This window comes from Caballeronia sp. KNU42, from assembly GCF_053760385.1.
Genome location: NZ_CM132388.1, coordinates 1,381,788 through 1,836,568 on the forward strand (window position 1 = coordinate 1,381,788; position 454,781 = coordinate 1,836,568).

The following is a 454,781-nucleotide window of genomic DNA, read 5'->3' on the forward strand; positions in this document are numbered from 1 at the left end:
TCGCTGCGGGGCCGGATCGGTTCCACCGCTGCAAAGCCGCCTGCACCGCCGAGCCGCGACCGTCTGCGCGGCGCATTCTGGACGAATCCGGAATCGTGGCGCGCGCCGGTCAAGATGGCCTGACATCCTGGCACAACGCGGCAAGCGGCACTTCGGCTGTATGGCCGATCGCTGCGAGCCACGTGGTACTTCGGCGCTGTACGGTTGAATTTACGCGAAGCACCCGCGCGCAGGTTTCCTGCGTTTTTACCCCGGCTCCCACCGATGTATTTCCTCGAGTGATGAGCCATCGGCCTGCGCTCGCAGACCGTTTTAGCAAGTCAAAAATCTGCCGGCAGGCGCTCGCCTTTCGTTGATCGAAAGGGAGCGTCTGGCGCGCATTGCCTCCACGCACATTGATGTTGCGACCGCCCGAACAGGTGCCTCGCGATGGCTTGTTGCGCCCTCGTGGCGCCTGGTCAGCGAATCCAGGAAACAACTCTTTACCAATCTTTACAGCATCCTTTCGTGTGCTGGCATAGCTTATGAAGCTGGCTAGCGAACCAATACCGGTTCGAAGGGGAGTTTTCATCATGAAACCAATGTCACTGCTCGCATGCGGCATTGTGCTTTCATCGCTGGGTGCAGCGATTACGGTGCACGCGGAATCGTCGGGGGGCAACTTCGCGCTGCGCGCGAATACACAAGCCAGCCTGCAGGACTGGAGAAAGGAATCGGCGCGCAGCGAAATGGCCGAAACCGCCCCGCGGGGAGATTTGCGAGGCGACATAGCGAGTAATGTACGTGCTCGGCCGGAGGTGGACCGCGGAGACCGCCCGCGTAAGCACTGAGGCGCGTCGAAGTGCGTAAATCACAGGGACACTTTGACAAGCGTCAAGCCGCCGGAATATCGCTCAGGCAAGCCATATTCAATCGATGGAGGATCTTCCGGGAACCCTTGCTCATCGCGCCAGTCCGACGTTATGCCATGAGCACAGCGTGGCAGCAGCAGATCCGGTACGCCCGTATCCTCGTGATACGGGCTTTTTTTTCGCCGGAGTTTTGCCACTGTCGTGAGTGTGCCGCTTTTGCAGCCCGACTCATTCGACGCAAAAATGACGCTTTCGCAGCCGCAACCGTTTGCCTGACGCACGGGCACTGCGGAGAAGCGTAAGACTACTAGCGCAAAGTAAGGAGAGGTTCTTTAAGCGCGCGCTTCGGCCAGCGGTTCCTGAATGACAGCCGGCGAATAGGGTGCGGCACGGTGCAGATCCCAGTCCATCGAACGCTCGTCGCGCGAGAGACGGGAGAACTCCAGTTTGCCCCGCTCGGTCACTACGGCGATGTCCACAGGAGCGTGAAAACCGGGTGCGGGTGCTACAGTGCGCTGCCGGACCAGCTCCAGCAGCCCCAGGTCGCGCAGATGGCTAAAAACGTTAGGGCGTCTTGCCCACGGAACTTGACGATACTGAGCTCGCCGGAGCGCTTCGAGTACGGCTTCGTTTGAATACGTGGTCATCTCGTTATGTCTTCCAGTGCAGCCGTGACGGAGCCACATGGCAGTAACTGACTGCCAGCGGCACCGACTAAACGCGGCACGCCCCGAAACCAGTCAGAATGCCGACTTCGCGGCCCCTGACCGGAACTCGCAGCCGCCGCTTGCGCTAGGTGCTGCTTATTCTGCTTACCGCTACTTATAATTCCGAGCGCCCGTTAAACGCGCACTACACAACGCGTTCCGCAGTTCCGGCGATGCATCCTAACGAATGCGATGACCACGAAGCGGATTATCTCGAAAACCTATACGTTACCTCAAACCAAATTGGTTCTTATAACTTTATTGCTGCTTTTCTTTGCACTATTCGCAGTTTGGCGACAACGCCGGCGCGCGGTCGCGCTCGTCTGCATCGCGCTGTTCTGGACGCTCGGCGCAGGTTGGCTTTCGGCCCCCCTGCTTCACCTTGCGCAGCGCGGGTTCGAAGAGAAGTCGACGCCGCAGGACGTGCATTTCGCATCGCGAACGACCTTTATCCTGCTGGGTGGCGGCACGCGTTACGACGACAAACGCCTGGTTCCAAAACGCGATGCGTTCATGCGTATTGTTGTCACAGCCGAGCTGTATCGTGAATGCCGGCGTGCGGGCGGCGCTTGCCGTGTCATCGTAAGCGGTGGTAATCCGCAGCATCACGAACAGGCTGAAGCCGACAACTACGCACCCTTCCTGCTCGCTCGCGGCGTGAGCGCCAGCGACCTCGTGCTCGAAAACGAAAGCCTCAACACGTACCAGAATGCTCGCAATGTCGCGAGCATCGTAAAGCCGGAGCGCGACGAAACCCTGGTCCTGATTACGTCCGCTTACCACATGCCACGGTCGTTGCTTGCCTTCAATGCTTTTGGCCTCGACACACAAGCGTTCACCAGCAATGTGAGGCAATCCAAGGCTACATTCTTTCCCCGCTCGCGCGGTTTCGTCGATGCTGAAACTGCACTGCATGAACTGATCGGTATCCTGCGCTTTCGTGTGTACCGAAGCGTAGGGCTGTATTGAATCGATTTACTGTTACCGGTCATGTGTCAAGGCCGTTACTCATCTCGAAATTCAGTACTAGAAACCAATGCGCTTCGCCGGTATTATCGCCGGCTCAGTCAATCGACTGGCCGGGCTGATGCTCTGTTAGAGTCGAACCGCAGTGTCGTTGCTGCAATGCAAAGGCACTGTAACTACATGTAACGATTCGCGAGCAGGATCAGTATTTGCTACGCAGCGTGTAATGTCTCGCCAATCGCGACAGGCCAACCCGGGTTCAACGAGTCTATGGAGGTAACAATGAAGAAAATGTCCCTGGCAGTCTTGTTTTCCCTGAGCGCAATGACCAGCGCAGCATTCGCACAATCCGATCAGGGCGTCACGATGAGTACGGATCCGGCCAAGATTTCGGATATCGAGCAGCGCGCGCAGGACCTGCAGTCGCGTCAGTCGAACATGCAGACCGAAATGCCGATGCACAAGGGCACCATGCATCACAAGAAGTCGGGCATGAAGCACTCGAAAGCTATGGCCGAATAAGCGATCAGGTTCAAACGTCGCAACGGCGCGCAAACGTTGGCGGTTGGCAAACCAACTAGCGAGCCGAACGGCTAGCCGATCGCCTCAAAGAAGCCGGATATGACGCACGTCGCGTTGTATCCGGCTTTTGTTTGTCAGAGACACTCCGGCAACGATGCGTTCATCGGCCCGGCGTATGCTACATTCCGCGTCGATAAATTGAATCGCACTCGTGTGCGGAGGATCGTATGAGCAACATCCAGCTGGACATCGAATGGACCGAAGCAGCATCACGCAAGATCGAAAAGCTGATGCCGCGTAACGCAAAGGACAAGGACGCATATCTCGCCCTGCCGCCCGTGGAGTGCCTGCCCATGGAGGGCGACGTGCTGTTTCTCGGCCCGGACGGCAAGCAACAGCCGTTTATCGTGGCCGAGCGTCAGTACCATCATGACGGCGACGCCGACTGGACCATCATCCTGATCCTCGACGTGCCGCACGAGACACATTAAGGGCTGGCGCTTAAGGGCTGATGTAATGCGATGGAACATTGCCGCGCAGGCGCAGTGACGATTGCGTGGCCCATCCAGCGGCTCAGAGCTTTGCCACCACGTTGATTTCACCATGCTCGATCAGGTCCGGCAGCGTTTTGCCGAGCGCCTGGATGTGCGGTGTCTGATTGTGCTGCGCCAGCGCCGCCTCGCTCAGCCAGCGTTCGAAGAAGACAAACCGGCGCGGCTCCTTGATGTCGCGATGCAGGTCGTACTGGAGCGCGCCTGGTTCCTTGAGCGTCGGCGTCACGATGCCCTGCAGGGCTTCCTTCAGCTTGTCTTCGTTGCCCGGTTTGGCGACGAATGTTGCGACCACGGCGATTTCCGTCATGACTTGACTCCCGATCAAAGGATCGAGCATAGCGTCGGCGCGTCACGCTCGCCGAAACCGCTTTTGGACGCACCCAGAAAAAAGCCCGCGTTCCCTTTGGGGAACGCGGGCAAAAGCCGTCGCCCTACGAGGATAGGCGACGGGGCCATCGAGATCCGCTTGGCCAGCGGACCGCAATTCGTGAAAGAAAATTGGTGACTTATAGCGACGTGAGGCAGGAAACCGCTTCACGCAGGCACCGGCAGATTACATGCCATGGGTACAATGTAATCCCTATGCAGTTGATTCCTATAAGCTTTCCCGCACATAAAAAAGCAAAAACAGCGCCTGAACCGAACAATGCAACTACTCGCTGCAACGTGACACCGACCTCTCGAAAGGTCCGATTTATTCCTGCTTCCTTCCTGCTTCCTTCGTCTGAGATCCTTCGCCCGAAGCGTAACGCGGCCACCGCATTCGCTCGCGAGCGTTACCGCGCATTTGAATGCAAAAGGCATTTTCAAATGCTTCGGCTAATCTCAGACGCAAAAAAAACCGCCTGAACTTCAGGCGGCTTAGTGGGACTGGTTAGTCGCGAGTTTGTTGCGAGTTTGTTGTGTAGTAGCCGTTACGCGCAGTCTTTCGGTGACGTCCAGCTGATTGATTCAGTTTCCTGAACCAGTCTGCCGAACGTCGCCGTGATGTGCTTCAACGCAACTGGTCGTCGAGCAAGCCCATGATCTGGCGTGCTTGCGGCGAGGAATCAACGTCTCCCTTGCTGTCGATGATTGACACACGCGTCTGCGTTTCCGTCAGCGCCCGCACGTTGATCTCGTAGTTCTTGGCCAGCTTCTCTTTCTTACCGTGGAACACCTGGCTCCAGAACCCTTGCTCCGCCGACGTCATGTCCTTTGGGTCGACATACCGGACGAAATAAATACCGCGGCCACGATCCCGGTCATCGACGGTGAAGTTCGTCCGGTCGAGCGCCAGACCCACGCGCAACCAGGCACGATCGTAGGGTTCCGGCAGATTGATCTCAACCGAGCTCGCTTCCGGTATCACGTCTTCCTTGATCGGCGTCTGCGCTGCAAGAGCGGCGTTCTGTGCCGCTCTCTGCGCTGAAGTAGTGGCTGACGGCGAGCTTGCTGCCGCGGCCGCAGCCATGGCAGCGTCGGTCGCGCCGGTCTGGCCGCTAGCCTGACGTGCGTCGGCCAGTGCAAGGTTCGCCATCAAGCGCTTCAGGTATTCACCTTCCAGCGCCGGGTCGTTCGGCTTGGCTTGCCACTGGCTTTGCTCGTTATTCGTTCCGGTCAGTGCTTCGCGCATGCCCTTCTGACTGATGAACACATACGTGCCGCCGTTCGGCGCTGCCTCGAGCCGGGTGCGGTACTTGTTGCGTTCTGCTGCAACGTATGAGTTGCCCGTTGCCATGGATAGCGTGTTGCGAATCAGCCCGTCCGAAATCTGCGGATGGGTTTCGTTCCAGTCGGTTTCCATGACGCCCTTGTCACGCGCGTCCACGACAAGCAGAAAGCCCTGTTCCTGCCAGAAACGACGAATCTGCGGCCAGACCTGGTCTGGCGCCCGGGTGTCGATAACCAGCCAGCGCTCCGTGCCGTCACGCTGAATATGCATACCCGACACCGGCGGGATGACCGTGGGTGCATTCGGCGCGACCTTCTGCACTTGCTGGAGGTCCGACAGGGTCGCCTGCCCGCCCTGAGGCGGCAATGAACGCTGATCTCCCGTTTCATCGAGCAGATTGGGCGGGACCGCGAGCGATGCCTGTTTTGACCGGGAATCGCTCTTGTAATTGATTGCATCGGGAGACGACGTACCGCATCCGGCAACAAGGCCTCCCACCATCAAGAGGGCCGCGACCTTCAAAGCCGGCTTGTTCACACGAAAATCTGTCATGTTTGGGAAATCCTTCCGCTACGCCACGGCGTTTTCCGTGGATCAACCAAGCATTTTACCGGTCCTGCGCGTCGCCGTGCAAAAACAGTGCCGCTAACGCCGTAAGGCCTGGATAGGACCCGGACGACACGGCACGAGCGAAGTCGCCCGCGCATGAATTCCATGCGCGGGCATTCGAACGGGAATCGTGTTCCCAGGGTGTTACCGGAACGTCTGCCGAGACGTTTCAGCACACTTTCGCCTATCCGTTTCCGCACTGCGCCCTACGCTCCTCCGTCGTCCGCTTGCGTCCGCAACATCCCAAAAATCGCCCGCTCAATCACCACGAAGACAATTTATGACATTTGCTCTTGCACTGTCCTAGTCACATTTTCGTGATCAACTTGTTGTTTAATAAGCACTTTTAACTAATTTTTGAGATGTTTTTAAAAACACTACAAGACGATTCCCATCTCTATTTTTCAACGCATCGTTATCCTAAAATTAATTTTCGATAACAAGAACGGCCACGAGAACGGAGTAACACCATGCATCACATCAAATCCCTCACCTCTCTTCGGGCAACCGCCGCCGCGCTGGTAATTGCGGCAAGCGGACCAACGCACGCACAACTTGGCGCCACTGTCGCGATCAATCCAACGGGCACATCGAACCCGGCGGATGCCAATGCTCCAGCATTACATCAGGCCGCGAACAGCGCGGCGCGCTGGGAGGAATCGACCGACGCCAATCAGATTCGCGTGCGCCAATACGTATCTTCCTCGGGACAGGTCTACGCCGTTAGTTGGGACGGCCCCGCCATGCCCGATGTCGCGCTATTACTAGGCACCTCGTTTGATCGGTTTAGACAAGAAGCGAGCTCGGCGCAACCCAACGCGAGCGGCCTGCACTCATCGCGGGTGAACTGCAGTGATTTGATGGTGGAAACAGCAGTGCGGCTGCGCGACTTCAGCGGCCGTGCCTGGCTCCCCAGCGCGTTGCCGGCCGGCGTCACGGCAGCAGACATTGAATAGGCGGCAACCATGCGAAATCTGACTTGCGTACTTATCACGGCGATCGTTGCCTTCAGCACCACGATGTCCGGCTGCGGTGGCGGCGGTGGCAGTAATGATTCAACCGGCGCCGCGACACCCGCGGCAAGTCCCCCGGCTGCCCCAAGTGCTCCGGCAGCATCTAGCGGAACACCCGCTGCCAGCGCTCCTGCTGCCGCGGCACCCGCCCAACCTGCTGCGCCTGCGAGCGCGCCAGCCAACACGGTCGCTCAGTCGACCACGCCCAACGTGCAGCCCATCACCGTTGCAAAAATCGCGACCGGTACTCGCAACATGTTGCAAACCAGCGTGACGATCTGCGTTCCTGGAACAAGCACGTGCCAGACGATCAACAATATCCAGGTGGACACGGGATCGCAGGGATTGCGCATCCTTGCTTCCGCACTCGCACCCACTTTGGTGCTGCCCTCCGTGACGGCCAGTACGGGTTCAACCGCGGCAAGCTGCACTGTATTCGGCTCGGGTTACACCTGGGGTTCGGTGCGGACTGCCGACGTGCATCTGGCCGGCGAGGTGGCAGCGGCGACATCGATCCAGGTCATCGCGGACCCGGCTATTCCGGCAGTGCCCGCGGACTGCAGCAACTCGGGCCTGCCGATGCTGACCGCTACGGCGCTGCGAAGCAACGGCATCCTCGGCGTGGGCCCCTTCAGCGCCGACTGCGGCAGCGGCTGCGCCTCGACCGCATTGCCACGCTGGTACTACAGCTGCACGTCGGGCGCGTGTGTAGCCGCTGTGCTGCCGGTTGCACAGCAGGTGACCAATCCAATAAGCCGATTCGCCAGCGACAACAATGGCCTTGTGATTGAGCTTCCTGCAGTCGCCGCCACCGGTGCAGCTAGCGTCACTGGCACGATGACCTTCGGAATTGGCTCACAGTCGAACAATCTGCTTGGCAGTGCTCAGGTCCTCCCGAGTAACTCGATGACAGGGTTTGTTTCGACGGCCTTTCAAGGACAAACCTACAGCACGAGTTTCATCGACAGCGGATCGAACGGCCTGCTCTTCCCGCTGAGCTCCGTGCCAACGTGCGGCTTCTGGTTCTGTCCCACCACCGTGCAAAGTCTGGCTGCGACTGTTGCCGGCATCAATGGCGCAAAGAGCAACGTAACGTTCACAATAGGCAATGCGACCTCGCTATTCCAAAGCGGCAACAATGCGCTCAGCAATCTGGCGGGATCAGCAAGCAACTACTTCGACTGGGGCCTGCCCTTCTTCTTCGGGAGACGCGTCTTCACCGCGATAGAAGCAAGTGCGACACCCGCAGGCAATGGGCCCTACTATGCGTTCTAGGCCCTGAGCATGTGCCGCAGTTGCTCGTGATCGCCGAGCCGCTGCGGCATTCGTGAGAGGCTTCATCACGCGTCTGCGCATGCCCGAGTTCTCCCGGTTCCCGGTGCTGGCTCGGCCATGCATTATTGCGTCATCCCAAAAGCGCGGCTTGCCCCTCCTGCAAAACATGTCGACGTCCTCCGGCAGGGCGTCCTGAATCCAACCGTCTCGATGACATGCGCGTACATGATTGCATCAGTGTGTTTTCACGTCCGCTGATCTTCCTTGTGTAAAAAGCGTAACTCCACACGCCGGTCGTTTGCCAGGCAAGTCACCAGCGCACGCCGGTCCCGCATTTGGCATTCCGTTCCCGGCGATGCCCGGCCAAAACCTCGTGCCTGCACTGGAGTCGTCACGCCGCCTGATACGAGATAACGCCGGACAGTCTCGGCACGTTGATGCGAGAGCCGCCGGTTGTAGGCATCGCTGCCTAAACGGTCAGTGAAGCCCGACACGGTAATCGACGACACGGCGCCGTCGACCTTCACGTCCGCGATCAACCCATCGAGCCGCTCACGGCCTTCCAATGTGATCGATTCAACACCGCTGCCGTTGAACGCGAACAATGCGTCGACCGGTAACGCAACAAGCTTGGGCAATGGGTCGGCCGAACTCAAGTCGTCCTGCGGAACCACGCAGCTGTCAAGACTCTGCCGTGCTTCACCGAGCGTTGACTCGACCATGTCGACCTTGATTTTTGCCTGGTCAAACTGGCGGGTCCATGCATCATGGCCCGCATGCATCAACTTGACTTCAGCGCATGCCGTCTGCTTTTGCGCCTGCGGGCAATAGACAAACCGCGGATCGGCAATCAATGCCCGCAGGCCCGTCTCCAGATCCGGGCGCAACACCGCGACCGTCCGCAGCGACGGGTTATCGGGCGACAACGGCTGTGTACCTTCAAGTCCGGTGGTCAGGTGCGCAGCCTCGCCGATAGACTCCTCTATAAAGCCCCAGCGATCTCCCGCATCGATCTCGCTTTTCGCAACGTCGATCCAGCATTGGTCCTTGAAGCCAAAATAGTTGTCCTTGCGTTGATCAAGTTGGTCCAGGCGTGCTTGCAATAGTCCTAGCACCTCACGCGGCTTTTCAATTTGCCCGTAGACACTCGGCCAGGGCTCCAAAGCCGCGCCCGCTTGCGCACTTTGCTGCGTGTCAAACCCCGTTTGCAGAACGGTTGGATCCTGGATGCCCAGGCTGTCCCGCAGTTCCGTGTTAGCGCAGCCCGCCAGTGCATAGACGCAGGCTGCGGCGAGGATAATGTTTTTCATGGTTCGACCCGGTGACATCCACGGCGCTTTTAGCCCCGTGGACTTGCTGTGCGGACCCGCCCGTGAAGGCGGCAATGTTTAATGCGCTACGCGGCTCAACTGCCGAACACGTAGCCCACGCCCGCACGCACGATGGTGCTGTTGCCACCCGACGACGACACTCCCCCGTTGAAGTTGATATTGCCCTTGTCATTCCAGCGCGAGACGCCAATACCCATTGCCGCCTGCCCGCGATAAGCCGCGACCCCCGCGTTCAAGGTCGTTCTTCCCGGCAGGTACGGCGTCACGACGTTCAGCGCCGACGCAGACGCAATCCCCTTGCGCGTGTTGCGGTCGAGGTCGCGAATTTGCTGGTCGGTATTGTTAAAGCGCTGATCGGTATAACTGTTGGCCTGACTGAGCGTGGAACTGGCTGACTGTTTCAATTGGCTCAGGTTGACAGCGTCCGTTGCCGACGTACCGGCCGCGACGTTGGTGATCTGCCTCTCACTGCCCGCCGCTCCCACCGATACCGACGACGCGCGATCTGCCAGCGAGCCCGCCCCCAGCGCCACTGAATTGGCCGCGCTGGCCGTGGCGTTCGCCCCCATCGCAACGGCGTGCGTCCCGCTCGCGCTCGCGGCTTCAGTCGATGTATCTCCGGCCGCACTGTAAAGCGCGCTGCTCGATGTCACGAAGTTGCTGACACGGGTAACGAGATCGTTAAGCTGACCCAGGTTCACGGCGTCGGTTGCGAGCGTGCCGGCCGCCACGTTATGGATTGCCGTGCCGCCTGCAACGCCTTGTCCGAGCGTGACGTTGCCGAAATCCGTCGCACCGTTTGCGTTCTTGTCATAAGCGAGTGCGGTGACTGCCTTACCGGTCTGGTCGACAAGACCCGCACTCTTCAGTTGCCCGACATTGACTGCATCTGTGTCGGCCGTGCCTGCCTGGACATTGGTGATCTGCCGTTCATTGCCAGCTGCGCCCACCGATACGCTATTCGAGCGATCCGCCACCGAGTTCGCGCCGAGGGCAACCGTGTTGCCGGCAACGGCTTGCGCGTTGCCGCCGATCGCGGTGGCGTTGAGGCCATTTGCGCTTGCTGCGGCAAGTGTTGTGTTCGATACAAAGTATTTGAGGGCGGCGCCGTTCTGCAGGCCGTCGACAAGTTGCGCCGTCTGGAACAGCTGGTCGCCGTTGACCGCGTCCGTGCTGCCCGCTTTTACGACCCCGGCCGCAACGTTGTGCAATGCGACCGGCTCAGCCGCGCCCGCCCCGCCAAGCGTGACGCTGCCTCGATTGACCGAGCCATCCGCTTTTGAGTCGTAGGTAATGGCCGCAAGCGCATTGCCCGTCGAATCGATCAACCCGGCGTCCTTCAGTTGAGCGACATTCACCGCGTCCTGATCCGCAACACCCGCTTTGAGGTTCGAAATGATCGTGCCGCCGGTGCCACCCAGGACGACGTTCGATTTGCTGTTGTCCGAGTACGAAAGCTTTAACGGTTCCGCTTGAGTCAACGTGGCGAGCGAAGTAGCCACGCTCTGCACGTCTGAATTGGTCGCGTTCAATTGGGCGCCATTGACCGCGTCACTGCTTTGCGCGCTCAACACGCCGGCCTTCAGGTTGGTGAGCGTCACCGCAGGTGCAGTTTTTCCAGTCGATGCCGCGCCCAGCGTAATCACGCTCTTGTCGACACCGTCGTACGCAACAAAGGCGTTGGTCATCGTTCCCAGGGAATTCGTAGTCGCGCCAAGTGCCTTTAGTTGACTCATGTTGACTGCGTCCGCTGCGCCAATCCCCGGCGCCACGTGCACGATCCGTCGCTCCGCTCCGCTGTTGCCCACCGACACCACGTTATCCACCGAGCCGTCGCTGTTCGCGCCGAGCACAACGTTGTTCTTTCCTTTCGCGGTTACGTTGCTGCCGAGTACGAACGAGTCCGCGCCAAATGCAGTGTTGCCGTTTCCGATCACGTAGCTTCCCGCTCCGCCCACGACGTTACCCTTGCCGATGCCTCCTGAGCCCACTGCGCTCACTCGCGTGAACGAGCCTATTGCGAGGGAATCCGCCCCATTCGCATCAACACTCGTACGCCAGCCCACGGCAAGACCATGGTCCGAATCAGCGCTCGAACGCACGCCGAGGGCAGTGGATTCACTGCCCGTTGCCGACACCCCTGCTCCCAGCGCGACCGAACCGGACTCAGCGCTCGCGTATGAGCCGGCCGCAACGGAAAAATCCCCGCTTGAATGGGCGTTCACGCCCGCGGCAACCGCATCCGTACCGGTTGCTGAGGTGGGAAGTGAGCTGTCAGAGAGCCCGGACACGATCAACTGACCCGGTGTCAGGCCTGACCCGGATGATGCAACCGCAGCCAGCCGGCCGGCACCTGCGTTACTCACCCCCGCGACGGAGGGCGCCACAGTGCTCAACGCCTCGTGGACTTGTGACGAATAGATCCGACCGCGTTCACTCGAAACCTTCGCAAGGTTGTCGACCAGCACAGCACTCGATATTTGCGGCACGGTCATCAGGGAGACAGGCGCAAGCGCGACCCATAGCGCAGCGCCCATTCGCGATTGCCGACTGGAGCACGTGGTCCCTAAAACACCGTTTGAGCCAGCCTCACGTCGGCCAGCGGACACTTCTTTTTGCTTCTTCAATACCACGCGCTGCGTCTTGTTCATTTCTATTGCTCACTCAGGTCCTGGCCTCGAAATCGTTGGTATCGGTCCGGAATCGATCCGGACCGACGACTTGAGCGTGCGCAGGAATGCACACGGCTGCCGAATTGCTTCGGGAGCCGGCAAGTGGTCAGCAATGTGATTCCTGTCAGGCAGAAAGCCGGTAGCACGCTCGTGTGCCACTGTGACAGGTCAAGATAAATTTCCCCTATCAGTAAACTCTTAAAACGACGGGAGATAGGCCATTCGTTAGAGATTTAGCGCTTATATCGGGCATTAATCGTGTTTATTTGACATCAATGCTCAGGACGAGATCCCTGGAGACGCACCTCGAATATATCCCGATTAAGCTAAATCAAGGAGGACTGAAACATGGAGTACGTGTTCAGACAAGCAACGCGTGAAGAACCAAAACTGACTCCCACAAATACAAAGACGGCGGCGTGGTGAACCACGCCGCCGTCCTGATCAGACAACATTCGACCAACCCTCACACGTCCAGTGAGGCCATGGCCGTCTCCACCTTTGCTCCTTTATTTCCTGTGACTGTCAGAACGATCGCTACACCGCGCGATCTTCCTCATCGAAAATCTTTTGTGCCAAATGGAACGCCGAATTTGCTGCCGGCACGCCGCAATAAATAGCGGTCTGCAGCAGCACTTCCTTGATTTCCTCACGCGTGACGCCATTGTTTTTCGCCGCTCGCAAATGCAGCGCGAGCTCTTCGCTGCGGTTGAGCGCGACCATCATCGATAAGGTCAAAAGGCTGCGGGTATGGCGCGGCAAACCGGGGCGCGTCCAGATATCACCCCAGGCGTAACGAGTGATCAGGTTCTGGAACTCGGTCGTGAGATCCGTGCGGTTCTCGAGCGAGCGCGTGACGTGCGCATCACCCAGGACCTCGCGCCGCACGCTCAAGCCGGCTTCGTAGCGTTCGTCTTCGGTCATGTCAGGCTCCCAGGAACTCGAGCAGTGTTTTCGTGTAGACGTCCGCTTGCTCGATATTCGACAAGTGCGCTGCATCGAGTTCGACGTAACGCGAGCCCGCAATGTATCCGGCCAGTTCGCGCCCTTGCGCAGCGGTCGTGGACTGGTCGTGCGTACCGGAAATGACGAGCACCGGCGCCTTGATGGTCTTCGCTTCATCACGCGCATCGGCATCACGGATGGCTTCGCAATTCGATGCATAACCTTCGCCCGATGTGTGCCGGAACACGTCGCGAATGCCGGACAGCATGAGCGGCTGCGCTGTCATGAACCCCGCCGTGAACCAGCGCGGCAAGACGGCATCGGCGAGAGCCGGCATACCGCCTTCCTCGCGCGCCTTCGCCGCCCGCGGCGTCCAGATCGCGTCAGAGCCGATCAGCGCCGCCGTATTCGACAGCACCACGCGCTCGAAGCGCTCCGGGTGGCGTGCCGCGAGCGCAATGCCGGTCAGCCCGCCCATCGACAGGCCGCAATAGTGCGCGCGCTGGATGCCGAGGGTGACGAGCAAACCGATCACGTCGCCCACGAGCTGGTCCAGCGTGTACGGACCCTTGGGCGCGTCCGATCGGCCATGGCCGCGCGTGTCGTAACGCAGCACGCGATACTTCGCCGCGAGCGTTTCGACTTGCGGCGTCCACATCGACACGTCTGCGCCGAGCGAATTCGACAGCACGAGCCAGGGCGCGTCGCTCCCGGCGGTGGCGTCGATACGATAGAAGAGTTGAATACCGTTGACGGCGGCAAATGGCATTACGGAAGACTCCTGGATGAAAGGGATCGATGCACACGCAACGCGGCATCGACAAAAGCGTGTGCCTGGCCCGCGTAGTTCGCCGGGTCGAGGAGCGCTTGCAGTTGGACGAGAGAGAGATGTTGCGTGACGCGCTCGTCGTTCGAGAGCACGTCGTAAAGGGTCGCGCCGGTCGCCACGGCTTGCTTCGATGCATGTTCCACGAGCGTGTGCGCGTCGAGCCTGCCAATCTGGTCGCCGAGCGCGAGCATCACGGCCTCGCCGAGAATCAGACCGTGCGTGAGATCCAGATTCGCTGCGAGCCGATCGGCGTTCACTTCAATGTTCGACACGATCGCCGTGATCTGAGCAAGTGCGCCGCCCGTCAGGCGGGCAAGATCGGGCAACGCTTCCCACTCGGCCTGCCAGCCGCCGAGCGCGCGTTCATGCTCCTGAACCATGCCACTGAATACGGTCGCGACCAGATTCGGCGCGCGCATGGCCGCGGTTAAAACAGCGGCGCAGCCCACGGGGTTGCGCTTGTGCGGCATCGTCGATGAACCGCCCTTGCCTGCCGCGGCCGGTTCGGCGAGTTCGCCGACTTCCGTTTGCATCTGCAGGGAGATATCGCGGGCGATTTTCCCGAGCGTACCGGTCAGCATGCCGAAACATGCCGCGGCTTCGGCAATACGGTCGCGCTGCGTATGCCACGGCAACGAGGGAAGTTGCACAGCGAGGTCATCGGCAAGCGACTGAGCGACGAACGGCGCCTTATCCCGCAAGCTCGCCAATGTGCCCGCCGCGCCGCCGAATTGCAGCGCGAGCACGCGTGAACGACATTGCGAAAGACGCTCGCGATGACGTGTCAGCGCATCGAGCCATTGGGCGAATTTAAGGCCGAGCGTGATCGGCAAGGCCTGCTGAAGCCAGGTCCGGCCGATCGCCGGCGTCGTACGATACTTCAGCGCCTGAAGGGCCAGCGCGTCGCAAGTCTCGTTCAAACCCGCTTCCAACAAGTCGAACGTCGAACGCAACTGCAAGACAGTGCCTGTATCGATGATGTCCTGGCTCGTCGCGCCCCAATGCACGAACTTGGCGGCATCGGCGTCCTTAAGTTTGACCGCCGCGGTCAGCAACTTCACCAGCGGAATGGCAAGATTGCCGCCCGACGCAGCGCCGGCCATCAACGCGTTTGCATCGATAAGATCCGCGTCGCAAGCAGCCACGATCGCATCGACCGCGCCCGCAGGAATCACGCCATGCAAAGCCGATGCACGGGCAAGCGCCGCCTCCACATCCAGCATCGACTGGACAGTCTGACGCGCGGACCACACGGCGTTCATCTCGCGTGTGCCGCAGATCAGGTCCGTCAGCCGTCCCGCCGCCGAAAATGTCGGCTCAGACATCACACACGCTCGATGGCGATCGCAATGCCCTGACCCACGCCGATACACATCGTGCAGAGCGCAAAGCGTCCGCCGGTCCGATGCAACTGATACGTCGCGGTCGTAACCAGGCGCGCGCCGCTCATCCCGAGCGGATGGCCGAGCGCGATTGCGCCGCCGTTCGGATTGACGCGAGGATCGTCGTCGGCAATACCAAGCATGCGCAGCACGGCCAGCCCTTGCGACGCAAACGCCTCGTTGAGCTCGATCACATCGAATTGATCGATGGTCATGCCCAGGCGCTTCATCAGCTTCTGCGACGCCGGCGCCGGGCCGATGCCCATCACGCGCGGCGGCACGCCGGCGGTTGCAATGCCCAGCACGCGCGCACGCGGCACGAGGCCGAAACGCTTGGCGCTGTCTTCATCAGCCATGAGCAAAGCCGCGGCGCCATCGTTCACGCCCGACGCATTGCCCGCCGTCACCGTGCCATCCGGCCGCACGACGCCCTTCAGTCTGGCGAGCGCTTCCATGCTCGTTTCACGCGGATGTTCATCCTGCGAGACCAGCACCGGATCGCCCTTTTTCTGCGCGATCGACACCGGCACGATCTCTTGCGCGAGCGTCCCATCCTTCTGCGCGCGCGATGCTTTCTGCTGACTGCGCACAGCGAACGCGTCCTGGTCTTCGCGGCTCACCTTATAGTCGGTCGCGACGTTTTCGGCCGTTTCCGGCATCGAATCCACGCCATGCAGCTTCTTCATCAGCGGATTGACGAAACGCCAGCCGATGGTCGTATCGAAGATCTCTGCCTGACGCGAGAACGCCGTGGTCGCCTTGCCTTGCACGAACGGTGCACGGCTCATGCTTTCCACGCCGCCCGCGACCATCAGCGCTGCTTCGCCCGACTTGATCGCCCGCGCGGCCACGCCGATTGCGTCCATGCCCGATCCGCACAAGCGGTTGATCGTGGAGCCCGGTACGCCGTCCGGCAAACCCGCCAACAGGGCAGACATGCGCGCGACGTTGCGGTTATCTTCGCCAGCCTGGTTCGCACAACCGAAAATCAGGTCGTCAACGGCGTTCCAATCCACGTCCTTGTTGCGTTCCATCAACGCGCGCAGCGGCACGGCGCCGAGGTCATCGGCACGAACTGAGGACAATGCGCCGCCGTAACGGCCGACCGGCGTGCGGATTGCGTCGCAAATAAAAGCTTCTTTCATGCATATCTCCCTGATTACGCTTCGAGCGTAGTAGACGCTTCAAGCGGCTCAAACGTCAGCGGCACTTGCGCCAGTTTCTGCAGTTCGTCGAACGACAGGCCTTCGATAATTTCCCGGACCACGAAGCCATTCGGCGTCACGTCGAACACACCGTGATCCGTGTACACGCGGTTCACGCAGTTCACGCCTGTCACCGGATAGGAACATTCGGGCACCAGCTTGCTTTCGCCCTGCTTGGTGAGCAGTTCCATCATCACGTAGACCTTCTTCGCGCCGATCGCCAGATCCATCGCGCCGCCGACAGCCGGAATCGCATCGGGTGCGCCGGTGTGCCAGTTCGCCAGATCGCCCTTGGCCGATACCTGGAACGCGCCGAGCACGCAGATGTCGAGGTGGCCGCCGCGCATCATCGCGAACGAATCGGCGTGGTGGAAATACGCGCCGCCGGTGAGCAGCGTCACGTGTTGTTTGCCGGCGTTGATCAGTTCGTCGTCTTCCGCGCCCTTCTCTGGCGCCGGGCCCATGCCGAGCAGACCGTTTTCGCTATGCAGGAAGATTTCGCGATCCGCCGCGAGATGGTTGGCGACGAGCGTCGGTACGCCGATACCCAGGTTCACGTACGCGCCTTCCTGGATGTCGAGGGCGACGCGTTTCGCCATTTCGTCGCGAGTCAGTTTTTTCATGTCGATGTCCTTGCTTGATGCATTCGTTGTTGCGGCTCGGGCTGAGAAGCAGGCCCTGAAAATCGCCGCTTGCGCAAAAGCGGCTCTAATCAAGCCGCTTGCGCCGCCGCCAGCTCTGCCGCGTGCACCGCTTGCGGCACTTCGATCACGCGCTGCACGAAGATGCCCGGCGTCACGATGTCTTCCGGATCCAGCGCGCCGAGCGGCACGACCTGCGAGACCTGCACGATCGCTGTTTTTGCGGCCATCGCCATGATCGGCCCGAAGTTGCGGGCCGTCTTGCGATACACGAGATTGCCCCACCGGTCGCCTTTAAATGCCTTGATCAGCGCGAAATCGGCCTGCAGCGGCGCTTCGAGCACGTAATGCCGGCCATCGATAAAACGCGTTTCCTTGCCTTCAGCCAGCTTTGTGCCATAGGCCGTGGGCGTGAAAAATCCGCCAATGCCCGCACCCGCCGCCCGAATGCGCTCAGCAAGATTGCCCTGCGGCACGAGTTCGAGTTCAAGTTCGCCAGCGCGATACAAGGCGTCGAACACTTGCGAATCACTCTGCCGCGGAAACGAGCAGATGATCTTGCGTACGCGTTTGGCTTTTAAAAGCGCCGCGAGACCGGTCTCGCCATTGCCCGCATTGTTGTTCACGATGGTCAGTTCGCGCGCGCCCTGCTCGATCAGCGCGTCGATCAGTTCCGACGGCATGCCCGCCGTACCGAACCCGCCGATCATCACGGTCGCGCCGTCCTTAACGTCTTTCACCGCTGAACTCAGCGAGTCGAAAATCTTGTTGATCATGCCGTCTCTTCCTTTGACGAGTGCCGAATGCATCGAAGCCGCATTGCAACTGAATCAAAGCGCGCCGGGTAACTTGAGTCCGACCGGCAACGCTTGCATTTTTAAGTTCGCTGTGCGAACATCGATTCGTTTAGCGAACAAACGTATGGTATTCCCGCATTCGTTGCGCTGTCAATGATCATCGGGTTTGTACCGATGCGCTCGCCATGTGCCCGCGTTCTTGCCTGACCAATAGGACGAAACCACGATGATTTCCACTCCTGCCGAAGCCGATCTACCTGACCCGGAGTCGCCCTCGCGGCCCGGCGATGCCTATGTGCAATCGTTCGCGCGCGGTTTATCGGTGATTCGCTCGTTTGATGCTACGCGCCCGGCGCAGACCTTGTCGGAAGTCGCCGCCGCGTCGGGGCTGACACGCGCCGGCGCGCGCCGCATTTTGTTGACGCTGCAAGCGCTTGGTTATGTCGACGCCGACGGCCGATATTTCACGCTGACCGCGAAAATCCTTGACCTTGGTTTTGCCTACCTGACGTCGATGCCATTCTGGAATCTGGCCGAACCGGTGATGGAAGAACTGGTGGGCCAGGTGCATGAGAGCTGCTCGGCCGCCGTGTTGAACGGCACGGAAATCGTGTACGTGCTGCGCGTGCCCACGCATAAGATCATTACGATCAACCTGTCTATCGGCAGCCGTTTGCCCGCGTTTTGCACATCGCTCGGGCGCGTGCTGCTCGCCGCGCTTGACGAAAACAAACTTGACGAAGTGCTCGACGCCAGTGCGCTGGAAGCCCGTACGCCTCGCACGATCATCGATAAAACCGCGCTGAAGGCCGCGCTCGCCGTGGTGCGCAAGCAAGGCTGGTCGATCGTCGACCAGGAACTGGAGGAAGGCCTGATTTCGATGTCCGCGCCCATCCGCGACCGCCAGGGTCGGGTGATCGCGGCGCTCAATATCAGCGGCAACGCGCAGCGCAAGAACGCGAAACAGATGGTGAAGGCGTTTCTCGACCCGCTGCTGGACGCGGCCCAGCGTGTTTCCGAGATGGTCGCGAGACGAGGCTAGGCGGAGGCTGATAAAACCATGCCGATGAAACCCGGGGACCTCGCGCTGCACGACCTCGACCTGAACCTGATCCCGTATCTGGTCGCGATCGAGGACACGCGCAATGTGAGCCGCGCAGCCGAACAGCTTGGCGTGAGCCAGCCGCGTGTCAGCACGGCGCTCGGCCGCTTGCGCGAGTATTTCAACGACCCTCTGTTCGTGCGGACATCGCGCGGCATGGAGCCCACTCCACGGGCCCTCGCACTCGTGCCCGTGGCGCGCGAGGCGCTGAACCGGATCGAGCGGGGATTACTCGATACCCAGCATTTCGACCCCGCCGTCACCACCGATACCTTCGCCATCGCGCTCTCGGATGTCGGTGAAATCGTGTTCTTGCCGCGCCTGTTGCAGACGCTCGCCAGCGTCGCGCCACGGGCAAATCTGCGCTCTGTATCGCTGAAACACGATCAGGTCGAGCGTGCCCTGGAAAGCGGTGAAATCGATTTGGCCATCGGCTATTTTCCCGATCTCGCCGGCAACAATTTCTTTCAGCAGCGGCTCTTTTCACATCGCTTCATCTGCCTGATGCGGCGCGACCACCCGTACTCACGTGGCCCGCTGACGCTCGCGCAATACGTGGAATGCGGCCACGCGGTCGTGCGAGCGGAAGGCCGGAGTCAGGAGATCCTGGAAAACTTCCTTGACAAGAAACGCATCCGCCGCCGCGCCGTGCTCGAGACGCCGCACTTCATGAGCTTGCCGTTCATACTTTCGCGCACCGACCTGATCGCGACGGTGCCGCATGCCATCGGCTATGCGTACGTGGCTGAACATGCGGGCATCACGCTGGCCGAACCGCCGCTGCCCTTGCCGAACTTCGACCTGAAGCAGCACTGGCATCGCAAGTTTCACAACGATCCGCGCACCCTGTGGCTGCGCGGCGTGGTCGCCGCGCTTTTCAACGATGAACTCGATGAATGGCCCAAGCAGCCCAAGCGACCCGAGCAAGCGCGGCGGGAAGACAAACGCCGCTAAACTGAGCACTTTGTTTCCCGTTAGGAAAGTGTCATGGATGCCGTTTTATGGATGCACTAACTAGTTTGCGAGTGTTCCGCGATGTTGTCGAAGCCGGCAGCTTTGTCAAAGCCGCCGAGCGGCTGGATATATCCACGGCGATGACCAGCAAGCACGTCGCCAATCTTGAACGGCAACTGGGTGTTCGCTTGCTTAACAGGACGACGCGTCATCTGAGCCTGACGGAAGCCGGTAGTGTTTATTACGAGCAGTGCCGGGAAGCGCTGGATATCCTGCAAGCTGCTGAGGCTGCAGTCGGATCGCAAACCGATCAGCCGCGAGGCGTGCTGAAGATCACCGCGCCGGGCTGGTTCGCGACCGCGAAGTTCGCCGATATCCTGGTTGCGTATCGGGCGCGTTATCCGGAGGTGCTGATCGATCTGCGACTGGAAAACCGCTTCGTCGATCTGGTGGAAGAAGGCTATGACATGGCGTTGCGGGCGACGTCTGAACCGTCCCCCACGATGATCGTGCGGCCGCTGTGCAAAGTACCGTTCGTGCTCGTGGGCTCGCCGGACTACTTGAAGCGGCGGGGTTATCCGCAGCATCCCAGCGAACTGAGCGAACGTCATGAGATTGTGCTGCCGACATACGTCAGTTTGGAAACCGTCGAATTCTCGGGTCCGGACGGCGTGTTCGCGGTGAAAAATAGCGCCGTGCTCAAGACCAACGACAGCTCCATGTCGCTGCAACTCGTGCGCGCGAGCATCGGCCTCGCCTACTTCCCCGAATGGATCGTGGCGCAGGAACTGGCGTCAGGCACATTGACTCGACTTTTCCCCGATTACACGACGTTCGCACCGCGCGTGTACGCCGTCTACACGAGCCGCAAATACATGACGACGAAGGTGCGCACGTTCATCGATTTCGTCTCGGAAGCGCTCGCCGCCGATGATTCCGTCGATGGTTCCATGCCACGTCCGGTTGCCCCCGCCCGCTCGCGCGGATCTTCGCCCGTGACTCGGAAACTAGGATAAATCGTATTCAAATCACGTTGCCGCTCGTGTGAAGATCGCGCCACTTCGCTCGTTGGGTTCTCTGGAACCGATGATCGATGGCTCTTTTCCTTCCACTACCAAGACCACCAAGCGGGCGTGTGATGAATTTCCCCTGGTTTCCGTTGCTCCTCAATTTCGTGCTGCTGGCGGCGTTTGTATTTGTCTGCAACACGCTGAACACCGGACGTCGCGCGCCGGTGCTGAACGGCGCGCTGATCTTCATCGGCTTCTGCTGCCTGGCAATGCTGCTGGATTTCACGCTGACTTTCGTTTTTGCTTCAGCGACCACCACCGATCGTGAGCGATACATCGATCTATCGTCGTTGTCCGCGTGCGGTGAGCGCGCAGTGTCTTACGCGATTCCTTGCGTCGTTGCCGCCGTGATGGCTTTGAGGTTTCGTGCGAAGCGCCGAAGCCCGGCCGGGCAATCGGTGACTATTCATACGTCCGAGTACACGCAGTCGGAGTTGCGGTATTGAGTTTATTGGCCATGTGGCCGGCCCGAACCGCGGATCTTGTTCCGGCATCCGGCACGCTGGCGGAATGAACGCCATTTGCTCGATGGAAGAGTGAAACTGACGGGCTTTTGCTTCAAAGATGAGTCTGCAGGTTCTAAAACCAAAGAGTGTCTGATATACTTTTCCTCTTTCGGGGCGTAGCGCAGCCTGGTAGCGTACCTGCATGGGGTGCAGGTGGTCGGAGGTTCAAATCCTCTCGCCCCGACCAGTAATTCAGTAGAAAAATCAAGGACTTAGCTCTAACGGGCTAGGTCCTTTTTTCTTGCGCCTACCCTGCCTGCCAAATACCGCTTGTTTTCACCCCTGCCGTCTGATCGCTGGTCGCGCGTTTCGCAATTGATTGCAACGGGCTAGCCGGTCTGCAAGCTTGCGCGGCAGGCGGCCGAAGAGAAATTGGGTACACGATGAAACAAGGGCGAGAAGGACACTCAAGCTACCGCTTTTCGGGACGCGCAGGTCTTTTTATAGGTCTGCTTGTCGACCGTCGTCCGGCCATATTTGATCGCACACTCGCAGGCTTCCTTCTCAGTGGCGAAGTCGCCAAGCGAACCGAGAGCGCGGTGACGGCCGTCAGGTCCTCGGAGAACCAACATGGAAGCGAACGATCCGGCAGAACCGACAGCCAGGGGCACCAGTATCCAGCCCTTGTATGGAACAGGAATGGCATGCATGTCAGTGTCCGCTTAATATTTATGGGTATTCCCACCCATAAATTCTAGGACACTCTTTACGGTTTTTCCGAGAACGCACACTGCTCATCGAACTGGTCAAGTGCGACCATCAGGGCGTCAGCACGCCGCAACTGGGATGGCGACCTTTCAATGCAGTCCAGCAGATCGGCGACCCGGCGGCGCCAGTAGGGCGAGGTTAGGAAAGGATTAGTCTCGATTTCGGACAGTGAATGCTGAATGATCGCCTCAATGTGGGCCAGTTCTTCATCAATCAGAGCGTGCATTGGCTGTCTTGTCAGTAAGTTCACCATAGTATTTGTAGGATGATTGGGATGCGCAGCATGGGCCGCAATTGTACCCAAGTACTGGATTGGCGCCCCAAAACGGGACCGCGCGTGTACCTTCCATCCCCGAAGCGCCCTCAAATCTTCTTACGCTTCTTCCCGCTCGTCCAACGCCTTGACGACCCTGCCGGCCAAGCCGTCGGCGCAGAGATCCATCGTTTTGGTATCGAACGATCAATTCACCGACAGCCAAGCCCTGCTCAGCTCGCAGTCAAGGCGTCGGCTCGCAACTCCCGGGAGATCTCACCGGTTGGCGCCACGGTGCCGATTAAATCGTGCAGAGCGGCTAACCGTACTTTGTCCTGGACCCGCAGTCCCGGACGTGCCAGAAGACACTCTATGTGCGTAGCCCAGTAGCTGCTGCGAATCAAGCGTGGACGCCTGACGAGCTCTTTCAGCGTCTTTTCCACCATGTCGATTTCTGCGCTTACCGACTTCATTGAGGTCTCCGGTCTAATAGGTAGCGCTCTGTATGACGACAAGAATTGCGAAAACTTTAGCCAAAATGCGGCGGGCGTCGCGACATCGCAGAAAAACCTCTCGAAAGTAGCCGCGCAAGTGTGAGGACATCATGATCTGGCTAGCCGATGCGGTGCTCGTCGTGCACGCGCTGACCGCCCTCTTTATCGTGGGCGGACTTCCTGCGATCTGGATTGGCTCGGGACTCGGTTGGGATTGGGTACGCAGCCGACCGTTCAGGCTGGCTCATCTGTTCGCGATCGGTTTGGTGTCTGCCCTGTCACTGTTGGGGTTGGCCTGCCCCCTGACCATACTGGAAGACTGGCTGCGCGATGGCTCGGTCGGGACGCAAGGTTTCATGCAGCGCTGGGTGAGCCGTTTGCTCTACTACGATGTGTCGGCGTGGGTGTTCACTCTCGCATACGTGGTGTTTGCCCTGATGGTGCTGCTGACCTGGCGCCTGGTTCCGCCCCGGGAACGTACGTAGAGAGCGCACGTAACTCATACACGTAACTCATGCACGTAACTCATGCACGTAACCCCCAGGCGCTTTGCCGCGCTACGAGAAGCACTACGACGCAGACCTGCAGTCAGCTCAAGCCCGCACCTGGATGTGATTAACGACGCCCTCGATAGCATCCAGACACCAGGCGTCCTGTTCCGCCTGCCGTCTTTCGGCTTCGGTCGCCACCCATCCTGCCAGCGTGATCCTGTGATTTTCCACATTGATGGTGATCTGCTCGGCGCGCACTCGCTGATCGGTTTCGAGCACCAGGTGCAAGGCCTCGGAAATCTCGTCGTCGCCGTCCGCTTCGGCGGGCACCAGCTCCAGCAAGTTCACCACGTCGCGGCAGCCGCCGACCCACCAGGCGGTCACGCTCGCCAGGCGCCTGTGAGACAAACTGATCACTTGCCCCGTCAAGGTCACCACACCATCCTCGACCGTCACTTCGATAACACCGCTGCCATCGTTGCCCGCCTGGTCCATGGTGCCGCGCACAACTTCGAGCTGGCCTTTAAGGCGTGTACAGATCACGCAATTGCGGAAATCCACCGCCTGCGACAGCCGATCGCAGATATGAGTGCGCAGCTCGCCATCCCCGACGGGCGGGTTGACGCTGACGCGCAGCTGATCGACCAGACGCGTCCCCTCGCTGTGCAGCTGGGTCAACTGAAGAAGGCGTTTCTTGGATGCGATATCCGGCACCTCGCCTGTCACGGTCAAGGCATCGCTGTCAAAACTCATATGAATGGGATGATTGTGGAGCTTGAGGTGTGATTCGCGTTCGAAGGCTGCCATCACCTGCTTCAGGACCGTATCGCTGCGTTGCATGACCTGCCTCGCGCAAAGGTTGGGTGGCGCAGCGCTCTTTATGCCGCACTGCGCAAGTCTTGCCGCTTCAGGCGGGCGCCGTTCAGGTTTGCCTGCCCTGCGTGCGACGGGCAAAGCGAGTGCGCTCGGCCTGGTCCATCAGATTCAGGAATTGATCCGTGCCCATGTGAATCAGCTCTTCATGATCGCCGGCTTCGAAATAGACGTCCGGTTGGCTCGCGAGGCTCTCGTCAAGATAGGTGTACATGCCGTAGGCGGTACACACCGGCGGAAGCGCCCCCACGTCGCAATCCTTGAACAGTTCCCGTAAATCGACCTCTTTGGCGAGCACCAGGTGGTGACGTCCGGTCTGTGCCCAGAGCTCGGACAGCCGCACGGCATAAGTCGATGGCAACACAGCCGCCACATAGCCGTGCTCGTCCTCAAGAAGCACTGTCTTGGCGAGGCGGTCGCCGGGAATGTGCGCTGCCGACGCGGTTTCGATGCTGGAATGGCTGTACCGGTGATGCACGATTTCGTACTTGGAGCCCTTGCTGCGCAGGCAGTCCTGGAGAGTGGCAGACATTGACATGACGCACCTCCTTTGGAAGGAAGGAAACAGGAAATCATTGCGAAGCATTCTTAAGGATAGTTCGCTTTCGCCGGCGTGTGAAAAATAGGCTGACGGCAGGGCTTTGACTGGGCAGGCATGACGACGAAAGAACAAATAGACAACCGGACGATTACCCCGTATGGCACACGGGTCGGTTTTCGCCAATAATGGCCCCACATCCACGACTGGACGAGGGCGGCCATGCGCTACAGCCCCGATGCTATCCGTACCATCGCCCTGGTCGGGCATGCCGGGTGCGGCAAGACCTCGCTTATCGAAGCGCTGCTGCATCAGGGTGGCGCGGTCCACGCGCCCGGCAGCGTGGAGCGCGGCACCACGGTCTGCGATTTCGACCCGCTCGAGCGCAAATATCATCACTCGCTGAACTCCGCCGTCGCCCACCTGCACTACCGCGATACACGCATCTATCTGCTCGATACACCCGGCTATCCGGACTTTTTCGGGCCGTCGATCAGCGCCCTGCCCGCGGTGGAGACTGCCGCCATCGTCATCAATGCGCAGACGGGCATCGAAATGACCACCCGGCGCATGATGGCGTGGGCGGAAGATCGCAAGCTCTGCAGAATGATCATCGTGAACGGCATCGATGGCGAAAAGGTCGATCTTCCAGGGCTTTTGACGCAAATTCAGGAGACCTTCGGCAAGGCATGCCTGCCGATCAACCTGCCGGCGCAGCGCAGCCGCCAAGTGGTGGATTGCTTTTTCAACCCGGCGGGCGACGCCGATTTCCTGTCGGTTGCGGCAGCGCACAATGCGCTGGTCGATCAAGTGGTCGAGATCGACGCCGCCTTGATGGAGCTCTACCTGGAGCAAGGCGAGGCCATCAGTCCGGAGCAACTGCACGAGCCCTTCGAGCGGGCGCTGCGCGAAGGTCATCTGGTGCCAATCTGCTTCACGTCGGCAGCCAACGGCGCGGGCATCGCGGAGTTGCTCGACGTGTTCGTCCGGCTCCTGCCCAACCCCATGGAAGGCAACCCGCCGCTCTTTTACCGCGATGCCGGCGGCCGCCGGGAAGTCGTGCGCGCGCAACCTGTTGCCGACAAGCATGTGCTGGCCCACGCCTTCAAGATCGTGATGGATCCGTACATCGGCAAGATGGCCGTGTTTCGCATCCATCAGGGCACGATCAGGCGCGATAGCCAGCTCTATATTGGTGACGCTCGACAGCCGTTCAGGGTCGCGCATCTGTTCATGCTGCAAGGCAAGGAACACATTGATGTCAGCCAGGCAGGTCCCGGCGATATCTGCGCCACGGCCAAGGTCGACGAAATCGGTTTCGACGCCGTGCTGCATGATTCTCCCGAAGACGGCAACATCCACCTGACCCCGCTCGACTTTCCCACCTCCATCTATGGCCTGGCGATCGAGCCGGCGCGCCGGGGCAACGAGCAGCGTCTCTGGGAAATACTGCAAAAGTTGACGGCGGAAGACCCGTGCCTGCGCATCGACCACCCGGTCGGCACTAACGAGACGGTGGTGCGCGGCTTGGGAGAGTTGCACCTGCGGCACATGCTGGAGCGACTGTCCGAGCAGTACAAGCTCGAGGTGGTGACGCGGCCGCCGAAGATCGCCTATCGGGAAACCATCGGCGCCCGGGCTGAGGGGCATTATCGCCACAAGAAGCAAACCGGCGGCGCGGGACAATTCGGTGAAGTGATGCTGCGCGTGGAGCCGCTGCCGCGAGGTGCAGGTTTCGAATTCGTCGACGCCGTTAAAGGCGGCGCCATCCCCGGACAGTTCATTCCGGCTGTGGAAAAGGGCGTCCTGCAGGTCGTCGCGAGCGGTCCCCTCGCCGGCTTCCCGATGCAGGACGTGCGAGTCACCGTCTTCGACGGCAAGAGTCATTCAGTCGATTCAAAGGAAGTCGCATTCGTCACCGCCGGGCGCAAGGCCTTCATCGATGCGGTGCTGAAAGCCCAGCCAATCGTGCTTGAGCCCATCGTGGATATCGAGGTGATGACGCCGGAAGCGACGATGGGCGACATCATCGGCGACCTGTCCACCAAGCGTGGGCAGGTCCATGGCACACGCACGGCCGCCGGCAACGCCGTGGTCGTCACGGGGAAAGTGCCGCTGTCCGAACTCAACGACTATCAGTCGCGTCTGAACGCTATCGCGGGCGGTCATGGCAATTACAACATCCAGCTCAGCCACTACGATCCCGCGCCCCCCGCTCAGCAGGAGCGTCTGGCGGCGCAGCACAAAAGGCATGGCGAGGACACGGAATCATGAATGGCATGCCGGACGCGTTCTCAGGATTGCCCCTTACCCGCAATGCATATCCGACGACAGATTGTTGACGTTGAACACCCATTTGGCGCCCTGAAGCAGGGTAGTTCGTGGGCGACCTCCCTGGCGGTGTTCCCCGGCCTACAATTATTCATCTGGCGTCATCTGCCACACGTCATTGCGCGGCTGCGCGTTTGGGCTATCAGGGGTGGTTCGATAACCCGCTGAACCACGCTCCCGGCCGATCAACGGTAGACAATGACAATGATGCGGTCGCCGCCGGCCATGGTTGACCGGCCGGCAAAGGAGTGTGATGTATGCGGTCGCAAGTGAGGTCAGGCGCGCGCTTGAGACGCACCGCGATCACGGTTGCGGCGGTCGTCGTTGGCCTGATCGTGGTCGGACAAATCACGGGCGTCCTGGTCGACTGGCTGTGGTTTTCATCGATCGGCTATGTCGGCGTTTTCTGGACGGTTCTTTCCGCGCAGGCGCTCCTCTTTGTCGCCGTGTTCGCCGTATCGGCAGGCTCTATGGCGGTGTCGGGTTTTCTCGCGCATCGTTACGCGAGCAAGCCCGGACTCTCGCAGGTGTCAGCTGCCTATTCGTTCGGTCCGTCGGCGGCCATCAGTGAACTGGCCGACCGGGTCGCGCCGCACATTCGTTGGCGCGCAGCCATCGCAGGCGTCGCCATCGTGCTGGGCTTGTTCATCACCGTTGGCGAAATCTCGAGCTGGGACATGGCGCTTCGCTTCATTCATCAGGTGCCCTTCGGCGAGCGCGATCCGATCTTTGGCAAGGACATCGGCTTCTATCTCTTCTCGCTGCCCGCCTACATTGCGCTCAAGAATTGGCTGCTGAAGGTGCTCTTCTGCAGCGCGGCCGTTGCAGGCGTGGTCTACGCAATGCGCGGCGACATCACACCCGGGCAGTTGCCGCGTGGACTCTCTGCAGCCGCCACCGTTCATGGTTCGGCGCTGCTCGGTTTGTTCTTTGTACTGAAGGCATGGTCCTACGGGCTCGACCGCTTCCTGCTGCTGTACGGCGACAACGGTGTCGTCGTCGGCGCCAGTTATACCGATGTCCACGTCGAACTACCGGTCCTGTGGTTGCTCGTTGGCGTGGCCGCTGCCGCATCCGTCGCCTCGTGGGCCAATATGCGCTGGCGGAGCTATCGAATTCTTGCCGCCTCGGTGCTGCTTGTGTTCGGCAGCTCGTTTGCGTTTGCCGTGATCTACCCGGCGCTGTTCCAGCGCTTCTATGTCAAGCCGAGCGAACTGCAACTGGAGACGCCGTACATCGAACACAATATCGCGATGACGCGAAAGGCCTACGGCCTCGAGCAGATCGCGGTGAGACCGTTTCCGGCCGAGCAGGGGCTAAATCTCGCCTCGCTCCAGGCCAACAGCCCGACCATCGACAACATCCGCCTGTGGGATGTGCAGCCGTTGATGGATACGTACGCCCAGTTGCAGGAGATCAGGACTTACTACAAGTTCCTCTCCGTGGACATCGACCGTTACCGGCTTGACGCCGGCTACCGGCAGGTGATGCTGTCGGCGCGCGAACTGCAGCCGGCGATGCTTCCGGCGAATGCCCAGACCTGGGTGAACCTGCATCTCCTGTTCACCCACGGCAACGGCGTCGTGATGTCGCCGGTCACCGAGAAATCCACGGAAGGCTTACCTTCCCTCTATCTGCAGGATATTCCGCCCGTCGCGAGCGGTGGTCCGGCCATCCGCGAACCGCGCCTTTATTTCGGCGGGGGCGCTCAGGACTATGTCATCGTGAAGGGCAGCGTGCCCGAGTTCGACTACCCCAAGGGAAAAGACAACGTCTACACAACTTACAGCGGGCGCGACGGTGTCGCGCTCGGCAGCGTGGCCCGACGCAGCCTCTTCGCCTGGCAGTTCGACGATCCCAACATCCTGCTGACCGGCTACATCACGGACCAGAGCCGGATCCTGTTCCACCGTAACATTCAGGACCGCGTGCGCACGATCGCGCCCTTCCTCAGCCTCGACCATGACCCCTATATGGTCGTGAGCGACGGGCGCCTTTTCTGGATGCAGGACGCCTATACCACCAGCAGCTGGTTCCCCTACGCCCAGCCGGGTATCGGCGACGGCAGCAATTACATCCGCAACGCGGTCAAGGTGGTGATCGATGCGTATAACGGCACGGTCGACTTCTATGTCAGCGATCCCGCCGATCCTATCCTGCGGACCTACCAGCGCATCTTCCCGGGCCTGTTCAAGGCTTTGGAGGCCATGCCAAAAGACTTGCAGCAGCATATCCGCTACCCCGAAGACCTGTTCCTGATCCAGGCGCAGCTCTACCGCGCCTACCATATGGACGCACCGGAGGTCTTCTACAACCGCGAGGATCTCTGGCAGTTTCCGCAGGAGCTGGCCGGCATCGACGGTGGCAATGCCCCCACGCCGATGACGCCTTACTACACGATCATGCGGCTCCCCGGGGCGCCACGCGCCGAGTTCGTCCTCATGCTGCCGATGGTGCCCAGCCAGCGCGAGAACATGATCGCCTGGTTGGCGGCGCGTTGCGATCCGCCCGAGTACGGCAAGCTCATCGTCTACACCTTCCCCAAGGAGAAGCTGGTGTATGGGCCGTTCCAGATCGAGGCGCGCATCCAGCAAAATACCGACATATCGCAACAGATCTCGCTGTGGAACCAGATGGGCTCGCGGGTCATCCGCGGCCATCTCGTGGTCGTGCCGATCGAGAACTCGATCCTCTACATCTCCCCGCTGTACTTGCGCGCGGCGTCCGGTCAGTTGCCCGAATTGAAGCGGGTGATCGCCGCCTATGGTGAGCGTGTGGTGATGGAGGAGACCCTGGGCGAAGCCCTGGCGGCGCTCTTCAAGGAGACCACTCCGGCGGCATTGCCCCGGGGCACGGCGGACGCGCGCGCCCGCGAAGCGCTGGCACACTATGACCGCGCCATCGAAAGATTGAAGGCAGGAGACTGGAGCGGGTTCGGCTCGGAACTCGATGCCCTCCGACCGCTGCTCGAAGCGCTCGGTGCCGGCCGTCCCGAGAATCAGAAGTGACCTGAGTCGAACTGGAAGCGCGTTGGCTCAACACAATATGCAGGGAGTACGGGCTCCGCTTTCCTGCAGACGTGACTTAGTGATTCAACGTGTCACAGCGCAAACAACTTCCCGAGATGAGGCTCGCTGTCTTCCACGCCTGCCAGCCGCAGCGCGTGCCAGGCCATCGCGAAGTTGCTGGAGATCACCGGCTTGGCCGTCCTCGCCTCAAGTTCCGGAATCAGCTCGGCGATGCGCAAGCTCGTGCATGACACAAAGACGGCGTCCACGTCAGGGTTCTGTGCAAGGCGCTCGACAGCGGCTCGCAGGGAGGCCGCGTCTATCCGCGCCACCTCGTTGTCATTCATATGTTCGAACGACGCCATGCGCGTCACGCCGACGCCACGTGCCTCGATGTAGTCGCGCATATAGTCGTTGATCGAGCGCACATAGGGCGTCAACAGCCCGGCGCGCTGAACGCCTAATGCACGTAGCGCGGCAAACGCGGCGGTAATCGGCGTGGTGCACGCGACGCCCGGACGCGCCTCGCGGATGCGCGCGAATACCTTTTCCTCGCCGATCACCATTGATGCCGACGTGCATCCAAACGCCACGACATCGATTCGCTCCGCGGGCCTGATCAGTGCGACCGCTGGCGCGATGCGCTCCTCCATTTCCGCCAGCCGTTCGGGCGTGATGTCGGGTGAGTTCAGCACGCGGCTTTCGTAGAACGCCACGCCGTCCTGCGTCAGCAGGTGGCGCCACTCGTGTTCGATCGTGTGATCGGTCGCGAGCACCACAAGGCCAATGGCGGCTCGCCGGCAGATGCCGTCGTCCAGCGCGAAGTCGAGCCTCACATACGTGTCGTCCTGCAATGAAGTCGCACTCATTTCAGTGTCATCCCTGTCATGTCGAGTTCGGGCTGGCGACCGGCCATGATGTCGACCAGCAGTTTCGCGGTGCCACACGACATCGTCCACCCCATGTGCCCGTGGCCGGTGTTCAGATACAGATTCCTGTGCCGCGTGCGGCCGATCAACGGCGTCCCTTCGGGTGTCATCGGACGCAGGCCCGCCCAGTACGAGGGGCTGTCATAGTCGGCGCCATCGGGGAACAAGTCACGTGCGGCATGCAGCATCTGCGTGAAGTCAGCGGGCGTGTGGCGCGTGTCATAACCGGCGAACTCGGCAGTCGCGGTAAAGCGCAGCCGCTGGCCAAAACGCGCCCATGCCAGGAGATTGTTCTCATCGACGCCGCCGAGCGTCGGCGGACGATGATTCGGCCCAATAGGAAACGTGGCCGAATAACCCTTCACCGGATACACGGGTAGCCGATAGCCCAATGAACGCGCCACGATGGGCGACCAGGAACCGAGCGCGAGGACGAACTCGTCGCCTTGCACGAGTCCCGCCGGAGTACGCACGCCGGTCACCTGGTCGCCGGACGCCTCGATCGCGCTGATCGGCGCATTGAATTCGAAACGTACGCCAAGGGATTCGCACACCGCTTTCAGGCCGCGGGTGAACAGGTGCGCGTCGCCGCTTTCGTCGGTCGGGCAATAAATCGCGCCGGCGATCTTGTCACGCGCGGGCCCAAGCGACGGCTCCTGCGCGACCACCTGCTGCGCATCGAGCGTTTCGAGCCGCAAGCCGTTGTCCGCGAGGATCGACATGTTCTGCGTGCCTCGCGCAAAAGCAGCTTCGTCGCGATAGAGATACAACAAGCCGCGGCTGATGCCGTCGTACTGCAAGCCTTCGGCCGCGGTGAGCTGCTGCAATTGACTCTGTGCGTAGCGGCACAGCCTTACCTTGCGCGTCGTGTTCTGACGCGAGCGCTCCGCCGTGCAGTTTTGCAGGAACTGGAAGCACCAGATCCACATGCGAGGGTCCGCGTTGAGCTTGAGTCGCAGCGCCTGCCCGTCGACGAAAAGTGACTTCAGCAGGATTTTCGGTGCACGCGGAGACGCCCACGTATACGAATGCCCCGGCGCGACCAGACCGGCGTTGGCAAAGCTGGTCTCGAGCGCGACGCCGGGCTGGCGGTCGATCACCGTCACCTCGCGGCCTTCCTTCGCAAGGTAGTAGGCCGCCGTGACGCCCGCGATTCCGCCCCCCAGCACAACGCATTTCATGCGCTACTCCGGTCTCGTGAAAATTAGCTTCTCTTTGAAAAATACGATGTTACCGACACTTTTGCATGGGGTGGTTTATACGCAGATACCCTATACGGTCCAAATGTGCGGCGGGACCTATCATGAAAGGAGTGCTTTCATGATAGCGCGGCGATGAGTCCCGAGAATCAGGCTGCCGGTCCGGCAGCTCCTGACGTGCATGCGAACGTAAGTTTTCAGTTGTTTTCTGACGCCACCACAACCCGTGTGGCGGATCGACCCGATCCCTTTCACAATAAGGAGTCACTAACATGATTGCTCAGAACAATGGCACGTCCGGCGCTGATCGCGTCTTGCGGAAAACGGCCATCGCGGCACTCGCCGCTGTGGCCATGCTCGCCGGCATGGCCCCCGGTTTGGCACAAAGCCAGGGCGCCACCATCAAGATCGGCGTGCCGGTGCCGCTGTCGGGCAGCAGTGCCAACGCCGGTACGGATATCGTCAATGGCGCCAAGCTTGCCGCCGCCAAAATCAATGCGGCTGGCGGCGTTCTCGGCAAGCAGATCGAAATAGTGCCGGAGGACGACGCCTGCGACGCGCAGACGGCCGTGCAGGCAGCGCAGAAACTGGTCGATGCCGGGGTCGCAGCGGTCGCCGGCGGTTATTGTTCCAGCGCGGCGCTACCGGAACTCACGACCTTTCATCGTGCAGGCATTCCTTACGTACTGGATGCATCGACCAATCCCAAGCTCACCGAAATGGGCTACGACAACGTGTTCCGCACAATTGGCCGCGACGACGAGCAGGGTCCGTTTGCAGCCAGTTTCATGAAGAACTCGCTGCATGCAAAGCGGGCAGCCGTCATCAATGACAACACGACCTATTCCAAAGGCCTGGCCGACAACACCGTGGAAGCCCTGAAAAAGGGCGGCGTCGAGGTCGTCTACGACGACGCGATCACGCCCGGCCAGATGGACTACTCGCCCACGCTGACCCGTGTCGCCGCATTGAAACCGGACGTGATCTACTACACCGGCTATTTCTCCGAAGCGGGTCTGCTGGTGAAGGAGGCGCGGCAAGTGGGCCTGAAGATGACCTTCATGGGCGGCGACGCCACCAATGACCCCACGCTGATGAAAACAGCCGGCCCGGCAGCCAACGACATGATCATCACCACGGCGCCGCTGGCGCAGTTCCTGAGCGCCGCGCATGGTTATGTGGACGACTATACGAAGGCTTACGGGCAAGGCCCGGGCCCGTATTCAGTCTATGAATACGATGCCATCGGCGTCACGGCGAAAGCGATCGCGGACGCGAAATCCGCGACGCCTGCTTCGATCACCGCTGCCTTGCACAAGATCTCAAACTACGCGGGCGCGACCGGGACGATCGGCTTCAACCCGAAGGGGGATCGCAGCGTGGCGGTGTACATCACCATCATCGTTCGCGACGGTGCCTTCGCGCCCTACCAGAAGCAGGATGCAAGCGGACACTGGATGGCGATGAAGTAGGCTCGGCGCAAAGTCGCGCTTAAAGTTATGAGCACCTTCTTCCAGTTCGTGATCGAGGGGCTGACGATCGGCTCGTTCTATGCGCTCGTCGCCCTCGGCTACACGATGGTCTACGGGATTATCCGGCTGATCAACTTCGCCCACGGCGACTTGTTCATGGTCGGGGCGTTCATCGGCTGGACCGGGTTGACGGCGCTTGCGGCAGCGCACGTGCCGCTCGCCTTGGCGCTGCTAATCACCCTTGTGGCTTCGATGGCGGTCACAGGGGCGCTTGGCCTCGCGATCGAGCGGGTTGCGTACCAGCCGCTGTTGCGCGCACCGCGGCTGTCGATTCTGATCACGGCGCTCGGCGTCTCCCTGGCGCTGGAAAACGGAGTCCTGCTGCTCTATGGCGCCGGTTTCAACACTTACCCTCACGTGCTCAGTCACACCGGTTTCGATGTCCAGGGCGTGCAGGTCACGTTTGCACAAATTGGCATTATCGTCGCCAGCTTTGCGTTGATGATCGCGCTGTATTTCTTCGTCCACCGCACGTTCGTCGGCACCGCGATGCGTGCGCTCGCGATCGATCAGGACGCGGCGCGGCTGATGGGCATCGATGTGGAGCGGCTCATCCAGCTGACCTTCTTCCTGGGATCGGCGCTGGCCGCCGTGGCAGGCGTCATGGAAGGAATCTACTACACGCAGATCAATTTCTTCATGGGCTTCGTGCTCGGGCTGCGCGCGTTCACCGCTGCGGTTCTCGGCGGCATCGGCAACATTCCGGGCGCCATGGCCGGCGGCATCCTGATCGGCTTGCTCGAAGCCTTCGGCGCCGGCTATGTCTCCTCACGATGGACCGATGTGTTCGTCTTCGGCGTGCTGATCGCCGTGCTCGTGATCAAGCCGACCGGATTGTTCGGCGAACGCGTTGTCGAGAGAATGTAGGCCATGAGCGCACTGCAGGCGTCATCGCGTTGGTCCCGCCCTGCCGGCGTCGCGCTGCTTGCGGCTGCAGTGGCGCTGCCGGTTGTCGCCAGCAACTATGTCGTCGATGTCGGCCTGACCATCGCCACTTATTGCATTTTGGGTCTCGGGCTGAACATCGTAGTCGGTTACGCAGGGCTGCTGGATCTTGGCTATGCGGCTTTCTTTGCCATCGGTGCGTACACGACGGCGCTCCTGGAAACGCTCCTGCACTTCTCGTTCTGGGAAACGCTGCCGTTCAGCCTGGCGTTTGCCGGTGCGTCGGGCATCGTCATCGGATACCCTACCCTGCGCCTGCGAAGCGACTATCTGGCGATCGTGACGCTGGGGTTCGGCGAGATCACGCGCATCGTTGCCACCAACCTGCGCATCACGGGCGGCCCGAACGGCATCTACGGCATCGATAGCCCAAGCCTCTTCGGTTACGAAATCAGCTCGCCGCGTGCGGTCTATGAACTCGGCATCACGTTCTTCGTGCTCGTGCTCGTCTTCGCGATCCGGCTCGGCCAGTCGCGGCTCGGCCGCGCGTGGACCAGCATCCGCGAGGATGAGGACGCGGCCGAGGCCGTCGGCGTGCCAACGCTGCGCGTCAAACTGCTCGCCTACGTCATGGGCGCGTTGATCGGCGGGTTCGGGGGCAGCCTGTTCGCGGCGCGCTTCGGGACCATCGACCCGACCGGCTTCACCTATCTGCAGTCCGTCACGATCCTGATCGTTGTCGTGCTCGGCGGCCGGGGCAGCATTCCTGGCGTGATCCTGGGCGCAGTCATCGTCGCCGGCCTGCCCGAGATGCTGCGTTTCCTCAACCTTTGGCGCATCTTCGCTTTTGCGATCGGGCTCGTGATCCTGATGCTGCTCCGGCCGCAAGGGCTGTGGCCGGCGCCGCTGCGCCGCGTGGCGCCCCCGCGCAAGGATGCCGCCGCCGCGACACCCTTGCCACGGGAGACCACTACCGGTGAAATCCTGCTCGATGTGAACAACATGCAGCGCCGCTTCGGCGGTGTGCAGGCAGTCGGCGGTGTCAGTTTCACCGTACGGAGCGGTGAAATTGTCAGCCTGATCGGTCCGAATGGCGCCGGCAAGACAACGGTGTTCAACTGCCTGACTGGCGTGATCCGCACGACCGGCGGCCGGGTTCTCTGGCAGGGCGCCTCACTGGTCGGCGGAGCGCCGCATCGCATCGTCCATGCCGGTATGGCGCGCACCTTCCAGGGCATTCGCCTGTTCGCCAACATGACGGCGCTCGAGAACGTGCTGATCGGCATGGATCATCGGCTTCGGACGTGGCTCTGGGCCGAGCTGGTCGCGTGGCCCTCCGCGCGTGCCGAGGCGGCGGACCATGCGTCCGAAGGCATGAGCTGGCTCGGCTTTGTCGGCCTGGGCGCTCGAGCCGGAGAACGCGCGGCCGACCTGCCCTATGGCGATCAACGCCGTCTGGAGATTGCCCGCGCCCTCGCCAGCAACCCGCGGCTGTTGCTGCTGGACGAGCCGGCGGCGGGGATGAACCCGACCGAGAAGCATGCGCTGATGGAGTTGATCCGGCGTATCCGGGATCTTGGCGTCACGGTGCTGCTGATCGAACATGACATGATGCTGGTGATGGGCGTGTCGGATCGGATTATCGTCATGGATCATGGTGTCATCATTGCCGAGGGCCTGCCGTCGGAGATCCAGGCCAACCCGCGTGTGATCGACGCGTATCTCGGCACCGACGGGAAAGACGAGGCCGCCGACGATGCCGCCGGGGAGGCATCGCTGTGGGACTCCTAGAAATCCGCGATCTGCACGTGAGCTATGGGAACGTGGAGGTTCTGCATGGCATCTCCCTCGACGTGGCCGAAGGTGAGATCGTTGCATTGCTCGGCAGCAACGGCGCTGGAAAGACCACCACGCTACGATCCGTTTCCGGCCTCGTGCGCCCGCGAGCGGGCGAGATCGTGATGGCCGGGCACCGGCTGAACGCGCTGCGGGCTCACCAGATCGTGGCGCTGGGTCTCGGTCATGTCCCGGAAGGCCGCCGCATGTTCGGCGCGCTGACGGTCGAGGAAAACCTGCAGCTCGGCGGCTATCTGATCCGGCGCGACAGCGCCGTGATGGCGCAGCGGATAGAGCGCGTCTATCAGACTTTTCCGCGGCTTGGTGAGCGGCGCAGCCAGTTGGCGGGGACGCTCAGCGGCGGCGAACAGCAGATGCTGGCGATTGCACGCGCCCTGATGCTGCGGCCACGCATAATCGTGCTGGACGAACCGTCCATGGGACTGGCGCCGAAACTGGTTCGCGTGATTTTCGGCATGATTGCCGACATCTGCAAGGAAGGCACATCGATCCTTCTCGTCGAACAGAACGCGCGTCAGGCACTGCGCATCGCTCATCGGGCCTACGTGCTGGAAAGCGGCCGCATTGCGCTTGCCGGCCCGGCCCGGGACCTGGCGCAGGACAGCCGGGTTCGCGCCGCGTATCTTGGCGGCAGCGCAGCAGTTACAGAGTGATCCGTGAATGGGTCGAAAGCTCGCGATTCAAGGAGGACGAGCCATGGGGAACAGATATGAACGCTCACGCCTGTCGCGTTCGTTCACGTACAAAGGCGTCCAGTACCATCCCGGGGTATTGCTGGTTCTCGCCGCGCAATTGCTCTGCCTGAGCGCGCTCGCGTTTTCACCGGACAGTCTCGATCACAACAAGTGGCTGTCAGCGGCAATCGCATTCAGCCTGCTGTTCGGGCTGATCCTGTCGCTCGGTTTTTTCGGAACGTGGAATCAGTTCAGGGACGATGTCAGCCTGTGGACGTTCCTCACCACGAACCTGGTCGAATCTGCCGTTGCGATAGCCACGGCAGGTGAAGTTCTGACGATTTTGTTGATGCCGCTAGGCTAAGAGACACATGCCGGGGCTTGCCAATCGTTTGCGCGTCCGCGCCACGCCGATTTCATTTTTCGATGGGACCGATGGCGGAAAAATCATGATCGCGCGAAGCGCAATTTACTGCGCCGCACGCATCCAATCCCGCCCCCGCTGCGTATAGATCCATGGATGAGCGCATCGCTATTTGAAGCGGCATTCTTAGCGGTTTCGGTCTGTGCACGGTAGTAAAGAATCACAATCCGGACACGCTGCTTTCAACAAAATATAAAAAACTACGCAGACAGCCACGGATTATTTTCATCGCCGGCTGATCTGCTGAAACCGGGGTTACACACATGAGCACCAGTCAACAAGGTCGGACACACAGAGCGAGCCGGGCGCGCAACACTACGGTCACATTCGACAGCAAATTGTGGCCCGCCCAGGCAATGATCGTATCGAGAAGCGCTTCGCATATTGCAAGTACGTTGTCCGCGTCACAGCGCAACATCGCACTTGCCGAAGCCGTTGCTGAAGTCACGAAGGATTACGGGGATCAAGCCGTCGACGCGTTTCTCGACGCGCTGAAAGGCTGGTTCAATCCGCGCGATTATCGGGCCGCGGCCGAACTGGTCGACTACTTTCAAGCGCACGGATGCTTGCCGGAAATCGCGCAACCCGCACCGCCTCGACGCAGGGCTTCGCGGGGACCATCGGCGAAGGCGGACAGCACGTGTTCGGTGGGCGCCGCATGACATCGCCGCATCTGGCACGCTAGCTGGCTCGATCGATCGATTAATCAATTGGCCGGCTACAAAAACGCCCGGTTATCGAATCCGATGACCGGGCGTATCGCACCATCTACTACTTACCGCTGCATCAAACCATCAACGCAAAGCGGAATACGCTGTCGGCGACAGAAAGTGATTTTCGATCCGCTCGACAATAGGCTGCTTCGCCTCGGTTTCGGCACGCTTCGCGATCCACTCGGCGTCGGCCTGAAACGCATTCCACTTGGTTTCGCGCTCAGCCAGGCTTTCCCATTTCAGCAAGTAGGTCAGCGCGTGGTTGCTCGGACCGGCCAGCGTGGTCCAAAACCCGATTGGTTCGATTCCGTATTTCTTGAAAAAGTCGAGCGTAATGTTCGTGAACCGGTCGTTCAGCGCGGGCAGACGACCCGGCGCGCAGTGATAAATACGCATTTCAACAATCATTTGTTCCTCATGGACACGCAGTAATGCAGCGAGCAAGCCCGCTGCGGTTGGACTTCACCAATTCACCACGAGGGATCGTACCGGCGTTTGACGCAGCCCGCTCGGGGTCAGGCAAACATCGGCTGCCGGCTTGAGGGTATCGAGCTTATTCGATGGTTCATCACCAACGAATTATCAGCAGCGCGCCATGGCGCCGCGAACTGACACGTCTGAGATGTCAGTGATGTGATTACGCGGCGCCCCGCTGCCTCTCGAACTGAAGTTGCCGAATTACATCGGCGCCATCTTGGCCATGCCTTCCCGGATCTCATCCTGGGTCAGATCGCGGGTATGCGTCGCGAGCGACCAGCGATGACCGAACGGATCCTCGATCTGACCATAGCGGTCGCCCCAGAACATCTCGGCTAGGGGCATGGTGACCTTCGCGCCGGCGGCAACGGCTTGCGCGAAGGCGGAATCCACGTCCTTCACATACAAATGCAGCGTGACGGGCGTGCCTTTCAGCGTCAACGGCCCGCTATGGCCACAGTTCGGGAATTCCTCAGCCAACATCAGCGTTGAGTCGCCGATGCCCAGCATGGCGTGCATGACCGTGCCGTCGGGGCCGGGCAAACGCATTTGCTCGACCGCGTTGAATGCCTTTTTATAGAACTCGATGGCGTCGGATGCGCCCTTGCAAACCAGGTGAGGCGTGATCGTATGCATCCCGTCGGGGATCGGTTTGACAGCTGAATTCGACATTGCTTTGCTCCTGGATGTAACGGGTTGACCAACCAACTGGAAGACGGCGCGCAACACGCGCCCTCTGTCGACATGACGTGCGATCGGCCCGCAAATCGACATGTCAGGCAAAATTTTTTGTTCCTTCGAACGAACCGGTTCGCGCGTCTATTGTCCCGCAACCAACCGGTCGTTTCTTTGACAGCGCATAGTGGAGAGACCGTTTAAAAACCTGTGCCGCGGGTTGATTTGACCTTGCGCTTCACGCTTTTGCCTGATCCGCGCGGCTTTGATTCGATGACGCAATGCCCGACACGGTTGCGCCGGCGAACCGCATCGCTTGCGTGTGAACTTCGCCCGTCATTGCCGCTACGCTCCCTTATCGTGGCCCCGAATCACGACACGCGCTGAACGAGAATTGGAGCAATCAAGAGATCCGTTTCGTTACTGGTTATGTCCCCGTTTCGCGTTCTTCCGGCCCTGTTTTGCTTGTGTACACTCATGTTCCGGCGACTTCCGGCGCGTAAATACTTTTCGCCAGATTCACCCTAAAGTTTTTTCACCCGCTGCCGAAAGCCCATCTATGGACCACGAAATCAACCCACCAGCCGACTCAAACGATCCGACCTTTATGAGGGCGCGAGCGTTGAGTCTGAGCGTCGGCGCAATCCGGAAGGCACAAGGGAAAAAATGCCCTGGCGATTTTCCGGTTGGCACGATTGAATGGCATGCGGTGGTTGAGGAATTTGCGGATGACGTCCTGAAGGCAATGCTTTCAGAACCGGATTTGCCGATCCTGGAACTCAAACGCGACAACGCTCGAAAATAACGGCACCGGGCGAAGCTTAAAACTCGTAAAACCGAGCGGCCGCTCTCAGTCCGATCAGAAATGAAAAAGGCGTCGCTAATTAATCGCGACGCCTTTTTGCATCTGTTTCTGCTTGATTCCAATGAGGGACTCCAGCGGTTTTTCATCCACCCAGTAAATCGATCACTTGCAAAATGTCCTTGCGCAATTGATCGACATCGACCACGGCATTCGCCTGGGGAACCGCACCACTTTCCTGCGACTCCTCGATATCAACGGAACCGTTCGGACGTCCATGTGAATCGAGCCGATTGCGTGCGCCATTGATCGTAAAACCCTGCTCATAGAGCAATTCACGAATGCGGCGGATCAGCAATACTTCGTGATGCTGATAATAGCGGCGATTGCCACGCCGCTTGACGGGCCTCAGTTGCGTGAATTCCTGTTCCCAATAGCGCAACACATGCGGCTTGACGCCGCATAACTCGCTGACCTCACCGATGGTGAAGTAGCGTTTGGCCGGAATCGGGGGCAGGACGACTTTTTCCATCGTCAATCAACCAATAGGGTGAATGTCGCGAATGGGGCTAATGTCGCTAATAAGCGGTCGGGCAGCGCATGATAAATGCCCGTCACTTCAGCGGCCGAAACTGTTTTCAGCACCGGCTTCCACCAGCGCTTTCAACTTCTGACTCGCATGAAACGTGACAACACGACGCGCCGCGATAGGAATAGCTTCGCCCGTTTTTGGATTACGTCCGGGACGCTGCGGTTTGTCGCGTAGCTGAAAGTTGCCAAAGCCGGATAGCTTGACACTGTCGCCGCTTTCAAGCGCGTCGCGAATGACCTCAAAAAACGCTTCCACCATATCTTTGGCTTCGCGCTTATTCAACCCGACATGGTCAAATAGCATTTCGGCCAATTCGGCTTTTGTCAGCGTAGGCGTTTCTGCCGTTGCCGCACCGTTCGAAGTGGGAACATCTCGGATCATGGCGCTGCGTTGCGCCGAAAGAAGGGCTTCGAAATCACTCGAGTTCATTTGGTTCATATCGAAAAAATGGCGTAACGATGAAGACGGAGGGTGCCAACTGCAGGCTATCCGCGCAATCGCGCGCCATGTACTCGAGCCAAGCGTTCCACCATTGTTTTGATGGCCGTTTCGACCGTTTCGTCCTGAAGCGTCCCGCCAGTATCTTGCAACGTTACACGGAAGGCAAGGCTTTTCTCGTGCGCGTCCAACCCACCGGAAGTGCTTGATTTTGGACGAAATTCGTCGAATAAAGCAACCCTCGCGACGTGCTTGCAGGCGGGCTCCGAACGGGCACTTTCCAGCTCGTCGATGAGCGCCTGCACTTCCACTTTCTGGTCCACGACAATTGCAATATCGCGGCGAACCGGCGGGAATTTCGGCACCTCGGACGGTACCGGCAACGCGCGTTGCATCAGCGCTTCAGCTTCGATTTCGAACAAAACCGGCGCGTGCGGCAAATCGTATTTCTGCATCCAGCGCGGATGCAGGTCACCGATCCAGCCCACCGCCCGGCCGTCGATTTCAATCCGCGCGCTGCGTCCCGGATGCAGCGCGGGATGTTCCGCCTTCACGAAACGCGGCACGACCGGCGCGAACAGCGCTTCCACGTCGCCTTTTACGTCGAAGAAATCGACGCTGCGCGACGGCTTTGCGCCCCACTGCTCTTCAAACGCCGGACCATAAGCCAGGCCGCCGATCATTTTCGGCTGGTCGAAACCTTCGATGGCCAGTTCGCCTGCCTTGATCGCCGGATCGTGCAGGAACACGCGACCCGCTTCGAACACGCGAATCCGGTCCGCGCGCCGGTTCAGGTTGTAGCGCAGCACGCTGATCAGGCTGCCGAACAACGTGGTGCGCATGACCGAAAGCTGGCTCGCGATCGGGTTCAGCAATTTCACGGGATTCGTGTTGCCGGCGAAATCCGCTTCCCATTCGGCATCGACGAAGCTGAAGTTCACCGTTTCCGCGTAATCCCGCGCGGCTACGGCGTGGCGCAGCACGTGAATCGAACGCTTCGTTTCGTTGGTCGGACGCATTTCGCTGATCGCGACCGGCGGACGCGCCGGAATCTTCTCGAAGCCGTAAATACGCGCGACTTCCTCGATCAGGTCCTCTTCAATTTCGATGTCGAACCGATACGGCGGCGGCGTGACAGCAAACGTATCGCCCTCTTGGGTGAACGTGAGGCCAAGCCGCGTGAAAATCTGCGCGATTTCCTCGGCGCCGATTTTCACGCCGATGATCCGGTTCGCCCGCGATACGCGCATGCTCACCGGCTCGCGTGTCGGCACGTTGAGCGTCTGGTCGTCGACGGGACCGGCATTGCCGCCGCAAATATCGAGGATCAGCCTGGAAATGCGCTCGATATGCTCGACCGTCGTCGAATAATCCACGCCGCGCTCGAAGCGATGCGCCGCGTCGGTGGAAAAGTTGTACTTGCGCGCGCGGCCACGAATGCTGTCCGGCCACCAGAACGCGGCTTCCAGGTAAATGTTGGTCGTATCGAGTGACACCGCAGTGCTGTCGCCGCCCATGATCCCGGCGAGACTTTCGACGTGGCGGTCATCGGCGATCACGCCGACGGTCTCATCGAGTTCCACCGTATTGCCGTTCAGCAGCTTGAGCGTCTCGCCCTTCTTGCCCCAGCGCACTTCAATGCCGCCGTGGATCTTGTCGAGATCGAACACGTGCGTCGGGCGGCCGAGTTCGAGCATCACGTAATTCGAGATATCGACGAGCGCGGAAATGCTGCGCTGACCCGAACGCTCGAGACGCTCGACCATCCAGTGCGGCGTTTTTGCGTGTGCGTTCACGCCGCGAATCACGCGGCCCGAGAAACGTCCGCACAGCTCCGGCGCCAACACCTTGACCGGCAAGATTTCATCGATAGAGACAGGGACCGGCGGCATCTCAAGCGCATGCAACTGCGCGCCCGTGATGGCGGCGGTTTCCCGCGCGACACCAAATACCGACAAACAATCGGCCTTGTTCGGCGTGAGCTTGATCTCGAAAACAGTGTCGTCGAGGTTGAGCGTCTCGCGAATGTCCTGGCCGATCGGGGTATCGGCGGGCAGGATCAGCAAACCGCTGTGGTCTTCCGACAGCTTCAGTTCGCGCGCCGAGCACAACATGCCCTGGCTTTCCACGCCGCGCAGCTTGGACAGCTTGATCGCGAACGGCGCGCCGCCCGCTTCAGCCGGCGGCAACTCTGCGCCGACCAGTGCGACCGGCACCTTGATTCCCGGCGACACGTTCGGCGCACCGCACACGATGTTCAACGTCTCGCCCGTGCCGGCATCGACCTGACACACGTTGAGCTTGTCGGCGTTCGGATGCTTCGCCACTTCCAGCACCTGCCCGACGACGATCTTCGTGGTCGGCGGCGCGACGGGCGTGAGGCCTTCCACTTCGAGACCCGCCATGGTCAGCGCGTGCGAGAGTTCATCGGTCGAGAGCTGGGGATCGACGAAAGTTCTAAGCCAGGATTCCGGGAATTGCATGTGTCTAGGTTCGAAATGAGGTTCGACATAAGTCGTGTCTGCGTCCGGACTTTTACGTTACCAGGTCCGGACAACGGCCCGCTGCAACCTGCTTTCAGGCAAATTGCTCGAGGAAACGCAGATCGTTTTCGAAGAACAGGCGCAGGTCCTGCACGCCATAACGCAGCATGGTCAAGCGTTCGAGCCCGCTGCCGAATGCAAAACCGATATACCGTTCCGGGTCGAGTCCCATGTTGCGGATCACGTTCGGATGAACCTGTCCCGAGCCCGAGATTTCGAGCCATTTACCGGCGTTCTTGCCGTGCTCGAACATCATGTCGATTTCGGCAGATGGCTCGGTGAACGGAAAATACGACGGGCGGAAGCGCACGAGAATGTCGTCGCGCTCGAAGAATTTTTTCAGGAAGTCGGAGTACACGCCCTTCAGGTCGGCGAAGCTGATGTTCTCTTCGATCCACAGACCTTCGACCTGATTGAACATGGGCGAATGCGTGGCGTCACTGTCCACCCGATACGTCCGGCCCGGCACGATCACCTTGATCGGCGGTTTGTTCATGCGCGCATAGCGCACCTGCATCGGGCTGGTATGCGTGCGCAGCAGCAGTTGCCGGCCATCAGCATCCTTGCCATCGATGTAAAACGTATCCTGCATTGAGCGCGCCGGATGGTTTTCCGGGCTATTCAGTGCAGTGAAGTTGTACCAGTCCGTTTCGATCTCGGGGCCGTCGGCCACATCGAAACCAATCGTACTGAAAATCTGTTCCACGCGTTCCCACGTGCGCATGACCGGATGCAGGCTGCCGGCGCCGAGACCGCGGCCGGGCAACGTGACATCGATTGATTCGGAAGCCAGCCGCTGATTCAGCAACACATCCGCCAGCGCCTGACGGCGCGCGTTCAGCGCTGCTTCCACCTGCTGCTTGACCGCGTTGATGCGTGCACCTTCGGTCTTGCGGGCTTCAGGATCGAGTTTGCCCAAGCCTTTCAGCAGATCCGTGAGCACCCCGGACTTGCCAAGAAAGCGGGCCTTTTCATTTTCGAGCGTGACCGCATCGGCGGCATTTTCGAAGGCATTTCGCGCGTCGGCGACAATCTGGTCCAGATCCATTGATCCCATCATTTCAGCGTCAAAGTTCATCTGATCGTTTCCGGGCCGATGGTTACGCGACACAAGCTTCTTCGCGTTTCAACCCGGCTTCACCAACAAAAACGGGGCTCGACAAGAGCCCCGTTTTTTAGTCGTTGCGCTGTCCGGTTAGAGACAACGCTACAACGAACCAAGCAGTACCAATCTCGCTAACAAGCTCGATCAGGCTGCAACGGCGGCTTTTACCTGCTTGACGATCGCAGCAAAAGCAGCCTTGTCGAACACAGCCATGTCGGCCAGCACCTTGCGGTCGAGTTCGATCGAAGCCTTCTTCAGGCCATTGATGAACACGCTGTACGTCATGTCGTGCTGACGCACCGCCGCGTTGATACGCGTGATCCACAAAGCACGGAACACACGCTTCTTGTTGCGGCGATCGCGATAGGCATATTGCCCGGCGCGCATGACCGCTTGCTTGGCGATGCGATAGACGTTATTGCGACGGCCGCGGTAACCCTTGGCCAGCTTGATGATCTTCTTGTGACGGGCCCGTGCGGTAACCCCACGTTTGACTCTAGGCATAGTGCGCTCCTGTGAGTGTCAGTTAAGGGTTAAGCGAACGGCAACATTGCGCGCACAGAATTCATGTCAGATGCATGAACTTCCGTGGAACCGCGCAGATGGCGTTTTACCTTGGTGGTCTTCTTGGTAAGAATGTGACGCTTGAAGGCTTGACCACGCTTGATGGTACCGCCCGGACGCACCACGAAGCGCTTTGCAGCACTCTTCTTGGTCTTCATCTTCGGCATGAAACTACTCCAGTTTATTTGATGGATATGGGTGTGCGGTCGATCCATTCGATCCTGACCCGCCCTTCGAAACCCACATGCCACTTATGAGCGGCAGGCTTTTGACAGCCACCGCTTTTTCATGAGCGCCGCCATTATCCGGCAACGCCCTGAAACCTGCTCAAACGATGCCGCGCAGACCCTTGAAGACTTTCCCGGCCGCGCGATCCATCGTTGTTCAATTACTTCTTTTTCTTCGGCGCCATGACCATGATCATCTGGCGCCCTTCCATCTTCGGCATTTGCTCGACCTGACCGTGCTCTTCGAGATCGGTCTTCAACCGCTCGAGCACGCGCATGCCAATTTCCTGGTGAGCCATTTCCCGACCGCGAAAACGCAACGTGATTTTCGTCTTGTCGCCATCTTCGAGGAAGCGCGTGAGGTTGCGCAGTTTCACGTTGTAGTCACCGTCGTCGGTGCCCGGCCGGAACTTGACTTCCTTGACCTGAACGATCTTCTGCTTGAGTTTCGCCTCGTGCTGCTTCTTGGCTTCCGAGTACTTGAACTTGCCGTAGTCCATCAACCGGGCGACAGGCGGGACAGCCTGAGGCGCGATTTCGACCAGATCCACGTCCTGTTGCTCCGACATGCGGAAAGCATCGGCGAGCTTCACGATTCCCAGCGGCTCGTTGTCCACTCCGACCAGGCGCAATTCAGGCGCCGTGATTTCCCCGTTGATGCGATGTGCAGACTTATCAGTAGCGATGTTACGTTTCCTCTAAAAATCTAAAAAACTAGCCGCGCTGCGGGTGGGCTTACTTGTACGCCTGCACGTCTTGCTGCAGACGCTCAAGGAATGCATCGACCGGCATCACGCCAGCATCGATACCGCCACGAGCACGCACGGCTACGGTTTGTGCATCACGCTCTTTGTCCCCGACGACCAGCAAATACGGGACCTTCTGCATTGTGTGCTCTCGTATTTTATAGCTAATCTTCTCGTTGCGCAAATCGCTCTCTACTCTAAGCCCTTGTTTTTGCAACGATTGGGCCAGCTGCAGTGCATATTCCGACTGACTTTCAGCGATATTCAGCACCACAGCCTGCACCGGCGCGAGCCAGGACGGCATTGCACCAGCGTGGTGCTCGATCAGAATGCCGAGAAAACGTTCCATGGAACCGACGATCGCGCGGTGCAACATCACCGGGCGCTTGCGGCTGTTGTCCTCCGATACGTATTCGGCGCCCAGGCGCTCCGGGAGCACCATGTCGAGCTGCAGCGTGCCGCATTGCCATGATCGGCCGAGCGCATCCTTGATGTGGTACTCGACCTTCGGACCGTAGAATGCGCCCTCACCCGGCAATTCTTCCCACGTGAGACCGCATGCTGTCAGCGCCTCGCGCAGGCCCTGTTCCGAGCGATCCCACGTTTCGTCCGTTCCGGCACGCGCATCGGGACGCAGCGACAGCTTGATGTCGATGTGGTCGAAGCCGAAATCCTTGTAGATGCTCATCGCGAGCGTATTGAACGCAATCGACTCTTCGATGAACTGGTCTTCCGTGCAGAAAATGTGAGCGTCGTCCTGGACGAAACCACGCACGCGCATCAGGCCATGCAACGCACCCGACGCTTCATTCCGGTGGCACGAGCCAAATTCCGCGTAACGCAGCGGCAGGTCGCGATACGAACGCAAGCCATGGTTGAACACCTGCACGTGGCCAGGACAGTTCATCGGCTTGATGGCGTAATCGCGCTTTTCCGACTCCGTCGTGAACATGTTTTCACGATAGTTCTGCCAGTGACCCGACGCTTCCCACAGCGAGCGGTCCATGATCATCGGCGTCTTGATTTCGAGATAACCGACTTCGCTCAGGCGGCGACGGATATATTGCTCGACCTGCTGCCAGATTGCCCAGCCCTTCGGGTGCCAGAACACCATGCCCGGGGCCTCTTCCTGCAGATGGAACAGGTCGAGTTGCTTGGCAAGCTTGCGGTGATCGCGCTTCTCCGCTTCCTCGAGCATGTGCAGATACGCTTCCTGGTCTTCCTTCTTCGTCCAGGCCGTGCCGTAGATACGCTGCAACTGTTCGTTCTTCGAGTCGCCGCGCCAGTAGGCCCCCGCGACCTTCATCAGCTTGAAGACCTTCAGCTTGCCGGTAGACGGCACGTGCGGGCCGCGGCAAAGATCCGTGAAACTGCCGTGCGAATACAGCTTGATATCGTCGGTGGACGGGATCGATTCGATGATCTCCGCCTTGTACTTCTCGCCGATGCTCTTGAAGTAGTCGACCGCTTCACCACGCGTCACCACACGGCGCGAGACAGGTTCGTCCTTCTTCGCGATTTCGGCCATGCGCTTTTCGATCTTCTCGAGATCTTCCGGCGTGAAGGGACGGCTGTACGCGAAGTCGTAGTAGAAGCCGTTCTCGATCACCGGACCGATCGTGACCTGTGCGTCCGGATACAGGTCCTTGACCGCGTAAGCAAGCAAATGCGCTGTGGAGTGGCGAATGATGTCGAGACCGTCAGCGTCTTTTTCAGTGACGATGGCGAGCGACGCGTCGTGATCGATCAGCGTGGACGTATCGACGAGCTCGCCGTCGAGCTTGCCGCCCAGCGCGGCTTTCGCGAGTCCCGCGCCAATCGATGCGGCAACTTCCGCAACCGTCACAGGGTGGTCGTACTGTCGGACTGACCCGTCGGGCAAACGTATCGAAACCATTTCGTTCTCCAAGGCGCCGGCAGCCGGCGCCCAAGTTCATTCAACAATGCCTTGCAAACGCCAAGTCAAACGCGCGAAGGCAAAAAAAATGCGGCCCCACATTCTGAGGGGCCGCATTCACTTTTCCTACAACTGCAAAGGCGAAAGTGGTCCTCGACTAGCGTCGCTCCGAAGCTGTTTCGGTCAACGTTCGCGGTGCCATCTTGTTCATTTGCCTTTCGCGCCAAGACGCTTGCTGCAGTTTTGAAAATCCGGCGAACCGGATTTCCACTTTCGTTGGTAGGCTCGATTGGACTCGAACCAACGACCCCCACCATGTCAAGGTGGTGCTCTAACCAGCTGAGCTACGAGCCTGAAGAAGCGAAATTATATGGAGCGTTTTGAATCTTGGCAAGTGCTTTCATGCGATGACACTGCAGATATTCGTGGATACGTTTAAGAAGCATCGACAATGCGCTTCAGATTCAACGCGTTATCAACGCCCCAAGCTTGCAGGCAGGCATGCATTTTTCTTGGGGGCACGACGCTTCAGGCCCGTCGCGACGCGCGCACCACGCCCTGCACTTCGCTCAGCAATGAGCACGCACGCTGAATTTGCGCGGCGCTCGACACCTCGACCGTAAATTGCATGTACGCCACGTTGCGCCGGCTCTGTGTCTTCACGCCGGTCACGTTCATTTTCTCGCGCGCGAAGACCTCGGAGATATCGCGCAGCAAGCCTTGTCGATCGTTCGATTCCACCGCGAGGTCGACCGGATACACCGACGATCCGCGTCCGCTCATCACGTCGGCGGACCACGCGGTCTCGAGCACACGTTCGGGTGAACGCTCTGCCATCCGCTGGAAAGTCGCGCAATCACTGCGGTGAATCGACATGCCCTTGCCACGCGTCACGAAGCCCGCGATGCGGTCCGGCGGAGCCGGGCGACAACACCGTGCCAATTGCGTCAGCAACGCGTCCACGCCGACCACCAGCACGCCAGTGGACGCACCTTGCGCCACGCTTTGCCCGCTGCTGCGCTTCTCGAATTGCGCCGGCGCTTCGGGCTCCGGTTCCGGCGGCGGGGTGTCGTGCAGCGCCTGCTCGATGTTGCGCAGGCTGAACTCTTCCTTGGCGACGACCGCGTACAGATCTTCAGGCGTCTTGAAGCCGAGCTTCGATGCCAGCTGATCCAGATTAACGGATGTCTTGCCCTCACGCTGCAGCGTCTTTTCAACGAGCGTTCGCCCGTTCGCGATGTTCTCTTCGGAATCGACCGCGTTGAACCACGCACGCACCTTTTGCCGAGCCCGAGGGCTGTGCAAATAGCCGAGCAACGGATTGAGCCAGTCGCGCGACGGACCGCCCTCCTTCACTGCGACGATCTCGACCGTCTGGCCGTTCTGCAGCGGCGTGTTGAGCGGCACCATGGCGCCGTCGACCCGCGCGCCACGGCAACGATGCCCAAGCTCGCTGTGCAGGTGATAAGCGAAGTCGACCGCGGTCGAACCTTGCGGCATCGCGATCACGCGTGCCTGCGGCGTGAGCACGTAGATGTGGTCGTCGTCGAGCGTGGCCTCGCGCAAATGCTGCCAGGGCTGCGCGCCCGGCTGATCGCCTTCGGAGACGTCTTCTTTCCACGCCAGCAGTTGACGCAACCACGCGATCTTTTCGTCGTATTTGTCGCTGGCCGTCACCTGCCCGCCGTACGCGCGCGCGCCGGCTTCCTTGTAACGCCAGTGGGCGGCTACGCCGTACTCAGCGAAGCCATGCATTTCCTGCGTCCGGATCTGCACTTCAAATGCTCGCCCGTCGTCGCCTACCACGACGGTATGCAGCGACCGGTACCCGTTCGCCTTCGGCCGTGAAATGTAGTCGTCGAATTCCCGTGGCACGGGCTGCCACAAGTTATGGACGATACCAAGCACGGTGTAGCAATCCTTGATGTCGTCGACGATCACACGAAACGCGCGCACGTCGTTCACCTCGGAAAAATCGAGTTCCTTGCCGCGCATCTTTTTCCAGATGCTGTAGATGTGCTTCGGCCGGCCGCTCACTTCCGCCCGGATATTCGCGGTTGCCAGTTCCTTCTGCAGGCTTGCGATAGCTTCCGTGACATACGCTTCGCGCTCGACGCGTTTTTCGTCGAGCAACTTGGCGATGCGCTTGTAGGTCGGCGGTTCCTCGAAGCGAAACGCGAGGTCTTCCAGTTCCCACTTCAATTGCCAGATGCCCAGCCGGTTCGCGAGCGGCGCGTAGATCTCGAGGGTTTCACGCGGCACGTCGGGTGATGGCTCGAGCTTGTTCGCGGCGTAGTAGCGCAATGACTGCAGCCGCGACGCGAGGCGGATCAAGACCACGCGGATATCCTGTGCAAACGCAAGCAGCATCTTGCGCAATGCTTCGACCTGGGCACGGCGCGCCGCTTGCGCTTCGCGACCCGTTTCCGGCAACGTTGCCTGCGCGGCGCGCGAACTGACAGAACCCAGCCGCCAGAGCTTGCGAACGTCCGCGACGAGACCTTGCACTTCCGTGCCGAAACGCTCGCTGATGACACGCTCGGGGTCGTCGATATGCGGCGCAATGGCAAACAGCGCCGCCGCCACGACGGCCGCAGGATCGACGTTCAACGTTTGCATGATCCGCGCCGTGCCGGCAGCGTGCTCGACCAGCAATTCCCCGCTGGTCAACCGCGCATCTCCCGCATGTTCGCGCACAAACGCGAGCGCGTCGTCGAAGGACGGCTCGGGTGTTGGCGCGGGGGAGACGGCGGTATCAGGCATACGGATTAATCTGATGCTCTCAATGTTCCGGGCTTAGCTACGCACGGCAGCCACGACCACCACTTCCACGAGGCATGCCGGGTTGGCGAGTTTCGCTTCCACGGTAGCGCGCGGCGGCGCATCGCCTTCAGGAACCCACATGTCCCACGCAGCGTTCATGGCGGCGAAATGGACCAGGTCGGCGAGATAGATCTGCACCGACAAAAGCTGCGTCTTGTCGCTGCCTGCTTCCTCCAGCAAACGGTCGATATGGCCGAGCACTTCACGGGTCTGGCCCGTGATGTCCTGGTCAGTGTCTTCGGCAATCTGGCCGGCGAGATAAATGGTGCCGTTGTGGATCGCGATCTCGGAAAGACGCGCGCCGACATGGTGACGGATGACTGCCATGAGTGTTCCTGAGAGTAATAGTCAGTGAATAGTCAAAAAAACCGGACGAAGCCCAATATTATGCCTTGGACGTTTCAGTATCGAGGAAGAAGCGGTACGCGATCTCTATCTGATCGGGTGCCAGGAAGGCGGGCGCGTGGCCCACACCTGCTACCTCCTTGCTCGTCACCGCCTGCCCGCTCGCGACCATTTTTTCGACCGTCTCGCGCGAGAGCAGATCCGAATGCTCGCCCCGGACCACCAGCACCGGATGCTGGATCGATGCCAGCGAACGCCACAGGAGCGCCTCGCCGAGCGACGCCGCATTTGTGTCCGCGGCAGCAAACGGGACCGCGATTTTCGGATCGTATCGATACCCCCAGCGGCCTTCGTGCTCCCGCATCAGCGGCGTGTTGATCGCGCGCCATTCTTCAGCCGTCAGTGGCCCGAACGATGCAGCGAGTTGCGCCGCGTTATCGATAGCTTCTTGCAGCGTGGCAAAGCTCCCGCCGCGGCCGAGGTAAGTGCCGATCCGCTCGACCGCCACCGGTTCAATATGCGGCCCGACGTCGTTGAGCAGCATTTTCCGGATTGGTGAATTCGGCATTCCGGCAAGCCCAAGGCCGATCAGTCCGCCCATGGACGTCCCGAACCAATCCACCGTTTCCACGTTCAGCCGTGCAATGAGCGCGACCATGTCGGACACATACTGCGGCACCCCGTAATACTTTGGATCGACCAGCCAGTCCGATAGACCTCGCCCAACCACATCCGGACACACCACCCGATACTCGCGCGCAAACACCTTCGCGACCTCGTCGAAATCCCGCCCTGAACGCGTCAGCCCGTGGACACACACGAGCACGCGCGGGTTCGCCGGATCGCCCCATTCGGTATAAGCCACGCGATGCAGGCCCGACGGGCTGACGCATTGCACATGGCGTTGCCGAGGAGTGGGAACAAACGACGGCGCAGCTTCGACAATAGACGCGGACATAAGATTTTCCTCGGTGCGTTGGCGCTGCGGCATGCGAACAACTCAACTGAAATCGATTGTAAACGCTTTGCGGGATGCGCTTCGGCGCGATGCGGCAACGTTATCCGAACAGTCTAAACAAAGGCACGATAAGCGGCCCCAAAACACGAACTGCACGGTCCCTTACCGGTCGCCTGGTCTCTGGCAAAGACCACCGCCAAAATAAAAAAACCGTCCCAACTTACGTCGGAACGGTTCATTTCGGCCGGTAAAACGACCGCGACAACAACCGATGCAGAAAACCCTTACTTGACGCCGCTTACATCCAGCGGTGCGCCGGTTTTCTGCTGAATCTCTTCCACAGTGACGCCCGACGCCAGTTCCACGAGTTTCAGCCCAGCGTCGGTGACGTCGATCACGCCAAGATCCGTAATGATGCGGTCGACCACGCCCACGCCCGTCAGCGGCAACGTGCACGCTTCAAGAATCTTGTGCTGGTCGCCCTTCGCTACATGCTCCATCAGCACGATCACGCGTTTCACGCCCGCGACCAGATCCATCGCGCCGCCCATGCCCTTGATCATCTTGCCGGGGATCATCCAGTTGGCGAGGTCGCCCGTCTTGCTGATCTGCATCGCGCCGAGAATCGCCAGGTTCACGTGACCGCCACGAATCATCGCGAACGAATCCGCCGACGAAAAAATCGATGATCCCGGCAGCGTGGTCACCGTCTGCTTGCCGGCGTTGATCAGGTCGGCGTCAACTTCTTCCTCAGTGGGCGACGGCCCGATGCCCAGCAAGCCATTTTCCGATTGCAGCCACACCTCCATGCCCGCCGGCACGAAGTTCGCGACCAGCGTGGGCAAGCCGATGCCCAAATTCACATAAAAACCGTCCTGCAATTCCTTGGCCGCGCGCGCAGCCATCTGGTTCCGGTCCCATGCCATGATCAGTCTCCTTTCGCGCGCACGACGCGTTGTTCAATGCGTTTTTCCGGATGTGCGTTCAGCACGATGCGCTGCACGAAAATGCCCGGCGTGTGAATGGCGTCGGGATCGAGCGCGCCCGTTTCCACGATTTCTTCCACTTCGACCACCGTGATCTTGCCGGCCATGGCGCACATCGGGTTGAAGTTGCGAGCGGTGCGGCGATAAATCAAATTGCCCGATTTATCGGCTTTCCACGCCTTCACGAGCGCCACGTCAGCAGTGAGCGAGTGTTCGAGCACGTAGTGGTTCTCGCCGAATTGACGCGTTTCCTTGCCGTCCGCGATCACCGTGCCGTAACCCGTGTTGGTGAAAAACGCCGGAATGCCCGAGCCGCCTGCGCGCAGCTTTTCGGCCAGCGTGCCTTGCGGCGTGAATTCAAGCTCGAGTTCGCCGGCCAGGTACTGGCGCTCGAACTCCTTGTTTTCGCCGACGTACGACGAGATCATTTTCTTGACCTGGCGGGTTTCGAGCAGCAGCCCGAGTCCGAAGCCGTCGACGCCCGCGTTGTTGCTGATGCACGTGATGCCCTGAACGCCCGTATCGCGCAATGCCGCGATCAGCGCTTCGGGAATGCCGCACAAGCCAAAACCGCCGACGGCAAACGTCTGCCCGTCCTTCACGATGCCATCGAGCGCCTCTTTCGCGCTGGGATAGACCTTGTTCATCTGTTTGTCCCTTCCTGATCTGGATGAAATCCGTTTGTTTGAGCCGTCCGCACGACCGGTTTGCCAAGCGCGAGACGACCTTCTGACGTGGCAAAAGAGTACGACGCCGGATCGATCCGGCACAATACGCAAAAATACATAAGTAATTGCCGTACTGCACGGCGATGAAACAGTTAAACGCGGGTTAAACCCGACACGTGCGAGCCAAATGCGTCAACTGGATTACCAAACAGCGTTCCATCTTGCGCCAGTCGGACTCGTGTTGTCACGGGACCGGATCATCGAAGACTGCAATGCGCAGCTCTGCGCGATTTTCGGCGTTGCGCCGGAAGCCTTGCTGGGCCAGTCGTTCCAGGTGCTGTATCCGTCGCAGGGGGAATTCGAGCGGATCGGCGAGCGCATCGCCGCGTTGATGCAGCGCCAGGGCAGTTACGCCGACGACCGCATCATGAAGCGCGCAAACGGTGAATTGTTCTGGTGCCACGTGACCGGCAGATCGCTCGACCTGAGTGCACCGCACGCCGCCGGCGTGTGGACCTTCGAGGACTTGAGCGCGACGCGGCGGGTTGCCATCGAATTGACGCCGCGCGAACGGGAAATCGCCGCGCAGCTCGTCACGGGCAAGACCAGCAAGCAGATCGGCCGCGCGCTGGATATCAGCCCCCGGACCGTCGACATCTATCGCTCGAAACTCATGCGCAAATACGACACGGGCAACGCAACCGAGCTGCTTCAACGGCTGCTGGGCGACTAGGCGGGCGTTCCGGCCGATTCAATGGCATGGCGCAGCAGGTCAGGAATCTGCACCGATTTCGCCGCCGCGTAGTCGATCCACACACATTTCGCCGTGCCCCGCGCGTAGAGCGTCGCGGGGTCGTCGGCACGATACAGCTCAAAGCGCGTGTCGAAACTGCTGCGGCCCGGCGGCCCGACGAACATGCTGCCAATGACATCGCCGGGATAGTGGAGCTGCCTCAGGAATTCCATCGATGCATTCACAATCACCGGCCCCTGCCCTTCGACGTTGGCGCCGGCAATGGCCAGTTCCCGGAACCATGAGATCCGCGTTTCTTCCATGAAGCGGAAGTAGACCGTGTTGTTCACGTGGCCGAATGCGTCCATGTCGCCCCATCGCAACGGCATGGGCAAATCGATTACGCGATGAAAACCAGCCGTAGAACCTGTCTGCTCAAGAACCTGGCTCATAGGCCGAACCCGTCGTCGGCGGCAATCACCGAGCCGTTGATGAACTGCGATTCGTCGGCGGCAAGCAGCAGCAACAAGCCATCGAGGTCTTCAGGCGTACCCACCCGGCGACGCGGCAGCATGGCCAGCAGTTTCTGGCCGGCCTCGCTTTTCCAGTGATGGTGATTGAGCTCGGTATCGATATAACCCGGGCAGATCGCGTTCACATTGATGCCGTGGCGGCCCCATTCCTGCGCCATCGCCTTCGTCATATGAATGACAGCGGCCTTGCTCATGGAATAAATGCCGATCTGCGGCAAGGTCTTGAGCCCCGCCATGGACGCGATGTTGATGATCCGGTAGCCCGGCTTGGCTGTGCCATTTCCGCGCATGATCATCCGTTTCGCCACCTCTTGCGCGACAAAAAACGCGCCGCGCGTGTTGGTATCGAACACGAAATCGAAGTCCGACGGCGTCACGTCCGTCAGCTTTTGCTGGGTCGACACGCCGGAGTTGTTCACCAGGATGTCGATCGTGCCCGCCTCTGTCTCCGCGTGCGCGACCGCCGACTTGATGCTCTGGTAATCAGTGACGTCGAGCGACACGACGTGCGCCGCGCCGCCTGACGCCTCGATTTCGGCGCGCAATTCCTTCAGGCGCTCGGTGCGCCGGCTCGCCAGCACGACCCGCGCGCCCGCCTGCGACAACACTTGCGCAAAGCGCTTGCCCAGTCCGCTGGAGGCGCCGGTGATCAGCGCGCATTTGCCTTCCAGGTTGATCGAACGGCCCATTGTTTTTCCTTGGTTGAAAGCGATTGAGGTACCCGGGAGCGAATCGTCCTGACGTCCCTCCCCCAAAATAGGTATCGAATCGACGCAGCCGATATGCTATCCTAAAAATAATACGGTCGTGCTAATTTCAGGATCGTCGGTTGCACCCTGCGAAGGGTTCCCTGACAATACGCGATCCCCAAAAAAATCATTCTAACGTTAGACAGGAGCATTGGATGACCCCGGCGAGCCTCATCGAGCAATACGGTCCCCGTGAATCCATGGAGTACGACGTCGTGATCGTGGGCGGCGGTCCTGCGGGGCTATCGGCAGCTATCCGGCTGAAGCAGCTCGCGCAGGAAAAAGGCGTCGAACTGGGCGTGTGCGTGCTGGAGAAAGGCTCCGAGATCGGCGCGCACATCCTCTCGGGCGCCGTCATGGATCCGCGGGGTTTAAGCGAATTGCTCCCCGACTGGAAGACCCAGGGCGCACCGCTCGATGTGGAAGTCACCGAGGACCGCTTCCTGTTTTTGACGAAGGACAGCGCAAAACAGGTGCCCAACTGGCTGCTGCCGGACAACTTCAAGAACCACGGTAACTATGTCGTGAGTCTGGCGAACGTTACGCGCTGGCTGGGGCAACAGGCTGAAGCGCTGGGCGTCGAGATCTTCCCGGGCTTTCCTGCAGCGGAAGTGCTCTACACCGAAGACGGCGCGGTGCGCGGCGTGGCGACGGGCAACATGGGCGTGGGCAAGGACGGCGAGCCGACCGGCAACTTCCAGCTCGGTATGGAATTGCACGCGAAATACACGCTGTTCTGCGAAGGCGCACGCGGCAACCTCGGTCGCCAGCTCATGGATAAATTCGAGCTCGCCCGCGATGCCGATCCGCAGGTCTACGGTCTGGGGATCAAAGAGCTGTGGCAGATCGATCCATCGAAGCACAAGCCGGGTCTGGTGATTCACACGGCGGGCTGGCCGCTGGAAACCGACACCTACGGCGGCTCGTTCCTCTATCACATGGACGATAACCAGGTGATGGTGGGCTTTGTGGTCGGGCTGGGGTATTCGAATCCGTACCTGTCGCCGTTCGAGGAGTTTCAGCGCTACAAGACGCATCCGGCGATCCGCACCTTCCTCGAAGGTGGCAAGCGCGTGTCGTATGGCGCACGGGCGATCACGGCCGGCGGGTTGATGTCGCTGCCGAAGCTGGTGTTCCCGGGCGGAGCGCTGGCCGGTGACGACGCCGGGTTCCTGAATGCATCGCGGATCAAGGGCAGTCACGCCGCGATCAAGTCCGGGAAGATGGCCGCCGAAGCCGCGTTCGACGCTGTGCAAGCCGGTCGTCAAGCCGATGAACTGAACGCCTACCCTGACGCGTTTAACAGCTCATGGCTCAAGACGGAGCTATATCGCGCACGCAATTTCAAGCAATGGATGAGCAAGGGTTTGTATCTCGGCACGTTCATGGTTGGGCTTGAGCAGAAACTCTTGGGCGGCAATGTGCCGTGGACGCTGCATCACCAGCACGCCGATAACGAGACGCTCAAACCCGCATCGCAGTGCAAGCCGATCGTGTATCCGAAGCCCGATGGCAAGCTGACGTTCGACCGGCTGGCGTCGGTGTTTATATCGAACACGAATCACGAGGAAAACCAGCCGGCGCATTTGACGCTGAAGGATGCATCGGTGCCGGTGGATGTGAATTTAAGAACGTACGCGGGACCGGAAGGACGGTATTGCCCGGCTCAGGTGTATGAGTTCGTGAAGAACGATGACGGCAGCGAACGCCTGCAGATCAATGCGCAGAACTGCGTGCACTGCAAGACGTGCGATATCAAGGACCCGACACAGAACATTGTGTGGGTACCACCGGAGGGTGGCGGCGGGCCGAATTACCCGAATATGTGATCGTTCGGGTTTGAGGGTTCGAGGCTTTAAGAAATTGCGCCGGTTCTTTATATTCAGAACCGGCGCAATTTTATTTGGCGATATGCGCAGCGATATGAGGCGTCGTGGTCACCACATCGCCGTTCTGCGCGCGGTTCCGCAACGCGTGATCGATCAGCACGAGCGCGAGCAGCGCTTCGGCGATCGGCGTCGCCCGGATGCCAACGCACGGATCATGGCGGCCGAAGGTTTCCACGGTCGCGGAATGACCGGCTTTATCGATGGATTCACGAGGCGTGCGGATGCTCGACGTCGGTTTGATCGCGATCGATACGGTGATGTCCTGCCCGCTCGAAATGCCGCCCAACACACCGCCGGCGTTGTTCGCGGCGAACCCCTCAGGCGTCATTTCATCGCCGTGAACCGAGCCGCGCTGCGCGACGCTCGCGAAACCCGCACCAATTTCGACGCCTTTCACCGCATTGATGCCCATCATCGCTTTGGCGATATCGGCGTCGAGGCGGTCATAAAGAGGCTCGCCCAGCCCGGCCGGCACGCCCGTTGCGATGACGCCGATGCGCGCGCCGATCGAATCGCCGTCCTTGCGCAGCGTGTCCATGTACTCCTCGAGGCGCGGGACGATTTCCGCATTCGGCGCGAAAAACGGATTTTCGCGCACGTGTTCCCAAGCGACGAACGGAATCGGGATCTCGCCGAGCGCGCTCATGAACCCGCGTGTTTCGATACCCATGCGCTCACGCAGCCATTTCTTCGCTACAGCGCCGGCAGCCACGGTCGGCGCCGTCAACCGCGCTGACGAACGACCGCCGCCGCGATAGTCACGAATGCCGTACTTCTGCCAGTAGGTGTAATCGGCGTGCCCGGGACGAAACGTCTCGACGATATTGCCGTAATCCTTGCTGCGCTGATCCGTGTTCCGGATCAGCAACGCGATAGGCGTACCGGTCGTCTTACCTTCGAACACACCGGAAAGAATCTCGACCTGATCGGCTTCCTGACGCTGCGTCACATGCCGCGACGTGCCCGGTTTGCGCCGATCCAGTTCGATCTGGATATCCGCTTCCGAGAGTTCCATTCCCGGCGGGCAGCCGTCGATCACGCAGCCGATCGCGGGACCGTGCGACTCGCCGAAGTTGGTGACGGTGAAAAGCGTGCCGAGTGTGTTGCCGGACATGAGCGTCGTCCTGAAAAAAGCGAAAGAGCCAATATTATGCCAGCCGACCGGTGATGCGCCCACGCCCGAAACCCGTTGCGCGCGGGCCTTTCGTTTGCAGAAGCATCGCTTGAGGGAGGCGCCTGGCTGCGCGAGGCGCCTCTTGCAGCCTATTTGCGGGCGCCTCGCAACGTCGCGACCAGCTGTTGCAGATGCTCCGGCGTGGCATCCGCCGGTTCAATTGGCTCACCGACCGCGAGCGTCAGGCGGCTCATCACTCCGCGATGAATCGGACGCGGCCAGCGGTTGTCGTCGTGACGGGAAAAGACGCTGCCCCACAAGCCGCGCAAAGCGATGGGCACGACCGGCGCGGAATGGCGCTTGAGAATTTCGCTGATACCATGGCGGAACGGGTTCATATCGCCGGTCCGGGTGAGCTTGCCTTCCGGGAAAATGCACACCAGATCGCCATCGGCTAGCGCGCGGGCGCAGGCGTCGTAGGCTTTCTCCAGCAGTTTTGCGTCCTCGTGAGCCGGAGCGATCGGAATGGCCTTGACGTGACGGAACAGCCAGCCGACCAGCGGCGAGCGGAAAATCCGGTGATCCATCACGAAACGGATCGGCCGCGGACTCTCTGACATGATCACGACGGCATCGACAAAACTCACGTGATTGCACACCAGCACAGCGGCCCCATGCTCGGGAATGCGCTCGGCGTTCACAAGCCTGATCCGGTAGAACGTATGCACGAGAATCCACGCGAGAAAACGCAGCAGGAACTCGGGCACGAGCGAATAGATATACGCGGCCACCACGATATTCAGCAACGCGGTGGTGAGAAACAGCCCGGGAATGCCGACACCCGCCGACGTGAGGCCGACCGCCAGTAACGCCGACACAATCATGAAAAACGAGTTGAGGATGTTGTTCGCGGCGATGATGCGGGCGCGGTGCGTCGGTTGGCTGCGCGACTGGATCAGCGCGTAGAGCGGCACACTGTACAAGCCGCCGAACAGGGCCAGCAGGAACAGGTCGGCCAGGATGCGCCAATGCATGCCCATTTGAAGAAACTCGCCGACGCCCATCAGATGACCGGCCGGCGCGATTTTGTGGCTAGCGAAAAACAGGTCGATGGCAAACACACTAATCCCGATCGACCCGAGCGGCACGAGTCCGATCTCGACACGGCGCTTCGAAAGCTTTTCACACATCAGCGAGCCGATGCCAATGCCGATCGAAAACGTGCCGAGCAGCACGGTCACCACATCCGGATTCGCCGACAGGACGTCCTTCGCGAAGTTGAAGAACGACGTGAGAAACGTCGCGCCGACGAACCAAAGCCACGAAATCCCGAGCAGGCTCAGGAACACGGTCCGATCCTTACGCGCAAGCGCGAGATTGCGCCACGTCTCGCTGAACGGGTTCCAGTTGATCTTCAATTCAGGCTGTAGTGCCGCTGTTTTTGGCACGAAACCCGACACAGCGCGCCCGATCAGCGCAACCGTCAGGCAGCACGCCGCGAGCAACATGGCGCCGTGCTCGGTCAGCCCGGCCGCCGCACCGCCGATGATCGTCCCGATCAAAATGGCCACGAACGTCCCCATTTCGACGAGCCCGTTGCCGCCAACAAGCTCCGATGGCTCGAGATGCTGTGGCAGATACGCGTATTTCACCGGCCCGAACACGGTCGAATGGACACCCATGAGAAACGTGCAAAAGTAAAGCAGCGGTGCGCTGTGCAACATGAAACCTGCGCCGCCGATCAGCATCACCACGATTTCGAAGGTCTTCACGAAACGCGTGAGCGTGGCTTTGTCGTACTTATCGGCGACCTGGCCTGACGTCGCGGAAAAAAGCACGAAAGGGATGATGAAGATAGCGGAGATCAGGAAAGCGGCGGTTTTCGGATCGACGCCCGAAAAGCGTGCAGCCTGAAAAGTGACCAGCGACGTAAAGCCGACCTTGAAGACGTTGTCGTTGAGCGCGCCGAGAAATTGCGTCCAGAAGAACGGCGCGAAACGACGTTCGCGCAACAGGCGAAACTGACCGTCGCCGTGTTGGGCGCCGGCCTTTTTCGTGCGGGTCGATGCGGATGTTTCGCTCATGGATTATTGGTGTTGGTGGCTGCGAGAGGCTTGTTCTGTTGAGGGGCAATAAGCGAGGCGAAAAAAATGCGCGCCGCTCGGGCGCGCATTTTGTGCGTGACAGGGTGATGCGCTTCGACCGGGTAAGAGCGGAATGGCACTAATCCCGCAACGCCTCGATCAACGCGCTTCTTCCTGCTGCTCCGGCCAGTCGCGAATATAGGCCTTGAGCATCTTGTTCTCGAAACCCTGCTCTTCCACCACGGCCTTGGCCACGTCGTAGAAAGAAATCACGCCCATCAGCACGTTCTTTTCCATGACCGGCAAGTAACGAACGTGATGCTCCAGCATCATGCGGCGCACCTCGTTCACGTCCGTTTCCGGCGTGCACGTGATGGGGTGGTCGTCCATGACCTTGCGGATAGTGGTGGTGCCCACGCTGCCGCCGTTCTCGCTCAGCGTGAGAATAATCTCGCGGAACGTCAGCATGCCGGCGAGATCGCCGTATTCGATCACTACCAGTGAGCCAATGTCGTGTGACGCCATTGTGTTGATGGCTTCTTGCAGCGGCGTATCGGGTGTCACCGTGAAGAGCGCGTTGCCCTTGACGTTCAAAATGTCGCTGACTCGCATGATTGTCTCCTCGCGAAAAGCCTGAATATCTGTCGATCCTAGCGGAAAGGCAGTCAAAAAGAAAGCGCGCAACAACCCCGTGTTTTGTCTGCAAAAGCACGCGGGGCGGGCTTTTGCACAAAGTCGGCGCATGCCGTGCCTAGCCGCCCCCTGGCGTGGCATGGGGTCTCATGGTCCAAGTGCCGGCGCTGGCGTCTACCCCAAGTTTGCCGCGCCACACCCGATGTTACGATAAATGACTCTTTTCCCATGGTAGCCCGCCCACGATGCCCGCCAACCGCTTCGACACGCTCGTGCTGCATGCCGGCGCTGCGCCCGACCCTGCCACCGGCGCACGCGCCACGCCGATTTACCAGACTACGTCCTTCTCGTTTCGAGACACCGATCACGCGGCTTCGCTCTTCAACATGGAGCGCTCGGGACACGTCTATTCGCGCATTTCGAACCCGACTGTCGCCGTATTCGAGGAGCGCGTCGCCGCGCTGGAAGGCGGCGTAGGGGCGATCGGCACGGCCAGCGGACAGGCCGCGCTGCATCTTGCGATCGCCACGCTGATGGGCGCAGGGTCGCACGTGGTTGCGTCGAGCGCGCTGTATGGCGGCTCGCACAATCTGCTGCATTACACGATGCGGCGCTTCGGCATAGACACCACCTTCGTCCCGCCGCACGATGCCGACGCGTGGCGTGCGGCCATCCGGCCCAACACGCGCCTGCTGTTCGGCGAAACGCTGGGAAACCCTGGTCTCGATGTGCTCGACATCGAGACGATTGCGGACATCGCACATTCGAACCACGTACCGCTACTGGTGGATTCGACCTTCACCACGCCCTATTTGCTGCGTCCCTTTAACCACGGCGCCGACTTCGTCTACCACTCGGCGACCAAGTTCCTGGGTGGTCACGGCACGACGATTGGCGGCGTGCTGGTAGACGGCGGCACGTTCGACTTCACCGCTACCAATCTATTCCCCGAATTCACCGAACCCTACGATGGTTTTCACGGCATGGTCTTCGCCGAAGAAAGCACCGTCGCGCCATTCCTGCTGCGCGCTCGCCGCGAAGGGTTGCGTGACTTCGGCGCCTGCCTGCATCCGCAAGCCGCATGGCAACTCTTGCAAGGCATAGAAACCTTGCCGTTGCGGATGGACCGGCACGTCGCCAACACCCGCAAGGTGGTCGAGTTCCTGCTCGCTCACCCTGCCGTGGAAGGCGTGGCTTATCCAGAACTCGAGAGTCATCGCGACTACGCGCTCGCCAAACGCCTTCTGCCGCGCGGCGCGGGCGCCGTGTTCAGCTTCGACCTGCGTGGCGACGTGGCGGCAGCGAAGCGATTCATTGAAGCGCTGACGCTGTTCTCGCATCTGGCGAACGTTGGCGATGCACGCTCGCTTGTCATCCACCCGGCTTCGACCACGCATTTCCGCATGGACGCCGCCGCCCTCGCCGCAGCGGGCATTGCACCGGGACGTATCCGGCTGTCGATTGGCCTGGAAGATCCCGACGATCTCATCGATGACCTCAAGCGCGGCCTCAAGGCATCGCAGAAGGCTTCGTCGGGATCTGCCGGAAGCGACGCCGGAAACCGTGACGGGAGCCGCACATGATGCTCGAAGTCGAGGGCGCATCGGCTTATGCCTACACCGGTGGACACGCGTTCGAGCCGGGCCGTCCGGTGGCCGTGTTCGTGCACGGCGCAAAACACGATCACAGCGTCTGGGCATTGCAGACACGCTACTTTGCCCATCACGGCCTGAACGTGCTCGCCGTGGACCTTCCCGGTCACAACCGCAGCGCAGGCCCGGCGCGGCGAAGCATCGCAGCGCTCTCGGACTGGCTGGTGGCGCTACTGGACGCCGCCCAAGTCAAAGAGGCGATGCTGATAGGCCACAGCATGGGTTCGCTGATAACGCTTGATTGCGCCGCACGTTATCCGGCCCGCGTCACCAGTCTTGCGCTGCTTGCCACCGCGTATCCGATGACCGTGTCGGATGCGCTCCTCGATGCCGCGCTCAATCGCGAACCCGACGCCATCGACATGGTCAACCAGTGGTCGCACTCGTCTATCGCCGCAAAACCGTCGTGCCCCGCCCCGGGCTTCTGGCTGCATGGGGCAAACCAGCGCCTGATGGAACGCGTCGCCGCGCGCGGTGAGCCCCATCTCTTTCACACCGACTTCAGCGCCTGCAACGCCTATGCGGACGGACTTGAACGGGCTGCTGCGCTACGTTGTCCGGTGCAGGTCATTGCCGGCCGCCTGGATGCCATGACGCCACCCCGCGCCAGCCGCGCGCTGATCGACGCGATGAAGCAAGCGAATGTCGCGGTCGAAACAGTCATGCTGGACGCCGGGCACGCACTGATGAGCGAGCAACCCGACGCGACCCTCGCCGCGTTATTCGGTTTTGCAACGCGACCGGTTTAGCTGACGGATCACGTTGCGGTTGTTGAACTTGGATGACGGACTTAGCTCATGAATCAAGCTCATGAATCAAGCTTACCCACCCTCTCCCCACTGCGCTACTAGCCGGATGGGAGGGGGTCTCCAATTGCTTTCAGATCAGAATTAAACGCAGTTGCGCAGTCGGCTCAATCGCCGGAGAATGAATCTTGCTGAGCCAATGCTGCAACCTGCTCGAAGGAGACTGTCATGGCCCAAACCGCACATTCCGATCACTTCGCGAGCTTCGCCGAGTTCTATCCGTACTACCTGGAAGAGCACCGCAACGTGGTGTCGCGTCGGCTGCACTTCATCGGTTCTCTGGGCGTAATTGGCTTCCTGGCAATGGCTATTGCCACTGGCGACTGGCTCTGGCTTCCTGCTGCCGTTATTTGCGGCTACGGCTTTGCCTGGGTGGGCCATTTCTTCTTTGAGAAAAACCGCCCGGCCACCTTTCGTCATCCGCTCTACAGCCTGATGGGCGACTGGGTCATGTTCAAGGACATCTGCATCGGCAGGATTTCGATTTAGCGCGCTTCGGGACGATATTCGCAACGCAAGGTGCTTCAGGCAGTTTGACGCGGCATGGACGTCACTCCTTGCGCCGCATGAGCACCTTCCTGACGAGAAGCCGCGCGCGCCGCTAGCAAGGTAGCCAGGGTGACGTCGAGTTTCTCGTTGCTCAGCGCATTCATCAATGCGGCTCGGTCAATGTGCGAGGAATCGAGGCGCAACTGATAATCCAACTCGTCTCGCTCGATCACAAACAAATCGAACAGTCTGGACACCGTGATCTGTTGCGGATTGGCGATCAGCACATAGCGCGGCACCCGAAGATTCTCCAGCCTCGCGATCCATTCCAGAGAGTCGAGCTTGCGAACCAGGCGCATGGAGGTATCCACGTCACAGCGCAGCATCCGCGCAAGCTCGAGGCCGGTGTAACCCGGCAGGCCGGCTTCACGCGCCTCAGCCAATCGAGCAAGCAACTCAAGGGCATCGAGCAGATCGCTCCCCGGAAAATCGTTTCGATGAAACTGGCCTATCCGGATCGCCGGCAACGCCGACGTGAGCATCGCGCCGATCAGCGTGATCATCCAGCACAGATAGACCCATAGCAGGAACACCGGCAACGCGGCGAACGCGCCATACACGGCGGTGTACGTCGGAATACGGCGCACGTAATAACCGAAACCGCGCTTCGCCAGTTCGAACGCGATAGCCGCCACCAGTCCCCCAACCAGTGCATCGCGCCACTCCACTTTGCAGTTCGGCAGGAACACATAGAGCATGGAGAACGCCAGCATGGTGAACGGCAGCGTCGCGCTGGCGAGCGCCCACTCGACCACCGGCGGCAGGAGATTATGGGAGCCGGCAAATGCGACGGATTGCGCGAACAGGTAGGACGACATCGACAGGCTCACGCCGAACAGAATAGGGCCCAGCGTGATGATGGCCCAGTACACGAGGACACGTTGAGCGAATGGCCGCGATTTGCGCACGCGCCAGATCACGTTGAACGCGGATTCGACCGTCATCATGGTCATCACCGAGGTGACGAACAAGATGATCATGCCGAGCGTCGTCAGCCCCTTTGCCTTCGACGCAAACTGGTTCAGGTACTTGAAAATCTGGCTGTTGATCTGCGACGGCATCAGGTGCGCGGCAAGAAAATCCTGCAGCGACATCTGGAACGAAGCGAAGATGGGAAACGCCGTGAAGAGCGCGAACGCAACCGTCGCAAGCGGGACGAGCGACAAGACGGTGGTGAATGTCAGGCTGCCGGCCACCTGCGGCACGCGATCCTCGCCCGTACGACGTGCAACGAAGGCGGCAAGCCGCTTCGTTGTGTCGAGATTGATGGGAAACTTCTGCAAGAATCTCTCTCCTTCAAACATTGCGACAGATCCGCGGCACGGCTCGAAAGGCGGATGAAACAACGCCAAAACGCCACGCCCACGCACCCGATCCTTATAATACCCGTTCACCGAAAAGGCTCATGAACGACATTCTCGTGCTCTATTACAGCCGCAACGGCGCCACCCGCGAACTCGCCCAGGCGATCGCTCAAGGCGTCGACAGCGTGCCCGGCATGCAAGCGCGCGTGCGCACCGTGCCTCCTGTTTCTGCCGTTTGCGAAGCCACGCAGCCGGATATTCCCACCGACGGCCCTCCCTACGCCGAAGTGCGCGACCTGGAAGAGTGCGCCGGGCTCGCGCTCGGGTCACCCACGCGGTTCGGCAACATGGCAGCCTCGCTGAAATACTTCCTCGATGGCACCTCGCCTCAATGGTTGTCCGGCGCGCTCGCCGGCAAACCCGCCAGCGTCTTTACCTCCACGGGCAGCTTGCATGGCGGGCAGGAAACTACCCTGCTTTCCATGATGCTGCCCTTGCTTCACCACGGCATGCTGATCGTGGGCATTCCGTACACCGAGCCTAAGCTGACCACGACGCAAACCGGTGGCACACCTTATGGCGCGTCCCATTTCGCCCGCGCTGAAACGGCCGACAGCGGCATCTCCGCCGACGAGAAAGCGTTGGCCATGGCGCTCGGCGCACGCCTGGCCACTGCAGCGCTGACACTTCAACGCGGCGCCTGACTGATGACCACTACGCCCGTTATGGACGCAGCCGGCACCCACCCCGGCTTTGCACGCGGCGCGCTGTTCAGCCTGATCGGGCTGATTGCGTTGTCGATCGCGTGGGAGCTTTGGCTTGCGCCATTGCGCCCGGGCGGCTCCGCTCTGGCGCTCAAGGCCATCCCGCTGCTGTTCGCGCTGCGCGGCACGTTCCGTCGCGACGTGTACACGCTGCAATGGGCGTCAATGCTCGTGCTGCTGTACCTTGCCGAAGGCATTGTGCGCGGCATGACCGACGGCGGATTGTCAGCACGCCTTGGCTGGCTCGAAGCACTGCTTGCCCTTGTGTTCTTCGTCTGCGCGCTTGGCTTTGTTGCACCGTTCAAACGCGCTGCACGCGCCGCGAAACGAGCGAAGGCCGCGGCACCAACCACAACACCCGACCGCAATCATTTGTAGCATGGAATAGTCCGCGTGAACGAGGCCTATGCCATTAGGCCAGGTTTCGCCCGGCCCGACGTTACGCGATACTGTGTCAACTGTCGTCCACGCCACTGCTACCAAAACCCATGACCGCATCCGACCGTTCACGTTACTTTGCTGAAGCCTGCGCCGAGGCAATCGGCGCCGCCCATGTGCTGACCGACGCCCACGACACCGCGCCGTTTCTCACGGACTGGCGCAAGCGCTATCACGGCCAGACGTGCGCCGTGGTGCTTCCAGGCACCACCGAACAAGTCGCTAAAGTTGTGCAGCTCGCGCGGGAATTCCGGTTCCCTGTCGTGCCGCAAGGTGGCAACACCGGCCATTCCGGCGGGGCAACGCCTGATGCCAGCGGCACGCAGGTGGTGATCAGCTTGCGCAGGCTGAAGCGGATTCGCGACGTCGATCCTCTCAACAACACCATCACGGTGGAAGCCGGCGTGATCCTCGCCGATATCCAGGCACGCGCCGAGCAGGAACAGCGGCTCTTTGCGCTGAGCCTCGCCGCCGAGGGCAGTTGCACGATCGGTGGCAATCTTTCGACAAACGCCGGAGGCACTGCTGTTCTGCGCTACGGCAACACGCGCGAGTTGTGCCTCGGGCTTGAAGTAGTGACGCCGCAAGGTGAAATCTGGGACGGTTTGCGGGGGCTGCGCAAAGACAACACCGGCTACGATCTGCGCGACCTGTACATCGGCGCGGAAGGGACGCTCGGCATCATCACTGCCGCGGTGATGAAACTGCATCCGGCGCCTGTCGCGCGCGTAACCGCGCTCGCGGCGCTGGTCTCACCGCAGGCCGCGCTCGATTTCCTTGCTACGGCGCAGCGTTATGCAGGCCCGTTGCTGACCGGCTTCGAACTGATGTCGGATTTTTCGCTTCATCTCGTGACCACGCATTTCCCGCAGATGCGTTATCCGTTCAGCAAGAAACATGGCCAGACCGTGTTGCTTGAACTGTCGGATAGCGAGAGCGAGGAGCACGGCCGCGCGCTGTTCGAACGGCTGATGGAACATGCCATTGAGCAGGGCCTGGTGGAGGACGCCGTCGTAGCGGAAAATTTGTCGCAGTCGAAGGCATTCTGGAACTTGCGCGAACATATTCCGCTCGCGCAGGCTGCAGAAGGACTCAATATCAAGCACGATATTGCGGTGCCTATTTCGCGCATCGGGCATTTCATAGAGGCAACCGACGCGCTCATCGCCCAGGCCATTCCTGGCGTGCGCATGGTGACCTTCGGCCACCTCGGCGACGGTAATTTGCACTACAACGTGCAGGCGCCGGAAGGGGTCGACCCCGAAAGCTTTCTCGCCGAATTCCAGGCGCCAGTCAATGCGCTAGTGTATGAAAGCGTGCACGCGCATCGCGGCAGCATCAGCGCGGAGCACGGGTTGGGGCAATTGAAGGTGGTCGAAGCAATGCACTACAAGTCACCGGTGGAAATACGGCTCATGCGCGCGCTCAAGACAGCGCTGGACCCCGAGAACCTGATGAATCCGGCCAAGGTCTTGCCTGACGTGCGTGCGCCAGGTGCGTCGTCGTAAGGTGTAAGTAACAGTATTGAGGAGATAAGCGCCGTGAAGATTCGCGTTCTGTCCGACCTGCATCTCGAGCACGATGAACCGCTTGCCATTCCCTACGCGGAGGCCGATCTCGTCGTGCTGGCCGGCGACATCCACAATCATGCGGAGGGCCTGCGCTGGGCGGCGGAAAACTTCGGTTCAGAGGTACCGGTTGTTTATGTGCCGGGCAATCACGAGTATTACGACGGCGAATTCGGCGCACTCGAAACCGCCATGCAGGATGCAGGGCGCAGCTTGCCCAATGTGCATTTCCTGAACAACACCGCCCTCACCGACCGATACGGCAAATGGCGCGTGCTCGGCACCACGTTGTGGACGGACTTCGCGCTGTTCGGAGCAACCCCTGAGGCGATGCGGGAATCCGTGGCGGCGGCCGAGCGTGTGATGCTCGACTTCCGGGGCGTGATCCAGGTTGCATGGCCGGAGCCCGAAGACGAGCCACGCTCGTTTAGCCCCAGCGACTCAGTGGCGCTGCACGAGCAGGCTCGGGCGTGGCTGGAAGGTGAATTGGCAAAGCCCTTCGACGGCAAGACTATCGTGGTTACCCATCACGCGCCGCTCAAGCAAAGTTTGGCGGAGAAGTTCGCAACGGACCGGGCATCGGCGGGTTTTGTGAGCGATCTGCCCTCGCTCGTGCGCGCACCGGTTGCGCTGTGGATTCATGGTCACACGCATACCGCATTCGATTACGTCGCCGACGGAGCGCGCGTGATCTGTAATCCGCGCGGGTATCGCGACCGGCGCACGGGTGCGCCTGAAAATCCGTTGTTCAAATGGGACAAGGTGGTCGAGATCTGAGCGACCAGGCGCGATGAATCGCGAAAAAATGCGTTTTCGGTGTGGATGCGCTACACCGGCGTGCAGTTGGTAAGCACTAACCGGTCATGACGCGATCGCGCGGCCGGTCAGCGTGATGGGCGAAAACACGGGCTTCCGGGTAAGAAATCCCAGGCGCCCAAATACGGTCTACCGGGCGCAGGGTTAAACGTCACTGCGCCCACTGCAAAAACAAAAAGACCGATAAATCGGTCTTTTTTTCTCAGCGATTCGACGAATCGCGCGATTGACGGTTCTTGCGTTCGTCGATACGGATCGGAATCAGGCGCGCCCGTTTCGCGTTCTCGCGGGCCGTACGCAGCAGTTCACGGGTGGCGGGCACGGCGATCAGAGCCAGCAGTGCATAGATGGCGATCATCAGCGGCGTATTCATAACTTCCTCGGGTGTTGTCGAATCGGTAAAAGTGAATCGGTGAAGCTAAAGGGCAGACTAGAAGTTATCAAGATGCGGCCGAAATAGTCGTAAGCAAGTGTTGCATCGCGGCAATGAAAAACCCGATGAAAGCACTTCAACCGCCTTATCCCCATTCTGCTGCTCATAAGCTTATGACGCCACAAATTCCTGCAGCGATTTTTCGTCGGCGGCGAGTGCGGCAGGCAATTCGGCGCGCAAAAATTCCACCCAGGTCCGGATTTTCGCATCCAGGTACTGACGCGACGGATAGAGCGCAAACACGTTGAGCATTTGCATGGTGTATTGCGGCAAAACACGCACCAATGTCCCTGCACGCAATGCAGGCAACGCTGACGAAGTGGGCAATATCCCGACGCCCATACCTTCGCTGATTGCCACGCCCATGGCTTCAGCCACGTTCACAGTGAAGGTCGCTGTTCCGAGACTGACTGTTTCCTGCCCGTTCGGACCGTCAAAGGTCCATTTGTTCGGAGGAAACGCAGGCGTAATAAGTTGCAAGCATGTATGCCGCACCAGATCGGACAGGACATGCGGTACGCCGTATTCCTGAATATAGCCAGGCGACGCGCACGCAATGCTGAACATACTTCCCAGTCGCTGGGAAACCAGTCCTGAATCAGGCAGCTCAGTGCCAAGCACAATAGACACGTCAAAACCCTCATCCAACAGATCGGGTACGCGCTGCGCAAGCGTCAGGTCGATCTGCACCGACGAATGCAGCTTTTGGTAACGCGAAATCATCGGCACGACGTAATGCTGGCCGACGCCCGCCATGGCGTGCATCTTGAGCTTGCCGGCCGGTCGCGCGTGCGCATCGCCGGCTTCCGCTTCCGCCTGATCCACATAAGCCAGGATTTGCTCGCAGCGCTGCAGATAACGCTCGCCGGCTTCGGTCAGCGCGATCCGGCGCGTGGTCCGGTTGAGCAAGCGAGTGCGTAAATGCGCTTCGAGATCGGAGACGGCGCGCGATGCATAGGCCGTGGTCGTGTTCAGTTGCTGAGCCGCGGCCGTAAAGCTGCCGGCGTCAACAACCCGCGAAAACACGCGCATGTTTTGAAGCGTATCCATGAGCCTTGAGTCTCTTGCAAGTGATGCCGCATTGTTACCGCATTGCTACGTTATGGATAAGGATGATTATCTTATAACGCGTAACAATGCTTTGCATTTTTGCCGGTTACTCGCCAATCAGGGCGAAAATATAATTCTGGTCTGCGTCTCAATCCATTTTGAGAAATAATTTTGCTAGTCCGCGTGACCAGAACGACCATCGTTCCGATGGTTCTTACATTTATTTTAACAATAGCAGGCTGCGCGAGCACGAAAAACGTCGGTCCCGAAGACTCGCTCAAGGACACGTCTTCGCTCGACGCCGGCGCAACGCTGCGCGCGGCTAACGCCGACGCGGCGTGGCCGGCATCGACATGGTGGCGCGCTTACAACGATCCGCAGCTCGATGCGTGGGTTGCGCGTGCGCAGGCCGGGAATCCGACGCTGGCGCTGGCCGCCGCCCGCGTACGGGAAGCCCGTTCGATGGCGGGCGTCGCGCAGGCCGCTCTCGCTCCTCAAGTCGACGGATCGATGGCGATCAACCGCCAGCAGTGGCCGGAAAACGGCTATTACGGCCCGGGCACTTTCAACAACGTCACCACGTGGGACAACACGGCCGCGCTGCAACTGTCGTACAACCTCGACCTCTGGGGCCGCGACGGCAACGCAGCGGAACGCGCGCTGGACGCCACCCACGCTCGCGCAGCGGACGCCCGGGCCGCGCAACTCGAACTCCAGGCAAACGTGGTGCGCGCGTACATCGGTTTATCGCAGGGATTTGCGTTGCGCGACATCGCACAATCCACGCTCGACCAGCAGCAGAAAATCGCGGCGCGGGCGCGTCGGCGGCTGCAGGGCGGGATTGGGACGCAGCTTGAAGTCGCGCAGGCGGAAGCGTCGTTGCCGGACTACGAGCGTCAATTGGAGACGTACGACGAAGCCATCGCGCTCGCCCGCAATCAGCTTGCAGCGCTTGCCGGCGCCGGGCCGGGTGCGGGCGATTCGATCACGCGTCCCGTGCTATCGCTGGCAACGCCGCTCGGCTTGCCGTCGGCTTTGCCCGCTGAGTTGATCGGGCGCCGTCCGGATGTCGTAGCAGCGCGCTGGACGGTTGCGGCGCAAGCGCGGGGCATCGATGTCGCGAAGGCGCAGTTCTATCCGAACATCAACCTGATGGCGTCGCTTACGCAAATGTCCGCGGGCGGCGCGCTGCTGACGTTCCTCACCGGCAACGGCGCCGGTTGGACAGCAGGACCCGCCGTGACGCTCCCGATTTTTGAAGGCGGCCGGCTGCGCTCGCAACTTGGGGCGGCATCGGCGCAATACGACCAGGCCGTCGATCACTACAACGCCACGTTGGTCGCGGCGTTGCGCGATGTCGCCGATCAGGTCGTGCGGATCCAGTCACTCGACCGGCAACTCGACGCGTCAGGCCGCTCGGTTGCGGCTGCGCAGAAGAGTTATCGGCTGGCCGACGAGGGGTATAAGCGCGGCTTGACCGATTACCTGAACGTGCTCGTCGCGCAGACGCAATTGCTGCGCGCACAGGACGGCGAAGCGCGCGTGCGCGCCGAACGGCTCGCGGTGTATGCGACGTTCTCGGCGGCGTTGGGCGGCGGCGTCGATAGTTCCAGCGACAGCCCCGCCGACACGCAGATGAAACCCGCGAAGCATATCGGCCCGTTCGCGGAGCACCGAAATGCGTCGGCCGGTGACCGGAGCGAGTGAGCATGTCGACGCCCTCCTCCGCGTTGAACCGTCCTCATCGGCTGCTTGCAGATTGGGCGGCTACCGACGGCCTCGCGTGGATTCACATCTTCAAGGCGGCGCTGGCGGCGTTCCTCGCGCTATGGATCGCGATGCGTCTCGACCTGCCGCAACCGCGCACCGCGATGACGACTGTCTTTGTCGTGATGCAACCGCAGAGCGGCATGGTGCTGGCGAAAAGCTTCTACCGCTTGTGCGGGACGCTCGTCGGTCTCGTGGTGATGCTCGTGCTGATCAGCCTGTTTTCGCAACAACCGGTGATGTTTCTATCGGCGACGGCGCTCTGGGTCGGCATCTGCACGGCGGGCGCGGCACGTAACCGCAATTTCCGCTCGTACGGCTTCGTGTTGTCGGGCTATACGGCCGCGCTCATTGGCGTACCGGCCGCGCAGCATGCAGACGCGGCCTTCCTGTCAGCGATGACGCGTGTTGCCGAAGTATCGTTAGGCATCGTGTGTTCGGGTGCGGTCAGCGCGCTGGTCTTTCCGCGTCACGCCGGCGAGCAAGTCCGCTCGACCGTGCGAAAACGCTTCACCGCGTTTGTCGACTACGTGTCGAAGGCCTTGGGCGGGGGTATCGAACGCTCGCAGATCGAGCACATCAACTCATCGTTCGTCGCGGACATCGTCGGGCTCGAGGCCGCGCGCAGCGTGGCCGTGTTCGAAGACCCAGAAACACGCATGCGCAGCGGCCGGGTCGCGCGGCTGAACGGTGAGTTCATGAGCGTATCCACGCGCTTTCACGCGCTGCATCAGTTGATGAACCGGCTGCGCCTGAACGGCGCAGCGGCGACGGTCGACGCGCTGGAACCGTATTTCCGCGAAGTCGCGCCCTTGCTGAGCGCAGCGGGCGCGCCGGTGGAGAAAGCCGCCGATGCCGCCCACGCAGCGGCGCAACTCGACACATTTAAAGCGGCGTTACCCAAGCGTATCGGGGCAGCGCGGCGCGCGCTGGATCCGGAGATCGACCTGCTCGAATTCGATACCGCGGCCGAACTGCTGTATCGATTCGTCGATGACCTGCATGCCTACACGCTGACCTATGCGTCGCTGGCCGTGCCCACACACGAACGCGAGCACCGCATCACGCGTTATGTGCCGAAGACCAGTCTGCTCGCGGCAGGCGTTTCCGGACTGCGAGCGTTCGCCGTGATCCTGGTCCTGAGCGGCTTCTGGATCATGTCGGCGTGGCCGAGCGGCGGCACGGCCGTGCTCGACGCGGCGGCGGTTATTGCACTGGCTTCGTCATCGCCAAGGCCAACGCAAATGGCTTTCCAGATGGCCGCAGGCACCGCGCTCGCCGCTGTCATGGGCATGATCGTGGTGTTTGCGCTGTATCCGCATATCGATGGTTTTCTGCTGCTCTCGGCCGCGCTGCTGCCGTTCCTGATGCTTGGCCTGTTCATCAGCACGCGGCCCGGCATGATGGGCGTTGGCGTCGGTTACTGCATCTTCTTCTGCTTTCTCGCCGGTCCCGACAACGTCATTCAATACGACCCGTCAGCGTTCATCAACGACGCCATCGCGCTGGTCGCTTCCATGCTCGTTTGTTCGATGGCCTTTGCGGTGTTGCTGCCCACCGACGCGCCGTGGCTGCGCCGTCTGCTGATGCGTGAACTGCGGCGGCAAGTGGTGACGGCGAGCAAGGCTCGCCTGACCGGTCTCGCGATGCGGTTTGAAAGCGGTACGCGCGACCTGTTTTCGCAGATCGATGCGCTCGCGGCGGGTCGCGAGGATCTGCAGCGCGAGGCGTTGCGCTGGCTGTTCGCGGTGCTTGAAGTGGGCCACGCGGTGATTGATCTGCGTACGGAGCTAAGCCGCTCGGACAGTAACTCAGGCTCAATCACGCCTGCGCTGCATCAGGTTGCGCACCTCTTCGATCGCCCTACCCCTCAGCGTTTCGATGCCGCGTTGTCGGCGACCACGCAGGCCATCGAAGATTTGCGAGCGCGGCTCAACATCGTGCACGAGCCTCGTGAGGAACGCCATCGGCTGCAACGCATGTCGAGTCATCTGCATTTCATTCGTACGGCGCTGCTCGATCTGCAATCGCCGTTAGGTCATCTCAGCCAGCGCGAAATCGCACCCGAAGGAGCGCCTCATGCCGCGTGATATCGCCATTCTCGATGCCTACGTGCCGACGATCCTGCTGCTGTTTATCGCGGGCGGCTTGCTGACGTGGTTCATCGACCGGCTGCTCGCGCTCACTGGCTTGTATCGCGTGGTGTGGCATCCGTCGCTCTTTCGCGCGTGTCTGCTCGTGTGTTCGTGCGGCCTGCTTGGGCTCGCGGTCTATCGCTAAACCACCGCTGAATATTGTTGAAGGACAAAAACCGCATCATGATCATCAGGAAAACTTTCGGCATCTTAATGACCGCGCTCATCTTCTGCGCGGCCATTTTGATCGGGCGCGTGCTGTGGGTGCATTACATGGACCAGCCGTGGACCCGCGACGGCCGCGTGCGCGCCGACGTCATCAACGTCGCGCCCGATGTCTCCGGTGCTGTCGTGACCATGCCGGTCGCCGATAACCAGTTCGTGCACAAAGGCGATCTGTTGATGGAAATCGATCCGTCGCATTACAAGATCGCCGTGGAACAAGCGCAGGCCACCGTTGCCGCTCGCCAGGCGGATTTGCGCATGCGTCGTGACGACGCCGCGCGCCGGGCCGATCTGGACAACGAGGTGGTATCGAAGGAATCACGCGATAACGCCAGCCAGGCCGCCTCCGGCGCCGCCGCGAACTTGCAGCAGGCGCAGGCAGCGCTCGATGCCGCCGAGCTCAATCTGGCGCGCACCAAGGTGTTTGCGCCGGTCGACGGCTACGTGACGAACCTGAACGTGCATCGCGGTGACTACGCGACGACGGGCGCAGCGAAGCTCGCTATTGTCGATAGCCATTCGTTCTGGGTCTACGGATATTTCGAGGAAACGAAGCTGCCGCGTGTGCGTATTGGCGACAAGGCCGAGATGCGGCTGATGAGCGGCGGCGTGTTGAAGGGCCACGTACAGAGCATTTCTCGCGGCATCTATGACCGCGACAATCCGCAAAGCCGCGAACTGCTCGCCGATGTGAACCCCACGTTCAACTGGGTCCGGCTCGCGCAGCGGGTACCGGTGCGCATTCATATCGACGAGGTTCCGGCGGATATCGTGCTCGCGGCTGGCACGACCTGCACGGTGGTCGTCGAGCCTACCGGCAAGCCGGGCAGCTTATAGCGAGTCGAACGTTTCCTGAGTCGTATCGATGACCATGAGGCCCGCTCTCAAGCCCGGCTTCACCGTCGGATTCGGAAACACGATGCGCTCCTCGTCGCGCAGCACTTCATACGTGTAATCGTCGTCCTCGGCAAGCACCGTGCCGCGCGCGAACGGCGTGAAGTTAGCGACATCGCCGGCTACGTGGAGCTTGAACTGCTCGCTCTGTTTATCGATTTGCCCAACGACGGTGAATACCTTCAACGTCGCTTCGTCAGACGGCGCGATGGGCGCAAGTCCGCCGATCAGCCTCCGCAATGCAGCGTCCGATGCGGCGAAGCGCGACAGATCGTTGTGCCCGAACGCCCGCACCTTGCCAAGCTCCAGCGTGCACGCGAGCGCGCCCGATTGCTCTGCAGTGAAATGCGTGAACGTGTTCGACTTCTCCTTGTGCAGCAATACGGCTGACAACCCCGCGTCCTGCAACCAGTCGAACATCACGCGTGACAGCGGCGCGCCCGTGTACGGCAGCAACGCAAACTGCTCGAACACGGATGGGCGGATGGCCGTGTGCATGTCGATGTGCCACTTCGCGTGCGTTGCATCGGCGCCCGCAAAAAACTCCCGCGTCACGTTCTCCAACTCCGCTGCACGCGGCGATTCATGGCTCGCGGCGAGTTCGAGATAACGGCCGTTGAACAACCGGTTGAGATCGTCATCGCGATAACGGCAAGACGCGCGCATCGCGTCGATATTGCCGAAGATAACCAACAAGCGGCTCTTCAACGCCGCCTTGCCGCTTGCGATGTCCGCGACGAGCATCGACAGCATTTCGATCGGCGCGGTTTCATCGCCATGAATCCCCGCCGATGCCACCACGCTTTGCAGCGCCTCGCCCTCGGGTTCGAAGCGAATGACGCCATCGCCGATCCATGTCCACTTCACCCCGCTCGGCAACCGGCCTTCAGTCAGCGCGGGCTTCTTTCCATCGAGCACAAAGTCGAGAAAGTTCGCGAACATGGCCGGCTCAACGCTGGAAGTCATAGATAGCACCAAGCTTGAGAATCCCGGTCAACGCGTCAAGTGCCGCGCGCGATTCATCGAGGAGTTTCAGATCGGCAAGATCGCCGGGTGCAATCCGGTCGCGATAGTGCGTGTCGATCCAGGCATCGAGTTGCGCGAACAATGTGTCGTTCATCCAGACGCCGGGGTTAACTACGCCCCGCTCGGTATCGTTGAGCACTACGCGCAGCCGCAAGCACGCAGGGCCGCCGCCGTTCTTCATGCTTTCACGAAGATCGAAGACGAGGACGTCGTCGATAGACGTGGACCGTGCATGCAACGAATCGAGGTACTTGGCGACACGTGCATTTTCCCGGCACTCTTGCGGCACCACCAGCACCTGGCGACCGTCGGGGCGGGTCAGCAACTGGCTGTTGAACAGATACGACGACACAGCATCAGCCACGCTGACTTCGTCTTCCGGCACTTCTATAGCGGTGAACGCGCCGCCATGCGCATCGAGTTTTGCGCGAAGCTGGTCGTATACGTTGCCCTGATCCAGGAACGCGCGCTGGTGGCAAAACAGCGTGTTGCGGTTGCCCACGGCGATCACGTCGTTGTGAAACACGCCTGCATCGATCACGTCGGGAAGCTGTTGCGCGAACACCGTGGCGTCGTCGGAAAGGCCATGCAGGCGTGCGACCGCACGGCTTGCTTCCAGCGTCTGGCGTGCGGGAAAGCGCTTCGGTTCAACCGAACCCTGACCGTATTCGCTGCGCCCATAGACGAAAAACTCCACGCCCTTCTCGCCATACTCATTGCAAAAACGCGTATGGTTGGCCGCGCCTTCATCGCCTAATGCAGGTGTGCCCGGCAACGCGTGATGAATCTTGAAATGCTTCTCATCGGAGAAAATGGCCGAGAGCGAACGGCGCGTTTCTTCATGCTCGATCGCACGATGCAACTTCGTGCTGAGATTGGCCGGCGTGAAATGCACGCGGCCATCGTTCGTATCCGCCGATGGACTCACCGTTGCCGCGTTCGCGGTCCACATCGCAGAAGCCGAACTCGCAGCGGCCAGCAATTCGGGTGCTTCCCGCGCAGCACGTTCGACTACCGTAGCGTCGTCGCCGGTGAACCCGAGGCTACGCAGCAACTTGAGCGACGGCCGTTCCAGCGGCGGCAGCACGCCCTGGTGGAATCCAAGGTCGGCCAACTGCTTCATCTTGCGCAGACCCTGCTTCGCCGCGGCCTTCGGATTGGCGGCCGATTTCTCGTTGCTGCGCGACGCGACATTGCCGAACGACAGCCCCGCGTAATTGTGCGTCGGGCCGACCAGCCCGTCGAAGTTCGCTTCGAATGCTTGCATCGTGGTTCCTCAGAACTGAAGGCCGGGCGAGACGCTCGCGGGCATGTGCAACTGGGTGCTTTCGACGGATGCCATAGGATACGAGCAGTAGTCCGCCGCGTAAAACGCGCTCGGCCGCTGGTTGCCGGAGCGGCCGATACCACCGAACGGTGCCGCCGACGACGCGCCGTTGGTCGGCCGGTTCCAGTTCACGATGCCGGCGCGAATGGTGTGCTGGAAATGGGTCCACGTTGCTTCGTTGTCGGCTAACAAGCCAGCGGATAAACCGAACGCTGTGTCGTTGGCGCGCTCGATTGCCTGATCGAAGGTTGCGTAGCGCGTGAGTTGCAGCATCGGGCCGAAGTGTTCTTCATCGGGGACGTTGCGTGCGTTCGTCACGTCGATGATCGCCGGCGTCACAAAGCCGAGCTGCGCAGAACGTTGCGTCATTTCAAGCAAGGGCTTGCCGCCCGCTTCGATCAATTGCGCCTGCGCCTGCACGAGCTTGGCCGCTGCACGTGCCGAGATCACCGCGCCCATGAACGGTTGCGGGTCGGCGTCGAAGGCGCCCGTTTTGATCTTCGATGTCACATCGATCAAGCGTGAGGTGAACCGCTCGCCGAATGCATTATCCGGAACGAACAACCGGCGTGCGCACGTGCAACGCTGCCCGGCGGAAAGGTAAGCCGACTGGATCGTGTGATGCACGGCGGCATCGATATCCTCGACTTGAGCCACCACCAGCGGATTGTTGCCGCCCATTTCCAGTGCGAGCACGATCTCCGGACGACCGCCGAATTGCCGATGCAGCAACGTGCCGGTATCCGAGCTGCCGGTGAAGAACAAGCCATCGATCTGCCGATGATTCGCCAGCGCAATGCCGGTGTCCTTCTCGCCTTGCACAAGATTCAACACGCCGGCAGGCAAGCCGGCCTGCGCCCACAAATCCACGGTCAACGCGGCCACTCCGGGCGCGAATTCCGATGGTTTGAATACGACCGTATTCCCCGCGATCAACGCCGGAACAATATGCCCGTTCGGCAAATGTCCGGGGAAGTTATACGGTCCGAATACGGCCACGACACCATGCGGACGATGGCGAAGTACCGCGATGCCATCGGCCATTTCCTGGCGCTTCTCGCCGGTACGCTCGTTATACGACTTGACGGAGATATCGACTTTAGCGGCCATGGTCGCGACTTCGGTCCGCGCTTCCCACAACGGCTTACCCGTCTCGAGACCGATAGTGTGAGCCAACGCTTCCTTGCTCTCAGTCACGAGCGTCGCGAAACGCCGCGTGATCGCGATGCGTTCTTCCAGCGTCAACGCGGACCACGAAGCGAACGCATGTCGTGCTGAAAGGACGGCGCGCTCGACGTCCTGAGCCGCTGCGCTCGCGCCTTCCCACACCACGTCGCCATTGCCCGGATTGCGCGAGGCGAACGGTGCGCCCGTGCCCTCGGTCCACGTACCATCGATAAACAATTGAGTCGAAATCTTCGTCATGTTGCTTGTCCTTAACCTAAGTTCTTCGCACGCGGCTTCGATGCCAGCACACGCACCGTGTCGCCAGCTTGCACGCGCAGCGCAGCCGCTTCTTCCGGTGTCAGCAGGAAGGTGCCGTCTTCGGGCACGCCAAACGTCGCGCCACAGCGGAAGTCATCAAGCGATGTATTCGATACCAGGCTGCGAGCCTCGCCGTGCTCCGCACGTTCACCCACGCGCACCGTCACCAGCACGCTCTCGCGCACCGTGCGCAAGTCGGCTACGTGACATTCGAGGACGGGACCGGCATCGAAGATATCGACGTGATTTTCATAGCGCAGCCCTTCCGTTTCGAGCATCTTGCGCGCGGGCATGGTGTCCCGATGCGTCAACCCGACCGCCGCTTGCGCGTCTTCGGGCAGCATCGCGAGATAGACCGGATAGCGCGGCATCAACTCGGCGAGGAACGACTTCTTGCCGTGCGAACTGAGATAGTCGGCGGCGTTGAAATCGATCTGGTAGAAATGCGATCCAACCGCCTGCCAGAATGGCGACGCGCCGCTTTCATCGAAGTGGCCGCGCAGTTCAGCGCACAGGCGCTCCGGAAAGCGCTCGCGGAATTGCGCGATAAACATGAAGCGCGAACGCGATAGCAAACCACCTACGCCGGCCGTGCGGTATCGCGGACTTAAAAAAAGCGAACAGACTTCCGCGTAACCGGTGAGATCGTGCGAGATGTTGAGCAGCGACATCTTGGTCCACACGCCCAGGTCGCGGCTGGCATGCACGACAGTAGACACACGATAGTTATAAAACGGCTGCTCCAGCCCGACTTCCGTTTCAATGCCGCACACGCCCGCAATATCGCCGGTCGCCGTGTCTTCCATCGCGAACAGGTATCCTGCCTCGAAGGCTTCAGCCTCATCAGCGAGAGTACGTCGTGCACGTTCAACGCGCGCCGTCAGCGCATCGCGATCCGGCTTGAAGGTGGTGAGTCCCGGTCCGGTCTCGTGCGCGAGCGCGACGAGCGCGTCGACATCTCCAGGCTGCACGCAGCGGACAACGATCATTGCAATTCTCCCGAAGCCTGATGAAGCGGCACACAACGCACCGTATCGGAATCTTTCACGCTTAAAACCTTGCACAATTCTGCCGACAGCGGCGCACCGGTCGCACGCGAGGACGGCAGGTTGACCAAGGCGCATCGAAACGCGTGCGCGCCGCCGGCTGCGATCAGGTACGGCGTGCCCGACGCGCCCGTGTCATCCTGAGCCGTTCGCACGGTGCGAACTTCGTTCGCCAGCACGGACGCACTGCGCTCCACCGCGACGGTCAGAACGGGACCTGCATCGAAGATATCGACAAACCGATCCGGCTCGAAACCTTCCTCAAGGTGAATGTCATACGCTAGCAACGCGCCGTCGTCCGGCTCGCCCAACACTCTTTGCGCTTCAGGCGGCAAAAGCGGCACGTAGAGCGGATAACTCGGCATCACCTCCGCAATAAACGTACGGCTGCGGCCGCCCGATTCCAGCTCGACCTGTTCGAAATCGCGGCCAAAGAACTTGCGCCCGACGGCTTCCCAGAACGGTGATACGCCCGCGTCATCGGTGACGCCTAGCATCAGCGAGAAGACATCGTCGGAGAAACGCTTGCGGTGCGCAGCCACGTACATCATGCGGGCGCGAGAGAGCAGATGCGCGGCGGCATCGTGCGTGGCTTCGCGCACCGATGGGTCGATATAGAAACCCGTCAGGCGGCTCTTGCCGGTGAGTTCATGCGACATGGTGAGCGCGTGGATCTTGCGGTTCACCTTGAGTTCGCGCGAGGCGTGGATCAGCGCGTCATTACGGAATGCGTAGAACGGTTCCGAATAGCCCGCCGATGCCACGATGCTCGAACTGCCGAGCAAAGCGCCGGTTGCCGTTTCCTCGAGCACGAACAGATAAAACTCCTCGCCCGGAAACTCGACTTCCGCGCGAAACGAATCTTCGGAAAGCGCAACGCGCGTTTCCAGGACACTGCGGTCGCGCGGCAACGAATGCAGCACCGGATGCGCGGCATTCGCCATCCGTTCGAGCGCGTCGAGATCGGCGAGTCTTGCGGGGCGGACGATTAACATCGGCGGTTCCGTTGGTTGAGAGAAGAGACCGAAGCCCTCAGGTTCACTGAGCCACGTCGGCGATGGCCTTTTCGATGCGCGCAAAGCCCTCGTCGAGATCGGCCATGGGCATGATCAGCGACGGTGCGAAGCGCAGCACGTTCGGCCCCGCGATCAGCATGATCACGCCGTGTTTTGCCGCGGCGGTGAGCACGTCCTTCGCGCGATCCTTATAGGCATCGGCGAGTTCGGCGCCGATCAGCAGGCCCTTGCCACGGATCTCCTTGAACACGGAGAAACGCTCGTCGATACGCTTCAGATGCGCCTTGATAGCGTCGCTGCGTTGCTGCACGCCTTCGAGCAAAGCCGGATCGCTGATCAGCTCTACCACCTTGTCCGCAATAGCCGCGCCGAGCGGGTTGCCGCCGTACGTCGTACCGTGCACGCCGACCTTGAAATGCGCGGCGATCTTGTCCGTGGTCAGCATGGCGCCGATCGGGAAACCGTTGCCGAGCGCCTTGGCGGTCGTCAGGATGTCCGGCGTCACGCCATAGCCCATGTACGCGTAAAACGTGCCGGTGCGGCCCACGCCCGTTTGTACCTCGTCAAAAATCAGCAGTGCGCCGTGCTGGTCGCAAGCCTCGCGCAGACCCTGAAGGAACGCGGGATCAGCAGGCAGCACACCGCCTTCGCCCTGCACCGGCTCGACGATCACCGCACAGGTTTGCGGGCCGATCGCGGCGCGAGCGGTGGCCAGATCGTTGTAGGGAAGATGCGTGATGCCTTGCGGCGTCGGGCCGAAGCCTTCGGCGTATTTCGGCTGGCCGCCCACGCTGACGGTGAACAGCGTCCGGCCGTGGAACGACTGCGTGAACGAGATGATTTCAACCTTGTCCGGACCGGTGTTGTCGATAGCGTAACGGCGTGCGAGTTTCAGCGCGGCTTCGTTCGCTTCCGCGCCGGAATTCGCGAAGAACGCGCGGTCGGCGAACGTGAGATTGGTGAGGCGAGTGGCAAGCCGCAGCACAGGCTCGTTCGTGTAGCCATTGCCGATATGCCAGAGCTTCTGGCCTTGATCGTGGAGCACTTTCAGCAGTTCGGGATGTGCGTGGCCCAGCGCCGTCACCGCGATACCACCGGCGAAATCGACATAGTCACGACCTTCCGTATCCCACACGCGGGAACCGAGTCCGCGATCCGGCACGAAATTCGCCGGGGAGAAAAGAGGCACCATCACTTCGTCGAACGTACCGCGCGTTACATTGAGATCCGTCATGAACCGCTCCTATGCTTGTCCGGGTATTCCAGCTTAAACGTTGTTATCAGATGGTAGGCGTGCGCGGGCCGCGCGTCTTGCGGGAACGCGACAAGGTTTCATGGTATTCGAGGGGATTGACGTGTGTAAGTCAGCCGAAAGACATAGGCGCGAGGCCTATCGGTGAAAATCGGTCACGGAGCGATCACGGTGATCGCCCCGCCAAGCTCCCGGCTCCAGCACGAGTGAGTCCAGCCTTACTTAAGGCTGCCGGACAAAAATTGCTTCAGCCGTTCGCTCCGGGGCGTGCTCAACACCTCAGCGGGCGCGCCCTCTTCTTCCGTGCGGCCCTGATGCAGAAACATCACATGATTCGATACATTGCGCGCAAAGCCCATCTCATGCGTGACAACGATCATCGTGCGGCCTTCTTCGGCCAGCTTCTGCATGACCTTGAGCACTTCGCCCACCAGCTCGGGATCGAGCGCGGACGTGGGTTCATCGAAGAGCATCACATCGGGATGCATGGCGAGCGCCCGGGCGATGGCGACCCGCTGCTGCTGCCCGCCTGACAAATGCGACGGATATTGTTTCTCGACTTTCGGCGCCAGCCCGACCTTCTCCAGGCATTCCCGCGCCCGTTCGCTCGCTTCCTTCTTCGATAACCCCAGCACGTGCATCGGCGCTTCCATGACGTTTTCAATCGACGTCATGTGCGCCCATAAGTTGAAATGCTGGAACACCATCGCGAGCTTCGTGCGCACGCGCTGCAACTGCTTGTGGTCCGCGACTTCAAGATTGCCCATGCGATCGGTTTTCGTGCGCACCGGCTCGCCGTCGACGATGATCTCGCCCGCGTTCGGCCGTTCGAGGAAGTTGATGCAGCGCAGGAAGGTACTTTTGCCCGAGCCGCTCGAACCGATGATGCTGATCACATCGCCGGCGTTGGCTGCGAGTGAGACGCCCTTGAGCACCTCGTTCTCGCCGAAGCGCTTGTGGATATCGCGGGCGACGAGTTTGACCGCGGCGTTTTGCGCGGCGGCCGATGCAGCATTTTGTGCGGATGATTCCAACGCATTCTCCCCGGAAGATGGGTCTGACGGGTCTGTCGGGTATGACACACCGCCCTATGTCGATCATGGCTGCGGATTCTACCGAAAGCCGCCGGCGGGCAGGCATAGGGACAAACGCCCTCGCCCGGCCGACGGCCAAACGATCAGTCCTTGGCATCCGGCGCGGAAGCCGGCGTCACCGCCCGCACTTGCTGCGCCACGCGGCCATTGGCCATCGCGATCTCGGGGCTGGTTTGCAGCATCGGCAGGTATTGGGCGTCGAAAGCGGCGTTGCGATCCTTCGCGCCAAACATGGACGTAACCGCATGCGCCATGTCGATACGGCCATCGGGCGTGGCGTCAGTGTCGTCGAGCACGTCGTCAAGCGCGGCAATGAGTGTGGAGAGCGGGCCCAGCCATTTGAAAGCGCTGCCGTTGATCACGATCTGCAGGAACTCGCCCGGCGACACCACGCCGAATTCGGCTTCGTGGCGGGTACGCAATTCGTCGAGGATGCTACGGTGCAGCGCCAGCAGCGGATGGCGCACGTCCTTGAGAAACGTGGTCGCGACCGGGTCGGTCATCCTGATGATGGTCATGGTCATTGCCCCGAAGTGGAAAATGAGCCAAGCCTACACCGTCGCCAGGCCGCGCCCTACATAGCGAATAAAATCCGGCGCTGTCAGCGGAGCGGAAAAGAGCCAGCCTTGCCCGAATTGGGCGCCGCGCGTGCGCAAATAAGACGCCTGCTCCTCGCGCTCGATGCCTTCGGCGACCACCTGCACATGCAGCGTCAGCGCCATGTCGATAATATGTGACGCCACGCTGCTGGACGCCGCGTCCTGGTCGACGGTATCGACGAAAGACTTGTCGATCTTCAGCGCGTCCACCTGAAAATTCTGCAGGTGCGAAAGGCTCGAATAACCCGTCCCGAAGTCGTCGATATACACCGGATGCCCGGCATCGCGGAACGCCTGGATCACTTCCTTGGCGGCTTCCGCATCGAGAAAACAGCGCTCGGTCGCCTCGATCCGGATTTGCTGCGGCGCAATCTTCGCGGCCGTAATCGCGGGAGTCAGCCGCTCCAGGAACCGGCGCGAAGTCAAGTCCGGCGCGCTCAGGTTGATCGACACGTAAAGCTCCCTGTAGCGCTGCAGGAACTCGCCGAGTTCGAGCAGGACCGTATCGAATACCTGGTCCGTGATGGCCTGGATCAGCCCGCGATGTTCGGCGAGCGGAATGAAGTGATCGGGCCGCACGATACGATCCTGATGCTTCCAGCGCACGAGCGCCTCAGCGCCAATGCAGCGCCGCGTGGTGAGATCGACGATCGGCTGATACGCGACGATGAACTGATGCCGGCGCACGGCGTCGCTGAGTTGGCCAACTGGCGAGAGACGGCGCACCATCGAGAGGCCGAGCCACGCGGAGAGCGTCAGGCCGCCCGCAACGCCTGCAAAGAGCCAAGTCCAGGGCAGCGCGCGCAGGCGCTCGGCGAAAGTCGCATCGGCTGCGCCTGCTGCGTTTGCTGAGTCGAAACCGCGATGCGCCGCGTCGGGGTTCGCAGGCATCGCTGTCGCGGCGAACGTGGGTGCCGGAAAATGGGCGAACAGCCGGGAAGGTGTGGGTATCGACGTGTTGGCGATCAGCCGGATTGCTCCAGTGTCGACCATGCGCACGACATAGCTCTCGAGCGCCGCAGCTTCACGCGCTGCGGCGACACGTTCGTCCACGCCGGGCGCAAACAGCACGCATAACACCCCCGGCAGCAACGCCGCGATCAGCACGATGCTAGCCAGGAGCGCGACCCGCCCGCTATGTCTGAACGTGATCATCGTGCGCTTTTCATGATGCGACGCCTTTGCGCCGGATGCGCGCTGCATAATGGTTTTTAATGAGGCACCTGATGACATTTGTGTCGTGGCCGATTGGGTAAAGGCTCGTGGCTCGCGCCGTTAGCGTCGGTAACGCGGTTTGTCATGGTCCGGTTGTTCATGCCGCAAGTCGTGTCCACTTGGCTGACAACCGTATCCCTGTTTCCTTGCATCGTCCCTGCAAACGGCCCAGTTTAGCGGCCCGGCACACCGGGCTTCAATGCTTTGCTGTCGACGAAATGCCCGCTTTGGTGGGCTGGCGCACGCCGGCTCGATGCTTTTCCGGCACCCGTGCACAGACGTCTGGTAATTGGCGGATGAGTCCGATAGTCGTGAGAAAATCGGAGCTCCGGATGATGAGCTTCCTCACTGGTCACTCAACACGACTTACACCGTCAACACTCAAACCACGGAGGCACTCGATGGCATTGCCTGACGCCGGCGCGCTCACGATCCGCGACGCGAACGCCGCCGATCTCGAAACGATCACCCGCATTTACGCGCACTACGTGCTGCATGCTCTCGCGACCTTCGAGGAAACGCCACCGGCTGTCGACGAGATGCGCGCGCGGCACGCAACCATCACCAATGCTGGCCTGCCTTATCTCGTGGCTGAAATGGATGGCGCGGTCGTGGGTTATACGTATGCGACTGCGTATCGGCCGAGATCGGCGTACCGGCACACGATTGAGGATTCGGTTTATATCGCCGATGGCTTCAGTGGGCGTGGCCTCGGTCTCGCGCTGCTGACTGCGTTGATCGAACGCTGCGATGCGGGGCCGTGGCGCGAACTCGTCGCGGTGATCGGAAACAGCGGCAACGCCGGGTCGATCGCGTTGCATGCACGGCTTGGATTCGAGCATGTCGGCGTGTTGCGCAAGGTGGGCTACAAACACGGTCAATGGGTCGATACCGTGCTCATGCAACGCTCCCTCGGCGAGGACAAGGCGTTGATTCCGCAGAAATAAGCCACGCGAGCCGGCTCACGCGATTCATCGCCGGATAGTTCGCAGCGGCAACGCATTCGCCATACCATTGCATTGCATCACGACCCTTTCGTCGCCTCTGTCCTCTCTTACAACGCCCTGAGCTTTAGTTGCCTACTTACACCCTCGCCGCCGCCGTCAGTGCAGAAATCGACATCCGCAAAAGCCGCTTTATCGCGCTCGCGATTCCTGTCGCCGATCGCGCAGCCGCGATGCTCGAACTCGATGCGCTGCGCGCCCTGCATCCCGGCGCCACGCATGTCTGCTGGGCGCTGCTGGCGGGCGGTGAATCAGGCATGTCCGACGATGGCGAACCTTCCGGCACAGCCGGACGGCCGATCCTGGAAGTGCTGCGCCATCACGAAGTGGATGGCGTGCTGGCCGCCGTCGTGCGCTATTACGGCGGCATCAAGCTCGGCGCGGGCGGCTTAGTCCGTGCGTACACGGACGCCATTGCAACCGCGATGCAACTAGCCGAACGCATGGAACGCGTGGCGTTCGGCGTGCTGCAAGTGGAAGTGGACTACGCCGATGAAGCGCGGGTGCGGCGCTGGATCGAACAAGAAGGCCATGCACTCGATGAACCCGGCTACGGCATGACCGTATGCCTGTCGATCCGGATGCCGCTTGCCGTGCGCGTTCAGGCAGCGGACGTTATACGAGACCTGACCCACGGACGCGCGGTCATTACCAAAGCGCCCTGAACAGCATTGAACATCATGAGCACCACCGGCCATCCACGCTCTTTTACGATCACACTGCTGCCCTCGCAGCGGAGCTTCACGTCGACCGGGCAGACCACAATCCTGGAAGCCGCCGCACTCGCGGGGCTGCGCCTGTCAAGTTCATGCCGTAACGGTACGTGCCGCTCGTGCCTGTGCCGTCTCGTTGATGGAGCTGTGCAGTATCGAATCGACTGGCCGGGTCTGAGTGCGGACGAAAAAGCCACGGGCTGGATTCTGCCGTGCGTGGCGCTGCCCACGTCCGATTTGATTATCGATGAGGTGGAATTTCTGGAAATGCCGGATCCCGCCAATATTGCCGAAACAAAACGCGGGCGCGGCCGGGGATTTTGAGCACGCGAATCGGGCTAAGCGCGGCTCCCCGCAAATGGCCGATAACCTATTGACGACCACCCGGGTATTTCGGGATTGTTGTCTTTTATCAAAGACATACGATTGCATTCCCAAGCCCCAAAATGCGTCCCATAGCGCGTCCCATTGTTCACCGGCCTGTAATGAAGGCTCCGAAAAGTGTACAATTGCGTTTTTCCCAATTTTCTGGCAGGGCCAGACCAACTGAGATCTCAATGACAAAAGTATTGTTGAAAGAGAACGAGCCTTTCGACGTCGCCATGCGCCGTTTTCGCCGGACCGTCGAACGTACGGGCCTGATTCAGGAACTGAAGTCGCGTATGGCTTTTGAAAAGCCGACCACCGAGCGCAAGCGCAAGAAAGCTGCTGCTGTTGCTCGCCTGCGCAAGCAGATCCGTCGCGCACAGTTGCCCAAGAAATTCTATTGATGTCGTTGCACGTCTGAACGGCGGCTTGCCGGTCGACCCGGTTCGATCGAAGCGCCCTTGCCCGGCGGTCAATGTGCGGTTCGATCCGCAGATCAATCATGACGCACTTCGCCCGTCGAGGCGAACCCGGGCGAAGCCAAGGCGGCAGCGCTCCATTGAGCACCCGCATTGAACACCATCAAAGCGCACTTGCTGAATCGATCATGACGGCTCGGCCGCATGAATAGATCGCGTGGAAATATAAACTGCGCGCCACGCTTGGCCGCGCCGCTTCCGTTGAACTGTTGATGAGTCTCGAGGGGTCGATAACTGTATCGGCCTTGGCCCACGCATCCAGAATTCGAAAGCCCGCACGATTTACACCGTGCTGGCTTTCTGCGCTTAACGATAATTCATCGAAGCACTTTCCAACCATGCAGGACCGTAAACGCATAAAGCCCGGATAGTCCGGGCTTTATGCGTTGAATCTCTGGTTGCGGGGGTAGGATTTGAACCTACGACCTTCGGGTTATGAGCCCGACGAGCTGCCAGACTGCTCCACCCCGCGAAAAAGATTATAGCGCTTAGGGTATGTCAGGTCAAACCGAATCGACGAATATTGATATCGAATGTGAATGCGTTGATTTTATTGCAGCGATGCCGGCTTCGCCGGAGGGTACGGATCGGTCCCGCGACGTAGCGCTTCCACACAACGCCGATGTTCCCGCGACAAGCGATTCAACAACGGCAGCAGAATGATTGCTACGGCTGCCCCGCCCGCCGCGAGGCAGCCAAGTCCGAAAAAAAGCTTCGTATAAAGCGGCAGTGATTGCAGCGAGCTCAGGTCGTTGGAAGGCATGCGCGCGAAGTTGGCGACCACGCTGCCCAGATACTGCGACACGCCCGTTGCGACGTAATACGCGCCCATCATGAAACCGCTCATGCGTGCGGGCACGTAGTGGGCGATCATCGCGAGTCCCAGCCCCGACACCAACAGTTCACCGAGCGAATAGAGTCCGTAGCCGCTCACCATGAACCACGACGACACGCGGCCATCGACGGCATAGCGGCCACTGAACGCGAACACGAAAAAGCCCAGCGCAACCACCATGAAACCCAGCGCGTACTTAGCGGCGATGGGGATATCGTGCCCGCTTTGCGCGAGCCGTGTATACGCGATCGCGAGGAACGGACTCAGCAGCATGATCCAGAGCGGATTCAACGCCTGGAACTGCGCTGCGCTCCATGAGAACAAGGTTACGTTGAAGAGCGTGAACGAGGCGTCCACGTTGCGCAGCGCGAACAAGGTCAGCGAGGTGGACATCTGCTGATAAAAGATAAAGAACAGGATGACCTGCAGCGTGAGGATCAACGCAGCGAGCAGACCGGCGCGTTCGCTTCGATCACATTTCAACAGCATCCAGCCGAAGATCACGAGAACGGCGACGCCAGCTGCGTACACGCAGATCGCCGCCACGTCTTCGTTCTGCAGCACGAATACTGTCGCGAGACCCAAGGCCACGCCGCCGACCGCGACCGCGGCAAGGCGGCCCCACTTCATGGGCTCGTCGTCAGGAGCGGAGCCAATGCGCCCGACCGAGCGCCGCATCACCATGAAGTTGATCAAGCCGAGCACCATCCCCGCAAAACACACGGCGAAGGCGACGTGCCAGCCCCAGTGATCCTTGATCCACGGCGTTGCGAGCATCGAAATCGTCGAGCCGATATTGACCGACATGTAGTAGATGGTGAACGCGCTGTCGAGGCGCGCGTCATCGCCTTCGTAAATGCGGCGCACGAGATTCGCTGCGTTCGCCTTGAAGAGACCATTGCCGACCACGATCACACCCAGCGCCGCGTACAGGTACCCCAATGATTCGAACGGAATGGAGAGCATCAGGTAACCCGATGCCAGAACGCACGCGCCGAAGATCATCGTGCGCCGCGCGCCCAGCACCTTGTCGCCAATCCAGCCGCCTATTGCCGGCGCCGAGAACACGAGCGCGGTAAACGCGCCCCATGTGAGGTTCGCGTGGGAATCGGCGAAACCGAGCTTGTCGATCATGAACAGCACGAGTAACGCCGCCATGCCGTAATAGCCGAAACGCTCCCACATCTCGATGAGAAAAACAGTCGTGAACGAGCGCGTCTGAGACGCGCTGGACGGATGTGGAGTCATGGGTGGGGAATCTCGATTGAGGTTGAACGGCGCCCTCTGCCTCTGAATCGTTCGCGACCCATGCGCCAGCCAGGCGATGTGGGATAAGACGCATTCGATTCGTTAATACAGGAGTCCGATACATGGGAAGTCGCGATTATCCCAACACTTTTCCAAAATGTGTGTCAAATGCTTGCACATACAGCGTTCAGTTTTTTGAGACTGAGGCGGCGGATGAAAATTGGATGAAGCGCTCTTGTGTTGCTATTGTTTGATCAGCGTCAATTGTTCTTTGAATTGAACAGGTTTCTTATACTTCTTATATATTTTCAATCATTTCGTATAACGATCTAATTGATCGATCCGGTACCGCCTCACGGTCTTTTTTAAAATTCGTGCTAACTTTGCGTCTTCAATTCATTCTCAGGTTGCATCGACATGAACACTACCAAGGCGATTCTCACCGGCCACACGCGCGGTCTCGGCGCGGCGCTGGCCGACCTTATGCTGTCACGCGGCATCGCCGTGCTGGGGATATCGCGCGGGGTATCGCACACTCGAAGCAACATGCCCGCTTCAGCGCTCTTGCACGAGGTCGAACTCGATCTCGCGGATCCCGTCGCGCTGGGTGAATGGCTTGGAACTGAAACGCTCGCGCGTTTTTTCGATGGCGCGCATACCGTCCTGCTGATCAACAATGCCGGCATGCTGCAGCCAGTGGGAGCAATTGAAGGGCAGCACGTGAACGCTATCGGGCGCTCGGTGAGCCTGAATGTCGCCGCGCCGTTGATGTTATCGGCAGCAGTGGCAGCCGCAAGCCCGGCGGCGGCTGATCGGCGGATTGTGCATATTTCGAGCGGTGCGGCACGCAACGCGTATGCCGGCTGGAGCATCTATTGCGCGACGAAGGCGGCGCTCGATCACCATGCCCGTGCGGTCGCGCTGGATAACAACCGCGCGTTGAGAATTTGCAGCGTTGCACCGGGTGTCGTCGATACCGGCATGCAAGCCGAGATTCGCGGCACGGGGCTGGAACAGTTTCCGCTGCGGGAAAAATTCGATGAACTCAAGCGCAGCGGCCAGCTTTCGACCCCGGCCGATGCCGCCCGAAAAGTGCTCGACTACGCGTTGAGCGGCACGTTCGGCGACGCCCCCGCGGTGGACGTACGCGAGCTGTCGTGAGTCTCCGCATGATGATCTGGATGAGCGTCGCCGCGAACTGCTTGCTGCGAAAGCGCATCGGCGGCTGCGTTGCGGGCGCGGGGAATCCACTGGAGGCGAACATCGGCGAGTTGCGCGATCAGAGCGCGCGCCTGCGCCGCGTAGGTGCTTAGCGCGGGCGCGCTGCTGGCTTCGTCGCCAAGCACGTCTTCAATGACGACCTGACTGTCACCATGAATCACCAGTTTGGACGGGGCCGGCTTTCGTGATACCGCGGCTTCGAGCACCGCGATGAGCGCAAGATATTCCGCCTCGCAACTGTCGCCATGACCGGCCCGCGCGCTGATTTTCACGACGTCGCCGTCCGGGCCCTCCAGCACGCCGCCAATGCCAATCTTGCCAGGATTCGGATGCGCCGAACCGTCGAACCAGGCATGCCAGGCGGCGGCATCGCGGACAGCGGGCCGCACTCTTCTGGCCGCGCGCGCGGCGGCACGTTCTTGCTCACGATGATGCCGCACCTGTTCGGTCGCGGCCCTTTCCCGACGCCGCGCGCTCACGAGCTCCGCGAGCGTCTGCGTGCCGGCGGATTTTTCCAGCGTCTGCATCAAGGCGGCGTAAGCGGAGAGCGACGAGAGTTTCGACAAGCGCCGGCTCATCGCACGCTCCTTCTTGTAGGCAATTTGCAATAGCTCTTCGAACTCGAACATGCTGGGCATTGAAGTCATCGAATGCCGAGCTTAACAAGTTTTTGCAGCGGGTCGGAAATCGCGGCGTGGAGAACCTTGCCGGTTGATGTGAAGCGCTCAGGGCGATGGCGCCGCAATCACTACGCTGGCATGTCGATGCTCCGAACCTTGCGCGTCGCCTCGCCCGGTCAGGTCGCTCGCGCCCGATGCCGAAACAATCCGCGCTTCCACCACGACCTGCTGGTGCGCCGAGAGCGTGTCGGTTGCGTTGATGGCAAGGGAGTCATCGAGAACGATCGTAGTGGGAAGTTGACCCGCCACCAGATGACGCTCGGCGAGCAACGTGCCTGGCGGGGCTGCAGCAACGACCGCACTTGCCGGGCCCGTCGAAGCCGGTGCGTCGCTCGTGCGCGCAGTCACGATCACCGCTGCATCGGACGCGACGTGCGCGCCGTCAGCCAGCCGAATATCCACGGTCACCGCGCTCGCGCCCAGCGCCTCATCAATATTCTTGCGCACCTGGACGGCCTCGGGCGAATCTGCCTTGAGCGTCGCGAGCAGCCTTCGCCAATACTCGATCGCGCGGGCATAATCCCGCGCGTCGAACGCCGCCGATGCCGCCAGCGCAAGCGCTTTCGGATCGGCAGGATCAATGGCGAGCGCCGCCGCGATCTCCTCCGATGCTCGCCCGGCGAGCCGGCCATTTTCCGCGCTGGCGATGGCATCGGCGAAATCAGCTCGCAGCGATGCGTCGCGCGGCTCGAGCGCTACTGCCTTCGCGTAGGCCGCGACCGCGTCCGTCGGCCGTTCGAGCACGGTGTACGAGCGGGCGAGCGTGGCCCAGGCGTCGGCATCGCGAGGATCCGGCGCATGATCGCGCAGACGAAATGCGAGCCGCGAGACCATCATCTCCACCGACATCGACGACATGTCGTGCGAGACGCCCAACGAGACACCCAGCGACTCGTCCAGCGGGTTGTCCAGCTTAAGCGCCGCCGGTTCGCCGAGCTCCAGATACAGGAGGCACGCAGCGCTCGGGAAAAGCGCAATCAGCAAGGCGCAGGTTGCGGCGCGGGTTGTGGCGCGTGTAGCTGTACGCGGCGCGGACCGGCGTGCAAGCGAATGCGAACCGGTGGTATCGGCAAGTACGCGCTGTTCTATATCGCCGCGCATGCTTGCAAATTGGTCTGGCGATAAAGCGCCCGCGCGTAGATCCGCGTCGGCATCAGCCAACTCCCGCCGATACAGCGACACGCTCAGCGCGCGAGCCTTCGGTGCAACGGCTACGCTTTCCCGCTGCATCAACGGCACGACTGCGCACAGGATGGCCGTTATCAGCATCACGGCTGCGATGATCCAGAAGGTGATCATGGTCGGTTGCCCAGCAGACGTCGGGCGCGTTGCTGCTGCAAGTCGGTGAGCCTTGGCGGCATCATCTTCCGGCGTTGCAGGACGATGCCGGCGAACACCCCGAGGCCAAGTGCGAGGAGTGCGAACGGACCGAGCCAGAGGACCCACGTCAGCGTTTTGAACGGCGGATCGTAGAGAACGAAATCTCCGTAACGCGTCACCATGTAGTCGCGAATCTGCGCATCGGTTGCGCCCTGCTGGACTTGCTCGTGAATAATCAAGCGCAGATCGGCGGCGAGATCGGCCGTGGAATCCGCGATGGTTTCGTTCTGGCAGACGAGACAGCGAAAGCTCGATTCGAGGCGGCGCATGCGACCGGCCAGTTCCGGGGCGGCGCTCGCAGTCGCGGTGATTCCTGTGCTCGTGACGGCATTGGCCTGAGTTGGAACGTTGCCTTGGACCTGCACGTCAGCGCTAACCTGAGCGCCGGAATCGGCTTCCGCAATCATCACGACGCCCGATCTGGCAGCTGCGCCTGCGACACCGATCACCAACACGCAGCACAACCCGACCACGATCCTATTCATCGCTGCCCTCGCGTTGAAGGCTTCGTACGAGCGGCAAGATTTGCGTGTCGAGTGCGGCTTGCGTCAGCGGTCCCGAGCGTTTGAAGCGGATCACGCCCCGCCGGTCGACGATAAACGTTTCAGGCACGCCATACACGCCATAGTCGATACCCGTCTGCCCTGAGCGATCAATCATCGTTGCAATATACGGGTCACCCGCCTGCTTGAGCCACTGCCGCGCGGCGTCCGGTTCATCCTTGTAATCGAGCCCGTAGATCGGAACGATGTTCTTGCGCGCGAGCGCCACCAGCGCCGGCTGTTCATCGCGGCACGACTCGCACCACGACGCCCAGACGTTCATCACCCACACCTGGCCGTGCAACGCTTCGGGAGACAGGCGCCGCTCGGCGGCATCGAGACGCGGCAGGTCGAACGTGGGCGCTTGCTTGCCGATGAACGTCGACGGCAAGCGTCCCGGATCGTTCGATAGCGACGCCGCCAACACCGCGCTCAAGCCCGCGAAAAGAATCAGCGGCAGCAGGAAGCGTTTCATGATCTCGTCTCCTTGGCGTTCGCTACGTTCGCCGCCGCGATAGCCGCCTGAGTTCGAATGCGCGCATGAACCGCACTCGATGCAACCTGCCGCCGCTCACGCACGGCAAGCCGATAGCGCCGGTCGCTTGCCGCCAACATCCCGCCGAACGCCATCAACAAACACCCCGCCCAGATCCAGTCGACGAAGGGCTTGATCTGCACACGCACGGTCCACGCGGTGTTGCTGTTCTCGGCTGCATCGCCGAGTGCGACGTAGAGATCGCGGAACACGCCGCGGTTGACGGCGGCTTCGGTCATCGTCGTTTTCTGCACGGTAAAGAAGCGCTTCTCGGGATGCATCACCACAATCACGCGTCCTTCGCGGCTTACCACGATGTTTGCCCGCAGCGCGCGATAGTTCGGACCGTCGAGCGGCCTCGTGCCATCGAAGCGAAAGGTGTAGCCGCCGGCCTCGAGCGATTGCCCGATATCGAGCCGCGCATCGCCTTCGGTTTCATAGCCTTTGACAAGCGTCACCCCGGCGATAAAAATCCCGATGCCAAAGTGCGCAACGAGCATGCCGTAGAACCCACGCGGCACATGAAAGAACCGCAGGATCCAGGGCCCTCGCTGTTCGGCAATACGCCCGGCCAACGCAGCGAGCATGGTCGTCGCACACCACACGGCCAGCAGCATGCCCAGCGCCACCATGGGTTTCCATCCGCCCGCGAGCCACGGCAACGCGATCGCCGACGCCACGCTGACCAGCACCGCCCAACTCAAACGCACGGCGATATCGGGCAGGCGCGCGGACTTCCACCTTGCAATCGGGCCGATACCCATGAGGAATACGGCGGGTGTCATCAACGGCACGAACACCGCATCGAAATACGGCGCACCGACGGAGATTTTTCCGAGCCCGAGCACATCGAGCACGAGCGGATACAACGTGCCGAGGAATACCGAAGCGGCCGCGACCATCAGCAAGACGTTGTTCGATAACAGCAACGCCTCACGCGATATCGCGGCGAATCCCGGACCCAGTCCGATCTTCGGTGCCCGCCATGCGAACAAGATCAACGCGCCGCCGGTCACTATCGACAGGAACATGAGGATGAAAATGCCGCGCGTAGGATCAGAAGCGAATGCGTGCACCGATGTAATAACGCCCGAGCGCACAAGGAACGTGCCGAGCAAGCTCAGTGAAAACGCGCAGATGGCGAGCAACACGGTCCACGCGCGAAAGCTGCCGCGTTTATCGGTGACGGCGAGCGAATGCATCAGCGCCGTACCAACGAGCCAGGGCATGAACGAGGCGTTCTCCACCGGGTCCCAGAACCACCATCCGCCCCAGCCGAGTTCGTAGTACGCCCAGCCGCTGCCGAGCATGATGCCAAGCGTCAGGAAGGTCCACGCGGCCGTGGTCCACGGGCGCGACCAGCGGGCCCATGCCGCATCGAGTTCTCCTGACAACAACGCCGAGACCGCAAACGAGAAGGCCACCGCGAAGCCGACATAGCCCATGTAAAGAATGGGAGGATGCGAAACCATGCCCGGGTCTTGCAGCAACGGGTTGAGATCGCGCCCATCCATTGCAGGCGGCAAAAGACGCGTGAACGGATTGGAAGTCCAGAGCATGAACGCGAGGAAACCCACATTGATCCAGCTCATCACGCCGAGCACGCGCGCGACCATGGGCCGGGGAAGCTGCTTGCTGAACACGGATACCGCCGCCATCCACCACGTGAGCAGCAAGGTCCAGAGCAACAGCGAACCTTCATGACCGCCCCACACCGCGGCGAAGCGGTAGACGAGCGGCAGCATCGAATTGGAATTCGACGCGACGTACGCCACCGAGAAATCATTGCCTACGAACGAAACCGCCAGGCAAGCGAACGCCATCGTGACGAATCCGCATTGGGCGCGTGCAAGCGCCCACGCGCTTCGCGTCCAGCCGGAGATCCCGCGAGCTGCGCCGACAAGCGGCAACACGCCGGCCGTGATCGCGAGCAGCAATGCCACGATCAACGCGAACTGGCCGAGTTCCGGGATCATCGGGTGACTCCTGCGGCAACCAATGCCTGATCCGATACCCGCATGGAGCGCGCGCGCTTGATGGCATCGGCGACATCCGGCGGCATGTATTTTTCGTCGTGTTTGGCCAGCACCTGATCCGCCAGGAACACACCGTCCGGCAACAGCCTGCCCTGCGCCACCACGCCCTTGCCTTCGCGAAACAGGTCGGGCAGCGCCCCGCGGTAGAGCACTGGAATCTCTCGAGCGGTATCGGTGATCATGAAACGCACGGTCAGGCCACTGGCGTCGCGCTCGACCGAACCGCGCTCCACCAACCCGCCTATGCGCAATCGCGTTGCGTGCTGCACGCCGCCCGAGACGAGTTGCGAGGGTGTGACGAAGAACATCACGTTGGCGTTAAACGCATTCAACACGAGCGCCGCCGCGCCGCCGAGCGCCACAAGCCCGGCGGCGACACCGCACGCGCGCCGCGTGCGCCCTTTCACGGTTTCTCCGTCAACGTGCTTGTACGCGTGCGCGATTGGACATCACGCCCGCGCCTGCGCTGCCGCCTGTTCGAACCGACCGTGATTGCGATCTCGATGGCGAGCACGAGGAAGGTAATGTCGAACGCGACCCATAGGTACCAAAGGTCGCCATCGCCGCCGGTCAAGCTGTTCAGGACGTTCATCACGCGCCCTCCCGTTCATCGATAATCCGCCGCACCCGTACCAGCGCCATGGCGATCGCGTAAGACCAGAACGCCAGCGTCATCACGACGAGGCCGGTGAGCATTGAGCTGTCCATCGATACCCCGCTGCCGAATGAAAGCGATGCACCCTGATGCAGCGTGTACCACCACTGCACTGAGAAATAGATGACGGGCACATTCACCACCCCGGCGAGCGCGAGCACGGCACAGGCACGATCGGCGCGGCGGATGTCGTCGATAGCGCCATGCAGCGAGATGAAGCCCAGATACAGGAACAGGAGAATCAGCTCGGACGTAAGCCGGGCGTCCCAGACCCACCACGCACCCCAGGTCGGGCGGCCCCACAGCGCGCCCGTCACGAGCGCGAGGGCGGTGAAGAGCGCGCCGGTCGGGGCGATGGCGCGGGCCATCATCGCGGAAAGGCGTGCGTTCAGGATCAGGCCAAGCGCTGCGTAAGCGGCCATCACGACATAGAGCAGCATCGACATCCATGCCGCCGGCACATGCACGAACATGATGCGATACACATCGCCCTGCGCGGCGTCCGTGGGCGCGACGAACAACGCGATCTGGATGCCCGGCATCACGAGCAACAGCGCGGCAATGGCGAAGCGGGGAATCATCTTCCCCGCGAGCCGATGAAATGGTCTCGGCGATGCGTAACGCAGCCAGCCGGTCAGCGCCATAGATGAATTCATGATTGATACGCCCTCATTCCGCAGAGATCCGTAATGCCGCGACGGTTGCCACCGGGCACAGCGCGAGTGCCGCGAGGAAGCTTGCGCCGAGGAGCGAAAAGTTGGCCGTTGACCATGCTCCGGCGCGCGATGGATCGGCCGCGTTGGCGCCGAAGATCAGCACCGGCGTTTCGAGCGGCAGCACCAATACCGCGAGCAGCATGCCGCCGCCGCGCACGCCGAGCGTGAGCGCCGCGCCCATCGAACCGATCAGGCTCAGGACAGGTGTTCCGAGCAACAACGCTGCTGTCAGGCGGCCGACGGTATCGAAGGGCAAACCGTATTGAAGCGCGAGAACTGGCGCAAGCAACACGAGCGCGAAGCCGCTAGTCAGCCAGTGCGCACCGATCTTCGCCATCACGATAGTCAGCAGCGAACGCGGCGAAAGCAGCATCTGGTCGAGTGCGCCATCGGCGAAGTCGGGGCCGAATAAACGCGCCAGCGAGAGCATCGCGGCGAACAGCGCGGTCACCCACAACACGCCCGGCGCGATGGCCTGCAACAACGCGGCGTCCGCCCCGACCGCAAGCGGAAACAGGCTCGCCGCTATCACGAAGAACAGCAGGCAGCCAAGGGCGGCGGTGCGCCGCCGCCACGTCAGGGCGAGTTCGCGCTGCACGATGCGCGCCGTCAGTCGGAACATCGGCCGCACGGTTCGAAGTAGAGATTGCGGGTGGCCGACGGCGCGGTGGTGATGAGCTTATGCGTGGTCATCAATACGATGCCGCCTCGCTCCAGATGTCCCGCGATGCAGCGTTCGAGCACGCCGGACGATTCTTCGTCCAACGCTGCGGCCGGTTCGTCGAGCAGCCATAGCGGCTTGTGTTCCAACAATAGCCGCGAGATGGCAAGCCGGCGCTTTTGTCCCGCAGATAAGCCGCGCACGATCGCGTGCCGGTAGCGGTCAAGCCCCACGCTCTCGAGCGCTTTCTCCTGGACCTCTATGCGCTCTTCGGCGACTTCGCCCAGCACCGAACTGAAGGTGAGGTTCTCGGCCGCGGTCAGGTCGTCGCTGATGCCGTTCAGATGCCCGAGATAGGCCAGCGACTGCCGCCACACGTCCGGACGCGCCTGGGCATCCTTGCCGCGCCATCGCACCGTTCCCGCGCTCGGTTGCAACAACCCCGCGAGCACGCGCAGCAGCGTGGTCTTGCCGCTGCCGTTCGGGCCGTGGATCTGCAGCACCTGGCCGGCGTCGACGTCGAATCCTACGTTGCTAAAAAGCCTTTCTCCGCCGCGATCAAAAGCCAGTTTGTCGACGGACAAAAGTGCATTGCCCGATCGTGCCGTAGAGAATTCCGATGGGATAAACGTGTTCTGATTCATCGATAGACCTCTCAATTTGAACGCGCTTCGCGCAATTGTTGATCTCGCATTGCCTGAGTCATGTCCGGCAATTCGTGTGCAATGCCCTTGTGGCAATCGATACACGTCTTCTCGCCCGTGGCCAGAAAACGCTGATGCGCGTTTTGCGCCCGCGGGCTTTGGCGCGTGAAATCCATCGACTCGAACGAGTGGCAATTGCGGCACTCCAGCGAGTCGTTCGCTTTCATGCGGCGCCATTCGTGTTCAGCGAGTTCGAGCCGCTTCTCCTGGAACTTCTCGCGCGTGTTGACCGTTCCAAACACCTTCGCCCACACTTCCTTCGATGCCTGCATCTTCCGTGCGATCTTGTCCGTCCAGTTGTGCGGCACATGGCAGTTGGAACAGATCGCACGCACGCCGCTACGGTTGCTGTAATGAATCGTGGTCTTCAGTTCGGCGAAGGTGTTGTCGTGCATCTCGTGGCAACTGGTGCAGAACGCTTCGGTGCTGGTCACCTCCAGCGCCGTATTGAACGCACCCCAGAACACCACGCCCGCGATAAACCCGCCGAGCGTCAGGAAGCCCAGGCTGTAGTAGGTGCTCGGGCGGTTGATCGTCTGCCAGTAGCGCTTTATCAGGCCGAACATCGCACGCTCCTATTTCTTCCCGGCCGCATCCGGCCCAGCAGGCCCGGGCGCGACGCGCACATCTTCCGCATCCTTGAACGTGTTGCCGACAAGCGGCTTCGTATCGGCTTGCGGGACATGACACTGCGTGCAGAAATAGCGCCGTGGCGAGAGGCTTCCGAGCGTTTCGTTGTCCCGGGTGAGGTAGTGCGATACGCCGATGGGCACGGCTCCACTCTCGGCCGCGCGGCTCCTCGCGTGGCACGCGAGGCAGCGGTTGGCGTTCTTGTCGAGCTGATAACCGTCGATCTTGTGCGGGATCGTCGGCGGCTGCTGTGCATAGGCGCGGCCACGGATGACATCCTTATTTTCGATAGGTGCAATCAACGGCGGTTTCGCCTCTTCATCGATCGGCGTCGTGCCGCGCATGGGGTCGTGAAACGGTTCGGCTGGAATCACCGGCTGGGTCCACGCCGCCTGGGAGAAAACGCAAAGACTTGCTGCCACCACCACGGTCCACGCTCGCATGGCCGCCTCCTCAGACTCGGACAATCTTGACGGCGCACTTCTTGTAGTCGGTCTGCAGCGAGATCGGATCGGTGGCGTCGAGCGTCGCTTTGTTGATCAGTTGGCTCGCGTCGAACCACGGTACGAACACGAGACCTCGCGGCGGTTTGTCACGACCGCGTGTCTCGATCCGCGTACGGATAAAACCGCGTCGCGACATCACCTTGACTTCGTCACCGCGCCGGAAGCCAAGTGCTTTTGCATCGTCGGGATGCATGAAGCAAACGGCGTTCGGGAATGCCCGATACAACTCCGGCACGCGGCGCGTCATCGATCCGGAATGCCAGTGTTCGAGCACGCGTCCGGTTGCGAGCCAGAACGGAAAGTCCTTGTCCGGCGTTTCGGCAGGCGGTTCGTAGGGCAACGCGTAAATCACCGCGCGGCCGTCCTTGTTACCGTAGAACTGGTAACCGGCGCCGGCTTTCACGTAGGGATCCGAGCCCTCCTTGTAACGCCAGCGCGTCTCCTTGCCGTCCACCACCGGCCAACGCAAGCCGCGCGCTTCGTGATACGCGTCAAATGGCGCGAGATCGTGACCATGCCCACGGCCGAAGCTCGCGTATTCCTCGAAGAGCCCCTTCTGCACATAAAAACCAAAGGCCTTCGCTTCATCGTTTTTATAATTCGGATTGCTTTCTATATTGGTGAATTTATCGACCTGGCCGTTGCGGTAGAGCACGTCGTAGAGCGTCTTGCCCTTCAGTTCCGGCTTCTTCGCAATCAACTCCGGCGGCCAGACTTCCTCGATCTTGAAGTGCTTCGAGAACTCGACTAGCTGCCATAAATCGGAGCGCGCACCATTCGGCGCTTCCACCAGTTGATGCCAGAATTGCGTCCGGCGCTCGGCATTGCCGTACGCGCCCTCCTTCTCGACCCACATTGCCGCGGGCAGGATCAGGTCGGCCGAGACGGCCGTCGCGGTGGGGTACACGTCCGAGACCACTATAAAATTCTCGGGGTTGCGATACCCCGGCAGCGTCTCTTCATTCAGGTTCGCGCCCGCCTGGACGTTGTTGTTGCACATGACCCAGTACGCATTCAGCTTGCCGTCCTTCAGCATGCGGTTTTGCAGCACCGCGTGGTATCCCGGCTTCTCCGGAATCGTGCCCGCAGGCAGGCGCCAGATTTGCTCCGCGTGCGCCCTGTGCTCGGGATTCGTCACCACCATGTCCGCCGGCAACCGATGCGAGAACGTCCCCACTTCGCGCGCTGTACCGCATGCCGACGGTTGCCCGGTCAGCGAGAACGGGCTGTTGCCCGGCGTGGCTATCTTGCCGGTCAGCAAGTGCAGGTTGTAGATCATGTTGTTCGCCCACGTGCCACGCGTGTGCTGGTTGAAACCCATGGTCCAGAACGACATCACCTTGATATTCGGATCGGCGTAAAGCTCCGCTAACTGATCGAGCTTGGCCTTGGGTACGCCCGACAACTTCGTCACGTAATCTGCGTCGTACTTCGAGACGAAGCGAGCGAACGCGTCGAAGTCCATGGGCTTCGACCCACTCGGATCGCCCGCGTTTTTAGCAGCTTTCTGCAACGGATGATCGGGACGCAGGCCATAGCCAATGTCCGCATTGCCTTCCTTGAACGTCACATGCTTCGCGACAAAGTCGCGGTTCACGCGATTCGTCTTGATGATCACGTTCGCGATGTAATTCATGATCGCGAGGTCCGACTGGGGCGTGAAGATCATCCGATAGTCGGCAAGATCGAAGCTGCGATGCTCGAACGTCGACAGCACCGCGACCGTTGTCTTCGGGACGCTCAGCTTGCGGTCCGTCACGCGGGTCCAGAGGATTGGATGCATCTCCGACATGTTCGATCCCCAGAGCACGAATGCGTCGGCTTGCTCGATGTCGTCGTAGCAGCCCATGGGTTCGTCCATGCCGAAGGTGCGCATGAAACCAGTCACCGCCGACGCCATGCAATGCCGCGCGTTCGGATCGAGATTGTTGCTGCGAAACCCTGCCTTCATGAGTTTCACGGCCGCGTAGCCTTCGAACACCGTCCACTGGCCCGAGCCGAACATGCCGACCGCTGTCGGCCCCTTCGCTTTCAGCACGCGCTTGAATTGCTCGGCCATCGTGGCGAATGCCTGGTCCCATGAGACCGGGGTGAACTCGCCGTCCTTCGCGTACTTGCCGTCCTTCATGCGCAGCAGCGGCGTGGTCAGGCGGTCCTCGCCGTACATGATCTTCGAGAGAAAATAACCTTTTACGCAATTCAGGCCGCGATTCACTTCGGCCAGAGGATCGCCTTGTGTCGCCACGACCCGGCCCGCCTTCACGCCCACGGTGACGCCACATCCGGTTCCGCAAAAGCGGCACGGCGCTTTCGACCAGGTGACGTCAGCTTCCGCTATCGCGACGACGGCCTTGCTCGCGCCGGCGGCCAGAGCGGGCAGCGCGACACCGGCCGCCGATGCAGCCGTCGCCGCCGCGGTCTGCTTAATAAAGCTTCGACGCGTCAGGCTCATCGCGAATCTCCTGGTCGAGCGCTTCAATATCCTCGTGATGCTGATAAACAAGCGAAGCTGAATAAACACCTGGAAGCGCATGGATGGCATTCAGCTGATCGACGATGTCAACCGAGCGGCGCGCCTCCAGGGTCACGATTATTTTTCCTTCCGGACTGGTTACGTGAATCTCGGACCCCGGCAGAAGTGAAATAGCCTGCTTGATATTTTCAAGATTCGATTGGCTTGCATGGACGACAATTCCCGCAATATGCGCCTCGGGAATTGAAGCGAGTTCAACGAATGCATTTTTCAGGCGTGCAGACATACATCGGCTCCTGTCGCTTTCAATTACGTAAAACGAATTAATCCGCGCGTTGGCCGTTAGTCAGTGCGGCGGACCGCCGATCAGCATTTGATAGAACCACACGCTGAAGCCATAAATGGCAACGAACATGATGGTCAATACAGGAACCATGATAATGGTCAGAAAGAGGAAGCTACGGAGCTCTTCCGTCTTTCGAAGGCGAGTTTCGGTTTCCGTCATGATTATGAAATACGAGAGGCCGCGAGATTAAAATCCGGTTTTTTTGAGATGCTGTGAGGGTGATTGTTGGCGCAGGCGGGGAAAGCGTCAAGGGATTTATTGTTTTGGGAGCTTGCGAGAAACGTGTGATTGTTGCAGTTAAAAATAATTATGAAAAACGGATGTCTTTATATCGCATCTTATTAATTCAACACAAACTCAATTTAATTAAAATTTCGATTCTTGAATTTTGATTATATCCCGTGATTTTTTGATAATTTGGTTCGGGACCGACGATCGTGGCTGGTCGAAGAACGTTTAGCCGGCGGAGAACCGCTGCCTGAGTGTAGGCTCAGCCCGAGATGTGATTGGTCAATGTACAGATGAGCGAAGGTAGCGCGTTGCCACCTTCGTCGCGAATACTTTTTACCCGGTTCGCAAGCCTCCTCACCCGCGCTTCGGAATATTCAGCCCTCTTGCCACCGCCGGCCTGGCGACGAACGCATCGAGCGCACGTGTGACATTCGGGAAGTTTTCGATACCGACTAGTCCACCCGCTTCGTAAAAGCCGACCAGGTTTCGTATCCACGGAAAGCTTGCTATGTCGGCGATCGTGAAGTTATCGCCCATGATCCATTCGCGCCCTTCCAGCCGCTGCTCGACTACGCCAAGCAGACGCTTCGACTCGGCCACGTAGCGGTCGCGCGGGCGCTTGTCTTCGTAGTCCTTGCCGGCGAATTTGTTGAAGAAGCCGAGCTGGCCGAACATCGGTCCAATGCCGCCCATCTGGAACATGAGCCACTGGATCGTTTCATAGCGCCCGGCCGCATCCTGGGGAATGAACTTGCCGGTCTTGTCGGCGAGATAGAGCAGGATCGCGCCGGATTCGAACAACGGCAGCGGCTTACCATCCGGCCCATTGGGATCGATGATTGCGGGGATCTTGTTATTCGGATTAAGCGATAAAAACGCCGGCGACATCTGGTCGTTGGTCTCGAAGCTGACCAGATGCGGCTCGTACGACAGTCCGGTCTCCTCCAGCATGATCGCGACCTTGACGCCGTTGGGTGTCGGCAATGAATAAAGCTGAATCCGGTCGGGATGCTGCGCGGGCCATTTTGCCGTGATGGGGAAGGCGGAAAGATCGGTCATGCTTATCCTTTTAAACGTTCAGACTTTAAGACTCTGGAGAGGCGGGCTCGGCGATGCGGGGCAACAGGGCGCCGGATCGGGCGTTGGGTTGTCCGGGTGTACAGGACGACAAATATAGACACTCCGGCGGCGCTTGTCTTTTTACACGGCACCGCGACGCGGCCATAAGCGGGCCATAAGCAACTCAGAAACGAGCCATAAGCGAGCCTGAAACCGGCCAGAATCGGATCGGATCGATAAAGAAGCGTTAACATAGCGGTATCAGGAATCTCGAATACACCGCATGGCGGCTTCCACGCGTGATTGCACCGAATACAAACAGAGCTGGAGATATCCCATGAGTCAAATGATCAAGCGAAACGGATTACAGGTTGCAGCCGAGCTCAGCCAGTACGTCGATGATGAAGCGCTGTCGGGCATCGGCATTGAGAGCGACGCGTTCTGGAAGGGCTTTGATGCCCTCGTCCACGACCTCGCCCCGAAGAACCGCGCGCTGCTCGCTGAACGTGACCGGTTGCAGACGGAACTGGACCAGTGGCATCGAAAAAATCCCGGGCCCGTTCGCGATCTGAAGGCGTACCGCGCGTTCCTGGAAGGCATCGGCTATATCGTGCCGGCGAGCGCGGCTGTGCAGGCCACGACTGAGAACGTCGATACGGAAATCGCCGAACAAGCCGGACCGCAACTGGTGGTGCCGCTCTCCAACGAGCGTTATGCGCTCAACGCCGCGAATGCGCGCTGGGGCAGCCTGTACGACGCGCTCTACGGTACCGATGCGATTCCCGACACCGACGGCGCCGAACGCACCGCGCAATTCAACCCGGCTCGCGGCGCGGCGGTGATTGCCCGTGCTCGCGCGTTCCTCGATGAAGCCGCGCCGCTCGCCGACGGTTCTCACGTCGATGCCACTGCTTATCGCGTAGAAGGCGGCAAGCTTGTCGTGGCGTTGAAAAACGGCTCGTCGGCGTTGAAATCGCCGGAGCAATTCATCGGTTTCCAGGGCGATGCAGCCTCACCGTCCGCGGTGTTGCTCAAGCATCACGGCCTGCACTTCGAGATTCAAATCGATGCGACCAACTCCATCGGCAAAACGGATGCAGCGCATGTGAAAGACGTGCTGATGGAGGCGGCGGTCTCGACGATCATCGATTGCGAGGATTCGGTTGCAGCCGTCGACGCCGTCGATAAAGTCCAGCTTTACCGCAACTGGACCGGCCTGATGAAAGGCGATCTGTCGGAACAGGTCACCAAGAACGGCAAGACCTTCACGCGCCGCCTGAACGCCGATCGTGAATACACCGCGCCCGATGGCTCGATGGTCAAGCTGCATGGCCGGTCGCTGCTGTTCATCCGTAACGTCGGGCATCTGATGACGAATCCGGCTATCGTCGATCGCGACGGGCACGAGATTCCCGAAGGCATTCTCGACGCCGTCATGACATCGCTCGGCGCGCTGCACGACCTGAAAAACAAGCTCAATTCGCGCACGGGATCGATTTACATCGTCAAGCCGAAGATGCACGGCCCGGCGGAAGTCGCGTTCGCCGATGAGCTGTTCGGGCGCGTGGAAGACCTGCTTGGCCTGCCGCGTCATACCATCAAGATGGGCATCATGGACGAGGAACGGCGCACGAGCGTCAACCTGCAGGCGTGCATCGCGGTGGCATCGGCGCGGGTGGCGTTCATCAACACGGGCTTTCTCGATCGCACCGGCGACGAGATGCACAGCGCGATGGAAGCCGGTCCGATGATGCGCAAGGGCGACATGAAATCGTCGGCGTGGATCACGGCTTATGAGCGCAATAACGTGCTCGCGGGGTTGAGCTCGGGATTGCGTGGACGCGCGCAAATTGGCAAGGGCATGTGGGCCATGCCCGACCTGATGCACGCCATGCTCGTGCAGAAGATCGCTCATCCGAAAGCGGGTGCGAATACGGCATGGGTGCCCTCGCCCACCGCCGCGACGCTGCACGCGCTGCATTACCATCAGGTCGATGTGCAAGCCGTGCAGCAGGAACTGGAAAAGACCAGTTACGCCAGCGCACGCGATGAACTGCTCAACGGGCTGCTGACGATTCCCGTCGTGGAAAAGGCGCAGTGGCCGGATGAGGAAATTCGCCAGGAAATCGAGAACAACGCGCAGGGGATTCTGGGCTACGTGGTGCGGTGGATCGACCAGGGCGTGGGATGTTCGAAGGTGCCGGATATCCACGATATCGGGCTGATGGAAGATCGCGCGACGCTGCGCATTTCGAGCCAGCATATTGCGAACTGGCTGCATCACGGGGTGGTGTCGGAGGCGCTGGTCAACGAGACGTTCGAGCGCATGGCGGCAGTTGTGGACAAGCAGAATGCCAGCGACCCGGATTATCAGCCGATGGCTGGTCGCTTTGAAACGTCGCTGGCTTTCAAGGCGGCGAAGGCGCTGGTTTTTGAGGGACGCGCGCAGCCTAGTGGGTATACGGAACCGTTGCTGCATAAGTTCCGGCTGGAGGTTAAGCAGCAGGGGTGAGAGATAGAAGGTTGACGCTCGGTGGATATACTATTTTCGACGTATATCCACCGAGGCAGCCGTGCAAGTATTTGAATGAGGAAACAGTATGGCGATCGTCCCTTCTGCGGCAATCGTGGAAGCCCTGGAATTGAACGAAGGGGACGATTTGGAAGTCGTCGTCGCGGACGGGCGAGAGTTTCAGATCAAGAAAAAGCCGATCGGTCGGGCGTTGCTAGACCGGCTTCGCCAATATCGCGGTCGTCTTCCCGCCGATTTCGCCTTCAATCGCGACGACGCGAACCGCGCAAGCTGAGGTATTCCTGGACAGCAACGTAGCGCTTTGTCTGCTTTCCGGCGACGCGACGAAAGCCGACCATGCCCAGGGTTTAATGGCGTAAGGCGGCGTCATCAGCGTTCAGGTGCTGAACGAGATCGCGAATGTGACCCGGCGCAAACTGGCCATGTCGTGGCCCGAGACAAACGATGTGCTGGACGCCGTTCGGGCCGTCTGCACGACTGTGCCGCTGACTGTGGAAACCCACGATACCGGTCGACGAATTTCAGAGCGGTACGGCTGTCTGTGTATGACTCGATGATTGCCGCAGCAGCGCTACTTGCCGGATGCAATGTCCTTTACTCCGAGGACATGCATGATGGGTTGGTCATCGACGAGCGGTTGCGGATTGTTAATCCGTTTGTTGGTACGGGTGTGTGACCTGTGATGGTCGCGATGTATGTTTGTCGTTCAACAAGCGCGTGAGCGCAGTTCACGATTTAGTCACCGGACCGAGCCCCGGCACTCACACCATTGAGATCGAGCCTGTCCAAAATTTTGTGTGTAAGGCATAACATGTCGCAAAGGAGCATGTATGCCACGCAAACGGAAGGCGGCCGCTGCGGCTGCGAGGGAATTGCCATCAATTCCCAAAGAACTGATCGATGAGTTCGTCAAGGGTCCAATGAGTGCCGAGGCGATCCAGTCGGCGTCGATGGCCTTCAAGAAGGCGTTAATCGAACGGGCGCTGGGCGCTGAACTGGGACATCACCTCGGATATCCAGTAGGCGCTGAACGGCCCGAGGACGCCGTTAATCACCGTAACGGCAAGAGCGCCAAGACGGTACTGACCGATGACGGGCCGCTGCGCCTGGATATCCCGCGAGATCGCGACGGCAGCTTTGCACCCATCCTCATTCCCAAGCACGAGCACCGCTTTACCGGCTTTGACGACAAGATCATCGCCATGTACGCCCGAGGCATGACGGTGCGCGAAATCCAAGGCTTTCTGATTGACCAGTACGGCACCGACGTATCGCCGGATTTCATCAGCTCGGTCACCGATGCCGTCATGGACGAGATCACCGTCTGGCAGTCCCGGCCGCTTGAGCCAATGTATCCGGTAGTGTTCTTTGATGCTTTACGCGTCAAAATCCGAGATGAAGGCGTGGTGCGCAACAAGGCCATCTACCTGGCTTTGGGCATGTTACCGGATGGCACACGCGACATACTGGGGCTGTGGATCGAGAACACGGAAGGTGCCAAGTTCTGGATGAAGGTGTTTGCTGACCTGCAGACGCGCGGCGTACAGGACATTCTGATTGCGGTTACCGATGGCTTGAAAGGCATGCCCGAGGCACTCGCTGCAGTGTTTCCGGCGACCACGTTGCAGACGTGCATCGTGCATTTAATTCGCAACAGCCTGGACTTTGCGAGCTGGAAGGACCGGCGAGCGCTAGCTGCCGCACTCAAGCCAATCTACTCGGCAGCAAGCGCTGAAGCGGCTCAGGCCGAACTTAATGCGTTCGAACAAGGCGCCTGGGGTCAGAAATTCCCAACCGTCGTAGCGGCATGGCGACGTGCCTGGGACCGGGTGATTCCGTTCTTTGCTTTTCCACCAGCAGTGCGCAAAGTGATTTACACGACTAATGCCATTGAGAGCATTAATGCCCGGTTACGCAAGATTGTGAAGACCCGCGGTCACTTCCCCAGCGACGAAGCCGCGACCAAGCTGATCTGGCTGGCCCTGCAAAACATCACCGCAAACTGGGGTCACGCCGCTCATGACTGGAAAGCCGCGATGAATCAATTTGCTATTCTCTATGAAGATCGATTCACCCGGCCGAGCTCATGACGTTTGATTCTGGCCCGCTGCGAAGTGGGTCTTTAGCGCCTTACACACAAAAATACTGACAGTTCCTTGAGATCACAAGGCGCTTACCGCACGCGGCCGCATATTTGCGCAACGTGGCGAAAGAAGGTGAATGCTTTTCGCTGGAAAAGGACGCTTCGAGCCGTGATACGGCCGATGCAGTCGTGCCCATGCGCTCGGCGATTTGCGCTTGCGTCAATCCGGCCTCCTTGCGGGCCACAAGTACAGCATCCAGCGCAGAGTACTCTTCCGAAAGTGCATCGTACGCCGCCTTCACGCCCGGTTTTGCCATGATCTTGTCGCGGAAAGCCCTGTCGTGTTGCACCGGGTCATATCGTTCCGCGAGTTCGCGTTCCAGTCTGGTCTTAGCCATAGTTCCGTACCTCCTTCATTCGCCTGCGGGCGATACGCAATTCGCTGTCTGGCGTTTCCTGAGTTTTCTTGGTGAACGAGTGCAGTACTACGATGCGCTGTTCCATCTGCGTGCAGTAGAACACGCGCCCGATACCTTCTGGGCCTTTGGTCGTAATTTGATGATCCACGGTTGCACGTTTTTAATTCATATCAGCGGCAGCTTGGCATCTAGCGTTCGGCAAACGCAAAACTAGCCGAAGGCCCTGAAAGCGCACCTCACTTGGTGCGCTTTTTCCTTTGTGCGTTGCGCCCGGGAGAGATATTTCTAGATTTCTTGTCAGTCGAGTTTCGGACTCGTCTGATAGGCGCATGCCTCCGTGTACGGCCTCATGTACGACCCTGTTAATCGTAAAAGAGGTCGTGGTCGTGATCGAGACAGAACGGGCGATTAACCGCCTGGACGGAGGCATTAATCAGGAAATCGGGGTACTTGGTACCCCTCCACACGAGGCGCCCGACGCAAGCGTCCAGCGCAACAGAAATTCAAACCACGCCTCAGAGAGATCGGGTGCGCTGCCAATTCTTGCCGCAGGCGATCTGTCGTTCAATGAAATCCGCAAACGCCTGTCCGCTTTTGCCCTGCAGTGGAAAACAGCGACGCGCGAAAACGCGGACGCCAAGCTCTTTTGGGCTCGCTTTTATGAATGCTACGGTATCCGGCCTGAGTCTTCGACGATTTACGAAAAAGCAGTTGACAAGCTCGATGGCGGACGGGGTTTTATCGACAGCTTCATTCCGGGCCTGCTGATCGTCGAGCACAAAAGCCGAAATAAGAATCTCGATTCAGCATTTACCCAAGCCTCCGACTATTTTATGGCGCTACCAGAACTGGAACGCCCCAGATACATAGTCACGTCCGACTTCGCGCGTTTCCGCTTATATGACCTCGCAACCGGAAATCTCAGCGAATGCACTCTGAAAGATCTGCCGAAACGGGCAGGCTGGTTCAGCTTTCTGCTTGACAGTGATGCCCCGCCGAAGATCGTCGAGGAGTCCCCGGTCAATCGACAAGCGGCATATGCGGTGTCTAAGCTACACGAGGCTCTGCTGCGCGCAAACTTTAGGGGGCGCGAACTCGAACTGTTTTTAACACGCCTGCTCTTTTGTTTTTTTGCCGACGATACCGGCATCTTCGGCGCAGACGGGCATCTGCGTTATCTGATAGAACATACCCGCGAAGACGGTCGAGATACCGGTACTCGACTCTTTGAGTTGTTCGATGTTTTGGACACGCCAGATGATCAACGCCAAGTCAATTTGGACGAAGCGCTTGCTGGATTCACGTACATCAACGGCCATCTGTTCTCAGAGCGTACTCGCATCCCCGCCTTTGACAGGGACATGCGAGAAACCCTGCTCCATTGTGCGGATCTCGATTGGAGCGGAATTAGTCCTGCTATTTTCGGTGCCATGTTTCAGGGCGTACTTGAAGCGCATACACCGACCGATAGCCGACAGTCCAGTCGGCGAGAATTGGGAGCGCACTATACGTCGGAGCGGAATATCCTGCGTGTCATCGACCCGCTTTTTATGAACGACCTGAGGGCCGAGTTAACGTCGGCTCGTCGTAGCAAGCCCCGGTTGCAAGCGCTATACGACAAGCTTCCTACACTGAACTATCTTGACCCAGCATCTGGCTGCGGCAATTTTCTAGTCATCGCATATCGGGAGCTCAGACGACTTGAAAACGAGGTCATAGCCGATCTGTTCGATTTCGATCGCGGACGCGGCTTACTGGAAGTTTCTACGCTATGCCGTGTCCGAGTTAACCAATTCTATGGCATCGAGATCGACGACGCGGCTGCGCACATTGCTCGAGTTGCATTGTGGATTACTGATCACCAGATGAATTTGGAAGCAGCTGAGCGATTCGGTAATACACGTCCGACAGTACCGCTCATCGACGCGCCTCACATTCACCGCGCAAACGCCTTGCGCACTGAATGGGCAGAAATTTTGCCTCCAAAAAACTGCAGCTTCGTCATGGGTAACCCGCCTTTTGTCGGCAAAACGTATCAAACCGCTGAACAAAAATCGGACCTCAGATCCGTGTGCTACAAACTTAAGAATGCGGGTCTACTCGACTATGTCGCAGCTTGGTACATGAAAGCGCTGGAATATATGAAAGAAAATCCCACGGTCAATGTGGCGTTTGTATCGACCAATTCTATTACTCAAGGTGAGCAGGTCGCCGCGTTGTGGCCGACGCTGCTAGAAGGCGGCATCAAGATCCGCTTCGCTCATCGCAGCTTTAAGTGGAGTAACGAGGGAAAAGGAAACGCTGCCGTGCATTGCGTAATCGTTGGGTTTGGATTGGGTGAGCAGGAAATTCGTACTATCTATGACCATTCCGACGCCGCCAATGTCGACGGACGGGCGATCCAGGCGAAACGGATCAACCCGTATCTGGTGGATGCACCTGATCTCGTCTTGAGCAACCGACGCACTCCGATCTGTGCTGTACCCGAGCTTATAAACGGTAGCAAACCCGCCGAAGGTGGAAATCTTTTACTCTCGAGCGAGGAAATGACGACGTTGATTGCGGCCCAACCAAGCGCAAAAGCATGGATACGCCGCATATTGGGTGCTGACGAATTCATCAACAATCTGCAGCGGTGGTGTCTCTGGCTGGTAAACGTCCCTCCGACAGAGCTTCGTGCCGTTTCCGACGTGTACAAGCGTGTCAAGGCCGTACAGGCAATGCGTCTTGCGAGTGTTGACCTGCAGACACAAAAGGACGCTGCTACGCCATCGCTTTTTCAGAAAATACGGCAACCCAACACACCGTATCTTTTGATTCCAAGCGTTTCATCCGAGCGTCGTGACTTTGTTCCCATCGGCTTCATCGCAGCGGACGTCATCGCGACGAACTTAGTGCTCACCATGCCGGACGCCACCAATTTCCACTTCGCCATACTCAACAGCACAATGCACAACGCTTGGATGCGTGCGGTTTGTGGACGGCTTGAAAGTCGCTACCGTTACTCCGCTACTATCGTCTACAACAACTACCCGTGGCCAGAACCGACAGAAGCTCAGCAAGCGATCCTTGAAACAACCGCTCAGAGAATTCTCGACGCTAGGCTGTTACACCCAGAAGCATCGCTGGCAGACCTATACGATCCTTTAACCATGCCGGCCAAACTACGCAAAGCGCACGAAGCCAATGACCGCGCCGTTGATGCTGCCTATAAGTACAAAGGCGATAAGACCGATGCAGCGCGGGTCGCGTTCTTATTTGAACGCTATGGACGACTTACGAGTCTGTTGCCGACGGAAAAACCAAAGCGTCACGCGGCCTCAAAAGCGACGAAGACCGACGTGGTCGAGTAGCACGTACATGAAGAATAGCTCTTGCCAAGAGAACAGCCAGGCGGGAGGGAGGGAGACATCCTTCCCAGCCAATCCTTGCCGCGTAAGCACCGTCTCTGGAGGAGCCACAGTAACGCGCAACGAACTCGCTGACTTACTGCAAATCTGCGCGGCCTCGCTTCAGCTTCTGGACATGTAGCGAGTCCTTCTTTTGGTCGACCTGCCAAAGATCAAACGCGGCCTGATGAGCCAGCCACGATTCCGCGCTTTTACCGAAAGCGATCTCAAGCCGCATCGCCATTTCCGGACTGATCGCGGCTCGCCCGTTGACGATCTCGGACAACGTTTTGCGCGCTACATCGAGGCCTTCAGCGGCGTACGTTATCGACAGGTTCAGCGGTTCAAGCCACAGCTCGGAGAGAATTTCGCCTGGATGCGGCGGGTTATGCATACGCATGGTGTTCCTCATTCAGTGGTAGTCGACGTAGTCGACGATATAGGCGTCGCCGTTCTCGAATTGGAAGATAACCCGCCAGTTTGCCTGAACAGTTACGGCCCAGAATCCGGCCAGATCCCCTTTTAAGGGATGAAGTCTCAGCGCAGGCGCGTCGATATCATCGATCTCGACGGCGTCGTTCAACAACGCCAAGACAAGACGAAGCCGTCTGCCGTGAATCGCCTGGATGCCCGCTTGACTGCCAGTCTTAAAAAAGCGCTCAAGCCCTTTGTGTTTGAACGATTTGATCATCAAGCTAGTGTAACCCATCGGGTTACACAGAGCAACTTGTCTTCCTCAGAAATGAGGTGTGGCCGCTGGACCGATCCGGGCGCCAAGCCCGGTATCTCCCGATCGACGTCCTCTTCTCGACAAGGGGGCTGGCACGGCCGCCGGAGTTTGCTATAATCCGCGACTTGCTGGAGAGATGGATGAGCGGTTTAAGTCGCACGCCTGGAAAGCGTGTTTAGGGTCAAACCTAACCGGGGTTCGAATCCCCGTCTCTCCGCCAGAATACGTTTCACATTGTTGAGTAGCACCCGAAACCCGCATCGAGCCTTGCGCCGACGCGGGTTTTTGTTTTTCCGGCGCGTCCAAAATCGCAAATACTTCTCCTCACGGATGCCGAATGTAATCCACCAACGCCCTCGTATACGCATCCGGTTTCCGGTCAACCAGACTCACCACCACGGCCACCACAAACCCCGCCGGCACCCCAAATACTCCTGAACTGATCGACTCGATCCCAAACCACCTCGCGCCCACCCACCCTGTCATTTGCGTGAAATACGGGTACGTCGACACGATGTAATACACGCACACGCTCAAGCCCGCCAGCATCCCGGCAACCGCCCCAAGCTTCGTCGTCCGTTTCCAGAACACGCCCAGCACCAACGCCGGAAACAAACTCGACGCCGCCAACGAAAACGCCGCCCCAACCAGGAACAAGATATTCCCCGTATTGAGCGAAGCCACATAAGAAGCAAACAACGCGACCCCCAACAACAATATCTTCGATATGGTGACCCTTCGCTGACTGCTCGCGGTTTTATCGACCATGCAGTAATAAACGTCGTGTGAAAGCGCATTCGCGATCGTCAGCAACAGACCATCGGCGGTAGAAAGCGCCGCGGCCAGCGCCCCCGCCGCGATCAACCCCGACATCACATACGGCAAGCCGGCAATCTCCGGCGCGGCGAGCACCACCATATCGGGCTGCATCTGAATACCGGACCAGCGCACGATGCCGTCGCCGTTCACATCGCCAATGTGAATCAGATACGGCTCCACCTTGCGCCATTGCATGACCCAGGCAGGAAGATCAGCGAACTTGTGCCCGACAATCCCCGTCAGCATCTCGTACTTGATCAGCACCGCTAACACGGGCACCGTCACGTAAAACAGCGCGACAAAAAACAGCGTCCAGCCGACCGAGCGCCGCGCGGACGCCACGGATGTCGTTGTGTTATAGCGCGTCAGGATATGCGGCAAACTCGCGGTTCCCAGCGACAAACACAGCAGCAACGACAGAAAATTCCTCTTGTGCAATTGCGCGCTTTCATCGTTGGAAGGAGGAAATGCTTCAGCCATTGGCACCGACGGTGCAGCGCGTTCGAGCATCTCATCGCGGTCGCGATTCCATTGAGCGTTCGCCTCGGCGGGTGTCTTCGGGAACGACGCCAGTTCGCGTTCCCGCTCGCTTATATCGCGCAACGGCCCGTTATGCCGGCGCAAGTCCGCTATCTCCTCAACAAGCCGCGACTGCCCGGTGTGAAACGACGCCGGCAACTCATCAATCTGCGTCTGGATCTGCTGCGCCTGACGCCGGTAATCGTCACGGACACGGGCTTCCTCGGGCGAGCGTTCAACCGCTAGCTCAAGCACTTCCACACGCTCCAGCAAGCGCCCATACGAAAGTTGCGGCAACCAGCCGAGCCCTTCGCGATGCGCGATCATCGAGACGGGAATCAGCATGGCGCTGATCAGGATGATGTACTGCGCGACCTGCGTCCACGTGACCGCGCGCATGCCGCCGAGAAACGAACAAACGAGAATGCCGGCAAGTCCGCAGAAGATCCCGATAGCGAAATCGATGCCGATAAACCGCGATGCAATCAGCCCGATGCCCTGGATCTGCGCGACGAGATAAACGAACGAGCACAGGATGGCCGCAAACGCCGCGATCCCGCGCACGAGGTTGCTTGAAAAGCGCGTGCCGAGGAAGTCGGGGATCGTGTAGCGCGCGAGCTTGCGAACGTAGGGCGCGAGCAGGAACGCGACGAGACAATAACCGCCGGTCCAGCCCATCATGTAGGCGAGGCCGTCATAACCGGTCGCATAGATGGACCCGGCCAGCCCGATAAACGACGCCGCCGATAACCAGTCCGCAGCTGTCGCCATGCCATTGAACGCCGACGGCACGCGCCGCCCGGCCACGTAATACTCGACCAGATCCGACGTCCGCGACAACAAGCCGATCACGGCATAGACGGCTATCGGCACGAACAGGAACACATAGCCAATCCAGGTGCCCGGACCGGTCACGCGCTCGATACGCGCCATCACATAGATGAACAGGAAGAAGCCGAGTGTGTAAAGCGCGTAGGCCCGGATGAGTCGATGGGTGAGCTTCATCGGCAATTCATGGCTCGGACGGCGCTTGAGCAAGGGCGCGTTGCAAGCGGGCATCGGCGAATTGCATCAGCACGATATACACCACGATCAACGCGACATACACCAGGATCGCGCCCTGGGCGCCAAAGTAGAACGGCAGCGGAAAGCCCGCGAAACGCAGGTGAGCGAGCCGCGTTGCCATGAGCGGAATGCCGAACGACACCACCAATCCGATCAGCATCAGCACCGAGATCACCACAAGATTCGTTCGCCAGTACAACCGATGCGCGTGCGCCATCGCCTCCGTGACGGGCGGTGGTTCGGCGGGACTCGAAGGAGGCGTCGGGATCGAGGACATGTGCTTATCTACCAAATGCATCAAGAAGCGGCAATCGGGATCGACATCGTGCGCCGGCCCACGATACAAAAACGGCTCCCGGAAAAAGGGAGCCGCTTGTGCCAGCCAGATGATACTCAAGCCAAATTAACGCGCTTCGCCGAGCTGATCCAGGATCGCGGGATTCTCTAAAGTCGAGATGTCCTGTGTGATCTCTTCGCCCTTTGCGAGCGAACGCAGCAACCGCCGCATGATCTTCCCTGAACGGGTCTTCGGGAGATTCTCGCCAAAACGAATGTCCTTCGGTTTCGCGATCGGACCGATTTCCTTCCCGACCCACGCGCGCAGTTCGTTGGCGATCTGCTTCGCTTCATCGCCCTCAGGACGCGAGCGCTTCAGCACGACGAATGCACACACCGCTTCGCCGGTCGTATCGTCGGGACGACCGACCACCGCAGCCTCCGCCACGAGCGGATTCGACACCAGCGCCGATTCGATCTCCATGGTCCCCAACCGATGCCCCGACACGTTCAACACGTCATCGATACGGCCCATGATCGTGAAGTAACCCGTCTCCTTGTCGCGCACGGCGCCGTCGCCGGCGAGGTACAGCGTGCCGCCGAGCTCTTCAGGGAAGTAGCTCTTCTTGTAGCGGTCCGGATCGCCCCACACATTGCGCAACGCCGACGGCCACGGCCGCTTGATGACCAGAATCCCGCCCTGCCCGTTCGGCACGTCCTGACCGGTTTCATCGACGACAGCCGCCATGATGCCGGGCAGCGGCAGCGTGCAGGACCCCGGCACGAGCGGCGTTGCGCCCGGCAGCGGCGTGATCATGTGACCGCCGGTTTCGGTCTGCCACCACGTATCGACGATAGGACAAATACCCCGGCCCACGTTCTCGTGATACCACATCCACGCTTCCGGATTGATCGGCTCGCCGACCGTGCCGAGAATGCGCAGCGTCGACAGGTCGAAGCTCTTCGGATGCACCTTTTCATCGGCTTCGGCCATCTTGATGAGCGAGCGGATCGCGGTCGGCGCGGTGTAGAAAATCGTGACCTTGTGCTTCGCGATCATGTCCCAGAAGCGCCCGGCGTTCGGATAGGTCGGCACGCCTTCGAACACGATCTGCGTCGCGCCAATAGCGGTCGGACCGTACGCAATGTAGCTATGCCCCGTGATCCAGCCGATATCGGCGGTGCACCAGAACACATCGTCAGGCTTGGCGTCGAAGGTCCACTTCATGGTCTGCGCGGCCCACAGCAAGAAGCCTCCCGTGCTGTGCTGCACGCCCTTCGGTTTGCCCGTGGAACCCGACGTGTACAGGATGAACAACGGATGTTCGGCGCTGACCCATTCCGGCTCGCACTGATCGGATTCATGCTCGACGAGTTCGTGCATCCAGAGGTCGCGGCCTTCATGCCATTGCGTCTTGCCGCCCGTGCGCTTGTACACGATCACGCTCGTGACCGCGTCGCAACCGCCGGCTGCGATGGCTTCATCGGCAATGCTTTTTAACGGCAGCGCCTTGCCCCCGCGCATCTGTTCATCCGACGTGATAAGCGCAACCGCGCCCACGTCCACCAGCCGTTCGTTGAGCGACTTCGACGAGAACCCGCCGAACACCACCGAGTGCGTCGCACCGATGCGCGCGCAGGCCTGCATGGCGACCACGCCTTCCACCGACATCGGCATGTAGATCACCACGCGATCGCCCTTCTTCACGCCGCGCTTCTTCAGCGCATTGGCGAAGCGGCAAACGCGCTGCAAAAGATCCTGATACGTCACGTTGACGACGGTGCCGTCATCGGCTTCGAAGATGATCGCGTTCTTCGCGCCGTGGCCGGCTTCCACATGACGGTCGATGCAGTTATACGATGCGTTGATTTCGCCGTCTTCGAACCACTTGTAGAACGGCGGATTCGATTCGTCGAGAACAGTTGTGAACGGCTTGTGCCAGCTAAGCGTCTCGCGCGCGAGCCGCGCCCAGAAGCCTTCGTAATCGCGTTCGGCTTCGGACGTTAAAGCCTTGTACGCGTCCATGCCGGAAATCGCTGCACCGGCCGTCGCTTTGGCCGAAGGCGGGAAAATACGGCGTTCCTGAAGTACGGATTCAATCGCAGACATCGACAACCCCTTCATTGATGGTGAATCTGATAACCGCGACACCGGAGCTCAGGCTCCAAAGCCGCTATGTCCTTTAGGCGTGGACGGCACACGCAATGCCAAGCGTTATGCCGTGTCTCCTGCCTCTTTGCGTGACCTGCTCGTGCAGCGCAGCATACGCGCGCCAGGTTTCATACGGCGAAGATAAGCTGCGCGCCTTACCTGCTACTTACGCAATGCACCCGAGGGCCACGGGGTATACACGTAGGGATCGGCACTTTTACAATGCGGCCTTTCAACGCATCAATGCAATGATGCGCTTTGCGCTCACGCGTCGCCTGGGTTGCGCGCGATCCATGACGCGCCACGCCATGTTAACTGAACTCGTCGTCCGGATTCCAGCTTGAATCGTTACGCGCTCTACCTCATCGCAGCCATGTTGCTGGTCGGCAGCAATGTCGGCGTCGGCAAGTCGGTGGTGGCTTTCATCCCAGTCCCGCTGTTCGCGTTGCTGCGCTTCGTCATAGCAATGGCGGTGCTCTGGCCGTTGCTGCGTCCGGCGAAGATCCGGCGGGTCAGGCGAAGCGAGTGGGCCAACTTGTTTCTGCAGGCGTTTTTCGGCACCTTCATGTTCACGCTGCTGATGCTTAACGGCGTGCAGCGCACGAGCGCCGTCGCGGCCGGCGTGATAACCAGCACGATTCCGGCGGTCGTCGCGTTGTTCTCGTGGTTCTTCCTCAAGGAACGCCCGAACGGCCGTGCGTTAATTTCCATCGCGCTCGCCGTTGTCGGAGTGGTCGTGATCAACGTCGCGCAGGGGACGGCAGGCGCGCACGGATCGGGCAGCGCATCGCACGATACTTCGCTGCTGGGCAACCTGATGGTGCTCGGCGCGGTCTGTTGCGAGTCGTTCTACGTGATCCTGTCGCGACGCCTGACGCAGACGCTTCCCGCTATCGATATCTGCGCCTACACGCATTTCTTCGGCTTCCTGCTGATGCTGCCGCTGGGGTTTTCAGCGCTCGTCAGCTTCGATTACAGCAGCGTCAGCCTGAGCGTCTGGAGCCTCGTGCTTTGGTATGGACTTTCAGCGAGCATCTTTTCGTTCTGGCTGTGGATGAAAGGCATCCGGCACGTCGACGGCAGTCTCGCCGGCGTATTTTCCGGGCTCTTGCCAATCGCGGCAGCGCTCTACGGCATTGTGTTTCTCGGTGAACGTCCGACTATCGCGCATGGAATCGCGCTGGCGTGCGTGGTCACCGGCATCGTCCTGGCCAGCATGAAGGCCAAAACGGCGCCGCCGATGATTTCCTGATCGCGGACGGGTTTCGCTCGCTCAGTGGAGCCGCCAGTGCGCGGGTTTTGAAGCACGCCGCGCGGACGGACTTGCTAAGGGTTGACCCGCAACCCCGCGCCGTCGTCGCGCTACAATGACGCGCTTTCTCAAAAAAATGCGCTCGAAATCCTGTTTCGGCCCATTTAGCACTCGCCACGACCAAAGCAATTACTCGAATCAACCAACCTTCCACGACCCGGCACCGCTCATGTCCGCATCCCCGAACATCCCCGGCACCCGTCCTCCCCGCTCTTCGATGAAGCCGCTCCCCGCCGTCATCTTCATGAGCCGATGGCTCCAGGTGCCGCTGTATCTCGGCCTGATCGTGGCGCAAGGCGTCTACGTCGTGCTGTTCCTGAAGGAAGTCTGGCACCTCGTCACGCATATGACGACGCTCGACGAGACCAACATCATGCTGGTCGTGCTCGGCCTGATCGATGTGGTCATGATCTCGAACCTGCTGATCATGGTGATCGTGGGCGGCTACGAGACGTTCGTCTCACGACTCGGCGTGGAAGGCCACCCCGACCAGCCGGAATGGCTCGATCACGTGAACGCCGGCGTGCTGAAGGTGAAGCTGTCCATGGCGCTCATCAGCATTTCGTCCATCCATCTGCTGAAAACCTTCATCAACCCGGACCAGTACTCCGAACACGCAGTGATGTGGCAGGTGATCATTCACCTGGCATTCCTCGCGTCGGCGCTGATCATGGCGTGGGTAGACCGCCTGACCACGCACACGCATCCGGAGCATTTTCACGAACCTTCCAGCGCGAGTACGCCCGCGAAGGCTCACGAGTAAGCGCAGGCCAGCAGCAGAAAACCACCCATGAGCGCTTCTTAAAGCGCCGCAAACAGTCCCGATAACGTACCGTCCCCACACGTTCAAGCCATGACAATCATCAAGCAGGAAGACCTGATTCAGAGCATTGCGGATTCGTTGCAGCACATCAGCTTTTACCATCCGCTCGACTACATCCAGGCGCTCGGCCGCGCATACGAACTCGAAGAGAGTCCGGCCGCGAAAGACGCCATCGCGCAGATCCTGACGAACAGCCGCATGTGCGCGGAAGGTCATCGGCCGATCTGCCAGGACACCGGCATCGTCACGGTGTTCGTGAAAGTGGGCATGGACGTGCGGTGGGACGGTGCCACCATGGGCGTCACCGACATGATCAACGAAGGCGTGCGCCGCGGTTACCTGAACCCGGACAACGTGCTGCGCGCGTCCATCGTGAGCCCGCCCGAAGGCGCGCGCAAGAACACGAAGGACAACACGCCGGCGGTGATCCACTACGAGATCGTCCCCGGCGATAAGGTCGATGTCCAGATCGCGGCCAAAGGCGGCGGTTCGGAGAACAAGACGAAGTTCGCGATGCTCAACCCGTCGGATTCCATCGTCGACTGGGTGCTGAAAACCGTGCCGCTGATGGGCGCGGGATGGTGCCCGCCGGGCATGCTTGGAATCGGCATCGGCGGGACGGCGGAGAAGGCGATGGTCATGGCGAAGGAATCGCTGATGGACGCCATCGATATCCAGGACGTCATTGCACGCGGCCCGCAGGACTGGATCGAAGAGTTGCGCGTGGAGTTGCACGAGAAGGTCAACGCGCTGGGTATCGGCGCGCAGGGCCTGGGCGGCCTTGCCACCGTGCTCGATGTGAAGATCATGGCGGCGCCGACGCATGCGGCATCGAAGCCGATCGCGATCATCCCGAACTGCGCAGCCACCCGTCACGCGCATTTCACGCTCGATGGCTCGGGCGTGGCGAAACTCGACGTGCCTTCGCTCGACGCCTGGCCGAAAGTCGAGTGGGTCGCGAATACAGAGACGAGCCAGCGCGTGGACCTGAACACGCTGACGAAGGAACAAGTCGCGGCATGGAAGCCGGGCCAGACGCTGCTGCTCTCCGGCAAGATGCTGACGGGACGGGATGCTGCGCACAAGCGTATTGCCGACATGCTCGCCAAAGGCGAAAAGCTTCCCGTCGATTTCACGAATCGGGTGATTTATTACGTCGGCCCGGTCGATCCGGTCCGCGATGAAGTCGTTGGCCCGGCAGGTCCCACCACGGCCACGCGCATGGACAAGTTCACGGACATGATGCTGTCGCAGACCGGCTTGATCTCGATGATCGGCAAGGCCGAGCGTGGCCCGGTTGCCATCGAGGCGATCAAGAAGCACAAGGCCGCGTACATGATGGCGGTGGGCGGCGCGGCGTACCTCGTGTCGAAGGCGATTCGCGGCGCGCAGGTCATTGCGTTCGAAGACCTGGGCATGGAAGCCATCTACGAATTCGACGTTCAGGATATGCCGGTCACCGTTGCGGTTGATTCGACCGGGACGTCCGTTCATCAGACCGGGCCGAAGGAATGGCAAGCAAAGATCGGCAAGATTCCGGTTGCAACGGTTTAAGCCGCGACCTCAGCAATACGAGGTAAAAAGAGCCGGGCCATGCGCCCGGCTCTTTCATTTTCGGGTTGTTGCGCGGAGAACTGTTTTCATTCTCATTCCAGTGTGTGGGAAACACAAATCTCTACAAAATAGCGGGGAAAACACGATTTTTCACCTTGGCTTTTTAAACTTGAGGGGTTATGTTTGAAAGCTGAAATGCCCACACAAGGAACTAACATGCAAGGCGATATCAAAGCCCTCGAATACCTCAACCAGCAGCTGAAGAACGAGCTGACTGCGATCAACCAGTACTTCCTGCATGCACGCATGTACAAGCACTGGGGCCTGGAGAAGCTCGGCAAACATGAATACGACGAATCGATCGGCGAGATGAAACATGCCGACTGGCTGATCCAGCGTATTTTCATGCTCGACGGCCTGCCGAATCTCCAGGACCTGCACAAGTTGCTGATTGGTGAAGAGACCGAAGAAATCCTGAAGTGCGACTTGAAGCTCGAACAGATTTCACAAAGCACATGCAAGGAAGCCATCGCGTATTGCGAATCGGTTCGCGATTTCATCTCGCGTGAAATCTTCGTGAAGATTCTCGACGATACGGAAGAACACATCGACTGGCTGGAAACGCAGATCGATCTGGTGGCGAAGGTCGGCATCCAGAACTATCAGCAAACCATGATGGGCGAGAACGAGTAAACTACGGGCCACCATGCCCTTCGACGCCCTTCGTTCAGCGGTTGACTCCGCTGTCAGTCCTGCTGTGAGCTCCGCTGCGAGTTCTTCTTCCGAGACGCTCGGTTCGAGCGCGCCCGTCGCTATTTTCGATTCGGGCCTAGGCGGTCTGTCTGTGTTGCGTGCAGTGCGCGCCGCCTTGCCGGACGAACGGCTGATCTACGTTGCGGATTCGCTGTACGCGCCGTACGGTGAACGCGATGACGACTTTATCGCCGACCGGACGCTCGCGATCGGCGAATGGTTGGTGTCGCAGGGCGCGAAGACGCTGGTCGTTGCATGCAACACAGCGACCTCGCAGTCGATTGCTCAAACTCGCGAGCGCTTGCCAATTCCCGTGATCGGCGTGGAACCGGGTATCAAGCCAGCGGCGCTCACGTCGCAAACGCGCGTGGTGGGCGTACTGGCGACAGCCGTCACGTTACGCAGTGCGCGCTTTCAAGCGCTGGCCGAGCGCCATACCAGTGATTGCCACTTCATCCTGCAGCCGGGACACGGCCTCGTGCAGGCGGTGGAACGCTGCGACACGAACTCGCCTGAACTCGTTGCGCTGCTGAGAAGCTATGTGCAACCCATGCTCGATGCCAATGCCGACACGCTGGTGCTCGGCTGCACGCACTACCCTTTCCTCGATGAAGCCATCCGTTCCATCTCGGGCGACCGACTCGCGCTGATCGATACGAGTATCGCGATTGCGCGGCAACTCGAACGGCAACTGGATTCGTTTGGACTGCGCGCAGCGTCCGTTCAGGGTCAGGCTCAAGGTCAAGACGAAGCCCGGGCAACAGAATTGCCGCGCTTTTACTCGACCAGCGACGGTCAGGCTCTGCGCCAGCTCGCAGCGTCGCTGCTCGGACTGGAAGTGACTGTCGAGCGCGTCGTGATCCCTTCGCGACGGACGCTGGCACTGGAATCCGATCCGGTCTAAGGCCGTGACTCCAGACGGCTTCCAACCGTCCCGAGCCGCGCCTGTCTCTCTCAAACCATAAAAAACCCGCTTTGGTGGCTGAAAAGCCCCTTCCCCGCACGCGGTTTCAGTTTTTTACATAAGTACAGCGCCTTGTGCGACAAGCCTCTGCGTCCCGTCCCTTTTTCCCGCCCAGCGTACATCGAAAAAAACCGTTCACCCCTATTGCCAACCCTCTCATAAGGAATGATAATAATTCGCATTAACGTTAGCTATCGCGGTTAATCATGATCGTCTGTGTGTGCAAGTCAGTGTCCGACAGAAAGATTCGCGCCTCCATTGCGGATGGCGTCGCTACGTTCGACGAACTGCAATTCGAATTGGGTGTAGCCATGTGCTGCGGCAAGTGCGAAGAGACCGTGCGCGACGTCATGTTGCAAAGCGGTTGCGCGTCGCATTGCACCATGCACCACGGCGATCAGCATCAGGCGGTACCGCTGACGTTCTACGAACGCAAGGCCGCGTAAGCACGCTCCAGGTCGACTGGAGTTGCCTGGTGCAAATCAGTGCTGTGTTGCTGCAATAACCAGGCAATCGCCAAGCATTAACCAAGCAATAAGCAGGCATTAACTTCGCAATGACGATGCAATGACTGCGCGACAACTCGGCGCGCGCTTTTCAAGCCGATCGTCACCCGTCGCCAGCCTTGCCAGGTGTAAAAACGCAGTCCCCGCTTCTCCGCCCGCAAGCCACGTCACATTGAGCCAGCCCGCCAACCCCCGTCCAAGGAGGGAATGATGGAATTGCTGATCGGTTTCGTGGCCACGCTATTTATTTCTCTGCTCATCTTTCGAAAATGAAGTCCTCCAGTCTCGCATGCTGCATGGGCTTTCGCTGTTCGTACGGCGTCGCCGCCGTACAACCACGCTGATATGCCATCTCCCCTGATTTCGGCCGGCAATTCGGCTGCGGCGCTTAACACACACACTTCCCGTTCGATCGAATCCTCAGGGCTCAATCCACGCGTGATTGCCGCGAGTGTCGCTGTGCTGGCGATTCACGCGGGGCTGCTGGCCGTCGTGCTCACTCTGCGCAACGAGCCGGCGCCGCGCCCGATCGAATCGAAGACCATCACCGCCGAACTGATCAGTCCCGCGCCGCCGCAGCCTGTTGCGGCGCCTGTGGCAATTCAGTCGACGCCGGTTCCCGCTCCACCGAAACCGGTTCCACCGAAGCCGGTACCAAAGCCCAAGCCGGTCGTTCAGCCGCGCGTGAAGGCAGCGCCCACACCGTTGCCGGAAACCACGGCGCCCTCGCCTGTTGCCGCAGCGGCGCCTGAGCCCGCTCCCGCTCCGCCCACGCCACCGGTTGCGGCAGCGCCGGCCGCCGCGGCGCCGGCTATCGGGCGTCCAACCATGGAACTCAATGCGCCAAAGGACGTCGCCCATCTCGAGTGCAACATCGCGATGCCGGAGTACCCGGCGGTCTCTCGGCGTCGCGGGGAATCGGGGACGGCGCTGGTGAAGTTCGTCGTCGGGCTGACGGGCAAGATCGAGAACATCGAACTGAAGAAAAGCAGCGGGTCGTCGCGACTGGATGACGCCGCGCTCGATGCCATGCGCTCGAGCGCATGCAAGCCCTACAAGGAAAACGGCGTGGCGATCCGTGCTGCGTATTCCCAGCCCTTCGTATTTGGATTGAACGACTAGCGCCACCGTCGGCACCGAACCAGCGAACGCTGAACAACAAAAAGATTCGACCTAATTTCTAGATATCTACAGGAACTGCAATGCAAAACTACGGCTTGGCGCATGTCTGGGCGCAAGGGGATTTCGTCACGCGGGGTATCGCGCTCGCGCTGGCGATCATGTCGATCCTGTCGTGGACAGTGATTCTGGTGAAGGGCCTGAACGTGGTGCGCCTGAAGCGCCTCACGAAGAACGCGGAGCTGGCTTTCTGGCATTCAGACGATTTCGCCGACGGCATCAACAAGCTGAGCAATCAATCCTCGAACGCGCAGGACAATCCGTTCCTCGCGCTGGCGCTCTCCGGGCAGGATGCAGCCGATCACCATCATCAGACGCAACCGCATCTGCACGACCGCATGGACGTGTCGGACTGGATCACCCGCTGCCTGAAGGACACCATGGATGAAGGCGTCGGGCGCATGCAGGCAGGGCTTGCCGTGCTCGCATCGATCGGCAGCACGGCGCCGTTCGTCGGTTTGTTCGGCACGGTGTGGGGCATTTATCACGCGCTGCTGACTATCGGCGCGACCGGTCAGACGTCCATCGATCAAGTCGCGGGACCGGTCGGCGAGTCGCTGATCATGACGGCGTTCGGTCTCTTCGTCGCCATTCCGGCCGTGCTCGGCTACAACGCGCTGACGCGTGGGAACAAGACCATTGTCACGAAGCTGAACCGCTTCGCGCACGGCCTGCACGCGTTCTTCGTGACGGGCACAAAGCTCGCGTCCAGCCAGCGTGGAGACGGCTTGCGCCTGGCTGTGCAAAACGCTGCGGGGGCCGCTGCCGGGTCTACGTCCGGCGCGAAGCAGCCTGCATCGCATGTGAGCTAAGGGGACGTCGCCATGGCCATGAGCCCTTTCTCCAGTGACGAGGACGACGGCATGATGAGCGAGATCAACATGACGCCGCTCGTCGACGTCATGTTGGTTCTCCTGATCATCTTTCTCGTCACGATTCCCGCTATCAATCACGCGGTGAAAATCGACTTGCCGAAGGCGAGCAGCCAGCCGCAGGACACGAAACCCGCGCATGTGGACGTTGCCGTCGAAGCGGACGGCACGGTGCTGTGGAACGACCAGAAGGTCGATGACGCCGCGCTGCAATCGCGCATAGCCGATGCGTCGAGGCAGACGCCGCAGCCGGAATTGCGCTTGCGCGCAGACCGCAAGGTGCCGTATGAGCGTGTCGCCGATGTGATGTCGGCCGCGCAAGGCGGCGGATTATCGAAGATCGGCTTTGTCACCGAGCCGAAGGCGGGTGGCAAGTAGCGCGGCACGAATTGCGCGCGTACGCCGTTTCGAAGCCCTTTCCGAAGCCCTTTCCGAAGCTCCAAAGTAAAAGGCCTTCATCGCAGTGATGAAGGCCTTTTTTTGTGTGCGCGCCGGCACATTCGGGCTAGCGATTACTTTGGCGTCGAGACATTCGAATCCGCAGTATCACCACATGCGACAGCCGTGCTCGACACGGACAGCGCTATCAGCCCTATCAGGCCTACTATAAAAGTGGCCGTGAGTTTTCGCATAAGCAGCTCTTTTGCGAAGAGATTTCAATATAGCGCCCGGGCACAACTCGTTCAAGCGGGCGGCGATTGAATCTGACCATCGCAAGCGCACGCTTCAATGTCAGAAACTTAAGGCGGCGCCGCGATTAGTCACACTGTTTCGCGAGCGGGCTCCGTCTGAAGAGGACATTCTCCCGGAAAGCGATTGCTGTCATTGATCGACTCGACAAGAAAATCGACGAAAGCGCGAATGGCCGGCACCATGCCCTGCCGGGATAAAAACACCGCATAGAGCTGCGGCGTAGGAAAAGTCCAGCCGGGCATGACCGGCGACATCTGGCCGGTGCGCAGCGCCGCGCCGTACATCATCTCCGGCAACGCCGCGATTCCCACACCGCGCAGCACCGCTTCGCGGATCATGCCGAGGTCCGCTGTCACAAGACGCGGTTCGTGCTCGAACTCGTGACGCGTGCCGTCGGGCGCGATCAGGCGGAACACGTGACGGCCGTCGGTTGCAGGGACATCGATGGTGTCGAACTGGGCCAGCTCCGACGGTGTCAGCGGCGGCGCGTTCGGCTTGAGCAGCGAGGGCGCCGCCACCAGCATTTGTTCCGTTCGCCACAGCGGGCGCGCAACGATTGTCGAATTGACGGGGGGTTCCGAGCGCACGCGCAACGCAACGTCGATCGCATCTTCGAACAAATCGATCACGCGATTCGTCACGCTCAAGATGACGCGAACTTCGGGGTATCGATGCAGGAAATCGGGCATCACCTCCGACAAGAACGTCTGCGCGATCGTCACCGGCACGCTGACCCGGACACTGCCGCGCGGCGAATCCCGCAGGCTATGCACGATATCGACCGCGGCCTGGGCCTCTGCGAGCATCGCCTTGCAATGCTGGTAGAAGAGTTGGCCAGCCTCGGTCAGTGCGAGTTTTCGCGTGGAGCGCTGCATCAAACGCACGCCGAGCGACGTCTCGAGTTCGGACACGCGGCGCGACAAACGCGACTTGGAAATACCCAGCACCCGTTCCGCCGCCGAGAAACCGCCGTGCTCGACAACGTACGAAAAATACATCAGATCATTGAGGTCATGCGAATCAGGCTTCATGTGGTCAGGTTTTTCGTTGGGGTTTTCGTTCGAGGTTTCGTTCGAGGTTCCGTTGTTCCACAGGCGGGACAATCCATTGCGGTTTGACGGCTTTTTCCGCGAAATACGGTCCATATAATAGCGCTATGTTTTAAATTTGGCGCTAATGCCCTACCCGTTGCATCGGCCACGCTGGCCCTACCCAAGCGAGGACAAAATGGAAAGCACACGCAGTATCGAACGCACGATTGCCGCGCTCCGCACGGTGGAGGGTGGCGGTTTTGTCGTACATCGCCCGTTCCCGACGCGGCTCCTGATGGATTTCGACCCGTTCCTGCTCCTCGATGAAATGGGCCCCGTCGACTACGCGCCCGGTGAGGCGAAAGGCGCGCCCGATCATCCGCATCGCGGCTTTGAAACCGTGACGTACGCGCTCGAAGGCCAGTTCGGCCACAAGGATTCGGCGGGCCATTCCGGCACCTTGCGTCAGGGCGACGTGCAATGGATGACGGCCGGCGCGGGTGTGGTTCACAGTGAAATGCCCGATCCCGAATTCACGCGCACCGGGGGTCGCGTGCACGGCTTGCAGTTGTGGGTGAACTTGCCCAAGCGCGACAAGATGATCCCGCCGCATTATCAGGAAATCGCGTCCGAACAGATTCCGGTCGCGACCAGCGATGACGGCCGCGTGCGCGTGAAGGTCATCGCGGGTGAAGCGCTGGGCGTCAAGGCAGCGATCGAGACGCGTACGCCAATTCTTTACCAGCATTTTTCGCTGCAACCGGGCGCGTCGATCGTGCATCGAGTGCCGCGGGACTTTCGTGTTTTCGGCTACGCGTTGTCGGGCAACGGTCTCTACGGCGAGGCGAAGCAAGCCGTGCGGGCGCAGCAGATGATCGTGTTCGCGGACGATGGCGATACAGTCACGTTCGCCGCCGGCGACGAGCCGCTCGAGTTGCTGTTGATTGGTGGCGTGCCGTTAAAGGAACCCGTGGTTCGATACGGCCCGTTCGTGATGAACACGGAGGAGGAGATCCGCCAGGCCGTGGTCGATTACCAGGAGGGACGCATGGGGTCGATCAACCACTAGGCAGGCTCGCCGCCGTCGCGGCGTTCATCATCACCAGACCGTGCTTGTTTCACCGGCGCGGCACGAATGACACTATTTGCGTCACAATAGTCATTCGTGCCGCGCCGTTTTATCGTCTGCTTTTAATACCCGCATTGTCTGTCCAACACTCACTCCGGAGTACCGCATGGCCGAAAAGTTTGTGACGCCGCCTGTCAGCGCCCATATCGGTGCGACTGATTTTCAGGTTTCGCTGAGCGATGGCCAGCATGACTGGATCGCCGACGAACCGTCATCACACGGTGGCGCAGATACCGGCCCTACTCCCCACAGCCTGTTGCTGTCGAGTCTGGGCGCGTGTACGTCGATCACGCTGAAGATGTACGCGAAGCACAAGGCGTGGCCGCTTGAAGCGGTGCACGTGACGCTTACGCTGGACATCTCGCCCGAGGGCACCGTGATCGATCGCCGGATCCTCCTGACCGGCGAGCTCGATGAGACCCAGCGGGAACGGCTCTTGCAGATTGCAAATGCGTGTCCCGTGCACAAGATTCTCAGCGGCACGATCATGATTCAGTCGGGCCTTACGCCTGCATAAGCGGCGGCATAAGCGGCTTGCCGGCCAATCGAACAAACCCAAGGAAACTGTCGTTTTGAATTTCGAACACCTCATCCAGATCAACGACCCGCTCAATCCATTCGTGGAATCGATGACCCGCGAACAGGTCTGGCAAGGACTCGTGTTGCGCGCGGAACAGCCGCAATTATTCGTGATCGGCCTGGATCGCTGTGTGATCCTGTCGCGCGTCGGCGACGTGCTCGAACGCGAACTGCACTACGGTCAGGCCATCGTGCGTGACCGCGTGACGCTGATCCCCGAAGCCAGTGTTCGCTACGACATCCTGCCGACCGCCGAATACGTGGGCGGCTCGCTGACCATGGCCATCGAGCAACCGGACGAGCTTCAGTTGTTTCTGCGTTTCACTTACGCCACGACGTTGCCTGTCGCCGACGATCCACAGGCGAGCGTCGACGCGCTTCAGACACAGGAAATCGTGAAGTCGGCGTATCGGGAAGCGGATATCGACACCGTCCGGCTGATCCGGCAATTCGCTCACGGCAATCTCGAAGGCCCGCTGCACTGAAGCACGGCCACGTTTCGATGGTTTCGGCAAGCGGACAGTCAATAACTATCGAAACGTGTGATCGATGAATACTTCGTTGTTGTAAATGGGAATGGTTATCATTAAGATTACTCCATCGACTCAACGAACGGACTCTTCGACATGACCGACATCCTGCGCTCCAACACGCTTCGGCTACGTCGCCCGGTCGAACGCTCCGCGGCAGCAAGCCTCTCGCGGCCCAGGACGGCTGCTGTAACGACCGCGCGTGCTGCGCCGTCGAGCAGCGTGTCGGACAGTGGCGAGCGGTCGTTACGCAGCGACACCTTGCTGCAAGGTCACACCTACATCAGCATCATGCATAACGGTGAAACGTATCAGTTGCGCGCGACGCGCCTGGGCAAGCTGATTCTCACCAAGTAACAGGCAAGAGCACAAAGCGACACGCAGGACAGGATTGCAGTACCGGGTATTGTGGGGACCACCTCTTCGAGAGGTGTTTGGCAGTAGCCAGCAATGACGGCTTGCACGCGAGAATTAGACCCCTTCGTGCAAACACCAGCCAGTCGTCGATAGCCAGCGAAGCCGCTTTTTTTGGTTCCCGTCATGTGCTTTGAAGAGCACCATCAGTTAAACAAAAAGCACGTTTTCGCGAGAAAACGTGCTTTTGTATTTAGGCCGATGAGCTTCAATCGGCCTTGATTAAAACTGCTTCCGAGCCTTAAACGCTCTCGATCCCCAATGCCGCAATACCCGCTCGCGCCACTGCAGCATCCTGGTCCGACTTCACGCCCGACACACCTACCGCGCCGACAATATCCGCACCCACCACGATCGGCACGCCGCCTTCCAGCATGGCCGTCATCGGTGCGCTCAGGAACGCCGTACGGCCTTGCTTGATCATGTCTTCATACACTTTCGTTTCGCGCCGGCCGAGCGCGGCGGTGCGGGCCTTACCCGCCGACATCTCGGCGGTGCTCGCGCCCGCGCCATCCAGCCTGTGCAGGTGAAGCAGATGACCGCCGTCATCGACGACAGCAATCGACACGCACCACTTGTTCGCCAATGCATGCGCTTCAGCTGCGGCTGCGATGGTTTTTACGTCGACGTCGGTCAATACGGGTTTCGTTCTCATTGGGTCACCTGTTGGGATAGTCGTTGCGTTGATAAATTCTCTCGATACCCGCAACGTTACCGCGAAAAGCCCCAGAACATCAGGTACCAGGCGCTATCGACAACGGCGAGCGCGGCGATGAACCATAGCATCGCGGCACTTTGCATGACAAAACGCCCGGATGCATACCGGCCGATCACGCGCCACGCCAACCACGCGCTCCACAGGTTTGCGACGCCGAGCAAGCCGAGACGGACGTCGGTCACCCACCAAAGCGGCAAGTGCTCGGCACGCAGCAATGACACGGTCGTCGCCGATAAACCCAGGAACACGCCGCATCCCGCCACGGGAATCAGCGCCTGCGTCAGGTGATGCAGGCGTGTGAAACTGAAGCGCCCGAGCATACGCGTGCCGGCGGCCAGCAAGGCGAGAAGCGCCGTGCCATACACAAGCCCCGTCACCACGATATAACCCACGACCATCCCGCCGTCGAGCCACGAGAAGACATCGTTTTGTTCGGGGTAATGCGTGAACAGGAACCAGGGCGCGTTTGTATCGAGCGGCCAGAGCATATTGCGATCGATCAGCCACGACGCAAAGATCTGCTTCAAGTCGACGAACCACGTGCTCACGGTCCAGTGGAACGCGCCAATCGCAATGCCCAGCAAGCCGTAGAGGATCAGCGCGGTGTCCCACGGATTCGCCTGTTTATCGCCGAGTTGCACGACTTCGGCCGAGGGCGAGCGCCACTCGAGCGAAATAGCGTCCCGATGCCCGCTGCAACGACCGCACATATGGCAGTCCGACGCACCTTTCATGGCGCGCAGCGGCACGAGCGGCGCGCAGTTGACAGGGATCACGCGATGCCCGTGCTCACCCTCTCTATACGAGCGGCGCCACGCGTCCTCGTTGACCTTGTAGTGGAACGGCGCGAGGCGCGCCAGAAGCGAAAATACCCCGTTCACGGGGCAGAGATACTTGCACCACACGCGTTTCTCGCGCCCATATAACACGCCGACAATCATGGCGCCGACGGTCGAACCTCCGAGCACCAGCAACACGGCTTTAGGATATTGATAAACGCTGACCATCTGGCCATAGATGGTGGTGATGCCGAACGCGACAAACGGCCAGCCGCCCCAGCGCAACCAGCGTGGAATTGCCCATCCGCGGCCGAACTTGCTCGCAAACTCGGTCAGTGCACCTTCGGGACACAGCACGCCGCACCACACGCGGCCGAGCATCACCATGGAGAGCAGGACGAACGGCCACCAGATACCCCAGAACACAAACTGCGCGGCCAGGGTCAGGTTCGTCCAGAGATGCGCGCTGCCATCCGGCAGCGGCAGGACGGCTGGAACCAGAATCAGAAATGCATACACGGCAACCACGATCCATTGAATGCCGCGGATCGTACTGCCGTGTTGTTGCATCCATTGCCCGGCTTGGCGGAGGCGGCCGGGCCGGTTCATCACGTCGCTCATGCTGCTCTTCTCACCGATTTCTGCGCCATCCGGTTTTTCGATAGGCGCAGCAGCAGGAAGACCACGGCCCAATACACCGCGTATGCAATCAGGTTCATGCCGGCGGGATGCGCGCGATAACCCGTCAGCGTGGCGACCAGCGAGCCGAAAGTGCTGGAGTCATCGAGCAGCCAGGACGTATTCCACACCTGGTTCATGACGACGGGCAGGATCTCCTTGTCGATGAGTTTATCGACACCCGTTTCAAACAGACCCGCCGCGAGGAACAACAGCATGATTTCCGTCGCGCGGAAAAAGAGCCGCCACGAGAAAATCTTGCCGCCAAGCTGCAGCAGATAAAACGTCAGGAACGCCAGCGCCAGACCGATCGCGACCGCCAGATACTGCATGGGATCGACGTGGCCCGACTGACCGAAGCCGAGGCCGTACAGGAAAATCACGGTCTCGCTGCCTTCCCGCGCAATGGCGAGCGCAACCAGCAAGGTCACGCCCCACCAGTTCGCGTTCTGCTTGCTCTTTTCCAGCGACGCTTCCATATCCCGTTTCATGGAGCGCCCGTGGTGCTTCATCCACAGCACCATTTGGACGATCAGCACGCATGCGGCCAGGACCATTCCGGTCTGAAAATAATCCTGTGCATCGCCTGAGAGCTCTTCCGTGAATCCGACCAGCGCCGCGCCCAGGGCGACTGCCGCCAGCAACCCCGCCGCCACACCGGCCCACAAATACGGAATGCCGCGACGCGCGTCGGCGTCGCCATTTTTCAGCCATGCATACAGGATGCCGACGACCAGCAGCGCCTCGACACTCTCCCGCCACACGATGAAAAGAACCTGACCCATCACTTACCTCCGCTCTTGCAGGCCGAAGTGGTTTGCGCGTGACGCTGGATGGACAGCGCGCGAACCGGCCCGGCGTGACCTTACTTCGCGACGATGACACCCTGCGCCGACTGATGAAAGTCGTCGAAGAACTTGTATTCGCCCTTATCCAGCGGCGCGATTACAACGAAGGAATCGGCGCCGGGCGCGAGCACTTTTTCCTTGCGCAACTGGATACTTTCGAACTCCGCCGCACCCTTGCCAACGTTGTGCACTTCGATCTTGATGCGCTGCCCCGCCGGCACTTCGATACGCGCGGGATTCAGCTTGCCGTCGTTCATTTCCAGCTTGAAGGTCGGCAGGTCCTCCGCTTGCGCTGCTGTGACACTGGCGAACCATCCGGCCGCCAAGGCCAGCGACAGCGAGGTGACGACCAACTTGTTTTTGCGTTGCATGCGTGCTTCCTGGCTGCGGCGTCCGGTCCGACGTTTCACTTCACTCGAGTTCACGTGGCCGTACGCCTGGCTCGAATACTCAGTAACCGCCCTTCTTGCCGATGCCGGCAAACGGGAAATCGTATTCGATCGTGTAGGGCTTGAACCACGCACCCACGCCGGTTTCCTTATCGACGTGGCGGCCGAACGCCATGTGGCCGGTTTGCATCGGCGGCGCGATGTTGAGTTTCATGTGGTATTTGCCCGGGCCGAACAGCTTTACGTTGTCGCCGTAATGCGGGCCGTCGCTCGCGACCATGGCCATCATGTCGCCCTTGATGCTTTGCGTGGTTCCGACCTTGGTCAGTTCGTACGTCACTTGCAGATAAGGCATCCAGTCGCCTTCCGCGAAGCCGTTCGGATTGTTCTTCACGGCGTGGATGTCGGCTTCAAGGTGGACGTCCGAATCCGATGCCTTGCGCATCATGCCTTCCGGTTCCATGGTGATCGGCTGCAGATACACCGCGCCAACTTCCATGCCGTTCTCGATGTGCTGCTTGCCGATCGGATATTCGGCAGCCGATGCCGACGCCATTGCCACCAATGCAACTGCGGCCACCGATCCGCGTACCAAAGTTGAAACCCGCATCCTTCACTCCTTCTTGTTATTGATCAGCTCGCCGCTATGCCTGCGCTCGACCTGATCCGGTCAGCTCACCGATCGATCCGGCATCGGTGATAGGAAATTGCAATATAGATGTAACGTACAACGTTAATACGAACCATTCTCAATGGGACAGGAGTTTAGCACCGATCGGAAAGCGCAACAATTTGAAGGAGATTAACAAGCCTTGCGCGTGTTAGGTTTTTGGGATAACTGAAGAATTTTCAAGACAACATATGGGGCAAAAAAAAACGCGGCGAACCCTCCCGGGTTGCCGCGTTTTTTACGCTAAAACGCTTACGTTCAGCTGATGCCCGTAATGTGGTCGCCTACATTGGCGCCAAACACGCGCTGTCTCAGAAGCGACAGTTGGTCGCGAGTCTGCGCAGCTTTTTCGAACTCGAGGTTCTTCGCGTGGTCCATCATCTGCTTTTCGAGACGCTTGATTTCCTTCGATAGCTGCTTCTCGGACATATCCTCGAACTTCGCACGCGTCTGCGCTTCCTTCAATTCGGCGCGCGCGTCGTCGGCGTTATAGACACCGTCGATGATGTCCTTGATCCGCTTGGTCACGCCGCGTGGCGTGATACCCATCGCGAGGTTATGCGCGATCTGCTTCGCGCGGCGCCGCTCGGTCTCGCCGATCGCACGCTTCATCGAATCCGTTATTTTGTCGCCGTAGAGAATCGCCTTGCCGTTCACGTTACGCGCAGCCCGACCCACCGTCTGGATCAGCGAACGTTCGGCGCGCAGGAAACCCTCTTTGTCGGCATCGAGGATCGCGACCAGCGACACTTCCGGGATATCCAGCCCTTCTCGCAGCAGGTTGATCCCGACCAGCACGTCGAACGTGCCGAGGCGCAAATCGCGAATGATTTCCACGCGCTCGACCGTGTCGATATCGCTATGCAGGTAGCGCACCTTCACGCCGTGATCCGCGAGAAACTCGGTGAGTTGTTCGGCCATGCGCTTGGTCAACACCGTGACCAGTACGCGTTCATGCACTTTGACGCGCTCATTGATCTCGCCGAGCACGTCGTCCACTTGCGAGCGCGCCGGACGTACTTCAATTTCGGGATCGACCAGACCGGTCGGACGCACAAGCTGTTCGGCCACCTGCCCCGCCGTGCGGTTTTCGTAATCGGCCGGCGTAGCCGACACGAAAATAGCCTGGCGCATCTTACGTTCGAATTCGTTGAACTTGAGCGGCCGGTTGTCCAGCGCCGATGGCATCCGGAAACCGTAATCGACGAGATTCTCCTTGCGCGCCCGGTCGCCGTTGTACATGCCGTTTAACTGACCGATCAGCACGTGCGACTCGTCGAGCAGCATGAGCGCGTCGGGCGGCAAATAATCGACGAGCGTTGGCGGCGGTTCGCCTGCCGCCGCGCCGGAAAAGTGCCGCGAATAGTTCTCGATTCCCTTGCAAAAACCCAGTTCCTGCAGCATTTCCAGATCGAAACGCGTGCGCTGTTCGAGCCGTTGCGCCTCCACCAGCTTGCCATCCTTGTGGAAAAACTCGAGCCGTTCGCGCAATTCCAGCTTGATTGTCTCGATAGCGCGCATCACCGTGTCGCGCGGCGTCACATAGTGCGACGACGGATAAACGGTGAAACGCGGAATCTTGTTGCGCACGCGGCCGGTGAGCGGATCGAAGAGTTGCATCGACTCGATTTCGTCGTCGAACAGCTCCACGCGCACGGCCATTTCAGCGTGCTCCGCCGGAAAGATGTCGATGGTGTCGCCCCGCACGCGAAACGTCCCGCGTGAAAAATCGGCTTCGTTGCGGCTGTACTGCATCGCGATCAGGCGCGCGATGATGTCGCGCTGGCCCATCTTGTCGCCCGTGCGCAGCGTCAGAATCATCTTGTGATATTCCGACGGATTGCCAATACCGTAAATGGCCGAAACCGTCGCCACGATCACCACATCACGGCGCTCGAGCAGGCTTTTTGTCGCCGAGAGCCGCATTTGCTCGATGTGCTCGTTGATCGACGAATCCTTCTCGATAAACAGGTCGCGCTGCGGAACGTACGCTTCCGGCTGGTAATAATCGTAGTAAGAAACGAAGTATTCGACTGCATTGCGAGGAAAAAACTCGCGAAACTCCGCATAAAGCTGTGCGGCAAGCGTCTTGTTCGGCGCGAACACAATGGCCGGCCGGCCCATGCGCGCAATCACGTTCGCCATGGTGAACGTCTTGCCGGAGCCGGTTACGCCGAGCAATGTCTGGAATGACAGACCGTCCTCGATCCCTTCCACGAGCGTTGCGATTGCCGTCGGCTGGTCGCCCGCCGGCGGGTACGGTTGGTAAAGCTGGAACGGAGAGCCTTCGAACCTGACGAACTTGGATTCGTCGAGGGTTTCGTCGGTTTCGAGTAGCGGGGTATCGGACATGAGGGAGAAGTGCCTTGGCCGAGAGCAAACACCCATTCTAGCGGTTCACGCTGGAGCGGGTTTGGTCGGCGAATCAGGATTGATGGAACAGGTTTCAGGCGATTCGTGCCGGACTTTCACACGATGCCTTCTGTTTTCAAGATGGGGCGCCCTTACCGAATCGCAAGTGATTGTTTTGGCGAGTGAAAGCTTCGCGATCATGTTCCGGCACGTGGCGGGAACTTGTCTGTGTTTGCATAAAAAATCGGCAAATTTCCGGAAAAAAATAGCGAAATCGCGGGTTTCTTCCATTTCGCGACGCCGAAAAGCACCGCCCGATTCGTTACAATGCCGAACTGGGGTTTTCATCGATGGGACGGAGTTTTGTTGGAGTTTTGTTGGCTCCGGTTGGCTCCTTGAGGTCCGGTTTGCCCCGCTTTTCCAGCCGCTGATCTGCCGATTGGCTGGCGAACAGTTGCTGATTGGCTGTGCCCCCCATCCCGACCACCCGTGCCGTCTTATCCACTACCGCCGATAAATCATGTCTCTTTTCTCAGCCGTCGAGCTTGCCCCCCGTGACCCGATTCTGGGCCTGAACGAAGCCTTCAACGCCGATCCGCGCACGACCAAGGTCAACCTCGGCGTAGGTGTGTATTTCAACGAAGAAGGCAAGATTCCGCTCCTGCGCGCCGTCCGCGAAGCCGAAAAAGCGCGTACGGAACTTGCCGCTCCGCGTGGATATCTGCCCATCGAAGGCATTGCCGCCTATGACGCAGCCGTGCAAAAGCTGCTGCTTGGCGACGATTCTCAGCTGATCGCCGATGGCCGCGTGATCACGGCCCAGGCGCTGGGCGGAACGGGTGCGCTCAAGATTGGCGCCGACTTCCTGAAGCGGCTGAATCCCACGGGCAAAGTCGCCATCAGCGACCCGAGCTGGGAAAACCATCGCGCGTTGTTCGAATACGCGGGTTTTGAAGTCGCGAACTACCCGTACTACGAGGCAGCCACGCACGGCGTGAAATTCGACGCCATGCTGGAAGCGTTCAACAGCTACCCGGCCGGAACGGTCGTGGTACTGCACGCGTGCTGCCACAACCCGACTGGCGTCGACCTGACCCCGGCGCAATGGCAACAGGTCGTGGAAACGGTCAAGGCACGCTCATTGGTGCCGTTCCTCGATATCGCCTACCAGGGTTTCGGCGAGAACATCGACGCTGACGCTGCGGCCGTACGCCTCTTCGCCAAGGCGGATATCAACGTATTCGTGTCGTCGTCGTTCTCCAAATCGTTCTCGCTGTATGGTGAGCGCGTGGGCGCGCTGTCGATCATCACGAGCTCGAAGGAAGAAGCCACGCGCGTGTTGTCGCAATTGAAGCGCGTGATTCGCACGAACTATTCCAATCCGCCGACGCACGGCGGTTCAGTCGTCGCCGCGGTCCTCGCTTCGCCCGAATTGCGCGCCACGTGGGAACAGGAACTCGGCGAAATGCGTGACCGGATTCGCGCAATGCGCAACGGTCTGGTGGAGCACATCAAGGCAGCGGGCGTGGAGCGCGACTTTGGCTTCGTGAACCAGCAGCGTGGCATGTTTTCTTACTCAGGTCTGACCTCGCCGCAAGTCGATCGCCTGCGCGAGGAGTTCGGGATCTACGCCGTCAGCACGGGCCGCATCTGCGTGGCCGCGTTGAATACGCGCAATCTTGAAGTGGTGGCTAACGCCATCGCGACTGTGCTGAAGTAAGTTTGGTTTTCGTGGTTTCTAAAAACGGTGCTCCGTGTGAGCGCCGTTTTTTTGTGGTCACGGGGATGCTGCGGACAGGGAACGGCCGCTCGCGGTAGTTTGCGGTAGTTACCGCCGATCAACGCCCGTCGCGATGAATGTCGTGAGTGATGAAACCCGCCTCGTTGTTCGGCATATCAAGCCAGTCGGGACGCGAGAGCGTGCCGCGGATATCGGACAAGCCGCTTTCCCAGTGCTCACGCATGGTTGAAAGTCCAAACTGAAAATCCTTGTAGTTCCCCTCGTACTCTTTATGCCGGTAGATGAGGTGGATGACGTTAAAACGCTTCGAGCACGCAAGTTCCTCCGCCGTCTTGCACCACGGGTCGCTGTTGCGGATGTCAACCGGCACCTTGTCCAGCACTTCCCTCAAGACGTTCCGAAAGCGTTGTGATCGCTGCAAGGTGTCGGTAACTAGTCGCGTCCGGCTGGAGTACTGGATGTCCTTCACGCGCCCCATCACGTCGACGATGCTGTCCGGCACCGGTCCACGCGCGCTCCACAGATCGACCTGGAACGCGAGCGTGTCGCGACGCGGCGTAGTCTGCACGATCTCGTACAGCGGTGTATTGGACATCAGGCCACCGTCCCAGAAATACTCGCCATCAATTTCGACGGCCGCGAAACCCGGCGGCAATGCCCCCGACGCCATGAAATGCTCCGGCCGCAACTTCATATGCGTGTTGTCGAAATAAGCGAAATTACCGGTCGCTACGTTCACCGCACCCACCGACACCCGTGTCTCACGCGAGTTGATCCGGTCGAAATCGCAGAAGCGTTCGAGCGTGCCCTTCAGCGGACGCGTGTCATAGAAGCTCGCCGTGCCCGGCTCACCCGCAGCCAGCGGTGACGGCGGCGGGAAACGCGGCACGAAGAATCCCTTCTGCCCTTCGACCAGCGCGCTCGCAGCCTGCATGGCCGTGAACGCCTTGCGGATCTCATCGGTAGAATTGAAGAAAGCGTGTTCGACAAAAGCGGGTAACGGCGGCATGAAGGCGGGCTGGCAGATCGTCTCCCAAAACTCAAGCAGACGCGGGACGCGATCCTCTGGCGCGTTCCCCGCAATGATCGCCGTGTTCAACGCGCCAATGGAGATCCCGGCAATCCAGTTCGGGTGAATGCCGGCCTCGTTCAGCCCCTGATATACGCCCCCTTGGTAAGCACCGAGCGCCCCACCACCTTGCAGCATCAACGCGATGGTTTCATAAGGCGGCAACTTGATGCGCCCGTCCGCTTCAGGTCCACCCGCGGCAAACACCTCGGGCGGCTCGCCACAGTCAAGGGACGTCACCTTGCGAGGCTCCTTCGTCGACCTCTCCCGTTTCATCCCTTTCGTCTCATTGTGTCCACGTGCACTGCCCGTTCGCTCTACCATCGAAACTCCTGTTTCAAGCCTTACTGCATGTACCAGCCGTGGCTCACCACGACCGATTGTCCCGTGAGCGCAGCCGTGGGAAACGCTGCCAGGAACAGAACCGTTTGGGCCACGTCTTCCACCGTTGTGAAGACCCCGTCGACCGTACCGCCGAGCATCACGTTCTTGACCACGTCCTCTTCGCTGATACCCAGTTCCTTCGCCTGTTCAGGGATTTGCTTGTCGACGAGCGGCGTGCGCACGAAACCCGGGCATACCACATGCGAGCGCACGTGATGCTTCGCTCCCTCTTTCGCAAGCACTCGAGCCAGTCCGAGCAACGCGTGCTTAGCGGTGACATAAGCGGACTTGAGCGCCGACGCCTCGTGCGAATGCACGGATCCCATATAGATCACGACGCCGCCACGATCGTCCTTGTACATGTGCTGGAGCGCGGCTTTCGTGGTCAGAAACGCCCCGTCGACGTGGATAGCCTGCATCTTCTTCCAGTCCGAATACGCGTAGTTTTCGATCGGATTGACGATCTGCACCCCGGCATTCGACACCAGGATGTCAACCGAGCCGAATTCCGCCGCCACTCGATCAATACCTGTGTTCACCGCCTGTTCGTCGGTAACGTCCATCACCACGCCTAACGCTCGGCCGCCCTGCGATCTGATTTGATCGGCCACAGCGTCCGCAGCCTCCTGATTCAGATCCGCTATGGCGACCGCCGCACCCGCCTCCGCAAAAGTCAGGGCGATTTGTTTCCCGATCCCGCTCGCCGCGCCCGTGACCACCGCCACCTTGCCCGCCAGACTCGCATTCAGTGATGTCATTTGCCGCCCCTCCTCTGTTCAGGTTCGGACAATGAAACCACGCAACGCCGCGCCGATCAACCTCGATAAATGTCATAGACCTTTCGGTCAGCTATTCGATGCCATCCCATCGGGTTATCGTTGGTCACACATTCAATGAACGTAAACGTCGGCAAGCGGAGCGCCGCTACGCGAATCCTGAAATCGGATTAAGCTCTGAAACCCGCTTGAAGCAGCTCAAACCGGAAACTGGAGATCACGCACATGAACTATCGTCGGCTAGGACGTTCCGGCCTGCAGGTCAGCGAATTGTCGATCGGCTCGTGGGTAACCTACGGCACGCAGGTCGACCATCGCGCGGCGCGCGAGTCGCTCGCTGCAGCCCGCGATCACGGTGTAAATTTCTTTGACAACGCCGAGGTCTATTCCAGAGGCAAGTCCGAAGAAATCATGGGCCGCGCGCTTAAAGAACTCGCGTGGCCGCGGGTGAGCTACGTTGTGTCGACCAAATTTTTCTTCGGTATCGGCGAAGGGCCGAACCAGCAGCAAACGCTGAGCCGCAAGTACCTGCATAACGCCATTGACGGGTCGCTTGCCCGTCTGCAACTCGATTACGTCGATCTCGTGTTTTGCCATCGACCCGATCCGCATACGCCGATCGAAGAAACCGTTTGGGCAATGAGCGACATCATCGCGCGGGGCAAAGCGCTGTACTGGGGCACGTCGGAATGGAGCGCGGACGAGATTCGCACGGCGTACGATATTGCCGAGCGGCATCATCTCCACAAACCGGTGATGGAGCAGCCCGAATACAACCTCCTGCATCGCAAGCGGGTCGAGAACGAATACAAGCGCCTCTATGAAGACATTGGACTGGGCCTGACAACCTGGAGTCCGCTGGCCTCCGGGCTGCTTACCGGCAAGTATCGTGATGGCGTTCCATCGGACAGCCGTGCGCAGCTTCAAGGTTACGAATGGTTGGCCAAGAAGCTGACGGACAAGGGCGCGAACAACGTTGTTGGGCGGCTTGCGGAAGTATCCGACCAGCTTGGCTGCTCGCTTGCACAGCTTTCGCTCGCCTGGATTTTGCTGAATCCGAATGTCAGCACTGTCATTACGGGCGCTTCGCGAGTCGAGCAGATTCACGAGAATATGAAGGCTATTGATGTCGTGCAAAAAATCACGCCCGAGATCAAGCAGCGCATCGAGGAAATCGTGGGCGACGCGTTCGTTTGAGTTTGACGGGCTCGTCTGACGCGTTGATCCTGGACAAGCAGGGTCGTCGGCTACAATAACGACCCTGCTGCGTGCGCCTTATTGTGCCGTACAGCGCCTTCGTCTCGGCGCTCAGCTTCGTCCGTCCGGCTCAGGCCGCGTTCATTCTCGTCTCGCTCACTCATTTGCCATGCTCAGTTACCGACACGCCTTTCACGCAGGCAACCACGCAGACGTGCTGAAACACGCGGTCGTCGTGCAGTTGCTGCAACACCTTGCCCAGAAGGACAAGGCGTTCTGGTATATCGACACCCACGCCGGCGCCGGCGTGTATTCGCTGACCGACGGATTTGCGACCAAGACGGGCGAGTTCGAGACAGGCATTGCCAAAATCTGGACCAAGCGTGATTTGCCGGGTTTGCTCAAGGATTACGTCAAAGAGGTCAAGGCGCTGAATGCGGACGGCACGTTGCAGTTTTATCCCGGCTCGCCCTACCTCGCTTGGCGGGTAATGCGCGAACAGGATCGCATGCGCTTGTTCGAGCTGCATTCCACCGAAATCGACGTGTTGCGCCACAATTTTCGCGATGCCGGCCGGCGTGCCGTGCTCTTCGAAGGCGACGGTTTCGAGGGCATCATCAAGCTGTTACCCCCACCACCGCGCCGCGCACTGGTTCTAATCGATCCGTCCTATGAAGACAAGCGCGACTACGCGCGTACGCTCAACTGCCTCGAGGAAAGCCTGAAGCGCTTTGCGACCGGCACGTACGCAATCTGGTATCCGCAAGTGACCCGGCTGGAGTCCCAACGTTTCGCCGATCAACTGAAGCGTGTGCAGCCCAAAAATTGGCTGCATGCGTCATTGACCGTGAGCAAACCTCCCGTCGACGGCTTTGGGCTTTTCGGGAGTGGCATGTTTATCGTGAACCCGCCGTATACGCTCGCAGCTGAGTTGAAAGAGACGCTGCCCTATCTCGTCGACACACTCGGTCAGGACAGCAAGGCGGCGTTCAAACTCGAACATCGCGGCGACTGAAAACGCCTGTACCGTTCGCCGTTAATCAAGCGACGTGGTAACCGAACCACTTACGGTACGGGGGTTCGACGACCGGGTTGGCACGGTCGCCACAGGGTTCGGTGTTGCGACCGTTTTCGGCGTAGCGACGGATATCGGTGTGATTATCGGGGGCTGCTGCGCGGGAGACTTCGGCGCTTGCGGCACGGCAGGCTGCGTTAGAGCCGAGGCCGGGGTTTGAGCACCGGTTGGCACGCCGGAAGACGCGCCCGAATGCGAAGACGCCGAATGCGGCCGATGCCGGTAATTGGACGGTGCCTGTGAACCCGTTGGGGAACCGTATCCCTGCGCGTCATGATGGCCGCCCTGCTGAAGATCGATATAAGGCGAAACGATGATCGTCTGCTGATCTTGCTGCGGCAATTCGGGCAACGTGGCCATTGGGTGCGCGGGCACCATGCCCGAACCATTTAGCGGACCCGTCTGCAGGACGGTGCCGCCTGCTCCGCTGTGAATCCCGGTCTGCGTATCCAAAATAAGCGGCTGACCGCCTGCCTGGGCGAATGCATCCAGGATCGGCAAACTTAGAGTCAGGCAAAGAGCCGCCATCGCCGCACATTTGATAGGTCGAAGTTCTTGACTCACAGCGCCCCCTTGGCGAATGAATGATCGCCGACACGCATATCGGTCCGACTCATTTCACATCATATAAAAGCGCTTTACCTTACCGCGATGGCAAGCTTTAAGCTAGCTCTCCCGAAAGTCGACATTCAAGGAGATTCGATGACGTTCCCGAAAACCTTCCTCGCTGGCGCAGCCGCGTTTGCAGTCTCAATCGTTGTCTCGATGCCCGCCGCGTTTGCACAAACGCCGGCATCCTCAGCATCGATGGCGGGCATGGATATGTCAGCCGCAAGCGCTAACCAGGGTGATTCTGCGTCGACGAAGGAGTTCCAGGCAGCCGATCATTCGATGATGTCCGGCATGTCCGGTGTCGAGTACACCGGACATGCCGATCACGATTTTGTCGCGCACATGATCCCGCACCACGAGGGCGCCGTTGCGATGGCAAAGGTCGAGTTGAAGTACGGCAAGGACGCCAAGTTGCGGGCCTTGGCCAAGGAGATCATCGCTTCGCAAGACAAGGAGATCGCGTTCATGAAGCAATGGATCGCAACGCATCCTCAGAAAAAATGAGTACCTTGCCCTGATTGGCGAGAGTAGCCCAAAAACGACAAAGCCCCGCATGCGGGGCTTGTTCGATTTTTCGGCCGGGTGTTCTCGGCGGAAATTACAGCGAGTAGCCTTCGGTTTCCAGCGAGCGGATACGCTTTTCGAGCTGGACGATATCCGACGATTGCGCCAGATATTCTTCACGACGATTACGTTCGGCGGTTTCAAACCAGATGCTGACTTTTTCGAGCAGGAATGCAAACATGATTTTTTCTCCAAGGATTTCAAATGAATCCCCGGCGGTTCGGGTCAGGGATATCCCTCGAAAGGGTTAACCCGAATTATAGAGGAACCACGCTGGAGGTGTTAGTGAAATGCTTGCATTGGGTGCATTCTTTTTTGGAATGGTGCATGCACCGCTTCAGAACAAGTGGTTGATTTCGCTAGTTTTCTCGCAAATTTTCAAATCAGAACATTGAATTAGCACATTTGTGGTGCACAAATCAAGCGAACAGGCATGCCAAGCTGCACCAATACGGTCATTCGGCCAGTCTTTCCAGAATGGGGCAATCTGGGCGTCCGTCACCGTGGCAATTAATCGCCAAATGAGCGAGCGTGTCCCGCATATCCGTGAGTTCCGCGATCCGCCTGTCCAGCTCCGCGACATGTTCGAGCGCGATTGCCTTGACTTCTGCACTGGCGCGCTGCCGGTCCTGCCACAAGGCCAGGAGTTTGCGAATATCGTCGACCAGAAAGCCCAGCCGGCGCGCTTGCCGAACAAAACGAAGCGCATGAACCTCCTGGGTCCCGTACATCCTGTACCCCGATGTGGTCCGGTCAACCGGTGGTAAAAGCCCAACGCTTTCGTAATACCGAATCATCTTGGCCGTCACGCCGGACGCGCGAGCCGCTTCGCCGATGTTCATCGCACATACTCCCAAATTTTTCCATGGACTCTACACCTTCCAACGATAGGAAGGTATAGCATGGTTCGCTCTTACAAAAACCCAGGCAAGGAATTGATATGGCTGAATTCAAGGTAGAAGGCATGAGTTGCCAGCATTGCGTCGCCGCAGTCACACGTTCGATCCATGAAATCGACTCCGGGGCGCAAGTTCAAGTGGATCTCGAGCACGGACGTGTTGTGGTGACATCGACCGAAGGCATCGATGCGCTCAAGGAAGCGATCGATGAGGCGGGCTACACAGTCGTATCGGCGAAGGCCGCATGAATCAGGGGACGCAATTCAAGGTTGCATTGATCGGCGCATCCGGGTTGCTTGGGCGCGCCGTCGCGAATGAACTGGGTGCGATAACCCGGTGGCAGGTGGTACGCACGGCATTCCGTCATGGTGACGCGAGCACCATCACGCTCGATATCCGCGATGAAGGCGCCGTGCGCCGGTTCATCGCTGACCAGGCGCCCGACGCCATCGTTGTGGCTGCGGCCGAACGGCGTCCAGACGTTTGTGAGAATAACCCAGTGCTCGCACGAGCGTTGAATGTCGACGCATTGAGATTTATTGCGAGCGTCGCGCAGGGAACCGGTTCGTGGATCCTCTCCATCTCGACCGACTATGTCTTCGATGGCACACGACCGCCCTATCAGCCGGACGATGTGCCAAATCCCCTTAACGCCTATGGTCGCAGCAAGCTTGACGGAGAGCAGGCACTGCTGAGATCGGGTGCGCGGTCCTGCGTGCTGCGTTTACCGCTCCTGTATGGTCCGGTGATCGACTGGGGTGAGTCGGCGGTAACAAGCTTGACGCCAGCAATCGTGGCATCTGTTGGCGGAGCCGCACCCGCGGTGATGGACGATTGGGCAACGCGCTACCCTACCTTTACGCCCGACGTGGCGGTCGTAATCCGGCAACTGCTGGAGCGGCATGAAATCGGTCAATCTGTTACCGGCGTGATGCACTGGTCCGGCGATGAGCCGATGACGAAGTTCGACATTGCGCAGCGAATCGCGCAAGTGCTGAATATTGATGCCCGCATCACGGCACAACGAACGCCGATTGATGCTACGCCGCGTCCACGAAACTGCCATCTCGCTTCGAATGCGTTGGAAGTTTTGAAGATTGGACAACGAACCCCTTTTGAGACCGCGATCCGCACGGTACTGCAAAACTGGCCACGTCCAACAAACGTGTGACAGGCCGTGAAATTCGACCATAGCCAACCAGGCGATGTCCGAATCGCTGCTTGGCGAATAATTGAACGCAACGACAGTTACTTCAACGATCACATGGGACACTCGATTCGAGCGCGAAGAACTTCACGAATCGGTTATTTGAAGCATGAGCCCGAAACGCAAAAACCCCACCTTTTCGGGGTGGGGTTTCTGGGAGCTGCTTAGAGTGCGAGCAGCGCATGAGGAGCCTGACGATTACCTACTTTCACACGGGTATCCGCACTATCATTGGCGTGGAGTCGTTTCACGGTCCTGTTCGGGATGGGAAGGGGTGGTACCAACTCGCTATGGTCATCAGGCATGAGGGGGTGTTGTAGCGCTTGAGGGCGTTACAACCAATCTGGGGAAGAAGTAGTCGAGCGCATGTGTTGAGCACGCCTCGTTATTACTGGTGTTGCTTTGGGTTGTGTTTGTTACTAGGCACAACATGATCTCAACCTAGGCGTGCGTGAGCCTTTCGCTCATCAAGACCCCGCGCTTCGCGCGGGATGGGGCATCCATAAGTGCTAAAGCACTAACGGCTGCCGACACACACTGGTTATAGGATCAAGCCTTACGGGCAATTAGTATCAGTTAGCTTAATGCATTACTGCACTTCCACACCTGACCTATCAACGTCCTGGTCTAGAACGACCCTTCAAGGAGCTCGAAGCTCCAGGGATATCTCATCTCAAGGCGAGTTTCCCGCTTAGATGCTTTCAGCGGTTATCTCTTCCGAACATAGCTACCCGGCGATGCCACTGGCGTGACAACCGGTACACCAGAGGTTCGTCCACTCCGGTCCTCTCGTACTAGGAGCAGCCCCCTTCAAATATCCAACGCCCACGGCAGATAGGGACCAAACTGTCTCACGACGTTTTAAACCCAGCTCACGTACCTCTTTAAATGGCGAACAGCCATACCCTTGGGACCGGCTACAGCCCCAGGATGAGATGAGCCGACATCGAGGTGCCAAACACCGCCGTCGATATGAACTCTTGGGCGGTATCAGCCTGTTATCCCCAGAGTACCTTTTATCCGTTGAGCGATGGCCCTTCCATACAGAACCACCGGATCACTATGACCTGCTTTCGCACCTGCTCGACTTGTCGGTCTCGCAGTTAAGCACGCTTATGCCATTGCACTATCAGCACGATTTCCGACCGTACCTAGCGTACCTTCGTACTCCTCCGTTACACTTTGGGAGGAGACCGCCCCAGTCAAACTGCCTACCATGCACTGTCCCCGATCCGGATCACGGACCAAGGTTAGAACCTCAAACAAACCAGGGTGGTATTTCAAGGACGGCTCCACCGAAACTAGCGTTCCGGTTTCATAGCCTCCCACCTATCCTACACAGATCGGTTCAAAGTCCAATGCAAAGCTACAGTAAAGGTTCATGGGGTCTTTCCGTCTAGCCGCGGGGAGATTGCATCATCACAAACACTTCAACTTCGCTGAGTCTCGGGAGGAGACAGTGTGGCCATCGTTACGCCATTCGTGCAGGTCGGAACTTACCCGACAAGGAATTTCGCTACCTTAGGACCGTTATAGTTACGGCCGCCGTTTACCGGGACTTCAATCAAGAGCTTGCACCCCATCATTTAATCTTCCGGCACCGGGCAGGCGTCACACCCTATACGTCCACTTTCGTGTTTGCAGAGTGCTGTGTTTTTATTAAACAGTCGCAGCCACCAGTTTATTGCAACCCCTTCACCCTTTGCGCGCAGGCGCATCAAGCTACAGGGGCGTACCTTATCCCGAAGTTACGGTACCAATTTGCCGAGTTCCTTCTCCCGAGTTCTCTCAAGCGCCTTAGAATACTCATCTCGCCCACCTGTGTCGGTTTGCGGTACGGTCTTGTTAAACTGAAGCTTAGAGGCTTTTCTTGGAACCACTTCCGATTGCTTCTTCGCCTAAGCGAATGGCCTCGTACCCTTGAATTCCGCGCCCGGATTTGCCTAAGCGCCTTCTCCAATACAAGGACCGGGACTTCCAACACCCGGACAACCTTCCGCGATCCGTCCCCCCATCGCATTTAACAATGGTGCAGGAATATTAACCTGCTTCCCATCAGCTACGCATTTCTGCCTCGCCTTAGGGGCCGACTCACCCTACGCCGATGAACGTTGCGTAGGAAACCTTGGGCTTACGGCGAGGGGGCTTTTCACCCCCTTTATCGCTACTCATGTCAGCATTCGCACTTCCGATACCTCCAGCACACTTTTCAATGCACCTTCACAGGCTTACGGAACGCTCTCCTACCATGCGAGATAAATCTCGCATCCGCAGCTTCGGTATATTGCTTAGCCCCGTTACATCTTCCGCGCAGGACGACTCGATCAGTGAGCTATTACGCTTTCTTTAAAGGGTGGCTGCTTCTAAGCCAACCTCCTGACTGTTTTAGCCTTCCCACTTCGTTTCCCACTTAGCAATATTTGGGGACCTTAGCTGGCGGTCTGGGTTGTTTCCCTCTTGACACCGGACGTTAGCACCCGATGTCTGTCTCCCGTGATTGCACTCTTCGGTATTCGGAGTTTGCTATGGCGTAGTAATCCGCAATGGACCCCACAACCATGACAGTGCTCTACCCCCGAAGGTGATACACGAGGCACTACCTAAATAGTTTTCGGAGAGAACCAGCTATTTCCAAGTTTGTTTAGCCTTTCACCCCTATCCACAGCTCATCCCCTAATTTTTCAACATTAGTGGGTTCGGTCCTCCAGTACGTGTTACCGCACCTTCAACCTGGCCATGGATAGATCACTTGGTTTCGGGTCTACGCCCAGCAACTGAACGCCCTATTCGGACTCGCTTTCGCTACGCCTGCCTTAATCAGTTAAGCTTGCTACTGAACGTAAGTCGCTGACCCATTATACAAAAGGTACGCCGTCACCCCTTGCGAGGCTCCGACTGTTTGTATGCATGCGGTTTCAGGATCTATTTCACTCCCCTCCCGGGGTTCTTTTCGCCTTTCCCTCACGGTACTGGTTCACTATCGGTCGATCACGAGTATTTAGCCTTGGAGGATGGTCCCCCCATCTTCAGACAGGATTTCACGTGTCCCGCCCTACTTGTCGTACACCTAGTTCCACACATCCGCTTTCGCCTACAGGGCTATCACCTGCTATGGCCACACTTTCCAGAGTGTTCGGCTAGCGGTCGTGCTAAAGAGTACAGGCTGATCCCATTTCGCTCGCCACTACTTTGGGAATCTCGGTTGATTTCTTTTCCTGCGGTTACTTAGATGTTTCAGTTCACCGCGTTCGCTTCACGTAACCTATGTATTCAGTTACGGATGACCCAGAAGGGCCGGGTTTCCCCATTCGGATATCGACGGATCAAAGCTCGTTTGCCAGCTCCCCGTCGCTTTTCGCAGGCTACCGCGTCCTTCATCGCCTGTGATCGCCAAGGCATCCACCACATGCACTTGTTCGCTTGACCCTATAACGAGTGTGTCTCTCCAAACACCACCCAGGTTGCCCCGGACCGTGTTTTTCTTCACCCCGCTATAGGTTGAGTATTCGTGTTGCGCCGTATTCCAAAGCGATCTTTCGATCACTTTTTCATACATTGATACAATCACAACCCTGATTCACCTACTCACACACCCATCTCTAAGTGTATTTTCGTGAATCTCTTTACTACTTCTTCCAGATTGTTAAAGAACGACAGCATCATTTAAAGCGCCATGCCTTAAATGATTTACTGACTGGCTCAATCGCCAATGCGTAATCACTCTCTTTACAAAGAATGCTATGCATTGATGATTGGTGGAGGATGACGGGATCGAACCGACGACCCCCTGCTTGCAAAGCAGGTGCTCTCCCAGCTGAGCTAATCCCCCAGTACCTTGATGCTTGAGGGTCTGCATTTATCATTCACGTTCTTTCAAACGCGCGAAGAGTAAATGGTGGGTCTGGTTGGATTCGAACCAACGACCCCCGCCTTATCAAGACGGTGCTCTAACCAACTGAGCTACAGACCCTTAGCCTGTCTTCTTACAGCCGATAAGCGTGAGCGCTTTAGCACTTCACTTTAATACGTTTGAGCTCGAGAAAGGAGGTGATCCAGCCGCACCTTCCGATACGGCTACCTTGTTACGACTTCACCCCAGTCATGAATCCTACCGTGGTGACCGTCCTCCTTGCGGTTAGACTAGCCACTTCTGGTAAAACCCACTCCCATGGTGTGACGGGCGGTGTGTACAAGACCCGGGAACGTATTCACCGCGGCATGCTGATCCGCGATTACTAGCGATTCCAGCTTCACGTAGTCGAGTTGCAGACTACGATCCGGACTACGATCGGTTTTCTGGGATTAGCTCCCCCTCACGGGTTGGCAGCCCTCTGTTCCGACCATTGTATGACGTGTGAAGCCCTACCCATAAGGGCCATGAGGACTTGACGTCATCCCCACCTTCCTCCGGTTTGTCACCGGCAGTCTCCTTAGAGTGCTCTTGCGTAGCAACTAAGGACAAGGGTTGCGCTCGTTGCGGGACTTAACCCAACATCTCACGACACGAGCTGACGACAGCCATGCAGCACCTGTGTATCGGTTCTCTTTCGAGCACCCCCACCTTTCAGCAGGGTTCCGACCATGTCAAGGGTAGGTAAGGTTTTTCGCGTTGCATCGAATTAATCCACATCATCCACCGCTTGTGCGGGTCCCCGTCAATTCCTTTGAGTTTTAATCTTGCGACCGTACTCCCCAGGCGGTCAACTTCACGCGTTAGCTACGTTACTAAGTCAATGAAGACCCAACAACTAGTTGACATCGTTTAGGGCGTGGACTACCAGGGTATCTAATCCTGTTTGCTCCCCACGCTTTCGTGCATGAGCGTCAGTATTGGCCCAGGGGGCTGCCTTCGCCATCGGTATTCCTCCACATCTCTACGCATTTCACTGCTACACGTGGAATTCTACCCCCCTCTGCCATACTCTAGCTCGCCAGTCACAAATGCAGTTCCCAGGTTAAGCCCGGGGATTTCACATCTGTCTTAACGAACCGCCTGCGCACGCTTTACGCCCAGTAATTCCGATTAACGCTCGCACCCTACGTATTACCGCGGCTGCTGGCACGTAGTTAGCCGGTGCTTATTCTTCCGGTACCGTCATCCCCCCACTGTATTAGAGCGAAGGTTTTCTTTCCGGACAAAAGTGCTTTACAACCCGAAGGCCTTCTTCACACACGCGGCATTGCTGGATCAGGGTTTCCCCCATTGTCCAAAATTCCCCACTGCTGCCTCCCGTAGGAGTCTGGGCCGTGTCTCAGTCCCAGTGTGGCTGGTCGTCCTCTCAGACCAGCTACAGATCGTCGCCTTGGTAGGCCTTTACCCCACCAACTAGCTAATCTGCCATCGGCCGCCCCTATAGCGCGAGGTCCCGAAGGATCCCCCGCTTTCTTCCGTAGATCGTATGCGGTATTAATCCGGCTTTCGCCGGGCTATCCCCCACTACAGGACACGTTCCGATGTATTACTCACCCGTTCGCCACTCGCCACCAGGGTTGCCCCCGTGCTGCCGTTCGACTTGCATGTGTAAGGCATGCCGCCAGCGTTCAATCTGAGCCAGGATCAAACTCTTCAGTTCAATGCCTGTTACTGTTTTCTATTCTTGCGAATAGGTCGCTCACTCAACGTACTGACAAGTTCCTCCCATCTTCCCTTTTACAGAAAGACGCTCAAAACCTACCTTAATACTAGTGTGAGACTTGATACTTTCGCTTCACGGCAGCACTTCCCGAGTTACCCCGGAAAACACCGCCACGCTTTAAAGCAAAACACCAAGCGCCCACACTTATCGGCTGTTAGTTTTTAAAGAACATTCGCTACCCACCGCACGATCCCTACCCTCAGAACCCTGCCGCTTTCGCGTCGCTGCATCTGCAGCACAGAAACGAGATTATGTCCTGCGTTTCGCTTTTCGTCAACAGGTTTTTTACTCAACCCCGACTTTCCGATTCGCTGCGAAGCCCGTCCTGCTTGGCTTTGCGGCATCCTCTAAAACGATACGCACCCACCACTTTCTCACTTCCCTTCGCCTCTTCGTGAAGCGAAGGAACGGAATTCTAGTGCCCGTTTCTCACTCGCGCAAGGGGTTCGCGAAAAGAATTTCAACGACTCGTTTTTCACGGTAACGAGGGGACGCAAAAGGGGCACTCAAAGCCGGCATCGCAGGGAGGCCGCGCACTAATGGTCCAACCGGACGCATAGCGACTACAATCTAAGGTTCTCTGCACCTGATAACTGCCTCCTATGCGCTCGCGAATCGCCAAACGACTTCCCCCGGATGCCGACAAGCTCGTCGGTCTTTCGCTCTCGCTCTTCGCATCGGGTAGCCGTATAGAAGACCGGTTCTGGGAAGCGCGTCTCGACACCCTTCTCGGGAAAATTGTGCGCAACGGCAATCAGACTGCGCTCGATGCCGCGCTCGATCATCTTCAACTCAAGTTTCCCGACGCATACGGCGCGCTTGCCGATATGGCGGAAACACAAAGCGAATCGTTCGCGATCGAGATCGACGGCGTGCCGCACGAAGCACTGCTCATCGCAGCACCCGTGCTCGCCTGGACGCGGTACTCGATTCCGTCCGGGCCGCTCAAGGCCGACGTGGTCGACGCCTTGCGCGCTCAACTGCAAGCGCATGTGCTGGCGGAAGGCGCGAAGGCGGCGGTTGCACCGTACCTCTATAGCATCGACCAGTTGCCGCGCCATCATGTGGAAACGGCGCGTGTCGCGCAGCAACTCATACAAACCGTGCTCGGCAACGCGCCGGCGCGCCTGCACCTAGGTGACCTGCCTGAAACCTCACCGATCCTCGCCGATCCGCGCTTTCTTCTTGCGATGGCCATCGTGCCCGCCGGTGACGCGCTGTTTCGGTGGCAAGAGGAAACGGCCGGCGCCCGGATTGAACGTGGCCAGTGTCTTGAACACTGGGCGACCCAGGGCGGCGCCAGTTTTGCAGCCATCCTGCCCGGTTGCGAATTCGAATGCCTGTTGCCGGATGCCTACTACTCGGCATGCCGTGACGCCGACGAACAGGTTCGGCCGCACTCGGTCCGCACCGCCGTTCGTTACCTGTTCGACACACTCGGCACGACGCCTGATGAACTACGCGCCGTGATTGCGGGGTTCGGTGAGCAACGCGTGGACGAATATCGGATCGGATTTACGCGCCGTGGCAGCAACGACGTGATTTATGGCGTCGTCTGGCCACTTTACGGACGGGAAAACGGCGAGATCAACGCAGCGGAAGAAGCGGCCGAACTGGAAGGCGCGGATGGCCCGGTAGAAGAGATCGTTGCGTTGTTGAAGCGCTCGGGTGTGACCGACGTTCGTCGGCATACCGGCCGGTTCGAGCCGGAATACTGCGACGATTGCGGCGTGCCGCTGTATGCGGATCCGCTCGGGGAGATCGTCCATGCGGAAATGCCGGAAGACGCTGAGCCAGCACAGCCGCATTTTCACTGACTAAGGGTTGAAGGCGTTTACGGCACGCGCGTCGAACGTTGTCACCCTCCCCTGGCGCGCACCGCGGCAAGCGATGAGGAGGTTACCGTCTCGACGTGCGAAACCGAGATGCAGCGCAAACCCTGCGGGCCCAACTTCAGCCTCCTGATCCGACACAAAAAACCGTTCCAGCGCCCATTGGAACGGTTTTTTTTTGCGCGCCGCACTCGTAACACCCGACTACCGATCGCACGTAACGTCGCCGGAATCCGCGCCACGCGAACAAACGGGTACGCTCCAGCCCCTCGCGAAATAAAACCCATTTCACAAAGCAGTCCCAAGCGCCGCGTTCGCTACCGCAATGAAGCGTTTTGGACAGTTGATCGCCCTATCGTCCATGCGATGCGATCCGGGCAACTGCCTCCTCCTCGTGGTTTCATCTCCTGAGCCCGATCCACCGCTCCGTCGGCACTACTGAGCCGACAAAATCAATGCGCGAAGCAGCGAAAAGCTCAAGGCACTTGCTGCGTTGTCAGATCAAAACAACGCGGCCAACGGATTTGAGCAAGAACAACCCGAAATACCCGCATGCATTGCCATGCCGCAGCACGAAAGCGCGCTTCAGATAAGTCTTGTCACACCTCCCATTCACACCTTCATTTGAGAATCATCCCGATTTCAGCCGCAGACAATTAAGACTCGTCCTAACAAAGCTGCCCCGAACAGAAATTAATTCGCAAAATCAACCGTCAGGCGAAATACAGCCCGGGATTTTGTGCGTAATGCCTATGCCATTCGGTCAGGGCGTAATTTCGGCCGCGATTGGTCATTATTGGTTCAGCAGCACATCGCCCGCCCGGAAGTGGGCATCGCGCCGAACCCATATAACAACGAGGCACGTATGAAATTCACCATAGTCAACTCCGAAGCTGAGCGTCGCGAAGGTTTGAAGGCGCTTTTAAGGCATATCGACCGGCGCGCGCGTTTCAACGAGGCGAAGGACTGGCGGCAAGCGGCAAGCGCGGTCCTGCGGCTCGATCCGGACATGATCGTGATCGACTGGCACACCGCCATGCGCATGGCAGATCTGCGCACGCTGCTGAACGCCTTCCCCAGGATCCCTGCGGCAATCATCGTGGACGAAGCGTCAACCGCGCAGGTCCGCTTGCTTCTCGGCGCCGGTGCGCTCGGCGTGGTCCCACGGGACCTCGACCCCACGCTGATTGTTCGCGCGCTTGAATTGGTTCTGTTGGGTGGCCATTACGTCCCTGCGTGCGCGCTCGATCCGGCGCTCGAGCCTCTTTTCTTGCCGCGCCGCGACACCGCACCGAAAGAGGTTCGAAAGGGCTCAAAACCGTTCAACACTTTGTCACTGCGCCAACAACAAATCATGCGGTGCGTACACATGGGCAGCACCAACAAGATCATTGCGAAAACACTTGGAATCAGCGAGGGCACGGTGAAAATTCACCTTGGCAGTATCTTCCAGCAACTCGGTGCACCGAATCGCGCCGCGGCCGTTGCTATCTATAACGGCTGGCAAAACGGTTATCTCGAGGTCCTGAAGCGTGAGGCTGACGCATCGCCACGGCCTGCGCTCGGCGATGCCGGTCCGGTGCCACTGCGCGCGGCCGCTTTGCTGACGTATGCGCCGCGTGCGGAAATAGACGAAGATTTGCTGCCAATGGCCGCCGAACCGCAACCCCGCTTCGGCGACTGAGCGGGGCCGTTTCACAGTCTGGACGCAACGCGTAAATTCACGCGTTGCGTGTTGGAAAATCCCCGCTGGCACAGTCAATGCACACGTTTTCGGGCGCAAACGAGTAATATAAGATTTATGGGTTTCTTCTACACACCTCTTCCGCTTTGGCTCGCAATTGGTGGCTGGATTGTCACTGCGGGCGTGCTCGCGCTTGCGATCTGGAAGAACCCGTTCCGCAGGTTGCAGGATGGGACGCTTCAGCACGTCTGGTTCGGTATCGTGGTAGCGGTGACGGTGCTGTGGGCGTGCAATACATGGTTCGAAGACGGTCCCGCCATTCATCTGCTCGGCGCCACGCTAATGGTCACGTTGTTCGACTGGCAACTCGCCATGATCGGCATGGCCGTGACAACCGGCCTGGCGGCCGTTGTGCTGGATGCATCGTGGCCCGGCGTGCCTGTGACCTTCCTGCTGTTCGGGGCATTGCCCGTCGCCGTATCGTCGCTGCTGCAGAAAGCCATCCAGGCGTGGATTCCGCGAAGTCTCTTCGTCTTCATCCTCGGTCACGGGTTCTTGACGTCGGCATGCGCCGTCGCAATAGCGTGCTCAGCAGGACTGCTGCTGGAAATCGTGCTTGCCAATGGAGCGCTTGTTATCCCGGCTGGATTTACGCTTGCCGCCTCCCTGCTCGTGGCAGGCGAGGCCTTGTTCACCGGTGTGTTCACCATCCTGATCACAGTCTACCGCCCTACCTGGATCACTACGTTCGACGTCCGGCGTTATCGGCTGGATCGCGGACCGCGCGTCTGAACGCTGCATCGGTTCCAAACCTTATCCCGCATCTATGTCCACGGCAGAACCTGTGTCGAGACCGGACATGGTTAGCTGTTGGTGAAAGAATTTAATATAAGATGGAACTCCCGCTCACTGCCGGGCATCTTACGTGCCTGTTGTCTCTCTAGTGCATAACCCGATGGATAGTATTCAAGTACCGCGTCGACTGCTCCGGCTGGTCGGCCGGCTGGTGGCAATTGCATCAATGACGACACTCGTGTCGGCCGCATGCAGCACCACCGCGTTTGCCGATACGCTCGACGAACGCAACGAGCTCGTTAATCACTTCGTCACCGACTTCAACGCCAATCCCTTGGTAGCCGACTGCGCCGCACACGGAAGTTTCGTGGCGAGTACGTCGACGGCGTTCGATCACGTGGAGTTTCCGGCAAGTTCCTTCGATTCCGCTCATGGCAGCATCGTCCCCTGGAACGACGCGTTCGACGAACACAAGCAACGTATCAAGGTGGATAACGTCGTGACCGTCGAGGGCCTTGGGGTCACCAAGGATGGCGACTCGACCCCTTCCACGCTGCAGTTCCGCTGCGGCTATGTAGGCAGCCAGATGCTGGCGTTCGGCTGGAATGATCCCGTACCGTCAGCCAGGCCGCGCGCTGAACCCCGCTCAAGCCATGGTGGGAAAGGCCGGCATGGTGCGGTCAAGGGCAAAGGCAAAGGTAAGACGAGCTCGACATCAGCAGGCAGCAAGACGACGAAAAAATCGGCGAGCAAAAAGAAGCACTGAGTCACCCGCCGTCTCAAGCTCGAACGCCAAGGCAAAAGAGCGTGATCGCCGTCAAGCGGCCACGCCCTTTTGATGCAGATCTTTCGGAACCCACGCGCACCGCGTGCGTTCACCGGCGCTCACTTCACTTCGAACCGCGTTCCGCTCGCCAGCATCAGAACGCCTGCAGGTGCCGCAGGATTGCCTGAAGCATCGACGCCCCCAGCGCAGCGCTGCGTTCGCCATTCCAGCCCACCCGCTCGTCCGGAAGATTCGCGTTGTCCTTGAACGGCATCTCAAGCGTCAGCGACAAACACCCGAACTCGTTGCCCACATATTTGGACGCCAGCTTCAACGCGTCCGTCTGGTACTTGCTCGCTTCATAGCCGTACACGTCCTGAAAATCCGGGCTCGCCTGCTTGAAGCATTCGATGAACGCCTTCTGTTCCTGCGCTTGTTTTTCGGTGAAACCAGGCAGCATCTCCGATCCGGCCACGAACACATACGGCAGTGCTTCGTCGCCATGGATATCGAAGAAAAGATCGCAGCCCAGCGCGTGAATGGCGTTACGAACGGCCAGCACTTCAGGGCTACGTTCAGCGTCAGGTTCCATCCATTCGCGATTCAGGTTGGCGCCTGCGGCGTTGGTGCGCAGGTTGCCGAGCACGCTGCCATCGGGATTCATGTTCGGCACGATATGGAACACAGCGTGATCAAAGATCAGTCGCGCGACAGGATCACCTGCCCAATCACCCCAGCCCGCGAGCCGTTTGATCAGCCCTTCGACGAACCACTCTGCCATGGTCTCGCCGGGATGCTGGCGCGCGATGATCCACACGTTCTTCTTCGGCTTTGCCAGCTCCTCGGTCTCTTCGGCCTCTTCAGTCAACCCAAGCGACACCAGCGACATGGGCCGGCCTTGCACGGTCCGGCCGATTTCAGTCAATGTTGCGTGTGGCATCTGCTGCACGGCGCCGAGGAAACCCGCTTGGCGCTCTTCGCTATACGGTTCGAAATAGGCGTAATAGATAGCGTCGAAATCGGGCGTGTGTTCAATGGTCAGAACGCGGCCGTCGTAACGTGTAGGTACACGAAACCAGTTGATCCGGTCGTAGCTGGCCACCGCACGATAGTCGCGCCAGCCATCGGCGAACGCGCAGTCAGCGGCGTTCTCGAAGTTCATCGTGAGCGCCTTGTCGCGCACGCCGGAGACACGGAAGTAAAACCATTGCGCGAAGTCAGCGTGGCTGTCCGGACGCACACGCAGGCGAATGGCCGCGGGATCGTCGGCGGACACGACGTCTATCGCGCCGGCATCGAATTGACTCGTGATTGAAATGCTCATGATGCTTCCTTAATAATGCGTGCTCGTGGCGCTCAAAGCCCCAGCCGCCGGCGATACACATAACTCGTTTCAGTCGATGCCTTTTTATCGAAGGCATAACCTTCACTCTCGAAAGCCTTCAGGCCTTCCGGCTCGTCAATTCGATTTTGCACCGCGAATCGCGCCATCAGGCCGCGTGCGCGTTTAGCGTGAAAACTGATGATCTTGTACTGGCCATTCTTCCAGTCCTGGAATACTGGAGAAACCACCGGCGTGTCCAGGCGCTTCGGTTGCACCGACTTGAAATACTCATTGGACGCGCAATTCACCAGCACGCGTGCGCCCTTCTGCTTTTTCATCTGCGCGTTCAAGGCGGCCGTGATGCGATCGCCCCAAAACGCATACAAATCCTTGCCGCGCGTGTTGGCGAATTTGGTGCCCATTTCCAGGCGATACGGTTGCAACAGATCCAGCGGCCGAAGCAGCCCGTACAACCCGGAGAGCACACGCACATGAGTTTGCGCGTAGTCCAGATCCGCTGCATGCAGCGACTTTGCGTCGAAACCGTCGTAGACGTCGCCGTTGAACGCCAGCATGGCTTGCTTCGAGTTATGCGTGCCAAAGCTCGGCGACCAGTCCGCGTACCGCTGGAAATTGAGTCGCGCGAGCGGGTCGGAGATATGCATGAGACTGCCGATTTCCTGTGGCGAGAGCTTGCGCAACGCGTCGATCAGTTCAGCGGAATCGGCGGCAAATTCAGGCAACGTGTGCTTGGTAACGTGAGGCGGGGTCTCGTAGTCGAGCGATTTGGCCGGCGAGAGAACGATTATCATAGGGGCTCGCCGGCATGCTGCCAACGATGAAGACGGAAACCCTCGATTGTATCGAATGAAAAAATCCCCCGTGCTGCGCGCCGTGCTTGATTCGAATGTCTGGATCGACATCCTGGTATTCGACGACCCGGCTACGCGTCCAATCCGCGCCGCGCTCGAAGCCGGAACGCTAGAAGCGCTGATCGATGCGCGCTGCCTCAAAGAACTGACGTATGTGCTGGACTATCCGCAGTTCGTGCGCTTTGCCGTGAACAAGACCGAAGCGCTTGACACGGTCGCGCGGCTCTCGCAGCTGGTGGCGCCCGAACCGCCGCCCGCCGACGCACCGCCGTTACCCAAATGCCGCGATCGCGACGATCAAAAGTTTCTTGAACTGGCGTACGCGAGCAAGGCTGACTGGCTGGTATCGAAGGATCGTGCGGTGCTTAAACTCGCGAAACGCACGGCGCGCGACTTCGGGTTTCGAATTGCCCAGCCCGCACCGTTCGTGGCCAGTTTTGAAGCCCATATTCAAGCCTATGAAGAAACGAACGCAATCGACGTTTAAAATAGGACACATTTCCCTTTAGCGCAGCCGATCGCCCACGCCATGAACGCCTCGCACGACCTTCAATATTCGTCCGCTGTTCCCGCTATCACTTCGCGCCTGCCGAACGTCGGCACGACCATCTTCACGGTCATGAGCGCGCTCGCGACGCAAAAAGGCGCGGTCAATCTAGGCCAGGGCTTTCCGGATTTTGCGTGCGATCCGCGCATTGTGGACGCCGTGTCGAACGCCATGCGCGACGGCCACAACCAATATCCACCGATGGCCGGCGCCGCTTCGCTGCGCCACGCGATCAGCGAGAAGATTGAAAAGCTGTATGGCGGTCGATACGACGCCGAGCGCGAGATTACGGTCACGGCCGGCGCGACCCAGGCCATTTTGACCGCCGTGCTGTGCTGCGTGCACCCGGGCGACGAAGTCGTCGTGATCGAACCGATGTACGACTGCTACGTGCCGGCCATTGAGTTGGCGGGTGGCAAACCGGTGTTTGTATCGCTGGAAGCACCCGATTACGCGCTGCCCTTCGACAAGATCGCCGCCGCGATCACACCGAAAACGCGGCTGCTGATCATCAACTCGCCGCACAACCCCACCGGCCGAGTCTGGCGCAGCGCCGACATGCAGAAGCTCGACGAGATCCTGCGCGGCACCGACGTGCTGGTCCTCTCCGACGAAGTCTACGAACACATGGTCTTCGACGGCGCCCCGCACGAAAGCGTGTGCCGCTATCCGGACCTGGCCGCGCGCAGTTTCGTGGTGTCGAGTTTCGGCAAGACCTTTCACGTGACGGGCTGGAAGATCGGTTATGTCGCAGCGCCCGCCGCGCTGACGGCGGAATTCCGCAAGGTCCATCAGTTCAACGTCTTCACCGTGAACACGCCGATGCAGGTCGGCATTGCCGAATACCTGAAAGACCCCGCGCCATATCTGGAATTGCCCGCTTTTTATCAGCAAAAACGCGACTTCTTCCGCGCAGGCCTCGCCAACTCGCGCTTCAAACTGCTGCCCTGCGACGGCACGTATTTCCAGTGCGTCGACTATTCGGCCATCAGCGACCTGCCGGAAGCCGAGTTTTCGCAATGGCTCACAAGCGAGATTGGCGTCGCGGCCATTCCCGTGTCGGCGTTTTATCACGAGAGCCACGAATCGGGCGTCGTGCGCTTTTGCTTCGCGAAAAAGGAAGAGACGCTGCGCACCGCGCTTGAACGTCTCGCCAGTCTTTAAAGACTAGATTGTCGGCAGCGCCTTTTTCTGCGCGTCCATGAAGGCGAGCCGGTCCGCCGTGACTTTTTGCGCGGCCGGCCGCTCGCCCACCAGTTTGTTGTGCGTCTTCCAGTCGATCCCCGCTTCCAGCAGGAAATCCGCTCCATAGATCGCTTTCGTCGTCAGCCCGATCAGCGGCAAATTCACGAATGCACTGACATCGGCGATACTGAAGGTCGTGCCGAGCGCGTACGGTTCGAACTTCGCAATCCGCTTGAATCCGGCAATGCCATGCCTGAGCCGTTTTTCCGCGCGCACCTTGGTGTAATCAGTCACAGTGCCGCCGAAAAACGCCTGCTTGTAGAGTTCGCGGGCGACCAGTTCCAGGTGCGTCTCGATGAACGCGATCATCTCGCGCTCCTTGGCGGCCGTGAACGGATCGGCGGAAAAAATGAGTTTCTCCGGATAAGCGCTTGCCAGGTATTCGACAATCACCTGCGACTCGCACAGCGCCCCGGCCTCGGTCTCCACATACGGAACCTTACCGAGCGGCGAGCGTGCGAGCGTTGCTTCGTCCTGGCCGAAATTCGCACGCACCTCCTCGAACGGAATGCCGTGTTCGAGCAGCGCGAACTTCACCTTGTTCACGTAGTTGGACAGCGGAAAACCATACAGCTTGAGCATCTTGAGTCTCCTGGACATCTTTCGTTTTAAGCAATGCAGGCAATCGGCGGCCTTCGGGGCCACGTCATCAACAGTACGACCGTGCTAATCTAGCAAATAAGGAGTGAGACACGCCATGAGTTTTCGCGACACAGAGATTCGGTGCTTAGGGATTGTCGGCAGTGGCGCGATGGGACGGGGTATCGCGCAGATCGCAGCGCTCGGCGGCCTGAACGTGCGTCTGTACGACACCAATCAGCAAGCCGTCACGGCTGCACGCGAGTATCTCGCCGATACCCTGAACAAACTCGCCGCAAAAGGCAAGCTGGTCGAAGCCGATGCGCACGCCGCGCTGGCGCGCATTCATGCGGCCGGTGCAATCGGCGATCTGGCTGACTGCGATGTGGTGGTCGAAGCGATTGTGGAGAAGCTGGACGTCAAGCGGGAGTTGTTCCGTGAGCTGGAAGGCGTGGTCGGCGAGAACTGCATCCTGGCGTCGAATACGTCGTCATTGTCCATCACGGCTATTGCCGCCGGCTGTACCAAACCGGAGCGTGTGGTCGGCCTGCACTTCTTCAACCCTGTGCCGCTGATGAAAGTGGTCGAAGTGATCGACGGCTTGCGCGGAGAACCCGCCGCCGGCGACGCGCTCATGGCGCTCGGCCGCCAGATGGGCCACACAGCGGTGCGCGCGAAGGACATGCCTGGGTTCATCGTGAATCACGCCGGGCGTGGCATGAACACCGAGGGCTTGCGGATTGCGAGCGAAGGCGTGGCGAGTTTCGCGGATATCGACCGGATCATGCGCGAACAAGCCGGCTTCAAGCTAGGGCCATTCGAGTTGCTCGACCTGACGGCGCTCGATGTCTCCCATCCCGTGATGGAGTCGATCTATCACCAGTTTTATGAGGAACCGCGCTTCACGCCGTCGCCTATTACGGGCACGCGTCTCGCCGGTGGATTGATCGGGCGCAAGGTTGGCGAAGGTTTCTATAAGTATGTAGACGGCAAGCAGCAGATTCCCGAGGAAGCGCCGGCGCCTACAACATTGCCGCGTCGTGTGTGGGTCAGCCGTTCATCTGCTCATGCGCGTGAAGAAGTGTTTCGCCTGATCGCGAAGATGGAAACGGCTGTCACTATCGATACCGGCGGCACGCCCGCGCCCGATTCGCTGATCATTGTCACGCCGCTCGGCCACGATGCCACCAGCGCTTGCGTCGCGGAGAAACTGGACGCGTCGCGCACGGTCGCTATCGACACCTTGTTTCCCCTCGCCGATGCCGCCCGCCGCACGATCATGACCACGCCCGCCACGACCGCCGAATTCCGCGACGCCGCGCACGCGCTCTTCGCATTCGATGGTGTGCCCGTCACCGTGATCCGCGATTCAAGCGGCTTCGTCGCGCAACGCGTAGTGGCGACCATCGTCAACATCGGTTGCGATATCGCGCAGCAACGCATTGCATCGCCCGCGGATATCGATCTCGCCGTTACGCTCGGCCTGGGTTATCCGCGTGGGCCGCTTGCGCTGGGCGATGCGCTCGGCGCAAGCACCATCCTCACTATCCTGCGCAACATGCAGGCTGTGCTGGGTGACCCGCGTTATCGTCCGTCGCCGTGGCTCGCGCGCCGTGCGCAGCTAGGCCTGTCGCTCACCTTCGACGAGGCCGCAGCATGAGCGCCGAACTGCTCTCCGTCAGGCCGGCCGAAAGCGACACCACGCTCGTTCTCAAGCTGTCCAATCCGGGCGCACGCAACGCGCTGCACCCGGACATGTACACGGCCGGCATCGAAGCGATGAACACGGCCGAGCGTGATACGTCGGTCCGCGCAATCGTGCTGACCGGCGCCGACAACTTCTTCTGCGCCGGCGGCAATCTGAACCGCTTGCTGGAAAACCGCGCGAAGGATCCCTCGGTTCAAGCCGCGAGTATCGACATGCTCGGCGAGTGGATCGTGGCCTTGCGGTCATCGACGAAACCGGTGATCGCGGCCGTCGAAGGGGCGGCCGCGGGCGCGGGTTTCTCACTTGCGCTTGCGTGCGATCTGCTGGTCGCAGCCGATGACGCCAAGTTCGTCATGTCGTACTCCCGCGTAGGTCTCACGCCTGACGGCGGCGGCTCGTGGTTCCTCACGCGCGCGTTGCCGCGTGCGCTCGCAACCGAAATCCTCCTTGAGGCGAAACCGATCGGCGCCACGCGTCTGCACGAGGTTGGTGTCGTGAACCGCGTGACGAAACCAGGCGCGGCGCTCGATGCGGCTATTGCCTGGGCCGATGAACTGGGCCGCATGGCACCGAAAGCGCTCGCTCGAATCAAGACGCTGATTGCCGCAGCCGAAACGCAGTCGTTGGCGCAACAACTGGACGACGAACGCGATGGTTTCGTCGATGCCCTGCATAACGGCAACGCGCTCGAAGGCATCAACGCGTTCCTCGAAAAGCGGCCACCGCTCTATAAATGACGACCTCGTACGACCTGCCCAAACGCCGCCGCATTTTCCTGATGCGCCACGGCGACGTGACTTACTTCGATGCCAGCGGCCGCGCCATCGACCCCGAAAGCGTGCCGTTGAACGAACGTGGCCGGGAAGAAGCGAGCGCGGCCGGACGCGAATTCAAGGCGCAGCAGATTCGCTTCGATAAAGTCATCGCAAGTGGTTTGCCGCGAACGCTCGAGACGGCACAACGCGTGCTGGCCGAAACGGGTCAGCAGATCGACATCGACATCTGGCCGGAGTGGCAGGAGATTCGCGGCGGCCGGCTGGGAGACCTTCCGCCCAAGGATTTCGAGCGCGCTTTTCTCAGCGTTTTCGATGGCATCGTGCCGGAAACTACTGCGTTTTTGGGTGGCGAGACTATCGGCGAGTTGCTTGATCGCGTATTGCCGGCGATGCAACGCCTGCGTGATGACACCTCGTGGGACACGGTGCTGCTCGTGCTTCATGGCGGCGTCAATCGCGCGTTGTTGTCCCACGCGATTACCGGAGGTGGACGTACGTTTTTTGGCCATCTTTCCCAGACCACGGGCTGCATCAACGCACTCGATGTCGGCGATAACCCCAATGACTGGGTGATCCGCGCGCTGAACCATTCGCCGCCCTCGCCGCTTCACGCCGCTGTGCGCAACACGACCATGGAACTGCTGTACGCGCAGTTCGTCCGCTTCAAGTCGTTGATGAAATCATAACGGGCACGCGGAACAACAGCGCCGTCAACGGCGCGACGCCGCGGGATACCTCAACAAACGCAAGACCGGAGGAGACAACGATGGCTGCAAACGATACCCCCGCACCGCAGGATTTTTCAGCGTTCGAGGGAACACGCCCGGTCAACGAGCGGCAACAATTTGATGTCCCGGCGCTGTCCACGTGGCTCGAATCGCATGTTGAAGGCTTCGCCGGACCCCTCACCGTCGAGCAGTTTGCCGGCGGCCAATCGAATCCAACCTTCAAACTCATCACGCCCGCACGCAGTTACGTGATGCGATCAAAACCGGGGCCGGCGGCAAAGTTATTGCCATCGGCGCACGCGATCGAGCGTGAATATCGCGTGATGGACGCACTCGCCGGCACCGACGTTCCCGTCGCGAAGATGTTCGCGCTATGCGAGGACGAAAGCGTGATCGGACGCGCGTTCTATGTGATGGAGTTCATCGAAGGCCGCGTGTTGTGGGATCAGGCGCTGCCGGGCATGACGCCGTCCGAACGCGGCGCAATCTACAACGAGATGAATCGCGTGATCGCGGCGCTCCATTCGGTGGATATCGCGCAAGTCGGGCTTGAGACCTACGGCAAGCCAGGCAACTATTTCGAGCGCCAGATTGGTCGCTGGAGCAAGCAATATGTTGCGTCGGAAACTGAGTCTATCGACGCGATGAACAAGCTGATCGAATGGTTGCCGAAACATATTCCACGTAGCCCGGAAGGCGCGCCGGCGGAACGTGTGTCGATCGTCCACGGTGACTTCCGGCTCGACAACCTGATCTTCCATCCGACCGAACCGCGCGTGCTCGCCGTGCTCGATTGGGAGCTGTCCACGCTTGGCGATCCGCTCGCCGATTTCGCTTACCACTGCATGGCGTGGCACGTCGACCCGACGCAATTTCGCGGCATCGGCGGCCTCGACTGGGCAGCGTTGGGCATTCCCGATGAGCACGAATACGTCGCGACATACCTCGCCCGAACAGGCCTTGCGATCCAGGGCGACTGGAATTTCTATCTCGCCTACAACATGTTCCGCATTGCCGCGATCCTGCAGGGAATCATGAAGCGAGTGAGCGAAGGCACGGCGGCAAGCGCGCAGGCTGTCGACGCGGGAAAGCGCGCTAAACCCATGGCCGAACTCGCGTGGTCGTATGCGCAAAAAGTAAACGAGGAGACGAAATGAATTTCGACTACACGCCGAAAGTGCAGGAACTGCGCCAAAAGCTAAACCATTTCTTCGATGAACACATCTACCCGAACGAGCGCGCGTTCAACAGTGAAGTTGCGGCCAATCGTGCAACCGGCAACGCGTGGGTTCCGACTAAGCTGATCGAAAAGCTAAAGGAACAATCCCGCGATGCCGGTCTCTGGAACCTGTTTCTCCCGGAATCCGAACGCGGCGCCGGACTGAGCAATCTGGAATACGCACCGCTCTGCGAGATCATGGGCCGCGTGCCATGGGCGCCGGAAGTCTTCAACTGCGGCGCGCCGGATACGGGCAACATGGAGACCATCGAACGGTATGGCAGCGAGCAGCAGAAGTTGCAATGGCTCGAACCGTTGCTGCAAGGTGAAATTCGATCAGCATTCCTGATGACTGAACCGGACGTGGCCTCATCCGATGCGACGAATATTCAATGCAGCATCGTGCGCGACGGCGACAGCTACGTGATCAATGGCCACAAATGGTGGTCGTCGGGCGCGGGCGATCCGCGCTGCAAGGTGTATATCGTGATGGGCAAGACCGATCCCGACGCGCCGAAACATCAGCAACAATCGATGATCCTCGTTCCTGCGGACGCGACCGGCATCACGGTTCATCGGCCGCTCCCGGTGTTCGGCTACGACGACGCGCCGCACGGCCACATGGACATCACGCTCGAGGACGTCCGCGTACCGGTATCGAATATATTGCTCGGCGAAGGACGCGGCTTTGAAATCGCGCAGGGACGTCTGGGACCAGGCCGCATTCATCACTGCATGCGCCTGATCGGGCTTGCTGAACGTGCGCTCGAACTGATGTCGAAACGCACGCTGCAACGCGTCGCTTTCGGCAAGCCGATCGCCGCGCACGGCGTGACGCTGGAGCGCATTGCCGAGGCGCGCATCATGATCGAGCAGGCACGTCTGCTCACCCTGAAAGCAGCTTACATGATGGACACGGTCGGCAATAAGGGCGCACGCGGCGAGATAGCGATGATCAAGGTGGTGGCGCCGAATATCGCGTGTCAGATCATCGATTGGGCGATTCAGGCGCACGGCGCGGCCGGTGTCTCCGATGATTTCCCACTGGCTTACGCCTACGCGCACGCACGGACGTTGCGGCTTGCCGATGGGCCTGATGAAGTACATCGAAATGCGATCGCGAAGCTGGAGCTTTCACGGTACGCGTGAGCCGGTGTTCAGCGTCTTTCTGCGAACTATGGTCTAATTTTCGGCAGCGTTTTTGAGTGGCGATCCCTGATTACGCGGGTCGCCGCTTTCCCGTGTGCAGGACCAGGAGTGAAAATGATCGACGTCTATAGCTGGGCCACGCCGAACGGCCACAAGATTCATATCATGCTGGAAGAACTCGGGCTCGAGTACAAAGTAATTCCTATCGATATTGGCGCCGGCGATCAATTCACCCCCGAGTTCCTGGCGATCAGCCCGAACAATAAGATTCCCGCGATCATCGATAGCGACGGCCCTAACGGTAGGCCGCTAGCGCTCTTTGAATCTGGCGCGATCCTGCTTTATCTCGCGGAGAAAACGGGGAAATTCCTCCCTCTGGATCCTGTCGGCCGATACACGACCATGCAGTGGCTGATGTTCCAGATGGGCGGTGTCGGACCCATGCTTGGCCAGGCACACCATTTCCGGATTTACGCGCCGGAGAAGATCGAATACGCAGTCAATCGCTATTCCAACGAAGCCAAGCGCTTGTATGGCGTGATGGACAAACAATTGGGCGTGACGCGGTATCTCGCTGGAAATGACTATTCAATCGCTGATATCGCGACGTTTCCGTGGACGCGTTCCTGGAAAAACCAGGGTATTGAGCTGGACGAATTTCCGAACGTGAAGCGTTGGTTTGACGAGATTTCGGCGCGACCTGCGGTCATTCGAGGCGTTGAAGTACTTGCTTCAGCCCGCAAGGAATTGACCGGCGATAAACAACGCGAAGTGCTGTTCGGCGCGCAGCAGTACGCGAGGCGTTAAGCGTTAGGCGCGGCGAGGTTCCTTGGTAGGGAAACCTCGCCGCGCCCCCACTCTCAGAAGTAATGCCGAGTGATGAACTCAGCGACGCATACCGGCTTCTCACCGCCTTCTTTCTGCACCGTCACGCGCCAGCTCACCTGCACCCCGCCCTCTTCCACATCGGTCACCGTTTCCACGACGAACCTCGCCCTGAGCTTCGTCCCGACCCGCACCGGCGACATGAACCGCACCTTGTTCATGCCGTAGTTCACGCCCATTTTCTGCTGCAGCGGCACGCACTGATCCAGCCACATCGGCACCAATGCCAAGGTTAAAAACCCATGCGCAATCGGTCCGCCAAACGGAGATTCGTTATTCGCTCTCTCTACGTCGACGTGGATCCACTGATGATCGTCGGTGGCATCGGCGAATCGGTTCACGCGTGACTGATCAATTTCCAGCCACTCGCTCACGTACTCGTCCCTGCCCTGTGCGGCTTTGACGTCGGCTGTGCTCGTCAACTTCATCGCGAATTTTGCGGGTGACGAAGCCCGAAGATCGCCGCTGAATCCACGGTCAATACCAGCTCGTCATGCTGGTTATACGCCTCCCAACGCGTCCCCACGATTCCACGATCCGGCTTGCTCTCCGATACCCGCTTGCTCAACACGCGCACGGTCAACCGCACTGTGTCGTTCACGCGAACCGGCTTGAGCCAGCGGATGTTATCGAGTCCGGGTGAACCCATCGATGTGGAATCAGCAAGCATGTCGCGCACCATAATGCCCATCATCGCCGAACACGTGTTCCAGCCGCTGGCGACGAGTCCGCGAAAAGGCGATGCCTCGCCACCCGCCTCGCTCAAATGAAAAGGTTGCGGATCATAACGCCCGGCAAATTCGATAATCTCTTCCCTCAGAAACGTATGAGCGCCTAATTGCGCCACCTCTCCAACTTCGAAATCCTCATAGCTGAACGTCATCTCCGTTCTCCTTTACTCACTGCATCAATTAATCAAACGTCGGTGTCGGCGAATCCGGGCAACGACGCGAACCGTGCGAGGTGATGATCGACATCACCCAAGGTAGTCTCGATGATCGACAAACGTTTGAACCAATGCGCTGCCGCAACCTCGTTGGTCACGCCCATGCCGCCGTGTAGTTGGACCGCCTGCTGACCGACGAAGCGCGCTGCTTGACCGACACGCGCCTTGGCCGCCGAAATTGCGCGTCGGCGTTCATCGGCGTCATCGCTCGTGTATCGGGCCGCGGCGAGATACGTGATCGAACGCGCCTGCTCCGCGTGAATCAGCATCTCGACCATACGATGCTGCAATGCCTGGAAACGCGCGATAGGCGTGCCGAACTGCTTACGTTCCTTCGTGTATTCGACTGTCGCGTGATTCAACGCATCAAGCACGCCGACTGCTTCGGCGCACAGCAAGAACGTAGCGTAATCGGCAATGCGCTCGAGCGTAGCGGCACCCGCGTTGGCTTTGCCGAGACGATCGGCAGGCGTGGCGTTGAAAGTGAGCGTCGCGGCGCGCTGGCCATCGATCGTCCGATACTCGGTGACTTCCACGTTAGCCGCATCGCGCGCAACCACGAACAACGCGATCTCACCATTCAGCCGCGCCGGCACGATCCAGTAGTCGGCCTGCGCACCGTGCAGGACCAACGACTTCTGGCCGCTCAGCACGAAACCCGCGCCTTTCTCTTGCGCGGTGGTATCGACCGAGAACAAGTCGTAGCGGGCATGCGGCTCGTGAAACGCGACCGCGAGCTTGATCTCGCCGCCGGCCGCGCGTTCGAGCAAAGCGTTCGCGTGATCATCGCCGACCAACCGCAGCGTTTCGATACCCACTGCCGTCGCCCAATACGGCTCCACGACAAGTGCACGTCCGAGTTCTTGCATCACGACCAGCATGTCGGCCGGACCGCCATCGAAACCGCCCTGCGCTTCAGGCGCCGGCAACGCCGTCAAGCCTAGTTCAGCGAACGCCATCCAATGTTTTGCATCGACACCCTCCTTCGACGCCACGATCTTCTGGCGCGCGTCGAACGTGTATTCGTTGTCGAGATACCGGCGCAATGCGTCCCTGAACTGTTGCTGCTCATCGGTGAAATTGAAGTCCATGTGCAGCTCCTCACAAGCCCAGAATCATCTGCGCGATGATGTTTTTTTGAATTTCGTTCGAGCCGCCGTAGATCGACGTCTTGCGGAAGTTGAAGTAGTACGCGGCAAGCGGAGCGGCATCGTCGTCGCCGGCAAGGCTGTGTGCACGCTCGCCTTCCAGAAACGCGGGATCGAACGCGGCAGCTTGCGGGCCGATGGCTTCGACCATGAGTTCGGTCAGCGCCTGCTGGACTTCGGTGCCCTTGATCTTGAGCATCGATGCCTCCGGCCCAGGCCCGCGGCCGTTCGCTTCGCTCGCGACCACGCGCTGAACGGTGACTTCGAGCGCCATCATCTCGATCTCAAGCGCAGCGATTTTCGAGGAGAACACGGGATCGGCGAGCAACGATACGCCGCCCTTCTTCTGATTCGCGGCAAGCCGCTTCAGGAACACCAGTTCGCGCTTCGATTGCCCCACGCGAGCAATGCCCGTGCGTTCATGCCCGAGCAAATACTTCGCATAAGTCCAGCCGCGATTTTCATCGCCGACCAGATTCTCGAGCGGCACCTTCACGTCTTCCAGGAACACTTCGTTGACTTCATGGTCTTCATCGAGCGTGATGATCGGACGCACGGTAATGCCCGGCGTCTTCATATCGATGAGAAGGAACGAGATGCCTTCCTGCTTCTTCGCGCCGGTGTCGGTGCGCACGAGGCAGAACATCATGTCAGCGTATTGGCCGAGCGTGGTCCAGGTTTTCTGGCCGTTGACCACGTAGTAATCGCCCTGGCGTTCGGCGCGCGTTCTCAGCGACGCCAGATCAGAACCCGAACCGGGCTCCGAGTAACCTTGGCACCACCAATCGGTGCCATCGAGAATACGCGGGAGATAGTGGGCTTTTTGCGCGTCGCTGCCGTATTTCATCAGGACAGGCGCGACCATCGATACCCCGAATGGCAACACGCCGGGCGCCCCGATGCGAGCGCATTCTTCGTCCCAGATATGGCGCTGCGTCGCGTCCCATCCGGGACCGCCATATTCCTTCGGCCAGGCGACAACCGACCAGCCACGCGTGCCGAGCAGCTTGTGCCAGCTCGCGTAGTCATCGCGGTTCAGACGTTTGTGTTCGAGCACCTTGGTCCGCAATGCCTGCGGCAGGTTGGCATCGAGCCAGGCGCGGATGTCGGCGCGAAATGCGTCGTCGGCGGGGGAATAATTCAGGTCCATGCGCTGTGTCTCCTGTCATGACCCGGGTCGGCCATGAGGAGACGCGCGCTAGGCTGAACCTGATTCAGCTTATTGCAGCGGCTCTTTCAGTGCGGCCGGCACGGGCAACGGCATCACGTCGATGCCTTCTTCCATCAATGCGTGCGCATCTTCCGGCGTTGCGACGCCGCGAATATTGCGCGCCGGCGCTTCGTCGTAATGCATGCGCCGCGCCTCTTCAGCAAAACGGTCGCCCACGTTCTCCGTCTTCGCGAGAATTTCCCGCATGAAGTGCAACGCACGCGCCTGAAGCGCCTGATCGGCGTCTTGCTGCGGCGGCGCGACCTGCGTAGCGCCCGATCCAACTGCCTCTTTTTCGCCCTGGTCGGAACTGCTGGACGAGCGGCCCGCCGACAAATTCAGGCGCGGCGCCGACGGCATGCGGCTCACCTCCGTTGTCGAGCACACCGGGCAAGCCACGAGCTTGCGCGACAACTGGGATTCGAACTCATCGGTCGAAGCAAACCAGCCTTCGAAACGATGGTCGTGCGAGCACTTCAAGTCGAGAACCTTCATGCTGATCGGGGCTTACCAGAAAGTTTAATCGCAAAAACGCGTTTTGTGAACGACCGTTCGCAAAAAATCACAATGCGACGGTCCGATGACGTGTAGATACACAGGTTTGATTTTAGCCCGGCGTTGGAACGCGTGCCGAACGGCGCGTAGTCCTGATTGAACAGACAAATAAAAAGCGGCCTTCACGGCCGCTTTTTATTGAGCACGTCGGACTTCTCAGTCGCTGACCGGATCACCCAACGCCCATTCGCCTGACATGAACTTCTCCAGCCAGAAGCTGCCGACGATCGTCTTGACGTCGCTGATATGGCCGGTCCTGATCCACTCGGAAATCTGCGACGGATCGGCGATAAGGGTTTCGAGGAACTCACCCTCGTCGAGCTTGCTCTCGCCAGCCGTCAAGCCGCGGGCCAGGTACAGGTCGATGAACTCGGTAGAGTATGAAATGACCGGATGAATCCGCGTCAGGAAAAACCATTCGCGTGCCGTATAACCGGTTTCTTCCTGCAACTCGCGTTTAGCGCATGCGAGTTCGCTTTCGTTTGGATCGAGCTTGCCGGCGGGAAATTCGAGCAGGACCTTGGCGATCGGATATCGATACTGCCGCTCGAGCAGCACGCGGCCGTCATCGAATAGCGGCAGGATCATCACCGCGCCCGGATGTTCGACGAACTCGCGCGTGGCGTGCTTGCCATCGGGCAGTTCGACCGTATCGATCTTGAGCGTGAGGAACTTGCCCCGATGCAACAATTTGCTCTCGACTGTCTTCTCGAACAAGCCATCGTCGGAATCAGGGAAATCGAGAGATTGGTCAGCCATCGTGCACCTTGAGAGAAACGCGCTAAAGAAAGTTCAGCGCGAGGATCAAGCCACGACGGCCATCGCCGTCAGCGGCGCTTGACGAGATACTGGAACGTGAAGCCGGGGAACGCGAGCACCACGAACAAGCTGAAGGTCACGGCGTAAAACTGCCAGCCCTGCTCGAAGCGGTTACCCGCACGCGCCTCAAGCATAAAGCCGAGCGCACCGACGACAAAATAAAGCACGATCAATTCCGCGATGCGGATCCAGCCGTTTTTCTTCGTCGCCTTGAGTGGCGCGACGGAGAAAAGACGCTGATTCACGAACGGGAGGTTGGCGCCGACCAGCGCCAACAACACGATAAACCAGCCCGCTGCCGACATTACAACTGGAACGGCAGGGTGTGCGTGATCGCCGCCAGGCAGGCGTTCATCAACGGTCCGGGAACAATGCCGAGCACCAGCACAGCCAGGCCGTTGAACGCGAGCAGCGCGCGCTTCAAGTTGTCCGCGACGATCGGCGATGCATCGGTCGGTGCATCGAAGTACATCAGCTTGACGATACGCAGGTAGTAGAACGCACCCACCAGCGACGACAGCACAGCAAGCACGGCAAGCCACGTCAGGCCGGCGTTCATGGTGGCCTCGAGCACGGCAAGCTTCGCGTAGAAGCCGACCATCGGCGGAATGCCGGCGAGCGAGAACATCATGATCATCATCACGAACGCGAACACCGGGCTACGCTGGTTCAGGCCCTTGAAGTCATCGAGCGTTTCAGCTTCGAAGTCCTTGCGTGCCAGCAGCATGACGATGCCGAACGTGCCGAGCGTGGTCAGCAAATAGACGATGCTGTAGAACATGGAAGAGCTATAGGCGTTCGCAGCGCCATCAGCCTTGCCGTCGACGACGCCAGCCAACATGCCGAGCAGCACGAAGCCCATGTTCGAGATAGCCGAGTACGCCAGCATCCGCTTGATGTTCTTCTGCACGATACCGGTCACGTTACCCACGATCAGCGACAACGCGGCCAGGATCACCAGCATCTCTTGCCAGTCCACCGCCAGCGGCAGCAGCGCCATCACCAGGAAACGCAGGCCCCACGCAAACGCCGCAGCTTTCGGACCACCGCCGGTGAGCAGCGTCATCGCGGTCGGTGCGCCTTGGTACACGTCAGGCACCCACATGTGGAACGGCACCGCGCCCATCTTGAACGCCACGCCCGCCACCACGAAGATCACGCCGAACAGCAGGACCGCGTCGTTGATGCGGCCGGTCGCGATCGCCTTCGCGACTTCATTCAGTTCGAGCGAGCCGGTCGCGCCGTACAGCATCGAGATGCCGTAGAGCAGGAAACCCGAAGCGAGAGCGCCAAGTACGTAGTACTTCATTGCGGATTCGTTGGCTTGCGGCGAGTCCTTGCGCAACGCGATCACTGCGTACAACGACAGCGACATCAGTTCCAGGCCCAGATACAGCGTCAGGAAGTTGTTGCCCGAAATCATCACGCACTGGCCGAGCAGCGAGAACAAGCCGAGCAGGAAGAAGTCGCCGCGGAACAGGTCGCGATCTTCAAGATACTTGCGCGAATAGATGATCGATACCGCGAAGCCGAGCGTCACGACCGCTTTCATCGCGCTCGCAAACGGGTCGACCACGTACATGCGCGTGAAGTAGTAATGCGGCGTGGGATCGAGCGCCTGGAAGGCGAACCACACACCGACCACAATGGCCGATACAACCGAAATCAGGTAGGTCGACTGACGGCTCTTCACGCCGAAGATGGTGTCGTTCAACCAGGCAACGACAATCATCAGCATCAACAGTCCATCGGGTAACAGGGCACTCATGGGGGCGTTTTGCATGATCTTTTATTTCCTCCGCACGCGTTACTGGGCCAGCGGCAGTTTGGACTGCGCGACGTGGGAGAGGAGATTTTCTACGGATGCGTGCATCACGTCGGTGAACGGCTTCGGATACAGGCCCATGTACAGCGTGAAAGCGGCCAGCACGGCGAGCATGAAGAATTCGCGCTTGTTGATGTCCTTCAGCTTCGCCACATGATCGTTCGCTACCGCGCCGAAGTGCACGCGCTTGTACATCCACAGCGTGTAAGCCGCGCCGAGGACCAGCGTGAAGGTGGCCAGGAAACCGATCCAGAAATTGAACTTCACGGCAGCCAGGATCACCATGAATTCACCGACGAAACCCGAGGTACCCGGCAAACCACAGTTGGCCATCGCGAACAGCATGGCGAACGCCGCGAACTTCGGCATCACGTTCACCACACCGCCGTAGTCGGCGATCCGGCGCGAATGCATGCGGTCATACAGCACGCCAATGCAAAGGAACATCGCGCCCGAGACAAAACCGTGCGAGATCATCTGGATGATCGCGCCTTCCATGCCAAGCGTGCTGAAGATAAAGAAGCCGAGCGTGACGAAGCCCATGTGCGCAATCGATGAATACGCCACCAGCTTCTTCATGTCTTCCTGCACCAGCGCCACGAAGCCGATGTAGATCACCGCGATCAAGGACAACGTGATCACCACCGGCGCCAGGAAATGGCTGGCGTCAGGCGCGATAGGCAGCGAGAAGCGGATGAAACCGTACGCACCCAGCTTCAGCATGATCGCGGCCAGCACGACCGAGCCGCCCGTCGGCGCTTCCACGTGGGCGTCAGGCAACCACGTGTGGACCGGCCACATCGGCACCTTCACGGCAAAGGCCAGGAAGAACGCGATGAACAGCAGGACCTGCGGCGTGAAACCGATCTTCAATGCGTGCCACGTAGCGATGTCGAACGTGTGCGTCTGCGTGTACAGGTACAGCAACGCGATCAGCATCAACAGCGAGCCCATCAGCGTGTACAGGAAGAACTTGAACGCGGCGTAGACCCGGTTCGCCCCACCCCACACGCCGATGATGATGTACATCGGGATCAGCGTCGCTTCGAAGAAGACGTAGAACAACATCCCGTCGGCGGTCGAGAACACGCCGATCATGAGACCCGACAAAATCAGGAACGCGGCCAGGTACTGCGCCACGCGCACCGTGATGACTTCCCAAGCGCTGATGATCGTGATCACCGTGATCAACGCGGTCAAGACGACGAACCACATGGAGAGGCCGTCGACGCCAAGGTGATACGAGATGTTGAAGCGATCGATCCAGACCGCCTTCTCTTCGAACTGCAACGCGGCCGACGAGTTGTCGAAGCCGGTGATCAACGGAATGGTGACGATCAGCCCAAGGATGGAACCGATCAATGCAAGCCAGCGCGACGGGCCCGGATTGCTGTCATTGCCTATTGCCAGTACAAGGATGCCGACAATGATCGGCAACCAGATCGCGAGACTAAGAATGGGTAAAGAGTGCATAAATAGGTGTCCCCGCCTTATTTGCCGCCGAGCGTTACAAACAGGGTCAAGAGCCCCAACATGCCAATGATCATGGCGAACGCGTAGTGATAGATGTAACCGGATTGGAGGAAGCGAATCACACCGGCAAACCAGCCGACGAACTTCGCGAGACCGTTGACGATACCGTCGATAACGGCGACGTCACCCTCTTTCCAGAGTCCGCGGCCAATGGCGACCGCGCCTTTTGCAAATACGACGTCATTGATCTTGTCGAGGTAGTACTTGTTGTCGAGCAAGTTATAGATCGGCAGGAAGCGTTGCTTGATCACGCCCGGCAGATCCGTACGCTTCCAGTACAGGAACCACGACACGACCACACCCGCGAGCGCCAGCCACACCGGCAAGCCCTCGACTGAACTCAGGCCCATTGCGAACCAGCCGTGGAATTCCTCGGCCATTTCGCGCAGCCCCGGATGGTTGGCGCCGATCTCGATTACCTTGTCGAACACCACGCCGTGCGCGAAGAAGTCGCCGTACAACATCGGGCCGATCGCGATCGCACCGATGATCACCGACGGAATCGCCAACAGGACCAGCGGCAGCGTGATGACCCACGACGTTTCGTGCGGAACGTGCTCATGGTGACCATGACCGTGATCGTCATGACCGTGTGAATCGTGGCCATGCGCGTCATGTGCATGCGCAGCGGCTTCGATAGCCATCGGGCTTTCCGGATGCTTCGGACCGCGGAAGCGCTCCTTGCCGTGGAAGACCATGAAGTACATACGGAACGAATACAGCGCCGTGACGAACACGCTCGCCACCACCGCGAAATACGCGAAACCCGAGCCGGCGATGTGCGACGCCTTCACTGCGTCGATGATCGAATCTTTCGAGTAGAAGCCCGCGAAGAACGGCGTACCGATCAGCGCGAGCGAACCAATCAGCGACGTGATCCACGTGATCGGCATGTACTTACGCAGGCCGCCCATGTTGCGCATGTCCTGGTCGTGGTGCATGCCGATGATCACCGAACCCGCGCCGAGGAACAGCAGTGCCTTGAAGAATGCGTGCGTAGCCAGGTGAAACACGGCGACCGGGTAAGCGGAGACGCCAAGCGCCACCGTCATGTAACCGAGCTGCGAGAGCGTGGAGTAAGCCACCACGCGCTTGATGTCGTTCTGCACCACACCCAGGAAGCCCATGAACAGCGCCGTGATCGCGCCGATCACCGTCACGAACGACAACGCCGAATCCGACAATTCAAACAGCGGCGACATGCGCGTGACCATGAAGATACCGGCCGTCACCATGGTTGCCGCGTGGATCAGCGCCGAGATAGGCGTCGGGCCTTCCATGGAGTCCGGCAGCCACACGTGCAGCGGGAACTGCGCCGACTTACCCATCGCGCCGATGAAGAGGCAAATACAGGCGACGGTCAGCAGACCCCAGTCGGTGCCCGGGAACGTCATGCCGGCCAGCGCGGTACGGTGAGCGAAGACATCGCCGTAATTCAGCGAACCCGCAAACGCCAGCAACAAGCCAATGCCGAGCAAGAACCCGAAGTCGCCCACGCGATTCACGATGAACGCCTTCATGTTCGCGTAGATGGCCGTCGGACGGGTGTAGTAAAAGCCGATGAGCAGGTACGACACGAGACCCACCGCTTCCCAGCCGAAGAACAACTGCAGGAAGTTGTTGCTCATCACGAGCATCAACATGGAGAACGTGAAGAGCGAGATATACGAGAAGAAACGCTCGTAGCCTATTTCCTCGTCGGCCATGTAGCCGATCGTGTAGATGTGCACCATCAGCGAGACGAAGGTGACGATCACCATCATCATCGCGGTGAGCGAGTCGACCAGGAAGCCGATCTCCATCTTCAGCGGCCCGACCGTCATCCATTCGTAGATGGTCGCGTTGAAGCTCGCGCCCTGCATCACGTCCACCAGGACGAAACACGAGAGTACGAACGAGATCATCACGCCGAGGATCGTGATGCGGTGCGAAGACTTGCGCCCGATCTTCCAGCCGAACAGCCCGGCGATCAGCGAACCGGCAAGGGGCGCCAGCGCAATCGTGAGCAGAAGGTTTTCATTGAGTGTCGTGGACATATCTGTCTTGCCTGAAATTAACCTTTGAGCTGATCGAGGTCTTCGACATTGATCGTGTCGAGACTGCGGAACAATGTGACCAGGATAGCGAGGCCGATTGCGGCTTCAGCCGCCGCCACCGTCAGCACGAAGAACACAAAGATCTGTCCGTGGATGTCGCCGAGATAATGCGAGAAGGCGACGAAGTTCGTGTTGACCGCCAACAGCATCAATTCGATTGCCATCAGGATGATGATCACGTTACGTCGATTCAGAAAGATGCCGACGATGCTGATCGCGAACAGGATCGCGCCAAGCACGAGGTAATGGGCAAGACTCAACATGGTTATTTTTCTCCTCAGCCTTTGTTGTCGACCGTACCGGCGCCGGCATTGCCGGTCACGGGCGGTTGGGTCGCGGCATCCGGCGCTTCGGTTTCGGACTTCATCTTCACGACCCGCACGCGATCCTGCGCACGCACCTTGACCTGGTCGCTGATGCGCTGGCGCTTGCTGTCTTTCTTCTCGCGAACGGTCAGCGAGACGGCCGCGATGATCGCCACCAGCAGGATCAGGCCGGCAATTTCAAACGCGAAGATGTAGTCGGTGTAGATGACCTTGCCGATCAGCTGCGAATTCGACATCACGTCGTTCGGGCCGACGCCGGAACCCACGCCGTTGACCAGCATCGCGTCGCGCACCGGCGTCACTGTCGCGCCGTAACCGTGCCAAAGAATCAGCGCGGTTTCTATGATGATGATCGCGCCCACGATGCTGGCTATGGGCACGAACTTCTTGAAGTCGCCATGCAGCACGTCGAGGTTGATGTCCAGCATCATCACCACGAACAGGAACAGCACCATCACCGCGCCGACGTAGACGAGAACCAGCAGAATGGCGAGGAATTCGGCTTCGAGCAGCATCCAGATCGCGGCCGCGTTGAAGAACGCGAGCACGAGGAACAAGGCGGACGCCACCGGATTGCGCGAAGTGATCACCTTCAGCGCCGAGACAACCAGCAGCAGCGCGAAGATGTAAAACAGTACGGTCGTGAATTCCATGATTACCGGTTCATCGTTAGGCTTTGTGTTTTGACACAAGCACGCCGGGTTGCGTTTTTTTCAAGAACACAACCACCAAGCTTGGCGCGCGGGCCGGAACAGCAGGTCAATTCAAATGCAGGAACAGCAAGGGGCGCGGCAACGTGCTACGCCCCGCTTCGCTTTACCGATAAGGCGCATCAGCCGCCTTCGCAGCAGCAATCTCCGTTTCATAACGGTCGCCCACTGCGAGCAGCATCTCTTTCGTGAAATACAGGTCGCCGCGCTTCTCGCCGTGATACTCGAGGATGTGCGTTTCCACGATCGAGTCAACCGGGCAGCTTTCTTCGCAGAAACCGCAGAAGATGCACTTGGTCAGGTCGATGTCGTAGCGCGTGGTACGGCGCGTGTTGTCAGCGCGCGTTTCCGATTCGATCGTGATGGCGAGCGCGGGGCATACGGCCTCGCAGAGCTTGCAAGCGATGCAGCGCTCTTCGCCATTTTCGTATCGGCGCAATGCGTGCAGGCCACGAAAACGCGGGGAAATAGGTGTCTTCTCTTCCGGAAACTGAACCGTGATCTTGCGCTGGAACAGGTAACCACCCGTCAGCGCCAGACCCTTCAGCAACTCGGTCAGGAAAAACGTTTTAAAGAAATTCTGTAATGCGTTCATGGTTTTTTCATCCGCCCATTATTTCCAGATGTTCAGCGGCGACATGATCCAGAACCCGACCACGACCACCCACACCACCGACACCGGCAGAAAGATTTTCCAGCCGAGACGCATGATCTGGTCGTAGCGATAACGCGGGAACGTCGCACGGGCCCAGATGAACACCGACAGCAGGAAGAAGATCTTCAGCACGAACCAGAAAATGCCCGGGATGAAGGACAGGAAACCAAGCGGAGCGTCCCAGCCGCCTAGGAACAGCGTGGTGGCGATCGCCGAGATCACGATCATGTTGATGTACTCGGCCAGGAAGAACAGCGCGAACGCCATGCCCGAATAATCGATCATGTGACCCGCGACAATTTCCGACTCGCCTTCCACCACGTCAAACGGGTGACGGTTCGTTTCAGCAATGCCCGACACGAAGTACACGACGAACATGGGCAGCAGCGGCAGCCAGTTCCACGAGAGGAAGTTAATACCCCAGCCTGCGAAGATGCCATGCTCTTGCGACACCACGATGGCCGACATATTCAGGCTGCCCGTGACCATCAGCACGACGACGAGCGCGAAGCCCATCGAGATTTCGTACGAGACCATCTGCGCTGCGGCGCGCATTGCGCCAAGGAACGCGTACTTCGAGTTCGACGCCCAGCCGGCGAGAATCACGCCGTACACGCCGATGGACGACACCGCCATCACGTAAAGCAGACCGGCGTTCACATCGCCGAGCACCGCTTTCGCCTGGAACGGAATGACCGCCCACACCGCGAACGCGGGCACGACAGTCATGATCGGCGCGATCAGGTAGATCCAGCGGTTGGCTTGCGTCGGCTGAATCACTTCCTTCAGCAACAGCTTCAGCACGTCGGCGATCGGCTGCAACAGCCCGAGCGGACCCACGCGATTCGGGCCGAGACGCACGTGCATCCAGCCGATGAGCTTGCGTTCCCACAGAATCAGGTACGCCACGCACAGCAGGATCACTACCGAGACCACGAGAATGCGGACTAACGCCCACACCGTCGGCCAGGCGACGCCGAGAATCTGCGTCCCGCCTGCGTTGATCGTATCGAACAAGCCCATTTACGCCTTCTCCACTACCAGTTCACCGAACAGAGCCCCGAGCGCTGCACCGGCCGACGTTCCCGCCGATACGCGCACCACGCTTTCCGCCAGGTTCGCGTCGCGAACCGCCGGCAGGACCACCGTGAGATCACCTTGGGCGACACGCACTGCATCGCCATTGTTCAGACCGAGTTTCTCGAACAGCGACGTCGGCAGCGCAACCACGTTTGCGTCGCGCGCAGCAGCCGTCAGATGCAGCGATTCAGCGCGGCGCGACAATGCGTCGGCGTGATAGATCGGCGTGTCGGCGAGACGTTCGTAGCTGCCTTCCTTCAGTGCAGCCGCTTTTGCAACAGCCTTGATGGCGACGTCCGTCTTGTTCGACAGACGCGATGTCAGATCGCCCGTGCCCAATGCGGCGTCGCGGACTTCTTCGGCGGTATCGAACTCGAAACCCTTCAAGCCGAGGATGCTGCCCAGCACGCGCAACACCTTCCAGCCGGGGCGCGTTTCGCCCAGCGGACGCACCACGCCGTTGAACGTCTGCGCGGTGCCTTCAGCGTTGACGAACGTGCCCGACGTTTCCGTGAACGGTGCGATTGGCAGCAGCACGTCGGCGTAGTCTGCGCCGTGCTTGAACGCCGACAACGCGACAACCATTTCTGCCTGCTTCAATGCGGCGAACGCAAGAGCAGGGTTGGCGGTATCGAATGCGGGTTCGACGTTGAACAGCACATAACCCTTGCGCGGCTGCTCGAATACTTCGCGTGCGTTCAGTCCGCCTTCACCCGGCAGTGCATCGACAAGATGTGCGCCAACCGTATTGGCCGCTTCCGTCAGATAACCCAGCGTGGCGCCCGTGTTATCCGCGATCCACTGGCACACGGCCTGGATCTGCGCAAACTGCGGATGCTGAACCGCGCTGTTGCCGAGCAACACGACGCGCTTCTCACCTGCCGACAACGACGCGGCAATGTCTTTCGCCGCCGGCGACGCTTCGTGTGAAGCGAACGCTTCCGGCACTGCGACGCCACGTGCTTCGGCAACCGCAGCAGCCAGACTGCCGAGGCGGTCGAGCCATTCCGACGGTGCCGCAACCACGCGATGCGCAGCCGGGATCAGCGAGTCGTCATTGGTCGCGTTCAGGAACGTGAGCATCGCCCCGCCCTTTGCGGCCTGACGCAAGCGTGCAGCGAACAACGGATGGTCGCGACGCAGGAACGAACCGACGACAAACGCCGTGTCGATATTCGTCAGGTCTGCGATCTTCATGCCGAGCCACGGCGCGCTGTCCGACACCGGCGCCGAGAAGTCGCTCTGACGCAGACGGAAGTCGACGTTCGGTGAACCCACGCCATCAGCCAATTGCTTCAGCAAATACAGTTCTTCGACGGTGCTATGCGGCGTAGCCAGGGCAGCGATCTGATTCGCGCCGTGATCGGCCGTAATGCCCTTGATACCCTTCGCCACGTATTCCAGCGCCGTCTGCCAGTCGGTCTCGATCCACTTGCCGCCCTGCTTCAACATCGGCTGCGTGAGACGTTCGTCGCTGTTCAGCGATTCATACGAGAAGCGATCCTTGTCCGAGATCCAGCATTCGTTGATGGCTTCGTTCTCCATCGGCAGAACGCGCATCACGCGGTTGTTCTTCACTTGCACGACCAGGTTCGCGCCGACGGAATCGTGCGGGCTGATCGACTTGCGGCGCGACAGTTCCCACGTACGGGCGCTGTAGCGGAACGGCTTGCTCGTCAACGCGCCGACCGGGCACAGGTCGATCATGTTGCCCGACAGTTCCGAGTCCACGGTCTTACCGACGAACGACGTGATTTCCGAATGCTCGCCACGACCCAGCATGCCGAGTTCCATGACGCCGGCCACTTCCTGACCAAAACGGACGCAACGCGTGCAGTGGATGCAACGCGTCATCTCTTCCATCGAGATCAGCGGTCCGACGTTCTTGTGGAACACCACGCGCTTTTCTTCGTTGTAGCGCGATTGCGACTTGCCATAACCCACGGCCAAGTCCTGCAACTGACATTCGCCGCCCTGATCGCAGATCGGGCAATCGAGCGGGTGATTGATCAGCAGGAATTCCATCACGGACTGCTGCGCCTTCACAGCCTTGTCCGATTTCGTGCGCACGATCATGCCCGCCGACACCGGCGTGGCGCAGGCGGGAACCGCCTTCGGCATTTTCTCGACTTCGACCAGGCACATCCGGCAGTTCGCCGCGATCGACAGCTTCTTGTGATAGCAAAAGTGAGGAATGTATGTATCGACCTTATGCGCAGCCTGGATCACCATGCTGCCTTCAGGCACTTCTACACTTTTGCCGTCGATTTCTAGTTCAACCATAATGGGGAATGGTCCTTGGCCTGATCACGCGGTAAGCGCTTCGGACGTATGCGCATGATGCGCGTGTCCGTCGACGAGACAATGTTTATGCTCGACGTGATATTCAAATTCGTCCCAGAAGTGCTTCAGCATGCCGCGCACCGGCATGGCCGCCGCGTCGCCGAGTGCACAAATGGTGCGGCCCATGATGTTTTCGGCGACCGAGTTCAGCAGATCCAGGTCTTCCTTGCGCCCGAGTCCGTGTTCGATCCGATGGACCACGCGATACAGCCAGCCCGTGCCTTCACGGCAAGGCGTGCATTGACCGCACGACTCTTCGTAATAGAAATACGAAAGACGCAGCAGCGAGCGCACCATGCAGCGCGTTTCGTTCATCACGATCACGGCGCCTGAACCCAGCATGGAGCCGGCTTTCGCGATAGCGTCGTAGTCCATGTCGGTCTTCAACATGATGTCGCCCGGAATCACCGGCGCCGACGATCCGCCCGGGATCACCGCTTTCACCGATTTGCCGCGCACACCACCGGCCAACTCGAGCAAGGTCTCGAACGACGTGCCCAGCGGCACTTCGAAGTTGCCCGGACGATTGACGTCGCCGGCGACCGAGAAAATCTTCGTGCCACCGTTGTTCGGCTTGCCGATCTCGAGATATTTCTGCGGGCCAATGGCCAGCAAAAATGGCACGGCCGCGAACGTTTCGGTGTTGTTGATCGTGGTCGGCTTGCCATACACACCGAAGCTCGCCGGGAACGGCGGCTTGAAGCGCGGCTGGCCTTTCTTGCCTTCCAGCGACTCGAGCAACGCGGTTTCTTCGCCGCAGATATACGCGCCGTAACCATGATGCGCATGCAGTTCGAACGAGAATCCCGAACCCAGGATGTTCGCACCGAGGTATCCGGCCGCACGCGCTTCTTCAAGCGCCTGTTCGAAGATCCGATAGACCTCGAAAATCTCGCCGTGAATATAGTTGTAGCCGACCGTGATGCCCATGGCATACGCGCCGATAGCCATGCCTTCGATAAGCGAATGCGGATTCCAGCGCAGGATGTCGCGGTCCTTGAACGTGCCCGGCTCGCCTTCGTCCGAATTGCAGACGAGGTACTTCTGCCCCGGGAACTGGCGCGGCATGAAGCTCCACTTGAGGCCAGTCGGGAAACCCGCACCGCCGCGGCCGCGCAAGCCTGACGCCTTGACGTCGGCAATGACCTGTTCTTGCGGAATTTTTTCTTCGAGAATGCGGCGCAGCTGGGCATAACCGCCGCGCGCCACATAGTCTTCGAGGTGCCAGTTGTCGCCGTTGAGACCGGCGAGAATCAGGGGCTGGATGTGGCGGTCGTGAAGAGACGTCATTTCGATAGTTCCTCGAGGAGCGTGTCGATCCGCTCGCGACTCATGAAACTGCACATACGGTGATTGTTCACGAGCAACACAGGCGCATCGCCGCACGCACCGAAACATTCGCCTTCTTTCAAGGTGAATTTGCCGTCGGCGGTGGTTTCGCCAAAGTCGATGCCGAGCTTTTGCTTCAGGTATTCAGCCGCGCTTTCCGAGCCGCCGTCGGGCCCGAGCTGGCACGGCAGGTTCGTACAGAGCGTGATCTTGTGCTTGCCGACCGGCGAGGTCTCGTACATGGTGTAGAACGTCGCCACTTCCTGCACGGCCACGGCGGGCATGCTGAGGTAATCGGCGACGAACTGCATCAGTTCCGGCGACAGCCAGCCGTGCTCTTCCTGAGCGACGGTCAACGCCGACATCACCGCGGACTGTTTCTGGTCCACGGGATATTTCGCGATCGCGCGATCGATTTCTTTCAGGCCTTCAGCTGAGATCATTTCAGACACGACTCTTTCAGTTCCTACCGAACGAAAACCCGCCGCGCCCTTCTTTTGCGGCAGACCTGGCGTCCTGCTGTTGTTGGTTCGCCGGCATGCCCAGCGCTTTCGCGTGGGCTTGCCGGCGTGATGCGGCGCAGTTGGCTCGCGACTGCATGTCAGCGATCAATCTCACCGAACACGATGTCTTGCGTGCCGATGATCGTCACCGCGTCCGCAATCATGTGACCGCGAGCCATTTCGTCGAGTGAAGCAAGATGCGCATAACCCGGAGCACGAATCTTCAGGCGATACGGCTTGTTCGCACCGTCCGAGATCAGATAAATGCCGAACTCGCCCTTCGGATGCTCGACCGCCGCATACGTCTCGCCTTCGGGAACGTGAAAACCTTCCGTGAAGAGCTTGAAGTGGTGAATCAGCTCTTCCATGTTGGTCTTCATGCCCACGCGCGAAGGCGGCGCAATTTTGTGATTGTCGACCATCACCGGGCCTGGATTCTTACGAAGCCAGTCAATACATTGTTTCGCGATGCGGGTGGACTGACGCATTTCTTCCACGCGCACGAGATAACGGTCGTAGCAGTCGCCGTTCACGCCGACCGGAATATCAAAGTCCAGTTGGTCATAGACTTCGTACGGCTGCTTCTTGCGCAAATCCCATTCAATGCCCGAGCCGCGCAGCATCGCGCCGGTCATGCCGAGCTGCAATGCGCGCTCAGGACTGACCACGCCGATGCCCACCAGCCGTTGCTTCCAGATACGGTTATCGGTCAGCAGCGTCTCGTATTCGTCTACGCACTTCGGAAAACGCGTAAAGAAGTCATCGATGAAATCAAGCAACGAACCCTGGCGCGTTTCGTTCATCCTCGACAACGCCTTCGCATTACGGATTTTCGACGCTTTGTATTGCGGCATTGCGTCAGGCAGATCGCGATACACGCCGCCCGGACGGTAATATGCCGCGTGCATCCGCGCGCCGGATACAGCTTCGTACACGTCCATCAGGTCTTCGCGTTCGCGGAACGCATACAAAAACACCGCCATGGCGCCGACGTCGAGCGCGTGCGAGCCGATCCACATCAGGTGGTTCAGCACGCGCGTGATTTCGTCGAACAGCACGCGGATATATTTCGCGCGAACCGGAATGTCGATACCGAGCAGCTTCTCGATCGCCATCACGTAGCCGTGCTCGTTGACCATCATCGACACATAGTCGAGACGGTCCATGTACGGCACGGACTGAATGAAAGTCTTCGATTCCGCGAGTTTTTCAGTCGCGCGGTGCAGCAGCCCGATATGCGGATCGGCGCGCTGAATCACTTCGCCGTCCAGTTCCAGCACGAGGCGCAGCACACCGTGCGCGGCCGGGTGTTGCGGACCGAAATTGAGCGTGTAGTTCTTGATCTCTGCCATGGCGTTCTCTTAGTGTTTCAGACCGCCATAGCGGTCCTCGCGGATCACGCGCGGCGTGATTTCTCGCGGCTCGATCGTCACTGGCTGGTACACGACGCGCTTCTCTTCCGGGTCGTAACGCATTTCGACATAACCCGACACCGGGAAGTCCTTGCGAAACGGATGGCCGATAAAACCGTAGTCGGTGAGAATGCGGCGCAAGTCCGGGTGGCCTTCGAAGACGATACCGAACAGGTCGAATGCTTCCCGCTCGTACCAGTTCGCCGACGACCAGACGTCGACAGCCGACGGCACGATGGGGACTTCGTCGTCCGGTGCGAACACGCGCACGCGCACGCGCCAGTTGTTCGCGATCGAAAGAAGATGGAGGACAGCGGCGAAACGCGGGCCTTCGTAGGCGCCGTCGCCGTACGTGGAGTAGTCCACGCCGCACAGGTCGACGAGTTGCTCGAAGCCGAGCGAACGGTCGTCGCGCAGCTTGAGAAGTACGTCGGCGTAGTTCGCTGCCTTGACAACGATGGTCAGTTGCCCGAGCGACTCGGTGATGCTTTGCAGGCGGTCGCCGAACGCCGCCTCGAGGTTCGCTTTCAGGGTCTCGAGTTTGCTTGCCATATTGGGGAGGCTCTGGCCTTGGTGACGCTTAATGGGACTTCAGGGACTTCAATGCCGGGACTTCAACGACGCTGACTGCCGTGCTCGCGTGCGCCGGGACTTGCCGACGCACTTGGCCAAACGACAATTACTGGCGAGCGATGGTGCTGGTGCGGCGAATCTTCGCCTGCAACTGAATCACGCCATACACCAGCGCTTCAGCCGTCGGCGGGCATCCGGGCACGTAGACATCGACCGGAACAATGCGGTCGCATCCGCGCACAACCGAATACGAATAGTGGTAGTAACCACCGCCGTTGGCGCACGAACCCATGGAGATGACCCAGCGCGGCTCGGCCATCTGGTCGTAGACCTTGCGCAATGCCGGCGCCATCTTGTTGCACAGCGTGCCGGCGACGATCATCACGTCCGACTGCCGCGGACTCGGACGAAACACGACGCCGAAACGGTCCAGATCGTAGCGGGCTGCGCCCGCATGCATCATCTCGACCGCACAACACGCCAAGCCGAACGTCATGGGCCATAGCGAACCCGTGCGCGTCCAGTTGATCAGCTTGTCAGCCGTGGTGGTGACAAACCCTTCCTTCAAGACCCCTTCAATACTCATTTGCCTTCACTCCAGATGAGCAGCCAGCCATAGCCGCCCAGCAATCCGGTGATCTTCAAACCGCCCGATACTCCCTTACTCCCAGTCCAGCCCACCCTTTCTCCAGATGTAGGCAAAACCAAGCAGAAACTCGAGCAGAAAAACCATCATTGACAAGAAACCGGGCCAGCCGATGTCGCGCAGGGCAACGCCCCACGGAAACAGGAACGCGGTTTCGAGGTCGAAAATAATGAACAGAATAGCGACGAGATAGTAGCGCACATCGAACTTCATACGCGCGTCTTCGAATGCTTCGAAGCCGCACTCGTAAGGTGCGTTCTTTGCGGTGTCAGGCTTATTGGGACCGAGGATCTTACCGATGCTAACCAGCGCGATACCCAAACCGGTGCCTACGACGAGGAACAGAAAGACGGGATAATAGGCTGAGAGATTCACGACTATCCTCAAATCGGTTTGATCTGGTGTGCCGGCTGGGACGACCGCCCAACCGATTTTCAACTAAAGCCGAGAAACTTGCACAGAAGAACTTGAGCAAATCTACTCGCCAGAAGTGACAATGCCAGCCGAAGCAATGCATGCGGCTGGCATTGGATAACTTTTGGTGCCGACGGCGAGACTCGAACTCGCACAGCTTTCGCCACTACCCCCTCAAGATAGCGTGTCTACCAATTTCACCACGTCGGCACTGTCTTGCAATCCGGTAAAACAACTTCTTATTGCCGGAAATCGCTTCAAGAACAAAATTATAACCGGGTTAACCAGTTTGTTCAACGCACAAAAAGCGATCCAGGCGAAAAATTATTTCGGAACGTCAGAGCCAGGACCCGACGATGCAACCGGCGCCGAAGCGGGTGCCGAACCAGCGGCTGCAACCGCCGGATGGGTTGCGGGCGCAGTCACTGCAGCCCCGCCCAGCAAGCCTGCGGAGGCGGCCGGCTTGTAGCTGCCCAGGTACGTCAGCGTCAGTGTCGAGATAAAAAACACGGCCGCGAGCACGGCTGTTGTACGCGACAGGAAGTTGGCCGATCCGGTCGCCCCGAACAGGCTTCCCGACGCCCCGCTACCGAAGGCCGCGCCCATATCGGCGCCCTTGCCGTGCTGCAACAATACCAGCCCAATAACACCAAACGCCGACAACAACTGGACGACGATAATCAAAGTCTTTAAATACAACATTCCGTTCACCCGACTCTTTAATGTTCACGTGACACTGTTGCGTCACGCCTTTAATGCTTACATTTTCGAAAGCTTAAACTCGGCGATTAAACCGAAACGTTTTGTGCCGCCTGACAAATCGCAAGAAAATCGTTCGACTTCAGCGATGCGCCGCCAATCAATCCACCGTCGATGTCCGGTTGAGCGAACAACTCTTCCGCGTTCTCCGGCTTGACACTGCCGCCGTACAACACCGTCACATCTGCCACTGCCGCGCCCTTACCCGCCAATTGCGCGCGCAGGAATGCGTGAACCTGTTGCGCCTGCGCCGTCGTCGCGCTTTTTCCCGTGCCGATCGCCCAGACCGGCTCGTACGCCACGACAATCTTCGCCGCCTGCGCTTCGCTCAGCACCAGCAACACCGCTTCCAGTTGCGTGCCGACCACTTGTTCGGTCAAACCGTTGTCACGCTGCTCCAGCGTTTCACCCACACACACGATAGGCGTCAACCCGGCTTCCAGCGCTCGCTGCGCCTTCACCGCGACCAGGTCCGAATGCTCGCCATGATAGGCGCGCCGCTCCGAATGACCAACGATCGCGAATGTTGCATCAAAATCCGCCGCCATGCCTGCCGCGACCTCGCCTGTATAGGCGCCCTGCGTGTGGGCCGACACGTCCTGGGCGCCCCAGGCGACCACCGATCCGCCCAGCAGCGCCTGCGCCTGCGCAAGATACGGCGCAGGCACGCAAACCGCTGTGCGCACGCCCTTCTGCAACGTCGCCGCGCCTGCGGCGACTGCCTGCATCAAGACGGCGTTTTCAGCCAGACGGCCGTGCATCTTCCAGTTACCGACCACCAGCTTTGCGCGTTTGGCTTGTTCTTTCGGCATTTGTCTCGTCGTAGCAGCGAGGCTGCCGATCATTGAAATAGAAAAATGGAACTTTCGGACGCAACGCTTCAGCACAACATGCGATTTTACTGTGCCCGGCGGAAATCGGTCAAACACGCGGTTAAACAACCCGATCAAATGACGAAACCTGATCCGCCGCTCATTTCAGCGCCGGGACCCGTAATCACGCGACCTGGCTCCAGTCCAGCATGATCTTGCCGATGTGCGTACTGCTCTCCATCAACGCATGAGCGGCGGCGGCCTGATCGGCGGGGAAAACCTGGTGAATGACGGGCTTGATCCGTCCCGCTTCGATTTCCGGCCACACCTGCGTATTCAATTGCACCGCGACCCTGCCCTTGAACGCGACCGAGCGTGGCCGCAACGTGGAGCCGGTGATTACCAGACGGCGGCGCAGCACTTCGTTGAGATTAATCTCGGCCTTCGAGCCACCCAGCGTTGCGATGACCACCACCCGGCCACCGTCGGCCAGCGCCTTCAGCTCGCGAGGAAGATAGTCACCGGCGACCATATCGAGAATCACATCCACGCCACGGTCGTTCGTCAGCGACTTGACCACATCGACGAAATCTTCCGTGTTGTAGTTGATCGCGCGTTCCGCGCCCAGTTCTTCGCACGCCTGACACTTCTCGTCGTTGCCTGCCGTCACGAACACGCGATGCCCCAGCGCCTTCGCAATCTGAATAGCCGTCACGCCGATACCGCTAGACCCGCCCTGAATCAGCAGCGTTTCTTCGGCGCCGTTCTCACCCTTGCCCAAGTGCGCACGTTCGAACACGTTGCTCCAGACCGTAAAGAACGTTTCCGGCAGCGACGCCGCCTCGATGTCCGTCAACCCCTTCGGCACCGGCAGGCATTGATCGAGCGGCGCGCACGCGTATTCGGCGTAACCGCCGCCCGCGAGCAGCGCGCACACGCGGTCGCCGGCTTTCAGACCAAACGGGTTGTGCTTCGGGTCAAAATCACCGCGCACGATTTCACCGGCTACCTCCAACCCCGGCAGATCCGATGCACCCGGCGGCGGCGCATAACCGCCCTTGCGCTGGAACACGTCCGGACGATTCACGCCCGACGCCGCGACCTTGATGAGCACTTCGCCGGCCTTCGGCTCGGGCATAGGACGTTCGCCCAGCTTCAATACCTCAGGCGCGCCGAACTCGGTGATTTCGATGGCTTTCATCTGCTTGTTCCCTTCAAGTCACAATCGCTTAACGCCGATTCACCGATGCATAACCCCATGGCATTGCGGGCTCACTTAGCCGAAACCCGCAATAACATCGAATCACGCTCAAACCAACACACACCTTCACATTCGAAAACGGCCGGCGCGCAAACTTCACGCGCCGGCCTTCCGAACTTACCGCCGAACTTACCGCATTACTGCTGCGTCGGCTGGATCGGTTCGATAGGCGCGCCGCCTTCGTTCAACAAAGCCTTCGCCGACAAACGCACGCGACCCTTTTCGTCTGTCTGAATGACCTTGACCTTCACGATCTGGCCTTCCTTCAGGTAGTCGTTGATGTCCTTGATGCGCTCGTTCACGATTTCCGAGATGTGCAGCAGACCATCCTTACCCGGAAGAATATTCACGATCGCGCCGAAGTCCAGCAATTTGAGTACCGGGCCTTCGTAGACCTGACCCACTTCCACTTCAGCCGTGATGTTCTCAATGCGCTTCTTCGCTTCCGCCATGCCTTCGCTGCTCGTGCTCGCGATGGTCACCACGCCGTCATCGGAAATATCGATGGTCGTGTTGGTTTCTTCGGTCAACGCACGGATCACCGAACCGCCCTTGCCGATCACGTCGCGGATCTTCTCCGGATTGATCTTCATGGTGATCATGCGCGGCGCGTAGTCCGACAGGTTCGTGTTCGTACCCGGAACAGCAGTCGTCATCTTGCCGAGGATATGCATGCGGCCTTCCTTCGCCTGCGCGAGGGCGACCTGCATGATTTCCTTCGTGATGCCCTGGATCTTGATGTCCATCTGCAGTGCGGTCACGCCTTGCGCCGTGCCCGCCACCTTGAAGTCCATGTCGCCGAGGTGATCTTCGTCGCCGAGGATGTCGGTCAACACTGCAAACTTGTTGCCTTCCAGGATCAGGCCCATCGCGATACCCGCGACGTGCGCCTTCATGGGCACACCGGCGTCCATGAGTGCGAGGCAGCCGCCGCAGACCGAAGCCATCGACGAGGAACCGTTCGATTCCGTGATTTCCGATACCACGCGAATGGAGTAGCCGAATTCGTCGGCGCTCGGCAGCACTGCCACCAATGCACGCTTGGCCAGACGGCCGTGACCGATTTCACGGCGCTTCGGCGAACCGACACGACCCGTTTCGCCGGTCGCGAACGGAGGCATGTTGTAGTGAAGCATGAAGCGTTCGCGATACTCGCCTTCGAGCGCGTCGATGTTCTGTTCGTCGCCCTTCGTGCCCAGCGTCGCGATCACGAGCGCTTGCGTTTCGCCGCGCGTGAACAAAGCCGAACCGTGGGTACGCGGCAGCACGCCGGTACGGATTTCGATCGGACGGACGGTGCGGGTGTCGCGGCCATCGATACGCGGTTCGCCGTTCAGGATCTGCGTACGGACGATCTTCGCTTCGATATCGAACATCAGGTTGCCGATGGTCGCCTTGTCAGCCGGCGTCTGGCCCGCTGCCACTGCGTCTTCCGTCAGCTTGGCGGTCGTCGCTGCGTAGACTTCCTTCAGCTTGGCGGTGCGGGCCGACTTGTCGCGGATCTGGTACACGGCGTTCAATTCGGCTTGTGCCAATTCCGTCACGCGTGCGATCAGCGGCTCGTTCTTCGGCGCCGGCGCCCAATCCCACTCCGGCTTGCCACCTTCGGCAACCAGTTCGTGAATCGCGTCGATAGCGACTTGCATTTGGTCGTGACCAAACACCACGGCGCCCAGCATGACTTCTTCAGTCAATTGCTGCGCTTCCGATTCCACCATCAACACCGCGCGTTCCGTGCCGGCGACGATCAAGTCAAGCGCCGATTCCTTCATTTGCGGACGGGTCGGGTTCAACACGTATTCGTTGTTGATATAGGCCACGCGTGCTGCACCCACCGGGCCGTTGAACGGCAAGCCGGAGATAGCCAGCGCTGCCGACGCGCCGATCAGCGCGGGAATGTCGGCAGGCACATCGGGGTTCAACGACAGCACATGGATGACCACTTGCACTTCGTTATAGAAGCCTTCCGGGAACAGCGGGCGCAGCGGTCGGTCGATCAGGCGCGAGATCAGCGTTTCGCCTTCCGACGGACGGCCTTCGCGACGGAAGAAACCGCCCGGGATCTTGCCGGCTGCGTAGGTCTTTTCCAGATAGTCGACGGTCAGCGGGAAGAAATCCTGGCCCGGCTTTGCCGTCTTCGCGCCGACAACCGTCGCGAGCACTACGGTATCTTCCACATCGACGATCACGGCGCCGCTTGCCTGGCGCGCGATTTCACCTGTTTCCAGGCGAACGTTGTGTTGTCCCCACTTGAATTCCTTGACGATCTTTTTAAACATACTCACTCCTTCTTCGTTATGCCTCGCGTGTTTCCTGACGTGTTGTCGCGGATTTTCGGAGCATCCGAAATCCGTGCACACAGCAAAAAACGGCGAAGCCAAGCGATGACCGGAACCGCGCAAAAAGAGGGGTGTATGTCATTCCAACGCAACACGACACGCGATGCGCATGACGCGCTGGAATGACACAAAGCTCTGCCGCGAGGCCCGGTCCTGTAGTCGAATCGGCTGCCGATCCGGGGTTGGCTTTAATCCAAGCCTTCGATATTTCCCGCTACTTATCCCGCTACTTTCACTTCTGCGCCCATGACTCACGCGCCGTTCAAAAACAAAATGCCTGTATCAGCAGACTGACACAGGCATTTCGTTGTGAACGCTGACCGCTTACTTACGCAGGCCCAGCTTCTCGATCAGCGAGCGATAACGGTCAGCGTCTTTGCCCTTGAGGTAATCGAGCAGCTTACGACGGCGGCTCACCATGCGCAGCAGGCCGCGGCGGCTGTGGTGATCCTTCGTGTGAGCCTTGAAGTGAACGGTCAGTTCGTTGATACGGGTGGTCAGCAGTGCGACTTGCACTTCTGGCGATCCGGTATCGTTAGCGGCGCGCGCATATTCTGCGACAACGTCGGACTTCTTTGCATGAGCAACTGCTACGGTAGACATTTGATTTTCCTTTGAAACGGACAGGCGGTCACGGAAGAAGGGCCGTGCCGTGGGTTTTCTACATCTTTCCTCAGTCGATACCTAACCGATAAATCGACTTCGGACTTCCTTGCCGGGAGGGTTTGAAGAACATTTTTAGCGGGCTTTCAACCCACAATTCCACTAACCCTGAGTACGGCAAGTCGCGGATTATAGCACAGCAACTTTGGCCGTCGAACGGTTCCGGACAGCCGCTGACTTGGCGCAATAGGCCTGGGCCCAAGTTGGCCGCATTTACGACGCCGGGCGCTTCATCTGGCACGTGGTTGGCATGGCGGTCTGCGCCGCCGGGATCTTGAGCAGCGTCCGAAAGCCGAAGCCCGAGCCTTCGTTGTCAAAACGCACGCCGGGCGAGCCCGCCTTGTCCATTTCCATCACGTAAAGGGGCTGGATCAGTTGATGATCAGCCGCGCGCATTTCTGTCGCCTGGAATCCCTTGTCCAGCTTCATGCCCTCCAGCGCCCGGGCGACCGCGGCCGGGTCGGCGCTGTGCGCTTTCTCCATGCCTTGCGCGAGCATCTCGATCATCAGCGGCATGCGAAGGAAGAGGTAATCATCGGCGGCCGCTGGGAAACGGGTGCGGAACGCTTCGTAATAAGCGTCCGACGCCGTGCCGCCCGCGTTCGGATGCCAATCGGCTACCGCCACGACGTGCTTTACACCGGCGTCGCCCAGCGCGGCGGGCGCGCCCAGGCTGTTGCCGTAGAACGTGTAGAAATGCGTGTCCAGCCCTTGTTCGCGCGCGGCTTTGACAAGCAGGGTCAGGTCGTTGCCCCAGTTGCCGGTGATCACCGCATCAGCGCCGCTTGCGCGGATCTTGGCAATGTACGGCGCGAAGTCCTTCACGCGGCCGGCGGGGATGAATTCATCGGCGACGATCGAAATGTCCGGACGGCGCTCCTGCAGCGCACGCTGGGCTTCACGGCTGACATCGTGGCCAAAGCTGTAGTCCTGGTTGAACAAATAGACTTTCTTTACCGATTGATCGTGCTGGATCACATCGGCGAGCGCGTTCATGCGCATGCCGGCGTGGGCATCGAAGCGGAAATGCCAGAAGCTGCAATCCGCGTTGGTGAGTGCGGGGTCGTCGGCGGAGTAATTGAGAAACACCACGCGATGTTCCGGATCGCGAGCATTTTGTTTGTTGATTGCGTCGATGAGCGCTGCAGCCACCGCCGAACTATTGCCCTGCATGACGAAACCAATATTCTGGTCGATGGCCGCGCGCAACTGCACCAGGCTGGCTTCGCTGCTGCCCTTGCCGTCGAGGACGACGAGTTGCAAGGGGTGTTTGCCGTCGGGCAAAGTCACGCCGCCGTTCGCGTTCACGCGCTCCACCCCAAAACGCAGATTGCGTTCGACGGCTGCGCCCGCGTTGGCGAACGGACCGGACATGCCTTCGATCATCGCGATGCGAATGGCGGGCAAACCGGAAGCAGCGTCCGCCGCGCAAGCGGGAGTAATAAGCGTGCTGCCAACGCATGAAGCCACCAGCAACGATCCACCCAACCGCTTTCCGGCGCCCGATGCGCGACCGAGCAACCTGAACCACCCTGCCGGCAGGCACCGATTATTCGCCCTGAGAGAAACCATGCGCAACAAGCGAAGGCCGAGACCCATACAGTCCATCCGTGGATAAATGACAGCGTAGCGAATCGCGGATCATAGGGCGTTCGGCACGCTGCGTGCAACCGCCGGGAAAATCCGAACGTAAATGGAATAGCCACCCGGGCCTGCGCGTTTCCTATACAAGCACCGGCCAAGCGCAAGCACTTGCCAGCAAAAACACACCGCGCTACCGCGATCAAAACCACCCACTCAGCCTGCATGTCAAAATAACCAATGCCGCGCAAATCAGTAGAAAAACCCACGGCCGATCGTGGATACCGCGTGGATACGAATACGAAGGAGGCTTCAATGTTGAGCAAGGCAATACGAAAACCCGCGGCGGCAATGGCACTCGCCCTTCTGCTCACGGCATGCGCACAGCCATGGCAGAACTACCAGGCGGGCGCGGATTCGTCCACGATCACGGCAAAGCTGGGACCGCCGAGGGAGGTCTACGACCTGCCGGACGGCGGCCGCCGCCTGATGTGGCCGACGCAACCGCTCGGCGAGACGACCACGGCGGCGGATATCGATGCATCGGGAAAGATCGTGAGCGTGCGCCAGGTCCTCGATGAAAACGAGTTCTATAAAGCGCAGATCGGCACCTGGACGCGCAAGGACGTGCTGCTCAACTTCGGCCGTCCGGTGGAGACGTCCTACTTCCCGTTGATGAAACGCGAGGTCTGGACGTACCGGTACATGGAAGCGAACGTCTGGTACATGATGTACAGCTTTTACTTCGATGACCAAGGCACGCTGCGCCTGACGCAAAAAACGCCCGACCCGCTGCACGATCCCGATCAACGGAATTTCTTCTGATTTCCTCGTGAACACCGAAGAAATCTTTTGTCGACGAAAAAAAATGCCGCCCTGAAAAGCGGCATTTTTTTATGCCTGGACGACTGGAACCTTTTCATAGAAAGTAATTCGTAAGGTTACATCGCGACGCAGCAATGACGCTGGAAGCCCAATTCCATCGATAACTTGACCGTTGCAGTGTCGTGCCTTTAACGCTTTTGGAGCTGATACCCATGAATCGACCCAAACGCATGCTGCTTGAAAACGTAGGCTGGGCGGCTGAGGTCGCAGCCAGCGACCCGGATTTCTTCGACACCCTGGCTCAGGGCCAAAGTCCGACCGTGCTGTGGCTTGGATGCTCCGACAGCCGCGTGCCGGCCGAAACCATCACGCACTCGAAGCCCGGTGATTTGTTCGTCCATCGCAACATCGCGAACCTCTTTTCACCGGACGATGACAACACCATGAGCGTCCTCGAATACGCGGTGAACGTGTTGAAAGTGGACGACGTCATTGTGTGCGGACACTACGGCTGCGGAGGCGTGCGAGCTTCGTTGCTGCCCTTGTCCGACGCCCTGCCCCACGTCAACCGCCGCATTGCCCCGCTGTGCGCGCTGGCGCGTACGCACAGCAGCGAACTCGACGCGATCGGCACGATGGATTCGCGCATCGACCGGCTGGCGGAACTGAGCGTGCTCGAACAAGTGAATGCGCTGCGTGCGACGTCCATCGTGCGCGATGCCGAGCGTCCACCGCGTGTTCACGGCTGGATCTTCGGCCTGCGCGACGGCCGCATCACGGTGCTTTCTTCTGGAGATGCCGCCGAGACCGACGCCGGCTTCACGAGCGCTCCCGCTGCCTCTTCGAACGCAACCGCAAAAGTAACAGCGGCGTGGGAACCCGAATCCATGCCCAGCGCGGCTCAGCGCTTGATCGAAATGGCTGGTCACTAGCCTCACCGCCGCTTAATCCGACGCATCAACCTTCTCCATGCAATGCCTTCCCGGCATCGCGTGGATCAACTCGCGCCCAGAAAAGCTCATGACCCTACGTGAAACATTTGCAACCTTCCCGCGCGACCTGTTCGCGGGCACCGTCGTCTTTCTTGTCGCGATGCCGCTATGCCTTGGCATCGCCAACGCATCCGGCGTCGAACCGTTTGCCGGCCTGCTGTCGGGCATTATCGGCGGCCTGGTCGTGGCGCTGCTAAGCGGTTCGCAGCTGAGCGTGAGCGGGCCGGCGGCGGGACTGGTGGTGATCGTCGTCGATGGCATCGCCAGGCTCGGCAGTTTTTCGACCTTCCTGATGGCCGTGATGCTCGCGGGCGTGATCCAGTTCGGTTTCGGCATGCTCAAAGCAGGACGCTTCGCAGCCTACGTGCCGTCATCGGTGATCAAAGGCATGCTTGCGGCGATTGGCTTGCTGCTGATCATCAAGCAGGCGCCGCTTGCGGCCGGTTTTGCCAACGGCAGCGCCCAGGCTGCCGCGCACTCCCCCGGCATACTCGATACGCCGTTCGGCGCGATGTCCCTCGCGGCGTGCGCCGTCGCCGTGCTCTCCATTGCGATATTGACCGCCTGGGAAACGAAAGCGATGCGCCGCTTCACGCTGGTACGCCTGCTGCCCGCACCGCTTGCGGTGGTCATGCTCGGCATTGCGATCACGCTGGTGCTCGACTTCGCTGCACCCGGCTTTGCGCCGCCGGCGGAGCATCGCGTATTGCTGCCGTCGCTGGCCTCGTTTGCCGCGTTGAACGCTGCGCTCGATTGGCCCAACTTCGAACAACTCGTCAATCCCGATGTCTGGCGGCTTGCGATGACGCTTGCCATCGTCGCCAGCCTGGAGACGTTGCTGAGCCTTGAAGCCGTCGAGCAGATCGATCCGAAGAAGCGCACAGCGCATCCGGATCGCGAACTCAAGGCGCAGGGTATCGGCAACATCATGGCGGGTGCGATCGGCGCGTTGCCGATCACGTCCGTCATCGTGCGCAGTTCCGCCAATGTCCACGCAGGCGCGCAGAGCCGCTGGGCGGCTGTCATTCATGGCGTGTTCCTGCTCGCGAGCGTGTTCGCGCTGACGGCCGTGATCAACCTGATTCCGCTTGCGTGCCTCGCCGCGATCCTGATCTTCACGGGACTGAAGCTGGCGAAACCTTCATTATTCGCGGCCGTTGCAAAGCAGGGATTCGAACGCTTTGCGCCGTTCGTCGTGACGATCGTGGGCGTGCTCGCGACCGATCTGCTGATCGGCATCCTGTTGGGAATTGCTTGCAGTATCGGACTTGCGATTCATGCGAACCTGCAGCGGCCGATCACCATCGCGCGGCACGACGATCACTTCCTGCTGTCGTTTCGCAAGGACGTGTCGTTTCTTGGGAAGGTATCGCTCACGCATCATCTGAGGCAGATACCGGACAACGCGACGGTGATCATCGACGCATGCCGTGCCGATTTCATCGATCAGGACGTGCGCGAAGTGATCGATAAATTCGTCGCCGACGCCCCCGAGCGCGGCATTCATGTGGAATGCCGGCAGCTTGAACGCACGGCACGCGAGAGTCCGGCATGGCGAGATCGAATGACGGTTATGAAACGATTTGCCGCGAAATGAGCACCGAACGGCCTCGCGCCCCGAACCGGACTTGGGCGCATTAGCGGTGATCAAGGAAGGTCGCCCGGTCCAACGTTCTTTCAATCACCAATCACTGAAACGGGGACCTGGTCGACGCCACCGCAGGTGCAGGGGTCTTTTCGCCAGGCCACTGTACTTGCCCTGGTTCCGGCACGAGGCCGAAGGGCTGAAGTGTTACACCATCGGCCACCGGCACTGTAGCTTTCAAACCGCGGGCCGCGCCAATGTCCCCCTGCGCAAGATGTCCAGCAGAACCAGCCAGCTGGCCGCGGTCCCCAGCCAAACCTCCGCCACCAGGAAATGCACCGTCCCGCAACGCCGGTTCGGCTTTGGCTGCGCCTTGGGCATCCAAATTTTTGGAGGAAAGCTGGGACTCCTTTGTATCCGGAGAACATCCGGCCACCGAACCGGCCAAAATCAGCGAGATAGCGTACAGGGCGAACGCGCCGCTGTTTCGGCGAAAATACATATTCGAATAGGTCATGAATAGTTGTAGCGGCTCAACGCCGCTACGCCAAAAATTATTTAACGGAGATATTCACTTTGATGTGCAACGCATGCGCATAGGCGGAATCCTCCCAACCCCGCGCCTCGACCTTGAAACTGCCGGTATAAGTGCCATGAGCAAGACCAGGGTTGTCTTCCGGGAGATACGTGACAATCAGCGGACCCGAACGGTTCGAATAGCATGAAACCGCGGCATTCATTTCCTGCAGATACCCAGGGCCGCACCCAATGTCTCGTTGCGCCCTCAAGTGGATGGATGCAGTGCGATTCGACTCGTCTTGCGCCGTGACCTTCACCATCGTCGGCCGGTAGCTGCCATCCCATTTCAGCGAGGTCGGTCCGATTGCATTTGCTTGCGAAGGGACTACATAGGCGACGGTGCCTTTCGTTGCGTTCAGCGCGAAGTTCGAAGTGGTGACGCCCTTTGTGCTCGTGACGGTGTACCGGTCACTAGAGAATCTGGCCTGAGGATAGACAGAACGAATCCAGCCGGCGTATTTCGATACCCGGGCACCGGTGGACTCGGTGCCGTTACCCCCATTTGTCGTCGCGATGATGACCCATTCGCCGTCTTGATGCTGCCACCATGCAGACCCACTGTCGCCAGTGGAGATGCGAGCCGCGAATTCACCACCCGCCTTCGGCTTGAATCCCGCCCCTATACCGAACTCGCTCTCGAAGAAATGATCAACCTTCGATGCGCCCGCGGCCCGGGTGGAGCCGGAACTCGGCCAATAGTTCTTATCGGCGGAGCCGACTCCCCACACACCGTAACCTGCAAACCATACTTGTTTGTTCAGTTCAGCGGCACCGTCGTAAATCACGGGCTGTGGCACGGGTGCACCCGCCCGGTCGAGGATATTTGCCTTCTTGGGGAGTGTGAATATGGCGATATCCGTGGAAGCGCCGCCCATGCCCGCGGGAATCGGTTGGCGGTAAGGGCCCAGCACGTAAGGACCTGTGCCTGACGCAACCACTCGGCCTGCCCAGTCGACAAAGTTCGCGGATACCTTCCCACCCGGGTTGTTTTCTTCGCAATGTGCGGCGGTCAGGAAAACAGACGATGCACCATCAGGCGTGTCGCCTATCCAGGTTGCCGTACAGCCTCCGACATCACCGACGGAAAAAAACCGCGGCTCGACGCTCGCTGCGCGCAACGGCTCCATTGCTTTCGTGATTGTCCCGCCGATATCGGCGAGATCACCGCCGTTTCGCGTGAATACGTCGTCGCTGATAACGAGCGCATGCGCCGACGATGCAAAGCATATACAGGCGAATGATGCGGCCAACCTCCGCTTGGCGCAGGGCATGGGAATTGGGAGCTGGTGAGAAACCGTTGCCTGCTGGATTTGAGTCATGGTAGAGAAAGTCTCCTTAATTTAATAGGAATCCTGACCAATTATCATCGGTATGACGACGTTCCCCGCACCGAAGGTTGTTTAACACAACAAGTACAAATCGGCCAATTCCCAGAAGTTAAATACAGCTTGCAATTTAGCTCCGGCTGGGCCGGCTATTGTTTCGCTGTGGAGCCACAATCCCGCGATCTCCGCCTAGGAGTAATCAGATAATTCCTAAAAATGACTTAAGAGTTGCGCCGCCATCATGACCGGAAGCCCGTAAACCCAGTCGGCCGGATCGACCCCACGAGGCTCGGCAAGGCCCGCCGGGCGGCGATTCATACCACTTTTCGCCGCATCAAGATCACATGTATCCACCATGACATGGTCGAGTCCGCTGAACATCTACATCTCAATAAAAAACGGCCCTCGCTTGTGGCGAGAGCCGTTTTTAACCGATGAAGCGCCAGATATGCGCTTCACTCAATCGAATCAAATTGAGCCAAGCTGCGGATTCAACTTCTCAACTTTTGAATGCAGCTTGTTCAACGCTGCGAGATACGCCTTCGCCGATGCCGCCACAATGTCCGGGTCCGTGCCCACGCCGTTGACGATCCGGCCGCTCTTCGACAGACGCACGGTCACTTCGCCCTGAGCCTGCGTGCCGGTGGTAATGGCGTTCACCGAATACAGGACCAGCTCGGCGCCGCTCGTTACCTTCGATTCGATCGCGTGGAGCGTGGCATCGACCGGGCCATTGCCGCGCGATTCACCCTGCACTTCGATACCATCGACGGCAAACACCACGCGTGCATGCGGCTGCTCGCCCGTTTCCGAGCGTTGAGCCAGCGACACAAAGCGGAACGTTTCCTTCGCCTGCATTTCCGCGGACTCTTCGGAGACAATCGCCATGATGTCTTCATCGAAGATCTCGGACTTGCGGTCCGCCAGTTCCTTGAAGCGCACGAACGCGGCGTTCACATCCGTTTCCGATTCCAGCGACACGCCGAGATCTTCCAGGCGCTGCTTGAACGCGTTACGACCCGACAACTTGCCAAGCACGATCTTGTTGGTCGACCAGCCCACGTCTTCAGCACGCATGATTTCGTAGGTATCGCGCGCTTTGAGCACGCCATCCTGGTGAATGCCGGAGGCATGCGCGAACGCGTTCGCGCCGACCACCGCCTTGTTCGGCTGCACGACAAAACCGGTGATCTGCGAGACGAGCTTCGAGGTCGGAACGATATGCGTTGTATCGATACCCAGTTCCAGCCCGTAGTAATCCTTGCGCGTTTTCATCGCCATCACGACTTCTTCCAGCGCCGTATTGCCTGCGCGCTCGCCCAAGCCGTTGATCGTGCATTCGATCTGACGCGCCCCGCCGATGTGCACACCGGCCAGCGAATTCGCGACCGCCATGCCGAGGTCATCGTGGCAATGTACGGACCAGACCGCCTTGTCCGAGTTCGGCACGCGTTCGCGGATGGTCCTGATCAGGTTGCCGTAGCCTTCCGGCACGGCATAGCCGACGGTATCGGGAATATTGATGATGGTGGCACCCTCATCGATCACCGCTTCCAGCACGCGGCACAGGAAATCGAGATCGGAACGGCTGCCGTCTTCCGGCGAGAATTCGACATCATCGGTGAACTTGCGTGCGAAGCGCGTGGCGAGACGTGCCTGTTCGTACACTTGATCCGCGCTCATGCGCAACTTCTTTTCCATATGCAGCGCCGAGGTCGCAATGAACGTATGGATGCGGAAGTGATCGGCGGGCTTCAGTGCGTCGGCGGCGCGCTGGATGTCTTTATCGTTGGCGCGGGCCAGCGAGCAGATGGTGCTGTCCTTGATCAGGCCGGCAATGGTGTGGATTGCATCGAAATCGCCGTTCGAGCTGGCGGCGAAGCCCGCTTCGATCACATCGACCTTCATCCGTTCGAGCGCTTTCGCGATCCGGATCTTCTCTTCCTTCGTCATCGACGCGCCGGGGGATTGCTCGCCATCGCGCAAGGTCGTGTCGAAAATGATCAGTTTGTCTGCCATGTCGGGCTCCAGTGGGGAGTTTTAGAGTTTTGAAAACGGTGGGGAAAAACAATACGGAATCCGGGTGTTCGCGCCACCGCTGGCGTCGAAAACCACGAACGAGCAGACGGAAGGCGGGAAGCTTAGCGCGGTAGGCGCGCTAGTAGCGGTAGCGCGCGTAGCGGCGCACCAGCTAGGGACAACGAGAGGGGATGGGCGAAAAAAATCATTTGCAGACTATAACGAGATTTTTGAGAGCGTGCAATTGGGCTTTCCGATCGCGCCGATTGACGTTCCCAAGGACGACGGCCGACACGCAGTGATCAACTGCGCGATTTCTCGACCAAAAGCGAGCTTGAAGGCATTTCAGCCAGATCGCGCGACTTTTGCTTAAACGTTCCGGGTTTCTGAGGCTACGACTAACGCATCCGCCGAAAAAGTCGCTCGCCACCCTCCCTTTCCGGTCGCTCCACGTGCGGGTGCCTGGGCCACTTAACTGCACGATAAGTTTGCGCCTCAGATTACCGCTTAGGAAATGAACATCCTTTCCCGTCAATCTCCTCCGCAATTAAGATCACCCGTCGGCGCCGCGCCAGTGGGGGTCAAATAGAGCATCGCGAAAAACAGATTCCAGAAACGACTGAACCCACTATTCTCTCGACTTTTGACAGCTGGTGCGCCGGTGCAAAAGCGAAATGCCATATTGCGAGGTTCACGCTTGACCGATCCAACCCACCTACTGCATCGTCACAGCGGTCAGCGGACTTCAATCTGCAGGAGATAAGTGGAATCATCGATCCGGCAAATTGGCGCGCATGCTCTTGAACGAAACCCCTGTGCTGACAATACTGGCCCTCCATATCAGAGAATCGCAATGTCACTATCCAGATGGGAGGCAATAAAGGCTAACGGGAAATGGCGCGCGTGGGGCTTACAGCTTGTTCGTGCTCTCACGAAACAAGATTTGAGGTCGCGCAGATTATTATTTCAAGCAATCGCACTTGCAATTGCGCTGAATTTCTCGATGCCTGCACGCGCTGAAATGAAATGCGAAGTCACCAATGTCAGCAAGGTGCTGGTAGCCGGTGTCATATCCATCCCGAAGGACGCGCCGATAGGCTTAACCGTAAGTACGCTTCCTGCTGACACATTTCAAAACAACTGCTACTTCGCAAATGTGAATCCGATAGCGACATCCGGAACGAGCCTTATCGATATCAGCACGGTAGCAGCGCTTGCCCCCGGCTTCACGGACGTCTACCAGACAAGTATCGCTGGGTTGGGCATCAGATATCAGTTCACCTCATCCGAGTGCACGCCCGCTAGCTCAACGATGAGCAATGGAGCGATGGTGGTGCAATGTCCTTTTAGTGGACCCCTCGGCGGACCATACATTTATAAGGACGTGCACGTTACCCCCAGCTTTGTCGTGGTTGGCTCCGTCAAAGCCGGCGCAGCCACTTTGTCAAGCGTGCCGATCATAAAACTAACGCTCGAGACGCTCGGGATCGTGGGCCTTTGGGGCAAGTCACCACTCTACACCGGGGTCGCTACAGGAACGTTGAGCACCGCCACGTGTTCAGTCCAAACTGACGCGCTGGCAGTTGCCCTCCCGAACATCACCAATCGCGCGCTATCAAGTGGCATCGGAGCGACTGCGGGTCGACAAACGTTCAACCTGAGTTTCGCTTGCGCGAGCGGTGCGCAGGTCTCGATTGTCATCACTGATGCCGTCACTCCGTCGAATCGCTCAAACGTTTTGACGCTAGCGCCTGATTCGACAGCGAAAGGGGTCGGCGTTCAAATTTTGAAGGATAAAGAGGTTCTGGTGTCGTTCGGCCCGGATGCGGCGGGACCGGGCGTGACGAATCAATGGCTAATTGGCGTTTCGCCCAATGGCACATTGCTGTTGCCGTTGTCGGCGCAATATATCCGGACGGGCGACGTAACGCCCGGTTCGCTGCGGGCTTTGGCGACATTCACCATGTCTTATAACTAGCTGAGCCGCCGGGGTGGATTGAAGCAACGGGAATACGCCGTACGCATTCCCGAGTGGGTTCTTTCAATGCGCTTTTTCAGACGACCTGGCCGGATTCGGCCGGCCGCGCACGGCCATGTAGCCCCACCACGCGTAACCGGAGAAACCGTACAAGACGAACAAGCCGAACAGCATCAGAGGCGGATCCGACGATACCAGCACAAACGCCACCACCACCAGCAGCACGCCGGCGAACGGGACGCGGAAACGCACATCGAGCGCCTTGCCGCTGTAGAACGGCGCGTTTGACACCATCGTGACACCGGCATAGATAGTCAGCGCAAACGCCACCCACGGCAGCCAGACCAGCTTCAGCGGCACGCGGTTATCGGTGGCGAGCCACACAAAACCCGCGATCAACGCCGCCGCCGCCGGGCTCGGCAGGCCCTGGAAATAGCGTTTATCGACTACGCCTACGTTCGTATTAAAGCGCGCGAGACGCAATGCCGCGCCCGAGCAGTAGACAAATGCCGCGAGCCAGCCCCAGCGGCCCAGGTCCTTCAGGATCCATTCGTACATCACCAGCGCGGGCGCCACGCCGAACGAGACCATGTCGGAGAGACTGTCGAACTGCTCGCCGAACGCGCTCTGCGTATGCGTCATGCGGGCGACCCGGCCGTCCATGCCATCCAGCACCATGGCCACGAAGATCGCGATAGCCGCGATCTCGAAGCGTACGTTCATGGCCTGAACCACCGCGAAAAAGCCGCAGAACAACGCGGCCGTGGTGAACGCGTTGGGCAGCAGGTAAATGCCGCGCTTCCTCAAGAACTGTTGCCGCTTCGCACGCCGCGTTTCCAGCACGCCGATATCCTGCGCCGACTTGTTGCGGCGAAACGCCCGCGGGGGTGTTGTGGTGCTTCGCGTCCGGCGCGGTTTGAGTGCCGCCATCGAGTCCTCCGTTGTGCAGCCTGGTTTTACCGCTTATTTACTCTGCGAACTCGGCAAGGATGGTAGACGACGCCGACACTTTCTCGCCAATCGCCACCCGCGGACGGCTGCCCACCGGCAAATACACATCGACTCGCGATCCGAAGCGGATAAAGCCATAACGCTGGCCACGATTAAGGGGCTCGCCCACATGGACATAGCACAAAATGCGCCGCGCAATCAGCCCGGCGATCTGCACGGAAGTCACCGTGTGCCCTGCTCCCGTCTGGATCACGATCGCATTGCGTTCGTTCTCGGTCGATGCCTTGTCGACAGCGGCATTGAGAAAGGAACCCGGAAAGTACTGCACCTTGCTGATCGCGCCATCGACCGGCGATCGTTGCGAATGGACATTGAACACGTTCATGAACACGCTGATCTTCAGCGCTTCGCGGCCCGCGTAAGGGTCGTGCGCGGTCTCCACAGCGACGATACGGCCGTCGGCGGGACACAACACGGCGTTTGCCTGAACCGGAATCGGCCGGGCGGGGTCACGGAAAAACTGGACGACGAAGATCGTCAAAAGCCAGAACGGCCAGGCAAACGCAAAGCCGCCGATGGCCTGGATCAACACGGCAATGACAGCCGCAATGGCAATAAACGGCCAGCCTTCACGCGCGATGATCGGATGTGGATAGTTCATGAACGAGTTCTATATTTTTAGTAAAACCGTAGGATAGCAAAAGCCGTCCGGCGCCAAGCGACACCGGACGGCTTGCGGTCTTCACTAGGACCGGCGCACAAGGCCGGTCGTTCAGCTTTTTTAGTTCTACGGCTGCTTAGTTCTTCGGCTGCTTAGTTCTTCGGCTGCTTAGTTTTTGGACTGGTCAACCAGCTTGTTTGCAGCGATCCACGGCATCATGGCGCGCAGCTTGGCGCCAACCGTTTCGATCTGGTGCTCAGCGGTCAGGCGGCGACGCGATTGCAGCGTCGGCGCGCCAGCGCGATTTTCGATGATGAAGCTCTTCGCGTACTCGCCCGTCTGGATGTCCGTCAGCACTTGCTTCATTGCCTTCTTCGTTTCCGACGTCACGATCTTCGGACCCGTCACATATTCGCCGTATTCGGCGTTGTTCGAGATCGAGTAGTTCATGTTGGCGATGCCGCCTTCATAGATCAGGTCGACGATCAGCTTCAGTTCGTGCAGGCATTCGAAGTACGCCATTTCCGGCGCGTAACCTGCTTCCACCAGCGTTTCGAAGCCGGCCTTGATCAGGTCGACCGTACCGCCGCACAGCACAGCTTGCTCGCCGAACAGGTCGGTTTCCGTTTCTTCGCGGAAGTTCGTTTCGATAATGCCGGCACGGCCGCCGCCGTTAGCTGCCGCATACGACAAAGCGACGTCGCGTGCTGCGCCCGACTTGTCTTGCGCCACGGCGATCAGGTGGGGAACGCCACCGCCTTGCGAGTACGTGCTGCGAACCGTATGGCCCGGCGCCTTCGGGGCGATCATGATCACGTCGAGGTCGGCACGCGGGATGACCTGACCGTAATGCACGTTGAAACCGTGCGCGAACGCCAGTGCAGCGCCTTCCTTGGCGTTGTCGTGCACTTCGTTCTTGTAGACTTCGGCGATCTGCTCGTCCGGCAGCAGCATCATGACCACGTCCGCGCCCTTCACGGCTTCGGCCACTTCCTTGACCTTCAGGCCGGCCTTCTCAGCCTTGCTCCACGATGCGCCGTTCTTGCGCAGACCGACCGTCACGTTCACGCCGCTTTCCTTCAGGTTCAGCGCGTGTGCATGGCCTTGCGAGCCATAACCGATGATCGTGACTTGCTTGCCCTTGATGAGGGAGAGGTCGGCGTCTTTGTCGTAGAAAACTTTCATGGTGGTTCCTTTGCTTTGAATATGATTTGTGAAATTGGGTGCTAAATAACGTGCGCTTTGTTCAGCCGCTCTCAGACCTTCAGGATTCGCTCGCCCCGGCCAATGCCGGAACTGCCAGTGCGCACGGTTTCGAGAATCGCCGTGGCGTCCAGCCCCTGAATAAAAGCGTCGAGTTTCTCGCTCGCGCCCGTCAGTTCCATCGTGTAGCTTTTTTCGGTGACGTCGATGATGCGGCCGCGGAAGATGTCCGCCATCCGTTTCATCTCTTCCCGTTCCTTACCGACCGCTCTCACCTTGATCAGCATCAGCTCGCGCTCAATGTGGGCGCCCTCTGTCAGGTCGACCACTTTCACCACCTCGATAAGGCGGTTCAAGTGCTTTGTGATCTGTTCGATCACGTCATCCGAGCCAATGGAAACGATGGTCAGCCGCGACAGCGAACTGTCTTCGGTCGGCGCCACCGTCAAGGTTTCAATGTTGTAGCCACGCGCGGAAAAGAGCCCGACGACACGCGATAACGCGCCCGGTTCGTTTTCCAGCAGCACGGAAATAATGTGTCTCATGATAGTTGCGTTCCTAATTTATCCAGTGAATGAGCGTGTTCCCGCGCGTATTCCATCAAACCCGCGCGCCGCGATCGTCTTTTGTGAAGACGGGCGCGCGCGAGCCGCGCTAGGGGAAAACAGCCGTTATAGATCTTCCGATCCGAGCAGCATTTCCGTGATGCCCTTGCCTGCCTGGACCATCGGAAATACGTTTTCGGTGGGATCTGTCTGGAAGTCGAGGAACACCGTGCGATCCTTCAGGCGCAGTGCTTCTTTCAACGCCGGCTCGACGTCACGCGTGTGTTCAATGCGCATGCCCACGTGACCATAAGCCTCAGCCAGCTTCACGAAGTCAGGCAGCGCGTCCATGTACGAACTGGAGTAGCGCTTCTTGTATTCGATCTGCTGCCACTGGCGAACCATGCCGAGATAGCGGTTGTTCAGCGAGATGATCTTGACCGGCGTGTTGTACTGCTTGCACGTCGACAATTCCTGGATGCACATCTGGATCGAGCCTTCGCCCGTAATGCACAGCACCTCGTCGTCCGGATGCGCCATCTTCACGCCCATGGCCGCCGGCAGGCCGAAGCCCATGGTGCCGAGACCACCCGAATTGATCCATCGACGAGGCTTGTTGAAGCGGTAGAACTGCGCCGCCCACATTTGATGCTGGCCAACGTCCGAGCAGACGAATGCTTCGCCGTCGGTCAGTTCCCACGCCTTTTCGACCACGTACTGCGGCTTGATGATTTCGCTTGCGCGGTCGAACTTGAGGCAGTCCTTCGAACGCCATGCCTCGATGTCCTTCCACCAGTCGGCCAAAGCCGCCGTGTCCGGACCATGATCGGCCGTCTGCAACTGTTCGATCAGCTCCTTCAGCACTTCCTTCACGTCGCCGACGATAGGGATATCGACTTTCACGCGCTTGGAAATGGACGACGGATCGATATCGATGTGAATGATCTTCTTCGCATGCGACGCGAAATGTTCCGGATCGCCGATCACGCGGTCATCGAAACGTGCGCCGATCGCGATCAGCACGTCGCAGTGCTGCATGGCCATGTTGGCTTCGTACGTGCCGTGCATGCCGAGCATGCCGAGGAATTTCTTGTTGTCCGCGCGATAACCGCCGAGACCCATCAGCGTATTCGTCACCGGATAACCGAGCAGGTCGGCGAACTGATTCAGTTCACGCGCCGCATTCGCCAGGATGATGCCGCCGCCCGTGTAAATGTACGGACGCTTCGCCGACAGCAAAAGCTGCACGGCCTTGCGGATCTGGCCTGAATGGCCTTTGGTTACCGGATTATAGGAACGCAGTGAGACGGATTTAAGCGGTTCGTACTTGCACGGCGTCTTCGACACGTCTTTCGGAATGTCGATCAGCACCGGGCCGGGACGTCCCGTTCTGGCGATAAAAAACGCTTTCTTGACGGTCGCAGCGAGATCGCGCACGTCTTTGACGAGGAAATTGTGTTTAACGCAGGGACGCGTGATGCCGACCGTGTCGCACTCCTGGAAAGCATCCTGGCCAATTGCCGCCGTCGGAACCTGGCCGCTGATGATCACGAGCGGAATGGAATCCATGTAGGCGGTAGCAATGCCCGTCACCGCATTGGTGACGCCGGGGCCGGAGGTGACAAGCGCCACGCCGACATTACCCGTGGAGCGCGCGTAGGCATCGGCGGCATGAACCGCGGCCTGTTCGTGGCGCACGAGAATGTGCTGGATCTCGTCCTGCTTGTACAGCTCGTCGTAGATATAGAGTACCGAGCCGCCGGGATAGCCCCAAATGAACTCGACTTTTTCGTCAGCGAGCGCGCGCATGAGCACGGTGCCGCCAATGGATTCAGCTTCGAGGGGGGGAGTCGTATCCGACGTGGAGAATTCCGCGCTGGGCATATTCATACATTCACCTTTCGAATTTTCGGCAAAAAATTGATTGGGTGCTCTCTGCCGGGCTTATGGCTCGGGTTCAAGCGGCGCGTCTAAATGGGAAGCGGGCTTCTTGGGCTCGCCTCAAAGAGACAGTTCACTTTATGATGCGAGTCGGAAACGATAGCCCGAGGCCATAAAGTTCGTCAAGGAAATATTGCGCGATACCATCAGATTTGGGCTGGAACTGGCCTTCAGAGGCTCGGATTTGTCCGAAATTATCGAGAAATTGGAGTGTTTCAGGCTGTAACGGCGGCGCATTTCCTCGCTGTTGACGCAAAAGTTTGCTAGCATCCGCAGGTTTTAAACCTCTCACCAACCCTTATCGACGCACGCTCGTTGCGCCGGGCCTCACGGATGGCATCAGACAAGGAACTCGCCGATTTTCTGGCGGGCGTCGAAAGACGCGCGTTTAAGCAGACGGTGTACACCGTACGCGACGACGATGCGGCGCTCGACATCGTTCAGGATGCGATGATCAAGCTCGCCGAAAAATACGGCGACCGGCCTCCGCCCGAATTGCCCCTTTTGTTTCAGCGTATCCTGCAGAATGCAACGCACGACTATTTCCGGCGCCAGAAGGTCCGCAATACGTGGGTAAGCCTGTTTTCGTCGTTCGGCAACGCTGATGACGACGAATTCGACCCCCTGGAGACCTTCGATTCGCAGGATGGGACGGTCGGTGCGGAAAGCGGCGAGAGCCGGCTCGAGCGTGAACAGGTGCTCAACCTGATCGACGCGGAGATCCAAAAACTACCAGCACGTCAACGGGAAGCGTTTCTCATGCGTTACTGGGAGGATATGGATGTCGCCGAAACCGCCGCTGCAATGGGCTGCTCTGAAGGCAGCGTAAAAACACATTGCTCGCGGGCCACGCACGCGCTGGCACACGCGCTGAAGGCGAAAGGAATCACGCTATGAGCAACGCTCTCGATCACAAGGAAACCGAGTTCGCGCTGAAGGTACGCCGCGCGCTCGACGAAAATATCAATTCGCTGCCCGCCGCCTCGCTCGACAAGCTGGCGGCGGCTCGCCGGACGGCGATCGCACGCAAGAAACCGGAAAAAGTCGCGGTCGCGGCGCCGGTGTTCGCGCCTGCGCTCGCCGGAGCGGGCGCGGCCGGTTCAGTCCATCTGGACGGTGCGGGGTCTGGTCATGCGGGTAAACGTGGCCGCTTCTCGCGCCTCGCGCTGGCCTGGCCGCTGCTCGCACTCGTGATCGGACTGGCTGGCATCGCTTATTGGGAGGACCAGCAGCGCACCGCGGAACTCGCCGATATCGACGCGGCCATGCTCAGCGACAATCTCCCGCTCGACGCCTATCTCGACCACGGTTTCAACGCGTACCTGACGCGCAATCATTAAAGAACGCAGGAGTTATCGGGTGAGTTACAAGCGCGGCCTCGCGATTGTCTTTGGATGCGCAATTGCGGGACTTGTCGCGTTTGCGGCCACTTATCCGCGTTTCTACTCGTCCGCTTCGGCAGTGCCCGTTGCTGCCGCTCCCGCCGGGGCGAGCGCGGGCGAAGTCCTGTCACCGCTTTCTTCGCTTTCCTCCCCCGCAAGTCCCATGGCCTGGGCCAAGCTCACCGACGCTCAACGGGTCGCGCTCGCGCCGTTTGCTACGGAATGGGATCAGTTCAGCGAGGAACGCAAGCGCAATTGGATCAAGATAGCGTCGCGATACAAGAAGATGTCGCCCGATGCACAAAAGCGCCTTCACGAGCGAATGACCGAATGGATCCGCATGACGCCGGATCAGCGCAAGGTCGCGCGCGAAAACTATCAGGTTTCGAAGTCAGTGCCGGTTGAGAAGCGTGAACGTGCTTGGGATGCGTATCAAAAGCTTCCGGAAGATCAGAAGAAAAAGCTCGCCGCCACCGAACGGCCTCGCCGGCCGACTGTGGTCAGCGCACCGCCTACGGGCAAGACGGAAGTCAAGGATATCGACCGGCTGATGACTGACCGGGAACATGCACGTGCTTCCGAGGCTGCTGCTGGAATGGGCGCGTCGGCTTCTCCTGCGGCACCCGCTGTTCCCAGCGCCGCCAGTTTTGTGCCGGCCACGCCGATTCCGGTTTCGCCGCAGCAGGCGCCGTCCGTTTTCAACGGGTCTTAGGCAAAAGTGAGCGCATCCTCTCTGGAATCTATTGAGTCTCCCGGATTCACCGCGCCCAGGCTGCGTCGCCGCCTGGCTACGATGCTCTATGAAGGCGTGATCCTGTTCGGGATCGTTTTTATCGCCGGATATTTGTTCAGCACACTTACCCAGCAACGCAACGGGCTCACCCACCACAATATTTTGATGGCTTGGATCGGGTTCGTGCTCGCGGTTTATTTCGTCTACTTCTGGACCCATGGCGGGCAGACCCTGCCCATGAAAACCTGGCGGCTGAAAGTGGTCGATGCGCACGGAGCGCCGGTTTCGATCGCACGCGCCATCGCGCGGTATATGCTCGCGTGGCTGTGGTTCTTGCCCCCGCTGGCATTGCATCCGCTGCTCAAGCTTTCCGTTCCGGCTACGCTCGTGGTGAGCACCGTGTGGATCGCGCTCTGGGCCGCAGCGGTCTGGCTCGATCCGGCGCGGCAGTTCTTGCACGACCGGCTGGCCGGAACGCGGATCGTGGGCGTTGGCGTGGTTCCGCCGCGGGCTTAGGCCGGCGTTGCGCGGCGTTCGTCAGGTCGATCATCGCTCATGGCGGCGCAGGCATACCTCAGGCATCCGAATCATCATGCCCGAACTTAGCTCAGCCACTCCGGGGCGTCCTTCAGTGCCATATGCAGGTTGTCATTGAAGTGATGGATCCGATAACCCAATCCCGCAAACATCGTCTGCAATGACCGTCGCGTGTATAGCGTGATGTGGCCGTTGCGAGGTGCGATGTACCAGTTGTCCATCCCCCTTGGCGGCACGTGATCGATTGTCAGCGTGGAAAACAACAACACCCCCTGCTCGTTCAACAACCCGAGCGCTTCCTGAGCCGTTGCCAACGGTTCAGGCGTGTGCTCCAGGACCTCGAACGCGCTGATGAAATCGAAGGAACCGGAGGGTGGCACTGCTTCTTCGTCCATCGGGTCCCAACTGTGCCCGTCCACCCCGCGCTCGCGCAACAACGACGTCAGCTTGCCATTGCCGCCGCCATAGTCGAGGCACCTCAAGTCGTGACCTTTCTTGATGAAATCGAGAATGAAAGCGGCATTGCCTGCGGGACGCGAATCAATGTAATCAGGATCGACCAGCACGTAGTCGTCGTTATAAATGTGCTGCAGGTAGTCGGTCTTGCTCCAGTGGTCGAATGCAGTCGTGAAGATGAGACCGCAGGCATCGCATCGGTGGTAATAGACCGGCACCCCCGTGAGCGCCAGATAGCGGCCACGCCGCTCTTCGCAACTCTTGTTGAAGTCGGTGACGCCGTAAAGAGGCGCCGGTTCGTTGCATACCTTGCACATCGAGATTCGAACGGCCGGCCCCACTGTTCCACTATCCAGTTGCATAGGATTCCATCGTAAATCCGAAAGTATAGGCTATGCCAACACGATGAGGACCGTCGGCTTCCCGTGTAATTGCAGCGATGGTTCGCATCCGGTCATCGGCGATTTATGCATGTTGTCGTACGTCAAAATTCATGGCGATTTTCTCGCGGTCGTGGTTCTGCAGCAACGATAGCCCGTCGGGGAATTTCCGGCTGAGCGAACATGATCGCGGTACAAAATCGCGCAGCAACACCGCGTGTTGTAATGCGGCGTAAGCGCCCTCAAAGCCAACCGGGCTGGATCGATACCTATCCTGCAAAACAGATCGAAGAGCCGCAATTCGCGCCGTTTTTCCTTCCTCACAGCACGCTCTCCACTTTCATCGCAACCCTTAGTAATAAGAAGTTTTCGTGACTGTCATGGCTCCGTCACGCGAGCATGGCGCAATGGCCGCACTGCAACCCGTTGCGCGTGCCCATGGCCACCAAATCGTCTGCGAGTCACCTCCTAGGCATTACCCTCCGCGATGCCGAAGCGATCGCGTTTCGCAACGACGTCGCGCCACCGTCCCATCCTCCTGACGCCACCAGCGCCAGCCTCACTCCCCAGAGCATTTCCGAGCCCCCTTCCCGACCCGACGACGACCCCGCTGACCATCGCTACCGCACCATCTGGCTGTCCGATATCCATCTCGGCTCCGGTGGCTGTCAGGCGAACTATCTCCTCGATTTTCTGCGCCACAACGATTCCGAGTACCTGTACCTGGTCGGCGACATCATCGATGGATGGCAATTGCGCAAAGGCTGGTTCTGGCCGCAAGCGCACAACGACGTGATCCAGAAAGTGTTGCGCAAAGCCCGCAAAGGCACGCAAGTGGTCTACATCCCGGGCAATCACGATGAAGCCGCGCGGCAGTTCTGCGACCTGGCTTTCGGCGACATCCACGTGCGTAGCGAAGCCTTCCATACCACGCTCGCGGGCAAGCGCCTGTGGATCGTGCATGGCGATCTCTTCGACGGCGTCATCCAGCACGCCAAGTGGCTCGCTTATCTCGGCGATACGCTCTACACGCTGATCCTGCTGCTCAACCGCTGGTTCAACCGGGTGCGCAGCCGCTTCGGCCTGAACTACTGGTCGCTCTCGCAATACCTCAAGCACCAGGTCAAGAACGCGGTGAACTTCATCTCGAAGTTCGAGCATGTAATGACCGATGAAGCGCGCCGCCGCGGCTGTGATGGCGTTGTGTGCGGCCACATCCATAAAGCGGAGATCCGCGATATCGACGGTGTCCTGTACTGCAACGACGGTGACTGGGTCGAAAGCCTGTCTGCGCTCGTCGAGACGTTTGAAGGTGAGCTGAAGATCATCTACTGGACCGTCATGCGCTCCCCTGAACTCCATTCGCAAAAGGCCGGGGCAACTGCCTGATCGACTGCTTGATCGACTGCCCGAGCATCATCCTGAGCGCTTTCATTTATCCGAGGCCATCGAATGAAAATCATGATCGTTACCGACGCATGGGAACCGCAAGTCAACGGCGTCGTGCGCACATTGAAAAGCACCAGCCGCGAACTGACTGCGCTGGGACATCGCGTGGAATTGCTGACGCCGCTCGAATTCAGGACCATCGCGTGCCCGACGTACCCCGAGATTCGCCTGTCGCTGCTGCCGCGCCGCCGCGTCGCGCAACGCATCGAGGAATTCGCGCCGGACGCGCTGCATATCGCGACGGAAGGTCCGCTCGGCATGGCCGCGCGCTCGTTCGCCATACGCAACAAACTGCCGTTCACGACCGCGTATCACACGCGCTTTCCTGAATACGTGCAGGCACGGTTTCACATTCCGCTCGCGGCGACCTACAAGTTCTTGCACTGGTTCCACAAGCCCTCGCAAGCGGTGATGGCGCCCACGCCGGTGGTAAAAAATGACCTCGAAAAATTCGGTTTCACGAACGTGGTCTTGTGGACACGCGGCGTGGATCTGGATATCTTTCAACCGATGGATTCGAAAGTCCTGAACACGACGCGGCCCATTTTTCTGTATGTGGGACGCGTGGCGGTCGAGAAGAACGTCGAGGCTTTCTTGAAACTCGATCTGCCCGGATCGAAGTGGGTCGCAGGCGAAGGACCGGCGCTTGCCGAACTGAAATCGCGCTATCCGAACGCAAACTATCTTGGCGTGTTGTCGCAGGCAGAACTGGCGAAGGTCTACGCCGCCGCCGATGTATTCGTGTTCCCGAGCCGCACCGATACCTTCGGCCTCGTGCTCCTCGAAGCCATGGCATGCGGCACGCCGGTCGCGGCGTACCCGGTGACGGGTCCGATCGATGTGCTCGGCACCGATGGCCCTGGCGCGCTTGACGAAGACCTGCGCGAAGCGTGCTTGCGGGCGCTGAAGATTCAACGCGCCGATGCCCGCGCGTGGGCGGAGAAGTTCTCGTGGCGCGCGGCATCGGAGCAATTCGCGGCGAATTTGAAGCCGCTCGCGACGCGCGGTGCGACGCAAAAGCAAGCAACGGCGTAATCTGGCACTCGCGAGAGCAACGGCGCGCTTGAACGCGGCGTTGCTCCCGGCGTAACACAGCGGGTGTCAAAGCGCGCTGTGCGGTTATGCGGTTCGGGACCCACCGGCCGCGCAAGAAAACAATGCGATGTGGCCGCCCGCAACTGCAACAAGGCGCCGGCGGACTCGTCTTTGCTGACTTCTGCACAGCGGACATGCGAGAAATCGCTGTGTCCCGCGAACTGGCTACGAGCCTGACTCGCAGCGTGCGTCAGACCAATCACAGCAAGTTTCAAAGAAGCGCAATGTGAAAGCCAAACCTTCAGTGCAAGCTAAATCCCTGCTCTTGATACACCGGGAACCCTTCAGCAACGAAGACGACGACATCGAGGCCACGCCGCATCCGAGCGAACCCTTGAGCGCCGATGATCCGCTCGCTCCGTTGCCGTTCAATCCCTACAAGGGCAACCGCGGACTGACTCGCGCCTGGCACGCGATGAAAAACTCGCTGAACGGCTTTCGCGTGGCGATTCGCGAAGAAAGCGCGTTTCGCCAGGAGCTGACGCTCGCCGCCATCCTGGTGCCGTGCGGCATCTTCGTGCCGGTCTCGCCAGTGGAGCGGGCGGCGCTGCTGGCGTCCGTACTGCTGGTGCTGATGGTGGAATTGCTCAATTCGAGCGTGGAAGCGGCGATAGACCGGATTTCGCTGGAGCGGCACGAACTGTCCAAACGGGCGAAGGATTTCGGCAGCGCGGCGGTCATGGTCGCCCTGCTCGTGTGCGTGCTGACATGGGGCCTGATAGTCGGCCCGCTGCTGTGGCGCTGGGCGTTGATGCTGTTTTAAACGCGCTTGAATTAACCCTGCGTTCACCCTGCACCCGCGCTTGAACTCACATAAGCGATCCGCGAAGCGCGCCGCGGCGGCCTGTCGGCACCCCGCGCAGACCCGGCCCCCTCTCAGCCGTTTATAATCGTCCCAATATCCAAGATACCCACCGTTTCCGGGTGCGTGACGCCTTCAATCGGGCTGCATTCAGGCTACATTCAGGCCGTCACGCAGGCCCCACCGGGCCGCGCTCACCCGAAGCCGGTCAACCAGGTCCGGACGACATGGAAGCCAAACCTCCCCGCCGCACCCGTGAACGGATTCTCGAACTATCGCTGAAGCTGTTCAACGATATCGGGGAACCGAACGTCACGACGACCACCATCGCCGAAGAGATGGAAATCAGTCCAGGTAACCTGTACTACCATTTCCGCAACAAAGACGACATCATCAACAGCATTTTCGCCCAGTTCGAACAGCTGATCGAAAAGCGGCTGCGCTTTCCGGAAGACCATCGTCCGACCATTGACGAGATGTGGTCCTACCTGCAGTACATGGCGGAATTCCTGTGGCAGTACCGGTTTTTGTATCGCGACCTGAACGATCTGCTCGCGCGCAACCGCACGCTGGAAACGCATTTCAAACAGATCATCACGCATAAGGTCAACTTCGCCCAGCAACTGTGCGACGCACTTGTAGCCGATCACGAAATGGTCGCGACGCCCGCGGAAATCAAGGTGATCGCGACTAACATGGGCGTGATCGCAACCTACTGGCTGTCGTATCAGTTCGTCATGAACCCGCGCAAATACAACGAGCAGGAAACGATCCGCTCGGAATTGCATCAGGCGAGCCTGCAAATCATCTCGATGATGGCGCCGTATCTGCGCGGGCGATCACGGCAGATTTTTGATGACCTCGTATCGGGCAAAATGCCGGAACGCGTCTTTGCCGATTACCGCGCGCCGAAGGAAGACGGCGCCCCTAAGGAACCTAATTGATGAAAGCAGTCTGCGTATATTGCGGCTCCGCCAATGGAGCCAGGCCGGTCTATGCCGAAGCGGCAAAAGCGTTCGGCCGCGCGTTGGTGGAAGCGGATCTCGCGCTGGTCTACGGCGGCGGGAGCGTGGGGTTGATGGGCATCATCGCCGATGAAGTCCTGGCGCTCGGTGGCCGCGCAATCGGCGTGATCCCCGAATTGCTGATGAACAAGGAAGTCGGCCATAAGAGCCTGACGGAACTGTATGTGGTCCCCGACATGCATCAGCGCAAGAAGAAAATGGCTGATCTCTCGGATGCGTTTGTATCCATGCCCGGTGGCGTTGGCACGTTCGAAGAACTGTTCGAGACCTACACGTGGGCTCAGCTCAAGTATCACGAGAAGCCGGTCGCGTTGCTGAACGTGGACGGGTATTACGATCCGCTGCTCGCGATGCTGCGCCATACCGTGGAAGAAGGCTTCATGCGCGCCCCGTACCTCGACATGCTGCAAGTCAACGCCGATCCCGTGAAGCTGATCGAATCGCTGAAGGCATATCAACCGCCGCTGGTCGACCGTTGGCCTGAGAAACGCGACGCGGTTTGATATCTCAATGGAGAATTCGACGATGTCGAAGGTAGTGTTGATCACGGGCGGCAGCCGCGGAATCGGCCGTGCCGCCGCGCTGTTATGCGCCGCGCGTGGCTGGTCGATCGGCGTGAATTACGCGACCAACCGCAGCGCCGCCGATGAAACCGTCTCCCGTGTGGAAGCCGCCGGTGGCCGCGCGATAGCGATTCAGGGCGATGTCTGCGAAGAAGCCGACGTGATTGCCCTATTCGATGCAACGGTGCGCGCGTTCGGTCCGATTGATGGTTTCGTGAACAACGCGGGCATCGTCGCGCCCGGTTCGGCGCTGGCCGACATGGACATCGCGCGCATGAAACGCGTCTTCGATACCAACGTGCTCGGCGCGTATCTCTGCGCGCGTGAAGCGGCGCGGCGCATGTCGACGAAACGTGGCGGACGGGGCGGGTCGATCGTCAATGTATCGTCGGCGGCAGCGCGGCTCGGGTCACCGAACGAGTACGTGGATTACGCGGGTTCGAAAGGCGCCGTCGATACCCTGACGATCGGCCTCGCGAAGGAACTCGGTCCGGAAGGCGTGCGCGTGAATGCCGTACGGCCTGGTTTGATCGATACTGAGATTCACGCGAGCGGCGGCACACCCGATCGCGCAGCGCGGTTGGGCGCGCTCGCGCCGCTGGGACGGCCCGGTACGGCGGAAGAAGTCGCGGAATCGATTGTGTGGCTGCTGTCGGATGCGTCGGCGTATGTCACCGGCGCGTTGCTCGATGTGGCGGGCGGGCGTTAAAACGCTGGAACGTTTGGAACGTTAGAAGCCGCCCTTCTTCTTGAGCCACGCGCGCTCTTCTGCCGTCGACTCGCGGCCGAGAATATCGTTGCGATGTGGAAAGCGGCCAAGACGCTCGATCACTTCAGCATGGCTATGCGCGTATTTCAGCCTGTCTTCGATGTCCTCGTCGCCGGTTTCATCGAAGAGCGCTTGGTGCAGACGCACAGATTCATGCTGGCTTGCCAGCGACTCATCGTGCTCGAACGGCAGGTACACGAACGCGCGATGATGAATCGTCGGCAACGTGCGTTCTTCGTGCGTATCGACTAACGTACGCGCCAGCTTTAACGCCTGCTTGTCACCGGCGAATGCTCGCGGTGTATTTCGAAAGCAATTGCGGGTGAACTGGTCGAGCAGCACGATCAACGCCAACGTGCCGAGCGGTGTTTCGGACCACGATGCAAGTCCGCCCTCCAGTGCCTCCTCGAGCAAGGTACCGAAGCGCTCGTGAAGCATGGCGTCGAACCTGGCGTCCTTCTTGAACCAAACCTTGCGCGCATGGCCGAATTCCGCTGAATCCGGCGCTCCGAACCACGCGTCGAGCACCGCTTGAGCGCGTGCGTCGAGCATCATGCAAACTCGATCACGAGACGCCGCGTGCGTGCGCTTTTCTTTTCCACCTTCGCTATGCGCAGCTCACCGATCTCGCTCGTATTACGCACGTGCGTGCCGCCGCATGGCTGCAAATCGATACCCTCGATACGCAGCAAACGCACCCGCCCCATGCCGGCCGGCGGCTTTACGCTCATCGTCCGGACCAGCTCAGGACGCTCTTCCATTTCCTGGTCGGTGATCCACTCGGTCGCAACCGGATGTGCGCCGCCAATCAGCTCACGCAAGCGCGTTTCCAGCTCCTCGCGTTCGATCGGTTCGACCGTCGCGAAATCCATGCGTGCATAACCGCTGGTGATGCTGCAGCCATCGACAGGATAGGGCAATGCCGCGCACACCAGATGCGTCGCCGTGTGCAGGCGCATGTGCCGGTAGCGCCGTTCCCAATCGATCTCGGCCGTCACCCGATCGCCCACTTTCAGCTTCGCGAGCAGCGCTTCCTGATCCGGCGCCGGCACATGGACGGCGTCATCGGGTGTCGCGCCTTCGAACTTTGCCTTGCGCGTATCCGCTATTTCAATGCGCGTGCCGTCCGCAAGCGTCAGCGATCCGGCATCTCCCGCCTGACCGCCGCCCAGCGGATAAAACACGGTTTGATCGAGATGGATACCGAGCTCGTCGATAGCGGTGATCGACGCCTCGCAACGCGTCAGATAGGCGTCTTCGCGAAACAACGCGCGTGTGCTCATGGGGAAGTCTCCTGGTCTGTCGCCGGCTGAAAATGAAGCCATATTATGCGGGTCTGCCGCCAAGGCTCCTTAGCACTTGCTCGTCTGGCCGGCAGGCGCGGGCTGATATGCCATTCGTCAAGCGGAGAGTCAGGCCATCCGCGACTGATTCGCCCTGACGGTGCGCTCCATCATGTCGAGCGTCTCCTCAGTGACTGGCAAGCCCTTGGCATATTGCCGGAACCCTGACGCAACCGAGGCAATGCGTTCGATGCTCTGCGATGCCATACGCGATACGACGCCGGTCTTGCTGGCGAGGTTCATCAAGTGCTCGCGCGCCGGCGCCCTTGCCTCGCCGCAAATGTCCATCTGATGCTCCCCGCCCGGCCCTCCGTTAAACGTCAGGTCATAGGCGGGTGAAAACTGCCAGCGGCCGTCTGCGCCCATCACGAATGAGAAGTTTTTTGCGTGGTCATCGCGGTTATTGAACACGACGTTGAACACACATCGGTCAAATGCCTGCTGAACTTCACGCGCGTCCCGCGTCATGAACTGCGTTAGCCGCAGCAACGCGATGTAGTCCATCTGCGGCACGCGGAAGTCGCAGTGGGCCGCACCCGCTGCCGTATGCATCGGCACACGCATCCCGTTGAAGCGGTCAAACCGCTCGACGCCAAATGCCGACAGCGAGGGACCGAGATCGAAGTAATTGGTGGCGGGCATCCGAAGTCCACAGGCCGCGGCAATTGCCGCATACATTGCCTCGACCGCGCAGACTTCCTTGTGATCGTGCTGCGCCGGGAATTTTACGAGCCACGGTGTCCCGAGTCCTTGCTCCGAGTTCGACATCCGGCCGGAATGCGGATCATAGTTGACCAATACCTTGGGGCGCGCGCCGTGCGGTGAACCGCCCATCAGCGCGAGTTCGCGCAAGAGGGCCTCACTGTCATCCGTTATCACCTGGCGGACTTCGTGAGCGAGAGTAAGCAGCTGAACATCCTCCGGGACCAGCACTTCGCCGTCGTTGGGTTCAAAGACGAGCGCGCCCATCGCTTTTTCGCCGATGAAAGCCAACCGGTCCAGCGGAGACACGAGCCGGGGATCCCGCCCATGCTTGCGAAACAACCGGTCCACGAGGAGCATGCCCCAGCCGTCCGGCAAGGAGTCGCTCACGAGGCCGGGCAGTCGCAGTTGATGCGCAGGGAAGTCTCCATACGTCGTCGCTGCGAGCGGCATCTTGAGTGGAGACAAATTCAAGCCGCGCTGCTGCGCGAGCGCGGAGTATTCAAACAGGAGGTCAGTGCCATTGTCGGCCAGTTGGCCGAGCTCGAAGCGCTCACCCCAGCCCGCGTAAATCACGCTCAGCTTCTTCATTCTGTCGCTCGAGAAGCGCGCTGGCGCTTGACGCTGGCCGCCTCCATCGCCTTGATGGATTTGGGCTTCAGCGCAAAAATACCGCCCAATTCCTCCACCAGCCCCAAAGCCATGACGACCCTCACGAAGTTGTCGAGCGTGGCACGCCCGCTACGCTCGATATTGCGAAGAGCCCGCTCAGAGATTCCGGCACGGCTGGCGAGTTCGTCCTGCTGAAGGTTCTGCAGGAGCCGCTGCGCGCGCAGACGTTGCCCCAGCTCCGCTACGACTTCCTGAGAGTTAGATAGATTAAAGTGCATTTTTATGCCGGTTAGCAGCTAAAGCACGGAACTACCGGCACAATTTTACCGCTTATGGATTTTCCGGTCAAATACTGTCTTCCCGGTTAACCGGCACGAAAAGTTCGGTAAACCTTCAATGTCGATCATAATCGGCTCAAAATTACCGATTAATTAAGGCGATGAGCAATGCGGGTGGTGGGGAAATGAGTTGCTTGCGGGCTCGCCTAAGCCCTCTACACGCAGGGGTTTGAAGCCATGTTTGTAACCAATGAACCAACACCCTATGGGCGGTTGCGCATCCAGTCGGCGGTATCGAAGAAGGACGTGAGGAGGTGTTCGCGCAAGGACGCGTCTAGGCCGATGTCTTCCATTGCCCACGCCATGCAGCGCAACCACTGATCCCGTTGCGGCGATGCAATCGCGAAGTTCAGATGGCGAGCGCGCAAACGCGGATGCCCGAAGCGGCTGATGTAATGGTCCGGGCCGCCCATCCAGCCGCACAAAAACCAGAAGAACTTATCGCGGGAATTCTCGAGCGTTGCGGGATGCAATGCGCGTAAATCTGCGAACTCCGGTTCGAGATCCATCAGGTCGTAGAACCGGTCGACAAGCGCACGCACGCGCTCCTCGCCGCCAACGAGCTCGAATGCCGTAGGTTGCGGCGCTTGTTCAATATTTGCTTCGGTCATACGCTTTCTTCAGGGTTATCGGGACGTGGCGTGGTGAGCGCTTTGGCCAGTTTCGGGATTACGCATCGCGCAATGATTGCAGCGCAGGCCGCGACAACACGCGGCGCAAACTCATCCAGCCGCCCACGCCCGAACATACGACACCCGCCACAATGCCCGCGGGCACGAGCCACGGGTTGAAATCGATGTGAAACTCGAACACGCGCGTCGCCAGCACCCAGCCTATAGCCTGCGCGCCAAGCGCGGCCATCAGCCCGCTCAATGCGCCCACCGCCACGAACTCTGCGGTCTGCACCGAGCGCACCTGCTTATGCGACGCCCCTAGCGCGCGCAGCAACGCGGACTCGTGCACGCGCTCGTCGCGCGTGCCCGCCAGCGCCGCGTACAACACGAGCACGCCCGCGGCGAGCGTGAAGACAAACAGGAACTGCACGGCGCCAATCACCTGCTCCAGCACACGCTGGATCTGCGCGAGAATCGGCGCGATATCGATTGCGGTCACGCTCGGATACTGGTTGATCAAGCCATCGATCAAACTTTGCTGCCCCGGCGGCAAATGGAAACTGGTGATGAACGTGGCGGGCAAATCACTGATGGACGGCGGCGGCATTAGCACAAAGAAGTTGACCTTGAACGAATTCCAGTCGACCTTGCGCAGGCTGGTGACCGGCCCTTCCACCTGCATGCCGGCTACGTCGAAACGCATCGTATCGCCGAGCTTCACGTGGATGATCTTCGCGAGCCCCTCTTCTATCGATATCTGCGGTTTGCCGTCCGTACCGTACCAGTCGCCGCCGACCACGCGGTTATCGCTGGGTAGTTCGTTCGTGTACGAAAGGTTGAACTCACGGTCAACCAGGCGCTTTGCATCGGCCTTTTCGTAGTTGTCGGGACTCACAGGTTTGCCGTTCACCGCGATCAGGCGGCCGCGCACCATCGGCGACAGCGCCGCGTCGGCCTGGCCATGATGCTTGAGGTAATCGGTGACGCCGGCGCGCTGGTCGGGCTGGATATCGATGAGAAACTGATTCGGCGCATCCGGCGGCGTCGATTGCCGCCAGCCGGCGATCAGGTCACTGCGCGTCATCGCGATAAGAAGCAGGCACATCAGGCCGATGCCAAGCGCCGTGATCTGCAGCGCGCTGGCGCCGCTGCGCCGCTCAAGCGACGCGAGCGCATACCGCCAGCCCACTCCGGCACCCACGCGTTCGCTGCGAACGAACCGCGCGGCCGCCCAGAGCGCCACGCGCGCAATGCCGCCAAACACCACCAGACCGCCCGCGAATCCGCCCGCCACGATCCCGCCCAGCTTCCATTCGCCCGCCGCAAGCACGAGCAGGCCGGCGAACAGCAGCACGCCTACGCCGTAAGCAATCCACGCTACCCGGCCGGCATCGCCGAGTTCGCGGCGAATCACGTGGACCGGGGGCACGCGCGTCAACGGCAGCAAAGGCGGCACAGCGAAACCAAGCAACAGCACCAGTCCGGTCGCAATACCCTGCAATGCCGGCCAGATGGTGGGAGGAGGCAATTCGACATCGACGAGGGTGCCAAGCCAGTCCAGCAGCACCAGATGCCCGCCAAAGCCAAGCACGACACCCACCGCGCCGCCGAGCAGCCCAACAGCCAGGAATTCACCGATAAACAAAGACCGCAACGTTCCCTGGCTCACACCGAGACAACGCATCGCGGCGCAGCCATCCAGATGCCGGCGCGCGAAACGGTGCGAGGCCATCGCGATGGCTACCGCCGCGAGCAACGCGGTGAGCAGTGAAACGAGCGTGAGGAAATGACTGGCGCGGTCGATGGTCTGACGCACCTGCGGCTGGCCATCCTGCAACGATTCGAGCGCGACGCCGCGCAGCTTGCCGTCGTCCACTTTTGCGCGGGCGAACGTGGCGAACTGCTTGACCTGCGCATCCGGTCCCGCCACCAGCAGCCGATAAGTCACGCGGCTGCCGAACGTGACGAGGCCGGTGGACGCGAGTTCATCGGCACGCATCATCAGGCGCGGCGAAAAGCTGACGAATGAAAATCCGCGATCGAGTTCGCGAGTAATGACCGCCGCCACCTTGAAAGTGCGCGTACCGACGTGAACCGTACCGCCGATGGGCACTTTCAGCGCATCGAGTAATGCGGGATCGACCCAGACGGTACCGGGCGCAGGAATGGATGTGGTGGGCGTGCCGGGTTGATCGACAGCAGTGGCAATCCGTACTGCGCCGCGCAGCGGATACCCGGGTGACACAGCCTTCAACGCCGCAAGGCGGGCAACCGGCGGGGAATATCCATTTGCCGAAACACCCGCGCTGATCATGCTCGGAAAGATCGCGGTGGTCGCGGTCTCGAGCTTGAGTTGCGCCGCTTCTGCGGCGAACGCGGGATCGACCGGATGATCGGCGCGGACAACGAAATCCGCAGCAATCATCTGCCGCGCATCCCGCTCCAGCCCCTGGCGCATCCTGTCGCCGAGAAATCCGACACTCGCGAGCGCGGCAACCGCCAGCACGAGCGCGAGGATAAGCATGGTCAACTCGCCCGCACGCCAGTCGCGCGCGGTCATTCGCAGCGACTGGCGCGCGATCTGCGCGACGCTCAGTCCTTGCTGCTTTGCATCTTGCATCGAATCTTGCTTCGAATTTTTCTTCAACCCGCCGCCCAGGCTACTCGTACTCAATCGTGCTTGCTCCTGAACCGGCCGACGCCCGGATTCACCCGTGCGCTGACGCTGGGCACCATGTGCTTGGCCATCCGCCCAAAACCACCGCGCACGCCTCTCACGAGCCGCGGCAATGCCCAGCCCGCACACAAGAGGAACGCGATGATCAGGACCAGGCACAGCAGCGGCACGAACAACGCGAGCGTAATGCCGAGCAACGCGCCGAAATCCTCGGTCGCCGATGCCACCCAGTTCGACACCGGTTCCGGCGATAAATTGATCAGCGCGCGCGTGCCGGCTTTTGCCAGATGCGCGGCGCCCGCGAGCGTACCGCCGGCAAGCGCGGCAATGGTCAGCAGCGCCGGATCGGCGTGGCCGAACGCGCCGACGGCCAGCACTGCGCCGGCCGGAATGCGAATGAAGGTGTGAATGGCGTCCCAGAGGGAATCGAAGGCGGGGATTTTATCGGCGAAAAACTCAACCACGGCGAGCGCTGCGGCCACGCCGATCACCCATGGAGAGCCCAGCACGGCGAGGGTGTCGGGCAGGTGCACCAGTCCCATGCGCTCGAACAGCCCCGCGACGAATACCGTCAGATACAGTCGCAGCCCGCTGGCCCACGAAAGTCCCGCTGCCAGCGAAAGTGCTTCAAGCATGACCGTCTCCTTGCGCGCTGCTCGCCCCGTGCCCGAGCGCCGGACAGACTCCGGCGCATCCGGCTACGAATGCCTGACCCGCCGTTCAAGCTGCCCGGCGACGGTCTGGGGATAAATGGATGCGGCCCGGCACTGACCCGGCCCACCTTATTCTGGCGCTGTTTCAAGCTTATGTTGCCAAATTCATGCGGCCAAACTCAGGCTGCCGAACCCGGTGAATTTTTCAAGACAACTGAAAGTCATTATAGCCACGCGCAGCGCGTTGACGCATCGCGCCATATAACGGCGTGTTCAGCATCCAACGTTCTGATTCAGCCCCTAATCACGAAGCCACGCACGAAACCACGACACACGCGGCCCCTCATCTCTTTAACGGTCATTTTTGCGATCCCTTTAATGGTCCACGACGGACCGCGACAAAAGGCCGCTGCAGTGCGCTAAATCGTCGGATTTAATGCCCCGACGACAGTTTCAATCCGATCAGCCCGACCACGATCAACGCGGCGCTCGCCACCCGCGCAACCGTCAGCGCTTCGCCCAGCATGACAATCCCGAACACAAACGCACCGACCGCACCGATACCGGTCCACACCGCGTAAGCCGTGCCCAGCGGCAACTGGCGCATTGCCAGCGCCAGCAGCACGAAGCTGCCGACAGCTGTGACCAGCGTGAACACCGACGGCCAGAGCCGCGTGAAACCTTCGGAGGTTTTGAGACCCGCAGCCCACGCCACTTCAAGCAGGCCGGCGATCAGCAGTAGAAACCACGACATGGAAACTCCCGTCTAAAGCGGGGTCGTCCCCGATGCAATCAGAAGCGCGCAGGGTCGTCCATGCGGCATATAAAAGAGGTGGAATTATAACGATAGGACGAATGAGCCGCTCGCTGGCACAGCCCAATTCCGCGGCATTCGAGCCGGTCTTAGCCCCCGCCACGCCCCATTTCGCGTCAAAACAGGAGAAACACGAAAAGCTGAAATAACCCGCAGGGGCCTCGCTGCGAACGCCTTTATGCGCTGCGTTAATCCGTTCGAGCAGTGAATGCATCCTTGAATGACAACACGAAATAAAAACGTCCTTTCACAAAAACCTGCTTTAATCTAAACCAGTACGCAGCGGTCGATGCGTGAAACTCCGCCGCGACGGCACACGACACAGCGCCGTATTTGCGCGTCTGGGCGTGGCTGGCGCGCCGCAGAATCAACCCATTTGAAACTTCTCGCCGGGAGTGTTCATGGAGTTCGATGCCGTTTTGCTATCCCGTTTCCAGTTTGCCTGGGTGATAGCGTTTCACATCCTGTTGCCGGCGTTCACGGTCGGGTTATCGTGTTTTATCGCGACGCTTGAATTGCTCTGGTGGCTGACCAAACAGGACGTGTACAGGCGGCTTTCTGCGTTCTGGCTGAAGATATTCGCGGTTTCATTCGGCATGGGCGTCGTGTCGGGGATCGTGATGCCGTTCCAGTTCGGCACCAACTGGAGCCGGTTCACCGATGCCACCTCCAGCGTGATCGGCCCGCTCATGGGTTACGAGGTGCTGACCGCGTTCTTTCTCGAAGCGGCGTTCCTCGGCGTCCTGCTGTTCGGGCGCAAGCTCGTGCCGCAATGGGCGCACGTGCTGGCAGCGGTTTTCGTTGCATCGGGGACGGTGATTTCATCGTTCTGGATCCTCGCGGTGAATAGCTGGATGCAGACACCGGCCGGCTACAAGATCCTTCCCGACGGACGCTTCGAAGTCACCAGTTTCTTCGACGCGATCTTTACGCCCTCCTTCCCGTACAGACTCGGTCATACGGTCAGCGCTTTCCTGGTAACGGCCGCGTTCGTGATTCTCGGCGTCGGTGCGCTTTATTTGCGCCAGCGTCGCGCGCTCGAGGAAAGCCGCGTAATGACCAAGATGGCGCTGATCTTTCTCGTAATCATGGTGCCGGTGCAGATGGTTATCGGCGATGCGCATGGGCTGAACACGCTCCAGCATCAACCCGCCAAGCTCGCTGCGATGGAAGGTTTATGGACCACCGGCCGGGGCGTGCCCGCCGCCGTCTTCGCGATCCCCGACCAGGCCAACGAGCGCAACGACTTCGAAATATCGATACCTGTGCTTGGCAGCATCTATCTCACACATAGTCTGGACGGCCGCGTGCAGGGCCTGAAGGACTTCCCGCGTGAGGACAGGCCGAACGTGGCGGTGGTGTTCTTCGCGTTCCGGATCATGGTCGGCATCGCGTTGCTGATGTTCGCGCTGGTGCTCTCGGGCATTGTCCTGTTCGCACGCGGCAAACTCGAAACCAGTACGCGCTGGCTGCGTTGCGCCACGTACGGCATGCCGCTGGGGTTTATCGCCGTGCTGGCGGGGTGGACGACGACCGAAGCCGGCCGCCAGCCGTGGACCGTGTATGGACTGATGCGCACCCGCGACTCGGTCACCCCGTCGCTCACAGCCGGCGATGTCGGGCTCTCGTGGCTGCTCTACGTGCTCGCGTATTTCGTGATCTTCGGCTCGGGATTCATCCTGCTGCGGCGGCTTGTACGGATCGGCCCCGCCGACGAACACGTCGACACCGATCACGCCCTCCTGCAACCGGAAACGCGCGCGGCGCGGCCGTTATCGGCGGCGGCGGCATCGGCGGATGCATCGAGCGGAATCAATGCCGCGAAAGCCGCCGGTCCGGACGACGTCGTTCCCCCTTCAAGGAGATCATGATGCTCGACCTCGTACCGATGTGGGCCGCCATCCTCGCGCTCGCGGTATTCATGTACGTGCTGCTCGACGGCTTCGATCTCGGCGTAGGCATGGTGTTCCTGATGCGCCGCGATCCGGTTGAACGCCAACTGATGATCAACTCGGTCGCACCCGTCTGGGACTTCAATGAAACCTGGCTGATCCTGGGCGGCGGCGGCATGCTCGCGGTCTTTCCGCTGGCGTTCGCGATCATCGTGCCGGCGGTTTATTTTCCAATCCTGTTGATGCTGCTTGGCCTGATCTTTCGCGGCGTGGCGTTTGAATTCCGCGAAGTGGTCGGCGCGCGCAAGTGGATCTGGGATAGCGCGTTTGGCTACGGCTCACTGGTCGCAACGTTCTCTCAGGGCGTCGTGCTTGGCATGTTCATGCAGGGATTTCCCATTCACGGGCGCGTATTTTCCGGCACAAGCTGGGACTGGGTTGCACCGTTTCCGCTGCTGACAGGTTTCGGGCTGATCTTCGGCTACGCGCTGCAGGGCACGACGTGGCTCGTGCTCAAGACAGAAGGTGAGTTGCAGGAATGGGCGCGTGGCATGGCCAGGAAAGTGCTGTTCGGCGTGGTCGCGTTTATCTTGCTGATCAGCATCTGGACGCCGTTGAAGGACGCGCGTATATCGGCGCGGTGGTTCAGTTTTCCGGATAGCTTCGTGTTCGCGCCGGTACCGGTACTGACGGTGCTGCTGATCTGGACATTGTGGTCGGCGCTTGAAAAACGTAAGGAAGTGGTCCCGTTCATGTGCTCGATCGGATTGTTCTTCCTGGCCTTCACCGGTCTTGTGATCAGCCTTTGGCCTTTCATCGCGCCACCGTCGGTGACGTTGTGGGATGCGTCCACGACGCCGCTTTCGCAGCAGTTCCTGCTGATCGGGACGATGTTCCTGCTACCCGTTATCGTGCTTTATGTGGTTTGGTCTTACTGGGTATTTCGCGGCAAGGTGCGCGGCGATATGGGATATCACATGTAGCGCGCTTTTCGGCAGCGAACAATTCCGGATACGGAGAAGCGCCGTATTCGCACTGTGCAAATGCTGGCTCGAATGTACAGCCCGTCACAAAGAATGTACAGCCCGTCACAAAGTCTGTGCAGCCGCCTTCTCTAAAATCCGGCACCACTTGTGCGCCTCGCGCCGGTCCTGCATGGGCAGGTTCCAGCGCGGCTGCGTCGAGTCCTTCACGTTCAGCGCGACTTGCCAGGCGCCCGATGTTCCTGACGTTCCCGACGCGCCCGGTTCCATCCGCGCTCCACGCAGATCCGCAAAAATATACATGCCGACCTGGCCGCCCACTCGCACTTCGCACAAACGCTTGGCCGCTGCGAGCCGCACGCCGCCCCAATCCCGCTTGAGTTCGTGCGTCCAGTCGCCATCGTGGACATTCGGTGCGACTTCCTTCCACCGCAGCCAGAAATACACAGCAATGCTCACCACCACCAGCGCCGCGATCACCGCGGCGCCAATCGCAACACTCACACCGAACGCCGCCGATAACGCGTGAAACGACCAGAACGCGCCGTAGATCACGGCAACGAGGACAACGAGCGCAACGATAATCGGCATCGATCAAAACCTTACAAGGCTGGTTACGTTATTGGGTCTTGTGCTTCTCGTTCCAGTCTTTGAGCGCCTGCAGCGTGTTCGCCACATGTTTGTCCGGCGACAGGCTCGTGTATTCATAGATCACCGTTCCGTCGGGCGCGATCACGTATGACACGCGATTGGCCATGGAACTGACCAGCGGCATGGTTGCATCGTATTGCTTGATGATCTTCGCATCGCCGTCAGCGGCGACCGGGAATTTACTCCGGCATTCGCTCACCGAGAACTTCTTCAATGTGTCGATGTTGTCGTGCGACACACCAATCACCGTGGCGCCCAGGGCCTTGTATTCATCGACTGCGTCAGCAAACTCGTGCGCCTCGATCGTGCAGCCCTTCGTGAAGGCGGCCGGATAGAAGTACAGGACCACGGGCCCCTTCTTCAGCTCGTCTGCGAGCGAGTACTCATAGACATTGCCGCCAAGCGACGCCTGCGCGGTGAACACAGGCGCGTGATCGCCGGGCTTGAGCGTTGCGTAAGCCACCAGCGCGTACACCGCAAGGGCTGCGCCCAGCGACGCCGTCAGCATTTTCCCAGCAAACTTTCGCTTCATGACACTCCTCGATTTTCGTGACCCGCGCGCACGACAGGACAAACAACTGAACAACCCCGCAGCCATCCATCAACACAGCAAGCGCAATACCTGCGATACCAGCAATACCTGCACTACCTACTCCACCCGATGCGCACCGAACCACGTCGCCGCCTCGAACTGCAGGTCGGCGAGCACAGCCGGCGTCAACACCGCGAAATCCACGCTCGGACCAATGCTTGCATCGAGCTCCGGCGCGTCGCCTCTTTCCGTCGCCTGCGAGAGTCGCAACAGCGCACCGAGCGGACCGTCGCCATCGACGATTGCAGCACCCATTTCTTTCGATAACTTCAGCAAGTCCATGATCTCGACCGGCGGTAAATCCACCACCACATGCACGAGCGAAAAGATGCCGGTCATGAAGGCGGCATCGGCGAATTCCTCACTCGATGGCCGCATGACACGCGCCGCCAGCTCCATGAAACGCGCGCGTGTCCCGACCAGTTGCACCAGCGGGTCCGAACGCCACGGCAAGTGGCGGCCGTCCGCGTAAAGCAGCAACTGGGTCCAGCGCGAAATCTGCCGGGTCCCGGTCGCGTTGATGGCCTCGCGCAACGACGCCACCGGCCGGCTCAATTTGAACGCGCTTGAATTGGCCAGCCGCAGCAACTGCACCACCACGGCCGGATTGAGCTTCAACTCGGCCTCGAGTTCGCCTATATCAGGCTCCCCCGACAGCACGCCCAGAAGACGCAGCAAGGCCGTGCGCGAGGGGTTCGAGCGGCGCGTGACCAGCACTTGCGGACGAGCGAAAAAGTAACCCTGGAAGAGGTCGAAGCCGAGCCTGCGGGCTTCATCGAAATCCTGATACGTCTCGATCTTTTCCGCGATCAGCGTCTTGCCATGTTGCTTGAGCGTTGCCGCGAGTTCGGGCAGATCGGCGCGATTGGTAGCGAGAAAGTCGACCTTGACGTAATCCACGTAAGGCAACGCTTCGTGCAGGGGGTCGGTGAGCGACACGACGTCGTCGAGCGCGAACTGGAAACCTGCCGCGCGCAACTGTTCGCAGCGCTTGAAAAGCTTGGCGTCGAAGGTGACGGTTTCCAGGATCTCGAGCACGAAACGCTCGGGCGGCATGATGTGGACGATGTCGTCGAACAGCAGGTCGCGGTTCATGTTCACGAAGCCGCGGTGATCCCCAAGCACCGCGGACAAACCGATCTCGCCCACCGTTCGCGCAACGACGTGTGCAGTCGCCTGCACGTCGTCGAAAATGCGCGCGCGATTGTCCGGACTGTCGCGAAAAAGCAGTTCGTAGGCATGCAGCGCGCCATTGCGATCGATGATCGGCTGGCGGCCGAGGTAGACGCTTTCCGGCTCGCGAAGGACCGGCGCAGCATTTTCAGCCGAGGTCTTCGCCGCGGGACTGTCCACGGAGTTGTGCGCGGCGCGCCGGGTCGGGTTCCGATCAACCGGCGGCATGAATGGACCTGCTGCGCTCATGCGAGATCGCAAGCTCAATGCAATGGGTGGCCGTCGCGAAGACCTCACACGACACAATGCGTGCGTTCAGCGCGTTCAGCACGTTCAATACGCCTGGCTTGGGAGCCGGCTCCGGCAATCGGCTTGGGGACACAATCATGGCGTGCAGCAATAAAACGGTGTTGACTGAATGGCGACCAGACAACGGTTAGCTCAAACGATCAGCTTGAGAGGTCGGCTTAAGGGCTAGCTCAAGGATTTAGCTTCACGATCCGGCGTATAAGCACAAACAACGAAATAATCGGTCGGACCGTGGCCAGCCGATAGCTCGACACCACGCTCGGCGGACCCACTGACCGGTTAAGAATTCGTAACGATCAAGCCGCACTCTACCGCAAATCGTGATGTCGACAAATTGCGTGAAACCCGCCGGGGCCGTGGCTCGCGGGCGCTCAGCTATTCCTCTAAAGAATTTCGGGACATAACCGTTAACTTGCAAAGAACGCGTCCGAGTCGCGGCTACCGGATATTCCGGCGGCTCACGCCCGCATTGCCGGAACATCCACAACAGATGCCCGATGCAGCGCGCTTGGCAGGACAGCGTGCGCCGCGCCTCTACCGGCCCGGCGCGCAATCAGACAGGCTATAACCGAAACATGCCAGTAAAACGGATCACCGCCCAGCGCTTGAATGCATGGATCGCCCTAGCCGGCCAAACCAGCGCCGCCGTTCGCGCGAATGTCAGAACGCTGATCGCGACCACGTTGCCAAGCCGCATGGTCAGGTTCGCTACCGTGGAAGGTTCATCAGCACCCGTGCTGGCCGCGGGTAGCCATGACCCTCTGCCGCGGCCGCTCACCCTCCCCGAATCGACGTCGCACACTGCACGGGGCGCGAAAACAGGACGGATCGTCCCAGCTTCGGCGTCGCCTGCGCCGCTTCATCTGTTGCATCCGGCGGCGGTGAACGAAGCTGAGCGTCCCCCTGGCATCGCCACGGAAGCCACGGAGGCCACCCTCGCCGCCGTCGATTTCGTGGCGCAAGTGGATGCATCGCTGCGGTTTTGCTTTGTATCGGCGAGGAGCATCGAGTTCCTGGGTTATCACCGCGACTACCTGAGCTCGCTCACGTTGCATGAGCTCGTGCCCTCGCATGAAATCGATGAACTCGATGCGCTCGTCGCGCGCGCACAACAAAGCGGCAAGCTGGAGAGCGCGACGCTGCATCTGCTGAAATCCCTGACCACGCCGATCCTCGTCGAACTGAGGATCCTCGCCACGCACGCGCCAGATCTGTCCGGCTTCGCGCTCGCCGCGTTTGAGGTTTCGCACTGGCGCGAGCGCGAAACCACGCTGCAGCACGCGCTGCATCACGATTCGCTGACGGGCCTCGAGAACCTCACAGCGCTGAAAAGCGCGATCGACACCGCCCAGGCCGAGGCCGTTCACACGCATACGCATGCGGCGCTGCTGCTGGTGGATATCGACGACTTCCAGCGCATCAACCGCGCACTCGGCTACGACGCCGGCGACGACATGCTGCGCGAGACCGCACGCCGCATCCAGCACGCGGCACGCGCCGGCGAGCGTGTGGCGCGCGTGGCCAGCGACGAATTCGCCGTCCTGTTCTCGGCCGGCACCACGGCCGATGCGGCCACAGCGGCCGAGGATGTCGCGCGGCGGGTGTTGAGCGCGATTGCGCAGCCCTACCGGTACCGCGGACAACATACGCATTTATCGGCGAGCATCGGCGCGGCCATCTTCCCCGACGAAGTCGAGCAGGAGAGCAGCAGCCTGCTGCGCATGGCCGACCACGCACTGGCGCAGGCGAAGACGTCGGGCGGCAATATCGTCGTATTCCACGTTCCCGACGACGACCCCCGCGACGCCGAGCGCCTGAACCTGGAAGCCGATCTTTACGAAGGCGTTCGCAACGGCGAGTTTTCGCTGCACTTCCAGCCGATCACCGAAAGCCGCAGCGGCGGCGTGGTCGGCGCGGAAGCGCTGATCCGCTGGCAGCATCCTGTGCACGGCCTCGTCCCTCCGACGGCTTTCATTCCGCTCGCGGAATCGATCGGCCTGATCAACTATCTTGGCAACTGGGTGCTCAAGGCCGCGTGCATGCAGCTGGTGCAGTGGGACAGCGAAGGTTTCGTGCTGGACTACGTTTCCGTGAACGTCTCGCCGCAGCAATTCCGCGACAAGCGTTTTACGCAGAACGTGAAAGAGGCGCTGCAACTGACAGGCCTCGATCCGCGCCGGCTCGTATTCGAAATCACGGAAAGCCTGCTGATGCATGATCCGGAAGAAGCTACCCGTCTGCTCGAAACGCTGGCGGCGCTTGGCATTGCGTTCGCCGTCGATGACTTCGGCACCGGCTATTCCAGCCTTTCCTATCTGCAGCGCTTCCCGCTTTCGAAGTTGAAGATCGACCGCAGCTTTATCGAAAACCTGCTGACCTCACGGAACAACCAGGCCATTGTGGCCGCGGTGGTGGGCCTGGCAAAATCGCTGGGGCTCGAACTCGTGGCGGAAGGAGTGGAGACAGAGGCGCAGCGCGAACTGTTGATCGAGATGGGCTGTGACCAGATCCAGGGATGGCTGATCAGCAAAGCCCTGCCCGCCGGTGACCTGATGCGTTGCTTTCAGGATAAAACGCTCTTTCTCCAGGCGCCTTGTTAAGATACCGTCACGTTTTTGCGTTGGCAGGAGCCGACGACTGGAGCTGTTGCAGCGTTTCATTTATGGTCTGGTGTAAAGCTTACGTGCGAGCCCGCCGTTATAAGGTTTATGCAGGATTTATGCGGACTTTTTTTCACGCATTACACTTCGACCCAGGTCGACGATTCAAGCCGCTCCGGGCACCGGGCCGGGAACGTGTAAGGCATTGACACCAATCGCATGGCAAGCAATTCCAAAGCCGAATTACTGGACAAGCTGTGGGGCCGTATGAGCGAGCGCGGAGACTTTCCGATGCTCTCCCAGGCTCTGCGCACCACTGTGTCCGCAATGAGCGACGACGACCTGGACTTCACAGCCCTGGTCCAGGTCGTTCTGTCCGACTTCGGCCTCACGCAGAAGGTATTGCGGCTCGCCAACTCCGCGATGTACATCTCGTTCGGCGGCAACATCACCACCGTGACGCGCGCGTTGATGGTGCTGGGCATGGACGCGGTCGGCCACCTGGTGGTCGGGCTGAAGCTGGTCGATCACTTTCATCAAAGCGCGCCACGGCGCATTGACGCCAAGCTCGAACTGAACCGCACGCTGCTGTCCGGCACCGTTGCGCGGCAAGTCACCGAGCACAGCGAGTTCCGGGCGTCGGAAGAAGCGGTGGTCTGCACGCTGATGCGTCAGATCGGCAAGCTGCTGGTGGCGTTTTACCTCGAGACAGAGTGGGATCAGTTGCGCCGCAAGGCCACGGCCGAGCGGATCAGCGACAGCCTCGCGTGCAGCACCTTGCTCGGCGTCACCTTCGAGGAAATCGGCATGGAAGCCGCGGACCGCTGGCGCCTGCCGGAGACCATCCGCACCGGCATGCTGACCCGCGACCCGCTCGCTCCAGTAGATGAAAAAACGCCGCGCCACGTGCGCTGGCTGCAGGCCGTCACCAACTATTCCACCGAAGTCGCCGATGCGCTCACCGCGCAGCATGTTGACGACGCGCATCGCGAGTCGTCGCTGGTGGATATCGCGAACCGCTACAGCCGCGCGTTGCTGACCGATGCCGCCACGCTCGCCGCGATGAGTCTCGCGCTCGCGAACGAGGACTCGAACGACGGCGTGATGCGGGAGATCGTGGAACTGCGCGCGGACGCCGATGCCATTGCGCGCGCGGGGTTATCGGCGGAAGCGCGGATTGCGGCGGGGCTCGAGGACTTGCGCTCGCTGCCGTCGAAGAACGCGCTGGGCGCCGTGCTGGCGCTAGCGTCGGAAGCGGTGCTGGCCGGGCTCACGTTTTCGCGCACGGTGGTATTCGTGCGTCAAGCCAACAACGAATTCCAGGCGCGGCTGGGGCTTGGGGCGGGCGTCGAGCAGTTGCTGCCATCGCTGACATTTTCCGCGGCGTTCGAGCCTGACGTGTTCCATCTGGCGATCTCGAACCCGGTCGGGATTTTTATCGAGAATGCTCGCGACCCGCGGATTGAAGCCCGCTTGCCGCGCTGGTTCAAACCGTCATTCGGCGACGCCCACGCATTCGTGCTGCTGCCCGTGAAGGCGAACGGGTCGACGGTAGCCATGCTTTACGGCGACTGGACACAGGCGCAGCACGTGCGCAAGATTACGCCGCCGGAAATGTCGGCGCTGAATGAACTCATGCGGGAACTAAGCCGTTTTTTTTCTAACGCGGGCTGGAAGGAAGTGGAGCTGCTTTAACGTTTGCTATGCTTTGATTGTCACGCTGCCGATTCTTTTTCACGAACCTGCAGCGCGACAGCGAGTTGAGTGTCCTCAAGCTACTCCTCACTCGCGCCAGAGTATTGCCACCGCCTGATCGCCGTACTCCACGATGTACCCTCCATGTTCGCGCTGCCACTCACGCGCGGCGCCGGCACCCGCAAACCACACTTTCTCGTAGTCGCCAAAAGCGCCAGCATCGAAGCGGTATCGATCGATGACGGCCGGCTCTCGCGTATCAAGCACCGGCTTGCACGTGTCCCAGCCGACATGACCCAGCTCGACAGCCAGCATGTTCAATACGTGCTTGAGCTGAACCTCAGTGCGCGTTTTGTGAAGCTCCGCAAGCGTCCCGGCGCGGGTGACGCCTGCCGCGAGCAGGCGGCGCACGACGGGCATCGCCGTGCTCGTATTGTCGGCGTGAGCGCGACGAAGCAGCCGGCGCGCGTGGCGTCGAAGAAATTCGGTGTTGGTGAGTTCGGAACTGGTTGTGCGAGGACAGGATGTTGACCACATGACGTTTCTCCTTGTTGTGCCGTTCTCGCTGCGGCTAAAGGTTCAACGTTGCGGTTTATCCAGATGAAGCGATAACGCGTGACAGGTGTTTTCACTTTCGCGAGACCGGGCGCCCTGCCGCGCCCGTCGCGAATTCTAGAACAAAGGCTTGCCGCTCGGCAAGCCTTTGTTCGTTCATCAGTGTGCACACCGCGTTACATCACGCCAGCTGAAATTTGCCCACCAATTGTTTCAACGCATGCGCCTGATCGTCCAGCGACTGCGCGGCAGCAGCCGCTTGTTCGACCAGCGCCGCGTTCTGCTGCGTGCCCGCGTCCATTTGCGTCACGGCGAGATTGATTTCCTCGATACCGCTGCTCTGCTCCGCCGACGCCGCCGAAATCTCGCCCATGATGTCAGTTACGCGCTTGACCGCCTTCACCACCTCTTCCATGGTCGTGCCGGCTTCGTGGGCGAAGGTCGAGCCATCGGAAACACGCGCCACCGACGTGTGGATCAAACCCTTGATTTCCTTCGCCGCCGCCGACGAACGTTGCGCGAGGTTGCGCACTTCCCCGGCGACGACCGCGAATCCACGCCCCTCTTCACCCGCCCGTGCTGCTTCGACGGCTGCATTGAGCGCAAGAATATTCGTCTGGAACGCGATGCCCTCGATCACCCCGATAATGTCGCCAATGCTCTTCGCGCTCGCGTTGATCTGCTCCATGGTCGCCACCACGCGTCCGACCACCACACCGCCCTTCTCCGCAATCTCGGATGCGTTGTAAGCGAGCGAGCTCGCCTGCTTCGCGTTCTCGGCGTTCTGGCGTACGGTGGACGTCAACTCCTCCATGCTCGACGCGGTCTTTTCAAGCGCGACCGCCTGCTGCTCCGTGCGCTGCGACAAGTCCACGTTGCCCTGCGAGATTTCGCTCGACGCCGACGCGATCGCTTCCGCGCTGGCCGCAATTTCGCCGACCGTCGTCGATAAATCCTTCTGCATGCCCGAGAGCGCATGGAGCATGCTGGTGTTATCGCGCTTGGCGATCGTAATGCGGTTCGACAAGTCGCCTGCCGCGATCCGGCTCGCGATTTCCATCGCGTAGACGGGTTCGCCGCCGAGTTGCTTTGCAATGCGCCGGACGACCCATTCGCCCACTACGAACGCCAGCACGATCAGCACGAGCGTCAGCACGGCCACCATCACGAACGATGCGTGATAAATGGCATTCGCCGATTCGATAGTCGCCTTCGCTGCCGCGCCACGCTGTTCTATGAGCCCATTCACGAGCTTTTCCAGCTTGGCCGTTGCCACCAGCAGCGAGACGTCCATGATTCCGACCTGCCAGTTCATCTGCGACAGGTCGAGCGGTTGTTCCTTCACCAGTTTGACGAAGGTGCGCAGGTCAGTGCTCCACGCGCCAACGGCTGTCGCCAGGCGTTTCTGGTCGCCAGTCGGGTCTGCGTAATTTTGCAGGTTGTGTTGCCCGCGGCCGATATCGGCGAGCGCATGTTCGACGTCCGCGCCGAGTTCGTCGCGCTCCTTCGCGGTGGTCGCGGTGAGCAGCATCTTTTGCGAGCGGCTCGCGCGCAGCACGGCGCTGCGCAGTTCTTCAACGTCCCGGCTGGCGACATACCCCTCGCGATAAATGGATTCCGTCGAACCGTTGAGGCGGCTGATCTGCGTCAGCGCGATCACGCCAATAGCCAGCGTGCCGACCAGCAACAACGCGAACGCGAGACGCAATGACGCCTTGACGGACAACGAACGGCCGCTTGTAACGGCGATCTTGGCCATCGCCCGGGCGGTGGCTTTGGCGCCGCCGTCGGGAATAAATCCAGCGCCGGGATTGCCCAGCCGCGAAAACGCTTTCATCTGTTTAATTCCCCAATTTTGATTGGCATCGCGCGGCCTGCTTCTTGGGCGGGTCACACGGCTACATCAATGGTCTACGGCGGGAAACGGCGCTTCTTTAGGCGTGTTTTCCCCACAGGCCGCAACTGATGTCCGTCTCACCAAAACCGGGCGCGCACGCGCCAGGTATGGGCAAACTGATGTCCGTTTCGCGACAAAATTTGGCCGGACAATGCGTAGAGGACACATTAAAATTATTACGAGACGGCGCATTGCGGCCTGGTCCGCGCGCTTCAGGCAGACAACGAAATACGACGAGAGACGAATCGAGCCACCATCATGCAGACAAGTATCGATAAAAGCGCCCTCGGCGGCGCACCCGCCCTGAGCCCTGCCATTCCACGCACCGCCTTCTCCGTGCTCGGTGCGATCAGTTTTGCGCATTTGCTCAACGACATGATCCAGTCGCTGATCCTCGCCATCTACCCGATGTTCAAAAGCGAGTTTTCGTTGTCGTTCGGGCAAATCGGCTTGATTACGCTGACCTACCAGATCACGGCGTCGCTGCTGCAGCCGCTGGTCGGCTTATATACCGACAAACATCCGAAACCGTATTCGCTGCCGGTCGGCATGGGTTTCACGCTGTGCGGCTTGTTGCTGATGTCGATGGCCGGAAGCTTTCCGGTATTGCTGGTCGCCGCGGCGCTGGTCGGATGCGGATCGTCGATATTCCATCCCGAATCTTCCCGGGTGGCGCGCATGGCGTCGGGCGGACGCCACGGGCTTGCGCAGTCAGTGTTCCAGGTCGGCGGCAATGCGGGCAGTTCGCTTGGGCCCTTGCTGGCCGCCTTGGTGGTGATGCCGCATGGGCAACGCAGCATCGCGTGGTTCTCGGCTGCCGCACTCCTCGCCATCTTCGTGCTGGCCAACATTGGCCGCTGGTATCAACGCCATCCGGCAGTGAAGAAAGCGCGTGCGTCGGCTGCGGTGTCTGCATTGCCGCGCAATAAAGTCATCATCGCGATGACGGTCCTGATGCTGCTCGTGTTCTCGAAGTACTTCTATCTGGCGAGCATCAGCAGCTACTTCACGTTCTACCTGATCAGCAAATTTCAATTGCCGGTGGAAACCGCGCAGGTGCATCTGTTCTGGTTCCTCGCGGCAGTAGCAGTGGGCACGATCGTGGGCGGTCCAGTCGGCGACAAGATCGGCCGCAAGGTTGTGATCTGGGTGTCCATCCTGGGCGTCGCGCCGTTCACCCTCATGTTGCCGTTCGCCAACCTGTTCTGGACCGGCGTGCTGTCGGTGGTGATCGGGCTGATCCTGGCATCGGCGTTCTCAGCCATCCTCGTTTATGCGACCGAGCTGATTCCCGGCAAGGTGGGCATGGTGGCAGGGTTGTTTTTTGGTCTTGCGTTCGGCATGGGCGGCATCGGCGCTGCAGTGCTAGGCCATCTGGCTGACGCGACGAGCATCGACTATGTCTATAAGGTTTGTTCGTTCCTGCCGCTGATCGGAGTCCTGACGATCCTGCTGCCGAATACCCGGGATGCGAAGGAAAAAACGGTAACGGCAAAAGCGTGATGATCACGGTCATGTGAGCAGAACACACAGTCGACCGGCGAACGCACAACTCTAAAACGAGTTTTCGTATCGACGTTCCAGGCGCCCCATCAGGTTGTCACTTGACAACCTGATGGGGCGCCTCTACTATTGGGGCTAACGATGACTCGATCACAGCATCAGAAGAAGGAAATTGAAGAAGCACTGCGGCACGCGGAAACGCATGGCTGGCGCGTCGAACAAGGAGGAAGCCATGCCTGGGGCCGGATCTATTGCCCCTACAACACGGTCGAGTGCCGTTGCGGCGAGTTCTGCATCACCAGTGTGTGGAGCACGCCGAAGAATGCGGTGAATCATGCGCGAGCCATCAAGCGCGTGGTCGACAACTGCACGGTTCAATCACGCAAGGTTTCCGCACAATCTACGGTCTCAATTAAGGCAACGCCATGGAATATTCGTTCACATTGAAGTACCGGTTATCGGACAGCGACTGCGACCACGAAGCATTGATCGGACGCCTAGGCGCCGCAGGATGCGACGACGCATTGATCGGCGTAGGTCAGCCGGGCCGGATCGCACTGGCATTTACGCGCGAGGCTGACAGCGCGCAAGCGGCACTCATGAGCGCATTAAAGGACGTCAAGTCGGCCATTCCGTCTGCCGCCCTGGTGGAAGCTTCACCGGATTTTGTCGGCTTGACCGACGTCGCCGAGGCCATCGGCGTATCGCGGCAGAACATGCGCAAGTTGATGCTGACTAACGCAGATACCTTTCCATCACCAGTGCACGAGGGCAGTACCGCCATCTGGCATCTGGCGGAAGTCATGGACTGGCTCAAGGCAAAGGGTACCTACCAGCTCGAGCAAGCGGTTCACGACGTTGCGGAGACCACCATGCGCGTCAATCTCACAAAAGAGGCGCAGCGGCTCACGTCCCGGGCGGAGCATGAGTTAGCTGCTTTGGTAACGTAAGAGAAGCATTTCTACCGCATCAAGGCTTCCTTCACCTGGACCAGCGCCCCGGCATCTTCGATCATCGGCAGATCGCCGGGGTCGCGCCCTTCGGCCAACGCGGCAATCGCCCTTCGTAGCACCTTGCCTGACCGGGTCTTGGGTAGCATCGCCAGGAAATGGACTCTGGCGGGACGGCCGATCGCACCCAAATGCGCATCCACGCTCCGGAAAAGTTCACCTTCAATCGCTTCACGCGCGCCCTGTGCGTCCAAGGCCTGGGCATCGCGTAAAACGACGAAGGCCAGTGCGACTTGTCCTTTCACTGCGTCAGCCACGCCCACCACCGCCACTTCAGCCACGGCCCGATGACTGCTTAACGCCTCTTCTATTTCGCGCGTGCCCAGCCGATGCCCCGCCACGTTGATCACGTCGTCCGTGCGTCCGAGGATGGAGACGTAACCGTCTTCGTCGGTCACGCCCCAGTCGAAGGTTGAATAAAGATGCTGCCCCGGCACGCTCTCCCAATACGTCTTGACGAAGCGCGAATCGTCGCCCCATACCGTCTGCATGCAACCCGGCGGCAACGGATAGTCGAGCGTGATCACGCCCTTCTCACCGGACGCGCAGATTTCACCCGTCGCCTCGTTTCGCACGGTCAAAGCAAAGCCCATGGACGGTACGCCTGGCGAGCCTAGCTTCTGCGGCAACGCTTCAATACCGCGTGGAATCGCGATCATCGGCCAGCCGGTTTCGGTCTGCCAGTAGTTATCGACTACCGGCTTTTTCAATGCGCCTTGAATCCATTGCGCCGTAGGTTCATCCAGCGGTTCGCCGGCCAGGAACAACGTTCTCAGGCTCGACAGATCCGCCTGCTCCATCAGCTTCGGGTCCTGCTTCTTGAGCACGCGCAGCGCGGTCGGCGCGGTGAACATGAGGTTGATCTTGTGCTGCGCGATGATGCGCCACCAGATGCCGCCATCGGGACGAATCGGCGTGCCTTCGTACATGACCGTTGTCAGGCCGGCAATCAGCGGTGCATAAATGATGTAGCTGTGCCCGACCACCCAGCCCACATCGGACGCGGTCCACATGGTCTCGCCGGGCTTGCCCTGGAAGATGTGTTCCATCGATGCCGCCAACGCCACCGCGTACCCGCCCACATCGCGTTGAACGCCCTTCGGCTTGCCGGTCGTCCCTGACGTATAGAGCACATACGACGGTTCATTCGATTCGAGCCAGACACAGGGAATGTGAGCATCGAAGAACTGTTCGCGCAACGGCTCGTAGGACACCAGGTACGGCGCCTGCAACCGTTCCGGCGCGAGCTGGCGGTCTATCAGCAATACCTGCGGCACCTTATGTGTGGCGCGCGCCAGCGCTTCATCCACGAGCGGTGTGTAATCGATCACCTTGCCCGCACGCGCACCGGCGTCGGCGGTCACGATCAGCACGGGCGTGGCGTCATCAATACGCGCCGCCAGGCTTGGCGCCGCGAACCCGCCGAACACGACCGAATGGATTGCGCCGAGCCGCGCGCAGGCCAGCATCGCGAACAGGGCTTCGGGGATCATCGGCAGATAGATCAGGACACGCTCGCCCTGACTCACGCCAAGCGAGCGCATGACGGCGGCCATGCGATTCACTTCGGCGTGCAGCTCGGCATAGGTGTAGCGGCGCTCGATGCCCGTTTCCGTCGATACATACACCAGCGCATTTTGTTGAGCACGCGCGGCGAGATGCCGGTCGACAGCGTTGTGGCAAAGATTCGTCTTGCCGCCGACAAACCAGCGCGCAAACGGTGGATTGCTGTGATCAAGCACCTGCTCGAACGGCGTTTCCCAATGGATGCGCCGCGCCTGTTCGCCCCAGAACGATTCCGGATCTTCAATCGAACGGCGGTGAGCTTCACGATAAGTCGGCATTCGAACCCCTGTCTGGTAGCGGAACGCTTCTCGCCTAAATCAGGTTCAGGCGACGAGCGAATTGCTCCCGAGCATAGTTCAGGCCGGGGGGCGCTGCTAGAGAGGGACGGCCCTGAGTCGACGGCTGCTGGTGCTACGGCATCTGCATGCGCGGCTTATCGGTTGATCGGGATTTCTCCAGATCGCTTGCCGAATGCTTGAGCAGCACCGGCGCGAGGTCGCCGGCCACCCGCATGCTGGAGACCACGACCATTCGCACGCCGCTGCCCTCGGTCGCCGCGCGCACGGCTTCCCGCGTCGACGCCCGGGCTTCTATCTTCGGCTCGATCACAATGAATCCGCGGCAATAAAGCGCGAGTGTTTCCCGGTGCGAACGCAGCCAGGCATTGCGAAGGCGGGTGTCGTCGGCGGTTTCATCGGCGTCGTGGTCGGAGACGATCACAAACGGCGTCTTCAGCGATAACAACCGCTGCATCTCGGCGCCCCAGCCGAACGCATAGCCCGGCTGCACGGCGCGCCGGCGCAAGCGCACGAGCGGAAAGCGGCTGGCGTCGTGCATGCGCTGATTGGGGACATCGGACCCGTCAATAACGATGGACTTGGCCAAGGGAGATTGGATAGCAATCACAGCGGTCTCGTACTCCAGAAATTCATGGCTATTGCAAGGTTTGCGACTATCGGACGACGTGAAAACCGGGGTGGCCGGGGCTGCGTGGCCATATCGCTAACGGGCTGCGCCGCTGCGGCGAGCCATGCGCGACGCGTGGTCTTGATCATCCGTGCGGCGTTCGCGGACATTGCGCGCTGTGCCCGGCTGGAATCGGGCGTCGTTTCGGTCATGTGGACCTCCTGTCGTCCGGAGCATTGTAATTGCGAATCATTCTCACTTACAAGAGAGAATTTTGGGGAGCGAGTCGGGGGAGATGCGAAGGTGATGACGAGATGCGCCGCTCTGCACTGAAGGCGGCCGGTTGGAGAAGATGGCAGGACCGGCTTGGCCTACCGCGGCGTAGGCGCTCCCGGACGCGGATGAAAACGCGGCGCTTTAACCGGGTATTCCGGCGCGGTGCAGAAGGTACGCCGCGCTCAGAAGCGAATGACTACACGCCGAGGAAAGCGCTGTTCAGGAAGGAAGTCGTACGTCGCCGGGGGAATCCCAAGCGGCCAAAAACCGTCGCAAGATCCCCGACGAATAGGTTCCGCCGAGCGCATGCAGAAACTCAAGAAAGGATTCCGGCGCATCGGCATCCGCAGTATCGGAGACCGTGCGCACGACCGCGCACCGGACACCGTGCTCGAAACACACTTGCGCGAGCGCCGCGCCTTCCATCTCGACAGCCAGCGCATCCGGCAACGCTGCACGCAGCGCATTCACCTCATCGTGGCTCGATACAAACCGGTCGCCGCTCACGATCAGCCCGCGATGCAACCGCGGCGGATGCACACCAAAACGCGCCTCCAATGCAGCATGTTCATCGGCGAGAAATGCCGTGCATGCTGCTGCCAGCGCGGCGTTCAGCTTATCGTCGCCGGGAAAGCACGCCATGCCCAGCAACGGCACTTCAAAGCGCGGAAACAACGGCGATGCGTCCAGGTCGTGCTGCATCAATGTCTCGCCGATCACGATATCGCCTACACGCACGTCGGCGCGAACGCCGCCGGCCACGCCCGTGAACACGATGGCGTCAACATCGAACAGATGGATCAACGCGCTCGCCGTCGCCGCGGCCGCCACCTTCCCCACGCGTGCAAGCGTGACCACGCACGGCACCCCATGCGCGATGCCGACGTGATACTCGCGCCGGCCGATGGTTTCGGTACGCACTTCACCGGCCGCGTGCATCGCTTCGATCAGGTCGCCCAGTTCCTGCGGCAACGCGGCCATGATGCCCAGACGCTTCACGCCCATCGTCATTCCACCGCCTGCAGCTTCGCCACCGCCAGCGCGAGCCACTTCTCGCCATGGCGCTTGAAGCGGACTTGCGCCCGAGCATCGGTGCCTGCCCCTTCGAGTCCGATCACCGTGCCTTCGCCGAACTTGTTGTGAAACACGGCCTGACCGACCTTGAAGCCGGTGTCGGCAGCGCGCTGATTGTTGGCGAACGCGGGCAAGGGTTTGCCGGCATCGGGATCAGCGTACGCGGCGCGTTCCTTGTCGGGCCGCGCAAACCAGTCGCGGCCCCAGCCGGCGTTGTCCGACCGGCCGCCCCAACGCGCGCTCGCCTCCACCTTCGGCGTGAGCCACTTGAGCGATTCTTCCGGAAGTTCATCGAAGAAACGGGAGCGAATGTTGTAGCGCGTCTGGCCATGCAACATCCGGCTCTGCGCGAACGACAGGTACAGCCGCTCCTTCGCCCGCGTGATGGCCACGTAGGCCAGCCGCCGCTCCTCTTCGAGCCCGTCGGTTTCCTGCGCGCTGTTCTCGTGCGGGAACAGGCCCTCTTCCAGCCCCGTGATGAACACCGCCATGAATTCAAGGCCCTTGGCGGCGTGCACCGTCATCAATTGCACCGCGTCCTGCCCGGCTTGCGCCTGGTTATCGCCGGCTTCGAGCGATGCGTGCGACAAGAAACCGGCCAGCGGCGTCATGGTGTCGGGATTTTGCGCAGGATCGGCGGGACTTGCCGGGTCGAGCACATCGATGGACGGATCGTCGGTCGCCAAGCCGATTTCCGGCGCGTTCGTCGCACCCGGGCGAAGCGGAATGGAACGCGCGGGGGTATCGAGCCCGTAGCCTTCCTCCTGCACGAACGCCGCGGCGGCGTTCACCACTTCCTGCAAGTTCTCCAGCCGGTCCTGGCCTTCGCGCTCGTTCTCGTAGTGCGTCGCGAGACCGCTTGCGCGAACCACATATTCGACGGTCTCCGGCAGGCTCATCTGTTGCGTTTCGGCGCGCATTTTGGCGATCAACTGCGCAAACGCGCCGATGCTCGAACCCGCCTTGCCCATCACATAGGGAACGGCCGCAGCCATCGAACAGTTGTAGAGGCGCGCAGCGTCGGCGAGTTGCTCGATCGACCTTGCACCAATGCCGCGCGTCGGAAAATTCACGACGCGAGCAAACGCGGTATCGTCGTTCGGGTTGTCGATCAGGCGCAGATACGCGAGCGCGTGCTTCACTTCCTGGCGCTCGAAGAACCGCAAGCCCCCGTACACGCGATAGGCGATGCCCGCGTTCACCAGCGTGTGTTCAATGGTCCGCGACTGCGCGTTGCTTCTATACAGGATGGCAATTTCGCCGCGCGCGGCGCCCGCATGGATCATCGCCTTGATCTCCTCGACGATCCACCCCGCCTCCTGCGTATCGGTCGCGGCCTCGTACACGCGCACAGGTTCGCCGTGACCGGCGTCGGTCCGAAGATTCTTGCCGAGGCGCCGCGAATTCTTGGCGATCAGGAAGTTGGCGGTATCGAGAATATGACCGTGCGAGCGATAGTTCTGCTCGAGCTTGATCATATTGCGCACGTTGTACTCGCGCTCGAAGTCGTGCATGTTGCCGACGTTCGCGCCGCGAAACGCGTAGATGGACTGATCGTCGTCGCCAACTGCGAAGATCGCGTTGTGTTCGCCGGCCAGCATTTTCAGCCACGCGTATTGCAGCTTGTTCGTGTCCTGGAACTCATCGACGAGGATGTTGCGAAAGCGCGCCTGATAGTGCGCCCGCAGCGGCGGATTGTGCGCGAGCAGTTCATAGCAGCGCAGCAGCAGTTCGGGAAAATCGACCACACCTTCACGCTGACATTGCTGCTCGTAGGCCGCGTACAACTCGACGAACTTCATGTTGAAGGAATCGGTTGCGTCGACGTCCTTCGGGCGCAGACCTTGTTCCTTGGCGTTGTTGATGAAGTACTGGAGATTCTTGGCCGGATATTTCTCGTCATCGATATTCAGGCCCTTCATCAGCCGTTTGATGGCTGACAACTGGTCCGACGTATCGAGGATCTGGAATGTCTGCGGCAGGCCGGCGTCGCGGAAATGCGCGCGCAGCATGCGGTTGCACAGGCCGTGAAAGGTGCCGATCCACATGCCGCGGGTGTCGATAGGCATCATCGCGGTCAGGCGCGCCATCATTTCCTTCGCGGCCTTGTTCGTGAAGGTGACCGCGAGAATGGTCGGAGGCGACGCGAATCCCTGCTGGATCAGCCAGGCGATACGCGTAATGAGTACGCGCGTCTTGCCGCTGCCCGCGCCCGCGAGGATAAGCGCCGGCTCGTTCGGCAGCGTGACGGCGGCTAGTTGTTCAGGGTTCAGATTGACGAGCAGATCGGGCATGGGGGAGTTTTCCGGTGGGACAGCTATTATAAATCGGTGGGGGAGTCGTCGTTGACCGTTGGATTTGAGACCGCCTCCCGTCAGCCTCTCAACCACCCCAAGCGCCACGAAGCGCCTTCCCACCGACCCCACCCTGTCTACACCTTATAATTCCCCGACCCCCGCTTCTTTTACGCATTTTTCGGCAGATTCCACCCCATGAGTGACAACACGAGTGACAACACGCTTGCGAAGAGTTTCGAGCCCCAGAACATCGAGTCCCATTGGGGCCCGGAATGGGAAAAACGTGGCTACGCCGCGCCGACCCTGATTGAAGGCCGAAAAGATTTCTCGATCCAGCTCCCGCCGCCGAACGTCACCGGCACGCTGCACATGGGTCACGCGTTCAACCAGACCATCATGGACAGCCTCACCCGCTACCACCGCATGCTCGGCGAAAACACGCTGTGGCTGCCGGGAACGGATCACGCGGGGATCGCGACGCAAATCGTCGTGGAGCGGCAACTCGATGCGCAAGGCGTGTCGCGCCATGATCTCGGCCGCGAGGAATTCCTGAAACGCGTCTGGGAATGGAAGGAGAAATCGGGCTCGACCATTACGGGTCAGGTGCGCCGCCTGGGCGCATCCATTGACTGGTCGCGCGAATATTTCACGATGGACGACAAGATGTCGCCCGTCGTGCTCGATGTGTTCGTGACGCTGTACAAGCAAGGCCTGATCTATCGCGGCAAGCGGCTCGTGAACTGGGACCCGGTGCTGGGCACCGCCGTCTCGGACCTGGAAGTGGTCAGCGAAGAAGAAGCCGGTAGTCTCTGGCACATCCAGTATCCGCTGCCGGACGGCTCCGGCCACGTGACGGTCGCCACCACGCGCCCGGAAACCATGCTCGGCGACACCGCCGTGATGGTTCATCCGGAAGACGAGCGCTACGCGCACCTGATCGGCAAGACCGTCATGCTGCCGTTATCGAACCGGGAAATCCCGGTGATCGCCGACGATTACGTGGATCGTGAGTTCGGCACCGGCGTGGTCAAGGTCACTCCCGCGCACGACTTCAACGACTATCAGGTCGGCCTGCGCCACAAGTTGCCGATGATCGAGATTCTCACGCTCGACGCAAAGATCAACGACAACGCGCCGGAAAAGTATCGCGGCATGGATCGTTTCGACGCGCGGAAACAGGTCGTGGCCGACCTGGAAGCGCTCGGCCTGCTGGAGTCCGTCAAGCCGCACGGGTTGATGGTGCCGCGCGGCGACCGCACGGGTGTGGTGATCGAGCCCATGCTCACCGATCAATGGTTCGTCGCCATGAGCAAACCGGCGCCGGAAGGAACCTTCCATCCAGGTAAATCGATCGCTGAAACGGCGCTCGATGTGGTTCGCAACGGCGAAATCAAGTTCGTCCCGGAAAACTGGTCGACGACCTATTACCAGTGGCTCGAAAATATCCAGGACTGGTGTATCTCCCGCCAACTCTGGTGGGGCCATCAAATTCCGGCCTGGTACGGCGATAACGGCGAAATCTTCGTGGCGAAGACCGAAGAAGAAGCCCGTGCGGAAGCCACGGAAAAAGGCTACACCGGCGCGCTCAAACGCGACGACGACGTGCTCGACACGTGGTTTTCGTCGGCGCTCGTGCCTTTTTCTTCACTCGGCTGGCCCAACGAGACGCCGGAACTCAAGCACTTCATGCCTTCCTCAGTGCTCGTGACGGGTTTCGACATCATCTTCTTCTGGGTCGCCCGGATGGTGATGATGACCACGCATTTCACCGGCAAGGTTCCTTTCGACACCGTCTACGTTCACGGTCTCGTGCGTGACGCGGAAGGCCAGAAGATGTCGAAGAGCAAGGGCAATACGCTCGACCCGATCGATATCGTCGATGGCATCGACCTGGAAACGCTCGTCTCCAAGCGAATCACCGGGCTGATGAACCCGAAGCAAGCCGAGAAGATCGAGAAAAAAACCCGCAAGGAGTTTCCGGACGGGATTCAGCCATTCGGCACGGACGCGCTGCGCTTCACCATGGCGTCCATGGCGACGCTCGGTCGCAACGTGAATTTTGATCTGGCAAGGTGCGAGGGATACCGTAACTTTTGCAATAAGCTGTGGAATGCTACCCGTTTTGTTCTGATGAATACCGAGGGCCACGACTGTGGGTTCGGCAAGCCGGAGGAATGCGAGGCAGGCGATTGCGGACCGGGCGGATACCTCCACTTCTCGCAGGCGGACTTCTGGATCGTGTCGCTTTTGCAGCGCGTGGAAGCCGAAGTGGAGAGGGGTTTCGCCGATTACCGTTTCGATAACGTAGCAAGCGCGATCTATAAATTCGTGTGGGACGAGTACTGCGACTGGTATCTGGAACTGGCCAAGGTGCAGATCCAGACCGGTGCGCCGGAGCAGCAGCGCGCCACGCGCCGCACCCTCCTGCGCGTGCTGGAGACGGTGCTGCGACTCGCGCATCCGGTGATTCCGTTCATCACGGAAGCCTTATGGCAGAAGGTCGCGCCGCTGACGGACCTGTACCCGCAAGCAGCACAGGACGGGCAGAGCGCGTCCATCATGATTCAGCGCTACCCGGTCGCACAACCGTCTAAGATAGATGAATCGTCTGAACAGTGGGCCGCTGAACTGAAGACCATTATCGATTCATGTCGTAATCTGCGTGGCGAGATGAATTTGTCGCCGGCGCTCAAGGTGCCGCTGCTGGCAACCGGTGACGAGGAACGGCTCAAGTCATTCGCGCCTTATGTCCAGGCGCTGGCGCGTTTGTCGGAAGTAAAGATCATTGCCGACGAATCCGCGCTCGACGCGGAGGCAAGTGGCGCGCCAGTTGCTATCGTAGGAACAAACAAGCTGGTGTTGAAGGTGGAAATCGACGTTGCGGCCGAACGCGAACGGCTCACGAAAGAAGTGGACCGGCTGACGCAGGAAATCGCGAAGGCCCGTGTGAAGCTGGAAAACGAGAGTTTTGTAGCGCGTGCGCCGGCTGCGGTGGTCGAGCAGGAGCGCAAGCGTCTGGCGGAGTTTGAGTCGACTGCTGACAAGCTGAAAGCGCAGTTGTCGCGGCTTCCGGCGTAGGCTGCTTCGGCGTTCCTGGCCGGCCCAGCGTGGCCGGCCGGGACCTGAAACCGACCGACTGCTTGTTCCGCCTTATAGCAAAGTGCGTATTTATGCTTGAAGAATTAATCTCGCCGCACTTTTTTATCAACGCATCAACCTGCATCATGGTATCTGCTTCCATGCCGACCGTTTCAGGCTTGACGTTTAAACACGATAAGAGGATCAGGGTCATCAAATGCTAAAAGTTACGAAAGCGGTTTTCCCGGTTGCGGGTCTCGGTACCCGATTCCTCCCCGCGACCAAGGCCAGCCCGAAGGAAATGCTGCCCGTCGTCGACAAACCGCTGATCCAGTACGCGGTGGAAGAGGCCATGGCGGCCGGCATCACGGAGATGATTTTCGTGACGGGCCGCAGCAAGCGCGCAATCGAGGATCACTTCGACAAATCGTATGAGATCGAAGCCGAACTGGAAGCCCGCGGCAAGCAAAAGCTGCTCGATCTCGTGCGCAGCATCAAACCCAGCCACGTGGATTGTTTCTACGTGCGCCAGGCCGAAGCGCTCGGCCTGGGCCACGCGGTGCTTTGCGCGGAAAAGCTGGTGGGCGACAACCCGTTCGCCGTGATTCTCGCGGACGACTTGTTGTACGGCACGCCGCCGGTGATGACGCAGATGATCGAAGTATTCGATCACTATCACAGCTCGGTGATCGGTGTAGAGGAAATCCCGGCTCAGGATTCCAAGTCATACGGCGTGATCGACGGGAAAGAATGGGAAGACAATATTTTCAAGCTGTCGGGCATCGTGGAAAAGCCGGAACCTGAAGTCGCGCCGTCGAATCTGGGCGTGGTCGGGCGGTATGTGCTGAAACCGCGCGTCTTCGATCACATCCGTGCATTGAAGCCGGGCGCTGGCGGTGAGTTGCAACTGACGGATGCGATCCAGTCGTTGCTTGCTGATGAACAAGTGCTCGCTTACAAGTATCACGGCACACGTTTCGATTGCGGCAGCAAGCTTGGCTATTTGAAAGCAACAGTGGAATTCGCGCTTCGCCATCCGGAAGTGGCAAAGGACTTTCAGGAATACCTGAACACGCGTTCGCCGCATCTGCTCGGCTAAGCGTTGTCGAGGCCTAAGCCGTAAAAAAAATGCCCATGATTAAATTCATGGGCATTTTTTATTGACCTTCAGACGTTCAGACGATCAGCGGCGTCGCATCAAAAACGTGAAAACCTTGTCGTGCGACGTCGATTCCACCAACTCATTGCCGGTCTGCTTCGAAAACGCAGCAAAGTCGCGTTGCGAACCCGGATCGGTTGCCAGCACTTTCAATATCTGACCGCTCTGCATATCGGACAGCGCCTTCTTTGCCCGCAGGATGGGCAGCGGGCACATGAGCCCGCGCGCATCGACTTCCTTGTGCACTTCCATCGAATTGAGCCTTGTTCGAACCCGCTAGTGATTCCGCTTAATGAGGGTTCGATTTTACCCCAGTGCTCAAAGATTCACCGCCTGGCCTTTAGCCAGAGACTCCCGCATCGCAATCCCGATACGCGTGGCCTCACGTGCGTCGTCAAGCGTCAGGCCTGTAGCAGCGCCTCCGGTCAACGACGCCACGAACACTTCCGCTTCCTTCAGGAACGCCTGCTCGAAGCGCTCGAAGAAGGTCGGCACGCATTCGTTGCGAACACCGCCGGCATCGTAGATTTCCACCCGGTTCGCCCGCGGATTGTGTCCCACGGATAACGCCCCACCCGTCCCGATCACTTCGGTCTGCGTGTCGTGACCGTGGGCGCTCGTGCGCGATGCCTGGAACATCGCTATCCGGCCGCCCTCGAATTCGCAGATGGCGACACCGTTGTCGATATCGCCGCATTCGGCCAGCCCTTCGTGAATCGCAATCGTGCCGCTTGCGAATACACGCGTGACGCGCGGGTTTCCCAGCATCCAGCGCGCGAGATCGATGTCGTGGACACTGCAATCGAGGAACAAACCGCCTGACGTAGGCGCGAAACGGACGAAAAAGCCATCGGGATCATTCTTGTCGACGGTCTGCGAACGGACCATGAACGGCCGGCCGATCCCGCCTTCCTGAATCTTGTTGAAAGCGTCGCGATAACTTGCATCGAAGCGGCGCACGAAACCGATCATCACCTGCAGATGCGGAAAGCGCGCGCTTTCCTCGATAACGCGATCACACTGCGCCAAATCCAGCGACAACGGTTTTTCACAGAACACGTGCTTGCCCGCGTGCAACGCCGCGATGATCTGGTCAGGGTGTAGCGAAGTCGGCGTGACGAGCCAGACGGCATCGATCGATGTGTCTTTCAGCAAGGATTCATAGTCGCTGTAGAGCGCGAGTTCCGGCAGGTTGGCGCCCGCCCATTCGCGTTCTGCCGCGACCGGACTGCACGCCGCAGCGAGCGTCGCGCCCGGCACGTGCCAAGCGAGGTTACGCGCGTGGCGCTGACCCAGCCGCCCCAATCCGACAATTCCAATCCGCACAGCCGCTTTCATGCCGCCCCCAGTTTGATGATCGTTCCTTCACGCCACGACCGCGTGGCCGCGTCGGCGAGTTCCAATGCCTTCAGGCCGTCCGCGACCGTCGTGCGAACCGGCTTGCCTTCCTGGACGGCATCGAAGAAATGGGCGATTTCCAGCGCGTACGCCGCGCGATAACGCTCCAGGAAAAACGCTTCCGGCACATCGTTCGATACAGCCGTCTTCGAATACGCCGTGACTTCGGTCGGGCGCACATTGCCCGCCTGCAGCATGCCAAGGCTGCCGAGCAGTTCGAAGCGCTGGTCGTATCCGTACGCCGCGCGCCGCGCCGTGTTGATCTGGCACAAACGGCCGCGCTTGGTGCGGATCGTGACAGCCGTCGAATCGATATCACCCGCCTCCGCAATCGCCGGGTCGCTCAGACAACTGCCGGTTGCGTGCAGCGTGTCGGCTTCGTCGTCGAGCATCCAGCGGAAGATATCGAAGTCATGGATCAGCATGTCCTTGAAAATGCCGCCCGAATGCTTGATGTATTCCACCGGCGGCGCGCCCGGATCGCGGCTCGTGATCACCAGCATTTCCGGATCGCCGATTTCACCCGCCTCCACGCGCGCCTTCAACGCCGCGAAGGTCGGGTCGAAGCGGCGCTGAAAGCCGATCATGCAGACCACGCCGGCTTTCGCGACGGCATCGGCGCAAGCGCGTGCGCGCTCGAGCGTCAAATCCACCGGCTTCTCACAGAACACATGCTTCTTTTGCGCCGCCGATTTCAGGATCAGGTCAGCGTGCGTGTCGGTGCTTGAACACACGACGCTCGCGCCAATCGATGCGTCGCCGAGTGCGCCTTCCACATCGGCTACTTGCGCGCCGTGAAGCGCGGCCAACGCGGCCGCAGCTTCCTTGTTGACGTCCACCACATACTTCAGGCGCACACCCGGCTGCTTCGCCAGGTTCGCCGCGTGGATCTTGCCGATCCGCCCTGCTCCGAACACCGCCACATCAATCGTCATAGCCGCCTGTCTCCCTTGATTCTTCTACGTTCAGTTCAAGCCGGTACGCAAGCGCGATAAAGAGCGCCTGGCACAGGCAGATCGTGCTCGTGAGCGAACGGAACGCGAACGCGCTGCCTTCCTTCACGAACAAATGCGCGCTCGCGTGACGCGCGAGCGGCGAAAGCTGGCCATCGGTAATCACTAAAGTCTTGGCGCCGTGATGCTGCGCGGCGCGCACGCAATACTGCGTCTCCTTGCCGTACGGCGCGAAGCTGATGGCGACGACCACGTCGCCCTTCTTCACGCTGCGGATCTGCTCGCGATACATGCCGCCGAAACCCGACACCAGATGCACGCGCTTGGCCGTGTGCTGCAGCGCGTAGACGATGTAGCTGGCCACCGCAAACGAGCGCCGCACGCCGATCACGTAGATGTTCTCGGCCTGTTCCAGCATCTTCACCGCGGCTTCGAACTGGACGTCGTCGAGACCCGCCTCGAGTTCCTCCAGCCCGGCCTGACTCGCCGCAATAAATTCGCGCGCCACCGATCCGCCCGACAACTTGCCCGGCTTTTCATCGATGAGTTTGCGAATGCGCTGCTGATAGCTCTGCGCGGAACCGTTCTGGCCCGTATAGGCCTGCTTGAAAATTGCCTGGAGGTCGGAGAAACCGGAAAAACCGAAGCGCTGCGCGAAGCGCACGACAGCCGACGGATGCACGCCGCACGCGCTGGCGATGTCGCCGGTGCGATCCATCATCACATTGCTGCGATGCTGCTCAATGTAGGTAGCCACGCTTTTCAGCTGGCGCGGCAACGCGTCGTACGCCTCGGTGATCCGCTGCATCAGTTCATCGACTGTCTGGATCTCGGCCGTCTCTTGAGGGTCTTGCGTGTCTTCCTGCATGCCGCGCTCGTGGTGTGTTCTGTACTCGATGCAACCGATTATAGATACCTGAACGAACAAATGGAATTAATTTTCCAAACTTCGAATAGTTAAACTTCCTATTGCAGAGTGACGAAACTTGTCCTAATCTTGGTCCTGAGCACGGGGCGTTACACGCTGCACGCCAAACGCCGGATGCTCGTTCAGAACAACAACCGTGATAGGTGGAGACAATGAAACTTTGCAATCGCCGAGGCGCCCTGCGCGCGCTCGCGGCTGCCGCTGCGTTGTGCGGCGCAGCAGCACTGAGCGGTCAGGCAGCGCACGCCGCCCCCGACGCCCATTTCGTCCTGATCAGCCACGCGCCGGATTCGGACTCGTGGTGGAACACAATCAAGAACGCGATCAAGCAAGCGGACGAGGACTTCAATGTCCAGACGGACTACCGCAACCCGCCGAACGGCGATATTGCCGATATGGCGCGTCTGATCGAGCAAGCTGCGGCTCGCAACGTTGACGGTGTGGTCGTCACCATTGCCGACTTCGACGTGCTCAAGGGCGCGATCTCCAAGGTCACGGCGAAGCACATTCCGCTCGTCACGATCAACTCCGGCACTGAAGAGCAAAGCGCGCAGCTCGGCGCGATCATGCACGTCGGACAGCCTGAATACACGGCCGGTAAGGCAGCGGGCGAGAAGGCGAAGGCGGCGGGTATCAAGTCGTTCCTGTGCGTGAACCACTACGCAACGAATCCGGCATCGTTCGAACGCTGCCGCGGTTTCGCCGAAGCCATTGGCGTCGACTTCAAAGCGTCCACGGTGGATGCAGGCCAGGATCCGACGACCGTTCAATCCAAGGTGAGCGCGTATTTGCGTAATCACCCGGACACGCAAGCGGTGCTCGCACTTGGGCCGCTGTCAGCTGATCCGACCATCAAGGCGCTGCAGCAGATGGGCCTTGCCGGCAAGATCTGGTTCGCGACCTTCGACTTCGACACCGACATCGCAAAGGCGATCCAGGACGGCACGATCAAGTTCGCCATCGACCAGCAGCCCTACTTGCAGGGTTATATCGCGGTCGCGGTGCTGGCTATCGTGAAGAAGGATCACACCACGGACCCGGTCAAGATCCGCCAGGCCCTCGAAGCAAATCCAAAGTTCAAGGCACGGCTTGACACCTATGGACTCGCGCCGTCCTACGGCCCGCGAAATATCGGCTCAGGTCCGGGGTTCATTACCAAGGACAACGTCGACAAGGTACTCAAGTACGCAGGCCAGTATCGGTAATCCCAATGGCGGCGCGGCCAGCCTCTCATCAGCCGCGCCGCCATCTTCGAAGCACCCGCAGGACTTGCAAGCACTCAGCACGTCATCCGCATCATTCACCTGTATCGCTCGCGCATCAGCATGTTCGCCCAGTGAACCCACGCCGTATCGCGAATGAAAGACGAAGGAGACATCATGGGCGTAGCCGGAAAACCTACTCTCTCGGGACATCACAAGCCGTCTGACGGCGCCGTGACATCGAGTTCATCCACAGCAGCAGCTCCCGCCGACGAGCGCATCCGACGCGAGTCCCGTTTCGGGCACATCCTGAATCGACCGGAGTTTGCCTCGATCTCCGGCGCCGTGCTGGTCTTTGCCGTATTCGGGTTTGCGGCTGGCGGCTCGGGCATGTTCAACCTCGACGGCATCATGAACTGGTCGCAGGTGTCCGCGTACCTGGGCATCCTGGCGGTGGGCGCGTGCCTGCTGATGATTGCCGGCGAGTTCGACCTGTCGATCGGCTCCATGATCGGTTTCTCCGGCATGATGGTCGCCATTCCCACGGTCTATTTTCACTGGCCGATCTCGCTTGCGATTCTTTTCGCCTTCGCCGGTTCAATGTTGCTCGGCGCGCTCAACGGTTATCTCGTCATGCGCACGCGGCTGCCGTCGTTCATCGTGACTCTGGCCTTCCTCTTTATCTTGCGTGGCTTGACGCTGGCGCTGTCGATCATGTTTGCCGACCGGACGATCGTTTCCGGGGTAGGCGACATCGCATCGAAAGACTGGCTCGCTAACACCCTTTTCCATGGCGTCGCCCTGCGCGATTTATTCGTGTGGCTGGGGCACGTAGGAATCCTGAAGATGCTGGACAACGGCCAACCGCTTGTTCCCGGCATTCCGAAGGTGCTTCTCTGGTGGGTCGTGCTTGCAGCCATTGGCGCCTTCGTCCTGGCGAAGACCCGTTTCGGCAACTGGATTTTCGCAGCCGGCGGCGACGCCGTCGCAGCCAAGAATGTGGGTGTTCCGGTGCGGCGCGTGAAGATCTCGTTGTTTGTCTTGACCGCGTTCTGTGCATGCCTGTTTGCAGTGCTGCAAGTGTGCGACATCGGTTCGGCAGCAGCCGACCGGGGGCTTGAAAAGGAATTCGAGGCGATCATCGCTGCGGTGATTGGCGGGACGTTGCTGACCGGCGGCTACGGCTCGGTGGTCGGTGCATGTTTCGGCGCGCTGATCTTCGGCGTGGTCCAGATCGGCATTGGCTACACCAGCGTGCCCTCTGACTGGTTCCGCGTGTTCCTCGGCATGATGCTGCTGATCGCCGTGCTGTTCAATCACTACGTGCGCCGCCGCGTTTCACAAGCCCAATAAGCAAGCTCAATAAACAGGCTCAATAAGGTCAAGGAGAACAAACCATGTCCGATCCCATCCAGAGCGCTGCGCCCGCGCCGGAAGACACCATCCTCGCACTGGAAAACGTCAGCAAGTTTTTCGGCAAAGTAATCGCACTGAACGGCGTCACGCTGCGCCTGAGACGCGGCGAAGTGCACTGCCTGCTCGGCGACAATGGCGCCGGCAAATCGACCCTGATCAAGACGCTTGCCGGCGTCCATACGCCCTCCTCCGGCGAGTATCTCGTCGATGGCAAACCGGTTCGCTTCGGCTCGCCGAAAGAAGCGCTCGATCTGGGCATTGCAACGGTCTACCAGGATCTCGCGCTCGTGCCGCTGCTATCCGTGGCGCGCAACTTCTTCATGGGGCGCGAACCGCAGAAAAGACGCTTCGGCTTGTTCAACGTGATGGACCTGGATCTCGCCGCGGAAACATCGCGGGCGCGGCTCGCCGAAATGGGCATCAACGTACGTGACGCGCATCAGCCTATTGGCACCATGTCCGGTGGCGAGAAACAATGTCTCGCCATCGCGCGGGCGATCCACTTCGGTGCGCGCGTCCTGATCCTCGATGAACCGACCGCAGCGCTCGGCGTGAAGCAGAGTTTCAACGTACTCAAGCTGATTCACACGGCGCGCGCGAAAGGCATCTCCGTGATCTTCATCACGCACAACGTCCATCACGCGTATCCCATCGGGGACTCGTTCACGCTGCTCAATCGCGGCAAGTCGATGGGTACGTTCACGAAAGACACGATCACCAAGAACGAAGTACTCGACATGATGGCGGGCGGCGCCGAAATGCAGCAAATGATGAACGAACTCGAAGGCGAACCGGCTTAAAGCACGCTCAACACGCACGCTGGGCCGCTGCGTTTTTCGTCATCTACAGAACAGGATCGAACATGGCATTGCAATCATCAACCGGATCGCGCTTCGCAACCGGGCGAACCCGCGACATCGTTTGCCTCGGGCGGCTCGCGGTCGATCTCTACGCGCAGCAGATCGGCGCGCGGCTTGAAGACGTATCGAGCTTCGCGAAATATCTCGGCGGATCGTCGGCGAATATTGCGTTCGGATGCGCGAGGCTTGGTCTCAAATCCGCGATGCTCTCGCGCGTCGGCAACGACCACATGGGCCGCTTCCTCACCGAGACACTGGATCGCGAGGGCTGCGACACGAGTCACGTGCGTATCGATCATGACCGGCTCACCGGCTTGGTGCTGCTCGGCCTGGAAGATCGCGACACGTTCCCGCTCGTGTTCTATCGCGATGACTGCGCGGACATGGCCGTCGATGAAAACGACTTCGACGAAGCGTTCATCGCTTCGTCGAAAGCGCTGCTGATCACGGGTACGCACTTCTCCACGGACCAGGTTAACCGCACGAGCCGCCGCGCGCTCGAGTACGCGCGCCGCAACCAGGTCCGCACGGTGCTCGATATCGATTACCGGCCGGTGCTTTGGGGTCTTACCGGCAAGGCCGATGGCGAGACGCGCTTCATTGCGAACGAGGGCGTGACTGCGCATCTGCAAAGCATCTTGCCGCTGATGGATCTCGTGATCGGCACGGAAGAAGAGTTCCGGATTGCCGGCGGCAAGGACACCATGATCGAAGCGCTCGCGGCCGTTCGCGCCGTGACGGACGCCATGCTGGTGGTCAAGCGCGGGCCGATGGGATGCTCGATCATCGATGGTGACGTACCGGCTTCCATCGACGATGCGCCGGTTTATCGCGGCGTTGAAGTGGAAGTGCTGAACGTGCTCGGCGCAGGCGACGCCTTCGCATCCGGTTTCCTCGCCGGATGGTTGAGAGACGAGCCGCTGGAAGTCTGTGCGCGGACGGCGAATGCATGCGGTGGGCTGGTTGTATCGCGTCACGGTTGCGCGCCCGCCATGCCGACGCCCGCCGAGCTCAAGTACTTCCTCGAAGCCGCTCAAGCCGACCCTGTCCGCATGCGCAGGCCTGATCGTGACGCGACGCTCGCGCGTTTGCATCGTGTCACGCCGGCTCGTAAAACGTGGGACGAAGTGCTGGGTTTTGCGTTCGATCACCGCAACCAGTTCTTCGATCTCGCGCAGCAAACCGGTGCGGATGAAGCTCGTATCGCCGACCTCAAAGCCTTGTTTGTGCACGCCGTGGCACAGACGGAAAAAGAACGCGGCCTGGAAGGCCGCATCGGCGTGTTGATCGATGACCGCTACGGTCAGGACGCGCTGAACGCCGCGACCGGACGCGGTTGGTGGATCGGCCGCCCGGTGGAATTGCCCGGCTCGATGCCGCTCGTCTTCGATCACGGCCGTTCGATCGGCACGACGCTGATCGAGTGGCCGCGCGAGCATGTCGCGAAGTGCCTGGTTCACTATCATCCCGATCATCCGCATGATCTTCGCCTCGAACAGGAAGCCCAGATTCGCACGCTCTACGACGCGGTTCAGGCCAGCGGGCATGAACTATTGCTCGAAGTCATCGTGCCGAAGAACGGTCCGCCGATCGAGGACGATACCGTGTTGCGGTCGTTGAAACGCCTCTATAACCTCGGCATCTATCCCGAGTGGTGGAAGCTCGAACCCATGAGCGCGACGCAGTGGCAAGCGGTCGATGCACTGATCGCCGAGCGTGATCCGGCGTGCCGGGGTGTCGTGCTGCTGGGCTTGTCGGCCGCTGTCGATCAACTGACCGAGGGCTTCAAGGCGGCTGCGATGTCGAAGACGTGTCGCGGATTCACCGTCGGCAGGACAATCTTTCACGAGCCGAGTCAAGCGTGGCTGGCGGGTTCCATCGACGACGCCGAACTGATCGCGCGGGTCCGGCGGACGTTCGAAACGCTGATCGATGCATGGCGTGAGGCACGGACAAAGAACGCTACGCAAGCACACACGCAGGAGCAGGCAGCATGAACAGCACGCTTCGTTTAACCACCGCGCAAGCGCTGGTCCGCTATCTCGCCGCGCAGCAAACCCCGGACGGCGAGCCGCTGTTCGGCGGCGTCTTCGCGATCTTCGGGCATGGCAATGTGGCCGGCATTGGCGAGGCGTTGTACGCGCATCGCGAGACGCTGCCGACTTATCGCGCGCATAACGAGCAGGCGATGGCGCACGCGGCGATTGCGTATGCAAAAGCACACTTTCGACGCCGCATGATGGCCGTGACCACGTCCATTGGTCCGGGTGCGACCAACCTGGTGACAGCCGCCGCGCTGGCGCACGTGAACCGCTTGCCGGTTTTGTTGCTGCCCGGCGATGTGTTCGTGTCACGCGCTCCCGATCCGGTCTTGCAGCAGGTAGAAGATTTCACCGATGGCGGTATTTCCGCGAACGATGCGTTGAAACCCGTCTCGCGATACTTCGACCGCATCGTGCATCCAGCGCAATTGCTGACGGCGTTGCCGCGTGCCATGAGGGTGCTGACCGACGCCGCGTTGTGCGGACCGGTGACGCTCGCGTTGCCGCAGGACGTACAGGCAATGGCCTACGATTACCCCGCATCGTTCTTCGAACCGCGCGTGGTGCCGTTCCACACGCCCTCGCCTGTCGATGAAGAGATCGCACAAGCCGCCGCTGCATTGCGCGCCGCCAAGAAGCCATTGCTCGTGTCAGGTGGTGGCGTTCTCTACGGCCTGGCAACCGACGCATTGCGTTCATTCGCCGAACGCCACGGCATCCCCGTCGCCGAAACGCAAGCCGGCAAAAGCGCGCTCGCATGGGACCATCCGCTGAATCTTGGCGGCATTGGCGTAACGGGATCGGACGCGGCCAATGAACTCGCGCACGACGCGGATTGCGTGCTTGCGGTCGGTACGCGGTTGCAGGATTTCACGACCGGATCGAACACGCTGTTTGCGCAGGCCAAGCTGGTCGGCATCAATGCAAATGCATTCGATGCCTTGAAACAAGGCGCTTTATCGGTAGAAGCCGATGCGCGTCTTGCGCTGAGCGCATTGAGCGACGTGCTCGGCGACTGGCGTGCATCGCCGCCGTGGACCGCACGCGCGCACGAGCTCGCGGATAGCTGGCGCGCCACTGTCGATCAGGTCATCAACGCACCCCAGGACGACAACACGTTGCCGCGCGAAGCCGATGTGATCGGCGCGGTGCAGCGCTCGAGCGCCCAATCGACCGCGCATGACGTGGTGGTATGCGCCGCAGGAACCCTGCCCGCCGACTTGCAAAAGCTCTGGCGCACGAGCACGCCGGGCGGCTATCACGTCGAATACGGCTACTCGTGCATGGGCTATGAAATCGCCGGCGGTCTCGGCGCGAAACTCGCGCGGCCGGCAAGTGAAGTGATCGTGATCGTCGGCGATGGCAGCTACCTGATGATGAACAGCGAGCTGGCTACGTCCGTGATGCTTGGCGCCAAACTGATCGTGGTGCTGCTCGACAATCGCGGGTACGGTTGCATCAACCGGTTGCAGCAAGCGTGCGGCGGCGCGCCGTTCAACAACCTGATCGACGATTGCCGCCAGGGCCCCGAAGGCGCGCCCGATATCGACTTCGCAATGCACGCGCGCTCGCTTGGCGCGAGCGCTGAACATGTTGCGAATATCGATGAACTGGAAGCCGCCATGCAGCGCGCACGGGCCTCCACGCGCTCGTATCTGATCAGCATCGACACCGATCCGGCACGGCCTACTGAAGAAGGCGGCTGGTGGTGGGAAGTCGCGGTGCCGGAAGTGTCGTCGCGTGAAGCGGTGCGCTCGGCGCGCGCAAACTATGAACATGAAATCACGGCGCGTTCGAAGCGCACGAAGGAATAAGCGATGAGTACGTTCGATGTACGGATCGGCATCAATCCGCTGTCATGGATGAACGACGACCTGCCCTCGCTCGGCGGCGAAACACCGTTGAGCGTGGCGTTGACCGAAGGCAAGCAGATCGGCTATCAAGGGTTTGAACTCGGCAACAAATTCCCGCGCGAGCCGGAGGCGTTGAAAACACTGCTCGCCGGATATGACCTCGCGCTCGTTTCTGGTTGGTATTCAGGGCGGCTTGCCGAACGCAGCGCGGAGGAAGAGATCGAAGCTGTCGGTCCGCATCTCGATCTGCTCGCGAAGAATGGCGCAACGGTGATGGTCTACGGCGAAGTCTCGAACTCTATTCAAGGGGCTCCCCAGCCGTTGTATCAACGACCGCGTTTCTTCTCCGATGACCGCTGGAACGAGTACGCAAAGCGCCTGAACACCTTCGCCGAATACACGCTCTCGCGCGGTGTTCGGGTCGCTTATCACCATCACATGGGCGCCTATGTAGAGACGCCCGCCGATGTCGATCGCCTGATGAGCCTCACGAATGACGCCGTGGGCCTGCTCTTCGATGCCGGTCACATCACGTTCGCCGGCGGCGATCCGCTGACGATGCTCAACAAGCATATCGAACGCGTTTGCCATGTGCATTGCAAGGATGTGCGCCCGGACATCATCAAGCTTGCCCGGAACCGGAACTGGAGCTTCCTGGAAGCAGTGATCAACGGCGCGTTCACCGTTCCCGGCGACGGCACGGTGGACTTTCCATCGATCATCGCCCGATTGAAGCAGCATGGATATCAGGGCTGGCTCGTGGTCGAAGCGGAGCAGGATCCGGTCATTGCCACGAGTTATGCGTATGCCGAGAAAGGCTACAAGACGCTGCGCTCGCTCGTCGATCAAAACCTTCAGGAGGCAGCATGAGCCTGCTCGTCAAAGCATCGCGCGAAGGCCAGACCATTGCGCGCGTCACGCCCGAAACGGCGATGTGGAAACACGTTGGGTTCGCTGCTTATCGGCTGGAAACCGGCGACGTCGTGCATGTGCATGAAGCGCAGCGTGAAGTGTGTATCGTTGTATTGTCGGGGACGGTGAGCATTGAAGCCGGTGACCATAAATGGGAGAAACTCGGCTCGCGCGACAGCGTGTTCGAAGATACCTCGCCGTACGCGGTTTATCTGCCGCCCAAGCTCGCCGCGACCATTCGCGCCGATCGTGCTGCCGAAGTCGGCGTGGCGAGTGCGCCCGCGACAGGCAAGTACCCGCCGCGACTGATCGAGCCGTCGCAGATGAAACGCTCGACCCGCGGCAAAGGCGGAAATACGCGCTACGTCTGCGATATTCTTCCGCAAACCGAGGCTGCGGAAGGCTTGCTTGTGGTCGAAGTGAAGACGCCGGGCGGCCATGCATCGAGCTACCCTCCGCACAAGCACGACAAGGACAATGTGCCGGTGGAGAGCTCGCTTGAAGAGACTTACTATCATCGGCTGAACCCGCCGCAGGGGTTCGCGTTTCAGCGCGTATACACCGACGAACGCGATCTCGATGAAACCATGGCCGTTGAAGATCACGACGTGGTCATGGTGCCGCGTGGTTATCATCCGGTCGTGGTGCCGTATGGGTACGATAATTACTACCTGAACGTGATGGCTGGTGACAAACGAACCTGGCACTTCAAGAACGATCCGAAGCACGAATGGATCATTGAGAGGGATAGCAAGGTTTCGTGACTTAACCGCCGACGGAAAGCCATTCGTTGAACACGCGCTCGTTCGCTGCAAGTGCGACGGGCGTGTCATCGAAGACGATTCTGCCGTGACCCATCACGGCGACGCGCGTGGCCAGGTCTCGCGCAATGCCCATGCGTTGTTCGATCAATAGAATCGCCACGCCTCGATCTCGCAAGGTCTTCATGCATGAAGCAACTTGCGCCACGACCTGTGGCGCGAGCCCTTCCGTCGGTTCATCGACGATCACTAACGACGGATCACCCATCAAGGTCCGGGCAAGCGCCAACATTTGCTGCTCGCCTCCTGATAACCTCCCCGCCTTCACGGCAGCACGTTCCTGCAGCACGGGAAAAAGTTGCTGCGCGTCGTTGATGGTGAAACGCGACCCGCCTCGTTTCATGCCGAGTTGCAGGTTTTCTCTCACGCTGAGCGTCGGGAAAACATCGCGTTGTTCGGGCACGTAGCCCACGCCCATCCGCGCGATTGCATAAGGGCGTTTTCCCAGCATCGATACCCCGCGAAAGATAGCCGCCCCTTGCGCTTGCACGAGTCCCATCAGCGCTTTGGCGAGCGTCGAACGTCCTGAACCGTTGCGCCCTGCCAAGGCTACGATCTCGCCTTCGCCAACACGCAAGCTCACACCATGCAGCACATGACTCGCGCCATACCATGCGTTTAGGTGATCGATTTCAAGCAGCATCGTCATGGCGTTTCGCCTAGATAGGCTGAGCGAACCACGGGATCCGCAGCAATGTCAGCAGGCGTCCCCGTCGCGATAATGCGCCCTTGCACAAGCACTGAAATGCGATCGGCGAGTGCGAACACCGCTTCCATATCGTGCTCCACTATCAACAAGGTCTTGCCTTGCGTTGTCTCGCGAATCAACGCCAGTGCACGTGCGGCCTCCGCGCGATTCATGCCGGCGGTGGGTTCATCGAGTAACAGCACGGACGCGCCCGTAGCGAGCGCGAGGCCTAGGTCCAGTGCGCGTAACTCGGCATAGCTGAGGCTGGTCGCGAGTGCATCGCTACGATCGGCAAGACCGATAGCCGTCATCACACGCTGCACCTTCTGGTCGATCACGCTCGAACTGAACCATCGATCCTTCCAGGTCGCCACGCGAGAGCCGAGCACCGCGCAACGGACGTTATCGCGAACGGTGAGACCGGTGAACACGCTCGTGGCCTGGAAGCTGCGCGCAAGGCCCTTGCGTCCCAGCCGATGAGCCGGCATTCCGGTCACGTCGATCCCGTTCAACGCAACGTGGCCGCTTGTGGGTTGCGTGCGTCCCGAGATCAGGTCGAACAGGGTGGACTTGCCCGCGCCGTTGGGACCGATCAACGCATGGCGCTCGCCTTCGCGAATACTTAGATCGACGCCGCGAAGGATCTGCGTTGCGCCGAAACGCTTCATGATCTGATTCAGTTCGAGCGCGTTGTTCATCGTGCGCTCCGTGCTTGCCGGCTGAACAGAAGGGCAAGAACAGCGCTGAAGAATGCTACACACCAGGGAGCAACATGCCGTCCATCAAGCAGGAAACCCGCGATGTGCGCAAGGCCATCGCCATGACTATCGAATTGCAATGCGTAGGCGAGTTCGGTGGCTACGATTATCGCCAGCAGCCATGCTCCCGACGCGCACAGAGCAAACGCAATAGCCCTGTAGCCCTCACGTAATCGTGCAGCAATAAGCCCCATCAATCCCTTGGGCGCCACCACCACAACCCAAACAAAAAACATCCCAAGATATGCTACCCACGCCGACGACACATTCGCCACCGCCAAGCTGAAAAACGTCAGCACCACGGCGCCCAGCACCGGCCCGAAGAATGTCGCGGTGCCACCGATCACCGCTGCGATCAGCACGCTTCCCGAGCGCGCGAGCCCGACTCCTTCCGCCGATGCCAACTCCACATTGATCAGCCCCAGCCCGCCCGCCACGCCCGCGAAAAATGCCGCCACGATCACCATCGTGAAGCGTACGCGGCGCGGATCGAAGCCGATCGCAGCAGCACGTACGGGGTTATCGCGGACCGCGTTCGCGACCCGCACGAACAGCGTGCGCGAGAAGACGAACATGGCGATGCATGCCAGCACACACCACCCGGCGATCAGCGCATAAGCCTCGCTCGACGCACCGAAGTTCAAACCGAAGATGACAGGACCGCTCGCCCGGTCGATGGAAACGCCACCCTCGCCGCCGAACCATCCCGGCACGAGCCACACGCCAGCGGCCGTAAGTTCGCCGATACCAAGCGTGATCATGGCGAATGTCGTACCGGCACGGCGCGTTGAAAAGAAACCGAATACGACCGCTACGAGCGCCGCCGATACGCCGGCGATCAATGGTAAAAACGGCAGCGGCACAGAGTATTGATTGAAGAATCGAGCAGCGGCGAATGCACCAAGACCCGCGTACACGGCGTGTCCAAAAGACAGCAACCCCGTTTCGCCAAGCAGCAGATTGAACGAGAGCGCGAACACGATCATGGTCGCCGTTTGCGCAAGGTAGGCGAGCAGCCAGCTTTGCGAAGTGAAGACCGGCGGCAACGCAAGACCGGCCACGAGCAACAGCCAAGGAAGCGCCTGACGCACAGTGATGCGTGAGTTAAACATCGTCATCGCCACGCTGCCCGAACAACCCGCGTGGACGCAGCGCAAGCATCGCGACAAGCAGCATATACGGCAGCACGGGCGCAATCTGCGCGACACTCAACGATGCCCACGCAGACGGCAACGAAGCGCCCGCGAACCGAGCAACGTTCGCGAGCGACAACGTAGTCCCGACGGCAAACGTCTGCACGCATCCGATCAGAAGCGATGCCACGAGCGCGCCGCCGATCGACCCGAGCCCACCGACGACCACGACAACAAACACGATAGGGCCGATGTTCTCCGCCATCGAAGGCTCGATCACGAACAGCGGCGCACCGATCACACCGGCGAGCGCAGCGAGCGCGGTGCCGCTCGCAAACACCAGCGTGAACACACGCGGCACGTTGTGCCCGAGAGTCTCGACAGTCGCCGCATGAGTAAGCGCAGCCCTCACCACGAGCCCTATCCGCGATACCCGCAGCACCGCATACAAGGCCAGCAGCATAGCCAGCGACACACCCATCATGAAAGCGCGATATCGAGGAAAGGCAGCGCCGAAGAGCGTGAACAACGGACCATCGAGAGAGGGAGGAATAGCAGCGTTGATGGGCGCAAGGCCCCAGACAAGCTTAACGGCTTCAGCGATCAGATAAGCCGCACCGAACGTCAGCAGAAGCTCGGCGAGCGCGCCGCGCGTTTCAATCCGGCGCAACAGGAAACGCTCGAACAAGCCGCCCATCGCGCCAACGAGCAAAGGTGACACAACCAGCGCAAACCAGAAGCCCCCGTGCGCGGCCAACGCATAACCCACATACGCGCCGAGCATATAAAAGCTCGCGTGCGCGAAGTTGAGCACGCCCATCATGCTGAAGATCAGCGTCAATCCCGCCGACAGCATGAACAGCAGCAACCCGACGCTCACTCCGTTCAGAAGGTTGATCGCGAACCACTGAACGAACGAAGTCACGTTATCCGAACTAATCGAACTAACCGTTCACGAGCGGCTTGAGCGCTGCAAGCAACGCGTCCGGCAAGGGTACCGGTCGACGTGTATCGCGATCGACATAGACGTGCACAAAATGCCCCTGCGCCGCGGCTTGCTCCGACTCGGCGCTGAAGATCCCCACTTCATAATGCACGCTCGTGGTGCCGAGCCGGGCCACGCGCAAGCCCGCATGGATACGCTCAGGAAACACAAGAGAGGCGAAGTAGCTGCAGTGCGTTTCGACCACGAGTCCGATCGTCTTGCCGGTTTGCAGATCCAGCGCGCCGTGCCGGATCAGATACTCGTTCACGACCGTATCGAAGTAGCTGTAATACACCACGTTGTTCACGTGGCCGTAGAGATCGTTATCGGACCATCGCGTATCGATCGACAGGAAATGCGGATAATCCGCGCGTTTCGTGGGGACTGGGCGGCTCATGAATCAGAACGACTCCTGCAGCATCCGCCGATAATCATCCGCACTCGCTTCGCGCGGATTGGTCTTGTGGCAATGATCGGCCAGCGCGCCCTTGATCACCTTATCGAACATGTCCTGCTCGACGCCCATTTGCGAAAGACGCGTTGGCAGCCCGAGACGCTCGGTCATGTCGTGGACGGCTTGAGCGATATCGGCATCGGCGGCGAGATTCATCACTCGGCGCATGCGTGCAAAACGCTTGTCGGCGACCACGCTCGGCGCGCTTTCGTTGAAGCGCAGCACGGCCGGCAGAACAACCGCATTCAGCGTTCCGTGATGCAGCCCGGTGCGCCCGTTCACGACCAAGCCACCCAGCGGATGCGACAGCGAATGCACGCAGCCCAAGCCCTTCTGAAAAGCCATCGCGCCCTGCATCGATGCGCTCATCATGTTCAGGCGTGCATCGCGATCCTGGCCGTCGTGCGTCGCCCGCTCAATGGATGCCCACGCGCGCTCCAGCCCATCCAGCGCGATGCCGTCCGCAGGCGGATTGAACGCCGGGGCAAGAAATGTTTCGATGCAATGCGCGATCGCATCCATGCCCGTTGCAGCGGTAAGCATGGGCGGCAAGCCAAGCGTCAGCGACGGATCGCAGACAGCCGACTTGGGTAGCAGATGCCACGAGTGAAAGCCGAGCTTGCGGCCGTCGTCGAGAATGATGATCGCCCCGCGCGCCACTTCGCTGCCGGTGCCCGACGTCGTCGGAACAGCAATCAGCGGCGCTGCCTCAGCGGTGATCTTGTTGCTGCCGCCTTCGATGGTCGCGTATTCCGTCAGCGTCCCCGCATGCGTCGCCATGATCGCGACGCCCTTCGCCAGATCGATGGACGAACCGCCGCCCACGGCGATCAGGCCATCGCAACCTTCGCTTTTGTAGAGCGCGGCGGCTTTCATCACCATTGCTTCGGTCGGGTTCGACGGGGTGTCATCGAAGATGGGAACTGCGCCCGCATCCAGGTCCAGCGCCTGGACGGTTTGCGATACCAGCCCTGCGGCCAGCACGCCTTTGTCCGTGATAATCAGCGGCCGTTTGATGCCGACGCGTGTGCATTCGCTATCGAGCATAGCGAGCGCGTCGTAACCGAGGTGGATGTGGGTGACGTAGAAGATGAAGGCCATGGCGTGTGTCCGCGGTTGACGCAGTTGGTTGACGCAGTTAAGCGAAGCGTCAGGTATGTTAGGAGTCCGGCGGGAGTCCGTCAATCCGCGCGGACGCCATGTTTGAGCGGGCCTTGCGAGCGGTTACTGCCCCGGCCGGTCCACATACTCCACGGCCAGGCCCCGCTGGCGCATCCATTCCGCCACGGCGTGGCCGGTTCCTGCGCGCCATGGCCTTAGCTTCGCCGGCTCGACCAGCCGATATTCAAGCAATTCCGGCGACAGGCTGATGGTCCCGTTCGCCTTCACGTGATACGCGATGATCAGTTCGTTCTTGCGGATGAATTCATACACGCCAACCAGTTCCACCGATTGCGCCACCAGCGACGTTTCTTCGAGCACTTCCCGCGCGATGCCCTCCTCGGGCGTCTCGCCGTTCTCGAGAAAACCCGTGATCAGCGCGAACATGCCTTCGACCCACGCGGCATTGCGTGCGAGCAGGATCTTGCCCTCGTACTCCACGATCGCCGCGACCACCGGCAGCGGATTATTCCAGTGCACGAAGCCGCATTCCGGGTCCGGACACGCGAGCCGCACGCGACCGCCTTCATGGCTTACATCGGCACGTTCGACCAGCTTGTTGGCATCGCGAGGACAGAAATGGTATTCGATCATGGTCTGGGGTCAGGGAGTGCAAAAGGTCAATGGGCCGAGCACAGCGCGCGGACTTCACCAGCAAACTGCTCCACCGTTTCCGGCAGCGTGTCCCAAGCACACATCAGCCGGCAGCCGCCCGAGCCGATGAACTGATAAAACTTCCAGCCCTTGTTACGCAGCGCTTGTGCAACAGCCGGCGGCAGCTCGGCGAACACCGCGTTGCCCTGCGGTTTGAACATCACCTTCACGCCTTCTATGCCTTCCAGCCGCTCGGCCATTAATTGCGCCATGGCATTTGCGTGACGCGCATTGCGCAGCCACACATCGTTATTGAGCAACCCAAGCCAGGGCGCCGATATAAACCGCATCTTCGACGCCAGTTGCCCAGCCTGTTTCAACCGATATGCAAAGTCGACGGCCAGCGCCTTATCGAAGAAAATCACCGCCTCGCCGACCGGCAGGCCGTTCTTCGTGCCGCCGAAACACAGCACATCGACGCCCGCGCGCCACGTGATTTCCGACGGATGCACATTCAGCGAAGCAACCGCGTTCGCAAACCGTGCGCCGTCCATGTGCACCTTCAGATGGCGGCGTTTCGCGATCGCCGCGATCGCGCGAATCTCTTCCACGCTGTAGACGGTGCCCACTTCGGTGGACTGCGTCAGCGTGACGACCTTGGGCTTCGGATAATGAATGTCGGCGCGACGCGTGACGATGGCTTCAATAGCATCCGGCGTAAGCTTTCCGTCGATACCCGGGGCCGTCAGCAACTTCGAGCCGCCCGAGAAAAATTCGGGGCCACCACATTCATCGGTTTCGATGTGCGCGAGCTCGTGGCAAATCACCGAGTGATACGACTGGCAAAGCGATGCAAGCGCCAGCGAATTGGCTGCCGTGCCATTAAAGACGAAGAAGACTTCGCAGTCGGTCTGGAACAGGTCGCGGATGCGATCGCAGACGCCCTGGGTCCACGAATCGTCGCCGTAGGCCGGCTCGTGGCCGCTATTGTTGGCTTCGATCAGCGCGGTGAGCGCTTCGGGGCAGATGCCGGCGTAGTTGTCGGAGGCAAAATGTTGCATGCGGTCAGGGTGGCCAAGGCGATGGTAAGTGTGGCCGTCATTTTAACGTTTCGTGCGTGATCACGCGGAGACGTCAATAACTGCCGTGGCCGTGCCTGCTTGTCCCCTGTTCCCTGACCGCTTTGCGTTTTTACTTGCTGGCGGGTTGATCAGATCCGGCCGCTTGCTGCGCCTTCTTGTCCTTCTTGTTTGCTTCGTGATGACCGATTGCGCAACCGCCGGCTGCGCCCACCGCTCCATGCTTGCCTGCAACGTGTCCCGCCACGCCGCCTACCGCCGCGCCTTCCAGACATCCTTTGGCATAGACGGCACCCGTGGCGAAAAACATCGAGGAAGCGGCGACGAGTGTGACGAGTTTTCGATTCATGAGACAGATCCTTTTTCTAGTCGACGCGCAAGGCTTCATGCCTGCGCTGACTACTGAATGGCAAGTCCCGTACCTGTCGTTTTGCTTGCGGTTTTCACGGGTGAAAGTGGCAGCCGTGTTTCAAAGTCTCACTAAAAGCCCGCTTCTCGCAGACGCAAAAAAACCCGTTCGAAGTTGACCTCAGAACGGGCTTCTTCAAGCAACGAATGCGCGTAAAAGCTGAACCGCTTAGAGCTTTCCCTTCACCCAGTCATTCACGCCAGCGAGCGCAGCAGCAAGATTCTCCGGCTCGGTACCACCAGCCTGCGCCATATCCGGCCGTCCACCGCCCTTGCCGCCGACTTGCTGCGCGACAAAGTTCACCAGATCACCGGCTTTCACTTTCTTCGATGCTTCCGGCGTCACACCCGCAATCAGGCTGACCTTGCCGCCATCGACGGCTGCCAGAACGACCGCCGCATTCTTCAGCTTGTCCTTCAATTTATCGACGGTTTCGCGCAGTGTCTTGCTGTCCGCGCCCGGCAACTGCGCCGCCAGCACATGGATGCCACCGATCTCAACTGCCTGCGACACGAGTTCATCGCCCTGGCTGGACGCGAGCTTCGACTTCAGCGCGCCGAGCTCCTTTTCCAGCGCCTTCACGTGTTCCTGAACCTGCGTGATGCGCTGCGTAAGTTCGGACGGCTGCGCTTTCAGCACGGCGGACGCCGCGTTGATCCGCGCATCGAGTTCCTGCACGAAGCGCACGGCGTTGTCGCCGGTGATCGCTTCCACGCGGCGAATCCCTGCCGCCACGCCGCCTTCCATCACGATCTTGAACAAGCCGATGTCGCCCGTGCGATGCACGTGCGTGCCGCCGCAAAGTTCGCGCGAGAAACCAAGGTCGAGCACGCGCACTTCGTCGCCGTATTTCTCGCCGAACAGCGCCATTGCGCCGCCCTTGACGGCTTCGTCGTAAGGCATGACACGCACGATACCTGGCGCGTTGGCCAGTACTTCGGCGTTAACGATTTCTTCCACGCGACGAATCTGCTCGTCGGTCATGGGCGCGTTGTGCGCGAAGTCAAAGCGCGTCTTGTCCGGATCGACGAGTGAACCTTTTTGCTGCACGTGGCTGCCGAGCACTTCCCGCAGCGCCTTGTGCATCAAGTGCGTAGCCGAGTGATTCCGGGCGGTGCGAACACGGCGAACCGTATCGATTTCCGCCTTCACCACGTCGCCCACTTTCAGCGCGCCCTGCTCAACCGTGCCGTGATGACCAACGACGTCGGACTGGACCTTGAGGGTATCGGCGACGGCGAAGCGCACCGCGGCGTTCGCGAGCACGCCCTGATCGCCCGCCTGACCGCCGGATTCGGCGTAGAACGGCGTGTGATCGAGCACGACGACCGCTTGCTGGCCGACCTGCGCTTCTTTCACCGATGCACCGTCGACGTAAAGCGCGATCACTTTGGCGTCGTCGAAGACTTCGTCTTCGTAGCCGTGGAACGTGGTTTTGTCGCCGGCGTAGTCCAGGCCTTGCGCCGACTTGAACTTGCCGGCCGAGCGCGCTTGTTCACGTTGACGCGCCATGGCTTCGTCAAAGGCGGCTTCGTCAACGGTGATGCCGCGCTCGCGGCAAACGTCCGCGGTCAGGTCCAGTGGGAAGCCAAATGTGTCATGGAGCTTGAACGCGAGTTCGCCGTCCAGTTGCTTCGAGCCCTTGGCGTCGAGCGTGGCGAGTTCGGTTTCGAGCATCGACATGCCATGTTCGATCGTCTCGAAGAAACGCTCTTCTTCCTGGCGCAGAACGTCGGTCACGCGAGTTTGCGCGTCCTTGAGTTCCGGGTAGGCCGAGCCCATTTCCTCGACCAGATCTGCCACGAGTTTATGGAAAAACGCGCCCTTGCGGCCGAGTTTGTAGCCGTGGCGGATGGCGCGGCGCACGATCCGGCGCAGCACATAGCCGCGGCCTTCGTTGCCCGGAATCACTCCATCGACGATCAGGAACGAGCACGCGCGGATATGGTCCGCGATCACCTTCAGCGAATTGTTGGTGAGGTCGGCCGTATTCGTTTCGCGAGCGGCGGCCTTGATCAGCGTCTGGAACAGGTCGATCTCGTAGTTGCTGTGCACGTGCTGGAGCACGGCGGCGAGGCGTTCGAGGCCCATGCCGGTGTCCACGCTCTGCTTGGGCAACTTCGTCATGTTGCCCGAGACGTCGCGATTGAACTGCATGAACACGAGATTCCAGATCTCGATGAAGCGGTCGCCGTCCTCTTCCGGGGATCCCGGCGGACCGCCCCAAATTTCCGGGCCGTGATCGTAGAACACTTCCGAGCACGGTCCGCACGGGCCGGTGTCGCCCATGGTCCAGAAGTTATCCGATGCGTAGCGCGCACCCTTGTTGTCCCCGATGCGGATGATCCGCTCTTTCGGCACGCCGATTTCGTTTTCCCAGATGGCGAACGCTTCGTCGTCTTCCTGGTAGACGGTGACCGTGAGTTTGTCGGCGGGTAGGCCGTAGACCTTGGTCAGCAATTCCCAGCAATAGTGGATCGCGTCGCGCTTGAAATAGTCGCCGAACGAGAAGTTGCCCAGCATTTCGAAGAACGTGTGATGGCGGGCCGTGTAGCCGACGTTTTCGAGGTCGTTGTGCTTGCCGCCTGCGCGCACGCTGCGCTGGGAGGTCGTGGCGCGCGAATACGGCCGGCTTTCGGTGCCAAGGAAAACGTCCTTGAACTGCACCATGCCTGAGTTCACGAAGAGCAGCGTGGGATCGTTGCCCGGCACGAGGCTGGACGAGCGCACGATCGTGTGGCCCTTCGATTCAAAGAACTTTAGGAATTTCTCGCGGATGTCGGCGGCTTTCATGGCGTGCGGGTCTGCTGTTTTGTACGGCGGCGGCGCTTCTGACGCTTCTGACTTATCGTCGCTGCGCGCGAGGGCCGGGTGTCAAAATGGGATTGTCGATTATACGGGGTTTGGAAGGGGTTTTCGCTCGCACCGACACAGCCCGCGCACCCCGCCACCCCGATGCCGTCCACCGGCACAAACACAAAGATGCAATCCGATCGAGAAAGCCCCGTTCTTACCTCACCCCTGCCCCAATCAAGCCACCCGCCGCCGCGCCCGCCACCGTCCCGAGCGGACCGCCGGTCAGCACATAGCCCAAAGCCCCGCCGGCCGCGGCGCCAATGCCCGCATGCGCCTGCGTACGGTTCATCGCGCAGGCCGAAAGCGACGCGATAAACACACCGATTGCCGCGACCCGTGCAACCTGGAAAGAAACCCGCGTGATCTTGCTCATGATGAGATTGTCCTTTTTATCGTCGATACCACTCACGCCCCAAACCTTTCAATTTCATTATTTCGGAACGCGAGGCTATCTTAAAATCCTCCTAACAATCTCGACAAATCGATTTACGTCCCGTTACGCTGGATACAAACCGTATCCAAAACGCATGCCTTGGTAACAACCGCTCGACCATCGCCTGCGGCCCCCGGATGTCGCAGCCGCGCCGCGCATCGCGGCGAAATCCGGGCGCGCGCTGTCCTCCCCCTCTCGCTAAGGTAGAATCGAAAGACCAGATAAGTCTTACCGAACGCAAGCTGCAAGTCTTCAACGCTAGCGCCCTCGTCCGCTCTCTCTTTCTCGCATGAACACCGATCGCAACGACGCCCCGGCGGTAACCAATTTCATCCGCAATATCATTGACGAAGACAATCGCAACGACAAATGGTCGCAGCGGGTCGAAACTCGTTTTCCGCCCGAGCCGAACGGCTACCTGCACATCGGTCACGCGAAGAGCATTTGCGTCAATTTCGGCATCGCGCGTGATTACGGCGGCGTCTGCCACCTTCGTTTCGACGACACGAATCCGGAAAAGGAAAGCGTCGAATACGTGGATTCCATCATCGACGCCGTCAAGTGGCTCGGCTACGACTGGAACAAGGACGGCACTGAACATTTGTACTTCGCCAGCGACTACTACGACCAGCTCTACGAATTCGCCGAGCTGCTGATCGAACGCGGCCAGGCTTATGTCGATAGCCAGTCGGCCGAAGAGATGCGCCTCACACGCGGCTCGGCCCAGGAGCCCGGCACGAATTCACCGTTCCGCGACCGCACGCCGCAAGAGAACCTGGACCTGTTCCGCCGCATGAAAGCAGGCGAGTTCAAGGAAGGCGAGCACGTGCTGCGCGCGAAGATCGACATGGCGTCGCCGAATTTCAACATGCGCGATCCTGTCATCTACCGGATTCGTTTTGCGCATCATTACCGGACCGGCGACACATGGTGCGTCTACCCCATGTACGACTACACGCACTGTGTGTCGGACGCGCTGGAAAACATCACGCATTCGCTGTGTACGCTCGAGTTCGAAGATCACCGTCCGCTGTACGACTGGTTCCTGAACCAGCTCGCCGATGACGGCAAGTTCACCCGCCCGCTGCCGCAACAAATCGAGTTCTCCCGGCTGAACCTGACCTACGCCATCACCAGCAAGCGCAAACTGCTGCAACTGGTCACGGAAAATCACGTCGACGGCTGGGACGACCCACGCATGCCGACTATCGTGGGGGTACGGCGCCGGGGTTTCACGCCGGAAAGCATCCGGCTCATGTGCGACCGCGTGGCGGTGACGAAGGTGGATTCGTGGATCGACATGAGCGTGCTGGAAGGCGCATTGCGCGATGATCTCGACGAAAAAGCGCCGCGCGCAATCGCGGTGCTGGACCCGCTGAAACTGATCATCGACAACTATCCGGAAGGCACGAGCGAAACGTGCAGCGCGCCCGTTCATCCGCATCATCCTGAGCGCGGCACCCGCGAATTTCCGTTTTCGCGGGAATTGTGGATCGAGCGCGAAGACTTCCAGGAAGTACCGAAGAAAGGCTATTTCCGTTTGTTCCCCGGCAACAAGGTGCGGCTGAAGTACGGCTTCGTCGTGGAATGCACGGGCGCGGACAAGGACGAGCACGGCAACATCACGGCCGTACATTGCACCTATCTCCCCGACAGCAAGTCCGGCACCGAAGGCGCAAACGGCTATAAGGTCAAGGGCACCATTCACTGGGTCAGCGCAGAAGGTGCGTATGAAGCCGAAGTACGGATCTACGACCGCCTGTTCAAGGAACCGCAGCCGGGCGCCGGCGGCGCGGAATTTCTCGATGCGCTGAACCCGGACTCGAAGCGCATCGTGCGCGCTTACCTCGAACCCGGCGCACGCGAGGCAAACGCCGAAGATCGTTATCAGTTCGAACGTCACGGCTATTTCGTCGCCGACCGGATCGATTCGAAACCCGGCATGCCGGTGTTCAATCGCATCGTCAGCCTGCGCGATAGCTGGTCCAAGCCGGCTTAAAATTATCGGCGCGTCCCGACGGACGCTCGCACATTGTTGTGGGGGATGCTTTGCAACGCACCTTGCCAAGGCCGTTCGTCCGCGCGTTGCACGTGTCGTGCGCGCTTGCGCCGCTGTTCGCGGCGCAAGCGGCTTTCGCAAGCACAGTGGACCTATCCTCGCCTACGTTACGGAAGATCGCCGAGAACAACACGATCATCCTGGGCGTGCGTGAGTCATCGGTCCCCTTCTCCTATTTGGACGCGAAAGGCCAGCCCATCGGCTATTCACAGGCCATTGCGCTCAAGATCGTCGATGAAGTCCGCCTCCGCTTGCAAACGCCCCGGCTCGCCGTGAGCACGGTGGTCGTGACATCCTCGACCCGATTGTCGTATATGGTGAATCACCAGATCGACCTGGAGTGCGGGTCGACCTCTCATATTCGTGACCGTGAGCAATGGGTCTCGTTCTCGAACAGCTTCTTTGTTTACGGCGTCCGGATGGTGGTGAAGCGCAAGTCCGGCATCCGCAACTACGCGGACCTCGTCGGCAAAACGGTATCGACCACAGCGGGAACCTCCGATGAACAGTTGCTGCGGGAACTATCGCTGAACCGGAAACTGAATCTGCGAATCATCAGTGCGAAAGACCATGCAGAAGCTTTCGATGCAGTGAAAACCGGCCGTGCCGTGGCCTTCGTGATGGATGATCCGTTGCTATACGGAAAGATAGCTCAGGAAGGTCCGGCTCGAAACGAGTATATGGTCACCGGCGAGTCGCTCGCGCGGGAGCCCTACGCATGCATCATGCGCAAGGGCGATCCGGTCTTCAAGAAACTGGCCGATGACGTGATTGCCGGCATGCAGCGCTCAGGCGAAGCCGAACGACTCTACAACCGGTGGTTCATGCAGGCCATTCCCCCCGACAACATCAACTTGCGATTCCCCTTGTCGCCGGAAATGAAAGCGCTGTTCGCCAATCCGAACGACCAGGGCTCCGATAACTAGTCAATGGTGACCCACGGCGTCTGGCCCAAGCCTTCCGGCTCAGGCGAGCGTCTGGTGCAGTTCAGTCAGCGACAGCGTGGTCTGAAACAAGCGCGCGAGGCTGCGGCTTGCGAACTGATCGAGATCGGCCGGTGTGACCCACCTGTACCCATCCATTTCGGGGATCATCGTACCGTCCCGGCGACGCGGAAAATACGATTCGCAGACGCACTCTTCCAGCTTCACTTCGTCGTCGGTCACTCGCACCGCGAACAGATGCAGGTCCTTGTCCCGGCGATAAACAAACCGGCCCAGGTCCTTCAACCGCTCCGCCTTCAGCACGATCCCCGTCTCTTCCACGAGTTCCCGCAACGCCGCGTCCACGGGTTGTTCGTCCGCCTCACCCTGGCCTTTCGGGATATCCCAGTGCGACGTCTCGGTCGCGTGACATAACAACACGTCGCCTTGCGTGTTAAGGATCACGACACCGCACGAAACCGTCCGGTCAGCCATTTAAGCGGCCTTCCGGATTCGCGATACCGCGTGACAGGAAACTTCAGGCTGGCTAAAACAGCTCACTGTTTCAACAATGCCCATTTACCGCCATCCGGCTTGCAGACGATGGGAGACCAGGTCTGCGTCTGGCCTTTGGCGTGAGCCACCATGGTGAGCTTGCGGCACGTACGGTCGGCGTCCTTCTTCGTATCCGACGGCGTAATCGTGCCGTTGATGGCAACCGAATTACCCGCGCCTTCGTTGTTCCAGTCGAGCGACTCGCCGTCTTGCTTGGTGTCGAGCGCCGTGTGCGCCGCCTGATTGAGCGCCTGCAAATCACGCTGCTTCATGTACGTAATCGGCGTGTTGTTGAGAAACCCGAGGTTGGCCGCGTACGCCGCGCCGCCGGCAAGCACAACACAGCTTGCTATCAATTGCACCGCGAGTCGCACGGAGACGCGCTTGAGCGCGCCAGATGGGTATGACATGAAACACTCTCCCTCGTTGGTATTGATATTGAATTTCGCCCGTTGCCATCGTCGCGTTTCAAAAAAGTCACGAACGCTCAGGATCGGCTGATAAATCACGATCATCTGGCGTCGAGGATAGCATGAGGACATAAGGACTTTGCAAGCGTCCCACGTCCGCCAAATGGCCATGTGCTCTGATCTTCAGAGCAATTCAGGACTATCTCAGAAGTGTCCGATGGAGGCATGGGAGACGGAAAACTAAGATCGAAAGCTTGCCGACTACGCTTCGATTCCGATCATGGACACCCTTCTCGCTGCCACCCAGGCGCCCACGTTTTGCGAGTGGCTGTGCATCGCCATTATCGCGTGTGCGGCCACGATGCCCAAGGGACTCATAGCGATGGACCGGATGCTCGCCAGACGGCCTGAGCGGTCCGAATGGTCGGCCTGCTCCTATGTTCCCGACCCGCGCGGCGCCACGCAGCCGTCAATCTGGCCGCGCGTGATGACCGCCATAGGCGGCGCGTTCTTTATCGGCGCGTTGCTCACGCTGGTGGTTTTATGCCGGCAACTCGCTCCATAGAGCTATCGCAACCCGGCATGAACCAAGGGCAGCTTCGGCTGCCCTTTTTTATCTTCGAATATTTCAGCATGTCCGTTTCGCGTATTCCGTCATTAGCTTCGAAGCATCGATTATTCGACGCGCAAACCCATCGCCGCTATGGTCAGCAATATTTCTTCTTCCACGGAAATCTCCATGAAAAAGCTGGGTCTGTCGTTGTCGTTATCAGGGCTGTGGTTGGCTGCTGCGTTCGCTTTGTCGCCGCTGCCGGCTTCTGCACAAGACGCGGCGAGTGCGCCCGCGAAGCAATTGCGGATCGGTTTTCAGAAGGCCGGTTTGCTTGCCGTGCTCAAGGCACAGGGTTCGCTCGAACAAAAGCTCAAGCCGCTCGGCTACACGGTCAGCTGGTATGAGTTTCCCGCCGGGCCGCAACTGCTCGAGGCGCTCAATACAAGCAACATAGATTTCGGCTATACCGGCGCACCGCCTCCCATTTTCGCGCAGGCTGCGGGCGTGAATTTCGTGTATGTCGGCGCGGAGCCTGGCGGAGAAACCAACGAGGCGCTGTTCGTCAAACCCAATTCGCCGATTCATTCGCTTGCCGAGCTGAAAGGCCGGCGCATCGCGTTGCAAAAGGGATCGAGTTCGAACTTCCTGCTGCTTGCCGTACTGCAGAAAGCAGGCTTGAAACTTGACGATATCCAGCCGGTTTATCTCGCGCCTGCGGACGCCCGTGCGGCCTTCGAAAACGGCGATGTCGATGCCTGGATCGTCTGGGATCCGTATTACGCCGCCGCGCAGAAGGCGTTGACGGTGCGCACGCTCGCTGACTACACCGGGTTGCCGAAGCCGTTCAATTTCTACGAGGCCACGCGCAGTTTCGCCACCCAAAATCCACAAGCGGTGCGCGCCGTGCTCGATCAGTTGCGCGCCACCGGCGCGTGGGTCACGCAGCACCCCGCGGATACGGCGGCGTTGCTTGCGCCGAAAATCGGGCTTGATGCGGGGCTGGTGGAAACGTGGATACGACGGGTGCCGTACGCGGCCACGCCCATCGACGAGAAGATTGTCACGACCCAGCAAGGCGTCGCGGATACGTTCTATCGCGCAAAGCTGATTCCGAAGGCGGTGACGGTGAAGGACAACGTGTGGCGGGACCAGGATGCGCTGTCAGCGCGGTAGGCGCAACGTTTTGATCGGGTGCGGATCCCTGCTGGACAACATGCTCAGGTTTCGCACGCCGAAGGCGTTGAGATGAACCCGAGGTCCTGGTACGGCAGGAGGGACTCGAACCCCCGCCCCTCGGCTTAGAAGGCCGATGCTCTATCCAGCTGAGCTACTGCCGCGTTGCAGATGATCCGGGATTTTACCTCATCGAAAGGATGCGAGGCCTCATTCCGAGACCTCGCCCATCCGAATGCAGTCCAATTCCCTTAAACCGGTTGCGGATGCAGCATGAACCAGCCAAGACAAAAAGCGCCCGCGACCACGCAATACAAGCCGAATGCCGCCAGCCGGCCGCGGCCTTCGAAGTAACGCATCAGGAAACGCACGCTCAGGTACGCCGCGATTCCCGTCAGTACGCCGCCGAGAAGAGCATCGAAGAGTTGATCCGGTGCGTGGAACAGCTTCGGCAATTCAAGCACGCCAGCGGCGAAGATGATCGGCGTGCCCAGCAGGAACGAGAACTCCGCCGCTTTCTCCGAACTCATGCCGGCGCCGACGCCCGCGATAATCGTCAGCCCGCTGCGTGAAAAGCCCGGAATCAGCGCGCCGATCTGCGCGAGGCCCACGAGGAACGCCTGCCTGAACGTGAGGTCTTCCGGCGCACGCTCAGCGCGCGCACGCGTCAGCCTGTCTCCGAGCCACAACAGCACGCCGTTCACCATCAGCGCAGCCGCGACGATCCGAAGATCGTGGAACAGCGCTTCGAGCCGCTTTTCAAGCACCAGCCCGACGATGCCCGTCGGAATCGTGCCGATGATCAGCGCCCACATCATGTGGCCATCAGCGTTCTTGCGGCCGCTGATCGATCCGATAAACCCCTTGATCAGCGCAATCCAGCGCTTGCGGAAGTACCACAGCAGCGCGAGCGCCGTACCCAGATGCAACGCGACCAGGAACGGCAACAACTGCGGCGCGTGTTTATCGATGTGCATCCCGATCAGGCCGGGCACCAGGAGCGTATGTCCAAGACTGCTGACCGGGAACAACTCAGTCACACCCTGGAGTACGCTCAGAAAAATCAGAAACCACAAAGTCACGCGTCGATCCTCTTTCGTTATTGGCGACAGGCACATAGCCGCGGCGCTGCAGCATATGACCAAGCAAACCGGGCCGATTATGCCGGTCACCAAAAGCAGCGCCAAGCCTTTGCGTGATGCCTTTCGTTATCGAAAGCAGATCGTTTGGATAATCGAATATAAACGTAATAATAAAAAAAGCCCGTTGTAAGAACGGGCTTTTTTGTGATTGCGTCACACCGGCGTCACGGTCGCAGCTTGTATAAAAACAGCAGCGTACCGGCGCCAAACGTGCCGAAAATGAACACTCCAAACATCATCGCCAGATCCATATCATCCTCTTCGTTCGGCAGGACCAGTTGATCTGTGCGAGATCGTCATGGTCGAAAGATGTTTCATCCGCGTTACAACATGTTTGCATTATCGAGGCAATGAAACCAGCTGTGTCAGTCGCAATTTCCCCAAAAGGGTTTCCCCGTAGAATTGAGCCGCTCGTTGCGTCATGCCATCTGCGCCAAACCGTTTGTTCATTGCCCGTTCGAACACTTGTTTGAACCCGCACCCGCAGTTCGAACCCTTACTCAAGGAGACCACCGACATGTCCCCCCAGCCTGAAGACATCCTGGAAATCACGTTCGATGACGCCGTTCTCGACATCGCGCCGCGCGCGGGCGGACGGTTGATGACGTGGCGCGTCGGTGGCGAGCCCGTTATTTTCTGGCCGGACGCGCCGGACTGGTCCAACTTCGTCAAGATTCGCGGCGGCAATCCGTTGCTGTTTCCGTTTCTCGGCCGCCATTTCGTTGATGGCGAGATCGGCAAATGGCGCGATCAGGAAGGCGTCGTGCACGAACTCCCCATGCACGGTTTCGCGCGCAACCTGCCGTTCGAATATCGCAAGGACGCGGATGGCCATGGCGTGCGCATGACGCTCGTGGACAATGATTTCACGCGCCAGGGTTATCCGTTCGCGTTTCGTTTCGAGGCGGCGTACAGGCTGGTCGATGCCGTGACGCTCGATGTCGAGCTGACCACGTCAAACCCCGGCGAAGTGCCGCTGCCCTACTACTCGGGCCATCATTTTTATTTCGCCCTGCCGCACGACCAGCGCGGCATCAGCAGCCTGGAACTGCCGCGCACTGAAACCCGCCGGCAACTCGATGACGGTTCAATCACCGACCCGCAAGCGGGTGCAGCGCGCTACGCGCTGGACGACGTCAACATCCTGGACCGTTTTCATTGCTTTACCGGTCCCTCCGACAACCCCGTCCGCCTCGTCACGCCAGGGTTGAAACGCGCGGTGAATTTCGACCTGCAGCGGCCCGACTCGGTACCCTGGTACGCCGTGACGTCCTGGACCCTGGAGCCTACATCGGATTTCTACTGCATCGAGCCCTGGGTCGGACTTCCCGATGCCATCCACAACGGCCAAGGGCTGCGCTGGCTCGCGCCGGGGAAGACCGAGACGGCAGCACTGCGGCTGAGCGTTTCACCGGTTGCCTGAAGGAAACCGTGAAGGACACTGAAGGACAACACGCAGGATAACGAGCGGCAACCATGGGCCAGGTAGGCCGCTTCTGAGGGCAGCGACGCCGGGACGGTAAAATCGCACATTTCGCCGATGCGCGTCCTGGTTTGTTTGCCGCAGCGTTTTCGGGTTTGTGCGGCGCTTTGCGAGGTTTTGAGTTTGGTAAAAATAATTCGACGGCTGACCTGCGCGTCATTGATCGCAGTGCTCGCCGCGTGCGGCTCTGCGCCGGTCGGACCAGGGTTTTATCGAGTTGAACGGGGCGACACGTTGTCGAAGGTCGCGCGGGCGAACCGGACATCGGTCCAGAACATCACGCGCTGGAACAACCTCACCGACCCGAATGCGATCGAAGTCGGGCAGGTGCTGCGCGTGGCGCCGCCGGCAGGAAGCGTGACACCGGCGGGGTCAGCAGCGGGGTCATCAGCACCGCCGGCCCGCGCAGGGGGCACAGATTCATCGGACTCGGCGCCGTCGTCGTCCGCCTTGGTCACGCCGGCCACCACCATTGCGCTTATCTGGCCGACGCAAGGCAGCGTGATCCGCGGTTTCGATGGCAAGAGTTCAAAGGGTATCGACATTGCCGGCGCATCGGGGACGCAGATCGTGGCGGCAGCCGCCGGAACGGTGGTCTATGCGGGGAACGGCCTGCGCGGTTACGGCAACTTGCTGATCATCAAGCACAACGCCGACTATCTGACCGCCTACGCGCATAACCGCGCGCTGCTGGTCAAGGAAGGCCAAAGCATCACGCAGGGTCAGCCCATCGCGGAAATGGGTGACACCGACACGAATCGCGTGATGCTGCATTTTGAATTGCGCTACAAGGGTAGTTCGATCGATCCATCGCGCTATCTGCCGGCACGGTGACGCGCCGGTCAATTGAAGACAGGCGCGCTCAATGAAGGCGGGCGTGCCAATCAAACACAGGGAAGAATCGATGAAATTACTAGTTTGCGCCACGACGCTTGGAAAGGTGGCCGCGACGGCTGCGGTAACGGCGGCTGCGCTGACTGCGATGGCGCTCGCCGGCTGCGCCGACTCGGCGAAGCGGACTTATCTGCCGTCCGGTGATACCGGCTTTGCGATCAATTGCAGTGGTGGCGACGCGAGTACAAGCTGGGCGGAGTGCTACAAAAAGGCGGGCGAGATGTGCGGCTCATACGGCTACGACGTGGTGTCGAAGGATGTCGACAACGGGGCGACGTCGGGCGGGACGGTGGCCGGTATTTTCGGCGCGAACGTCAAGAACCGGTCGATGGTGATTCGCTGCAAGCAATAGCACTCGCGTGTTTCTTGATCGAGCGGCCAAGGCGCTCAACGTGTTCCCCCAGCATCTGGTCTGCTCGCGGACCCAGCGAACCCAGCAATTGCGCGCCGCGCCACCGACCGGACAACGGGTCGATATGCGAAGCGAACACGAGCAGCGAACCCAGCGCGATCGGACAAATGGCGAGGAAAATCCACAACGAGATCATGATCGGGAATCGATAACAGGAATTCCGATAATACCTTTGCGGCAAGAAGTTCGCCTGATACGCCGTCAAACCTGCACTTCGATCGTAGTAATTACGTGCCGCAGCCTTCGTTGACCAGACAGGCTTAATCCTTGGAAACGCCCGTGCACATTGGGTTACGCGTTGATACAAGTGATCACAATCAGCCCGATTGATGCACTCTAGAATACGATCAGCCCGCGATTCTCTGCGCGAACAGTCCTTGCGGGTCAGAAGCCCCGGTGTGCCCGCATCGGGGTTTCGCTTCATTTGACTAGTCAGTTTGGACGTCAGCGCCCTGCTCTGGGTTATGTTCAGGAGACTGCGGGACTCTCCGAGAGGCGTCCGAAGCCTCGCATGGAATACAAAAGGCCGTTTCCGACGAACGTCGGAAACGGCCTCTTTACGCGCGCTGCGCTTTATGCGATGCGCGTGGAGATCAATGCGACGCGTGGTCGTGATCGTGCTGGTGCGCGCTGGGGTCCTCGGCGGCCTGGCATGCCGGACAAATGCCTTTTAACTCGATGTCGTCGCCGGCCAGCCGATATCCGCTCGCCTCGACCTGCGACATCAGGCTCTGGCGCAACTGTTTTTGCTGCGGCAACTCGGTCACGCGGCCACATTGCTGGCAAACGATCAGCACGCCATGCTGACAGTGCGTGAGATCGTGGCAAACGGTGAATGCGTTGATCGATTCGATCCGATGAATCAGCCCCGCCGAGAGCAGGAAATCCAGCGCCCGATACACAGTGGGCGGCGATGCGTTCGGATGCATCGCCCGCATTTCGTCGAGTAGCGTATAGGCTTTGGTCGCGCGGCCCGAAGCTAGTAGCAACTCGAGCACGGTGCGGCGAATGGGCGTGAGTTTCTGACCACGCTCGCGACAATAATCGTCGGCCATCGTGACCGCCGCCTGGAGCGCGTCGGCGGACGAGTGGGCGTGAGACTGGGTGTCGTTGGCGGGCGTGTTCATAGGCGGATTATACGCTGCGGCATGAGGGCGGACTTCGGGCGCGCGGCGGCCCGGCTTTATTGCGGCTGGTCGGACGTGGCTGGCGCGATGATCATGACTGGCGGCGTGGTGTCGGTGGGCACGCCTTTGTAATCGGGCGGATCTTGCGGCGGCGTGTGGTGAGGCACGGTGGCGTCGGCGCAGGCGGACAGGAGCAGGGAGCAAACAAGCAAGGCGGCGAAACGCGGCATGGACGGCCCGGAAATGAAGTTCAGGAAGTTTGAATACGACGGTTGAACGCAGAAGATTAAACGATATCGGGGATTGGCGAGAAAACGGACACGTTGGGCGACCGGTGCTTATCAATGAATCAGGTCCACAAACGGCAAAGGGGTCACGAGTTAAACTCGTGACCCCTTCATTTGATACGTGGTCGGAGCGAAAGGATTCGAACCTTCGACCCTCTGATCCCAAATCAGATGCGCTACCAGGCTGCGCTACGCTCCGACAAGAACGAGATGATAGCGTTTTACCCATATCGACGCAATGAAAACTATTGGATGCCGTGTTGAGCCAGAAGCCACAGCACCTTCGCGGCCTCTACCGGTCCAAATTGAAAACCTCGAGCACCGACCCAAGCACCCCCAAGGAGACCTTCGATGAACCTCATTCTCTGGCGCCACGCCGAAGCGGAAGACCAGGCCGCAAGCGATCTCGTGCGCCAACTGACGCCGCGCGGCATAAAACAGGCGCAAGCGGCGGCGAAGTGGCTGAAAAGCCGGTTGGACGACGATGCGCTGTTCCTCGTCAGTCCGGCCACGCGCACGATCCAGACGATGGAAGCGTTCGGCGACCAGTATCGCGTGGTGAAGGAACTGGCGCCGGGCGCCGGCGCTCAAGCCGTGCTGGACGCCGCAGAGTGGCCGCGCGGCGTCGCGGAGACTGTTGTCGTAGTCGGACATCAGCCGACGCTCGGGCGCGTCGCGGCTTCGCTGATGACCGGCCACGAAGCCGAATGGACCCTGAAGAAAGGCGGCATCTGGTGGTTCCAGCAACGCTCCCGTGCGGGCGACGATCAAGTCGTGCTGCGTGCGGTAACAAGTCCCGATCTGCTGTAGCAAAAGTCTGCAACCAGCGACAAAACACCCCCCAAGGCGGCAAAACCGTGGCGTCGCGGTGACGCTTCATTGAATCGTCATGGTCGCGCCATGCGAGCGTCATTCGGAATACTTACATTGGCTGTCATTAATACGTCAGCCAAATCCACTTGGGGGTTGCCAATGCAGAAATCGACGACGCTCGCTTTATCGAGCACATCGAATGGACTGAGCGGGTCTGGTGGCTCGAACGTTTCAGAACTTCGCCGGCGCTTGCCGAGTGCCGCCGAGACCGTGACGGGACAACATCGGCTGCGGGTGTCGTGGGCGCATTCCGAAGCTGAACTGCGCGAAGCGCAGCGCCTGCGCTACCGCGTGTTCGCCGACGAGATGGGCGCGCAACTCAAGGGTCCGGCGGGCCTGGACGTAGACGCATTCGATGCCTTTTGCGACCACTTGCTGGTCCGCGACCTGAACACGCTGAAGGTGGTGGGAACGTACCGCGTATTACCGCCGCACCAGGCGGCGCGTGCGGGACGCCTGTATGCCGAGAGCGAATTCGATGTGTCCCGCCTCGCGCATCTGCGCCCGAAGCTGGTGGAACTCGGCCGCTCGTGCGTGCATGCGGACTACCGCAGCGGTGGCGTGATCATGTCTTTGTGGGGCGGCCTGGCCGCATACATGAAGCAGAACGGCTACGAGACCATGCTGGGTTGCGCGAGCGTCGCAATGGCGGACGGTGGCCACTACGCCGCCGACCTGTACGAGGGCTTGGAAAAAGAGGCGCTGACATCGCCGGAATACAGGGCGTTTGCGCATACGCCGTTGCCGGTGCAGGAGCTGCGCACGGGCGCCACGGTAGCGCCGCCGCCTTTGCTGAAGGGCTATTTGCGCCTGGGTGCGAAAATCTGCGGCGCGCCGGCGTGGGACCCCGACTTCAACACGGCGGACTTTTTGACCTTGCTGCGTATATCGGAGATAGGGGATCGCTACGCGCGTCACTTCATGGCTGACTGACAACGCCAACGAGCAATAGACAAAACACGCCAGCAATAACGATCAGATCAACCCGCTGGCGCGACACACTCACCTTGCGCACAGGGGATTCCATTCACGCGCAAGAATAGATTCGAAGTCCGTATTATTTACGCTCGGCAAGATAATCGAGGAGACACGTGGAGGCCACAAGCAGCCCCCACGCTCGCCCATCAAACACCCGTATAAACCACCCGATACGGCTTGCCGATCTTTTCCCACTCAGCCGCTTCCTGAACGAGGCTATAGTCGGTGAGCGGATTGAGCGCGACCCAATCGTTGGGCAGGCGTACATCGAACCCGCCGTTGGCCAGCGAGACCTGAATGGCCGGAAATCCGACATTCGCCCGCCGCCGGCATAGCAGCGCCGCCAGCCGCAGACAAAACAGCAAGGTCCAGTCGACATCGCGGGCCTGCGAAAGCTTGCCCAACTTGCCCGCATGCCCAAGCACCAGGCCGGCTAACCGGGCTTGATCGGTTCTCGAGAACCCGGGCATATCCGCATGACTCGCGATATACGCAGAATGCTTGTGATAAGCGCTATGCGAGATGGAAAGCCCGATCTCGTGCAATGCCGCCGCCCACCCCAGGAACATGCGATTTTCCGTCCGCCGTTCCGGATCCATATCGACGGCTTCGAGCTGTTCGTAGAAACTGATCGCCAGCTCGGCAATGCGGTCCGACTGCTCGCCATCCACCGCATAGCGCCGCTTGAACCCTTCCACCGTCACCGTGCGCATGTCCTGGTGCTGCGTACGCCCCAGCAGGTCATAGAGCACGCCGAGCCGCAGCGCGCCGTCGGTGGTATCGACGTAATCAACCCCCAGTTCCTCGAACACGCCGAGCATGATCGACAAGCCGCCGGCGAGCACCGGAATCCGGTCAGCCTTCAACGCGATCAACTTCAGCCGGTTCACATTCTCGGCCTTGATCAGCGCCCTCTTCAGCCGCTCCAGGCCGCCGCGTGAAATACCGTGGGTGATGCCGGGATCGTTGAAACCATTCGCTTCGATCAACTCGGCCAGCGCGCGCGCCGTACCCGACGATCCAATTGCCTGATCCCAGCCCGTCTGCTTGTATTCGCTCGAGATAATCTCGATTTCGCGCTTGGCGGCGAGCTCGGCTTGCCGCATTGAATATTCATCGACATTACCGGCCGCGAAAAATTGGCGGCTATGACTCACGCAGCCTATATACAGGCTTTCCATGTGAATCGGGGTATAGTGCGAGCCGATAATAAATTCCGTCGATCCGCCGCCGATATCCACCACCAGCCGCTTGCCCGCGCTCGCCGGCACCGAGTGCGCCGCGCCCGCATAAATCAGGCGCGCCTCTTCGCGGCCGGCAATCACTTCAATCGGGAATCCGAGCGCGTTCTGCGCTTCGGCCAGGAATTCTTCGGCGTTTTTAGCGACGCGCAGCGTGTTGGTCGCGACAGCGCGCACGTGATCGGGATGGAAGTCCCGCAGCCGTTCCCCGAAGCGCTTGAGCGCATCCCAGCCCCGCAGTTGCGAGGCGCGGTCGAGGAATTTGTCGCGCGACAGGCCCGCCGCAAGCCGCACGGGTTCGCGCAGCGCGTCGACCTGATAGATCGGGCTGCCGGAGGGCGTCTCCTCGACGCGTCCGACGATCAGCCTGAAGCTGTTCGATCCGAGATCGACGGCTGCCAAAAGATGAGGGGGGTTGACCATCGATTTTCCAGGTTCCGTAGGGTTGTGCCCGCGAGCGCGTTACAGCTCCCGAGCGGTGCGGGCAGCATTTGAACACGCCGCGGCCGCAACAGCGCGCCAATTTTAAGTCCAAGCGGACCACTGTGCTGGTCTGGTGAATAATCCACCGCAGCAAATTGCGCCAACGAATCGATTTCGATTATCAGACCCAACAGGGCAAACCTCGCCAGAATCAACCTTACCGGAGACGTGCGTTAGATTTGTGACACCATGATTTCACAAAAACGTCATCATATTGTGGTGCATTCCGAGCGATCCTTGCACATTCCGCTTTTTTCGACTGCCAATACTATCGATGTCCTTACGCTATCCCCTTCTTAATCGCGAACTGGGCATTCTGGGTTTTAACGAACGCGTATTGTCGCAAGCCGCCGATACCGCCGTTCCACTGCTCGAACGACTCCGCTTCATCTGTATTACCAGCAGTAACCTGGACGAATTCTTTGAAGTCCGCATGGCGGGCATGCAGGAACAGATGCGCGACAACCCGGGCTCGCTCTCGCCCGACGGCATGTCGCTGCAGCATGTGTACGACCTCGTGGTCGAGCGCGCGCATCGGCTGGTCCATCAGCAATACGTGATGCTTCAGAAGACCGTGTTTCCCGCGCTGGAAAGCGAAGGAATCTACTTTCACGGCGCGGAATCGTGGTCCGAAGCGCAAACCGACTGGGCTCGCGATTATTTCCAGAACGAGTTGCTGCCGGTGCTGACGCCGATCGGCCTGGACCCCGCGCATCCGTTTCCGCGTGTGCTGAACAAGAGCCTGAACTTCGTGGTCGAGCTGGAGGGCAAGGACGCGTTCGGCCGTCAGGCGATGATGGGCATCGTGCAGGCGCCGCGCGCGCTGCCGCGGCTTGTGCGCATGCCCGAGGCGCTGTCGGGCTATCCGCACGGGTTCGTGCTGCTGAGCTCGCTGATGCAGCATTTTGTCAACGCGCTGTTTCCCCATCTGATCGTGCGCAGTTGCAACCAGTTCCGCATCACGCGCAACAGCGAATTGTTCGTCGATGAAGACGAAATCACCAACTTGCGCGTGGCGCTGCAGGGCGAACTTCCCGCGCGGCACCTGGGTAATGCGGTACGTCTGGAAGTATCGGCGGAAACACCGCCGCACATGATCCGGCGCCTGCTCGACGAGAGCGAACTGAACGACCGCGATTGTTATCGCGTGAACGGGCCGGTCAATCTCGTGCGCCTGATGCAGTTGCCCGAGATGGTCGACCGGCCGGACCTGAAGTTCGTGCCGCATATTCCGGCGGTGCCGAAGGCTATCGCGGCGGCATCGAATATGTTCGATGCCATCGATCAGGGCGACATCCTCCTGCACCATCCGTACGAGAGCTTCCAGCCCGTGCTCGAGCTGCTGCTGCAGGCGGCCAAGGACCCGCAGGTGGTGGCGATCAAGCAGACAATCTATCGGACCGGCACCGACTCGCCGCTGATGGATGCGCTGATGCAAGCCGCGCGAAACGGCAAGGAAGTCACCGTGGTGGTGGAACTGCTTGCGCGCTTCGACGAAGAGACGAATATGAACTGGGCGTCTCAGCTTGAGGCCGTGGGCGCGCACGTGGTGTATGGCGTCGTCGGCCACAAATGCCACGCGAAAATGATGCTGATCGTGCGGCGCGTTCCACTGGGCGGCAAGATGGTGCTCAGGCGTTATGTGCATCTGGGTACGGGTAACTATCACCCGCGTACCGCACGTCTTTATACCGATTTCGCCGTGATGACTTCGGATCAGGAAGTCTGCGAAGACGTGCATCACGTGTTTCAGCAACTCACCGGAATCGGCGGCGAATTGCATCTGCATCAACTCTGGCAAGCGCCTTTTACGCTGTGCCCGAATTTGATCCAGGCCATTCGTGCAGAAGCCGACAACGCGCGGGCAGGAAAAAAAGCGCGAATTGTCGCCAAGATGAATGCGCTGCTCGAACCGTCCGTGATTATCGAGTTGTATGAGGCGTCGCAGGCCGGTGTGAAGATCGACCTGATCGTGCGTGGCGTCTGCGCGTTGAAACCCGGAGTGGAAGACCTGTCCGAGAACATTACGGTGCGCTCCATCGTCGGACGTTTTCTCGAACATCACCGCATCTTTTATTTTTACGCGGGCGGGGAAGAGAAGGTGTATTTGTCGAGCGCGGACTGGATGGACCGCAACCTCTTCCGTCGCGTGGAAGTGGCCTTTCCCGTGAACGACCGGCGCCTGAAACGGCGCGTGATTGCCGAAGGATTGTCCGTGTTTCTCGGCGACAACCAGGCGGCATGGCTCATGCAAAGCGACGGCCATTACAAACGGCGGCGCCCCGGCAAGTCGATGCGCAATGCGCAATTGGGGCTGCTGGCGAAGTTCTGCCCTTGATGCTCTGACTGACGGCTTGAAAGTGCGCTGCTCGCAGGCACTTCAAGCCGCGATCGATTTTCTCATCGACGTGCGGGCAGCCGAGAACTTGACCGAGAAGGTGCTTCCCCGCCCTTCCTCGCTCTTGACTTCGAGGTCGGCCAGATGGCGTTGCAATACATGCTTCACGATTGCGAGCCCCAGGCCTGTGCCGCCGGTATCGCGCGAGCGGCTTCTATCCACACGATAAAACCGCTCGGTCAGGCGCGGAATATGTTCGGCCGGAATACCGAGCCCGCTATCGCGCACTGAAAACACCGCCCGGTCGCGAACGCGCTGCCAGGTTACATCGATGGTTCCGCCATCCGGCGTATAGCGAATCGCATTCGTGACCAGATTCGCGAGCGCACTGACAATCTCCGTTTCCGAACCGGACACCGTCAACGCTTCGTCAGCATCGAAGGTAATGCGATGACGACCATTCGACAGATTATCGGCGTCTTCTTCCAGATGGCGCAGCACTGCGCGCATATCGAGAACATGATCGCCAGGCGGTTTGACATCGCCCTCCAGATTCGCGAGCACGAGCAGATCGCGCACAATGTTCTGCATGCGGGACGACTGCTGCTCCATCATCTCCAGGTAACGCGCCCGGTCGGATTCATTCAGCGGCAACTCGCGCATGGTTTCAAGAAAGCCGGACAAAACCGTCAACGGCGTCTTCAACTCGTGCGAAACGTTCGCGACAAAATCGCGGCGCATGGAATCCGTTCTTTCCAGTTCCGTGATGTCCTGGGTCAGAATCAGCTTCCGGTTTTCACCATAAGGAAAGATTTGCACCGACAACACATGCTGCCGGTTCAACCCCATCCCGCGCATCACCAGCACCGACTCATAATGCTGCGAGGAGAGATAACGAACGAAGTCGGGCTGACGCACAAGATGCGTGATGTGCTGGCGCAGGTCACGTTTGGCGTCCAATCCGAAATGGGTTTCAGCAATCGCGTTGCACCACTCTATCTGGTCGCTGTCGTCGAGCATGGCCACGCCATTGGGCGACGCCTGGATACCCTGGATAAACCGTGAGTGCTGCTGCTCGACCTGGCGCACTTGTGCATGCCAGCGCTTCGCAAGCTTATGCAGCCGATAATAAATCTCGCCCCACACGCCCGGCGCGCTCGGCACTTCGCCATATACGGGCGCATCGAGCAAACGCCACAGGCGCTGCGTATGAAAAGTGGTGAAGAGGGTTTGCAGAACCAGCATGAAGAGCGCGAAACAGAGCGCGGCGCGCACGCCGAACAGCACGCCGACAATCGCGCTCAATACCGCGAGCAACGCGAGGGACACGAGGGAACGTGTCCAGATGATATTCATGAATTAGCGGATCGAGATTATTGCCACGCGACCCCGATTGGTCGCGGGCTTCATTCACTCTTCTCATTTACCCCATCAAGCGCTCTTGGCCAGTCTGTAACCACTGCCACGAACCGTTTCAATCATAGCATCGCAGCCAGCGGGCTTTAATGCCGCGCGCAGACGCTTGATATGCACGTCCACCGTCCGCTCTTCCACGAATACGTGATCGCCCCACACCTGATCCAGCAATTGCGTGCGGCTATGCACGCGCTCAGGATGCGTCATGAAGAAATGCAGCAAGCGGAACTCGGTCGGTCCGAGATCGAGCTTGATATCGTCGCTGCCGTGACCGTTCGCATGCGCCGCCACCCGATGAGTCGCCGGATCGAGACGCAAGCCATTGATCGCGACCACGTCCTCCGTCAATTGCGGCGCGCGCCGGCGCAATACCGCCTTGATCCGCGCCATCAATTCTTTCGGTGAAAACGGCTTGGTCACATAATCGTCCGCGCCGATTTCAAGTCCGAGCACCTTGTCCTGCTCATCGCCGCGGGCGGTGAGCATGATGATCGGAATATGTTTCGTGCGTTCGTTGCCCCGTAATTCCCGCGCAAAGGCGATGCCGGATTTACCCGGCAGCATCCAGTCGAGAAGTACCAGGTCGGGCAAGACGTCGCTGATCAGGTTTTGCGCCTGTTCCGCGTTATAAGCACGAATGGGGCAATGGCCCGCGTGTTGCAGATTGACCGAAATCAATTCGGAAATCGCGGGTTCGTCTTCTATAACGAGAATGCTGCTGGGCATCGGCACCTCTGTAACCTTCTTCGCGTAAGTTAAACAACCAACATTGGGATCAGAACTGAATCAGCTCAGTGCTTCGCGTTCGAGTTGATCGCGCGACACATGGCGGACATCCGTTCCCTTCACAATGTAAATAATGAACTCCGCAATGTTCTTCGCATGATCGCCAATCCGTTCGACCGCTTTAGCGATGAACAGATAATCGAGGCCGGCGGAAATCATGCGCGGGTCTTCCATCATGTACGTGACCAGCTTGCGCACAAACGCGCGGAATTCTTCATCAATGGCTTTATCGTCGCGAACAATTTGAGCGGCTGCGACCGTATCGAGGCGCGCGAATGCATCTAGCGCACGGCGCAGGATAGACACCGCCATCTCGCCGGACAACTTGATTTCCGCGATATTGACGTTACGCCCCATGCCATCTTCGTTAATGCGCCTCACGCGCTTGGCGATCTTCTCGGCTTCATCCCCAGCACGCTCGAGATTCGTAATCGTCTTCGAAATCGCCATCAACAAACGCAGGTCACGCGCAGCCGGCTGACGACGCGCGATGATATTGCTGCATTCCTCGTCGATCTCGACTTCCATGGTGTTCAAGCGCTGTTCGGCGAGCACTACCGCTTCGACAATTTCCATATCGAACGTATTGAGCGCCTGCATCGCGTTGATGATCTGGGACTCGACCAGACCACCCATTTCCAGCACCTTCGATGACACCGCATTCAGATCGGCGTCGAACTGGCTCGACAAATGTTTATCGGACATATGTGCTCCTGAAGTCCTTTTTTAGCCCGTATGACTATGACGTGGCGGCGAGTTGGCAACAACTTCAGCCGCACCGCGATTCAACCAAACCGGCCGGTAATGTAGTCTTCCGTTTCCTTGCGGGACGGCTTGATGAAGATCTTTTCCGTATCGCCGAATTCAATCAATTCGCCCAGATACATATAAGCAGTGTAGTCCGAACAACGCGCCGCCTGCTGCATGTTGTGCGTGACAATCACCACCGTGTAATCATCCTTGAGTTCGGCGATCAATTCTTCAATGCGGCCCGTCGAAATAGGGTCGAGCGCGGAACACGGTTCGTCGAGCAACAGCACTTCCGGGCGAATGGCAATGCCGCGCGCAATGCACAGGCGCTGCTGTTGTCCGCCCGACAGGCCATAACCGCTTTGTTGCAGTTTGTCCTTCACTTCGTTCCAGAGCGCCGCTTTCGTCAGCGCCCATTCAACGCGGTCGTCCATCTCCGAGCGCGACAGTTGCTCGAACATCTTTACGCCGAACGCGATGTTGTCGTAGATCGACATGGGAAACGGCGTCGGCTTCTGGAACACCATGCCCACGCGCGCACGCAACAGCGAGATATCGCGGCTGGTGTCGAGCAGGTTGTTGCCGTCCATCAGGATTTCGCCTTCCGCGCGCTGCTCCGGATAAAGCGCGTACATCTTGTTGAACGTGCGCAGCAGCGTGGACTTGCCGCATCCCGACGGACCGATGAACGCCGTCACCTTATGCTCAGGAATCCGCAGGTTAATGTTCTTCAGCGCATGAAACTTGTTGTAGAAGAAGTTGAGGTTGTTCACCTCGATCTTCGGTTTCATCGATCCGACCGGCGGTGCGTGATGGGTCGGCTTGAAGCTGCCAGGCGCTGCACCACGCTCGACCGGGGCTGAGCTGGAATTGTCACCGCTGGCGGCCGGATTAGCGCTCCGGGCGCTCAAATCGCTTGCGACTGTGTTCATGGAATGATTTCCGCCTTATTTTTTCGAGAAGATCGAGCGTGCCAGGATGTTCAGACCGAGCACGCCGAGCGTGATCAGGAACACGCCGGCCCACGCGAGCGCTTGCCATTGGGGGAACGGGCTCATCGCGAACTTGTAGATCGTGACGGGCAGGTTGGCCACCGGCTGATTCATGTCCCACGAGAAGAACTGGTTGGACAGCGCCGTGAAGAGCAGCGGCGCGGTTTCGCCGGTGATGCGTGCAACCGCAAGCAGGACGCCCGTCACGATGCCGCTCACCGACGCCTTAAGCGTGATCGAGACAATCATCTTCCACTTCGGCGTGCCGAGCGCGAAGGCCGCTTCACGCAGCGCGTTCGGCACCAGTCTCAGCATGTTTTCCGTCGTGCGGATCACGATGGGGATCTGCAGCAAAGCCAGCGCGATCACGCCGGCCCAGCCGCTGAAGCGACCCATTTGCGCGACCACCAGTGCATACACGAACAAGCCGATCACAATCGACGGCGCCGACAACAGGATGTCGTTGATGAAACGCGTCACGCTGGCGAGCCAGCGCTTGTCGCCATATTCGGCGAGATACACGCCCGCGAGAATCCCGAGCGGCGTGCCGACGAACGTGGCGAGGACCACGAGCATCAAGCTGCCGACAATCGCGTTCAGCAAGCCGCCGCCATCGGTATTAGGCGGGGGCGTGTTCTGCGTGAACAGTTCGATCGACAATCCGCCAATACCCAGCTTGACCGTCGTAAACAAAATCCACACGAGCCACAACAAGCCGAAGCCCATGGCCGCCAGCGACAACACCAGCGCAACCACGTTCTTGCCGCGGCGACGCCGCTGCAACTTGATGCGCGTGGCTTCTTCCCGTTCCGGATTGCCGGAGCCGGGGAATTGAGTAGTGGTCCGGTTCACTTGCCACCCTCCCCTTTTTCGAGGCGAAGCAGCATGAGTTTTGACAGCGAAAGCACAATGAATGTAATCAGGAACAGGATCAAACCAAGCTCCATCAGCGCCGACGTATGCAGGCCCGGACTCGCTTCAGCGAATTCGTTGGCGAGCGCCGAGGTAATGCTGTTGCCTGGAGAAAACAGCGAGACGTTGTCGAGCAGATTGGTATTGCCGATCACGAACGTCACCGCCATCGTCTCACCGAGCGCGCGGCCGAGGCCGAGCATCACGCCGCCGATCACACCGGTTCGCGTGAACGGCAGCACGATCTTCCACATCACTTCCCACGTGGTGCAGCCAATGCCGTACGCCGATTCCTTCAGCAGCACCGGGGTCACTTCGAACACGTCGCGCATCACGGCCGCGATGTACGGGATGATCATGATCGCGAGGATCACGCCGGCGCACAGAATACCGATGCCGATAGGCGGCCCCTGGAAAAAGCGGCCGATAAACCAGACATTGCCGAGCAGGTGGCCCAGCGGCTTTTCGAAGTACGTCGCGAAGATGGGCGAGAACACCAGCAGGCCCCACATGCCGTACACAATCGACGGGATTGCCGCGAGCAGTTCGATCGCTACGCCGAGCGGCCGGCGCAGCCACGCGGGCGCGAGCTCGGTCAGGAACAGCGCAATGCCGAAGCTCACCGGCACCGCGATGATCAGCGCAATGATGGACGTGGCAATGGTGCCGTAGATAGGCACGAGCGCGCCGAAACTATCGGTCTGCGGATCCCAATCGGAGCGCCAGAGAAAACTGAGACCAAATTTTTGAAGCGTAGGCAGCGAGGCCACCACCAGCGACACAATAATGCCGCCCAGCAGCAGCAGCGTGATGACGGCGGAAAGCCGCGTCAGCCCACCGAAAACGATATCACCGAGCCGGCCCGGAGCACGCTGGGCGCGGCTGGCGGGTGGGGTCGATGAGAAGTTAATGTCCGACATGGGAACCTTCGGAAGGGCCGCGCGGCGGATGCCGCGCGGCAATACGGACGAAAAAGCCAGGTGCTTTTGTTGCTTACCGCTTAAAAATGCGGCTTATTGCGCGACTGCCTTGCCCGACGCGTCCTTCACCTTCGATTTCCACTGCGTTTCGATTTCGGCGATCACCGAATCAGGCAACGAGATGTAATCGAGGTCGTTCGCTGCTTGCGTACCGTTCTTGAACGCCCAGCCGAAGAACTTCAGCGTTTCCGCGCCTTGCGCTTCCTTGTCCTGCGTCGTGTGCAACAGCACGAAGGTGGCGCCGACGATCGGCCATGCGTCCTTGCCCGGCTCGTTCGTCAGGATCTGGTAGAACGACTTCGACCAGTCTGCGCCCGCTGCCGCTGCCTTGAACGTTTCCGTCTTCGGCTCGACGACCGCGCCCGACGAATTCTTCATGTCGACGTAGGTCATCTTGTTTTGCTTAGCGTACGCCCATTCCACGTAACCGATAGCACCCGGCAGACGCTGAACGAACGCGGCGACGCCGTCGTTGCCCTTGCCGCCCGTGCCTGTCGGCCAGTTGACCGTCGAACCTTCACCGACCTTGGCTTTCCACTCGGCGTTCACCTTGGACAGATAGTTCGTCCAGATGAAGCTCGTGCCTGAACCATCGGCGCGGCGCACGACAGCGATGTCGTCATCCGGCAGCTTCAGCTTCGGATTCAGCGCGACGATAGCCGGGTCATTCCACTTCTTGATCTTGCCGAGGTAGATGTCGCCGAGAACTTCGCCCGACAACGTCATCTCGCCCGCCTTGACGCCCGGCACATTGATCGCCGGAACTACGCCGCCAACCACTGTCGGAAACTGGAAAAGCCCCTGCTTGGCCAGTTCGTCGTCCTTCAGCGGTGCGTCCGAGCCAGCGAAATCCACCGTCTTCGCGATGATTTGCTTGATGCCGCCCGAGGAACCGATACCTTGGTAATTAACCTTGCCGCCGCCCGACTTCTGGTACGTGTCAGCCCATTTCGTGTAAATCGGTGCAGCGAAGGTACTGCCCGCGCCGGTGATGTCCGCTGCTTGAGCCGACATCGCAAACATTGCGCCGACGATGCCTGCGAGCGCGGTGTGCATCAATTTCATGTGATCTCCAGGGTTGTGAGCAAGTGGCTCGACACCGCGAAGGATAGGGGCTCAATGTGACAGTCCGATGACGAATGATGAAGCCAGCGTGACAACGTGCTTACGATCACGAAAGCTTATGGGATAGGGGTTTATGGTCTGATGCTTGATGGCGCTGCGATGCAGGCGATTCGACCACTTTTCTTTCAATTATTTCAACGATTGGGTATCGCCGTCTAATGTTACAAACCAGGTAAGACTATTTTTTGCGGTTGGACGCTCGTTTTAAATATTTCATTAGTAGAAATCGAGCCTCGCGATGTCTCTCAAGCAAAAACGCCACGGCTTCCGTCGTGGCGTTTTTTGGTCCCGAAGCTTTCGCTACAGTCAGGTCGTCGCGTCCTTCACGACCTTCGCAATACTCTCGGCGTGCCCGATCGCATCCGCTTCCGACGCCGCTTCCACCATCACGCGCAGCACGGGCTCCGTTCCCGACGCGCGAATCAGCACCCGGCCGTGCGATTCCAGCGCGCTCTCGGCGTCCGCAATCGCCTGCTTGATGGCGTTGCTGCTCTTCCAGTCGGCGTCCGGGCTCATGCGAACGTTGATCAGCTTCTGCGGGAACAACGTGATGCCCTCGAGCAGGTCGGCCAGGGGCTTCTCGCCACGTTTTATTGCCGCGAGCACGAGCAGCGCCGAGACAATACCGTCGCCCGTGGAATGCCGGTCGAGCGACAGGATATGCCCCGATCCTTCCGCGCCCAGCATCCAGTTGTTCTCACGCAGCTTCTCGAGCACGTAGCGGTCGCCCACAGCCGCGCGCACGAACTGCACGCCCGCCTGCTTCAGCGCAACTTCCACGGCCATGTTCGTCATCAATGTGCCGACAGCGCCGTCCACGCGCCCATCCGTCGTAATGCGATCCTTCACCAGCACGTACAGCAACTCGTCGCCGTTGTAGAGCCGGCCTGCAGCGTCGACAACCTGCAGACGATCCGCATCGCCATCGAGCGCAATGCCGATATCCGCACGATGCTCTTTCACCGCGCGCACCAACGCGTCGGGCGCGGTGGCGCCAACGCCGTCGTTGATATTGAAGCCGTTCGGCGACACGCCGATCGTCACGACTTCCGCGCCAAGCTCGTGGAACACCTGCGGCGCGACGTCGTATGCCGCGCCATGGGCGCAGTCGACCACCAGTTTGAAACCATGCAGGTCAAAGCTGGCCGGGAACGTACTCTTGCAGAATTCGATGTAGCGGCCGCGCGCGTCGTCCAGCCGGCGAGCCTTGCCCAGCAGTTCGGACGGCGCACAGGACATGGGCTGTTCCAGTTGCGCCTCGATCTTCAACTCGACTTCGTCCGGGAGCTTGTTGCCATCGGCGGAGAAAAACTTGATGCCGTTGTCGTAGTACGGGTTATGCGATGCGCTGATCACCACGCCCGCCGCCAGACGCAGAGCCCGCGTCAGGTACGCGACGCCCGGTGTAGGTATCGGGCCGGCCAGCATGACATCGACGCCCGCCGCCGAAAAACCCGACTCCAGCGCCGCTTCCAGCATGTACCCGGAGACCCGTGTGTCCTTGCCGATCAGTACGGTTGGGCGGTTGCCGCGTTGCGCCCATCGATCCGCTCCGGCCAGCACTTTCCCGGCTGCATAACCCAGCCGCAACACGAAATCAGGCGTGATCGGAGCCTCGCCGACCTTGCCGCGAATACCATCTGTTCCAAAATATCGACGTGCCATTGTTTCGTTTTTATCCCTGCGCAAAAGTTAAGCGCGAACCGTGAATTCCAATACTCTCGAGGCATCCGCAATGCCTATGCCGTCAAAACGCCGCTCATTCGCTCATCGAGTCGCGGGTTGAGCCGCGGGGTTGAGCCGTGTAACTGGCAGCATGCACCGCCTGCCATACCTTCAATGCATCGGCAGTCGCCGCGACGTCGTGCACGCGCACAATGGCCGCGCCCCGCTCGGCCGCGCACACCGCGGCCGCGACGCTCGCCGCCACGCGCTCGACCGGTTGCGTTCGCTCGGTCACCGCGCCAAGCATCGACTTGCGCGACATTCCAGCCAGTAACGGGACTCGCGAATTCGCGGGCCGTATCGTGCCGAAATGGGCCAGCAAAGCGTAATTATGATCGATCACGGACTTGCCGAACCCAAACCCGGGATCTAGGCAAATCCGCTCGGCACTGATTCCCTCCGCCGTCAGCGTACGCAGCCGTTCCTCGAAGAACTCCCGCACCTCCGCCACGACATCGCGGTACACAGGCTCATGCATCTGCATGGTTTGCGGCTCGCCAAGCATATGCATGACGCAGACCCCGCACGTGCTGTCCCTGACTGCCTCGAGCGCACCTTCACGACGCAAGCCCCAGATGTCGTTGACCATATCCGCGCCGGCGTTCAGCGCAGCGCGCATGACCGCAGGCTTGTAGGTGTCGATGGAAAGTGGCACACCCACCGACCGCAACGCTTCGATGACCGGGATCACGCGCTCGAGCTCTTCGTCGAGCGGGACGGGCGGCGCGCCCGGGCGGGTCGACTCGCCGCCAATATCGATCATGTCGGCGCCGTCGCGAATCATGTTGGCGGCCTGCGCGAGCGCCGCGTCGCGCGCGACGAAACGGCCGCCGTCTGAAAACGAATCCGGCGTGACGTTGAGAATACCCATGATCAGCGGGCGCTCAAAGGTCAGCGTAAACCGGCCGCATTGAAGCGGTTGAGCGACAACAGCCTGAGGCCTGTTCGGCAGAGGTGAAGACAAGATAGTGGTCCAGCCAGGCGATGATGGGTTGGCAACGTTGGTAGATAGGTAGGCGCTGATCGGTCCGCCATTCGAAGCGCATGCGGTGGAACTGGTAACTCGGCTTGGTATTTGAGTGGCCGTCAGTGGGTCACCCGTCAACCCAATCCGGTCACCCTGCTTCGAGCGATCTCAAAAAGTGGGCTCCAACGGAAAAGGGGCTGGTGTGAGTCACACCAGCCCCTTTCGTTTTTGCCTCAGGATCGCGTCAGGCTGAAGCAGGAGCCGTGGCGTTACCCGGTTTGACTTCCGCGCCGGCGTTTCCACCACCCGACGACGGATCACTTGACGGCGGCGGCAGATTCTTCGGCGGACGCGGCGGGCGCCCGCCCATGATGTCGCCGATTTGCTCTGCGTCGATGGTTTCCCACTCGAGCAACGCCTTCGTCATGGCTTCGACCTTGTCGCGGTTGTCTTCCAGCAGCTTGCGGGCGAGGCCATATTGATCGTCGAGAATCCGGCGAATTTCGGCATCGACCTTTTGCTGCGTGGCTTCGGATACCGTTTTCGACGCCATCTTGCCAAACATGCCGTCCTGCTCGGTATCGACATACACCATCGTGCCGAGCACATCCGACATACCGTAACGCGTCACCATGTCACGTGCCATCTTTGTCGCGCGCTCGAAGTCGTTCGAAGCACCCGTTGACATGGAGTTCAGGAACACTTCCTCCGCTGCGCGGCCGCCGAACAGGATGGCGATTTCCTCGAGCATCTTGTCGCGATACAGATTCACGCGATCATGCTCCGGCAGTTGCCACGTGATGCCCAGCGCCCAGCCACGCGGCATGATGGAGACCTTGTGAACCGGATCTGCGTGAGGCAGCAACTTGGCCACTACCGCATGACCCGACTCATGATAGGCCGTGTTCCGACGCTCTTCTTCCCGCATCACGGCTGACTTGCGTTCCGGACCCATGAAGATCTTGTCTTTCGCGTCTTCGAAGTCCGCCATTTCGACGATCCGCTTGCCGCGACGGGCTGCGAACAACGCAGCTTCGTTCACCAGGTTCGCCAGGTCAGCACCGGAAAAGCCCGGCGTGCCACGTGCGATCACCGAAGCGTCGACGTCGTTCGAAATAGGCACCTTGCGCAGGTGGACCTTCATGATGTGTTCGCGACCGCGGATATCCGGCAAGCCCACGTACACCTGGCGGTCGAAACGACCCGGACGCAGCAGCGCTTTGTCCAGCACGTCGGAGCGGTTAGTCGCGGCGATCACGATCACGCCGGAGTTCGCCTCGAACCCGTCCATTTCCACGAGCATCTGGTTCAGCGTCTGTTCGCGTTCGTCGTTACCGCCGCCCATGCCGGCGCCGCGATGACGGCCCACAGCATCGATTTCGTCGATAAACACGATACACGGCGCGTGCTTCTTGGCTTGCTCGAACATGTCGCGCACCCGAGCCGCACCCACACCCACGAACATTTCAACGAAGTCCGAACCCGAGATGCTGAAGAACGGTACTTTCGCTTCGCCGGCAATGGCGCGCGCCAGCAACGTCTTACCCGTACCCGGAGGGCCTACCAGCAGCACGCCGCGCGGAATACGCCCACCCAGCTTCTGGAATTTTTGCGGATCGCGCAGGAAATCGACGAGCTCGGAGACTTCCTCCTTCGCTTCGTCACATCCGGCGACATCGGTAAAATTGATCGCGTTGTTGTTCTCGTCGATCAGCCGCGCTCGCGACTTGCCGAACGAAAATGCGCCGCCTTTCCCGCCGCCCTGCATCTGCCGCATCATGAAGAACCAGAAACCGATGATCAGGATCGTCGGTCCGAGGTAATACAGCGCGGAAACAAGCGCGTTCGGTTCGTCGTCGGCCTTGCCGCTGACCTGCACGCCGTACTTCATCAAGTCGCCGACCATCCAGATATCGCCAGGCGACACGATTTGATATTTCTGACCGTCTGCGGGAGTAACGGTGAGATTACGGCCCTGAACGGTAACTGTCTTGACTTTACCGGTCTTCGCGTCGTCCATGAATTGCGAATACGAAACACCTTCCTGGACGCGGGGCTTGTCGAACTGCTTGAACACCGTGAACAGCACCAGTGCGATAACCAGCCACACCGCTGCCTTAGAGAACATATTGTTGTTCAAAGCACCACTCCTTCACTCATAGACGGGCGCCTACATTCGCCTTGCGGCACCACCAAAGCATTCTAATCCAGACCGCAAACCCCTGCTATAGCCAATAACTAGCGCGAAGATAGCGGTCAGGACCCGATTGTTTGGACATATCAGGGAGAACGCCTGCCGGGACACCCGGTCCCCGGCGCCGTTTCCACCCGCAACTCTCAATCCCGACGCTTGAGTTGCCTGCCCAAAATAAATGTTTCGGACGATTTATCGCGCGACGCCTTCGGCTTGCGCGGTGCGACGATTTTAAATTGATGCTTGAATTTCTCTACTATTTGACTATAGCCGCTGCCATGAAAACATTTGACCAATAAGGCGCCTTCCGGCTTCAGATGGTTCTGCGAGAAGTCCAGCGCCAGATCGCACAGATGTTCCATTCGCGCTGCATCCGCGCTGGCAACACCTGAGAGGTTGGGGGCCATGTCGGAAATTACAAGATCAACTTGATGGTCTCCAACGATTTCCTTCAATTGCTCCAGTACCGAGTCTTCGCGGAAGTCGCCCTGGATGAAAATCACGTCGGCGATCGGCTCCATGGGCAGCAGGTCGAGCGCGATGATCTTGCCATCAATGCCGCCTTCGCGCGTTTCACCGCGCTTGGACCCTTTAGCCAACTGGTTACGCGCGTACTGGCTCCAGCTTCCCGGGGTCGAGCCCAGGTCGACAATGATCTGGCCCGGTTTGATCAACTTGTCCTGCTCGTCGATCTCCTTCAGCTTGTATGCCGCGCGCGCCCGATAGCCCTCGCGCTGCGCGAGTTTCACGTATGGGTCGTTGATGTGGTCGTGCAGCCACGAGTAATTGAAGCGGTTTTTTGCCATTAAGAATGAACTCTTGCTGCGTGAAGCTGTGCTTTTAGCGGATAATACGCGTCTAATTCGGGCTGCTGCTCATTTGCTGGGCAACTTACTGGCCAGCTTACGAAGCAGCCTTCGTCGATGTGGACAGCCGAATTGGCTGCCCGATTCCGGCGCTGTTGCGCCCTGAGCTTTCCAAGGTGCTTGCCAGCGTGGTTTGCCGGAGGCCCGAGGCTCGTATGTGCTTCGGGCTTAATTGGCCAAGGACCGCGTCCGAGCTCCGGCGATTAAAGATTCGTTAAAATCAAGCCCGTTGCTCGCCGCACCGCCTCGCGCCGTCCGTCGTTTTCTTGAGCAAGGCGTCCCGCCCTGCCCGTCTTTGTTTTGCAAATTGCGACCGTTCAGCCGCTTTTACGCTACGGCGCCTCTCATTTTAGTCGAGTCCGTTACTTCTCATGCCAGCTCTCAAACTTTCTCCCGCCCAACGCGCCGACCTGCGCTCCCAGGCTCACGCGCTCAAGCCCGTCGTACTCGTTGGCGGCGAAGGGCTGACCGAGGCCGTGCTGGCCGAGATCGAGGTGCACCTTGCTGCACACCAGCTCATCAAGATCCGCGTGTTCGGTGACGACCGCGAAGCCCGCGTAGCAGCTTACGCCGACATCTGCGACCGGCTGGACGCGGCTCCAATCCAGCAAATCGGCAAGTTGCTCGTGGTGTGGCGGCCGGAAAGCGACGAAGCAGTCAAGCCTTCGCGTGCTGCCGGTGTCCGCGGCGCCAACCGCATAGCACCGCCGAGCGCAGGCGAAGCCGCTGCCGAAACCTCGTCCAAGGGACGTGCGCCGCGCGTGGTCAAGGTCGTCAAGATTACGCGTGACGCGCCTGTCGTCCGCAAGCCGAAGAAGCAAAAGCTGTTGGTTCGCGGCAACGAACGTGTGACCGCTGGCGGCAACGTCAAGCGCGCAAAGAAGCGTCTGCCCAGCGCCAAGCGTCACCATCAATCGTCGAAATAAGCTTTTCCGGGCTCGTCCGGAAAGCAGAAAGCCGGTCATGCCCGATACCCTCGGGCATGGCCGGCTTTTTTAACCGCGCGCGCGACGTGCCGCGACGCTGGCCGTCTTTCCCTTCGGAATCACCGATTGCGTCGGAAACCGTTCAGGCGGCAGACGCCAGAACAACACCAGTCCCAGCACGCTCTCCACCAGGTAAAACGCGGTCGATACGCCGTGCAGCATGCCGAATCGGCTTGCATACGGCGATTGCGCGAGTTCCATTCCGCCTTCCTGGGCGGCGACTCGCAGCGCGTTCATGAACGGCTGCAACGCGAAATAACCGATCAGCACACACACCAGCATGCCCACGATGACCCAGCGGGTCCGCTTGTATTCAGCAAAACCCGTTCGAACGAGGCGGTTAGCCAAAACCAGCAGCAACAGCGCGCAGACCACGCCGAGGAATCCCTCGATGCGAAACAGTTGCGCCGCCACCGATCCCGCCGATGTCCGGTCAAGCATGTTGAACAGCACCGGCGCCGCCACGTATCCGAGCGTCAGCACGCTGCCGACCCAGACCATGGCGATGATCCGAAAGAATCGATGAGCCATCAGACGTACTTGACCGAGATGATTTCGTATTCACGCGCGCCGCTCGGAGCCTGTACCGACGCCACGTCGCCTTCCGACTTGCCGATCAGCGCACGGGCGATGGGCGAGCTGATGGACACCAGCCCATGGTCAATGTCCGCTTCGTCGTCGCCGACGATCTGGTAGGTCACCGTGTGGCCCGTGGCCGTCTCTTCCAGCTCGACCGTTGCACCGAAGATCACGCGGCCGTCGGCCTCCACGGCGGTGGGATCGATAACCTGTGCGCCGGCCAGTTTCGACTCGATCTCGGCAATGCGGCCCTCGATAAAGCCCTGCTTCTCCTTGGCCGCGTCATATTCCGCGTTTTCCGACAGATCGCCCTGCGCGCGGGCTTCGGAGATCGAATTCACGACCGCCGGACGCTCCACGGATTTGAGGCGTTGCAATTCGTCGCGGAGCAACGCTGCGCCGCGTTTAGTCAAAGGTACTGTGCTCATAAACAACTCATTACGCAAAAATGCAGACGTAAAAAAATTACCGCGGTTAAGTGCATCTCCCGGTAAGAAAGGAAGACGCCGCTTAACCGCGGCCCTTGATACTTAGACTTCGTTTGGAGACTGCTGATACTGCTGAGACTCGAATCAGAAGCCTTAGTTTAGGCGAGCATGGAGTCCTTGTAAATCATAGACTTCCAGGTCCTTCAGATATCGCAGCCCTTCGACCGCTGCGCGGGCGCCCGACATGGTCGTGTAATACGTGACCTTATTGGCTTGCGCGCTCATGCGGATCGAGCGTGAATCGGCAATGGCGGCGCGGGTTTCGTCGACGGTGGTGAAAACCAGCGCGATTTCGCCGTTCTTGATCATGTCCACGATATGCGGCCGGCCGTCCTTCACCTTGTTGACCACCTTCACCGGCACGCCTGCCGCCTGGATGGCCGACGCCGTGCCCTTGGTCGCCACGATCGGGTAGCCAAGCTCGTGCAGCATGGTCGCGACTTCCACGGCCTTCTGCTTGTCCGCGTCCATCACGGTGAGGAGCACCGTCCCGCTTTCCGGCAAGCGCGAACCGGCCGCCAGTTGCGATTTGAACAGCGCTTCGCCGAACGTGCGGCCCACGCCCATCACTTCGCCGGTCGAGCGCATTTCAGGTCCGAGCACCGGATCGACAGCCGGGAATTTCACGAACGGGAACACCGCTTCCTTGACGCTGAAATACGGCGGGATCACTTCCTTCGTGATGCCTTGATCGGCCAGCTTCTGGCCGACCATTGCGCGGGCGGCGATCTTCGCCAAAGGCAAACTCGTCGCCTTCGATACATACGGCACCGTCCGCGAAGCACGCGGATTGACTTCGAGCACGTAGATCACGTCCTTCTTCGAACCGTCTTCCTGGACCGCTTGCTGGATCGCGAACTGCACGTTCATCAAGCCGATCACGTTCAGCGCGCGCGCCATGGCGCCGGTCTGGCGCTTGAGTTCATCGATGGTTTCCTGCGACAGCGAATACGGCGGCAATGAACATGCAGAGTCGCCGGAATGCACGCCCGCTTGTTCGATATGCTCCATCACCCCGCCGATAAACACCGCCTCGCCATCCGAAATACAGTCGACGTCGCATTCGATTGCGTCATTCAGGAAGCGGTCGAGCAGCACCGGCGAATCGTGCGACACCTTCACGGCTTCGCGCATGTAGCGTTCGAGATCGCGCGGTTCGTGGACGATTTCCATCGCACGGCCACCCAGCACGTACGACGGACGCACGACCAGCGGATAGCCGATTTCTTCGGCCAGGCGTAGCGCTTCGTCTTCGGCGCGCGCTGTCCGGTTCGGCGGTTGACGCAAGTCCAGGTCCTGCAGCAGCTTCTGGAAACGCTCGCGGTCTTCAGCGGCATCGATCATGTCCGGCGACGTTCCGACGATCGGCACGCCGTTCGCCTCCAGGTCCAGTGCAAGCTTCAACGGCGTCTGACCGCCGTACTGCACGATCACGCCAACCGGCTTTTCCAGATCGACGATCTCGAGCACGTCTTCCAGCGTCACCGATTCGAAGTACAGACGATCAGACGTATCGTAGTCGGTGGAAACAGTCTCGGGGTTGCAGTTGACCATGATGGTTTCATAGCCGTCTTCGCGCATCGCGAGCGCTGCGTGCACGCAGCAGTAGTCGAACTCGATGCCCTGCCCGATCCGGTTGGGGCCGCCGCCCAGCACCATGATCTTCTTTTTATCGGTCGGATTCGCTTCGCACTCTTCCTCGTAGGTCGAGTACATGTACGCAGTCTTCGTGGCGAACTCGGCCGCGCACGTGTCCACGCGCTTGTAAACCGGACGCACCTTCAATGCGTGGCGATGCTTGCGCACAGCCGTCTGGTCCGAACCCATCAACTTGGCAAGACGACGATCCGAGAAGCCGCTTTGCTTCAGATACAGCATTTCGTCTTTAGTCAGGCTCTCGATCGTCCGGCCGCCCAGCGCCTTTTCCTTCTGAATGATCTGTTCGATCTGCGCGAGGAACCACGGGTCAATCGCCGTTTCTTCGAAGATTTCTTCCGCGGTCAGGCCGAGGCGGAACGCGTCGCCGAGGAACCAGATCCGGTCCGGACCCGGCTCACCGATCTCGCGAATCACTTCGTCGCGGCTGGTGGTCTTTTCATCGAGTCCATCGACCCCGACTTCCAGACCGCGCAACGCCTTCTGGAACGATTCCTGGAACGTGCGGCCAATGGCCATCACTTCGCCGACCGACTTCATTTGCGTCGTCAGGCGTGCATCGGCTTCGCGGAATTTTTCGAACGCGAAACGCGGAATCTTCGTGACCACATAGTCGATGGTCGGTTCGAACGACGCCGGCGTCTGACCGCCCGTGATCTCGTTCTTCAACTCGTCGAGCGTGTAGCCCACAGCCAGTTTGGCCGCAACCTTGGCGATCGGGAAACCGGTCGCCTTCGATGCCAGCGCAGACGAACGCGACACACGCGGATTCATCTCGATGACGACCATGCGGCCGTCCTTCGGGTTGATCGCGAACTGCACGTTCGAGCCACCCGTATCCACGCCGATCTCGCGCAACACCGCGAGCGACGCGTTACGCAGGATCTGGTATTCCTTATCCGTCAGCGTCTGCGCCGGCGCGACCGTGATGGAGTCGCCGGTATGCACGCCCATCGGGTCCAGGTTCTCGATCGAGCAGACGATGATGCAGTTGTCCTTGGTATCGCGGACTACTTCCATCTCGAACTCTTTCCAGCCGAGCAGCGACTCTTCGATCAGCAATTCGCGCGTCGGCGACAGATCCAGTCCGCGCTTGCAAATCTCTTCGAATTCTTCCTTGTTGTACGCAATCCCGCCGCCCGATCCGCCCAGTGTGAACGAAGGGCGAATGACGGTCGGATACCCGCCGCTGCCCGTCAGTGCGGCGATATCCGCCTGCACCTGCAGCGCTTCTTCCATGGAATGCGCGATGCCCGACTTGGCCGAACCCAGGCCAATCTTCGTCATTGCTTCCTTGAACTTCTGGCGGTCTTCGGCTTTATCGATAGCTTCCGGCGACGCGCCGATCAACTCGACCTTGTACTTCTCCAGCACGCCGTGGTGGAACAAATCCAGCGCGCAGTTCAGCGCGGTCTGTCCGCCCATGGTCGGGAGAATGGCGTCGGGACGTTCTTTATCGATGATGCGTTCGACGACTTCCCACGTGATCGGCTCGATGTACGTGACGTCGGCCGTGTTCGGGTCGGTCATGATCGTCGCGGGATTGCTGTTGACGAGAATGACCTTGTAGCCTTCCTCGCGCAGCGCCTTGCACGCCTGCGCGCCCGAATAATCGAACTCGCACGCCTGACCGATGATGATCGGTCCCGCGCCGATGATGAGGATGCTCTTGATGTCTGTCCGCTTCGGCATAACTGCTCTCAATGATTGTGTTGCTGTGTTCTGGTCTTAAGCTGCAACTTTTTGCGCTTCCATCAGGCCGACGAATCGATCGAACAAGTACGCAATGTCGTTCGGTCCCGGCGACGCTTCGGGGTGACCCTGGAAGCAGAACGCGGGTTTGTCGGTGAGCGCAAAGCCTTGCAGCGTGCCGTCGAACAGCGACGTATGCGTGACCTTTGCGTTGGCGGGCAGCGTGGCGGCGTCGACGGCGAAACCGTGATTCTGCGACGTGATCACCACGCGGCCGTTCTCGAGATCCTTCACCGGATGATTCGCGCCGTGATGGCCCGTTTTCATCTTCATGGTCTTGGCGCCGACGGCCAGACCCATGATCTGGTGGCCAAGGCAAATGCCGAACGTCGGAATGCCGCGTTCGATGAACTCGCGCGTGGCAGCGATTGCGTAGTCGCACGGTTCCGGATCGCCGGGACCATTCGAGAGGAAGATGCCGTCGGGGTTCAGCGCGAGGGCGTCGGCGGCGGTGGACTCAGCCGGCAACACCGTGACGTGGCAACCGCGCTCGGCCAGCATGCGCAGGATGTTGTATTTCACGCCGAAGTCGAAAGCGACCACGCGATACTGCGGCGCCTTCTGCTCGCCGTAGCCGCTTTCCAGACGCCATTCAGCCTGCGTCCATTCGTACTTTTCTTTCGTCGACACAACCTTGGCGAGGTCCATCCCCGACAAACCGGGAAACGAACGCGCGAGTTCCAGAGCCTTGGCTTCATCATCGGCACCACCGCCGGCGAGAATGCAGCCGTTTTGCGCACCCTTGTCGCGCAGGATTCGCGTGAGTTTGCGTGTATCGATGTTCGAGATGGCGACGACGTTTTCCGCTTTCAGATAGTCGGCGAGGGATTGTTCGGAGCGGAAATTCGAGGCGAGTACCGGCAGATCTCGAATGATCAGGCCGGCGGCATGGACTTTGGTGGATTCGACGTCTTCAGCGTTCACACCGACATTGCCGATGTGCGGATACGTCAGGGTGACGATTTGCTGGGCGTAGCTCGGGTCCGTCAGGATTTCCTGATAACCGGTGATAGCGGTGTTGAACACCACTTCGCCGATCGTATGACCGGACGCGCCGATCGAGTGACCACGAAAGACCGTGCCGTCGGCGAGTGCGAGGATTGCGGGAGAGAATGACGGCAACACGGGAGGCTCCTTTGGAACACCCTGCTTGCCGACCTGTCATCCGACCGTGGGGTCGCGCGCGGCCGTGAGGTGGCGCGCGCAGACCGCATCGCGTTCGATTGCGTCGGGCGCAAAACTCGCCAGTTTTTGCCATTCGGGCTCCAATATCTGGACGCGCGAATCAGGCGTTTGGCGGGATGCGCGCGTGTTGCAAGGCGCGGCGGATGAACGGTGAGTGGGAGGTAGGCGCTAGGGTGTAAGTTGATTTGCTCAAACTTTCGAATTATAGCCCGAAACCGCCCTTCCCTCCAAATTTGAGACGCATCGCATGCAAGACGCGTTCCAGGTTAAACGCTGCGGGCCTTATCCAGCGGGCATGCGGCGTTCATGACGCCACGCCGCCACGCTTTTCGAGAACACTGCTCGGCACGACGTACCAGATGGCGCTGGCTATCTGCAGAGCGATTAGCGCACCCCACACACTCAGATGCGCCACTGCGGGATAGTGGCCGCTTTGAGCCGGCCAGCGCGACAGCATGGCGCCTATGCCCACCTGCAAGCCGAAGATCAGGATGAACAGGACGAGCGTGAGCGTGCTGTGGGCGCGGCCAATCATGTGCGTCGGAAAATACTCGGCCATGACCGCGTAACTCAGGATGCCGGTTCCGCCGAACACTCCATAACACGCAATCAGCAACGCCGGCGCTATGGGCGCACGCACAAGCATTGCAACTTGCACAAGCACGAACAGCCCCATGCCAAAGCCGCAGAACGCATACACGGTGACCCCGCGTTTCTGCAGGCCGCGCGCCGCCACGCCGAAACCGACGCAGCCGATCATCATCGCGATGCCTAGCACCGATACCAGCACCGCGGCATATTGAGCGCTCAGGCCCATGACATCGAGGAGATAGGGCCTGATCCACAGCGACTGCATGGCGTAGAAAACGCCTTGCGTGACGACGGAAAACGACGCGATCTTCCAGAACACGCCGCTCCCCAGGATGTGCCACGTGCCCTTGAATTGGGTGAGCATGTCGGCTTTTCGATGCACACCGTCGCGATGTTCCGGCGCAAACAAGAAGATGGCCGCCGCGACCGCGAGGGTCATCGCGACAAGACCGTAGCAGACGTTGCGCCAGTCGGTCACGCCGAGCAGGATGGCGAGCGGCGAGCCGACCACCACGCCACCGAGGCCGCCCACCGCCATCACGAGGCCGTTGACCATCGGCAGCTGCGCCACGGGCAGGATCTGCGCGAGCGCCTTGAACGCCGCGCTCATGCAGACCGACACGCCCACGCCGATCAGCAGCCGCCCCAGCATCATGGCGCCGATGCCGTGCGCCTCACCGAACACGCCAATCCCGAGCGCCGCAAACAACAGCATTCCCGCAGTGACCCGGCGCGGGCCGAAGCGATCGAGCAACATGCCCACGGGAATTTGCGCCGCCGCAAAGCCAAGAAAATACAGCGACGTCAGCAAACCGAGATCCGCACCAGATAAACCCAGGTCGTGCGTTATATAGGGCGCGAAGCCGAGATTCACCCCGCGGAATACGTACGAGACGAAATATCCGGCGGAAAAAAGAAAAAAAACGCGAAGCCGAACGGAAGACGTCATGTGCAGCGCAGGGTTTGATATGAAGCGGCAGTTTAACGCGCACATGCAATTGAAAACGCCGTCACCTTGGTGACGGCGTGGATTCTTGACCGCGCAGACAGGTTATTGCTTCTTCTTTTTTTCTGTCGGCTTGGTTGATTTCGTCGTTTTGGAAACCGGCTCCAATTTGACCGCCTTGGCCGGCGCGCTGAATTTTTCAGATACGCGCGTCACCTTGGCCGGGGCGCCCGCTTTGCCGCCACGTGCAGTGCTCTTCGATTCCGGCACGTGCGTGCCGATCTTCGTCACGCCGCCCTTGTTCCGGCTCGACACGGCCACCGTTTCCACGCGCACCGGACCCGGTTCGGCCGGAACAGCACGCCCGACCGGCACGTGCAACACGATCAACTGACCGGGCATGACGGAATCGCGGTGAGTACGATTCCAGCTTTTGACCTGCGAGATCGACACGTTGTAGCGATCGGCGAAAGTCGACATGGATTGTGCACGGCGAACCCGGATCAGCATCTTGCGCGTATCGGGAACGTCCGGTTCAACGGCCAGCATGGCGCTTTCGGCGACATCGGCGCTGATGTCTTCGTCGTCGTCATCGTTACGCGGCACCACGATGGTCGAACCTGCTTTCAAGCGCATGCCGGCGGGAATGCGGTTTACCGACATCAGCGTATCCGCGTCCACGCCAATCTTCTGCGCGATGACCGCCGGTGTTGCCCGTTCGCTCACCGTGTAAGTCGTCCACGACGATAACTGCCCCGAATACGACTTCAGATTCTTCTGGAAGGCGCTGGCGTTATCGAAGGGAAGCAGAATCTGGGGACTTGTTGCACCGAGAATCACCGGCTTCGCAAACGACGGATTGAGCGAGCGGAACTCCTCCACCGTCATGCCTGCAAGCTTGGCCGCCATCGTCACGTCCATGTCGCGCGCGGTGGTCACCGTCACGAAATACGGGTGATTTGGAATGTCCGGAAGCGTGAGCCCATACGTTTGCGGATTGGCGACGATGTTCTTCACCGCCTGCAACTTCGGCACGTAGTTGCGGGTCTCGTTCGGCATCCGCAGGCTTTGATAGTCCGTTGGCAGGCCCATCGACTCGTTTTTCGCGATAGCCTTCTGGACGTTGCCCTCGCCCCAGTTGTACGCGGCGAGCGCCAGGTCCCAGTCGCCGAACATATCGTGGAGACGCGAAAGATAGTCGAGCGCCGCGCTGGTCGAGGCTAGCACGTCGCGCCGCTCATCCTGAAACATGTTCTGCTTCAGGTTGTAGTCGCGGCCCGTGCCCGGCACGAACTGCCACATGCCCGCGGCCTTCGCGACCGATAGCGCCTGCGGGTTATAGGCCGACTCGATAAACGGCAGCAACGCGAGTTCGGTCGGCATGTGCCGCTGCTCGAGTTCCTCGACGATGTGATACAGGTATTTTTGCGAGCGGCCCGTCATGCGCTCGACGTAATCCGGGCGCTGCGCGTACCAGTTCACCTGCATGTCGACGAGGTCGCTTTGCAAATCGGGAATCTGGAAACCTCGGCGGATACGGCCCCACAAATCACCGTCAGGTCCGCTAAGTGAATCGAGGGACGTCTTGTCGACGTTGATCGTTTCCTTGGCGGCGGCGGTCTTGCGGATGGCGTCTGCTACGGCTTGCTGATTCTGAGCGGAAGGTAGTGAAGAAAGGGAGTTGGTCGCTGTCGGTCCCTGGCTGGCACAAGCAGCCAATGTCAGGACGAGGAGCGCGCTTAAAATCAATCGCATGAACGTCTCGGATTCCAAAAAAAATGTGCTTGGAAATTTGGCCCGATAGTACGGAAGCGCACTCACCACGTCAATATAAATGCAAAAAACACAGCAAAATCCGAGGCCTGCAATGGTTTTCCACGTTTCAGATGAAGATAACCGCAGACGGCGATGGGTTAGCGAAATTTGTCCTTCCAGCCGCGCATCAATGTGAACGCGTCAAGCCGGTCGCGCACCGGGCGTTCGAACTGCGCGGCGAGCGTCGCCTGTACGCTTTTTTCACCTACGCGCAGGAACGGGTTTGCGCTGCGTTCGTGCAGGAGCGTGGTCGGAATGGTCGGCTGGTTACGCGCGCGCAGGCTCTCCGCTTCCCTCTGCCAGTCGGCCAACGCCGCGTTGTCCGGCTCAGCCGTGCGGGCAAAACGGATATTTGACAGCGTATATTCGTGGGCGCAGTGAACCAGCGTGGCGTCGGGGAGTGCGGCGAGCGTGTCAAGTGAGTTCAGCATTTGTTGCGGCGTACCTTCGAACAGACGGCCGCAGCCGCTTGCAAACAAGGTGTCGCCGCAGAAGAGATGCGGTGTCCCTTGCGGGTCGCCCGGCTGGAAGTAGGCTATGTGTCCGGCGGTATGTCCGGGTACGTCGATAACCGAGCATTCCATTGCGGGACTCGCGATACTGACGTGATCGCCCTGTTTCACGCGCCGCGTCAGATGGTCGATAGCCTCGCCCGCCGGGCCGATCACCGGGATTGCTCCATCGGCCGATTGGCTAACGAGCAGTTTTGCGACGCCGCCGACGTGGTCGTGATGGTGGTGCGTGAGTAAAATAGCGGTTAGCCGCCAACCACGTTTCGTCAAATAGGCTTCGACGGGCGCGGCGTCGCCAGGATCGACCACGACGGCATTGTGACCGTCCGACACCAGCCAGATGTAGTTGTCTTCGAACGCCGGAACCGGCACGTACTCAAGCGTTTTCATAAGGCGACTCACCCGAACATGTCAGAGCGAACAATTATAGACTGGCCCGCCTGGACACTTTCTGCGCCCGGCCGCTACGTGCTCGACTGGGAACAGGCGCAGCTCGACCGCGTGGTGTCGGATATTTTCGGCTATCACGCGCTGCAACTCGGCCTGCCCGGTCTCGACGCGCTGCGCGAGAACCGCATGCCGTATCGCGGACTCGTGCTCGACACCGCCAGCGCCGCCAGTGCGCCTTTCACCCTGCCCCCGCCCGTTTCGGCCGACGCACGGCCGGGCGTGACGTCGCTGCCTTCAGCCAGCCGCGGCCTGTACGCGCCTGAAGGACGCAGTGCCGTGTGGTGCGACTTGCTCGATTTGCCGTTCGAGGCGCAAAGCGTCGACCTGCTGGTCATGCCGCATACGCTGGAATTCACCAGCGACCCGCATCGTTTGCTCAGAGAGGCCGAGCGCGTGTTGATGCCCGAAGGGCAACTGATCATCCTGGGCTTCAATTCCCTCAGCCTGTGGGGCGCGCGGCAATCGCTTGGCAAGGTCGCGGGCAAGCCGTTTGTCCCGTCCGCACACGAAATGATCGCGTTCACGCGGATCAAGGACTGGATCAAGCTGCTCGGATTCGACCTTGAACGCGGGCGCTTCGGCTGCTATCGTCCGCCTCTCCTGACCGAACAATGGCTGGCTCGATATCAGTTCATGGAAGCTGCCGGCGACCGCTGGTGGCCCATTTTCGGCGCCGCCTACATGATCACGGCCATCAAACGCGTGCGCGGCATGCGTTTGATCGGACCGCGCAAGCTTAAAAAACCTGCCCTCGCACCGGGCCTCGCCCCGGTCGCCACGCCGCATACACGCAACGAGCATTGATGACCTTAGATACCACAGACAAAGTAATCGACATTTATACCGACGGCGCCTGCAAAGGCAATCCCGGCCCCGGCGGCTGGGGCGCACTCCTGCGTTTCGGCGATCAGGAAAAGGAATTGTTCGGCGGCGAAACGCCGACGACCAACAACCGCATGGAACTCATGGGCGTGATTTCGGCGCTCGAGGCGCTCAAGCGGCCGTGTCGCGTGGTCATTCACACAGACTCGCAATATGTGCAGAAAGGCATCAGCGAGTGGATTCACGGCTGGAAAAAGAAGAACTGGATGACGGCGGCGAAAACGCCCGTCAAGAACGCGGATCTCTGGAAGCGGCTCGATGCGCTTGTGGTTCAGCATCAGATTGAATGGCGCTGGGTAAAGGGCCATTCGGGCCACCCGGAAAATGAACGCGCCGACGCGCTCGCGAATCGCGGCGTCACTTCACTCGCCGAAGGTTAATTCTCATCTCTATGCGCCAACTCGTACTCGATACCGAAACCACCGGCCTCAATGCCCGCACGGGCGACCGGATTATTGAAATTGGCTGCGTCGAGCTTGTGAATCGACGGCTCACCGGCAACAACCTGCACTTCTACGTGAATCCGGGACGCGACAGCGATCCGGGCGCGCTCGCGGTGCACGGCCTGACCACCGAATTTCTCAGCGATAAACCCAAGTTCGCCGACATCGCCGCCGAGTTGCGCGACTTCGTCGCGGGCGCGGAGCTGATCATCCACAACGCGCCGTTCGACGTCGGTTTCATGGACGTGGAGTTCGGTCTGGTTGGCATGCCTGGCGTGAAGGAAGTGTGCGGCGGGGTGATCGACACGCTCGTGCAGGCGAAGCAGATGTTCCCCGGCAAGCGCAATTCACTCGATGCGTTGTGCGACCGGTTTGGCATCAGCAACGCGCATCGGACGTTGCATGGCGCCCTGCTCGACTCGGAATTGCTGGCAGAAGTCTATCTGGCGATGACGCGAGGCCAGGAAAGCCTGGTGATCGACATGCTCGGCGAAATGCCTGCGACTGGCGAAGGTCACGCACCACGTATTGCGCTCGATGATTTGCAGTTGCCGGTGCTGGTGGCATCGGAGGAAGAATTGAGCGCGCATGTCGCCGTGCTTGATGATCTCGACAAAGCAGTCAAGGGGACGAGCGTGTGGCGGATCGAGACGGTGATTGCCGTGGAAGCTACGGCAGCTTCCTGATCCTGGCATCGCAATTAGTGAAGCACTCAAAGATTCGCTTTACGAAACGGCCAAGCTCTGACATAATCCAAAGCTCTTCGGGTGGTTAGCTCAGCGGTAGAGCACTGCCTTCACACGGCAGGGGTCACAGGTTCAATCCCTGTACCACCCACCAGATTCGCGTGACCCGCAAGATTAAAAGGCCCTCTGACGAAAGTCTCAGGGCCTTTTTCTTTGCGTTGAAAAAGTGTATTTCGGCTCAGGGCTGGAGCAGCGGCCGAGCGGAAAAATCCGTCATCACGGTGCCAGGGAAGCGATAGGACCCGCCAAGTTAACACGATTTTAATTGCGACCAGATGACCCCGCGCGTTACCTGCAAGGTCGCGGCTTGCATTTGATAATAGTTGATAAGTGGAATAGCATGGAGTGCACATTTTAAGGACACAGCCATGATTAGTGCAGACCTTGGGCAGCAACTCGAAGGGTACATCGCCAAGTTGGTCGAGACAGGCCGATACGGCTCGAAAAGCGAAGTCTTACGCGAAGGTGTGAGGCTCATTCAGGACCGCGAGACGCAGCTTGTCGCGCTGGATGCCGTGATCGGGCGCGGCATCGCCGATTCCGATGCGGACCGGGGCAAGCCCGCTGAGGAAGTGTTCGATCGGCTCGAAGCAAAGTATCGGGCGATGGTGAAAGACAAGCCGTGAAGATTCGGATTTTGCCCGCAGCGGAGGCCGAGCTTGAGGCCATCGGCGATTACATTGCCAGAGACAATCCGCGCCGCGCCATGAGCTTCGTGCGGGAACTGCGAGACAAGTGCCTGGGCCTTGGTGACATGCCGCTCGCCTTCCCACTCGTGCCGCGATACGAGGATCGCGGCGTGCGGCACCGCGTTCATGGCAGCTACCAGATTTTCTATCGTGTCGTCGGCCAGCCCGCCGAGCGAATCGACGTGATTCACGTTCTGCACGGCGCGCGCAACCTCGGCGCAATCCTCTTTCCGTAAAGCGGCAGAAGCCGTCCGGAGGGAGTCCGGACGATCAACCTCCAAACCTAGCCCACCCACTCATATCAGCAGGACCCTTGATGCGCGCAAGCGGAAACGTCTCGTTCTCGCGCAAGGTCTCCACTCGCCCATCGCCGAGAAAGTGCACCCCATGGCGCTCGCCGAGCACCGTGCCATGCGAACCATTAGAATACAAAGCGGACCCTTCAGGCAAAGCAAGCACCTGTTCCGGTGCATTGATCGCAAGGAACTCAGCCAAGCGCTCTTCACGGCTTTCGCCGTTATGCCCGACAGGCTTGCCGCTAATGAAATGTGGATTGACCTGGAACGGGACAAGCCCCAGCGCACGAAGCGTGGGTGGCTGGACGACGGGCATGTCATTAGTGGTACGGATCGTGGGGCACGCTACATTACTTCCCGCACTCCATCCCATGTAGGGAGTACCGGCCATCACCTTCGCGCGGATCGCGTCAACAATGCCAGCATCGTAGAGCCGCTTAAGTAGCGCGAAAGTGTTGCCGCCTCCGATCGCTATGGCCTCCGCCTCTTCTATCGCTGCAAGCGGGTTGTCGAAGCGATGAATCGACTGCAGTGCATAGCCAAGTCGGTCGAACGCCGGCTTGACCAGATCTTCGTAGCCATCGAATCCGAACGTGACGGCCGCGAACGGCACGAACAACACCTTGCGAGGCTCATGCTTCAACAGAACGTGAATCTGCTCGCCGGCATGTTCCAGATAACCGAGTTGGTCCTTGCGCGAACTGCTCATCAAAAGAATGCGCTGTGCCATGCCATACACCTCGTAATGACCGCGCGACGCTGACTGACCCAGACCTCGGCCGCGTCACCGTCCGCCCAGTTTCAAGTCACGATGCTTACGCTCTGACGCAACGACATGTCGAGCGCTCGCGCCGTCTTGCGGTCGCCCTCGCTCGCCAGCGCCGCGCGGAAGACGGTTTTGCGATTGTGTCCGGCGGCAGCGGGCGAATCCCACAGCAGTTCCATCTTGGGGCGCGCATCCCGGCCGAACAAAGCGCGCTTCTTCGGCCCGACAGCGGCAACAGCGACGCCGCTTTCCACGGCAGAGAAAGAGCCATCAGAGCCGACGGCTTCACCGATCCCCTCAGGCCATTTCACCGATAACTCCCGCGCATCGTACTGACCGAGTTTGCGGCTTTCGGCCCAGACGACGGCAGTGCGCGTAGTGGTATCGATGGAAATGGCATAACGGCCGATAGCAAACCGGCGCGCCGCGATATTCGTGCGCCACAGCGCGCGCGGCCGGCAAATCCACAGCACCACACCATAAAGCGCAGGCGCGACGAGCAGCCAGCCATTGGTTTCAGCCAGCGCATGCGCGGCGTTTTTCCATCCGGCCGTCCAAGTAAAGAACCCAACCGACCATAGCGCGAATAGAAAACTCAGCAGCGCGAGCAGCCGCAACGCTTGCCGCAGCCACTGCGGCAACGGATGCAGCGGGCGATCGGCGCGCGCCCGGGCCCCAGGAAGAAACAGCAGCAAGAACAAAAGCACGAGCGTGACGCAAGCCCAAGGCGACGAAGTCATCGCACGCATTGAAGAGAGGTAGCCCATTTGCGACATCGAGAACAACCAGCGCGCGGCCAGCACGAGTCCGATCGCCCGCAGCGCGAACACAGTGCCAGCCCCGGGTGCGGGGCTCGCGCTACTCTGCTTCGTTCTCGCCAAAACTTCGCTCCTGTTCACGACTGTCCTTGTTCGCGCGGTAAGTTCCTCCCGTCGCGCGATGCGATTTTCAAGAGACTTCCACACCTATTACACGTTCGATTCAATGTTGCGCTGCAATTCGCGAGGCCCGCATATTATAGGGAGAATGTCCAAAACGGCAGCGGCCCGGCATGCTCAACCCGACGATAACGCGTGAAGCTTGCCCCTGCAGTGTGTCAAAACAACAACGCCCCGCGCGCCTGACGGCGCACGGGGCGTTGTTTTCGCTCAATCAGCAAGCGGGCGGCAAATCAGCGATCAGGCGGCGTCGGCCAGGATCGCTATCGACCGTAAAAATCAGCCGGCCTTAATCAGCCGGCATTAACTTCGCGCAGAACGGTGCGGCGCTTGGCGCGCAGCAGTTCTTCGTATGTGTGAACATAACGCGCGGCCATGACCTTCGACGAGAAACGCGTTTCGAATGCTTGACGCACCTTGGCGCGCGGCAGCGTGTCGAGGCGCTTCACGGCGGCAATCGCGCTCAGTTCGTCTTCCACGACAAAACCCGACACGCCGTTTTCGATCACTTCCGGCACCGATCCACGATTGAACGCGATGACAGGCGTACCGCAAGCCATGGCTTCGATCATCACCAGGCCAAACGGCTCCGGCCAGTCGATCGGGAACAGCAGCGCGTGCGCGTTGCCGAGGAATTCAGTCTTCTGCTGCTCGTTGATCTCGCCGATGTACTCAACATGCGGCAGCGCGAACAACGGCTTGATCTGCTCTTCGTAATACGCGCGGTCGGCGTTATCGATTTTCGCCGCGATCTTGATCTTCATGCCCGCTGCGCCGGCAATACGGATTGCCCGGTCGACGCGCTTCTCCGGCGAAATACGGCCGAGGAACGCGAGGTAGCCCGGTTCCACGTTGGGAATCGGCTTGAGCAGGTTTTCCGGCAGGCCGTGATACACGGTCGAAAGCCAGTTGGCTTGCGGCAACGGCTGACGCTGGTTGTCGGAGATCGACACGACCGGCGCGTCGTTGAACGTGCTGAAAATGGGCTGCAGTTCCGGCAGGTCGAGACGGCCGTGCATGGTCGTCAGGAACGGCACCGGCTGGCGCGAGAACAGCGAGAACGGATAGTAGTCGATGTGAAAATGCAGAACATCGAATTCGTCAGCGCGGCGGCGGACTTCTTCGAGCAGCAGCATGTGGGGCGCCATCGTGTCGCGGATGGTCGGGTCGAGGCGCAGCGCCTGCGGCCAGAAAGCTTCGAGCTTCGCCGACGTTTGCGAATCACCGCTCGCGAACAACGTGACGTCATGACCGGCTTCAACCAGGGCTTCGGTCAGATAGGACACCACGCGCTCCGTGCCGCCGTAGAACTTCGGGGGAACGGCTTCGTGAAGAGGCGCGATTTGAGCGATTCGCATGTTCGGAAACTCCTAATAATGTCAGGCAAAATTGATGCGCTTGGCATCGGTCATTAAATTAAGCGAATCGCCCTACCCGGGCTTGGCACGGTGCTGGTGTTTCCAGCGGAATGGCCAAAAGCACGAGAAAAAATCGCGATGCTTCGCTGTTTGCTTGGGTCTTGCTGCTGCTGTGGGTGTCGGGCGTCTGTTTCAGAGCGTGATCAGGCAGAGCAAGATCGATTCCATCTCGTAAAAGCAACGCACCCAGCCATAAACGCACAAACTGCGCAGCCGTTGACCGGAACCTACAACAACCTGTCAAAACGCCTAAGGGGAAACCCGGAGCCAAGTATCCCGGTTTTTACAAGGTTTCCAATCTTACATTTCAACTTATTTACGTTGTTACATCGTCGATACACTTTGCAAGCCCTTGTTTAACAAGGCTGTTCTACGCTGATCGACATGAACAAAACCCATCGCAACCACGCGCCAGAGAGCAAGACGCTGCGACATCCTTCAAATCCCGGCCACGCCACGACGCACCAGCCAAGTGCCGGATTTGCCATTTAGCGCCGCTATCAGGTAGCGGGACCGCGACGTGCTTTCACCCTGCGAAGGGCGTCATTTGCGTCATTTGCAATTCAAGCCAGCGCATGTCGGGGTACCGCGAGCAGCACCGGGCTGACCGTGCACGGTGCAAGACGCGTCGTCAGCGGGCATTGATTGCCTGGCTCAGACAACACACTTTTGCCGAAAATCAGCCTAGGCTGATGGATACGCACCACGGAAAGCATTATGCGAGGCGATTTGGCTCGCTACACTCGCTACAATTCAGCAATCGGTGCTGCACGCCACTGGCACGCTATGCCGCGCTGGCCAGACGAGTGGCCAGACGCGCCGCACATGTGGCCACGTCGAAGCATCGCGCTCAACCGCTCTACTCGACCGAAAACAACCATTGGACCAACTCACCGTCTCTCAGCGTAACGTGCACAACGCCAAGCTAGCGAGCTATGCAAATCGCCCGCTGGCCTTCCTGTTCCGTTACATCCGCCGGCATCCGGTCGCGCACGCTACCGTGCTTTCCAGCGTGCTGGCTGCGGTCGGCTGCGCGCTCGCCTCGCAATACGCGATCAAGCATCTGATCGACGTACTCGGCCAGGGCCGCGGCCATCCCGGTCCGCTCTGGTCCGCCTTCATGATCCTGGTCGGCCTGATCGCCGCCGACAACATGCTGTGGCGGGTCGGCGGCTGGGTCGGCGCGCATACGTTCGTCGTCGTGACGGGCGACTTGCGGCGCGACCTGTTCTCCTACCTCAGCGGCCATTCCCCCACCTACTTCTCCGAGAAGCAGCCCGGCATGCTCGCCAGCCGGATCACGGCGACGTCGAACGCAATCTATACCGCCGAAAACACCATGGCGTGGAACGTGTTGCCGCCGTGCATCGCGGTGATCGGTGCGATCGTGATGATAGTCGCCGTGAATCCGATCATGGCCTGCTGCCTGATGCTGGCTTCAGCCATTCTCGCGTTTGTGCTGTACCGGCTCGCCGGACGCGGCTCCGCACGGCATCACACGTTTGCCACGAAAGCGGCGTCTGTTGACGGCGAGCTGGTCGATGTGATCGGCAACATGGCGCTCGTGCGTGCATTCGGTATGACGTTTCGCGAGCAAAAGCGCTTCGGCTCGACGGTCAAGGCCGAAATGGTCGCGCGTCAGCAAAGCTTGCTGTATCTCGAGAAGCTGCGGCTGTTCCACGCCGTCGTGACCGCGATTCTTTCGGCCGGGTTGCTCGGCTGGGCGTTGTGGCTGTGGTCGAAGGGGCGCGCCACGTCCGGCGATATCGTGCTGGTCAGCTCGCTCGGCTTCACGATTCTCCACGGCACCCGCGATCTGGCGGTTGCCCTCGTGGATGTGACGCAGCACGTCGCGCGTCTGGCGGAAGCCGTGCAAACGCTGCTGGAACCGCATGGCATGCCCGACCGGTCCGACGCAACGGAACTCGTGCCGCAAGGCGGGCGGGTGGACTTTGAGGAGGTCACGTTCGCGTATCCGCGCCGTCGCCCGATCCTGGATAAATTCAACCTGCACATCGAGCCGGGTCAGCGGGTTGGCCTGATCGGCAAGTCGGGCGCCGGGAAATCCACGGTGCTCGCGCTGTTACAACGCTTCTACGAACCGCAGGGCGGCGCCATCAAGGTCGACGGGCAGGATATCTCGCTGATCACGCAGGACAGCCTGCGGATGTCAATTGCGCTTGTGCCGCAGGACATTTCGCTGTTCCACCGGACCGTGTACGAGAACATTGCGTATGGTCGCCCGGACGCGTCGCGCGAAGAAGTGCTCGCCGCCGCCCGCGAGGCGCGCTGCTCGGATTTCATCGACGCCATGCCGGAAGGGTTCGACACAATCGTGGGCGACCGTGGCGTGAAGTTGTCGGGCGGGCAGCGTCAGCGCATCGCCATTGCGCGCGCGATCCTGAAAAACGCGCCCATCCTGCTGCTGGACGAAGCCACGTCGGCGCTCGATAGCGCGTCGGAAGAAGCGATCCAGCAGGCGCTCGACCGGCTGATGGTCGGCCGTACGGTGATTGCGATCGCGCACAGGTTGTCGACGCTGCAAGGCTTCGACCGGATTATCGTGATGAGCGCCGGCAAGGTGATCGACGACGGTTCGCCGGAACAGTTGCGCAACCGGCCGGGGTTGTATCGGGAATTGCTGTCCAAGCAGCATGGCAAATTGCCGCCGGCGACCATGCCCTCGCAACAACTCGCGGCGAAGGCAGAATCGACCTGAGTTTGCGTCACCATCGATAAACGCCGCTTCGGATTCATCAGACCGAAGCGGCTTTTTTTACGCCTGCAGATCGCGCATGAAGTTGTCACGCCAGACGGAGACGTTGTTTTCTCGGAGCTGGGCGAACATGTCCGTGTAGCGAGCCTGTCGCTCTTGCAGCGGCATCGCGAGGGCCGTGGCGAGTGCGTCCGCCATACCGTCGATATCCAGCGGATTCACGATCAGCGCTCCGTTCAATTCCTGCGCCGCGCCCGCGAATTGCGACAGGACCAGCACGCCGGGATCGTCGGGATCCTGCGCCGCCACGTATTCCTTGGCGACCAGGTTCATGCCGTCGCGCAACGGCGTGACGAACCCCACATGCGATGCGCGGAACAATGCGGCAAGCACCGGACGCTCATATTGCCGATGGATATAGCGGATCGGCGTCCAGTCAAGCTCCGCGTAGCGCCCGTTGATGCGCCCGGATTCCGCTTCCAATGCCAAGCGAATGTCGCGATACGTGTCCATATCGGCGCGTGTGGGCGGCGCGATCTGGATGAACGAGACGTTGTTGCGCTGCGCCGGCTGATGTTCCAGCAGCTTTTCGAACGCGCGAAAGCGTTCGACCAGACCCTTCGAATAGTCGAGCCGGTCGACGCTCATGATCAGCTTGCGATTGTGCAGCGTCGTCTTGACGGTCTGCACTTCGCGACCGCTTTCGCCGTCCTTGGCCAGCGAGGCGATCTCGTCGGGATAAACGCCGATCGGATAAGCCGCCGCCCGCAAAGTCTTGCCAAACGCGCTCACGGTATTCGGCTCGCCGGCAATGCGAATGACCGAGCCATTCGCCTCAGTCTCGATGTAATCGCAGAACGCGCGAAGATCGGGCGCTGTCTGGAAACCGAGCAGGTCGAAGGAACACAGCGCCTCGACCAGCACGCGATGCCGCGGCACGCTAAGCAGAACCTGCGCCGCTGGAAACGGAATGTGCAGGAAAAAACCGATGCGGTTCGTCACGCCTTCATCGCGCAACGCCTGGGCGAACGGAATCAGGTGATAGTCGTGGACCCAGATGACGTCGTCGGCTTTCAGCAGCGGCGCCAGTTGCTTCGCGAGCCAGCGGTTGACGCGGCAATATCCATCGAATTCATCGCGGTCGAACTGGATCAGATCCGGCCGATAGTGAAACGCCGGCCACAACGTGGCGTTCGAAAAGCCGCGGTAGTACTGGTCATAGTCGCGTTGCGCGAGGCCGATGGTCGCGAACGTCACCCGGCCGCGCTCCTCCAGCGTGATGGCTTCCGGCGGCTCCGCGACCACGTCGCCGCTCCAGCCGAACCACATGCCGCCGGTTTCCTTGAGCGCGTCGTAGACACCCACCGCCAGACCGCCCGCCGCCGGGCCGCCCTCGGAGATCGGCGCGACCCGGTTCGAAACAATGATCAGCCTGCTCACGAATGCGTCCCTTTAGAACCTTCAGACCCTTCGGCGCCGTCAATTCCTGCAATACGCCGCAGCCAGTCGAGCAGCGCGCCAACCGAATCCACGCGCGAATGCGCGAGCGTGTCGCCCGCACCGACCTTGATCGACACCCCATTGCGCTCGTTCACCACCGCGAAGCCTTTCTCGTCCGTCAGGTCATCGCCGATAAACACCGGCCGGCGGCCCGCAAACGGCGGCTCATTCAGGAAAGCTACCACCGCGCGGCCTTTATCGACGTCTTTTGGCTTGATTTCATAGACCATCTTGCCGGGCTGCAGCACGTAAGCATCGGCGTATTGGGCGACGAGTTTCTCGGTCGCCTCGCGCGCCGCCATGCCACGCTCAGGTGCATTGCGGTAATGCAGCGCGAGCGCCGCACCCTTGATCTCCAGCAGCATGCCAGGGTTGGCCGTCACCACGCCTTCGAGCACGTGCTCCATACGCAGGAGCCGCTCGTCGTTGAAACCGACGCGATGGACATCCGCGTTCGAATCGCGCCGCTCGGCGCCGTGCAAACCTGCCACCGGCAGGTCGGGCATTGAAAGAAACGAGTCGATGCTGTCAATCCCTCGTCCCGACACGATCGCGACCGCGCCATTGGTCGCGCGGCGCAATGCGCTGAGGATAGCCGGCACAATCGGCTGCACGATGATGCCGTCCGGCGTGGGCGCAAGTTCGACGAGCGTGCCGTCGAAATCGAAGAAAAAAGCGGTCGTAGCGAGCGGAAATTTGTCTGGGAGGTTTTGCATCTATGTCTGCCTTTCAGCCGGAGAAGGACCGGAAAAGTGTGCGCATGTTACCGCGCTTTGTAACCCCGTCTGGGAAAGCGGCGTTGGAGCTTTCCTTGCGCGCTCGTCCAGGAAACCAACATCAGTGTTACGTACCACGCAGCTTTCGAACCTGCTTCAATCGCTTTCAGCCCTGTCTGGCAACTCTGCGGCATAACGCCTCGGCCACGCGCCGGCGCGGCTGTACACCCGGCGTAAGCTTCTATTCTGAGATAGAGTCGGCACCCGGATGGATCCACGGACAGTTCCTTGATGATCCATCCGCGTTGGCATCTTGATGCACCCTACCCTCGTCCGAGTTGCAAAATGTCTTCCAGGTTCAGTATTCAATCCAAGGGCTGGTTCGCCGCATTGCTCACCACCCTGATTCTGAGCGCCGGTCTCGCCGCGTGCTCCCGCCCTGATACCACACCCTGGAAGCTGACCGATGTCAGCGGCCACCTGCCCGACCTGGACTTCAAGCTCACCGACGATACCGGCAAACCCGTCACCGGTCAGTCGTTCGCCGGCCAGACAACGCTGGTGTACTTTGGCTACACCCACTGCCCGGACGTGTGCCCGGAGACCATGGCGCGGCTGATGCAAGTCATGCAGCAGCTTGGGCCTGACGCAAAAAACACGCGCATTGTGTTTATCACCGTCGATCCCGCCCGCGATACCGCAGCTGCGTTGCATGACTACGTGCGCGCGTTCGATGCCCAGCACGCGGTTGGACTGACCGGTACGGACGGGGCGATCGAAAGCATTGCGAAGCGGTATCGCGTGGCTTACCAGATGGAAAAACGCGAACCTTCCGGCGCGTATGACGTCACGCATAGTTCGGCCGTGTATATCTTCGATAGCCACGGCCACGCGCGCCTGCTCGCTACTGAGAGCGACTCCATCGATACGATCACACACGATTTGCGCCGCGTGATCGACTCGACTGGCTCCTGAATTCATTACCGGACCCAGCGTCTGCGTCAACAGGTCTTCGAATCCCTGCTGGCTCGATGCGTGGGAGCCGGCTTCCGCCATGGCTATGGTGGCCGTGTTGTTCGCCAGCGGCGCGAGAAAAGCAGGCTATAAGCGGCGCATCCAGATGTGCGGGATGTCGTCTTCCACGTGAACATCGGAGATTGGCTCGAAGCCGAAACTCGCATAAAAGCGCTGCAATCGCGCTTGTGCGTGCAGGCGTATCGGCCGGCCGGGCCATTGTTCGCGGATAAAACCCAACGTGCGTTCGAGCATCGCCTGACCTAACCCGATGCCACGGAAGCCGGCTGTGGTCAGCACCCGGCCGATGCGGATATCGGCGTCTTCAGTATCACCCTCAGTGTTCGGCAGCAGGACTCGCAGATAACCGGCGAGCGCCGGCCGTGCATCCGCCAAACGCGGATACACAAGCAAATGCCAGGCATCGGCATCCTTCCCATCGACGTCCCCATACACACAATGCTGCTCCACCACGAACACTTCGCTGCGCGCGGCGAGCATGGTGTAGACGTCAAGCGCACTGAGATCGGCAAATGGTTTCCAGCGCCAGTCGAATTCGGAAAATGGCTCAGTCATAGGATCTTCTTCGGTGGAATTCTTTTGCGCCGCGCATGGGAGAAACGAACATGCAGGCAGGCCTGAACCGCTAATTATGCCGCGCTTACACCCGCGACAGTGTCTCCTTGCCTCTCCACCGCACACACTGGCGGGCGTCGGAAGGCAAGCAAAACAGTTTGGCAGCGCCCCGCTAACTGCTAATCCTTACCGACATTGTGCTTACGCCTCGATTAACTCTCCGTTAATGACTCGCCGCCATGAGTGCATCGAAATAACCGTTCCCTGGTTAAGTTAAACGAACCTTAACGAACTGGTAACAAGGTGTAACTGTTGTGGAGCCCCCTGTAACGCAGGGAAGATAACGATTAATTAGACTAGCCGTCACCCAGTCGGGCGCTTCATTTTCACGTCGCATTTCTTGAGTGGTGCGCTCTATGATTTCGGTAGACCAGATAAGGCCATCGCAATCCGTCGCAAGCGAGATGTCGATAGTGCACGAATATGCATGGCCCAAGCCGGCACAACGCCTGTCCAGTACGTTTTTCAAACTTGTTTATCGCTGGTCCCATTCCAATGCGTTTCGACATAACGAGCGTTTATGGCACGGCGTCTCCATTAAGCGGGATTCGCGCGGATTTCTGGCGCATATGTCGATTGACGGTCACGAATTGCCGCTGGAGAATCCGGATGATCTGATCGCATCCCGGACAGGTGATTGCCATCTGATTGCCACGGGCCCCTCGGTCAATGACATCGATTATAGTGCGCTTGATCTGCATAACGTCATGGGAGTCAACGGCGCAATCGCTTTACAAGACACGCATCCAGTTCGATTTGAATATTATTGCATCGTGGATGCCGGGTTTATTCGAAAGCGCCCTGATCTGGTCGCGCGCGTACTTCAGCAAAAGCTGACGTTATTCGCGACCCCATTGGTATTGTGGTATATCGCGCAGTACTTCCCGCTATCCCAATTCCGTTGCCGGGTATTCTTGGTTGAAGATATTCAATATCCCGCTTGCAAGCGCGCGTTACTTAAACACGAACTCCTTTCTACGCACGCAAGCCCGGATCTCGTGCTGTTCGACGAAGAACCGGCGCTGGGTTTCAGCTTCAACATCAGGCGGGGCATATTCGATGGCCGCACCGTGGCTTATACGGGTTTGCAAGTGCTCACCTCCCTCGGGTTCAATACCATCTTCATGCATGGACTCGATTTGCTGAACGCGGCGCAGACACCGCGCTTCTACGAGACCAAAGAGAGCATGCAGCCGAGCGCGTTGGACCGTGATTTTAGTTCCTTCATAGAACCGTCGTTCCGCCATGCCGCCCCGCTGCTAAGCCGTCGCGGCGTACGGGTGGTGAATCTCTCGGCGCAGAGCGCGCTTGGAAGCGACATTATCGAAAAGGACGACTGGCATTCGCTGGCTCCTGCCTCTCTCGAGCAATCTCTTGAACAGGAATAGTTCGCGGCTGAAGCCGCATGTCCAGACCGGGCGCGGGATCGCTCGATGAAGGTTGTTCACATTTCCAATACGCCGGTTGCCGGAAGTCCCGGCAATATTGTTTCCGCACTCAATCGGCTTACGGATGTCCAGGCGCGGCATATCGTCTTCAATAGCAGCGCGTACCGCAGCCGAACCTTTGCGGTGGATCTCGACTGGACGACTCAGCAGCAGGAAGCGCTCGACGTCGTAGCGGACGCCGACGTCATTCACGTCCATCAGTTCTTCTCGTTCGATGAGACATTCGGTCCGAATTTCCACCAGCGGTTCGGCACGAAAAAAATCATCAAGCAATATCATTCGGCCCCGGATCTCTGGGCCAAGGGCGACGCCGGAGTGGTCCAGCGGATTGTCTGCGAGGACGTGCCGCAACTCGTTATTGCGCAGGGTCCCGAGCGCTATTACCCCTTCGCCCGGGTGGTTCCCAATGTGATCCCGCTGAACGATCCCCGCTACCTGCCCGGCCCTGAAAGCCGCAGCAATGCGGACGACATACCGATCGTTACGTTTTCTCCGAGCGGCCGGTCATCGGCGTGGAAAACCCGCTGGGAAACGAAGGGCGTTCCGCAGACGCTCAAGCTGTTGCGCAGACTGGAGCGCAAGGGCTTGTGCAAACTTCAATTGATTGTCGATACACCGCATGACGCGTGTTTGCGGGCCAAGCAACAAGCGGCGATCGCCATCGACGAATGCGTGACTGGCAATTATCACTTGAGTGGCCTGGAGGCGTTGTCGCAAGGGAAACCCACGTTGGGTCATCTGGACAATCGCGTTCAGTCGCAGTTGAGAGCCATGACGGGCGCGCTTGAATTACCCTGGATCGATGTGCGGCTAGAGGAGGCCGAGGGTCCGCTTCGTGAACTTCTGTGGGATCGGGCGCTGCGCGCGGAGTTGGGCGCGGCCTCGCGGCAGTGGATGGAGACCTACTACCAGGAAGCGGCGATGGTCGAGCATTATCGACGCGCGTATGTTGATCTCTTTGAGGCGCCGTATCGCTTCCATGATCGACGCTTCGTCGGGGTTGGCGAACCCTGGCTTGCTGTGGCATTGCCCAATCATCGCTGGGCCGCGCGCAAGCGTGCCAACAGCCGGTGGAGAACGCTCGTTGAGACGGTGCGCGGACGTTAAAGCGCGGACTGAATTCAACCCACTTCTTAGAACGCCGCAGACAAAAAAAAGTCCGCAGCAACGACTAGTGGATTCAGAGCAGCGGAGCCGCTGGCCGCGTTTCAGGCAACCGCTACGCAACGATCAAACAACGAAAACCTACGACCCGATTGAATGCGCTGACCTGCGCAAGGTAGATCGCAACATATATTGAAGCTCGCCGGAACCGGCGAGCTGCACGGCGCGAAGATCGGCAGCGCGTGGGTATTTCTGGAAGATGACGTGGTTTCGTTTCTTCGCAGGAAGATTCAGGAGCAGTCGAACGCACGACGACAGGGGGCGCATGAGGCAGAGGCGGACGCGAAGTTCGCTAAGGCCGTCGCACGGCAATTCGACGCGCCTGATCGGCGACGTCCAGATCGGCGAACGTGCGTACTCCTCCCCTTAAGAGGCGCGCTCCTGCTCAGCATGAGTAGATTATCCAGTGCAATGCTCGCGCTATAATTGCATCCTTCGAAACGTGGCATGGGCCTCCCTTCAGATGATGAGAAATCGGCGCCCACGCCGCGCTGCTGCGTTGCTCGGAAGATTTGCTCCATCGGGTGTGCCTAGGCGGATATTCGGGTTTCCACCGGATTTGGAGAAGCCCCTGTTTCTCTGGACCGATGACAGGAAACTCAAAGAGCACTCGAAATATCGTGACGCCAAGTCTGGCGACGCTGACGCCGCGATTGACCTGGTCTCAGAGCTTGCATTGCCATTACTTCCAGAGCTTATAGCTCGGATGGAGCGAGGCGATCTGTCTAGTGACCCTGTCATTGTCGCCCCTCACGCGCGTGAGGCTAAGGGCGACAACGCAATCCCTCAGGTTCTCGCGACTATGCTTTCCATAGCTGGGGGCCAGTTAGACGAGAAGATCGTACAAACGACAAAGGTCTATCACACCGGTGCCGATGCGATGGAACGCCTCATTGCCAGGGCATCATTCACTGGCAACGTACTTAGGGGAAGGGACTACATCCTTGTAGACGACGTGACTACACTGGGCGGGACGTTGTGCGATCTGTCTGACCACATTCGTCGAAACGGCGGAAACGTGATTGCGGCTGTCGTCCTAGTTAATGCTAGTCGCTCTGGTAGACTGTGTCCGGTCCCTAGGACCGTACAACGCTTAGAGAAGGAGTATGGTCATGTCATCCGCGAAACTTTCGGAATCGAGCCGGCTGCGCTCACGGCCGACGAAGCCCAGTACCTCCTTGGGTTCCGTACAGCTGAGGAAATCAGAGGTCGAGTCGCTAAAGCGAGGGAAACGACAAATCTCCGTCTCCGCGCAAAAGGCATTTTCTTCCCTCAAACAGAAAGTCGACTCCGACAAAGGCCGCCGTTAAGGCGAATGCGCATTGCTACCTCGGCGAGTGCGCAGTCCAACATCAACCACTGGATCGGTAAGCCCAAGCGATAAGCTACCTCCCAAGGTTTTTTCACCACATTCGGACAGCCAGATTGCCGCTCTTGACGGTCCAATCAAAGCAACGCACGAGGGCACCCGTATAGTGACGAATGGTCGATGGAGCCATCACGTCGCAGCGCTTCAATGCAGTACCCACCGCGCGGTCCATTCATAACTCACAGCCGTAAGCGCCTACCCTTTCCATCGGTCGAACAAGGTGTTAGGCAGAGACGTCCGAGGCCGGCATCAAGACCTTGCCGAGATAGGCTCGGGAAGCAAACTTCAACCGTGACGACGCTGCCGCGTCGCGCGACCTCGTCTTCACGAAGAATGGGGGCATCTAAGAGTTGCTCGATGGGGCGCACGTAAGCGTCACCTTCCTCCTCGCTATCGAACGTAAGCGAAAGTGGTTTTGGTAGCGGGCCCTTGCGCCGAATTGCGTATTCCCACGTCCCTGAAGAACGCAATCTCTTTGTTGGCATATCCCGTGGCAAAACTCGCATCGACTGCCAATGAGCCGATTTACGCGTGGTTTCGCCTGTTTTTCGAGTGGTTAGAGAGGGCTTTCTACCACTTCAGAGGGCGCATTTCCATATATGGAAATGGTTTAGACAAAGAAAAAGCCCTGACAAGTCAGGGCTTTTTCTTTGAATCTCTGGAGGCGCGAGCCGGAGTCGAACCGGCCTAAACGGCTTTGCAGGCCGCTGCATAACCGCTTTGCTATCGCGCCAGAAGCGGGGACGTACTTGTTGCAATCCGCGTCAGGCAAAACCAACCAGCGCCAACCCAACGACAACATCTTGACCTGGTCCACCAAACAAAAAGGGAAGCTTGGCTTCCCCTTTTTTTGGAGCGGGAGACGAGGCTCGAACTCGCGACCTCAACCTTGGCAAGGTTGCGCTCTACCAGCTGAGCTACTCCCGCATGGTCCTGCACTTTGCTGCCAGCCACCGGCTTACCATTGCCAATGACCTCTTTAATCTGGAGCGGGAGACGAGGCTCGAACTCGCGACCTCAACCTTGGCAAGGTTGCGCTCTACCAGCTGAGCTACTCCCGCATCTTGCCGACTTCTTCTGCCAATTTACTGCTTTTGTACTTCATCAGGCTTCGCGCTTTTCTGCGTGCACCCGACAGAAACGAGATTATGGAGAAGCCCAACTTTAGTGTCAAGAGCTTTGTATGTGCCCCATCACTTTTAACGCGCTCCGATCTGAATCAAAGCATTCCACCTCGTTCGCGGATCTGCGGCCACGCGAGCTTCATGTAATAGAGCATGGACCAGACCGTGAGGAACGCAGCAACATAGATCAGCCAGAGTCCCCACACACGCGTATCGATAACAAGCGGCGTACCGGCAATCTTCAGCGGTCCGTAGAACAGCAGCATGGGGATGGCGACCATCTGGCAGACGGTCTTGAATTTGCCGAGCGAATTCACCGCCACGCTCTTCGATGCCCCGATCTGCGCCATCCATTCCCGCAACGCCGAAATCGTGATCTCACGTCCCACGATAACCAGCGCAATCACCGCGTTCAGCCGCATCAGTTGCACGAGCACGAGCAGCGCGGCGGTGACCATGAGCTTGTCCGCAACGGGATCGAGAAACGCGCCGAATGCCGATGTCTGATTGAGCTTGCGCGCGAGGTAGCCGTCGAACCAGTCGGTCAGCGCGGCCAGCACGAAGATGACCATTGCAAGCAGGTTGCGATGGTCCGGGCTCATCATCACGTCCGGCAAATAGAAGACGCCCACGACGAGCGGAATCAGCACGATTCGCAGCCACGTCAGGAAAATCGGAAAATTAAACGGCATGGGCGTGACTCTTATAGAGAGGTGCCATTGTGCCGCGTCGCCCTATATGTCACAAGACGACGGGCCGCACGGCCGGACGTTGCGCTCAATGCAACTGCCGGTAGATCTGCTCGGCGAGCGCCTGCGAAATGCCTTCGACGCTCGCCAGATCCTCCACGCTCGCCGCCTGCACGCCGCGCAAACCACCGAAGCGCGACAGCAGCCGCTGGCGCCGTTTCGCACCAATGCCTTCGAGCTCCTCAAGCCGCGATGTCTGCCGCGTCTTCGCCCGTTTCGCGCGCATGCCGGTGATTGCAAAGCGGTGCGCTTCGTCGCGGATCTGCGCGACGAGCATCAGCGCGGCGCTCTCCTTGCCGAGTTCGAGCGCTGCGCGGCCATCGGCGAAAATCAGGGTTTCGAGGCCCACCTTGCGCCCTTCCCCCTTCGCCACACCGACCAGCATGCTTTGATCGAGGCCCAGTTCGGCGAACACTTGCCGCGCGATTTCGACCTGGCCCTTGCCGCCATCGATCAACACGATATTCGGTAAGCGACCGCCCGATGGGACCGGTTCAGCGACATCGGCTTCGGCGGGACCGACCGCCCCTGACTCCGCTTGCGCTTCGCCCTCCAACTCTTCCTCTTCCTGCGGCGGTTCATCCGCAGCTCGCGCTGCCGCCTGCGCCAGCATCTTCTCGTAGCGGCGCGTGAGGACCTGGCGCATGGCGGCGTAATCGTCGCCCGGCGTAATGCCGGTGATGTTGTAGCGCCGATATTCAGCCGACTGCATCTTGTGATGGTGATACACCACGCACGACGCCTGAGTCGCCTCGCCCATCGTGTGACTGATGTCGAAACATTCGATCCGCAACTGCGCGAGATCATCCATTTCAAAGCTCAGGGTGTCGGCAAGAGAACGCGTGCGAGCCTGCTGCGAACCCTGTTCGGACAACAGCCGCGCGAGCGCGAGCTTCGCATTCGATTCAGCCATCGACAACCAGGCGCGCTTTTGTCCCTGCGGCTGACGCAGCACCACGACCTTGTGCCCGGCCTGCTCGATCAGCAGATCGACCAGCTCGCGGTTCGTGGGTGCATGGCTCACCACCAGCACCGGCGGCACGCGATTGCCGATGTAATGCTGGGCGATGAACGCCTCCAGCACCTCAGCCTCGAGCGCGCCCTGACGTTCCGATTCGGTCGCGTCATCCAGCGGCGCGGCGCCGGTTTCGGCAATTTCCTCCTGCATTTCAACGGTCGTAGCGTGGGCCTCGAACGCCTGTTCGCGCGCTGCGAGCGTGCCTGATGGCAACGCGATCTCGTCCGCATTTGCATCGACTTGTTCGATCACGATATTCGCCACGCCTTCGACGAAGTCATCGCCGGCAAGCTCTTCCGGCATCGCGTCTTCTATTGCCAGCGCCGCCTCGACGTGCGTCGGGAAATAGGCTTTATCGCCGAGATGCCGGCCGCCGCGCACCATCGCGAGGTTCACGCACACCTTGCCGCCCAGCGCGACGACCGCGAGGATATCGACGTCGTTGTCGCCCCCTACCTCGATGGCCTGCTGATGCAGCACGGTGGACAGCGAGCTCATCTGGTTACGCACAGCCGCGGCCTGTTCGAACTTGAGATCGGCGGCGAACGCGTGCATTTTCTGCTCAAGCTCCTTCATCACTTCGCCCTGGCGTCCGAGCAGGAAACGCGATGCGTTCGACACATCGCGCGCGTAATCTTCCTCATTGATGAGGTCGACGCACGGTGCGGTACAGCGCCCGATCTGATGCAGCAAACAAGGCCGCGTGCGATTGGTGAAGACGGAATCTTCGCAGGTGCGCAACTGGAAAACGCGCTGCAGGATCTGGATGCTTTCGCGCACGGCCCACGCGCTTGGAAACGGACCGAAATACTGGTTCTTCTTGTCGACGCCGCCACGGTAATACGCCATGCGCGGAAACTTGTGTCCGGTTAGCTTCAGGTACGGATACGACTTGTCGTCGCGAAACAGGATGTTGTAGCGCGGCGCGAGCGCCTTGATCAGATTGTTCTCGAGCAGCAGCGCTTCGGCTTCGGACCGTGTGACCGTGGTTTCGATCTTGCGGATACGCGTGACCATCATCGCGATGCGCGGAGAAAGCAGTGTCTTCGTAAAATAGCTCGACACGCGTTTTCTCAGGTCGCGCGCCTTGCCGACGTACAGCACGTTGCCCTGCTCGTCGTAATAGCGGTACACGCCTGGCAAATGCGGCAACTGAGCCAGGCTTTTTTTAGGGTCGAAAACGTCGGAGTCTGTCATGCAGGGATGATGGCGGGGAGCGCGTAGCTTGAGTTCAGCAAAATAGTCTTATAGGTTTCGGGCGGAGCGTGGACCGAGCACGGAACTGTCACGCAGCGCGCCGCCCGAATCGTTATCCTTGAAAACGCCAGTTTAGTTCAAACCGCTGCCCACCATTCTTCACCATTCATTGGCGGTTCATTGCCGCTCTATTGCCCATGCCGTCTTCATCGGAACAATTGCCGGCTGCTTCCGGCCATGCCAGCGTCGATCCCGGCGCTCCCGCCACCAATATCGCGTGCGATATTTTCTGCGCGGTCATCGACAATTTCGGCGACATCGGCGTCTGCTGGCGGCTCGCGCGCCAACTGGCCAGCGAACACGACTGGCAAGTGCGGCTGTTCGTCGATGACCTCAAGGCCTTTCATGCGCTCTGCCCCGACGTCGATCCCGCGCTCGACCGCCAAAGTGCGGCGGGCGTGATGATCGAGCACTGGCATGCGCCGTCGCACGCCGGCGACACGCTGCAAATCGCCGATGTCGTGATCGAGGCGTTCGGCTGCGAATTGCCGGCGGTATATGTAAGCGCGATGGCGCGCCGCGAGAAGAAGCCCGTGTGGCTGAATCTCGAGTATCTGAGCGCGGAGGACTGGGTCGCGGATTTCCATCTGAGGCCATCGCCGCATCCGCGCCACGCGCTCGACAAGACATTCTTTTTCCCCGGCCTGGGCCCGGGCACCGGTGGCGTGCTGAAAGAGCGTTTTCTTGACACCGAGCGCGAGACGTTCGATCGCGATGCCTGGTGGCGCGCGCGTGTTGGCATCGCGCCGCCGTCGTCCGGCACGACCGTCATTTCAATGTTCGCGTACGAAAATCCGGCCATCGAAAAGCTGCTTGAACAATGGCGCGATTCCTCCATGCCGATCGCGTTGCTCGTGCCGGAAGGTCGCATTTCCGGTGCGGTTGCCCGGTTTTTCGGCCTGCCGGACTTTAGAGCGGGGGCGAAGGCGTCAAGCGGGTCACTCTCGGCCTACGCGCTGGGTTTTGTCGAACAACCGCTTTTCGATGCCCTGCTCTGGGCCGCCGACCTGAATTTCGTGCGCGGCGAGGATTCGTTCGTGCGGGCGCAATGGGCGCAAAAGCCATTTGTCTGGCATATCTACCCGCAAGGCGACGACGCGCACCTGCCGAAACTCGACGCCGCGCTCGCGCACTATGCGAACGGCCTCCCGGACGGGGCGCGGGCGGCGCTGGAACGCTTCTGGCACGCGTGGAACGGCGCGGGCGCGCCGGACTGGGACGATTTCTGGCAAAACCGCGCGCTGCTGGAACGGCGTGCGGCCGATTGGGCCGCGGAACTGGCAAGCGTTGGCGATCTGGCTGGAAATCTGGCGGAATTCGCGAAAACTCAGTTAAAATAAGCGGTTATCCAACGGCTTGCAGTTCGGAACGCCATCAGTTCCGGACGAATTCGGAAGAATTCGGACGATTCCCACAGTGGCCCGTTGTGGAACAAGCACGGTGGGAATCGTTACCATAGTCAATGAATAGTCAGTGAGGCGGCTACAGCGCCCGGGTTTGCGACCTGCTTTCGATTAGAGCAAGCGACCCTGCCACGAGCCGGCCGTCCACACTGCAGCGATCAGGCTCACATTTTCGTACAGGACAGTTTTTTAATATGAAGACCGCACAAGAACTCCGCGTCGGCAACGTCGTGATGATCGGCAGCGATGCCATGGTCGTGCTGAAGGCCGAGTACAACAAATCCGGCCGCAATTCCGCGGTCGTGAAGATGAAGTTCCGCAACCTGCTGTCGACCGGCAACATGGAATCGGTGTACAAGGCGGACGACAAGTTCGACGTCGTCCAGCTCGACCGCAAGGAAGTGACGTACTCGTACTTCGCCGACCCCATGTACGTGTTCATGGACGCCGACTACAACCAGTTTGAAGTCGAAGCCGACATGATGGGCGACGCCCTGCACTACCTCGCAGACGGCATGCCGTGCGAAGTGGTGTTCTACAACGAGAAAGCCATCTCGGTGGAACTGCCGACCACGCTGGTTCGCGAGATCATTTATACGGAACCGGCTGTCAAGGGTGACACGTCGTCGGGCAAGGTCCTGAAGACCGCCAAGCTCGGGACGGGTTTCGAGCTGCAAGTGCCGCTGTTCTGCGGCATTGGCGACAAGATCGAAATCGATACGCGTACCAACGAGTACCGCAGCCGCGCTTAAGGCTTCAGCGGGCCGGCTGCCAAGGCCGGCTTGTACGCGCTCGTACGCTCCAGGTAAAAAAAGAATTAAAAAAAGCGCCCTTCGGGGCGCTTTTTCTTTTTGCTGAACATTATTGCCAATTCAGGCAAACTTTACCGGACCGTTTCTCAAAATTTCCAGGTGATTCCTGCATGAGAAGCGATGTTGACGGCTAAAACGTTGATTTATCGCAATCGTGAAGATGGCATGGAACCTGCTGTGCTTGTTATGACTGCGCTGTGACGGCGTCGAATTTTCCAACAACACACGACCATGCCAATTACAAAAACCGCTCTCGCCCGTCTGGTTGTTGCTGTTTCATGTGCCGTACCGGTAATGGCGATCACTGCCGGATGTTCATCGACACCAACGCACGAATCGGCTGGCGAATATACCGCCGACTCCTCACTGACCGCCAGGGTGAAAGCAGCATTGCTCGCTGATCCGGGCCTGAAGTCGCTGGCGGTGAGTGTGACGACGTATCGGGGCGAGGTACTGTTGTCGGGCTTCGTGAATTCGCCGGACCAGATTCAAAAGGCAGTGGCGGTCGCGCGTGGCGTTCAAGGTGTGCAGTCGGTCAAGAACGAGCTGAACGTGAAGCCGCAATAGCACGCCCATATCGCGCCATTGCGCTGAGCGATTGCGTCCGGAGCAAGTCTTGCCTGGACAGTGCTCAGACAAATACGGTGTTTCAAGAATACGCAAGAACACGCATCAGGAAGCGCAGGACAAAGACCCCGCAGCGTCGGGAGAGGGCTGGAACCTTGAGCGGGAAACTGACACCTTGACGTCATCCCGCCAACAGCCCACGCCGACGCAGCCCGGCATCGAGGCGTCCGCCGCCGGATCTCGCCATTGAGGGCGACCGGCACGGAACGAATTTCAGACCATTTAATACGTCGTGTCCGCCATGCCACACGCTTTGATTGTCGAAGACGATCCCAACAGCCTTTCCGGCCTGTCCGCCATCCTCGCGGCCGACGGTTTTTCCGTCGATACCGCGACCACGCTCGCCGAAGCGCGCGCTGCCTTGACGCGCTTCATCCCGGACGTCGTGCTGGTCGACCTGAACCTGCCCGACGGCAGCGGTCTCGACCTGCTTCACCACCTGCCGGCGCAACCGCCCGGAGGCGCGCTACCTGTGATTGTGATGACGGGTAACGCGACGGTGGAGAGCGCTATCGAGGGCTTGCGGCAAGGGATCTGGGACTATCTGCTGAAGCCGGTCAACATTCCGCGCCTGCGCAGCTTGCTCGCCCGTATCCCGCGCCCTTACGAGCTGACGGAAGAAGTGCGGGCGTTACGCTCCACGCTGCGTCAACTCGGTCATTTCGGTGGATTGCTTGGGCGCAGCGGTGCGATCCAGCATGTCTACGATCTGATTGAACACACGGCTCCCACGGAAGCGGCTGTGTTGATCTGCGGAGAAAGCGGCACCGGCAAGAAGGTCGCCGCTCGCACGCTGCATGAGATGAGCCGGCGCCGCAAAGGCCCGTTCGTTTCGTTCGATTGCGCCGCGGCCAACGAAACCAGCAACCGGTCGATGGAAAGCCTGATGTTCGGCCATGAACGCGGTGCGTTTGCCGGCGCGGAGAACCGCGAAGCCGGCTTGCTTGAGCAAGCGGGTGGCGGCACGCTGTTCCTCGACCAGATCGATGCATTGCCGATCCCGCAGCAGGAAGCGCTGCTGCGCGCGCTCGATTCGCAGACTTTCATGCGCGTGGGCGGCAGCAACAAGATCGTGACGGACTTCCGCCTGCTCGCTGCAACGCGTACGCCGGTGAAAGACGCCGTCGCCGACGGCAAACTGCGCGAGGATCTGTTCCTGCGCCTGAATGCGTCGTCGATCGCGTTGCCGCCCTTGCGCGACCGGGACGACGACATTGCGTTGCTGGCCGAACATTTCGTCTATGAACTGAATCGCGAGAACCACGTGAGCGGCATCACGAGCGGCGCGCCAAAACGCGTGAGCCCGGATTTCATTCGCGAGTGCCTTGCGACCGAATGGCCCGGCAATGTGCGCGAACTACGTGAGCGGGTGCGCCGCGCCTATCACGCGTCGGGCGATATTATCGAAACCTTGCGCGCCGATGAACACGGTGGTGCGGGCGCGCGCGGGCTCAACGGCAGCAGCGTGCAGGTGACGGTGGGCACGGCGCTCGCCGATGTCGAAGACATGCTCATTCGTGCAACGCTGGAGGCCGTGGGCGGCACGCGGCACCGCGCGGCCTCCCTGCTCGGGATCAGTCCGAAGACGCTGTACAACAAGCTCCAGCGCATGAAGCTGGAGTGACTGGACTGTGCTTGAAACAAGCCGCTCGTTCTTTCGAACCAGCGGCTTTTTTTGCGGCTTGCGCTTTTCTGCGCTCGCCTGCGCCAGGCAGCGCTTCAGCCCAGCGCGCTTTTCACCAGCGAGCGCGCCTGCTGATATTCCACCTGCGACATCAGTTTGCCCCAGTGCCGCGCACCGCCGCGCGGCCGCATCCGCCGCAAGCGGGTCTGCGATGCCTTCGTCTGCACGAACGTGAGCCGATCCAGCACCTTCTCCGCTTCATCCGGCTGATTGCAGATCAGCACCATGTCGCAGCCTGCCGTGAGCGCCGCCGTGGCGGCTTCGGTCAGCGTTCCACCGGCGCGGGCGGCTTCCATCGACAGGTCGTCGCTGAAAATCGCGCCGTTGAAGCCGAGCTTGCCGCGCAAGATGTCCTGCAGCCAGACTCTGGAAAAGCCCGCGGGTTTCTCATCGACCTGCGGGTAAATCACGTGCGCCGGGATCACCGACGCGAGAGACATGCCCAGCCAGTCGTACGGTTTGATATCGGCGGCGAGGATGTCTTCGAGCGAACGATCGTCTACAGGCATGGCTACATGCGAATCCGCCGATGCAAACCCGTGCCCCGGAAAATGCTTGCCGCAATTGGCCATGCCGGCGAGCGCGAGACCGTGGTTCAGGCTCTTGGCGAGCATCGTCACCACGCGCGGGTCAGCATGCAATGCACGATCGCCGATCACTTTCGATTGTCCGTAATCGAGGTCGAGCACGGGCGTAAAACTCATGTCGACGCCGCACGCCCGCAGTTCCGCCGCGAGCACATATCCGAACGCGGTCGCGGTTTTCGTCGCCAACAAGACGTCGCGGTCCCACAGTTCGCCGAGCTTGCCCGGCGCGGGCAGGACGGTGAAGCCATCGGTACGGAAACGCTGCACGCGGCCGCCTTCGTGATCGACGGCAATCAGGATGTCGTCACGAATTGCGCGAATCGCGTCGGTCAGCGCGACGAGTTGCGCGCGATCCTGGAAATGCCGTGCGAAGAGGATGATGCCGCCGGTCATCGGATGATCAATGCGACGAATGTCGGCGTCGGAGAGGGTCGTGCCGGCCACATCGAGCATGACCGGACCGGGAGTGCGTTTTAACGAGTTCAAATTGAGAGCGAAAAAGTCAGGGGGTTTTTGTTGCTGTGTGTGGTTCTGGGCTTGCTTGCGGAATCACGCCCGGGTTTGCTTGCGGAATCACGCCCGTTTCCGCGATAACAAACGACACCGCGTAATCGCGTTCATCGGTGATCGTGACCTGGGCAGTGATGCCGCGCACCGCCATCCAGTCGGCCAGCTCTCCCGACGCGACAATCTTCGGCTTGCCGCTCGGCTCGTTGAGCGTTTGCAGTGCGCGCCATGTCATCGGCCAGTGCATGCCAAGTCCGATCGCTTTGGAAAACGCCTCCTTCGCGGAAAAACGGGTCGCGAGGAAGGCGAGACCGCGCACTTCGGAGCGTGCCTTACGTGCGTGGTAAATACGAAGTTCGTCGGCTCCAAGCACCTTCTCGGCGAAGCGCCCTTTCGTGCGCTCCATCACGCCCGCCACGCGGCTTACCTGAACGAGATCCGTACCTATTCCGTAGATCGCCATCGATGGGCCTGAGTTGGGTTGTTTGCGGTTATCGCGATGCCGTGGCGGCAAGGCGCGACGCCACCATGATCGCCTTCATCTCGCGCACCGCATTGTCCCAGCCGGCGAAGATGGCGTGCGCAACGATCGCATGGCCAATATTCAATTCCACGATGCCTTCCAGCGCCGCGATCGGCTGGACATTGGTGTAATGCAGACCGTGCCCGGCGTTCACTTTCAGCCCTAAGGAATTACCGAAATCGACACTGCGCGCCACGCGCTCGAATTCCTTCTGGCGGGTGGCATCGTCGTGGGCTTCTGCATAACAACCGGTATGCAATTCGATCACCGGTGCGCCGGCTTCGTATGCAGCGCGGATCTGCGTTTCATCTGCGTCGATAAACAGCGACACCCGCGCGCCCGCCTGAGCCAGTTGCTCGCACGCGGCTTTCACGGCCTGGAACTGCCCGGCAACATCCAGTCCGCCTTCGGTCGTCAGTTCCTGGCGCTTTTCGGGCACGAGACACACGTCGTGCGGACGGACGCCACAGGCAATGTCCAGCATTTCCTGCGTCACCGCGCACTCAAGGTTCATCCGTGTCTTGAGGAGCGGCCGCAACGTGTGGACATCGGCATCGACAATATGCCGGCGATCTTCCCGCAGATGCAGCGTGATGGCGTCAGCGCCGGCCTCTTCGGCTTGCAGCGCGGCGCGGATCGGGTCGGGGTACTGCGTGCCGCGCGCGTTGCGCAGCGTGGCGACGTGATCGATGTTGACGCCCAGATCGATCACGTTAGCGGGCGACGAGAGAAAGAAGCTCATAGATTTTGCAGGTCGATCAGGATTTGACGGGTGGCGAGCGGTGTGCCGCCAAGATACACGTTCAGCAGAAAGCGCATCAGCGTCTTGCTTTGCGCGGCCGTCTGCGGGCGGCTGTATTCATCCTTCTCCATGTCGAGAAGGGTTTGCCCGGCGATCACCGGCCATTGCGACGGGACATCATCGGATGCATCGCGCACACCGCGTTCCGGATCGAAGACGTATTTCTGATCGGCGAGAACCGGCTGGCGCGTGATGGTTTTATTCAACGCCATCGCGTAACCGGTTTCACGCAGCAGCACGCGTTCGAAGGAGCGCAGCGCATGCAAGGCGGGCTCGCCGTGCGCGAGACGCGAGAGCGTCAGCACGTAATGATTGAACAACACGGGATGCGCGTCTTCACGAGCGCAGAACTTGACGAGCAATTCGTTGACGTAGAAACCGCAGAGCAATGCATCGCCGGCGAGGGGCAGCATGCCGCCGACCCATTCCGCCTGCGTCAAGGTGCGGACTTCGCCCTTCCCCGTCCACGATAACCCCAGCGGCTGGAACGTTTGCAGCACGCCGCGCAACGCGGAATGCGGGCGCTTGGCGCCCTTGGCGACCAGCGCGACGCGGCCGTGATCGCGTGAAAACACGTCGAGCACAAGACTCGTCTCGCGATACGGATAGCTGTGAAGCACGAACGACGGCTGCTCCGCGATACGAAAGTCCGAGCGCGGCGCGGCGCGCGGCGGTCTTGGGGCTTTGGGTTCTTTCGGTTCTTTTGATTCTTTAAGCGCGGCGGGTTTTACAGACGCAGACGCCGTCCTGCGCCTTTTAGGCGCGGGCGTTGATGGCTCGTCGACGCTGAAGTTATCGTCGGCGAGCGGATCGGATTCTGCGTCGGAGGACTGGGTCATCCACGCGTCATTCGTACCCATAGGCGCGCAGTCCCGCTTCGTTATCCGCCCAGCCGCTCTTCACCTTGATGAAGGTCTCGAGATACACGGGGCCATCGAAGAGCTTTTCCATGTCGAGGCGCGCTTCGGTGCTGATCTGCTTCAGCTTCGCACCCTTCTGGCCGATGATCATCGACTTGTGGGTGTCGCGTTCCACGAGAATGGTCGCGAAAATGCGGCGCAGGCGCCCTTCGGTTTCCCATTTATCGATAAGCACCGTGCTCGTGTACGGCAATTCGTCGCCGGTCCAGCGGAACACTTTCTCGCGCAGGATTTCAGCGGCGAGAAACCGTTCGCTGCGATCGGTGAGATCGTCTTCACCGTAGATAGGCGTGCCTTCCGGCAAATACGGCTTCACGACCGTCATCAGACGCGCGATATCGTCGGCATGCTTCGCGGTCATCGGCACGATTTCCTTGAAGTCGTGCAGCGCGCTCATCTTCTGCATGAACGGGAACAAGGTCGCTTTGTCGTTGACATGATCCAGCTTGTTGGCGATCAGCAGGCACGGCGTGTCGTTTGGGATCAGGTCGAGCACCTTCTGGTCGTCGGGACCGAAACGGCCCGCTTCGATCACGAACAAAATGGCATCGACAGCCGTCAGCGTGGACGTCACCGCGCGGTTCAGCGAACGGTTCAGCGCGCCGCTGTGCTTGGTCTGGAAACCCGGGGTATCGACGAAAATGTACTGCGCGTCTTCCAGCGTGTGAATGCCGGTGATGCGATGGCGCGTGGTCTGCGCCTTGCGCGACGTGATGCTGACTTTCTGCCCGACGAGCGCGTTCATCAAGGTCGATTTGCCGACGTTCGGCCGACCGACGATCGCGACCATGCCGCAGCGGAAACCAGAGGGAGTGGGAGCGTTCATAATGTGTGCGGCTGCGGATTCGGTGAATTCGTGGGGACGCGTGGCGTCGGGATTATGCTGGTGCAAGTAGCGTGCGAGCTTGAGCGGAAGGCTTCAGGGCTCACGTCAATGGCCGGTGTCGGCGGCGCGTACGACGGTTTCATCGACGCTTTCTTCCAGGTGCGCTTCGACCTTCGCTTCAACGCTCTCTGCGCCCTTCGAGGCCGTTGCAGAATGCGCGGCGGCGCTCACGTCTTCACGCTGTCGCGCGGGGGTTGCGGGCTTCTCGAGCGCGGACGCGTCGGCATTTTTCGCAGCTGGCTTGTCGGCTGGCTTATCAGCCTGTTTGTCAGCGTGTTTGTCGACTTGCTTGTCAGCCTGCTTCGCCGCCGCCTTTTCACCTGCACTATCTGCTTTCGCTGCGCTTTTTTCCACCGGGTTATGCACAGCGTTATCCACCGCGGCTTCGACGTGCACAACCGATGGCTTGTCCGCACTCTCGTTGCCAGCCGCCGGCGCCTCGGCCACTGCTTTCTCGGCCTTCTCCGCTTTCTCCGCCCGATGAATCGTCGCCCGCTCGGTTTTCTCCATTACGGCGAAAGTACCCGCCGACGGTTCCACATGCGACGCGCGAATCACGGCGAATGGCGCAGTCGCCGGACGCTCGGGATCGTTATGCGTATTGCTGCCATGGCCGGCGCTACTGCTATTACCGGCGGCGCTGCTGGCACGAGCGCGTTCGCGACGGTCCGGTGCACGCAAGTCGAGCGCCGCCTGCACGCCCGTCACGCCCGGGACGATTTCCAGTTCGGCCTGCTTGGCTGCGCGCGAACCCTTGCGCTTAGGCTTCGCCGTCATGGTCGGGGCAGCGGAAGCCAGCTCTTCGAGCGCCTTCTTGGCCGCTGCCTGCTCGGCCGCTCGCCGGCTCGCACCGGAACCCGACACCTTCACATCGAGCTTGGGCACCGTGCATTCGACTTCGAACTGCTGGTTATGCGCCGCGCCGTGCGTGGCCACGACCGTATAGGTCGGCAATGCAATCTTGTGGCCTTGCAGATATTCCTGCAGCAGCGTCTTTGCGTCCTTACCGATCGTGCGTGGATCGATGTGATCCAGGATTGGGGTGTAGAGCCGCTTGATGACCTGATGCGCGGCGTCAAAACCACCGTCCAGGAAGACCGCGCCAAAGATGGCTTCGAGCGTGTCGGCCAATATGGACGGACGCCGGAAGCCGCCGCTGCGCAATTCGCCTTCGCCCAGCCGCAACGCCTCCGACACATTCAACGCCTGCGCAATCTCATAGAGTGACTGCTGCTTGACGAGATTTGCGCGCACGCGAGATAGGTCGCCCTCGTCGAGTTTTGCGAATCGTTGGAACAAAAGCGCAGCCACCACGCAATTTAGAACGGAATCTCCGAGAAATTCGAGTCGTTCATTGTGCGTGGCACTGTGACTGCGGTGGGTCATCGCCTGGCGCAGCAATTCCGCATTGCGAAATTCGTACTGGAGCCGGCTTTCCAACGGGGTTGAGGGCATGGGCAGAGTATAACGCGGGCGCCGGGAGGGGCGAATCCGGCAGAAAGGCCGGAAAACCGCAAGGAAAATGACACCACAAGCACACGTTAGCCGCGATTCTTCGTGCTGTTTCTAGGCGGCTCAAACGTGACTTGCAATGCGACTTGCAATAACAACTACGCCGCGATGACGCGGCGTAGTGGTCGAACGAAATTACTGCTGGTGATGCCGAACAAAACCGTGATCAAAACCGCGCTTCAATGGAACACTCCAATGCGCTTCAAACTGCTGAAGTTCATCCAGATAAAGAATGCGCGGCCGACGATATTCGCCTCAGGCACAAAACCCCAATAACGGCTGTCTGCGCTGTTATCGCGATTGTCGCCCATCATGAAATAGTTGCCCGGCGGCACTTTGCAAATGACGCCTTGAGCGTTGTAGTTGCAGTTATCGCGGAACGGGTAATCGTCGGCGCCGATGACGAACGGCGGCACTTGCGCGTTATTCAGGATCGCGTTCTTGCGGCCATCGAGATCTTCTTCGAACTGCTTCGCATAACCAATGCGTTCATCGTCGAAGAAATCCGGCAACGCTGTTTCCGGAACCGGCTTGCCGTTGATGGTCAGCTTCTTGTTCTGATACGCGACGGTGTCGCCGGGAAGGCCGATCACGCGCTTGATGTAATCCACCGACTCGTCTTTCGGATAACGGAACACGACTACGTCACCGCGCTTGAGCGGCGTGCCGCTGGTCAGCTTGGTATTGCTGATTGGCAGACGCAGGCCATATTCGAATTTATTCACGAGAATGAAATCGCCCACGAGCAGCGTTGGCACCATGGATCCCGACGGAATCTTGAACGGTTCGACGACGAACGAGCGCACTACGAACACCACCAGGATCACCGGAAAGAAGCTCGCCGAATATTCCAGGTACCACGGCTGGCGGAGCTTTTCATCGCGCAGGCGAGCGCGCGTTTGCGGCGCATTTTCATCGGCGAAACGGGCTTCGACTCGGGCCTGCTGCTGGTCGAATTCCGCTACCGCTGCGTCTGCTGCCCGGCGCCGTTTCGGCTCGAACACCAGTTTGTCGAACACCCACGCAATCCCCGTCACGACGACGAGCACCAAAAGAATCAACGCAAAATTCATCAATCGTTTCCGGTTGTTTTATTAATCTTCGACGCGAAGAATCGCGAGGAAAGCTTCTTGCGGAATCTCGACCGAACCGACTTGTTTCATGCGCTTCTTGCCGGCCTTCTGCTTTTCCAGAAGCTTTTTCTTTCGCGAGATATCGCCGCCGTAGCACTTTGCCAGAACGTTCTTACGCAATGCTTTAATGTTCTCGCGCGCGATAATGTTCGCGCCAATAGTCGCCTGGATTGCGACGTCGTACATTTGCCGCGGAATCAATTCGCGCATCTTAGACGCCACTTCGCGTCCGCGATGCTGACTCTGCGACCGGTGCACGATCACGGACAACGCGTCGACTTTGTCGCCGTTGATCAGCATGTCGACCTTCACCACATCCGACGCGCGATATTCCTTGAACTCGTAGTCCATGGAGGCATAACCGCGCGACGTGGACTTCAGCCGGTCGAAGAAATCCAGCACGATTTCCGCCATCGGGATTTCGTACGTGAGCTGGACCTGACGGCCGTGATACAGCATGTTGATCTGCGAACCGCGCTTGTTCGTACAGAGCGTAATCACCGCGCCCACATACTCCTGGGGCATGTACAGGTTCACGGTGACAATCGGCTCGCGCACTTCTTCAATGAACGAAGGTTCCGGCATCTTGGCCGGATTCTCGACCTGGATCAGCTCGCCGTCACGCTTCAGGACCTCGTAGACCACGGTTGGAGCCGTGGTGATGAGGTCCATGTCGAATTCGCGTTCGAGCCGTTCCTGCACGATCTCCATGTGCAGGAGACCGAGAAAGCCGCAACGGAAACCGAAACCAAGCGCTTGCGATACTTCCGGCTCGTATTGCAGTGAAGAGTCGTTCAGCTTCAGCTTTTCCAGCGATTCACGCAGCGCGTCGTACTGGTTAGCTTCCACCGGATACAACCCCGCGAACACCTGCGGCTTCACTTCCTTGAAACCTGGCAGCGGATCGGCCGACGGACGCGCGACGGTGGTGACCGTATCGCCCACTTTCGCCGCCTGCAATTCCTTGATGCCCGCGATGATGAAACCCACCTGCCCCGCCGACAGCGACGCAAGACTCGTGGATTTCGGCGCGAACACACCGAGACTTTCGACTGGATAAACCGCGCCGGACGCCATCATCTTGATCTTGTCTTTCGGACGCAAAGTGCCGTTCTTGATGCGCACGAGCATGACCACGCCGACGTAGTTGTCGAACCATGAGTCGATGATCAGCGCCTGCAGCGGTGCGTCCGGATCACCCTTCGGCGGCGGCACCTTGGCGATCAACGCCTCGAGCACGTCGGTCACGCCGAGGCCCGTCTTGGCGCTGCAACGCGCGGCATCGGTTGCATCGATGCCGATCACGTCTTCGATTTCCGAAATCGCGTTCTCGGGGTCGGCCGCTGGCAAATCGATCTTGTTCAGCACCGGCACCACTTCCACGCCGAGTTCGATCGCCATGTAGCAATTGGCGACCGTCTGCGCTTCCACGCCCTGGCTGGCGTCGACCACGAGCAGCGCCCCTTCGCAGGCAGACAGCGAGCGGCTGACCTCGTACGAGAAGTCGACGTGGCCCGGGGTGTCGATGAGATTCAGGTTGTAGACCTGACCGTCAAGCGCCTTGTAGCTCAGCGCCGCCGTCTGCGCCTTGATGGTGATGCCGCGTTCGCGCTCGAGATCCATGGAGTCGAGCACCTGCGCGTCCATCTCGCGGTCGGACAAGCCGCCACATAGCTGGATGATGCGATCGGCGAGCGTCGACTTGCCGTGGTCGATGTGCGCAATGATCGAGAAGTTACGAATATGATTCATTCAGTGCCGATCAAGCAAAAAGGCGCGCCCAGACAAACGCGGAGCACGCCTTGAAAATGGGGGTGAAAAACTTGTCTATTTTAGCCGAAAAGGCGGACTGACGGCGGATTTTACGGGAAAGGTCCGATTGCTCAGGGACTTACGCGTGTGGCAGGCGTGCCTGGAAGCCTGTTCAGGAGCGCACTGCGCACCCGCGCTTCGTCAAGCCGGTAATGGCATAACTCCACGCCATCCAGCACCAGGACGGGCACGAGTTCGTCGTATAACGCCTCGAGTTCGGGATCCGTGTCTATATCGATCCACTCGATAGCGACGCCGAACTCAGCCGCAATCGGCTCAAGCTCGGCGCGCAAGTCTTCACACAGGTGGCACCAAGCGCGCCCATAGAGCTTGAGCGCGCTCATCGTGCTTATTTCTGCGCCGGCGCGCTACGCGGACGCAACGGCACAAACTGCGTGTTGTCGCCACGACGCACCAGCACCGCGACCATCTTGCTCGGATCGACATTTTGCGCGACCGCGTCGAATTGCTTCGCGCTCGTGATGTCCGTATCGCCGATGCGCAGGATGATGTCGCCCTTCTGGAAGCCGGCACGCGCCGCCGGACCTTCCACCGCGTCCACCATCACGCCATTGGTGAGTTTCAGCGCCTTCTTCTGGTCAGCCGGAATGTCGCTCACCGCAATGCCGAGCGTATTGCTCGCGCTCGCCTTCGGCGGCTGCGTCTTCTTGGCCTCGGTCTTCGCGACCTTGTCAGGCTGCATTTCCGCGATGGTGATCGGCAGATCGCGCGACTGACCCTTGCGCCACACCGTGATCGTCGACTTCGTGCCCGGCTTCGTATCGCCGACCATGCGCGGCAGGTCCGTCGCCGTGGAAACATCGTGGCCGTTGTACTTCAGGATGATGTCGCCCGGCTGGATGCCCGCCTTGTCGGCCGGGCCGCCCGCTTCCACGCTGCTCACCAGCGCGCCCTGCGCCTTCGGAAGCCCAAGCGAATCCGCCACTTCCTTCGTGACTTCGCCGATGGCCACCGCAATCCGGCCACGCGTGACCTTGCCCGTCGTCTTCAATTGATCGGCGACACGCATGGCTTCATCGATAGGTATCGCGAACGAAATCCCCATGAAGCCGCCCGTACGGCTGTAGATCTGCGAGTTGATGCCAATCACCTCGCCCGCCATGTTGATCAGCGGACCACCCGAATTGCCCGGATTCACCGCGACGTCCGTCTGGATGAACGGCAGATAATCGCCGGTGTCACGTCCCTTCGCACTGACGATACCCGCCGTCACCGTGTTATCGAGCCCGAACGGCGAGCCGATGGCCAGCACCCATTCGCCGACACGCACCTTGTTCGAATCGCCGACAGTAATGGCCGGCAGGCTCGTCGCCTGGATCTTGACGACCGCCACGTCCGTGCGCTCATCGACACCGATCAGCTTCGCCTTGAATTCGCGTTTGTCCGTGAGCGTGACGTAGATGGTGTCCGCGTCGTCGACGACGTGGGCATTGGTCATCACGTAACCATCGGCCGACATGATGAAACCCGAGCCCACCCCGCTGCTCTGTTCCGAATTGTCCTGATTGTCGGGGCTGTCCTGCGGTGCGCTGCGATTACCCTGGCTGCTGCCGTTGTCGCTGCCGCCCTGGTCGCCGCCTCCGCCCCCGCCGCCATTACCACCATTGCCGCCGTTACCACCACCGCTTCCACCGCCGCCGCGCGGCGAACCGGGCGTGCCAGGCATCGGAATCCCGAAGAAACGGCGGAAAAACTCCGACATGTCGCCTTCGTCCATGCCGGGCGGCAAGCCGCGCAGATCGCTACTGCTGCTGACGCGGGTTGTCGTACGGATATTGACGACCGACGGACCCACTTTATCGACGAGCGTGGTGAAGTCCGGCAGGTTCACTCCCGGCACCGCGACCGGTGCGACGGCCGGCGCCGATGCGGGCGCTGTTGCTGTTGCTGTGGCCGCGTAGGTCGCGAGCGGCAGGCATGCGGCAAACGCCGCGGCCGCGAAATAGGTGCGCAGCGAGAGATTGCTCATATCGTGGTGGGCCGAGGAATTACTTGGAAGGCTTGTATTCTATGGCAGAAGCAAATTGCTGCAACGTGGCCTGGGGCACTTCGCCCAGCAAGGTAATCCAGAAATCCCCGCGGCGCTTGACCAGCACGTGTGTCGCGCCGCTATCGCCAGCACCTTCCTTGCGCGAATTTTTTTCCACGGGCTCGACAAAAATCGAGATTGCCGCCAGTCCGTCAGAGAAAACAGCCTGATCGACAGGAATAGGCGGCTGGCCCTCCTCACGCGACGCCATCGGCCGGCGCAGTTCGCGAATCTCGCGGAAACCCGGCACGGTTGGTGTGATCTTCCAGCCCTGCGCTTCCATATCGACCGGCTCAACCGGCGGCCGCACGACCGTCCAACCGGCCAGGTTCTTGATCCCGTTCGCAATGCCGGCGCGGTCCACGGACCCGCCAATCTGAACCTGAGAAAATGAAAGCTGTTCCAGCACCTGGCCGTCGGGGCCGAGCGTCTGCGCACGCAGCAAAAGGCCGGTTTTCGAATCGGCCCAAAGTTTGTAGGCAAAGCGCATGGCGTCTTTCGGATCGAGTTCGATCACCTGACTGTCGATGCCCGCGACGCGGTCCGCGCCGAGCATTTTCGGCTCATAGACGGTCAAGACCTGGTCGCTGCTGGTCGTCAGCAACGATGGGAACGCGTCCTTGTTCTGGCGCTTTTCGACGACCACCAAATGCCGTTCGGGTACGAACGTGTACATGTCGTCGTCGTGGCGAAGCATCCTGCGAGGTTTGCCGTCCAGACTTTCCAGCGACTCGAACTCACCGTCGCTGCGCGCTGCCGAATGGGTAATACGCGAGGACTGCACCGTTGTCCCACGCTGGTAGACGAAGGTGCCCTCGTAGTTCTGCTGCTGTGCGGCGTCGTGAATCCGGTTGAGCAGTTCCGCAGCGGCCTTGCGCGCGGCGGCAGAATCGTCGCCCTGCGCAAAAGCACTCGATGCCGCGGATATCAATGCGGCTGCGCAGAACATCAACGCCGGCAACCGCCCCCAATGAGTCGTTTTCTTCAACCGCACACGTTGCATCAGTTATTGGCCTTGGCTGGTAGCCGCAGTGCGAATCAAAGGCATCGAGCCCGGCATGACGGGCTGTTGGGAGAATTGCTGATGCGCTTCGAGATACTGGTCCAGGCTTGCGTCGCGAATGATATTCGCTTCGACGACCGGCGAGCGCGTGCTGGCGGCAGGCATGGAAGCCATGGCCACGCGCTGCACATGATCGGACGACAACGAAGCCATCTGCATGCCGTTATGGCCGTCCACGCCCTGCAATTGCGGCACGACGATCCACGTCAGCGTGGCTGCGGCAGCCGCGACGGCGAAAGCCGGCACCACGCGACGGCGGAACAGCCGCGAGCGCAAGCGCTCCGTGGACGCCGCCGGAATGGCCGCGGGCGCAAACACATGCGCTTCCGCCTCGAAACGCGCCGAGAACGCGTTCATGAACGCACTGCTGGCTGCAGGACTGGCCGCGAGATCGTCGGAACGCAGCGCGTCGCCGATCAAGTGGAAATCCGACCACGCCGCGCGATCCTTCTGCGTAAACCCGGAAAGAAACTGACTGATGTCGCCCGAATCGTCGAACGATTCTCCGTCGACAAAAGCGGACAAACGCTCGCCCCGCGAGCTAGCTTGCGATTGCACCGAAACCGACCCCATGATGCTCCCCATCTTGACTGCACCCCTAGTGACACTACCTGACCCAGATACCGCGTCCCTGCCCCGCGCAACCTCGCCGTTACCAGCGCTTGCCTTCGGGAGTGTCCAGCAACGGACGCAATTTTGCCGCAATGGCTTCGCGAGCACGAAAAATTCTTGATCTGACGGTTCCTATAGGGCAACCCATCATTTCGGCTATTTCCTCGTAGCTCAGACCTTCAATCTCACGAAGAGTAATGGCGGTGCGCAGCTCTTCCGGTAAAACCGCCATCGCAGCATTGACCGTTTGTGCGATCTGCTTGCTCATCAACATCGACTCGGGCGTGTTGATATCCCTTAGTTGGTCTGCATCGGAGAAAGTTTCCGCTTCTTCTGCATCAGCTTCGGTAGAAGTTGGAGCACGACGGCTCTGAGTGGCAAGGTAGTTCTTCGCGGTGTTCACCGCAATCCGGTAAAGCCAAGTATAAAACGCCGATTCTCCGCGAAATTGCGGCAACGCGCGATAAGCCTTGATAAAGGCGTCCTGCGCGACGTCCTCGACCTCGGCGGGATCCCGCACGAGACGCGAGATAAGCCGGATGATTTTGCGCTGATATTTGGCGACCAGTAGCTCGAACGCTGCTTTATCGCCCTTTTGCACGCGTTCGACCAGTACCTGATCGATTTCTTTTTCGCTCACCTGGGAAATCCGTTAACTTTGGGGGTGCTACGCGGAGGGCTATTGTAGCGTTACGACGCCGGTACACGCCGGATGCTGACCGGCGGTTACACGCGTTACAGATGTTCCTGGGCGCAGCGCCGGGCGCGCACGGCCAGTTCGCGGAACGCGCCGGTATTGGCGAGCGCGTCGGCGGCCACCAGGAACGATGCCGGGCGCCCTTGCGCCGGGAGCAGGGTGAGAGCAAGCAAGCGGTCGCTCCACTGGGCGCAACCTGTAATACGACGGTATTGCGCGTTCCCCGCGTGATCCCACGTGGTCAAACCATCTTGCCCGATCTCGAACGCGACGGGTCGGCGCCGCTCGCCGCCCCAGGCCGCAGTGGCCAATGCGGCAGTCACGGTCAAAACCACTACGCACCCGTGGAACAGCCCGGCGTAAGCCGCCACGCAGTGAAATACCGATCCCGCCGCTACCGCCATGAATGCTGCGGTAGCGCCCCACAGGAACCGTGATGGACGCAGAGCGCGCCGACGCGGGGAATCGGCGACCAAGTCCACCGACACCTCTGGCAATGGAATGTGCGCGCTTGTCATTCGCTTGGCTCCCGCGACAATCAAGCGCGCCGCGCTACGCACGTCGCTCAATGCTTCTTGAAAACGAGCGTGCCGTTCGTGCCGCCGAAACCGAACGAATTCTTCAGCGCCACGTCGATCTTCATTTCCCGCGCTTCGTTCGCGCAGTAGTCCAGGTCACATGCCGGATCCTGATTGAAGATATTCATGGTAGGCGGCGAGATCTGGTGATGCAGCGCCAGCACGGTGAAGACCGATTCCAGTCCGCCGGCGCCGCCGAGAAGATGGCCCGTCATCGACTTGGTGGAATTCACCACGATCTTCTTCGCGTGATCGCCAAACGCATTCTTGATCCCGATGGTCTCCGCCAGATCACCCAATTGGGTCGACGTGCCGTGAGCGTTCAGGTAGTGCACTTCGTCCGCATTGACCTGGGCATTTTTCAACGCATTGCGCATGCTGCGGCGCGCGCCGTCGCCGTTTTCCGGCGGTGCAGTCATGTGATAAGCGTCGCCGCTCATGCCGTAGCCGCTGACTTCGGCGTAGATCTTCGCGCCGCGTGCTTTCGCATGCTCATACTCTTCGAGCACCATCACGCCGGCGCCTTCGCCCAGCACAAAACCGTCGCGATCCTTGTCCCACGGACGGCTGGCGGTAGCCGGGTCATCGTTGCGCTGTGACAACGCGCGGGCCGCCGCGAAGCCGCCGATGCCCAATGGCGACACGGTCGCCTCGGAGCCGCCGCAGATCATCACGTCGGCGTCGCCGTATTCGATCAGCCGCGACCCTTCGCCGATGCAATGCAGACCCGTCGTACACGCGGTCACGATGGCCAGGTTCGGCCCTTTCAAACCGAAGCGGATCGAGAGATGACCGGAAATCATGTTGATGATCGACGCCGGCACGAAGAACGGCGAAACCCGGCGCGGGCCGCGGTTCAGCAATTCCGTTTGCGTGGCTTCGATCATCGGCAAGCCGCCGATTCCCGAGCCCACGACAACACCCACGCGTTCCGAGTTTTCGTCGGTGATTTCCAGCCCGCTGTCCTGCATGGCCTGCACACCGGCGGCAATGCCGTAATGGATAAAGGTATCCATGTGGCGCGCTTCCTTGGCCGGCATATAGTCTTCGACCTTGAAGCCTTTGACTTCACCGGCAAAGCGCGTGGAGAAGTTCGTGGTATCGAACTTCGTGATCTCGGCGATGCCCGACTTGCCAGCGACCAGATTGGCCCAGCCGTCGGCAACGGTATTGCCGACAGGCGAAATCAGCCCAAGGCCTGTAACAACAACACGACGACGGCTCACGGTAACCCCTTATCCATAAATGACAAAAAGCAAAAGCCACAAGATTCACAGGAAATTGCCCTGTGAGCCCTGTGGCTGTTAAATCGGTTTGAATCGCGACAGAGCGTCAACCCCGAATAGTCTAGCTGCAGCTTGCCGTGCGGGCTTTAGGCCTTGACGTTGGCGCGAGCGTAGTCAATAGCCTGCTGAACCGTCGTGATCTTCTCGGCTTCTTCGTCAGGGATTTCCATGCCGAATTCGTCTTCGAGAGCCATCACGAGTTCGACGGTGTCGAGCGAGTCAGCGCCCAGATCGTTGACGAACGAAGCTTCGTTCTTGATTTCGGCTTCGGCGACGCCCAGTTGTTCGGCGACGATCTTCTTCACGCGCTGTTCGATATTGTCCATGCAGCCCTCCGAGGGAAATGTAGTTCAAAAACACAAGTGCGCGCATTTTATCAGGTTTGTACCCGTAAATACCCACGCACGGAATCAGCTTTGTTTGGCGCGTGACATGCCTTTGATGCCCGTCACGCCCTTTTCAGCGCCCTTTCCTGCTTACCACTTCTGACAGCGAATCTCGCACCTCTTACACCGCGCTTTGAATCAGCACTTTGCGCACCCGCCACACGGCGCGGATATTAACGAAATGCCTGTCACATGTACATGCCGCCGTTCACATGGAGCGTGGTCCCCGTGATGTACCCCGCGTGCGGGGAGGCCAGGAAAGCCACAGCATGAGCGATATCTTCCGGGCTGCCCAGTCGGCCGAGTGGTATCTGTGCTGTGAGCGCCGCACGCTGCGCTTCCGGCAAGACCTTGGTCATGTCGGTATCGATAAAACCCGGCGCAATGCAGTTCACCGTGATCCCGCGGCTGCCGATTTCACGGGCCAGCGCCCGCGTCATGCCCGCCACGCCGGCCTTCGCGGCCGCGTAGTTGGCCTGCCCCGGGTTGCCCGATGAAGCCACCACCGACGTGATATTGATGATTCGTCCGCCACGCGCTTTCATCATCGGGCGCAGCACGGCGCGCGAGAGACGGAAAACGGCGCGCAGGTTGGTGTCGATGACGGCGTCGAATTCGTCGTCCTTCATGCGCATCGCGAGTTGATCTTTCGTGATCCCGGCGTTGTTCACCAGCACGTTGAGGCCGCCGAACTCCTTGACCACGCCGTCGATAAACGCTTCGCTCGCGGCTGCATCAGTCACGTTCAACACGGCGCCGCGGCTTTGTCCGCCAAACTCTTTCAACGCTTCGCTAATGCCTTCTGCGCCGCTTTCACTGGTCGCCGTGCCGATCACCGTCGCGCCCTGGCGCGCGAGTTCGACCGCGATCGACCGGCCGATGCCTCGCGACGCACCCGTCACGACCACTATGTGCTTGTCCAGAATCATGTTTCGTCGGTTCCTTGTTTGTCGCTTAACTGCTTTGGCCTAATGGGCTAATGCATTCAGCCGGCGAGCAGTTTGCGGGTTTCTTCGAGCGAAGCCGGATCGAAAATCGACGCGCCGATCAGCGTACCGTCGATCCGCTTCGTCAACCCGTTCAGCACCTTGCCCGGACCGCATTCGATCACGTGCGTGATCCCTTCATGGGCCATCTTCTGCACGCTTTCAACCCAGCGCACAGGACCCGCAGCCTGACGCACGAGCGCATCCTTGATGGCAGCCGGTTCGGCGACGCTCGCGACATCGATGTTATTGATCAGCGGAATCTGCGGCACGCTTATATCCACGCTAGCCAGATACTCGCGCAACTGGTCCGACGCAGGCTTGAGCAGCGACGAATGAAATGGCGCCGACACCGGCAACGGCAACGCGCGTTTCGCGCCCTTGGCCTTCGCAATTTCGCAGGCTTTTTCAACGCCGGCTTTCGCACCAGCAATCACCACTTGGGACGGCGCGTTGAAGTTCACCGCTTCCACGATCCCCGCCGCCGATGCTTCGGCGCAAACGGCGCGCACAGCGTCGTCGTCGAGACCCAGAATGGCTGCCATGCCGCCTTCACCCACTGGCACTGCGCTCTGCATGGCTTGTGCGCGAAATCGCACGAGCGGCACGGCGGCTGAAAACGGCAACGCCCCGGCAACCACAAGCGCCGTATATTCGCCGAGACTATGGCCCGCGACGAGTGCCGGTTTCAGTCCCGTTTCTTTTTCCCACACACGATAAATTGCGTACGCGGCCGTCAGCATGACGGGTTGCGTGTTCGTGGTCAGACCCAGCTCTTCAACCGGACCAACGGCCATCAGCTTGCCCAGATCCTGACCGAGCGCATCGGATGCCTGTTGCACGGTTTCGCGCACCACGGCGTGGTCGGCGAATGCATTGAGCATGCCGACCGATTGGGAACCTTGTCCCGGAAAAACGAACGCGAATTTCATGAGGTCCTTGCTCGATTGGATTGTCGAATGACTGACGTGGCGTGATGAAGAAGTCGTATCGGCTAAATATCCGCTCAGTAGCGGCTCAGTAGCGGCTCAGTAGCGAATAACCGACGCGCCCCACGTGAAGCCGCCGCCCACCCCTTCGATCAGCACATGCTGGCCGCGCTTGATGCGCCCGTCGCGCACAGCGACGTCGAATGCGAGAGGAATCGATGCCGCCGACGTATTGCCATGCTCGCCCACGGTCACGACCATGCGCTCCAGCGGCACATGCAGCTTGCGCGCGGTGCTTTCCATGATGCGGATATTGGCCTGATGGGGAACGAGCCAGTCGATGTCGCCAGCGGTCAGTCGCGCCTTCTCGAGCGCCTCGACGGCCACTTTTTCCAGCACCTTCACCGCCAGCTTGAATACGGCCGGACCATCCATGTGCAGGAACGCGCTGCCTTCGATCACGCCTTTGTTCACGTTGCCCGGCGTGCACAGGATGTTCGCGTGGCTGCCGTCGGCGTGAAGCGCGCTGGACAGTACGCCGGGTTCATTGGAGGCTTGCAGGATCACGGCGCCCGCGCCATCGCCGAACAGCACGCAGGTCGTGCGGTCGTTGAAATCGAGAATGCGCGAGAAGGTTTCAGCACCAATGACCAGCGCCGTACGATGGGCGCCGCCGCGGATGAGGCTGTCGGCCATCGCAAGGGCATACGCGAAGCCCGAGCAGACCGCCTGGATATCGAACGCAGCGCCGCTATTCTTGATACCGAGCTTGTTCTGCAACAGGCAAGCCGTGCTGGGAAAAACGAAGTCAGGTGTTGACGTGGCGACAATGATCAGGTCGATCGACTGCGGATCGATACCCGCGGCCTCTATCGCATGACGAGAGGCCTGCAGGGCGAGTTCGCTGGTCGTCTGATCGGGCGCGGCGAAATGACGTGCATGGATACCGGTGCGGGCGACGATCCACTCATCGCTCGTTTCAACACCCTGTTTTGCCAGACGCTCGGCCAGTTCCTGGTTCGAGACACGGTCCACCGGCAGGTAACTGCCCGTGCCGATCACGCGGGAATAGAGATTCGATTGAGCCATTATGCCTTCGAGGATAGCGCGGCACCCGGTTCGCCCGGCTGCACGAGCGGGCGGGCGGCGACCGTATTATCGCCTGGGGCGATGGGGTCGGCCGCGGGGTCGGCCTGATTCGGGACCACGGTGCCAGCAGTGTCAGCGCAAGCGCCGAGAGCCGCTTGTTTCACGGGAGCAGCGTTTTCTTCCATGGCGCGCACAAGGCGTTCAAGCACGCCATTTTTGACGGCATCATACCCGCGTTTTATAGCCCACTCAAACCCGTAGGCTTGTGCCGATCCATGGCTCTTGATGACCAGCCCGCGCAGGCCGAGCAGCGCTGCGCCGTTATATTGAGCGGGGTCGACCCGCCGTTTGAAGCGTTTCAGAACGGGCAATGCGACGAGCGCCATCAGCTTGGTCAAGAGCGACCGGCTGAATTCCTCGCGGATCATGTCGGTCAGCATCTGCGCCAGGCCTTCGGAGGTCTTCAGCGCCACGTTACCGACAAAACCGTCGCACACGACCACGTCGGTCGTGCCTTTATAGATGTCGTTGCCTTCCACGTTGCCGTAGAAATTGAGCGTGCTTGCGCGCAGCAATTCGCCGGCGCGCTTGATGATGTCGTTGCCCTTGATGACTTCTTCGCCGATGTTGAGCAGACCAATGGTCGGTCGCTCCTTGTCCCCGATAGCGGCGACAAGCGCGTGGCCCATTTCGGCGAATTGCAGCAAGTGTTGCGGCTCGCAGTCCACGTTCGCGCCCAGGTCGAGCACGGTGGTGAAGCCCTTCTGGCTTGGCATCGCGAATGCGATAGCCGGACGCTCAATGCCAGGCAGCGTCTTGAGCACGTAGCGGGACACGGCCATCAGTGCGCCGGTGTTGCCTGCCGAGATGCACGTCTGGGCCTGGCCGTCCTTGACGAGATTGAGCGCTACCCGCATGGACGAATCTTTCTTCCGGCGCAGCGCAACTTCGACGGAATCATCCATCTCGACCACTTCGGTGGCCGGGACGACCGTCAGCCGGGTTTCGCCCGTGGCTTTGCACTTCTTCAGTTGCGCGCGGATGGCCGACTCGATGCCGACAAGCAACAGCTGCGCATCAGGATGCGAACGCACGAAACTGACCGCGGCAGGGACGGTCACGGCCGGGCCGTGGTCGCCTCCCATGCAGTCGATAGTGATCTTTACGGTCATGGAGTGCGACGAATTTCAGGCACAAAAAAGCGGCAGTGAAATGCCGCCTTCTTGTTATACCGGGAAGATGTCAAGCGCGAACAACCGCGACTCAGACCACGAGTCAAGACGGTAACGCCAGACGCAACAAGCGTCGTACGCTTAGTCGTTCTTCGTCTTGATGACTTTCTTGCCACGATAGTAGCCGTTCGGGCTCACGTGGTGACGCAGATGCACTTCACCCGTGCTCGGCTCAACGGCCAGAGCCGGTGCGGTGAGGAAATCGTGCGAACGATGCATGCCGCGCTTGGACGGCGATTTCTTGTTTTGCTGAACTGCCATGATAACTCCGGAAAAATTTTGCGAATTCTAACACAGCTCGACACGCCGGAGACCCTGACCTTCGGCCAGTGGACCTTTCCGGACGCATCGCGCCGCCTGATGATTCGACACCCGGCCTGATGCCGGATACCAATACTCTTGAGTGCGGGCGTTTAAAGCACGCGCTTCAATGCTTGTTGTCGTCGGAACCGCCCTGCTTGAGCTTACCGAGCGCGGCGAACGGATTGGGTCTGCCTGAGCCGCCATCCTGCTGCGTGCCTGCATCTCCATTCAGACCACCATCGTCCAGCTCGCCCTCGGCGCCGTCGAGACCCGTGACCAGGCTCTCGTGCACTTCAGGACACACTTCGTGCTTCGGCACGAGCGGCAAGGTCAACAACAATTCCTCTTCGATCAAGTCGACGAGATCGAACTGGCGTGAGCCAACGATCACTTCCACTTCATCGTTGTCTAGCGGAAACTCGTCCGCTTCGTCTTCCGTTGTGACAATGCGATACGTTGCATCGACATCCAGATGTTGCGAATACGGCGAAAGACAACGCTGGCATTCAATCCAGACCGATCCGTGCACCGCGAGCCGCAAATAAGGCTGCGGCGCTTCAGTGCCGTCGTCCTGCAACTCGGGCTGCATGGAGCCTTCGGCCTGCCATGAAAACATCGTGTCGCGGTCTGGGGCATCTGCCGGCACTTCGTTCAACATACGCGGCAATTGCGAGACCCGTACACCACCTGCTGCCTGCCGACGGCTCTGGGCGAATTCGAACAGGTCGAGTGCGCGCAAGTCGGCGGGACATGCAGGTTTGCCAGGGTTCTGTGTCATGTGCGCTCCTGCAGTGGTCGTTGCCGCGTCGGCTGGATAGCAAGTCCGCGGAGGACGACCGGGGGTGAAGCTGCAGTATGCACCGCACCGGACCCGTCCGGCTGGTGTGGTTTATCCCGATTTTGCGGCGGTTTTGCGGCTTCAGCAGCAGCCCGCGGGCTTGTTGCTTATTTTCCGGCGACTATCGCGACATTCGGCCCCACCACTTTGGGCTACCCTCGACCTGCCTCTCTGAGCCGCAAGGCGTCCGGCACATCTCGGTACACTTCCGGCTACCGTGGCCGCCCCGGCATGCGTAAAAAGGCCTTCGCATACCGATGAAAAGCCCAAAATCATAGCGGCTTTGCCTTTTCGAGTCAAACACTTATGCTTCGGCTTGCGGCATCGCGGGGTTCAGTCCGACCCCAGCCCGGTTCCAGTCCTTCCTCCCATTTGTTCATAGCCAATCCTTTTCATGCCCGACGTCTCAACCAAGCCGCGCCTCATCCTTGCCTCGAGTTCGCGTTACCGGCGGGAACTGCTCGAACGCCTGCGCATTCCCTTCGATGTAATCACGCCCGATATCGACGAAACGCCACTGGACCGCGAAACGCCTGAAGCCACGGCCGTCCGGCTGTCGATCGCCAAGGCGCGTGCGGCCGCGGCCCGCGTGACCGATGCTTGCAGTGCGCTGGTGATCGGTTCGGATCAGGTCGCGACCTGCGACGGCCGTCAGATCGGCAAGCCCGGCACGCACGACAACGCGCGCGCGCAGCTTCAGTCGATGCGGGGAAAAACCGTCGAATTCCACAGCGCGCTGTGTCTCTTCGACAGCCGCACGGACCATATCCAGTCCGCCGATATCGTCACGCGCGTGCAATTCCGTGAGCTGTCGGATGCGGAAATCGAAGCGTATTTGCTTGCCGAAACGCCTTACGACGTCGCGGGCAGCGCGAAATCGGAGGGTTTGGGCATCACGCTAGTCGATGCAATCCATTCCGACGATCCCACCGCACTGGTCGGTTTGCCGCTGATCGCGTTGTCCCGCATGTTGCGCGCGGCCGGGTTTCCGTTGATGGGGGCGGCATGAGCGGCGTTTTGTACCTGATCCCGAACACGCTCGGCGATGGCGACAGCGCCGCGCTCGCCGATGTCCTTCCCGAGCCCGTGCGTGCCCGCGCGGCGGCGCTGCAGTACTACATTGGCGAGAACGCGAAAACCACGCGCGCCTTCCTGAAGAAGGTCGGAACCGAACGGCCGATCCAGGAAATCGAGATCCGCGAACTTAACGTCAACACGCCGCCGGGCGAGGTCGATAAGCTGCTGAAACCGATTCTGGCCGGCACCGACGCCGGTCTCGTCTCGGAAGCGGGATGCCCGGCGGTCGCCGATCCGGGCGCCCTGCTCGTGCGCCGCGCCCACGAGCGCGGCGTAAAAGTCGTGCCGTTCGTCGGCCCCAGTTCGATTTTGCTGGCGCTGATGGCGTCCGGAATGAACGGGCAGAGTTTCGCTTTCAACGGCTATCTTCCCGTCGATGCCACCGAGCGCGGCAAACGCCTGCGCGAGCTGGAAGCGTTGTCGCGCAAGGCGAACCAGACGCAGATTTTTATCGAGACGCCGTACAGGAATCGCGCGCTGCTGGACACGTTGCTCGCGACCTGCGCGCCGTCCACGCTGGTGTGCGTCGCGGTCGACCTGACGTTGCCCGCCGAGACGATCGTCACCCGAACCGTTTCAGACTGGAAAAAGAAAGCCGCGCCCGAGTTGCATAAACGGCCGGCTATCTTCTTGCTGCTAGGCGCATAGGGCGGGGCGCATCACGCGGCCACGCTTTCCGCACTACGCACAATAAAAACCGCTCGCCTGATGACCCAAGGCGAGCGGTTTTTATCTAAAACACAGGGAAAATCACTTCAACTGCATCTTCCCGCCCATCATCAGCGCGTGCATCGATGCATTGCCTACCGCCGCGCCGAACTTGCGCGCTACGCGCTCGCCAATGCTCTCTTTCTGCGTGTAATCGACAATATCCGGCTGTTTGACGATTTCGCGCGCGACGTAATCGGCGTCACCGAAACCATCGGCGAGACCCAGTTCCACGCTCTTCTGACCCGTCCAGAACATGCCCGAGAAAACATCGGGCGACTCTTTCAGCCGATTGCCCCGGCCTTGTTTGACGGCATCGATGAATTGCTGGTGAATCTGGTCAAGCATCTCCTGCGCGTGCGCATCCATGGCCGGCGATTCAGGCGAGAACGGATCGAACGCGCCTTTGTTCGCGCCCGACGTGTGCAGCCGGCGCTCCACGCCCAGCTTGTCCATCAGGCCCGTGAAGCCGAAGCCGTCCATCAGCACACCAATTGATCCGACGATGCTCGCCTTGTCGACGTAGATCTTGTCGGCAGCGGCGGCGGCGTAATAACCGCCCGACGCGCACATATCGCCCACGACAACATACAGCGGCTTCGACGGATATTTCGCCCGCAAGCGCGTGATCTCGCGATTGATGATGCCCGCCTGCACCGGACTGCCGCCCGGGCTATTGCAGCGAAGGATCACGGCCGCGGTGCCGTCGTCTTCAAACGCGCCGTCGAGCGCTGCGTTCACATTGTCCGAGCTGGCGTCGCTATTGGCGGCAATTTCGCCTTCCAGTTCGACCAGCGCCGTATGGCGTTGGCTTTTCGCGACTTTGTCGCTGGTGAAATCGAACGCGCTCCAGACCGCGATCGCCAGGATGGCAAGGAACACGAAGCGGAAAAAGATCCGCCAGCGGCGTGCGGCGCGCTGTTCATTGATTGCCGCCAGCGCGATGCGTTCGAGCGCGGCGCGCTCCCAGTTGTCGCCGGTTGGCGCGGGACGTGCCTTATCCGCGGAATCGGTGGGAATTTGATCGGACATGCGTCGCCTGGTTGACTGATTAGAAATGAGGAGCGGAAGGGTCTTGAATAGCTGAAATGCGTCAAGCCGGACGGAGATCGTCGTCGGGAAGCCAGAAGACGGCGCGGCCTTCGGGCGTGTCGCGATCTTCCGCTGCCACCCGCCGCAAACGCGCGCCGCGGCAAGGGCCGCCGACGCATTTCCCCGTGTCCGGCTCGTAAATCGCGCCGTGAGTCGCGCACATCAAGTATAAGCCGGAGCTCTCGAAGAACTTGCCTTCGGACCAGTCCATCTCCATGGGCACGTGAGCGCAGCGGTTGAGGTAGCCAAAGGGTTTGCCGTCGTATCGGACAAAAAACACGGTGGCTTCGCCGCCTTTGTCGACGGCCTTATGACGAACGCCGTCACCGCCATCGACCAGATCCTCCGACGCGCAGATTCGCACCGGCTCAAGCGACCCGGCAAGCGGCGTCCCTGTCATGCGTTCTCCCGCAGCCAGTCTCCGAGTGACGCGACGTTTTCGGCCACGAACAACGGCTCGAGTGCGTGCAGCGACTTCGCCGGATGCGCGCCATACGTCACGCCGACCGCCGCCGCGCCGGCATTCTTCGCCATCTGCAGGTCGTGCGTGGTGTCGCCGATCATCACGGTGCGGCTCACGTCCTGTCCGAGTTCACGCGTGAGTTCGTGCAGCATGGCCGGATGCGGCTTGGAGAAGGTTTCGTCGGCGCAGCGCGTGCCGTCGAAGAGGCTCGTCAGGCGCGACTGGTCCAGCGCGCGGTTCAGGCCCACACGGCTTTTACCCGTTGCGACCGCGAGCAGATAACCCTCGTCGCGAAGGTTCTGCAGCATGCCGCGCACGCCATCGAAGAGCTCGGTTTGCTCGCCCTTGATCAAATAATGAAAGCGATACCGCTCGGCAAGCTTCGGGTAATCGACGGGGTCGAGCGTAGGCGCCGCGATCTGCAACGCGTCGCGCAGCCCCAGGCCGATCACGTAACTTGCTGCTTCATCGGCGGGAACCGGCAGGCCAAGGTCGCGGCACGCTGCCTGAATGCTGCGTGTAATGTGCGCCGTGGAATCCATCAAGGTGCCGTCCCAGTCGAAGACAATCAGATCGAATTGCTGACGGGCCATTTATTGGGTCTCTCTAGAATTTTGTTTGAGTTGTTCGATAAACCGCCGGCATTCCGCCGGCAGCGGCGCTTCGACCTGAAGCGTCTCGCCGGTCGCCGGATGCACGAGTTTCAGCCTGAAAGCGTGCAGAAACATGCGTTTGAGCGACGGATTGGCGTCGGTGCGCACCAGGTTCTTGTTCAGCGCGAAGTCGCCGTACTTGGTGTCGCCGGCGATCGGCAGGCCGATATGCGCCATATGCACACGAATCTGATGCGTACGGCCCGTCTTCAGTTCCGCCTCGACCCACGCGTAGTCACTGAACCGCTCGATCAGGTTGAACACAGTGTGGGAGGCAAGGCCGTCGTCCTGGACCCGCACGCGGCGCTCGCCCTCGGGCGTCAGGTATTTGTGCAGCGGTTCCTTCACGATCCGCCGACGACCCCAACCCGCCAGCCAGTCGCCATGACCGACGGCCTGGTAGCGTTTATCGATACGGTTATCGCGCATTTGCTCATGCACGTTGATCAGCGCCGAGCGCTTTTTCGCGAGCATCAGCACGCCGGAGGTCTCGCGATCCAGCCGATGCACCAATTCGAGGAATTTCGCCTGCGGGCGCGCGTTGCGCAGTTGCTCGATCACACCAAACGCCACGCCGCTGCCGCCATGAACGGCGACGCCGGCGGGTTTATCGATAACGATCAGGTGATCGTCTTCAAATAGTATGGGGAATTCGGCAGCCGGCGCATTCGATGAAACCGGGGTTTCGTCCAGTTGCGCGGTACGAATAGGCGGCACGCGCACGAGATCGCCCATTTCCAACCGATAAGCGGCGTCGATGCGCCCCTTATTTACGCGCACTTCCCCGCTGCGCAAAATCCGGTAAATGTGACTTTTTGGTACGCCTTTACAGACGCGAAGTAAAAAATTGTCGATGCGCTGACCCGCCGCATTTTCGTCGATCTCGATCATCGAGACCTGTTCGCTTGCGACCTTTTTATGGGATGTTTTGCCTAACTCATTCATTCTGAATATAATTTGCGGACAGTCTGGAAAAAGCCACTAAGCTGGCCGGATGTTGTCAGACTGTACAGGTGCAAGCAGTAAACCGTTATTTTACTTGCGCCCAGGGCCAGTTGCTCACCCGGAAAACGGAGTAACAAGTTGCACGCACGACGATATCGCACGGCAGGGACGGTGCCCACAGGCGCGTTCGGTCGAGTCGATCGTCGACACGGTAACGGATTTTTGGCGATCAAGAATTTTATCGGCGAGAGGCAGTGAGGTCCGGACTAAAACCCGGCTTCTTCCGGATGTGACCCGGGTATCAGGCAGGTATCGAAAAGATATCGGGCGGGTATCAGGTTAGGGTGAACGGAACATTGTCGCTTGGCCGTTGCGAAAAAAACGGCTTCTGCTGCAAGCTGCGCTGAAACGGGCGAAGCGTGGCGGAAGACGCAACAAGACGAGACACCCAACGCGGTTACCGGGCGCTTTGAGCAACCGGCAAACCGCAACGGCAATCTGCCGCAGGTTTGGAAAACGTCGGTCGGTTTTTTGATTGCGCGGGTTTTGCGCGATAACCCTCCTCCCGTTTGACACTGCGTCAGGCCGCATCCGGCTGCTGCTGGCTGCATTGCCGGCTCTTCGAGTATTTGAAGGACGTCGAGCCGCAGTGCGGTGCCGCTTAAGCCGCCGGCCGTTGCGTTACGGCGTGTCGAAGTCTGTTCGCAGGTGCCCCAAGGCTTGTTGCCCGTCGCGACGCGTTTCGTCGCTGGCCGGCAGCCAGACTCGTCCCAGGCAATTCTCCCCGCCAGAACTCCCGCTCCAGCGTGCTTTGTGACAACACACACAAAAAAGCGCGGCGCGCCCGCCCTCCTGCTTCACGCGACTGACAACCGCGCGAATTCGCTCGATGGGGGCCGGTAGAGCCGCTCTGGAGCCGTCCAATGAAACGCATGCTGTTTAACGCGACGCAGCAAGAAGAATTGCGCGTCGCCATCGTCGATGGGCAAAAACTCATCGACATCGACATCGAAACCGCCGGGCGCGAACAGCGCAAAGGCAATATCTACAAGGGAGTCATTACCCGCATCGAGCCCTCGCTCGAAGCCTGTTTCGTGAACTACGGCGAAGACCGCCACGGTTTCCTGCCGTTCAAGGAAGTCGCCCGCCAGTATTTCAAGGACGGCGTCGACATGCGCTCCGCACGCATCCAGGACGCGTTGCGCGAAGGTCAGGAACTGATCATCCAGGTCGAAAAAGAAGAACGCGGCAACAAGGGCGCGGCCCTGACCACGTTCATCTCGCTCGCCGGACGCTATCTCGTTTTAATGCCGAACAACCCGCGTGGCGGTGGTGTATCGCGCCGGATTGAAGGCGACGAGCGCCAGGAATTGCGCGAAACGATGGCCCAGCTCGATTTGCCGGAAGGCATGAGCATCATCGCGCGCACAGCAGGAATTGGCCGTTCGGCCGAAGAACTGCAGTGGGACCTGAACTACCTGATGCAATTGTGGCGCGCGGTGGAAGCGGCATCGCAAAGCGGTGTGGCCGGCAAGCCGATGCTGATTTATCTCGAATCCAGCCTCGTGATCCGCGCGATTCGGGATTATTTCCAGCCGGATATCGGCGAAATTCTCATCGATACCACCGAAATCCATGACCAGGCCAGCGCCTTCATGGACATCGTGATGCCGGATAACTTGAGCAAAGTTAAGCGCTATCACGACGACGTTCCCCTTTTCTCCCGTTTCCAGATCGAACACCAGATTGAAACCGCGTATTCGCGCACGGTGCCGTTGCCCTCGGGCGGCGCGATCGTGATCGACCACACGGAAGCGCTGGTGGCTATCGACGTGAACTCGGCGCGCTCGACCAAGGGTGCGGATATCGAGGAAACGGCGACCCGCACGAACCTCGAAGCCGCCGATGAAGTCGCGCGCCAGTTGCGTTTGCGCGATCTGGGCGGCTTGATCGTGATCGACTTTATCGACATGGAGTCGGCCAAGAGCCAGCGCGAAGTCGAGCAGCGCCTGAAAGACGCGTTGAAGCACGACCGTGCTCGCGTACAAATGGGCAAGATTTCGCGCTTCGGTTTGATGGAGCTGTCGCGTCAGCGGCTGCGTCCGGCGCTCTCCGAAGGCAGCCATGTGACATGCCCGCGCTGTAACGGCACAGGCCACATTCGCGATACCGAATCGTCCGCGCTGCAAGTGCTGCGGATCATTCAGGAAGAAGCGATGAAGGAAAACACCGCGGCGATTCATTGCCAGGTGCCGGTCGAAGTAACCGCCTTCCTGCTGAACGAAAAGCGTTCGGAAATCAACAAGATCGAGTCGCGCTTCAAGGTCAACGTCGTGTTGATCCCGAACAAGCACCTCGAAACGCCGCATTACAAGCTGGAACGCCTGCGTCACGACGATACGCGTCTCGACGAACCGCGTGCTTCGTGGAAGATGGCTGAAGAAGCGGCGCACGAGCTGGAATCCGAAACGGGTTACAGCAAGCGCACCGAAGAAATCAAGCCGAAGCAGGAAGCGATGGTCAAGGGCATTACGCCGGCTTCGCCTGCGCCTAGCGCACCGGTAAAGGTAGCCGCTCCGGTCGCAGCACCTGCACCGGTGGTGGCTTCGACAGGAGCGGGCGGGTTTATCGGCTGGCTGAAGAACCTGTTTGGCGTGCAGCCCGAAGTAAAACCGGCTCCTGCGCCGGTCGTTGCACCCACGCCGGCACGCCCGGCGCGTGGCGAACGGCCAGAGCGTTCGGGCCAGGGTGGTGACCGGAACCGCAATCGCCGTGGTGGCGGTGCTTCGCGCGATAGCGCTGCAGCCACTAACGGCGCTGCGCCAAGCGCACCGGGCACGGCGGGTGGACGTCAAAACCCGCGCCGCGAGGAACGGGAACCGAAGGAAACGCGTGAACCGCGCGAAGCACGCGAGCCGCGTGAACCCCGCGAACCGCGTGGTGGGCGTGAAGCACGTGAGGGCCGCGAGCCGCGTGAAGCACGCGAAGGTCGCGAACCGCGTGAGGCGCGTGAAGGCCGTGAGCCGCGCGAAGTGCGCGAGCCCCGGGAGCCGCGTGAACCGCGTGAGAATCGTGGCGAACGCAGTGCTGAACGCGCGCCGGAACGTGCTGAAGCCGCCGATCGCGGTGAACGACGTGAACGTGGGGAACGTCCGGAACGGGGCGAACGCCGCAAGCCACAGCCGGAAGCCGCCGTCGAAGCTTTGACGCAAGGTGAGACGGTGGTGTCCGAGTTGAACGAAAACACCCTTTCGGCTCAGGAATCGCAGCAGAACGGCAACGCCGACGCATTGCAGGCCGATCAGGCCAGCGCAGCGCGTGAAGGCGAAGAGCGCCGTCGTCGCCGTCGCGGTCGTCGTGGTGGACGCCGTGATCGTGAAGAAGAAGGCGTGACGGCCAGTCAGGCTGGCGATACGGCTGAAAACGAAGGCAATGCTGACAGTGAACGGGCTCAAGCCGGTGTGTTCGACACGGATTCGTCGAGTGAAGCCGATGACAGCCGCGAATTCGCACCTGCCGCACCCGTGGTGGCTAAGCCGGTTGAAACGGTGACGGCTGTTCAGGCACCGGTGCAAGAACACGCACATGCAGTCACGGTCGAGCCGGTTTCGGCCGCCGCGATCAGCGTGACGGAGTTGCCGGAACCGGTTCGTGTCGCGGAAGTTGCGCCGGTTGAAGCGGCGCCCGTGGAAGCGAAGCGTGCCGAAGCCGAAGGTTTCGTGGTGTCGCATGCCGCGCAGGAAGTGCATGCTGCCCAGGAAACCAGCGCAGCGGTTGCTGAAGCGCCTGCGGCTCACATCTTCGAAAAGCCGGTGTCGCGGCCGATCGAAAACCCGTTCGGACCGACGCCGAAGGTAGCGGAAGAAAAGGTCGAAAGTCCTTTCGCCGATGCCCCGAAGGCAGCGGAACCCGCGCCCGTCGTGGCTCACGCAGCGCCGGAAGCTGAGGTCGCTGAACCGGTGAAAACGGCGCCCGTCGCCGCGACGCCGGAATCGGAGCTGATCTCGTCGATCGCATCGCCCGCGCCGGTTGTTGCAGAAGCGTCGGCGCCGGTCGAATCCGAGCCGGTCAAGGCGTTTGAACCGGTGGAAACGGTGGCTCCCGTGGCGCCTGCTCCTGTAGCGGCCGCCCCGGTTGCTGTAGTTGCCCCGGCCGCTACGATCGCGCCTGTCGCCCTGAAGGAAGAAGCGCTCAAGCCGATGCTGGATACGGCCGGCCTCGTCTGGGTGAACACCGACGCCGACAAGCTCCGCGCAGCCCGCGAAGCCGCAGCCCAGGCGGAAGCGCCGAAGCGGGTCGTACGCGAACGCAAGCGCCTGCCAGCGTTGGACGCGGCGCCGATGCAGCAAGTGGAAACAGGTAAAGACGCACATTAAACGCGTCTGACTTTCCGAAAAGCGCCACATGACTTCGGTCGGTGGCGCTTTTTTTATTGGACGCTTGAGAAATCCCGTGAAATGCCCGTGAAAAGGCGAAGGCGAGACGCTTTAAAACCGCCCTTCCGCTAAAATGAATTGTTCGATGTTCATAGCAGCCGCCCTACCGCCGCCGCTGCACGAGAAATAAAACGATCATGTCCCGACGCATCATTCCCGTCACCGATGTCAGCGCGATCCCGGATTTCTCCGGCATCGCAGCGACGCCGCGCGGGCTGCTCACCGACCGGCGCTCGCGTGAGTTGCGCGATCTGCGCATATCGGTGACCGATCGGTGCAATTTTCGTTGCGTGTACTGCATGCCGCGCGAAGTTTTCGATAAAAATTACGAATTTCTGCCGCATAGCGCCCTGCTGTCGTTTGAGGAAATCGAACGGCTGGCGAAGTTGTTCGTCGCGCACGGCGTGGAAAAAATCCGGCTGACCGGCGGCGAACCGCTGCTGCGCAAGAACATCGAATTCCTGATCGAACGGCTGGCGCTGCTGCGCACGCCGGAAGGCCGTCCGCTCGATATCACACTCACCACCAACGGGTCGATCCTCGCCCGCAAGGCGCGCTCGCTGAAAGACGCGGGGTTGTCGCGGGTGACGGTGAGCCTGGACGCGCTCGACGATGCGTTATTCCGCCGCATGAACGACGCCGATTTCGCGGTCGCGGACGTGCTCGAAGGCATCGAGGCCGCGCACGCCGCAGGCCTGGCCCCGCTGAAAGTCAACATGGTGGTCAAACGTGGCACGAACGACGCCGAAATCGTGCCCATGGCGCGCCATTTCAAAGGCAGCGGCGCGGTGCTGCGCTTTATCGAATATATGGATGTGGGTGCGTCGAACGGCTGGAACATGAGCGAAGTGTTGCCGTCGGAGGACGTGGTCGCGCGGATTGCCGAACATTTTCCGCTGCGGCCGCTTGAAGCCCACAACGACGCCGAGACTGCGCAACGCTGGGGTTATCAAGACGGCGGCGGGGAGATCGGTGTTATTTCGAGCGTGACGCGCGCGTTCTGCAGCTCCTGCACACGCGCTCGCCTCTCTACCGAAGGCAAGCTGTACTTGTGCCTGTTCGCTACATCCGGCCACGACTTGCGCGCGCTGATCCGCAGTGGCGCGAGCGACGCTACAGTGGCGACCGCCATCGCCCGGATCTGGGAAGCACGCACCGACCGCTACTCGGAACTTCGCGGCAGCAACGCGTTGCCCGCTGCCGACCCGGACGCGCCGCGCGTCGAAATGTCTTACATCGGCGGCTGACATGGCCGATGTCGATATGGCATGCCCGACCGGCAGTCCTGTCCAGAAGCGCGACATCACCGGCGTGGTGCTGGCGGGCGGACTCGGATCGCGCATGGGAGGTATCGATAAAGGCCTGCAGCCGCTCGACCTCGAACCGCTTGCGCTCCATGCACTGCGGGCGCTCAAGCCACAATGCGGCGCGATGCTGATCAGCGCAAATCGCAGCCTCGAGATCTACGCGCAGCTTGGCATGCCGTTCCGGGCAAAAGTCATTGTGGATGCGTTTCCCGATTTCCCAGGCCCGCTTGCCGGGATATCGGCGGCGTTGCATGCAGCGCAAACGGAATTCGCGCTGTTCGTGCCCTGCGACGCGCCTTTCGTCGATCCTCGTCTGGCCGAACGGCTATTCGAAGGCTTAAGCAACGGACAGGCGGATGTTGCGGTGGCGGCAGTCGTCGATGCCGCGGGCGAACGCCAGGCGCACCCGGTTTTCGCGTTGCTGCGCGCGTCGCTGGTGGACGATCTCGACGCGTTCATCCGTGCCGGCGAGCGCAAGGTCCGCGCGTGGTACGCGCGCCACAAGGCGGTCGAAGTGACCTTCGACAACGAGCGTGCGTTTTACAATGTCAACGATTTGCAGCAGCTAGCCGATCTCAATCGCAACTAGCATCGGTTTGTTTCGTTCCTTGCTCAGGTTTGTGGCGAGGCCCCGGCTTGGTCAGCGCCCCGCTTCACAGCGACTATGGCGGCGGCTATAGCGGCGGCTGGGGCAGCGGCTGCGCCAGCACCCACGACATGCCAGCCTTTTTCACCGGGCCGCCCGCGAGCTTTGCATCGCGACTTCCGCTCCGATACACCCATCGATGAATACACCCAGGCACTTTTCGAGCTGCGTCGCCGAGTACGATCCGAACGCGCTGCCCGTCAGCGCGGCGCAGGAGATCGTGCGCCAGTGGGCGTTGCCGCGCGGTCGCACCGAGGTGGAACGCGTGCCTCTGTTCGACGCGCTCGATCGCGTGCTGGAAGAGGATGTCATCTCGCCGATCAATGTTCCCTTGCATGACAACTCGGCCATGGACGGTTATGCGTTCGATGGCTTCACGTTGTTGAATGAATCGAATGGATCGGATGAAGCGAGCCCGCCGGACGATGCGCCACTTCGCTTGACGGTCGCGGGTACCGCGCTCGCCGGACAGCCGTTCGAAGGGCGTCCGCTCGCCGCACAATGCGTGCGCATCATGACCGGTGCGCTCATCCCACCCGGCTGTGACACCGTCGTGCCCCAAGAACTCGTACAGCGCACCGGCGACGCCATCACGTTCGCCTCAGCGCGTCTTGTGCGCGGCGCGAATCGGCGGCTCGCGGGGGAAGACCTCGCGCAAGGCCAGCCGGCGTTGCGCCGGGGCCGGATCGTGCGTGCGTCGGATCTTGGTTTGCTTGCGTCGCTGGGTATAGGCGAGGTAGCGGTACGACGGCGCGTGCGTGTCGCGTTTTTTTCAACTGGCGACGAATTGCGTTCCGTTGGTGAAGTGCTGGCGCCGGGTTGCGTCTACGACAGCAACCGCTATACCCTCTTCGCGATGCTGCGCCGGATGAACGTGGAACCGGTGGATCTGGGGATTGTGCGCGACGATCGTGCATCGCTTGAACGCGCATTGCGGCAAGCCACGCAAGACGCCGACGTGGTGATCAGTTCTGGCGGCGTGTCTGTAGGGGACGCCGACTTCACGCGTGACCTGATGAACGCGCTCGGCGACGTGGCGTTCTGGAAGATCGCGATGCGTCCCGGCCGCCCGCTTGCGTTCGGCCGCCTGTGGTCGGGCAAGCGTCCGGGCGAAGGCGAATCGGCCTTGTTCTTTGGCTTGCCGGGCAATCCGGTTGCCGTGATGGCAACGTTTTATTTCATCGTGCGCGAGGCGCTGCTGGCCATGTCGGGCGCGACGCCCTATGCGCTGCCGTTGATATCGGCGACGAGTTCGCAAGCGGTCAACAAACGCGCCGGGCGTACGGAGTTTCAACGCGGGATTGCTCGCCGGGACACCGCCGGGCGCTGGCATGTGGTGACAACCGGGCCGCAAGGCTCGGGCGTGCTGAGTTCAATGAGCGAAGCCAATTGCTTCATTGTCCTGAAGCACGAGGCGGGGAATATCGATGCAGGCGACAGCGTGGATATCCTGCCATTCGACGGCCTGATCTAGCTTCAAAGGCTCTTCGACAACCTGCCTTGATAAGCTGAACCTCAGAACCTGAACCTCAAGAACCTGGACCGCGCCGTGATCACTTAAGCGGCTATAACCGATGGTTCGACTGCATCGCACTATGACTGACAGGGCTTTTCCTTCATGAAAAAACAGATTTCGTTCATCGCGCCGGGACAAACGGCCAAAGCGCTGATTCTTGTGTATCTCACGTTCAGCGTACCCATTGTGTTGCTCGGCGTGCTGGTTGCGTTCTTCCGATACGGCTCGGTCGAACTGAGCACCGTGACAAGCGCGCTGCTGCTCAATGCCATCCTTGGCTTCATCTTGCTGTGGATTGCGTGTCACGCATACAACTGGGTGGCGTCGCGATTCGGCGGCATTGAGATCGTCTTGTCCGACGCACCGGAAGAGGCGTGATGAGCGCTCAGATCCGACCCGCCGCACCCGCCGATGTCAGCGCTATCTTCAGCTTGATGCTGGAGCTGGCCGAGTTCGAAAAGCTCATGCACATGTTCATTGCGACCGAGTCCGGCGTGCACGACGCGTTGTTCGGCACGCGGCCGTGCGCTGAATGCCTGGTGGCCGAAGAAGATGGCCGCATAGTGAGCTACGCGCTGTTCTTCCAGAACTATTCAACCTTTCTCGGCAAGCGCGGGTTGTACCTGGAAGACTTGTACGTGAATCCGGGTCTTCGCGGCAGCGGACTCGGCACGAAGATGCTGCGCGCCTTGGCAGCCCTTGCGGTGGAACGCCAGTGCGGCCGCTTCGAATGGACCGTGCTCGACTGGAATCAGAACGCCATCGGCTTCTACGAAAAGATGGGCGCAACCGTGCTGCCCGACTGGCGCATCGTGCGCATTACCGGCGACGCGCTGGCTACGCTGGCTTCGCCCGCGGCGGACTAACGACTAAGCGCCGGGCTCGTCGCGTTCTGCGGGTTCTTCACGCTCTTCACGTTCATCACCGAGCAGGTTGGCCACCTGCTCGCCCGGCAATGCTTCCACGTCGCGAAGTTTCTTGCTCATCTGCCGCGTACGCGTTTCGGCCGACTCAATGGAGCGCGTCACCGCTTCAAGCTGCGACCGCGTCTTCGACAGCACTTCGCCAAACTTCCTGAACTCCGTTTTCACCGCGCCGAGCACTTGCCAGACTTCACTGGAACGCTGCTCGATTGCCAGCGTCCTGAAACCCATCTGCAAGCTGTTCAGTAGCGCCGTTAACGTGGTCGGACCTGTCACGCTCACCCGGTATTCGCGCTGTAGGAAATCGGTCAGCCCCGGACGGCGCAAGACTTCCGCATACAGGCCCTCGGTCGGCAGGAACAACAGCGCGAAGTCCGTGGTGTGCGGAGGCGCGACGTACTTCTGCGCGATGGCCTTTGCTTCCGCACGAATGCGGCCTTCCAGCGCACGCGACGCTTCCTCGACCGCTACAACATCGGCGCGATCCTGCGCATCGATAAGACGTTCGTAGTCCTCGCGCGGAAACTTGGCGTCGATAGGCAGCCACACCGGCGTAGCCACCGCGTTCGCGCCGCTCTGGCCGGGCGCGTCGTGACGCCCGGGTAGCTTGATCGCGAACTCCACGCGATCGTTGCTCTTTGGAATGGTGGCGACATTCTTCGCGTACTGATCCGGCGTCAACAACTGCTCCAGCAGCGATTCGAGCTGCACTTCGCCCCACGTCCCACGCGTCTTAACGTTCGTCAGAACCTTTTTCAAGTCACCGACGCCCGCCGCCAGCGTCTGCATTTCCCCCAATCCGCGATGCACTTGCTCCAGCCGGTCCGACACCAGCTTGAACGATTCACCAAGCCGTTGTTCCAGCGTGGCGTGCAGCTTTTCGTCGACGGTACGGCGCATTTCCTCGAGCTTCGCCGCGTTGTTCGCTTCGATATCCTTCAGCCGCGCTTCGAGCGTTGCGCGCACTTCATTAAGACGACGGTCATTCGACTCCGACATCTGCGCAAGCTGGAGCGTGAGCGCATCGCCGAAACGCTTGAGCGCCTGGCTTTGTTCATCGCGTGCGTGCTGGCCTTGCAGCGCGTTGCTTTCCGTCAGCGTGACAAGTTGCCGGGAAAACGCTTCGAGCTGCGTGTTCTGGACGTTCGCCATGCTCGCGAGTTGCGTCGCGAGCGTCTGCTGGAATTGCGCGAACGCTGTGCCCGCCTCGGTACGCGACGCGCGGGACGTCTCGGTGACTTCGCCCCGCACGTTGCGTTCGAGCCGCTCTTGCCCGCGCGCATGCGCTTCGCCCATATCGATGATCCGATCGGCCAGCGCCTCGAACTGCTCCTCGACATCTGTTCCGCGCTTCGGCCGCAACAAAAGCATCAACGCGATCACCAGAGCGATCGCGAGGACGGCGACGCCCACGCTCAACAGCAACAACATGCTCATTTCTTCAGGACTTCCGGATTGATCGGGTTCGGCGGATTACCTGCGCGCGGCCCTTCACCCAGCGCGGCGATCAGGTTGTCCGCGGCGAGATTCGCCATGGCACGGCGCGTGGATTCGGTCGCGCTCGCAATATGCGGCGTCAGCACGACGTTCGACACCGTCAGGAAATCACGATTGAAATTCGGCTCGCCTTCGAACACGTCGAGCCCCGCCGCCGCGATCGTCTTGTTACGCAACGCCTGGATCAGCGCGGCGTCGTCGACAATCCCGCCACGCGCGATGTTCGTCAGCGTCGCCGTAGGTTTCATGCTTGCCAGCTCAGCCGCGCCGATGGTGTGGTGATTCTCGGCGGTGTAGGGGAGCACCAGCACGACGTGGTCCGCGCGCTTGAGCAAATCCGCCTTCGACACGTACTCGGCGTTCAGTTCCGCCTCGATCTCCGGGGCAACACGCGAACGGTTGTGATAGATCACGCGCATGTTGAAGCCGCGCGCGCGCCGGGCGAGCGCCTGGCCAATGCGTCCCATACCCAGCACGCCGAGCGTGGCGCCGCATACATCGGTGCCGAGGAACGCGTCGTAGGACCACGTACCCCACTTACCGGCGCGCAGGAAGTGTTCGGATTCAGCAATACGGCGTGCAGCCGCCATCATCAGCGCCCAGCCGAAGTCCGCCGTGCTTTCGTTCAATACGTCAGGCGTATTCGTGCCGAGCACGCCGTGCGCGTTCAGCGCCTGCATGTCGAAGTTGTTGTAGCCGACCGCCATGTTCGACACAACTTTCAGATTCGGCGCGCCTTCCAGCACCTTCGCCGTGACGGGATCGCCCGCAAGCAAAGCGCCATCGCGATCAGCCATGCGGCGCGCGAATTCGTCGGCGGCGAGGGGTGCGCCCGGATTGGCATCGACTTCAAAATACTGCCGGAGACGCTCGATCACGTCAGGAAAAATGGGGCGGGCAACCAGGACTTTCTTCATCGACTTCTCCTAAAAGAACAGCCATCCAGTAAGCAGGAACAAGGGCAGCAAAACAACCGCCGACCAGCCAAGATACGCGAAGAACCCCGGCATCACGATGCCGCGCGATTCGGCAATCGCCTTGACCATGAAGTTGGGCGCGTTGCCGATATAGCTATTCGCGCCCATGAACACAGCGCCGGCAGAGATGGCCGCGAGCGTGGTGGCGCCGGTGGTCATCAACGTGGGGGCATCGCCGCCGGCAAGGTTGAAGAACACGAGATAAGTCGGCGCGTTATCAAGAAACGACGACAGCAGGCCTGTCGCCCAGAAGTACGCGATGTCGATAGGTTTACCACTGGCGTCAGTCACCATGTGCACGATGCCGGCAAACGCACCGTCCGCACCCGCGCGCAGGATCATGATCACGGGTGCGATGGTGACGAAGATGGCGGCGAACAACTTCGCGACTTCTTCAATAGGCGCCCAGTTGAACGCATTGCCTGCGCGCGCGCTTTTCGGCGTGAGCACGTGCGACAAGAGCGTCACCACGACGAGCAGCCCATCGCGCACAGCGTTCTGCAACGCGACGTGCGTACCGAATACATCAAACTCGATGCCCGGTTTCCACAAGCCGCTCATCAACACCAGCGCGACCACCGCCGCGAGCAAAACGAAATTGATCTTGCCGTCCACGCTCAATGCCGTTTTCACCTCACTCCGATGCACCACTTCTTCCTTGGCGAAGTAGTAGCAGTCGAGCGCGTAGAAAAGCGCCAGCAGAACCACGCAGATGAAGAGCGTTGGTGCCAAGAGATGCACCGTGGTCCAGAAAAAACTCACGCCATTCAGGAAACCGAGGAACAGCGGCGGATCCCCGAGCGGCGAGAGCGAGCCACCGGCATTGGCCACGAGAAAGATGAAGAACACCACGCGATGCACGACGTGCCTGCAATGTTCATTGGCGCGCAGCAAAGGACGAATCAGCAGCATGGCCGCGCCCGTCGTTCCCATGATGCTGGCGAGTGCCGTGCCAAGGGCAAGCAATCCGGTATTCAGGCGCGGGGACCCGTGCAGGTCGCCATGCAGGCAGATGCCGCCCGCGACAGTGAACAACGCCGTGAGCAGGACGATGAACGGCACATACTCTTCCAGCATGGCATGCACGAAGGTCGTGAATGCAGCCTGCGTACCGAAGCCAAGTGCAAACGGTACGAGGAACACGAGCGCCCAAGCCGCCGATATCTTTCCGAAATGACGATGCCAGGCATGCGGCGCGATCAGCGGAACGATCGCGATGGACAACAGGATGCCGGCGAACGGAAGTGCCCACAGCGCAGACAGCGTGGCGCCATCAAGCGATGCCGCGGATGCGGTCAACGGCAACACCAGGAGTGCCAGGCCTTGCCATAACCGTCGCCTGCTCATGGACGTGCTCATGCGCAAGCGCCATCGGTTGCTGCTGCGGCCGGAGCACACAGTTGCGAGCGCTGGTCGCTTGAATTACGGCGTGCGGCCGATGGTTTCATGATGCTGTCCTCGTTGGCCTGTGCGTCGATCAAGGACTTGATTATAACGAGCACCCCGGCTCGAATACCCTCGACCGAACGGCTAACGCTGAACAGCATCGACCCTCAAAAACGCCTGTGCGGGTTACAGTTCATCCACGGGTTTGGCGATGTCGAAGACCTGGCGCAGGTAGGCAAGGTAAGCCTGGTCGTCGCACATGTTCTTGCCGGGGGAATCGGAGAGTTTGGCCACTGGCTGGCCGTTGCAGCGAACCATCTTGATCACGATCTGCAGCGGCTGATAACCCAGGTCATTGGTCAGGTTGGTGCCCACGCCGAACGCAAGCTGACAGCGGCCGTGGAAGCGTTCGTAGAGGCGCAGGACCTTCGGGATATCGAGTGCGTCGGAGAACACCAGCACCTTGGTGCGCGGGTCGCATCGATTCTCCTCGTAGTGACGGATCAGGCGCTCGCCCCAGTCGAACGGGTCACCGGAGTCGTGGCGGGCGCCGTCGAAGAGCTTGCAGAAGTACATGTCGAAGTCGTTCAGGAACGCCTTCATGCCATAGACGTCGGAGAGCGCAATGCCCAGGTCGCCGCGGTACTCCTTCGCCCACATCTCGAAGCCGAAGATCTGCGAATCGCGCAGCCGTGGGCCGAGCGCCTGGCAAGCCTGCAGGTATTCATGCGCCATGGTGCCGAGCGGACGCAAGCCGTGCTTCATCGCGTAGTAGACGTTGCTCGTGCCAGTGAACTGATTGCCCAGGCCTTCCTTGAGCTTGAGGATGACCTCCTCATGCCATTGCTTGGAAAAACGCCGGCGGGTGCCGTAGTCGGCGATCTTGCAGTCGGCCACTTCGGGGCGGCCGCCGAGCAGCTGGATCTTGTCGTGCAGGCGGTCGCGGCCGGTTTCGAAGGTCGGGTCGCGTTGCGTGTTGCGGAAATAGACCTCGTTGACAATTGCGAGGATCGGAATCTCGAACAGGATGGTATGCAGCCAGGGACCGACGATATCTATGTCGATCTCGCCGTTCTGCTTGGCGGACGGCTTGATCGTGACGGACTTCTCGTTGAGATGAAAGAGCGCGAGGAAATCGATGAAATCGCTCTTGATGAAGCGCATCCGGCGAAGGTATTCGAGTTCCTCCTCCTTGAAGCGCAGATGGCAGAGCTGGCGCACTTCGTCGCGTATCTCATCCATATACGGCACGAGATCGATATCCGGCGTGCGGCAGCGGAACTTGTATTCCGCGTGTGCCGCCGGGAAGTGATGCAGCACGACCTGCATCATCGTGAACTTGTAGAGATCGGTATCGAGCAGCGAATGGATAATCATGGTTCCAGACGAACGGCTAGGAAAACGGGTAAAGGCGCGAGTAGAACCGCCCACAAGCGCGCGGACAGAACCGCAAACGTATCCGGCACGCCCCAATGCACTGGCTGCTTTGCCCCCGGGCGGCCTTCAGTGCATGTTACCCGAAGTGTCCACCCGGAGCGCCTTACCCACTCTGGCGAAACACGCCGGACAGCGGCGCGGCGGGAGCGCATCGACGGCCCATCGATGGCCCATAAACAAATCACTAAACGATATAAGACCTTCTGGCCGGGGGTCGCGCTCAAATATACCGGTACGCTACAATATCGGTTTTGGCGCGCAGATCGTGCACAGCCGCGCTGTATGCCCCGAAGAGAGACGCTCTACAAAAGACGCCCGGTTCGCTGGTTGGACCCGGCGTTCATGTCGCCCTCGCCGCCGCCCCACGAATTTAGTATGCAGGAGCCTGAATGACTCACGTTGTGACCGAAAGCTGCATTAAGTGCCGCTATACCGATTGCGTGGACGTGTGCCCGGTGGATTGCTTCCGCGAAGGTCCCAACTTCCTCTCGATCGATCCTGACGAGTGCATCGACTGCGCCGTTTGCGTCGCCGAATGCCCGGTCAATGCAATCTATGCAGAAGAAGATGTGCCCGGTGATCAACAGCACTTCATTGAACTGAATGCCGAACTGTCGCGCGGTTGGCCGAGCATCACCAAAACCAAGGCGCCGCTACCCGAAGCCGACGAGTTCAAGGACGTGACGGCGAAGCTCGAACTGCTGGTGCGTTAAGCCTGAGGAGCCGCACGTCGTCGCACGCTGAGTAACGCTTCACTCGTTTGTGACTTTTTGAATTGAGATGAACGCAGGGTGTTGACAGGCTAGATTCTCCTCCATATAATTTCGTTTCTCTGCTGCAGATGTTCCTCGATAGCTCAGTTGGTAGAGCGCCGGACTGTTAATCCGTAGGTCCCTGGTTCGAGCCCAGGTCGAGGAGCCAAAAAGATTTAAGCTCGAAAAGCCCAATCGAAAGATTGGGCTTTTTGCATTCTCGGGCGCGGAATTAAATGCATTAGTCTGAGATCGCAAATGCGCCTGGCATCACTGCTGCTGCCAGCGCCATCGATCAATCAGGACAATTGAATATGCCTCCCCCAGGTCAACGCAGCGCCGTCCCTGACCTACGCGTCACAAGCAGAATCATCCGTGCCACCACCCTACATCGAATCTTTAGAATTGATAGTCGTCAGACAACGGTATAATCTAATTACCTACCGCATCTCTGAACAACGACATCGCCACCCGGCTGGCCCAAGGAGCGTTTCTGATGGTCGAATCCCTCACATCCGTCGTGACACCCCGACGCGCCCGTAACCTGGCGGAGAGCGTGTTCGACTACGTGATCGAACAGATCGAATCCGCCGCGCTGAAACCGGGCGACAAACTGCCCACCGAAGCCAAACTCATGCTGACGCTCGGCGTTAGCCGCACCGTCGTGCGCGAAGGCATTTCCCGCCTGCAGGCGAACGAGGTCATCGAAACACGTCATGGCATTGGCAGTTTTGTGCTGGAGCCGCGCCGCGAGAAACTGGGCATCGACATGGTGCCGGCCACCACCCTTCGCGACGTCTTGTCCGTGCTCGAATTGCGCATCAGCCTGGAAACCGAATGTGCCGGGTTGGCCGCGCAACGCGCACAGCCGGAAGATCTGGTGCGCATGCGCGCGGCGCTCGACGCGATAGAAGCCACCAGCCGCAACGGCAGCGACAGCGTCGCGGCCGATCTCCAGTTCCACATCGCGCTCGCCCGGGCGACCGGAAACCGCTATTTCGTCGATATCCTCACGCAAATGGGCACGGCCCTGATTCCGCGCAACCGCATCGATTCAGCGGGGATCGCGAAAGCCGATCCGAAAGCGTATGTCTCGCTCGTCAATCTCGAACACGAGAGCATTCTCGAAGCCATCACGCGACGCGACGCTGAAAGCGCACGCGCCGCCATGCGCATGCATTTGTCGAACAGCCGGGAACGCTTGCGCCGCGCAAATCAGTCAAGCGAAGCCGCCGGCTGAAAGCGGTCCGCATAGCAGCCGCTCGTTTGCCGCCGTCCGACGAGGCCGGGCTGGCCAACGCGGCATAACCGTCGAGAACCACCAAGCCGAGCATCGAAGCATCGATCTCGCAGACAGGCGCCTGCAGCCGCATCGGCAGGCGCCCGACCCTCCCACATCGAATTTGTCAGCATCAATCATCTTGTCTGACGTCCGACTTTAATTCATAATCCCTTCAGCGCAATGGATGGAGTTATTGCCTAACCTGTTAATAACCGTAAGGTTATTTCGGGTTAACACCCATTTTTACGATCGTCGCATCGCTCTTAGAATGTTATCAGACAACGTATCTCACGTTTAATATTGCGAGCTTGCTCGCCGCCGCTTAGCCGCATGAGCGTTCGCGCTGACACCGCGCGAACGGCCGGTTGACCGGACGCCCCGAACACGCTGTCGAACCGAACCCGATCCGCGCCGCTTAAGAGCCCCCTCACAAGCCTCCAACCAACTCACACTGATCACGTCAATGTCCACGACTCCAAGCGTTTCAACCGCTGCGAACGCCACGCCCATCGTCACCGAACTGCGCGTGATTCCGGTTGCCGGGCGCGACAGCATGTTGCTGAACCTGAGCGGCGCGCACGGCGCGTTCTTCACGCGCAACATCGTGATCCTGCGTGACAGCGCGGGGCATACCGGCGTGGGTGAAGTGCCGGGTGGCGAGAGTATCCGCAAGACAATCGACGACGCGCGTCCGCTCGTCGTCGGTCAGTCGATCGGCAATCTGCACGCCGTGCTCAACACCACGCGCAAGCAATTCGCGGATCGCGATGCAGGCGGGCGCGGCACGCAGACCTTTGACCTGCGTACGACCATCCATGCCGTGACCGGGCTCGAAGCCGCGCTGCTCGACTTGCTGGGCCAGCATCTGGGTGTGCCCGTCGCGGCGCTGCTCGGCGAAGGCCAGCAACGCGATGAAGTGGAAATGCTCGGCTACCTGTTTTATATCGGCGATAGAAACAAGACCGACCTGCCGTACTCCTCGGGGACAGACGCGACCGACGACTGGACCCGCTTGCGCCACGAAGAAGCGATGACCCCGGAGGCGGTCGTACGGCTGGCGGAAGCGTCGCACGCACGCTATGGCTTCAACGACTTCAAGCTGAAGGGCGGCGTGCTCGCGGGCGATGCGGAAATCGAAGCGGTCACGGCACTTGCCGAACGCTTTCCGAACGCCCGGGTGACGCTGGACCCGAACGGCGCGTGGTCGCTGTCCGAAGCCGTGCGCCTGTGCCGCGACCAGCATCACGTGCTCGCGTACGCCGAGGACCCGTGCGGCGCAGAAAACGGCTATTCCGGTCGTGAGGTCATGGCTGAATTCCGCCGCGCCACGGGCCTGCCGACGGCCACCAACATGATCGCGACCGACTGGCGCCAGATGGGCCACGCGATCCAGTTGCAATCGGTGGACATCCCCCTCGCCGACCCGCATTTCTGGACGATGCAAGGCTCGGTGCGCGTGGCGCAAATGTGCAACGAGTGGGGCCTCACGTGGGGATCGCACTCGAACAATCACTTCGACATTTCGCTCGCCATGTTCACCCACGTCGCGGCGGCGGCGCCCGGCAAGATTACTGCCATCGATACCCACTGGATCTGGCAGGACGGCCAGCGCCTCACGCGCGAGCCGCTGCAGATTGTGGGCGGCAAGGTGAAGGTGCCGGCGCGCCCGGGCCTGGGCGTGGATATCGATATGGATGAACTCGAGAAAGCTCACGCGCTGTATCAGGAACACGGTCTCGGCGCCCGCGATGACGCCATCGCGATGCAGTACCTGATCCCGAACTGGACCTTCGACAACAAGCGCCCGTGCCTCGTGCGCTGATTTCCTCAACCGCTTAATCATCGACTTAATCATCGACTTACCCCAAAACGAATTCACGACCAACCATGACAACACCTCAAGAGCTCAAGCAAATCGTTTCCGAAGGGCTGCTGTCCTTTCCGCTGACCGACTTCGACGAACAAGGCGACTTCCGCGCCGATACCTACGCTGCCCGTCTCGAATGGCTGGCGCCCTATGGCGCGACGGCGTTGTTCGCGGCCGGCGGCACGGGTGAATTTTTCTCGCTGACGCAAAGCGAATATTCGAACGTGATCCGCACGGCGACTGAAACCTGCAAAGGCAAGGTGCCCATTCTTGCTGGCGCGGGCGGCGCGACGCGGGTGGCGATTGCTTATGCGCAGGAGGCCGAACGGCTGGGCGCGAACGGCATCTTGCTGATGCCGCATTACCTCACCGAAGCCAGCCAGGAAGGCATTGCCGCGCACGTCGAACAGGTGTGCAAGGCCGTGAAGAATATTGGCGTGATCGTGTATAACCGCGCCAATTCGAAGCTCAACGCCGACATGCTCGAACGGCTCGCCGATACCTGCCCGAACCTGATCGGCTTCAAGGACGGTGTGGGCGAGATCGAAAACATGGTGACGATCCGTCGCCGGCTGGGCGACCGGTTCTCGTATCTCGGCGGGCTGCCGACCGCCGAGGTTTATGCCGAAGCGTATAAGGCGCTGGGCGTGCCGGTGTATTCATCGGCGGTATTCAACTTCATTCCGAAGACGGCGATGGAGTTTTATAAAGCGGTGGCCTCGCAGGATCACGCGACTACCGGCCGTTTGCTCGATGAGTTCTTCATGCCGTATCTGGCGATTCGTAATCGCAAGGCGGGTTATGCAGTGAGTATCGTGAAGGCGGGGGCGAAGCTGATCGGCCGCAGCGCCGGTCCTGTGCGCGCTCCGCTGACCGACCTGACCGAAGATGAAATGGCGCAGCTTGATGTGCTGATCAAAAAGCTGGGCTCTCAGTAAAATCCGGCGCTAGTTGAAAAGCCGTTCCAACGTAAGTTGGAACGGCTTTTTTGCATCTGGCGTCCCTTATACGCGCTGCGGGATTTAAACCGCCAGCAACACCACCGTCAGCGACCGCACGCCTTGTGCTCCGCGAATCAGCACGCCTTCGATATCCGCCGTCGCCGATGGCCCCGTCACCAGCACCGCATAACGCGCGGCCTTGAAGTCATCGCGTCGATACACATCCTGCAGCCCATCCACGATTTGCGCAGGATCGAGCAGCACGACCAGATGCTGCACCAGATACCCAATCGAATTGACGATGTACTCGTCCTCGCTGAACCAGACCGAGCCCGTTTCCGCCACGCCGAAGCGCGCGCGCACGACGCCTGCATCGACGTCCTGCAGTAACGCAGGCGGCATATCGGCGGCGAGCGCACGATTTCCTTCGATACCCGGCACAGCCGACGCAACTATCGCGTCCGGGCCGAAACGCTCGGCCAGCAGCGCGCGCACCGTATCGAGCGATTCGCCTTCGACCACGGTTCCGCCCATCGCGGCGAGAGCGGTGCGAAAGCGTTCGAGTCGTTCACCGGGCGGGGTATCGAAGAGCGGCACGTCGGGACGCGGCCTGCCGGCCGGTTGCGCCGCGCGGATCTTCGCGAGAAAAGTGTCACGTGTGGTTATCGTCATTTTTTGGCGATCTTGCGATTTTTCTTGTACCACTCGTGGAAAGTTTCAGCGGGCGTCTCGGGCAGATCGCGCTGACGGCCCCAGATGTTCAGCGGGTTATAGAGCACGAAGTTCGGCAGCCGCTTCAGCGCGCCGCCAAGCGACGCAACGGTGCCTCGATACAACGTAGGACTGGCAAGCAGGCGCCCTGCCATCTTCAACACTTCCTGCTTCACGAACGGCACTTCATGATTCGCCGCGATCACTTCGCGCCACTTGTAGATCTGCTCGTGAATGTTGACCTTCGTGGGGCAGACGTTCGTACAACTGCCGTTGAGCGTTGACGCAAACGGCAGGCTGCTGAAGCGCTTCATATCGTAAGTAGGATTGATGATCGCGCCGATCGGCCCCGAATACGTAAAGCCGTACGACAAGCCACCGCTGCGCCTGTACACCGGGCACGTATTCATGCACGCGCCGCAACGGATGCATTTAAGCGAATACCAGAAATCCTCCATCGCGAGGCGCTCGGAGCGGCCGTGATCGACGAGGATGTAGTGCATCTCCGAGCCCAGCCGCGGCGCGCGGAAATGCGAGGTGTATTGCGTGATCGGCGAACCGAGCGCACTGCGCGACAGCATGCGAATGAACACGCCGAGATCGGAAATCCGGGGAATCAGCTTTTCGATACCAATCGATGCAATGTGCAGCGGCGGCACATTCGCCGACAAGTCCGCATTGCCCTCGTTCGTGCACACGACGACCGTTCCCGTCTCCGCAACCGCGAAGTTGCAGCCCGTCATCCCTGCGGTTTTTTCGCGCACGAAATACGGTCGCGTGTTCATGCGCTGGCTTTCGGCGAGGTAGTGGATATCGCTGTTCTTGGGATCGGTGCCGATCGTGCGGCCAAAAAGCTCGGCAACATCCGCGCGCAGTTTATGTACGGCGGGCACGACCATGTGGCTCGGGTCCTGGTTATCCAGTTGCTGGATGCGCTCGCCGAGATCCGTTTCCATCACCGTGATGCCGCGCGGCTCGATGTACTCGCGCATCTTGCATTCATCGGTGAGCATGGATTTGCTTTTGACCAGCGTGGTCAAGCCGCGCTCGGACATCAGCTTGTAGACGATCTCGTTGTGCTCTTCGGCCGTCGATGCGTAATGCACGATCACCCCATGCGACTCGGCTTGAGTGATGAACTGGTCGAGATAATCTGCCAGATTCGAAAGCGTGTGCTCCTTGATCCCCGACGCCAGCTCGCGCAGCGTCTCCCATTCGGGCATGCCGTGGGCTTGGGCGTCGCGTTTGCTGCGCAGGTCCCAGAGGCGTTTATCGTGGAAAGCAACGTGGTCTTCCTTCGCGATGAACGCGCCCGCCGCCTTCGCGTGATCGAGCCGTTTGCTTTTTCCCTTCGCGACGTCGCTCATGCGCGTGCTCCGTTCAGGATCTGGGCGATGTGGATAAAACGGGCATCGAGTTTCAGGCGTTCGGCGCAACCTTGCTGATGCATGAGGCACGACATATCGCCTGAGACGATATATTGCGCGCCCGCACCGAGATGATCGCGGACCTTGTCCTGCCCCATCCTCACCGATACCGCTTCTTCAGTCACCGAAAACGTGCCGCCGAAGCCGCAGCATTCGTCGGGGCGCGTGGGCGTAACGAATTCGATGCCTTTGACGCCTTCGAGTAACGCGCGGGGTTTGGAAAACGGCGTTCCATTGATCTCCGATGCAGAGACCTCCTTCAGATGCCGGATCGCGCTGCAACTATTGTGCAAGCCGACCCGATGCGGGAATTCGGCCCACGGGAATTCGCGCACCTTGAGGACATCGTGGAGAAATTCGACGAGTTCGTAGGCGCTCGTTCGCACCTTGCGCACGGACGCGGTCTGCTCGATCGCGGTCAAATGCTCGCGCACGTGATGAATGCAGCTCGCCGAAGGCCCGACCACGTAGTCGTAATCGGCGAAATTGCGGGCGAACACGCGCTCGGCGCCGGCCGCTTCCTTTTGCGCGCCGCTATTCGCCATCGGCTGGCCGCAACAGGTTTGTTCCTCCGGGTAGTCGACTTCTACGCCCAGTCGTTCGAGCAATTCGAGTGTCGCGATGCCGACTTCGGGATAGAACGCATCGATAAAACAGGGAACGAACAGGGCGACTTTCATTGATTAGAAAAATGTGAGGAGCCGGAAAAACGAAGGATTTTGCCATTCTTGGTCAGCTTGGTCTGACCAAGACTTTAAAGTTTGCGATCTTTCATGTCAAACTAGGAAAAATATCGAGCCGGTTTGTTATCCACCTTTAGCGCACTCATGCCTTTCAAGCCCGTCCAGTCCTACACGCGCACGCGCATCGCCGATGTCGTCTCCGACCAGATCCGGGCGCTGATCACGACCGGCGCATTAATCCCCGGGCAACGCCTTCCCGCCGAACGCGATCTCGCGGAACAGCTCAATGTCTCGCGCCCGTCGCTGCGTGAAGCGCTGATCCGGCTGGAATCGGATGGATTTATCCAGGCGGCTGCGCGCAGCGGCTTCGTTGTATCCGATGTCACCGCGCCGCTCGTGTCCGCTCCGCTCGCCGCGTTGCTGAGCCAGCATCCCACGGCCAGCGCCGATGTCCTCGAACTCCGCCACGGCCTCGAATCCCTGGCCACGGGCTACGCGGCCGAACGCGCCACTCCCGCCGATCTGGCGCGCATCACCGAAGCGTTCAACGCGCTGAAAACCGCTGCCATCGAACCTAAACGCACTCGTATCGCAGAACACGACGCCGCGTTCCATCTCGCCATTGCCGACGCCACCCACAACCTCGCGCTCGCCCACGTGATGCACGGCTTGCACGAGCTCGTACGGGAATCGATGCTGACATCGCACCGGCTGGTCGACTACGACAACGACGTGGAAGCGAACCTGCTCGCGCAGCACCAAGCCATCTTCGATGCGATCATCGCCCGCGACCCGCGCCGCGCTCGCGACGCCGCCGGCGCCCATCTGGATTACGTCAGCACGCTTTATCGCGACCGGCTGCCCAAGCCGGAAGCAACCCGCCATCCCGCAAAAAACCAGAATCCGGAGACCACACCATGACTATTTCCAGCGCCCACTGGGGCAATCTCGCAGACGGTACGCCCGTCGATCTTCACACGCTGAGCCATGACAACGGCTTGCGGGTATCGGTGACGAATCTGGGCGCGTCGCTCGTCTCCTGGTTCGCGCCGGATCGCGACGGCCGTCTGGCAGATATCCTGCTCGGCCACGATGCCCCCGCCGCGTACACAACCGGTCCTGCCTACATGGGCGCAACCGTCGGACGCTGGGCGAACCGCATCGCGGGCGCACGCTTCTCGCTCGATGGCGTGGAGTACCAACTCGAAGCCAATCAGCCACCGAATTCGCTACACGGCGGCGTCCAGGGCTTTAGCTACAAGCTGTGGCAAGCGCGACATACGGACGACGCTTTGGTCCTCACGCTCGAATCGCCCGCAGGCGATAGCGGTTTCCCCGGCGCGCTCACCGTCCAGGTGACCTACGCGTTCAGCAACGCGGGCGAGCTGACGATCACCTACGATGCCTTCACGGACGCACCTACGCCGCTCAACCTCACGAACCACGCGTACTTCAACCTGTCGGGCGTGGACTCGACGACTATCCACGACCATGAGATCGAGATCGCCGCCGATCAATTTTTCGCCATCGATAAACATACGATTCCGACCACGCTGGAAAACGTCGCCAATACGCCGTTCGACTTCCGTACGGCCGCGCTGCTCGGACCGCGACTGGACACCCGCGACAACGAGCAAGTGACGCTGGCGGGTGGCGGTATCGACCATTGTTATGTGTTGGGAACGGCTGAGCCGGTCACGGAGCTGCCCGAATTGCGGCGCGTTGCCGCTGTTTATCATCCGGCCAGCGGACGCGAGCTGCTTGTCTCGACCACCGAGCGCGGTTTGGTGTTCTACACCAGTAACAGTCTCGAAGGCGTGCCGGGCAAGCGCGGTCTGACTTATCACAAATACGGCGGGCTTTGCCTCGAAGCGGGCGGGTTTCCCAATCAGATCAATATGGACGACGCGGAAGACGTCGTGTTGCGTCCCAATGAGCGATATCGGCAAATCACGCGCTACGCCATGCGCGTGAGGTAGAAATGCGCCTTCGATAGGACCCCGCCTACAGTCGAATAGGACGCTCGCGGGTATCGGCGGACCGGCCTCTCATCGATACTGAATTCATTGAATCAGAAATCGAATGGAGGAAGACATGCCCTATCTACTGGGATGGTTGCTTGGCGTGCCGGTGATCGTGTTGGTGATCCTGTATCTGATCTTTCACTGAGCTTTTTATTGAACGCGAAAGCGCGCGGTTTCACGTGAACTGAACGAAGGCGTCGATACAATATCGACGCCTTTTTCATTTCCTCATTGCCGAAGGATTCCGATGAAACGCGCTCTCGTCGCTCTGACGTCCCTGACGTCGCTCGTTGCGTTGTTTGCTGCGCCTGCCCTGCATGCCGAGGAAATAGCCAGCGTCAACACGAATTTCCGCTTTACCGGCTCGGATCGCGTTACGGTCGAGGCGTACGACGACCCCGCCGTCGCCGGCGTCACCTGTTACGTTTCCCGCGCACGCACGGGCGGCGTTAAAGGAACGCTGGGAATAGCCGAAGACCCGTCTGAGGCTTCGATAGCTTGCCGCCAGGTCGCACCGATCAAGATCGATGCGCCGCTCAAGCAAAAGTCCGATGTGTTCTCGGAGCGTATGTCGTTTATCTTCAAGACGTTACACGTAGTGCGTATAGTCGATGCCAAGCGCAATACGCTGGTTTATCTGACGTATAGCGACCGGATTACGACCGGTAGCGCGAAGAACAGCGTGACCGCCGTGCCGGTGCCTGCAGGTACGACGATTCCCGTCAAATAAGACAGCGGCCTCGTCAAACCCGCCCTAAAGTTTTCCCTCCCCACGCCGATATACAGACGAACGGCCGTCGCCCTCATGGCGACGCCGACTGTCTTCCCGCGCCGGCTTGAACCGGCCAGCGGGATCGGAAACCGGGAAACATCATGGGTCAGATCACCCTTTCGTTTAAAGACGAAACCATCGCGGCGCTACGCCGTGACTTCGAGACGTTGATTCGTCTGTCGCTCAAGTTCGACCCGCAATTCGTCACGCCCACGTTCGAAGATTTCCTGCGCGCAAAACTGCTCGACAACCCCACGCCGCTCACGGAACAAGCGGTCCAGCGAATGCTGCAGAACGGCCAGTACGCGTGGGCAAAACGGGCGCTCGACAAGGAGTTTCCCGACGTCGTCGAAATGATGATGCGTCAAGCCGCGGAACACGGTTTCGGCTTCGCCGTGCGTTCGGACTGGAAACCGGACGACCTCGTGAAGGCGTCACGCGCGTGGGCCACGGCTATCGTGACCGAGGCGAATGGAGACGCGGCGCAGATCGATCCACTTGCGTCGCAGATCAAGGCGGCAGCATCGGATATTCAGGAACTCGAGATGAAAATGCAGACGCCCGCATGGCGTCTCGCCGATTCACTGCGTCAACGCGTGTACGAAACCAAGATTGCGACCGAACATAGTGCTGGATCGACAGCGCGCGAGAAGCTCGGTGAACTGCGCTGCCTGCTGCGCCTCGGTATGTTCCATGGCTCGATTGCAAAGCAGGAAGCACAGCAAGTACTCGAGCAGTTGCGCATGATGAAGCCGGAGATTTTTATTGAAGAGCCGTACGACGGTTTCACTCGCTTCGGCAACTGGCTGCGTACGATCTTCACGCCGGAGCGCAGAGTGCCGAAGCCTTCGCGTGCGGAACGTTGAGCTTGTTTTGAGCTAGCTCGAAGCCCTTCACTCCCACATCTTCTTCAACCGCGCGGCGATATCGACTTTGGCCTTTGCCGCCGCGGCCAGTCCCGCCGCTGTCGGCGCGGCCGGCTCGGGAACTGGCGGCCACGCGCACGCTTCGAACTGCGGCATCAGATGCGCGGGGATGAAACGCGTACGCGCCGCCCAGACATGCCGGTCGCCCATATGCGTCTGGTTGTGCACGTAGAAACGCTGCGGCGTGACAATGTGCAAATCCTCTTTCGCACGCGTCATGGCGACGTACAACAGCCGCCTCTCTTCATCGATTTCCTCGTCGCTGCCCGTGCCCATATCGGATGGAATGCAGCCATCCACGCCATTCATCACGAACACGTTCTTCCACTCCTGGCCCTTGGCCGAATGGATGGTGGAAAGAATCAGATAATCCTCGTCGATGAGCGGAACACCCGATTCGTCGCTGGTGGCATCGGGCGGATCGAGCGTCAGTTCCGTGAGAAAACGCTCGCGCGTGGGATACGTGGACGCAATGCTTTCCATCTGCAACACGTCGCCATGACGGATCGACGCGTCTTCGTGATTGCGTTCCAGATGCGGTTCGTACCAGCGCCGGATCATTTCGAATTCAGCGGGCCAGCCGCTTTCGCGTGCGCAAACCTTCGACATCATCGCGACGAGCGTCGGCCAGTCTTCGCTCGCGCGCAACGGCGCGGCGAATGCGGCCAACGCGGCCGGCGTCTCGCCGCGCTCGGCGACCTGATCGAGTACACGCCCCGCGATGGCAGGTCCAACCCCTGGCAACAACTGCAGCACGCGAAACCCGGCCACGCGATCACGCAGGTTCTCGCCCCAGCGCAGTACCGCCAGCACGTCCTTCACGTGAACCGAATCGAGGAACTTCAGTCCACCGAACTTCACGAACGGAATGTTGCGCCGCGTGAGTTCGATTTCGAGCGCGGCGCTATGATGCGCGGCGCGAAACAGCACCGCTTGCTGCTTGAGCGTCATGCCGCCTTCGCGCGCCTCCAGCACCTGCTCGACGATATAACGCGCCTGATCCGCCTCGTCCGCCACCGAGACCAGGCGTGGGCGTTGCGCCGATGCCTTGTCGGTCCACAAGTTCTTCGTATAACGCTCGGCGGCGAGTCCGATCACCGCATTCGATGCCGCCAGAATCGGCTGCGTCGAGCGGTAATTGCGCTCGAGCGTCACGCATTTCGCGGGCGGGTCGAAGTGGCTCGGGAAATCGAGAATATTGCGCACCGTCGCGCCGCGAAATGAATAGATGGACTGGGCGTCGTCGCCGACGACCGTCAGCCCGCGGCCATCGGGTTTCATCGACAGCAAGATGGACGCCTGCAGCTTGTTCGTGTCCTGGTATTCATCGACCAGCACGTGGTCGAAACGGCTCGACAGATCCGCGGCAATGGACGGCTCGGCGGCGAGATGCGACCAGTAGAGCAGCAGGTCGTCATAGTCGAGCACGCTTTGCTGCTGCTTCGCGTTGACGTAGGCCGCGAAGAGGCGGCGCAGGTCGTCTTGCCATTCGCGGCACCACGGGAACGCCTGGTCGAGCACCGTGGCAAGCGACACGCCGGTGTTGACCACGCGCGAGTAAATGGCGAAGCAAGTGGACTTGGCCGGAAAGCGTTTTTCTTTCGCCGATAACCCGAGTTCATGCCGCACGAGGTTCATGAGATCGGCGGAATCCTCGCGGTCGTTGATCGTGAACGACGGCGACAACCCCACGAGATCCGCGTAATCGCGCAACAACCGCGCGCCCACGCTATGGAAGGTGCCAGACCAGGTGAGGCCCTGCGCGATCACGCTGCGATTGCCCAAAGCGTTCACGGCGATACGCGTCACGCGCCGGGTCATCTCGCTCGCCGCGCGCCGCGAAAACGTCAGCAAGAGGATCCTGTGCGGGTCCGCGCCCTTCACCAGCAAATGCGCCACGCGATGCGCCAGCGTGTTCGTCTTGCCCGACCCCGCCCCCGCGATCACCAGCAGCGCGCCGGCTGGCTCGCCAGCGTCCGACGCTTGCGTGCCGTACTCGACGGCTTCCCGCTGCGCGTCGTTCAGTTTGGTCAGGTACGACGCAATGTCTTCCTGCGCCGGCTCGGGCGCGGGATTGTCATCGGTGGCGGAGTTGAGCGTGAGCACGTCGAATGGGCTTTAAAAACGGGTGACGCACACTGTATATCCATACAACTCTTCCACGCAAGCGACTGATGCAGAAGGCTTTTGGCCCTATAAAAATGGCCCGGCGCGCTCAAGCGTGCGGGGCCATCGTCCTTCCCTGCAGCGCAACCTGTCGCGAATCAGTCCGCTTTCTTCGCGTTTTTCAGGTTCGCGTCGGCAGCGGCTTCATCCGCCTTCGATTGCGATTCCGTCTTTTTCTTGTCGGCCTTGGCCTGCGCTACGTTCGCGTCCTTATCCGCCTGGTCCTGCTTCTTCGCCGCTTTCTTATCGGCGTGCGTGGGTTCAGGGTTGGCGGTGGTCTGCGTCTGCGCAACCGACACAGTGGCGGCTGTTGCGAACGCACCCGCAAGCAGCGCTGCAATCAAGCGTTTAGTGGTCGTTGTCATGAATTCCTCCTTGCCAGCGGCCCCGCTTGGGGGCCGCGCTCGATCGTTCTGTTCGTCCTTTTTGTCGAACTGAAAACTTAATGCTGCAGGCCCGTATCCTTCGGACCGTCCGGCTCGGCGGACTTCAAGTCGTCGTTGGCGGTCTGGTTGTCGGCCTTCTTGTTGATCTTCGCGTTGCGCACCTGCTCCTTGTATTGCGCCTTCGCTTCCTTGTTTGTCGCCTTCAAGTCCTGCTTCGATGCCTTCTTCGATGCCTTGTATTCAGCACTAGCCTGCGCGTTGGCATTGCGCTTCACGACAAACGGATCGATCGGCGCCGGCGCGACAATGTTTTGCGGCGGCGGTGCGGTTTGCGCGGACGGCGCGGCCATCTGGCCGGCGTCGGAAGGTTGCGCGGTTTGCGCGAACGCGGATGCAGACACACCCATGGCGACAAAAGCGGTACCCAACAGCATTTTCTTGACTTGCAACATATTGATTTCCTCGCTGGCAGTTTTATTCCGGGTGGTCGATTGCAACCATTGCAACCGCCCGCGACGCCTAAGCGATGTGCGTTGTGTCCTCAAACACCCCGCTTGAAACAGCGCGCCGCAAATACCCGTCTACACTTCTGTTGACCGGCACGAACGCGAACAAAACCACGTAAAAAACGCACCGGTCACTACGACTGACCCGGTGCCGGACGCTGGAGTTCGCTGAAACGTGTCATTGTTACCGAAGGTTTCACTTCCTGACATATTGCAAACAACCGAAACGCCCGATATCCGGGAGCCTTGCCTGTACTCGCACGTGGCGTGCCCGGCTGGTTTATCATGGGCGCCCTTTCCGTCCCCAACCTTGCGAAGACTGACCCCATGCCGCGCCTCGAATTCACGCTCACAGGCGACTACGTCGAACTGCACAACCTGCTCAAGCTGATGGGCCTGGCCGATAGCGGCGGCTCGGCGAAAGCGCGCGTCGCCGAGGGCGAAGTGAAGGTCAATGGCAAGATCGAGCTGCGCAAGACCTGCAAGATCCGCGCGGGCCAGACGGTGGTCATCGACGACACCACGATCAAGGTTCTCAAGCCGAAATGATCGGCATGAGTCCGATCTGAACGACGTTCAATATCGCGTCGTGATCGACATAATCGCAATCAAGCAATAAGCTAGATGGCTTTCGTTCCCTTTCGCCGCTTTCAGCTTGTTGACGGTCGAAGCCAGCTTTTCAAGCCAATGTGCTTCAAGAGTGCTTCAAAGCCGGGATTCACAGCTGGAATTCGAAGCCGGATTTCATCACTGAAATCCAAAGCGGAGCTTCAGCCCGATTCAGGCTGAAGCGAGGCCGGAACGAGCGGGCGATGTAGCACCGGTAACGGTTAGCTGCATCGCCCGTTGCCGTTTTTGCCCGGTTTTTGCCGTGCAGCAAAGCATCCAGATAATCCGTCATGCCATCCAGTCTGAAACGCGCGAACGCGCCGCCTAGCCTTTCCCGTCACGCCGTCGATACCGCGAGGCTCGCCGCACCCCTCGCGATCTCGCAACTGTCGCAAATGGCGATGGGCGTCACCGACACCATCCTGCTCGGCTCGCTCGGCCCCGATTCCCTCGCGGCCGGCGGCCTGGGCGCAAACCTGTTCTTCGTGGTCGTGGTGCTGCTGCAAGGCGTGCTGACGTCGGTCAGTGTCTCCGTCTCGCATGCGCGTGGCGCCAACAACGATCACCTCGTGCCGAACATCTACTGGACCGGGCTGGTGCTGTCGCTGCTGCTCGCGATTCCCGCCTTCACGCTGCTGAGCTTCGCCGAACCGATCCTGCTCAAGTTCCACGAACCCGCGATGCTCGCCAGGAACGTCGGCGAATATTGCGCAATCCTGCGCTGGGGCGCGCCCGGCAGCCTGCTCGGGATCGGCATGATGCGCGCGTTCCTGCCGGCTATTGGCGCGGCGAAGCGGCTGCTGTGGGTATCGATTGGCGGTGTGTTCGTGAACGCATTTCTCAACTACGGCTTGATCCACGGCGCCTATGGCCTGCCCGAACTTGGTTTTCTCGGCTCGGCGGTCGCCACCACGACTACAGTCTGGATGACGGCGCTGGTACTCATCGCGTTCCTGCATCTGCGGCCGCGTTACCGGCATTTTGTCGTTGCATCGAGACCGCGCCTGCCGCTGATGGGCGAATTGTTTGGTATCGGCTGGCCGGTCGCGATCACCTATGGCGTTGAATCCACGCTGTTTCTCGCCACCGGGATGACCGTCGGCACGCTCGGCGAAGCGCAGCTTGCCGCGCATCAGATCGCGCTGAACGTGGCGTCGGTGGCGTTCATGGTGCCGCTTGCCATCGGCCAGGCGGCAAACGTGCGCGTCGGATTCTGGATCGGCGCGGGGCAGCCGCTGGCTGCGCGCCACGCCGGCTTCGTGGCAATCGCGCTAGGCGTGTCGTTCATGGCGATGTCCGGCTGCGTGCTGGTGCTGGCGCCGCACGCGATCGTCGGGCTCTATCTGCATCTGAACGATCCGAAGAACGCCCAGACCGTTGCGCTGGCCGCGTCGCTGCTGGGGGTCGCAGCCGTATTCCAGATCGTCGACGGCATGCAGACCGTCGCGTCGGGCGTGCTGCGCGGGCTGAAGGACACGCGCGTGCCCATGCTCGCCGCGGCGCTCGGTTATTGGGGCATCGGCTTTCCGACGGGCTACATGCTGGCATTTCACTTCAACGGCGGCACGAAGGGCTTGTGGTGGGGCCTGGCTGCGGGACTCGCGAGCGTCGCGGTGCTGATGACCCTTCGCTTCGATCGCATGAGCCGGCGTTTGATCACGCGCGGCGCGCTTGAACCCGGCAAATCCGGGCAGGCGCCCCGGCACACGGCTTGAAGCGGTGGCTGCGGATGTTCGATTACCCAGGGTGCCACGGCACAACGCGGCATAAGTTAAGCAGACATTGTTGGTTGGAACTGGAGCGGTGCGGAGATACGATCAAGCCGTCTCCTTGAGATTCATCCAGTAACAGGGGTATTAGGCCCGCTTCGTCGAAGCGGGCTTTTTTTCGTCCGCACGTCTTCAATCGCGTTGTTCCTCCCGCTGGCAGATCCGCGTTGAACCAGCCGGCGCCAGCCGCGAGAAAGGCTACGAGCAACCGCTTAGCTGCCCGCTCCACTTTTTCGCTAATCGACCCAACCGCCGTGTTTGTTGCCGATTTCCCATAAAATGACCGCGCATGATCCTTGCTGTACACCCGCGAGATCCGCTGCTGCACGCGGCCGCTGCGTGCGCAACCGCCGCAAGCAGTTCAAAAAAATCGCTCGGGAAAACAAGAGGAACGGACGTGTCGGAATGCAGCAGGCAGTTATCTCGGTCATCACTATCTCAAGCCGCGTCAGGCCAGCATTCCGGCAGGCGCACAGAGCGCACGCGAGCAGGACAGGTTTCATCGGAGGCAATCCCGCCGGCACGAACCCGGCGCCTTGCACCGCTGTCGCGCGGGTTCGCGCTCGCCGCTGCCGCTCTGACGGTGCTGGCGCTCAGCGCCTGCGCCACCCGCCCGCCGGCGACGGCGTTCGACCGCCCCGCCACTCACGCGCTCTCCGCCACCGCCGACACCCCCTTGCGCTCGGCCCTGCTGCCGAAGGAGGCAGCGCACCCCGGCGAGTCCGGCGTGCGCCTGCTGCCCACCGGCACCGAGGCGCTGCAGGCCCGCATCGCGCTCGCTCGCGCGGCGACCAAGACGCTCGACATGCAGTACTACATCGCGAACGAAGACAACACAGGCAAGCTGCTGCTGGGCGCCGCGCTTTACGCGGCGGATCGCGGAGTCAAGGTGCGCATGCTCGTCGATGACCTGAATTTCAAGGACATCGACCAGATCATGGCCGCGCTGAATTCGCACGACAACATCGATATCCGCGTGTTCAATCCATTCGGCAGCGCGTCCCGCAGCTTCGGCGAACGCACGCGCAACCTGTTCACGAACGTCGATCATTTCACGCGCCGGATGCACAACAAGGCGATGATCGCGGACAACCAGATTGCGATCGTGGGCGGCCGCAATCTCGGCGATGAATACTTCAGCGCGAGCGCGACCCTGCAATTCCGCGATCTCGATGTGTTCGCGGCCGGACCGGTGACGCAAGAGATATCGGCGAGTTTCGACGACTACTGGAACAGCTCGATTGCGTATCCCCTGCGCGCGCTGAACAAGCAAAAATTCGATCCCGCCGATCTCAACAAAACCCGCGAAGACCTGCGTCAGCACTGGAAAGAACAGGCCGATCCGCTGAACGCCAAGCCACTGAACGCCACGCCAATTGCCCAGCAGATCGCACAGGACGGGCTGGGCCTGACCTGGGCGCGCACGGAGTTCGTTGCCGATTCACCGGTCAAGATCGAGCATCCCGACAAGGACTACAAAAGCCCGCCCATGCAGCGCCTGATCGAGCTCGCAAACCAGGCCCGCAGCGAGGTCCTCATCATTTCGCCGTATTTCGTGCCGCACGACGAGGGCGTAAAGGCGCTAGCCGCCATCACGGGGCGCGGCGTGAAGGTGAAAGTGCTGACCAATTCGCTGGCGGCCACCGACGCCGTCGCGGTACAGGCGGGTTACGCGCCGTATCGCGTACCAATGCTCAAGGCCGGCGTAGAGTTATACGAGTTCAAGCCGGTGCAGGCGGAGGGCGACGGCCGGCCGCGCGCCGGGCTGTTCGGCTCGCGATCGCGCGCGAGCCTGCATGCCAAGGCTTATATGCTGGATCGCAGTATCCTCGTGATTGGGTCGATGAACCTGGACCCGCGCTCGGCGTCGCTCAACACGGAACTCGCGCTGGTGATCTACAACCCGCAAATTGCGGGGGAAGCCGCACAATTGTTCGATGCCGGCATTGCGCCGGCGAGGGCGTATCGTGTGGAACTCGCTTCGCCCGCGGTGCTTGCGGGCCTGAAGTACACCGGCTCGCCGATGTCCCCGCTCGTCTGGACCACTGAAGACGACGGCCTGGTGCGAACCTACAATTTCGACCCGCAAGCGGGCCTTTATCGCAACGTGATGACGGGTCTGTTCATGCTGCTGCCCGTCGATTCGCAGCTTTGAGATTTTCGATATTTCCGCTATTCAACCCCGAACCTGATTGCCAAGCCGAAGGAGCATGAAGCCATGACCGACGACGTAAGACTCGAAAAGGACACGTTCGGCGAAATCGCCGTGCCGAACGCAAAACTCTGGGGTGCGCAAACGCAGCGTTCCTTGCAGAATTTCAAGATTTCGAGCGAGAAGCAATCTCCTGAACTGATCAATGCGCTCGCGATTGTTAAGCGGGCATCGGCGGAAGTGAATGCTGAACTGAAGGTGCTCGCCGCCGACAAAGCCCAGGCGATCATCGCGGCCGCCGACGAGATCCTGGCCGGCAAGCATCCCAACGAATTCCCGCTCGCCGTGTGGCAAACGGGTTCCGGCACGCAGACCAACATGAACCTCAACGAGGTGATTGCAAACCGCGCAAGCGAGTTGATGGGCGGCGTGCGCGGCGAAGAGCGCAAGGTGCATCCCAACGACGACGTGAATCGCGGGCAATCGTCGAACGACGTGTTCCCGACCGCGATGCATATTGCCGCCGCGGTCGCCATCACGAAGCATCTCGTGCCTGCGCTCAAAACCTTGCGCGATACGCTCGATAGAAAATCGAACGCATTTGCTCGAATCGTGAAAATTGGCCGCACGCATTTGCAGGACGCGACGCCGCTTACGCTGGGACAAGAGTTCTCGGGTTATGTCGCTCAACTCGATCAGGGCATCCGGCACGTTGAATCGACCTTGCCGCATCTGTATCAACTGGCGTTGGGCGGCACGGCGGTTGGCACGGGTTTGAATGCGCATCCCGAGTTTGCCGTGAAGGTGGCCGGCGTGATCGGCAAGTTGACCGATTTGCCTTTCGAAACCGCGCCGAACAAATTCGAAGTCATGGCCGCCGCCGACGCGCTCGTGTTCGCGCATGGCGCGCTGAAGACCATCGCTGCGGGTTTGATGAAGATCGCCAACGACATCCGCTGGCTATCGAGCGGACCGCGGTGCGGACTGGGAGAGTTGTCGATTCCCGAGAACGAGCCGGGCAGCTCGATCATGCCGGGCAAGGTCAACCCGACTCAATCCGAAGCCGTCACCATGCTGTGCTGCCAGGTGTTCGGGAATGACGTGGCGGTGAATATTGGTGGCGCGAGCGGCAATTTCGAGCTCAACGTATTCCGCCCGATGATCGCGCACAACGTGCTGCAATCGGTCCGGCTGCTGGCCGACGGCGCGCAAAGTTTCAACGACAACTGCGCGGACGGGATCGAGGCGAACGAGTCGCGTATCGACAGCTTGCTGAACGAATCGCTGATGCTCGTGACGGCGCTGAATCCGCATATCGGCTATGACAAGGCCGCGAAGATTGCGAAGAAGGCCCATAAGGAAGGGACGACGCTGAAGGCGTCCGCGCTGGCGCTTGGGTTTGTGACCGAAGCCGAATTCGACGAGTGGGTGAAACCGGAAGACATGGTGGGCAAGAGGTAACGTCAGGATGAGGGGCAGCGGTTGATGGGTTGATCGCTTATCAACCGCTGCGTCTGGTTATCGGCCTGGTTATCGGCCTGGTTTTCGCCCTGATGTTTTTTGCGCGTTCAGGAAGCCGAGCTCGATCGAGTGCGCAATCAGTTTCTTGCCGGAATCCTCAAAGATATGACGCAGGCGCGTCGTGGTCTCTTCGGGCGGCACCTCGGCGCCTCCCACTTGTAGCCTGAGCCCGGTCGCAATCAGCGAGCGTGAAACGCGTGCGACCAATTCGTCGATATCGCTGGTGAGCGCTTTGACCGGATCGGCTTTTGCATGCAGCGATGCAAGCATCATCCCATCCAGTGCGCTGATACCCGCACCTCCGCCCAGCCGGGGAGACGCCAGCGCCCCGGAGGCCTCACCCTGTTCCGCCCTCGCCAGCAACGCGGCATTTAGCCGGTCGGCCGCCTCTCGCGGCTGCGCCGCGCCGTAGCGCACTAATGTTTCGCCAACGGCTAACGACAAGCGCAGCAGCTTCATGATGGCGTCGAGCGTCAGTCCGGCGAACTCGGGTGCATCGAAAACCTGCGCCAGCGTCATTTCCGCGCCGTGCAACAAATCAAACAGCGGTTTGTGAGAGGCGTCGCTGCGCGTAAGCGTAGCGTGCTCCAGGGTCACCTCCGTTTTGTACGGAACGGCCGGATTACCCCACAAATGAATCTGTTCGGCCTGTTCGCGCAGGCGCAAATCACTCAAAGGCGCTTTTCCACGCACGAAGATATCCGAGCGGAACCCGCGGTTCGCGAAGTAATCGCGAAGCTCTTCTGCTTCGATGGGATCGGTGACCGTCTCCAGCATCTGCCGCTGCTGTTCCGCAAGCCATCCCACGGGTGACATGTGAGCGAAACGTGCGCTGCCGGCGAAGCTGAGTTTCGCTTCGGCCATTTCGTGCGCAATGTCGGCGAAGTAAAACGGCGTCCATTTCTCGTGCAGATACTCATGGACGAGGTAGCGCTCCTCCAGGTTCCCAAAACCCTCGACCCGACCCAGGGAATCCGGGTTGCGCTTGAAGTGCAACGCTTCGAGATTCACCATCTTCCTGGCGAGCCCGGAAGCCCTCGTCCATGCGTCACCTCCTTCCCCGGCGCCCAGCATCAGCAAGCGTTGCAGCGGCAGCACCTGCGCGCACCCTACCATCGCGTTGTAGCTCACCTGGACGACACCGCCCGGTTTCAAATAACGCGTCAGGAATCTCATGATCTGCGCGCGGGTTTCATCGGATATCCACGAGATGATGCCGTGCAGGGTGATGTAGTCGAACAAGGGCAGCTCGACCTTCCCTTGCGCAAGATCGCCGAAGCTGTTCTCCAGCAAAGTGAGATTCGACAGGCGGGCTTCGTCGCGTATCGACGTAGCACCGAGTACGTGCAACGGGTTGAAATCGCACGCGTAGAAGTCGCCGTTCGGATGCGTCGCCGCAAGGATCAGGGACGTCAGGCCCTGGCCGAATCCGAGCTCGCAATAGGTGAATTTTTCAAGCGATGGTGGCGATACCCGCTGCATTGCCAGGCAGGTATTCAGGAAAGTCGGACTCTGTTCGTGATAGTAGCCGGTCGTATAGGCAACCGAATTGTTGTAGCCGGCCGTCCAGGTCATGGTGTTTCCTCATTTCATGTTGGGTATTTGCGTATGGGCCGCTCGGCGGCATTTCGCGCAGCGCCGAACTATGCCGATAACGCAACCATTCATGAATGAGAAACGTCTTATTTGTTTTATTTATTTATTTCAACAGCACCGTGAGTCAGTCGGTCCTGCGACTGCGTACAGGTTTGTGCGCCACTTGCGGACGTAAAAGTTTATTCATATTTATAGTGATGCTAATCATCTGGATGTCAGTAGCACCGTGATTAATGAGGCGCGCTGCGTCGACAGATCTTGCCGCCAGCGCGCGTTATTGCTTTTAAACCTTTCCGGCGGCCACTTCTTCCGGCTTCAATTCCACGATCGCGTCCAACGCGTCCTTGACGTCCATCGCATATTTCGCCAACCGCTTTTGCTCATCCGTTACCGGCACGAACGACGGAACCGGCACCGGCTTGCCCTCTTCATCGACGGCGACGAACACCATCAGGCAGTCCGTGGTCTGTTGCAGCACGCCGCTCTTCGGATCGCCCGCGTGCACCGAGATATGCAAATGCATGCTGGTGCGCCCCGTCGCCACCACGCGCGCGCGCAATTCGACGAGGTTGCCCACCAGGATCGGCCGCCGAAAACGGATATTGCCCACGCTGACGGTCACGCAATAGCGCCCGGACCAGACTGCGGCGCACGCGTAGGCCGTCTCGTCCATCCACTTCATCAGCGCGCCGCCGTGAACCTTGCCGCCGAAATTGACGGAGGTCGGTTCGGCTAGAAAACGGAACGTGGTTTCGGACCGGTCGGTGATCGGAGCATCGGAGGATGGGGGAACGGGCGCTGCAGTATTCATGTAGATATGGAGCAAACCCAAGGGGCCTGCCTGGTCAGTGGAGTTGTCGAATTATACGAGTCTCAAAAAAACGCCCGCCGCCCGCTTCGACGCGCTCCGGCACTTATTTGCCACTTATTTGCGCACGGAAATGCCCTGGTCGATCACCCCGTACATGGTGATGCCGCTCGACCCGTCCGCTGACGACGAACCGCCCGACGTTCCCGCACAACCCGCACACGCCGCCACGAGCAGCGTCGCCATCAAAATTTTTACCATGAGAGTCTCCTGCACAGCCGTCACCCAACGCGAAACATCATTCTAGCGCGGGGGTCAGGCAGCACTCACAATCCGTTCCCGCCTTGCATCAATACTTCAGGTTTCGATGAAACATCGAGTGCGCGAAGCCGCTAAAGTAGAGTTAATCCAAGGAGGCTGCGATGACCCTCGATCACGACGATGCCCGCCCGTTCCCCGGTTTGTCACGCATAGGCGCCCTGCTCGCCGACCCCGGCCGCGCCGCCATGCTGTGGTCGCTGATGGACGGCACGGCCCGCCCTGCCGGCGAACTCACGATGATCGCCGGCATTTCACCGTCCGCCGCCAGCGGGCATTTCACGCGGCTCGTCGAGAGCGGCTTGCTGGCGCTCGAAGTGAGCGGGCGGCATCGGTACTACCGCATTGCAACACCCGATATCGCGATGGCGATCGAAGCGCTGGCTAATCTGGCGCAAGCCAGCGCGCCGCTGCGCGAAGCGGCGCAGGCGCATCGGCCGCCGCCGCGGCCGGCGTCTGCCGTGCCGCTCGACATGCGCTATGCACGGACGTGTTACGACCATCTCGCGGGTGAGTTGGCTGTGCGGCTGTTCGACCGCATGCTGACATCGAAGTGGCTGGAAGTCGTGCCTGGCGCGCAAAGCCCGCAAGGCGGTGAGCCGGCCAGCTCGAAGCGGCCCGGTCCCACCGCGCTTGATGCAACACCCCGAGGAATCGATGAATTCTCGCGTCTCGGTATTGACCTCACGGCGCAGAAAGCACGGCGCCGGCGATTCGCCTGCACGTGCATCGACTGGAGCGAACGCCGGCCGCATCTGGGCGGCGCGCTGGGCGCGGCGTTTCTCGATGCCTGCACTGAACACGGCTGGGTTGAAACGACAGCCAAGCGACGGGTCATGCGGGTCACCCCCGCCGGCGAGCGGCATTTCGCCGCCGTACTTAGCGGCGTGTAGCGGTAAGCACGGGCATAAAGCCGGATAGCACTGCCCGAACAACATAGCCATGGCCATTCCGACTGAACGTCCGGATGGGATGGCTATGGCTGCGTGCCGACGAAATATGACACTTACAAAATCGGTTCACCTGTAAAGTTTTTGGCTCGCTTCCGTGTTCAAGGCGCGAGCTCAACCCGTTTGTCGAATTCCAACGGAATACTCCAAATCTATATTATTAGGAATACAAAGTTTATTGAATTAAATGACTTGAATCAAAGAAAAGCGTAGTAACGGAGTCCTTCACAAAGCCCGTACCGCACCTTGCATCGAATCAGGCTTGAACAACGCAAAAAACCACGGCCTATCAACGGAGATAATAATGATCGCAACGCCGCACCGGCTCACGCTTACCGCGCTCGCGGCTCTCAGCTTGCTTGCCACGCCCTTCGCGCTCGCGCAGCAAACCGCCGCCACGTCCCTCCCGTCCCTCGCGTCCATCACGCCCGCCAAGGACGCCACCGCTATCACCCGGCAAGGCAACTTGGCGGTCTACCAGCAACTCCCCTTTGCCGATAAAACCGATTTCGACGACGCGCAACGCGGCTTCATGGGCACCATCGCGAGCGGCACGTTCAAGGCAGACGACGGCCGCACGAGCTGGGACCTGAACAAATACAGCTTCCTGAAGGGCGAGGCGCCGGACACAGTCAATCCGAGTCTGTGGCGCATCGCGCAGTTGAACATGATCAACGGGCTCTTCAAGGTGACAGACCGGGTGTATCAGGTGCGAGGACTCGACCTCGCCAACATGACGATTGTTGAAGGCGATACCGGCATCATCCTGATCGACGTGCTGGTGACACGCGAAGCCGCGCGGCAAGCGCTGGACCTCTACTTCCAGCATCGGCCGAAGAAGCCGGTGGTCGCCGTGATCTACACGCACAGCCACGCGGACCACTACGGCGGCGTGAGAGGCGTGATCGACGAAGCCGACGTCAAGAGCGGCAAGGTCAAGGTACTCGCGCCGGCCGGCTTCCTGCAGGAAGCCGTGGCCGAGAACATCTTCGCCGGCAACGCCATGGGCCGCCGCTCGCTATACCAATACGGCGCGCTGCTGCCGCCCAGCGCACGCGGCCAGGTCGACGCGGGCCTTGGCAAGACCACGTCGGCGGGCAATCTCGGCCTGATTCCCCCCAGCGACACGGTGGAGAAAACCGGCGACACCCGTACTATCGACGGTGTCCAGTTCGAATTCCAGATGGCCCCCAGCACGGAAGCGCCGTCCGAGATGCTGATCTACATGCCGCAGTTCAAGGTGCTGGATACCGCCGAGGACACCACCCACACGCTCCACAACCTGTACACGTTGCGCGGCGCGCAAGTGCGCGATGCAGCCAACTGGTGGAAAACGCTCAACGAAGCGATCCTTCGCTACGGCGACCGCACGGACGTGGTGATTTCGCAGCATCACTGGCCGACCTGGGGTCAGCCGAAAATCGTGGCCTACATGGCGGATCAGCGCGACATGTTCAAGTATCTCCACGATCAATCTTTGCGGCTTGCCAACTCCGGCTACACCATGACCGAGATTGCCGAGCAGATTCAGTTGCCCGACGGCATCGGCAAGAAGTGGTACAACCGCGGCTATTACGGCTCGGTCAATCACGACGCGAAGGCGGTCTACCAGCGCTATCTCGGCTGGTATGACTCGAACCCGGCCAACCTGCATCCGTATCCGCCGGAAGAGGAATCAAAGCGTTTCGTGGAGTTCATGGGCGGCGCCGACGCCGTGATGACGAAGGCCAGGCAATCCTTCGACAAGGGCGATTACCGATGGGTGGCGACCGTGATGAACAAGGTCGTGTTCGCGGATCCATCGAACAAGGCCGCACGCGATCTGGAGGCGGACGCGCTCGAGCAGTTGGGCTATCAGACCGAGAACCCGACCTGGCGCAATGAGTACCTGATGGGCGCGTTCGAACTGCGCAACGGCGTACCGAAGGTGAAGGGGGTCAACACGGCGACGCCAGACGCAATCGCTGCAATGAGCCCCGATTTGCTGCTTGATTTCATGGGCATCCGGCTCAACGGTCCGAAGGCGGACGGCAAGCACACGGTCATCAACTGGGATCTCGGCGACGGCGTGAAGTACGGTATCGAGTTGCGCAATTCGGTGCTGATCTACACCGAGGGCGTCACGCTGGCAAACCCCGACGCTACGCTCAGCATGAGCAAGGGTGATTTCGCCAGGCTGTTGATGGGCGGCCAGCAACAGCAATCTGACGCGGGCAAGGTCAGCGGCAATAGTCAGAAGGTGGTTGAGCTGTTCAGTATGCTCGACCGCTTCGACCCGATGTTCAACATCGTTACGCCTTGATGTTTTGACAGGCGCGCGTCCCGACTTCAGGCATCCGAAGCCGGGACACGCAAAGCCGTTCTAAACCGCGATTGGCGCCTTGATGCCCGGATGATATTGATACCCTTCGATCACGAAGTCTTCGTATTTGTAATCGAAGATGGACGCGGGCTTTCTCGCCAGTTCGAGCTTCGGCAGCGGATAAGGCTCACGGCTCAATTGCAGATCCACCTGCTCCAGATGGTTCAGGTAGATATGGCAATCACCGCCGGTCCAGACTAACTCGCCTACCTGCAGATCGCATTGCTGAGCGAGCATGTGCGTGAGCAACGCATAACTCGCAATATTGAACGGCGTACCCAGGAACACGTCCTGACTGCGGCAATACAGCAGGCAGCTCAGCTTGCCTTCGTTCACGTAGAACTGCGCGAGGCAATGGCACGGCGCGAGCGCCATCCTTCCGGCACGGGCGTTATCGACAGGCGACATGGACTCGTCCGGGAAATCCGCCACGTTCAAGGCCGTCAGCATCAGCCGCCGTGAGTTGGGCCGCGTCTTGATCTGATGCACGAGCGCGCTCACCTGATCGACCATCGTGCCATCGCTCTTTGGCCAGAAGCGCCATTGATGGCCGTACACCGGACCGAGATTGCCGTTTTCATCGGCCCATTCGTCCCAGATGGTCACGCCGTTGTCGTTCAGATACTTGATGTTGGTATCGCCGTTCAGGAACCACAGCAGCTCATAGACCACGCTCTTCATGTGAATGCGCTTGGTCGTGACGATCGGAAACCCCTGCGCCAGATCGAAACGCAATTGACGGCCAAACGTGCTGATCGTCCCCGTGCCCGTCCGGTCCATCTTGCGAGCGCCGCGTTCGAGAATGTCTTTGAGCAGTTCTTGGTACTGGATCATGAGGATGGGTCGTTCGTATAAAGAGGACGTGTCGCTATTCTGGCAGAACATTCCCGCGGGCCTGCGGCGCACTCTCGCGCCAGATTCTTCCAGCCATGGAAAACGCGGGAAATCGGGGAAACGCAGCGGGGAAACGCAGCCGCCGATAAAATCAAACCATGATTTTACCAAGCGCCGGAGGGCGAGGAGCAAAGGCGTCGTGGGAGGGGCAAATGCGAGGGATAAACGCGAAGGACAAACACGAGAGCTCGCGGCGTTCCACTGAACGCCGCGATTGAACAAACCAAACAGAGAGAGACCTTGACGACCGATGGCCGGCCGCCACACGCGGCCCTTAGCCGCGAGTAACGTGCTCCGTCGGTGCATCGACTTCAATGTGGCGCATGCCATGCGCGCTCAGAAGGCGGTACAGCGTCACTCGCGAAATACCGAGTTCCTGCGCGGCGTCGCCAAGACGGCCGCGATGACGCAGCAAAGCGAGTTCGATAGCCTGCCGTTCCGCAGCCTCCCGTGCCTGCGCCAGCGACACCGGCGCCACTTCGACATACTCGCCGAGCTCGAGATCACGCGCACTGATCTGACGCCCTTCCGACATCACGATGGCGCGGCGCACGCGATTGATCAGCTCACGCACATTACCCGGCCAGCCATAGTTATGAATTGCCGCAATGGCATCGGGCGCGAAACCGCGCAGACGCCGGCTCGCGTCCTTCTTGAAACGGTCGAGCATGTGCTTGGCGAGCAACTCGATGTCCTTGCCACGCGCCCGCAGCGGCGGTTCATCGATTTGCAGCACGCACAGACGGTGATACAGGTCGGCGCGGAACCGCCCTTCGATCATGGCCGTCTGCATATCCACGTGGGTGGCCGAAATGATGCGCACATCCACCGGGGTCGATCCATGTCCGCCCAGCCGTTCGACCTTGCGCTCCTGCAGGAAACGCAACAGGCTTGCCTGGCTTTCGAGGGGCAAGTCGCCGATTTCATCGAGGAACAGCGTGCCGCCGTTAGCCGCTTCCACGCGGCCGATCTTGCGTTGATTCGCGCCGGTAAACGCACCGCGTTCGTACCCGAACAGTTCCGATTGCAACAGGTGAGCGGGAATCGCGCCGCAATTGATGGCGACGAACGGCTGCTCCCGCCGTACTGAACGTTCGTGAATGGCGACTGCAGTGAGTTCTTTGCCTGTGCCCGATTCACCCGAGATGAACACGGGCGCGTCGGTCATGGCGACCTTGCGGATGGAGCGGAACAACGCGAGCATGGCGTCGCACGAACCGACCATCTCGCCTTCGGCGCGGCCATCGCGCGCATCGTTCGACGCGTTCTCGTGCAGCGCCACCATGCCATAGGCATGGCCGACAGCATCTACAACCCGATCATTCGATGTAGGTAACGTGACGTAGTCGAAGCAGTAGTCGCGAATCAGCCGGCGCACGGCTGCGTCTTCAAGCTGCCCCGTGACAGTGGCCGCCACCCAGCCGACATTGGTCAGCGTCAGCGACGCTTCGAGCGCCGCGAGTTCGTGTGCTTCAAAGCTGCTTGACAGATCCAGCAAGCCACCCGTTGCCAAGTCGTTACGAAGCCACCTGCGAGCGTCCTTTGCGTTCGATACCACCTCTATGTGCCAGCCCCTCTCCTCAAACCGAGCGCACAACGGCGCGCTCGGGTCACGAGTCACGTAGATTAGTTGCCGCCGAGCGACTTCCATTGTTCTGATCCTTTCGTCAACGGTCGTTGAAAAGGTCGCGCCGGTAATTGCCCTCAACCACGCTGCAGACGTCGAAGACTCGCATGCCCCAAGCGAACGGTCATTCGGGAAACTGCAAACGGTGAAACCCCGGAAGCGACGAGTACTGTCGCGTGGTTCTATGCGAACCTGTTTTGTTTCAGATGCTGTTTTTGAGAGACTACTATAAAGCGAATACTTCGAAAACAAATATCCGCAACAATGCCCGCGAACCCCTCCTGAAGCAGGGTTACTGTGCATTTCAACAACGAGGCACGGTTTTAATAAGCAGTTTGCAAATAGTTTAAATAAGACAATAAGATTTACGCAATTTCCGATAAAAATGGCCGTTAACCCTCTATCGTTTCAATGGTGAAACGTTTTCGTCTCTTTTCTGATTCTATTTTTCAGTTGGCTTGCCGCCAACCCAATACCCGCAACGCAATGCGTGCCATGGCATATGTTTCGCTAAATGCCAATGAATCAGGAGACCGCCATGGAAAGCACCGGCTACGTCGTCAAACGAGAAAATACTGCGACCCGACTTAAGGTTGCCGCCATTAGTGCTGCGTGGTTCGTACTGGGCAGCTCACCCGCCAACGTTTGCGCGCAAAATACCGCAAATGACGATCGGGTGATCCAGCCCATGCCTCGGCCAGTAGTGTCCGAATATGAAACATCCACGACCAGGCAAAATCCGCCAGCCATTTTTATGGAAAGAAAAATTGGAAGCACCGGCGCTGGCGAAGCGGCATCGAACGAGCACATTGTTGTTAATCCTGCAATCGGAACGGAGCAGCACGCATCGGTTCAACCGATTGCGTCGGCGCCGCTTCCGGTGCGGGCCGACGGCGCGCTAGAAAAAGTCACGGCGACGAGGGCGGAGTCGCCCGTCGCCGCGCACACCACCAACGTCACGCTTTGGGACGAGGTCGCGCCGCCAGTGCGCGCTCCCATTCCCGTCGATGCAGCCACGCGCTCCGCGCCGGGGGACGTCGCGAGCACCGGAACCCAGCGGACGCCGTAGCCGGAATTGCAAACCCGTGCCGAGCAGGTTGGCTGAAGAACGACCGCACGGACCGCGAGGACCGCGACAAGCGCGACGCAGCTACGCAACATCGCAGATAACAGGATTTGAACGACACGTCGGACAGTAGGACACTTGCGTATTGCCCAGCGAATAGCCAGAGTAGCGGTGCCGCGTAATTTCGCGAGTAAGGCAGTGGGCTTATCCGGGATTCAAGCAGCGTCCCGCCCGACGGCTACACGGGTCGACAGCGCGCTGCATGGCTGTGTCCGCCAGGACGCCGCTTGCGCCTGTTGCAAAAAGGAGATCGCTTGTGCTCGAATCCGTCCCCGTCTCCGCACCCGTGTCGGGTAAAAGCGCACCGACGCCATTAACGCCGATGGGCGCCCGCCCCACTGTCGACTCGATCACAGCTGATCGCGCCGAGGTGTCGAGCCTCCCGATCGCGCCGGCGCCCCACGCGGCATCAGCCGTGCGCAACCTTCTCTACATTGCCCAGGAGCCAGATCAGGCGCTGGTCGCGTATTTGAAGGGCCTTGGCTGGAAGGTATCGGCGGGGACGCTCGCCACCCAGGCCAACGTGCTGAAGACGGACACGCCGGTAGCCGGTATTGTCGATATGACCAGCTTTTCGGCGCGCGAGCTCGCCGCGCTCGAACCCGCGCTGCGGCATCAGCGGGCCGGCTGGATTGCCCTCACTGACGATAACCACCTCGCGGACCCGGTCGTCTGCCACTTGATCCGGCACTTCTGCTTCGACTTCGTGAAGGGCCCGTTCTCGAACTCGACTATCGGTTACCTCGTCGATCACGCGTACGGCATGGTCAGCCTCGGCGACATCGATCTGGCCGAGACCCCGGTCGTGTTCGGCGACGAGCAGATGGTCGGCACCTGTGAGGCCATGCAGCAGCTCTTTCGCACCATCCGCAAAATCGCGAACACCGACGCCAACGTGTTCATCACCGGCGAATCTGGGACCGGCAAGGAATTGACGGCCGTGGCGATCCACGAACGCTCGCCGCGCCGCAAGGGTCCATTCGTCGCGATCAATTGCGGCGCGATCGGCAATGAACTGATCCAGTCCGAACTGTTCGGCTACGAGCGCGGTGCGTTCACGGGCGCGAACCAGCGCAAGATCGGCCGGGTGGAAGAAGCCGACGGCGGCACGCTCTTCCTCGATGAAATCGGCGACCTGCCGCTCGACAGCCAGGTGCACCTTCTGCGGTTCCTGGAGGAACGCAAGATCGACCGGCTGGGCGGGCGCGACCCTGTCGCCGTCAACGTGCGCATCATTTCCGCGACCCACATCGACCTGGAAGCCGCCATGGCCAGTGGCCGGTTTCGTACCGATCTGTTCCACCGGCTGTGCGTGCTGCGCGTGGACGAGCCGCCGCTGCGGGCGCGCGGCAAGGACATCGAAATTCTCGCGCTGCACGTGCTGCACAAGTTCAGGAGCGACGGCAGACGCAAGATCATCGGCTTTGCGCCGTCGGCGATCGAAGCGATGTATAGCTACGCCTGGACCGGCAACGTCCGCGAGATGATCAACCGCGTGCGGCGCGCGATCGTGATGGCGGAGAACAAGCTGATCACCGCCGACGATCTCGGGCTTGGTCACTGCACGGGCATTGAATCGACCACGCTGGCCGCTGCTCGCGACGCCGCCGAGAAGCGCGCGATCGAGCTGACGTTGCTGCGGCATCGGCACAAGCTCAGCGAGGCAGCGGCGGAATTGGGGATTTCGCGGGTGACGTTGTACAGGCTGATGGTCCAGCATGGACTGCGCGGCGCATCGATGGGGAACGGCGCGGACGCGGGGTGAGAAAGCTCGCGGCGCCGGGCGTCAGGCGTTGGTCGTCGGGTAGAATCTGCGGCTTGATTTGTCTCGAAGCCGGATACGGATATCCCCACCATGACGACGCTGACCCTGATCGTCGCCCGCGCGCGTAATGGCGTGATCGGGCGCAACAACCAATTGCCCTGGCGCTTGCCCGAAGACCTCGCGTTCTTCAAACGCACGACGATGGGCGCGCCTATCGTGATGGGGCGCAAGACGCATGAGTCCATCGGACGGGTCTTGCCGGGACGGCGCAATATAGTCGTGACGCGCGATGCCCAGCGCCGCTTCGACGGCTGCGATACGGTGACCCGGCTTGCCAATGCGCTGGAACTGGCCGCACGGGATCACGCCGGTGAGATATTCCTGATCGGTGGCGCGGAGTTGTTTCGCGAAGGGTGGCCGCTCGCGCACAAGCTGATCCTGACCGAGATCGATGCCGATTTCCCCGGCGACATTTCCCTCGATGCACCCGACGCAGCCGTCTGGAAAGAGGTTTCGCGGGAGACGCATCACGCGGCAGCGCCGAATGATTTCGATTATTCGTTCGTGGTTTACGAGCGGCGCACGGCTTAGCCCATTACGCGTTTCCATTGAAAAAGCCCTGACGAGTCAGGGCTTTTTCACTTCCCCGGATTCTTTTATTGCCCCGCGATCGTCATCTTTTCGATCAGCACGGAGCCAATTTCCTTGTTGCCACGCACGACCGTATCTGCGCCGATGGCTTCGATGTGCCGGAACATCTCCTGAAGCGTGCTGGCGACCGTGATCTCTTCAACCGGATACTGGATCTTGCCGTTCTCCACCCAGAAGCCGGATGCGCCGCGCGAATAGTCGCCTGTGACGTAGTTCACGCCCTGCCCCATCAGTTCCGTCAGCAGCAGGCCCGTGCCCAGCTTCCTGAGCATTTCCTCGAAGTCATCGCCGGGTTTCGTGAGCGAGCTGCGCAGCGACAGATTATGCGAGCCGCCCGCGTTGCCCGTCGTTTTCATGCCCAGCTTGCGAGCCGAGTACGTCGACAGGAAATAGCCTTGCACCACCCCGTCTTCCACGACGTTGCGGCGTTGCGTGCGCACGCCTTCTTCGTCGAAAGGCGCGCTGCCCATGCCGCCCTTCACGTGCGGATCTTCGAGCACCTGGATATGCGGCGCGAACACGGGTTTGCCGAGGCTGTCGACGAGAAACGTCGTTTTTCTATACAGCGCGCCGCCACTGACCGCTTGCACGAATGCGCCCAGGATCCCGGCTGCCAGCGGCGCTTCGAACATCACGCGGCATTTGCGCGTGTCCAGCCCGCGTGCGCCCATGCGGGCAAGCGCGCGATGCGCGGCGTACCGGCCGATGGCTTCCGGTTCGGCGAGATCGGCGGCGTTGCGTTTCGATGTGTACCAGTCGTCGCGCTGCATGTCGCGGCCGGAACCCGCGATAGGCGCACATGCCACGTAATGGCGCGAGAACGGATAACCGCCCATGAACCCGCGCGATGTCGCCAGCACGAACTGGGAGTGCTGCGCCGAGACGCTTGCGCCTTCGGAGTTCTGGATGCGTTTATCGACTGCGAAGGCGGCGTCTTCGGCTCGACGGGCGAGATCGGCGGCTTCTTCGGCGTCGATGTCCCACGGGTGGTAGAGATCGAGATCCAGCGGGGCTTTTTCGAGCAGATCTTCTTCGGCGAGTCCCGCAGCGCTGTCTTCGGCTGTGAAACGCGCGATGTTGTAGGCGGCAGCGACGGTGTCTTTCAGCGCTGCGCGCGTGAAGTCCGAGGTGCTGGCATTGCCGCGTTTATTGCCGATAAACACCGTCACGCCGACCATCTTGTCGCGATTGTGCTCGATGGTTTCGACTTCGCCGCGGCGCACGCTGACTGAGAGGCCGTCGCCTTCGGAGATCTCGGTGGCGGAATCGGTGGCGCCGAGCTCCTTTGCATGCCGCAGGATGTCGGACGCGATTTCCTTCAGCTCGTCCTGGGTGTGCGGGAAAAAGCGTTGCCTGACGTCCATGTCTGCTGCCATTTTATGTCTGCCTGTGGGTGCCCGACGTGTCGAGCGTGTTCACGTTGTTGGTCGTGGCGACGGGAAGGGTTAGCCCCCGCTGTGCACTTGAATGCGGCTGTGTGACTGGTTTGCGACCATCGCACGATGATAGCAAGTCCGGCACGGGTTTGTTCGTTCGCACCGGTGGACGGGGTTTGAGGTTGTGAGGGGTTGGGGGTGGTACTTGGTTGCAAGTTCAGGGGGTAGCGGTCGGGGTCAGTGCTCAGGTTGCCAGGTTCCTGCGGTGGCGGTCTGGGTCAATGCCGGGTTGCCAGGTTCCTGCGGTGGCGGTCTGGGTCAATGCCGGGCTGCTGCTTTCGGCCTTAGTGGTCTGCTTGAGTTGGCTCATTTTTTTGCCACTATTAGCCACTGCGCGTGGCGGCGCGTCATTTCTTTGTCCAAAGCGACAAAGAAACGAAGCAAAGAAAGCGCTTTCAAAACGAGGGCTCGTAAGTTGACCTAGCGTGCAGTTTTTGCGTTTGCGGCACCCCAAAAGCACGGTGCTCGCAAGAACGACGGATGTTTGAACCCCTCCTTCTCGCGAATTCTTACACGCACACGCTTCGCCCCGTACGCTCTCGGGCAAGCACGCTTGCCAAGAAACCCGCACGGCCCTACGCGTTTCTGCGGCAGGGGCTTTTCATGGGTTAGCTGCTTGGCCGGCATGCTCGGCATGATCGGCGGGGTTACATTCGTTGGGTACGGCCTCACGCATGTTCGCGGCCTCGTTTCGAGGCGGGTTGGCGACGTGGTTCGACGTACGTACAAATTCGGTGGATGGTTGTCCGCGGATAGCGCGGAGTGCTCCATGGGCAGGTTCAGTCACTGGTGGCGAAGCGTGTGGGTATCCGTGTTCGGAGAAGGAGGGGTTCACACATCCGTCGCTCTGGCGAGCACCGTGCTTTTGGGGTGCCAAAAACGTGGAAACTGCACGCTAGGTCAACTTATGAGCCCGCGTTTTGAAAGCGCTTTCTTTGCTTCGTTTCTTTGTCGCTTTGGACAAAGAAATGACGCGCCGCCACGCGCAGTGGCTAATAGTGATAAAGAAAATAGCTCACTCACGCAGACCGCCAAGCCAAGCAGCAGCAACCCGGCATAGACCCCGACCGCTACCGCAGGAACCTGGCAACCCGGCACCAACCCGACCAATCCCGGCCGCCCCACCCAAACCCCACCAAACCAAACCCCGAGTGCGAACGGCCTCCCCTCCCAAGTTACAATAGCGGGATGAACCGTAAAACCCGCACGCAACCGATAAACCCGGCCGAGGCCTCCGAACAGGACGGCAGCGAGCACGGCTACGACCGTCCCAGCAAATCCCAGCTCAAACGCGACATGCTCGCGCTGCAAGTGCTGGGCGTCACGCTGATCGAACTGCCGAAAGACGCGCTCAAGCGCATGCCGATGCCGGAAAAGCTCGACGACGCCGTCCGCGACGCCCGCCGCATTACCGACCACGAAGGCAAACGCCGGCAGTTGCAGTATGTCGGGCGCGTCATGCGCTCGCTGACTGACGAGGAAACGGCCGCGCTGCGCACTGCGCTGGATTCATATCGCGGCGTGAACCGGGCGGAAACAGCCAAGCTGCACTGGATCGAACGCACCCGCGAAAAACTTCTCGCCGATGACGCCGCCCTCACCGATTTCATCCGCCAGCATCCCGGCGTCGACCCGCAAGAAGGCCGCACGCTGATCCGCAACGCCCGCAAGGAACGCGAACAGGCGAAACCGCCGCGCTACTTCCGCGAACTGTTCCAATGGATCAAGAGCGCGGCAGGCGTGGAAGACGAGGAAGACGAGAGCCTGAACGAAGGTGAAGCCGAAGACGAAGGCGTCGAATTCCCCGAACGAGAAGACGACGATGGCTACAAAGCGTAACCACCCGGACGAATTGCTGATCGGCCTGGTGTCGATCAGCGACCGGGCTTCGCAGGGCGTGTATGAGGACAAGGGCATTCCGTCGCTGCAGGAGTGGCTCACGGGTGCACTGAGCTCACCCTGGCGCGCTGAAACCCGGCTGATCCAGGACGACGCCGCGACCATCTCGGCAACCCTGATCGAACTCGTCGATGAAACCGGCTGTGACCTGATCCTGACCACCGGCGGCACGGGCCCATCGCGTCGCGACGTGACGCCGGAAGCTACGCTCGCGGTCGCCACGAAGCCAATGCCCGGTTTCGGCGAACAGATGCGCCAGATCAGCCTGAATTTCGTCCCGACCGCCATTTTGTCGCGGCAAGTGGCTGTGATCCGCGAGACACCGGATCACGCGGCGCTGATCGTGAATTTGCCCGGGCAGCCGAAATCGATCCGCGAAACGCTGGAAGGATTACGCGACGCGGACGGTAAATCCAGCGTGCCGGGCATTTTTGCCGCTGTGCCTTATTGCATCGATCTGATCGGCGGTCCGTACATCGAAACGCGGCCGGAAGTGGTGGCCGCGTTCAGGCCGAAAAACGCTATCCGGCCGCCAAAATCCTGACCCTCTGCACGCTTAAACCGGCGTGACATTCCCCGCTGCCGACGGGATCAGGAAATGCTCGCGGTAGTACTTGAGCTCGTCGATGGATTCGTGGATATCGGCGAGCGCCGTGTGCATCGCGCGCTTCTGAAAACCCTTGTAGATGGCCGGCTGCCAGCGGCGGCACAACTCCTTGAGCGTGCTGACGTCGAGGTTGCGATAGTGGAAAAACGTTTCCAGTTCGGGCATCCAGCGCGCCATGAAACGCCGGTCCTGACAGATGGAATTGCCGCACATGGGCGACTTGCCCGGCGGCACATATTGGCCGAGGAATTCGCGGATTTGCCGCGTGGCTTCTGCTTCATCCACCGTCGACGCCCGCACGCGCTCCGTCAGCCCCGACCGGCCGTGCGTGTTGCGATTCCACTCGTCCATCTTGCCCAGCGCCGTTTCGTCCTGGTGAATCGCCAGAACCGGCCCTTCCACCAGCCTGTCGAGCGTCGAATTCGTCACCACCACCGCAATTTCGATAATGCGGTCGGTATCGGGTTCGAGACCCGTCATCTCCATGTCGAGCCACACGAGATTCATGTCGCTACGAACGAGGTCGGAGGAGCTTGCGGAAGAAGCGGGATCGAGCACGGAATCGGCCATATGAGGGCAACCTGAGAGGGGTTTCAAGCGGGTTTCGCGCGGGTTTCACGCCTTACCAGGCGCGGGTTGAGATATCCAACACAGACCGCGCGCGGCGACGGCCAAGAACCTATAATTCTCGCATAATTCAATCGCGCTTAAATCAATCGGGTTTCCGCTGATGTCCAATTTCAATCTCGCCTTCTCGATCGTGTTCGTCGTGGCACTGGTCGGCATGGTCGGCACCAAGCTGTGGCTGGCGTCGCGCCAGATCCGGCACGTCGCCGCGCATCGCAAGGATGTGCCGCCGCAATTCCTGCAGACCATTCCGCTCGCCGCCCATCAGCGCGCCGCCGATTACACCGTCGAGCGCACGCGCCTGACCATGGTCGAGGTCGTGATCAGCGCCGCGCTCCTGATCGCGCTCACATTGCTTGGCGGCATCCAGCAGATCGAACTGGCAGTCACGGACTGGCTCGGCCGCGGTTATGTCGGGCAAATGGCGCTGGTGGCTATCGTGGTGGCCATCACCGGCGTGGTGGACCTGCCGTTCGACTATATCCGGCACTTTGTGATCGAAGAGAAATTCGGCTTCAACCGGATGACGAAAAAACTCTTTTTCCTCGATCTGGTGAAAGGTGTCGTGCTGGGCGCGGCAATCGGCTTGCCGGTGCTGTTCGTGACGCTGTGGCTGATGAACCAGGCCGGCGCTTTGTGGTGGCTGTGGGCGTGGGTGCTGCTGGTCGCGTTCCAGATGCTCGTGCTGATCCTGTACCCCACGTTTATCGCGCCGATGTTCAACAAGTTCGAACCCCTGAAAGACGAAGCGTTGCGGGTGCGCATCGAGAACCTGATGTCGCGTACGGGCTTCGCCGCGAAGGGTTTGTTCGTGATGGACGGCAGCCGCCGTTCGGCGCACGGCAACGCGTATTTCACGGGTTTCGGCGCAGCGAAGCGGATCGTTTTCTTCGATACCCTGCTCGCCCGGCTCTCCGGCAACGAGATCGAAGCGGTATTGGCGCATGAGCTTGGCCACTTCAAGCGACGTCATGTGATCAAACGCCTGATCGTCACGTTCGTGCTCAGCCTCGTGATGCTTGCGCTGCTCGGCTGGCTCGCGCAATGCGTGTGGTTCTACGAAGGACTTGGCGTGCGGCCATCGCTGCTGGGGAACAACAACGGCCTCGCGCTCGTGCTGTTCATGCTGGCGTTGCCTGTCTTCATGTTCTTCGTGACGCCGTTGGGCAGCCTGAGCTCGCGCAAACATGAATTCGAAGCCGATGCATTCGCCGCGAGCCAGACCGATCCGCGCGATCTCGTCAACGCGCTGGTCAAGCTGTATGAGGACAACGCGTCCACGCTTACACCCGATCCGCTCTATTCGGCGTTTTATGCATCGCATCCGCCTGCATCGCAGCGCATCGAGCGCTTGATGCAGTTCGCCGCATGAGGCCGGTTAACTCAAAGAAAGCGACGAACGCGCGCATCGAAGGAAAGGTCATTGCCGCGCACGGGCGGCATTATCTGGTCGCTCCCGCCGACGGCAGCGCGATGCTCCAATGCTTCCCGCGTGGCAAACGCAGCGAGATAGCGGTCGGCGACCGGGTGAGTTACGAGCAGTCATCGGCGGATCAAGGGGTGATCGTCGAGATTGGCGAGCGCCGCAACCTCCTGTATCGATCCGACCAGTTCAAGTCGAAGCTCTTCGCCGCCAATCTCGATCAATTGATGATCGTGCTCGGCACCGAGCCGCATTTCAGCGAGGACTTGCTCGGGCGCGCGCTGATCGCCGCCGAGGCGCATGGCCTCGAACCTCTGATCGTGCTGAACAAGATCGATATGGAAGGACCACTGGCGGTCGCTCGCAAGCGGCTGGCGCTGTACCGGGAGCTTGGGTACACGGTGGTGGAGTTATCGGCGAAGGCGGCGCCTGAGCGCGTGCATGAAGAACTCGATGCGCGTCTGGCCGACCGTGCCACCTTGCTGCTTGGGCAATCGGGCATGGGTAAATCGACGATCGTGAACATCCTCGTGCCGAACGCCGAAGTCGCGACGCGGGAGATATCGAAGGCATTGAACAGCGGCCGGCACACGACCACGTTCACGCGGCTGTATCCGCTGCCGGGCGGCGGATCGCTGATCGACTCGCCGGGGTTCCAGGAGTTTGGGCTGCATCACTTGTCCGAGGGACAACTGGAGCGCTCGTTCGCGGACTTCCGGCCGTTCCTCGGCAAGTGCCGCTTCTATAATTGCAGGCATCTGCATGAGCCCGGCTGCGCGATTCTCGAAGCTTTGGCGGAAGGCAAGATCAAGCCGGCGCGGCATCAGTTGTATGCGCAACTGGTGCATGAAGCCAGCCAGATTGTTCGATGATCGGCAGCGTCATCTAAAACAGATTGCGACGGGATGAAGAAACTGACGCGGGCTCCGAACCTGATTACAGCGCATCACTGGGTGAATGTGCTCGTGACAGCGGGGATAGCCTGCGAGTTGCACAACCGTTATTTGAGCGGTGCGATGGGCGAGATTCCGGCCGAGCAATGCTCGCCTGAGATCTGGATACTGGATGATCGCGACGAGGGTTTGGCGACCGGCATCCTGGAGCGCGCCCGAAGCGGTCCGGCAACCAACGCGCGGGGATGGCGCTGCCAGCAATGCGGTGAAGCGCTGGAAGCGCAATTCACCGTGTGCTGGCAATGTGGGACAGAAAGAGATCCGCTAAACGATGACTAAGCCTGCGGGACGCCCTCTTCAGGCCAGCCACACCGCGATGCTGAGCATGAGCAGCAACAGCATCCAGAGAATCACGGCACGCCAGACCAAACCCACTGCAGATTGAAGCGTCCTGGGCGTGCAATCATCGCCAACGGGCAGCGGACTGGCGTCGCCGACAGCCAGCGCATCGATGCTCAGCGGCTCCGCCAGCGGCCCCGCCAACCGAGCCCCCAGCGCCCCGCTCCCGGCCGCAAGCAGAACCCCCTCGTTGGCATCGGGCCATTGCCGCGCGTGATTGCGCCACGCATAGATCGCGTCCTCGAAATTTCCAACGATCGCGAAGCCCAACGCGGTCAACCGCGCCGGCACCCAATCGATGAAAAAGAACGCCCGCTGTGCGAAGGTGGAGAACGCCGGCGTGCGTTCATCGGTCGGCTGGACCCATGACCTCGCCAGATACTCCGCGATCCGATAAAACACCGCGCCCGCCGGTCCGATCGGAATCAAGAACCAGAAGAACACGCCGAACACGTGCCGATGCGACGCCACGACCGCATGAACCAGCGTATGCCGGACGATCTCGCTGACGGGCATATCGAGCGTATCGATGCCGGTCCATTCGTTGAGAACCTCGCGAGCGCGAGGTATGTCGTCGTTGTTCAGCGCGAGATGGATGTCGGTGAAATAGTGGCTGAACTGCCGAAAGCCCAACGTGAAATACACGATCACGACGTTCCACAGGAACGCCAGCGCGAAGTTGATGCGATAGAGCACGTAATAGACAAGCCCGACGCCCAATGTCCACGGTACCACGACCACTAGCCACGCGAGCACGCCGTGCCGCTGCTTGCCGGCATCGAAGCCATGAGCCGCGGATTCCGCATGATACTGAAGCAACGCCGAAATGGGATTCTGCGGCGAGAGCGCGCGCAACTGCTCGATGATGAGAGCCAGCAATACAGAGAAAAAAGTCATGCGATGCGCCGAGACCTTCGAGTTTTACGAATTTCTTGTAAAGATAGCACAGCACTGTGCACGCCAGAGGGACACATCGGCCGTATCGTTAGCCGTGCCTCTGTAAGCTGGCCGTCAAGCCGCGAGGAAGCGATAGAAATTGCGTAACATACCCGCCGTTGCGCCCCAGATGAAATACGGAGCCACATTCTCGGCAGGCGAAAAAGGCATCGCAAAAAAACGACGCTCCCCGCCTTCCCAGCGGAACACGCGGACCTGATGGTTGGCCGGGTTCATGAGAAAGGCGAGCGGGACTTCGAAGATATCGGCGACTTCGAGGGTATCGGCGTGCAGTTCGAACGGGGGATGCACCAGCGCCACGACCGGCGTCACGCGAAAACCCGTGCCCGTCAGATACTCGGGCAACTCACCCAGCACTTCCACATGCTTCGCCGCGAGGCCCACTTCCTCCTGCGCTTCGCGAAGCGCGGTCGCGGCGGCGTCGAGGTCTTCCGGTTCGCGACGTCCCCCCGGGAAACTGATTTGCCCCGCGTGATCCGAAAGATGCTCCGCGCGCTGAGTGAGCAGCACGGTCAACCCGGTCTCCCGCAAGACCAGTGCAATCAGCACCGATGCCACCCGTGGATCGCCACCCAGCGCCTTGATCCTGTCATCGCGCGCGTCCGGGGTCCAGTCGAGCGTCTGCTTGAACCGTGCGCGCAGTCCTGCCGGCGTCAGGAGCTCGCCACGCACAGGCGCCAGATCTTCGCCGATCGATTCGATTGGCAAGATCTCAGGCTGGAGGATTCGGGGAGTCGACAGCTTGGTCGGAGACACGAGGGGCGTTTAGTTCTCGGGTGGATCCAGGTTTAGGTCTGGTTCTGATTCTGATTTTGAAAAATCGTTGCGATCGGGACGCAAATAAGACCCGAGTGGAGCGCAAGACGAGGCAACACGTGATTTGACCACACCAAAGAAAAAAGCACCCGCGAAGGTGCTTTTCCCAGTGCAGCATCGGTGCAGTTTATTGCGCCTTTGCAGCAGCACGGTCTTTCGACACGAGCTTTTCCTTGATCCGAGCCGACTTGCCCGAACGCTCGCGCAGGTAGTACAGCTTCGCACGACGCACGTCACCACGACGCTTCACGACAATGCTCGCCAGCAGCGGCGAGTAGGTCTGGAACGTACGCTCGACGCCTTCGCCCGACGAAATCTTGCGGACGATGAAATTCGAGTTCAAACCACGGTTGCGCTTCGAGATCACAACGCCTTCGTAAGCCTGGACACGCTTGCGCGTACCTTCGACTACGTTGACGCTAACGATCACCGTATCGCCGGGGGCGAATGCGGGAATCGATTTCTCGCCGAGTGCGCGCGCGATTTCTTCTTTCTCAAGCTGTTCAATCAGATTCATTACTGACTCCTGGAGCCATCTTGCCGGAGTTGTTTGCCATTATGAGTGGCCCCGGTAGAGGATGGGTTCACATCTGGCGCCCGCTTGAATTCACAAGCCTGGCGCCACCCTTTCGTCTCGCCTTGTATTTGCCTTCCAAAGCCTACTGCGCTTTCGATCGTTCCTTGGCGAGACTTGCAAGCCATGCCTCATCGACACGGCTCAACATTTTAGCCTTGCGCGCCTTTTCTATCAGATCAGGCCGCTTTTGCTGCGTATTCTTTAGCGCTTCACGCCGGCGCCACGCCTCGATTTCCTTGTGATGGCCGCCAAGCAGCACATCCGGAACCCGCACACCGCCGTATTCTTCCGGGCGTGTGTAGTGCGGGCAATCGAGCAGCACATCGACGAAACTGTCCTGCACAGCCGACTGCGAGTCGTTCAGCACGCCGGGCAACTGGCGCACCACGGCGTCCATGAGCGCCATGGCCGGCAACTCGCCGCCCGACAACACGAAGTCGCCGAGACTCACTTCTTCGTCGACCACGCGATCGATCAAGCGCTGGTCGATGGCTTCGTAACGGCCGCACAGCACGACGAGACCCGGCTCCTGAGCGAATTGCATCACGCGCTTATGATTCAGCGTTTTCCCTTGCGGCGACATCATCACCACACGCGATCCGCCAATGCCCTGCTCCGCCTGCGCCGCTTTCGCAGCCGCAATTGCATCTTCCAGAGGCCTTGCCAGCATGACCATGCCGGGGCCGCCGCCGTACGGGCGATCATCGATGGTTCGATAATTGTCCGTGGTGAAATCGCGAGGATTCCACGTGCGAAGACCAAACCGCTCCTGCTTGACCGCCCGGCTGGTAATACCCCAATCGGTCAGCGCGCGAAACATCTCGGGAAAGAGCGTCACGACGTCAAACTGCATCGCTCTCTCCTTGCAGTGATCTTTGAATCAATTTAACGCGTCAATAGTCAGCGTCCCAGTCGACGACAATCCTGCGCGCCGTCTGATCCACCGATTTGACATATACGCCAACGAACGGAATCAGCCGTTCGCCAGTAGCGGGTGAACCGTCCTTGCCCGTAGTCGGAAATTCCACGCGCATGATGGAGTGCGCGCCGTTGTCGATCATGCTCGCGACCTGGCCTAAAGCCACGTCCGCGTCATTCACGACATCCAGGCCGATCAGATCGACCCAGTAGAATTCGTCATCGCCAGTCAGTTTCGGAAAGTCGCTGCGCAACACATGAATGCTGTGACCGCGCAACGCATAGGCCGTGTCGCGATCATCGCAGCCGGCAAAGTGCGCGACGACCGTGTCGCTATGCACTTTGGACTGCAAGCACCGAACTGCCTTGCGCTCGTTTCCCTTGACCAGCCACCAGCGCTTTGCCGCGAGCATTGCGTCACCGCCATGACCCGCGTGCGCGTGCGGCGCAATCTTGACCCAGCCCTTCAGTCCGTAAGCGTCGACGATCGCACCCACTTCAATGGCGTCATCGGGCAAACTTTCTACGGGCTCGATCGATCCTGCGCTACCTGAAGCGTCGACAGCCACGCGACGCGCTGCCGGCTTACTGACAAACGCGCCAAACGTGGCTTCGTTCGGCTCAGGTTTTTCGCCACGTGCGGCTTTCAAACCTGAGTCTGAAGCTGAATCACGCGTCGACATGAGCCAATCTCCCGCGGACCTCAGCAGCTGGAATCGATCGGATCACAAGTATCCGAGCGATCGACTGCAGCAAGCGCACTTAAGCAGCCGGCTGAGCTTGTTGCGATTGCTTGACCAGGCGTGCAACGGTAGCCGACAACTGCGCGCCATTGTCTTGCCAGTACGTCAGGCGATCCTGGGCGATACGCAGCGATTCGCCTTTGGTCGCGACCGGGTTGTAAAAACCCACGCGTTCGATGAAGCGGCCATCACGGCGGCTACGCGAATCGGTTGCAACGATGTTGTAAAACGGGCGCTTCTTGGAGCCGCCACGAGCCAAGCGGATGATAACCATGCTGAAATCCTTGAAAACCGGGGTTCGGAACTACCAAAACACGCGATTATAGCGGCAAAACGGAGCCTTAACAAACACTTGCGTCGATTAATCAAGATGTCACGTGGTCTGCGGCGGGTCATTCCGGCGGCTATCGCCCGTGCTGACGCGGCGCAAAGCGGGTTTTTCAAGACTTCGCAGAGCAACGTGAAGTGTCATTTTAGGGAGACGGATTTGGACTCGCTCATGACTTTGACCTGTAAAGCTTTCCCTGGCGACAATTCGAGGCGGGCGAGTGCGTTCGCTCGAGGTTTCTCGCGTTCGGCGCGCTCGCTCCTTTTAGTGACGAATTTTCTCATTCTGCTGGTCGGTTCGTTTGCCGCGTGCGGTGTCCACGCGGCGCTGCCGATCGATCAGATCAAGTTGCCACCGGGCTTCAGCATCGCTGTTCTCTCCGACGACGTCCCGAGCGCCCGCGCCATGGTTTTGTCGCCTAAAGGCGTACTTTACGCCGGAAGTCTCGACGGACACGTCTACGCGCTCGAGCTGAAGGACGGACGCGTGACGGCGAAACATGTGATCGCGTCAGGTCTGGACGAGCCCGCGGGCGTGGCGTTCCACAACGGCGCGCTGTATGTCTCCGCGATCTCCCGCATCCTGCGCTTCGACGACATCGACGATCACCTCGACGCGCCGCCCAAGGCTGTGGTGGTTACCGACAAACTGCCTTCTGACCGGCACCACGGCTGGAAATTCATCGCGTTCGGCCCGGACGGTAAACTGTATGTGCCGACCGGCGCGCCGTGCAATGTCTGCAATCCGGATCGCAAGCGGTACGCACTGATCGCCAGGATGAACCCGGACGGCACCGACTACGAAGTGTTTGCGAACGGCGTGCGCAATACGGTCGGCTTCGACTGGAATCCGCAGACGAAAGAACTCTGGTTCACCGACAACGGCCGCGACATGCTTGGCGACGATATCCCCGACGACAAGCTCAACCGCGCACCCAAAGCCGGCATGGACTTCGGTTTCCCCTACTGTCACGGCGGTGACGTTGTGGACCCTGAATTTGGCGCCGGCCATCCGTGCTCCGGATTCGCGCCGCCCGTGGTCAAGCTGGGCGCACACGTGGCGTCGCTTGGCATGCGCTTCTATACAGGCACGATGTTCCCCGCCGACTATAAGAACAACGTGTTCATCGCGGAACACGGGTCGTGGAACCGCAGCACCAAGGTGGGGTATCGCGTAGTAAGGATCGTGCTGGGTGCGAATGGCGAGAAACCGCGCATGGAGCCGTTCGCCCAAGGCTGGCTCCAACCAAAAGAGCAGGTCTGGGGCCGTCCCGCCGATGTCCTGCCAATGCCCGACGGCTCACTTCTCGTCAGCGACGACTACGCGGGCGCCATCTACCGTATTACGTACGCCCAACCTTGACGTTGCCGTGATCTCGCAGCGACATTGCCGCCGTCCTGTCATTGCTCGCTGAGCCGTTTAGCCACGTGAACGCCCGCCCCCGCGGGCGTAGAATGCCGCGTCGGCGCGAAAGTGTTGTCGTTTATGCCAATCCGCTTCCGCTTCCACTTCCATTACCCACTGCATTTTCCTTTTCGTTCCCGATGAACAACTCGCCGTCCACTGCCTCCCACGCATCGAAACCGACGTCAAACGGGCGTTTCCGTTCGAAAACGCTGACCGCCGCACTCGCCTTCTTCTTCGGCAGCATTGGTGCGCATCGCTTTTATCTGTACGGTTTGCGCGACAAATTCGGCTGGGCGCACATTGTGGGCAGCCTGTTGGGCGTGACCGGCTATCTGCTGCTTGCGGCAACGGAGCGGGCTTCGATTCCCGGCTGGATCCTGGTATTACCCGGCGCCATTTCACTGCTGGCGGCGTTCTTGTCGGCGATCGTCTATGGCCTGCGTCCTGACGAAAAATGGGACGCCCAGTTCAATCCACAAACCGGCCAGCATAGTGAATCCGGCTGGGCAGTCATTTTCGTCGTGATCTTTTCCTTGCTGTTCGGCGCGTTCCTGCTCATGGCAGGTCTTGCCGTCACCTTCCAGACCTACTTCGAAAACCAGGTTCAAGCAGCTAAGGAATTGTCGCAGTAAGTGCCGCAATGAGTTCCGCGATGAGTTCCGCAACGAGAATCAGGGGGCGTAGCGCCACTGCCCGGCAGTCGCTACGCCAGGCTTCAAAACAACTTCATCTGCGCACTGTCCGCGACTGCACGTGGATTTCGAGCTATCGCCTTCTCAACCCGTTGAAATTCCGACATATCCAGAATTCCGTACCGCCGTTGATTCAGGCCAAGCCGCTTCGTGGCGTTATGAAAGCGCTGCTTGAGCATGTCTGCCCATAAGCCTTCGCCTTTCATCCGCTTCGAGAAATCCGAGTCGTAGTCCTTGCCGCCGCGCATGTCGCGTACACGCCCCATCACTCGCTCCGCCCGATCCGGGAAATGCGCCGCAAGCCAGTCCTTGAACAGCGGCGCCACCTCCCACGGCAAGCGCAAAACGATGAAGCTCGCACTTGTCGCACCCGCTTCCGCGCAGGCCTCCAGCACCTTTTCCATGTCTGGTTCCGTGACGAACGGAACAATGGGCGCGACACTGACGCCTACCGGAATGCCCGCATCGGCCAACGTCCGGATAGTGCGCAACCGTCTTGATGGCGTGGCGGCACGCGGTTCGAGCGTGCGGGCAATATTCGCATCGAGCGTGGTGATGGTGACGGCAGCCATGAACTGGCCCTTCTGCGCCATGGGTGCGAGCAGGTCGATATCCCGCTCGATCAGCGACGACTTCGTGATTGCCGCGAACGGATGCCCTCGTTCGCTCAGGATCTCGGTCACCCGCCGCGTGATCCGCAAATCCCGCTCGACCGGCTGATACGCGTCCGTATTCACCCCCAGCGCGATCGGCTCCGGCTGATAAGACGGTTTGCCCAATTCCCGCTCGAGCAATTCACCCGCATTGATCTTGGCGTAGATCCGGCTTTCGAAATCCAGCCCTGGCGACAAGCCCAAATAGCTATGCGTAGGCCGCGCGAAGCAATATATACAACCATGCTCGCAACCGCGGTACGGGTTCAGCGACACACTGAACGGAATGTCCGGTGACGAATTGCGCGTCAGGATGGTCTTCGCGCGTTCCTCGAATACTTGCGTGCGCAGAACCGGCGCTTCCTCGGTTTCGCCCTCCTCGCTGACATGCGTCCAGCCGTCATCTACGCGCTCGCGCTCGTCCTTCTCGTAGCGCCCCTGAAGGTTCGTGACCGCCCCTCGGCCCTTGCGCGGCGCGGGAGGAGCAACAGGATATTCGTGGTCGTGCGAAGCCATGGACGGGGATCAGAATCAACAAAACACTGTATAAATATACAGTAAATTTCCCAGATCGCAAGCTCATTTCAGGCGTCGACAGCGATGGTCAGCGTTTCCTTGATCTCCTCCATGACCACATAACTTTTCGACTGCACGGCGCCCGGCAGTTGCAGCAGGATGTCGCCGAGCAGCTTGCGGTAATCGGCCATTTCACCGATGCGCGCCTTGATCAGGTAGTCGAAATCGCCGGAAACGAGATGGCATTCCAGCACCTCGGGAATGCGCTGCACTTCGCGCCGGAACTGCTCGAACATGTTGCCGCTTTTGTGGTCGAGGGTGATCTCGACGAACACCAGCAGCGACGCGCCCAACTGATGCGGATTTACCCGCGCGTAATACCCCGCGATCACCTGATCGCGCTCCATGCGTTTCACGCGTTCGATGCACGGCGTCACCGAAAGCCCGACCTGCTCGGCCAGGTCTTTCATCGCCATGCGTCCGTCCTGTTGCAGGATCTTCAAAATCCGGCGATCGATCTTGTCGAGTTCTCGTACTGAATTTCGTTGTGTTCTCATTTTTTTCCACTGAAAAGTGAATAAATACAATAACAAAAACTGCCTCAGTGTCAATACTATAGTCGATACCACTATGTAACCCGCTACTCACATTGGCTTCAGGCAAAACGAAGCGAATGACCGGCGGACACACTTTGCACGGAGCAAGGCATGCGAGTCGTAATTCTGGGAAGCGGTGTTGTCGGTGTCACGAGCGCCTACTATCTGGCGCGCGCGGGGCACGAAGTGACCGTGATCGATCGTGAGGCGGGACCGGCGCTCGAAACGAGTTTCGCGAACGCGGGGCAAATTTCGCCCGGTTACGCATCGCCGTGGGCCGCGCCCGGCGTGCCGCTGAAAGCAATGAAATGGATGTTCGAGAAGCACGCGCCTCTCGCTATCCGCCTGGACGGAACGTCGTTTCAATTGAAGTGGATGTGGCAGATGCTGCAGAACTGCACGCAAGCGCGCTACTCGGTCAACAAGGGTCGCATGGTGCGCCTGGCCGAATACAGCCGCGATTGCTTGCAGGCGTTGCGTGCGGACACCGGCATTAACTATGAAGGCCGCACCGGCGGCACGCTGCAGGTTTTCCGGACCCAGCAACAACTCGATGGCGCCGCCAAGGACATCGCCGTATTGCGTGATGCGAACGTGCCGTTCGAATTGCTCACGCCGGCTGAGTTGCACAACGCGGAACCGGCGCTTGCCGCCGTGTCGCACAAGCTGACTGGCGGCTTGCGCCTGCCGAACGACGAAACCGGCGATTGCCAGAAATTCACCACTCGCCTCGCCGCGATGGCCGAACAGCTAGGCGTGAAATTTCGCTACAACACGCCAATCGATGCGCTCGCGGTAAGCGGCGGCCGCATCGCTGGCGTGCAATGCGGTGGTGAGACCATTCGCGGTGATTCGTATGTTGTCGCACTCGGTTCCTACTCCACGAAACTGCTGGGCAGTCTTGTCGATATCCCCGTGTATCCGCTGAAGGGTTATTCGATCACGGCGCCCATCGCGAACGAGAGCGCCGCGCCGGTTTCCACCGTGCTCGACGAGACGTACAAGATCGCGATCACCCGTTTCGATGACCGGATTCGTGTCGGCGGAATGGCCGAGATTGTCGGCTTCGATAAATCGCTGAAGCAGGCGCGTCGTGAAACGCTGGAAATGTGCGTGAACGACCTGTTCCCCGGTGGCGGGGATACCGCGAAGGCATCGTTCTGGACTGGCTTGCGCCCGATGACGCCGGACGGCACGCCGATCGTTGGCCGTACGCCGCTGCCGAATTTGTTCCTCAACACGGGGCATGGCACGCTGGGTTGGACCATGTCGTGCGGCTCGGGACAGTTGCTGGCCGACTTGATCTCGGGCAAGCAACCGGCGATCCAGTCCGACGATTTGTCGGTGCATCGGTATTTCGGCGAAACGCGTACGGGCACGCGACCGTCGTATGCAGGTGCGTGAGTTGGATTTTCAGACGTAGCGTTGAGAGCGGGCTTCAGGGATATGCCGTGTCCGCAAAAGCTGGGAGATCTGCACCCCAAAAGTTGGATACCAGTCCAACCTTTGGGGTGTTTTCTTTGATGGCACCGGCAAAGAGAGCACGAAACAGTCGGCGCCCTTGCCTGGCCGTTTGATGAATTTACGCTCCAAAAGCATGAACGTTCTGCTCGGTCTCTTCTTAGGTTGCCTAACCTGTCAAAGCAGCTTCGTAGTCCTGGCCGCCATAAAACACACCAAGAATGGTCGGCTGATCCGCTTCCACGGCGAAGGCAATTACCGTACGGCCACGATAGTTCGTAATGCGCAAGCCGGGCCGTATATCGTCGCGCTGAGTCCCGCGATTCGGGAAGCTCTGCAAGCTTTCGCAATAAGACACAATGGCATCGATATAACCGGCCGCCACAGTCGAAGAAGCAGCTTCTGCGATGTATTGCTCAAGGCTGTCGAGTTGCTCCAAAGCCTCCGGGGCGAACTTGACACCGAATGACTTCATCCGGCTTTAGGCCCGTGCTTTTCGTTTGGCGACCAGAGCCGCCCTCACCTGGTCCACCGTCAACGCGCGCGAAGGATCTGCCTTGAGCGCGTCATATGCCGGACCGACTTGGTCACGTAGCCAAGACTCCACTACGCGGTCGCGGGCAGCCAAGGTACGCAACCCATCGCGGATAACTTCGCTATCAGTGGCGTACTCGCCGCTCTCAACTTTGGCGCGGACCAGTTCAGCCAGTTCGTTCGGCAAGGTGATGCTGAATTGTTGGGTGGAACGCATGTTGGTTACTCCGACGAATCGAATAGGATTTAATCCTACACCACTTCGAGTGTCGTTGCCGTTCCGACCGAATGCTAGTACCCCAACGCGGGAGCGTGGGAAGAGTACCCGTCGTCTCCAGGTCCCCAAAGTCCCGAAAGGGCGGCTCGCCCACCTCAGTGGAAGCACTCGTTCGGACTAAACCCACATCGCGAAAAAGGCTGCGGATTTTTGCGTTTAGCTGCAGGTTTTCCTTTTTGTTGAAACCCACCCAGACAAAAGCCGGGGTGGCATTTTTTGCCAGACCCGGCTTAACCTCAGCCAATCAAAACTGATCCTCGCTCAGCGCGAGATACCCTTCCTTCCCGTTGCCGCTGACTACCGACGCTTCGATGCCCGGCGCTTGCGACAAAACATGCTCCGCGAAAAACTGGGCCGTCGCGATCTTGGCGCCATAAAACGCTTCGTCCTCGCCACGCTTGTCCGACGCCACCAAAAGCGCCCGCGCCATTTGCCATCCACCGAACACGATTCCGGCCAGCTTCAGATACGGCACGCTGCCGGCAAAGACCGCGTTCGGATCGCTTTTCACCTTCGCGACCATGAACTCGACCACGCGCGCCAGCGACAGGCTACCCGCGCTCAAATGCCGATGCATCGACGTGAACGCCTGCCCCTCGCGATCGGCCAACAGCGCAATCGTCTGATCCATTTGCGCGAAAATCGCCTGCGCTGTCGCGCCGCCGTCACGCACGGTCTTGCGGCCAATCAGGTCGTTAGCCTGGATCGCGGTTGTGCCTTCATAGATGGTGAGAATGCGCGCATCGCGGTAATACTGCGCCGCGCCCGTTTCCTCGATGAAACCCATGCCGCCGTGAACCTGCACGCCAAGGCTCGCGACATCGATGGAAAGCTCCGTGCTCCAGCCCTTAACGATCGGCACAAGGAACTCGTAGATCGCCTGATGACTGGCTCGCGCGGCTTCATCGGGATGATGATGCGCAAGGTCGCAATGCGCCGCCGCGACGTAAGCCAGCGCGCGTGAGGCTTCGGTCAGCGCACGCATGGTGGAGAGCATGCGGCGCACGTCGGGGTGGTGAATGATCGACACCGGCTGTTTGGCGGAGCCATCGACAGGCCGGCTTTGCACCCGATCTTTCGCGAACGCGACGGCCTTCTGATACGCCCGCTCCGCTACACCCACGCCTTGCAAACCGACCGCAAAACGCGCCGCGTTCATCATGATGAACATGTACTCCAGCCCGCGGTTTTCTTCACCGATCAACTCGCCGATAGCGCCGCCATGATCGCCGAATTGCAGCACGGCGGTCGGACTCGCCTTGATCCCAAGCTTGTGTTCGATCGATACGCAATGCACGTCGTTGCGAGCGCCGAGCGTGCCGTCCGTACCGGTGAGAAATTTGGGCACCAGGAAGAGCGAGATGCCCTTCACGCCTTCGGGCGCGTTGGGCGTACGCGCCAGCACGAGATGGACGATGTTCTTCGCCATGTCGTGCTCGCCGTAGGTGATGAAGATCTTCGTGCCGAAGATCTTGAACGTGCCGTCGCCTTGCGGCTCGGCGCGTGTGCGCACCAGCGCGAGATCCGAACCGGCTTGCGGCTCGGTGAGGTTCATCGTGCCGGTCCATTCACCCGAAATCAGCTTGGGCACATAGAGCTGTTTCTGCTCCTCGGTCCCCGCAGTAAGCAGTGCTTCGATAGCACCATCGGTGAGCAGCGGACACAGCGCAAACGACAGGTTCGCCGCGTTCAACATTTCGATGCAGGGGGTCGCGATCAGCTTGGGCAAGCCCTGGCCTTCGTACTCGACCGGATGCAGTACGCCTTGCCAGCCGCCCTCGCCGAACTGGCGGAATGCTTCCTTGAAACCGGGCGTGGTCGTGACTTCGCCGTTCTTCCAGAAGCTCGGGTTCTTGTCGCCTTCGAAGTTCAACGGCGCGACGACTTCGTTGTTAAAGCGCGCGGCCTCTTCGAGTACGGCCTGCGCGATGTCGAGGCCGGCATCCTCGAAACCCGGCAACGCCGCGATGGATTCTATGTCGGCTAGTTCCTTCATCACGAACAGCATGTCCTTGACGGGTGCGCTATAGCTCATGTCTTGTCTCCCCCAACAGATGTGAAAAGGGGCGCACGTATGTCGCCCCTTTGCTTTTTTCCGGCCGATGGCGCTAAGAACGATCAGCCTAGTTCTTTCACGAGCTCCGGTACGACCGTGAACAAGTCGCCCACGAGGCCGTAGTCGGCCACGCTGAAGATCGGCGCTTCGGCGTCCTTGTTGATCGCGACGATCACCTTGCTGTCTTTCATCCCGGCCAAGTGCTGGATCGCGCCGGAGATGCCGACTGCGACGTACAAGTTAGGCGCCACGATCTTGCCGGTTTGGCCAACCTGATAGTCGTTCGGAACGAACCCCGCATCGACCGCTGCACGCGACGCGCCCAGCGCCGCACCGAGTTTATCGGCCAGCGGTTCGAGCACTTTCGTGTAGTTCTCGCCGCTGCCCAAACCCCGTCCACCCGACACAATGATCTTCGCCGACGTCAGTTCCGGCCGGTCCAGCTTCGTCAACTCGCGGCTCACGAACTTGGAGATACCCGCGTCGGCCGATGCCTCGATCTTCTCCACCGATGCACTGCCACCTTCTGCCGCCACCGGATCGAAACCCGTGGTGCGAACCGTGATGACCTTGATCACATCGCTTGATTGAACGGTGGCGATTGCGTTGCCCGCGTAGATCGGACGCTCGAAGGTATCAGGCGAATCTACAGCCGTGATGTCGCTGATCTGCGCCACATCCAGATGCGCCGCAATACGCGGCGCGATGTTCTTACCGTACGGGGTCGCCGGAGCCAGGATATGCGAGTAGTTCTTCGCGATCTGGACCACGGTTCCGTCGATGTTCTCAGCCAGGCCATCGGCGAGTTGCGGGGCATCGGCGAGCAGCACTTTCGCTACGCCCACAATCTTCGCTGCTGCATCGGCCGCTGCTTGCGCGTTCGAACCGGCGATCAGCACGTGGATATCGCCACCGATCTTTTGCGCTGCCGCGATAGTGTTCAACGTCGCCGATTTGATCGACGCGTTGTCGTGTTCTGCAATTACAAGAATGGTCACTTTGGAAACTCCCTCACAGAACCTTGGCTTCGGTCTTCAACTTCTCGACCAGCGTCTTCACGTCCGGCACCTTCACGCCTGCGGAGCGCTGCGGCGGTTCGGCAACCTTGAGCGTCTTCAGGCGCGGCGTAACGTCGACACCCAGGTCTGCGGGCTTGAGCGTTTCCATCGGCTTTTTCTTCGCCTTCATGATGTTCGGCAGCGTCACGTAACGCGGCTCGTTCAGGCGCAAGTCCGTGGTAACCACGGCGGGCAGCGTCAGCGACAGCGTTTCCGACCCGCCATCGACTTCCCGCGCGACCGTGGCTTTGCCGTCGGCGACCGTCACCTTCGAGGCGAACGTCGCTTGCGGCAAACCAGCCAATGCGGCAAGCATCTGACCCGTTTGATTCGAGTCGTCGTCAATCGCTTGCTTGCCGAGGATGATGAGTTGCGGCTGTTCTTTATCGATCAGCGCCTTCAGGATCTTCGCGACCGCCAACGGCTGCAATTCCTCAGTCGATTCGACCAGGATCGCGCGATCCGCACCGATCGCCAGCGCCGTGCGCAGCGTTTCCTGACATTGCGTCACGCCGCACGACACCGCGATCACTTCCGTCGCCACGCCCGCTTCACGCAGGCGCACGGCTTCTTCCACGGCGATTTCATCGAACGGATTCATCGACATCTTCACGTTCGCGATGTCCACTCCACTGCCATCCGTCTTTACCCGGACTTTCACGTTGTAGTCGACCACGCGTTTGACTGGCACCAAGATTTTCATGCACACGCTCCTAAGTTACGAATACATCATCCCAAGCCCATTATAACGAGTGACTCCCGCCGCCGAATGCTAACGGCGACTCGGCAGGAGTCCGTCAGGCTTTGCACAATCAGTAGACGCCTAATTTTTACAGCACGATCGTTCTATTTTATACATGGAATGGCATGGATGCAATCGGCGATGCGCTCTAAACGATACATTTGCGAGCTTTCCATCATTGCATCGGGACTATCATCTGCGGAATTCCGATTTCGCCGCAGGCCATGCAAAAAACCCCGCACAGCACGTATTCGACCAGCAGCATTGTCACCGCCGATGGCATCGGCCTTCACCTTCATCGATGGCAAGCCGCCGCCACATTCCCCAAACCGCTGGCGCGAATCGCGCTCGTGCACGGGCTGGCCGAACATGCGCGCCGCTACGACGCCTTCGCGCTGCGCCTGAATGCGGCGGGCATCGAATTGATGGCTGTGGATCTGCGTGGCCACGGCAAGTCGCCGGGCGAGCGCGTGTGGATCGACTCTTTCGACGACTACCTGGTCGATACCGACGCCCTGCTTGATGTTGCGGACACGACGGCGCCGCTCGAGATCCCGCTGTTCCTGATGGGACATAGCATGGGCGGCGCCATCGCAGCGCTTTACGCAGCCGAGCGCCTGCCGGGAAGCGGCCGGAAGCTGGCCGGACTGATCCTGTCGAGCGCCGCGCTTAAAACCCCCGCCGACGCGCCGCGCTGGAAGCTCAAGCTGGGCGGCCTGATCAGCCGCGTGATGCCACGCTTTCCCGCCCTGACTATCGATCCGGCCACGTTGTCCCGCGCACACGGCGTGGTCGAGGCGAACCGGCGGGATCCGCTGGTGCATCATCGAGCGATACCGGCCAGGACCGCGTCGCAGATCGTGGCCGCCATGCGTCGCATCGAGGCAAAACGCGCGTCCATCAACCTGCCGTTGTTCGTGTTTCACGGCACGCAGGACGCGCTCACCAATCCCGACGGCAGTCGCGAATTCGAAGCCAGCACGGGTTCTACGGATACCACCCTGCTGATCCTGGAAGGCAGTTATCACGAGACGCTCAACGATCTCGACCGCGATCGCGTGATCAAGGCGCTGATCGACTGGACGCTCGTGCGTGCCGAACTTGGGCGTGGGGATTCAGGCTTGTCCTGAGGCAACGACTTAGATATCGGCCAGCGCACGCACATGCGCGACCACGCTGCGCCCAAGCGCCGACAGGTTGTAGCCACCCTCCAGACTGCTGACTATCCGGCCCTGCGCATGCCGCTTGGCCACCGCGCGGATCTGCTCGGTCAGCCACGCGTAATCTTCCTCGACAAGACCCATGTTGCCGAGATCGTCTTCGCGATGCGCGTCGAAACCTGCGGAGACGAAGATCATCTGCGGCTTGAATTCATCGAGTCTCGGCAGCCACATCATGTCGACGGCCTCGCGCACAGCCATGCCTTTCGTACGCGCGGGCATCGGCAGATTGACCATGTTCGATGCGTGATTGTCCGCGCCGCTGTAGGGATAGAACGGGTGCTGGAAAAAGCTGCACATCAGCACGCGCGGATCGCCCGAGAACGCGGCCTCCGTGCCGTTGCCGTGATGCACGTCGAAATCGATGATAGCCACGCGCTCGAGCCCGTGCACTTCAAGCGCGTGACGCGCCGCGATCGCGATGTTGTTGAAGAAGCAGAAGCCCATCGCGCGCGCCGGTTCCGCGTGATGCCCGGGCGGCCGTACGCTGCAAAACGCGTTGTCGTAGGTGCCTGCGATAACGGCGTCGGTGGCGGCGACCGCCGCGCCCGCTGCACGCAAAGCCGCGTGATAGGAACCCGGCGACATCATCGTATCCGGGTCGATTTCCGCGAGGCCGACTGACGGCGCGCTCTCCTTGACGAAATCGATATGCGCCTGGGTATGAACCCGCGCCAAGTCTTCTTCGCTTGCGAGCGGCGCTTCTTCACGCCCGATCAGGGTGTCGATACGGCTGGCGATCAACTGATCCTCGATCGCGTGAAGGCGCGCGGGGCACTCGGGATGCCACGGCCCCATGTCGTGAAGAAGGCAATCTGAGTGGGTATAAAAGCCGGTAGCCATGATGGGTTTCGCAGCCGGGCGAGCCGTGCCGCGTGTCTCGTGTCGTTCAAATGTTTTTGTCGGTCGCGGTGGCCGCCCCAACTGCCGCTCGCCAGTTAGCGGCCGAACGCCGCGCCGCGCGGGTTCTTGTTAAGTTACCACATTGGAAATGGCGCGACCGGCCGGCAACTGCTTTTGCAGCGCCCAGGCCCACTCGCAGCGGCTTTCAGGATAGCCGCGAAAACGCGTCGGTTATACTGATCCGACTCTCGTATGCCCTGCGCGTTTTTCCAGCGCGCCTCGCGTTACATCGCCACAATTACGCACACTATGAACTTCAAGTTTGCTTCGACCGTCTTGCCTCTTTCGACGCGAACCGCGCGCCGTGCCTCAGTCGCCACCCTTGTTTGCGCATTCGGCACACTCAGTATCGGCCAGGCAGTTGCGCAATCCCAGCCTCAATCCGTACCCGCGCAAGGGCAGATGTTCGAAGAGGAGATCATTCCGCAGCGTTACGCGAACAATCCGAATGTGGACGCGTTCATCAACGACCTCGTTGCGCGTTATGACTTCGATTCCGCCGCCTTGCACGACCTGTTCAATCGCGTGAGTTATTCGGCGACGGCCGTGAAACTGGTCCTGCCCTCGCCGACGCCCGCCACGAAGAACTGGCGCGCGTATCAGGCGCGTTTCGTGGAGCCGGTGCGTATTGCCGCCGGCGTGAAATTCTGGCGCGCAAACCAGGCTGCTTTGCAGCGCGCGTCGGATCAGTACGGCGTGCCGCCTGAAGCGATTGTCGGGATCATTGGTGTGGAAACCATCTACGGCAAGTACATGGGCAACTTCCGCGCGCTCGATGCACTGACCACGCTGACCTTCGATTACCCCGACACGCCGAACCGCGCCGAACGCCAGGCGACGTTCCGCAAGAATCTCGAGGATCTGCTGGTCTGGACGCACGACCAGCAGATCGATCCAACCACCGTGCTCGGTTCGTACACGGGCGCCATCGGCATTCCGCAATTCCTGCCGAGCAGCATCGTGCAGTACGCGGTGGATTTCGACGGCAACGGGCACATCGATTTGCGGACCAGTCCCGCCGATGCCATCGGCAGTGTCGCGAACTATCTGAAGCAGCACGGCTGGGAATCAGGTCGGCCGGTGGTCTGGAAGATTGCCGGCGACACCGGCAGCCAGGGCATTGCGCAAGCCGCAGCCGATGGTCAACCCGAGCCGCACTGGTCGCTCGCGCAGCTCACGAAAGCCGGCATGCTGATGAGCGAGCCGGGGCTCAACACCGAAGCGCAAGCGGGTACGCCGGTGACCGTCGTCGACTTGCCAACGCCGGGCCGCGCGACCGAATACACGCTTGGCTTGAAGAACTTCTACGTGCTTACGCGCTACAACCGCAGCTTCTTCTACGCGCTCGCTGTATATCAGCTTGGCGAAGCGGTGAAAGCGCAGATGGCTGCGGGAAATGCCGGCGTTTCAGCATCGCAATGACGTAGCCGTCGGGCGCTTTTGACTCGCGCATAATGCAAGAAGCCCGGTAGATACCGGGCTTTTTTGCTGTGACTTGAAGTTACGTCTCAGGCCGGGAACACACCCGTCGACAAATATCGGTCCCCGCGATCGCAGACGACGAACACGATGGTCGCATTCTCGACCTGACGGGCCACGCGCAACGCCACTTCGCATGCGCCCGCCGCGGAAATTCCGCAAAAAATGCCTTCCACCGATGCCAACCTCCGCGCCATTGCTTCGGATGCGGCCTGGCTGACGCTTTCCGTGCGGTCCACGCGGCTGCGATCGAAGATTTTCGGCAGATAGGCTTCGGGCCACTTGCGGATGCCGGGGATACGCGAGCCTTCTTCCGGCTGCGCCCCGATGATCTCGATGTTCTCGTTCTTTTCTTTCAGGTATTGCGACACGCCCATGATGGTGCCGGTCGTGCCCATGGCGGACACGAAATGCGTGATGCGGCCTTCGGTGTCGCGCCAGAGTTCCGGGCCGGTGGTCTCGTAGTGGGCGAGCGGGTTATCCGGGTTCGCGAACTGATCGAGGATGATGCCCTTGCCATCGCGCTGCATTTGCTCGGCGAGATCGCGGGCGTATTCCATGCCGCCGGTGACCGGCGTGAGCACGATTTGCGCGCCGTAGGCCGCCATGCTTTGGCGGCGTTCGATCGACAGGTCCTCCGGCATGAGGAGCACCATCTTGTAGCCGCGAATGGCTGCAGCCATGGCAAGTGCGATACCGGTATTGCCGCTTGTCGATTCGATCAGCGTGTCGCCGGGCTTGATGCGCCCGCGCTCTTCCGCCTTCTTGATCATCGACAGTGCCGGACGGTCTTTCACGGAACCCGCAGGGTTGTTGCCCTCGAGCTTGCCGAGGATCACGTTGTTGCGGCTGCGGATTTCATCGTCCGGGATGCGGACCAGTTGCACCAGCGGCGTATTGCCAATGGTGTCTTCGATAGTCTTGTAAGCCATAGCGGTCGTGGGGTTGCTGCGGTCGATAAGCTGTTGATTGTAGCCCAGCGGGTTTCCGGGTGCCGGGCGTCCCTATTGGACAGAGGGGATGAAGCGCCGGCGCTTTGGAAGGCTGAAGGCTGGTCAGCGAACGAAGGCGCATCAAGTCGACCGGCGCGGCGACCGATGCGCCATACCGCCTTACTTCTTGACGACGACTGCACCGGCAGCCGGCTTGGCGCCGGCGCCGGCACCTGCAACCGCCGCAGGCTTTCCGCCCGGTCCAATGGTCAGCCCTTCGGCCTGCAAGCGCTCGACCGTCTTGCCGCCCATGCCCTTGACGCGTTTGCTCAACTCGGCCGCGTCTTTAAACGGACCATGTGCTTCGCGTTCATCGAGAATGGCTTTCGCCTTGGCGGGTCCAATGCCCTTGATGCCACGTAACGCATCGGAATTGGCGCTGTTGATATCCACGGCAGCAAACGCCGAACCAATCGACACAGCGAGCGTGAACGCCGCGAGAAGCTTCTTGATCATGTGAGTCTCCCTTGAAAAACCGGTCCGCGAAGATTGCTGACCGGGAGACCCAGTGTATGAAGATAACGAACCCTTTTAAAGCTGACCGAATAGCCAACGCACGTAGCGATCGACCCCTTCCTGAACCGTCAGGAAGGGCGCGTCGTACCCGGCCTCGCGCAGCTTCGACTGGTTTGCCTGCGTGAAGCATTGGTACTTGCCGCGCAATGCGTCGGGGAACGGAATGTACTCAATCAACCCACTCTGCACCAGCTCCGCCAGCGACAACGGCGCTTCGCCGTCAATGGCCCGCAGCGAGTTCACCACCGTCGACGCAATGTCATTGAACGGCTGTGCGCGCCCTGTGCCAAGGTTGAAAATACCCGATGTTTCCGGATGATCGAAGAAGTGCAGATTGACCTTCGTCACGTCTTCCACCGACACGAAATCGCGCGTCTGCTCGCCCGCGCCATATCCGTTGTATTCGCCAAACAGCTTGACCTTGCCCTCGGCGCGGAACTGGTTGAAGTTGTGGAACGCAACGGACGCCATGCGTCCCTTGTGATTCTCGCGCTGCCCGTACACGTTGAAATAGCGGAAACCGGCAATCTGGGTGCGCGCTTTCGGCAAGATCTGGCGCACGATCTGATCGAAGAGAAATTTCGAATAGCCATACACGTTCAACGGCTTCTCGACGTCGCGACGCTCGACGAATTCGCTCGATCCGCCATACACCGCCGCCGACGATGCATACAGGAATTGCACGCCCTGCTCGAGGCATGTATCCAGCACGTCGCGGCTATAGCGGAAGTTGTTCTCCATCATGTAGCGGCCGTCGGTTTCCATCGTGTCCGAGCACGCGCCTTCGTGGAAAATCGCCCGGACCTTGCCGAAATCGCCGCGTTTGAAGCGCGCGACGAACTCGGTCTTATCGAGGAAATCGTCGACTTCGCAATCGACCAGGTTCTTGAATTTGTCGGCGCGCGTGAGGTTGTCGACGGCGATCACACGTTGCTCGCCACGCTCGTTGAGCGCCTTGACGATGTTGCTGCCGATAAACCCGGCCGCGCCGGTAACGATGATTGTCATGATGGTTTTAGCCGCTTATTCAGGCGATAGATCAGGCGATAGGTCAGCCGAAATGTCAGGCGAAAAGTTCGTTGTAGTCGACGGTTGCCGTACCCAGTTTCCCGACGACGATTCCAGCTGCACGGTTCGCGTAAGCGATGCAGTCCACCAGCGGCACACCCGCGCCCAGCATGGTTGCAACGGTTGCAATGACCGTGTCGCCGGCACCCGAAACATCATACACTTCGCGTGCATCAGCCTGCGTGTGGATCACCCGGTCAGCGGTGAAGAGCGTCATGCCCTCTTCCGATCGCGTCAGCAGCAACGCGCTGAGATCGAGCGATTCGCGCAGCGCCGTGACACGCGCGAGCAGGTCTTCTTCCGAGCTCCAGCGCCCAACCACTTCGCGCAATTCCGCGCGGTTCGGCGTGATCAACGTTGCGCCGCGATACCGGTCCCAGTCGTCGCCCTTCGGGTCGACCAGCACGGGTTTGCCGGCTCGCTTCGCATCCGCGATCATTTGCGTCACATGCGTCAGGCCGCCCTTCGCGTAATCCGACATCAGGATCACATCATGTTGCGGCAAGAGCGTTTCGAACCGGGCGAGACACGCGCTCAGGACTTCGTGCGTCGGCGAATTCTCGAAGTCGACTCGCAGCAGTTGTTGCTGCCGCGACAGCACGCGAAGCTTGATGGTCGTGAGCAACGCGGGATCGCGTTCGAGGAACCCGGTGACCCTGCTCTCGCCCAGCAATTCCACGATACGTTCGCCCGGTTCATCATGCCCGACCACGCACAGCAAACCCGCCTGCGCGCCGAGCGCAGCCGCATTGCGCGCCACGTTCGCGGCGCCGCCAAGCCGGTCTTCCTGCCGCTGTACATGCACGACCGGCACCGGCGCTTCCGGAGAAATGCGGTTCACATCGCCGAACCAATAGCGGTCGAGCATCACGTCGCCGACCACCAGCACACGCGCCGCCGCAATGCGCGCACGCGGAACCGGTGGGACGGGAGCGTGTCCAGCGACTGCGGGCACAGTTGCGTCAGGCGACAGGGAATTCGACATGGGGACGTCCTATTGCAAAATAGTCGATGCCGAGTTCCGCCATCGCTTCAGGTTCGTACAGGTTGCGGCCGTCGAAAATGACCGGCATCTTGAGTTCGCTTTTCAGATGCGCGAAGTCCGGGCTCTTGAATTCCTTCCACTCGGTCACGATCACGAGGGCGTCCGCGCCGGGCAACGCGTCCTTTTGTGAATCGACGAAATGCAGGCGTTCGAGTTGCTGCGGTTTATCGGCGAGATCGAGCGCAAACACGCGCCGGCTTTCCGCCAGCGCCACGGGGTCATACGCGCGCACCGTCGCGCCGCGCTCGAGCAGCGCGCCAATCAGCCGGCGGCTCGACGCCTCGCGCATGTCGTCGGTATTCGGCTTGAACGCCAGTCCCCACACGGCGAACGTGCGGCCGCGCAAGTCTTCGCCCATGCGCTTCGTGATCTTGCTGACCAGCACTTCCTTTTGCAGATCGTTCACTTCTTCCACGGCTTCGAGAATCCGCAACCGATGTCCGTTCTCACGCGCCGTCTGCGCCAACGCCTGCACATCCTTCGGGAAACACGAACCACCGTAGCCGCAACCGGCATACAGGAAGTGATAGCCGATACGCGGGTCCGAACCTATGCCGCGACGCACCGCTTCAATATCCGCACCCACGGCGTCGGCGAGATTCGACAAATCGTTCATGAACGAGATCCGCGTGGCGAGCATCGCGTTCGCCGCGTACTTCGTGAACTCCGCCGAACGCACATCCATATAGAGCGTGCGATCGTGATTGCGGTTGAACGGCGTGTAAAGACGCTTGATCTTCTCGCGCGCAATCTGGCCGGCTTCGTCGTCATCAACACCAAGCACGATGCGGTCGGGGCGCATGAAGTCATCGACAGCCGCCCCTTCCTTCAGGAACTCCGGATTCGATAGAACCGAAAAGCCGTTCTTCCCCGTCGGTTCGATTCCGCGCGCCTTCAGTTCCTGCTCGACTACATTGCGCACGTGCTGGGCTGTGCCGACCGGGACCGTCGATTTATCGACGATCACCTTGAAGCCGTTGGCATATCGCCCGATGTTGCGCGCCGCCTCGAGCACGTACTGCAAGTCGGCGGAACCGTCCTCGTCAGGCGGCGTTCCCACCGCGATGAACTGGATCTCGCCGTGCTCGACGCTTTCCTTGATGTCGGTCGAAAAACGGATACGGCCGGCCGCACGCGTACGTGTCAGTATCTCGTGCAAGCCCGGCTCGTGGATCGGCACGCCGCCGTTATTGAGGATCTCGATCTTGCGCGCATCGACGTCCAGGCACAGCACGTCGTTGCCAATTTCAGCGAGGCACGCGCCGGTCACAAGTCCGACGTAGCCCGTCCCGATGATGGATATTTTCATAAGCGTTCCGGAGAGACCGGTGATAGTCGTTGGATCAGGCTAAAACAGCCGCGGAGTCCTATGGCGTCGAACCTTGCGAATCCTGAATGAGCCGGGCCACGCGGGCCGCGCGCCGGTCCGTGCTCACGCAAGCCGCGTTCAGACGGATGCGGTGATCGGTTCGACGCGGCGTGGCGCATAGGTTTCCCAGCCGCTGCAGCCAGGACATTGCCAGTAAAAAAGACGCGCGCGGAAACCGCAATTCTGGCACGTGTAGCGCGGCAGGTTCTTGGTCCGCTGTTTGACGAGCGTGCGCATCAGTTCGAGTTCGCTGCGACGCGGTTCCTCGGCCGTAGCCACCTGCGCTTCCAGCAGCCGCGTCATGCCGGCGACATTCGGTGATGTCTGCATCTGGTGCCGGGCAAGCGCGTGGGCTGCGTCCATGCCGCGCAATTGTGAGACGTGCTTGAACGCCACGTCGAGCAGATCGTTCGACGGATAGCGATTCACGTAATCAACCAGCAGGTCGACGCCTTCAGCCGTCCGGCCGAGTTGTTCATAAGCCTGCACCAGCTTTTCGGCCACCAGTGGCAGATAGGCCGCATTCTGTTCTTCCACACGACGCCAGCATGCAATGGCGGCCTCGAGATCGCCGCCGGCGGCATCCACGTCGCCGACCAGGATGGTCGCCCGCACGTTATCGGGATTGGCCGCGAGTGCAAGCTTCAGCTCCGCGCGGGCGTCTTCCGGATTCTTGCGCTGCAGCGCTTCTTGCGCGAGTTCGCAATGGAACTGTGCGACCTCTTTCTCAAGCGTCGCCGCGCCCATTTCCTGGATCCGGCTGGCGGTTGCAATCGACTTGTTCCAGTCTTTCTCGATCTCGTAGATGGTCAGCAACGCCCGTTGCGCGCCGAGTGCATATTCGCCCGTTTCGAGCGACCGGAACGTTTCCTCGGCGCGATCCAGCAGACCCGCCTTCAGGAAATCCTGGCCGAGTTCGAACAGCGCGTGATCGCGTTCGGCGACCGGCAGATCGGCGCGGCCAAGCAGGTTCTGATGCACGCGAATCGCCCTGTCTGTCTCACCGCGGCGGCGAAACAGATTACCGAGCGCAAAGTGCAATTCGATGGTTTCAGGATCGAGTTTCGCAACTTCGATAAAGGCGTCGATGGCCTTGTCGTGTTGCTCGTTCAGCAGGAAATTGAGGCCGCGAAAATACGAGCGCGGCAGATTCGCGTTTTCGGACAGCAGCGTTTTCAGGTCATAGCGTGATGCCATCCAGCCGAGAGCGAACGCGACCGGAATGACAAGCAGCCACCAGAAGTCTAGATCCATGCGAATTCTTGAAAAGGGTTAAGGGCCTGAGCGAAGTGCCGGAAGCAGGCACGCGGCCGCGCTGGCACGGGGCTGGTCAGCGCATGGCCCGTCAGATCAGTGGCGGCATAGGCGGTTCCATCGGCACGACGGGGACATCGCGCGCCACGCGCAGTTCGCGTTTGAGCCGGGCATTTTCCATCCGCAGGCGAAACAACGATGGCAGCGACGACAGCAGCCCGGCAACCAGGCCGACGATAAAAAACGCCAGCCCGATCAGGATCAGCGGTGCCTGCCAGAAGTAGCCAGCGAGAAAATTGAGCGTCGCACTTTGCGTATTGGCCAACGCCAGCACGAGCAGGAGCACGAAAACCAGTACACGGATCAGCCAGACAAAAAATTTCATAAGGGTCTCTTTGACGGCAATAGCGGAACGACGCAGGAGACAACGCGGGCGGCGGGTATTAACCGATATCCACGGAGGACGCAATGCGCGGGCCACGCTGCCCTTGGTCGTTGGCGTCCGGTATTGTAATTGAAGCGTATGAGGCAATGCGCAACGGCTTGGACGTTAGGCCGATCAGCAGGGCGTTTGCGGCAGTTTACCGCTGCACGGTAACGCGAAAAATAACAATGACGAACAACCGTGCGCAACGGTAACGAGGTTAGCGCGCATTCGGCCGGGGCATAAAAAAAGCACCCTTGCGGGTGCTTTTTCCGGTCATTTGCCTCTGGCAGACTGCGGCGCGAGGCGGGATAGATCCGGACGCCGAGTCAAATATCGTCGTCTTCGTCAATGTCCTCGCTATCCGCTTCATTCGACTGCTTCAGCGGCTCGCCCGCACGGCCATCTACCCGTTCGCGCAACTCCTTGCCTGGCTTGAAGTGAGGCACGAATTTCTCCGGTACCAGCACCTTCTCACCCGACTTGGGATTGCGTCCAACGCGCGACGGACGACGATTGAGGCCGAAACTGCCGAAGCCGCGAATTTCGATGCGATGGCCGTTGGCCAAAGCGTCCGACATTGCATCGAGCATCGTCTTCACCGCGAAATCCGCATCTTTAAGAACAAGTTGCGGAAATCGCAGCGCCAGTTGGGCGACCAATTCCGATTTGGTCATGCTGCAGCAATACCTGCGGCTTAGCCGTTCTGGCCGTCGAGCTTGGCCTTCAACAGCGCGCCAAGGTTCGTCGTGCCGGTTGCAGCCGTGCTCGAGTCAGCCGAAGCCAGACCACGGATAGCTTCCTGTTGCTCAGCCGAATCCTTGGCCTTGATCGACAGGTTGATGCCACGCGACTTGCGATCGATGTTGATGATCATCGCGTTGACCTTGTCGCCTTCCTTCAGCACGTTGCGAGCATCTTCCACGCGGTCCTGAGCGATTTCCGACGCGCGGAGATAACCTTCCACGTCCGCCGTCAACGTCACGACTGCGCCCTTCGCGTCAACCGACTTGACCACGCCGTCAACCGTCGCGCCCTTGTCGTTCATTGCCACGAAGTTGCTGAACGGATCGCCTTCGAGCTGCTTGATACCCAGCGAGATGCGTTCCTTCTCGACATCGATGCCCAGAACGATAGCCTGGACTTCGTCGCCCTTCTTGTACTTGCGAACCGCTTCTTCGCCCGTTTCGCTCCACGACAGGTCCGAGAGGTGAACCAGACCGTCGATGCCGCCCGGCAAACCGATGAACACGCCGAAGTCGGTGATCGACTTGATAGCGCCTTCCAGCTTGTCGCCCTTCTTGAAGTTGCGGCTGAAGTCGTCCCACGGGTTCGGCTTGCACTGCTTCATGCCGAGGCTGATACGGCGGCGGTCTTCGTCGATTTCGAGAACCATGACTTCGACTTCGTCACCGAGTTGCACAACCTTCGACGGAGCAACGTTCTTGTTCGTCCAGTCCATTTCCGACACGTGGACCAGGCCTTCGATGCCCGATTCCACTTCGACGAATGCGCCGTAGTCGGTGATGTTCGTGACCTTACCGAACAGGCGCGTGCCCGACGGGTAACGGCGGGAAATGCCTTCCCACGGATCGTCGCCGAGTTGCTTGATACCGAGCGATACGCGGTTCTTCTCTTGGTCAAACTTGAGGATCTTCGCGGTAACTTCCTGGCCAACCGACAGCACTTCGCTCGGGTGACGCACACGACGCCAAGCGATGTCCGTGATGTGCAACAGGCCGTCGATACCGCCCAAGTCCACGAAAGCGCCGTAGTCCGTGATGTTCTTGACCACGCCTTCCACGATCGCGCCTTCCTTCAGCGTTTCGAGCAGCTTTGCGCGCTCTTCGCCTTGGGTAGCTTCGATCACGGCGCGGCGCGACAACACGACGTTGTTACGCTTGCGGTCAAGCTTGATCACGCGGAATTCGAGGGTCTTGCCTTCGTACGGGGTCGTGTCCTTGACCGGACGCGTGTCAACCAGCGAACCCGGCAGGAACGCGCGGATGCCGTTGACCATGACGGTCATGCCGCCCTTGACCTTGCCCGTGATCGTGCCGGTCACGAGTTCGTTGTTGTCGAGCGCTTTTTCCAGCGACAGCCACGAAGCCAGACGCTTCGCCTTGTCGCGCGACAGGATGGTGTCGCCATAACCGTTTTCCAGGGCGTCGATAGCCACTGAAACAAAGTCGCCCGCCTGCACTTCTACCTCGCCCGCGTCGTTCAGGAATTCTTCGAGCGGAATGTAGGCTTCGGACTTGAGACCTGCGTTGACAACCACGAAATTGTGGTCGACGCGCACGACTTCGGCGGAAATAACTTCACCCGCACGCATGTCCTGCTTGGTCAACGACTCTTCGAACAGAGCCGCAAAAGATTCGGTAATCGGGGTAGATGTTTGCAGGTCGGACATAAAAATCTATAGTTGCGCAGCTGCTTCGCAATGCCTGCCCGAACTGTTCGGGCCGATGACAAAAAAGGCGAACGCTACACGGGGTTGAGGGGTTTAAACACGCTCCATGTTTCTCATGGAGCTCCAAAGCAAAGCCTTCAAAATGTCGGCTTTTTCCAACAATTTCCTACTATCTACGCAGGAACCGCATTAAACCAACCGATGATCTGATCGACCGCCTGGTCGATGGATAACCCGGAGGTGTCCAGCGTCTTCGCGTCCACTGCGGGCTTGAGCGGCGCGGCTACACGGTTGCTGTCCCGTGCGTCCCGCTCGCGCAAATCTCGCAGCAAGTCTTCCATATTAGCAGAAAAGCCTTTTTGTATCAATTGCTTATGCCGCCGCGCCGCCCGCGCTTCATCGCTGGCCGTGAGAAACACCTTGAGCGTTGCATCGGGAAAAATAACGGTGCCCATGTCGCGGCCATCGGCAACCAGCCCCGGCGGCTTGCGGAACGCCCGCTGGCGCGCAATCAGCGCGGTCCTAACCTGGCCGTGAACGGCGATCGCCGAGGCGCGATTGCCGATTTCCTCGGCACGAATTTCTGTTGATACATCCACGCCGTCCAGCTGCGCACAGCCCTCCCGGAACGTGATGTGGAGTTCCGCGACGAGTTCGGCGAGCGCGTCGCCGTCCTCAGGTTCGATGTTGTAGCGCGCGCTCGCGAGCGCGGTGAGCCGGTATAGCGCGCCGCTATCGAGTAAATGGAAGCCTAGCGTGGCGGCGACTGACGCGGCGACGGTGCCTTTGCCCGAAGCCGTCGGGCCGTCGATGGTGATAACCGGAGTCTGGTGAAAGGGACGAGTGGGTTTCATCGGAGACGTCCGGATCGGCGGGCGGCTGCGCGCGGTGTCGAGGCTTGCATTGCTGTATGTGTATTGGTCATGGTCATCAGGCCTTCGCGAGCTTGGCGAACTGCTCGAAATAATCCGGGAAGGTCTTGGCGACACATTTCGGGTCGTTGATACGCACCGGCACGCCGCCCAAGCTCACGAGCGAAAAACACATCGCCATGCGATGGTCGTCGTAGGTATCAATAGCCGCATTCGGCGTCAATGCGGCCGGCGGCGTCACCACGAGGTAATCCGGGCCCTCCTCGATCGTCGCGCCGACCTTGCGCAACTCGGTCGCCATCGCGGCAATCCGGTCCGTCTCCTTCACGCGCCAGCTCGCAATATTGCGCAGCGTAGTCGTGCCGGTCGCGAACAGCGCGGCCACGGCAATGGTCATCGCGGCATCGGGGATCAGGTTGAAATCCATGTCGATGGCCATCAGCTTGCCGTCGTCGGATTCCACGCCGCGCACTTCGATCCAGTCGTCGCCCAGCATGACGTTCGCGCCCATGCGGATCAGCGCATCGGCGAAATTCACGTCGCCCTGGATGCTCGCGCGGCCCACGCCTTCCACGCGCAGCGGACCGCCGCCCAGCGCACCGGCCGCGAGGAGATACGACGCCGACGACGCGTCGCCTTCTACCGCAATCGTTCCCGGCGACGCGTAGCGCGCGCCGGCCGGCAGCGTAAAGCTCTTCCAGCCGTCGCGTTCGACGGTCATCCCGAAACGCTCCATCAGCTTGATCGTGATGTCGATATACGGTTTCGAAATCAGCTCACCGTCCACTTCCACCACAATCGGGCCGCGCGTGTTCTGCGCCATCGGCAAGCTCATCAGCAACGCGGTCAGGAACTGGCTGGAGACATCGCCACGCACGCGGATCGGCTGGTCGACGGCAATGTCAGCGGGGTGAATCCGCAGCGGCGGGAAACCATCGTTCGCTTCGTAATCGATCTTCGCGCCAATCTGTCGCAGGCCATCGACGAGATCGCCGATCGGCCGTTCATGCATGCGCGGCACGCCATGCACGCGATATTCACCGCCGTTCAACGCGAGCGCGGCCGTGAGCGGACGTACTGCCGTACCGGCATTGCCAAGAAAAAGCTCCGCCGATTTCACCGGAAAGCGCCCGCCGGTGCCTTTCACGACACAGCGCTCGCCATCGTTGTTCACCTCGACGCCCAACGTATTGAGCGCCGCGAGCATCACGCGGGTATCGTCGGAATCGAGCAGGTTCGTGATCACCGTTTCGCCCTCAGCCAGCGAGGCGAGCAGCAGGACACGGTTAGAAATGCTCTTCGATCCGGGCAGCCGGACCGTGCCGGACGCACGCGAAAAAGGTCCGAGATCGAGGTGTTCCATGATTAAGTCCAGTTAGCTATTGTGCGGATTCATCGGCGGCTTTGATCGCGCCGCCTTGTTGCCACTCGCTCCGCGCGGTGCGCGAGCGTTCGAAGGCAGTTTCGAGCGCGGCGCCGTCGGACGTGTCGATGGCCTGGCGAAAACGCGCCAGCACGTTGGTATAGGTATCGATTTCGGTCAGCAGCGCCGCCCGGTTCGCGATGCACACGTCGCGCCACATTTCCGGACTAGACGCCGCGATCCGCGTGAAATCGCGGAAACCACCGGCAGCGAATGAGAATTTGAGCGCGGCGTCAGGCGCTTGCAGAATCATCTCGACGAGCGCGAACGACAACACGTGCGGCAAATGGCTCACCGATGCAAACACGCTGTCGTGCTGCTCAGCCGTCATTCGATGCACGTTGGCACCGGTCGCGAGCCACATCGCAGCGACACGCTCCACCGCGTCCGCCGGGTTCTCCGGCAACGGGCACAGCACGACGTTCCGATCAACATAGAGATCGGGTATGGCGGCGTCCGGTCCACTCGATTCCCGGCCGGCGATTGGATGCCCCGGCACAAACTGCGCAACACGGTCGCCCAACGCTGCACGTGCAGCCGAGACAACGTCATTTTTTGTGCTGCCTGCATCGGTCACGATAGTGCGCGCGTCGAGAAACGGCGCAATCCGCCGCAGCAGCGGCTCGGTTTGCGCGACCGGCGCGGCGATCAGCACGAAGTCGGCGTCACGCAGCGCGAGTTCGAGCGCACGGTCGTCGTCGAGAAGCACGGCCGAATCGATCAAGCCGAGTTCCAGCGCGCGCTCCACGGACTTCATCGAGCGTCCGACGCCCACGACTTCACCCGTCGCGCCAGCGCGTTCACGCAAGGCGCGCGCGAGTGATCCGCCGATCAGGCCGACACCAAAAATGACGATTTTATTGAAAGAGAATGCGGCCACGAGACATCGATGAAAACGCGCCTTTCGGCGCGAGGGGTGAGCAATCGAACCAACCCGTGCTTTTTTTGAAAAGCACGGGCGAAACAGAAACAATCAAGCAGTGGCAGCCAACGACTTTTCGAGCGCCGCGATAAACGCGTCGTTCTCTTCCGGCAAGCCGATCGTGACACGCAGCCACGGCAACAAACCGTAGTTGGCGACCGGGCGCACGATCACGCCCTGCTTGAGCAACGCGAGATTCACACGCTGCCCGGCGGCGTCGTCATTACCCACGCGCACCATCACGAAGTTGCCATCGGACGGGACGTATTCCAGGCCGAGTTTGTCGAAGGCTTCTGTCAGCCGGCGATAACCCGCCGCGTTGATCTCGGCGCTCTTCGTCAGAAATGCGGTGTCCTTCAACGCGGCGATCGCGGCGGCTTGCGCCATCGAATTCACGTTGAACGGCTGGCGCAGGCGATTCAGCAGATCGGTTTGTTCCGGCTGCGCAATCGCGAAACCCACACGCAGTCCGGCCAGTCCGAACGCCTTTGAAAACGTCCGCGACACAAGCAGATTCGGATAACGGCGCACCCATTCGATGGAATCGTAGCGCTTGTCCTTCGACAGGTATTCCGTGTACGCCTCGTCCAGCACGATCGCCACGTGACGCGGCACGCGTGCGATAAACGCTTCAAGCGTCCGGCCATCGATAAACGTACCCGTCGGATTGTTCGGATTCGCGACGAACACGAGACGCGTGTCGTCGGCGATGGCTGCGAGCATCGCTTCGAGATCGTGACCGTACTTCACGGCCGGCACGACGATCGCACGCGCGCCCAGACCTTGTGTGGCGAGCGCATAGACCGCGAACGAGTATTGCGCATAGACAATCGACTGACCCTTTTCGACGAACGCGTGCGCCGCAATTTCGAGGATGTCGTTGCTGCCGTTACCGAGCGTGATCCATTCCGGCGGCACGCCGTAGCGCTCGCTCAACGCGGCCTTCAGGTCGAAACCGTTCGAATCCGGATATCGGCCGAGCTCCTCGATCGCTTGCGCCATCGCGAGCTTCGCGGACTCAGGCATGCCGAGCGGATTTTCATTCGACGCGAGCTTCACGATGTCCGCTTCGTTCAGTCCGAATTCACGCGCCACTTCCGAGATCGGTTTGCCAGCAATGTAAGGCGCGATCGCGCGCACGTAGGAAGGGCCGAATTGCGATGTCATGTCTTCTCCAACGGTTTTTAAGGGGCTCAACTCAGCGATCGCGCGGGTACGAGCCGAGGATCTTCAGGAACTCGGCTTTTTCGCCCAGTTCGTGCAGCGCGGCGGCGACCGGCGCGTCGTCGCGATGTCCTTCCACGTCGATATAAAAGTAGTACTCCCACGTGCCCACGCGCGCGGGACGCGACTCGAAACGGGTCATCGATACCCCGTGACGCGCCAGCGGTTCCAGCAATTTCAGCAACGCGCCTGGCTCGTTCGCCACCGACACGATCAGCGACGTCTGGTCGTGGCCGCTCACGCCCGTGCGCTCCTTGCCGATCATCACGAAGCGCGTGCGGTTGTGCGGGTCATCCTGGATCAGCGCGCTCACCACGCCGAGTCCGTAATGTGTGGCAGCACGGTCCCCTGCGATAGCCGCAATAGTCGGATCGCCCACCGCGAGCCGCGCCGCTTCCGCATTGCTCGATACCGCCTGACGCGCAAGCGTGGGCGCATTCGCCGTCAGCCAATGCTGGCATTGCGCGAGCGCTTGCGGATGCGCGAACACGCGCGTGACGCCATTCAGGCTGCCGGACACCGTCAACAGATTGTGATGAATCGGCAAAGCCAGTTCGCCGCTGATCACAAGCGATGTTTGCAGCAATAGATCGAGCGTTCGCGAGACCGCGCCTTCCGCGGAGTTCTCAACCGGCACCACACCAAATTCGGCAGCGCCGGCTTCAACCGAGCGAAACACTTCATCGATGGAAGGACACGGCACGCCTTCGATCGAATGTCCGAAATACTCGAGCATCGCCTGCTCGCTGTAGGTCCCGACCGGACCGAGATACGCCGCGCGCAGCGTCTGTTCAAGCGCGCGGCTCGCGGCCATGATC

429 protein-coding genes, 14 tRNA genes, 3 rRNA genes and 4 pseudogenes (2 of these 450 cut by a window edge) are annotated in these 454,781 nt (G+C 60.1%); 172 read left to right on the forward strand and 278 right to left on the reverse strand.

What is annotated here, in order from left to right; all coding sequences use genetic code 11:
* A pseudogene (locus ACSOSP_RS05995) lies at nt 1-120 on the forward strand (transposase) (its annotated part extends 276 nt beyond the left edge of the window); the annotation flags it as partial.
* A gap of 452 nt (nt 121-572) precedes the next feature.
* Nucleotides 573-830 (forward strand): hypothetical protein, encoded by a 258-nt coding sequence (locus ACSOSP_RS06000; protein WP_455310087.1) that lies wholly within the window; start codon nt 573-575, stop codon nt 828-830.
* Between the two features lie 353 nt (nt 831-1,183).
* Here the strand turns inward: ACSOSP_RS06000 and ACSOSP_RS06005 are convergent, their stop codons facing one another.
* Nucleotides 1,184-1,498 carry a hypothetical protein gene (locus ACSOSP_RS06005; protein WP_031358961.1) on the reverse strand — a complete coding sequence of 105 codons (315 nt, stop codon included), beginning with the start codon at nt 1,496-1,498 and terminating at the stop codon, nt 1,184-1,186.
* Between the two features lie 303 nt (nt 1,499-1,801).
* Here ACSOSP_RS06005 and ACSOSP_RS06010 point away from each other — a divergent pair, with 303 nt between their 5' ends.
* The 3 genes from ACSOSP_RS06010 (at nt 1,802) to ACSOSP_RS06020 (ending at nt 3,537) form a co-directional block, all read left to right on the forward strand.
* On the forward strand, nt 1,802-2,527 hold the full coding sequence (locus ACSOSP_RS06010) for a YdcF family protein (protein ID WP_455310089.1): 726 nt from the start codon (nt 1,802-1,804) through the stop codon (nt 2,525-2,527).
* A gap of 279 nt (nt 2,528-2,806) precedes the next feature.
* A complete protein-coding gene (locus ACSOSP_RS06015; RefSeq protein WP_455310090.1) occupies nt 2,807-3,046 on the forward strand; it encodes a hypothetical protein in 240 nt (79 codons plus the stop codon).
* Between the two features lie 227 nt (nt 3,047-3,273).
* Nucleotides 3,274-3,537, forward strand: a complete 264-nt coding sequence (locus ACSOSP_RS06020; RefSeq protein WP_031358965.1) for a hypothetical protein — start codon at nt 3,274-3,276, stop codon at nt 3,535-3,537.
* 82 nt (nt 3,538-3,619) lie between these two features.
* Here ACSOSP_RS06020 and ACSOSP_RS06025 read toward each other — a convergent pair whose 3' ends face one another.
* Both ACSOSP_RS06025 and bamC read right to left on the reverse strand, forming a co-directional pair.
* A complete protein-coding gene (locus ACSOSP_RS06025) occupies nt 3,620-3,907 on the reverse strand; it encodes a putative quinol monooxygenase (RefSeq protein WP_455310091.1) in 288 nt (95 codons plus the stop codon).
* Between the two features lie 687 nt (nt 3,908-4,594).
* Nucleotides 4,595-5,806: an outer membrane protein assembly factor BamC gene (gene bamC, locus ACSOSP_RS06030; RefSeq protein WP_455310092.1), complete on the reverse strand. Its 1,212-nt coding sequence runs from the start codon at nt 5,804-5,806 to the stop codon at nt 4,595-4,597.
* Nucleotides 5,807-6,333: 527 nt separating this feature from the next.
* Here bamC and ACSOSP_RS06035 point away from each other — a divergent pair.
* Nucleotides 6,334-6,819: a DUF2844 domain-containing protein gene (locus tag ACSOSP_RS06035; RefSeq protein ID WP_455310093.1), complete on the forward strand. Its 486-nt coding sequence runs from the start codon at nt 6,334-6,336 to the stop codon at nt 6,817-6,819.
* A gap of 9 nt (nt 6,820-6,828) precedes the next feature.
* Nucleotides 6,829-8,151, forward strand: a complete 1,323-nt coding sequence (locus ACSOSP_RS06040; protein WP_455310095.1) for a DUF3443 domain-containing protein — start codon at nt 6,829-6,831, stop codon at nt 8,149-8,151.
* Nucleotides 8,152-8,396: 245 nt separating this feature from the next.
* Here ACSOSP_RS06040 and ACSOSP_RS06045 read toward each other — a convergent pair whose 3' ends face one another.
* From ACSOSP_RS06045 to ACSOSP_RS06080, 8 genes are all read right to left on the reverse strand, one after another.
* Complete coding sequence (locus ACSOSP_RS06045; RefSeq protein ID WP_455310096.1) at nt 8,397-9,461, reverse strand: OmpA family protein; 1,065 nt, start codon at nt 9,459-9,461, stop codon at nt 8,397-8,399.
* A 95-nt stretch (nt 9,462-9,556) separates the two neighbouring features.
* Nucleotides 9,557-12,019: a YadA family autotransporter adhesin gene (locus tag ACSOSP_RS06050; protein WP_455310097.1), complete on the reverse strand. Its 2,463-nt coding sequence runs from the start codon at nt 12,017-12,019 to the stop codon at nt 9,557-9,559.
* A 672-nt stretch (nt 12,020-12,691) separates the two neighbouring features.
* Entirely contained in the window at nt 12,692-13,078 is a 387-nt protein-coding gene (gene pcaC, locus ACSOSP_RS06055; RefSeq protein WP_031358972.1) for a 4-carboxymuconolactone decarboxylase, read from the reverse strand.
* A gap of 1 nt (nt 13,079) precedes the next feature.
* Entirely contained in the window at nt 13,080-13,868 is a 789-nt protein-coding gene (gene pcaD / locus ACSOSP_RS06060; protein ID WP_455310098.1) for a 3-oxoadipate enol-lactonase, read from the reverse strand.
* Nucleotides 13,868-15,253: a 3-carboxy-cis,cis-muconate cycloisomerase gene (locus ACSOSP_RS06065; RefSeq protein WP_455310099.1), complete on the reverse strand. Its 1,386-nt coding sequence runs from the start codon at nt 15,251-15,253 to the stop codon at nt 13,868-13,870. Before ACSOSP_RS06065 ends, pcaD begins: the two co-directional genes overlap by 1 nt.
* Nucleotides 15,253-16,455 (reverse strand): 3-oxoadipyl-CoA thiolase, encoded by a 1,203-nt coding sequence (pcaF, locus tag ACSOSP_RS06070; RefSeq protein WP_455310101.1) that lies wholly within the window; start codon nt 16,453-16,455, stop codon nt 15,253-15,255. The genes ACSOSP_RS06065 and pcaF overlap by 1 nt, the downstream gene beginning before the upstream one ends.
* A 14-nt stretch (nt 16,456-16,469) precedes the next feature.
* Nucleotides 16,470-17,138 (reverse strand): 3-oxoacid CoA-transferase subunit B, encoded by a 669-nt coding sequence (locus tag ACSOSP_RS06075; protein WP_455310102.1) that lies wholly within the window; start codon nt 17,136-17,138, stop codon nt 16,470-16,472.
* Nucleotides 17,139-17,227: 89 nt separating this feature from the next.
* Nucleotides 17,228-17,932, reverse strand: coding sequence for a 3-oxoacid CoA-transferase subunit A (locus ACSOSP_RS06080; protein WP_455310103.1), 705 nt, complete (start codon nt 17,930-17,932; stop codon nt 17,228-17,230).
* Nucleotides 17,933-18,179: 247 nt separating this feature from the next.
* On the opposite strand from ACSOSP_RS06080, the gene ACSOSP_RS06085 reads away from it, so the two are divergent.
* The 5 genes from ACSOSP_RS06085 (at nt 18,180) to ACSOSP_RS06105 (ending at nt 21,772) form a co-directional block, all read left to right on the forward strand.
* On the forward strand, nt 18,180-18,995 hold the full coding sequence (locus ACSOSP_RS06085) for an IclR family transcriptional regulator (protein ID WP_455310104.1): 816 nt from the start codon (nt 18,180-18,182) through the stop codon (nt 18,993-18,995).
* A gap of 45 nt (nt 18,996-19,040) precedes the next feature.
* Entirely contained in the window at nt 19,041-20,009 is a 969-nt protein-coding gene (locus ACSOSP_RS06090; protein ID WP_455310865.1) for a LysR family transcriptional regulator, read from the forward strand.
* A gap of 47 nt (nt 20,010-20,056) precedes the next feature.
* On the forward strand, nt 20,057-21,025 hold the full coding sequence (locus tag ACSOSP_RS06095; protein WP_455310105.1) for a LysR family transcriptional regulator: 969 nt from the start codon (nt 20,057-20,059) through the stop codon (nt 21,023-21,025).
* A 122-nt stretch (nt 21,026-21,147) separates the two neighbouring features.
* Nucleotides 21,148-21,525: a hypothetical protein gene (locus tag ACSOSP_RS06100; RefSeq protein ID WP_455310106.1), complete on the forward strand. Its 378-nt coding sequence runs from the start codon at nt 21,148-21,150 to the stop codon at nt 21,523-21,525.
* 170 nt (nt 21,526-21,695) lie between these two features.
* Nucleotides 21,696-21,772, forward strand: a tRNA-Pro gene (locus tag ACSOSP_RS06105).
* 220 nt (nt 21,773-21,992) lie between these two features.
* Here the strand turns inward: ACSOSP_RS06105 and ACSOSP_RS06110 are convergent.
* The 3 genes from ACSOSP_RS06110 to ACSOSP_RS06120 form a co-directional block, all read right to left on the reverse strand.
* Nucleotides 21,993-22,235 (reverse strand): hypothetical protein, encoded by a 243-nt coding sequence (locus tag ACSOSP_RS06110; protein ID WP_455310107.1) that lies wholly within the window; start codon nt 22,233-22,235, stop codon nt 21,993-21,995.
* Nucleotides 22,236-22,291: 56 nt separating this feature from the next.
* Nucleotides 22,292-22,519, reverse strand: coding sequence for a hypothetical protein (locus ACSOSP_RS06115; protein WP_455310109.1), 228 nt, complete (start codon nt 22,517-22,519; stop codon nt 22,292-22,294).
* 260 nt (nt 22,520-22,779) lie between these two features.
* Complete coding sequence (locus ACSOSP_RS06120) at nt 22,780-23,019, reverse strand: hypothetical protein (protein WP_455310111.1); 240 nt, start codon at nt 23,017-23,019, stop codon at nt 22,780-22,782.
* A 131-nt stretch (nt 23,020-23,150) separates the two neighbouring features.
* Between ACSOSP_RS06120 and ACSOSP_RS06125 the strand changes: the two genes are divergently transcribed.
* The gene (locus tag ACSOSP_RS06125; protein WP_455310112.1) at nt 23,151-23,525 is read left to right on the forward strand and encodes a DUF2784 domain-containing protein; all 375 of its coding nucleotides are present in this window, start codon (nt 23,151-23,153) and stop codon (nt 23,523-23,525) included.
* 108 nt (nt 23,526-23,633) lie between these two features.
* Here the strand turns inward: ACSOSP_RS06125 and ACSOSP_RS06130 are convergent, their stop codons facing one another.
* Both ACSOSP_RS06130 and ACSOSP_RS06135 read right to left on the reverse strand, forming a co-directional pair.
* The gene (locus ACSOSP_RS06130; protein ID WP_455310113.1) at nt 23,634-24,371 is read right to left on the reverse strand and encodes a BON domain-containing protein; all 738 of its coding nucleotides are present in this window, start codon (nt 24,369-24,371) and stop codon (nt 23,634-23,636) included.
* Between the two features lie 82 nt (nt 24,372-24,453).
* On the reverse strand, nt 24,454-24,942 hold the full coding sequence (locus ACSOSP_RS06135; protein ID WP_455310114.1) for an aminoacyl-tRNA deacylase: 489 nt from the start codon (nt 24,940-24,942) through the stop codon (nt 24,454-24,456).
* Between the two features lie 222 nt (nt 24,943-25,164).
* On the opposite strand from ACSOSP_RS06135, the gene fusA reads away from it, so the two are divergent.
* Both fusA and ACSOSP_RS06145 read left to right on the forward strand, forming a co-directional pair.
* Nucleotides 25,165-27,216, forward strand: a complete 2,052-nt coding sequence (gene fusA, locus ACSOSP_RS06140) for an elongation factor G (RefSeq protein WP_455310115.1) — start codon at nt 25,165-25,167, stop codon at nt 27,214-27,216.
* A 314-nt stretch (nt 27,217-27,530) separates the two neighbouring features.
* Nucleotides 27,531-30,281, forward strand: coding sequence for a UPF0182 family membrane protein (locus ACSOSP_RS06145; protein WP_455310117.1), 2,751 nt, complete (start codon nt 27,531-27,533; stop codon nt 30,279-30,281).
* 92 nt (nt 30,282-30,373) lie between these two features.
* Here the strand turns inward: ACSOSP_RS06145 and ACSOSP_RS06150 are convergent, their stop codons facing one another.
* Nucleotides 30,374-31,150, reverse strand: coding sequence for a maleate cis-trans isomerase family protein (locus ACSOSP_RS06150; RefSeq protein WP_455310118.1), 777 nt, complete (start codon nt 31,148-31,150; stop codon nt 30,374-30,376).
* The gene (locus ACSOSP_RS06155; protein ID WP_455310119.1) at nt 31,147-32,391 is read right to left on the reverse strand and encodes a D-amino acid dehydrogenase; all 1,245 of its coding nucleotides are present in this window, start codon (nt 32,389-32,391) and stop codon (nt 31,147-31,149) included. The genes ACSOSP_RS06150 and ACSOSP_RS06155 overlap by 4 nt, the downstream gene beginning before the upstream one ends.
* A 290-nt stretch (nt 32,392-32,681) precedes the next feature.
* Here ACSOSP_RS06155 and ACSOSP_RS06160 point away from each other — a divergent pair, with 290 nt between their 5' ends.
* The 6 genes from ACSOSP_RS06160 to ACSOSP_RS06185 all read left to right on the forward strand — a co-directional run bounded on the left by ACSOSP_RS06160 (nt 32,682) and on the right by ACSOSP_RS06185 (nt 38,443).
* Entirely contained in the window at nt 32,682-33,881 is a 1,200-nt protein-coding gene (locus tag ACSOSP_RS06160; RefSeq protein WP_455310121.1) for a branched-chain amino acid ABC transporter substrate-binding protein, read from the forward strand.
* Between the two features lie 27 nt (nt 33,882-33,908).
* Nucleotides 33,909-34,808 (forward strand): branched-chain amino acid ABC transporter permease, encoded by a 900-nt coding sequence (locus ACSOSP_RS06165; protein ID WP_455310123.1) that lies wholly within the window; start codon nt 33,909-33,911, stop codon nt 34,806-34,808.
* A gap of 3 nt (nt 34,809-34,811) precedes the next feature.
* Nucleotides 34,812-36,617, forward strand: a complete 1,806-nt coding sequence (locus ACSOSP_RS06170) for a branched-chain amino acid ABC transporter ATP-binding protein/permease (RefSeq protein WP_455310125.1) — start codon at nt 34,812-34,814, stop codon at nt 36,615-36,617.
* Nucleotides 36,605-37,336, forward strand: coding sequence for an ABC transporter ATP-binding protein (locus tag ACSOSP_RS06175; RefSeq protein ID WP_455310127.1), 732 nt, complete (start codon nt 36,605-36,607; stop codon nt 37,334-37,336). Before ACSOSP_RS06170 ends, ACSOSP_RS06175 begins: the two co-directional genes overlap by 13 nt.
* 43 nt (nt 37,337-37,379) lie before the next feature.
* Nucleotides 37,380-37,721 (forward strand): hypothetical protein, encoded by a 342-nt coding sequence (locus tag ACSOSP_RS06180; RefSeq protein WP_455310128.1) that lies wholly within the window; start codon nt 37,380-37,382, stop codon nt 37,719-37,721.
* A gap of 323 nt (nt 37,722-38,044) precedes the next feature.
* The gene (locus ACSOSP_RS06185) at nt 38,045-38,443 is read left to right on the forward strand and encodes a hypothetical protein (protein ID WP_455310129.1); all 399 of its coding nucleotides are present in this window, start codon (nt 38,045-38,047) and stop codon (nt 38,441-38,443) included.
* A 132-nt stretch (nt 38,444-38,575) separates the two neighbouring features.
* Here ACSOSP_RS06185 and ACSOSP_RS06190 read toward each other — a convergent pair whose 3' ends face one another.
* Nucleotides 38,576-38,902 carry an NIPSNAP family protein gene (locus tag ACSOSP_RS06190; RefSeq protein WP_414951389.1) on the reverse strand — a complete coding sequence of 109 codons (327 nt, stop codon included), beginning with the start codon at nt 38,900-38,902 and terminating at the stop codon, nt 38,576-38,578.
* Between the two features lie 270 nt (nt 38,903-39,172).
* Nucleotides 39,173-39,643, reverse strand: a complete 471-nt coding sequence (locus tag ACSOSP_RS06195; protein ID WP_455310130.1) for a VOC family protein — start codon at nt 39,641-39,643, stop codon at nt 39,173-39,175.
* Nucleotides 39,644-40,205: 562 nt separating this feature from the next.
* Between ACSOSP_RS06195 and ACSOSP_RS06200 the strand changes: the two genes are divergently transcribed.
* A complete protein-coding gene (locus ACSOSP_RS06200; RefSeq protein ID WP_031358999.1) occupies nt 40,206-40,451 on the forward strand; it encodes a hypothetical protein in 246 nt (81 codons plus the stop codon).
* Between the two features lie 142 nt (nt 40,452-40,593).
* On the opposite strand, the gene ACSOSP_RS06205 is transcribed toward ACSOSP_RS06200, so the two are convergent.
* From ACSOSP_RS06205 to ACSOSP_RS06270, 14 genes are all read right to left on the reverse strand, one after another.
* The gene (locus ACSOSP_RS06205; protein WP_455310131.1) at nt 40,594-40,980 is read right to left on the reverse strand and encodes a MerR family transcriptional regulator; all 387 of its coding nucleotides are present in this window, start codon (nt 40,978-40,980) and stop codon (nt 40,594-40,596) included.
* A gap of 87 nt (nt 40,981-41,067) precedes the next feature.
* The gene (locus ACSOSP_RS06210) at nt 41,068-41,478 is read right to left on the reverse strand and encodes an integration host factor subunit alpha (RefSeq protein WP_031359001.1); all 411 of its coding nucleotides are present in this window, start codon (nt 41,476-41,478) and stop codon (nt 41,068-41,070) included.
* A gap of 47 nt (nt 41,479-41,525) precedes the next feature.
* Complete coding sequence (gene pheT, locus ACSOSP_RS06215; protein WP_455310133.1) at nt 41,526-43,961, reverse strand: phenylalanine--tRNA ligase subunit beta; 2,436 nt, start codon at nt 43,959-43,961, stop codon at nt 41,526-41,528.
* Nucleotides 43,962-44,055: 94 nt separating this feature from the next.
* Nucleotides 44,056-45,069 carry a phenylalanine--tRNA ligase subunit alpha gene (pheS, locus tag ACSOSP_RS06220; RefSeq protein ID WP_455310866.1) on the reverse strand — a complete coding sequence of 338 codons (1,014 nt, stop codon included), beginning with the start codon at nt 45,067-45,069 and terminating at the stop codon, nt 44,056-44,058.
* Between the two features lie 201 nt (nt 45,070-45,270).
* Nucleotides 45,271-45,630: a 50S ribosomal protein L20 gene (rplT, locus tag ACSOSP_RS06225; RefSeq protein WP_007585475.1), complete on the reverse strand. Its 360-nt coding sequence runs from the start codon at nt 45,628-45,630 to the stop codon at nt 45,271-45,273.
* 29 nt (nt 45,631-45,659) lie between these two features.
* Nucleotides 45,660-45,857, reverse strand: coding sequence for a 50S ribosomal protein L35 (gene rpmI / locus ACSOSP_RS06230; RefSeq protein WP_031359004.1), 198 nt, complete (start codon nt 45,855-45,857; stop codon nt 45,660-45,662).
* Nucleotides 45,858-46,078: 221 nt separating this feature from the next.
* A complete protein-coding gene (gene infC, locus ACSOSP_RS06235; RefSeq protein WP_075583340.1) occupies nt 46,079-46,603 on the reverse strand; it encodes a translation initiation factor IF-3 in 525 nt (174 codons plus the stop codon).
* A 49-nt stretch (nt 46,604-46,652) separates the two neighbouring features.
* Nucleotides 46,653-48,560: a threonine--tRNA ligase gene (thrS, locus tag ACSOSP_RS06240; protein ID WP_455310135.1), complete on the reverse strand. Its 1,908-nt coding sequence runs from the start codon at nt 48,558-48,560 to the stop codon at nt 46,653-46,655.
* Between the two features lie 277 nt (nt 48,561-48,837).
* Nucleotides 48,838-48,914 (reverse strand) — tRNA-Val (locus tag ACSOSP_RS06245).
* Nucleotides 48,915-49,088: 174 nt separating this feature from the next.
* Complete coding sequence (locus ACSOSP_RS06250) at nt 49,089-51,323, reverse strand: RelA/SpoT family protein (RefSeq protein ID WP_455310137.1); 2,235 nt, start codon at nt 51,321-51,323, stop codon at nt 49,089-49,091.
* 33 nt (nt 51,324-51,356) lie between these two features.
* Complete coding sequence (locus tag ACSOSP_RS06255) at nt 51,357-51,710, reverse strand: RidA family protein (protein WP_455310138.1); 354 nt, start codon at nt 51,708-51,710, stop codon at nt 51,357-51,359.
* 58 nt (nt 51,711-51,768) lie between these two features.
* Nucleotides 51,769-52,686 (reverse strand): alpha/beta fold hydrolase, encoded by a 918-nt coding sequence (locus ACSOSP_RS06260; RefSeq protein WP_455310139.1) that lies wholly within the window; start codon nt 52,684-52,686, stop codon nt 51,769-51,771.
* 284 nt (nt 52,687-52,970) lie between these two features.
* Complete coding sequence (locus tag ACSOSP_RS06265; protein ID WP_455310140.1) at nt 52,971-53,612, reverse strand: CoA transferase subunit B; 642 nt, start codon at nt 53,610-53,612, stop codon at nt 52,971-52,973.
* Between the two features lie 2 nt (nt 53,613-53,614).
* Nucleotides 53,615-54,319, reverse strand: coding sequence for a CoA transferase subunit A (locus tag ACSOSP_RS06270; protein ID WP_031359011.1), 705 nt, complete (start codon nt 54,317-54,319; stop codon nt 53,615-53,617).
* Nucleotides 54,320-54,527: 208 nt separating this feature from the next.
* Here ACSOSP_RS06270 and ACSOSP_RS06275 point away from each other — a divergent pair, with 208 nt between their 5' ends.
* On the forward strand, nt 54,528-55,073 hold the full coding sequence (locus ACSOSP_RS06275; protein WP_455310141.1) for a LuxR C-terminal-related transcriptional regulator: 546 nt from the start codon (nt 54,528-54,530) through the stop codon (nt 55,071-55,073).
* Here the strand turns inward: ACSOSP_RS06275 and ACSOSP_RS06280 are convergent.
* Both ACSOSP_RS06280 and ACSOSP_RS06285 read right to left on the reverse strand, forming a co-directional pair.
* Entirely contained in the window at nt 55,070-55,462 is a 393-nt protein-coding gene (locus ACSOSP_RS06280) for an acyl-CoA thioesterase (protein WP_455310868.1), read from the reverse strand. The two genes, ACSOSP_RS06275 and ACSOSP_RS06280, sit on opposite strands and share 4 nt — an antisense overlap.
* Before the next feature lie 59 nt (nt 55,463-55,521).
* On the reverse strand, nt 55,522-56,295 hold the full coding sequence (locus ACSOSP_RS06285) for an SDR family oxidoreductase (protein WP_455310142.1): 774 nt from the start codon (nt 56,293-56,295) through the stop codon (nt 55,522-55,524).
* A gap of 215 nt (nt 56,296-56,510) precedes the next feature.
* On the opposite strand from ACSOSP_RS06285, the gene ACSOSP_RS06290 reads away from it, so the two are divergent.
* A complete protein-coding gene (locus ACSOSP_RS06290) occupies nt 56,511-58,184 on the forward strand; it encodes an electron transfer flavoprotein-ubiquinone oxidoreductase (RefSeq protein WP_455310143.1) in 1,674 nt (557 codons plus the stop codon).
* A gap of 70 nt (nt 58,185-58,254) precedes the next feature.
* Here the strand turns inward: ACSOSP_RS06290 and aroC are convergent, their stop codons facing one another.
* The 3 genes from aroC to ACSOSP_RS06305 all read right to left on the reverse strand — a co-directional run bounded on the left by aroC (nt 58,255) and on the right by ACSOSP_RS06305 (nt 62,054).
* On the reverse strand, nt 58,255-59,358 hold the full coding sequence (gene aroC, locus ACSOSP_RS06295; RefSeq protein ID WP_455310144.1) for a chorismate synthase: 1,104 nt from the start codon (nt 59,356-59,358) through the stop codon (nt 58,255-58,257).
* A gap of 149 nt (nt 59,359-59,507) precedes the next feature.
* Entirely contained in the window at nt 59,508-61,442 is a 1,935-nt protein-coding gene (locus tag ACSOSP_RS06300) for an MFS transporter (protein ID WP_455310146.1), read from the reverse strand.
* 159 nt (nt 61,443-61,601) lie between these two features.
* Nucleotides 61,602-62,054, reverse strand: coding sequence for a CBS domain-containing protein (locus ACSOSP_RS06305; RefSeq protein WP_455310147.1), 453 nt, complete (start codon nt 62,052-62,054; stop codon nt 61,602-61,604).
* A gap of 266 nt (nt 62,055-62,320) precedes the next feature.
* Here ACSOSP_RS06305 and ACSOSP_RS06310 point away from each other — a divergent pair, with 266 nt between their 5' ends.
* The 3 genes from ACSOSP_RS06310 to ACSOSP_RS06320 all read left to right on the forward strand — a co-directional run bounded on the left by ACSOSP_RS06310 (nt 62,321) and on the right by ACSOSP_RS06320 (nt 65,022).
* Nucleotides 62,321-63,658: an O-acetylhomoserine aminocarboxypropyltransferase gene (locus ACSOSP_RS06310; RefSeq protein WP_455310149.1), complete on the forward strand. Its 1,338-nt coding sequence runs from the start codon at nt 62,321-62,323 to the stop codon at nt 63,656-63,658.
* Nucleotides 63,655-64,476, forward strand: coding sequence for an alpha/beta fold hydrolase (locus tag ACSOSP_RS06315; RefSeq protein ID WP_455310150.1), 822 nt, complete (start codon nt 63,655-63,657; stop codon nt 64,474-64,476). The genes ACSOSP_RS06310 and ACSOSP_RS06315 overlap by 4 nt, the downstream gene beginning before the upstream one ends.
* Before the next feature lie 225 nt (nt 64,477-64,701).
* On the forward strand, nt 64,702-65,022 hold the full coding sequence (locus ACSOSP_RS06320; protein ID WP_455310151.1) for an Mpo1-like protein: 321 nt from the start codon (nt 64,702-64,704) through the stop codon (nt 65,020-65,022).
* 35 nt (nt 65,023-65,057) lie between these two features.
* Here the strand turns inward: ACSOSP_RS06320 and ACSOSP_RS06325 are convergent, their stop codons facing one another.
* On the reverse strand, nt 65,058-66,386 hold the full coding sequence (locus tag ACSOSP_RS06325; protein ID WP_455310152.1) for a YihY family inner membrane protein: 1,329 nt from the start codon (nt 66,384-66,386) through the stop codon (nt 65,058-65,060).
* Between the two features lie 101 nt (nt 66,387-66,487).
* On the opposite strand from ACSOSP_RS06325, the gene wrbA reads away from it, so the two are divergent.
* The 4 genes from wrbA (at nt 66,488) to ACSOSP_RS06345 (ending at nt 69,933) form a co-directional block, all read left to right on the forward strand.
* Complete coding sequence (gene wrbA, locus ACSOSP_RS06330) at nt 66,488-67,090, forward strand: NAD(P)H:quinone oxidoreductase (protein ID WP_455310154.1); 603 nt, start codon at nt 66,488-66,490, stop codon at nt 67,088-67,090.
* Between the two features lie 3 nt (nt 67,091-67,093).
* Nucleotides 67,094-67,528: a DUF2069 domain-containing protein gene (locus ACSOSP_RS06335; protein WP_455310155.1), complete on the forward strand. Its 435-nt coding sequence runs from the start codon at nt 67,094-67,096 to the stop codon at nt 67,526-67,528.
* A gap of 110 nt (nt 67,529-67,638) precedes the next feature.
* Nucleotides 67,639-69,096, forward strand: a complete 1,458-nt coding sequence (locus ACSOSP_RS06340; protein ID WP_455310156.1) for an FAD-binding oxidoreductase — start codon at nt 67,639-67,641, stop codon at nt 69,094-69,096.
* 33 nt (nt 69,097-69,129) lie between these two features.
* Nucleotides 69,130-69,933, forward strand: a complete 804-nt coding sequence (locus ACSOSP_RS06345; protein ID WP_455310157.1) for a metallophosphoesterase — start codon at nt 69,130-69,132, stop codon at nt 69,931-69,933.
* Between the two features lie 241 nt (nt 69,934-70,174).
* Here ACSOSP_RS06345 and ACSOSP_RS06350 read toward each other — a convergent pair whose 3' ends face one another.
* The gene (locus ACSOSP_RS06350; protein ID WP_455310158.1) at nt 70,175-70,345 is read right to left on the reverse strand and encodes a hypothetical protein; all 171 of its coding nucleotides are present in this window, start codon (nt 70,343-70,345) and stop codon (nt 70,175-70,177) included.
* A gap of 171 nt (nt 70,346-70,516) precedes the next feature.
* On the reverse strand, nt 70,517-71,455 hold the full coding sequence (locus ACSOSP_RS06355; protein WP_455310159.1) for a LysR family transcriptional regulator: 939 nt from the start codon (nt 71,453-71,455) through the stop codon (nt 70,517-70,519).
* 207 nt (nt 71,456-71,662) lie between these two features.
* On the opposite strand from ACSOSP_RS06355, the gene ACSOSP_RS06360 reads away from it, so the two are divergent.
* From ACSOSP_RS06360 to ACSOSP_RS06375, 4 genes are read left to right on the forward strand one after another with little or no spacing between them, the layout of a single operon-like run.
* Nucleotides 71,663-73,162: an efflux transporter outer membrane subunit gene (locus ACSOSP_RS06360; protein ID WP_455310160.1), complete on the forward strand. Its 1,500-nt coding sequence runs from the start codon at nt 71,663-71,665 to the stop codon at nt 73,160-73,162.
* Between the two features lie 2 nt (nt 73,163-73,164).
* A complete protein-coding gene (locus ACSOSP_RS06365; protein WP_455310162.1) occupies nt 73,165-75,312 on the forward strand; it encodes an FUSC family protein in 2,148 nt (715 codons plus the stop codon).
* Nucleotides 75,302-75,502, forward strand: coding sequence for a DUF1656 domain-containing protein (locus ACSOSP_RS06370; RefSeq protein WP_031359030.1), 201 nt, complete (start codon nt 75,302-75,304; stop codon nt 75,500-75,502). Before ACSOSP_RS06365 ends, ACSOSP_RS06370 begins: the two co-directional genes overlap by 11 nt.
* 38 nt (nt 75,503-75,540) lie before the next feature.
* Nucleotides 75,541-76,419: an efflux RND transporter periplasmic adaptor subunit gene (locus ACSOSP_RS06375; RefSeq protein WP_455310163.1), complete on the forward strand. Its 879-nt coding sequence runs from the start codon at nt 75,541-75,543 to the stop codon at nt 76,417-76,419.
* On the opposite strand, the gene astE is transcribed toward ACSOSP_RS06375, so the two are convergent.
* The 9 genes from astE to ACSOSP_RS06420 form a co-directional block, all read right to left on the reverse strand.
* On the reverse strand, nt 76,414-77,442 hold the full coding sequence (gene astE, locus ACSOSP_RS06380) for a succinylglutamate desuccinylase (RefSeq protein WP_455310164.1): 1,029 nt from the start codon (nt 77,440-77,442) through the stop codon (nt 76,414-76,416). The genes ACSOSP_RS06375 and astE overlap by 6 nt on opposite strands.
* A complete protein-coding gene (gene astB, locus ACSOSP_RS06385) occupies nt 77,426-78,769 on the reverse strand; it encodes an N-succinylarginine dihydrolase (RefSeq protein WP_455310166.1) in 1,344 nt (447 codons plus the stop codon). The genes astE and astB overlap by 17 nt, the downstream gene beginning before the upstream one ends.
* Before the next feature lie 9 nt (nt 78,770-78,778).
* Nucleotides 78,779-80,254 (reverse strand): succinylglutamate-semialdehyde dehydrogenase, encoded by a 1,476-nt coding sequence (astD, locus tag ACSOSP_RS06390; RefSeq protein WP_455310167.1) that lies wholly within the window; start codon nt 80,252-80,254, stop codon nt 78,779-78,781.
* 11 nt (nt 80,255-80,265) lie between these two features.
* Nucleotides 80,266-81,303: an arginine N-succinyltransferase gene (astA, locus tag ACSOSP_RS06395; RefSeq protein WP_455310168.1), complete on the reverse strand. Its 1,038-nt coding sequence runs from the start codon at nt 81,301-81,303 to the stop codon at nt 80,266-80,268.
* Nucleotides 81,300-82,355 (reverse strand): arginine/ornithine succinyltransferase subunit alpha, encoded by a 1,056-nt coding sequence (gene aruF, locus ACSOSP_RS06400; RefSeq protein WP_455310169.1) that lies wholly within the window; start codon nt 82,353-82,355, stop codon nt 81,300-81,302. The genes astA and aruF overlap by 4 nt, the downstream gene beginning before the upstream one ends.
* Before the next feature lie 43 nt (nt 82,356-82,398).
* Complete coding sequence (locus ACSOSP_RS06405; protein WP_455310170.1) at nt 82,399-83,610, reverse strand: aspartate aminotransferase family protein; 1,212 nt, start codon at nt 83,608-83,610, stop codon at nt 82,399-82,401.
* A 236-nt stretch (nt 83,611-83,846) separates the two neighbouring features.
* Entirely contained in the window at nt 83,847-84,662 is an 816-nt protein-coding gene (locus tag ACSOSP_RS06410; RefSeq protein WP_414951426.1) for an ABC transporter ATP-binding protein, read from the reverse strand.
* A gap of 143 nt (nt 84,663-84,805) precedes the next feature.
* On the reverse strand, nt 84,806-85,240 hold the full coding sequence (locus ACSOSP_RS06415; RefSeq protein ID WP_455310171.1) for a hypothetical protein: 435 nt from the start codon (nt 85,238-85,240) through the stop codon (nt 84,806-84,808).
* A 33-nt stretch (nt 85,241-85,273) separates the two neighbouring features.
* Nucleotides 85,274-86,476, reverse strand: coding sequence for an EAL domain-containing protein (locus ACSOSP_RS06420; protein ID WP_455310172.1), 1,203 nt, complete (start codon nt 86,474-86,476; stop codon nt 85,274-85,276).
* A 461-nt stretch (nt 86,477-86,937) separates the two neighbouring features.
* Between ACSOSP_RS06420 and ACSOSP_RS06425 the strand changes: the two genes are divergently transcribed.
* The 4 genes from ACSOSP_RS06425 to rpsU all read left to right on the forward strand — a co-directional run bounded on the left by ACSOSP_RS06425 (nt 86,938) and on the right by rpsU (nt 89,023).
* Nucleotides 86,938-87,483: an N-acetyltransferase family protein gene (locus ACSOSP_RS06425; RefSeq protein ID WP_455310174.1), complete on the forward strand. Its 546-nt coding sequence runs from the start codon at nt 86,938-86,940 to the stop codon at nt 87,481-87,483.
* Between the two features lie 128 nt (nt 87,484-87,611).
* Nucleotides 87,612-88,205: an IMPACT family protein gene (locus ACSOSP_RS06430; RefSeq protein WP_455310176.1), complete on the forward strand. Its 594-nt coding sequence runs from the start codon at nt 87,612-87,614 to the stop codon at nt 88,203-88,205.
* Between the two features lie 15 nt (nt 88,206-88,220).
* On the forward strand, nt 88,221-88,577 hold the full coding sequence (locus tag ACSOSP_RS06435; RefSeq protein WP_455310177.1) for a 2Fe-2S iron-sulfur cluster-binding protein: 357 nt from the start codon (nt 88,221-88,223) through the stop codon (nt 88,575-88,577).
* Nucleotides 88,578-88,810: 233 nt separating this feature from the next.
* Nucleotides 88,811-89,023, forward strand: a complete 213-nt coding sequence (gene rpsU, locus ACSOSP_RS06440; RefSeq protein ID WP_031359044.1) for a 30S ribosomal protein S21 — start codon at nt 88,811-88,813, stop codon at nt 89,021-89,023.
* A 470-nt stretch (nt 89,024-89,493) separates the two neighbouring features.
* Here rpsU and ACSOSP_RS06445 read toward each other — a convergent pair.
* A tRNA-Met gene (locus tag ACSOSP_RS06445) sits at nt 89,494-89,570 on the reverse strand.
* A 78-nt stretch (nt 89,571-89,648) separates the two neighbouring features.
* Complete coding sequence (locus ACSOSP_RS06450) at nt 89,649-91,181, reverse strand: peptide MFS transporter (protein WP_455310179.1); 1,533 nt, start codon at nt 91,179-91,181, stop codon at nt 89,649-89,651.
* A gap of 417 nt (nt 91,182-91,598) precedes the next feature.
* Here ACSOSP_RS06450 and ACSOSP_RS06455 point away from each other — a divergent pair, with 417 nt between their 5' ends.
* On the forward strand, nt 91,599-92,342 hold the full coding sequence (locus tag ACSOSP_RS06455) for an SDR family oxidoreductase (protein WP_455310180.1): 744 nt from the start codon (nt 91,599-91,601) through the stop codon (nt 92,340-92,342).
* On the opposite strand, the gene ACSOSP_RS06460 is transcribed toward ACSOSP_RS06455, so the two are convergent.
* The 15 genes from ACSOSP_RS06460 to ACSOSP_RS06530 all read right to left on the reverse strand — a co-directional run bounded on the left by ACSOSP_RS06460 (nt 92,282) and on the right by ACSOSP_RS06530 (nt 104,425).
* On the reverse strand, nt 92,282-93,040 hold the full coding sequence (locus ACSOSP_RS06460) for a ribonuclease HI family protein (RefSeq protein ID WP_455310181.1): 759 nt from the start codon (nt 93,038-93,040) through the stop codon (nt 92,282-92,284). The genes ACSOSP_RS06455 and ACSOSP_RS06460 overlap by 61 nt on opposite strands.
* 87 nt (nt 93,041-93,127) lie before the next feature.
* Entirely contained in the window at nt 93,128-94,381 is a 1,254-nt protein-coding gene (gene ccmI, locus ACSOSP_RS06465; protein ID WP_455310182.1) for a c-type cytochrome biogenesis protein CcmI, read from the reverse strand.
* Nucleotides 94,378-94,947: a cytochrome c-type biogenesis protein gene (locus tag ACSOSP_RS06470; RefSeq protein ID WP_455310183.1), complete on the reverse strand. Its 570-nt coding sequence runs from the start codon at nt 94,945-94,947 to the stop codon at nt 94,378-94,380. Before ACSOSP_RS06470 ends, ccmI begins: the two co-directional genes overlap by 4 nt.
* Nucleotides 94,940-95,479 (reverse strand): DsbE family thiol:disulfide interchange protein, encoded by a 540-nt coding sequence (locus ACSOSP_RS06475; RefSeq protein ID WP_455310184.1) that lies wholly within the window; start codon nt 95,477-95,479, stop codon nt 94,940-94,942. Before ACSOSP_RS06475 ends, ACSOSP_RS06470 begins: the two co-directional genes overlap by 8 nt.
* The gene (locus ACSOSP_RS06480; RefSeq protein WP_455310185.1) at nt 95,476-97,515 is read right to left on the reverse strand and encodes a heme lyase CcmF/NrfE family subunit; all 2,040 of its coding nucleotides are present in this window, start codon (nt 97,513-97,515) and stop codon (nt 95,476-95,478) included. Before ACSOSP_RS06480 ends, ACSOSP_RS06475 begins: the two co-directional genes overlap by 4 nt.
* Nucleotides 97,512-97,982: a cytochrome c maturation protein CcmE gene (ccmE, locus tag ACSOSP_RS06485; RefSeq protein WP_455310186.1), complete on the reverse strand. Its 471-nt coding sequence runs from the start codon at nt 97,980-97,982 to the stop codon at nt 97,512-97,514. Before ccmE ends, ACSOSP_RS06480 begins: the two co-directional genes overlap by 4 nt.
* The gene (ccmD, locus tag ACSOSP_RS06490; protein WP_455310187.1) at nt 97,979-98,167 is read right to left on the reverse strand and encodes a heme exporter protein CcmD; all 189 of its coding nucleotides are present in this window, start codon (nt 98,165-98,167) and stop codon (nt 97,979-97,981) included. Before ccmD ends, ccmE begins: the two co-directional genes overlap by 4 nt.
* Nucleotides 98,167-98,886 carry a heme ABC transporter permease CcmC gene (gene ccmC, locus ACSOSP_RS06495; RefSeq protein WP_455310188.1) on the reverse strand — a complete coding sequence of 240 codons (720 nt, stop codon included), beginning with the start codon at nt 98,884-98,886 and terminating at the stop codon, nt 98,167-98,169. The genes ccmD and ccmC overlap by 1 nt, the downstream gene beginning before the upstream one ends.
* Nucleotides 98,887-98,899: 13 nt before the next feature.
* A complete protein-coding gene (ccmB, locus tag ACSOSP_RS06500; RefSeq protein WP_455310189.1) occupies nt 98,900-99,568 on the reverse strand; it encodes a heme exporter protein CcmB in 669 nt (222 codons plus the stop codon).
* On the reverse strand, nt 99,556-100,251 hold the full coding sequence (gene ccmA, locus ACSOSP_RS06505; RefSeq protein WP_455310190.1) for a cytochrome c biogenesis heme-transporting ATPase CcmA: 696 nt from the start codon (nt 100,249-100,251) through the stop codon (nt 99,556-99,558). The genes ccmB and ccmA overlap by 13 nt, the downstream gene beginning before the upstream one ends.
* Before the next feature lie 11 nt (nt 100,252-100,262).
* Nucleotides 100,263-100,877: a NapC/NirT family cytochrome c gene (locus ACSOSP_RS06510; protein WP_455310192.1), complete on the reverse strand. Its 615-nt coding sequence runs from the start codon at nt 100,875-100,877 to the stop codon at nt 100,263-100,265.
* 9 nt (nt 100,878-100,886) lie between these two features.
* Nucleotides 100,887-101,384, reverse strand: coding sequence for a nitrate reductase cytochrome c-type subunit (locus ACSOSP_RS06515; protein ID WP_455310193.1), 498 nt, complete (start codon nt 101,382-101,384; stop codon nt 100,887-100,889).
* Between the two features lie 10 nt (nt 101,385-101,394).
* Nucleotides 101,395-103,899, reverse strand: a complete 2,505-nt coding sequence (gene napA / locus ACSOSP_RS06520; RefSeq protein WP_455310194.1) for a periplasmic nitrate reductase subunit alpha — start codon at nt 103,897-103,899, stop codon at nt 101,395-101,397.
* The gene (locus ACSOSP_RS06525) at nt 103,871-104,206 is read right to left on the reverse strand and encodes a chaperone NapD (RefSeq protein ID WP_455310195.1); all 336 of its coding nucleotides are present in this window, start codon (nt 104,204-104,206) and stop codon (nt 103,871-103,873) included. Before ACSOSP_RS06525 ends, napA begins: the two co-directional genes overlap by 29 nt.
* Before the next feature lie 60 nt (nt 104,207-104,266).
* The gene (locus ACSOSP_RS06530; RefSeq protein ID WP_031359061.1) at nt 104,267-104,425 is read right to left on the reverse strand and encodes a periplasmic nitrate reductase, NapE protein; all 159 of its coding nucleotides are present in this window, start codon (nt 104,423-104,425) and stop codon (nt 104,267-104,269) included.
* A 53-nt stretch (nt 104,426-104,478) separates the two neighbouring features.
* Here ACSOSP_RS06530 and ACSOSP_RS06535 point away from each other — a divergent pair, with 53 nt between their 5' ends.
* Nucleotides 104,479-104,658 (forward strand): hypothetical protein, encoded by a 180-nt coding sequence (locus ACSOSP_RS06535; RefSeq protein WP_455310196.1) that lies wholly within the window; start codon nt 104,479-104,481, stop codon nt 104,656-104,658.
* Between the two features lie 193 nt (nt 104,659-104,851).
* Here ACSOSP_RS06535 and ACSOSP_RS06540 read toward each other — a convergent pair whose 3' ends face one another.
* Nucleotides 104,852-105,556: a glutathione S-transferase N-terminal domain-containing protein gene (locus ACSOSP_RS06540; RefSeq protein ID WP_455310197.1), complete on the reverse strand. Its 705-nt coding sequence runs from the start codon at nt 105,554-105,556 to the stop codon at nt 104,852-104,854.
* 337 nt (nt 105,557-105,893) lie between these two features.
* On the opposite strand from ACSOSP_RS06540, the gene ACSOSP_RS06545 reads away from it, so the two are divergent.
* The 4 genes and pseudogenes from ACSOSP_RS06545 to ACSOSP_RS06560 all read left to right on the forward strand — a co-directional run bounded on the left by ACSOSP_RS06545 (nt 105,894) and on the right by ACSOSP_RS06560 (nt 110,179).
* Nucleotides 105,894-108,068 carry a malate synthase G gene (locus tag ACSOSP_RS06545; RefSeq protein WP_455310198.1) on the forward strand — a complete coding sequence of 725 codons (2,175 nt, stop codon included), beginning with the start codon at nt 105,894-105,896 and terminating at the stop codon, nt 108,066-108,068.
* A gap of 88 nt (nt 108,069-108,156) precedes the next feature.
* Nucleotides 108,157-108,363: an AbrB/MazE/SpoVT family DNA-binding domain-containing protein gene (locus ACSOSP_RS06550; protein WP_455310200.1), complete on the forward strand. Its 207-nt coding sequence runs from the start codon at nt 108,157-108,159 to the stop codon at nt 108,361-108,363.
* Nucleotides 108,335-108,765, forward strand: a pseudogene (locus ACSOSP_RS06555) (PIN domain-containing protein). Before ACSOSP_RS06550 ends, ACSOSP_RS06555 begins: the two are co-directional and overlap by 29 nt.
* Before the next feature lie 154 nt (nt 108,766-108,919).
* Entirely contained in the window at nt 108,920-110,179 is a 1,260-nt protein-coding gene (locus tag ACSOSP_RS06560; protein ID WP_455310201.1) for an IS256 family transposase, read from the forward strand.
* A 40-nt stretch (nt 110,180-110,219) separates the two neighbouring features.
* On the opposite strand, the gene ACSOSP_RS06565 is transcribed toward ACSOSP_RS06560, so the two are convergent.
* Both ACSOSP_RS06565 and ACSOSP_RS06570 read right to left on the reverse strand, forming a co-directional pair.
* The gene (locus ACSOSP_RS06565; protein ID WP_455310870.1) at nt 110,220-110,489 is read right to left on the reverse strand and encodes a helix-turn-helix domain-containing protein; all 270 of its coding nucleotides are present in this window, start codon (nt 110,487-110,489) and stop codon (nt 110,220-110,222) included.
* Nucleotides 110,490-110,562: 73 nt separating this feature from the next.
* Nucleotides 110,563-110,718: pseudogene (locus tag ACSOSP_RS06570) on the reverse strand (type II toxin-antitoxin system RelE/ParE family toxin); the annotation flags it as partial.
* A 259-nt stretch (nt 110,719-110,977) separates the two neighbouring features.
* Here ACSOSP_RS06570 and ACSOSP_RS06575 point away from each other — a divergent pair.
* Entirely contained in the window at nt 110,978-113,944 is a 2,967-nt protein-coding gene (locus ACSOSP_RS06575; RefSeq protein WP_455310202.1) for a class I SAM-dependent DNA methyltransferase, read from the forward strand.
* Between the two features lie 133 nt (nt 113,945-114,077).
* On the opposite strand, the gene ACSOSP_RS06580 is transcribed toward ACSOSP_RS06575, so the two are convergent.
* Both ACSOSP_RS06580 and ACSOSP_RS06585 read right to left on the reverse strand, forming a co-directional pair.
* Nucleotides 114,078-114,380 carry a HigA family addiction module antitoxin gene (locus tag ACSOSP_RS06580; protein ID WP_455310203.1) on the reverse strand — a complete coding sequence of 101 codons (303 nt, stop codon included), beginning with the start codon at nt 114,378-114,380 and terminating at the stop codon, nt 114,078-114,080.
* A 12-nt stretch (nt 114,381-114,392) separates the two neighbouring features.
* Nucleotides 114,393-114,671: a type II toxin-antitoxin system RelE/ParE family toxin gene (locus ACSOSP_RS06585; protein ID WP_455310204.1), complete on the reverse strand. Its 279-nt coding sequence runs from the start codon at nt 114,669-114,671 to the stop codon at nt 114,393-114,395.
* Between the two features lie 169 nt (nt 114,672-114,840).
* Here ACSOSP_RS06585 and ACSOSP_RS06590 point away from each other — a divergent pair.
* Nucleotides 114,841-114,930: transfer RNA gene (locus ACSOSP_RS06590), tRNA-Ser, on the forward strand.
* Between the two features lie 104 nt (nt 114,931-115,034).
* On the opposite strand, the gene ACSOSP_RS06595 is transcribed toward ACSOSP_RS06590, so the two are convergent.
* From ACSOSP_RS06595 to acs, 3 genes are all read right to left on the reverse strand, one after another.
* Nucleotides 115,035-117,053, reverse strand: coding sequence for a sodium:solute symporter family protein (locus tag ACSOSP_RS06595; protein WP_455310205.1), 2,019 nt, complete (start codon nt 117,051-117,053; stop codon nt 115,035-115,037).
* 7 nt (nt 117,054-117,060) lie between these two features.
* Nucleotides 117,061-117,390, reverse strand: coding sequence for a DUF4212 domain-containing protein (locus tag ACSOSP_RS06600; RefSeq protein ID WP_455310206.1), 330 nt, complete (start codon nt 117,388-117,390; stop codon nt 117,061-117,063).
* Between the two features lie 126 nt (nt 117,391-117,516).
* A complete protein-coding gene (gene acs, locus ACSOSP_RS06605) occupies nt 117,517-119,499 on the reverse strand; it encodes an acetate--CoA ligase (RefSeq protein WP_455310207.1) in 1,983 nt (660 codons plus the stop codon).
* Between the two features lie 382 nt (nt 119,500-119,881).
* On the opposite strand from acs, the gene ACSOSP_RS06610 reads away from it, so the two are divergent.
* From ACSOSP_RS06610 to ACSOSP_RS06650, 9 genes are all read left to right on the forward strand, one after another.
* Nucleotides 119,882-120,793, forward strand: coding sequence for a DMT family transporter (locus ACSOSP_RS06610; protein WP_455310208.1), 912 nt, complete (start codon nt 119,882-119,884; stop codon nt 120,791-120,793).
* Between the two features lie 229 nt (nt 120,794-121,022).
* The gene (locus ACSOSP_RS06615) at nt 121,023-121,616 is read left to right on the forward strand and encodes a TIGR00645 family protein (RefSeq protein WP_455310209.1); all 594 of its coding nucleotides are present in this window, start codon (nt 121,023-121,025) and stop codon (nt 121,614-121,616) included.
* 90 nt (nt 121,617-121,706) lie between these two features.
* The gene (locus tag ACSOSP_RS06620) at nt 121,707-123,230 is read left to right on the forward strand and encodes a fumarate hydratase (protein WP_455310210.1); all 1,524 of its coding nucleotides are present in this window, start codon (nt 121,707-121,709) and stop codon (nt 123,228-123,230) included.
* A 216-nt stretch (nt 123,231-123,446) separates the two neighbouring features.
* The gene (gene bfr / locus ACSOSP_RS06625) at nt 123,447-123,923 is read left to right on the forward strand and encodes a bacterioferritin (RefSeq protein ID WP_089158863.1); all 477 of its coding nucleotides are present in this window, start codon (nt 123,447-123,449) and stop codon (nt 123,921-123,923) included.
* 13 nt (nt 123,924-123,936) lie between these two features.
* Nucleotides 123,937-124,887, forward strand: a complete 951-nt coding sequence (gene murI / locus ACSOSP_RS06630; protein WP_455310212.1) for a glutamate racemase — start codon at nt 123,937-123,939, stop codon at nt 124,885-124,887.
* 266 nt (nt 124,888-125,153) lie between these two features.
* The gene (locus ACSOSP_RS06635; RefSeq protein WP_455310213.1) at nt 125,154-125,393 is read left to right on the forward strand and encodes a (2Fe-2S)-binding protein; all 240 of its coding nucleotides are present in this window, start codon (nt 125,154-125,156) and stop codon (nt 125,391-125,393) included.
* A gap of 405 nt (nt 125,394-125,798) precedes the next feature.
* Nucleotides 125,799-126,575, forward strand: a complete 777-nt coding sequence (locus tag ACSOSP_RS06640; protein ID WP_455310215.1) for an energy transducer TonB — start codon at nt 125,799-125,801, stop codon at nt 126,573-126,575.
* A gap of 80 nt (nt 126,576-126,655) precedes the next feature.
* A complete protein-coding gene (locus tag ACSOSP_RS06645; protein ID WP_455310216.1) occupies nt 126,656-127,444 on the forward strand; it encodes a MotA/TolQ/ExbB proton channel family protein in 789 nt (262 codons plus the stop codon).
* Nucleotides 127,445-127,456: 12 nt separating this feature from the next.
* Nucleotides 127,457-127,882 carry an ExbD/TolR family protein gene (locus tag ACSOSP_RS06650; protein ID WP_455310217.1) on the forward strand — a complete coding sequence of 142 codons (426 nt, stop codon included), beginning with the start codon at nt 127,457-127,459 and terminating at the stop codon, nt 127,880-127,882.
* Between the two features lie 383 nt (nt 127,883-128,265).
* Here ACSOSP_RS06650 and ACSOSP_RS06655 read toward each other — a convergent pair whose 3' ends face one another.
* Complete coding sequence (locus tag ACSOSP_RS06655) at nt 128,266-129,228, reverse strand: LysR family transcriptional regulator (protein WP_455310218.1); 963 nt, start codon at nt 129,226-129,228, stop codon at nt 128,266-128,268.
* A gap of 196 nt (nt 129,229-129,424) precedes the next feature.
* Here ACSOSP_RS06655 and ACSOSP_RS06660 point away from each other — a divergent pair, with 196 nt between their 5' ends.
* The 4 genes from ACSOSP_RS06660 (at nt 129,425) to hemP (ending at nt 131,823) form a co-directional block, all read left to right on the forward strand.
* Nucleotides 129,425-130,297: a pirin family protein gene (locus ACSOSP_RS06660; protein ID WP_455310219.1), complete on the forward strand. Its 873-nt coding sequence runs from the start codon at nt 129,425-129,427 to the stop codon at nt 130,295-130,297.
* A 166-nt stretch (nt 130,298-130,463) separates the two neighbouring features.
* Nucleotides 130,464-130,874 carry an OsmC family protein gene (locus ACSOSP_RS06665; protein ID WP_455310220.1) on the forward strand — a complete coding sequence of 137 codons (411 nt, stop codon included), beginning with the start codon at nt 130,464-130,466 and terminating at the stop codon, nt 130,872-130,874.
* Nucleotides 130,875-130,929: 55 nt separating this feature from the next.
* On the forward strand, nt 130,930-131,421 hold the full coding sequence (locus ACSOSP_RS06670) for an SRPBCC family protein (RefSeq protein ID WP_455310221.1): 492 nt from the start codon (nt 130,930-130,932) through the stop codon (nt 131,419-131,421).
* Nucleotides 131,422-131,562: 141 nt separating this feature from the next.
* The gene (hemP, locus tag ACSOSP_RS06675) at nt 131,563-131,823 is read left to right on the forward strand and encodes a hemin uptake protein HemP (RefSeq protein WP_455310222.1); all 261 of its coding nucleotides are present in this window, start codon (nt 131,563-131,565) and stop codon (nt 131,821-131,823) included.
* A 298-nt stretch (nt 131,824-132,121) separates the two neighbouring features.
* Here the strand turns inward: hemP and ACSOSP_RS06680 are convergent, their stop codons facing one another.
* The 6 genes from ACSOSP_RS06680 to uvrB form a co-directional block, all read right to left on the reverse strand.
* A complete protein-coding gene (locus ACSOSP_RS06680; protein ID WP_455310224.1) occupies nt 132,122-132,535 on the reverse strand; it encodes a GlcG/HbpS family heme-binding protein in 414 nt (137 codons plus the stop codon).
* 56 nt (nt 132,536-132,591) lie between these two features.
* Nucleotides 132,592-133,998: a 4Fe-4S binding protein gene (locus ACSOSP_RS06685; RefSeq protein ID WP_455310225.1), complete on the reverse strand. Its 1,407-nt coding sequence runs from the start codon at nt 133,996-133,998 to the stop codon at nt 132,592-132,594.
* On the reverse strand, nt 133,995-134,840 hold the full coding sequence (locus tag ACSOSP_RS06690) for an FTR1 family iron permease (protein ID WP_455310227.1): 846 nt from the start codon (nt 134,838-134,840) through the stop codon (nt 133,995-133,997). The genes ACSOSP_RS06685 and ACSOSP_RS06690 overlap by 4 nt, the downstream gene beginning before the upstream one ends.
* An 80-nt stretch (nt 134,841-134,920) precedes the next feature.
* Nucleotides 134,921-135,274: a cupredoxin domain-containing protein gene (locus ACSOSP_RS06695; RefSeq protein ID WP_455310228.1), complete on the reverse strand. Its 354-nt coding sequence runs from the start codon at nt 135,272-135,274 to the stop codon at nt 134,921-134,923.
* 79 nt (nt 135,275-135,353) lie between these two features.
* Nucleotides 135,354-135,902: an iron transporter gene (locus ACSOSP_RS06700; protein WP_455310229.1), complete on the reverse strand. Its 549-nt coding sequence runs from the start codon at nt 135,900-135,902 to the stop codon at nt 135,354-135,356.
* A 318-nt stretch (nt 135,903-136,220) separates the two neighbouring features.
* On the reverse strand, nt 136,221-138,314 hold the full coding sequence (gene uvrB / locus ACSOSP_RS06705; RefSeq protein ID WP_455310231.1) for an excinuclease ABC subunit UvrB: 2,094 nt from the start codon (nt 138,312-138,314) through the stop codon (nt 136,221-136,223).
* A gap of 520 nt (nt 138,315-138,834) precedes the next feature.
* Here uvrB and ACSOSP_RS06710 point away from each other — a divergent pair.
* Nucleotides 138,835-140,034, forward strand: a complete 1,200-nt coding sequence (locus ACSOSP_RS06710; protein WP_031359092.1) for an amino acid aminotransferase — start codon at nt 138,835-138,837, stop codon at nt 140,032-140,034.
* A gap of 118 nt (nt 140,035-140,152) precedes the next feature.
* Here the strand turns inward: ACSOSP_RS06710 and ACSOSP_RS06715 are convergent, their stop codons facing one another.
* Nucleotides 140,153-141,400 carry a DUF3734 domain-containing protein gene (locus tag ACSOSP_RS06715; protein WP_455310233.1) on the reverse strand — a complete coding sequence of 416 codons (1,248 nt, stop codon included), beginning with the start codon at nt 141,398-141,400 and terminating at the stop codon, nt 140,153-140,155.
* A gap of 68 nt (nt 141,401-141,468) precedes the next feature.
* The gene (locus tag ACSOSP_RS06720) at nt 141,469-142,266 is read right to left on the reverse strand and encodes a 3-hydroxybutyrate dehydrogenase (protein ID WP_455310234.1); all 798 of its coding nucleotides are present in this window, start codon (nt 142,264-142,266) and stop codon (nt 141,469-141,471) included.
* Nucleotides 142,267-142,509: 243 nt separating this feature from the next.
* Between ACSOSP_RS06720 and ACSOSP_RS06725 the strand changes: the two genes are divergently transcribed.
* Nucleotides 142,510-143,481: a potassium channel beta subunit family protein gene (locus ACSOSP_RS06725; RefSeq protein ID WP_455310235.1), complete on the forward strand. Its 972-nt coding sequence runs from the start codon at nt 142,510-142,512 to the stop codon at nt 143,479-143,481.
* A 169-nt stretch (nt 143,482-143,650) separates the two neighbouring features.
* A complete protein-coding gene (locus ACSOSP_RS06730) occupies nt 143,651-144,496 on the forward strand; it encodes a 23S rRNA (adenine(2030)-N(6))-methyltransferase RlmJ (protein WP_455310236.1) in 846 nt (281 codons plus the stop codon).
* Between the two features lie 21 nt (nt 144,497-144,517).
* On the opposite strand, the gene ACSOSP_RS06735 is transcribed toward ACSOSP_RS06730, so the two are convergent.
* Nucleotides 144,518-145,084 carry a hypothetical protein gene (locus ACSOSP_RS06735; RefSeq protein ID WP_455310237.1) on the reverse strand — a complete coding sequence of 189 codons (567 nt, stop codon included), beginning with the start codon at nt 145,082-145,084 and terminating at the stop codon, nt 144,518-144,520.
* A gap of 174 nt (nt 145,085-145,258) precedes the next feature.
* Here ACSOSP_RS06735 and copM point away from each other — a divergent pair, with 174 nt between their 5' ends.
* Nucleotides 145,259-145,672: a CopM family metallochaperone gene (gene copM, locus ACSOSP_RS06740; RefSeq protein ID WP_455310239.1), complete on the forward strand. Its 414-nt coding sequence runs from the start codon at nt 145,259-145,261 to the stop codon at nt 145,670-145,672.
* 94 nt (nt 145,673-145,766) lie between these two features.
* Here copM and ACSOSP_RS06745 read toward each other — a convergent pair whose 3' ends face one another.
* Together ACSOSP_RS06745 and cueR are read right to left on the reverse strand one after the other, a co-directional pair.
* Nucleotides 145,767-145,913 (reverse strand): DUF3563 family protein, encoded by a 147-nt coding sequence (locus ACSOSP_RS06745; RefSeq protein WP_087882081.1) that lies wholly within the window; start codon nt 145,911-145,913, stop codon nt 145,767-145,769.
* Nucleotides 145,914-146,187: 274 nt separating this feature from the next.
* A complete protein-coding gene (cueR, locus tag ACSOSP_RS06750) occupies nt 146,188-146,574 on the reverse strand; it encodes a Cu(I)-responsive transcriptional regulator (RefSeq protein ID WP_455310240.1) in 387 nt (128 codons plus the stop codon).
* A 98-nt stretch (nt 146,575-146,672) separates the two neighbouring features.
* On the opposite strand from cueR, the gene ACSOSP_RS06755 reads away from it, so the two are divergent.
* Complete coding sequence (locus ACSOSP_RS06755) at nt 146,673-146,879, forward strand: heavy-metal-associated domain-containing protein (protein WP_455310241.1); 207 nt, start codon at nt 146,673-146,675, stop codon at nt 146,877-146,879.
* Nucleotides 146,876-147,802 carry a dTDP-4-dehydrorhamnose reductase family protein gene (locus ACSOSP_RS06760; protein WP_455310242.1) on the forward strand — a complete coding sequence of 309 codons (927 nt, stop codon included), beginning with the start codon at nt 146,876-146,878 and terminating at the stop codon, nt 147,800-147,802. The genes ACSOSP_RS06755 and ACSOSP_RS06760 overlap by 4 nt, the downstream gene beginning before the upstream one ends.
* Nucleotides 147,803-148,027: 225 nt before the next feature.
* Here the strand turns inward: ACSOSP_RS06760 and rrf are convergent.
* The 5 genes from rrf to ACSOSP_RS06785 form a co-directional block, all read right to left on the reverse strand.
* Nucleotides 148,028-148,140, reverse strand: a 5S ribosomal RNA gene (gene rrf / locus ACSOSP_RS06765).
* A 243-nt stretch (nt 148,141-148,383) separates the two neighbouring features.
* Nucleotides 148,384-151,264 (reverse strand): 23S ribosomal RNA (locus tag ACSOSP_RS06770).
* Between the two features lie 327 nt (nt 151,265-151,591).
* Nucleotides 151,592-151,667: transfer RNA gene (locus tag ACSOSP_RS06775), tRNA-Ala, on the reverse strand.
* A 64-nt stretch (nt 151,668-151,731) separates the two neighbouring features.
* Nucleotides 151,732-151,808: transfer RNA gene (locus tag ACSOSP_RS06780), tRNA-Ile, on the reverse strand.
* Between the two features lie 70 nt (nt 151,809-151,878).
* Nucleotides 151,879-153,411, reverse strand: a 16S ribosomal RNA gene (locus tag ACSOSP_RS06785).
* Together the 16S, 23S and 5S rRNA genes with 2 tRNA genes alongside form the textbook arrangement of a ribosomal RNA operon.
* A gap of 665 nt (nt 153,412-154,076) precedes the next feature.
* Between ACSOSP_RS06785 and ACSOSP_RS06790 the strand changes: the two genes are divergently transcribed.
* From ACSOSP_RS06790 to ACSOSP_RS06805, 4 genes are all read left to right on the forward strand, one after another.
* Complete coding sequence (locus ACSOSP_RS06790) at nt 154,077-155,291, forward strand: DUF2863 family protein (RefSeq protein ID WP_455310243.1); 1,215 nt, start codon at nt 154,077-154,079, stop codon at nt 155,289-155,291.
* 880 nt (nt 155,292-156,171) lie between these two features.
* On the forward strand, nt 156,172-156,990 hold the full coding sequence (locus tag ACSOSP_RS06795; protein ID WP_455310244.1) for a LuxR C-terminal-related transcriptional regulator: 819 nt from the start codon (nt 156,172-156,174) through the stop codon (nt 156,988-156,990).
* 117 nt (nt 156,991-157,107) lie between these two features.
* Nucleotides 157,108-157,782, forward strand: coding sequence for a hypothetical protein (locus ACSOSP_RS06800; RefSeq protein WP_455310245.1), 675 nt, complete (start codon nt 157,108-157,110; stop codon nt 157,780-157,782).
* A 163-nt stretch (nt 157,783-157,945) separates the two neighbouring features.
* Nucleotides 157,946-158,551, forward strand: coding sequence for a BspC domain-containing protein (locus ACSOSP_RS06805; RefSeq protein WP_455310246.1), 606 nt, complete (start codon nt 157,946-157,948; stop codon nt 158,549-158,551).
* Between the two features lie 154 nt (nt 158,552-158,705).
* Here the strand turns inward: ACSOSP_RS06805 and ACSOSP_RS06810 are convergent, their stop codons facing one another.
* Both ACSOSP_RS06810 and yaaA read right to left on the reverse strand, forming a co-directional pair.
* Nucleotides 158,706-159,875, reverse strand: a complete 1,170-nt coding sequence (locus tag ACSOSP_RS06810; protein WP_455310248.1) for a M14 family metallopeptidase — start codon at nt 159,873-159,875, stop codon at nt 158,706-158,708.
* 32 nt (nt 159,876-159,907) lie between these two features.
* Entirely contained in the window at nt 159,908-160,687 is a 780-nt protein-coding gene (yaaA, locus tag ACSOSP_RS06815) for a peroxide stress protein YaaA (protein ID WP_455310249.1), read from the reverse strand.
* A gap of 55 nt (nt 160,688-160,742) precedes the next feature.
* Between yaaA and ACSOSP_RS06820 the strand changes: the two genes are divergently transcribed.
* Together ACSOSP_RS06820 and ACSOSP_RS06825 are read left to right on the forward strand one after the other, a co-directional pair.
* A complete protein-coding gene (locus tag ACSOSP_RS06820; protein ID WP_455310250.1) occupies nt 160,743-161,234 on the forward strand; it encodes a putative toxin-antitoxin system toxin component, PIN family in 492 nt (163 codons plus the stop codon).
* A gap of 42 nt (nt 161,235-161,276) precedes the next feature.
* The gene (locus tag ACSOSP_RS06825) at nt 161,277-162,458 is read left to right on the forward strand and encodes a pyridoxal phosphate-dependent aminotransferase (protein ID WP_455310251.1); all 1,182 of its coding nucleotides are present in this window, start codon (nt 161,277-161,279) and stop codon (nt 162,456-162,458) included.
* Between the two features lie 3 nt (nt 162,459-162,461).
* On the opposite strand, the gene ACSOSP_RS06830 is transcribed toward ACSOSP_RS06825, so the two are convergent.
* Entirely contained in the window at nt 162,462-163,121 is a 660-nt protein-coding gene (locus tag ACSOSP_RS06830) for a glutathione S-transferase family protein (protein ID WP_455310253.1), read from the reverse strand.
* Between the two features lie 115 nt (nt 163,122-163,236).
* Between ACSOSP_RS06830 and ACSOSP_RS06835 the strand changes: the two genes are divergently transcribed.
* From ACSOSP_RS06835 to ACSOSP_RS06860, 6 genes are all read left to right on the forward strand, one after another.
* Nucleotides 163,237-164,778 (forward strand): 3-hydroxyacyl-CoA dehydrogenase, encoded by a 1,542-nt coding sequence (locus ACSOSP_RS06835; RefSeq protein ID WP_455310254.1) that lies wholly within the window; start codon nt 163,237-163,239, stop codon nt 164,776-164,778.
* The gene (locus ACSOSP_RS06840) at nt 164,775-165,563 is read left to right on the forward strand and encodes an oxepin-CoA hydrolase, alternative type (protein ID WP_455310256.1); all 789 of its coding nucleotides are present in this window, start codon (nt 164,775-164,777) and stop codon (nt 165,561-165,563) included. The genes ACSOSP_RS06835 and ACSOSP_RS06840 overlap by 4 nt, the downstream gene beginning before the upstream one ends.
* Nucleotides 165,560-166,288 carry a histidine phosphatase family protein gene (locus ACSOSP_RS06845; protein WP_455310258.1) on the forward strand — a complete coding sequence of 243 codons (729 nt, stop codon included), beginning with the start codon at nt 165,560-165,562 and terminating at the stop codon, nt 166,286-166,288. Before ACSOSP_RS06840 ends, ACSOSP_RS06845 begins: the two co-directional genes overlap by 4 nt.
* Nucleotides 166,289-166,368: 80 nt before the next feature.
* A complete protein-coding gene (locus ACSOSP_RS06850) occupies nt 166,369-167,487 on the forward strand; it encodes a phosphotransferase (protein WP_455310259.1) in 1,119 nt (372 codons plus the stop codon).
* On the forward strand, nt 167,484-168,698 hold the full coding sequence (locus ACSOSP_RS06855; RefSeq protein WP_455310260.1) for an acyl-CoA dehydrogenase family protein: 1,215 nt from the start codon (nt 167,484-167,486) through the stop codon (nt 168,696-168,698). The genes ACSOSP_RS06850 and ACSOSP_RS06855 overlap by 4 nt, the downstream gene beginning before the upstream one ends.
* Nucleotides 168,699-168,812: 114 nt before the next feature.
* Nucleotides 168,813-169,505: a glutathione binding-like protein gene (locus ACSOSP_RS06860; protein ID WP_455310261.1), complete on the forward strand. Its 693-nt coding sequence runs from the start codon at nt 168,813-168,815 to the stop codon at nt 169,503-169,505.
* Between the two features lie 53 nt (nt 169,506-169,558).
* On the opposite strand, the gene ACSOSP_RS06865 is transcribed toward ACSOSP_RS06860, so the two are convergent.
* From ACSOSP_RS06865 to ACSOSP_RS07000, 28 genes are all read right to left on the reverse strand, one after another.
* The gene (locus tag ACSOSP_RS06865) at nt 169,559-170,011 is read right to left on the reverse strand and encodes a MaoC family dehydratase (protein WP_455310263.1); all 453 of its coding nucleotides are present in this window, start codon (nt 170,009-170,011) and stop codon (nt 169,559-169,561) included.
* Nucleotides 170,008-170,466, reverse strand: coding sequence for a MaoC family dehydratase (locus ACSOSP_RS06870; RefSeq protein ID WP_455310264.1), 459 nt, complete (start codon nt 170,464-170,466; stop codon nt 170,008-170,010). Before ACSOSP_RS06870 ends, ACSOSP_RS06865 begins: the two co-directional genes overlap by 4 nt.
* A gap of 32 nt (nt 170,467-170,498) precedes the next feature.
* Nucleotides 170,499-171,620 carry an acyl-CoA dehydrogenase family protein gene (locus ACSOSP_RS06875; protein ID WP_455310265.1) on the reverse strand — a complete coding sequence of 374 codons (1,122 nt, stop codon included), beginning with the start codon at nt 171,618-171,620 and terminating at the stop codon, nt 170,499-170,501.
* 10 nt (nt 171,621-171,630) lie between these two features.
* Nucleotides 171,631-172,827, reverse strand: a complete 1,197-nt coding sequence (locus ACSOSP_RS06880) for an acyl-CoA dehydrogenase family protein (protein ID WP_455310267.1) — start codon at nt 172,825-172,827, stop codon at nt 171,631-171,633.
* 69 nt (nt 172,828-172,896) lie between these two features.
* Nucleotides 172,897-173,382 carry a DUF1178 family protein gene (locus tag ACSOSP_RS06885; protein WP_455310268.1) on the reverse strand — a complete coding sequence of 162 codons (486 nt, stop codon included), beginning with the start codon at nt 173,380-173,382 and terminating at the stop codon, nt 172,897-172,899.
* A 216-nt stretch (nt 173,383-173,598) separates the two neighbouring features.
* Nucleotides 173,599-174,201, reverse strand: coding sequence for an NUDIX domain-containing protein (locus ACSOSP_RS06890; RefSeq protein ID WP_455310269.1), 603 nt, complete (start codon nt 174,199-174,201; stop codon nt 173,599-173,601).
* A 68-nt stretch (nt 174,202-174,269) separates the two neighbouring features.
* A complete protein-coding gene (locus ACSOSP_RS06895; RefSeq protein WP_455310270.1) occupies nt 174,270-174,566 on the reverse strand; it encodes a DUF2818 family protein in 297 nt (98 codons plus the stop codon).
* Nucleotides 174,566-176,044 carry an NADH-quinone oxidoreductase subunit NuoN gene (gene nuoN, locus ACSOSP_RS06900; RefSeq protein ID WP_455310271.1) on the reverse strand — a complete coding sequence of 493 codons (1,479 nt, stop codon included), beginning with the start codon at nt 176,042-176,044 and terminating at the stop codon, nt 174,566-174,568. Before nuoN ends, ACSOSP_RS06895 begins: the two co-directional genes overlap by 1 nt.
* Nucleotides 176,045-176,068: 24 nt before the next feature.
* Nucleotides 176,069-177,559 carry an NADH-quinone oxidoreductase subunit M gene (locus ACSOSP_RS06905; protein WP_455310272.1) on the reverse strand — a complete coding sequence of 497 codons (1,491 nt, stop codon included), beginning with the start codon at nt 177,557-177,559 and terminating at the stop codon, nt 176,069-176,071.
* Nucleotides 177,560-177,576: 17 nt separating this feature from the next.
* Nucleotides 177,577-179,655 (reverse strand): NADH-quinone oxidoreductase subunit L, encoded by a 2,079-nt coding sequence (gene nuoL / locus ACSOSP_RS06910; RefSeq protein WP_455310273.1) that lies wholly within the window; start codon nt 179,653-179,655, stop codon nt 177,577-177,579.
* Between the two features lie 17 nt (nt 179,656-179,672).
* Nucleotides 179,673-179,978 carry an NADH-quinone oxidoreductase subunit NuoK gene (nuoK, locus tag ACSOSP_RS06915; protein ID WP_031360677.1) on the reverse strand — a complete coding sequence of 102 codons (306 nt, stop codon included), beginning with the start codon at nt 179,976-179,978 and terminating at the stop codon, nt 179,673-179,675.
* A gap of 14 nt (nt 179,979-179,992) precedes the next feature.
* Entirely contained in the window at nt 179,993-180,694 is a 702-nt protein-coding gene (locus ACSOSP_RS06920; protein ID WP_455310274.1) for an NADH-quinone oxidoreductase subunit J, read from the reverse strand.
* A gap of 163 nt (nt 180,695-180,857) precedes the next feature.
* Complete coding sequence (gene nuoI / locus ACSOSP_RS06925; RefSeq protein ID WP_455310275.1) at nt 180,858-181,346, reverse strand: NADH-quinone oxidoreductase subunit NuoI; 489 nt, start codon at nt 181,344-181,346, stop codon at nt 180,858-180,860.
* Nucleotides 181,347-181,364: 18 nt separating this feature from the next.
* A complete protein-coding gene (gene nuoH / locus ACSOSP_RS06930; protein ID WP_455310277.1) occupies nt 181,365-182,429 on the reverse strand; it encodes an NADH-quinone oxidoreductase subunit NuoH in 1,065 nt (354 codons plus the stop codon).
* On the reverse strand, nt 182,430-184,769 hold the full coding sequence (nuoG, locus tag ACSOSP_RS06935) for an NADH-quinone oxidoreductase subunit NuoG (RefSeq protein ID WP_455310279.1): 2,340 nt from the start codon (nt 184,767-184,769) through the stop codon (nt 182,430-182,432).
* A gap of 24 nt (nt 184,770-184,793) precedes the next feature.
* Nucleotides 184,794-186,119 carry an NADH-quinone oxidoreductase subunit NuoF gene (gene nuoF / locus ACSOSP_RS06940; protein ID WP_455310280.1) on the reverse strand — a complete coding sequence of 442 codons (1,326 nt, stop codon included), beginning with the start codon at nt 186,117-186,119 and terminating at the stop codon, nt 184,794-184,796.
* Entirely contained in the window at nt 186,116-186,601 is a 486-nt protein-coding gene (nuoE, locus tag ACSOSP_RS06945) for an NADH-quinone oxidoreductase subunit NuoE (RefSeq protein WP_455310871.1), read from the reverse strand. The genes nuoF and nuoE overlap by 4 nt, the downstream gene beginning before the upstream one ends.
* 158 nt (nt 186,602-186,759) lie before the next feature.
* Nucleotides 186,760-188,013, reverse strand: coding sequence for an NADH-quinone oxidoreductase subunit D (locus ACSOSP_RS06950; RefSeq protein WP_455310281.1), 1,254 nt, complete (start codon nt 188,011-188,013; stop codon nt 186,760-186,762).
* A 9-nt stretch (nt 188,014-188,022) separates the two neighbouring features.
* Nucleotides 188,023-188,625 (reverse strand): NADH-quinone oxidoreductase subunit C, encoded by a 603-nt coding sequence (locus ACSOSP_RS06955; RefSeq protein WP_455310282.1) that lies wholly within the window; start codon nt 188,623-188,625, stop codon nt 188,023-188,025.
* 127 nt (nt 188,626-188,752) lie between these two features.
* Entirely contained in the window at nt 188,753-189,232 is a 480-nt protein-coding gene (locus ACSOSP_RS06960; protein WP_027819582.1) for a NuoB/complex I 20 kDa subunit family protein, read from the reverse strand.
* A gap of 75 nt (nt 189,233-189,307) precedes the next feature.
* Entirely contained in the window at nt 189,308-189,667 is a 360-nt protein-coding gene (locus ACSOSP_RS06965; protein WP_031360668.1) for an NADH-quinone oxidoreductase subunit A, read from the reverse strand.
* Between the two features lie 164 nt (nt 189,668-189,831).
* A tRNA-Leu gene (locus tag ACSOSP_RS06970) sits at nt 189,832-189,916 on the reverse strand.
* A 114-nt stretch (nt 189,917-190,030) separates the two neighbouring features.
* A complete protein-coding gene (secG, locus tag ACSOSP_RS06975; protein WP_455310284.1) occupies nt 190,031-190,408 on the reverse strand; it encodes a preprotein translocase subunit SecG in 378 nt (125 codons plus the stop codon).
* An 86-nt stretch (nt 190,409-190,494) separates the two neighbouring features.
* Nucleotides 190,495-191,277 carry a triose-phosphate isomerase gene (tpiA, locus tag ACSOSP_RS06980; protein WP_455310285.1) on the reverse strand — a complete coding sequence of 261 codons (783 nt, stop codon included), beginning with the start codon at nt 191,275-191,277 and terminating at the stop codon, nt 190,495-190,497.
* 184 nt (nt 191,278-191,461) lie between these two features.
* Nucleotides 191,462-192,478: an NAD(P)H-quinone oxidoreductase gene (locus tag ACSOSP_RS06985; protein WP_455310286.1), complete on the reverse strand. Its 1,017-nt coding sequence runs from the start codon at nt 192,476-192,478 to the stop codon at nt 191,462-191,464.
* Nucleotides 192,479-192,675: 197 nt separating this feature from the next.
* Nucleotides 192,676-194,823 carry a polyribonucleotide nucleotidyltransferase gene (gene pnp, locus ACSOSP_RS06990; protein WP_455310287.1) on the reverse strand — a complete coding sequence of 716 codons (2,148 nt, stop codon included), beginning with the start codon at nt 194,821-194,823 and terminating at the stop codon, nt 192,676-192,678.
* 378 nt (nt 194,824-195,201) lie between these two features.
* Nucleotides 195,202-195,480 carry a 30S ribosomal protein S15 gene (gene rpsO / locus ACSOSP_RS06995; protein WP_165092061.1) on the reverse strand — a complete coding sequence of 93 codons (279 nt, stop codon included), beginning with the start codon at nt 195,478-195,480 and terminating at the stop codon, nt 195,202-195,204.
* Between the two features lie 273 nt (nt 195,481-195,753).
* A complete protein-coding gene (locus ACSOSP_RS07000) occupies nt 195,754-197,010 on the reverse strand; it encodes a branched-chain amino acid ABC transporter substrate-binding protein (RefSeq protein ID WP_455310289.1) in 1,257 nt (418 codons plus the stop codon).
* 426 nt (nt 197,011-197,436) lie between these two features.
* Between ACSOSP_RS07000 and ACSOSP_RS07005 the strand changes: the two genes are divergently transcribed.
* The 3 genes from ACSOSP_RS07005 to ACSOSP_RS07015 all read left to right on the forward strand — a co-directional run bounded on the left by ACSOSP_RS07005 (nt 197,437) and on the right by ACSOSP_RS07015 (nt 200,535).
* Nucleotides 197,437-197,946: a hypothetical protein gene (locus ACSOSP_RS07005; RefSeq protein ID WP_031360661.1), complete on the forward strand. Its 510-nt coding sequence runs from the start codon at nt 197,437-197,439 to the stop codon at nt 197,944-197,946.
* Between the two features lie 212 nt (nt 197,947-198,158).
* Nucleotides 198,159-198,878 (forward strand): carbonic anhydrase, encoded by a 720-nt coding sequence (locus ACSOSP_RS07010; RefSeq protein WP_455310290.1) that lies wholly within the window; start codon nt 198,159-198,161, stop codon nt 198,876-198,878.
* An 88-nt stretch (nt 198,879-198,966) separates the two neighbouring features.
* Nucleotides 198,967-200,535: a SulP family inorganic anion transporter gene (locus ACSOSP_RS07015; RefSeq protein ID WP_455310291.1), complete on the forward strand. Its 1,569-nt coding sequence runs from the start codon at nt 198,967-198,969 to the stop codon at nt 200,533-200,535.
* Nucleotides 200,536-200,626: 91 nt separating this feature from the next.
* Here the strand turns inward: ACSOSP_RS07015 and ACSOSP_RS07020 are convergent, their stop codons facing one another.
* The 4 genes from ACSOSP_RS07020 to ACSOSP_RS07035 all read right to left on the reverse strand — a co-directional run bounded on the left by ACSOSP_RS07020 (nt 200,627) and on the right by ACSOSP_RS07035 (nt 204,446).
* Nucleotides 200,627-201,040, reverse strand: a complete 414-nt coding sequence (locus ACSOSP_RS07020) for a hypothetical protein (RefSeq protein WP_455310292.1) — start codon at nt 201,038-201,040, stop codon at nt 200,627-200,629.
* Nucleotides 201,041-201,077: 37 nt separating this feature from the next.
* On the reverse strand, nt 201,078-202,421 hold the full coding sequence (locus tag ACSOSP_RS07025) for a trypsin-like serine peptidase (RefSeq protein WP_455310293.1): 1,344 nt from the start codon (nt 202,419-202,421) through the stop codon (nt 201,078-201,080).
* Nucleotides 202,422-202,637: 216 nt separating this feature from the next.
* Nucleotides 202,638-202,808, reverse strand: a complete 171-nt coding sequence (locus tag ACSOSP_RS07030) for a hypothetical protein (protein WP_455310295.1) — start codon at nt 202,806-202,808, stop codon at nt 202,638-202,640.
* Between the two features lie 87 nt (nt 202,809-202,895).
* Nucleotides 202,896-204,446 (reverse strand): 2-isopropylmalate synthase, encoded by a 1,551-nt coding sequence (locus ACSOSP_RS07035; protein ID WP_455310296.1) that lies wholly within the window; start codon nt 204,444-204,446, stop codon nt 202,896-202,898.
* Between the two features lie 853 nt (nt 204,447-205,299).
* On the opposite strand from ACSOSP_RS07035, the gene ACSOSP_RS07040 reads away from it, so the two are divergent.
* The gene (locus ACSOSP_RS07040) at nt 205,300-206,424 is read left to right on the forward strand and encodes a fimbrial protein (RefSeq protein ID WP_455310297.1); all 1,125 of its coding nucleotides are present in this window, start codon (nt 205,300-205,302) and stop codon (nt 206,422-206,424) included.
* 63 nt (nt 206,425-206,487) lie between these two features.
* Here the strand turns inward: ACSOSP_RS07040 and pssA are convergent, their stop codons facing one another.
* The 5 genes from pssA to ACSOSP_RS07065 all read right to left on the reverse strand — a co-directional run bounded on the left by pssA (nt 206,488) and on the right by ACSOSP_RS07065 (nt 211,674).
* Entirely contained in the window at nt 206,488-207,354 is an 867-nt protein-coding gene (pssA, locus tag ACSOSP_RS07045; protein ID WP_455310298.1) for a CDP-diacylglycerol--serine O-phosphatidyltransferase, read from the reverse strand.
* 37 nt (nt 207,355-207,391) lie between these two features.
* Nucleotides 207,392-208,036 carry a phosphatidylserine decarboxylase gene (locus ACSOSP_RS07050; RefSeq protein ID WP_455310300.1) on the reverse strand — a complete coding sequence of 215 codons (645 nt, stop codon included), beginning with the start codon at nt 208,034-208,036 and terminating at the stop codon, nt 207,392-207,394.
* A gap of 168 nt (nt 208,037-208,204) precedes the next feature.
* Entirely contained in the window at nt 208,205-209,221 is a 1,017-nt protein-coding gene (gene ilvC, locus ACSOSP_RS07055; RefSeq protein WP_455310301.1) for a ketol-acid reductoisomerase, read from the reverse strand.
* Between the two features lie 71 nt (nt 209,222-209,292).
* A complete protein-coding gene (gene ilvN / locus ACSOSP_RS07060) occupies nt 209,293-209,784 on the reverse strand; it encodes an acetolactate synthase small subunit (protein ID WP_031360655.1) in 492 nt (163 codons plus the stop codon).
* 126 nt (nt 209,785-209,910) lie between these two features.
* Nucleotides 209,911-211,674: an acetolactate synthase 3 catalytic subunit gene (locus ACSOSP_RS07065; RefSeq protein ID WP_455310302.1), complete on the reverse strand. Its 1,764-nt coding sequence runs from the start codon at nt 211,672-211,674 to the stop codon at nt 209,911-209,913.
* 384 nt (nt 211,675-212,058) lie between these two features.
* Between ACSOSP_RS07065 and ACSOSP_RS07070 the strand changes: the two genes are divergently transcribed.
* From ACSOSP_RS07070 to ACSOSP_RS07085, 4 genes are read left to right on the forward strand one after another with little or no spacing between them, the layout of a single operon-like run.
* Complete coding sequence (locus ACSOSP_RS07070; RefSeq protein ID WP_031360653.1) at nt 212,059-212,622, forward strand: RNA polymerase sigma factor; 564 nt, start codon at nt 212,059-212,061, stop codon at nt 212,620-212,622.
* Nucleotides 212,619-213,065, forward strand: coding sequence for a DUF3619 family protein (locus tag ACSOSP_RS07075; protein ID WP_455310304.1), 447 nt, complete (start codon nt 212,619-212,621; stop codon nt 213,063-213,065). Before ACSOSP_RS07070 ends, ACSOSP_RS07075 begins: the two co-directional genes overlap by 4 nt.
* Before the next feature lie 19 nt (nt 213,066-213,084).
* Nucleotides 213,085-213,819, forward strand: coding sequence for a DUF3106 domain-containing protein (locus tag ACSOSP_RS07080; RefSeq protein ID WP_455310305.1), 735 nt, complete (start codon nt 213,085-213,087; stop codon nt 213,817-213,819).
* A 6-nt stretch (nt 213,820-213,825) separates the two neighbouring features.
* The gene (locus ACSOSP_RS07085) at nt 213,826-214,356 is read left to right on the forward strand and encodes an RDD family protein (protein WP_455310306.1); all 531 of its coding nucleotides are present in this window, start codon (nt 213,826-213,828) and stop codon (nt 214,354-214,356) included.
* A gap of 86 nt (nt 214,357-214,442) precedes the next feature.
* Here the strand turns inward: ACSOSP_RS07085 and ACSOSP_RS07090 are convergent, their stop codons facing one another.
* Nucleotides 214,443-215,150 (reverse strand): class I SAM-dependent methyltransferase, encoded by a 708-nt coding sequence (locus ACSOSP_RS07090; RefSeq protein ID WP_455310307.1) that lies wholly within the window; start codon nt 215,148-215,150, stop codon nt 214,443-214,445.
* 246 nt (nt 215,151-215,396) lie between these two features.
* On the opposite strand from ACSOSP_RS07090, the gene ACSOSP_RS07095 reads away from it, so the two are divergent.
* From ACSOSP_RS07095 to ACSOSP_RS07125, 7 genes are all read left to right on the forward strand, one after another.
* Nucleotides 215,397-215,588: a hypothetical protein gene (locus tag ACSOSP_RS07095; RefSeq protein ID WP_455310308.1), complete on the forward strand. Its 192-nt coding sequence runs from the start codon at nt 215,397-215,399 to the stop codon at nt 215,586-215,588.
* A 123-nt stretch (nt 215,589-215,711) separates the two neighbouring features.
* Entirely contained in the window at nt 215,712-216,602 is an 891-nt protein-coding gene (locus ACSOSP_RS07100) for a UDP-2,3-diacylglucosamine diphosphatase (RefSeq protein ID WP_455310872.1), read from the forward strand.
* A 63-nt stretch (nt 216,603-216,665) separates the two neighbouring features.
* Nucleotides 216,666-217,697, forward strand: a complete 1,032-nt coding sequence (locus tag ACSOSP_RS07105; protein WP_455310309.1) for a glycosyltransferase family 4 protein — start codon at nt 216,666-216,668, stop codon at nt 217,695-217,697.
* A 325-nt stretch (nt 217,698-218,022) separates the two neighbouring features.
* Nucleotides 218,023-218,520, forward strand: a complete 498-nt coding sequence (locus tag ACSOSP_RS07110) for a diacylglycerol kinase (protein ID WP_075583369.1) — start codon at nt 218,023-218,025, stop codon at nt 218,518-218,520.
* Nucleotides 218,521-218,786: 266 nt separating this feature from the next.
* The gene (locus ACSOSP_RS07115) at nt 218,787-219,503 is read left to right on the forward strand and encodes a TetR/AcrR family transcriptional regulator (protein ID WP_455310310.1); all 717 of its coding nucleotides are present in this window, start codon (nt 218,787-218,789) and stop codon (nt 219,501-219,503) included.
* The gene (locus ACSOSP_RS07120) at nt 219,503-220,087 is read left to right on the forward strand and encodes an LOG family protein (RefSeq protein WP_031360644.1); all 585 of its coding nucleotides are present in this window, start codon (nt 219,503-219,505) and stop codon (nt 220,085-220,087) included. The genes ACSOSP_RS07115 and ACSOSP_RS07120 overlap by 1 nt, the downstream gene beginning before the upstream one ends.
* A gap of 22 nt (nt 220,088-220,109) precedes the next feature.
* Nucleotides 220,110-220,856 carry an SDR family oxidoreductase gene (locus tag ACSOSP_RS07125; RefSeq protein WP_455310311.1) on the forward strand — a complete coding sequence of 249 codons (747 nt, stop codon included), beginning with the start codon at nt 220,110-220,112 and terminating at the stop codon, nt 220,854-220,856.
* Nucleotides 220,857-220,877: 21 nt separating this feature from the next.
* Here ACSOSP_RS07125 and ACSOSP_RS07130 read toward each other — a convergent pair whose 3' ends face one another.
* From ACSOSP_RS07130 to sugE, 8 genes are all read right to left on the reverse strand, one after another.
* On the reverse strand, nt 220,878-221,471 hold the full coding sequence (locus ACSOSP_RS07130) for a DUF924 family protein (protein WP_455310312.1): 594 nt from the start codon (nt 221,469-221,471) through the stop codon (nt 220,878-220,880).
* Nucleotides 221,468-222,199 (reverse strand): alanyl-tRNA editing protein, encoded by a 732-nt coding sequence (locus tag ACSOSP_RS07135; protein WP_455310313.1) that lies wholly within the window; start codon nt 222,197-222,199, stop codon nt 221,468-221,470. Before ACSOSP_RS07135 ends, ACSOSP_RS07130 begins: the two co-directional genes overlap by 4 nt.
* Nucleotides 222,200-222,328: 129 nt before the next feature.
* On the reverse strand, nt 222,329-223,552 hold the full coding sequence (locus tag ACSOSP_RS07140) for a type II toxin-antitoxin system HipA family toxin (protein WP_455310314.1): 1,224 nt from the start codon (nt 223,550-223,552) through the stop codon (nt 222,329-222,331).
* Nucleotides 223,549-223,851 (reverse strand): helix-turn-helix domain-containing protein, encoded by a 303-nt coding sequence (locus ACSOSP_RS07145; protein WP_455310315.1) that lies wholly within the window; start codon nt 223,849-223,851, stop codon nt 223,549-223,551. The genes ACSOSP_RS07140 and ACSOSP_RS07145 overlap by 4 nt, the downstream gene beginning before the upstream one ends.
* A gap of 263 nt (nt 223,852-224,114) precedes the next feature.
* Complete coding sequence (locus ACSOSP_RS07150; RefSeq protein ID WP_455310316.1) at nt 224,115-224,522, reverse strand: group II truncated hemoglobin; 408 nt, start codon at nt 224,520-224,522, stop codon at nt 224,115-224,117.
* A 58-nt stretch (nt 224,523-224,580) separates the two neighbouring features.
* Complete coding sequence (locus tag ACSOSP_RS07155) at nt 224,581-227,145, reverse strand: ABC transporter permease (RefSeq protein WP_455310317.1); 2,565 nt, start codon at nt 227,143-227,145, stop codon at nt 224,581-224,583.
* 50 nt (nt 227,146-227,195) lie between these two features.
* A complete protein-coding gene (locus ACSOSP_RS07160; RefSeq protein ID WP_031360636.1) occupies nt 227,196-227,837 on the reverse strand; it encodes a DUF4126 domain-containing protein in 642 nt (213 codons plus the stop codon).
* A gap of 451 nt (nt 227,838-228,288) precedes the next feature.
* A complete protein-coding gene (sugE, locus tag ACSOSP_RS07165) occupies nt 228,289-228,609 on the reverse strand; it encodes a quaternary ammonium compound efflux SMR transporter SugE (protein ID WP_455310319.1) in 321 nt (106 codons plus the stop codon).
* Between the two features lie 461 nt (nt 228,610-229,070).
* Here sugE and ACSOSP_RS07170 point away from each other — a divergent pair, with 461 nt between their 5' ends.
* Nucleotides 229,071-230,540 carry a cytochrome ubiquinol oxidase subunit I gene (locus tag ACSOSP_RS07170; RefSeq protein ID WP_455310320.1) on the forward strand — a complete coding sequence of 490 codons (1,470 nt, stop codon included), beginning with the start codon at nt 229,071-229,073 and terminating at the stop codon, nt 230,538-230,540.
* Nucleotides 230,537-231,544, forward strand: coding sequence for a cytochrome d ubiquinol oxidase subunit II (cydB, locus tag ACSOSP_RS07175; RefSeq protein WP_455310321.1), 1,008 nt, complete (start codon nt 230,537-230,539; stop codon nt 231,542-231,544). Before ACSOSP_RS07170 ends, cydB begins: the two co-directional genes overlap by 4 nt.
* Nucleotides 231,545-231,649: 105 nt before the next feature.
* Here the strand turns inward: cydB and ACSOSP_RS07180 are convergent, their stop codons facing one another.
* The 3 genes from ACSOSP_RS07180 to ACSOSP_RS07190 all read right to left on the reverse strand — a co-directional run bounded on the left by ACSOSP_RS07180 (nt 231,650) and on the right by ACSOSP_RS07190 (nt 234,188).
* The gene (locus tag ACSOSP_RS07180) at nt 231,650-232,135 is read right to left on the reverse strand and encodes a hypothetical protein (RefSeq protein ID WP_455310322.1); all 486 of its coding nucleotides are present in this window, start codon (nt 232,133-232,135) and stop codon (nt 231,650-231,652) included.
* A gap of 28 nt (nt 232,136-232,163) precedes the next feature.
* Nucleotides 232,164-232,727 (reverse strand): peroxiredoxin, encoded by a 564-nt coding sequence (locus tag ACSOSP_RS07185; protein WP_455310323.1) that lies wholly within the window; start codon nt 232,725-232,727, stop codon nt 232,164-232,166.
* A gap of 117 nt (nt 232,728-232,844) precedes the next feature.
* The gene (locus ACSOSP_RS07190) at nt 232,845-234,188 is read right to left on the reverse strand and encodes an EAL and HDOD domain-containing protein (RefSeq protein WP_455310873.1); all 1,344 of its coding nucleotides are present in this window, start codon (nt 234,186-234,188) and stop codon (nt 232,845-232,847) included.
* A gap of 656 nt (nt 234,189-234,844) precedes the next feature.
* Here ACSOSP_RS07190 and ACSOSP_RS07195 point away from each other — a divergent pair.
* Nucleotides 234,845-236,869, forward strand: coding sequence for a putative bifunctional diguanylate cyclase/phosphodiesterase (locus ACSOSP_RS07195; protein WP_455310324.1), 2,025 nt, complete (start codon nt 234,845-234,847; stop codon nt 236,867-236,869).
* 219 nt (nt 236,870-237,088) lie between these two features.
* Nucleotides 237,089-238,564, forward strand: a complete 1,476-nt coding sequence (locus ACSOSP_RS07200; protein ID WP_455310325.1) for an HDOD domain-containing protein — start codon at nt 237,089-237,091, stop codon at nt 238,562-238,564.
* A gap of 87 nt (nt 238,565-238,651) precedes the next feature.
* Here the strand turns inward: ACSOSP_RS07200 and ACSOSP_RS07205 are convergent, their stop codons facing one another.
* Nucleotides 238,652-239,101 (reverse strand): hypothetical protein, encoded by a 450-nt coding sequence (locus ACSOSP_RS07205; protein ID WP_455310326.1) that lies wholly within the window; start codon nt 239,099-239,101, stop codon nt 238,652-238,654.
* 199 nt (nt 239,102-239,300) lie between these two features.
* Entirely contained in the window at nt 239,301-240,956 is a 1,656-nt protein-coding gene (locus tag ACSOSP_RS07210; RefSeq protein ID WP_455310327.1) for a methyl-accepting chemotaxis protein, read from the reverse strand.
* A gap of 318 nt (nt 240,957-241,274) precedes the next feature.
* On the opposite strand from ACSOSP_RS07210, the gene ACSOSP_RS07215 reads away from it, so the two are divergent.
* The 3 genes from ACSOSP_RS07215 (at nt 241,275) to ACSOSP_RS07225 (ending at nt 243,469) form a co-directional block, all read left to right on the forward strand.
* Nucleotides 241,275-242,519, forward strand: a complete 1,245-nt coding sequence (locus ACSOSP_RS07215) for an MFS transporter (RefSeq protein ID WP_455310328.1) — start codon at nt 241,275-241,277, stop codon at nt 242,517-242,519.
* 141 nt (nt 242,520-242,660) lie between these two features.
* Nucleotides 242,661-242,966: a hypothetical protein gene (locus tag ACSOSP_RS07220; RefSeq protein ID WP_455310329.1), complete on the forward strand. Its 306-nt coding sequence runs from the start codon at nt 242,661-242,663 to the stop codon at nt 242,964-242,966.
* On the forward strand, nt 242,945-243,469 hold the full coding sequence (locus ACSOSP_RS07225; RefSeq protein ID WP_455310330.1) for a helix-turn-helix transcriptional regulator: 525 nt from the start codon (nt 242,945-242,947) through the stop codon (nt 243,467-243,469). Before ACSOSP_RS07220 ends, ACSOSP_RS07225 begins: the two co-directional genes overlap by 22 nt.
* Nucleotides 243,470-243,480: 11 nt before the next feature.
* On the opposite strand, the pseudogene ACSOSP_RS07230 reads toward ACSOSP_RS07225, so the two are convergent.
* The 5 genes and pseudogenes from ACSOSP_RS07230 to ACSOSP_RS07250 all read right to left on the reverse strand — a co-directional run.
* A pseudogene (locus ACSOSP_RS07230) lies at nt 243,481-245,388 on the reverse strand (propionate--CoA ligase); the annotation flags it as partial.
* Nucleotides 245,389-245,506: 118 nt separating this feature from the next.
* Nucleotides 245,507-246,001 carry a hypothetical protein gene (locus ACSOSP_RS07235; protein ID WP_455310331.1) on the reverse strand — a complete coding sequence of 165 codons (495 nt, stop codon included), beginning with the start codon at nt 245,999-246,001 and terminating at the stop codon, nt 245,507-245,509.
* On the reverse strand, nt 245,998-246,213 hold the full coding sequence (locus tag ACSOSP_RS07240) for a hypothetical protein (RefSeq protein ID WP_455310332.1): 216 nt from the start codon (nt 246,211-246,213) through the stop codon (nt 245,998-246,000). The genes ACSOSP_RS07235 and ACSOSP_RS07240 overlap by 4 nt, the downstream gene beginning before the upstream one ends.
* 283 nt (nt 246,214-246,496) lie before the next feature.
* Nucleotides 246,497-247,282, reverse strand: a complete 786-nt coding sequence (locus ACSOSP_RS07245) for a 5'-methylthioadenosine/adenosylhomocysteine nucleosidase (protein ID WP_455310874.1) — start codon at nt 247,280-247,282, stop codon at nt 246,497-246,499.
* A gap of 2 nt (nt 247,283-247,284) precedes the next feature.
* Nucleotides 247,285-249,645, reverse strand: a complete 2,361-nt coding sequence (locus ACSOSP_RS07250; protein WP_455310333.1) for a UvrD-helicase domain-containing protein — start codon at nt 249,643-249,645, stop codon at nt 247,285-247,287.
* Between the two features lie 198 nt (nt 249,646-249,843).
* On the opposite strand from ACSOSP_RS07250, the gene ACSOSP_RS07255 reads away from it, so the two are divergent.
* Nucleotides 249,844-252,726: a valine--tRNA ligase gene (locus tag ACSOSP_RS07255; protein WP_455310334.1), complete on the forward strand. Its 2,883-nt coding sequence runs from the start codon at nt 249,844-249,846 to the stop codon at nt 252,724-252,726.
* Between the two features lie 217 nt (nt 252,727-252,943).
* Nucleotides 252,944-253,825 (forward strand): UTP--glucose-1-phosphate uridylyltransferase GalU, encoded by an 882-nt coding sequence (gene galU, locus ACSOSP_RS07260; RefSeq protein ID WP_031360614.1) that lies wholly within the window; start codon nt 252,944-252,946, stop codon nt 253,823-253,825.
* Nucleotides 253,826-253,909: 84 nt separating this feature from the next.
* Here galU and ACSOSP_RS07265 read toward each other — a convergent pair whose 3' ends face one another.
* From ACSOSP_RS07265 to ACSOSP_RS07280, 4 genes are all read right to left on the reverse strand, one after another.
* Entirely contained in the window at nt 253,910-254,137 is a 228-nt protein-coding gene (locus tag ACSOSP_RS07265) for a sulfurtransferase TusA family protein (RefSeq protein ID WP_031360613.1), read from the reverse strand.
* Between the two features lie 66 nt (nt 254,138-254,203).
* Complete coding sequence (locus ACSOSP_RS07270; protein ID WP_455310335.1) at nt 254,204-255,223, reverse strand: Gfo/Idh/MocA family oxidoreductase; 1,020 nt, start codon at nt 255,221-255,223, stop codon at nt 254,204-254,206.
* Complete coding sequence (gene iolG / locus ACSOSP_RS07275) at nt 255,220-256,218, reverse strand: inositol 2-dehydrogenase (protein WP_455310336.1); 999 nt, start codon at nt 256,216-256,218, stop codon at nt 255,220-255,222. Before iolG ends, ACSOSP_RS07270 begins: the two co-directional genes overlap by 4 nt.
* Entirely contained in the window at nt 256,208-257,104 is an 897-nt protein-coding gene (locus ACSOSP_RS07280; RefSeq protein WP_455310337.1) for a MurR/RpiR family transcriptional regulator, read from the reverse strand. Before ACSOSP_RS07280 ends, iolG begins: the two co-directional genes overlap by 11 nt.
* Nucleotides 257,105-257,316: 212 nt before the next feature.
* On the opposite strand from ACSOSP_RS07280, the gene ACSOSP_RS07285 reads away from it, so the two are divergent.
* From ACSOSP_RS07285 to iolB, 7 genes are all read left to right on the forward strand, one after another.
* Nucleotides 257,317-258,369, forward strand: coding sequence for a sugar ABC transporter substrate-binding protein (locus tag ACSOSP_RS07285; protein ID WP_455310338.1), 1,053 nt, complete (start codon nt 257,317-257,319; stop codon nt 258,367-258,369).
* Between the two features lie 174 nt (nt 258,370-258,543).
* Nucleotides 258,544-259,719 (forward strand): ABC transporter permease, encoded by a 1,176-nt coding sequence (locus ACSOSP_RS07290; protein WP_455310875.1) that lies wholly within the window; start codon nt 258,544-258,546, stop codon nt 259,717-259,719.
* 44 nt (nt 259,720-259,763) lie between these two features.
* Complete coding sequence (locus ACSOSP_RS07295) at nt 259,764-260,582, forward strand: ATP-binding cassette domain-containing protein (protein WP_455310339.1); 819 nt, start codon at nt 259,764-259,766, stop codon at nt 260,580-260,582.
* Nucleotides 260,583-260,644: 62 nt separating this feature from the next.
* Nucleotides 260,645-262,639 (forward strand): bifunctional 5-dehydro-2-deoxygluconokinase/5-dehydro-2-deoxyphosphogluconate aldolase, encoded by a 1,995-nt coding sequence (locus ACSOSP_RS07300; protein ID WP_455310340.1) that lies wholly within the window; start codon nt 260,645-260,647, stop codon nt 262,637-262,639.
* Nucleotides 262,636-264,498, forward strand: coding sequence for a 3D-(3,5/4)-trihydroxycyclohexane-1,2-dione acylhydrolase (decyclizing) (gene iolD / locus ACSOSP_RS07305; protein WP_455310341.1), 1,863 nt, complete (start codon nt 262,636-262,638; stop codon nt 264,496-264,498). The genes ACSOSP_RS07300 and iolD overlap by 4 nt, the downstream gene beginning before the upstream one ends.
* A gap of 3 nt (nt 264,499-264,501) precedes the next feature.
* A complete protein-coding gene (iolE, locus tag ACSOSP_RS07310) occupies nt 264,502-265,407 on the forward strand; it encodes a myo-inosose-2 dehydratase (protein WP_455310342.1) in 906 nt (301 codons plus the stop codon).
* Nucleotides 265,404-266,213 carry a 5-deoxy-glucuronate isomerase gene (gene iolB / locus ACSOSP_RS07315; RefSeq protein WP_455310343.1) on the forward strand — a complete coding sequence of 270 codons (810 nt, stop codon included), beginning with the start codon at nt 265,404-265,406 and terminating at the stop codon, nt 266,211-266,213. The genes iolE and iolB overlap by 4 nt, the downstream gene beginning before the upstream one ends.
* Before the next feature lies 1 nt (nt 266,214).
* Here the strand turns inward: iolB and ACSOSP_RS07320 are convergent, their stop codons facing one another.
* The 11 genes from ACSOSP_RS07320 to ACSOSP_RS07370 form a co-directional block, all read right to left on the reverse strand.
* Nucleotides 266,215-266,919, reverse strand: a complete 705-nt coding sequence (locus tag ACSOSP_RS07320) for an ABC transporter ATP-binding protein (RefSeq protein ID WP_455310344.1) — start codon at nt 266,917-266,919, stop codon at nt 266,215-266,217.
* Nucleotides 266,916-267,656, reverse strand: a complete 741-nt coding sequence (locus ACSOSP_RS07325) for an ABC transporter ATP-binding protein (protein ID WP_455310345.1) — start codon at nt 267,654-267,656, stop codon at nt 266,916-266,918. The genes ACSOSP_RS07320 and ACSOSP_RS07325 overlap by 4 nt, the downstream gene beginning before the upstream one ends.
* A complete protein-coding gene (locus ACSOSP_RS07330; protein ID WP_455310346.1) occupies nt 267,653-268,834 on the reverse strand; it encodes a branched-chain amino acid ABC transporter permease in 1,182 nt (393 codons plus the stop codon). The genes ACSOSP_RS07325 and ACSOSP_RS07330 overlap by 4 nt, the downstream gene beginning before the upstream one ends.
* Nucleotides 268,821-269,705 carry a branched-chain amino acid ABC transporter permease gene (locus ACSOSP_RS07335; RefSeq protein WP_455310876.1) on the reverse strand — a complete coding sequence of 295 codons (885 nt, stop codon included), beginning with the start codon at nt 269,703-269,705 and terminating at the stop codon, nt 268,821-268,823. Before ACSOSP_RS07335 ends, ACSOSP_RS07330 begins: the two co-directional genes overlap by 14 nt.
* An 88-nt stretch (nt 269,706-269,793) precedes the next feature.
* The gene (locus tag ACSOSP_RS07340) at nt 269,794-270,231 is read right to left on the reverse strand and encodes an acyl-CoA thioesterase (RefSeq protein ID WP_455310347.1); all 438 of its coding nucleotides are present in this window, start codon (nt 270,229-270,231) and stop codon (nt 269,794-269,796) included.
* A 3-nt stretch (nt 270,232-270,234) separates the two neighbouring features.
* Nucleotides 270,235-271,389, reverse strand: a complete 1,155-nt coding sequence (locus tag ACSOSP_RS07345; protein WP_455310348.1) for an iron-containing alcohol dehydrogenase — start codon at nt 271,387-271,389, stop codon at nt 270,235-270,237.
* 123 nt (nt 271,390-271,512) lie between these two features.
* Nucleotides 271,513-272,043 (reverse strand): NUDIX domain-containing protein, encoded by a 531-nt coding sequence (locus ACSOSP_RS07350; protein WP_455310349.1) that lies wholly within the window; start codon nt 272,041-272,043, stop codon nt 271,513-271,515.
* A gap of 26 nt (nt 272,044-272,069) precedes the next feature.
* On the reverse strand, nt 272,070-273,104 hold the full coding sequence (locus ACSOSP_RS07355) for a threonine aldolase family protein (protein WP_455310350.1): 1,035 nt from the start codon (nt 273,102-273,104) through the stop codon (nt 272,070-272,072).
* A 130-nt stretch (nt 273,105-273,234) separates the two neighbouring features.
* Nucleotides 273,235-273,432: a hypothetical protein gene (locus ACSOSP_RS07360; RefSeq protein ID WP_455310878.1), complete on the reverse strand. Its 198-nt coding sequence runs from the start codon at nt 273,430-273,432 to the stop codon at nt 273,235-273,237.
* 267 nt (nt 273,433-273,699) lie between these two features.
* Nucleotides 273,700-276,324: an alanine--tRNA ligase gene (alaS, locus tag ACSOSP_RS07365; protein ID WP_455310351.1), complete on the reverse strand. Its 2,625-nt coding sequence runs from the start codon at nt 276,322-276,324 to the stop codon at nt 273,700-273,702.
* A gap of 217 nt (nt 276,325-276,541) precedes the next feature.
* Nucleotides 276,542-276,760, reverse strand: a complete 219-nt coding sequence (locus tag ACSOSP_RS07370) for an ornithine acetyltransferase (RefSeq protein WP_455310352.1) — start codon at nt 276,758-276,760, stop codon at nt 276,542-276,544.
* Between the two features lie 349 nt (nt 276,761-277,109).
* Here ACSOSP_RS07370 and ACSOSP_RS07375 point away from each other — a divergent pair, with 349 nt between their 5' ends.
* Nucleotides 277,110-278,819 (forward strand): glutamine--tRNA ligase/YqeY domain fusion protein, encoded by a 1,710-nt coding sequence (locus tag ACSOSP_RS07375; RefSeq protein ID WP_455310353.1) that lies wholly within the window; start codon nt 277,110-277,112, stop codon nt 278,817-278,819.
* Between the two features lie 62 nt (nt 278,820-278,881).
* Nucleotides 278,882-279,805 (forward strand): transporter substrate-binding domain-containing protein, encoded by a 924-nt coding sequence (locus ACSOSP_RS07380; RefSeq protein ID WP_455310354.1) that lies wholly within the window; start codon nt 278,882-278,884, stop codon nt 279,803-279,805.
* Nucleotides 279,806-279,844: 39 nt separating this feature from the next.
* On the opposite strand, the gene ACSOSP_RS07385 is transcribed toward ACSOSP_RS07380, so the two are convergent.
* Nucleotides 279,845-280,297: an NUDIX domain-containing protein gene (locus tag ACSOSP_RS07385; RefSeq protein WP_455310355.1), complete on the reverse strand. Its 453-nt coding sequence runs from the start codon at nt 280,295-280,297 to the stop codon at nt 279,845-279,847.
* Between the two features lie 62 nt (nt 280,298-280,359).
* Nucleotides 280,360-280,767 carry an RT0821/Lpp0805 family surface protein gene (locus ACSOSP_RS07390; protein ID WP_455310356.1) on the reverse strand — a complete coding sequence of 136 codons (408 nt, stop codon included), beginning with the start codon at nt 280,765-280,767 and terminating at the stop codon, nt 280,360-280,362.
* Nucleotides 280,768-281,047: 280 nt separating this feature from the next.
* Here ACSOSP_RS07390 and ACSOSP_RS07395 point away from each other — a divergent pair, with 280 nt between their 5' ends.
* The gene (locus tag ACSOSP_RS07395; protein WP_455310357.1) at nt 281,048-281,332 is read left to right on the forward strand and encodes a hypothetical protein; all 285 of its coding nucleotides are present in this window, start codon (nt 281,048-281,050) and stop codon (nt 281,330-281,332) included.
* Between the two features lie 174 nt (nt 281,333-281,506).
* Entirely contained in the window at nt 281,507-282,493 is a 987-nt protein-coding gene (locus tag ACSOSP_RS07400) for a sulfonate ABC transporter substrate-binding protein (RefSeq protein WP_455310358.1), read from the forward strand.
* Between the two features lie 87 nt (nt 282,494-282,580).
* On the opposite strand, the gene ACSOSP_RS07405 is transcribed toward ACSOSP_RS07400, so the two are convergent.
* The 3 genes from ACSOSP_RS07405 to ACSOSP_RS07415 form a co-directional block, all read right to left on the reverse strand.
* Nucleotides 282,581-282,657 (reverse strand) — tRNA-Arg (locus ACSOSP_RS07405).
* A gap of 87 nt (nt 282,658-282,744) precedes the next feature.
* The gene (locus ACSOSP_RS07410) at nt 282,745-283,575 is read right to left on the reverse strand and encodes an undecaprenyl-diphosphate phosphatase (protein WP_455310359.1); all 831 of its coding nucleotides are present in this window, start codon (nt 283,573-283,575) and stop codon (nt 282,745-282,747) included.
* Nucleotides 283,526-283,792 (reverse strand): hypothetical protein, encoded by a 267-nt coding sequence (locus tag ACSOSP_RS07415; protein ID WP_455310360.1) that lies wholly within the window; start codon nt 283,790-283,792, stop codon nt 283,526-283,528. The genes ACSOSP_RS07410 and ACSOSP_RS07415 overlap by 50 nt, the downstream gene beginning before the upstream one ends.
* 360 nt (nt 283,793-284,152) lie before the next feature.
* Between ACSOSP_RS07415 and ACSOSP_RS07420 the strand changes: the two genes are divergently transcribed.
* The 3 genes from ACSOSP_RS07420 (at nt 284,153) to ACSOSP_RS07430 (ending at nt 286,364) form a co-directional block, all read left to right on the forward strand.
* Nucleotides 284,153-285,058: an aldose epimerase family protein gene (locus ACSOSP_RS07420; protein WP_455310361.1), complete on the forward strand. Its 906-nt coding sequence runs from the start codon at nt 284,153-284,155 to the stop codon at nt 285,056-285,058.
* A 219-nt stretch (nt 285,059-285,277) separates the two neighbouring features.
* Nucleotides 285,278-285,952 carry a peptidoglycan DD-metalloendopeptidase family protein gene (locus ACSOSP_RS07425; protein ID WP_455310362.1) on the forward strand — a complete coding sequence of 225 codons (675 nt, stop codon included), beginning with the start codon at nt 285,278-285,280 and terminating at the stop codon, nt 285,950-285,952.
* 70 nt (nt 285,953-286,022) lie between these two features.
* Complete coding sequence (locus ACSOSP_RS07430) at nt 286,023-286,364, forward strand: hypothetical protein (protein ID WP_455310363.1); 342 nt, start codon at nt 286,023-286,025, stop codon at nt 286,362-286,364.
* Here the strand turns inward: ACSOSP_RS07430 and ACSOSP_RS07435 are convergent.
* The 4 genes from ACSOSP_RS07435 to ACSOSP_RS07450 form a co-directional block, all read right to left on the reverse strand.
* Nucleotides 286,327-286,560 carry a hypothetical protein gene (locus ACSOSP_RS07435; protein ID WP_455310364.1) on the reverse strand — a complete coding sequence of 78 codons (234 nt, stop codon included), beginning with the start codon at nt 286,558-286,560 and terminating at the stop codon, nt 286,327-286,329. The two genes, ACSOSP_RS07430 and ACSOSP_RS07435, sit on opposite strands and share 38 nt — an antisense overlap.
* Before the next feature lie 457 nt (nt 286,561-287,017).
* Nucleotides 287,018-287,551, reverse strand: a complete 534-nt coding sequence (locus tag ACSOSP_RS07440; protein ID WP_035568419.1) for a Fur family transcriptional regulator — start codon at nt 287,549-287,551, stop codon at nt 287,018-287,020.
* 56 nt (nt 287,552-287,607) lie between these two features.
* Nucleotides 287,608-287,781, reverse strand: a complete 174-nt coding sequence (locus tag ACSOSP_RS07445) for a hypothetical protein (protein WP_455310366.1) — start codon at nt 287,779-287,781, stop codon at nt 287,608-287,610.
* 179 nt (nt 287,782-287,960) lie between these two features.
* A tRNA-Pro gene (locus ACSOSP_RS07450) sits at nt 287,961-288,037 on the reverse strand.
* A gap of 152 nt (nt 288,038-288,189) precedes the next feature.
* Between ACSOSP_RS07450 and sixA the strand changes: the two genes are divergently transcribed.
* Nucleotides 288,190-288,648 (forward strand): phosphohistidine phosphatase SixA, encoded by a 459-nt coding sequence (sixA, locus tag ACSOSP_RS07455; RefSeq protein ID WP_455310367.1) that lies wholly within the window; start codon nt 288,190-288,192, stop codon nt 288,646-288,648.
* A 162-nt stretch (nt 288,649-288,810) separates the two neighbouring features.
* Entirely contained in the window at nt 288,811-289,644 is an 834-nt protein-coding gene (locus ACSOSP_RS07460) for a GNAT family N-acetyltransferase (RefSeq protein WP_455310368.1), read from the forward strand.
* A 191-nt stretch (nt 289,645-289,835) separates the two neighbouring features.
* On the opposite strand, the gene ppx is transcribed toward ACSOSP_RS07460, so the two are convergent.
* On the reverse strand, nt 289,836-291,353 hold the full coding sequence (ppx, locus tag ACSOSP_RS07465; protein WP_455310370.1) for an exopolyphosphatase: 1,518 nt from the start codon (nt 291,351-291,353) through the stop codon (nt 289,836-289,838).
* A 334-nt stretch (nt 291,354-291,687) separates the two neighbouring features.
* Between ppx and ppk1 the strand changes: the two genes are divergently transcribed.
* The gene (gene ppk1 / locus ACSOSP_RS07470; RefSeq protein WP_455310371.1) at nt 291,688-293,751 is read left to right on the forward strand and encodes a polyphosphate kinase 1; all 2,064 of its coding nucleotides are present in this window, start codon (nt 291,688-291,690) and stop codon (nt 293,749-293,751) included.
* A 42-nt stretch (nt 293,752-293,793) separates the two neighbouring features.
* Here ppk1 and phoR read toward each other — a convergent pair whose 3' ends face one another.
* From phoR to ACSOSP_RS07525, 11 genes are all read right to left on the reverse strand, one after another.
* Nucleotides 293,794-295,107 (reverse strand): phosphate regulon sensor histidine kinase PhoR, encoded by a 1,314-nt coding sequence (gene phoR / locus ACSOSP_RS07475; protein ID WP_455310373.1) that lies wholly within the window; start codon nt 295,105-295,107, stop codon nt 293,794-293,796.
* Between the two features lie 75 nt (nt 295,108-295,182).
* Nucleotides 295,183-295,893, reverse strand: a complete 711-nt coding sequence (gene phoB, locus ACSOSP_RS07480; RefSeq protein WP_455310375.1) for a phosphate regulon transcriptional regulator PhoB — start codon at nt 295,891-295,893, stop codon at nt 295,183-295,185.
* A 60-nt stretch (nt 295,894-295,953) separates the two neighbouring features.
* Nucleotides 295,954-296,658: a phosphate signaling complex protein PhoU gene (gene phoU, locus ACSOSP_RS07485; protein ID WP_031363386.1), complete on the reverse strand. Its 705-nt coding sequence runs from the start codon at nt 296,656-296,658 to the stop codon at nt 295,954-295,956.
* 80 nt (nt 296,659-296,738) lie between these two features.
* Nucleotides 296,739-297,494 carry a phosphate ABC transporter ATP-binding protein PstB gene (pstB, locus tag ACSOSP_RS07490; protein ID WP_031363387.1) on the reverse strand — a complete coding sequence of 252 codons (756 nt, stop codon included), beginning with the start codon at nt 297,492-297,494 and terminating at the stop codon, nt 296,739-296,741.
* A gap of 156 nt (nt 297,495-297,650) precedes the next feature.
* A complete protein-coding gene (pstA, locus tag ACSOSP_RS07495) occupies nt 297,651-298,547 on the reverse strand; it encodes a phosphate ABC transporter permease PstA (RefSeq protein ID WP_455310376.1) in 897 nt (298 codons plus the stop codon).
* Nucleotides 298,544-299,527, reverse strand: coding sequence for a phosphate ABC transporter permease PstC (pstC, locus tag ACSOSP_RS07500; RefSeq protein ID WP_455310377.1), 984 nt, complete (start codon nt 299,525-299,527; stop codon nt 298,544-298,546). Before pstC ends, pstA begins: the two co-directional genes overlap by 4 nt.
* A 93-nt stretch (nt 299,528-299,620) precedes the next feature.
* The gene (gene pstS / locus ACSOSP_RS07505; protein ID WP_455310378.1) at nt 299,621-300,652 is read right to left on the reverse strand and encodes a phosphate ABC transporter substrate-binding protein PstS; all 1,032 of its coding nucleotides are present in this window, start codon (nt 300,650-300,652) and stop codon (nt 299,621-299,623) included.
* Between the two features lie 366 nt (nt 300,653-301,018).
* On the reverse strand, nt 301,019-302,377 hold the full coding sequence (glmM, locus tag ACSOSP_RS07510; protein WP_455310380.1) for a phosphoglucosamine mutase: 1,359 nt from the start codon (nt 302,375-302,377) through the stop codon (nt 301,019-301,021).
* A 94-nt stretch (nt 302,378-302,471) separates the two neighbouring features.
* Complete coding sequence (folP, locus tag ACSOSP_RS07515; RefSeq protein ID WP_455310881.1) at nt 302,472-303,308, reverse strand: dihydropteroate synthase; 837 nt, start codon at nt 303,306-303,308, stop codon at nt 302,472-302,474.
* 340 nt (nt 303,309-303,648) lie between these two features.
* Nucleotides 303,649-305,544, reverse strand: coding sequence for an ATP-dependent zinc metalloprotease FtsH (gene ftsH / locus ACSOSP_RS07520; RefSeq protein ID WP_455310381.1), 1,896 nt, complete (start codon nt 305,542-305,544; stop codon nt 303,649-303,651).
* 197 nt (nt 305,545-305,741) lie between these two features.
* Complete coding sequence (locus tag ACSOSP_RS07525; protein ID WP_455310382.1) at nt 305,742-306,404, reverse strand: RlmE family RNA methyltransferase; 663 nt, start codon at nt 306,402-306,404, stop codon at nt 305,742-305,744.
* Between the two features lie 431 nt (nt 306,405-306,835).
* On the opposite strand from ACSOSP_RS07525, the gene ACSOSP_RS07530 reads away from it, so the two are divergent.
* Nucleotides 306,836-307,390, forward strand: coding sequence for a YhbY family RNA-binding protein (locus ACSOSP_RS07530; RefSeq protein ID WP_455310383.1), 555 nt, complete (start codon nt 306,836-306,838; stop codon nt 307,388-307,390).
* A gap of 69 nt (nt 307,391-307,459) precedes the next feature.
* Here ACSOSP_RS07530 and ACSOSP_RS07535 read toward each other — a convergent pair whose 3' ends face one another.
* The 7 genes from ACSOSP_RS07535 to gloB all read right to left on the reverse strand — a co-directional run bounded on the left by ACSOSP_RS07535 (nt 307,460) and on the right by gloB (nt 317,364).
* Nucleotides 307,460-307,981 (reverse strand): DUF4149 domain-containing protein, encoded by a 522-nt coding sequence (locus ACSOSP_RS07535; protein ID WP_455310384.1) that lies wholly within the window; start codon nt 307,979-307,981, stop codon nt 307,460-307,462.
* Nucleotides 307,981-308,457 (reverse strand): transcription elongation factor GreA, encoded by a 477-nt coding sequence (gene greA, locus ACSOSP_RS07540; RefSeq protein WP_455310385.1) that lies wholly within the window; start codon nt 308,455-308,457, stop codon nt 307,981-307,983. The genes ACSOSP_RS07535 and greA overlap by 1 nt, the downstream gene beginning before the upstream one ends.
* A gap of 153 nt (nt 308,458-308,610) precedes the next feature.
* The gene (gene carB, locus ACSOSP_RS07545; protein WP_455310386.1) at nt 308,611-311,865 is read right to left on the reverse strand and encodes a carbamoyl-phosphate synthase large subunit; all 3,255 of its coding nucleotides are present in this window, start codon (nt 311,863-311,865) and stop codon (nt 308,611-308,613) included.
* Nucleotides 311,866-311,901: 36 nt separating this feature from the next.
* On the reverse strand, nt 311,902-313,050 hold the full coding sequence (gene carA / locus ACSOSP_RS07550) for a glutamine-hydrolyzing carbamoyl-phosphate synthase small subunit (RefSeq protein ID WP_455310387.1): 1,149 nt from the start codon (nt 313,048-313,050) through the stop codon (nt 311,902-311,904).
* Nucleotides 313,051-313,414: 364 nt separating this feature from the next.
* Nucleotides 313,415-314,650, reverse strand: coding sequence for an MFS transporter (locus ACSOSP_RS07555; protein ID WP_455310388.1), 1,236 nt, complete (start codon nt 314,648-314,650; stop codon nt 313,415-313,417).
* Between the two features lie 102 nt (nt 314,651-314,752).
* Nucleotides 314,753-316,402 (reverse strand): transglycosylase SLT domain-containing protein, encoded by a 1,650-nt coding sequence (locus ACSOSP_RS07560; RefSeq protein WP_455310389.1) that lies wholly within the window; start codon nt 316,400-316,402, stop codon nt 314,753-314,755.
* Between the two features lie 158 nt (nt 316,403-316,560).
* Nucleotides 316,561-317,364 carry a hydroxyacylglutathione hydrolase gene (gene gloB / locus ACSOSP_RS07565; RefSeq protein WP_455310390.1) on the reverse strand — a complete coding sequence of 268 codons (804 nt, stop codon included), beginning with the start codon at nt 317,362-317,364 and terminating at the stop codon, nt 316,561-316,563.
* Between the two features lie 18 nt (nt 317,365-317,382).
* On the opposite strand from gloB, the gene ACSOSP_RS07570 reads away from it, so the two are divergent.
* The 6 genes from ACSOSP_RS07570 to ACSOSP_RS07595 all read left to right on the forward strand — a co-directional run bounded on the left by ACSOSP_RS07570 (nt 317,383) and on the right by ACSOSP_RS07595 (nt 320,420).
* Complete coding sequence (locus ACSOSP_RS07570; RefSeq protein ID WP_455310391.1) at nt 317,383-318,228, forward strand: class I SAM-dependent methyltransferase; 846 nt, start codon at nt 317,383-317,385, stop codon at nt 318,226-318,228.
* A complete protein-coding gene (gene rnhA, locus ACSOSP_RS07575) occupies nt 318,228-318,686 on the forward strand; it encodes a ribonuclease HI (RefSeq protein ID WP_089159174.1) in 459 nt (152 codons plus the stop codon). The genes ACSOSP_RS07570 and rnhA overlap by 1 nt, the downstream gene beginning before the upstream one ends.
* Before the next feature lie 11 nt (nt 318,687-318,697).
* Nucleotides 318,698-319,435, forward strand: a complete 738-nt coding sequence (gene dnaQ, locus ACSOSP_RS07580; RefSeq protein ID WP_455310392.1) for a DNA polymerase III subunit epsilon — start codon at nt 318,698-318,700, stop codon at nt 319,433-319,435.
* Between the two features lie 79 nt (nt 319,436-319,514).
* Nucleotides 319,515-319,589, forward strand: a tRNA-Val gene (locus ACSOSP_RS07585).
* 274 nt (nt 319,590-319,863) lie between these two features.
* Nucleotides 319,864-320,121: a type II toxin-antitoxin system ParD family antitoxin gene (locus ACSOSP_RS07590; RefSeq protein WP_455310393.1), complete on the forward strand. Its 258-nt coding sequence runs from the start codon at nt 319,864-319,866 to the stop codon at nt 320,119-320,121.
* Nucleotides 320,118-320,420 carry a type II toxin-antitoxin system RelE/ParE family toxin gene (locus tag ACSOSP_RS07595; protein ID WP_455310394.1) on the forward strand — a complete coding sequence of 101 codons (303 nt, stop codon included), beginning with the start codon at nt 320,118-320,120 and terminating at the stop codon, nt 320,418-320,420. Before ACSOSP_RS07590 ends, ACSOSP_RS07595 begins: the two co-directional genes overlap by 4 nt.
* A gap of 34 nt (nt 320,421-320,454) precedes the next feature.
* Here ACSOSP_RS07595 and pepE read toward each other — a convergent pair whose 3' ends face one another.
* The 3 genes from pepE to ACSOSP_RS07610 all read right to left on the reverse strand — a co-directional run bounded on the left by pepE (nt 320,455) and on the right by ACSOSP_RS07610 (nt 323,542).
* Nucleotides 320,455-321,210 (reverse strand): dipeptidase PepE, encoded by a 756-nt coding sequence (gene pepE, locus ACSOSP_RS07600; RefSeq protein ID WP_455310395.1) that lies wholly within the window; start codon nt 321,208-321,210, stop codon nt 320,455-320,457.
* A 71-nt stretch (nt 321,211-321,281) separates the two neighbouring features.
* Entirely contained in the window at nt 321,282-322,127 is an 846-nt protein-coding gene (locus tag ACSOSP_RS07605; protein ID WP_455310396.1) for a hypothetical protein, read from the reverse strand.
* Nucleotides 322,128-322,477: 350 nt separating this feature from the next.
* Complete coding sequence (locus ACSOSP_RS07610; protein WP_031363417.1) at nt 322,478-323,542, reverse strand: glycosyltransferase family 4 protein; 1,065 nt, start codon at nt 323,540-323,542, stop codon at nt 322,478-322,480.
* 940 nt (nt 323,543-324,482) lie between these two features.
* Here ACSOSP_RS07610 and ACSOSP_RS07615 point away from each other — a divergent pair.
* Nucleotides 324,483-326,321 (forward strand): ABC transporter ATP-binding protein, encoded by a 1,839-nt coding sequence (locus ACSOSP_RS07615; protein ID WP_455310398.1) that lies wholly within the window; start codon nt 324,483-324,485, stop codon nt 326,319-326,321.
* Nucleotides 326,322-326,378: 57 nt separating this feature from the next.
* Here ACSOSP_RS07615 and otsA read toward each other — a convergent pair whose 3' ends face one another.
* Nucleotides 326,379-327,758 carry an alpha,alpha-trehalose-phosphate synthase (UDP-forming) gene (gene otsA / locus ACSOSP_RS07620; RefSeq protein ID WP_455310399.1) on the reverse strand — a complete coding sequence of 460 codons (1,380 nt, stop codon included), beginning with the start codon at nt 327,756-327,758 and terminating at the stop codon, nt 326,379-326,381.
* Nucleotides 327,755-328,534 carry a trehalose-phosphatase gene (otsB, locus tag ACSOSP_RS07625; RefSeq protein WP_455310400.1) on the reverse strand — a complete coding sequence of 260 codons (780 nt, stop codon included), beginning with the start codon at nt 328,532-328,534 and terminating at the stop codon, nt 327,755-327,757. The genes otsA and otsB overlap by 4 nt, the downstream gene beginning before the upstream one ends.
* A 345-nt stretch (nt 328,535-328,879) precedes the next feature.
* On the opposite strand from otsB, the gene ACSOSP_RS07630 reads away from it, so the two are divergent.
* Nucleotides 328,880-329,509 (forward strand): SCO family protein, encoded by a 630-nt coding sequence (locus ACSOSP_RS07630; protein WP_455310401.1) that lies wholly within the window; start codon nt 328,880-328,882, stop codon nt 329,507-329,509.
* Nucleotides 329,510-329,635: 126 nt separating this feature from the next.
* Here ACSOSP_RS07630 and ACSOSP_RS07635 read toward each other — a convergent pair whose 3' ends face one another.
* Nucleotides 329,636-330,124: a GNAT family N-acetyltransferase gene (locus tag ACSOSP_RS07635; protein ID WP_455310403.1), complete on the reverse strand. Its 489-nt coding sequence runs from the start codon at nt 330,122-330,124 to the stop codon at nt 329,636-329,638.
* Nucleotides 330,125-330,540: 416 nt separating this feature from the next.
* Here ACSOSP_RS07635 and ACSOSP_RS07640 point away from each other — a divergent pair, with 416 nt between their 5' ends.
* The 3 genes from ACSOSP_RS07640 (at nt 330,541) to ACSOSP_RS07650 (ending at nt 334,856) form a co-directional block, all read left to right on the forward strand.
* The gene (locus ACSOSP_RS07640) at nt 330,541-331,572 is read left to right on the forward strand and encodes a hypothetical protein (RefSeq protein WP_455310404.1); all 1,032 of its coding nucleotides are present in this window, start codon (nt 330,541-330,543) and stop codon (nt 331,570-331,572) included.
* Between the two features lie 45 nt (nt 331,573-331,617).
* Nucleotides 331,618-332,739: a hypothetical protein gene (locus ACSOSP_RS07645; RefSeq protein WP_455310405.1), complete on the forward strand. Its 1,122-nt coding sequence runs from the start codon at nt 331,618-331,620 to the stop codon at nt 332,737-332,739.
* A 1,916-nt stretch (nt 332,740-334,655) separates the two neighbouring features.
* Complete coding sequence (locus ACSOSP_RS07650; protein ID WP_455310406.1) at nt 334,656-334,856, forward strand: hypothetical protein; 201 nt, start codon at nt 334,656-334,658, stop codon at nt 334,854-334,856.
* Here the strand turns inward: ACSOSP_RS07650 and ACSOSP_RS07655 are convergent.
* The 5 genes from ACSOSP_RS07655 to uvrC all read right to left on the reverse strand — a co-directional run bounded on the left by ACSOSP_RS07655 (nt 334,825) and on the right by uvrC (nt 338,253).
* A tRNA-Cys gene (locus tag ACSOSP_RS07655) sits at nt 334,825-334,898 on the reverse strand. The genes ACSOSP_RS07650 and ACSOSP_RS07655 overlap by 32 nt on opposite strands.
* A 118-nt stretch (nt 334,899-335,016) precedes the next feature.
* Nucleotides 335,017-335,092 (reverse strand) — tRNA-Gly (locus ACSOSP_RS07660).
* Nucleotides 335,093-335,150: 58 nt separating this feature from the next.
* Nucleotides 335,151-335,226: transfer RNA gene (locus ACSOSP_RS07665), tRNA-Gly, on the reverse strand.
* Nucleotides 335,227-335,384: 158 nt separating this feature from the next.
* Complete coding sequence (pgsA, locus tag ACSOSP_RS07670; RefSeq protein WP_031363425.1) at nt 335,385-335,981, reverse strand: CDP-diacylglycerol--glycerol-3-phosphate 3-phosphatidyltransferase; 597 nt, start codon at nt 335,979-335,981, stop codon at nt 335,385-335,387.
* Nucleotides 335,982-336,066: 85 nt separating this feature from the next.
* The gene (gene uvrC / locus ACSOSP_RS07675) at nt 336,067-338,253 is read right to left on the reverse strand and encodes an excinuclease ABC subunit UvrC (RefSeq protein ID WP_455310407.1); all 2,187 of its coding nucleotides are present in this window, start codon (nt 338,251-338,253) and stop codon (nt 336,067-336,069) included.
* Nucleotides 338,254-338,450: 197 nt separating this feature from the next.
* Between uvrC and earP the strand changes: the two genes are divergently transcribed.
* The 4 genes from earP to ACSOSP_RS07695 all read left to right on the forward strand — a co-directional run bounded on the left by earP (nt 338,451) and on the right by ACSOSP_RS07695 (nt 342,779).
* Entirely contained in the window at nt 338,451-339,653 is a 1,203-nt protein-coding gene (earP, locus tag ACSOSP_RS07680) for an elongation factor P maturation arginine rhamnosyltransferase EarP (RefSeq protein ID WP_455310408.1), read from the forward strand.
* Nucleotides 339,654-339,910: 257 nt separating this feature from the next.
* The gene (efp, locus tag ACSOSP_RS07685; RefSeq protein WP_455310409.1) at nt 339,911-340,468 is read left to right on the forward strand and encodes an elongation factor P; all 558 of its coding nucleotides are present in this window, start codon (nt 339,911-339,913) and stop codon (nt 340,466-340,468) included.
* A 291-nt stretch (nt 340,469-340,759) separates the two neighbouring features.
* The gene (locus ACSOSP_RS07690; RefSeq protein ID WP_455310410.1) at nt 340,760-341,095 is read left to right on the forward strand and encodes a BON domain-containing protein; all 336 of its coding nucleotides are present in this window, start codon (nt 340,760-340,762) and stop codon (nt 341,093-341,095) included.
* A 301-nt stretch (nt 341,096-341,396) separates the two neighbouring features.
* Nucleotides 341,397-342,779 carry a sigma-54-dependent transcriptional regulator gene (locus ACSOSP_RS07695; RefSeq protein WP_455310411.1) on the forward strand — a complete coding sequence of 461 codons (1,383 nt, stop codon included), beginning with the start codon at nt 341,397-341,399 and terminating at the stop codon, nt 342,777-342,779.
* Nucleotides 342,780-342,874: 95 nt separating this feature from the next.
* On the opposite strand, the gene nagZ is transcribed toward ACSOSP_RS07695, so the two are convergent.
* The 22 genes from nagZ to ACSOSP_RS07805 form a co-directional block, all read right to left on the reverse strand.
* Nucleotides 342,875-343,879 (reverse strand): beta-N-acetylhexosaminidase, encoded by a 1,005-nt coding sequence (gene nagZ, locus ACSOSP_RS07700; RefSeq protein ID WP_455310883.1) that lies wholly within the window; start codon nt 343,877-343,879, stop codon nt 342,875-342,877.
* Nucleotides 343,880-343,928: 49 nt separating this feature from the next.
* On the reverse strand, nt 343,929-344,396 hold the full coding sequence (gene acpS / locus ACSOSP_RS07705; protein ID WP_455310412.1) for a holo-ACP synthase: 468 nt from the start codon (nt 344,394-344,396) through the stop codon (nt 343,929-343,931).
* A 28-nt stretch (nt 344,397-344,424) separates the two neighbouring features.
* Entirely contained in the window at nt 344,425-345,198 is a 774-nt protein-coding gene (gene pdxJ, locus ACSOSP_RS07710) for a pyridoxine 5'-phosphate synthase (RefSeq protein ID WP_455310413.1), read from the reverse strand.
* A complete protein-coding gene (gene recO / locus ACSOSP_RS07715) occupies nt 345,195-346,118 on the reverse strand; it encodes a DNA repair protein RecO (protein ID WP_455310414.1) in 924 nt (307 codons plus the stop codon). Before recO ends, pdxJ begins: the two co-directional genes overlap by 4 nt.
* The gene (gene era, locus ACSOSP_RS07720; protein WP_455310415.1) at nt 346,105-347,004 is read right to left on the reverse strand and encodes a GTPase Era; all 900 of its coding nucleotides are present in this window, start codon (nt 347,002-347,004) and stop codon (nt 346,105-346,107) included. The genes recO and era overlap by 14 nt, the downstream gene beginning before the upstream one ends.
* A 105-nt stretch (nt 347,005-347,109) precedes the next feature.
* Complete coding sequence (rnc, locus tag ACSOSP_RS07725; protein WP_455310416.1) at nt 347,110-348,519, reverse strand: ribonuclease III; 1,410 nt, start codon at nt 348,517-348,519, stop codon at nt 347,110-347,112.
* A gap of 236 nt (nt 348,520-348,755) precedes the next feature.
* The gene (lepB, locus tag ACSOSP_RS07730; protein WP_455310417.1) at nt 348,756-349,649 is read right to left on the reverse strand and encodes a signal peptidase I; all 894 of its coding nucleotides are present in this window, start codon (nt 349,647-349,649) and stop codon (nt 348,756-348,758) included.
* Nucleotides 349,650-349,670: 21 nt separating this feature from the next.
* Nucleotides 349,671-351,461 (reverse strand): translation elongation factor 4, encoded by a 1,791-nt coding sequence (gene lepA, locus ACSOSP_RS07735; protein ID WP_455310419.1) that lies wholly within the window; start codon nt 351,459-351,461, stop codon nt 349,671-349,673.
* A gap of 131 nt (nt 351,462-351,592) precedes the next feature.
* The gene (locus tag ACSOSP_RS07740; RefSeq protein ID WP_455310420.1) at nt 351,593-351,865 is read right to left on the reverse strand and encodes a glutaredoxin family protein; all 273 of its coding nucleotides are present in this window, start codon (nt 351,863-351,865) and stop codon (nt 351,593-351,595) included.
* A gap of 5 nt (nt 351,866-351,870) precedes the next feature.
* Nucleotides 351,871-353,511 carry a DegQ family serine endoprotease gene (locus ACSOSP_RS07745; RefSeq protein WP_455310421.1) on the reverse strand — a complete coding sequence of 547 codons (1,641 nt, stop codon included), beginning with the start codon at nt 353,509-353,511 and terminating at the stop codon, nt 351,871-351,873.
* A gap of 19 nt (nt 353,512-353,530) precedes the next feature.
* Nucleotides 353,531-354,574, reverse strand: coding sequence for a MucB/RseB C-terminal domain-containing protein (locus ACSOSP_RS07750; RefSeq protein ID WP_455310422.1), 1,044 nt, complete (start codon nt 354,572-354,574; stop codon nt 353,531-353,533).
* Between the two features lie 3 nt (nt 354,575-354,577).
* On the reverse strand, nt 354,578-355,207 hold the full coding sequence (locus ACSOSP_RS07755; RefSeq protein ID WP_455310423.1) for a sigma-E factor negative regulatory protein: 630 nt from the start codon (nt 355,205-355,207) through the stop codon (nt 354,578-354,580).
* Between the two features lie 79 nt (nt 355,208-355,286).
* Nucleotides 355,287-355,886 (reverse strand): RNA polymerase sigma factor RpoE, encoded by a 600-nt coding sequence (gene rpoE / locus ACSOSP_RS07760; RefSeq protein WP_047844769.1) that lies wholly within the window; start codon nt 355,884-355,886, stop codon nt 355,287-355,289.
* A 95-nt stretch (nt 355,887-355,981) separates the two neighbouring features.
* Nucleotides 355,982-356,461, reverse strand: coding sequence for a hypothetical protein (locus tag ACSOSP_RS07765; RefSeq protein WP_455310424.1), 480 nt, complete (start codon nt 356,459-356,461; stop codon nt 355,982-355,984).
* A 47-nt stretch (nt 356,462-356,508) separates the two neighbouring features.
* Nucleotides 356,509-357,747: a beta-ketoacyl-ACP synthase II gene (gene fabF, locus ACSOSP_RS07770; protein WP_455310425.1), complete on the reverse strand. Its 1,239-nt coding sequence runs from the start codon at nt 357,745-357,747 to the stop codon at nt 356,509-356,511.
* Between the two features lie 146 nt (nt 357,748-357,893).
* Nucleotides 357,894-358,133, reverse strand: coding sequence for an acyl carrier protein (gene acpP / locus ACSOSP_RS07775; RefSeq protein ID WP_004197638.1), 240 nt, complete (start codon nt 358,131-358,133; stop codon nt 357,894-357,896).
* Nucleotides 358,134-358,381: 248 nt separating this feature from the next.
* Nucleotides 358,382-359,122, reverse strand: coding sequence for a 3-oxoacyl-ACP reductase FabG (gene fabG, locus ACSOSP_RS07780; RefSeq protein WP_455310441.1), 741 nt, complete (start codon nt 359,120-359,122; stop codon nt 358,382-358,384).
* Nucleotides 359,123-359,178: 56 nt separating this feature from the next.
* The gene (fabD, locus tag ACSOSP_RS07785) at nt 359,179-360,111 is read right to left on the reverse strand and encodes an ACP S-malonyltransferase (RefSeq protein ID WP_455310442.1); all 933 of its coding nucleotides are present in this window, start codon (nt 360,109-360,111) and stop codon (nt 359,179-359,181) included.
* A gap of 96 nt (nt 360,112-360,207) precedes the next feature.
* Nucleotides 360,208-361,197, reverse strand: coding sequence for a beta-ketoacyl-ACP synthase III (locus ACSOSP_RS07790; protein ID WP_455310443.1), 990 nt, complete (start codon nt 361,195-361,197; stop codon nt 360,208-360,210).
* Nucleotides 361,197-362,369: a phosphate acyltransferase PlsX gene (gene plsX / locus ACSOSP_RS07795; RefSeq protein ID WP_455310444.1), complete on the reverse strand. Its 1,173-nt coding sequence runs from the start codon at nt 362,367-362,369 to the stop codon at nt 361,197-361,199. Before plsX ends, ACSOSP_RS07790 begins: the two co-directional genes overlap by 1 nt.
* A 141-nt stretch (nt 362,370-362,510) precedes the next feature.
* Entirely contained in the window at nt 362,511-362,690 is a 180-nt protein-coding gene (rpmF, locus tag ACSOSP_RS07800; RefSeq protein ID WP_031363450.1) for a 50S ribosomal protein L32, read from the reverse strand.
* 166 nt (nt 362,691-362,856) lie between these two features.
* The gene (locus ACSOSP_RS07805) at nt 362,857-363,510 is read right to left on the reverse strand and encodes a YceD family protein (protein WP_455310445.1); all 654 of its coding nucleotides are present in this window, start codon (nt 363,508-363,510) and stop codon (nt 362,857-362,859) included.
* Nucleotides 363,511-363,964: 454 nt separating this feature from the next.
* Here ACSOSP_RS07805 and ACSOSP_RS07810 point away from each other — a divergent pair, with 454 nt between their 5' ends.
* On the forward strand, nt 363,965-364,579 hold the full coding sequence (locus ACSOSP_RS07810) for a Maf-like protein (protein ID WP_455310446.1): 615 nt from the start codon (nt 363,965-363,967) through the stop codon (nt 364,577-364,579).
* The gene (locus tag ACSOSP_RS07815) at nt 364,576-365,295 is read left to right on the forward strand and encodes an SAM-dependent methyltransferase (RefSeq protein ID WP_455310447.1); all 720 of its coding nucleotides are present in this window, start codon (nt 364,576-364,578) and stop codon (nt 365,293-365,295) included. Before ACSOSP_RS07810 ends, ACSOSP_RS07815 begins: the two co-directional genes overlap by 4 nt.
* A gap of 102 nt (nt 365,296-365,397) precedes the next feature.
* Here the strand turns inward: ACSOSP_RS07815 and ACSOSP_RS07820 are convergent, their stop codons facing one another.
* The 4 genes from ACSOSP_RS07820 to ACSOSP_RS07835 all read right to left on the reverse strand — a co-directional run bounded on the left by ACSOSP_RS07820 (nt 365,398) and on the right by ACSOSP_RS07835 (nt 368,508).
* Nucleotides 365,398-366,387, reverse strand: a complete 990-nt coding sequence (locus tag ACSOSP_RS07820; protein ID WP_455310448.1) for a S49 family peptidase — start codon at nt 366,385-366,387, stop codon at nt 365,398-365,400.
* Nucleotides 366,388-366,448: 61 nt separating this feature from the next.
* Entirely contained in the window at nt 366,449-366,847 is a 399-nt protein-coding gene (locus ACSOSP_RS07825; RefSeq protein ID WP_455310449.1) for a Rieske (2Fe-2S) protein, read from the reverse strand.
* On the reverse strand, nt 366,844-367,503 hold the full coding sequence (locus ACSOSP_RS07830) for an HAD-IIIA family hydrolase (RefSeq protein ID WP_455310450.1): 660 nt from the start codon (nt 367,501-367,503) through the stop codon (nt 366,844-366,846). Before ACSOSP_RS07830 ends, ACSOSP_RS07825 begins: the two co-directional genes overlap by 4 nt.
* Nucleotides 367,504-368,508 carry an RluA family pseudouridine synthase gene (locus tag ACSOSP_RS07835; RefSeq protein WP_455310451.1) on the reverse strand — a complete coding sequence of 335 codons (1,005 nt, stop codon included), beginning with the start codon at nt 368,506-368,508 and terminating at the stop codon, nt 367,504-367,506.
* Nucleotides 368,509-368,871: 363 nt separating this feature from the next.
* On the opposite strand from ACSOSP_RS07835, the gene ACSOSP_RS07840 reads away from it, so the two are divergent.
* The 7 genes from ACSOSP_RS07840 (at nt 368,872) to ACSOSP_RS07870 (ending at nt 377,279) form a co-directional block, all read left to right on the forward strand.
* Nucleotides 368,872-369,081, forward strand: coding sequence for a hypothetical protein (locus tag ACSOSP_RS07840; RefSeq protein WP_455310452.1), 210 nt, complete (start codon nt 368,872-368,874; stop codon nt 369,079-369,081).
* A 350-nt stretch (nt 369,082-369,431) separates the two neighbouring features.
* A complete protein-coding gene (locus ACSOSP_RS07845; protein ID WP_455310453.1) occupies nt 369,432-372,884 on the forward strand; it encodes an Rne/Rng family ribonuclease in 3,453 nt (1,150 codons plus the stop codon).
* 197 nt (nt 372,885-373,081) lie between these two features.
* Nucleotides 373,082-374,191, forward strand: a complete 1,110-nt coding sequence (moaA, locus tag ACSOSP_RS07850; protein WP_455310454.1) for a GTP 3',8-cyclase MoaA — start codon at nt 373,082-373,084, stop codon at nt 374,189-374,191.
* A 1-nt stretch (nt 374,192) separates the two neighbouring features.
* The gene (gene mobA, locus ACSOSP_RS07855) at nt 374,193-374,840 is read left to right on the forward strand and encodes a molybdenum cofactor guanylyltransferase MobA (protein ID WP_455310455.1); all 648 of its coding nucleotides are present in this window, start codon (nt 374,193-374,195) and stop codon (nt 374,838-374,840) included.
* A gap of 196 nt (nt 374,841-375,036) precedes the next feature.
* Nucleotides 375,037-376,371: a molybdopterin molybdotransferase MoeA gene (gene moeA, locus ACSOSP_RS07860; RefSeq protein ID WP_455310456.1), complete on the forward strand. Its 1,335-nt coding sequence runs from the start codon at nt 375,037-375,039 to the stop codon at nt 376,369-376,371.
* A 144-nt stretch (nt 376,372-376,515) separates the two neighbouring features.
* Entirely contained in the window at nt 376,516-376,791 is a 276-nt protein-coding gene (locus ACSOSP_RS07865) for a hypothetical protein (protein WP_031363462.1), read from the forward strand.
* A complete protein-coding gene (locus tag ACSOSP_RS07870) occupies nt 376,791-377,279 on the forward strand; it encodes an N-acetyltransferase family protein (protein ID WP_455310457.1) in 489 nt (162 codons plus the stop codon). The genes ACSOSP_RS07865 and ACSOSP_RS07870 overlap by 1 nt, the downstream gene beginning before the upstream one ends.
* 3 nt (nt 377,280-377,282) lie before the next feature.
* On the opposite strand, the gene ACSOSP_RS07875 is transcribed toward ACSOSP_RS07870, so the two are convergent.
* The 4 genes from ACSOSP_RS07875 to pncB form a co-directional block, all read right to left on the reverse strand.
* Complete coding sequence (locus ACSOSP_RS07875) at nt 377,283-378,767, reverse strand: DNA recombination protein RmuC (protein WP_455310458.1); 1,485 nt, start codon at nt 378,765-378,767, stop codon at nt 377,283-377,285.
* Between the two features lie 2 nt (nt 378,768-378,769).
* Entirely contained in the window at nt 378,770-379,750 is a 981-nt protein-coding gene (locus ACSOSP_RS07880) for a 2-hydroxyacid dehydrogenase (RefSeq protein ID WP_455310459.1), read from the reverse strand.
* A gap of 9 nt (nt 379,751-379,759) precedes the next feature.
* Complete coding sequence (locus ACSOSP_RS07885; RefSeq protein ID WP_455310885.1) at nt 379,760-381,157, reverse strand: sodium:proton antiporter; 1,398 nt, start codon at nt 381,155-381,157, stop codon at nt 379,760-379,762.
* A gap of 225 nt (nt 381,158-381,382) precedes the next feature.
* Nucleotides 381,383-382,573 carry a nicotinate phosphoribosyltransferase gene (gene pncB, locus ACSOSP_RS07890; RefSeq protein WP_455310460.1) on the reverse strand — a complete coding sequence of 397 codons (1,191 nt, stop codon included), beginning with the start codon at nt 382,571-382,573 and terminating at the stop codon, nt 381,383-381,385.
* 449 nt (nt 382,574-383,022) lie between these two features.
* On the opposite strand from pncB, the gene fdxA reads away from it, so the two are divergent.
* The 5 genes from fdxA (at nt 383,023) to kdgD (ending at nt 387,472) form a co-directional block, all read left to right on the forward strand.
* Nucleotides 383,023-383,346 (forward strand): ferredoxin FdxA, encoded by a 324-nt coding sequence (fdxA, locus tag ACSOSP_RS07895; RefSeq protein WP_031363468.1) that lies wholly within the window; start codon nt 383,023-383,025, stop codon nt 383,344-383,346.
* Between the two features lie 132 nt (nt 383,347-383,478).
* Nucleotides 383,479-383,554, forward strand: a tRNA-Asn gene (locus ACSOSP_RS07900).
* Nucleotides 383,555-383,881: 327 nt separating this feature from the next.
* Nucleotides 383,882-384,625: a FadR/GntR family transcriptional regulator gene (locus ACSOSP_RS07905; RefSeq protein ID WP_031363471.1), complete on the forward strand. Its 744-nt coding sequence runs from the start codon at nt 383,882-383,884 to the stop codon at nt 384,623-384,625.
* Nucleotides 384,626-385,130: 505 nt separating this feature from the next.
* Nucleotides 385,131-386,489, forward strand: a complete 1,359-nt coding sequence (gene gudD / locus ACSOSP_RS07910; RefSeq protein ID WP_455310461.1) for a glucarate dehydratase — start codon at nt 385,131-385,133, stop codon at nt 386,487-386,489.
* Nucleotides 386,490-386,554: 65 nt separating this feature from the next.
* The gene (gene kdgD, locus ACSOSP_RS07915) at nt 386,555-387,472 is read left to right on the forward strand and encodes a 5-dehydro-4-deoxyglucarate dehydratase (RefSeq protein WP_455310462.1); all 918 of its coding nucleotides are present in this window, start codon (nt 386,555-386,557) and stop codon (nt 387,470-387,472) included.
* An 84-nt stretch (nt 387,473-387,556) separates the two neighbouring features.
* Here the strand turns inward: kdgD and ACSOSP_RS07920 are convergent, their stop codons facing one another.
* From ACSOSP_RS07920 to ACSOSP_RS07930, 3 genes are read right to left on the reverse strand one after another with little or no spacing between them, the layout of a single operon-like run.
* Nucleotides 387,557-388,141, reverse strand: coding sequence for a LutC/YkgG family protein (locus ACSOSP_RS07920; protein ID WP_455310886.1), 585 nt, complete (start codon nt 388,139-388,141; stop codon nt 387,557-387,559).
* A gap of 2 nt (nt 388,142-388,143) precedes the next feature.
* A complete protein-coding gene (locus ACSOSP_RS07925; protein WP_455310463.1) occupies nt 388,144-389,553 on the reverse strand; it encodes a lactate utilization protein B in 1,410 nt (469 codons plus the stop codon).
* Nucleotides 389,550-390,293 carry a (Fe-S)-binding protein gene (locus ACSOSP_RS07930; protein WP_455310464.1) on the reverse strand — a complete coding sequence of 248 codons (744 nt, stop codon included), beginning with the start codon at nt 390,291-390,293 and terminating at the stop codon, nt 389,550-389,552. The genes ACSOSP_RS07925 and ACSOSP_RS07930 overlap by 4 nt, the downstream gene beginning before the upstream one ends.
* Before the next feature lie 147 nt (nt 390,294-390,440).
* Here ACSOSP_RS07930 and ACSOSP_RS07935 point away from each other — a divergent pair, with 147 nt between their 5' ends.
* The 4 genes from ACSOSP_RS07935 to ACSOSP_RS07950 all read left to right on the forward strand — a co-directional run bounded on the left by ACSOSP_RS07935 (nt 390,441) and on the right by ACSOSP_RS07950 (nt 393,958).
* The gene (locus ACSOSP_RS07935) at nt 390,441-391,217 is read left to right on the forward strand and encodes a FadR/GntR family transcriptional regulator (RefSeq protein WP_455310465.1); all 777 of its coding nucleotides are present in this window, start codon (nt 390,441-390,443) and stop codon (nt 391,215-391,217) included.
* Entirely contained in the window at nt 391,214-392,275 is a 1,062-nt protein-coding gene (locus tag ACSOSP_RS07940; RefSeq protein ID WP_455310466.1) for an aldose epimerase family protein, read from the forward strand. The genes ACSOSP_RS07935 and ACSOSP_RS07940 overlap by 4 nt, the downstream gene beginning before the upstream one ends.
* A 292-nt stretch (nt 392,276-392,567) precedes the next feature.
* Complete coding sequence (locus ACSOSP_RS07945) at nt 392,568-393,050, forward strand: CreA family protein (RefSeq protein ID WP_455310468.1); 483 nt, start codon at nt 392,568-392,570, stop codon at nt 393,048-393,050.
* 143 nt (nt 393,051-393,193) lie between these two features.
* Entirely contained in the window at nt 393,194-393,958 is a 765-nt protein-coding gene (locus ACSOSP_RS07950; RefSeq protein ID WP_455310469.1) for a DUF4088 family protein, read from the forward strand.
* A gap of 27 nt (nt 393,959-393,985) precedes the next feature.
* Here the strand turns inward: ACSOSP_RS07950 and ACSOSP_RS07955 are convergent, their stop codons facing one another.
* The 3 genes from ACSOSP_RS07955 to ACSOSP_RS07965 form a co-directional block, all read right to left on the reverse strand.
* Nucleotides 393,986-396,064, reverse strand: a complete 2,079-nt coding sequence (locus ACSOSP_RS07955) for an ATP-dependent helicase (protein ID WP_455310887.1) — start codon at nt 396,062-396,064, stop codon at nt 393,986-393,988.
* A gap of 218 nt (nt 396,065-396,282) precedes the next feature.
* Nucleotides 396,283-396,549 (reverse strand): hypothetical protein, encoded by a 267-nt coding sequence (locus ACSOSP_RS07960; protein WP_455310470.1) that lies wholly within the window; start codon nt 396,547-396,549, stop codon nt 396,283-396,285.
* Between the two features lie 77 nt (nt 396,550-396,626).
* Entirely contained in the window at nt 396,627-397,022 is a 396-nt protein-coding gene (locus tag ACSOSP_RS07965; RefSeq protein WP_455310471.1) for a hypothetical protein, read from the reverse strand.
* Nucleotides 397,023-397,403: 381 nt separating this feature from the next.
* On the opposite strand from ACSOSP_RS07965, the gene ACSOSP_RS07970 reads away from it, so the two are divergent.
* A complete protein-coding gene (locus tag ACSOSP_RS07970) occupies nt 397,404-397,625 on the forward strand; it encodes an RNA-binding S4 domain-containing protein (protein WP_455310472.1) in 222 nt (73 codons plus the stop codon).
* Between the two features lie 169 nt (nt 397,626-397,794).
* On the opposite strand, the gene ACSOSP_RS07975 is transcribed toward ACSOSP_RS07970, so the two are convergent.
* Nucleotides 397,795-397,977: a hypothetical protein gene (locus tag ACSOSP_RS07975; RefSeq protein WP_455310473.1), complete on the reverse strand. Its 183-nt coding sequence runs from the start codon at nt 397,975-397,977 to the stop codon at nt 397,795-397,797.
* Between ACSOSP_RS07975 and ACSOSP_RS07980 the strand changes: the two genes are divergently transcribed.
* The 3 genes from ACSOSP_RS07980 to fumC all read left to right on the forward strand — a co-directional run bounded on the left by ACSOSP_RS07980 (nt 397,976) and on the right by fumC (nt 403,067).
* The gene (locus tag ACSOSP_RS07980; RefSeq protein ID WP_455310474.1) at nt 397,976-399,400 is read left to right on the forward strand and encodes an MATE family efflux transporter; all 1,425 of its coding nucleotides are present in this window, start codon (nt 397,976-397,978) and stop codon (nt 399,398-399,400) included. The genes ACSOSP_RS07975 and ACSOSP_RS07980 overlap by 2 nt on opposite strands.
* Nucleotides 399,401-399,998: 598 nt before the next feature.
* Entirely contained in the window at nt 399,999-401,609 is a 1,611-nt protein-coding gene (locus ACSOSP_RS07985; protein WP_455310889.1) for a phospholipase D-like domain-containing protein, read from the forward strand.
* A 63-nt stretch (nt 401,610-401,672) separates the two neighbouring features.
* Nucleotides 401,673-403,067: a class II fumarate hydratase gene (fumC, locus tag ACSOSP_RS07990; RefSeq protein WP_455310475.1), complete on the forward strand. Its 1,395-nt coding sequence runs from the start codon at nt 401,673-401,675 to the stop codon at nt 403,065-403,067.
* A 69-nt stretch (nt 403,068-403,136) separates the two neighbouring features.
* On the opposite strand, the gene ACSOSP_RS07995 is transcribed toward fumC, so the two are convergent.
* The 3 genes from ACSOSP_RS07995 to ACSOSP_RS08005 form a co-directional block, all read right to left on the reverse strand.
* Nucleotides 403,137-404,702: a class I SAM-dependent methyltransferase gene (locus ACSOSP_RS07995; RefSeq protein WP_455310477.1), complete on the reverse strand. Its 1,566-nt coding sequence runs from the start codon at nt 404,700-404,702 to the stop codon at nt 403,137-403,139.
* A 304-nt stretch (nt 404,703-405,006) separates the two neighbouring features.
* Complete coding sequence (locus ACSOSP_RS08000; protein ID WP_455310479.1) at nt 405,007-405,534, reverse strand: acyl-CoA thioesterase; 528 nt, start codon at nt 405,532-405,534, stop codon at nt 405,007-405,009.
* Nucleotides 405,535-405,648: 114 nt separating this feature from the next.
* On the reverse strand, nt 405,649-405,792 hold the full coding sequence (locus ACSOSP_RS08005; RefSeq protein WP_455310480.1) for a hypothetical protein: 144 nt from the start codon (nt 405,790-405,792) through the stop codon (nt 405,649-405,651).
* A 161-nt stretch (nt 405,793-405,953) separates the two neighbouring features.
* Here ACSOSP_RS08005 and ACSOSP_RS08010 point away from each other — a divergent pair, with 161 nt between their 5' ends.
* Nucleotides 405,954-406,742 carry an ArsR/SmtB family transcription factor gene (locus ACSOSP_RS08010; RefSeq protein WP_455310481.1) on the forward strand — a complete coding sequence of 263 codons (789 nt, stop codon included), beginning with the start codon at nt 405,954-405,956 and terminating at the stop codon, nt 406,740-406,742.
* Between the two features lie 361 nt (nt 406,743-407,103).
* Nucleotides 407,104-409,101 carry an alkyl/aryl-sulfatase gene (locus ACSOSP_RS08015; protein WP_455310482.1) on the forward strand — a complete coding sequence of 666 codons (1,998 nt, stop codon included), beginning with the start codon at nt 407,104-407,106 and terminating at the stop codon, nt 409,099-409,101.
* Between the two features lie 60 nt (nt 409,102-409,161).
* Here the strand turns inward: ACSOSP_RS08015 and ACSOSP_RS08020 are convergent, their stop codons facing one another.
* A complete protein-coding gene (locus ACSOSP_RS08020) occupies nt 409,162-409,995 on the reverse strand; it encodes a thymidylate synthase (RefSeq protein WP_455310483.1) in 834 nt (277 codons plus the stop codon).
* A gap of 334 nt (nt 409,996-410,329) precedes the next feature.
* Nucleotides 410,330-411,706 carry a sigma-54 dependent transcriptional regulator gene (locus tag ACSOSP_RS08025; RefSeq protein ID WP_158940049.1) on the reverse strand — a complete coding sequence of 459 codons (1,377 nt, stop codon included), beginning with the start codon at nt 411,704-411,706 and terminating at the stop codon, nt 410,330-410,332.
* Between the two features lie 514 nt (nt 411,707-412,220).
* Between ACSOSP_RS08025 and ACSOSP_RS08030 the strand changes: the two genes are divergently transcribed.
* The 3 genes from ACSOSP_RS08030 to ACSOSP_RS08040 all read left to right on the forward strand — a co-directional run bounded on the left by ACSOSP_RS08030 (nt 412,221) and on the right by ACSOSP_RS08040 (nt 415,164).
* The gene (locus ACSOSP_RS08030; protein ID WP_455310484.1) at nt 412,221-412,751 is read left to right on the forward strand and encodes a hypothetical protein; all 531 of its coding nucleotides are present in this window, start codon (nt 412,221-412,223) and stop codon (nt 412,749-412,751) included.
* A gap of 379 nt (nt 412,752-413,130) precedes the next feature.
* Nucleotides 413,131-414,573, forward strand: coding sequence for a sigma 54-interacting transcriptional regulator (locus ACSOSP_RS08035; RefSeq protein ID WP_455310891.1), 1,443 nt, complete (start codon nt 413,131-413,133; stop codon nt 414,571-414,573).
* 90 nt (nt 414,574-414,663) lie between these two features.
* Nucleotides 414,664-415,164, forward strand: coding sequence for a dihydrofolate reductase (locus ACSOSP_RS08040; protein ID WP_455310485.1), 501 nt, complete (start codon nt 414,664-414,666; stop codon nt 415,162-415,164).
* 65 nt (nt 415,165-415,229) lie between these two features.
* Here the strand turns inward: ACSOSP_RS08040 and pmbA are convergent, their stop codons facing one another.
* Entirely contained in the window at nt 415,230-416,600 is a 1,371-nt protein-coding gene (pmbA, locus tag ACSOSP_RS08045; RefSeq protein ID WP_455310486.1) for a metalloprotease PmbA, read from the reverse strand.
* Nucleotides 416,601-417,848: 1,248 nt separating this feature from the next.
* Between pmbA and yjgA the strand changes: the two genes are divergently transcribed.
* Nucleotides 417,849-418,499 carry a ribosome biogenesis factor YjgA gene (yjgA, locus tag ACSOSP_RS08050; protein WP_455310488.1) on the forward strand — a complete coding sequence of 217 codons (651 nt, stop codon included), beginning with the start codon at nt 417,849-417,851 and terminating at the stop codon, nt 418,497-418,499.
* A complete protein-coding gene (gene mog / locus ACSOSP_RS08055; protein WP_455310489.1) occupies nt 418,483-419,103 on the forward strand; it encodes a molybdopterin adenylyltransferase in 621 nt (206 codons plus the stop codon). The genes yjgA and mog overlap by 17 nt, the downstream gene beginning before the upstream one ends.
* A gap of 12 nt (nt 419,104-419,115) precedes the next feature.
* On the opposite strand, the gene orn is transcribed toward mog, so the two are convergent.
* Nucleotides 419,116-419,736 carry an oligoribonuclease gene (orn, locus tag ACSOSP_RS08060; RefSeq protein ID WP_455310490.1) on the reverse strand — a complete coding sequence of 207 codons (621 nt, stop codon included), beginning with the start codon at nt 419,734-419,736 and terminating at the stop codon, nt 419,116-419,118.
* Nucleotides 419,737-419,896: 160 nt separating this feature from the next.
* Between orn and ACSOSP_RS08065 the strand changes: the two genes are divergently transcribed.
* Genes ACSOSP_RS08065 through ACSOSP_RS08075 form a run of 3 tightly spaced genes read left to right on the forward strand, consistent with a single transcriptional unit; the run spans nt 419,897 to nt 422,448 of the window.
* Nucleotides 419,897-421,165, forward strand: coding sequence for a M48 family metallopeptidase (locus tag ACSOSP_RS08065; RefSeq protein ID WP_455310491.1), 1,269 nt, complete (start codon nt 419,897-419,899; stop codon nt 421,163-421,165).
* Entirely contained in the window at nt 421,162-422,088 is a 927-nt protein-coding gene (gene rsgA / locus ACSOSP_RS08070) for a ribosome small subunit-dependent GTPase A (protein ID WP_455310492.1), read from the forward strand. Before ACSOSP_RS08065 ends, rsgA begins: the two co-directional genes overlap by 4 nt.
* Nucleotides 422,089-422,121: 33 nt before the next feature.
* Nucleotides 422,122-422,448 carry a putative signal transducing protein gene (locus ACSOSP_RS08075; protein WP_455310493.1) on the forward strand — a complete coding sequence of 109 codons (327 nt, stop codon included), beginning with the start codon at nt 422,122-422,124 and terminating at the stop codon, nt 422,446-422,448.
* Between the two features lie 18 nt (nt 422,449-422,466).
* Here the strand turns inward: ACSOSP_RS08075 and ACSOSP_RS08080 are convergent, their stop codons facing one another.
* The 6 genes from ACSOSP_RS08080 to rpsP form a co-directional block, all read right to left on the reverse strand.
* A complete protein-coding gene (locus tag ACSOSP_RS08080) occupies nt 422,467-423,405 on the reverse strand; it encodes a CobD/CbiB family protein (protein ID WP_455310494.1) in 939 nt (312 codons plus the stop codon).
* A gap of 114 nt (nt 423,406-423,519) precedes the next feature.
* A complete protein-coding gene (locus ACSOSP_RS08085; protein WP_455310496.1) occupies nt 423,520-424,221 on the reverse strand; it encodes a CoA pyrophosphatase in 702 nt (233 codons plus the stop codon).
* A 187-nt stretch (nt 424,222-424,408) separates the two neighbouring features.
* Complete coding sequence (rplS, locus tag ACSOSP_RS08090) at nt 424,409-424,798, reverse strand: 50S ribosomal protein L19 (protein ID WP_031361024.1); 390 nt, start codon at nt 424,796-424,798, stop codon at nt 424,409-424,411.
* A 142-nt stretch (nt 424,799-424,940) separates the two neighbouring features.
* Nucleotides 424,941-425,711 (reverse strand): tRNA (guanosine(37)-N1)-methyltransferase TrmD, encoded by a 771-nt coding sequence (gene trmD, locus ACSOSP_RS08095; RefSeq protein ID WP_455310498.1) that lies wholly within the window; start codon nt 425,709-425,711, stop codon nt 424,941-424,943.
* 40 nt (nt 425,712-425,751) lie between these two features.
* Nucleotides 425,752-426,459: a ribosome maturation factor RimM gene (rimM, locus tag ACSOSP_RS08100; RefSeq protein ID WP_455310499.1), complete on the reverse strand. Its 708-nt coding sequence runs from the start codon at nt 426,457-426,459 to the stop codon at nt 425,752-425,754.
* A gap of 79 nt (nt 426,460-426,538) precedes the next feature.
* On the reverse strand, nt 426,539-426,793 hold the full coding sequence (gene rpsP / locus ACSOSP_RS08105; protein WP_455310500.1) for a 30S ribosomal protein S16: 255 nt from the start codon (nt 426,791-426,793) through the stop codon (nt 426,539-426,541).
* 225 nt (nt 426,794-427,018) lie between these two features.
* Here rpsP and ACSOSP_RS08110 point away from each other — a divergent pair, with 225 nt between their 5' ends.
* Entirely contained in the window at nt 427,019-428,209 is a 1,191-nt protein-coding gene (locus tag ACSOSP_RS08110; protein WP_455310501.1) for a PQQ-dependent sugar dehydrogenase, read from the forward strand.
* 182 nt (nt 428,210-428,391) lie between these two features.
* Nucleotides 428,392-428,886, forward strand: coding sequence for an NINE protein (locus tag ACSOSP_RS08115; protein ID WP_455310502.1), 495 nt, complete (start codon nt 428,392-428,394; stop codon nt 428,884-428,886).
* A gap of 83 nt (nt 428,887-428,969) precedes the next feature.
* On the opposite strand, the gene ACSOSP_RS08120 is transcribed toward ACSOSP_RS08115, so the two are convergent.
* Together ACSOSP_RS08120 and ACSOSP_RS08125 are read right to left on the reverse strand one after the other, a co-directional pair.
* Entirely contained in the window at nt 428,970-430,115 is a 1,146-nt protein-coding gene (locus ACSOSP_RS08120) for a PA0069 family radical SAM protein (RefSeq protein WP_455310503.1), read from the reverse strand.
* A 68-nt stretch (nt 430,116-430,183) separates the two neighbouring features.
* Nucleotides 430,184-430,672, reverse strand: a complete 489-nt coding sequence (locus ACSOSP_RS08125; RefSeq protein ID WP_089163339.1) for an Lrp/AsnC ligand binding domain-containing protein — start codon at nt 430,670-430,672, stop codon at nt 430,184-430,186.
* Nucleotides 430,673-430,822: 150 nt separating this feature from the next.
* On the opposite strand from ACSOSP_RS08125, the gene ACSOSP_RS08130 reads away from it, so the two are divergent.
* Nucleotides 430,823-432,115: a D-amino acid dehydrogenase gene (locus ACSOSP_RS08130; protein WP_455310504.1), complete on the forward strand. Its 1,293-nt coding sequence runs from the start codon at nt 430,823-430,825 to the stop codon at nt 432,113-432,115.
* Nucleotides 432,116-432,341: 226 nt separating this feature from the next.
* On the opposite strand, the gene ACSOSP_RS08135 is transcribed toward ACSOSP_RS08130, so the two are convergent.
* The 5 genes from ACSOSP_RS08135 to ACSOSP_RS08155 form a co-directional block, all read right to left on the reverse strand.
* Nucleotides 432,342-432,647 (reverse strand): type II toxin-antitoxin system RelE/ParE family toxin, encoded by a 306-nt coding sequence (locus ACSOSP_RS08135; protein ID WP_455310506.1) that lies wholly within the window; start codon nt 432,645-432,647, stop codon nt 432,342-432,344.
* A gap of 6 nt (nt 432,648-432,653) precedes the next feature.
* A complete protein-coding gene (locus ACSOSP_RS08140; protein WP_455310507.1) occupies nt 432,654-432,923 on the reverse strand; it encodes a ribbon-helix-helix domain-containing protein in 270 nt (89 codons plus the stop codon).
* Nucleotides 432,924-433,227: 304 nt separating this feature from the next.
* The gene (locus ACSOSP_RS08145) at nt 433,228-435,018 is read right to left on the reverse strand and encodes an acyl-CoA dehydrogenase (protein WP_455310508.1); all 1,791 of its coding nucleotides are present in this window, start codon (nt 435,016-435,018) and stop codon (nt 433,228-433,230) included.
* 83 nt (nt 435,019-435,101) lie between these two features.
* Nucleotides 435,102-436,037 (reverse strand): electron transfer flavoprotein subunit alpha/FixB family protein, encoded by a 936-nt coding sequence (locus ACSOSP_RS08150; protein ID WP_455310510.1) that lies wholly within the window; start codon nt 436,035-436,037, stop codon nt 435,102-435,104.
* 13 nt (nt 436,038-436,050) lie between these two features.
* Nucleotides 436,051-436,800, reverse strand: coding sequence for an electron transfer flavoprotein subunit beta/FixA family protein (locus ACSOSP_RS08155; RefSeq protein WP_455310511.1), 750 nt, complete (start codon nt 436,798-436,800; stop codon nt 436,051-436,053).
* A 263-nt stretch (nt 436,801-437,063) separates the two neighbouring features.
* Between ACSOSP_RS08155 and ACSOSP_RS08160 the strand changes: the two genes are divergently transcribed.
* Nucleotides 437,064-437,969, forward strand: coding sequence for an alpha/beta hydrolase (locus ACSOSP_RS08160; protein ID WP_455310513.1), 906 nt, complete (start codon nt 437,064-437,066; stop codon nt 437,967-437,969).
* A 9-nt stretch (nt 437,970-437,978) separates the two neighbouring features.
* On the opposite strand, the gene ACSOSP_RS08165 is transcribed toward ACSOSP_RS08160, so the two are convergent.
* Nucleotides 437,979-438,902, reverse strand: a complete 924-nt coding sequence (locus tag ACSOSP_RS08165; protein WP_455310514.1) for a histone deacetylase family protein — start codon at nt 438,900-438,902, stop codon at nt 437,979-437,981.
* A gap of 309 nt (nt 438,903-439,211) precedes the next feature.
* Here ACSOSP_RS08165 and mltB point away from each other — a divergent pair, with 309 nt between their 5' ends.
* Nucleotides 439,212-440,384, forward strand: coding sequence for a lytic murein transglycosylase B (mltB, locus tag ACSOSP_RS08170; RefSeq protein ID WP_455310515.1), 1,173 nt, complete (start codon nt 439,212-439,214; stop codon nt 440,382-440,384).
* Nucleotides 440,385-440,470: 86 nt separating this feature from the next.
* Here the strand turns inward: mltB and cysM are convergent, their stop codons facing one another.
* The 14 genes from cysM to pheA form a co-directional block, all read right to left on the reverse strand.
* Entirely contained in the window at nt 440,471-441,373 is a 903-nt protein-coding gene (gene cysM, locus ACSOSP_RS08175) for a cysteine synthase CysM (RefSeq protein WP_455310517.1), read from the reverse strand.
* Between the two features lie 180 nt (nt 441,374-441,553).
* On the reverse strand, nt 441,554-441,889 hold the full coding sequence (locus ACSOSP_RS08180; RefSeq protein ID WP_455310519.1) for a ComEA family DNA-binding protein: 336 nt from the start codon (nt 441,887-441,889) through the stop codon (nt 441,554-441,556).
* Between the two features lie 75 nt (nt 441,890-441,964).
* Nucleotides 441,965-442,957: an ADP-glyceromanno-heptose 6-epimerase gene (rfaD, locus tag ACSOSP_RS08185; RefSeq protein WP_455310520.1), complete on the reverse strand. Its 993-nt coding sequence runs from the start codon at nt 442,955-442,957 to the stop codon at nt 441,965-441,967.
* 55 nt (nt 442,958-443,012) lie between these two features.
* Entirely contained in the window at nt 443,013-444,002 is a 990-nt protein-coding gene (rfaE1, locus tag ACSOSP_RS08190; RefSeq protein WP_455310522.1) for a D-glycero-beta-D-manno-heptose-7-phosphate kinase, read from the reverse strand.
* Nucleotides 443,980-445,371, reverse strand: a complete 1,392-nt coding sequence (locus ACSOSP_RS08195) for a UDP-glucose dehydrogenase family protein (RefSeq protein WP_455310524.1) — start codon at nt 445,369-445,371, stop codon at nt 443,980-443,982. Before ACSOSP_RS08195 ends, rfaE1 begins: the two co-directional genes overlap by 23 nt.
* Before the next feature lie 138 nt (nt 445,372-445,509).
* The gene (gene lapB, locus ACSOSP_RS08200; protein WP_455310526.1) at nt 445,510-446,685 is read right to left on the reverse strand and encodes a lipopolysaccharide assembly protein LapB; all 1,176 of its coding nucleotides are present in this window, start codon (nt 446,683-446,685) and stop codon (nt 445,510-445,512) included.
* Between the two features lie 91 nt (nt 446,686-446,776).
* Nucleotides 446,777-447,070: a LapA family protein gene (locus tag ACSOSP_RS08205; RefSeq protein ID WP_455310528.1), complete on the reverse strand. Its 294-nt coding sequence runs from the start codon at nt 447,068-447,070 to the stop codon at nt 446,777-446,779.
* A 368-nt stretch (nt 447,071-447,438) separates the two neighbouring features.
* Entirely contained in the window at nt 447,439-447,786 is a 348-nt protein-coding gene (locus ACSOSP_RS08210; protein WP_455310529.1) for an integration host factor subunit beta, read from the reverse strand.
* A 20-nt stretch (nt 447,787-447,806) separates the two neighbouring features.
* Complete coding sequence (gene rpsA, locus ACSOSP_RS08215) at nt 447,807-449,522, reverse strand: 30S ribosomal protein S1 (RefSeq protein ID WP_031361047.1); 1,716 nt, start codon at nt 449,520-449,522, stop codon at nt 447,807-447,809.
* A 173-nt stretch (nt 449,523-449,695) separates the two neighbouring features.
* On the reverse strand, nt 449,696-450,376 hold the full coding sequence (gene cmk / locus ACSOSP_RS08220) for a (d)CMP kinase (RefSeq protein ID WP_455310531.1): 681 nt from the start codon (nt 450,374-450,376) through the stop codon (nt 449,696-449,698).
* Between the two features lie 76 nt (nt 450,377-450,452).
* On the reverse strand, nt 450,453-451,757 hold the full coding sequence (gene aroA / locus ACSOSP_RS08225; RefSeq protein WP_455310533.1) for a 3-phosphoshikimate 1-carboxyvinyltransferase: 1,305 nt from the start codon (nt 451,755-451,757) through the stop codon (nt 450,453-450,455).
* Nucleotides 451,758-451,773: 16 nt separating this feature from the next.
* Nucleotides 451,774-452,697 carry a prephenate dehydrogenase gene (locus ACSOSP_RS08230; RefSeq protein ID WP_455310535.1) on the reverse strand — a complete coding sequence of 308 codons (924 nt, stop codon included), beginning with the start codon at nt 452,695-452,697 and terminating at the stop codon, nt 451,774-451,776.
* Between the two features lie 93 nt (nt 452,698-452,790).
* On the reverse strand, nt 452,791-453,906 hold the full coding sequence (hisC, locus tag ACSOSP_RS08235) for a histidinol-phosphate transaminase (RefSeq protein ID WP_455310536.1): 1,116 nt from the start codon (nt 453,904-453,906) through the stop codon (nt 452,791-452,793).
* Between the two features lie 31 nt (nt 453,907-453,937).
* Nucleotides 453,938-454,781, reverse strand: the 3' portion of a protein-coding gene (gene pheA, locus ACSOSP_RS08240; protein WP_455310537.1) for a prephenate dehydratase. Its footprint extends 239 nt past the window's final position; only the last 844 of its 1,083 coding nucleotides appear in the window; its start codon lies off the right edge, out of view; it ends in the stop codon at nt 453,938-453,940.

Bases quoted from the DNA above. Each gene is read 5' to 3' on its own strand.
- yjgA (WP_455310488.1), top strand. From the start codon at position 417,849: ATGAACCGTAAAACCCGCACGCAACCGATAAACCCGGCCGAGGCCTCC.
- ACSOSP_RS06835 (WP_455310254.1), top strand. From the start codon at position 163,237: ATGAGTTTTCGCGACACAGAGATTCGGTGCTTAGGGATTGTCGGCAGT.
- ACSOSP_RS07640 (WP_455310404.1), top strand. From the start codon at position 330,541: ATGATTTCGGTAGACCAGATAAGGCCATCGCAATCCGTCGCAAGCGAG.
- ccmB (WP_455310189.1), bottom strand. From the start codon at position 99,568: ATGTTCCGACTGACGGCGCGCATCGTGCAGCGCGAACTCGCCCTGACG.
- rplT (WP_007585475.1), bottom strand. From the start codon at position 45,630: ATGCCTAGAGTCAAACGTGGGGTTACCGCACGGGCCCGTCACAAGAAG.
- ACSOSP_RS06200 (WP_031358999.1), top strand. From the start codon at position 40,206: ATGGACCACGAAATCAACCCACCAGCCGACTCAAACGATCCGACCTTT.
- ACSOSP_RS07375 (WP_455310353.1), top strand. From the start codon at position 277,110: ATGAACACCGATCGCAACGACGCCCCGGCGGTAACCAATTTCATCCGC.
- ACSOSP_RS06615 (WP_455310209.1), top strand. From the start codon at position 121,023: ATGTCCGCATCCCCGAACATCCCCGGCACCCGTCCTCCCCGCTCTTCG.
- ACSOSP_RS06305 (WP_455310147.1), bottom strand. From the start codon at position 62,054: ATGCGAGTCAGCGACATTTTGAACGTCAAGGGCAACGCGCTCTTCACG.
- ACSOSP_RS07185 (WP_455310323.1), bottom strand. From the start codon at position 232,727: ATGAAGCGAAAGTTTGCTGGGAAAATGCTGACGGCGTCGCTGGGCGCA.
- ACSOSP_RS07095 (WP_455310308.1), top strand. From the start codon at position 215,397: ATGATCGCGGTACAAAATCGCGCAGCAACACCGCGTGTTGTAATGCGG.
- ACSOSP_RS07285 (WP_455310338.1), top strand. From the start codon at position 257,317: ATGAAACTTTGCAATCGCCGAGGCGCCCTGCGCGCGCTCGCGGCTGCC.
- ACSOSP_RS06315 (WP_455310150.1), top strand. From the start codon at position 63,655: ATGATGCTCGAAGTCGAGGGCGCATCGGCTTATGCCTACACCGGTGGA.
- ACSOSP_RS07115 (WP_455310310.1), top strand. From the start codon at position 218,787: ATGGAAGCCAAACCTCCCCGCCGCACCCGTGAACGGATTCTCGAACTA.
- ACSOSP_RS06115 (WP_455310109.1), bottom strand. From the start codon at position 22,519: ATGCACGCTCTGATTGATGAAGAACTGGCCCACATTGAGGCGATCATT.
- folP (WP_455310881.1), bottom strand. From the start codon at position 303,308: ATGGGTATTCTCAACGTCACGCCGGATTCGTTTTCAGACGGCGGCCGT.
- ACSOSP_RS06585 (WP_455310204.1), bottom strand. From the start codon at position 114,671: ATGATCAAATCGTTCAAACACAAAGGGCTTGAGCGCTTTTTTAAGACT.
- ACSOSP_RS06165 (WP_455310123.1), top strand. From the start codon at position 33,909: ATGAGCACCTTCTTCCAGTTCGTGATCGAGGGGCTGACGATCGGCTCG.
- pstC (WP_455310377.1), bottom strand. From the start codon at position 299,527: ATGTCGGACATTAACTTCTCATCGACCCCACCCGCCAGCCGCGCCCAG.
- ACSOSP_RS06920 (WP_455310274.1), bottom strand. From the start codon at position 180,694: ATGGAATTCACGACCGTACTGTTTTACATCTTCGCGCTGCTGCTGGTT.
- ACSOSP_RS06075 (WP_455310102.1), bottom strand. From the start codon at position 17,138: ATGAAAAAACTGACTCGCGACGAAATGGCGAAACGCGTCGCCCTCGAC.
- alaS (WP_455310351.1), bottom strand. From the start codon at position 276,324: ATGAAAGCCGCCGACATCCGCGAGAAATTCCTAAAGTTCTTTGAATCG.
- ACSOSP_RS07140 (WP_455310314.1), bottom strand. From the start codon at position 223,552: ATGAAGAAGCTGAGCGTGATTTACGCGGGCTGGGGTGAGCGCTTCGAG.
- ACSOSP_RS08135 (WP_455310506.1), bottom strand. From the start codon at position 432,647: ATGAAGTCATTCGGTGTCAAGTTCGCCCCGGAGGCTTTGGAGCAACTC.
- ACSOSP_RS07330 (WP_455310346.1), bottom strand. From the start codon at position 268,834: ATGACGATGTTTAACTCACGCATCACTGTGCGTCAGGCGCTTCCTTGG.
- ACSOSP_RS07875 (WP_455310458.1), bottom strand. From the start codon at position 378,767: ATGTTGTTGCTGTTGAGCGTGGGCGTCGCCGTCCTCGCGATCGCTCTG.
- lepA (WP_455310419.1), bottom strand. From the start codon at position 351,461: ATGAATCATATTCGTAACTTCTCGATCATTGCGCACATCGACCACGGC.
- ACSOSP_RS06885 (WP_455310268.1), bottom strand. From the start codon at position 173,382: ATGAAGGTTCTCGACTTGAAGTGCTCGCACGACCATCGTTTCGAAGGC.
- ACSOSP_RS07015 (WP_455310291.1), top strand. From the start codon at position 198,967: ATGACCCTACGTGAAACATTTGCAACCTTCCCGCGCGACCTGTTCGCG.
- ACSOSP_RS07195 (WP_455310324.1), top strand. From the start codon at position 234,845: ATGCCAGTAAAACGGATCACCGCCCAGCGCTTGAATGCATGGATCGCC.
- pepE (WP_455310395.1), bottom strand. From the start codon at position 321,210: ATGGCACAGCGCATTCTTTTGATGAGCAGTTCGCGCAAGGACCAACTC.
- tpiA (WP_455310285.1), bottom strand. From the start codon at position 191,277: ATGCCGAAAGAACAAGCCAAACGCGCAAAGCTGGTGGTCGGTAACTGG.
- ACSOSP_RS06470 (WP_455310183.1), bottom strand. From the start codon at position 94,947: ATGAATAGGATCGTGGTCGGGTTGTGCTGCGTGTTGGTGATCGGTGTC.
- mog (WP_455310489.1), top strand. From the start codon at position 418,483: ATGGCTACAAAGCGTAACCACCCGGACGAATTGCTGATCGGCCTGGTG.
- pssA (WP_455310298.1), bottom strand. From the start codon at position 207,354: ATGGCGGCACTCAAACCGCGCCGGACGCGAAGCACCACAACACCCCCG.
- ACSOSP_RS06650 (WP_455310217.1), top strand. From the start codon at position 127,457: ATGGCCATGAGCCCTTTCTCCAGTGACGAGGACGACGGCATGATGAGC.
- ACSOSP_RS07390 (WP_455310356.1), bottom strand. From the start codon at position 280,767: ATGTCATACCCATCTGGCGCGCTCAAGCGCGTCTCCGTGCGACTCGCG.
- ACSOSP_RS07335 (WP_455310876.1), bottom strand. From the start codon at position 269,705: ATGCTGTCGGCGGGATTGACGCTGATCTTCAGCATGATGGGCGTGCTC.
- ACSOSP_RS08020 (WP_455310483.1), bottom strand. From the start codon at position 409,995: ATGATCCAGTACCAAGAACTGCTCAAAGACATTCTCGAACGCGGCGCT.
- ACSOSP_RS07560 (WP_455310389.1), bottom strand. From the start codon at position 316,402: ATGCGATTGATTTTAAGCGCGCTCCTCGTCCTGACATTGGCTGCTTGT.
- aruF (WP_455310169.1), bottom strand. From the start codon at position 82,355: ATGTTAATCGTCCGCCCCGCAAGACTCGCCGATCTCGACGCGCTCGAA.
- ACSOSP_RS06065 (WP_455310099.1), bottom strand. From the start codon at position 15,253: ATGTCTGAGCCGACATTTTCGGCGGCGGGACGGCTGACGGACCTGATC.
- ACSOSP_RS06110 (WP_455310107.1), bottom strand. From the start codon at position 22,235: ATGCATGCCATTCCTGTTCCATACAAGGGCTGGATACTGGTGCCCCTG.
- ACSOSP_RS08210 (WP_455310529.1), bottom strand. From the start codon at position 447,786: ATGACCAAATCGGAATTGGTCGCCCAACTGGCGCTGCGATTTCCGCAA.
- ACSOSP_RS08110 (WP_455310501.1), top strand. From the start codon at position 427,019: ATGACTTTGACCTGTAAAGCTTTCCCTGGCGACAATTCGAGGCGGGCG.
- acpP (WP_004197638.1), bottom strand. From the start codon at position 358,133: ATGGACAATATCGAACAGCGCGTGAAGAAGATCGTCGCCGAACAACTG.
- ACSOSP_RS06190 (WP_414951389.1), bottom strand. From the start codon at position 38,902: ATGATTGTTGAAATGCGTATTTATCACTGCGCGCCGGGTCGTCTGCCC.
- ACSOSP_RS06655 (WP_455310218.1), bottom strand. From the start codon at position 129,228: ATGAAGCCTGATTCGCATGACCTCAATGATCTGATGTATTTTTCGTAC.
- ACSOSP_RS06875 (WP_455310265.1), bottom strand. From the start codon at position 171,620: ATGGACTTCAATTTCACCGATGAGCAGCAACAGTTCAGGGACGCATTG.
- carB (WP_455310386.1), bottom strand. From the start codon at position 311,865: ATGCCGAAGCGGACAGACATCAAGAGCATCCTCATCATCGGCGCGGGA.
- ACSOSP_RS08005 (WP_455310480.1), bottom strand. From the start codon at position 405,792: ATGGTAAAAATTTTGATGGCGACGCTGCTCGTGGCGGCGTGTGCGGGT.
- ACSOSP_RS07010 (WP_455310290.1), top strand. From the start codon at position 198,159: ATGAATCGACCCAAACGCATGCTGCTTGAAAACGTAGGCTGGGCGGCT.
- ACSOSP_RS08040 (WP_455310485.1), top strand. From the start codon at position 414,664: ATGACGACGCTGACCCTGATCGTCGCCCGCGCGCGTAATGGCGTGATC.
- ACSOSP_RS06560 (WP_455310201.1), top strand. From the start codon at position 108,920: ATGCCACGCAAACGGAAGGCGGCCGCTGCGGCTGCGAGGGAATTGCCA.
- ACSOSP_RS07145 (WP_455310315.1), bottom strand. From the start codon at position 223,851: ATGCACTTTAATCTATCTAACTCTCAGGAAGTCGTAGCGGAGCTGGGG.
- ACSOSP_RS07020 (WP_455310292.1), bottom strand. From the start codon at position 201,040: ATGACCTATTCGAATATGTATTTTCGCCGAAACAGCGGCGCGTTCGCC.
- ACSOSP_RS07530 (WP_455310383.1), top strand. From the start codon at position 306,836: ATGCCAGCTCTCAAACTTTCTCCCGCCCAACGCGCCGACCTGCGCTCC.
- ACSOSP_RS06310 (WP_455310149.1), top strand. From the start codon at position 62,321: ATGCCCGCCAACCGCTTCGACACGCTCGTGCTGCATGCCGGCGCTGCG.
- ACSOSP_RS08145 (WP_455310508.1), bottom strand. From the start codon at position 435,018: ATGAGCTATAGCGCACCCGTCAAGGACATGCTGTTCGTGATGAAGGAA.
- ACSOSP_RS06265 (WP_455310140.1), bottom strand. From the start codon at position 53,612: ATGGCATGGGACCGGAACCAGATGGCTGCGCGCGCGGCCAAGGAATTG.
- ACSOSP_RS08015 (WP_455310482.1), top strand. From the start codon at position 407,104: ATGATCGCAACGCCGCACCGGCTCACGCTTACCGCGCTCGCGGCTCTC.
- ACSOSP_RS07645 (WP_455310405.1), top strand. From the start codon at position 331,618: ATGAAGGTTGTTCACATTTCCAATACGCCGGTTGCCGGAAGTCCCGGC.
- ACSOSP_RS07445 (WP_455310366.1), bottom strand. From the start codon at position 287,781: ATGCCGCGTTTCGCCGCCTTGCTTGTTTGCTCCCTGCTCCTGTCCGCC.
- ACSOSP_RS08115 (WP_455310502.1), top strand. From the start codon at position 428,392: ATGAACAACTCGCCGTCCACTGCCTCCCACGCATCGAAACCGACGTCA.
- ACSOSP_RS06120 (WP_455310111.1), bottom strand. From the start codon at position 23,019: ATGAAGTCGGTAAGCGCAGAAATCGACATGGTGGAAAAGACGCTGAAA.
- ACSOSP_RS07965 (WP_455310471.1), bottom strand. From the start codon at position 397,022: ATGTTGCAAGTCAAGAAAATGCTGTTGGGTACCGCTTTTGTCGCCATG.
- ACSOSP_RS07590 (WP_455310393.1), top strand. From the start codon at position 319,864: ATGATTAGTGCAGACCTTGGGCAGCAACTCGAAGGGTACATCGCCAAG.
- ACSOSP_RS07555 (WP_455310388.1), bottom strand. From the start codon at position 314,650: ATGACGTCTTCCGTTCGGCTTCGCGTTTTTTTTCTTTTTTCCGCCGGA.
- ACSOSP_RS06180 (WP_455310128.1), top strand. From the start codon at position 37,380: ATGGGGAACAGATATGAACGCTCACGCCTGTCGCGTTCGTTCACGTAC.
- ACSOSP_RS06255 (WP_455310138.1), bottom strand. From the start codon at position 51,710: ATGGCAGTCATCCGTCACCATGTCGGCGCGCGTCTTTCCGAGATCGCG.
- ACSOSP_RS06795 (WP_455310244.1), top strand. From the start codon at position 156,172: ATGAAATTCACCATAGTCAACTCCGAAGCTGAGCGTCGCGAAGGTTTG.
- ACSOSP_RS08165 (WP_455310514.1), bottom strand. From the start codon at position 438,902: ATGGCTACCGGCTTTTATACCCACTCAGATTGCCTTCTTCACGACATG.
- ACSOSP_RS07740 (WP_455310420.1), bottom strand. From the start codon at position 351,865: ATGAGCGCGCTCAAGCTCTATGGGCGCGCTTGGTGCCACCTGTGTGAA.
- ccmA (WP_455310190.1), bottom strand. From the start codon at position 100,251: ATGAATCAGAACACGTTTATCCCATCGGAATTCTCTACGGCACGATCG.
- ACSOSP_RS06045 (WP_455310096.1), bottom strand. From the start codon at position 9,461: ATGAAAAACATTATCCTCGCCGCAGCCTGCGTCTATGCACTGGCGGGC.
- ACSOSP_RS07750 (WP_455310422.1), bottom strand. From the start codon at position 354,574: ATGCAACGTGTGCGGTTGAAGAAAACGACTCATTGGGGGCGGTTGCCG.
- mobA (WP_455310455.1), top strand. From the start codon at position 374,193: ATGGCCGATGTCGATATGGCATGCCCGACCGGCAGTCCTGTCCAGAAG.
- ACSOSP_RS07160 (WP_031360636.1), bottom strand. From the start codon at position 227,837: ATGCTTGAAGCACTTTCGCTGGCAGCGGGACTTTCGTGGGCCAGCGGG.
- cydB (WP_455310321.1), top strand. From the start codon at position 230,537: ATGATGCTCGACCTCGTACCGATGTGGGCCGCCATCCTCGCGCTCGCG.
- ACSOSP_RS07120 (WP_031360644.1), top strand. From the start codon at position 219,503: ATGAAAGCAGTCTGCGTATATTGCGGCTCCGCCAATGGAGCCAGGCCG.
- pgsA (WP_031363425.1), bottom strand. From the start codon at position 335,981: ATGCCGTTTAATTTTCCGATTTTCCTGACGTGGCTGCGAATCGTGCTG.
- pdxJ (WP_455310413.1), bottom strand. From the start codon at position 345,198: ATGAGCTTCTTTCTCTCGTCGCCCGCTAACGTGATCGATCTGGGCGTC.
- nuoE (WP_455310871.1), bottom strand. From the start codon at position 186,601: ATGATCTCAGCTGAAGGCCTGAAAGAAATCGATCGCGCGATCGCGAAA.
- ACSOSP_RS08035 (WP_455310891.1), top strand. From the start codon at position 413,131: ATGGGCGCCCGCCCCACTGTCGACTCGATCACAGCTGATCGCGCCGAG.
- ACSOSP_RS08065 (WP_455310491.1), top strand. From the start codon at position 419,897: ATGTCCAATTTCAATCTCGCCTTCTCGATCGTGTTCGTCGTGGCACTG.
- ACSOSP_RS07345 (WP_455310348.1), bottom strand. From the start codon at position 271,389: ATGGCCTTCATCTTCTACGTCACCCACATCCACCTCGGTTACGACGCG.
- recO (WP_455310414.1), bottom strand. From the start codon at position 346,118: ATGGGTACGAATGACGCGTGGATGACCCAGTCCTCCGACGCAGAATCC.
- ACSOSP_RS07420 (WP_455310361.1), top strand. From the start codon at position 284,153: ATGTCCCCCCAGCCTGAAGACATCCTGGAAATCACGTTCGATGACGCC.
- ACSOSP_RS07885 (WP_455310885.1), bottom strand. From the start codon at position 381,157: ATGAGCAGGCGACGGTTATGGCAAGGCCTGGCACTCCTGGTGTTGCCG.
- ACSOSP_RS07340 (WP_455310347.1), bottom strand. From the start codon at position 270,231: ATGAGCCGCCCAGTCCCCACGAAACGCGCGGATTATCCGCATTTCCTG.
- ACSOSP_RS06015 (WP_455310090.1), top strand. From the start codon at position 2,807: ATGAAGAAAATGTCCCTGGCAGTCTTGTTTTCCCTGAGCGCAATGACC.
- ACSOSP_RS07255 (WP_455310334.1), top strand. From the start codon at position 249,844: ATGAGTGACAACACGAGTGACAACACGCTTGCGAAGAGTTTCGAGCCC.
- rsgA (WP_455310492.1), top strand. From the start codon at position 421,162: ATGAGGCCGGTTAACTCAAAGAAAGCGACGAACGCGCGCATCGAAGGA.
- pstB (WP_031363387.1), bottom strand. From the start codon at position 297,494: ATGAAACCGAAGATCGAGGTGAACAACCTCAACTTCTTCTACAACAAG.
- ACSOSP_RS06745 (WP_087882081.1), bottom strand. From the start codon at position 145,913: ATGTTTGCATTCCTGCTCGAAAAAGTCAGCATCTGGTTTGAAACCGCC.
- pheT (WP_455310133.1), bottom strand. From the start codon at position 43,961: ATGCAATTCCCGGAATCCTGGCTTAGAACTTTCGTCGATCCCCAGCTC.
- yaaA (WP_455310249.1), bottom strand. From the start codon at position 160,687: ATGATAATCGTTCTCTCGCCGGCCAAATCGCTCGACTACGAGACCCCG.
- pcaD (WP_455310098.1), bottom strand. From the start codon at position 13,868: ATGCCATTTGCCGCCGTCAACGGTATTCAACTCTTCTATCGTATCGAC.
- ACSOSP_RS07040 (WP_455310297.1), top strand. From the start codon at position 205,300: ATGTCACTATCCAGATGGGAGGCAATAAAGGCTAACGGGAAATGGCGC.
- ACSOSP_RS07025 (WP_455310293.1), bottom strand. From the start codon at position 202,421: ATGACTCAAATCCAGCAGGCAACGGTTTCTCACCAGCTCCCAATTCCC.
- phoU (WP_031363386.1), bottom strand. From the start codon at position 296,658: ATGTCCGATAAACATTTGTCGAGCCAGTTCGACGCCGATCTGAATGCG.
- ACSOSP_RS07460 (WP_455310368.1), top strand. From the start codon at position 288,811: ATGCAGAAATCGACGACGCTCGCTTTATCGAGCACATCGAATGGACTG.
- sixA (WP_455310367.1), top strand. From the start codon at position 288,190: ATGAACCTCATTCTCTGGCGCCACGCCGAAGCGGAAGACCAGGCCGCA.
- orn (WP_455310490.1), bottom strand. From the start codon at position 419,736: ATGGCCGATTCCGTGCTCGATCCCGCTTCTTCCGCAAGCTCCTCCGAC.
- wrbA (WP_455310154.1), top strand. From the start codon at position 66,488: ATGAACGACATTCTCGTGCTCTATTACAGCCGCAACGGCGCCACCCGC.
- phoR (WP_455310373.1), bottom strand. From the start codon at position 295,107: ATGAATATCATCTGGACACGTTCCCTCGTGTCCCTCGCGTTGCTCGCG.
- mltB (WP_455310515.1), top strand. From the start codon at position 439,212: ATGAACTTCAAGTTTGCTTCGACCGTCTTGCCTCTTTCGACGCGAACC.
- ACSOSP_RS06450 (WP_455310179.1), bottom strand. From the start codon at position 91,181: ATGACTCCACATCCGTCCAGCGCGTCTCAGACGCGCTCGTTCACGACT.
- ACSOSP_RS07880 (WP_455310459.1), bottom strand. From the start codon at position 379,750: ATGAAGAAAGTCCTGGTTGCCCGCCCCATTTTTCCTGACGTGATCGAG.
- ACSOSP_RS07975 (WP_455310473.1), bottom strand. From the start codon at position 397,977: ATGACGGATTATCTGGATGCTTTGCTGCACGGCAAAAACCGGGCAAAA.
- moaA (WP_455310454.1), top strand. From the start codon at position 373,082: ATGTCCCGACGCATCATTCCCGTCACCGATGTCAGCGCGATCCCGGAT.
- ACSOSP_RS07930 (WP_455310464.1), bottom strand. From the start codon at position 390,293: ATGAAAGTCGCCCTGTTCGTTCCCTGTTTTATCGATGCGTTCTATCCC.
- cueR (WP_455310240.1), bottom strand. From the start codon at position 146,574: ATGAACATCGGCGAAGCGGCTCGCGCGTCCGGCGTGACGGCCAAGATG.
- ACSOSP_RS07360 (WP_455310878.1), bottom strand. From the start codon at position 273,432: ATGTTTTTCGCCACGGGTGCCGTCTATGCCAAAGGATGTCTGGAAGGC.
- secG (WP_455310284.1), bottom strand. From the start codon at position 190,408: ATGTTGTATTTAAAGACTTTGATTATCGTCGTCCAGTTGTTGTCGGCG.
- ACSOSP_RS06865 (WP_455310263.1), bottom strand. From the start codon at position 170,011: ATGAAGTTGACGAGCACAGCCGACGTCAAAGCCGCACAGGGCAGGGAC.
- ACSOSP_RS07130 (WP_455310312.1), bottom strand. From the start codon at position 221,471: ATGATGCTCGACGCACGCGCTCAAGCGGTGCTCGACGCGTGGTTCGGA.
- ACSOSP_RS07950 (WP_455310469.1), top strand. From the start codon at position 393,194: ATGGGTCAGATCACCCTTTCGTTTAAAGACGAAACCATCGCGGCGCTA.
- ACSOSP_RS07970 (WP_455310472.1), top strand. From the start codon at position 397,404: ATGCCGCGCCTCGAATTCACGCTCACAGGCGACTACGTCGAACTGCAC.
- ilvC (WP_455310301.1), bottom strand. From the start codon at position 209,221: ATGAAAGTTTTCTACGACAAAGACGCCGACCTCTCCCTCATCAAGGGC.
- ACSOSP_RS06790 (WP_455310243.1), top strand. From the start codon at position 154,077: ATGCGCTCGCGAATCGCCAAACGACTTCCCCCGGATGCCGACAAGCTC.
- ACSOSP_RS06620 (WP_455310210.1), top strand. From the start codon at position 121,707: ATGACAATCATCAAGCAGGAAGACCTGATTCAGAGCATTGCGGATTCG.
- ACSOSP_RS06405 (WP_455310170.1), bottom strand. From the start codon at position 83,610: ATGACGGATCTCAATGTAACGCGCGGTACGTTCGACGAAGTGATGGTG.
- ACSOSP_RS06340 (WP_455310156.1), top strand. From the start codon at position 67,639: ATGACCGCATCCGACCGTTCACGTTACTTTGCTGAAGCCTGCGCCGAG.
- pstS (WP_455310378.1), bottom strand. From the start codon at position 300,652: ATGAAATTGATGCACACCGCGCTCGCAGGCATCGTCGGCGCAATGTTT.
- aroA (WP_455310533.1), bottom strand. From the start codon at position 451,757: ATGGAACACCTCGATCTCGGACCTTTTTCGCGTGCGTCCGGCACGGTC.
- ACSOSP_RS06460 (WP_455310181.1), bottom strand. From the start codon at position 93,040: ATGCCCAGCATGTTCGAGTTCGAAGAGCTATTGCAAATTGCCTACAAG.
- rnc (WP_455310416.1), bottom strand. From the start codon at position 348,519: ATGCCCTCAACCCCGTTGGAAAGCCGGCTCCAGTACGAATTTCGCAAT.
- ACSOSP_RS06160 (WP_455310121.1), top strand. From the start codon at position 32,682: ATGATTGCTCAGAACAATGGCACGTCCGGCGCTGATCGCGTCTTGCGG.
- moeA (WP_455310456.1), top strand. From the start codon at position 375,037: ATGAATACACCCAGGCACTTTTCGAGCTGCGTCGCCGAGTACGATCCG.
- ACSOSP_RS06415 (WP_455310171.1), bottom strand. From the start codon at position 85,240: ATGACCATCATCAGGATGACCGACCCGGTCGCGACCACGTTTCTCAAG.
- ACSOSP_RS06700 (WP_455310229.1), bottom strand. From the start codon at position 135,902: ATGCGGGTTTCAACTTTGGTACGCGGATCGGTGGCCGCAGTTGCATTG.
- ACSOSP_RS07430 (WP_455310363.1), top strand. From the start codon at position 286,023: ATGAAATTACTAGTTTGCGCCACGACGCTTGGAAAGGTGGCCGCGACG.
- ACSOSP_RS06020 (WP_031358965.1), top strand. From the start codon at position 3,274: ATGAGCAACATCCAGCTGGACATCGAATGGACCGAAGCAGCATCACGC.
- ACSOSP_RS06530 (WP_031359061.1), bottom strand. From the start codon at position 104,425: ATGACGGAAACCGAAACTCGCCTTCGAAAGACGGAAGAGCTCCGTAGC.
- iolB (WP_455310343.1), top strand. From the start codon at position 265,404: ATGAGCCTGCTCGTCAAAGCATCGCGCGAAGGCCAGACCATTGCGCGC.
- pcaF (WP_455310101.1), bottom strand. From the start codon at position 16,455: ATGAAAGAAGCTTTTATTTGCGACGCAATCCGCACGCCGGTCGGCCGT.
- ACSOSP_RS06170 (WP_455310125.1), top strand. From the start codon at position 34,812: ATGAGCGCACTGCAGGCGTCATCGCGTTGGTCCCGCCCTGCCGGCGTC.
- ACSOSP_RS06085 (WP_455310104.1), top strand. From the start codon at position 18,180: ATGATTTCCACTCCTGCCGAAGCCGATCTACCTGACCCGGAGTCGCCC.
- ACSOSP_RS06350 (WP_455310158.1), bottom strand. From the start codon at position 70,345: ATGAATACGCCGCTGATGATCGCCATCTATGCACTGCTGGCTCTGATC.
- ACSOSP_RS07865 (WP_031363462.1), top strand. From the start codon at position 376,516: ATGAAAAAACAGATTTCGTTCATCGCGCCGGGACAAACGGCCAAAGCG.
- ACSOSP_RS07810 (WP_455310446.1), top strand. From the start codon at position 363,965: ATGCCCGACGTCTCAACCAAGCCGCGCCTCATCCTTGCCTCGAGTTCG.
- hemP (WP_455310222.1), top strand. From the start codon at position 131,563: ATGACCGACATCCTGCGCTCCAACACGCTTCGGCTACGTCGCCCGGTC.
- pheS (WP_455310866.1), bottom strand. From the start codon at position 45,069: ATGGATCTGGACCAGATTGTCGCCGACGCGCGAAATGCCTTCGAAAAT.
- rpmI (WP_031359004.1), bottom strand. From the start codon at position 45,857: ATGCCGAAGATGAAGACCAAGAAGAGTGCTGCAAAGCGCTTCGTGGTG.
- ACSOSP_RS07205 (WP_455310326.1), bottom strand. From the start codon at position 239,101: ATGTGGTCAACATCCTGTCCTCGCACAACCAGTTCCGAACTCACCAAC.
- ACSOSP_RS06850 (WP_455310259.1), top strand. From the start codon at position 166,369: ATGGCTGCAAACGATACCCCCGCACCGCAGGATTTTTCAGCGTTCGAG.
- ACSOSP_RS07695 (WP_455310411.1), top strand. From the start codon at position 341,397: ATGCCACACGCTTTGATTGTCGAAGACGATCCCAACAGCCTTTCCGGC.
- ACSOSP_RS08160 (WP_455310513.1), top strand. From the start codon at position 437,064: ATGCAAAAAACCCCGCACAGCACGTATTCGACCAGCAGCATTGTCACC.
- ACSOSP_RS06355 (WP_455310159.1), bottom strand. From the start codon at position 71,455: ATGGATACGCTTCAAAACATGCGCGTGTTTTCGCGGGTTGTTGACGCC.
- ACSOSP_RS07755 (WP_455310423.1), bottom strand. From the start codon at position 355,207: ATGGGGTCGGTTTCGGTGCAATCGCAAGCTAGCTCGCGGGGCGAGCGT.
- gudD (WP_455310461.1), top strand. From the start codon at position 385,131: ATGTCCACGACTCCAAGCGTTTCAACCGCTGCGAACGCCACGCCCATC.
- ACSOSP_RS07180 (WP_455310322.1), bottom strand. From the start codon at position 232,135: ATGCCGATTATCGTTGCGCTCGTTGTCCTCGTTGCCGTGATCTACGGC.
- ACSOSP_RS07030 (WP_455310295.1), bottom strand. From the start codon at position 202,808: ATGTTCAGCGGACTCGACCATGTCATGGTGGATACATGTGATCTTGAT.
- ACSOSP_RS07925 (WP_455310463.1), bottom strand. From the start codon at position 389,553: ATGAGCGACGTCGCGAAGGGAAAAAGCAAACGGCTCGATCACGCGAAG.
- ccmI (WP_455310182.1), bottom strand. From the start codon at position 94,381: ATGATCACCTTCTGGATCATCGCAGCCGTGATGCTGATAACGGCCATC.
- ACSOSP_RS06080 (WP_455310103.1), bottom strand. From the start codon at position 17,932: ATGATCAACAAGATTTTCGACTCGCTGAGTTCAGCGGTGAAAGACGTT.
- ACSOSP_RS06025 (WP_455310091.1), bottom strand. From the start codon at position 3,907: ATGACGGAAATCGCCGTGGTCGCAACATTCGTCGCCAAACCGGGCAAC.
- iolG (WP_455310336.1), bottom strand. From the start codon at position 256,218: ATGACGATTGATGTGGCGGTGTTCGGAGCAGGGCGGATCGGCAAGATC.
- ACSOSP_RS08155 (WP_455310511.1), bottom strand. From the start codon at position 436,800: ATGAAAATCTTGGTGCCAGTCAAACGCGTGGTCGACTACAACGTGAAA.
- astA (WP_455310168.1), bottom strand. From the start codon at position 81,303: ATGATCGTTGTCCGCTGCGTGCAGCCTGGAGATGTCGACGCGCTCGTC.
- ACSOSP_RS08205 (WP_455310528.1), bottom strand. From the start codon at position 447,070: ATGAAATTTTTTGTCTGGCTGATCCGTGTACTGGTTTTCGTGCTCCTG.
- ACSOSP_RS08140 (WP_455310507.1), bottom strand. From the start codon at position 432,923: ATGCGTTCCACCCAACAATTCAGCATCACCTTGCCGAACGAACTGGCT.
- ACSOSP_RS07300 (WP_455310340.1), top strand. From the start codon at position 260,645: ATGGCATTGCAATCATCAACCGGATCGCGCTTCGCAACCGGGCGAACC.
- trmD (WP_455310498.1), bottom strand. From the start codon at position 425,711: ATGCAGTTTGACGTCGTGACGCTCTTTCCCGAGATGTTTCGCGCGCTG.
- ACSOSP_RS06810 (WP_455310248.1), bottom strand. From the start codon at position 159,875: ATGAGCATTTCAATCACGAGTCAATTCGATGCCGGCGCGATAGACGTC.
- ACSOSP_RS07170 (WP_455310320.1), top strand. From the start codon at position 229,071: ATGGAGTTCGATGCCGTTTTGCTATCCCGTTTCCAGTTTGCCTGGGTG.
- rnhA (WP_089159174.1), top strand. From the start codon at position 318,228: ATGACCTTAGATACCACAGACAAAGTAATCGACATTTATACCGACGGC.
- ACSOSP_RS06635 (WP_455310213.1), top strand. From the start codon at position 125,154: ATGATCGTCTGTGTGTGCAAGTCAGTGTCCGACAGAAAGATTCGCGCC.
- ACSOSP_RS07355 (WP_455310350.1), bottom strand. From the start codon at position 273,104: ATGCAACATTTTGCCTCCGACAACTACGCCGGCATCTGCCCCGAAGCG.
- ACSOSP_RS08010 (WP_455310481.1), top strand. From the start codon at position 405,954: ATGACCCTCGATCACGACGATGCCCGCCCGTTCCCCGGTTTGTCACGC.
- ACSOSP_RS06145 (WP_455310117.1), top strand. From the start codon at position 27,531: ATGCGGTCGCAAGTGAGGTCAGGCGCGCGCTTGAGACGCACCGCGATC.
- ACSOSP_RS06040 (WP_455310095.1), top strand. From the start codon at position 6,829: ATGCGAAATCTGACTTGCGTACTTATCACGGCGATCGTTGCCTTCAGC.
- sugE (WP_455310319.1), bottom strand. From the start codon at position 228,609: ATGTCGTGGTTTCTACTGCTGATCGCCGGCCTGCTTGAAGTGGCGTGG.
- rpsA (WP_031361047.1), bottom strand. From the start codon at position 449,522: ATGTCCGACCTGCAAACATCTACCCCGATTACCGAATCTTTTGCGGCT.
- ACSOSP_RS07630 (WP_455310401.1), top strand. From the start codon at position 328,880: ATGTCTTCCAGGTTCAGTATTCAATCCAAGGGCTGGTTCGCCGCATTG.
- nuoF (WP_455310280.1), bottom strand. From the start codon at position 186,119: ATGACGTCTCTTCACGACCGCCACATCCAGCCCCTGATTCTCGCCGGT.
- hisC (WP_455310536.1), bottom strand. From the start codon at position 453,906: ATGACATCGCAATTCGGCCCTTCCTACGTGCGCGCGATCGCGCCTTAC.
- nuoK (WP_031360677.1), bottom strand. From the start codon at position 179,978: ATGTTGAGTCTTGCCCATTACCTCGTGCTTGGCGCGATCCTGTTCGCG.
- ACSOSP_RS07295 (WP_455310339.1), top strand. From the start codon at position 259,764: ATGTCCGATCCCATCCAGAGCGCTGCGCCCGCGCCGGAAGACACCATC.
- ACSOSP_RS07075 (WP_455310304.1), top strand. From the start codon at position 212,619: ATGAGCAACGCTCTCGATCACAAGGAAACCGAGTTCGCGCTGAAGGTA.
- fusA (WP_455310115.1), top strand. From the start codon at position 25,165: ATGCGCTACAGCCCCGATGCTATCCGTACCATCGCCCTGGTCGGGCAT.
- ACSOSP_RS07745 (WP_455310421.1), bottom strand. From the start codon at position 353,511: ATGAGCAATCTCTCGCTGCGCACCTATTTCGCGGCCGCGGCGTTTGCC.
- ACSOSP_RS06665 (WP_455310220.1), top strand. From the start codon at position 130,464: ATGGCCGAAAAGTTTGTGACGCCGCCTGTCAGCGCCCATATCGGTGCG.
- ACSOSP_RS08000 (WP_455310479.1), bottom strand. From the start codon at position 405,534: ATGAATACTGCAGCGCCCGTTCCCCCATCCTCCGATGCTCCGATCACC.
- ACSOSP_RS06845 (WP_455310258.1), top strand. From the start codon at position 165,560: ATGACGACCTCGTACGACCTGCCCAAACGCCGCCGCATTTTCCTGATG.
- ACSOSP_RS08075 (WP_455310493.1), top strand. From the start codon at position 422,122: ATGAAGAAACTGACGCGGGCTCCGAACCTGATTACAGCGCATCACTGG.
- ACSOSP_RS07250 (WP_455310333.1), bottom strand. From the start codon at position 249,645: ATGCCCGATCTGCTCGTCAATCTGAACCCTGAACAACTAGCCGCCGTC.
- ACSOSP_RS06150 (WP_455310118.1), bottom strand. From the start codon at position 31,150: ATGAGTGCGACTTCATTGCAGGACGACACGTATGTGAGGCTCGACTTC.
- ACSOSP_RS07790 (WP_455310443.1), bottom strand. From the start codon at position 361,197: ATGGCTCAATCGAATCTCTATTCCCGCGTGATCGGCACGGGCAGTTAC.
- ACSOSP_RS07225 (WP_455310330.1), top strand. From the start codon at position 242,945: ATGGAATATTCGTTCACATTGAAGTACCGGTTATCGGACAGCGACTGC.
- ACSOSP_RS06985 (WP_455310286.1), bottom strand. From the start codon at position 192,478: ATGAAAGCCATCGAAATCACCGAGTTCGGCGCGCCTGAGGTATTGAAG.
- ACSOSP_RS07980 (WP_455310474.1), top strand. From the start codon at position 397,976: ATGCCATCCAGTCTGAAACGCGCGAACGCGCCGCCTAGCCTTTCCCGT.
- ACSOSP_RS06645 (WP_455310216.1), top strand. From the start codon at position 126,656: ATGCAAAACTACGGCTTGGCGCATGTCTGGGCGCAAGGGGATTTCGTC.
- ACSOSP_RS06695 (WP_455310228.1), bottom strand. From the start codon at position 135,274: ATGCAACGCAAAAACAAGTTGGTCGTCACCTCGCTGTCGCTGGCCTTG.
- rimM (WP_455310499.1), bottom strand. From the start codon at position 426,459: ATGTCGACGCGTGATTCAGCTTCAGACTCAGGTTTGAAAGCCGCACGT.
- ACSOSP_RS06210 (WP_031359001.1), bottom strand. From the start codon at position 41,478: ATGAACCAAATGAACTCGAGTGATTTCGAAGCCCTTCTTTCGGCGCAA.
- uvrB (WP_455310231.1), bottom strand. From the start codon at position 138,314: ATGTCCGATACCCCGCTACTCGAAACCGACGAAACCCTCGACGAATCC.
- ACSOSP_RS06680 (WP_455310224.1), bottom strand. From the start codon at position 132,535: ATGAGAACGAAACCCGTATTGACCGACGTCGACGTAAAAACCATCGCA.
- ACSOSP_RS06905 (WP_455310272.1), bottom strand. From the start codon at position 177,559: ATGCACTCTTTACCCATTCTTAGTCTCGCGATCTGGTTGCCGATCATT.
- ACSOSP_RS06510 (WP_455310192.1), bottom strand. From the start codon at position 100,877: ATGTTCGGCCTGATAAAGCGCTACTGGCAGACGATCAACCGCCCGAGC.
- ACSOSP_RS07325 (WP_455310345.1), bottom strand. From the start codon at position 267,656: ATGAACAACGCGCTCGAACTGAATCAGATCATGAAGCGTTTCGGCGCA.
- ACSOSP_RS06050 (WP_455310097.1), bottom strand. From the start codon at position 12,019: ATGGGCGCTGCGCTATGGGTCGCGCTTGCGCCTGTCTCCCTGATGACC.
- ACSOSP_RS07070 (WP_031360653.1), top strand. From the start codon at position 212,059: ATGGCATCAGACAAGGAACTCGCCGATTTTCTGGCGGGCGTCGAAAGA.
- ACSOSP_RS06185 (WP_455310129.1), top strand. From the start codon at position 38,045: ATGAGCACCAGTCAACAAGGTCGGACACACAGAGCGAGCCGGGCGCGC.
- ACSOSP_RS06515 (WP_455310193.1), bottom strand. From the start codon at position 101,384: ATGCGAGCGTGGACCGTGGTGGTGGCAGCAAGTCTTTGCGTTTTCTCC.
- ACSOSP_RS06420 (WP_455310172.1), bottom strand. From the start codon at position 86,476: ATGATCACGTTCAGACATAGCGGGCGGGTCGCGCTCCTGGCTAGCATC.
- ACSOSP_RS07270 (WP_455310335.1), bottom strand. From the start codon at position 255,223: ATGAAAGCGGCTGTGCGGATTGGAATTGTCGGATTGGGGCGGCTGGGT.
- ACSOSP_RS06890 (WP_455310269.1), bottom strand. From the start codon at position 174,201: ATGGCTGACCAATCTCTCGATTTCCCTGATTCCGACGATGGCTTGTTC.
- ACSOSP_RS06475 (WP_455310184.1), bottom strand. From the start codon at position 95,479: ATGAAACGCTTCCTGCTGCCGCTGATTCTTTTCGCGGGCTTGAGCGCG.
- cysM (WP_455310517.1), bottom strand. From the start codon at position 441,373: ATGGCTTACAAGACTATCGAAGACACCATTGGCAATACGCCGCTGGTG.
- phoB (WP_455310375.1), bottom strand. From the start codon at position 295,893: ATGCCCAGCAGCATTCTCGTTATAGAAGACGAACCCGCGATTTCCGAA.
- ACSOSP_RS06260 (WP_455310139.1), bottom strand. From the start codon at position 52,686: ATGTCCGCGTCTATTGTCGAAGCTGCGCCGTCGTTTGTTCCCACTCCT.
- copM (WP_455310239.1), top strand. From the start codon at position 145,259: ATGACGTTCCCGAAAACCTTCCTCGCTGGCGCAGCCGCGTTTGCAGTC.
- ACSOSP_RS06600 (WP_455310206.1), bottom strand. From the start codon at position 117,390: ATGTCCTCGATCCCGACGCCTCCTTCGAGTCCCGCCGAACCACCGCCC.
- ACSOSP_RS06760 (WP_455310242.1), top strand. From the start codon at position 146,876: ATGAATCAGGGGACGCAATTCAAGGTTGCATTGATCGGCGCATCCGGG.
- ACSOSP_RS06365 (WP_455310162.1), top strand. From the start codon at position 73,165: ATGTCGACGCCCTCCTCCGCGTTGAACCGTCCTCATCGGCTGCTTGCA.
- ACSOSP_RS07190 (WP_455310873.1), bottom strand. From the start codon at position 234,188: ATGCCGCCGGTTGATCGGAACCCGACCCGGCGCGCCGCGCACAACTCC.
- ACSOSP_RS07815 (WP_455310447.1), top strand. From the start codon at position 364,576: ATGAGCGGCGTTTTGTACCTGATCCCGAACACGCTCGGCGATGGCGAC.
- ACSOSP_RS08120 (WP_455310503.1), bottom strand. From the start codon at position 430,115: ATGGCTTCGCACGACCACGAATATCCTGTTGCTCCTCCCGCGCCGCGC.
- ACSOSP_RS06320 (WP_455310151.1), top strand. From the start codon at position 64,702: ATGGCCCAAACCGCACATTCCGATCACTTCGCGAGCTTCGCCGAGTTC.
- ACSOSP_RS06800 (WP_455310245.1), top strand. From the start codon at position 157,108: ATGGGTTTCTTCTACACACCTCTTCCGCTTTGGCTCGCAATTGGTGGC.
- ACSOSP_RS06595 (WP_455310205.1), bottom strand. From the start codon at position 117,053: ATGAAGCTCACCCATCGACTCATCCGGGCCTACGCGCTTTACACACTC.
- kdgD (WP_455310462.1), top strand. From the start codon at position 386,555: ATGACAACACCTCAAGAGCTCAAGCAAATCGTTTCCGAAGGGCTGCTG.
- ACSOSP_RS06100 (WP_455310106.1), top strand. From the start codon at position 21,148: ATGAATTTCCCCTGGTTTCCGTTGCTCCTCAATTTCGTGCTGCTGGCG.
- ACSOSP_RS06565 (WP_455310870.1), bottom strand. From the start codon at position 110,489: ATGGCAAAACCGGGCGTGAAGGCGGCGTACGATGCACTTTCGGAAGAG.
- ACSOSP_RS06360 (WP_455310160.1), top strand. From the start codon at position 71,663: ATGGTTCTTACATTTATTTTAACAATAGCAGGCTGCGCGAGCACGAAA.
- lapB (WP_455310526.1), bottom strand. From the start codon at position 446,685: ATGGATCTAGACTTCTGGTGGCTGCTTGTCATTCCGGTCGCGTTCGCT.
- ACSOSP_RS07005 (WP_031360661.1), top strand. From the start codon at position 197,437: ATGTTGAGCAAGGCAATACGAAAACCCGCGGCGGCAATGGCACTCGCC.
- ccmD (WP_455310187.1), bottom strand. From the start codon at position 98,167: ATGAACGTCCTGAACAGCTTGACCGGCGGCGATGGCGACCTTTGGTAC.
- ACSOSP_RS07065 (WP_455310302.1), bottom strand. From the start codon at position 211,674: ATGAATATGCCCAGCGCGGAATTCTCCACGTCGGATACGACTCCCCCC.
- iolE (WP_455310342.1), top strand. From the start codon at position 264,502: ATGAGTACGTTCGATGTACGGATCGGCATCAATCCGCTGTCATGGATG.
- ACSOSP_RS07125 (WP_455310311.1), top strand. From the start codon at position 220,110: ATGTCGAAGGTAGTGTTGATCACGGGCGGCAGCCGCGGAATCGGCCGT.
- ACSOSP_RS07135 (WP_455310313.1), bottom strand. From the start codon at position 222,199: ATGAGCACACGCGCGTTGTTTCGCGAAGACGCCTATCTGACGCGTTGC.
- ACSOSP_RS06960 (WP_027819582.1), bottom strand. From the start codon at position 189,232: ATGAGTATTGAAGGGGTCTTGAAGGAAGGGTTTGTCACCACCACGGCT.
- ACSOSP_RS07155 (WP_455310317.1), bottom strand. From the start codon at position 227,145: ATGCAAGATGCAAAGCAGCAAGGACTGAGCGTCGCGCAGATCGCGCGC.
- cmk (WP_455310531.1), bottom strand. From the start codon at position 450,376: ATGAAACCCACTCGTCCCTTTCACCAGACTCCGGTTATCACCATCGAC.
- ACSOSP_RS07690 (WP_455310410.1), top strand. From the start codon at position 340,760: ATGCCAATTACAAAAACCGCTCTCGCCCGTCTGGTTGTTGCTGTTTCA.
- ACSOSP_RS07105 (WP_455310309.1), top strand. From the start codon at position 216,666: ATGAAAATCATGATCGTTACCGACGCATGGGAACCGCAAGTCAACGGC.
- ACSOSP_RS07440 (WP_035568419.1), bottom strand. From the start codon at position 287,551: ATGAACACGCCCGCCAACGACACCCAGTCTCACGCCCACTCGTCCGCC.
- ACSOSP_RS08125 (WP_089163339.1), bottom strand. From the start codon at position 430,672: ATGAGAACACAACGAAATTCAGTACGAGAACTCGACAAGATCGATCGC.
- ACSOSP_RS06205 (WP_455310131.1), bottom strand. From the start codon at position 40,980: ATGGAAAAAGTCGTCCTGCCCCCGATTCCGGCCAAACGCTACTTCACC.
- ACSOSP_RS07385 (WP_455310355.1), bottom strand. From the start codon at position 280,297: ATGGCTGACCGGACGGTTTCGTGCGGTGTCGTGATCCTTAACACGCAA.
- ACSOSP_RS07150 (WP_455310316.1), bottom strand. From the start codon at position 224,522: ATGACCGAAGCAAATATTGAACAAGCGCCGCAACCTACGGCATTCGAG.
- nuoI (WP_455310275.1), bottom strand. From the start codon at position 181,346: ATGAACGCATTACAGAATTTCTTTAAAACGTTTTTCCTGACCGAGTTG.
- ACSOSP_RS07035 (WP_455310296.1), bottom strand. From the start codon at position 204,446: ATGGCAGACAAACTGATCATTTTCGACACGACCTTGCGCGATGGCGAG.
- era (WP_455310415.1), bottom strand. From the start codon at position 347,004: ATGAACGCTCCCACTCCCTCTGGTTTCCGCTGCGGCATGGTCGCGATC.
- ACSOSP_RS06685 (WP_455310225.1), bottom strand. From the start codon at position 133,998: ATGAGCGACGTGATGAACCGGCCCGGCCGCCTCCGCCAAGCCGGGCAA.
- ACSOSP_RS06855 (WP_455310260.1), top strand. From the start codon at position 167,484: ATGAATTTCGACTACACGCCGAAAGTGCAGGAACTGCGCCAAAAGCTA.
- ACSOSP_RS06275 (WP_455310141.1), top strand. From the start codon at position 54,528: ATGCGTCAACTGGATTACCAAACAGCGTTCCATCTTGCGCCAGTCGGA.
- plsX (WP_455310444.1), bottom strand. From the start codon at position 362,369: ATGACCGTAAAGATCACTATCGACTGCATGGGAGGCGACCACGGCCCG.
- ACSOSP_RS07210 (WP_455310327.1), bottom strand. From the start codon at position 240,956: ATGAAAGCGTTTTCGCGGCTGGGCAATCCCGGCGCTGGATTTATTCCC.
- iolD (WP_455310341.1), top strand. From the start codon at position 262,636: ATGAACAGCACGCTTCGTTTAACCACCGCGCAAGCGCTGGTCCGCTAT.
- ACSOSP_RS06805 (WP_455310246.1), top strand. From the start codon at position 157,946: ATGGATAGTATTCAAGTACCGCGTCGACTGCTCCGGCTGGTCGGCCGG.
- ACSOSP_RS06580 (WP_455310203.1), bottom strand. From the start codon at position 114,380: ATGCGTATGCATAACCCGCCGCATCCAGGCGAAATTCTCTCCGAGCTG.
- pncB (WP_455310460.1), bottom strand. From the start codon at position 382,573: ATGATTATCCATTCGCTGCTCGATACCGATCTCTACAAGTTCACGATG.
- ACSOSP_RS07945 (WP_455310468.1), top strand. From the start codon at position 392,568: ATGAAACGCGCTCTCGTCGCTCTGACGTCCCTGACGTCGCTCGTTGCG.
- ACSOSP_RS06825 (WP_455310251.1), top strand. From the start codon at position 161,277: ATGAACGCCTCGCACGACCTTCAATATTCGTCCGCTGTTCCCGCTATC.
- ACSOSP_RS07245 (WP_455310874.1), bottom strand. From the start codon at position 247,282: ATGGGCGTGAAGCGTCTGGGCATCATGGCCGCGTTGCCGCAGGAACTG.
- ACSOSP_RS08030 (WP_455310484.1), top strand. From the start codon at position 412,221: ATGGAAAGCACCGGCTACGTCGTCAAACGAGAAAATACTGCGACCCGA.
- ACSOSP_RS06710 (WP_031359092.1), top strand. From the start codon at position 138,835: ATGTCTCTTTTCTCAGCCGTCGAGCTTGCCCCCCGTGACCCGATTCTG.
- ACSOSP_RS08080 (WP_455310494.1), bottom strand. From the start codon at position 423,405: ATGACTTTTTTCTCTGTATTGCTGGCTCTCATCATCGAGCAGTTGCGC.
- ACSOSP_RS06895 (WP_455310270.1), bottom strand. From the start codon at position 174,566: ATGTCGGCAGCGGGCTGGTTTATCGTGTTGTTGGCGCTGGTCGGCGCC.
- ccmC (WP_455310188.1), bottom strand. From the start codon at position 98,886: ATGAATTCATCTATGGCGCTGACCGGCTGGCTGCGTTACGCATCGCCG.
- gloB (WP_455310390.1), bottom strand. From the start codon at position 317,364: ATGAAAACGCTTGAGTACGTGCCGGTTCCGGCGTTCGAAGACAACTAC.
- ACSOSP_RS06155 (WP_455310119.1), bottom strand. From the start codon at position 32,391: ATGAAATGCGTTGTGCTGGGGGGCGGAATCGCGGGCGTCACGGCGGCC.
- aroC (WP_455310144.1), bottom strand. From the start codon at position 59,358: ATGTCCGGCAACACACTCGGCACGCTTTTCACCGTCACCAACTTCGGC.
- ACSOSP_RS07395 (WP_455310357.1), top strand. From the start codon at position 281,048: ATGGACACCCTTCTCGCTGCCACCCAGGCGCCCACGTTTTGCGAGTGG.
- ACSOSP_RS06455 (WP_455310180.1), top strand. From the start codon at position 91,599: ATGAACACTACCAAGGCGATTCTCACCGGCCACACGCGCGGTCTCGGC.
- ACSOSP_RS06660 (WP_455310219.1), top strand. From the start codon at position 129,425: ATGGAAAGCACACGCAGTATCGAACGCACGATTGCCGCGCTCCGCACG.
- rpsU (WP_031359044.1), top strand. From the start codon at position 88,811: ATGACAAAAGTATTGTTGAAAGAGAACGAGCCTTTCGACGTCGCCATG.
- ACSOSP_RS08180 (WP_455310519.1), bottom strand. From the start codon at position 441,889: ATGATCAAGAAGCTTCTCGCGGCGTTCACGCTCGCTGTGTCGATTGGT.
- ACSOSP_RS06290 (WP_455310143.1), top strand. From the start codon at position 56,511: ATGACCCCGGCGAGCCTCATCGAGCAATACGGTCCCCGTGAATCCATG.
- ACSOSP_RS06250 (WP_455310137.1), bottom strand. From the start codon at position 51,323: ATGCCTGATACCGCCGTCTCCCCCGCGCCAACACCCGAGCCGTCCTTC.
- ACSOSP_RS06375 (WP_455310163.1), top strand. From the start codon at position 75,541: ATGATCATCAGGAAAACTTTCGGCATCTTAATGACCGCGCTCATCTTC.
- astB (WP_455310166.1), bottom strand. From the start codon at position 78,769: ATGCAAGCATTCGAAGCGAACTTCGACGGGCTGGTCGGCCCGACGCAC.
- ACSOSP_RS06955 (WP_455310282.1), bottom strand. From the start codon at position 188,625: ATGGCAAGCAAACTCGAGACCCTGAAAGCGAACCTCGAGGCGGCGTTC.
- ACSOSP_RS07830 (WP_455310450.1), bottom strand. From the start codon at position 367,503: ATGGCCCGTCAGCAATTCGATCTGATTGTCTTCGACTGGGACGGCACC.
- ACSOSP_RS06725 (WP_455310235.1), top strand. From the start codon at position 142,510: ATGAACTATCGTCGGCTAGGACGTTCCGGCCTGCAGGTCAGCGAATTG.
- ACSOSP_RS06285 (WP_455310142.1), bottom strand. From the start codon at position 56,295: ATGGGCCGTTCGATCAACCTGGAAGGCAAATGCGCGCTGATCACCGGC.
- acs (WP_455310207.1), bottom strand. From the start codon at position 119,499: ATGTCTGCGATTGAATCCGTACTTCAGGAACGCCGTATTTTCCCGCCT.
- ACSOSP_RS07935 (WP_455310465.1), top strand. From the start codon at position 390,441: ATGCCTTTCAAGCCCGTCCAGTCCTACACGCGCACGCGCATCGCCGAT.
- rfaE1 (WP_455310522.1), bottom strand. From the start codon at position 444,002: ATGTCGAATTCCCTGTCGCCTGACGCAACTGTGCCCGCAGTCGCTGGA.
- bfr (WP_089158863.1), top strand. From the start codon at position 123,447: ATGCAAGGCGATATCAAAGCCCTCGAATACCTCAACCAGCAGCTGAAG.
- ACSOSP_RS06005 (WP_031358961.1), bottom strand. From the start codon at position 1,498: ATGACCACGTATTCAAACGAAGCCGTACTCGAAGCGCTCCGGCGAGCT.
- ACSOSP_RS07820 (WP_455310448.1), bottom strand. From the start codon at position 366,387: ATGTCCGATCAAATTCCCACCGATTCCGCGGATAAGGCACGTCCCGCG.
- ACSOSP_RS06755 (WP_455310241.1), top strand. From the start codon at position 146,673: ATGGCTGAATTCAAGGTAGAAGGCATGAGTTGCCAGCATTGCGTCGCC.
- ACSOSP_RS07635 (WP_455310403.1), bottom strand. From the start codon at position 330,124: ATGACTGAGCCATTTTCCGAATTCGACTGGCGCTGGAAACCATTTGCC.
- ACSOSP_RS07535 (WP_455310384.1), bottom strand. From the start codon at position 307,981: ATGGCTCATCGATTCTTTCGGATCATCGCCATGGTCTGGGTCGGCAGC.
- ACSOSP_RS06870 (WP_455310264.1), bottom strand. From the start codon at position 170,466: ATGACGTTCAGCTATGAGGATTTCGAAGTTGGAGAGGTGGCGCAATTA.
- ppx (WP_455310370.1), bottom strand. From the start codon at position 291,353: ATGGTCAACCCCCCTCATCTTTTGGCAGCCGTCGATCTCGGATCGAAC.
- ACSOSP_RS06545 (WP_455310198.1), top strand. From the start codon at position 105,894: ATGAGTCAAATGATCAAGCGAAACGGATTACAGGTTGCAGCCGAGCTC.
- ACSOSP_RS06135 (WP_455310114.1), bottom strand. From the start codon at position 24,942: ATGTCAATGTCTGCCACTCTCCAGGACTGCCTGCGCAGCAAGGGCTCC.
- efp (WP_455310409.1), top strand. From the start codon at position 339,911: ATGAAGACCGCACAAGAACTCCGCGTCGGCAACGTCGTGATGATCGGC.
- ACSOSP_RS07845 (WP_455310453.1), top strand. From the start codon at position 369,432: ATGAAACGCATGCTGTTTAACGCGACGCAGCAAGAAGAATTGCGCGTC.
- napA (WP_455310194.1), bottom strand. From the start codon at position 103,899: ATGAGCCTGACGCGTCGAAGCTTTATTAAGCAGACCGCGGCGGCGACG.
- ACSOSP_RS07825 (WP_455310449.1), bottom strand. From the start codon at position 366,847: ATGACAGGGACGCCGCTTGCCGGGTCGCTTGAGCCGGTGCGAATCTGC.
- uvrC (WP_455310407.1), bottom strand. From the start codon at position 338,253: ATGACAGACTCCGACGTTTTCGACCCTAAAAAAAGCCTGGCTCAGTTG.
- ACSOSP_RS07220 (WP_455310329.1), top strand. From the start codon at position 242,661: ATGACTCGATCACAGCATCAGAAGAAGGAAATTGAAGAAGCACTGCGG.
- fumC (WP_455310475.1), top strand. From the start codon at position 401,673: ATGACCGACGACGTAAGACTCGAAAAGGACACGTTCGGCGAAATCGCC.
- ACSOSP_RS07960 (WP_455310470.1), bottom strand. From the start codon at position 396,549: ATGACAACGACCACTAAACGCTTGATTGCAGCGCTGCTTGCGGGTGCG.
- ACSOSP_RS07280 (WP_455310337.1), bottom strand. From the start codon at position 257,104: ATGCAGGAAGACACGCAAGACCCTCAAGAGACGGCCGAGATCCAGACA.
- fabD (WP_455310442.1), bottom strand. From the start codon at position 360,111: ATGAAATTCGCGTTCGTTTTTCCGGGACAAGGTTCCCAATCGGTCGGC.
- ACSOSP_RS07995 (WP_455310477.1), bottom strand. From the start codon at position 404,702: ATGACCTGGACGGCCGGCTACAACAATTCGGTTGCCTATACGACCGGC.
- ACSOSP_RS07090 (WP_455310307.1), bottom strand. From the start codon at position 215,150: ATGTGCAAGGTATGCAACGAACCGGCGCCTCTTTACGGCGTCACCGAC.
- rplS (WP_031361024.1), bottom strand. From the start codon at position 424,798: ATGAATCTGATTGAACAGCTTGAGAAAGAAGAAATCGCGCGCGCACTC.
- glmM (WP_455310380.1), bottom strand. From the start codon at position 302,377: ATGGCACGTCGATATTTTGGAACAGATGGTATTCGCGGCAAGGTCGGC.
- astD (WP_455310167.1), bottom strand. From the start codon at position 80,254: ATGACGAAGATTTCGACTCAATTGTTTATCGATGGTACGTGGACCGAG.
- ACSOSP_RS07805 (WP_455310445.1), bottom strand. From the start codon at position 363,510: ATGACACAGAACCCTGGCAAACCTGCATGTCCCGCCGACTTGCGCGCA.
- rpmF (WP_031363450.1), bottom strand. From the start codon at position 362,690: ATGGCAGTTCAGCAAAACAAGAAATCGCCGTCCAAGCGCGGCATGCAT.
- galU (WP_031360614.1), top strand. From the start codon at position 252,944: ATGCTAAAAGTTACGAAAGCGGTTTTCCCGGTTGCGGGTCTCGGTACC.
- bamC (WP_455310092.1), bottom strand. From the start codon at position 5,806: ATGACAGATTTTCGTGTGAACAAGCCGGCTTTGAAGGTCGCGGCCCTC.
- ACSOSP_RS07320 (WP_455310344.1), bottom strand. From the start codon at position 266,919: ATGACGATGCTGCTTGAAATCGATCACCTAAACGCATGGTATGGCGCG.
- lepB (WP_455310417.1), bottom strand. From the start codon at position 349,649: ATGAATTTTGCGTTGATTCTTTTGGTGCTCGTCGTCGTGACGGGGATT.
- ACSOSP_RS06280 (WP_455310868.1), bottom strand. From the start codon at position 55,462: ATGCCGTTGCGATGGGGCGACATGGACGCATTCGGCCACGTGAACAAC.
- ACSOSP_RS06540 (WP_455310197.1), bottom strand. From the start codon at position 105,556: ATGACCGATCTTTCCGCCTTCCCCATCACGGCAAAATGGCCCGCGCAG.
- ACSOSP_RS07400 (WP_455310358.1), top strand. From the start codon at position 281,507: ATGAAAAAGCTGGGTCTGTCGTTGTCGTTATCAGGGCTGTGGTTGGCT.
- ACSOSP_RS06720 (WP_455310234.1), bottom strand. From the start codon at position 142,266: ATGACATCACTGAATGCGAGTCTGGCGGGCAAGGTGGCGGTGGTCACG.
- ACSOSP_RS07940 (WP_455310466.1), top strand. From the start codon at position 391,214: ATGACTATTTCCAGCGCCCACTGGGGCAATCTCGCAGACGGTACGCCC.
- ACSOSP_RS06435 (WP_455310177.1), top strand. From the start codon at position 88,221: ATGAGCACCACCGGCCATCCACGCTCTTTTACGATCACACTGCTGCCC.
- ACSOSP_RS06000 (WP_455310087.1), top strand. From the start codon at position 573: ATGAAACCAATGTCACTGCTCGCATGCGGCATTGTGCTTTCATCGCTG.
- ACSOSP_RS08195 (WP_455310524.1), bottom strand. From the start codon at position 445,371: ATGAAAATATCCATCATCGGGACGGGCTACGTCGGACTTGTGACCGGC.
- ACSOSP_RS07435 (WP_455310364.1), bottom strand. From the start codon at position 286,560: ATGATCTCGTTGTGGATTTTCCTCGCCATTTGTCCGATCGCGCTGGGT.
- ACSOSP_RS06730 (WP_455310236.1), top strand. From the start codon at position 143,651: ATGCTCAGTTACCGACACGCCTTTCACGCAGGCAACCACGCAGACGTG.
- ACSOSP_RS06270 (WP_031359011.1), bottom strand. From the start codon at position 54,319: ATGAACAAGGTCTATCCCAGCGCGAAAGAGGCGCTCGATGGCATCGTG.
- astE (WP_455310164.1), bottom strand. From the start codon at position 77,442: ATGACTTCCAGCGTTGAGCCGGCCATGTTCGCGAACTTTCTCGACTTT.
- ilvN (WP_031360655.1), bottom strand. From the start codon at position 209,784: ATGAGACACATTATTTCCGTGCTGCTGGAAAACGAACCGGGCGCGTTA.
- ACSOSP_RS06130 (WP_455310113.1), bottom strand. From the start codon at position 24,371: ATGCAACGCAGCGATACGGTCCTGAAGCAGGTGATGGCAGCCTTCGAA.
- ACSOSP_RS06195 (WP_455310130.1), bottom strand. From the start codon at position 39,643: ATGTCGAATTCAGCTGTCAAACCGATCCCCGACGGGATGCATACGATC.
- ACSOSP_RS06860 (WP_455310261.1), top strand. From the start codon at position 168,813: ATGATCGACGTCTATAGCTGGGCCACGCCGAACGGCCACAAGATTCAT.
- ACSOSP_RS08130 (WP_455310504.1), top strand. From the start codon at position 430,823: ATGCGAGTCGTAATTCTGGGAAGCGGTGTTGTCGGTGTCACGAGCGCC.
- fabG (WP_455310441.1), bottom strand. From the start codon at position 359,122: ATGATTCTGGACAAGCACATAGTGGTCGTGACGGGTGCGTCGCGAGGC.
- ppk1 (WP_455310371.1), top strand. From the start codon at position 291,688: ATGTCCTTACGCTATCCCCTTCTTAATCGCGAACTGGGCATTCTGGGT.
- ACSOSP_RS07265 (WP_031360613.1), bottom strand. From the start codon at position 254,137: ATGGAAGTGCACAAGGAAGTCGATGCGCGCGGGCTCATGTGCCCGCTG.
- ACSOSP_RS06840 (WP_455310256.1), top strand. From the start codon at position 164,775: ATGAGCGCCGAACTGCTCTCCGTCAGGCCGGCCGAAAGCGACACCACG.
- ACSOSP_RS07370 (WP_455310352.1), bottom strand. From the start codon at position 276,760: ATGAGCAAGATCACGCGGGTTTCTTTCCAGGTTGCACGGGTCGCGGCA.
- ACSOSP_RS07350 (WP_455310349.1), bottom strand. From the start codon at position 272,043: ATGATCGAATACCATTTCTGTCCTCGCGATGCCAACAAGCTGGTCGAA.
- ACSOSP_RS06095 (WP_455310105.1), top strand. From the start codon at position 20,057: ATGGATGCACTAACTAGTTTGCGAGTGTTCCGCGATGTTGTCGAAGCC.
- ACSOSP_RS07240 (WP_455310332.1), bottom strand. From the start codon at position 246,213: ATGACCGAAACGACGCCCGATTCCAGCCGGGCACAGCGCGCAATGTCC.
- ACSOSP_RS07610 (WP_031363417.1), bottom strand. From the start codon at position 323,542: ATGCGAATCGCTCAAATCGCGCCTCTTCACGAAGCCGTTCCCCCGAAG.
- ACSOSP_RS06550 (WP_455310200.1), top strand. From the start codon at position 108,157: ATGGCGATCGTCCCTTCTGCGGCAATCGTGGAAGCCCTGGAATTGAAC.
- ACSOSP_RS06950 (WP_455310281.1), bottom strand. From the start codon at position 188,013: ATGGCAGAGATCAAGAACTACACGCTCAATTTCGGTCCGCAACACCCG.
- acpS (WP_455310412.1), bottom strand. From the start codon at position 344,396: ATGGCGATCTACGGAATAGGTACGGATCTCGTTCAGGTAAGCCGCGTG.
- ACSOSP_RS07050 (WP_455310300.1), bottom strand. From the start codon at position 208,036: ATGAACTATCCACATCCGATCATCGCGCGTGAAGGCTGGCCGTTTATT.
- ACSOSP_RS06830 (WP_455310253.1), bottom strand. From the start codon at position 163,121: ATGCTCAAGCTGTATGGTTTTCCGCTGTCCAACTACGTGAACAAGGTG.
- ACSOSP_RS06480 (WP_455310185.1), bottom strand. From the start codon at position 97,515: ATGATCCCGGAACTCGGCCAGTTCGCGTTGATCGTGGCATTGCTGCTC.
- ACSOSP_RS06880 (WP_455310267.1), bottom strand. From the start codon at position 172,827: ATGGACCTGAATTATTCCCCCGCCGACGACGCATTTCGCGCCGACATC.
- ACSOSP_RS06035 (WP_455310093.1), top strand. From the start codon at position 6,334: ATGCATCACATCAAATCCCTCACCTCTCTTCGGGCAACCGCCGCCGCG.
- ACSOSP_RS08025 (WP_158940049.1), bottom strand. From the start codon at position 411,706: ATGGAAGTCGCTCGGCGGCAACTAATCTACGTGACTCGTGACCCGAGC.
- ACSOSP_RS07290 (WP_455310875.1), top strand. From the start codon at position 258,544: ATGGGCGTAGCCGGAAAACCTACTCTCTCGGGACATCACAAGCCGTCT.
- ACSOSP_RS07765 (WP_455310424.1), bottom strand. From the start codon at position 356,461: ATGACAAGCGCGCACATTCCATTGCCAGAGGTGTCGGTGGACTTGGTC.
- thrS (WP_455310135.1), bottom strand. From the start codon at position 48,560: ATGGTTTCGATACGTTTGCCCGACGGGTCAGTCCGACAGTACGACCAC.
- ACSOSP_RS06715 (WP_455310233.1), bottom strand. From the start codon at position 141,400: ATGAAACGGGAGAGGTCGACGAAGGAGCCTCGCAAGGTGACGTCCCTT.
- greA (WP_455310385.1), bottom strand. From the start codon at position 308,457: ATGAGCACAGTACCTTTGACTAAACGCGGCGCAGCGTTGCTCCGCGAC.
- rpsP (WP_455310500.1), bottom strand. From the start codon at position 426,793: ATGGTTATCATCCGCTTGGCTCGTGGCGGCTCCAAGAAGCGCCCGTTT.
- ACSOSP_RS06525 (WP_455310195.1), bottom strand. From the start codon at position 104,206: ATGTCTGCACGCCTGAAAAATGCATTCGTTGAACTCGCTTCAATTCCC.
- ACSOSP_RS07570 (WP_455310391.1), top strand. From the start codon at position 317,383: ATGTCAGAGCGAACAATTATAGACTGGCCCGCCTGGACACTTTCTGCG.
- ACSOSP_RS06325 (WP_455310152.1), bottom strand. From the start codon at position 66,386: ATGTTTGAAGGAGAGAGATTCTTGCAGAAGTTTCCCATCAATCTCGAC.
- ACSOSP_RS07215 (WP_455310328.1), top strand. From the start codon at position 241,275: ATGCAGACAAGTATCGATAAAAGCGCCCTCGGCGGCGCACCCGCCCTG.
- ACSOSP_RS06640 (WP_455310215.1), top strand. From the start codon at position 125,799: ATGCCATCTCCCCTGATTTCGGCCGGCAATTCGGCTGCGGCGCTTAAC.
- ACSOSP_RS06820 (WP_455310250.1), top strand. From the start codon at position 160,743: ATGAAAAAATCCCCCGTGCTGCGCGCCGTGCTTGATTCGAATGTCTGG.
- earP (WP_455310408.1), top strand. From the start codon at position 338,451: ATGCCGTCTTCATCGGAACAATTGCCGGCTGCTTCCGGCCATGCCAGC.
- ACSOSP_RS06735 (WP_455310237.1), bottom strand. From the start codon at position 145,084: ATGGCGGCTCTTTGCCTGACTCTAAGTTTGCCGATCCTGGATGCATTC.
- ACSOSP_RS06690 (WP_455310227.1), bottom strand. From the start codon at position 134,840: ATGGGTCAGGTTCTTTTCATCGTGTGGCGGGAGAGTGTCGAGGCGCTG.
- ACSOSP_RS06370 (WP_031359030.1), top strand. From the start codon at position 75,302: ATGCCGCGTGATATCGCCATTCTCGATGCCTACGTGCCGACGATCCTG.
- nuoG (WP_455310279.1), bottom strand. From the start codon at position 184,769: ATGGTTGAACTAGAAATCGACGGCAAAAGTGTAGAAGTGCCTGAAGGC.
- ACSOSP_RS07200 (WP_455310325.1), top strand. From the start codon at position 237,089: ATGGCAAGCAATTCCAAAGCCGAATTACTGGACAAGCTGTGGGGCCGT.
- nuoH (WP_455310277.1), bottom strand. From the start codon at position 182,429: ATGGGCTTGTTCGATACGATCAACGCAGGCGGGACGCAGATTCTCGGC.
- nuoL (WP_455310273.1), bottom strand. From the start codon at position 179,655: ATGTCCACGACACTCAATGAAAACCTTCTGCTCACGATTGCGCTGGCG.
- ACSOSP_RS06425 (WP_455310174.1), top strand. From the start codon at position 86,938: ATGGCATTGCCTGACGCCGGCGCGCTCACGATCCGCGACGCGAACGCC.
- pcaC (WP_031358972.1), bottom strand. From the start codon at position 13,078: ATGACCGAAGACGAACGCTACGAAGCCGGCTTGAGCGTGCGGCGCGAG.
- dnaQ (WP_455310392.1), top strand. From the start codon at position 318,698: ATGCGCCAACTCGTACTCGATACCGAAACCACCGGCCTCAATGCCCGC.
- pmbA (WP_455310486.1), bottom strand. From the start codon at position 416,600: ATGGCAGCAGACATGGACGTCAGGCAACGCTTTTTCCCGCACACCCAG.
- ACSOSP_RS07525 (WP_455310382.1), bottom strand. From the start codon at position 306,404: ATGGCAAAAAACCGCTTCAATTACTCGTGGCTGCACGACCACATCAAC.
- murI (WP_455310212.1), top strand. From the start codon at position 123,937: ATGCCCTTCGACGCCCTTCGTTCAGCGGTTGACTCCGCTGTCAGTCCT.
- ACSOSP_RS06335 (WP_455310155.1), top strand. From the start codon at position 67,094: ATGACCACTACGCCCGTTATGGACGCAGCCGGCACCCACCCCGGCTTT.
- fdxA (WP_031363468.1), top strand. From the start codon at position 383,023: ATGACTCACGTTGTGACCGAAAGCTGCATTAAGTGCCGCTATACCGAT.
- otsB (WP_455310400.1), bottom strand. From the start codon at position 328,534: ATGCAAAACCTCCCAGACAAATTTCCGCTCGCTACGACCGCTTTTTTC.
- ACSOSP_RS07870 (WP_455310457.1), top strand. From the start codon at position 376,791: ATGAGCGCTCAGATCCGACCCGCCGCACCCGCCGATGTCAGCGCTATC.
- ACSOSP_RS06125 (WP_455310112.1), top strand. From the start codon at position 23,151: ATGATCTGGCTAGCCGATGCGGTGCTCGTCGTGCACGCGCTGACCGCC.
- nuoN (WP_455310271.1), bottom strand. From the start codon at position 176,044: ATGCAAAACGCCCCCATGAGTGCCCTGTTACCCGATGGACTGTTGATG.
- rpsO (WP_165092061.1), bottom strand. From the start codon at position 195,480: ATGTCTACCGTAGCAGTTGCTCATGCAAAGAAGTCCGACGTTGTCGCA.
- rfaD (WP_455310520.1), bottom strand. From the start codon at position 442,957: ATGACAATCATCGTTACCGGCGCGGCCGGGTTTATCGGCAGCAACATC.
- ACSOSP_RS06300 (WP_455310146.1), bottom strand. From the start codon at position 61,442: ATGAGCGAAACATCCGCATCGACCCGCACGAAAAAGGCCGGCGCCCAA.
- ACSOSP_RS07835 (WP_455310451.1), bottom strand. From the start codon at position 368,508: ATGAATGAGTTAGGCAAAACATCCCATAAAAAGGTCGCAAGCGAACAG.
- ACSOSP_RS07905 (WP_031363471.1), top strand. From the start codon at position 383,882: ATGGTCGAATCCCTCACATCCGTCGTGACACCCCGACGCGCCCGTAAC.
- nagZ (WP_455310883.1), bottom strand. From the start codon at position 343,879: ATGCTCGATGTGGCCGGCACGACCCTCTCCGACGCCGACATTCGTCGC.